This window comes from Marinobacter sp. F4206 (assembly GCF_019392195.1).
In the GTDB taxonomy this organism is placed as follows: Bacteria; Pseudomonadota; Gammaproteobacteria; order Pseudomonadales; family Oleiphilaceae; genus Marinobacter.
Genome location: NZ_JAHXKI010000001.1, coordinates 1 through 461,373, shown reverse-complemented (window position 1 = coordinate 461,373; position 461,373 = coordinate 1). Strand labels below are relative to the sequence as shown.

Annotated in this window: 416 protein-coding genes, 5 tRNA genes, 1 other RNA gene and 1 riboswitch (1 of these 423 only partly in view); of the genes, 205 read left to right on the top strand and 217 right to left on the bottom strand. The window is 55.6% G+C overall.

Features of this window, described 5'->3' with window-relative positions; translation table 11 throughout:
* The 6 genes from KZO34_RS02100 to prpF form a co-directional block, all read left to right on the top strand.
* A protein-coding gene (locus tag KZO34_RS02100) for an OpgD/OpgG family glucan biosynthesis protein (RefSeq protein ID WP_219472845.1) crosses the window boundary here: on the top strand, positions 1-117 show its end. Its footprint begins 1,464 nt before the window's first position; the window shows 117 of its 1,581 coding nt (coding positions 1,465-1,581); its start codon lies off the left edge, out of view; its stop codon occupies positions 115-117.
* A 109-nt stretch (positions 118-226) separates the two neighbouring features.
* Entirely contained in the window at positions 227-907 is a 681-nt protein-coding gene (locus KZO34_RS02095) for a GntR family transcriptional regulator (RefSeq protein ID WP_219472843.1), read from the top strand.
* 18 nt (positions 908-925) lie between these two features.
* Positions 926-1,813, top strand: a complete 888-nt coding sequence (gene prpB / locus KZO34_RS02090; RefSeq protein ID WP_219472842.1) for a methylisocitrate lyase — start codon at positions 926-928, stop codon at positions 1,811-1,813.
* A gap of 44 nt (positions 1,814-1,857) precedes the next feature.
* Entirely contained in the window at positions 1,858-2,988 is a 1,131-nt protein-coding gene (gene prpC, locus KZO34_RS02085; RefSeq protein ID WP_219472840.1) for a bifunctional 2-methylcitrate synthase/citrate synthase, read from the top strand.
* An 81-nt stretch (positions 2,989-3,069) separates the two neighbouring features.
* Positions 3,070-5,667 (top strand): Fe/S-dependent 2-methylisocitrate dehydratase AcnD, encoded by a 2,598-nt coding sequence (acnD, locus tag KZO34_RS02080; RefSeq protein WP_219472838.1) that lies wholly within the window; start codon positions 3,070-3,072, stop codon positions 5,665-5,667.
* Positions 5,664-6,842 (top strand): 2-methylaconitate cis-trans isomerase PrpF, encoded by a 1,179-nt coding sequence (gene prpF / locus KZO34_RS02075; RefSeq protein WP_219472836.1) that lies wholly within the window; start codon positions 5,664-5,666, stop codon positions 6,840-6,842. Before acnD ends, prpF begins: the two co-directional genes overlap by 4 nt.
* 58 nt (positions 6,843-6,900) lie before the next feature.
* Here prpF and KZO34_RS02070 read toward each other — a convergent pair whose 3' ends face one another.
* A complete protein-coding gene (locus KZO34_RS02070; RefSeq protein WP_219472834.1) occupies positions 6,901-7,644 on the bottom strand; it encodes a THxN family PEP-CTERM protein in 744 nt (247 codons plus the stop codon).
* A gap of 284 nt (positions 7,645-7,928) precedes the next feature.
* Here KZO34_RS02070 and KZO34_RS02065 point away from each other — a divergent pair, with 284 nt between their 5' ends.
* The 11 genes from KZO34_RS02065 (at position 7,929) to KZO34_RS02015 (ending at position 20,381) form a co-directional block, all read left to right on the top strand.
* Positions 7,929-9,413, top strand: coding sequence for a bifunctional 2-methylcitrate dehydratase/aconitate hydratase (locus KZO34_RS02065; protein WP_219472832.1), 1,485 nt, complete (start codon positions 7,929-7,931; stop codon positions 9,411-9,413).
* A 187-nt stretch (positions 9,414-9,600) separates the two neighbouring features.
* A complete protein-coding gene (locus KZO34_RS02060; protein WP_219472831.1) occupies positions 9,601-9,969 on the top strand; it encodes a hypothetical protein in 369 nt (122 codons plus the stop codon).
* 139 nt (positions 9,970-10,108) lie between these two features.
* Positions 10,109-11,521: a TIGR03013 family XrtA/PEP-CTERM system glycosyltransferase gene (locus KZO34_RS02055; protein ID WP_219472830.1), complete on the top strand. Its 1,413-nt coding sequence runs from the start codon at positions 10,109-10,111 to the stop codon at positions 11,519-11,521.
* Between the two features lie 62 nt (positions 11,522-11,583).
* A complete protein-coding gene (locus tag KZO34_RS02050; RefSeq protein WP_219472829.1) occupies positions 11,584-12,225 on the top strand; it encodes an XrtA/PEP-CTERM system exopolysaccharide export protein in 642 nt (213 codons plus the stop codon).
* A gap of 51 nt (positions 12,226-12,276) precedes the next feature.
* Complete coding sequence (locus tag KZO34_RS02045; RefSeq protein WP_219472828.1) at positions 12,277-13,806, top strand: XrtA system polysaccharide chain length determinant; 1,530 nt, start codon at positions 12,277-12,279, stop codon at positions 13,804-13,806.
* Between the two features lie 212 nt (positions 13,807-14,018).
* Positions 14,019-14,702: a P-loop NTPase family protein gene (locus tag KZO34_RS02040; protein ID WP_308318752.1), complete on the top strand. Its 684-nt coding sequence runs from the start codon at positions 14,019-14,021 to the stop codon at positions 14,700-14,702.
* A 175-nt stretch (positions 14,703-14,877) separates the two neighbouring features.
* The gene (locus tag KZO34_RS02035; RefSeq protein ID WP_219472827.1) at positions 14,878-15,984 is read left to right on the top strand and encodes an outer membrane beta-barrel protein; all 1,107 of its coding nucleotides are present in this window, start codon (positions 14,878-14,880) and stop codon (positions 15,982-15,984) included.
* Between the two features lie 39 nt (positions 15,985-16,023).
* Positions 16,024-16,893, top strand: a complete 870-nt coding sequence (locus KZO34_RS02030) for an XrtA system polysaccharide deacetylase (RefSeq protein ID WP_219472825.1) — start codon at positions 16,024-16,026, stop codon at positions 16,891-16,893.
* Between the two features lie 21 nt (positions 16,894-16,914).
* The gene (locus KZO34_RS02025) at positions 16,915-18,228 is read left to right on the top strand and encodes a FemAB family XrtA/PEP-CTERM system-associated protein (protein WP_219472824.1); all 1,314 of its coding nucleotides are present in this window, start codon (positions 16,915-16,917) and stop codon (positions 18,226-18,228) included.
* Positions 18,225-19,346, top strand: a complete 1,122-nt coding sequence (locus KZO34_RS02020; protein ID WP_257900142.1) for a glycosyltransferase family 4 protein — start codon at positions 18,225-18,227, stop codon at positions 19,344-19,346. Before KZO34_RS02025 ends, KZO34_RS02020 begins: the two co-directional genes overlap by 4 nt.
* Positions 19,347-19,352: 6 nt before the next feature.
* Complete coding sequence (locus KZO34_RS02015; protein WP_219472821.1) at positions 19,353-20,381, top strand: polysaccharide deacetylase family protein; 1,029 nt, start codon at positions 19,353-19,355, stop codon at positions 20,379-20,381.
* On the opposite strand, the gene KZO34_RS02010 is transcribed toward KZO34_RS02015, so the two are convergent.
* Both KZO34_RS02010 and KZO34_RS02005 read right to left on the bottom strand, forming a co-directional pair.
* Positions 20,361-21,542: an ATP-binding protein gene (locus KZO34_RS02010; RefSeq protein ID WP_219472818.1), complete on the bottom strand. Its 1,182-nt coding sequence runs from the start codon at positions 21,540-21,542 to the stop codon at positions 20,361-20,363. The two genes, KZO34_RS02015 and KZO34_RS02010, sit on opposite strands and share 21 nt — an antisense overlap.
* Positions 21,539-22,714: a carboxylate--amine ligase gene (locus KZO34_RS02005; protein WP_219472808.1), complete on the bottom strand. Its 1,176-nt coding sequence runs from the start codon at positions 22,712-22,714 to the stop codon at positions 21,539-21,541. The genes KZO34_RS02010 and KZO34_RS02005 overlap by 4 nt, the downstream gene beginning before the upstream one ends.
* A 239-nt stretch (positions 22,715-22,953) precedes the next feature.
* Here KZO34_RS02005 and KZO34_RS02000 point away from each other — a divergent pair, with 239 nt between their 5' ends.
* Together KZO34_RS02000 and KZO34_RS18760 are read left to right on the top strand one after the other, a co-directional pair.
* The gene (locus KZO34_RS02000) at positions 22,954-23,490 is read left to right on the top strand and encodes an arsenate reductase/protein-tyrosine-phosphatase family protein (protein WP_219472806.1); all 537 of its coding nucleotides are present in this window, start codon (positions 22,954-22,956) and stop codon (positions 23,488-23,490) included.
* Complete coding sequence (locus KZO34_RS18760; protein WP_219472804.1) at positions 23,483-24,829, top strand: O-antigen ligase family protein; 1,347 nt, start codon at positions 23,483-23,485, stop codon at positions 24,827-24,829. The genes KZO34_RS02000 and KZO34_RS18760 overlap by 8 nt, the downstream gene beginning before the upstream one ends.
* A 68-nt stretch (positions 24,830-24,897) precedes the next feature.
* Here the strand turns inward: KZO34_RS18760 and KZO34_RS01990 are convergent, their stop codons facing one another.
* From KZO34_RS01990 to KZO34_RS01950, 9 genes are all read right to left on the bottom strand, one after another.
* On the bottom strand, positions 24,898-25,887 hold the full coding sequence (locus KZO34_RS01990; protein WP_219472802.1) for a glycosyltransferase family protein: 990 nt from the start codon (positions 25,885-25,887) through the stop codon (positions 24,898-24,900).
* A 23-nt stretch (positions 25,888-25,910) separates the two neighbouring features.
* Positions 25,911-26,783: a polysaccharide lyase gene (locus KZO34_RS01985; protein WP_219472800.1), complete on the bottom strand. Its 873-nt coding sequence runs from the start codon at positions 26,781-26,783 to the stop codon at positions 25,911-25,913.
* Positions 26,784-27,221: 438 nt separating this feature from the next.
* Positions 27,222-27,422 carry an IS3 family transposase gene (locus KZO34_RS18835; protein ID WP_219472798.1) on the bottom strand — a complete coding sequence of 67 codons (201 nt, stop codon included), beginning with the start codon at positions 27,420-27,422 and terminating at the stop codon, positions 27,222-27,224.
* A 405-nt stretch (positions 27,423-27,827) separates the two neighbouring features.
* On the bottom strand, positions 27,828-29,042 hold the full coding sequence (locus KZO34_RS01975) for an acyltransferase family protein (protein ID WP_219472796.1): 1,215 nt from the start codon (positions 29,040-29,042) through the stop codon (positions 27,828-27,830).
* 162 nt (positions 29,043-29,204) lie between these two features.
* On the bottom strand, positions 29,205-30,662 hold the full coding sequence (locus tag KZO34_RS01970; RefSeq protein WP_219472795.1) for a lipopolysaccharide biosynthesis protein: 1,458 nt from the start codon (positions 30,660-30,662) through the stop codon (positions 29,205-29,207).
* Complete coding sequence (locus KZO34_RS01965) at positions 30,659-31,810, bottom strand: glycosyltransferase family 4 protein (protein WP_257900176.1); 1,152 nt, start codon at positions 31,808-31,810, stop codon at positions 30,659-30,661. The genes KZO34_RS01970 and KZO34_RS01965 overlap by 4 nt, the downstream gene beginning before the upstream one ends.
* A gap of 5 nt (positions 31,811-31,815) precedes the next feature.
* On the bottom strand, positions 31,816-33,018 hold the full coding sequence (locus KZO34_RS01960) for a polysaccharide pyruvyl transferase family protein (RefSeq protein ID WP_219472791.1): 1,203 nt from the start codon (positions 33,016-33,018) through the stop codon (positions 31,816-31,818).
* A gap of 116 nt (positions 33,019-33,134) precedes the next feature.
* On the bottom strand, positions 33,135-34,247 hold the full coding sequence (locus tag KZO34_RS01955; RefSeq protein WP_219472789.1) for a glycosyltransferase: 1,113 nt from the start codon (positions 34,245-34,247) through the stop codon (positions 33,135-33,137).
* Positions 34,244-35,269 carry a polysaccharide deacetylase family protein gene (locus KZO34_RS01950; RefSeq protein WP_257900141.1) on the bottom strand — a complete coding sequence of 342 codons (1,026 nt, stop codon included), beginning with the start codon at positions 35,267-35,269 and terminating at the stop codon, positions 34,244-34,246. The genes KZO34_RS01955 and KZO34_RS01950 overlap by 4 nt, the downstream gene beginning before the upstream one ends.
* Before the next feature lie 123 nt (positions 35,270-35,392).
* Between KZO34_RS01950 and KZO34_RS01945 the strand changes: the two genes are divergently transcribed.
* On the top strand, positions 35,393-36,532 hold the full coding sequence (locus KZO34_RS01945) for a glycosyltransferase family 2 protein (protein ID WP_219472787.1): 1,140 nt from the start codon (positions 35,393-35,395) through the stop codon (positions 36,530-36,532).
* Positions 36,533-36,551: 19 nt separating this feature from the next.
* Entirely contained in the window at positions 36,552-37,697 is a 1,146-nt protein-coding gene (locus KZO34_RS01940; RefSeq protein WP_219472786.1) for a DegT/DnrJ/EryC1/StrS family aminotransferase, read from the top strand.
* Between the two features lie 60 nt (positions 37,698-37,757).
* Here the strand turns inward: KZO34_RS01940 and KZO34_RS01935 are convergent, their stop codons facing one another.
* From KZO34_RS01935 to KZO34_RS01905, 7 genes are all read right to left on the bottom strand, one after another.
* The gene (locus KZO34_RS01935) at positions 37,758-39,338 is read right to left on the bottom strand and encodes a golvesin C-terminal-like domain-containing protein (RefSeq protein ID WP_219472783.1); all 1,581 of its coding nucleotides are present in this window, start codon (positions 39,336-39,338) and stop codon (positions 37,758-37,760) included.
* A gap of 153 nt (positions 39,339-39,491) precedes the next feature.
* Positions 39,492-40,637 (bottom strand): acyltransferase family protein, encoded by a 1,146-nt coding sequence (locus tag KZO34_RS01930; protein WP_219472781.1) that lies wholly within the window; start codon positions 40,635-40,637, stop codon positions 39,492-39,494.
* 19 nt (positions 40,638-40,656) lie between these two features.
* Positions 40,657-41,505: a serine aminopeptidase domain-containing protein gene (locus tag KZO34_RS01925; protein WP_219472779.1), complete on the bottom strand. Its 849-nt coding sequence runs from the start codon at positions 41,503-41,505 to the stop codon at positions 40,657-40,659.
* A gap of 10 nt (positions 41,506-41,515) precedes the next feature.
* A complete protein-coding gene (locus tag KZO34_RS01920; protein WP_219472777.1) occupies positions 41,516-42,304 on the bottom strand; it encodes an alpha/beta fold hydrolase in 789 nt (262 codons plus the stop codon).
* A gap of 81 nt (positions 42,305-42,385) precedes the next feature.
* A complete protein-coding gene (locus KZO34_RS01915) occupies positions 42,386-48,838 on the bottom strand; it encodes a non-ribosomal peptide synthetase (protein WP_219472775.1) in 6,453 nt (2,150 codons plus the stop codon).
* 6 nt (positions 48,839-48,844) lie between these two features.
* Entirely contained in the window at positions 48,845-55,435 is a 6,591-nt protein-coding gene (locus KZO34_RS01910) for a polyketide synthase (protein ID WP_219472773.1), read from the bottom strand.
* Positions 55,436-55,617: 182 nt separating this feature from the next.
* Positions 55,618-56,358: a 4'-phosphopantetheinyl transferase family protein gene (locus tag KZO34_RS01905; RefSeq protein ID WP_219472771.1), complete on the bottom strand. Its 741-nt coding sequence runs from the start codon at positions 56,356-56,358 to the stop codon at positions 55,618-55,620.
* A 164-nt stretch (positions 56,359-56,522) separates the two neighbouring features.
* On the opposite strand from KZO34_RS01905, the gene KZO34_RS01900 reads away from it, so the two are divergent.
* The 3 genes from KZO34_RS01900 to KZO34_RS01890 all read left to right on the top strand — a co-directional run bounded on the left by KZO34_RS01900 (position 56,523) and on the right by KZO34_RS01890 (position 59,569).
* Entirely contained in the window at positions 56,523-57,380 is an 858-nt protein-coding gene (locus KZO34_RS01900) for a cupin-like domain-containing protein (protein ID WP_308318751.1), read from the top strand.
* Positions 57,381-57,628: 248 nt separating this feature from the next.
* Positions 57,629-58,633 carry a GNAT family N-acetyltransferase gene (locus tag KZO34_RS01895; RefSeq protein ID WP_219472768.1) on the top strand — a complete coding sequence of 335 codons (1,005 nt, stop codon included), beginning with the start codon at positions 57,629-57,631 and terminating at the stop codon, positions 58,631-58,633.
* A gap of 24 nt (positions 58,634-58,657) precedes the next feature.
* A complete protein-coding gene (locus tag KZO34_RS01890) occupies positions 58,658-59,569 on the top strand; it encodes a formyl transferase (RefSeq protein ID WP_219472767.1) in 912 nt (303 codons plus the stop codon).
* A 1-nt stretch (position 59,570) separates the two neighbouring features.
* On the opposite strand, the gene xrtA is transcribed toward KZO34_RS01890, so the two are convergent.
* The 7 genes from xrtA to KZO34_RS01855 form a co-directional block, all read right to left on the bottom strand.
* Positions 59,571-61,079: an exosortase A gene (gene xrtA / locus KZO34_RS01885; protein WP_219472765.1), complete on the bottom strand. Its 1,509-nt coding sequence runs from the start codon at positions 61,077-61,079 to the stop codon at positions 59,571-59,573.
* A 103-nt stretch (positions 61,080-61,182) separates the two neighbouring features.
* Complete coding sequence (locus KZO34_RS01880; protein WP_219472763.1) at positions 61,183-63,882, bottom strand: tetratricopeptide repeat protein; 2,700 nt, start codon at positions 63,880-63,882, stop codon at positions 61,183-61,185.
* A gap of 47 nt (positions 63,883-63,929) precedes the next feature.
* The gene (gene prsR, locus KZO34_RS01875) at positions 63,930-65,303 is read right to left on the bottom strand and encodes a PEP-CTERM-box response regulator transcription factor (RefSeq protein ID WP_219472762.1); all 1,374 of its coding nucleotides are present in this window, start codon (positions 65,301-65,303) and stop codon (positions 63,930-63,932) included.
* Between the two features lie 136 nt (positions 65,304-65,439).
* Complete coding sequence (gene prsK, locus KZO34_RS01870; RefSeq protein ID WP_219472761.1) at positions 65,440-67,575, bottom strand: XrtA/PEP-CTERM system histidine kinase PrsK; 2,136 nt, start codon at positions 67,573-67,575, stop codon at positions 65,440-65,442.
* A 47-nt stretch (positions 67,576-67,622) separates the two neighbouring features.
* Entirely contained in the window at positions 67,623-68,570 is a 948-nt protein-coding gene (locus KZO34_RS01865; protein ID WP_219472760.1) for an SDR family oxidoreductase, read from the bottom strand.
* Positions 68,570-69,385 (bottom strand): lysophospholipid acyltransferase family protein, encoded by an 816-nt coding sequence (locus KZO34_RS01860; protein ID WP_219472759.1) that lies wholly within the window; start codon positions 69,383-69,385, stop codon positions 68,570-68,572. Before KZO34_RS01860 ends, KZO34_RS01865 begins: the two co-directional genes overlap by 1 nt.
* Positions 69,386-69,422: 37 nt before the next feature.
* Positions 69,423-70,343, bottom strand: a complete 921-nt coding sequence (locus tag KZO34_RS01855) for a D-hexose-6-phosphate mutarotase (protein ID WP_219472758.1) — start codon at positions 70,341-70,343, stop codon at positions 69,423-69,425.
* Positions 70,344-70,460: 117 nt separating this feature from the next.
* Between KZO34_RS01855 and KZO34_RS01850 the strand changes: the two genes are divergently transcribed.
* From KZO34_RS01850 to KZO34_RS01750, 21 genes are all read left to right on the top strand, one after another.
* Positions 70,461-71,213 carry a 2OG-Fe(II) oxygenase gene (locus KZO34_RS01850; protein WP_219472757.1) on the top strand — a complete coding sequence of 251 codons (753 nt, stop codon included), beginning with the start codon at positions 70,461-70,463 and terminating at the stop codon, positions 71,211-71,213.
* 110 nt (positions 71,214-71,323) lie between these two features.
* An RNA gene (gene ffs / locus KZO34_RS01845) (signal recognition particle sRNA small type) lies at positions 71,324-71,420 on the top strand.
* A gap of 150 nt (positions 71,421-71,570) precedes the next feature.
* Positions 71,571-73,529: a DNA polymerase III subunit gamma/tau gene (gene dnaX, locus KZO34_RS01840; RefSeq protein WP_219472756.1), complete on the top strand. Its 1,959-nt coding sequence runs from the start codon at positions 71,571-71,573 to the stop codon at positions 73,527-73,529.
* 4 nt (positions 73,530-73,533) lie between these two features.
* Positions 73,534-73,857: a YbaB/EbfC family nucleoid-associated protein gene (locus KZO34_RS01835; RefSeq protein ID WP_219472755.1), complete on the top strand. Its 324-nt coding sequence runs from the start codon at positions 73,534-73,536 to the stop codon at positions 73,855-73,857.
* A gap of 40 nt (positions 73,858-73,897) precedes the next feature.
* Entirely contained in the window at positions 73,898-74,500 is a 603-nt protein-coding gene (gene recR / locus KZO34_RS01830; protein ID WP_219472754.1) for a recombination mediator RecR, read from the top strand.
* A gap of 19 nt (positions 74,501-74,519) precedes the next feature.
* Positions 74,520-75,668 (top strand): ribonuclease D, encoded by a 1,149-nt coding sequence (locus KZO34_RS01825; RefSeq protein WP_219472753.1) that lies wholly within the window; start codon positions 74,520-74,522, stop codon positions 75,666-75,668.
* The gene (locus KZO34_RS01820) at positions 75,665-75,958 is read left to right on the top strand and encodes a YcgL domain-containing protein (protein WP_219472752.1); all 294 of its coding nucleotides are present in this window, start codon (positions 75,665-75,667) and stop codon (positions 75,956-75,958) included. Before KZO34_RS01825 ends, KZO34_RS01820 begins: the two co-directional genes overlap by 4 nt.
* A complete protein-coding gene (locus KZO34_RS01815; RefSeq protein ID WP_219472751.1) occupies positions 75,955-76,401 on the top strand; it encodes a YcgN family cysteine cluster protein in 447 nt (148 codons plus the stop codon). Before KZO34_RS01820 ends, KZO34_RS01815 begins: the two co-directional genes overlap by 4 nt.
* Positions 76,401-76,745 (top strand): hypothetical protein, encoded by a 345-nt coding sequence (locus KZO34_RS01810; RefSeq protein ID WP_219472750.1) that lies wholly within the window; start codon positions 76,401-76,403, stop codon positions 76,743-76,745. Before KZO34_RS01815 ends, KZO34_RS01810 begins: the two co-directional genes overlap by 1 nt.
* A gap of 46 nt (positions 76,746-76,791) precedes the next feature.
* Positions 76,792-78,723 (top strand): VWA domain-containing protein, encoded by a 1,932-nt coding sequence (locus KZO34_RS01805; RefSeq protein ID WP_219472749.1) that lies wholly within the window; start codon positions 76,792-76,794, stop codon positions 78,721-78,723.
* Between the two features lie 18 nt (positions 78,724-78,741).
* Positions 78,742-79,584 (top strand): AAA family ATPase, encoded by an 843-nt coding sequence (locus tag KZO34_RS01800; protein WP_219472747.1) that lies wholly within the window; start codon positions 78,742-78,744, stop codon positions 79,582-79,584.
* A 22-nt stretch (positions 79,585-79,606) separates the two neighbouring features.
* Complete coding sequence (locus tag KZO34_RS01795) at positions 79,607-80,785, top strand: vWA domain-containing protein (RefSeq protein ID WP_219472746.1); 1,179 nt, start codon at positions 79,607-79,609, stop codon at positions 80,783-80,785.
* Positions 80,786-81,201: 416 nt separating this feature from the next.
* Positions 81,202-81,666, top strand: coding sequence for an AraC family transcriptional regulator (locus KZO34_RS01790; RefSeq protein WP_219472744.1), 465 nt, complete (start codon positions 81,202-81,204; stop codon positions 81,664-81,666).
* 6 nt (positions 81,667-81,672) lie between these two features.
* On the top strand, positions 81,673-83,325 hold the full coding sequence (locus tag KZO34_RS01785; protein ID WP_219472742.1) for a tetratricopeptide repeat protein: 1,653 nt from the start codon (positions 81,673-81,675) through the stop codon (positions 83,323-83,325).
* Positions 83,322-86,129 (top strand): tetratricopeptide repeat protein, encoded by a 2,808-nt coding sequence (locus KZO34_RS01780; RefSeq protein ID WP_308318750.1) that lies wholly within the window; start codon positions 83,322-83,324, stop codon positions 86,127-86,129. Before KZO34_RS01785 ends, KZO34_RS01780 begins: the two co-directional genes overlap by 4 nt.
* Positions 86,119-86,592: a tetratricopeptide repeat protein gene (locus tag KZO34_RS01775; RefSeq protein ID WP_257900138.1), complete on the top strand. Its 474-nt coding sequence runs from the start codon at positions 86,119-86,121 to the stop codon at positions 86,590-86,592. The genes KZO34_RS01780 and KZO34_RS01775 overlap by 11 nt, the downstream gene beginning before the upstream one ends.
* A 3-nt stretch (positions 86,593-86,595) precedes the next feature.
* Entirely contained in the window at positions 86,596-86,964 is a 369-nt protein-coding gene (locus KZO34_RS01770) for a hypothetical protein (RefSeq protein ID WP_257900137.1), read from the top strand.
* Positions 86,965-86,979: 15 nt separating this feature from the next.
* Complete coding sequence (locus tag KZO34_RS01765; protein ID WP_219472741.1) at positions 86,980-87,627, top strand: MotA/TolQ/ExbB proton channel family protein; 648 nt, start codon at positions 86,980-86,982, stop codon at positions 87,625-87,627.
* A gap of 46 nt (positions 87,628-87,673) precedes the next feature.
* Positions 87,674-88,204, top strand: coding sequence for an ExbD/TolR family protein (locus KZO34_RS01760; RefSeq protein WP_219472740.1), 531 nt, complete (start codon positions 87,674-87,676; stop codon positions 88,202-88,204).
* Positions 88,201-88,689: an ExbD/TolR family protein gene (locus tag KZO34_RS01755; protein ID WP_219472739.1), complete on the top strand. Its 489-nt coding sequence runs from the start codon at positions 88,201-88,203 to the stop codon at positions 88,687-88,689. Before KZO34_RS01760 ends, KZO34_RS01755 begins: the two co-directional genes overlap by 4 nt.
* Positions 88,682-89,668, top strand: a complete 987-nt coding sequence (locus KZO34_RS01750; RefSeq protein WP_219472738.1) for an AgmX/PglI C-terminal domain-containing protein — start codon at positions 88,682-88,684, stop codon at positions 89,666-89,668. The genes KZO34_RS01755 and KZO34_RS01750 overlap by 8 nt, the downstream gene beginning before the upstream one ends.
* 47 nt (positions 89,669-89,715) lie before the next feature.
* On the opposite strand, the gene KZO34_RS01745 is transcribed toward KZO34_RS01750, so the two are convergent.
* Positions 89,716-90,201, bottom strand: coding sequence for a MaoC/PaaZ C-terminal domain-containing protein (locus KZO34_RS01745; RefSeq protein WP_219472737.1), 486 nt, complete (start codon positions 90,199-90,201; stop codon positions 89,716-89,718).
* 186 nt (positions 90,202-90,387) lie between these two features.
* On the opposite strand from KZO34_RS01745, the gene KZO34_RS01740 reads away from it, so the two are divergent.
* From KZO34_RS01740 to KZO34_RS01730, 3 genes are all read left to right on the top strand, one after another.
* Complete coding sequence (locus KZO34_RS01740; RefSeq protein WP_219472736.1) at positions 90,388-92,061, top strand: AMP-binding protein; 1,674 nt, start codon at positions 90,388-90,390, stop codon at positions 92,059-92,061.
* 239 nt (positions 92,062-92,300) lie between these two features.
* Complete coding sequence (gene hrpA / locus KZO34_RS01735; protein ID WP_374706513.1) at positions 92,301-96,161, top strand: ATP-dependent RNA helicase HrpA; 3,861 nt, start codon at positions 92,301-92,303, stop codon at positions 96,159-96,161.
* Positions 96,162-96,295: 134 nt separating this feature from the next.
* Positions 96,296-97,417, top strand: a complete 1,122-nt coding sequence (locus tag KZO34_RS01730; protein ID WP_219472733.1) for a beta-ketoacyl-ACP synthase III — start codon at positions 96,296-96,298, stop codon at positions 97,415-97,417.
* 7 nt (positions 97,418-97,424) lie between these two features.
* Here KZO34_RS01730 and KZO34_RS01725 read toward each other — a convergent pair whose 3' ends face one another.
* Positions 97,425-97,832, bottom strand: a complete 408-nt coding sequence (locus KZO34_RS01725) for an acyl-CoA thioesterase (protein WP_219472730.1) — start codon at positions 97,830-97,832, stop codon at positions 97,425-97,427.
* Between the two features lie 144 nt (positions 97,833-97,976).
* Here KZO34_RS01725 and KZO34_RS01720 point away from each other — a divergent pair, with 144 nt between their 5' ends.
* The 5 genes from KZO34_RS01720 (at position 97,977) to dinG (ending at position 104,967) form a co-directional block, all read left to right on the top strand.
* The gene (locus KZO34_RS01720) at positions 97,977-98,711 is read left to right on the top strand and encodes an MlaA family lipoprotein (protein ID WP_257900136.1); all 735 of its coding nucleotides are present in this window, start codon (positions 97,977-97,979) and stop codon (positions 98,709-98,711) included.
* Positions 98,712-98,745: 34 nt separating this feature from the next.
* Positions 98,746-100,233, top strand: coding sequence for a DUF3336 domain-containing protein (locus KZO34_RS01715; RefSeq protein WP_219472726.1), 1,488 nt, complete (start codon positions 98,746-98,748; stop codon positions 100,231-100,233).
* Positions 100,234-100,333: 100 nt separating this feature from the next.
* Positions 100,334-102,043 (top strand): ExeA family protein, encoded by a 1,710-nt coding sequence (locus KZO34_RS01710; RefSeq protein WP_219472725.1) that lies wholly within the window; start codon positions 100,334-100,336, stop codon positions 102,041-102,043.
* A 3-nt stretch (positions 102,044-102,046) separates the two neighbouring features.
* On the top strand, positions 102,047-102,763 hold the full coding sequence (locus tag KZO34_RS01705) for a general secretion pathway protein GspB (protein WP_219472724.1): 717 nt from the start codon (positions 102,047-102,049) through the stop codon (positions 102,761-102,763).
* Positions 102,763-104,967: an ATP-dependent DNA helicase DinG gene (gene dinG / locus KZO34_RS01700; RefSeq protein ID WP_219472723.1), complete on the top strand. Its 2,205-nt coding sequence runs from the start codon at positions 102,763-102,765 to the stop codon at positions 104,965-104,967. Before KZO34_RS01705 ends, dinG begins: the two co-directional genes overlap by 1 nt.
* Positions 104,968-105,236: 269 nt before the next feature.
* On the opposite strand, the gene KZO34_RS01695 is transcribed toward dinG, so the two are convergent.
* On the bottom strand, positions 105,237-107,975 hold the full coding sequence (locus KZO34_RS01695; protein WP_219472722.1) for a LuxR C-terminal-related transcriptional regulator: 2,739 nt from the start codon (positions 107,973-107,975) through the stop codon (positions 105,237-105,239).
* Positions 107,976-108,218: 243 nt separating this feature from the next.
* On the opposite strand from KZO34_RS01695, the gene cysB reads away from it, so the two are divergent.
* Complete coding sequence (cysB, locus tag KZO34_RS01690; protein ID WP_219472721.1) at positions 108,219-109,196, top strand: HTH-type transcriptional regulator CysB; 978 nt, start codon at positions 108,219-108,221, stop codon at positions 109,194-109,196.
* A 30-nt stretch (positions 109,197-109,226) separates the two neighbouring features.
* On the opposite strand, the gene KZO34_RS01685 is transcribed toward cysB, so the two are convergent.
* Positions 109,227-109,949 carry a phosphoadenylyl-sulfate reductase gene (locus KZO34_RS01685; RefSeq protein WP_219472715.1) on the bottom strand — a complete coding sequence of 241 codons (723 nt, stop codon included), beginning with the start codon at positions 109,947-109,949 and terminating at the stop codon, positions 109,227-109,229.
* A 180-nt stretch (positions 109,950-110,129) separates the two neighbouring features.
* On the opposite strand from KZO34_RS01685, the gene thrH reads away from it, so the two are divergent.
* Positions 110,130-110,744, top strand: a complete 615-nt coding sequence (gene thrH / locus KZO34_RS01680; RefSeq protein ID WP_219472713.1) for a bifunctional phosphoserine phosphatase/homoserine phosphotransferase ThrH — start codon at positions 110,130-110,132, stop codon at positions 110,742-110,744.
* Between the two features lie 33 nt (positions 110,745-110,777).
* On the opposite strand, the gene pabB is transcribed toward thrH, so the two are convergent.
* A complete protein-coding gene (gene pabB, locus KZO34_RS01675; protein WP_308318749.1) occupies positions 110,778-112,109 on the bottom strand; it encodes an aminodeoxychorismate synthase component I in 1,332 nt (443 codons plus the stop codon).
* A 200-nt stretch (positions 112,110-112,309) separates the two neighbouring features.
* Here pabB and KZO34_RS01670 point away from each other — a divergent pair, with 200 nt between their 5' ends.
* Both KZO34_RS01670 and KZO34_RS01665 read left to right on the top strand, forming a co-directional pair.
* Positions 112,310-112,921 carry a hypothetical protein gene (locus KZO34_RS01670; RefSeq protein ID WP_219472710.1) on the top strand — a complete coding sequence of 204 codons (612 nt, stop codon included), beginning with the start codon at positions 112,310-112,312 and terminating at the stop codon, positions 112,919-112,921.
* A 179-nt stretch (positions 112,922-113,100) separates the two neighbouring features.
* On the top strand, positions 113,101-114,015 hold the full coding sequence (locus KZO34_RS01665; protein ID WP_219472708.1) for a DUF6160 family protein: 915 nt from the start codon (positions 113,101-113,103) through the stop codon (positions 114,013-114,015).
* Positions 114,016-114,141: 126 nt separating this feature from the next.
* Here the strand turns inward: KZO34_RS01665 and KZO34_RS01660 are convergent, their stop codons facing one another.
* Positions 114,142-114,759: a hypothetical protein gene (locus KZO34_RS01660; protein WP_219472706.1), complete on the bottom strand. Its 618-nt coding sequence runs from the start codon at positions 114,757-114,759 to the stop codon at positions 114,142-114,144.
* 223 nt (positions 114,760-114,982) lie between these two features.
* On the opposite strand from KZO34_RS01660, the gene KZO34_RS01655 reads away from it, so the two are divergent.
* The 10 genes from KZO34_RS01655 (at position 114,983) to KZO34_RS01610 (ending at position 125,945) form a co-directional block, all read left to right on the top strand.
* The gene (locus tag KZO34_RS01655; RefSeq protein WP_219472704.1) at positions 114,983-116,014 is read left to right on the top strand and encodes a DUF58 domain-containing protein; all 1,032 of its coding nucleotides are present in this window, start codon (positions 114,983-114,985) and stop codon (positions 116,012-116,014) included.
* Positions 116,011-118,089 (top strand): transglutaminase family protein, encoded by a 2,079-nt coding sequence (locus KZO34_RS01650; protein ID WP_219472703.1) that lies wholly within the window; start codon positions 116,011-116,013, stop codon positions 118,087-118,089. Before KZO34_RS01655 ends, KZO34_RS01650 begins: the two co-directional genes overlap by 4 nt.
* Complete coding sequence (gene holB, locus KZO34_RS01645) at positions 118,086-119,117, top strand: DNA polymerase III subunit delta' (protein ID WP_219472701.1); 1,032 nt, start codon at positions 118,086-118,088, stop codon at positions 119,115-119,117. The genes KZO34_RS01650 and holB overlap by 4 nt, the downstream gene beginning before the upstream one ends.
* Positions 119,118-119,237: 120 nt before the next feature.
* A complete protein-coding gene (locus KZO34_RS01640) occupies positions 119,238-119,588 on the top strand; it encodes a PilZ domain-containing protein (RefSeq protein WP_008171779.1) in 351 nt (116 codons plus the stop codon).
* Between the two features lie 13 nt (positions 119,589-119,601).
* Positions 119,602-120,522 carry an alpha/beta fold hydrolase gene (locus tag KZO34_RS01635; protein ID WP_219472698.1) on the top strand — a complete coding sequence of 307 codons (921 nt, stop codon included), beginning with the start codon at positions 119,602-119,604 and terminating at the stop codon, positions 120,520-120,522.
* 4 nt (positions 120,523-120,526) lie between these two features.
* The gene (locus tag KZO34_RS01630; protein ID WP_257900135.1) at positions 120,527-121,426 is read left to right on the top strand and encodes a DUF4892 domain-containing protein; all 900 of its coding nucleotides are present in this window, start codon (positions 120,527-120,529) and stop codon (positions 121,424-121,426) included.
* Positions 121,427-121,431: 5 nt separating this feature from the next.
* Complete coding sequence (locus tag KZO34_RS01625; protein ID WP_219472694.1) at positions 121,432-122,637, top strand: patatin-like phospholipase family protein; 1,206 nt, start codon at positions 121,432-121,434, stop codon at positions 122,635-122,637.
* Between the two features lie 97 nt (positions 122,638-122,734).
* Positions 122,735-123,637 (top strand): 50S ribosomal protein L3 N(5)-glutamine methyltransferase, encoded by a 903-nt coding sequence (gene prmB / locus KZO34_RS01620; RefSeq protein WP_219472692.1) that lies wholly within the window; start codon positions 122,735-122,737, stop codon positions 123,635-123,637.
* 37 nt (positions 123,638-123,674) lie between these two features.
* The gene (gene aroC / locus KZO34_RS01615) at positions 123,675-124,769 is read left to right on the top strand and encodes a chorismate synthase (protein WP_219472690.1); all 1,095 of its coding nucleotides are present in this window, start codon (positions 123,675-123,677) and stop codon (positions 124,767-124,769) included.
* Between the two features lie 90 nt (positions 124,770-124,859).
* On the top strand, positions 124,860-125,945 hold the full coding sequence (locus tag KZO34_RS01610; RefSeq protein WP_257900134.1) for an MFS transporter: 1,086 nt from the start codon (positions 124,860-124,862) through the stop codon (positions 125,943-125,945).
* Between the two features lie 10 nt (positions 125,946-125,955).
* Here the strand turns inward: KZO34_RS01610 and KZO34_RS01605 are convergent, their stop codons facing one another.
* Positions 125,956-127,113 (bottom strand): PilT/PilU family type 4a pilus ATPase, encoded by a 1,158-nt coding sequence (locus tag KZO34_RS01605; RefSeq protein WP_219472688.1) that lies wholly within the window; start codon positions 127,111-127,113, stop codon positions 125,956-125,958.
* Positions 127,114-127,146: 33 nt separating this feature from the next.
* The gene (locus tag KZO34_RS01600; protein ID WP_219472686.1) at positions 127,147-128,019 is read right to left on the bottom strand and encodes a LysR family transcriptional regulator; all 873 of its coding nucleotides are present in this window, start codon (positions 128,017-128,019) and stop codon (positions 127,147-127,149) included.
* Between the two features lie 185 nt (positions 128,020-128,204).
* On the opposite strand from KZO34_RS01600, the gene leuC reads away from it, so the two are divergent.
* The 20 genes from leuC (at position 128,205) to cobA (ending at position 154,011) form a co-directional block, all read left to right on the top strand.
* Complete coding sequence (gene leuC, locus KZO34_RS01595) at positions 128,205-129,623, top strand: 3-isopropylmalate dehydratase large subunit (protein ID WP_219472951.1); 1,419 nt, start codon at positions 128,205-128,207, stop codon at positions 129,621-129,623.
* Positions 129,624-129,640: 17 nt separating this feature from the next.
* The gene (gene leuD, locus KZO34_RS01590; RefSeq protein ID WP_219472684.1) at positions 129,641-130,288 is read left to right on the top strand and encodes a 3-isopropylmalate dehydratase small subunit; all 648 of its coding nucleotides are present in this window, start codon (positions 129,641-129,643) and stop codon (positions 130,286-130,288) included.
* 38 nt (positions 130,289-130,326) lie between these two features.
* Positions 130,327-131,400, top strand: a complete 1,074-nt coding sequence (leuB, locus tag KZO34_RS01585) for a 3-isopropylmalate dehydrogenase (protein WP_219472675.1) — start codon at positions 130,327-130,329, stop codon at positions 131,398-131,400.
* A gap of 129 nt (positions 131,401-131,529) precedes the next feature.
* The gene (gene asd, locus KZO34_RS01580) at positions 131,530-132,645 is read left to right on the top strand and encodes an aspartate-semialdehyde dehydrogenase (protein WP_219472673.1); all 1,116 of its coding nucleotides are present in this window, start codon (positions 131,530-131,532) and stop codon (positions 132,643-132,645) included.
* Between the two features lie 312 nt (positions 132,646-132,957).
* Complete coding sequence (locus KZO34_RS01575) at positions 132,958-136,239, top strand: FimV/HubP family polar landmark protein (protein WP_219472671.1); 3,282 nt, start codon at positions 132,958-132,960, stop codon at positions 136,237-136,239.
* Between the two features lie 106 nt (positions 136,240-136,345).
* A complete protein-coding gene (gene truA / locus KZO34_RS01570) occupies positions 136,346-137,254 on the top strand; it encodes a tRNA pseudouridine(38-40) synthase TruA (protein ID WP_219472669.1) in 909 nt (302 codons plus the stop codon).
* Positions 137,251-137,880 (top strand): phosphoribosylanthranilate isomerase, encoded by a 630-nt coding sequence (locus KZO34_RS01565; RefSeq protein ID WP_219472667.1) that lies wholly within the window; start codon positions 137,251-137,253, stop codon positions 137,878-137,880. The genes truA and KZO34_RS01565 overlap by 4 nt, the downstream gene beginning before the upstream one ends.
* Entirely contained in the window at positions 137,873-139,081 is a 1,209-nt protein-coding gene (gene trpB / locus KZO34_RS01560) for a tryptophan synthase subunit beta (protein ID WP_374706512.1), read from the top strand. Before KZO34_RS01565 ends, trpB begins: the two co-directional genes overlap by 8 nt.
* Before the next feature lie 19 nt (positions 139,082-139,100).
* Positions 139,101-139,913 carry a tryptophan synthase subunit alpha gene (trpA, locus tag KZO34_RS01555; RefSeq protein WP_219472664.1) on the top strand — a complete coding sequence of 271 codons (813 nt, stop codon included), beginning with the start codon at positions 139,101-139,103 and terminating at the stop codon, positions 139,911-139,913.
* Between the two features lie 44 nt (positions 139,914-139,957).
* Positions 139,958-140,884, top strand: a complete 927-nt coding sequence (accD, locus tag KZO34_RS01550) for an acetyl-CoA carboxylase, carboxyltransferase subunit beta (RefSeq protein WP_219472662.1) — start codon at positions 139,958-139,960, stop codon at positions 140,882-140,884.
* On the top strand, positions 140,868-142,871 hold the full coding sequence (gene folC, locus KZO34_RS18830; protein WP_374706509.1) for a bifunctional tetrahydrofolate synthase/dihydrofolate synthase: 2,004 nt from the start codon (positions 140,868-140,870) through the stop codon (positions 142,869-142,871). The genes accD and folC overlap by 17 nt, the downstream gene beginning before the upstream one ends.
* A 149-nt stretch (positions 142,872-143,020) precedes the next feature.
* The gene (locus KZO34_RS01535; protein WP_219472660.1) at positions 143,021-143,698 is read left to right on the top strand and encodes an SPOR domain-containing protein; all 678 of its coding nucleotides are present in this window, start codon (positions 143,021-143,023) and stop codon (positions 143,696-143,698) included.
* A gap of 92 nt (positions 143,699-143,790) precedes the next feature.
* Positions 143,791-144,360, top strand: a complete 570-nt coding sequence (locus KZO34_RS01530; RefSeq protein ID WP_219472657.1) for a CvpA family protein — start codon at positions 143,791-143,793, stop codon at positions 144,358-144,360.
* 34 nt (positions 144,361-144,394) lie between these two features.
* On the top strand, positions 144,395-145,921 hold the full coding sequence (gene purF, locus KZO34_RS01525; protein ID WP_219472656.1) for an amidophosphoribosyltransferase: 1,527 nt from the start codon (positions 144,395-144,397) through the stop codon (positions 145,919-145,921).
* A gap of 30 nt (positions 145,922-145,951) precedes the next feature.
* Positions 145,952-147,193 (top strand): O-succinylhomoserine sulfhydrylase, encoded by a 1,242-nt coding sequence (locus tag KZO34_RS01520; protein WP_219472654.1) that lies wholly within the window; start codon positions 145,952-145,954, stop codon positions 147,191-147,193.
* Between the two features lie 6 nt (positions 147,194-147,199).
* Positions 147,200-149,776 (top strand): DNA translocase FtsK, encoded by a 2,577-nt coding sequence (locus KZO34_RS01515; RefSeq protein ID WP_219472651.1) that lies wholly within the window; start codon positions 147,200-147,202, stop codon positions 149,774-149,776.
* A gap of 12 nt (positions 149,777-149,788) precedes the next feature.
* Positions 149,789-150,448, top strand: a complete 660-nt coding sequence (lolA, locus tag KZO34_RS01510; protein ID WP_257900133.1) for an outer membrane lipoprotein chaperone LolA — start codon at positions 149,789-149,791, stop codon at positions 150,446-150,448.
* Positions 150,448-151,785 (top strand): replication-associated recombination protein A, encoded by a 1,338-nt coding sequence (locus KZO34_RS01505; protein ID WP_219472650.1) that lies wholly within the window; start codon positions 150,448-150,450, stop codon positions 151,783-151,785. The genes lolA and KZO34_RS01505 overlap by 1 nt, the downstream gene beginning before the upstream one ends.
* 88 nt (positions 151,786-151,873) lie before the next feature.
* Positions 151,874-153,148, top strand: coding sequence for a serine--tRNA ligase (gene serS, locus KZO34_RS01500; RefSeq protein ID WP_219472648.1), 1,275 nt, complete (start codon positions 151,874-151,876; stop codon positions 153,146-153,148).
* On the top strand, positions 153,145-154,011 hold the full coding sequence (cobA, locus tag KZO34_RS01495; protein ID WP_219472646.1) for a uroporphyrinogen-III C-methyltransferase: 867 nt from the start codon (positions 153,145-153,147) through the stop codon (positions 154,009-154,011). The genes serS and cobA overlap by 4 nt, the downstream gene beginning before the upstream one ends.
* A 106-nt stretch (positions 154,012-154,117) precedes the next feature.
* Here cobA and KZO34_RS01490 read toward each other — a convergent pair whose 3' ends face one another.
* Positions 154,118-155,194, bottom strand: a complete 1,077-nt coding sequence (locus tag KZO34_RS01490; protein WP_219472644.1) for a 3-deoxy-7-phosphoheptulonate synthase — start codon at positions 155,192-155,194, stop codon at positions 154,118-154,120.
* A gap of 173 nt (positions 155,195-155,367) precedes the next feature.
* Here KZO34_RS01490 and KZO34_RS01485 point away from each other — a divergent pair, with 173 nt between their 5' ends.
* Together KZO34_RS01485 and KZO34_RS01480 are read left to right on the top strand one after the other, a co-directional pair.
* Positions 155,368-157,191, top strand: coding sequence for a DUF1631 family protein (locus KZO34_RS01485; RefSeq protein WP_219472641.1), 1,824 nt, complete (start codon positions 155,368-155,370; stop codon positions 157,189-157,191).
* Between the two features lie 28 nt (positions 157,192-157,219).
* Positions 157,220-157,627 carry a PilZ domain-containing protein gene (locus KZO34_RS01480; RefSeq protein ID WP_219472639.1) on the top strand — a complete coding sequence of 136 codons (408 nt, stop codon included), beginning with the start codon at positions 157,220-157,222 and terminating at the stop codon, positions 157,625-157,627.
* A 67-nt stretch (positions 157,628-157,694) separates the two neighbouring features.
* On the opposite strand, the gene KZO34_RS01475 is transcribed toward KZO34_RS01480, so the two are convergent.
* The 7 genes from KZO34_RS01475 to gloB form a co-directional block, all read right to left on the bottom strand.
* Complete coding sequence (locus KZO34_RS01475) at positions 157,695-158,480, bottom strand: enoyl-ACP reductase FabI (RefSeq protein ID WP_219472637.1); 786 nt, start codon at positions 158,478-158,480, stop codon at positions 157,695-157,697.
* A 66-nt stretch (positions 158,481-158,546) separates the two neighbouring features.
* A complete protein-coding gene (locus KZO34_RS01470; protein WP_219472635.1) occupies positions 158,547-160,151 on the bottom strand; it encodes an ABC transporter ATP-binding protein in 1,605 nt (534 codons plus the stop codon).
* A gap of 1 nt (position 160,152) precedes the next feature.
* Positions 160,153-161,175 carry an ABC transporter permease gene (locus tag KZO34_RS01465; protein ID WP_219472633.1) on the bottom strand — a complete coding sequence of 341 codons (1,023 nt, stop codon included), beginning with the start codon at positions 161,173-161,175 and terminating at the stop codon, positions 160,153-160,155.
* Positions 161,176-161,177: 2 nt separating this feature from the next.
* Positions 161,178-162,263 (bottom strand): microcin C ABC transporter permease YejB, encoded by a 1,086-nt coding sequence (locus tag KZO34_RS01460; protein ID WP_219472631.1) that lies wholly within the window; start codon positions 162,261-162,263, stop codon positions 161,178-161,180.
* 46 nt (positions 162,264-162,309) lie between these two features.
* Positions 162,310-164,139, bottom strand: coding sequence for an extracellular solute-binding protein (locus KZO34_RS01455; protein WP_219472630.1), 1,830 nt, complete (start codon positions 164,137-164,139; stop codon positions 162,310-162,312).
* Between the two features lie 126 nt (positions 164,140-164,265).
* Positions 164,266-166,014 carry a LysM peptidoglycan-binding domain-containing protein gene (locus KZO34_RS01450; protein ID WP_219472628.1) on the bottom strand — a complete coding sequence of 583 codons (1,749 nt, stop codon included), beginning with the start codon at positions 166,012-166,014 and terminating at the stop codon, positions 164,266-164,268.
* A 156-nt stretch (positions 166,015-166,170) separates the two neighbouring features.
* Complete coding sequence (gene gloB / locus KZO34_RS01445) at positions 166,171-166,965, bottom strand: hydroxyacylglutathione hydrolase (protein WP_219472626.1); 795 nt, start codon at positions 166,963-166,965, stop codon at positions 166,171-166,173.
* 94 nt (positions 166,966-167,059) lie between these two features.
* Between gloB and KZO34_RS01440 the strand changes: the two genes are divergently transcribed.
* The 5 genes from KZO34_RS01440 (at position 167,060) to KZO34_RS01420 (ending at position 171,642) form a co-directional block, all read left to right on the top strand.
* Positions 167,060-167,854, top strand: a complete 795-nt coding sequence (locus KZO34_RS01440) for a methyltransferase domain-containing protein (protein ID WP_219472624.1) — start codon at positions 167,060-167,062, stop codon at positions 167,852-167,854.
* Between the two features lie 15 nt (positions 167,855-167,869).
* Entirely contained in the window at positions 167,870-168,313 is a 444-nt protein-coding gene (gene rnhA, locus KZO34_RS01435) for a ribonuclease HI (RefSeq protein ID WP_219472622.1), read from the top strand.
* 27 nt (positions 168,314-168,340) lie between these two features.
* Positions 168,341-169,042 (top strand): DNA polymerase III subunit epsilon, encoded by a 702-nt coding sequence (gene dnaQ, locus KZO34_RS01430; RefSeq protein WP_219472616.1) that lies wholly within the window; start codon positions 168,341-168,343, stop codon positions 169,040-169,042.
* A 241-nt stretch (positions 169,043-169,283) separates the two neighbouring features.
* Complete coding sequence (locus KZO34_RS01425) at positions 169,284-170,990, top strand: chemotaxis protein (RefSeq protein WP_219472615.1); 1,707 nt, start codon at positions 169,284-169,286, stop codon at positions 170,988-170,990.
* 4 nt (positions 170,991-170,994) lie between these two features.
* Entirely contained in the window at positions 170,995-171,642 is a 648-nt protein-coding gene (locus KZO34_RS01420; protein ID WP_219472614.1) for a multidrug transporter, read from the top strand.
* Positions 171,643-171,711: 69 nt separating this feature from the next.
* Here the strand turns inward: KZO34_RS01420 and KZO34_RS01415 are convergent, their stop codons facing one another.
* On the bottom strand, positions 171,712-172,026 hold the full coding sequence (locus KZO34_RS01415) for an SCP2 sterol-binding domain-containing protein (RefSeq protein ID WP_219472613.1): 315 nt from the start codon (positions 172,024-172,026) through the stop codon (positions 171,712-171,714).
* Between the two features lie 230 nt (positions 172,027-172,256).
* Here KZO34_RS01415 and sohB point away from each other — a divergent pair, with 230 nt between their 5' ends.
* Together sohB and KZO34_RS01405 are read left to right on the top strand one after the other, a co-directional pair.
* Entirely contained in the window at positions 172,257-173,321 is a 1,065-nt protein-coding gene (gene sohB / locus KZO34_RS01410) for a protease SohB (RefSeq protein WP_219472612.1), read from the top strand.
* A 23-nt stretch (positions 173,322-173,344) separates the two neighbouring features.
* Positions 173,345-174,343, top strand: coding sequence for a YhdH/YhfP family quinone oxidoreductase (locus KZO34_RS01405; RefSeq protein ID WP_219472611.1), 999 nt, complete (start codon positions 173,345-173,347; stop codon positions 174,341-174,343).
* A gap of 58 nt (positions 174,344-174,401) precedes the next feature.
* On the opposite strand, the gene KZO34_RS01400 is transcribed toward KZO34_RS01405, so the two are convergent.
* From KZO34_RS01400 to metH, 4 genes are all read right to left on the bottom strand, one after another.
* A complete protein-coding gene (locus tag KZO34_RS01400; RefSeq protein WP_219472610.1) occupies positions 174,402-174,908 on the bottom strand; it encodes a DUF934 domain-containing protein in 507 nt (168 codons plus the stop codon).
* Positions 174,901-176,553: a nitrite/sulfite reductase gene (locus tag KZO34_RS01395; protein ID WP_219472609.1), complete on the bottom strand. Its 1,653-nt coding sequence runs from the start codon at positions 176,551-176,553 to the stop codon at positions 174,901-174,903. The genes KZO34_RS01400 and KZO34_RS01395 overlap by 8 nt, the downstream gene beginning before the upstream one ends.
* Positions 176,554-176,944: 391 nt before the next feature.
* Complete coding sequence (locus KZO34_RS01390; RefSeq protein ID WP_219472607.1) at positions 176,945-177,181, bottom strand: DUF2970 domain-containing protein; 237 nt, start codon at positions 177,179-177,181, stop codon at positions 176,945-176,947.
* Between the two features lie 40 nt (positions 177,182-177,221).
* Positions 177,222-180,920 carry a methionine synthase gene (metH, locus tag KZO34_RS01385; protein ID WP_219472606.1) on the bottom strand — a complete coding sequence of 1,233 codons (3,699 nt, stop codon included), beginning with the start codon at positions 180,918-180,920 and terminating at the stop codon, positions 177,222-177,224.
* Positions 180,921-181,163: 243 nt separating this feature from the next.
* On the opposite strand from metH, the gene nfuA reads away from it, so the two are divergent.
* From nfuA to KZO34_RS01370, 3 genes are all read left to right on the top strand, one after another.
* Entirely contained in the window at positions 181,164-181,751 is a 588-nt protein-coding gene (gene nfuA, locus KZO34_RS01380) for a Fe-S biogenesis protein NfuA (protein ID WP_219472605.1), read from the top strand.
* Between the two features lie 221 nt (positions 181,752-181,972).
* The gene (locus tag KZO34_RS01375; protein ID WP_219472604.1) at positions 181,973-183,172 is read left to right on the top strand and encodes a hypothetical protein; all 1,200 of its coding nucleotides are present in this window, start codon (positions 181,973-181,975) and stop codon (positions 183,170-183,172) included.
* Positions 183,173-183,209: 37 nt separating this feature from the next.
* Positions 183,210-183,572: a hypothetical protein gene (locus KZO34_RS01370; protein WP_219472603.1), complete on the top strand. Its 363-nt coding sequence runs from the start codon at positions 183,210-183,212 to the stop codon at positions 183,570-183,572.
* Between the two features lie 3 nt (positions 183,573-183,575).
* Here KZO34_RS01370 and KZO34_RS01365 read toward each other — a convergent pair whose 3' ends face one another.
* From KZO34_RS01365 to KZO34_RS01345, 5 genes are all read right to left on the bottom strand, one after another.
* Positions 183,576-183,902: a TusE/DsrC/DsvC family sulfur relay protein gene (locus KZO34_RS01365; RefSeq protein ID WP_219472602.1), complete on the bottom strand. Its 327-nt coding sequence runs from the start codon at positions 183,900-183,902 to the stop codon at positions 183,576-183,578.
* A gap of 3 nt (positions 183,903-183,905) precedes the next feature.
* Positions 183,906-184,187, bottom strand: coding sequence for a sulfurtransferase complex subunit TusB (tusB, locus tag KZO34_RS01360; protein ID WP_219472601.1), 282 nt, complete (start codon positions 184,185-184,187; stop codon positions 183,906-183,908).
* A gap of 33 nt (positions 184,188-184,220) precedes the next feature.
* A complete protein-coding gene (locus KZO34_RS01355; protein WP_219472598.1) occupies positions 184,221-184,571 on the bottom strand; it encodes a DsrE family protein in 351 nt (116 codons plus the stop codon).
* Between the two features lie 2 nt (positions 184,572-184,573).
* Positions 184,574-184,990 (bottom strand): sulfurtransferase complex subunit TusD, encoded by a 417-nt coding sequence (gene tusD / locus KZO34_RS01350; RefSeq protein ID WP_219472588.1) that lies wholly within the window; start codon positions 184,988-184,990, stop codon positions 184,574-184,576.
* 91 nt (positions 184,991-185,081) lie between these two features.
* Positions 185,082-185,780 (bottom strand): Bax inhibitor-1/YccA family protein, encoded by a 699-nt coding sequence (locus KZO34_RS01345; RefSeq protein ID WP_219472587.1) that lies wholly within the window; start codon positions 185,778-185,780, stop codon positions 185,082-185,084.
* Between the two features lie 209 nt (positions 185,781-185,989).
* On the opposite strand from KZO34_RS01345, the gene KZO34_RS01340 reads away from it, so the two are divergent.
* The 4 genes from KZO34_RS01340 to KZO34_RS01325 all read left to right on the top strand — a co-directional run bounded on the left by KZO34_RS01340 (position 185,990) and on the right by KZO34_RS01325 (position 188,635).
* A tRNA-Ser gene (locus KZO34_RS01340) sits at positions 185,990-186,080 on the top strand.
* A 400-nt stretch (positions 186,081-186,480) separates the two neighbouring features.
* Positions 186,481-186,918, top strand: a complete 438-nt coding sequence (locus KZO34_RS01335; protein ID WP_219472585.1) for a hypothetical protein — start codon at positions 186,481-186,483, stop codon at positions 186,916-186,918.
* A 38-nt stretch (positions 186,919-186,956) separates the two neighbouring features.
* The gene (locus KZO34_RS01330) at positions 186,957-187,631 is read left to right on the top strand and encodes a hypothetical protein (RefSeq protein WP_219472582.1); all 675 of its coding nucleotides are present in this window, start codon (positions 186,957-186,959) and stop codon (positions 187,629-187,631) included.
* Between the two features lie 536 nt (positions 187,632-188,167).
* Positions 188,168-188,635, top strand: a complete 468-nt coding sequence (locus KZO34_RS01325) for a hypothetical protein (RefSeq protein WP_219472580.1) — start codon at positions 188,168-188,170, stop codon at positions 188,633-188,635.
* Between the two features lie 93 nt (positions 188,636-188,728).
* Here KZO34_RS01325 and KZO34_RS01320 read toward each other — a convergent pair whose 3' ends face one another.
* The 12 genes from KZO34_RS01320 to KZO34_RS01270 all read right to left on the bottom strand — a co-directional run bounded on the left by KZO34_RS01320 (position 188,729) and on the right by KZO34_RS01270 (position 199,243).
* Positions 188,729-189,736 carry a hypothetical protein gene (locus KZO34_RS01320; protein ID WP_219472578.1) on the bottom strand — a complete coding sequence of 336 codons (1,008 nt, stop codon included), beginning with the start codon at positions 189,734-189,736 and terminating at the stop codon, positions 188,729-188,731.
* 415 nt (positions 189,737-190,151) lie between these two features.
* A complete protein-coding gene (locus tag KZO34_RS18585) occupies positions 190,152-190,286 on the bottom strand; it encodes a hypothetical protein (protein WP_257900132.1) in 135 nt (44 codons plus the stop codon).
* Between the two features lie 177 nt (positions 190,287-190,463).
* The gene (locus KZO34_RS01315; RefSeq protein WP_219472576.1) at positions 190,464-192,770 is read right to left on the bottom strand and encodes a phage NrS-1 polymerase family protein; all 2,307 of its coding nucleotides are present in this window, start codon (positions 192,768-192,770) and stop codon (positions 190,464-190,466) included.
* A complete protein-coding gene (locus KZO34_RS01310; RefSeq protein WP_219472574.1) occupies positions 192,767-192,925 on the bottom strand; it encodes a hypothetical protein in 159 nt (52 codons plus the stop codon). The genes KZO34_RS01315 and KZO34_RS01310 overlap by 4 nt, the downstream gene beginning before the upstream one ends.
* 368 nt (positions 192,926-193,293) lie before the next feature.
* On the bottom strand, positions 193,294-193,494 hold the full coding sequence (locus KZO34_RS18825) for a helix-turn-helix transcriptional regulator (protein ID WP_219472572.1): 201 nt from the start codon (positions 193,492-193,494) through the stop codon (positions 193,294-193,296).
* 79 nt (positions 193,495-193,573) lie between these two features.
* Positions 193,574-194,068: a hypothetical protein gene (locus KZO34_RS01300; RefSeq protein ID WP_219472570.1), complete on the bottom strand. Its 495-nt coding sequence runs from the start codon at positions 194,066-194,068 to the stop codon at positions 193,574-193,576.
* Positions 194,065-195,360 carry a tyrosine-type recombinase/integrase gene (locus tag KZO34_RS01295; protein ID WP_219472568.1) on the bottom strand — a complete coding sequence of 432 codons (1,296 nt, stop codon included), beginning with the start codon at positions 195,358-195,360 and terminating at the stop codon, positions 194,065-194,067. Before KZO34_RS01295 ends, KZO34_RS01300 begins: the two co-directional genes overlap by 4 nt.
* 589 nt (positions 195,361-195,949) lie before the next feature.
* Positions 195,950-196,690, bottom strand: a complete 741-nt coding sequence (locus tag KZO34_RS01290; protein WP_219472566.1) for a 5-oxoprolinase subunit PxpA — start codon at positions 196,688-196,690, stop codon at positions 195,950-195,952.
* 6 nt (positions 196,691-196,696) lie between these two features.
* Positions 196,697-197,806, bottom strand: coding sequence for a ferrochelatase (gene hemH, locus KZO34_RS01285; protein WP_219472564.1), 1,110 nt, complete (start codon positions 197,804-197,806; stop codon positions 196,697-196,699).
* A 40-nt stretch (positions 197,807-197,846) separates the two neighbouring features.
* Positions 197,847-198,275 carry a protein tyrosine phosphatase family protein gene (locus KZO34_RS01280; protein WP_219472562.1) on the bottom strand — a complete coding sequence of 143 codons (429 nt, stop codon included), beginning with the start codon at positions 198,273-198,275 and terminating at the stop codon, positions 197,847-197,849.
* Between the two features lie 100 nt (positions 198,276-198,375).
* Complete coding sequence (locus KZO34_RS01275; protein WP_219472560.1) at positions 198,376-198,801, bottom strand: DUF6691 family protein; 426 nt, start codon at positions 198,799-198,801, stop codon at positions 198,376-198,378.
* 4 nt (positions 198,802-198,805) lie between these two features.
* A complete protein-coding gene (locus KZO34_RS01270) occupies positions 198,806-199,243 on the bottom strand; it encodes a YeeE/YedE family protein (protein ID WP_219472559.1) in 438 nt (145 codons plus the stop codon).
* A 344-nt stretch (positions 199,244-199,587) separates the two neighbouring features.
* On the opposite strand from KZO34_RS01270, the gene KZO34_RS01265 reads away from it, so the two are divergent.
* Positions 199,588-200,001 carry a phasin family protein gene (locus KZO34_RS01265; protein ID WP_219472557.1) on the top strand — a complete coding sequence of 138 codons (414 nt, stop codon included), beginning with the start codon at positions 199,588-199,590 and terminating at the stop codon, positions 199,999-200,001.
* A gap of 9 nt (positions 200,002-200,010) precedes the next feature.
* Here KZO34_RS01265 and KZO34_RS01260 read toward each other — a convergent pair whose 3' ends face one another.
* From KZO34_RS01260 to KZO34_RS01215, 10 genes are all read right to left on the bottom strand, one after another.
* Positions 200,011-200,640, bottom strand: a complete 630-nt coding sequence (locus tag KZO34_RS01260) for a TetR/AcrR family transcriptional regulator (protein WP_219472555.1) — start codon at positions 200,638-200,640, stop codon at positions 200,011-200,013.
* Between the two features lie 18 nt (positions 200,641-200,658).
* On the bottom strand, positions 200,659-201,471 hold the full coding sequence (gene xthA / locus KZO34_RS01255) for an exodeoxyribonuclease III (protein WP_219472553.1): 813 nt from the start codon (positions 201,469-201,471) through the stop codon (positions 200,659-200,661).
* Positions 201,472-201,552: 81 nt separating this feature from the next.
* Complete coding sequence (locus tag KZO34_RS01250) at positions 201,553-202,299, bottom strand: hypothetical protein (protein WP_257900131.1); 747 nt, start codon at positions 202,297-202,299, stop codon at positions 201,553-201,555.
* Positions 202,296-202,817, bottom strand: coding sequence for a DUF2878 domain-containing protein (locus KZO34_RS01245; RefSeq protein ID WP_219472551.1), 522 nt, complete (start codon positions 202,815-202,817; stop codon positions 202,296-202,298). Before KZO34_RS01245 ends, KZO34_RS01250 begins: the two co-directional genes overlap by 4 nt.
* Positions 202,814-204,088, bottom strand: a complete 1,275-nt coding sequence (locus KZO34_RS01240) for a class I SAM-dependent methyltransferase (protein WP_219472549.1) — start codon at positions 204,086-204,088, stop codon at positions 202,814-202,816. The genes KZO34_RS01245 and KZO34_RS01240 overlap by 4 nt, the downstream gene beginning before the upstream one ends.
* Positions 204,076-204,960, bottom strand: coding sequence for a DUF1365 domain-containing protein (locus tag KZO34_RS01235; protein WP_219472547.1), 885 nt, complete (start codon positions 204,958-204,960; stop codon positions 204,076-204,078). Before KZO34_RS01235 ends, KZO34_RS01240 begins: the two co-directional genes overlap by 13 nt.
* Before the next feature lie 2 nt (positions 204,961-204,962).
* Positions 204,963-206,228 (bottom strand): NAD(P)/FAD-dependent oxidoreductase, encoded by a 1,266-nt coding sequence (locus tag KZO34_RS01230; RefSeq protein ID WP_219472545.1) that lies wholly within the window; start codon positions 206,226-206,228, stop codon positions 204,963-204,965.
* On the bottom strand, positions 206,225-207,025 hold the full coding sequence (locus KZO34_RS01225; RefSeq protein WP_219472544.1) for an SDR family NAD(P)-dependent oxidoreductase: 801 nt from the start codon (positions 207,023-207,025) through the stop codon (positions 206,225-206,227). The genes KZO34_RS01230 and KZO34_RS01225 overlap by 4 nt, the downstream gene beginning before the upstream one ends.
* The gene (locus tag KZO34_RS01220; RefSeq protein ID WP_219472542.1) at positions 207,022-207,489 is read right to left on the bottom strand and encodes a nuclear transport factor 2 family protein; all 468 of its coding nucleotides are present in this window, start codon (positions 207,487-207,489) and stop codon (positions 207,022-207,024) included. The genes KZO34_RS01225 and KZO34_RS01220 overlap by 4 nt, the downstream gene beginning before the upstream one ends.
* Entirely contained in the window at positions 207,486-208,442 is a 957-nt protein-coding gene (locus KZO34_RS01215) for an acyl-CoA desaturase (protein WP_219472540.1), read from the bottom strand. Before KZO34_RS01215 ends, KZO34_RS01220 begins: the two co-directional genes overlap by 4 nt.
* 117 nt (positions 208,443-208,559) lie before the next feature.
* Between KZO34_RS01215 and KZO34_RS01210 the strand changes: the two genes are divergently transcribed.
* The gene (locus tag KZO34_RS01210; RefSeq protein WP_219472538.1) at positions 208,560-209,579 is read left to right on the top strand and encodes an NAD(P)/FAD-dependent oxidoreductase; all 1,020 of its coding nucleotides are present in this window, start codon (positions 208,560-208,562) and stop codon (positions 209,577-209,579) included.
* Between the two features lie 6 nt (positions 209,580-209,585).
* Here the strand turns inward: KZO34_RS01210 and KZO34_RS01205 are convergent, their stop codons facing one another.
* A complete protein-coding gene (locus KZO34_RS01205; RefSeq protein WP_219472536.1) occupies positions 209,586-211,070 on the bottom strand; it encodes an HD domain-containing protein in 1,485 nt (494 codons plus the stop codon).
* A 114-nt stretch (positions 211,071-211,184) separates the two neighbouring features.
* Between KZO34_RS01205 and KZO34_RS01200 the strand changes: the two genes are divergently transcribed.
* The 7 genes from KZO34_RS01200 to KZO34_RS01170 all read left to right on the top strand — a co-directional run bounded on the left by KZO34_RS01200 (position 211,185) and on the right by KZO34_RS01170 (position 216,698).
* A complete protein-coding gene (locus KZO34_RS01200; RefSeq protein ID WP_219472534.1) occupies positions 211,185-212,393 on the top strand; it encodes a PP2C family protein-serine/threonine phosphatase in 1,209 nt (402 codons plus the stop codon).
* 14 nt (positions 212,394-212,407) lie between these two features.
* A complete protein-coding gene (locus KZO34_RS01195) occupies positions 212,408-212,899 on the top strand; it encodes an STAS domain-containing protein (protein WP_219472532.1) in 492 nt (163 codons plus the stop codon).
* Positions 212,900-212,965: 66 nt separating this feature from the next.
* Positions 212,966-214,033: an NAD(P)H-dependent glycerol-3-phosphate dehydrogenase gene (locus KZO34_RS01190; RefSeq protein ID WP_219472529.1), complete on the top strand. Its 1,068-nt coding sequence runs from the start codon at positions 212,966-212,968 to the stop codon at positions 214,031-214,033.
* Between the two features lie 24 nt (positions 214,034-214,057).
* A complete protein-coding gene (locus KZO34_RS01185; protein ID WP_219472528.1) occupies positions 214,058-214,507 on the top strand; it encodes a SixA phosphatase family protein in 450 nt (149 codons plus the stop codon).
* A 44-nt stretch (positions 214,508-214,551) separates the two neighbouring features.
* Entirely contained in the window at positions 214,552-215,448 is an 897-nt protein-coding gene (locus KZO34_RS01180) for a radical SAM protein (RefSeq protein WP_219472527.1), read from the top strand.
* 23 nt (positions 215,449-215,471) lie between these two features.
* Complete coding sequence (locus KZO34_RS01175; protein ID WP_219472525.1) at positions 215,472-216,038, top strand: DUF1285 domain-containing protein; 567 nt, start codon at positions 215,472-215,474, stop codon at positions 216,036-216,038.
* Between the two features lie 198 nt (positions 216,039-216,236).
* Positions 216,237-216,698, top strand: a complete 462-nt coding sequence (locus KZO34_RS01170; protein WP_219472523.1) for an FKBP-type peptidyl-prolyl cis-trans isomerase — start codon at positions 216,237-216,239, stop codon at positions 216,696-216,698.
* A 115-nt stretch (positions 216,699-216,813) separates the two neighbouring features.
* Here KZO34_RS01170 and KZO34_RS01165 read toward each other — a convergent pair whose 3' ends face one another.
* Positions 216,814-218,466, bottom strand: a complete 1,653-nt coding sequence (locus KZO34_RS01165) for an electron transfer flavoprotein-ubiquinone oxidoreductase (protein ID WP_219472520.1) — start codon at positions 218,464-218,466, stop codon at positions 216,814-216,816.
* A 527-nt stretch (positions 218,467-218,993) separates the two neighbouring features.
* Here KZO34_RS01165 and KZO34_RS01160 point away from each other — a divergent pair.
* The 3 genes from KZO34_RS01160 to KZO34_RS01150 all read left to right on the top strand — a co-directional run bounded on the left by KZO34_RS01160 (position 218,994) and on the right by KZO34_RS01150 (position 221,636).
* Positions 218,994-219,743 (top strand): electron transfer flavoprotein subunit beta/FixA family protein, encoded by a 750-nt coding sequence (locus tag KZO34_RS01160; protein ID WP_219472518.1) that lies wholly within the window; start codon positions 218,994-218,996, stop codon positions 219,741-219,743.
* Positions 219,744-220,685 (top strand): electron transfer flavoprotein subunit alpha/FixB family protein, encoded by a 942-nt coding sequence (locus KZO34_RS01155; protein ID WP_064230432.1) that lies wholly within the window; start codon positions 219,744-219,746, stop codon positions 220,683-220,685.
* A 108-nt stretch (positions 220,686-220,793) separates the two neighbouring features.
* On the top strand, positions 220,794-221,636 hold the full coding sequence (locus tag KZO34_RS01150) for a putative RNA methyltransferase (protein ID WP_219472516.1): 843 nt from the start codon (positions 220,794-220,796) through the stop codon (positions 221,634-221,636).
* A gap of 23 nt (positions 221,637-221,659) precedes the next feature.
* Here the strand turns inward: KZO34_RS01150 and KZO34_RS01145 are convergent, their stop codons facing one another.
* Together KZO34_RS01145 and KZO34_RS01140 are read right to left on the bottom strand one after the other, a co-directional pair.
* Positions 221,660-222,130, bottom strand: a complete 471-nt coding sequence (locus tag KZO34_RS01145) for a hypothetical protein (RefSeq protein ID WP_219472514.1) — start codon at positions 222,128-222,130, stop codon at positions 221,660-221,662.
* A 12-nt stretch (positions 222,131-222,142) separates the two neighbouring features.
* On the bottom strand, positions 222,143-222,472 hold the full coding sequence (locus KZO34_RS01140) for a hypothetical protein (protein WP_219472512.1): 330 nt from the start codon (positions 222,470-222,472) through the stop codon (positions 222,143-222,145).
* Between the two features lie 206 nt (positions 222,473-222,678).
* Here KZO34_RS01140 and KZO34_RS01135 point away from each other — a divergent pair, with 206 nt between their 5' ends.
* A complete protein-coding gene (locus KZO34_RS01135) occupies positions 222,679-223,095 on the top strand; it encodes a hypothetical protein (protein WP_219472511.1) in 417 nt (138 codons plus the stop codon).
* 35 nt (positions 223,096-223,130) lie between these two features.
* Positions 223,131-224,372: a saccharopine dehydrogenase family protein gene (locus tag KZO34_RS01130; protein WP_219472510.1), complete on the top strand. Its 1,242-nt coding sequence runs from the start codon at positions 223,131-223,133 to the stop codon at positions 224,370-224,372.
* 9 nt (positions 224,373-224,381) lie between these two features.
* Here KZO34_RS01130 and cydC read toward each other — a convergent pair whose 3' ends face one another.
* Genes cydC through KZO34_RS01110 form a run of 4 tightly spaced genes read right to left on the bottom strand, consistent with a single transcriptional unit; the run spans position 224,382 to position 230,162 of the window.
* Positions 224,382-225,998 (bottom strand): thiol reductant ABC exporter subunit CydC, encoded by a 1,617-nt coding sequence (gene cydC / locus KZO34_RS01125; RefSeq protein ID WP_219472504.1) that lies wholly within the window; start codon positions 225,996-225,998, stop codon positions 224,382-224,384.
* Positions 225,991-227,724, bottom strand: coding sequence for a thiol reductant ABC exporter subunit CydD (cydD, locus tag KZO34_RS01120; protein ID WP_219472502.1), 1,734 nt, complete (start codon positions 227,722-227,724; stop codon positions 225,991-225,993). The genes cydC and cydD overlap by 8 nt, the downstream gene beginning before the upstream one ends.
* Positions 227,725-228,726 carry a cytochrome d ubiquinol oxidase subunit II gene (gene cydB / locus KZO34_RS01115; protein WP_219472500.1) on the bottom strand — a complete coding sequence of 334 codons (1,002 nt, stop codon included), beginning with the start codon at positions 228,724-228,726 and terminating at the stop codon, positions 227,725-227,727.
* A gap of 2 nt (positions 228,727-228,728) precedes the next feature.
* Positions 228,729-230,162 carry a cytochrome ubiquinol oxidase subunit I gene (locus KZO34_RS01110; protein ID WP_219472498.1) on the bottom strand — a complete coding sequence of 478 codons (1,434 nt, stop codon included), beginning with the start codon at positions 230,160-230,162 and terminating at the stop codon, positions 228,729-228,731.
* 186 nt (positions 230,163-230,348) lie between these two features.
* On the opposite strand from KZO34_RS01110, the gene KZO34_RS01105 reads away from it, so the two are divergent.
* From KZO34_RS01105 to KZO34_RS01095, 3 genes are all read left to right on the top strand, one after another.
* Positions 230,349-230,978, top strand: a complete 630-nt coding sequence (locus KZO34_RS01105) for a class I SAM-dependent methyltransferase (protein WP_219472497.1) — start codon at positions 230,349-230,351, stop codon at positions 230,976-230,978.
* 78 nt (positions 230,979-231,056) lie between these two features.
* Positions 231,057-231,143: transfer RNA gene (locus tag KZO34_RS01100), tRNA-Leu, on the top strand.
* Positions 231,144-231,293: 150 nt separating this feature from the next.
* Complete coding sequence (locus KZO34_RS01095; protein ID WP_219472495.1) at positions 231,294-235,151, top strand: SIR2 family protein; 3,858 nt, start codon at positions 231,294-231,296, stop codon at positions 235,149-235,151.
* Here KZO34_RS01095 and KZO34_RS01090 read toward each other — a convergent pair.
* Both KZO34_RS01090 and KZO34_RS01085 read right to left on the bottom strand, forming a co-directional pair.
* Positions 235,049-236,731 (bottom strand): replication endonuclease, encoded by a 1,683-nt coding sequence (locus tag KZO34_RS01090; RefSeq protein ID WP_219472493.1) that lies wholly within the window; start codon positions 236,729-236,731, stop codon positions 235,049-235,051. The two genes, KZO34_RS01095 and KZO34_RS01090, sit on opposite strands and share 103 nt — an antisense overlap.
* 421 nt (positions 236,732-237,152) lie before the next feature.
* On the bottom strand, positions 237,153-237,350 hold the full coding sequence (locus KZO34_RS01085; RefSeq protein ID WP_219472491.1) for a helix-turn-helix transcriptional regulator: 198 nt from the start codon (positions 237,348-237,350) through the stop codon (positions 237,153-237,155).
* A 154-nt stretch (positions 237,351-237,504) separates the two neighbouring features.
* Here KZO34_RS01085 and KZO34_RS01080 point away from each other — a divergent pair, with 154 nt between their 5' ends.
* On the top strand, positions 237,505-238,533 hold the full coding sequence (locus tag KZO34_RS01080; protein WP_219472489.1) for a hypothetical protein: 1,029 nt from the start codon (positions 237,505-237,507) through the stop codon (positions 238,531-238,533).
* Between the two features lie 18 nt (positions 238,534-238,551).
* Here KZO34_RS01080 and KZO34_RS01075 read toward each other — a convergent pair whose 3' ends face one another.
* Both KZO34_RS01075 and KZO34_RS01070 read right to left on the bottom strand, forming a co-directional pair.
* Positions 238,552-239,343, bottom strand: coding sequence for a hypothetical protein (locus tag KZO34_RS01075; RefSeq protein ID WP_219472487.1), 792 nt, complete (start codon positions 239,341-239,343; stop codon positions 238,552-238,554).
* A 2-nt stretch (positions 239,344-239,345) separates the two neighbouring features.
* A complete protein-coding gene (locus KZO34_RS01070) occupies positions 239,346-240,569 on the bottom strand; it encodes a tyrosine-type recombinase/integrase (protein ID WP_219472484.1) in 1,224 nt (407 codons plus the stop codon).
* A 163-nt stretch (positions 240,570-240,732) separates the two neighbouring features.
* On the opposite strand from KZO34_RS01070, the gene KZO34_RS01065 reads away from it, so the two are divergent.
* Both KZO34_RS01065 and KZO34_RS01060 read left to right on the top strand, forming a co-directional pair.
* Positions 240,733-240,819 (top strand) — tRNA-OTHER (locus tag KZO34_RS01065).
* 198 nt (positions 240,820-241,017) lie between these two features.
* Positions 241,018-242,148: an alcohol dehydrogenase family protein gene (locus KZO34_RS01060; RefSeq protein ID WP_257900130.1), complete on the top strand. Its 1,131-nt coding sequence runs from the start codon at positions 241,018-241,020 to the stop codon at positions 242,146-242,148.
* A 42-nt stretch (positions 242,149-242,190) separates the two neighbouring features.
* Here the strand turns inward: KZO34_RS01060 and KZO34_RS01055 are convergent, their stop codons facing one another.
* From KZO34_RS01055 to KZO34_RS01040, 4 genes are read right to left on the bottom strand one after another with little or no spacing between them, the layout of a single operon-like run.
* Positions 242,191-243,072, bottom strand: coding sequence for a DMT family transporter (locus tag KZO34_RS01055; RefSeq protein ID WP_219472482.1), 882 nt, complete (start codon positions 243,070-243,072; stop codon positions 242,191-242,193).
* A 4-nt stretch (positions 243,073-243,076) separates the two neighbouring features.
* Complete coding sequence (locus tag KZO34_RS01050) at positions 243,077-244,543, bottom strand: patatin-like phospholipase family protein (protein WP_219472481.1); 1,467 nt, start codon at positions 244,541-244,543, stop codon at positions 243,077-243,079.
* Positions 244,544-244,556: 13 nt separating this feature from the next.
* Complete coding sequence (locus KZO34_RS01045) at positions 244,557-245,108, bottom strand: nucleoside 2-deoxyribosyltransferase (protein WP_219472478.1); 552 nt, start codon at positions 245,106-245,108, stop codon at positions 244,557-244,559.
* Positions 245,105-245,248 carry a hypothetical protein gene (locus tag KZO34_RS01040; RefSeq protein WP_219472476.1) on the bottom strand — a complete coding sequence of 48 codons (144 nt, stop codon included), beginning with the start codon at positions 245,246-245,248 and terminating at the stop codon, positions 245,105-245,107. The genes KZO34_RS01045 and KZO34_RS01040 overlap by 4 nt, the downstream gene beginning before the upstream one ends.
* Before the next feature lie 180 nt (positions 245,249-245,428).
* Between KZO34_RS01040 and KZO34_RS01035 the strand changes: the two genes are divergently transcribed.
* Complete coding sequence (locus KZO34_RS01035; RefSeq protein ID WP_219472474.1) at positions 245,429-246,220, top strand: enoyl-CoA hydratase; 792 nt, start codon at positions 245,429-245,431, stop codon at positions 246,218-246,220.
* A 14-nt stretch (positions 246,221-246,234) separates the two neighbouring features.
* Here the strand turns inward: KZO34_RS01035 and KZO34_RS01030 are convergent, their stop codons facing one another.
* Genes KZO34_RS01030 through KZO34_RS01020 form a run of 3 tightly spaced genes read right to left on the bottom strand, consistent with a single transcriptional unit; the run spans position 246,235 to position 248,443 of the window.
* The gene (locus tag KZO34_RS01030; protein WP_219472472.1) at positions 246,235-246,738 is read right to left on the bottom strand and encodes a DUF192 domain-containing protein; all 504 of its coding nucleotides are present in this window, start codon (positions 246,736-246,738) and stop codon (positions 246,235-246,237) included.
* Positions 246,735-247,496, bottom strand: coding sequence for an ABC transporter permease (locus KZO34_RS01025; RefSeq protein WP_219472470.1), 762 nt, complete (start codon positions 247,494-247,496; stop codon positions 246,735-246,737). The genes KZO34_RS01030 and KZO34_RS01025 overlap by 4 nt, the downstream gene beginning before the upstream one ends.
* Positions 247,497-247,522: 26 nt before the next feature.
* Complete coding sequence (locus KZO34_RS01020; protein ID WP_219472468.1) at positions 247,523-248,443, bottom strand: ABC transporter ATP-binding protein; 921 nt, start codon at positions 248,441-248,443, stop codon at positions 247,523-247,525.
* Between the two features lie 131 nt (positions 248,444-248,574).
* On the opposite strand from KZO34_RS01020, the gene KZO34_RS01015 reads away from it, so the two are divergent.
* Positions 248,575-249,036 carry a hypothetical protein gene (locus KZO34_RS01015; RefSeq protein ID WP_219472467.1) on the top strand — a complete coding sequence of 154 codons (462 nt, stop codon included), beginning with the start codon at positions 248,575-248,577 and terminating at the stop codon, positions 249,034-249,036.
* Positions 249,037-249,127: 91 nt separating this feature from the next.
* Positions 249,128-249,442: a hypothetical protein gene (locus KZO34_RS01010; protein WP_219472466.1), complete on the top strand. Its 315-nt coding sequence runs from the start codon at positions 249,128-249,130 to the stop codon at positions 249,440-249,442.
* Here KZO34_RS01010 and KZO34_RS01005 read toward each other — a convergent pair.
* Positions 249,435-249,941 carry a hypothetical protein gene (locus tag KZO34_RS01005; protein WP_257900129.1) on the bottom strand — a complete coding sequence of 169 codons (507 nt, stop codon included), beginning with the start codon at positions 249,939-249,941 and terminating at the stop codon, positions 249,435-249,437. The genes KZO34_RS01010 and KZO34_RS01005 overlap by 8 nt on opposite strands.
* Before the next feature lie 361 nt (positions 249,942-250,302).
* Positions 250,303-250,377: riboswitch (cyclic di-GMP riboswitch) on the top strand.
* A gap of 31 nt (positions 250,378-250,408) precedes the next feature.
* On the opposite strand from KZO34_RS01005, the gene KZO34_RS18575 reads away from it, so the two are divergent.
* Positions 250,409-251,065, top strand: a complete 657-nt coding sequence (locus KZO34_RS18575) for a PEP-CTERM sorting domain-containing protein (RefSeq protein ID WP_257900128.1) — start codon at positions 250,409-250,411, stop codon at positions 251,063-251,065.
* An 87-nt stretch (positions 251,066-251,152) separates the two neighbouring features.
* On the opposite strand, the gene KZO34_RS00995 is transcribed toward KZO34_RS18575, so the two are convergent.
* The 3 genes from KZO34_RS00995 to KZO34_RS00985 are packed head-to-tail and all read right to left on the bottom strand — an operon-like array spanning position 251,153 to position 254,161.
* Positions 251,153-252,619 carry a PhnE/PtxC family ABC transporter permease gene (locus tag KZO34_RS00995; protein WP_219472464.1) on the bottom strand — a complete coding sequence of 489 codons (1,467 nt, stop codon included), beginning with the start codon at positions 252,617-252,619 and terminating at the stop codon, positions 251,153-251,155.
* A 16-nt stretch (positions 252,620-252,635) separates the two neighbouring features.
* Complete coding sequence (locus KZO34_RS00990) at positions 252,636-253,286, bottom strand: ATP-binding cassette domain-containing protein (RefSeq protein ID WP_219472463.1); 651 nt, start codon at positions 253,284-253,286, stop codon at positions 252,636-252,638.
* Positions 253,286-254,161 carry a putative selenate ABC transporter substrate-binding protein gene (locus KZO34_RS00985; protein ID WP_219472462.1) on the bottom strand — a complete coding sequence of 292 codons (876 nt, stop codon included), beginning with the start codon at positions 254,159-254,161 and terminating at the stop codon, positions 253,286-253,288. The genes KZO34_RS00990 and KZO34_RS00985 overlap by 1 nt, the downstream gene beginning before the upstream one ends.
* A gap of 173 nt (positions 254,162-254,334) precedes the next feature.
* Between KZO34_RS00985 and senB the strand changes: the two genes are divergently transcribed.
* Positions 254,335-255,318, top strand: coding sequence for a selenoneine biosynthesis selenosugar synthase SenB (gene senB, locus KZO34_RS00980; RefSeq protein WP_219472459.1), 984 nt, complete (start codon positions 254,335-254,337; stop codon positions 255,316-255,318).
* A 17-nt stretch (positions 255,319-255,335) separates the two neighbouring features.
* Here senB and selD read toward each other — a convergent pair whose 3' ends face one another.
* From selD to KZO34_RS00960, 4 genes are all read right to left on the bottom strand, one after another.
* Entirely contained in the window at positions 255,336-257,612 is a 2,277-nt protein-coding gene (gene selD, locus KZO34_RS00975) for a selenide, water dikinase SelD (protein ID WP_219472457.1), read from the bottom strand.
* Positions 257,612-258,295: a helix-hairpin-helix domain-containing protein gene (locus tag KZO34_RS00970; RefSeq protein ID WP_219472454.1), complete on the bottom strand. Its 684-nt coding sequence runs from the start codon at positions 258,293-258,295 to the stop codon at positions 257,612-257,614. Before KZO34_RS00970 ends, selD begins: the two co-directional genes overlap by 1 nt.
* Before the next feature lie 42 nt (positions 258,296-258,337).
* Positions 258,338-258,736: a hypothetical protein gene (locus tag KZO34_RS00965; protein ID WP_219472452.1), complete on the bottom strand. Its 399-nt coding sequence runs from the start codon at positions 258,734-258,736 to the stop codon at positions 258,338-258,340.
* 168 nt (positions 258,737-258,904) lie between these two features.
* Positions 258,905-260,425: a bifunctional GNAT family N-acetyltransferase/carbon-nitrogen hydrolase family protein gene (locus tag KZO34_RS00960; protein ID WP_219472450.1), complete on the bottom strand. Its 1,521-nt coding sequence runs from the start codon at positions 260,423-260,425 to the stop codon at positions 258,905-258,907.
* 197 nt (positions 260,426-260,622) lie between these two features.
* On the opposite strand from KZO34_RS00960, the gene KZO34_RS00955 reads away from it, so the two are divergent.
* Positions 260,623-262,509 (top strand): methyl-accepting chemotaxis protein, encoded by a 1,887-nt coding sequence (locus KZO34_RS00955; RefSeq protein ID WP_219472447.1) that lies wholly within the window; start codon positions 260,623-260,625, stop codon positions 262,507-262,509.
* On the opposite strand, the gene KZO34_RS00950 is transcribed toward KZO34_RS00955, so the two are convergent.
* Entirely contained in the window at positions 262,506-263,459 is a 954-nt protein-coding gene (locus KZO34_RS00950) for a transporter substrate-binding domain-containing protein (protein WP_257900127.1), read from the bottom strand. The two genes, KZO34_RS00955 and KZO34_RS00950, sit on opposite strands and share 4 nt — an antisense overlap.
* A 188-nt stretch (positions 263,460-263,647) precedes the next feature.
* Here KZO34_RS00950 and KZO34_RS00945 point away from each other — a divergent pair, with 188 nt between their 5' ends.
* Positions 263,648-264,202: a YiiD C-terminal domain-containing protein gene (locus KZO34_RS00945; protein WP_219472445.1), complete on the top strand. Its 555-nt coding sequence runs from the start codon at positions 263,648-263,650 to the stop codon at positions 264,200-264,202.
* A gap of 13 nt (positions 264,203-264,215) precedes the next feature.
* Here the strand turns inward: KZO34_RS00945 and recQ are convergent, their stop codons facing one another.
* On the bottom strand, positions 264,216-266,084 hold the full coding sequence (gene recQ, locus KZO34_RS00940; protein WP_219472443.1) for a DNA helicase RecQ: 1,869 nt from the start codon (positions 266,082-266,084) through the stop codon (positions 264,216-264,218).
* 216 nt (positions 266,085-266,300) lie between these two features.
* On the opposite strand from recQ, the gene KZO34_RS00935 reads away from it, so the two are divergent.
* Both KZO34_RS00935 and KZO34_RS00930 read left to right on the top strand, forming a co-directional pair.
* Positions 266,301-267,479, top strand: a complete 1,179-nt coding sequence (locus KZO34_RS00935; protein WP_219472938.1) for a 1-acyl-sn-glycerol-3-phosphate acyltransferase — start codon at positions 266,301-266,303, stop codon at positions 267,477-267,479.
* 52 nt (positions 267,480-267,531) lie between these two features.
* Positions 267,532-268,191, top strand: a complete 660-nt coding sequence (locus tag KZO34_RS00930) for an alpha/beta hydrolase (RefSeq protein ID WP_219472441.1) — start codon at positions 267,532-267,534, stop codon at positions 268,189-268,191.
* Between the two features lie 20 nt (positions 268,192-268,211).
* Here the strand turns inward: KZO34_RS00930 and glgP (KZO34_RS00925) are convergent, their stop codons facing one another.
* From glgP (KZO34_RS00925) to glgB, 3 genes are read right to left on the bottom strand one after another with little or no spacing between them, the layout of a single operon-like run.
* Positions 268,212-270,764 (bottom strand): alpha-glucan family phosphorylase, encoded by a 2,553-nt coding sequence (gene glgP / locus KZO34_RS00925; RefSeq protein ID WP_219472438.1) that lies wholly within the window; start codon positions 270,762-270,764, stop codon positions 268,212-268,214.
* A 33-nt stretch (positions 270,765-270,797) separates the two neighbouring features.
* Positions 270,798-272,261, bottom strand: coding sequence for a glycogen synthase GlgA (gene glgA / locus KZO34_RS00920; protein ID WP_219472436.1), 1,464 nt, complete (start codon positions 272,259-272,261; stop codon positions 270,798-270,800).
* A complete protein-coding gene (gene glgB, locus KZO34_RS00915; RefSeq protein WP_219472435.1) occupies positions 272,258-274,144 on the bottom strand; it encodes a 1,4-alpha-glucan branching protein GlgB in 1,887 nt (628 codons plus the stop codon). Before glgB ends, glgA begins: the two co-directional genes overlap by 4 nt.
* 197 nt (positions 274,145-274,341) lie before the next feature.
* Here glgB and glgC point away from each other — a divergent pair, with 197 nt between their 5' ends.
* From glgC to glgP (KZO34_RS00890), 5 genes are all read left to right on the top strand, one after another.
* Positions 274,342-275,607, top strand: a complete 1,266-nt coding sequence (glgC, locus tag KZO34_RS00910; protein WP_219472433.1) for a glucose-1-phosphate adenylyltransferase — start codon at positions 274,342-274,344, stop codon at positions 275,605-275,607.
* Entirely contained in the window at positions 275,597-277,324 is a 1,728-nt protein-coding gene (locus KZO34_RS00905; protein WP_219472431.1) for a glycoside hydrolase family 57 protein, read from the top strand. Before glgC ends, KZO34_RS00905 begins: the two co-directional genes overlap by 11 nt.
* Positions 277,321-278,814 (top strand): 4-alpha-glucanotransferase, encoded by a 1,494-nt coding sequence (gene malQ / locus KZO34_RS00900; RefSeq protein WP_219472429.1) that lies wholly within the window; start codon positions 277,321-277,323, stop codon positions 278,812-278,814. The genes KZO34_RS00905 and malQ overlap by 4 nt, the downstream gene beginning before the upstream one ends.
* 114 nt (positions 278,815-278,928) lie before the next feature.
* The gene (locus tag KZO34_RS00895) at positions 278,929-279,291 is read left to right on the top strand and encodes a PilZ domain-containing protein (protein WP_219472427.1); all 363 of its coding nucleotides are present in this window, start codon (positions 278,929-278,931) and stop codon (positions 279,289-279,291) included.
* Positions 279,292-279,388: 97 nt separating this feature from the next.
* Entirely contained in the window at positions 279,389-281,920 is a 2,532-nt protein-coding gene (gene glgP, locus KZO34_RS00890) for an alpha-glucan family phosphorylase (protein ID WP_219472424.1), read from the top strand.
* 6 nt (positions 281,921-281,926) lie between these two features.
* On the opposite strand, the gene KZO34_RS00885 is transcribed toward glgP (KZO34_RS00890), so the two are convergent.
* Positions 281,927-283,339, bottom strand: coding sequence for a TrkH family potassium uptake protein (locus tag KZO34_RS00885; protein WP_219472935.1), 1,413 nt, complete (start codon positions 283,337-283,339; stop codon positions 281,927-281,929).
* Between the two features lie 250 nt (positions 283,340-283,589).
* Here KZO34_RS00885 and KZO34_RS00880 point away from each other — a divergent pair, with 250 nt between their 5' ends.
* From KZO34_RS00880 to KZO34_RS00870, 3 genes are read left to right on the top strand one after another with little or no spacing between them, the layout of a single operon-like run.
* Entirely contained in the window at positions 283,590-284,132 is a 543-nt protein-coding gene (locus tag KZO34_RS00880; protein WP_219472422.1) for an outer membrane beta-barrel protein, read from the top strand.
* A gap of 23 nt (positions 284,133-284,155) precedes the next feature.
* The gene (locus tag KZO34_RS00875) at positions 284,156-284,731 is read left to right on the top strand and encodes an acyl carrier protein phosphodiesterase (protein ID WP_219472420.1); all 576 of its coding nucleotides are present in this window, start codon (positions 284,156-284,158) and stop codon (positions 284,729-284,731) included.
* Positions 284,728-285,318, top strand: a complete 591-nt coding sequence (locus KZO34_RS00870) for an ATP-dependent zinc protease family protein (protein WP_219472417.1) — start codon at positions 284,728-284,730, stop codon at positions 285,316-285,318. The genes KZO34_RS00875 and KZO34_RS00870 overlap by 4 nt, the downstream gene beginning before the upstream one ends.
* On the opposite strand, the gene KZO34_RS00865 is transcribed toward KZO34_RS00870, so the two are convergent.
* From KZO34_RS00865 to KZO34_RS00850, 4 genes are all read right to left on the bottom strand, one after another.
* Positions 285,315-286,826, bottom strand: a complete 1,512-nt coding sequence (locus KZO34_RS00865) for a DUF3336 domain-containing protein (protein WP_257900154.1) — start codon at positions 286,824-286,826, stop codon at positions 285,315-285,317. The genes KZO34_RS00870 and KZO34_RS00865 overlap by 4 nt on opposite strands.
* A 120-nt stretch (positions 286,827-286,946) precedes the next feature.
* Complete coding sequence (locus KZO34_RS00860; RefSeq protein ID WP_219472412.1) at positions 286,947-287,693, bottom strand: CLCA_X family protein; 747 nt, start codon at positions 287,691-287,693, stop codon at positions 286,947-286,949.
* Between the two features lie 85 nt (positions 287,694-287,778).
* Complete coding sequence (locus KZO34_RS00855) at positions 287,779-290,502, bottom strand: mechanosensitive ion channel domain-containing protein (RefSeq protein WP_219472410.1); 2,724 nt, start codon at positions 290,500-290,502, stop codon at positions 287,779-287,781.
* Positions 290,503-290,675: 173 nt separating this feature from the next.
* Positions 290,676-291,026: a c-type cytochrome gene (locus KZO34_RS00850; RefSeq protein ID WP_219472408.1), complete on the bottom strand. Its 351-nt coding sequence runs from the start codon at positions 291,024-291,026 to the stop codon at positions 290,676-290,678.
* A 324-nt stretch (positions 291,027-291,350) separates the two neighbouring features.
* Between KZO34_RS00850 and KZO34_RS00845 the strand changes: the two genes are divergently transcribed.
* Positions 291,351-292,061: a DUF1223 domain-containing protein gene (locus KZO34_RS00845; RefSeq protein WP_219472406.1), complete on the top strand. Its 711-nt coding sequence runs from the start codon at positions 291,351-291,353 to the stop codon at positions 292,059-292,061.
* On the opposite strand, the gene KZO34_RS00840 is transcribed toward KZO34_RS00845, so the two are convergent.
* Positions 292,034-292,309 carry a DUF1127 domain-containing protein gene (locus tag KZO34_RS00840; protein ID WP_219472404.1) on the bottom strand — a complete coding sequence of 92 codons (276 nt, stop codon included), beginning with the start codon at positions 292,307-292,309 and terminating at the stop codon, positions 292,034-292,036. The two genes, KZO34_RS00845 and KZO34_RS00840, sit on opposite strands and share 28 nt — an antisense overlap.
* Positions 292,310-292,561: 252 nt before the next feature.
* Here KZO34_RS00840 and KZO34_RS00835 point away from each other — a divergent pair, with 252 nt between their 5' ends.
* Both KZO34_RS00835 and KZO34_RS00830 read left to right on the top strand, forming a co-directional pair.
* Entirely contained in the window at positions 292,562-292,852 is a 291-nt protein-coding gene (locus KZO34_RS00835; RefSeq protein ID WP_219472402.1) for a helix-turn-helix domain-containing protein, read from the top strand.
* 2,628 nt (positions 292,853-295,480) lie between these two features.
* The gene (locus KZO34_RS00830; protein WP_219472400.1) at positions 295,481-296,200 is read left to right on the top strand and encodes a Crp/Fnr family transcriptional regulator; all 720 of its coding nucleotides are present in this window, start codon (positions 295,481-295,483) and stop codon (positions 296,198-296,200) included.
* Here KZO34_RS00830 and KZO34_RS00825 read toward each other — a convergent pair.
* The 6 genes from KZO34_RS00825 to KZO34_RS00800 all read right to left on the bottom strand — a co-directional run bounded on the left by KZO34_RS00825 (position 296,197) and on the right by KZO34_RS00800 (position 302,026).
* Positions 296,197-297,129 (bottom strand): diguanylate cyclase domain-containing protein, encoded by a 933-nt coding sequence (locus KZO34_RS00825; protein ID WP_219472398.1) that lies wholly within the window; start codon positions 297,127-297,129, stop codon positions 296,197-296,199. The genes KZO34_RS00830 and KZO34_RS00825 overlap by 4 nt on opposite strands.
* 77 nt (positions 297,130-297,206) lie before the next feature.
* The gene (locus tag KZO34_RS00820; protein WP_219472389.1) at positions 297,207-298,067 is read right to left on the bottom strand and encodes an OmpA family protein; all 861 of its coding nucleotides are present in this window, start codon (positions 298,065-298,067) and stop codon (positions 297,207-297,209) included.
* Positions 298,064-298,462: a DUF4398 domain-containing protein gene (locus KZO34_RS00815; RefSeq protein ID WP_219472387.1), complete on the bottom strand. Its 399-nt coding sequence runs from the start codon at positions 298,460-298,462 to the stop codon at positions 298,064-298,066. Before KZO34_RS00815 ends, KZO34_RS00820 begins: the two co-directional genes overlap by 4 nt.
* Before the next feature lie 302 nt (positions 298,463-298,764).
* Positions 298,765-299,841, bottom strand: a complete 1,077-nt coding sequence (locus KZO34_RS00810; RefSeq protein WP_219472385.1) for a histone deacetylase family protein — start codon at positions 299,839-299,841, stop codon at positions 298,765-298,767.
* A gap of 166 nt (positions 299,842-300,007) precedes the next feature.
* The gene (locus KZO34_RS00805) at positions 300,008-300,556 is read right to left on the bottom strand and encodes a porin family protein (protein WP_219472383.1); all 549 of its coding nucleotides are present in this window, start codon (positions 300,554-300,556) and stop codon (positions 300,008-300,010) included.
* Between the two features lie 180 nt (positions 300,557-300,736).
* Positions 300,737-302,026: a cation:proton antiporter gene (locus KZO34_RS00800; RefSeq protein ID WP_219472381.1), complete on the bottom strand. Its 1,290-nt coding sequence runs from the start codon at positions 302,024-302,026 to the stop codon at positions 300,737-300,739.
* Positions 302,027-302,257: 231 nt separating this feature from the next.
* Between KZO34_RS00800 and KZO34_RS00795 the strand changes: the two genes are divergently transcribed.
* Positions 302,258-302,461 (top strand): CsbD family protein, encoded by a 204-nt coding sequence (locus KZO34_RS00795; protein WP_219472379.1) that lies wholly within the window; start codon positions 302,258-302,260, stop codon positions 302,459-302,461.
* A 440-nt stretch (positions 302,462-302,901) separates the two neighbouring features.
* A complete protein-coding gene (locus tag KZO34_RS00790; protein WP_219472377.1) occupies positions 302,902-303,240 on the top strand; it encodes a hypothetical protein in 339 nt (112 codons plus the stop codon).
* 79 nt (positions 303,241-303,319) lie between these two features.
* Here the strand turns inward: KZO34_RS00790 and KZO34_RS00785 are convergent, their stop codons facing one another.
* Positions 303,320-303,679 carry a winged helix-turn-helix transcriptional regulator gene (locus KZO34_RS00785; RefSeq protein ID WP_219472375.1) on the bottom strand — a complete coding sequence of 120 codons (360 nt, stop codon included), beginning with the start codon at positions 303,677-303,679 and terminating at the stop codon, positions 303,320-303,322.
* A 121-nt stretch (positions 303,680-303,800) separates the two neighbouring features.
* On the opposite strand from KZO34_RS00785, the gene KZO34_RS00780 reads away from it, so the two are divergent.
* The 6 genes from KZO34_RS00780 (at position 303,801) to KZO34_RS00755 (ending at position 307,991) form a co-directional block, all read left to right on the top strand.
* Entirely contained in the window at positions 303,801-304,391 is a 591-nt protein-coding gene (locus KZO34_RS00780) for an NAD(P)H-dependent oxidoreductase (protein WP_219472372.1), read from the top strand.
* 14 nt (positions 304,392-304,405) lie between these two features.
* Complete coding sequence (locus KZO34_RS00775) at positions 304,406-304,786, top strand: hypothetical protein (RefSeq protein WP_219472370.1); 381 nt, start codon at positions 304,406-304,408, stop codon at positions 304,784-304,786.
* Positions 304,787-304,796: 10 nt separating this feature from the next.
* Entirely contained in the window at positions 304,797-305,198 is a 402-nt protein-coding gene (locus KZO34_RS00770; protein ID WP_219472366.1) for a GFA family protein, read from the top strand.
* A 147-nt stretch (positions 305,199-305,345) separates the two neighbouring features.
* Positions 305,346-306,905 carry a winged helix-turn-helix domain-containing protein gene (locus KZO34_RS00765; RefSeq protein ID WP_219472363.1) on the top strand — a complete coding sequence of 520 codons (1,560 nt, stop codon included), beginning with the start codon at positions 305,346-305,348 and terminating at the stop codon, positions 306,903-306,905.
* A gap of 526 nt (positions 306,906-307,431) precedes the next feature.
* On the top strand, positions 307,432-307,584 hold the full coding sequence (locus KZO34_RS00760; protein WP_219472360.1) for a hypothetical protein: 153 nt from the start codon (positions 307,432-307,434) through the stop codon (positions 307,582-307,584).
* Positions 307,581-307,991 carry a GFA family protein gene (locus KZO34_RS00755; protein ID WP_219472355.1) on the top strand — a complete coding sequence of 137 codons (411 nt, stop codon included), beginning with the start codon at positions 307,581-307,583 and terminating at the stop codon, positions 307,989-307,991. The genes KZO34_RS00760 and KZO34_RS00755 overlap by 4 nt, the downstream gene beginning before the upstream one ends.
* 76 nt (positions 307,992-308,067) lie before the next feature.
* Here KZO34_RS00755 and KZO34_RS00750 read toward each other — a convergent pair whose 3' ends face one another.
* Positions 308,068-308,706, bottom strand: coding sequence for a prolyl hydroxylase family protein (locus KZO34_RS00750; RefSeq protein ID WP_219472352.1), 639 nt, complete (start codon positions 308,704-308,706; stop codon positions 308,068-308,070).
* Positions 308,707-308,994: 288 nt separating this feature from the next.
* Here KZO34_RS00750 and KZO34_RS00745 point away from each other — a divergent pair, with 288 nt between their 5' ends.
* The 3 genes from KZO34_RS00745 (at position 308,995) to KZO34_RS00735 (ending at position 311,954) form a co-directional block, all read left to right on the top strand.
* Complete coding sequence (locus tag KZO34_RS00745) at positions 308,995-310,002, top strand: Acg family FMN-binding oxidoreductase (protein ID WP_219472349.1); 1,008 nt, start codon at positions 308,995-308,997, stop codon at positions 310,000-310,002.
* Between the two features lie 166 nt (positions 310,003-310,168).
* Positions 310,169-310,996 (top strand): CPBP family intramembrane glutamic endopeptidase, encoded by an 828-nt coding sequence (locus tag KZO34_RS00740; protein ID WP_219472347.1) that lies wholly within the window; start codon positions 310,169-310,171, stop codon positions 310,994-310,996.
* Between the two features lies 1 nt (position 310,997).
* Entirely contained in the window at positions 310,998-311,954 is a 957-nt protein-coding gene (locus KZO34_RS00735) for a M23 family metallopeptidase (protein ID WP_219472345.1), read from the top strand.
* A gap of 161 nt (positions 311,955-312,115) precedes the next feature.
* Here the strand turns inward: KZO34_RS00735 and KZO34_RS00730 are convergent, their stop codons facing one another.
* Complete coding sequence (locus tag KZO34_RS00730) at positions 312,116-313,033, bottom strand: LysR family transcriptional regulator (RefSeq protein WP_219472344.1); 918 nt, start codon at positions 313,031-313,033, stop codon at positions 312,116-312,118.
* 12 nt (positions 313,034-313,045) lie between these two features.
* Positions 313,046-313,693, bottom strand: coding sequence for an FMN-dependent NADH-azoreductase (locus KZO34_RS00725; RefSeq protein WP_219472342.1), 648 nt, complete (start codon positions 313,691-313,693; stop codon positions 313,046-313,048).
* 850 nt (positions 313,694-314,543) lie between these two features.
* On the opposite strand from KZO34_RS00725, the gene KZO34_RS00720 reads away from it, so the two are divergent.
* Positions 314,544-314,888, top strand: coding sequence for a fatty acid desaturase family protein (locus KZO34_RS00720; RefSeq protein WP_219472340.1), 345 nt, complete (start codon positions 314,544-314,546; stop codon positions 314,886-314,888).
* Positions 314,833-315,327 (top strand): fatty acid desaturase, encoded by a 495-nt coding sequence (locus KZO34_RS00715; protein ID WP_219472337.1) that lies wholly within the window; start codon positions 314,833-314,835, stop codon positions 315,325-315,327. Before KZO34_RS00720 ends, KZO34_RS00715 begins: the two co-directional genes overlap by 56 nt.
* 54 nt (positions 315,328-315,381) lie before the next feature.
* Here the strand turns inward: KZO34_RS00715 and KZO34_RS00710 are convergent, their stop codons facing one another.
* The 6 genes from KZO34_RS00710 to KZO34_RS00685 all read right to left on the bottom strand — a co-directional run bounded on the left by KZO34_RS00710 (position 315,382) and on the right by KZO34_RS00685 (position 323,386).
* Positions 315,382-317,097: a protein adenylyltransferase SelO gene (locus tag KZO34_RS00710; protein WP_219472334.1), complete on the bottom strand. Its 1,716-nt coding sequence runs from the start codon at positions 317,095-317,097 to the stop codon at positions 315,382-315,384.
* A gap of 737 nt (positions 317,098-317,834) precedes the next feature.
* Entirely contained in the window at positions 317,835-320,168 is a 2,334-nt protein-coding gene (locus KZO34_RS00705) for a xanthine dehydrogenase family protein molybdopterin-binding subunit (RefSeq protein ID WP_219472331.1), read from the bottom strand.
* Positions 320,165-320,626 (bottom strand): (2Fe-2S)-binding protein, encoded by a 462-nt coding sequence (locus KZO34_RS00700; RefSeq protein WP_219472328.1) that lies wholly within the window; start codon positions 320,624-320,626, stop codon positions 320,165-320,167. The genes KZO34_RS00705 and KZO34_RS00700 overlap by 4 nt, the downstream gene beginning before the upstream one ends.
* A gap of 209 nt (positions 320,627-320,835) precedes the next feature.
* Complete coding sequence (locus KZO34_RS00695; protein WP_219472325.1) at positions 320,836-321,774, bottom strand: LysR family transcriptional regulator; 939 nt, start codon at positions 321,772-321,774, stop codon at positions 320,836-320,838.
* A gap of 141 nt (positions 321,775-321,915) precedes the next feature.
* Positions 321,916-322,239: a thioredoxin gene (trxA, locus tag KZO34_RS00690; RefSeq protein ID WP_219472322.1), complete on the bottom strand. Its 324-nt coding sequence runs from the start codon at positions 322,237-322,239 to the stop codon at positions 321,916-321,918.
* A 121-nt stretch (positions 322,240-322,360) separates the two neighbouring features.
* Entirely contained in the window at positions 322,361-323,386 is a 1,026-nt protein-coding gene (locus tag KZO34_RS00685) for a lipid A deacylase LpxR family protein (RefSeq protein WP_219472320.1), read from the bottom strand.
* A gap of 328 nt (positions 323,387-323,714) precedes the next feature.
* Here KZO34_RS00685 and KZO34_RS00680 point away from each other — a divergent pair, with 328 nt between their 5' ends.
* Together KZO34_RS00680 and KZO34_RS00675 are read left to right on the top strand one after the other, a co-directional pair.
* On the top strand, positions 323,715-323,966 hold the full coding sequence (locus tag KZO34_RS00680; RefSeq protein WP_219472318.1) for a hypothetical protein: 252 nt from the start codon (positions 323,715-323,717) through the stop codon (positions 323,964-323,966).
* 237 nt (positions 323,967-324,203) lie between these two features.
* Positions 324,204-325,463, top strand: a complete 1,260-nt coding sequence (locus KZO34_RS00675; protein ID WP_219472316.1) for a mechanosensitive ion channel family protein — start codon at positions 324,204-324,206, stop codon at positions 325,461-325,463.
* A gap of 27 nt (positions 325,464-325,490) precedes the next feature.
* Here KZO34_RS00675 and KZO34_RS00670 read toward each other — a convergent pair whose 3' ends face one another.
* Together KZO34_RS00670 and KZO34_RS00665 are read right to left on the bottom strand one after the other, a co-directional pair.
* The gene (locus KZO34_RS00670) at positions 325,491-325,700 is read right to left on the bottom strand and encodes a LysR substrate-binding domain-containing protein (protein ID WP_308318754.1); all 210 of its coding nucleotides are present in this window, start codon (positions 325,698-325,700) and stop codon (positions 325,491-325,493) included.
* 242 nt (positions 325,701-325,942) lie between these two features.
* Positions 325,943-327,541 carry an arylsulfatase gene (locus tag KZO34_RS00665; RefSeq protein WP_219472314.1) on the bottom strand — a complete coding sequence of 533 codons (1,599 nt, stop codon included), beginning with the start codon at positions 327,539-327,541 and terminating at the stop codon, positions 325,943-325,945.
* 476 nt (positions 327,542-328,017) lie between these two features.
* On the opposite strand from KZO34_RS00665, the gene KZO34_RS18570 reads away from it, so the two are divergent.
* Together KZO34_RS18570 and KZO34_RS00660 are read left to right on the top strand one after the other, a co-directional pair.
* Positions 328,018-328,149: a hypothetical protein gene (locus KZO34_RS18570; RefSeq protein WP_257900124.1), complete on the top strand. Its 132-nt coding sequence runs from the start codon at positions 328,018-328,020 to the stop codon at positions 328,147-328,149.
* A 294-nt stretch (positions 328,150-328,443) separates the two neighbouring features.
* On the top strand, positions 328,444-328,827 hold the full coding sequence (locus KZO34_RS00660) for an FAD-dependent oxidoreductase (protein ID WP_257900123.1): 384 nt from the start codon (positions 328,444-328,446) through the stop codon (positions 328,825-328,827).
* On the opposite strand, the gene KZO34_RS00655 is transcribed toward KZO34_RS00660, so the two are convergent.
* Positions 328,824-329,609: a TetR/AcrR family transcriptional regulator gene (locus KZO34_RS00655; protein WP_257900122.1), complete on the bottom strand. Its 786-nt coding sequence runs from the start codon at positions 329,607-329,609 to the stop codon at positions 328,824-328,826. The two genes, KZO34_RS00660 and KZO34_RS00655, sit on opposite strands and share 4 nt — an antisense overlap.
* Between KZO34_RS00655 and KZO34_RS00650 the strand changes: the two genes are divergently transcribed.
* Both KZO34_RS00650 and KZO34_RS00645 read left to right on the top strand, forming a co-directional pair.
* Complete coding sequence (locus KZO34_RS00650; RefSeq protein ID WP_219472310.1) at positions 329,610-330,206, top strand: RNA polymerase sigma factor; 597 nt, start codon at positions 329,610-329,612, stop codon at positions 330,204-330,206.
* Between the two features lie 48 nt (positions 330,207-330,254).
* Positions 330,255-330,725, top strand: a complete 471-nt coding sequence (locus tag KZO34_RS00645) for a nuclear transport factor 2 family protein (protein WP_219472309.1) — start codon at positions 330,255-330,257, stop codon at positions 330,723-330,725.
* Between the two features lie 141 nt (positions 330,726-330,866).
* On the opposite strand, the gene ccoG is transcribed toward KZO34_RS00645, so the two are convergent.
* On the bottom strand, positions 330,867-332,261 hold the full coding sequence (gene ccoG / locus KZO34_RS00640) for a cytochrome c oxidase accessory protein CcoG (RefSeq protein WP_219472306.1): 1,395 nt from the start codon (positions 332,259-332,261) through the stop codon (positions 330,867-330,869).
* Positions 332,262-332,374: 113 nt separating this feature from the next.
* Positions 332,375-333,775 (bottom strand): aminotransferase-like domain-containing protein, encoded by a 1,401-nt coding sequence (locus KZO34_RS00635; protein WP_219472303.1) that lies wholly within the window; start codon positions 333,773-333,775, stop codon positions 332,375-332,377.
* Positions 333,776-333,924: 149 nt separating this feature from the next.
* Here KZO34_RS00635 and KZO34_RS00630 point away from each other — a divergent pair, with 149 nt between their 5' ends.
* Positions 333,925-334,365: a hypothetical protein gene (locus tag KZO34_RS00630; protein WP_219472300.1), complete on the top strand. Its 441-nt coding sequence runs from the start codon at positions 333,925-333,927 to the stop codon at positions 334,363-334,365.
* A 152-nt stretch (positions 334,366-334,517) separates the two neighbouring features.
* Here the strand turns inward: KZO34_RS00630 and KZO34_RS00625 are convergent, their stop codons facing one another.
* The 6 genes from KZO34_RS00625 to KZO34_RS00600 form a co-directional block, all read right to left on the bottom strand.
* Positions 334,518-334,856, bottom strand: coding sequence for a thioredoxin family protein (locus KZO34_RS00625; protein WP_219472297.1), 339 nt, complete (start codon positions 334,854-334,856; stop codon positions 334,518-334,520).
* Between the two features lie 108 nt (positions 334,857-334,964).
* Positions 334,965-335,420, bottom strand: a complete 456-nt coding sequence (locus KZO34_RS00620) for a DoxX family protein (RefSeq protein ID WP_219472294.1) — start codon at positions 335,418-335,420, stop codon at positions 334,965-334,967.
* Between the two features lie 12 nt (positions 335,421-335,432).
* Positions 335,433-336,182 carry an HvfC/BufC family peptide modification chaperone gene (locus KZO34_RS00615; protein WP_219472292.1) on the bottom strand — a complete coding sequence of 250 codons (750 nt, stop codon included), beginning with the start codon at positions 336,180-336,182 and terminating at the stop codon, positions 335,433-335,435.
* Complete coding sequence (locus tag KZO34_RS00610) at positions 336,179-337,081, bottom strand: MbnB/TglH/ChrH family RiPP precursor modification enzyme (protein WP_219472279.1); 903 nt, start codon at positions 337,079-337,081, stop codon at positions 336,179-336,181. Before KZO34_RS00610 ends, KZO34_RS00615 begins: the two co-directional genes overlap by 4 nt.
* Before the next feature lie 5 nt (positions 337,082-337,086).
* A complete protein-coding gene (locus tag KZO34_RS00605) occupies positions 337,087-337,365 on the bottom strand; it encodes a BufA1 family periplasmic bufferin-type metallophore (protein ID WP_219472276.1) in 279 nt (92 codons plus the stop codon).
* Positions 337,366-337,449: 84 nt separating this feature from the next.
* Positions 337,450-337,920, bottom strand: a complete 471-nt coding sequence (locus tag KZO34_RS00600; RefSeq protein ID WP_219472274.1) for a YHS domain-containing (seleno)protein — start codon at positions 337,918-337,920, stop codon at positions 337,450-337,452.
* 110 nt (positions 337,921-338,030) lie between these two features.
* Between KZO34_RS00600 and KZO34_RS00595 the strand changes: the two genes are divergently transcribed.
* Positions 338,031-338,861, top strand: coding sequence for an AraC family transcriptional regulator (locus KZO34_RS00595; protein ID WP_219472269.1), 831 nt, complete (start codon positions 338,031-338,033; stop codon positions 338,859-338,861).
* 8 nt (positions 338,862-338,869) lie between these two features.
* Here KZO34_RS00595 and KZO34_RS00590 read toward each other — a convergent pair whose 3' ends face one another.
* The 6 genes from KZO34_RS00590 to KZO34_RS00570 all read right to left on the bottom strand — a co-directional run bounded on the left by KZO34_RS00590 (position 338,870) and on the right by KZO34_RS00570 (position 345,031).
* Positions 338,870-339,445, bottom strand: a complete 576-nt coding sequence (locus KZO34_RS00590; protein WP_308318748.1) for a LysR substrate-binding domain-containing protein — start codon at positions 339,443-339,445, stop codon at positions 338,870-338,872.
* Positions 339,442-339,690, bottom strand: a complete 249-nt coding sequence (locus KZO34_RS18755; RefSeq protein WP_308318753.1) for a LysR family transcriptional regulator — start codon at positions 339,688-339,690, stop codon at positions 339,442-339,444. The genes KZO34_RS00590 and KZO34_RS18755 overlap by 4 nt, the downstream gene beginning before the upstream one ends.
* A gap of 205 nt (positions 339,691-339,895) precedes the next feature.
* Positions 339,896-340,471, bottom strand: a complete 576-nt coding sequence (locus KZO34_RS00585) for a pyridoxamine 5'-phosphate oxidase family protein (RefSeq protein ID WP_219472267.1) — start codon at positions 340,469-340,471, stop codon at positions 339,896-339,898.
* Between the two features lie 233 nt (positions 340,472-340,704).
* Entirely contained in the window at positions 340,705-342,084 is a 1,380-nt protein-coding gene (locus KZO34_RS00580) for an L-serine ammonia-lyase (protein WP_219472264.1), read from the bottom strand.
* A 99-nt stretch (positions 342,085-342,183) separates the two neighbouring features.
* Positions 342,184-343,647: a malate:quinone oxidoreductase gene (locus KZO34_RS00575; protein ID WP_219472261.1), complete on the bottom strand. Its 1,464-nt coding sequence runs from the start codon at positions 343,645-343,647 to the stop codon at positions 342,184-342,186.
* A gap of 67 nt (positions 343,648-343,714) precedes the next feature.
* A complete protein-coding gene (locus KZO34_RS00570) occupies positions 343,715-345,031 on the bottom strand; it encodes a DUF2254 domain-containing protein (protein WP_257900120.1) in 1,317 nt (438 codons plus the stop codon).
* Between the two features lie 229 nt (positions 345,032-345,260).
* Between KZO34_RS00570 and KZO34_RS00565 the strand changes: the two genes are divergently transcribed.
* The 5 genes from KZO34_RS00565 (at position 345,261) to KZO34_RS00545 (ending at position 353,039) form a co-directional block, all read left to right on the top strand.
* Complete coding sequence (locus tag KZO34_RS00565; RefSeq protein ID WP_219472256.1) at positions 345,261-346,445, top strand: thiamine pyrophosphate-dependent dehydrogenase E1 component subunit alpha; 1,185 nt, start codon at positions 345,261-345,263, stop codon at positions 346,443-346,445.
* A gap of 1 nt (position 346,446) precedes the next feature.
* Positions 346,447-347,424: an alpha-ketoacid dehydrogenase subunit beta gene (locus KZO34_RS00560; protein WP_219472252.1), complete on the top strand. Its 978-nt coding sequence runs from the start codon at positions 346,447-346,449 to the stop codon at positions 347,422-347,424.
* Between the two features lie 26 nt (positions 347,425-347,450).
* On the top strand, positions 347,451-349,028 hold the full coding sequence (locus KZO34_RS00555) for a dihydrolipoyllysine-residue acetyltransferase (protein ID WP_219472249.1): 1,578 nt from the start codon (positions 347,451-347,453) through the stop codon (positions 349,026-349,028).
* 9 nt (positions 349,029-349,037) lie between these two features.
* Positions 349,038-350,912, top strand: a complete 1,875-nt coding sequence (locus KZO34_RS00550; RefSeq protein ID WP_219472245.1) for a protein kinase domain-containing protein — start codon at positions 349,038-349,040, stop codon at positions 350,910-350,912.
* A gap of 126 nt (positions 350,913-351,038) precedes the next feature.
* A complete protein-coding gene (locus KZO34_RS00545; RefSeq protein ID WP_257900119.1) occupies positions 351,039-353,039 on the top strand; it encodes a methyl-accepting chemotaxis protein in 2,001 nt (666 codons plus the stop codon).
* A 4-nt stretch (positions 353,040-353,043) separates the two neighbouring features.
* Here KZO34_RS00545 and KZO34_RS00540 read toward each other — a convergent pair whose 3' ends face one another.
* Positions 353,044-353,961, bottom strand: coding sequence for a LysR family transcriptional regulator (locus tag KZO34_RS00540; protein ID WP_219472242.1), 918 nt, complete (start codon positions 353,959-353,961; stop codon positions 353,044-353,046).
* Positions 353,962-354,064: 103 nt separating this feature from the next.
* On the opposite strand from KZO34_RS00540, the gene KZO34_RS00535 reads away from it, so the two are divergent.
* Positions 354,065-354,565 carry a lactoylglutathione lyase family protein gene (locus KZO34_RS00535; protein WP_219472239.1) on the top strand — a complete coding sequence of 167 codons (501 nt, stop codon included), beginning with the start codon at positions 354,065-354,067 and terminating at the stop codon, positions 354,563-354,565.
* 173 nt (positions 354,566-354,738) lie between these two features.
* Here KZO34_RS00535 and KZO34_RS00530 read toward each other — a convergent pair whose 3' ends face one another.
* The 4 genes from KZO34_RS00530 to KZO34_RS00515 form a co-directional block, all read right to left on the bottom strand.
* Positions 354,739-355,125, bottom strand: a complete 387-nt coding sequence (locus tag KZO34_RS00530; protein ID WP_219472236.1) for a DUF302 domain-containing protein — start codon at positions 355,123-355,125, stop codon at positions 354,739-354,741.
* A 229-nt stretch (positions 355,126-355,354) separates the two neighbouring features.
* Positions 355,355-356,026 (bottom strand): copper resistance protein B, encoded by a 672-nt coding sequence (locus KZO34_RS00525; RefSeq protein ID WP_374706511.1) that lies wholly within the window; start codon positions 356,024-356,026, stop codon positions 355,355-355,357.
* A 68-nt stretch (positions 356,027-356,094) separates the two neighbouring features.
* Entirely contained in the window at positions 356,095-357,882 is a 1,788-nt protein-coding gene (locus KZO34_RS00520) for a copper resistance system multicopper oxidase (protein WP_219472230.1), read from the bottom strand.
* Positions 357,883-357,954: 72 nt separating this feature from the next.
* Positions 357,955-358,512, bottom strand: coding sequence for a cupredoxin domain-containing protein (locus KZO34_RS00515; protein WP_219472226.1), 558 nt, complete (start codon positions 358,510-358,512; stop codon positions 357,955-357,957).
* A 202-nt stretch (positions 358,513-358,714) separates the two neighbouring features.
* Here KZO34_RS00515 and KZO34_RS00510 point away from each other — a divergent pair, with 202 nt between their 5' ends.
* Positions 358,715-359,380 carry a response regulator gene (locus tag KZO34_RS00510; protein WP_219472223.1) on the top strand — a complete coding sequence of 222 codons (666 nt, stop codon included), beginning with the start codon at positions 358,715-358,717 and terminating at the stop codon, positions 359,378-359,380.
* The gene (locus KZO34_RS00505; RefSeq protein WP_219472220.1) at positions 359,367-360,701 is read left to right on the top strand and encodes an ATP-binding protein; all 1,335 of its coding nucleotides are present in this window, start codon (positions 359,367-359,369) and stop codon (positions 360,699-360,701) included. The genes KZO34_RS00510 and KZO34_RS00505 overlap by 14 nt, the downstream gene beginning before the upstream one ends.
* A 4-nt stretch (positions 360,702-360,705) precedes the next feature.
* Here KZO34_RS00505 and KZO34_RS00500 read toward each other — a convergent pair whose 3' ends face one another.
* The gene (locus tag KZO34_RS00500) at positions 360,706-361,074 is read right to left on the bottom strand and encodes an EF-hand domain-containing protein (RefSeq protein WP_219472217.1); all 369 of its coding nucleotides are present in this window, start codon (positions 361,072-361,074) and stop codon (positions 360,706-360,708) included.
* 121 nt (positions 361,075-361,195) lie between these two features.
* A complete protein-coding gene (locus tag KZO34_RS00495) occupies positions 361,196-362,053 on the bottom strand; it encodes a bifunctional transcriptional activator/DNA repair enzyme AdaA (protein ID WP_219472214.1) in 858 nt (285 codons plus the stop codon).
* A gap of 31 nt (positions 362,054-362,084) precedes the next feature.
* Between KZO34_RS00495 and KZO34_RS00490 the strand changes: the two genes are divergently transcribed.
* Together KZO34_RS00490 and KZO34_RS00485 are read left to right on the top strand one after the other, a co-directional pair.
* Positions 362,085-363,191 (top strand): peptidoglycan-binding domain-containing protein, encoded by a 1,107-nt coding sequence (locus KZO34_RS00490; RefSeq protein ID WP_219472211.1) that lies wholly within the window; start codon positions 362,085-362,087, stop codon positions 363,189-363,191.
* Between the two features lie 85 nt (positions 363,192-363,276).
* Positions 363,277-364,077, top strand: coding sequence for a transporter (locus KZO34_RS00485; RefSeq protein WP_257900118.1), 801 nt, complete (start codon positions 363,277-363,279; stop codon positions 364,075-364,077).
* 110 nt (positions 364,078-364,187) lie between these two features.
* Here KZO34_RS00485 and KZO34_RS00480 read toward each other — a convergent pair whose 3' ends face one another.
* Positions 364,188-364,340: a DUF1127 domain-containing protein gene (locus KZO34_RS00480; protein ID WP_219472208.1), complete on the bottom strand. Its 153-nt coding sequence runs from the start codon at positions 364,338-364,340 to the stop codon at positions 364,188-364,190.
* Between the two features lie 203 nt (positions 364,341-364,543).
* On the bottom strand, positions 364,544-364,795 hold the full coding sequence (locus tag KZO34_RS00475) for a YdcH family protein (RefSeq protein WP_219472206.1): 252 nt from the start codon (positions 364,793-364,795) through the stop codon (positions 364,544-364,546).
* 169 nt (positions 364,796-364,964) lie between these two features.
* Between KZO34_RS00475 and KZO34_RS00470 the strand changes: the two genes are divergently transcribed.
* A complete protein-coding gene (locus tag KZO34_RS00470) occupies positions 364,965-365,933 on the top strand; it encodes a beta-ketoacyl-ACP synthase III (protein WP_219472204.1) in 969 nt (322 codons plus the stop codon).
* Position 365,934: 1 nt separating this feature from the next.
* Here KZO34_RS00470 and KZO34_RS00465 read toward each other — a convergent pair whose 3' ends face one another.
* Positions 365,935-367,470 carry a CHASE domain-containing protein gene (locus KZO34_RS00465; RefSeq protein ID WP_219472198.1) on the bottom strand — a complete coding sequence of 512 codons (1,536 nt, stop codon included), beginning with the start codon at positions 367,468-367,470 and terminating at the stop codon, positions 365,935-365,937.
* A gap of 237 nt (positions 367,471-367,707) precedes the next feature.
* On the opposite strand from KZO34_RS00465, the gene KZO34_RS00460 reads away from it, so the two are divergent.
* Positions 367,708-367,980 carry a YebG family protein gene (locus KZO34_RS00460; RefSeq protein WP_219472178.1) on the top strand — a complete coding sequence of 91 codons (273 nt, stop codon included), beginning with the start codon at positions 367,708-367,710 and terminating at the stop codon, positions 367,978-367,980.
* Positions 367,981-368,039: 59 nt separating this feature from the next.
* Here KZO34_RS00460 and KZO34_RS00455 read toward each other — a convergent pair whose 3' ends face one another.
* The 12 genes from KZO34_RS00455 to soxC all read right to left on the bottom strand — a co-directional run bounded on the left by KZO34_RS00455 (position 368,040) and on the right by soxC (position 377,129).
* A complete protein-coding gene (locus KZO34_RS00455; RefSeq protein WP_219472176.1) occupies positions 368,040-368,978 on the bottom strand; it encodes an MBL fold metallo-hydrolase in 939 nt (312 codons plus the stop codon).
* 31 nt (positions 368,979-369,009) lie between these two features.
* Positions 369,010-369,762 carry a thiol:disulfide interchange protein DsbG gene (dsbG, locus tag KZO34_RS00450; RefSeq protein ID WP_219472172.1) on the bottom strand — a complete coding sequence of 251 codons (753 nt, stop codon included), beginning with the start codon at positions 369,760-369,762 and terminating at the stop codon, positions 369,010-369,012.
* 32 nt (positions 369,763-369,794) lie between these two features.
* Entirely contained in the window at positions 369,795-370,247 is a 453-nt protein-coding gene (locus KZO34_RS00445) for a GlcG/HbpS family heme-binding protein (RefSeq protein ID WP_219472168.1), read from the bottom strand.
* A gap of 92 nt (positions 370,248-370,339) precedes the next feature.
* Positions 370,340-370,810, bottom strand: a complete 471-nt coding sequence (locus KZO34_RS00440) for a DsrE family protein (protein ID WP_219472165.1) — start codon at positions 370,808-370,810, stop codon at positions 370,340-370,342.
* The gene (soxB, locus tag KZO34_RS00435) at positions 370,807-372,564 is read right to left on the bottom strand and encodes a thiosulfohydrolase SoxB (protein ID WP_219472162.1); all 1,758 of its coding nucleotides are present in this window, start codon (positions 372,562-372,564) and stop codon (positions 370,807-370,809) included. Before soxB ends, KZO34_RS00440 begins: the two co-directional genes overlap by 4 nt.
* Positions 372,565-372,659: 95 nt before the next feature.
* Positions 372,660-372,965, bottom strand: a complete 306-nt coding sequence (locus KZO34_RS00430; RefSeq protein ID WP_219472158.1) for a hypothetical protein — start codon at positions 372,963-372,965, stop codon at positions 372,660-372,662.
* A gap of 25 nt (positions 372,966-372,990) precedes the next feature.
* Positions 372,991-373,830, bottom strand: a complete 840-nt coding sequence (soxA, locus tag KZO34_RS00425; RefSeq protein WP_219472154.1) for a sulfur oxidation c-type cytochrome SoxA — start codon at positions 373,828-373,830, stop codon at positions 372,991-372,993.
* A gap of 55 nt (positions 373,831-373,885) precedes the next feature.
* Positions 373,886-374,197 carry a thiosulfate oxidation carrier complex protein SoxZ gene (soxZ, locus tag KZO34_RS00420; RefSeq protein WP_218634320.1) on the bottom strand — a complete coding sequence of 104 codons (312 nt, stop codon included), beginning with the start codon at positions 374,195-374,197 and terminating at the stop codon, positions 373,886-373,888.
* 25 nt (positions 374,198-374,222) lie between these two features.
* The gene (gene soxY / locus KZO34_RS00415) at positions 374,223-374,711 is read right to left on the bottom strand and encodes a thiosulfate oxidation carrier protein SoxY (RefSeq protein WP_219472151.1); all 489 of its coding nucleotides are present in this window, start codon (positions 374,709-374,711) and stop codon (positions 374,223-374,225) included.
* Positions 374,712-374,728: 17 nt separating this feature from the next.
* On the bottom strand, positions 374,729-375,082 hold the full coding sequence (soxX, locus tag KZO34_RS00410) for a sulfur oxidation c-type cytochrome SoxX (protein WP_219472148.1): 354 nt from the start codon (positions 375,080-375,082) through the stop codon (positions 374,729-374,731).
* A gap of 51 nt (positions 375,083-375,133) precedes the next feature.
* Positions 375,134-375,811, bottom strand: coding sequence for a c-type cytochrome (locus KZO34_RS00405; RefSeq protein WP_219472145.1), 678 nt, complete (start codon positions 375,809-375,811; stop codon positions 375,134-375,136).
* Entirely contained in the window at positions 375,798-377,129 is a 1,332-nt protein-coding gene (soxC, locus tag KZO34_RS00400; RefSeq protein ID WP_219472142.1) for a sulfite dehydrogenase, read from the bottom strand. The genes KZO34_RS00405 and soxC overlap by 14 nt, the downstream gene beginning before the upstream one ends.
* A 411-nt stretch (positions 377,130-377,540) precedes the next feature.
* On the opposite strand from soxC, the gene KZO34_RS00395 reads away from it, so the two are divergent.
* The gene (locus KZO34_RS00395; protein WP_219472139.1) at positions 377,541-378,368 is read left to right on the top strand and encodes an MBL fold metallo-hydrolase; all 828 of its coding nucleotides are present in this window, start codon (positions 377,541-377,543) and stop codon (positions 378,366-378,368) included.
* A 19-nt stretch (positions 378,369-378,387) separates the two neighbouring features.
* Here the strand turns inward: KZO34_RS00395 and KZO34_RS00390 are convergent, their stop codons facing one another.
* Positions 378,388-380,850 (bottom strand): YbcC family protein, encoded by a 2,463-nt coding sequence (locus tag KZO34_RS00390; protein WP_219472137.1) that lies wholly within the window; start codon positions 380,848-380,850, stop codon positions 378,388-378,390.
* Positions 380,847-382,457 carry an NADH-quinone oxidoreductase subunit L gene (locus KZO34_RS00385; RefSeq protein ID WP_219472133.1) on the bottom strand — a complete coding sequence of 537 codons (1,611 nt, stop codon included), beginning with the start codon at positions 382,455-382,457 and terminating at the stop codon, positions 380,847-380,849. Before KZO34_RS00385 ends, KZO34_RS00390 begins: the two co-directional genes overlap by 4 nt.
* 99 nt (positions 382,458-382,556) lie before the next feature.
* Here KZO34_RS00385 and KZO34_RS00380 point away from each other — a divergent pair, with 99 nt between their 5' ends.
* The 4 genes from KZO34_RS00380 (at position 382,557) to KZO34_RS00365 (ending at position 386,821) form a co-directional block, all read left to right on the top strand.
* On the top strand, positions 382,557-383,465 hold the full coding sequence (locus KZO34_RS00380; protein ID WP_219472130.1) for a LysR family transcriptional regulator: 909 nt from the start codon (positions 382,557-382,559) through the stop codon (positions 383,463-383,465).
* Positions 383,466-383,561: 96 nt separating this feature from the next.
* Positions 383,562-385,049 carry a flavin-containing monooxygenase gene (locus tag KZO34_RS00375; protein WP_219472127.1) on the top strand — a complete coding sequence of 496 codons (1,488 nt, stop codon included), beginning with the start codon at positions 383,562-383,564 and terminating at the stop codon, positions 385,047-385,049.
* Between the two features lie 92 nt (positions 385,050-385,141).
* The gene (locus tag KZO34_RS00370; protein ID WP_219472126.1) at positions 385,142-385,819 is read left to right on the top strand and encodes a FadR/GntR family transcriptional regulator; all 678 of its coding nucleotides are present in this window, start codon (positions 385,142-385,144) and stop codon (positions 385,817-385,819) included.
* 3 nt (positions 385,820-385,822) lie between these two features.
* Entirely contained in the window at positions 385,823-386,821 is a 999-nt protein-coding gene (locus KZO34_RS00365; RefSeq protein WP_219472124.1) for a bile acid:sodium symporter family protein, read from the top strand.
* Here KZO34_RS00365 and KZO34_RS00360 read toward each other — a convergent pair.
* Positions 386,818-387,480: a J domain-containing protein gene (locus KZO34_RS00360; protein ID WP_219472121.1), complete on the bottom strand. Its 663-nt coding sequence runs from the start codon at positions 387,478-387,480 to the stop codon at positions 386,818-386,820. The two genes, KZO34_RS00365 and KZO34_RS00360, sit on opposite strands and share 4 nt — an antisense overlap.
* A 131-nt stretch (positions 387,481-387,611) precedes the next feature.
* Between KZO34_RS00360 and KZO34_RS00355 the strand changes: the two genes are divergently transcribed.
* The 3 genes from KZO34_RS00355 (at position 387,612) to KZO34_RS00345 (ending at position 392,738) form a co-directional block, all read left to right on the top strand.
* Entirely contained in the window at positions 387,612-389,792 is a 2,181-nt protein-coding gene (locus tag KZO34_RS00355) for a TonB-dependent receptor plug domain-containing protein (RefSeq protein WP_219472108.1), read from the top strand.
* 134 nt (positions 389,793-389,926) lie between these two features.
* Positions 389,927-390,805 carry an ABC transporter substrate-binding protein gene (locus KZO34_RS00350; RefSeq protein ID WP_219472104.1) on the top strand — a complete coding sequence of 293 codons (879 nt, stop codon included), beginning with the start codon at positions 389,927-389,929 and terminating at the stop codon, positions 390,803-390,805.
* Entirely contained in the window at positions 390,798-392,738 is a 1,941-nt protein-coding gene (locus KZO34_RS00345) for a response regulator (RefSeq protein WP_219472101.1), read from the top strand. The genes KZO34_RS00350 and KZO34_RS00345 overlap by 8 nt, the downstream gene beginning before the upstream one ends.
* A gap of 47 nt (positions 392,739-392,785) precedes the next feature.
* Here the strand turns inward: KZO34_RS00345 and gorA are convergent, their stop codons facing one another.
* The 11 genes from gorA to gspE form a co-directional block, all read right to left on the bottom strand.
* Positions 392,786-394,147, bottom strand: coding sequence for a glutathione-disulfide reductase (gorA, locus tag KZO34_RS00340; RefSeq protein ID WP_219472098.1), 1,362 nt, complete (start codon positions 394,145-394,147; stop codon positions 392,786-392,788).
* Between the two features lie 24 nt (positions 394,148-394,171).
* The gene (locus KZO34_RS00335) at positions 394,172-394,843 is read right to left on the bottom strand and encodes a GNAT family N-acetyltransferase (RefSeq protein WP_219472095.1); all 672 of its coding nucleotides are present in this window, start codon (positions 394,841-394,843) and stop codon (positions 394,172-394,174) included.
* A gap of 55 nt (positions 394,844-394,898) precedes the next feature.
* The gene (gene gspM / locus KZO34_RS00330; RefSeq protein ID WP_219472092.1) at positions 394,899-395,426 is read right to left on the bottom strand and encodes a type II secretion system protein GspM; all 528 of its coding nucleotides are present in this window, start codon (positions 395,424-395,426) and stop codon (positions 394,899-394,901) included.
* Between the two features lie 3 nt (positions 395,427-395,429).
* A complete protein-coding gene (gene gspL / locus KZO34_RS00325) occupies positions 395,430-396,734 on the bottom strand; it encodes a type II secretion system protein GspL (protein WP_219472089.1) in 1,305 nt (434 codons plus the stop codon).
* 2 nt (positions 396,735-396,736) lie between these two features.
* Positions 396,737-397,702, bottom strand: coding sequence for a type II secretion system minor pseudopilin GspK (gene gspK / locus KZO34_RS00320; RefSeq protein ID WP_308318747.1), 966 nt, complete (start codon positions 397,700-397,702; stop codon positions 396,737-396,739).
* Positions 397,703-397,749: 47 nt separating this feature from the next.
* Entirely contained in the window at positions 397,750-398,517 is a 768-nt protein-coding gene (gene gspJ, locus KZO34_RS00315; protein ID WP_219472082.1) for a type II secretion system minor pseudopilin GspJ, read from the bottom strand.
* Entirely contained in the window at positions 398,517-398,891 is a 375-nt protein-coding gene (gene gspI / locus KZO34_RS00310) for a type II secretion system minor pseudopilin GspI (RefSeq protein ID WP_219472063.1), read from the bottom strand. Before gspI ends, gspJ begins: the two co-directional genes overlap by 1 nt.
* The gene (gspH, locus tag KZO34_RS00305; RefSeq protein ID WP_374706510.1) at positions 398,888-399,424 is read right to left on the bottom strand and encodes a type II secretion system minor pseudopilin GspH; all 537 of its coding nucleotides are present in this window, start codon (positions 399,422-399,424) and stop codon (positions 398,888-398,890) included. The genes gspI and gspH overlap by 4 nt, the downstream gene beginning before the upstream one ends.
* Positions 399,425-399,877 carry a type II secretion system major pseudopilin GspG gene (gene gspG, locus KZO34_RS00300; protein ID WP_219472046.1) on the bottom strand — a complete coding sequence of 151 codons (453 nt, stop codon included), beginning with the start codon at positions 399,875-399,877 and terminating at the stop codon, positions 399,425-399,427.
* A gap of 65 nt (positions 399,878-399,942) precedes the next feature.
* Positions 399,943-401,154 (bottom strand): type II secretion system inner membrane protein GspF, encoded by a 1,212-nt coding sequence (gspF, locus tag KZO34_RS00295; RefSeq protein WP_219472045.1) that lies wholly within the window; start codon positions 401,152-401,154, stop codon positions 399,943-399,945.
* A 3-nt stretch (positions 401,155-401,157) separates the two neighbouring features.
* Complete coding sequence (gene gspE / locus KZO34_RS00290) at positions 401,158-402,666, bottom strand: type II secretion system ATPase GspE (RefSeq protein ID WP_219472042.1); 1,509 nt, start codon at positions 402,664-402,666, stop codon at positions 401,158-401,160.
* Positions 402,667-402,830: 164 nt separating this feature from the next.
* Here gspE and KZO34_RS00285 point away from each other — a divergent pair, with 164 nt between their 5' ends.
* The 7 genes from KZO34_RS00285 to KZO34_RS00255 all read left to right on the top strand — a co-directional run bounded on the left by KZO34_RS00285 (position 402,831) and on the right by KZO34_RS00255 (position 410,255).
* Positions 402,831-403,478, top strand: a complete 648-nt coding sequence (locus KZO34_RS00285; protein ID WP_219472039.1) for a type II secretion system protein N — start codon at positions 402,831-402,833, stop codon at positions 403,476-403,478.
* A gap of 8 nt (positions 403,479-403,486) precedes the next feature.
* A complete protein-coding gene (locus tag KZO34_RS00280; protein WP_219472036.1) occupies positions 403,487-404,149 on the top strand; it encodes a transglutaminase-like cysteine peptidase in 663 nt (220 codons plus the stop codon).
* A gap of 105 nt (positions 404,150-404,254) precedes the next feature.
* Positions 404,255-405,865: an FAD-binding oxidoreductase gene (locus tag KZO34_RS00275; protein ID WP_219472020.1), complete on the top strand. Its 1,611-nt coding sequence runs from the start codon at positions 404,255-404,257 to the stop codon at positions 405,863-405,865.
* Positions 405,866-405,867: 2 nt separating this feature from the next.
* The gene (locus tag KZO34_RS00270; protein WP_257900116.1) at positions 405,868-407,472 is read left to right on the top strand and encodes a glycerol-3-phosphate dehydrogenase/oxidase; all 1,605 of its coding nucleotides are present in this window, start codon (positions 405,868-405,870) and stop codon (positions 407,470-407,472) included.
* On the top strand, positions 407,462-409,021 hold the full coding sequence (locus KZO34_RS00265) for an FGGY-family carbohydrate kinase (protein WP_219472019.1): 1,560 nt from the start codon (positions 407,462-407,464) through the stop codon (positions 409,019-409,021). The genes KZO34_RS00270 and KZO34_RS00265 overlap by 11 nt, the downstream gene beginning before the upstream one ends.
* A gap of 77 nt (positions 409,022-409,098) precedes the next feature.
* Positions 409,099-409,464: an MbcA/ParS/Xre antitoxin family protein gene (locus tag KZO34_RS00260; protein ID WP_219472017.1), complete on the top strand. Its 366-nt coding sequence runs from the start codon at positions 409,099-409,101 to the stop codon at positions 409,462-409,464.
* Positions 409,461-410,255, top strand: coding sequence for an RES family NAD+ phosphorylase (locus tag KZO34_RS00255; RefSeq protein WP_219472015.1), 795 nt, complete (start codon positions 409,461-409,463; stop codon positions 410,253-410,255). The genes KZO34_RS00260 and KZO34_RS00255 overlap by 4 nt, the downstream gene beginning before the upstream one ends.
* A 54-nt stretch (positions 410,256-410,309) precedes the next feature.
* Here the strand turns inward: KZO34_RS00255 and KZO34_RS00250 are convergent, their stop codons facing one another.
* The 19 genes from KZO34_RS00250 to KZO34_RS00160 all read right to left on the bottom strand — a co-directional run bounded on the left by KZO34_RS00250 (position 410,310) and on the right by KZO34_RS00160 (position 429,861).
* The gene (locus KZO34_RS00250; RefSeq protein WP_219472013.1) at positions 410,310-411,236 is read right to left on the bottom strand and encodes a tetratricopeptide repeat protein; all 927 of its coding nucleotides are present in this window, start codon (positions 411,234-411,236) and stop codon (positions 410,310-410,312) included.
* A gap of 66 nt (positions 411,237-411,302) precedes the next feature.
* Positions 411,303-412,262: a type II secretion system F family protein gene (locus KZO34_RS00245; protein WP_219472011.1), complete on the bottom strand. Its 960-nt coding sequence runs from the start codon at positions 412,260-412,262 to the stop codon at positions 411,303-411,305.
* 12 nt (positions 412,263-412,274) lie between these two features.
* Positions 412,275-413,249: a type II secretion system F family protein gene (locus tag KZO34_RS00240; RefSeq protein ID WP_219472010.1), complete on the bottom strand. Its 975-nt coding sequence runs from the start codon at positions 413,247-413,249 to the stop codon at positions 412,275-412,277.
* Between the two features lie 12 nt (positions 413,250-413,261).
* Positions 413,262-414,608: a CpaF family protein gene (locus KZO34_RS00235; RefSeq protein WP_219472923.1), complete on the bottom strand. Its 1,347-nt coding sequence runs from the start codon at positions 414,606-414,608 to the stop codon at positions 413,262-413,264.
* A gap of 25 nt (positions 414,609-414,633) precedes the next feature.
* A complete protein-coding gene (locus KZO34_RS00230; RefSeq protein ID WP_219472007.1) occupies positions 414,634-415,818 on the bottom strand; it encodes an AAA family ATPase in 1,185 nt (394 codons plus the stop codon).
* A 24-nt stretch (positions 415,819-415,842) separates the two neighbouring features.
* On the bottom strand, positions 415,843-416,331 hold the full coding sequence (locus KZO34_RS00225; RefSeq protein WP_219472005.1) for a TadE/TadG family type IV pilus assembly protein: 489 nt from the start codon (positions 416,329-416,331) through the stop codon (positions 415,843-415,845).
* A complete protein-coding gene (locus KZO34_RS00220) occupies positions 416,328-416,789 on the bottom strand; it encodes a TadE/TadG family type IV pilus assembly protein (RefSeq protein WP_219472003.1) in 462 nt (153 codons plus the stop codon). The genes KZO34_RS00225 and KZO34_RS00220 overlap by 4 nt, the downstream gene beginning before the upstream one ends.
* Positions 416,790-416,839: 50 nt before the next feature.
* The gene (locus KZO34_RS00215; protein WP_219472001.1) at positions 416,840-418,048 is read right to left on the bottom strand and encodes a TadE/TadG family type IV pilus assembly protein; all 1,209 of its coding nucleotides are present in this window, start codon (positions 418,046-418,048) and stop codon (positions 416,840-416,842) included.
* 35 nt (positions 418,049-418,083) lie between these two features.
* On the bottom strand, positions 418,084-418,356 hold the full coding sequence (locus KZO34_RS00210; protein WP_219471992.1) for a hypothetical protein: 273 nt from the start codon (positions 418,354-418,356) through the stop codon (positions 418,084-418,086).
* Positions 418,357-418,366: 10 nt separating this feature from the next.
* Positions 418,367-419,824 (bottom strand): type II and III secretion system protein family protein, encoded by a 1,458-nt coding sequence (locus KZO34_RS00205; RefSeq protein ID WP_219471990.1) that lies wholly within the window; start codon positions 419,822-419,824, stop codon positions 418,367-418,369.
* A gap of 83 nt (positions 419,825-419,907) precedes the next feature.
* On the bottom strand, positions 419,908-420,702 hold the full coding sequence (cpaB, locus tag KZO34_RS00200; protein ID WP_219471988.1) for a Flp pilus assembly protein CpaB: 795 nt from the start codon (positions 420,700-420,702) through the stop codon (positions 419,908-419,910).
* A 5-nt stretch (positions 420,703-420,707) separates the two neighbouring features.
* On the bottom strand, positions 420,708-422,030 hold the full coding sequence (locus KZO34_RS00195) for an AAA family ATPase (protein ID WP_219471986.1): 1,323 nt from the start codon (positions 422,028-422,030) through the stop codon (positions 420,708-420,710).
* 31 nt (positions 422,031-422,061) lie between these two features.
* Positions 422,062-422,583, bottom strand: a complete 522-nt coding sequence (locus KZO34_RS00190) for an A24 family peptidase (RefSeq protein ID WP_219471984.1) — start codon at positions 422,581-422,583, stop codon at positions 422,062-422,064.
* Positions 422,584-422,652: 69 nt separating this feature from the next.
* On the bottom strand, positions 422,653-422,838 hold the full coding sequence (locus KZO34_RS00185) for a Flp family type IVb pilin (RefSeq protein ID WP_257900114.1): 186 nt from the start codon (positions 422,836-422,838) through the stop codon (positions 422,653-422,655).
* Positions 422,839-422,976: 138 nt separating this feature from the next.
* Entirely contained in the window at positions 422,977-423,807 is an 831-nt protein-coding gene (locus KZO34_RS00180) for an AraC family transcriptional regulator (RefSeq protein ID WP_219471977.1), read from the bottom strand.
* Between the two features lie 282 nt (positions 423,808-424,089).
* Entirely contained in the window at positions 424,090-424,716 is a 627-nt protein-coding gene (locus tag KZO34_RS00175) for a condensin complex protein MksE (RefSeq protein WP_257900113.1), read from the bottom strand.
* Positions 424,709-426,154: a hypothetical protein gene (locus KZO34_RS00170; RefSeq protein ID WP_219471975.1), complete on the bottom strand. Its 1,446-nt coding sequence runs from the start codon at positions 426,152-426,154 to the stop codon at positions 424,709-424,711. Before KZO34_RS00170 ends, KZO34_RS00175 begins: the two co-directional genes overlap by 8 nt.
* Positions 426,147-429,086 (bottom strand): coiled-coil domain-containing protein, encoded by a 2,940-nt coding sequence (locus KZO34_RS00165; RefSeq protein WP_219471973.1) that lies wholly within the window; start codon positions 429,084-429,086, stop codon positions 426,147-426,149. Before KZO34_RS00165 ends, KZO34_RS00170 begins: the two co-directional genes overlap by 8 nt.
* Positions 429,079-429,861: a hypothetical protein gene (locus KZO34_RS00160; RefSeq protein WP_219471971.1), complete on the bottom strand. Its 783-nt coding sequence runs from the start codon at positions 429,859-429,861 to the stop codon at positions 429,079-429,081. Before KZO34_RS00160 ends, KZO34_RS00165 begins: the two co-directional genes overlap by 8 nt.
* A gap of 141 nt (positions 429,862-430,002) precedes the next feature.
* Here KZO34_RS00160 and KZO34_RS00155 point away from each other — a divergent pair, with 141 nt between their 5' ends.
* Genes KZO34_RS00155 through KZO34_RS00145 form a run of 3 tightly spaced genes read left to right on the top strand, consistent with a single transcriptional unit; the run spans position 430,003 to position 432,439 of the window.
* Entirely contained in the window at positions 430,003-430,533 is a 531-nt protein-coding gene (locus KZO34_RS00155; protein WP_219471969.1) for a CIA30 family protein, read from the top strand.
* A complete protein-coding gene (locus tag KZO34_RS00150) occupies positions 430,530-431,348 on the top strand; it encodes an SDR family NAD(P)-dependent oxidoreductase (RefSeq protein WP_219471966.1) in 819 nt (272 codons plus the stop codon). The genes KZO34_RS00155 and KZO34_RS00150 overlap by 4 nt, the downstream gene beginning before the upstream one ends.
* A gap of 44 nt (positions 431,349-431,392) precedes the next feature.
* On the top strand, positions 431,393-432,439 hold the full coding sequence (locus KZO34_RS00145) for a Gfo/Idh/MocA family protein (RefSeq protein ID WP_219471964.1): 1,047 nt from the start codon (positions 431,393-431,395) through the stop codon (positions 432,437-432,439).
* A gap of 6 nt (positions 432,440-432,445) precedes the next feature.
* Here KZO34_RS00145 and KZO34_RS00140 read toward each other — a convergent pair whose 3' ends face one another.
* The 10 genes from KZO34_RS00140 to KZO34_RS00095 all read right to left on the bottom strand — a co-directional run bounded on the left by KZO34_RS00140 (position 432,446) and on the right by KZO34_RS00095 (position 445,670).
* Positions 432,446-433,780 carry an NADH:flavin oxidoreductase/NADH oxidase family protein gene (locus tag KZO34_RS00140; RefSeq protein WP_219471962.1) on the bottom strand — a complete coding sequence of 445 codons (1,335 nt, stop codon included), beginning with the start codon at positions 433,778-433,780 and terminating at the stop codon, positions 432,446-432,448.
* A 59-nt stretch (positions 433,781-433,839) separates the two neighbouring features.
* Positions 433,840-434,901 (bottom strand): flavin monoamine oxidase family protein, encoded by a 1,062-nt coding sequence (locus tag KZO34_RS00135; RefSeq protein ID WP_219471960.1) that lies wholly within the window; start codon positions 434,899-434,901, stop codon positions 433,840-433,842.
* Between the two features lie 183 nt (positions 434,902-435,084).
* A complete protein-coding gene (locus KZO34_RS00130; RefSeq protein WP_257900112.1) occupies positions 435,085-436,392 on the bottom strand; it encodes a protein NO VEIN domain-containing protein in 1,308 nt (435 codons plus the stop codon).
* Positions 436,389-436,730, bottom strand: coding sequence for an HIT family protein (locus KZO34_RS00125; protein ID WP_257900111.1), 342 nt, complete (start codon positions 436,728-436,730; stop codon positions 436,389-436,391). Before KZO34_RS00125 ends, KZO34_RS00130 begins: the two co-directional genes overlap by 4 nt.
* Before the next feature lie 43 nt (positions 436,731-436,773).
* Positions 436,774-439,419 (bottom strand): AAA family ATPase, encoded by a 2,646-nt coding sequence (locus KZO34_RS00120; protein ID WP_219471953.1) that lies wholly within the window; start codon positions 439,417-439,419, stop codon positions 436,774-436,776.
* Positions 439,416-440,537 (bottom strand): metallophosphoesterase family protein, encoded by a 1,122-nt coding sequence (locus KZO34_RS00115; RefSeq protein WP_219471951.1) that lies wholly within the window; start codon positions 440,535-440,537, stop codon positions 439,416-439,418. The genes KZO34_RS00120 and KZO34_RS00115 overlap by 4 nt, the downstream gene beginning before the upstream one ends.
* A 126-nt stretch (positions 440,538-440,663) precedes the next feature.
* The gene (gene fdhF / locus KZO34_RS00110; protein ID WP_219471950.1) at positions 440,664-443,534 is read right to left on the bottom strand and encodes a formate dehydrogenase subunit alpha; all 2,871 of its coding nucleotides are present in this window, start codon (positions 443,532-443,534) and stop codon (positions 440,664-440,666) included.
* Between the two features lie 10 nt (positions 443,535-443,544).
* Positions 443,545-445,260, bottom strand: coding sequence for an NADH-ubiquinone oxidoreductase-F iron-sulfur binding region domain-containing protein (locus KZO34_RS00105; protein WP_219471947.1), 1,716 nt, complete (start codon positions 445,258-445,260; stop codon positions 443,545-443,547).
* A 169-nt stretch (positions 445,261-445,429) separates the two neighbouring features.
* Positions 445,430-445,503: transfer RNA gene (locus tag KZO34_RS00100), tRNA-Cys, on the bottom strand.
* Positions 445,504-445,594: 91 nt separating this feature from the next.
* Positions 445,595-445,670: transfer RNA gene (locus tag KZO34_RS00095), tRNA-Gly, on the bottom strand.
* A 187-nt stretch (positions 445,671-445,857) separates the two neighbouring features.
* Here KZO34_RS00095 and KZO34_RS00090 point away from each other — a divergent pair.
* The 4 genes from KZO34_RS00090 to KZO34_RS00075 are packed head-to-tail and all read left to right on the top strand — an operon-like array spanning position 445,858 to position 449,413.
* A complete protein-coding gene (locus tag KZO34_RS00090) occupies positions 445,858-447,024 on the top strand; it encodes an MlaE family ABC transporter permease (protein ID WP_374706508.1) in 1,167 nt (388 codons plus the stop codon).
* Positions 447,025-447,030: 6 nt separating this feature from the next.
* Entirely contained in the window at positions 447,031-447,858 is an 828-nt protein-coding gene (locus tag KZO34_RS00085; protein ID WP_219471945.1) for an ABC transporter ATP-binding protein, read from the top strand.
* A gap of 5 nt (positions 447,859-447,863) precedes the next feature.
* A complete protein-coding gene (locus KZO34_RS00080; RefSeq protein WP_219471943.1) occupies positions 447,864-448,802 on the top strand; it encodes an MlaD family protein in 939 nt (312 codons plus the stop codon).
* Positions 448,799-449,413: an ABC-type transport auxiliary lipoprotein family protein gene (locus KZO34_RS00075; protein ID WP_219471941.1), complete on the top strand. Its 615-nt coding sequence runs from the start codon at positions 448,799-448,801 to the stop codon at positions 449,411-449,413. Before KZO34_RS00080 ends, KZO34_RS00075 begins: the two co-directional genes overlap by 4 nt.
* On the opposite strand, the gene pgsA is transcribed toward KZO34_RS00075, so the two are convergent.
* The 5 genes from pgsA to KZO34_RS00050 form a co-directional block, all read right to left on the bottom strand.
* Positions 449,410-449,958, bottom strand: a complete 549-nt coding sequence (pgsA, locus tag KZO34_RS00070) for a CDP-diacylglycerol--glycerol-3-phosphate 3-phosphatidyltransferase (RefSeq protein WP_219471939.1) — start codon at positions 449,956-449,958, stop codon at positions 449,410-449,412. The two genes, KZO34_RS00075 and pgsA, sit on opposite strands and share 4 nt — an antisense overlap.
* Positions 449,959-449,965: 7 nt before the next feature.
* The gene (gene uvrC / locus KZO34_RS00065) at positions 449,966-451,825 is read right to left on the bottom strand and encodes an excinuclease ABC subunit UvrC (RefSeq protein ID WP_219471937.1); all 1,860 of its coding nucleotides are present in this window, start codon (positions 451,823-451,825) and stop codon (positions 449,966-449,968) included.
* Positions 451,809-452,468, bottom strand: coding sequence for a UvrY/SirA/GacA family response regulator transcription factor (uvrY, locus tag KZO34_RS00060; protein ID WP_219471935.1), 660 nt, complete (start codon positions 452,466-452,468; stop codon positions 451,809-451,811). The genes uvrC and uvrY overlap by 17 nt, the downstream gene beginning before the upstream one ends.
* A gap of 100 nt (positions 452,469-452,568) precedes the next feature.
* Positions 452,569-452,820 carry a hypothetical protein gene (locus KZO34_RS00055; RefSeq protein ID WP_219471933.1) on the bottom strand — a complete coding sequence of 84 codons (252 nt, stop codon included), beginning with the start codon at positions 452,818-452,820 and terminating at the stop codon, positions 452,569-452,571.
* 82 nt (positions 452,821-452,902) lie between these two features.
* Positions 452,903-453,772, bottom strand: a complete 870-nt coding sequence (locus tag KZO34_RS00050; protein WP_219471931.1) for a methyl-accepting chemotaxis protein — start codon at positions 453,770-453,772, stop codon at positions 452,903-452,905.
* 168 nt (positions 453,773-453,940) lie between these two features.
* On the opposite strand from KZO34_RS00050, the gene KZO34_RS00045 reads away from it, so the two are divergent.
* Positions 453,941-454,645: an AzlC family ABC transporter permease gene (locus KZO34_RS00045; protein ID WP_219471929.1), complete on the top strand. Its 705-nt coding sequence runs from the start codon at positions 453,941-453,943 to the stop codon at positions 454,643-454,645.
* A complete protein-coding gene (locus KZO34_RS00040) occupies positions 454,638-454,976 on the top strand; it encodes a branched-chain amino acid transporter permease (protein WP_219471928.1) in 339 nt (112 codons plus the stop codon). Before KZO34_RS00045 ends, KZO34_RS00040 begins: the two co-directional genes overlap by 8 nt.
* Here the strand turns inward: KZO34_RS00040 and KZO34_RS00035 are convergent.
* Positions 454,973-455,377 (bottom strand): DUF1330 domain-containing protein, encoded by a 405-nt coding sequence (locus tag KZO34_RS00035; protein ID WP_219471926.1) that lies wholly within the window; start codon positions 455,375-455,377, stop codon positions 454,973-454,975. The two genes, KZO34_RS00040 and KZO34_RS00035, sit on opposite strands and share 4 nt — an antisense overlap.
* Positions 455,378-455,608: 231 nt before the next feature.
* Here KZO34_RS00035 and KZO34_RS00030 point away from each other — a divergent pair, with 231 nt between their 5' ends.
* The 3 genes from KZO34_RS00030 (at position 455,609) to KZO34_RS00020 (ending at position 459,545) form a co-directional block, all read left to right on the top strand.
* The gene (locus tag KZO34_RS00030) at positions 455,609-457,945 is read left to right on the top strand and encodes a xanthine dehydrogenase family protein molybdopterin-binding subunit (protein ID WP_219471923.1); all 2,337 of its coding nucleotides are present in this window, start codon (positions 455,609-455,611) and stop codon (positions 457,943-457,945) included.
* A gap of 42 nt (positions 457,946-457,987) precedes the next feature.
* The gene (locus tag KZO34_RS00025; RefSeq protein ID WP_219471922.1) at positions 457,988-458,449 is read left to right on the top strand and encodes a (2Fe-2S)-binding protein; all 462 of its coding nucleotides are present in this window, start codon (positions 457,988-457,990) and stop codon (positions 458,447-458,449) included.
* A 148-nt stretch (positions 458,450-458,597) separates the two neighbouring features.
* Complete coding sequence (locus tag KZO34_RS00020; RefSeq protein ID WP_219471921.1) at positions 458,598-459,545, top strand: AEC family transporter; 948 nt, start codon at positions 458,598-458,600, stop codon at positions 459,543-459,545.
* Here the strand turns inward: KZO34_RS00020 and KZO34_RS00015 are convergent.
* Positions 459,542-460,336 (bottom strand): fructosamine kinase family protein, encoded by a 795-nt coding sequence (locus KZO34_RS00015; protein WP_219471920.1) that lies wholly within the window; start codon positions 460,334-460,336, stop codon positions 459,542-459,544. The two genes, KZO34_RS00020 and KZO34_RS00015, sit on opposite strands and share 4 nt — an antisense overlap.
* A gap of 83 nt (positions 460,337-460,419) precedes the next feature.
* On the opposite strand from KZO34_RS00015, the gene KZO34_RS00010 reads away from it, so the two are divergent.
* Both KZO34_RS00010 and KZO34_RS00005 read left to right on the top strand, forming a co-directional pair.
* The gene (locus KZO34_RS00010) at positions 460,420-460,698 is read left to right on the top strand and encodes an acylphosphatase (protein WP_219471919.1); all 279 of its coding nucleotides are present in this window, start codon (positions 460,420-460,422) and stop codon (positions 460,696-460,698) included.
* A 10-nt stretch (positions 460,699-460,708) separates the two neighbouring features.
* Positions 460,709-461,373, top strand: a 665-nt coding sequence (locus KZO34_RS00005) for a DUF938 domain-containing protein (protein ID WP_219471918.1), incomplete at its 3' end; no start/stop codon positions are given.

Genomic DNA, 461,373 nt, shown 5'->3' with positions numbered 1-461,373 from the left:
GACTCGACCGACCCCATCGACCTCACGCTGGTGTTGAGGTTGGGTGACGAGGTGCTTACCGAAACATGGGTCTACCAGTATTCACCGCCGCCACCCAAGGAGCGAAAACTCTACTGACTGCGAGGCGAGGTGTTGACAATACTGTTTCGTCCTTTGAAGGCATTGTTGACAATAATGGCATTTCAGCGTAATTTCTCGAACAAATAATCAATATTGTTAACAAAAAATGCCGGAAGCCAACGAAAAAAGCTATACGCGTGCAGATGAGGCGTTCGATTGTTTGCAAACGTCCATCGTGAAGGGCGAACTCGCTCCCGGGGAAAAAATCGGGGAGCTTGAGTTGTGTACCCGGTTTAACCTGACCCGGGGACCACTTCGCGAAGCTCTGGGGCGCTTGGAGTCCCGGGGGCTTCTGGTTCGCCGTCCCCATGCCGGCGTGAAAGTGGTATCGGTGAGTGCTTCAGAATTGGTGGAGCTCTACCGGATTAGGGAGGTGATGGAAGGGCTTGCCGCCCGGCAGGCGGCGGAGCGCATGACCGATGCAGAGATTTCCGACCTGCAGGCTACGCTGGACGTCCACGAGCGTATGATTGACGAGGCGCAGGGGCAGGCTTATTACCAGGCAGAAGGGGATTACGATTTTCACCACCGGATTGCCACCGGTAGCCGCAATACCAAACTGGCCCAGATGCTATTGGGCGATCTGTATTACATGGTGCGAATGTACCGTTACCGGTTAAGCACCTCGGCCGGGCGTCCTCATCTGGCGCTTGGTGAACACCGCCGTATCGTCGAAGCCATTGCCCAGCGCGATGGTGAACTCGCCGAATTCCTGATGAAACGACACATCAACGCCGCTCGCCGAAATATTGAAAAGAAAATTCAAGAAGGCGTTTTAACTATCTGATAGAAGAGGGTACGCATCATGTCCAGCAAACTTTCTCCGGGAGCACGTTTCCGTAAAGCACTGAAAGAAAACCAGCCCTTGCAGATTGTCGGTACCATCAATGCCTACGCGGCGATGATGGCGCAGAAAGTAGGGCACCAGGCTATTTATCTTTCGGGTGGTGGGGTAGCCAACGCCTCCTATGGCCTGCCGGATCTTGGTATGACCAGCATGAACGACGTCGTTGAAGATGTCCGTCGCATCACGGCAGCCTGTGATCTGCCTCTGCTGGTGGATATTGACACCGGGTGGGGTGGGGCGTTCAACATCTCCCGCACCATTCGTGAAATGGAACGGGCTGGCGCTGCCGCTGTCCATATCGAAGATCAGGTCGCCCAGAAGCGTTGTGGCCACCGACCGAACAAGGAGATCGTGTCGCAGGGGGAAATGGTTGACCGTATCAAGGCCGCTGTGGACGCCAGAGAAGACGACGACTTCTTCATCATGGCCCGTACTGATGCTTTCCAGAAAGAAGGGCTGGAAGCTGCGATTGAACGTGCCAAGGCATGCATTGAAGCCGGGGCTGACGGGATTTTCGCGGAGGCGGTTACTGAACTGGAGCATTACAAGGCGTTCTCAGACGCGTTGGATGTACCGATTCTGGCCAACATCACCGAGTTTGGCGCCACGCCTCTGTACAATCGCTCGGAACTTGGCGATGCCGGTGCAGACATGGTTCTGTACCCGCTGAGTGCCTTCCGTGCGATGAACAAGGCAGCGTTGTCTGTTTACCAGAACATCCTTGAGAAGGGCGATCAGAAAGATGTGGTCGATCTGATGCAGACGCGGATGGAGCTGTATGATTTCCTGAACTATCACGAGTTCGAGCAGAAGCTGGATCAGCTTTTCCAGCAACAGAAAGACTAATCCGATACGTGACTGATAATCATCTTGAGTGAGGGAGAACAACAATGGCTGAAGCGAAGAAACTGGGCGGTGCAGGTCTGCGTGGACAGGTAGCGGGTCAAACGGCCTTGTGTACCGTGGGTCAGTCTGGTGCAGGGTTGACGTATCGTGGGTACGAAATTGCCGACCTGGCTGAGAAGGCACAGTTTGAAGAGATCGCGTACCTGCTGCTGAGGGGTAAGTTGCCCAACCGCCAGGAGCTGGATGCCTACAAGCAGAAGCTACAGAGTCTCCGCGGCCTTCCGGCGGCCTTGAAGACCGTCCTTGAGCAGATCCCCAAAGATGCGCACCCGATGGATGTCATGCGCACTGGTTGTTCCATGTTGGGTAACCTGGAAACGGAAGCGGATTTCAGCGAGCAGGACGATAAAATTGACCGTATGCTCGCGGTTTTCCCTTCGATCATCACCTATTGGTATCGCTTTGCTCACGAAGGTGTGCGCATCGAAACTGAAAGTGACGTTGATTCCATTGGTGGCCATTTCCTGGAGCTGTTGCATGGCGAGAAACCGAGCGAGCTTCATGAACGTGTCATGAACGTGTCTCTGATTCTTTACGCGGAGCACGAATTCAATGCCTCGACATTCACGGCCCGGGTCTGCGCCTCGACCTTGTCTGATATTCACAGTTGTGTGACCGGCGCCATTGGCACGCTGCGGGGCCCTCTTCACGGCGGTGCGAACGAGGCCGCCATGGAGCTGATCCAGAAATTCCAGACTCCGGATGAGGCTGAAGCCGGCCTGATGGGTATGCTGGAGCGGAAAGAGAAGATCATGGGGTTTGGCCATGCCATCTATCGCGATTCCGATCCGCGTAACGCCATTATCAAGAAATGGTCCGAAAAACTGGCGGATGAAGTGGGCGACACCGTGCTTTATCCCGTCTCGGTTCGCTGTGAAGAGGTCATGTGGCGCGAGAAGAAGCTCTTCTGCAACGCCGACTTTTTCCATGCTTCTGCCTATCACTTCATGGGCATTCCGACCGAGCTGTTCACCCCGATTTTCGTGATGTCCCGGGTTTCGGGCTGGACTGCCCACGTGAAAGAACAGCGGGAAAACAACCGGATCATTCGCCCCAGTGCCGAATACACCGGTCCAGCGGATTCGAAGTGGGTGCCTATCGACGAGCGCCCGTAAGCCCGCCGTGGCACTCCCAGAGCTTCGTAGGGAGTGCCCGTTCCCGCCCACATCTTCGATACCTGACATGAGTTTCTGCCGATGAATACTGAATACCGTAAACCACTCCCCGGCACTGACCTGGATTACTTTGACACCCGCGAGGCGGTCGAAGACATCCAGTCCGGCGCCTATGACAAGCTTCCGTATACTTCGAGGATCCTGGCCGAGCAGCTGGTGCGCCGGTGCGATCCGGAGATGCTGACCGACTCACTGAAGCAGTTGATTGAGCGCAAACGCGATCTGGATTTTCCCTGGTATCCAGCTCGTGTGGTCTGCCACGACATCCTCGGGCAGACGGCGCTGGTTGATCTTGCCGGCCTCAGGGATGCCATCGCCGAGAAGGGCGGGGATCCCGCCAAGGTGAATCCGGTGGTACCGACGCAGCTGATTGTCGACCATTCCCTGGCCGTCGAGCACGCGGGTTTCGAGAAAGACGCGTTCGAGAAAAACCGTGCGATCGAAGACCGTCGCAATGACGATCGTTTCCACTTCATTAACTGGACCAAGACCGCCTTCAAGAACGTCGATGTGATCCCGCCGGGCAATGGCATCATGCACCAGATCAATCTGGAGAAGATGTCTCCGGTCGTACAGGCTCGCGACGGAGTGGCCTTCCCGGATACCTGTGTCGGTACTGATAGCCACACCCCGATGGTCGATGCCCTTGGCGTCATTTCGGTCGGTGTGGGTGGCCTTGAGGCCGAAAGTGTGATGCTGGGCCGTGCGTCCATGATGAGGTTGCCGGATATCGTCGGTGTGGAGTTGACCGGTAAACTGCGCCCGGGCATCACCGGTACCGATATGGTTCTCGCTATCACTGAATTCCTGCGCAAAGAGCGTGTGGTCGGTGCGTATCTGGAGTTCTATGGTGAGGGTGCCGATAGTCTGACGGTGGGTGATCGCGCCACGATTTCCAACATGACCCCGGAATACGGCGCGACCGCCGCCATGTTCTACATTGATGGTCAGACGATCGACTACCTGAAGCTGACAGGGCGTGAGGATGATCAGGTGGCGCTGGTTGAAAAATACGCCAAGCACACGGGGCTGTGGGCTGACAGCCTGAAAAACGCCGAGTATGAGCGTGTCCTGAAGTTTGACCTGTCGAAAGTCGAGCGAACCCTGGCCGGTCCCTCCAATCCCCACGCGCACCTGCCTACTTCCGAACTGGCGGAACGCGGCATTGCCGGTGAATGGGAGCAGGAAGAGGGCAAGATGCCGGATGGCGCTTGCATCATCGCCGCCATCACCAGCTGCACCAACACCAGTAACCCCCGAAATATGGTGGCTGCCGGCCTGATCGCCCGCAACGCCAACAAACTGGGTCTGACTCGCAAACCATGGGTGAAAACCTCTCTGGCGCCGGGCTCCAAAACGGTCAAGATGTACCTGGAAGAAGCCGACCTGCTTCCGGAGCTGGAACAACTCGGTTTTGGCGTTGTGGCTTTTGCCTGCACGACCTGTAACGGCATGAGCGGCGCCCTCGATCCGAAGATCGCCCAGGAAATCATGGATCGTGACTTGTTCTCCACGGCGGTGCTTTCCGGCAACCGCAACTTTGATGGCCGGATTCACCCCTACGCCAAGCAGGCTTTCCTCGCGTCGCCACCGCTGGTGGTTGCCTACGCCATAGCAGGCACCATCCGTTTCGATATCGAAAAAGATGCCCTGGGCTACGACAAAGACGGCAACCCCGTTACTCTGAAGGACATCTGGCCGGACGATGCGGAAATCGATGCCATTGTAAAATCCAGTGTGAAGCCGGAACAGTTCCGCAGCACCTACATTCCGATGTTCGATATCACCCGGGATGCCCAGGCCAACACCAACCCGTTGTACGAGTGGCGTCCGCAGAGCACCTATATCCGCCGTCCGCCGTACTGGGAAGGCGGCATGGTGGGCGAGAAAACCCTCAAGGGCATGCGTCCGCTGGCGGTTCTTCCGGACAACATCACCACCGACCACCTGTCGCCATCCAACGCGATCCTGATGAACAGCGCTGCTGGTGAGTACCTGCACAAGATGGGTGTGCCGGAGGAAGACTTCAATTCCTACGCCACTCACCGCGGTGATCACCTGACGGCCCAGCGTGCCACCTTCGCCAACCCGAAACTGTTCAACGAAATGGTCCGGGACGAAAACGGTAATGTGAAGCAGGGTTCTCTTGCGCGGATCGAGCCGGAAGGTAAGGTTGTCCGCATGTGGGAAGCCATCGAGGCCTACATGGATCGCAAACAGCCGCTGATCATCATCGCCGGTGCCGATTACGGACAAGGCTCGTCCCGTGATTGGGCCGCCAAGGGCGTTGCCCTGGCCGGTGTGGAAGCGATTGTGGCTGAAGGTTTCGAGCGGATCCACCGCACCAACCTGATCGGTATGGGCGTGATGCCTCTGCAGTTCGAAGAAGGCACCACTCGCAAGACCCTCGGCCTCGATGGTACCGAAACCTACGACGTAGAGGGCACCCCCGCGCCTCGCGCGGAACTGACGCTGGTTATCCACCGCAAAAACGGCAGCACCGAGCGAGTGCCCGTGACCTGCCGCCTGGATACCGCCGAAGAAGTGTCGATCTACAAGGCAGGCGGCGTGCTGCAGCGGTTTGCGGAGGATTTCCTGCAATCGGAAGGTGCAGCATGAACCATCAGCCACAAATCAAAATTCCGGCGACGTACATGCGTGGCGGGACCAGCAAGGGCGTGTTTTTCCGGCTGCAGGATTTGCCGGAGGCCGCCCGGGTGCCGGGTGAGGCTCGGGACAAACTGCTGCTGCGCGTCATCGGAAGCCCGGACCCGTATCAGAAGCAGATCGATGGAATGGGTGGGGCAACGTCCAGCACCAGCAAAACGGTGATCCTGGCCGAGCCTACCCAGCCTGATCACGATGTGGATTACCTGTTTGGACAGGTGTCGATCGACAAGCCGTTTGTTGACTGGAGTGGGAACTGTGGCAACTTGACCGCCGCTGTAGGCGCCTTCGCCATCAATGGTGGGTTCGTCGAGAAAGAGCGTATTCCTGATGACGGCTTCTGTACGGTTCGTATCTGGCAGGCCAATATCCGGAAAACCATTGTTGCCCATGTACCGATTACCAACGGTGAGGTCCAGGAAACCGGGGATTTTGAGCTCGACGGCGTGACGTTCCCGGCTGCCGAGGTTCAGGTAGAGTTCATGGATCCCGCCGATGGTGACGGAGCCATGTTCCCGACCGGAAATGTCGTCGATGATCTCGACGTTCCGGGAGTCGGTAGGCTGCGGGCGACCATGATCAACGCTGGTATCCCGACGATCTTTGTAAACGCCAAAGACATCGGTTACGCCGGTACCGAGTTGCAGGAGGATATCAACGGCGATCCAAAGGCGCTGGAGATGTTTGAAACAATTCGTGCCCACGGTGCCGTGCGAATGGGCCTGATCGAAAAAATCGAGGAAGCTGCGAATCGGCAGCACACACCCAAAGTAGCGTTTGTTGCCAGTCCGGTGGACTACAGTTCCTCCAGTGGCAAACGGATCGGTTCTGGCGACATCGATGTTCTGGTGAGGGCGTTGTCCATGGGCAAGCTTCACCACGCCATGATGGGCACAGCAGCGGTAGCCATCGCCACGGCGTCAGCGGTTCCGGGAACACTCGTGAATCTGGCGGCCGGCGGAGGAGATCGGACTGATGTCACGTTTGGCCATCCGTCGGGCACCCTTCGTGTGGGTGCCGAAGCCCGTCAGGTGGATGGCGAGTGGACTGCAACCAAAGCTGTAATGAGTCGAAGTGCGCGAATTCTCATGGAAGGATCGGTACGTATTCCCGGGGATGCTTTTTAGAGCAAAGCGCTAGGGTGGCATCCATTCGTGGATGTCACCCGGCCACCTTTCGTTGGCGTTAAACGCTTCGCTGCCTTTTCCACAGCTTCCTTGAGAAGAAGCCAAGCAGACCCAGGGCTACGAGAGCAAGTGATGACGGCTCCGGTACCTCGAGGGCTTTGGAACGAATAATGCCGGAGAGCAGTGAAGTGCTGGTTGACCTCTCCTGGGTCCACAGCTCATGGGCGAGTTCGCCATCGTGCAAGAACCCGCTGATGTCCAGATAATACTGTCTTGACCCCAGGGAATAGTAGGAGGAACTGGACTCGTTCAACGCGAGGGTGACTCTGTCTGCACACCCATATTGATTTACCTTAGAGTCCCTGGACTCGCCATTGGCGCAGGATTCACCGGAAGCTGGCGTATTCACGGTTTCCCAATGATCAAAATTGAAGACGGACTCCAGCATGTGGGAGACACCGTCCAGGTTTACCATCGCAGTAACTTTGAGTTCGGCATTCGTTAAGGGAGAACCACCAGTCGGGTGATTGAAATGCGTGAACTCACCGAGTGAGAACGCTTCTCCCTCATCAGCGTGAAATGCCGGGGCTGCGCTTCCACTGAACGAATAGCCACTCTGGTAGTCGGGATTGGAATTTCCCCATTTGATCGTATCCGTACCCAGACCAGAAATTACGGACGCTCCCGGGGTCATATTTGTCCAGGACCCGGTCACATCCGTTATTTCGATCGGCGAAGCTGCGGCCAAGCCTGTGACCAAAGCCGAGCTGCATAGAATCAATTTCATGGCAGAGTGTTTCATAGCATGTCATCCATAAATAGTGGAACACTGCTTGAGAACAATTCAGTCCTGCTCATAACGACAGACGCAAGCCGAATACCATTTCGAAACTAACTCAAAAAAAACAACCTCCTGTTGTGGGATCCGTTGACTGCCTTGGTCAGCCGGAAGTGAGAGTTGTAAAAAAATGTGACGCCTGTCACATAATTCCTGGGTGCAGATCCAACTCGTAGGAGGTCTTTCGGTCCGGGCAGAGTGAACTAGGCTGATAGTTGAGAACAAAGGCTGGCAAGGAGTGAGTGACCATGACTGAAAACAGCGACCAGAATGAACGCCCCGACTTTGATGACGTCCTCCAGACCATCACCGACTATGTGCTGGGTTTTGAAATTGAGAGTGAGGAAGCCTGGAAAACTGCTCGTTACTGTCTCATGGATACCATCGGGTGCGGACTACTGGCGTTGCGTTTTCCCGAATGCGCAAAACACCTGGGTCCTCTCGTGGAGGGAACCGTTGTCCCTTACGGTTCTCGGGTTCCTGGCACCTCCTTTCGCCTGGATCCCGTCAAGGCCGCATGGGACATCGGTTGTACCATTCGTTGGTTAGACTATAACGATACCTGGTTGGCTGCTGAATGGGGGCATCCTTCCGATAATCTCGGGGGGATCCTCGCGGTAGCGGATCATCTCTCTCAGAAACGTGTGTCGGAGGGCCGGCCCCCACTACCGATGCGCTCAGTGCTTGAGAGTATGATCATGGCTCACGAAATACAGGGAGTATTGGCTCTGGAGAATTCCTTCAACCGGGTGGGTCTGGATCACGTCGTCCTTGTCAAAGTTGCGTCAACGGCAGTTACTGCGAACCTTATGGGAGCAAATCGGGAGCAGTTGCTCTCTGCGCTCTCTCACGCGTGGGTCGATGGCCAGAGCCTGAGGACCTATCGGCATGCACCCAATGCCGGTTCCCGTAAATCCTGGGCAGCGGGCGACGCGACTTCCAGGGCAGTGCGCCTCGCTGACATAGCCATGCGCGGTGAAATGGGAATTCCTGGTGTGCTGACGGCTCCTCAATGGGGGTTCTACGACGTCGCGTTCAGCAAAACAAACAAGGATCAGAAGCTCAAGCCGGAAGGCGAAAAGCGGTTCTCGTTGCCGCGTGAGTTCGGGTCTTATGTGATGGAGAACATACTGTTCAAGGTTTCTTTTCCCGCAGAATTTCATGCCCAGACTGCCGCTGAAGCCGCCGTTACGTTGCATCCCTCGGTTCGTGACAGGGTGGAAGAAATAGATCGGGTGGTGATCACTACTCACGAATCCGCAATTCGGATTATTTCCAAGCAGGGGGCACTGGCCAATCCGGCCGATCGCGATCATTGTCTTCAGTATATGGTTGCTGTGCCATTGATATTCGGCGCTCTGACAGCCGAACATTACGAGGATGGTTTCCACGAGTCGTATCCGATCATCGACCAGGTGCGGGCCAAAATGGAGGTTATTGAAGATCCCCGGTACACAAAGGAATACCTTGAACCGGATAAGCGCTCTATTGCCAATGCTATCCAAGTATTTTTCAAGGATGGCAGCAGCACCGAGAAAGTCGAGGTAGAGTATCCGATTGGCCACCGCCGGCGTCGAGAGGAGAGTATTCCTCTGCTTGAAGAAAAGTTCTGGGCCAATCTTCTCACTCGCTTCCCGCTCCAAAGGAGCAAGCAGATTTTTGACTCCATCACTGACCACACTGAACTCGATGATATGCCAGTGCATTCGTTTCTGGACCGGTTCGTGATTTGACCCGGTTCGAAGAGGCGTTTGTCTACAGAAACGCAATGTCGAATAAATTTACGCCCATGAACGCGTAGTTGGACACCCTTGCAGAGAAGGATAGGAAACAAGCCTTAAAACATGGGGATGTTGTTGCGTGGTATAGCCTGTGCAGGTTTCCTCGTCAGAGCTTTGCGCGAGCATAGTGGGAGGGATTATGACGATTCATGATTTTGGCGGATTTGTGGCTGTATTTGTTCTGATTTTTACGGGTGCCTTCGTCAACGTCTCCGCTTCCCCGTTGGAGAGAAGTAACAATGGTCACTTGCGACCCGTGTTTACCGAGCACAACCAGACGCCAGGCTCTCGGCGCTACGCTGATTGGGCCGCTGAAATCGAGCAGGGTGAAAACTATACGTCGGTTCGGACCGGAGCCATTTTTAGCACCTGGGCAACGCCTGGAAAAGCGGTTGACGAAGCGGACCGAAAAGCAGTGGGCCTGGTCAGAGAACCTGGCTCTTTTGCGTTGTTGGGGTTAGGTCTGCTCACGTTGCTGCTTCTGGGCCGAGTGCGCAGGAGACGCTGACTCCCCACACCTTTTTCTGCCTTCTAATTCGTTACGAATCATTGAAGTTACAAAAAATTACAGTAAACTCTAAGTGTATTGAGTTCCCATTGCAGTGGATGCAGGGAGCAAGCTCGGTTGAACATCAAAAGGAGTTGACGTGGCCCACGTCAGGCTGTTCAGGCATTACATACACCTTCCCTTCGTTATTCTGGGCCTGATAGATCTCCTGGTGTTGGTCTTTAGCTTCCTGCTGGCCGCCTTCTTTCGCTATTTTGGCGACGTCGGGTATTTCCTCGATAACTTGCCGTTTCTGCTGCCTTCGGCTGTGATCTTTGCCTCTGCCAACCTGCTGGTCATGGTCGCCATTGGCGTTCATCAGGCCCGTCTGGAAGAGGGAATGTCGGGAATGATGTTGAGGACCATCCTGGCACTTATTGTCGGCGTGCCCGTGGCTGGCTTTACCTATCTTCTTGCAAGCGATTGGCTGTGGTACCTGGGTTCCAGTGGAGTGCTGACCTCAGCTTCTGTTTTCGGTTTTTTTTTGCTGGGCATCGTCCGCTCCGTTTTTTTTGCCATTGCGGGCAAGGATGCATTCAAACGCAAAGTTCTGGTTCTGGGCTCGGGATTTCGGGCGCACCAGCTTCTCGAAGATCTGAAAACCCCGTTCAATCGCAAGGGCTTCACATTAAGCGGCTTTGTTCCCTTGCCGGGCGAGAACCGGGAGGTCCCCGAGGAGGATCTGATTCACCTCACGACTACTCTGCAGCAATACATTCATGAGCATCCTGTAAGTGAGATCGTTGTGGCTGTAGACGATCGCAGGAAAGGTCTCCCGATGGAGGATTTGCTGGAATGTAAAATGGAGGGTGTAAAAATTGTTGACGGTGCCAGCTTTTACGAACGCGAATCCAGGAAGGTGGCCCTGGAAATGATTTCCCATGGCTGGCTCGTGTTTTCGGACGGGTTCACGGTGTCTTCTGTGTTCGGCATCGGAAAGCGGTCTCTTGATATTCTTGCAGCGACGGTACTGCTGATCGCGGGGCTGCCACTAATGATTCTGACGGCAATCGCCATCAAGATTGAAGATGGATTGAAGTCCCCGGTTTTTTACAGTCAGGAGCGGGTTGGCCTGAATGGAAAGGTCTTCAAGGTACATAAGTTCAGATCAATGGTTACAGATGCAGAAAAAAATGGAGCGGTATGGGCGAGCAAAAACGACGCTCGCGTTACACGAGTTGGAGAATTTATTCGTAAGGTCCGAATTGACGAGCTGCCTCAGATTTTCAATGTGCTGAATGGCACAATGGCGTTTGTCGGACCCCGTCCCGAAAGGCCGGTCTTTGTCCAGCAACTCTCTGAAAAAATACCGTTTTACAGCGAAAGGCATCGGGTGAAACCGGGGGTGACCGGATGGGCTCAGCTTTGTTTCGCCTATGCTGATAACGAGGAAGATACGCGGGAAAAACTTCGCTATGACCTTTATTACATCAAGAATCAAAGTCTGCTGCTTGATTTGTTGATTATAATTCAGACAGTCGAAGTGGTATTGTTCAAAAAAGGATCAAGGTAGTTTCGGGGTTATGCTGTTCCCGAGATATGGAATGAAGCAAGGACTTGTAGAGAGGATTTACAATGTCACGGATGTACTCCCTTCCAGGGCTTGCCCTGTTGTTAGTGGTAACTCTGATTTCAGGCTGTGCCGGTCAATCTGCGTCTTCGAGAGACAAGATCCAACGAGCATTGAGCGTCAATACCGCAACCAGTGTCGACGAATACGTTCTCGGGGCTACAGATGTGGTACAGGTTTCAGTCTGGCGAAACGAAGACCTGAGTATTGAGGTACCGGTTCGTCCTGATGGCAAGATCTCCGTTCCGCTCGTCGGCGATGTGCAGGCAAGTGGGCGCACCCCCCAGGCCCTGGCCGATGAGATCGAGAGCAGCCTGGCACGATATATTCGCCAACCGCAGGTCAGCATTGTCGTTACTTCCATGGGTAGCCATGAGTACACCGATCGCGTGAGGGTGACCGGTGCCGTTGAACAACCGGTTTCTGTGCCTCACCGAGCCGGAATGACCGTGTTGGACGTTGTCCTCGGTGCTGGCGGCACCACCCCCTTTGCTGCTCTGAATAAATCCATGCTGTACCGAAGGGTTGACGGCGAGGTTGTCGCCATTCCTGTCCGCCTGGAAGACATTCTGAATAACGGTGACGTCGAAACGAATTATGCGATTCGGCCGGGAGATATCCTTAGTATTCCGGAGCGCAATTTCTGAGTTCCCGGAATTTAGACGGGCCTGTGTTAATCCAATAGTGAGTTATGCGCCATGGCATTGCCTCTGTCCGAATTACCAGTCGAAATCGTCAAGGAAGTAAGGGCCAGAAAATGGCTGGCACTGTTGCTCTTCATGATTGTGAGCTTTGGTGTTCTTGCCGCGGGCTTTCTTTGGCCTTACAAATACCAATCGGAAACGGTCATTTTTATCGATGACCAAAACATCATTCGTCCGTTGATGGAAGGAAGTGCGGTTGCCACTGAGATCAATGACAGGGCGTCTGCTGCCCAGGAGCTGCTCTGGAGCCGGAGTGTTATAGAGAAAATTGCCAAAGATGAAGAAATTTTTGGCGAGGGTGCAGCGGATGTCGCGCGCCCGAGACTTGAAGGCCGAATCTTTGCGTTGAAACAGAACCTGTCGGTTGTCCCTCGGGGCGACAGCTATTTTGCCATCGCCTATCAGGCACAGTCGCCGATGCGGGCTTTTCAGATCGCGCAACGGATGGGACAGCTCTTCATCGAAGAGACGAATGCACGAAAGCGCTCGGAAAGCCGGAACGCCTATGAGTTCATCAATAATCAGGTTCGAAGCTACGAACGCCAATTGGCACAGGCCGAAGAGCGCCTCCAGGCGTTTCTGTCAGAAAATGTTGATGGTACCGAAGGGGACGCCAACACCCGGTTGGACAATCTAAGGAGTCAGCTCGAGCTTGCTCAGATGGAAAAAGCTGAGCTTGAGGCCCGGGAAAGATCACTGGAACTGGAACTGAGCCGCGTAAATCCGACAATCCGTCAGGGAAGGACCCCGGATGCCTATCAGACTCGAATCAGTTCCCTTGAAGAACGTCTGGATAACCTGCGACTGCAGTACCACGATACCTACCCGGATATAGTGATCCTGCGAGAGCAGCTTCAGGAATTGCGCCGCCAACGAGCCCGGGCACTTGCGCAAGAGGGGGATGAGCCCCAGCCCGTTGGAGAGGAATCCCTCTCCAATCCAGTCTATCAGGATATCCAGACCGAACTCACCTCCACCCGTGCCGATATTCAGACCATGAATTCCCGGATCAATAGCTTCAGGCAGCTAATCTCCGAACAGGCCCAGCGGATGGAACGCATCCAGGAAAACAAGGCTCAGTACATGGAGCTCACGCGCGACATGGAGGTTAACAAGGAAATCTATGATGACCTCCTGAAAAGGCGTGAGCGGGCCCGTGTATCTATGCACCTGGACGTTGAAGGACAGGGGCTCAACTATCGGATCAACGAAAAAGCGCAGTTTCCACTGGCGGCATCGGGCCCCGGATTTCCCCTGTTTGCAGCCGCTGGTCTTTTTTTGGGGTTGGCCGCTCCATTTGGTCTTGTCGCGGGCTTGTTGCAGATCGACCCAAGGGTAAGGGCAAGGGAGCAGCTTGAGGAAACCATTGAATTGCCGGTGCTGGTGCAATTACCGGAAATCAGGACGCCTTTTGAACAACGCCGGGACCGCAGGGTCGCCCTGTTGGTCGGAGTGATAGCAATTATTGCCGTGGTTGTCTATTTGGGTGTAGCGGGAGCCGCGTTGATGGGAGTGATCGGATGAACGACCAAAAGAGCAATACCGGTTCCCTCAAGGATTCGGGAGAAGATCAGTCCGTTGTCGGGGAAGATAAAAGCAGTCATCAGGGAGAGGGTTACTGGTTAAAAAACAGGGATGAACTGAATAAGGAAGCTGTTCCGTATTCGGAGTGGGACGATTCCAGAATGCTGGTTCCGAGTTCCCTTGAGCTTGGCCCCGGCGCCGTAGACCGGTATGTGATCAGTAAGCAGATTGTCCGCATGCAGGAGCCGAGAAGGCTTACGCCGGATGACATGGATGAACGCCGGATTATTTACCCCGAATCGAGCAATCGAACCCTGGTTAACCGATTCAGGGATCTTCGTACAAAATTACTCGAAGCATCGGGTGGTAACAATTTCACGATCGTTGTCAGTTCGACCAACCGGGGGGCAGGAACGTCCTTTGTAGCGCTCAATCTCGCTGCGGCATTCGCGTTTGATCAGTCCAAAACAGCTGTTGTCATTGACTGCAATCTCCGGGAACCGTCTCTTCACTCCACGCTTGATATTATGCCGGAAACCGGCCTGACGGATTTTCTCGATGATCCCGATTACGATATTGCCCGGATCCTTTACCCAACCGGGATTCCTCGGTTACGCCTGATCCCGGCCGGAAGTCGTCGGGAAACACCCAGTGAATTTTTCACTTCCTTCAGGATGAAGCAATTCCTTCAGGCGGTCAGACGTCGATATCCCGACCGTTTTATTGTGCTTGATACCGCGCCAATTACGGACTCGCCCGATGCCCGAATTCTCTCTGAGCTCTGCGATTATGCCATGTTGGTTGTACCGCATGGCCGGGTTACCCCGAATCAGGTGGAGCAAGCCGCCACCGCCTTCAATCCCAAAAAATTCGTCGGGACGGTTATTAATGGTTAGACATGGATTGTCAGTGTTTCGATGCCGGCTAGGCATTCTCATTCTGGGGTTTTGGTGGTTTTCGTCAGGTCCGGCTGTTGCGGCTCCCGCGGTTTTCTCGGTTGGACTGGATTCCCGCTTCACCGACAACGCCGGACAGACGGCATTCAGTGAACAGTCCGACCTGGAATCGAGTGTGTTTGTGGGGGTTCAGCATTCGTCTGATCCTGGTAACTGTAATTCAGACCTGATTGCAAAGGTGGCCTATAGCCGCTGGCTTGATGAGACCTTCACGCCGGAAACGAGTGCTAACGGGGACTTTCAGGGTGATTGTCGTCTTGGAAGTAACCTGGTCTGGGAGGCTTCGGACTATCTTCGAGATGTGACGCAGGACAGCCGGGTAAACAACACACCTAATAACCGAACCCAGAAAAACGTATTTCGAACGGGGCCTGTACTTACATTGAGGATGGGGGCAGTTGATGAACTCCAGCTCTCCGCAGCATACGAGAACACGGAGTTTCGTGAACCTGAGCAGAAAGATGGTGAGCGGTACAGTGGTGCAGTGGCCTGGAATCATTTTTTCAGCCCGTCCTTCACGGCAGGACTCAGTGCCAGCGTTGACCAGTCCGAACTTGATACTGAAGAGGAATTTGATCGCGCAACAATCAGTGCTCCTTTTACGAAGGCCTGGGCGGCCACCAGTGTTAGCGGAGCAGCGGGCTACGGCCAGATCGAATCCTCATTGCAGAACAGCAGTCCCCGGGAATATGAGGCCTTTGTCGGTAACGTGCTCCTGGTTCGCCAGATAAATGTAACGACAGAGTTCGAACTTGAGGCAAGCCGAGAGCTCACTGATCAGACTTCCGATTTCGATGCGCGCTTTGATGACTTTATATTCAATCTGGATCAGACAAGCGCTGTAGAGGTGTCGGCTGTGCGGTTGGGGTTCAATAATGATCTGGGTGGGGCATCCACGTTTGATATTGGAATCTTTGCAAACCGGTCAGACTATCTCGATATCGGGATCGAAGAGGACGGCGCCGGTATCGATGCTGCCTTTCGACGCCCTCTGACCGGTCAGTTGACCTGGACAACGGGCGCGAGGTACGAATTATTCCGTTATAGCGCGGATGATACCGAGGATGATGTTCTTCGAGTGAATACCGGAATCGATTTCCAGCTGAACAGACAGCTGAATTTCGTCAGTAGGGTGGGGTATGAAAAACGCACCAGTGACGTGGTGAGTCGAGAATTCGCTGAAGCCTGGGTTCTGGTTGGCGTTCAGTACCAGTTCCGCTGAAGCCAGGAATTAAAGGAACGCCAGACAGGGAAGAATGCCATGCAGACAGCCATACAGAATGCACTCACTATCGATGTAGAAGACTATTTCCAGGTTGCCGCGTTGGCAGAGGCGGTAAAAAGGGACGATTGGCCTTCCATGGAGTATCGCGTAGAGGCGAACACCGATCGATTGCTTGAACTCTTTGACCGCCACGAAATCAAAGCGACCTTTTTCACTCTTGGTTGGGTTGCTGAGAGGTCGCCGGACCTGGTTCGACGGATTCAGGGTGCCGGACACGAGATTGCAAGTCACGGATACAGTCATCAGCTGATCTATGACCAGACCCCCGAGGTTTTTCGGGAAGAGACTCGCCGATCCAAGAAAATCCTTGAGGACATCATTGGTGAATCGGTTACGGGCTACAGGGCGGCGAGTTATTCGATCACATCCAGATCCCGTTGGGCACTCGACGTTCTATGTGAAGAAGGGTTTACCTGGGATTCCTCTATTTTTCCCGTTCACCACGATCGTTACGGTATGCCAGGTACACCCTTCGAGCCTTATCAGCTTCGGGCCCCAAGCGGAGGTTTACTGACGGAGTTTCCCTTATCGACCTGCCCGGTCGGAAGTTACCGCCTTCCCATCGCGGGTGGGGGATACTTTCGGCTGTTTCCATACTGGCTAAGCCGCTGGGGTCTGGGTCGTATCAATAGGGCGGGAAAACCCTTTATCTTCTACCTGCATCCCTGGGAAATCGATCCTGAGCAACCGCGGTTGAAGGTGAAGGCATTCTCACGCTTTCGGCATTACAACAACCTCGACAAATGCATGGGTCGGCTTGAGAGTTTGCTTGGGGACTTCCGTTTCGGGTCTGTATCGAGCGTACTTTCGGGTGTAACCATTTCGTCCGAGGCCGTTGCCGTCTGAGAGTCGTTGAAGGATAGTTCGATGGGAAGGGAGATTTCCGTTGCTGGCCTGGAAGACGAGAAAAGCCGTCTCGACCAGTTGAAAGACGATAAGGGTCGGTTGAGCCGGTTGGTGGCGGACGCTCGAAAATCCGGGGGCGATGTGGACCGCTGTGTTTCAGAACTCCGGGAAGTATCTCAGGAGATCAAGAGACTCCAGAAACTGATCAAAAAGCAGGTTAACGGTGGTCAGGCGGAAAAAAAATGGGCACCACCAAATCTGGTGCCCCCTCCCGCAATTCTGGACATGTCCCTGGATACAGCTATTACGGTAGTACCGTGTACCGGCGAGATGCGCGCAGTGGCTGAGGAGTATGTATCCCAACATCCCGGTTCATCGATATGGCACAGGCCTCTCATTTCGTCCTTCATCGAAAAAACCTATGGCCACAAGACTCTTTATCTTTGTGCCGTAGCAGTGAGCGGCGAATTGACGGGTATCCTTCCTCTCGTTCAGCTCAACAGCCGTTTATTCGGGAATTTCCTGGTTTCCATGCCGTTCTTCAATTATGGCGGGGTGCTTGCCGACAATGCTGAGATTGCCCATGAACTGATTGCAGCGGCAGACCGATGGCGAGAGGAGCAAGGTGCCAGACATCTGGAACTGCGATTTCTCCAGGATAACAGACTGGAAGTTCCTCAACGGACAGACAAGGTAACCTTCTGGCTTCCTCTGCCTGATCAAAGCAATGTCCTCTGGGACAGCTTTAAACCAAAACTGAGGGCGCAGATCAGGCGTGGGGACAGGGAGTTGAGCGAATTGGTAATTGGGGGCAGTGAACTTCTGGACGAGTTCTATCGGGTGTTTTCGGTCAATATGCGCGACCTCGGAACCCCTGTATACAGTCGCACCTTCTTTCATAATCTTCTTAAGCACCTGGAAGGACACGCCTGGTTAGTGGTGGCGCGCATTGATGGACGGGCTGCCGGCTGCGCGTTTTTGACTGGCTACCGGGGCCGGATGGAGATTCCATGGGCGTCGACGCTCAGGAAACACAGCCACACTTCAATAAACATGATCATGTACTGGAAGATTCTGGAGTTTGCTGTTGAACAGGGGTTCGAGGTTTTTGATTTCGGTCGATGCACAGAGAATGCCGGAACCTATCGATTCAAGCAACAATGGGGCGCCCAACCCATTGGCCTCTATTGGGACTATGTTCTCCCGGCCGGTGAGAAGCTTTCTGCTTTGAATCCCGATAACCCGAAATTTCGCTTTTTGATTGCGGCCTGGCAAAGATTACCCGTTTGGGTCGCCAATCTCTTGGGACCCAAAATTGTCAGGGTTTTGCCATGATGTTGACCGCTACGACGAAGACGATCCTTCACCTGATTGACACGACCGGGCCGGGCGGGGCGGAGACTGTATTCATCAATCTCTTAAGGGAGCTGGGTCAAACCGAATTCCGAAGCGTGGTTGTGCTTCGAGGTGAAGGTTGGGTGGCGGACAAGGTCCGTTCCATTGGTATCACACCTCATTTTATCGATTCGAAGGGCAGCTTTAATCTTGGTTACATCAGGGATCTCAGGCAATTGATGACTGACGAGAAGGTTGGCTTGATTCACGCGCACCTTCTTGGTTCCAACGTTTATGGTGCTTTGCTGGCCCTCATATGCCGAAAGCCGATGATTGCAACTTTCCATGGTGCGGTGGATGTATCTGAAGGCGAGCGGTTTCTGCGGACAAAGTTCTTTCTCATCGGTTTGGGAGCGTCAAAAATAGTTTGCGTTTCGAAACGTCTGGAAGAAGAGCTTGCGACCCGAAGTACTTTACCCCCGAATAAGGTCAAACTGATTTACAACGGCGTTGACCCTGCACCGTTCCTCAATCCGTCCAAAGCCGATTTGAGACAGGAGTTGGGGTTGAGGCCGGAAACTAATCTGGTCGTGTCGGTCGGTAACATTCGTCCGGCCAAGGGCTACGAGTATCTCGTAGAAGCATCGTTGTGCATGGCTGAGTCAGATCCTGACACTCACTTCGTGGTGGTAGGGCATCAAAGAAAGGCTCTGTTCGAAAAACTGACGAGTCAGATATCTACAGCCTCTCCGAAACCAAAGATTCATTGGCTTGGATTCAGGGAAGATGTAGCTGATGTTCTGCGACAGGCGGATATCTTTTTGCTTCCCTCTGTGTCCGAAGGATTCTCGATCTCGACCGTCGAGGCGATGATGGCCGGGGTTCCGGTCATTGCCACCAGGAGCGGAGGGCCGGAGGAAATCATTGCGGATGGTGAAACCGGCTTTCTGATACCCGTGAGGGACTCGGCCGCTATCGTGGCGGCCATTGAAAGGCTCAAAGCACCGGAGATCCATCAGGGAATTGTCGCCAAGGCGCGGAGCACTGCCCGCGAAAAATTCGGTCTGGCGACTATGCTTCAGGAATACCGTGGGCTTTATCAGCAACTCATCGGCTAGGAAAGGATGATCAAGAGTGTTGTTCTGAAGTTTGCCAACTACGTTGGTGAATCGGGTCTATATCGTTCCCTTTGCCCGGGAAGGGTACCGGTGTTTATGCTCCACCGAGTGTCTGATACTGGAGAAGTGCGCCTTCCTGGCGGCATGACTGCGGATGTACTTCGGTCTCATCTGGACTATCTCGCCACGCATGGCTATCAGGTTCTTTCCATGGCCGATCTTCAGGCGATGCTTGAACGAGACAAGCCACTTCCCTCGAAATCTGTCATGTTCACCATCGATGACGGTTTTTTTGATCATCATGATGTGGCTGCCCGGGTATTTGAGGAATTCGGCTTTGTTCTTAATTTCTTCGTGATTACCGGGTTCCTGGACCGCGACCTCTGGCCTTGGGACGACCATGTTGCGTATGCGCTGCACAGGGCAGGGCCGAAAAAGGCTGACATAAGGTTGCCAAGCGGCGTCAACTATCTGGTTGATCTATTGAAAGACGGCATTGGTGACACGGTTTTTGAGCTTCGAAGCAGGTTAAAGAAGGAAAGTCAGAGCCATCTGTACAACTGGTTAAAAGTAGAGCTTTATCCGAGCCTGGACGTTGAGTTTCCGGCTGAGATCCCGCCGGAATTCAAACCGATGTCCTGGAGCAATGCGAGGGCACTTCGTGACTCGGGGCATGGTGTGTTTCCCCATACCTGTTCCCATCGAATCCTTTCAGCCTTGACGATTGAAGAAAAACGATCGGAGATTGAAGGGTCGATAAAGAGAATAGAGGCCGAACTGAATTATGTGCCGGAGGTCTTTGCCTATCCGACAGGACGACTTACCGATTATGACAGGCTCGATATTGAGCAGCTTGATAAATCCGGAATCCAGATGGCGTTCACTACTGTGCCGGAGTATGTCCAGGCCGGGCAAAATTGGTATGAACTCCCAAGATTTTCATTGCCCTGCAGTTCGGATGATTTTCGTCAGATTGTAAATGGGTTTGAAGCATTCAAGATGAAGCTGAGGGAATTAGCTAAATTTCCGCATTAGTTTTTTATGGGTTCTACGGACGATGTTCTTGATGGATTCCCAGGAATATTTACAGGCAGGAACGGGATCTTTCCAGTAGAATAGCGCCCCAACTCGGCGACGAAAGAGTAATCTGAAGTAAAGCAAAAGAATTGAGAATACGTTTTCCTTGTCTTCCAATCTCGCAACAAAGTCACCAAAAAAATTCCAGTACACCAGGTTATTCCTCTGAGGAGGAAAAGGAATTGTTTCTCCATAGGCAACCTGAGTACAGGCAAGAATGTTATTGATGCCGCAGCGAGTATCAAACCAGTTACACATGCCGAGGCGAGGATTGGTCTCGATATAAAGATACCGACCGGAAACGGGGTCTTTTTTGAACTCGATCATCGCCGGACCACAATAATTCAGAGCTTTTCCAATCTTCTCGCATTCCTCACGAAGCTCGATGTTCTCTCGGCTAATTGCCAATGAGGTGACGCCGTAATGGGACGGCATTGTCCCAAGGCGTTGGAATACGAAGCAGGCGCTCATTTCTCTTCGCAGATTAAAGGTGACATTACACACCCATAGGTTATCGTCTTTGCCCTGAATGACTTCTTGGCCGATAAATCTTTCTATTTGGTCTTTAAAGCGGAGTCGGAATTCGTCCAGTTCGGCTTGAGTGTTAAGAATGACATTCTTGGCGCCCAGAATCTGATAATCCCGAAACGTGCGCGGTTTGATTATCAGAGGAAATGATTGTGGCTCGTCATCCGAGAGCTGGTAATAGGTTTTTGGCAGGGTAATGCCGCCATCTTCCATGGCTCTGCATTCGAGTTTTTTATCGTTGAGGATGCGAGTTGTTTCTGCCAACGGGACAATCAGGTGGTGCTTGGAATAACCTTCACTCTTGAGCGCTCCCAGCAATTCGGCGGAACTGTCCGAGCAGGCGAGCAACACTCCTGGGCCGCACTCCTTGATGAATAACTCGTCAAGTATTGGTTTGATATCAGCTATCGTTGGGGCCGAGGGCAACAGAAAACTATTTTCGCTGAAGCGACTGAACGTACTGAGGTCTGAATGCTTCGTGATCAGGGTGTAGGTTTTTAGGCCAGCGTGGGCAGCGGACCGGACAGCGCCAAGGCCGTTGAGGCCATTTGCGAGAATAATGACGTAGGGTGCCCGTATAGAAAGTGTCATCCCTTCAATGCACGCAAGTACTGTTTGAGTTCAAACCAGAAAGGGTTGAGATCGTTCCATCTATTGACTTCATGCCGGGTTCGCAGCCCGGGCTGAAAGAAACGCACAATCTCGGCCAGCTTTTCCCTCAGAGAGTATCTGGTGCTGGGTGACTTCAAGATGATTAAGAGCCGATCGAGATCTCCAAGGATCCAGCGCACTCGTCTCTGCTGCCACTTTATTTCCGGCATCTGCTGTTCCGTGCATACCAGATACAACCACCAGGGAAAGTCGATCCCGGAGTCGATGGCCAATTGAAGGGAACCCCAAAAGCGCGGGTTTACCTCCATTAAATAGCCAGTCCCTTCGTCCGCCACCCGAAACTCAACCATAGCCACACCGTGCCATCCGACGCTTCCGAGAAGCTGTTCAGATGAGACCTTCAACGCGTCATCTATGGGGGCGGACTCGCTCAAGACACTCACGCCACCCCCTGGAGGTTTTTCACGGAGCCTGCGGTGAGAGAAGTAGCACACCGCTTCACCATGATCGAAAAGTGCGAACACGCCCTGGCCAGTCCCCACAATGAAAGACTGGATCGTGAACGGATATGAGAAGAAGCTGTGGGACTTTAGAAGAGAACGCGCTTCTTCCGCGGATTCAGCGATCAGAACCCGTGTTGAGATAATTCGGTCGCCCTCCAGAATCTTCGATTTGAAGGGCTTTAACACGACCGGAAAGCGGTCTATGGCCTTTAACGCCCTTAACCCTTCTTCGGCATCTTTACAAAACAGGGTTTCAGGAATGGGAATACCCTTGCTGGCCGCAAACTTAAACAATTCGTTCTTGTTGGCCAGCTGTTCAACCGCCCCGTTGGTTGGAAAGGGAAGGGTTACATGGCCTGGTAGCTCGTTGCGGTATTGCAGGACGGCGTAGGTGGTGGCTTCGGTAATGGGGAGCAGAAAAGAGATGTTGAATTCGTCGATCAGGTTCAACACCGCCTCAAAGAAAAGACGCGGTGAATCATACGGATCGGGATACGTCACCATTTTGCTGCAATAGCGGGAGAACCCCGCCATGGAGGTCGAAGCGCTTTCCCCGACGGCCACCCACAGATCCCTGGAACCGAGAGACCTCACCGCCGCCAGAGATGCCCGCTGGTTCCCATCAAGCACCAGGATTCTGGATTTCATGGATAGCAACGTCCTTTGTTGTGCCAACCTCAAAATGCGGGTCTATATTATCGGTGATAATGGTCCTAATTACTATCGTGAAAGTCCTCGCAGCCCCCAGCTCAGGATCTCATGATCTGGTTGAGTGTCTCTATGACTGCCAAGTTCAAGATGTTTTCCGCTGATTACTCAAGTTGTGGCATGATACCCATAGCCAAAGGATTTAAGAGGCTTTCACGCGGAAATAAGGAGGTTGTCTGGTGAACCGGTTGGTCTACGAGCGGTTTGGATCACGAAATGGGCTCGTTCGATTTCTTGGGTACTGGTTTCTTTCACAGCTCGGCGCATATCGCCGTTTCCCCCCTTCTATACCTGAGGCCAATCAGCGCGTCGTTTTTGTCTGTAGCGGAAATATCTGCCGGAGCCCTTTAGCTGAGGTGTATGCGCGTAGCCTTGGCCGTGAGGCGAAGTCCTGTGGTCTTGATTGCACTGATGGTCACCCGGCTGATCCCAGGGCGAGAGCATTTGCGCACAAGCGCGGCTTGAACCTTGACGATCACCAGACAGTGAATGTCCGAAATTTCGAGTTTCAGGATACTGACCTGATAGTATTAATGGAGCCCACCCACATCACCTCGTTTCAGAATAAAGTGGGCAAGGACTATCCACTTGCGTTGGCAGGAAGCTATTGCAAACGGCCCACCCCATATATTCATGATCCGTTTAATTGCAGTTCAGAATTTTTTGCCAATTGTGAATCCAAGATCATGGAAGCCGTGAGGAAAATCTGTGATTAAGAAACGCAGGGAAGTCAGTATTGAGGAGTTCTATAAACTCCATATCGGAGCGATGTGGCGTTACTTCACGAGGGAGACATTCGCATTCTGGATGATCTGTACGTACTTTTTTCTTGAGTACGTTAGGCCACAATCCATTTATCCTGCTCTGAATTTTCTGCCTTGGAGTCAGCTTGCGTTGCTTGGAGCGTTGGTTGGGTGCTTTCAGGACAAAAGTGTAAAATGGGTATCATCCGCACTAAATATCTGGCTAATATTTTTCCTCATACTGATACTACTTTCAAGCACTTTCGCCTACTGGCCGTCTATTGCTTTTGAAAGACTAGAGTATTTTTATACGTGGTTCATTATCTATTTTTTAATAATTAATATTGTTAACACTGAAAAGCGTTTTTTTATTTTTCTGTGCATTTTCTTTTTGGCATCGTTCAAGTTATCTCTTTCCTTGTCCATAACCTGGGCCAAGCGCGGCTTTGCCTTTACTGATTGGGGCCTGAGTGGGCCACCGGGGTTCTTTCAGAATTCTGGTGAACTCGCTATACAAATGCTGGTTTTCTGGCCCCTGGCCTGGGCCTTCGGCCTCTACCTCAAGCCGCATGTTAGTAAAGTGATGTACCTGATTCTTCTGCTGATGCCCATTACTGCAATGATGGTGGTACTCGGTGCCAGCTCCAGAGGGGCTCAGCTGGCGTTGCTAGTCCAGTTGGTGGTCCTCAATTCCAGGTCCCTGTTCAGGCCCAAGGTCCTGATATCGTGTGCCGTAGTGCTCTCGCTTTTATGGGCGGTTTTGCCGCAGGAACAGAAAGACCGGTTCCAGGTTGCCGGTGACGACAGAACGTCTATCCAAAGGCTTCTATATTGGGAAAACGGCGTTGACATGATGAATAAACATCCGGGACTTGGCGTGGGTTATTTTAATTATGTGCCTTACTACGAGCGAGCATACTACGACGATATGCTCTATGAGTTTGCTGAGCTACCTCATAATATCTTTGTTCAGGTCGGCGCTGACTTGGGGTACCCAGCGTTGGCGATCTATTTGATTATGATTTTTTATGCGGTGTTTAAGACCAGAAACGTCGGGAAGGTTCTGGAGGAAAAAGCTGAGAGCAGTTTCTTTACATCGATATTCGCTTATCTGAATTTATCTATTATTGGCTTTGTCGTGGCCGGTCAGTTTGTCTCTGTGGTTTATTATCCCTTTCTGTGGATTCATTTTGCTCTGTTTGTTTGTGCCCAGAATATTGTATCTTCGGAAGTTGTGGTCACGAGTCGACGAAAGAAAAGGATGCAGCTCTCTGATTCAGAAACCGAGGGGAAAGAACTTAGAAGAATATAGCCTGACCAGTGCGCCAGACAAACACCCCATAGCGATTCCAGGATTGCCCGGTCAAGCCGAGCCCAAATCTATAGTCGCTGAATTTGAGAGAGTATCAGCGCCTTCTGACTCGTTTCCCGCTCCAGAATCTCCCTTTTCAGGTCGGTGGCGTCCTGCCGCATGGTATCTATCCGGTCTTTCATTTCCTGCAATGTGTTGGTGATATGTAGGGCAGAATTCTGGCTGAAGAGGGCGCCCTTGGAAAAGTATCGCCTCTGGACCGGTGTATCCGAGAGAATGATGGGTTTCTCCGCTGAGATGCTTTCGTATGCACCGCAAACCATGCAATCTGACCTTTTAGTCATATCGATGCAGAAGTCGGCTGAGAATAGGTGATCATGGAAGGATCTTTCATCGACAAACCCCAAAAGGTTAACGTTTTCTGGGATTGCGTCGGGAAGCAAGTGACCGATTTTTTTATAATTCCCTGAGAAAAAGAACTCGATGTCATCTGGAAACGCAGAAGCCGCTTCCAAAATCTCTCGGTAGGGTTCGTCATCGCTCCAAGAGGTTATGCACAGCGCCTTCAGTTTGCGCTGAGGGTCCAGGACCGCTGTATCTTTGCTCATTTCCAGAGACGGAAGTGGGTCCGGCAAAACGATAGGGTTACCGCCGCAAGAGTTGACGTGGTCCGCCAATTCCGAATTGGTGACGATTACGGCGTCAGCTTTTCTGATAATAAACTGATTGATCGTTGGCAAAATTCGCCCGGAATTTTCCGGGCCATGAATACCGGCATTGTGGGCGTCAATTATTACCTTAAATTTTGCCAGTGGCTTAAGAGAAATTGCCAGAATCGCAAGGACAATTGAGGGATTCTGCGCAAAAAAATATCGTGGCTTCTTTTTGCCTATGATAGAGAGAGTTCTCAGTGTGCTCTTGCAATACCTGAGAGCGCGATTAGAGTTGTCTTCGATAATCTCGTAAAGCGGAACATTGAAGTATTCGCTAGCTGAACGATTTCTGGTTTGCCGCTCCCATGTTATCCAAACGGCATCCTCCCTGATCATGGAGATCATAAAATTCCCTTTAAATATGTTCGTTATTCCACATTGAGCTGGGGAGCCTCCGGTCTACTATCACCAGCCCCGCCACCGCTACCTGCAGCGCCTACCATAGGATTGCCGTATTGATCTCGGTTTGAGGGAGTGTCTGAGGTTACGACGATATTATCGACATACATATGCTGTGTCTTTGGAGCACCCCCGTTCCAATATGTAAAGAGATGCGAACGGGGTGAGTAGTTTGTCGCCTCATTCAACGTTCGTGAACCCGTAATTTCTCTCAGCAGGCGTCCATTCTTCCAGACTCGAACCATGGCTGTCCCTCCCTGATCTACCGGGACATTGTCAAACTTGATGTACATCTCATAGTGTTCCCACTTTCCCCTTTGCACTTCGTCTGATGGGTCTCCGAATTCAAACCATTCTTGCTGTCCCTCGTAAATAAATTTGTGGGGGACAGCTGAAGCTTCAGGGTTCATATACCAATCGTTGAAGCCTGAATTTGCTCCGGAACTTTTCAATGCAAGAACTCTGAGGAATTTAAGATGCCCACCCTGGCCTGTTGAGTCGTAGTTAAATCCCGGTGGGAAATAGGTATTCACGCTAAACCATATTTCATCACCTTTACGAAGATCCTCTGGATGATTGACTATCCCGCCCCATTCTCCGAACGCCGTTGCCCCACCGGTGACAGTTAACTTCGCAGCTTTGTTTCCACTTAGGACCTGCTCGTCCGTGATGTAACAACCCCCACAAGCGTCGTCGAAGTCCTGTCCGCTACTGCTTTGGGCTTTTGCCCCGACTGTCCCTTCCTCAAACGTCAAATTTCTTGTCCAAGCATGGGCTTGCAGAGAAGTCGTCGTGAGTAAAGATAGAACAGCTGCTTGAACCAAAACAGTGGGGGTTTTCATTTTAATATCTCCATTCTTACTAAATTGGGGACGCGTTCGATACCCGGATAAGATTGGCGATCTAGTATCGTAAGAAGTATAGCCGATCATGTGGCGGGAGTAGCAAAAAAAATCTACAGGTCAAGGAGTTTTTTAGAAAGAAGATCTCAACAAGCGGTCGTTTATTCCATTTCCTTCTGGCCCAAAAAACGATGGTTCTCTGAGGCCATTCCGAAGGATCTCTCGCCGGCTGCATTATCGCCTCAGTAGCCGACCGCACTCATGTTATTTACGAATTGGTTGCAGTCGAGATATCACTGCTTGTCTCCGCTGGCGAATATACTGTCCCGGTCTGCATATAAAATTACGGGGACTTTCCCTTGGCGTCGCCAAATTGCCATCCCAACAGCTCCAATCATCATGAAGCGATCCTGTCGGTGATGCATGAATAGTCAATGGTCAGCTTTCGGAACGGGTCGAGGACCAGGCAAAGAAAGAGCTTTCCCTCTTGCGCGGCCTTCCTTGAATACCATGCATGATCATCATTTTCCCAACACGGTTCAGACCTGTTGAACTTCCCTCGGCAATCAGATCCTCCTGTATGCGGGGTGAGTCAATAATGGCTCTGCTATCATCATGAATCTCTCTGATGCGTGACAACAGATGCTGATTGGCCTTTGTCCTGTCGGACTATGGGTGAAATACCCAAGCGTAATATCTGCTGCCCTCTACGTTCAGACATTGGGAGATAAGACCTATTGGGAAATGGTTGCGGCAAGGTTGAATTTCCTGATACCTCCGGATGACTCCTTTGCGAAGAGCAATCCTGCTTCCCGCAAATAAACACGCTCATTCTACACACGGGCAATTTTTGGTTAAGGCGGGCTATCCTTTCATCTCTGGACGACCTGACCACAACTTGCACTAGCTTGCCGAATTAAACGAGGTTGCCTGGGGTTTAAACACTGAGCTGTATTTTCTGCGACTGGACATGAGTACTCTTCTGGCGAAGTCTGCCTTGCAGTTTTTGGCTTACGCGGCATGTCTTGCGAGCGCAGAGTTTCGCTATTTCTTTGACGTATTGCTTCTGTTGTTATCCAAAATGTCGGGTTTATCACTACACGAAGCTGATGATGTATATTGCTCCGGTTGGGGAGAATCTTCAGATTTTCTATTTGACTTATTTGGAAAAAAATAGCTTTTCAGTGCTGAGGTTAAAGATTCTGATTTAATTCGAGTCGCAAGTTTTTGGCTTGGCTTTTCAAATGCTAGGTGAAAAATATGAGCTATAGCGATGCTTGTTGCTATTCCTGTTAACAATAAAACCCCTGAATGCCACGGCAATAAATTATCACCGATTATTTTTTTGCCAAAAGATATAGTTTTCCAGCCTATATCTGGGTGAACTAAATATAGAGTATATGAAATTGTACCAAAGTAGGTTAGGGTTCTCCCTGTAAAAAAATGGTTTAACCCCCTAAGTTTCCATATGGCAAATAACCCGGAGGAGCAAAGTACTCCAGCAATAGAATATGCCTTAAAATCTGAAAATACTTGAACGGCAATTTCAAAAAAAATCCAACTAAAAAAAATAAATTTAGTATACCTTACTTCCCTAATTGCTAAGCATACCAATATTCCCATCAAGAAATAGTGCCAATTGGATATAAATAAGCCATTTATATTAATTTCGGCAAGGCCGAGATCCAAAAAAACAGAGAAAATCCCGAGTGGTATGGCAATACAAAGACTGATCAAAAGGTGATTTTCATAAGATATTCTACAGGATAGCCAAAGCGAAAAAATATAAAATAAATAAAATTGCACCTCTAAGCAGAGTGTCCAATACACGACAGATATTACCGGGTCGACATTTAATATATCCTGTAAATAAAACATATGAATAAGAATGTCTGTTGCGGGAGGTATTTCTTCGCTAGTATTGAGAATTTTATTCTTCATGAGTAGCAATGAAATAGCAAAAAAAATGCTAGCCCAATATGTCAAATCTAGCCGAATGCTTCTCCTTACAATAAAGCTTTTAGCATATTTCGTTGTTACGTTGGTCGATTTCGTGCTATATGAAATCACAAAGCCACTGATAACAAAAAATATTGGAACGCCTAGGTAACCATAGGAAAAGGTTATGTTAATTAAGCCAGGAAGTAGTGTCTCTAGCTCTGGGTTCAGGTTTCCTGAAAGGTGGTAAATTACGACGCCCAGAGCCGCTATTCCTCTCAGCCCGTGAATAGTGCCAAACCGGTTTTTTTGTTCGATCATAAGGCGCCTTCGATGCAAAATTATTGCACTACTGAGTAAGAGAAATGGGAAATTCAATCCTATTTATGGCTATAATAGTTTAATTTCTTAGGTAAGCATCATAATCTTAGTAAATCTGGAAATAATTATTCAGGTTCTGCTCAGTGAACTGACGTATTGTCTTCACTTATTGATGAGTATAGACAAAAGTCTATTTTTAGAGTACTCAATTTCAACCCTCTCAAAGAGGCATAGTACTACAAGCACGGAAAATACTATCGTAATTAGTGCCTTAGCCGAGAGCGTTGAAAGTGAGAGGTCGAGTGGTATCAATGAATAGTTCAAAAAAGATGCAGTCAAAAACGCTACAGTAGCTTTTAGAAAGGATATCTGGTTAATTTTTAGTGGGTAGATCTTATTTGCTATGTGAAGCGCGTAACTATACTGAAAAATTGAGCCTCCAGCCAAGGCGATTGACGCACCGACAAAACCGAATTGGGGTATCAGAACTAAATAAAAAATCGTAATAATTACAGCAGTTAAAATATTGTTTTTTGTGAGCTCTAGAGTCCGGTTTTTATACATGAAGCTGAAATTGTTGAAAATAGTCAAGCTCTGGAAAACGCCTGAAAGAACAAGAAATGGTACTGCGTCGACAGCAGGGTGAAAGGGCGGAGCAGACATAATCTGAATTATTATTGTTGAAAACGTATTCACAGCAATCCCCGAAATCAACAATAATGCAGTGATCAGTCGAAAGGCCAGCGAATAGGCAGGATAAGGGTTGGTCGTCTGCGCAATAGCAAATCGTTCGGTTTGCCAGTATTGTGAAAATGGACTCCAGATCAGTACGCCAACAATTGCACCGAATTTTGCCGCAAGCTCGAAAAGTCCCACATCGTCAAGAGAGGAAAAGACCCGAATGAAATATCGATTGGAAGATCCGATATATAAACCGATAAGACCAGAGATCCACAAAGGCCAACTGAACCTTAGAATCTTCATGGCGACGGATTTCGTCAGATAAAATCCGGTATGATAAATCGTATAGCTTGTTAGTATGAGCGATATAATAACCGATGAGATCAGGCTACTAAGGGCTAACCCCATGAGCCCCCAGTCCAGTATAACGATGGTGAGAATGTTCAGACTCAACTGGAGGGCAAGCTTAGCCATGCTGAAATTGAAGAAGGTCCAGGGCTTTTTGATAATTCGTAAATAGGTGAGGCTGTACTGTTCCAGTGCGTGGGTAAGTATCAAGGCGGAAAATATCACTATATAAATGCTGTACTTTTCGTCACCAAAAACGAGTTCGGACAATGGCGTTGAAAAGCTGGCCATCAAAAAACAAGCAATACCACTGAAACAGGAAGTTATTAGCAAGGCCGTTGTGACTACCGAATTTTTACGTTGTTTACTATCCTCTTCGTGATAAAATTTCGGTACGGCCTGGAACATATGGCCACCCAAAATAATTTCAAACAGGCTTACAAGAAATACCAGAAGGCCGATTACGCCATAGTCGGCAGGCGTCAGATAACTGGTATAGATTGGAAGCATTAAGAATCCAACAAGCTGTCGTGAAATGTTGCCGACAGCGTAGATTGTTGAATGTTTTACCATTTGTTGTGCCTGACTCACAGCACAAACTCCTTCTGGTGCTCCAGTTCCCGGAAAACACTTATGATTCCGTTGGCCTGGGCTATTCTCGAGTAATGTTTAACCACGCGCTCGCGGCCCTGTTTTCCCATGAATTCCAAAAGGTCGGTTTGATGTAGAAGGCTATTCAGTTGTTTGGCGGCTGCAACATGATCATTGACTGGGAATTTCATCCCGGTGTCTTTGGCTATGGCTTCATTGAGGCCCGGAAGATCTGAAACCAGGAGAGGCAGTTCAGTGGCGGCCATTTCGAGAGACGACATTGGGAAAGAATCCCACTCCACTGAGGCTATCATGCCGATCGAGCAGCTCTTGAGCAGGTCCGGTACATCACTGCGATATCCCCCGAACGTGATGTGTTGATTAACCTCGGGGTCCTGGAGATACTCCTGGAAGTTCTCCCGCTCTCCGGGGCGGTTACCGAGGATAAGGAATTGAACGTCTTTTTGGTGGAGCTCTTGAGTCAGGACCTTGGCGGCCTGGAGAATTACGTGTACCCCCTTACGCCTTTCCATGTGTCCTGAGAATACGACTATTCTTCGGTTCTTCGGAATATCAAAACACTGATGAGCATATGAACGTTTGCAGGGGTCCGGTGCGTACTTGAGTGTATCTATTCCGGTTTTAACAATTGAGGTTTTCGAAAGCGGGATTCCTCGCCCATTCACAGCCGTATCGCGCATTCCGGAGGACTGAAAAATATAGTGGTCAGGTCCATACCGTTTGGTTGAAACCTCAAGTTTCTTCAAAAGGAGTTTCAGGCCACTATTTATGGAGCTCATGGGCGCGCCCCAATACGACACGAAAGTTTTCACTCCTCCTCGCCTGAGGGCCTGGTACATCGGTCGTGAGACAGGCTGATCGAACCCAAGCAACCGTTCTATCCTATTTTTTTTTACATAGAGCTCAATGCTCTCCAGGCGAGCAGGGTCAGACCACTGCGTATCCAGGTGAAGAACATTGGTGAGTTCAGCGGGAAGTGAAGGCGTCATCCCTCCGGCCAGATTCGAGTACGCGTAGTGAATGTTACTAATGTCGCCGGCCAATTCCCTCGCTACATCAAGGAACGTATGCTCATGACTAGATGCGGCGTATCCGGGATTTGATTCGCAGTGAAAAAGCACCATCATTCCTTTCACGACCCTTTTGCCTCCGTTGCCTTACCAATAGCATCGACGTGAGCTTCTTGTGTTATGTCTGCAAGTAGATTGTAGGGCCGTTCGCTGATGCTTTTATCTTCCTGCTGGATCTTGCGTGCAGCAGCTTCAAATTGCTCTCGGGCGTCGAGGGCTTCTGAAACCAGTGTGCTCAGGTTTTTTTCAACCTCCTGTATAGACGTGACCAGAGGTTTGAGTCCGAGCGCCTCGAAGGATCCTGTAAGTTTTGCCTGGGTGTACTCATCGACGTAAATGCCAACCGCTGGTATACCTATCGACAGTGCAAATACCAGTTGGTGGTAACGCATGGACACCACAAGCTTGCTGTCTGAAGTGAGTGCCTTGAGCTCTGATGCCAGGGGGATAGGATCCACAAGATGGAAACCGTCTTCCGCCCACAGATGCTTTATCTTCTGCGCGAGTTCAATGTCACCCCTGACGCCCATAGGGGCGTGATGAGGAATAAATACCGTGTTGAGGTGCTGGGCACGAACGGTTCGCTCTATGCTGGATGCTACGCGGAGCACATCGGCGTCGTCCATGCCTCCAAATTTCCGCATCGAGACACAGGCGAAGGTCCCGCTATTTGCGCAGATTGATCGGCTGTAATCGCTATGCTTTTGCTCAAGATAACAGGCATCATCCAGCGCGAAATGAACGGGCGCGCTCACTTGGGTGTGGGAAAAATTGACGTCTCTCACGCCAATCCATTTTGCTTTGGCCAGGGTCCGGTCGACACGAGCCCTATGTGCTTCTTCGTAAGGACCTATTGTCTGACTGACAAGAACGACGTCTTTTTTAAAGAAATTAGCTACTTTTAGAAGCCGTAAACGCGATTCCAGTACGCCAGGCCAGACACTCGTCATGTTGCCTCCGCCGCATACCACTACCTTGTCGCAGCGCATTACCTGAAAGACGTTCATCGCAATTGATTTGAAGTAGGACAATGGCTTGGTCCAGAGCATGCGCCTAAAGTTATCGTCTGTTATGTGGTAGAACGCAAAGGCGCGGACTCCGTATGTTGCTGGAACCCGCTCCGGCGCTGCGCAACCCAATATCAGATTCTCCTTTCCTACCAATTTGCCGAGACGTTCTATGGCAACTTCGGCCATTGCTTCGTCCCCGACATGGTAGTCCGGTCCCAATCCTGTGATGTCCGACAACATGAGAATTTTTGGCATCTTCCTAATACTCTTCAATTCACAAACAAGTTAACGTTCCATGTCGCACTTGGGGCCACCGACATGACCAACCCGGGTACCAATATCCGGGCCATTTCGACTTTGCTCAGTCTTATCTATCTATTGTAGAGCTCCATGTATTTCTCTGTACTCGAAAACTTTCCAAAAATTCGGTTTGCATGCGCCAACCCCTTCTGAGCTTTCTGGCGTCGCTCCTTGCCAGACTTGAGCGCCATGGCAGTGACTGCCGCATATGCCTCCGGAGATTGCTCGTCCACCAGCCAGCCGCACGCCCCCCGATCGAGCACTTCCGGAATGCCTCCCACCCGATGGCCAATCACGGGAATTTCGAGCGAGAGGGCTTCGAGGAGCGTAAGGGGCAGGCCTTCGTGGTCGGACGTCATGAGCAGCGCATCAAGGGCTCTGAGTTCTCTAAAGGCCGGGTTCACAAATCCCCTGAACTCTATCTTCTCCGCAATCCCCAGGGTTCTTGCCAGTTCCTGTAGGTCGCTTTCCAGTGGGCCGGTTCCGATGACAACGCCAGTGCAATTTGTGCCTCTCTGGTTAAGAATCGCGATCATCCTGATGAATATGTCCACTCTCTTCACCGGAACCAGTCGGCCTATTATCCCTAGTCGGGGCGGTTCCGCGTCGTTCCTGATGAACTTTGGCCACTGGTTCCTGATGGATTCAACATCAACAAAGTTGTAGATCTTGTGGACCTTGCCCGGAAAGATGGGCGTCAGGGTATCTTCGAGTTGGGTCGATACAGCGACAACTGCCTGCTGTCTGAGGCGCCCAAGAACCAGATCGAGTTTCTGGACCAGCCATTTGTGCGGAGACTTGAGGGTGAATGCTGATTCCGGGTTGCCGTGGACAGTGCGGACGGAGTAGGGAACACGAGCCAGGTCTTTACCCACAATCCCAAGGATGTTTTCCTTGAACCCATGGGTATGCAGTATTTTCGTTTGGTGTTGCCGGCAATGATTCCTGATGACCCGAACCATCTGGAGCGCGTTCAGACGGGTTTCATCCGCCAGATCGACCGGTATTCCAAGTTCCCGTAGTTTCTGGCTGAGAATGCCTTCGTTAAACACGATGGCAGTACAAGCTACATTGGCGGTTTCCTGTAGGGCCTTACACAAGCTGTAGACCTGAACTTCTGCACCAGCCCAAAGGTCACCGGATACCACATGGGTAACGACCCCCGGAATGTCCCTTTGGTTCATATAATGCCCCTGCCAATGGTGGCCAGTAGTCTTGGGGAACTGCCACTGTTGCCGTCATGCAAATTGAATCGGTGCAGATCGAAGGAATCCCGGCTGCCGGGATTCCAGCCTGTCTTGGTGGTGCAGGCCGCCTCATAGTGATCCTTAACCAGCCTTTCGCCGTCGCCAGTGATATCGCCGTTGGGGTAGCAGAAGATTGGCACTATCCCGCGCTCCAACCCTTTCAGGTCATCAAGGCATCCAAGTATTTCCCGTCGGAGTGTCGAAGGGCTATCGACCCGGTTGAGACGGAAATGGTGTTGGGTGTGGGCTCCATAGCGAACCAGATCGTTCGAGGCCATTTCCGTCAGTTCCGGACGATTCAGTATGGTTCGATTGTTCTGGCCGGAACCTGAGGATGCTTGCGTCTTCCGGGCATTATTGAGGTGGGCAAGAATGGTGTGGTCATCAAGTTCTTTTAGCTTGTTTATAACCTGATCGGCCTGGTCCAGCGTCAACGGATGACGATTTGGCGCAGCGTCTGGTAGGAAGGGAACGAGCCAGTGGTATTCCGTCTCAGCCTCGGCAATCGGTTTTTCGGTCAGCAGCTTAAGGATCTGTTCGGGCCAGAAGACGTGATTTGTATCCAACAGCTGTGTCACCAGAAACACAGTGGCTGGCACATTCTCGGTCTCCAAAATCGGGTAGGCGTACTGGAAATTGTCTCTCCAGCCATCATCGAATGTCAGTGCCACGGCCAGTTTCGGCAATGCTTCGTTACGCTGGCGCCGGCTCAGCCAGTCATCCAGATGTATCGGGACTGCTCCGAGGGATTTCATGAGCTGGATATGGCGCTGCAAAGTTTCTGGCGCCGTTACCATTCCCGGTTGCTCAAACTGACGGTCTGGATGATGGTTGGGTAGAATCCGATGGTAGGTCAGGATAAGGAGCGTCGGTTGAGACGCCAGTTTCAGTCTTATCCAGCCAAACACCGCTAGTGCCGCAATGAATACGTATTTCAAAGCAGATCGTAAATAGGCCAATACCGTGCCTCCTTGACAGCCACCAGTGGTGTTGGCTGAATCGTCCCTGTATAGTCTGTAACCATGATTCTGCCAGTCGAAGGCGGAGTTGTCATTAATGCCGGTTCACAGGGATTGAGAGCTATGCTGGTTTTTTTGTTCTGGTTGGCCGTCTTTGGCGTTGCGTTCAGCTATTTTATCTACCCCCTCCTGTTAATTCTTGTTCCGAAGAGAGAGAAAACTGCGCAGACGCTGCCGCCCCAGGATAATGAGTTTCCCGCCGTTTCCCTCATTGTGACCGCCCACAACGAAGAATCACGAATACGGGAGAAAATTAAAAATTGTCTGGAAATTGAATACCCGAACCTTGAGATTCTGGTGGCCTCTGATTGTTCTTCCGACGCCACCGATCAAATAGTCGGGGAATATGTTAATGATAACGTGCTGCTTGCCCGGGCGGAGGAACGCAAAGGTAAGGAACACGCACAGTTGCAGGCAATCGTGAAGTCATCGGGAACGATCCTGGTATTTTCCGACGTGGCCACCTCGATTCCGAAAGATGCACTTCACAAGCTGGTTCGTTATTTTCAGGATCCTGCTGTTGGCGCCGTCTCAAGTGAGGATCGTTTCGTTAGCCGGGATGGCAGCGTCGTCGGTGAGGGTGCCTACGTGCGATACGAGATGTGGTTGAGGGGACTTGAATCGGATCGGGGTGGAATTGTTGGTTTGAGTGGTTCGTTCTTCGCAGCGAGAAAAGAGGTCTGCGAACGCGACTGGGATATTTATTCGCCCAGCGATTTTAACACCGCATTGAACTGCGCGAGGAAGGGCCTGGTAGCTGTTACCGCACCCGATGTATTGGGCTACTACCACGACGTCAGTGATCCCTCCAAAGAATACCAGAGGAAGATACGGACGGTGATCAGAGGACTGACGGCTTTGAGCCGTCACATGGAAGTGCTGAATCCACAACGCTTTGGACTGTTTGCCTTTCAGGTCTTTGGGCACAAGCTCATGCGATGGGCCGTGCCGTGGTTCCAACTTCTTTTACTCGGAACTTCCGTGGCTCTGTCGGGCAAAGGGGGTGTTTATTTGCTTGTGCTCCTTGGCCAGATCGCGTTTTACCTTCTGGTGATTTTCGGACATTTTGTGCCGGCGATGAGAGCCAGGACATGGGTAAAAATTCCATATTTCTTCGTTCAGGTGAACGTTGCGATTGCCCAGGCAACCCTGTTCTTCCTAACCGGCCGACGGATGACCGTATGGACGCCCTCGAAGCGCTGAAGCCCAAGAGTCCAGGGTTATGCTGGGCAAGCTGAGGCCGGTAGGCAGCCGGATTCCGGTTGCGGATGGTGCTTCGGCAACCAGGAATCTCCCATGGCACCGCGATTACCAGACTGAGTTTACTGCATCCGGTACGGATGCACTCGCGATGGCCGTTTCCCTTGCCATTTCCCGGAAAGAGCCGGTTTCGGGTCCTGAGGTCCTTATCCCTGCCTACGGCTGTCCGGATTTGGTGGCGGCGATTGTTGCCCAGGGAGCAAAGCCCGTTCTGGTCGATCTGATTCCCGACACCGGGTTTATGGATGATTCTCAGTTGAAAAGTGCGGTGACTCCCCGAACAGTTTCGGTGGTGGCGCCGGGGTTGCTTGGTATCCCGGAACGCCTCGACCTGCTGTCGAAACTTTGTCGTGAACTGGGGCTGTTCCTGATAGAGGATTCCGCTCAGTGCTTTCCTCCAGCGAGCACAGAACATCCATGGGCAGATGCAGTGATTGTCAGTTTTGGCAGGGGGAAACCGATCAACCTCATGGGTGGAGGGGCGCTGCTCGTCAGGAACGAGCTCTATAAGGAGGCGATGGAGGTCATAGACCAATTTTCCCTGCTGAAAGTCAAAACTGGATTGGTTTGGGGGCTCAAGCGAAGACTCTTTCACCTACTGATGGCCCGGGTCCCATATTATGTTCTGGAAAAACTCCCTTTTTTAAGAATCGGTGATACAAGCTATAAAGAATGTTCGGCTGTCCACCGGCTGGCATTGCCTGAGTCACTCGTCCGCACTGGCATCGGTGAGTTTTTTACCCGGCCTCTTGTGCATCCGCTTTATGATTCTGAGTTGAAAGTCCTGGAAGATCGTGGCTGGAAGAAGCTGGCGGGCAATGGCTCGTCAGCTCGAGAACCGCGGATTCGTTACGGGTTACTCGCACCGACGCAAGACCTCCGCGACCGGGCTGACCAAGCGCTCAATAATGCGGGGATTGGGTCGAGCCGTTTCTATCGGCAGGCTCTACCGAACATTGAAGGTTTGCATGAACTCTTCGGCTCTGGTCATTTTCCGGTGGCTGAGGACTTTGCATCCAGATTGCTTACCCTGCCGTGCCATGAAGATGTCCGGCCAGATGACATTGCCCTTATTGTCCGGATTCTTCAAGGCCTGGACGATCACTGAGGTGAGCAGCACCGACATGCAAATGACCGTTCAAGCTCATACCACGACCTATCAGGTCAGTTATTGGACAACACTGGTTTCTACATCTGAGTATTCGCCGGCCACACCATCGGTATCAATCGCACGTATCTTGAACTGCCATTGGCCTTCCTCAAGGTCCTTGACCAGATAGCTGTTCGTGCCAGTTGGTTCAATCATCTGGGTTTGTGCTGAAGCCCCCTTTGCATTGACCTTGATGGCATCTGCAACGACGTAACCGTCGGCATCGTTGTCAATGCGTACGACAAGGCCGCCGTCGTTCGTTGTAAAGGATCCCAGCAATTGGAAAGAACCGCCGTTTACGCGCTGATCAACAGTTGCTTCGGCGGTCGTTTCAGTGCCACTACTGTGCGTGTACGTGTATTCGTAAGTCGCGTTGGACGCCCGTAGACCTGACGAGACCCAGTGAGCGTAGAGCTCGTAGGTAGTGTCAGGGGCAAGGTTGGTCACCCGCCACTCCGCCGAGGTTTCCCCGGAACCAGGATTCATGAGGAAGTAGTCACTCCCGATAAAACCACCATATCCACTTGAGGTTCGCCCGCCGCCAGAGCTCATAAAGTTACTGGATTCGTTGTCGATGACTATCTCTTCTCCGGCTACGGCCAATTGATAGAAGAGTTCATACTGAGCAATATCGCTCTCGCTAAGGGGGCTGCCATCGGTACGCTGGGTGGGTGTTGTCCAGGTTACAAGAACCGATGTTGTGTCCGGTAAGCTCGTTCCATCGTTCGGGCTGGTTCCAGCTGTGTATTCTTCTAGATTGGAGTAGCCGTCGTTGTCCAAATCGCCGGAAGCGTCGTCCGTACTCGGATCGAGCCCGAAGGAAACTTCGTAGCCGTCCATCATGCCATCGCCATCGGTGTCTGCATTCTGGGGATCGGTCAGGGCGAGGAATTCGTCCAGGTTCGACATGTCATCGTTATCTGGGTCCAGGTCCGCATCAGCGGCTGAGTTTGGATCCAGACCGTACGATAGTTCCCATTCGTCTGGTATGCCATCTCCATCGGTGTCATCGGTGATCTCGCCACCGGATATTCCAACCTCTCTGAACAGAACGGCATCGGCCACCACGTAACCATCGGCATCGTCGTTGACAGTCACCCGTCCTGTCAGCGTTGACATCCGGTAAGTGCCTAACTTCAGCCACTCTCCACCATTTTCTCTTTGATCGACTGTCACCGTTTCAGTCACCAGATTATTGCCGGAGTCCAGATGGTGAACCGTGTATTTAACATTCGAACCACGTCTGGGTGTGGAGGACCATTTTGCATAAACATCAAAGGTCCTGATGATGTTTAAATTCCACGTTGCGACATTGGCACCCTGGCCGGGCGGCACGATGAGATAGTCAGTACCCTGGTAGCCTGAAATGGAGCTAGAGACTCGCCAATCCCCATCCGCGTAAAAGCCGAGGTCCTCCCGGTCGATTATATGCTCAAAGATGTCGCCCGCTGCTGGTGGGGCAAGTTCATCTACATCCATTTGTTCTTGAATAGCACAACCGGCGAATAGCGAGCTCGAGATAGACAGAAGTAAAATCCTATTATTTCTGACCATGAGAGCATCCTCAGGAGACTGAATAGAAAAGACCAGATGGTTCACTGAAGCATGGCACACGGCTCCCATAAATAAATGGGAGGGTTAGTTTTAATGCTTTTATAAAACGGGTTTTGATAAAGAAATAGTATTTCCGGATGCCGCGGGATTCAGACCCTGTGCCGAAGGTAGGGGGCCGATAGCCACTTTTGCCCCTTATTACGTTGGATTGTGGGCGAAACGCCGAGGCTTGAGACGGTCTCGCATTGGCGACTCAAGTCGATGGTAGGTGATATGTGACAGGCCCAAGACAATCAGGATTAGCCCCACCATGACTATTATCTGACTAACTAAAGACAGAGCGTCGCTTACCGGCACACCGGTGAAATAGGCCACACTTTCCCGCACTAAATCCATAACGAACCAGTGTACCAGGTAAATCGAGTATGAGATCTTTCCCAGATAAACCAATATTGGATGATTTATCGGGTGTGATTCATCGCTTGGCAGCCGCGCGGCGCAAAGCACCAACCATACGAATCCGGCGACAGAAACCACGCCCGGAATCGGGAGTGCAAGCAGAACAAGGTTCAGTGCAAAAACTGGCATCAGCAGACGGCCTGAGGCGATTTTGCTGAAAAGGCCCACCTGATAGCACCGGAATAACATCAAACCCAGGGCAGCTTCGCTCAGACACCTGATCAGCATTGGCCAACCCGCGTAATAGAGGCCCAAATCCCCAAAATGCCATTCAATGACGGCAAGCGGCACCAATGCAGTCACCGTCAGTGAGATGGGACTTCTGTGGGCGGCAGGGAGTAGCCAGCGCATCAAAAACGGCAGTGAAAAATAGATGATCCACTCGGCACTGATGGACCAGGCCGGTTGATTCCAATACGCCTTCCAATGCAGCGTTTGCACCAGCAACAGGTTCGTCACCAAGGTCTCGGTACTTTGGTCGCCGGTGAAAGGTTCAGGCAGGTTATCCATGCCCTCGGCGTCCATGGTACTCAGGAGCCACTGCAAAACCTCAAACCCAACGAACAGCAACAAGATGAATAAATGTAGCGGATAAATCCGGGCGAATCGGGTTTGCATGAATCTCCGATAGCTTGAGCCGGTGACACCGTTACGGAATTGGTTCTGGTATACGTAGGCAAGCACAAAACCGCTGAGGATAAAGAAAAGGTCAACCCACAGGTAGGATTTGAAAAATAGCTTAGAGGGGATCAGCTCACCGATATCGAGGAGCAGGACGAACATGAAATGATGGCACATGACAAGAATGGCGGCGATGCCCCGCAGCGAGGTAAGGGCGGCCAGTTCTGATCTGGGGCGGTGTGCCTGCAGCTTTGTTGTTTCCATGGCCTTTGATGCATTCCATTCAGCTGGCGGGTAACTGTTGGCTGACCCAATCCGTAATAGCCCTGACCACAAGTTTTCGGTCATCCGGTTCGGACAGAATGTGTGTCGCGTGAGGCCGGTGAACTACGGTGAGGTTGTTTTTAAACGGTACCGCATTAAAACAGTCCTCGAATTGCCTCTGGTATTTGTAGTGTTCGTTGCCGAGGAACACGTACAGCATGGCGAGGCCGCGATCGTTAAGTACCTTGAGGCCTGCTTGGACGTCTTCCTTGGGCGGGTAACTGGCGAAATCGGGCACTTCGAAAAACTGTTCTTCGATTCCCGAGACTTCGGCCCCTTTTTTGACTTTTCGCAAGCCAAGTTTGCGTAACAGCCAGGCCATCCAGTGCGACGGCGAAAGCAGTCTTGGCGAATAGTGCATCAAGTGACTTTTCCAGGTCGTGTAGCAGTACCCGTCCAGTTGGACGGTACCAAGCACCCTTGGGTCAGCTATCGCGGTACGATAGGCTGCAAAGGCCCCGGAACAGAGGCCGTAGAGGATGAACCGGTCAAACTTCTTCCATTTTCCGAGGTAGTCCATCACTTCCTGCACCTCTTCGATCGCGGCCTGATTGGCCGTCAGGGTGCCGCGCCGTGCTTCACTGTCGCCAATGCCGGAGAAATCAAAGCGAAATGTGGCTATGCCCGCATGCTCGGCCAATGCGCGCCCGAGAGTTACTGACAAACGACAAGAGCCAACGCGATGGATTACCCCGGAATTCAGCAAAATGACGGCGGTTCCGCGGTCCGATACCTGATCGGAATCGGGCTCACAGAAGATGCCGACCAGGGGCAGATGATCTCCGACGGTGACTACCCGTTCTCGCATGGTTATCCCTTTAGTAAGACGTTGCCTGGCCGAAATATTGTTCGATTGCATCGATCACCGGTTTCGGCCAGAGAATCCCTCCAACGTGATCAACATAATTCCAGTCATGAGGCGCTGGGGCCAGTTTAGAGTAGAATCCCTGAAAGTCAGACAATAAGCGTTCCAACTCCGCGAAGCTGTCGGATTCATGAGACATGATTTGAGCGACAGGAACCTGAATCTCCGAAGCCAGGGCCTCAAGGCGCCAATTCGAAATGGAGTCCTGAAAAAGGGGAGGCATACAGAAGCCATTGAAATGCAGGGTTCCATCCGGCGCGATGACTCGGGATCGACTACCAAGAGGCTGTGCGTCGAGGATTGCAGATCTGATGCCGTCGACATAGTCGGCGCCGTCGACAATAGGGTCCCACATCACCAGTCGGGAGACCTGATTGTGTTCCGTTGCGGCTTTTGCAGCCAGTAAGGCACCGAGCCGCAGGCCTATCAGCGCGACTTTGGGTACGGCGGCCATGTCCTGAAGTTCTTGAATGGCATGCCCGATATCGCTTACCCAATGATCAGCAGATACGCCATCAAGATCTCCCGCCGAATCCCCGGTTCCCCGATAGTCAAACCGAAGTACCGGGTAGCCAAGTTCCGCAAGATTGATGGCCAGGCGCCTTATGGATTTGTGAGCCCTCAAATATTCCTGGCCGAAGGGATTACACAGAACAATGGCTTCATTGCGGCCAACACCCTGTCTGGGGTGGAACGCCCCAAACAGGTAGCTCTCAGATGGCCCGAAGTAAAACGCTTCCAATACGCTCTCCCGATCACACTGCGAATCGGTTTGAGGAAAGTCTGGCGACTTTGTCGAGAGCATCATGACGGGTTGAAACCCTCACGATGCGCCGAAAAGCCGTCTAAACATACCCCGTCCGGTTCTTGTGGATTTATTATTATCTGACATCTTTTCGGATTCGGAGTTTGCTGACGCCTGTTTCTGGTCAATCAGGTTCGCCAGTTGCTCTAGAGTATTAACCCACAGATCCTGTGGCATCAGTCTGGCCCCGAAGGTCTTCTCAATATCGACGATAACCTTTAACGCCAAAAGGGAATGCCCACCTATATCAAGAAACTGATCATCAAGCGCGACTTCTTCTCGTTTCAGCAATTCTTTCCAGATGGCCATCACACGTGCTTCGGTCTCAGTAGGCTCGCGGTTGGCAGAGGCACGCCCCGGGGTCTGAGTTCCGTTCACTTCGGCCAGCAATTTGCGGTTGATCTTGCCCGATGGCAGTAGAGGCAGCTGCTCGTGGGAAGAAAATTGCTGGGGCATCATGTAATCAGGCAAGAACGTGCGGAGATGCTTGCGCAACTCACTGCCCGTGGGCTGTTCGTCGCCGCAGTAGCTGATATGGGCGACAAGTCGCTGGTCATCGGAACTGAAGCTTTGCACGACGACGGCCGCGTCGGCGACGTTGGGATGAGCGCGAAGGTTGATTTCGATTTCTTCGAGTTCAATCCGGTATCCCCGAACTTTGACCTGATTATCAAGACGATCGGCGAATTCGATCTGGCCGTCCAGGGTCCAGCGAGCCCGGTCTCCAGTCCGGTAAAGCCGCTCGCCATTCGGGAAACAGACAAATCGCTCTGCTGTTTGTCCGGGGTTGCCCCGATAGCCATTGGCCAGTCCCGCACCACCAATCCATAGCTCACCATAGACGCCCAGGGGGAGAGTGGTCCCATCTTCATCAAGAACATGCAATTGGGTATTGGCCAGCGGCCTGCCGATCAGTATCCGCGGCGAGATTTCCGTTTCGCTCTCTGGAATTCGGTAGCAGCTGGTCCAGACGGTTGCTTCTGTTGGGCCGTACATATTCCAGACTTCAACGCCATGATTGATAAGGCTTTGTGCCAGGTCTGGCGGGAGTTTTTCTCCCCCGATCAACGCCTTAATGGATGATTCAGTTGCAAATCCTGCGTTTACCAACAGGCGCCATGTTGCGGGTGTTGCCTGCAGGGTCGTAATTTCCTTTTGCTCAATCAGCTCAAGCAGTTGATGGGGGTCACTACTCTGGTTGGCAGAAGCCACAAACACGGTTGCGCCGACACTGAGCGGCAGGAAAAGCTCGAGCAAAGAGATATCAAAGGCCAGAGTGGTGATAGCAAGCAGCCTGTCATTTTCGCTGAGGCCCGGTTCCACCGCCACGGCATTGAGAAAGTTATGCAACGCGCCATGGCTGATTTCCACACCCTTGGGTATGCCTGTTGATCCGGAAGTGAAGATGACATAGGCCAACTGATCCGGGCTTAGTGGAGTCGAAACGGGGGTGGAGCTCTGTTCCGAAACAGAAGCCGCTACGCGATCCAGCAGGATGGTCGTGCCCTCGTGGGCGGCCTGTGCGACGGCATTTGCCGAGTACGTGATCAGTGCATTCGCCCCTGCGACACCGAGTATGGCTCGGACGCGCTCTTCCGGGTATACCGGATCAAGCGGCACATAAGCGGCGCCGAGTTTCCAGAGCGCAATGACGGTTGCCGGTAAATCGACATTTCGGTCGAGCAGGAGAGCAACGATATCGCCTGCACCAACGCCATGGTCAGAGAAGAATCTTGCCAGTTGATTGGAGCGCTGTTCCAGCGTTCTATAACTGTAGCTCGCCTCCGCGTCCTGGCAGGCTGGTTTATCGGGACTTGCTGTAACCTGCCTTTCAAAATCGGTGAGGAATCCCTGATCGAATCTCCATGGCGTGCCTGTCTGGTTCCAGCCCGAAATCCGCTCCAGATCCTGCCTGGAGGCTTCAATCAGTTGCTTGAGATCAAGGGCCTCCTGTTGTTCGGTCAGGGCCTGAATGCTTTCTTTAAAATTCGTCACTAACACCTCAATAGTTTCGCGTTTAAAGAGTTCGATCGGGTACTCGAAACCCGCTTGCATGCCGCTGACCTGCCTCTTGAACCAGACGTCGAGGTCTGTCTCGACTCCAACCCGGTCGAGATTGATCTGGGATCGATGGATGCCCTTCATCTGCGCCTGCCGGTTACGTACATCCTGATAATTGAACAGAGTCTGGGCGATGGGGTTGCGCGACGTATCGCGGGGAGGATTGATCGTGCGTACCAGAAGGTCGAACGGCACATCCTGATTGTCGATGGCGTTGAGCAGGGTTTCTTTTACGTGCTGAACAAGATCGTCAAACGACTGGGTGGCATTCAATTGGAATCTGCAGACAAGGACGTTGATCATGGGCCCCATGACGTCACTCAATTCGTCCTGATTTCTGGCATAGACCGGTACATTGATGATCAGGTCGGATTGTCGACTGAAACGATGGAGCATCAGGACATAAAGCGACAGCAGGACCATGAACAGGGTAGTCTGATGACGTGCCGCGAGTGATTCGAGGGCGTCGACAGCGGCCTCGTCGATTTCAAATTTAACACCTTCCGATCGATGAGGCTGGGTGTGCGGCCGATCGAAATCGGTAGGCAGGTTTAACACCGGCAGTTCTCCTGCCAGTCGCTCTTTCCAGTAGGCCAGTTGGTCATTAACCGCATCACTGTTCAGCCAGTCACGTTGCCAGAGGGCAAAATCCTGGAACTGAACCGGCAGTTCGGGAAGAGGATTTCCCAATCCTTCGGTATAGGCGTTGTAAAGGGCACACATCTCTTTCAATAGCAGATCGAACGACCAGCCATCGAAAACCAGATGGTGAATCATGAGAAAGAGAATGTGATCCTGATCATCAAGCCGGATGAGCCAGACTTTGAACAAGGGACCCGAGCTCACGTCGAAACTTTCGCCCACCACCGATCGCAGGGCTTTTTCCAGGGTTTCCAGATCTGTAGCGCCGTAGTCAGACAGGCTTTTCGGTTCAAGGTCCACCGATCGGGATTCGTCCACGAGGATCTGAACTTCACCGTCGGGATTGACGAAATTGGCACGTAGTATCTCATGGCGCTGCAAGATCGTATTGAATGTGCGTTCCAGCGACGCTGTGTCCAGATCACCCTGAAAGCGGAAGACCGCTGGGAGATTGAAGGCATAAGAGTCAGGAACGATCTTTTCGTAAAGGTACCAGACCTGCTGTTGGGGGATGGCATAAACGGTGGCGTCCTGCGGTCGCTTTTGAATCCGCTGGGCCTGCCGGCCGCTCTGAAGTTCCTGATCAATCAATCTAGCCATGGTTCGGACCGTCGGTGCCTCGAACAACTTACCCAGACCCAGGGTTACCCCATAACGGCTTTTGATCTGAGCCAGCATTTGTGTTCCCAAAAGGGAGTGCCCGCCCATATCGAAGAAATTGGCGGCCACGCTTAGCGTGGAAACGCCAAGTACTCTGGACCAGATGTCGCACAGATCCGATTCCGTTCGGGTTGCGGGCGGAACATAATCGGACTCTGCCGCGATCGTGAGATCGGGCACGGGAAGCGCTTTGCGATCCACCTTACCGCTTGAGGTCAGCGGCAGCGCAGGCAACTGGATGAAATGCTGCGGCATCATGTAGTCAGGTAAATGTTGCCCGATATGCGTTTTCAGCTCTGAGAGCGACTCCGCAACCTGTGATTTTGCCACAATGTAGGCAACCAGGCGCTGGTCATTTTTTCGATCTTCCCGAGCAAGGACCGCGCATTGGGTAATACCAGGGAACCGCAGGATTACGGATTCAATTTCGCCAAGCTCTATACGCAGGCCCCTGAGTTTTACCTGGAAATCGTTCCTTCCTATGTATTCGAGCACGCCATCTGATCGCATTTTGACCAGGTCGCCGGTTCGATAGGCCTTGAAGGGTTCGTCGGAGAAAGGATCATCAATGAAGCGCTCGGCAGTCAGGTCAGGACGATTCATGTACCCCCGGGCGACTTGGACGCCGGCAATCAGCAGCTCGCCAGCAAGGCCCGGCGCAAGCAGCTGCATCTGGTTATTAACCACGTACAGCCGGGTATTGGGAGGGGCCTTGCCCATTGGTACAGTGTGATCAAAGGTTTCTTTGCCGCATTGCCAGAGGCTCGCGTGCACCGCGGCTTCCGTCGGTCCATACAGATTCCAGCATTCGGCGTTTGGAAACGCCTCCATCAAGCGGCTTTCCAGTTCGGTACTGACAGCTTCGCCGGCGAGGATCATACGCCGGATGCTCGGACAATCTGACTGCTTGCACAGATCAAGAAACAGGTACGCGAGGGAAGGTACGAAGTGAATGTGGGAGATCTGGTGCCGGTTAATCAGACTTGCCAGATACTCGGGATCCTTATGTCCTCCCGGGCGTGCAATGATCAGTCGGCTACCGGTCATCAAGGGCAGGAAGAGCTCGCACAGCGATACGTCAAAGGTGTACGGGGTCTTCAGCATGACCGCATCCGTTTCATCCAGCGGAAACGTTTCCTGAAGCCATAACATGTGATTGCAGATCGACCGATGTTCCAGCATTACGCCTTTCGGCATACCTGTAGAGCCAGACGTGTAGATCACGTAGGCAAGTTGAGAGCTGGAATAGGGAAGGTCCGGACGTTCGTCCGGCAACTGCTTCAGGTCGTTCCCGTCGCCATCCAGGGCGACGGCTTCGATGTTTGCGGGAACCCGGTTTTTTAACGCCAACTGGGTCAGAACAAAACTGGCACCAACCTCGTCGATAATAAAGGCTAATCGGTCGTGCGGGTGATCGGGATCGAGTGGCAGGTATGCGCCGCCCGCCTTGAGAATGCCATTGATCGCTATCAACATTTCCATAGAGCGATCCATAAGGATGGGGACGACCGTTTCCGTCACAACGCCGCGGTTGATCAACCAGTGCGCGAGCTGGTTTGCTTGATTGTCGAGTTCGCGGAAAGACAGTTCCACGTCCTTGTACACGAGCGCCGTCCGGTCCGGGAACCGGTCTGCCGCCGATTCAACCAGTCCATGCAGGCTAGTGTGTTCAAGGTCATACGGACGAAAAGCGGTGTCCCACTGGCTTCGATAGAGCGCAAGATCCGCTTTCCTGATCAGGTTGTGTCTTTTCAGATCAGCATCCGGTTCATCCAGAACACCTTGCATCAGGAGCAGTAACTCCTCCATGCGGCGGTCCATGGTACCGGTGTTCCAGAGCTGTAGATTATGAGTGCATTCCATCACCGCAGTCGTGTCCGACAGGGTAATGTTGAGGTTCAGGTCAAAATTCTCGAACGCACGGGGATTGGACTGAAAAGACGCCTCCAGCCCGGAAAACTCGAAATCTGACTCATTGGCCTGATCCACATTGAAGATGACCGATACCATCGGCGGTTTAGATGGATCACGGGCGACGCCCAGTGTCTTGAGAAGCGTGCCGTAGGTCAGGTACTGGTACTCGAACGCTTCAAGCATGCTCTGCTGTGTTTTATGGAGCAGTGTCTTGAAGGAATCTTCCTCCGAAACAGTGATGTAGAGCGGGATAATATTGACACAGTGACCCACCAGGCTGTGCTCTTCTTTTGCCATCTGTCCGGCAAACGGAATGCCGAGGACGATTTCTTCGCACCCGGAGATTCGATTCAGGTAAGCGACGAACGTTGCAATCAAAGCCGTTGTAATGGTGCTGCTGTTTCTGGCGGCCAGGGTTTTCATCCCACCCAGAAGTTCCATTGGCAGGTCTTTGTCCAGCCGATACGCCTCAAAGCTGCGGGTGAGGGACCGAGGCCGATCGTAGGGTAGGTCAAGTGCCGGAATGCCCCGGGAAAAGCGTTTCGTCCAGTAGTCGATGCTCTGTTCCCGCAAAGGCCGGGTTTCTTCGCTGCGTTCCCAGTCGGCGTAGTCGCTGAACCTTGGTGGCGGCTCCAGGGTCGACGGTCTGGAAGGCTCTATGAGGGAGGAGTAGAGCTCGCCAAGCTCACTGGCGAGAATATACAGCGACCAGCCGTCACAGATCGAATGGTGCAGAGTCAGCAGAATTCGGGTTTCAGAAGTGGAGCAGTGGATGACATCCAATCGGGCAAGGGGCCCGTTAAACAGGTCAAACGCATCCACAACGGCGCTGCGGGCCAGTTCCTCGACCTGCTCGTCTCGCGCACTGGGCGGTAATGATGAATAATCGTGGGTGTAGATAGGGGCAGGGCGATCCTTGTAGATCACCATTTCTTCCCCATCGTCACTAAAGCACCCGCGAATAGCCTCATGGCGCTCCCAGAGCGCGGTTAGTGCGTTCGTCAATGCGGTGTGATTGACCTGGCCACGGAGGTTTACGAATACCGATTCGTTGAAGGCAGCGCTTGCACCCTCACCGAATTGTGCGGCCAGCCATACCTCACGCTGGGACTCTGTGGAGATAATGACCCCTTCCAACTCGCCGAATTGGAAGGGGTTATGACGGTCAATGTAATTCAGAACAGCAGTATTCATAAGCGGTTAACCTGCCCATTTTTCGAACTGGTTCTTGTCCGTCTTGGAAGGGATATACCAGGCGGCCTTTCCGGATTCATCACGCCCGAGTCGCGCACCCGCGACCGGAGGTTTTGGACTGCTGCCATTTCCCGTCTGGACTGAATCCTGATTTGTCGGGAAAAAGTCCATGGCCATCATCTCGTCCATGGCCTGCTTGAAGGCCTCGACAATACTGCTTATGTCAGCATCACTATGGGCCGTTGTGATGAACATCGGGCGTGCATCCCAGATATGAATACCTTTCTCGCGCAGGATGATGTAGATCAGCTCTTCAAACGCGATGTCCTGAGGAATTTTAACCTTGCACATTGATCCGCAATTTTCGATTTTGACGGGAGCGCCAACCAGTTGTGCATACTGATTGATGTCGGTCACCATCTGGGTGGCCCGTTGATTGAGATCGGTCTGAAGATCGGGTTCATCGGCGAGACGCTGCAATACTGCGACCGCTGCCGCCAAAACCAGCGGGTGACGAACGAATGTTCCAGCAAAATAGGTAACCCCTACCTCTGGGGCGGAGTCGTCTCCGAATTGCCATTGGCCGCCGTCCAGGGCATCCATGAACTGGGCCTTGCCGGATATGGCGCCAATCGGAAGGCCGCCTCCAACGATCTTGCCGTAGGTGCAGATGTCCGCATTGATACCGTAATACCCCTGAGCGCCCCGCGGATGGATTCGGAATCCAGTGATCACTTCATCAAAAATCAGCGCAATCTGCTGGTCGGAGCAGAGGGCTCGCGCTTTTTCCAGAAATTCTTTCGGTTGAAGGTCGGGGTTGCGGCTCTGTACCGGCTCGACCAGTAGGGCGGCTATTTCGTCGGCGTGTTCACGAATGTAGGCCAGGGATTCGTCACTGCCATAATCGAGGACAATCATGTTTTCGACCGCCGCTTCGGGAATCCCGGCTGCCGCGGGGACCGCGAATCCTTTGCTTCCCCGGGTGACAATAACGTCGTCATGGATGCCATGGTAGTCGTTTTCAAAGATCACGACCTTTTCCTTGGCAGTCACTGTCCGGGCCAGGCGCATGGCTCCAAGAACCGCTTCAGAACCCGTATTGCAGAAGGCCACCCGCTCGTTACCGGTGATCTGGCAGAACAGGCGAGAGGCATCGGCAGCAAGGGGGTGTTGGGGGCCAATCTCGTAGCCCAGGTCAAGTTGCCTGGAAATCGCCTCTTTGATGAAGGGCGCGGAATTGCCAAAGAAATTGCTGCCAAATCCACAAGTGACATCAATCAGTTTCCCGCCGTCAATGTCCCAGAGATAGGGGCCTTCCGAACGCTCAACCACAATCGGATAGATAACTTCCTTGATGACATTGCGAAAGCCCGATACGACCCTCGGGTCTGCCAACTGCTTCCGATTGTTCTGGGCGAACTCTTTGGACGCCGCAAATCTGGTGTTATAACGCGCTGCCAGCTTTTCAAAGTTTTCCCGCTGCTTGACCGTCATCTCATTGCTGCGCTTTACATTGATGCGCGTTCCGGCCCCGAAGGGCTTGAGAGGCGAAGAGTCCGGGGCAGTGCCGGCTTGCTTGGCGGTTACCTGCTCAGCCGGGGGCTGGGCGGGCGCCGCTGCTGCGGGTTGGCTGGATAGCGAGGAAAGCAACGTCAGCTGTCCCTGCAGGATCTGCATCTGCTGCTGCAGGAGCGACTGGATGTCGCTGGCTGATCCCGTCGGCGCTGCAAAGGCTGGTGAGGGGCTGGACAGACTATGAGGGATCGCTGTCTGGGTTTCACCAGGGCTTGGGGCTTGTTGGGGGGGCGGTGAAACGCCGGATACACTCTGAGTCGTGTTCGCGCCGGCCTCTGCCCCCTGGCTGACGAGGTACTCGGTCAACTTGTCGAGATTCCCGCAATCATTGAGAAGCTGTCGGAATGTTATGTTTACCTTGAACTTTTTCTTGATCTTCAGCGTCGACTGAGTCAGCAACAAGGAATCGAGCCCGAGTTCAAAGAACGTGGCGTTGCCATCGGCCTGACTGAGGTCGATGCCGGAAATATCAGAAAACAGAGTGCGCAATGTTTGAGGAATGTCGTCTTTCATGCTTTGCCCAGCCGAATTCTGTAATTTAGCGATAGCAGCCACCTGATCAGTGGCAACTGCGTTGACGGAGGCATCCGTTGTTGCCGGCATAGCCGGCTCCGGTTCAATGACGTGGGTGCGATGCTGGAACGGGTATGCCGGCAGTCGGACACGAAGTGCCGGATTTTCGGTTCCGCAGGGCCACTCAACCGGCAAACCAGCACACCAGGCCTGGCCGAGCCCCCGAACAAACGACGCAAGTTCTTTGTCGGGTTCCCCGGCGGCGGAGACCAGCGGAATCATGGCTAGATCGGACTTGTCATCCAGATTTTGCAGAGCCATTCCGGAGACCGTGCTCTGGGGCCCGCACTCCAGAATCACCAAATTCTTCAGTGTTCCGAGGGTCTGGCAGCCTTTGAGGAACTGCACAGGCTGGCGGATCTGATCGGCCCAGTAGTGAATGTCGGTGGCCTGTTGGTCGGTTACCCAGTCGCCGGTCACACAGGAGATAAACGGTAATTGAGGCGGGTTAAGAGTTACGTCCTCCAAACGCTGGATGAAAGCCTCAGTTGCAGCATCCATGGCGGGTGAATGGAATGCGTGAGAGGTATTTAGTCGCCGGAACTTGATGGCCTGTTGTTCCAGGGTACTGGCGGCAGCGGCAATGGCCTCGTGCCCCCCGGACAACGTACACGAATCGCCGGTATTTTCCGCAGCGATAACGACGCCTTCCGGTAACAGTGGAGTAAGTTGTTCGGCGTCGGCGCGAGCCGCCAGCATTGATCCTGATGGTTGAGCCTGCATGACTTCACCCCGGGTCATAACCACCCGAATAGCCGTCGGTAAATCGAACACACCCGCCATTGTTGCTGCAACAAGCTCGCCGATACTGTGGCCTATAGCTGCCTTTGGCTTGATCCCGATGGCGCTCAGTGCAGCCGCCAGTGCATACCCGATGCAAAAGAGACTGATCTGGGTCTTTTGCGTGTCTTTCAGCGGATCACCAGATTCAAACACCAGCGAACCTATGTCGAGTGAATGTTGGGCTTGGAGTATGCCTGCACACTCGTCGAACGCAGCACGGAATGGCTGAACGCTGGCGTAAAGGGCGTGTCCCATGCCGGCAACCTGGCAGCCCTGGCCCGGAAATGCGAGGACAACTGAAGGAGCGGTAAATGCGGTCTCCGTATCTTCGGCCTCTTCGATCATGGTAATCAGTTCATGAACGTTAATTGACTGGGGCAAGGCCAGCCGATAACGAAACGCGCGACGGTTGTTGATCAGGGCAGTGGCGAGATCTGCCCGTTCGGACCGTCCACTGGTCTGATTCAGAAGTGGCTGATAGCTGGACAACAGCGCAGATAACGCGTTTGCCGAATGGGCACTGAAACACAGTGGCACCCATTCGGGTGTTTCCGCGTGACCCGACGGCGGTAGTGGTTCGATGCCTTTGAGCAGCACATGCGCATTGGTGCCACCGATACCGAAGGAGCTGACACCGGCAATGCGCTCTGATTTGGGTTTGTCCCAGCTCCGAGCGGTTTTCGCGACAATAAACGGAGTCTGGCTCAGGGACAGTTCCGGATTCGGGGTCTCAAAATTGATCGATTGCGGGATCTTGTCGCGATCAATGGAAAGGGCACATTTGATGAGCCCGACAACGCCCGCGGCAGCAGTAAGATGACCGAAATTGCTTTTCACCGAACCCAACTGGCAGAACTGCTTGTTTGGCGTGTACTCGGCAAAGGCCGCGCTCAGTGCCGATACCTCAATTGGGTCACCGATCGGCGTGGCGGTGCCATGCGCCTCAATATAGCCAATACCATCAACGTCAAGGTGGGCGTCGTTGATGGCGGACTGAATGACGGATCTTTGACCCTGAACACTGGGCCCGGAAAAACTGCCTTTCTCCGCACCATCGTTATTGACGGCGACGCCGGTGATCGCGGCGTAAATGTAGTCCCGGTCTTTCTCAGCTTCGTCCAGACGTTTCAGGACAACCAGGCCGCCACCATCGCTAAAGACCGTACCCGAACTGTCTTTATCGAAGGGACGGGTATGACCATCACGGGTATAAATGCTGCCTTCCTGGTGGGTGTGGGGTTGTTGCTGTGGGAACGTAAGAGAGGCGCCGCCAGCAATGGCAATGTCGCAACGCCCCTGCCGGATGGCCTGAACGGCTTCCGCCACGGCCACCAGTGACGTTGAGCACGCACTGTGGATGCTCAGTGCCGGACCTACAAGGTTCAGTTTGTGGGCGAGGCGGGTGGCCGCATAATCCTTCTCGTTCGCCACCATCGCCTGCAGGGCTCCATAGTCCTCCAGCTTTTCCTGATTTTTCAGGACATTGTTAAGGTAGTAGGTGTTGTTCCCGACGCCACAATAGACCCCAATTCGACCAGCAAACTGCTCAGGGTCGTAACCTGCGTTTTCCAAACCATGCCAGGCAAGCTCCAGCAACAAACGCTGTTGCGGGTCGATGAATTCGGCTTCTATGGGGCTGATGCCAAAGAATCGGTCATCGAAACCCAGGGGGTCATCCAGAATCCCGCGGGCATTGACGTATCCGCTGCTACTGTCCGTGGGTTTGAAGAAGGTGATGCTTTCCTTGCCCTCGATGAGATTCTGCCAGAACGCGTCCAGTGAGTTGGCGCCCGGCACGCGCAAGGACATTCCGATAATGGCAACATCACGGGTTGTCTGGGCACCGTCCCCGTGAACGCGGCTCTCCGTATTGCCAGTCACCGGTGTGGCATGGCGGCTAACCGCATAGTTGAGAAATTGCCCAACGGTTCGATACTGGAACAGGGAATAGACCGGGATGGACAATCCCTGCTGCGCATAGAAAGTCGCAGCAATTCGGTTGGCAGCCAGAGAATCCATTCCCCGGTCCTGCAGATTGTCCTCGGTGTCCAGATCGGCAAGGTTCAGTTCGGCCTTGACGATCGCGAACAGACGCTCGAAAACATCGTCCTGTTTGGCCGGGACGGTTTGTGCGGTCGCGGTTTCCAGTGATTCCAGCATTGATTTGCGGTCGATCTTCCCGGACGGGGTCTTTGTGAGCTGATCAACCCAGTAAAACCGGCTCGGAATCATGTAGACCGGTATCGATTCCTGAAGTTTATGCTTCAGGGAAACATCGATGTCGTTGCAGCCGTTCTCAGCCGTAACGAACGCCACCAGCTTTTTCTGCCCGTTGGTTTCCTGAACAGCCGCGGCAGCCTCAAGGACCAGGCCTGTGTCCAGCAGCCGTGCTTCAACTTCACTGAGTTCAACTCGGTAGCCACTGATTTTTACCTGGTTATCGATGCGGCCGCGGTACAGAAGCTCACCCCCATCGTCGCGGCTGACAAGATCACCCGTGCGGTAGGCGCGCTGTCCTTTTCGGGTCTGAAGTGCGATGAAGCGTTTTTCGGTCTGTTCGGGGCTGTTTATGTAGCCATGGGCCAGCACGGGACCGGCAATGTACAGTTCCCCGACTTCGCCCTCGTCAACGGGGTTCTGCTGCTCGTCCAGAATCAAAAGCTCTGCGCTGTCTATGGCTTTGCCGATGGGAGGGAGTGCGGGCCAGTTATCCGCAGGCCCATGGAGTTCATATTCGCTCACCACATGTGTTTCACAGGGACCGTACTGGTTACTCAAGGTCACGTTCTTGAGGGCATTAAAGGCGGTACGTAATTCCTTGCTGACGACCAGCTGTTCCCCCGCGGTGATCACCTCCCTGAGTGATGCAGGGTAGAGCTTCAGGCGATTTGCCCACATCACCAACTGAAGCAGCGCAATGTAAGGCAGGAAAATCCGCTCGATCTCATTGTCCGCAATGAACTCGAGCAGGCGCCGGAAGTCCTGCTTCAAATCCTGATCAACGAGATAAAGGGTTCCGCCCTGGGTCAGGGTGGAGAAGATCTCCTGGAACGAGACATCGAAACTCAACGCCGAAAACTGAAGGGTCCTGTAACGGGTGCCCGCCTCATAGTGATTGTTTTGCCAGGAGATCAGGTTGTCCAGAGTGCCGTGATTCATCAGAACACCCTTGGGCTTGCCAGTTGAACCGGATGTGTAGATCACATAAGCATCCGTGTCCGGGCTAATCGGAGCCGACTGAGGTCTGGGCTCTGGCAATTGGCCAAACGCAGTATCTCGAAGATCCAGGTGGGCTCCAACTGGCGCCCTGAACTCATCGTTGTCGGTGATGGTAAGGGCCGCTTCGGCATGGCTGACCATGTAGTTGAGACGATCTTCCGGATACAGTGGGTCGAGCGGCAAGTAGGCACAGCCATGACGAAGAACGGCGATCATGGCCGTAATAGCCAATTCACGGTTCTGGGTATGGATAGCGATCGGAGCGCCCTGGGGCACACCCATTTCGGCTATTTTTGCCTGGATGGTGAGCGCGTTATTGTAGAGATCTGCGTAGGAAACCGTCAGGTCTGAACCGCGCAGGGCAGTGGTATCGGCAAATTCCTGAGCCGTGTGTTCAAACTGGGCCAGGAAGCCGGGTACGACATGGGGAGACTCTCTAGCATCCATCTCTCTGCCTTCCCTAGATAGAGATCAACGAACACGGCCCGGCCATACTCCTTGCCGAGGGTCATCTGGCTCGGGAACTTAGCGCCCAGGCCAGTTGTTACAATATGTAAACTAGCATAGCAAACAGTATTGCGCTATACCTCGCGCGGAGATCTTGGAGGTAGAAAAAGGAGGTATAGCTGTCAGTTCTCAGAGCGTAAAATGCTGGCAGTCAGTAACCCGAACTCTGTTGCAATTACGATGCAGGGGATATGAAAAGGCAACCCGTCGATTCGTGCACTGATGCAATGATTTGACACGGTCAGATGGATCTCGAGCAAATCCATGAAGCGGCCGATGTGGACAGATATGGCTTTGACAACGGATTCTTTGATACTGAAAACAACTGCGGTGACAGGAGCGTCCGGGAACCGGCTTCCCAGAATGGTTTTCTCATCAGGGTGCATGAACAGGCTTGCGATTTCAGAGTCGACTTGGTTCGGGTCCTCTATCAGATCAATGCCAATACCCGCAACGTCCCTCTCATGGCCGACGATAACGGCCCCGTACCGCTGATCATGAGTAATCGATCCGATGGCCTGTGCTGGCCAGATGGGGTTGCCCAACGGGCCTCGGGCAATGGCCTGAACCGGAAAACCTGCACGTTTCAGTGCCTGACGGGCCAGGTGCCGTCCCGAAAAGAATTCCTTCCTTCGTTTTGCCAACGCCTGTTGCATCAACTGTCTTTCGCTGGCATAGGCAGAGTCGTTCTGGGTTAGTTCCTCCATGCACAGGTACAGTGTCGCCTGGCTGAAGTGCCTCAGACGCTTTTCAATTGCTTCGGTATGGTCTGTAATCATTGGATAGCCATTAACTCCATTTGCGCCAGGGAACAGATCCAGCAGTGAGGTGGCAGAACTTTTGGCGCCAGCCTCCATGTTCATGGCAACAAAACCTGTAGTGGCCTCGGAAATATTAGGCGTTGGTTGTGCTTGCAGCTTACAGGACCATGGCATATCGTTGAATTATTCCTCGCCAGTTGGCGTAAAAGCAGGGCTTGGCTTTTACAGGGGAATCGGACCGTTTTAGTTCGTTGAAAAGGGATGTCATGATGAACTTATTTGATCTATCTGCACCGGAAGCTATTGAATCTATTCCTTTCCCTACTGATCAGGATGGGTTGCTACCGTTTATCCAGAGGCGGCAGCCGGTTTTGCTGGATGGGGTCCGGGAAGCCTTGCCTTTTACACGAAACTGGAACTACGAGTTCTTCAGGAATGCACTGAAATCGATCCGGATTCAACGCAAGTCCGAAGATGGTATTTATCATTACCTCGGCTTCGAGCGTATTCCGATGCCCGATTTCAATCAGGTCATGGAAACCACCCAGAATGGCTATGCCCTGGAACCGCTCAAGGGGCAGGGCGTTTCGGGCGATCTGCCGCCAGAAATTGACGTGTCTCTTCCGCCTTTCGTTCCAGAGTCGGGTTTCCGGGTTTCGAACCTGTATATCGGGCCGGGGCAGAATAAATCCCTGCTTCACTACGACGAAACCCACAGCCTTCTGATGATGCTTGAGGGGCGCAAGCGATTCATTCTTTTCTCTCCCGATCAAAGCGACTGCATGTATCCGTACAGTCCCTTCAGTCTCAAAGCGCTCCTCGAGAACCGTGTTGTTGACAGTAAGGTTGATTGTCAGGAGCCGGATTTCATCCGTTTTCCCAAACTCAGCCAGGCAAAAGGGCTATCGGGCTGGCTGGAAGAGGGGCAGGCCCTATTTATCCCGGCCGGTACCTGGCACTTCATTGAGGCTGAGGGGCGCAATGTGTCGGTCAACTACTTTTGGCTTCAGAACAGTCTGAAAGATTGGCTGAATCAGCCGTTACTGGACTTCTGGATCAAACGCCGAGCCATCGACGTGCTCGACCAGCTCCGCAAGGTTAAACATCGGCTCTCTGCAGCGTAGTTCCGGCATAGCGCTTGCCAACGACAGGAATGCTTCACTTTATCCAGCAAGGAAGGTGATGTCGGTTTTCTGGACAGGAGAAGAACTCATGAGTGGCGCTAACCCTTTAATTATAAATAGGAAATCCTGAAGCTGTGGAGTTAGAGATAATCCGGGGGGAGGAGGATTTTAATCGCATACAACCGGAATGGGATGCCTTTGTCGCCAAGTTGGCCCCCACCCCTCTTCCATTGACCCACGACTGGCTGTTGGCCTGGTGGAAAGCGTTCGCCGTCGATATGAAGATGGAGTTCAGGTGCGCCTATAAAGATGGTGTTCTGGTTGGCATCGCGCCTCTCGTTCGAACCCGGGAGCGGTACAGAGGGGTTCCGATCACGCTGGTAAAGTTGGCGGCAAATGGCCACAGCCCCTATTCATCCATCGTTGTTGACTCCTCACTAACGACCTCTGAAGCGGAACAAGTCTATGCAGCGTTAACGCAGATTACCTCCAGGGAAGTGGGGCTTTTCTTCAAAATAGATCAGGCGAGTGAGCTCAAGCGGTTTCTGACCGATAGATCCAAGCCCGGCCACGAAAGGGTTCTTGAAAAGCCCAGTCTGCGTACCCCGGTCGTCGATATCGAAGGTAGTTGGAGCGAGTTCTACCAGTCAAGATCAAGAAGTCTCAAGAAAAGCCTGAATCACAAACTCAACCGATTCAGGAAGAACGGCGACTTCACGATCGACCACGAAAAAATCACGGGTGCCGATCAGCCAATCATTGACGAACTCATTGCCATTTCAGCGAACAGTTGGAAATCTTCGATCGGTAACGACTTGCGGTCCAATCAGCGGAGCCGGCATTTTCTCCTCAACCTTGTCGGGTCTTTTGGCAAGTCCGGGGGGTTGAGCGCATGGATCGTCCGACATAAAGACACCCCGGTGGCGTTCGAGCTCCATTTGACCTTTGACAATGTTGTTTACCCGATTCGCGCCGATTACGACGATCGCTTCAAGGCCTATTCGCCCGGGTCGGTGCTTGAGTATTCCGCCCTGAAAAGTCTCTTTGAGATGGGGCAACACAGGCAGTACTACACATGCGCCGACGACTATTGGTATCTGAGTAAATGGACCACGGATTACAGGAATTTCTGTTCGGTCGAGCTGTTTGGAGACAGCTTCAAGCTGCGCACGCTCTACTTTGTTGAATATCGATTGATTCCGGTGATTAAACGGGTCATCAGATCAACGAAAACCAGATTTCGGACCGCCTGAACACACCAGAGGGAGATTGGATCAATGCGTACAGTGGTCGTGGTAAGTCAGGATAAGTCGGATATCTTTTTCGCAAATCAGCTCATGAAATACCTGAATGTCGTAGGGGTAGTGGTCGAAAACCAGATTCCCGAAAGAGATCGGTCGTCCCTGTTCAGTAAGGCCGGGAAGTACGCGAAGGAACCCCGTGTATTTTTCCAGAAAGTACTGGAAGTCATGGACCGGAAATTGATCGAGGGACAACAGGATTACAATCGGCCGGAGAACGCCCTCGACTTTGGTGAAGAAGGCCATACTCTGATCCCGGTGGGCCAGGTAGAGGTCTTGCGTACCGAGGGAGTCAACGCGATTAACGACCCGGAGTATCGGGCCTGGATACAGCGTTTGCAGCCCGATGTTATCTCGGTCTGCGGAGCCTCTATCATGAGGGCCGATCTCTTGTCCCTGCCCACCCACGGTGTTCTGAATTTGCATGGTGGGTTGTCCCAGTTCTATCGGGGTTTGTTTACGACGGACTGGGCTGTCCACAACCGGGAACTGGAATGCGTCGGTGCAACCGTCCATTTCGTGTCCGAAGGGGTGGACGACGGTGATGTGGTGTATCAGGGGCGGCCGGTCATAGCCGAAGGCGACAATCCGAACACGCTTTACGAGAAAGTGGTGAGATTGGGTGTGTCGATGATGGTCCGGGCGATTTTTGATCTAGAGCATGCAAGGTGCCAGCGGACGAAACTGGAAACGAAGGGGCACCTTTATCTGCATGACATGTTCAACACCCAGGCCAAACGCGCGACTTGGCGTCGGGTCCGGGAGGGCGCCATCACTGAGTACCTTGCGAATAAACCCGAAAAAGACGCACGTGTTTTGACCGCGCTGATCAACGAATTTCCGGTCGAAGAAGCGTCTGAGGCCACCCGGCTCTCAAACGCTGGTTGAGTTATTGCAGAGTGCTGTCAAGGAACCGGGTAAAGGCCTGGCGCTGCTGTTCACAGCCTGAGCTTTGTGAAACTTCGCAGCGCCCAGCGAGCGCCCAGAGAGCCCCTCGGCTGTCCCCCGTTATTTTTTTCAAGGCTCCGGCTACCTTGGCCTCGAGTTTGGAGTCTGTTAAAAAACCGCCTACGTCGTACCAGGACCAGACAATAACCTGTGAGCGGTCCTGTCGGTTCTGGATCACCGTCTCATTTATGCGATTGGGGCTCAGAAGGTAGGCATCTCCGAGGTCCCGCTTGGCCGTTGAAACCAGTCGCCAGTCAGAGCTGTCGAAAAGCTGATTCTTGTAAAAGATCAACTCCTTGTTTTGGTTCTGGTTTCGGTATCCGGTGATCTGCAACTGGACCTGCTTGAGGTCCTCAGAAACGTATACACCGCTGAGGTCTATGTCTGGCCGAGAGAACTCGGGCTGCCAGACGTTGGCGTGTTTCAGCGGCCCTCGCCAGTCTGAACCGCCTTCAACAAGTTCCGGGTTCCAGGCCTGAGCAACTTTCTCTGTTTTCGCCTCAAGCGCGATGGGTACCAGGGCCGGCCAGATGATCAGGAGAGAGGCGCCGATGGGCCAGAGAGTCGACGTGTGTTTCGCTGTCGGCTGGGACGACGGTTCTTTCGAACCGTTTTTCTCCGGGCTGCCTCGTGAGTCGCCTTCCAGTCTGGATGAAATGAAGAAAACAGGGAGGAGGGTAAAAATGATGAATATCACCCAGCCAAACAGCTCGTGGTCCTCCACCAACGAGGTTTCCATGTTGGTGTAATGACCCGCTGCGATGATACCGAAAACCCTGATCCAGTTGGCCAGCAGGGAAAAAAGACCTGCCGCAATGATGAGCATCGCTTTCGCAGCGAATGAGCGGTAGTAAAGCTGTCCATAAAAGGCACCAAGAAAAAGGGCAACCATGAGGTACCGTACGCCGCTGCAGCCACCCTCCACCAGGAAGGCGCCCACTTCCAGAGTTATCAGGAATTCGTTGATGGTCGCTTCGATATCGGCCAACTGAAGAAAGATATTGTTGAAGAAGACAGTGATGTGCTGGAGTATAGGCGAAAAATCGTCCCAGACGGGGGCGGCGAAAACCAGCAGCATGATTGGCCCGCCGGCCACCTTCAAGAAGTCCCGGCCCCAAATTGACCATCCCCAGAGTAAAATGAGGATGGGTGTTAGCAGAAGGCGGAAAACCCGGATATCGGCCGCCTGGGAGAGTAGCAGGGCAAAGCTGGCGCCAGCTAACAGTACGATTGCGAGGGGCGAGCCATTGATTGTCAGCTGTCGGAGCGCGTCCCTACGGACGTAGAGCAGATACAGCGTACCGGCGAGAACCAGATACCCGTGGTTGTAAACGATGGAGTCGTACCAGAGACTGAAATAATCCAGCCACTCGGACCACAGGCTGACGACCAGCAGTGGGATAGCGAGTACCCAGAGGTAGTGGCGGGAAAAACCGGGACTGGCACTCATAAGTTCCTTTTACTTAAACCGTCTGCAGTCTATAGCAGCTCAAAGATACCCTAAATTGGCACCTTATCACAGGTCTTCCGAGTCCCGGTTTTTCCGTTAGCTTTCAACCCTGTTCGCCAAACTTCTTCAGGATCCTCTGGGCGGCCGAGTTCATTCCGACTACGCGGTAGGCTTCGGCCAGGTGTCTCGCTATCTCTTCTGAATCCGGCTGAAGTTCGTGAGCCTTTTCTAGCACTGGCACGCTCTCGCGATGGTTGCCGGACTTCAGCATTATCCAGCCGTAGGTGTCTGCGATGGCCGCGTTTTCCGGACTGAGCTCATAGGCACGTTCGGCCAAAGGAACGGCTCTTTCGTCACCAGTCTTGTGGTAGAGCCACGCCAGATTGTTCAATACCACGGTGTTGTCCGGCATCGATTCCAGCAATACCTCGTAATTGGACATGGCGCTGTTGTCTTTCCCCGAGGATTGCTGGAGCAGAGCAAGGTTGAGTCGCAGCTTGGTATTGTTGGGGGTGCTTGCCAGTTCAGACTCCAGGTAGGCGAGGGCGTCGTTAATTCGCCCTGACCTTTGCAGGTTTCGGACGTAACCGGTAACGATTTCTGCATTCGAGGCTTTGCTGATGGCTTCCCGATATAGTTGGGCGGCCTCCTGGTATTTGGCCTCACTTTCACGATATTCGGCTTCTGTCAGGTAGGGGCGGGGTGAGTTGGGGTGCTGATCTTTGGCTTCACTGAGAATTGCCATAGCTTCTTCCGAATGGCCTTTGTCGAAGGCCTGTCGGGCAGCCTGCAGGGTAATCTGCTCATTGGTCGGAAACAGAACGCGGGCCCGTTCCAGGACCGAGGTGGCTCGCTCGTCGTCCCCACTACTCTTCAGATTCGACACCACGTTGTTGTAGATATCCGCAACCAGGTGTGAGGCGGGCGAAGGGGTATTCTCTTCGGCGCGTTCAAGCAGCGATGCGGTTAAGTCGTTTGCGGTTTCACTGTCGTTGTCGAGCAGCGCGATTTCCAGGAGTATCAGGCGAGGCCCTGTTGCATCCGGGCTCTGTTCCAGAATCTGTTGCATGAATTGTTGTGTCTCTCCCCGGTCCTGTAAGGAAATTATCCCCTGCAGAGCCTGTGCGCTGTCAGGGGCGAGCTGGACGGCGTTCTGGAACTGATTTTGGGCTTCTGTCCGGTTATTCTGAACGAGAGCCAACTTGCCGAGGGCGATCAATGGGGCCGCGGACTGAGGGGCTTTCGCCCGCGCGTCCATAAAATACGTCCGGGCTGCCTCCAGGTCGCCTGCATTGACCGCAAGATTGCCTCGCGTGATCAGCGCTGAAACGCTCTCAGGCCGGGTTTTGATCCAATCATCGGCCGTTTGTACCGCAGCCTCTCGATTGCCCGACCCCAAATGAGCCTGAATAATAATGCTGCGCGCCTGATCAAGGTCAGGCGCCGCTTCTCTGACCAGCTCCGCCTGGCGGATTGCCCGTTCATGTTCGCCCCGCTGATTCAGGTAGCCCGCATACCGCAGCCGGAGCTCATAGTTGTCGGGGTTGATGCCCAGCGCCTTTTCCATCAGCGCCTCGCCGGTTTCCACGTCCCCATTCTCAAGTGCGGCTATGGCCACCAGAGTAAGAATTTCAGGGTCGGAGTCACCGTTTTTCAACTCCGCAAGGGTTGTTTGTGCGCCTTCCGGATTACCCATCTGGAGCATGGTGGCTGCCAACATCTTACTGGCAATTTCAGAGTTACCCGTCTGGGCGATGGGAGCTAGCAATTCCTGCGCTTCCTCGGCCCTCCCTTGTCGAAAGCGAATAAGGCCCAGCATCAGAACGGATTGTTCGTGGTTGGGTGCCTGTGCCAGAACCTCCTGCAGGTAGCTTTCTGCTTGAGCCAAATTGCCTTTCTTCAGGGCATCATCCGCTGCAATCAGGTTGCTTCGGATCTTACCTGGCGGTGACTTGGCTAGAATTTCCTCATAGACGTATGCTTCCGAAAACTTGCTCTGAGCACGGAGTACCCGAATCAGTGCGGAAATCGTGGTGTACTTCCTGGCGGTCATTACGTCGTACTGACCGATGTCTTCCAATGCCCGGATATAAGCATCCTCGGCTTTCTGCCAGTCTTCGTTGAGGTGCGCTTTTTGGGCTTTCCACAACCAAAGCTCTGCATTTTCCTTGTCGATTTCTTCTGCTTCCGCCACCAGTTCCCCGGATCTATCCTCGTTGCCGGAGGTCAGCGCAACCTTGGAGAGGCCAATCAAAGCATCAACAGAGCCTGGGTCGCTTGAATGGGCCGTTTCGTAGGCTTGCTTCGCTTTTGCGACTTCACCCGTACCCAAGAAAATCTGGCCTTTCAGCAAAAGAGCTTCGACTTCGATGTCGTCTTCAGGAGAGGTGAGTTTGGCAAGCGCGGTCAGTGCGTCATCAAATTTACCCTGTTTAAGGTTGGCCTCTGCCAGAATCAGGTTGGCTCGATTCTGGAGCGTCGGGCTAATGTCTTTTTCGGACATCCTTTCCATTAGACGATTAAGCTGGCGCTCGGCGTTGACGGCGTCGCCGGCCGTGAGCAGGTTATCGATGATCAGGAAGTACGGTTCGAGATTGTCTGGCTTCAATTCAATGGCGCTTCGTGCCTCCTGGGTACTGGCTTTGAGTTCTCCCTGACGCTGGAAGAACCGCGACTGGTCCAGGTGGCTTAGGTGCTGGATATCTTTCTGGGTCATGTCGCTGTCATCACTGCCGCATCCCGCAAGGGACAGGGCAATGATGACGGAGAGAAGGGTGGCACGTACTGCTACAGCTGGTTTCATGGCCCTGGTCCTTTTCCTTTCGGGTCTTAATATGAACATCCTGATGTTCAGGTCTTCGACGGCTCGGCCGACGTTTCAATCCGGTATTTGTCCGTCAGGTTGTATAAGGTTGGTCGGGTAACGCCAAGCAGTCTGGATGTCTGGGCAATATTGAAATTGCAGGTTCTCAACGCCTGAACAATAGCCTGGCGTTCGGCGTTTTCCCGCACCTGTCTCAGATTCAGCTGATGATCTTTTGTCGGATTTTCGCTCGGGAGTTCCAGATCCTCCGCCGTAACTCTTTTTCCGTCGGCCATGATGGTGGCCCGTTTAATTTTGTTGATCATTTCCCGAACGTTGCCTGGCCACGAATAGTTGTTGATGGCGTCGATGGCATCTTCGGTGAAGTTAAGGTTGGGGCGATCCATCTGCTTGCCGAGCGCTTTAAGGAGGGACTGGGCAATGACCAGCGCATCGCCGTCCCGTTCACGTACGGGGGGCACGTCCAGGGTAATTTCGCTGATCCTGTAATAGAGATCCTCCCGGAAATCCCCGCTTTCAATCAGCGTCTTGACGTTTCGATGAGTTGCACAGACCACTCTGACGTCCACCGGAATCGGCTGAACTGAGCCAACACGATCGACAACCCGTTCCTGCAAGAACCGCAGAAGCTTTGCCTGCAGGGCCATTGGCATGTCGCCAATTTCGTCCAGGAACAAGGTTCCGCCATTGGCGCTCTCGATTTTGCCTTTTTTAGTGTGGGTAGCCCCGGTAAAGGAACCTTTTTCAAAGCCGAACAGCTCACTCTCCAGAAGGTTTTCCGGAATGGCCGCGCAATTGATGGCGGCGAAAGGCTTCCTGGCGCGGTGGCTCAGATCGTGTATTGCTCGCGCCAGCAGCTCCTTGCCGGTGCCGGTCTCGCCGGTGATCAGTGTGGTGACGTCTGTGGGAGCAACTTTTTCCAGGGTCCGGCAGATGGCGAGCATTTGGGGGCTGGCAGCGACAATACCCTTGATATTGGTACCGTTCCGCTGGCGGGACAGGTCCTGGTTTTCCCGCTCAAGCTCCGCCAGCCGAAACGCCCGGTTCACCACAAAGGTGAGTATCTCGGCATCGAGCGGTTTCTGGTAAAAGTCGCAGGCTCCCATTCCGATCGCCTTGACGGCGTTTTCTTTGTCCTCCCGACCGGTAACAACAATGACTTTTGTCATGTTGGCAAGTCGAAGAATGTCCTCAAGCAGGCCAAAGCCTTCGCTTGCGCCTCCCGGGTCTGGTGGCAGGCCCAGATCCAGTGTTACCACATCCGGTTCGACGCGCCTGAGCGCAGCCAGAGCCGAATCCCTGTCCGAGGCAACGGTTATCTCCAGGTCGTCACTGAAACACCAACGCATCTGGCTCTGGAGGCCCGGATCATCCTCTACGATTAAAAGTCGTCTAGTCACGACAGCAACAATTCCCTTGTTTGTAGACCCTGTTTGATTTCCGGAACACTTATCTCCAAAAGTGTTCTACACCTGATTCTTGACTGAAGATTGACACTTTTCAATGATGGAGTCGATTGTTAATAAAAAATGCCGATTAATTGGCGCTCTCTCTGGAGGGGTCGTTCTCGGATAGTATCTCCTTAGGAATCTCTTCGTTGGCTTCAAGGTCAGTCTTGGCAAGGGGAATTCGCAGTGAGAAACAGGAGCCCACCCCGGGTTCACTGGTTACATCAATATTCCCGCCGAGCTCCTGGAGATACTCTCTGGCCTGGAACGCCCCGATTCCCATCCCGGTCAGGCCTTTTGTACTCTCAAATGGCTTGAACAACTGATAGTTGATGAACTCTTCTGTCATCCCGCAACCGGAATCGTGAATAAACAGAACGACATTGCCCTTGGCAATCTTCAGGGTCAGTGTGATCTCTCCTTCCGGAGGGGTTGCATCCTGGGCATTCTGGATAAGGTGTCCCAGAACGCTCCGCAACTGCTCGTCATCCGCCAGGATCATCGCTTGTGGAGGGTTCCCCTCAAGGTGGGGGGCGGGGCGTTGCTGGCTGTAATGGTCGAGAAGCTCAGCAACCAGCCTGGTCAGATCCAGCACCTTTAGATCGCCGCCAGTATCACTTGAGGGCCTGCGCATATGATCAACGAGATTCGACATCTTGCGGACGGCGTGATCCGTGGTATTGATCATATCGTCAATGAAAGCAGGGTTGTTCCGGTGCTTGGACGCGTTTTTGACCAGCAACGAAAGCTGGGCGATCACCGTTTTCAAGTCATGAATCATGAAGGCTGAGGCCTTGCTGACGGCCTCAAACTGCATTGCCCGGGATAGCCGGTGCTGAGCATCCGCCTGGGCCAGGAGGTTGCAGGTCTGCCTGGCGACCACCTTGACCAGATCAAAGTTCTCCCAGTTCAGTTCCACTTTTGCGTAGGGGGTTCCGACCATGGCAATGCCATAGAGTTCGTTGCCGAGGTAGAGGGGAATGATCAGCCATGCATCCCGCATCCTTGCAATGGCATCGGGAATTTCAAGCAAATCGTAGCTGACGGGATCGGCCCGGTATTCGCGCAGGTCGACGACCCATTCTCGGTGCTTGAAAAAGCGGACAAGCTCGGAATCCTCATCAATGACGGTGTATCTGGGCGGTGAGATATTTACCGAGGCCTTCAGGACATAACTCGCCTGTTCGCCCTTGAGCCAGATTGCACCGGCATTGCTTTCAACCAGACCGGCCAGAATCCGTGTTACGCGTTCGGGAAGGGGAGGTTCGTCCCCCAGGTTGGCCAGTTCCCGGGTCATTTTTAGCCATTCGTCACGATAGTCGTACTTGTAGTCGAAGAAATTCCGGCTGATGAGGACCATCAGTTTTGCACGGATCCGGCGAGACAGGACGAGAGTCGCCAGGAAGGCCAGTGAAATGGTGAAGAACAGGACCTGGAGGGCATCCCCCCAGTCCCCTCCAAGTACCCGGACATAGTAGCCGCCGATGGCCAGGCAAAGCAGGTAGGCACCCGCAAAGATCAGTGTGCCGGCGTGGAACACCGCGGCATGGGAAAGCTGGAAATCCACCGGTTGTTTGCGTGTATTGATAACATTAATGGCAAACAGTGGAACGAGCAGGGCGTTCACGAATCCACGGGCATTCCAGAAGGAGTCCGCCACCTGGCCAAACAGCAAAGCATCGGCATACATGAAGAAATCGAAAGCGAACAGTGTGGCCACACCGATGCACAGGTATTTTATGCTTGAGCGACCGAACCCTGGGGAGTTTCGCCAGATCTGTTCAACCAGGGACAGACCGAGCAGGGATAGGGCAATCTGCCCCAGAAGTCGCGTTTTGCCGTTCAGAATGGACAGCCCGAAAACATACTCGAGCACGCCGAAGCCAAGGAGGAGAAAGAGCAGGACGGTGGTGGAAATGCCGAGCAACTGCTTCAGTTGTCCGGTCAGGCTGCCCTGGCGAAAGGCATTTCGGAGCATTGCGAAGAGCAGAAGGATCCAGGCTGCGTACCGCAGCAGTTCCAGCAGGTAGCGGATAAAAAAACCGGGGTACCCCAGCAGGCTCTGCATAACCAGTGCCGAGGACCAGAGAGTTGTGACAATTGCAGCCAGAAACAGGGCGCGGTCAACATCGCGCCTGACGTATCGGGTGGCGACGAGAACGGCCAGTAACCCGAAGGTGAGGGCCGCCGCCACATGACTGATTACACTGAAGTCGCTTAGCATCCCTCGCATCCTGCGTGAATGTCATCTGATCCCTGACGGCAGGGACGTTACACCGGTTTCTTGTTGTCCCGATAGAACCGGAAAATTTCCTTGAGCGGTCGCTTGGGCTTGAAGTCGAACTCTTTTGCGAACGCTCTGCCGTCGATAACGACAGGATACTTGAAAAAGGCCATCAGGTACGACGGAAAACTTCTCAGATTCAATGTCCGCAGAATAAGGGACGGAAGAACCGGCGGCACCGATGGTATGGGAATCCGTTTGCAGCTGCACAACTTGAGCGCGTGCTGGTAGGCCACCCAGTCCTGGGGGGCAACGTTGAAAACACCGCGGACGGGTTTGTTGTAGGCCAGCACAATGGCGTCTGCCATATCATCAATGTGAATGAACTGCATCATCGGCGAGAAGCCAGCCAGCACCGGTGCGCGTTCGCTGGCGAGCAATGTGCTTATGGAATTCCGCACGCCGGGCCCGACAATGTTGCACGGCCTCAGGATAGTGATGTTGAGCTCCGGGTAACGCCAAAGATAAATATTGGCCAGGTTCTCAAGCTCCACCGAGTCCACCAGGTCGGCACTGAGGCCGGCGCTCTTCAATGGGGCGGATTCATCAATCAGCGCGGGATTGTAAGCCACCGCACCATAGACGTGGAACGTGGACAGCACGACAACCCGTTTGATGCCGTATTTGTGGCTCAGGTCCAGCATCTTCTGGGTTCCCAGCACGTTGGCGTTGTATCGCCGCATGCGCGTGAGCTGGCTCGACATGATCCGACCGAGATGGATAACGCCATCGAACTCATAGCGGCGAAACAGGTCTTCGAACACCCGCTTGTTGAAATCAATGCAATAACTGGGGATGTCGTCGCCGAGGTATACCTGTTCCCGGAAATCAACGGCGACCAGGTCGCAGTGGTCGCGCAGCTGGTTTATGACTTTCTGGGCCAAAGCACCCGCGGCGCCGGTAACAAGAATGTGTGGTCTGCGATGCTGGGTCATCAAAAAAGCCTTTTCCGTTCACTCAATCCCTTGTCAATCAACCGGCTTATCTCCGCTTTCACCTTTTCAACACGTTCGGTGACCTGTTCTTCCGGTATTTCCAGGTCATCAAAGTACATTGGGTCGCCAAAATTGAGGTGCACCTTTGCCGGCAATACCACCGGCAGGGCAACCGGGGCGTAGGGGATGCCCAGCGTTTTGGCCAGCGGCTTGATGTTGGCAATGGCAGGGATGGTTTCTTCGCAGCCCACGACACCCACAGGCACAATCGGGGCCTTGTATTTCATAGCCAGGTGCATGAAGCCGTTGCCAAACCGCTTGAGTTCGTAGCGATCCCGGTAAAGCTTGCCGGAGCCCCGGATGCCCTCCGGGAAGACGATGACGGCTTCGTCATTGGCCAGCATCTTGGCGCAGTTCACCGGGTCACCGAGTACCGCGCCCACTTCGTTGAGCAAGTTTCCGAGCCAGGGAACGGTGGGAAAGAATCGCTCGATCATGGCTCGTGGCATACGCGGCTTTTCGTTTCGGGAGGCCAGGGCATAGCCGATGAGGATGCCGTCTATCGGCAACTGGCCGCTGTGATTGGCAATAATCAGAACAGGCCCCTCGGATGGGATTTTCTCGACGCCATGGGCCTGAACGCGAAAGTATTTTTCGTAGATCTGCCGGGTCAGCGCGAGCCCGTATTTGATCGCTTCGTTGTTGTAACCCCAGGGGTCGTAACCCAGCGTACCGATGGGTTTGCGAATGCGATTGACGTGTTGCTCCAGATCTTCAGGAATTAGCCTGGATTTTAAAAACGATGCCAGACTCATGCTGACTCCCTGTTGGCTTACGGATTTAATCGTTGGTTCAGCTGCGTCCAATCAGAACGCCCAGAGTGTGGCTTTGGCCCTCATAGAGCACACGGTAGTCTCCACTGGCGTTCGCGGTTTCTACACACAGCATATTTTTCCAGGCGTGATCGGGGAAATCGGAGAGTCGAGCCGCTTTGTCCGGCCCTGGATTCCAGACCACTGTGGAGTCGCTACCTACGGACTTCAGTTTGCGACTCCCTGCGGGTGTAACGATCGTCAGAGGTTCCCCGCTCTCATAAATTCTGTCGGTTTCCCCTTCAAAATAGACGGGCCCTTCCTGAATGAAGTAATCCCAGTTTTTCAGGGTGTCGACGAAGTTGCTGTTTCCCAGCCCAAGAACCCGGCTTCGTGAAATATCGGCCGTGGGGAAATAGCTATGCAGTGCCTGGCTGAACGCCAGTGGCTCGCTGCCAATGTTGGTTGTCGTCAGCGCAACCTGGCAACCGCGAACAGAAAAGCTGAACGTGATCAGGGCGAGCGCATGACCGGTCCAGACATCGGCGAAATCTTCGTTGGCATCGAGTGACAGGCTGATCTCTACCTCATGGGCACTTTCGCGAACATCCTCAAGTTTCCAGAGGGCGGATCTGGCAAAGCCGTGGGCACTGCTGGTGTGGATCCGTTTCCGGACTTCAGGTGCATTTCTGGAGGGATCCCCAAACCAGGGCCAGCACACCGGTATGCCTCCCCGGATAGCCCGCCCCGGTTCCAGTCGGGCGGTATCACTCAACCAAAGCCAGTCGGCCTCGTCCCTCGGGGCAAACTGGGTCAGGTGAGCTCCCTGCAGGAAAACCGTTGCCCTGAAGAGTGGGTGGTGAACGTCCAGTGCTTCAAGCTGCCCGATCGTTTTCCAGCGTGTAAAGGACCACTGGCCGGGAGAGAGTGAGAGTGGCGGTCGGTTACTGCTTTCAGACATGGTTCGGTTCTGGATCTTCTGGGTTAACGGTATTTGCCTATAACAGAGAGTAAATTAAAACTCCCTCCCGGGCGACAACTGCGGATAAAATACAAGCAGTTTCTGAGGATGTATCAAATGGATCAGTCAGTTGTTATCCCCATCACCGCCCCGCAGCTTGATCAGGCCAGTTCCGATAACTTCCTGGATGCCGTGGCCAATGGCGAGTGTCTCACCGATGTGGAAACCGGTAATGACGGCGCCATTGACTGTCTTTGGTTAGACGATGTCGCGGACGGGCTGAGCGAGTACGGCTGGATCACTCTGGATGTGGGAGGGCGCCTGGGTCGACCGCTTCTGGCTGCATTGGCTTCGGAGGTTTCCGTGCTGGAGCGTTGCGACGCCATGAAGAGCGCCGGTATTGGGCGTGGCAATGATCTGGTGCGTGACAGATCGGTACGTCGGGACAAGATCGCCTGGCTGCAAGGCATTACCGCACCTCAGGCTGCGCTCTTTGAGTTTTTCGAAGAGATGCGCCTGGGTCTTAACCAGCGACTATTCCTTGGTCTCAAGCGTTTCGAAAGCCACTTTGCGACCTATCAGCCGGGTGATTTTTACAGGAAACACCTGGACAGTTTTCAGGGGCGTGCATCCAGGGTGGTCAGCCTGGTGCTCTATCTGAATGAAGATTGGCAGGCCGGGCAGGGTGGAGAGCTTCGTGTTTTTAATCGGGAAAGCGAGAGCGAAGTGTGCGGCCTGGTTACCCCGGAAGCGGGGCGAATGGTGCTGTTTCTCAGCGAAGAAATCCCCCACGAGGTCTTGCCCGCTCATCGCACCCGTTACAGTCTTGCCTGCTGGTTCAGGCAGGATGAAGTGCCTCTGCCATTGTAGGAAAGTGGCTTGCTCCCGACTTTCCGAATTGTCGTTGTAGTCGGGAAACCCTTTTGCTACTATGCGCGCCGCTTTCAGGGAATTGTCCTGAAACGCCGTTATGGTGGCCCCATTGGTGCCTCCGCAACATGAAACCGTGAACCCGGTCAGGCCCGGAAGGGAGCAGCCGCAGCGGTGGAATTGTGTGCCGGAGTGTCGCTGGTGGGGCCACCCCCAGATTGTTCGTACCCGCCCGTAATTCCCTGATTTTCCCCGGCCTGAATGCATTCTTTGCGGTCTTTCGCGGTCGATCTTTGCTTCTTCTCAAGTCGGGTCCATGCTAAGGTTAAGCCCGTTTTTCACTGCAGTTGACGGATCATGAGCTACCAGGTACTTGCCCGTAAATGGCGACCCCGAACGTTTGAAGACATGGTGGGTCAGGAACATGTGCTCCAGGCACTGATTCATGCCCTGGAGAACCAGCGCCTGCACCACGCCTATCTGTTTACCGGTACCCGGGGTGTCGGTAAAACCACCATTGGTCGATTGCTGGCACGATGCCTGAACTGTGAGACGGGGATTACTCCACGGCCTTGCGGGGAGTGCTCAAGTTGCACTGAGATCCAGGAAGGCCGGTTTGTCGACCTGATTGAGATTGATGCCGCGTCCAGAACCGGCGTGGACGACATGCGGGAACTCACTGACAATGTTCAGTATGCGCCCACCCGTGGCCGCTACAAGGTGTACCTCATTGACGAGGTTCACATGCTGACCAATCAGTCGTTCAATGCCTTTCTGAAAACCCTGGAAGAGCCCCCGGAACACGTAAAATTCCTGCTGGCAACCACCGATCCCCAGAAGCTGCCGGTGACGGTGCTGTCCCGTTGTCTGCAGTTCAATCTCAAACGCATGACGCCGGAGCATATTGCCGGTCACCTTCAGCACGTCCTCACCGAAGAGCAGATTTCTTTCGAAGATCCAGCCCTGTGGCTTCTGGCCCGGGCAGCTGACGGCAGTATGCGTGATGCCCTGAGCTTGACGGATCAGGCCATTGCCTTCGGGAACCAGAAGCTGGCGGCAAGCGATGTCAGCAACATGCTGGGTACCATTGATCAGCGGGATGTAGAGCGTCTGGTGCAGGCGCTGGTTGAAAGGGATGGCCCGGGACTGTTGTCCGAAATCAACCGGATCTCGGACTTTGCGCCTGATTACAGCGTCATTCTTGCTGACCTGCTGTCACTATTCCATCGGGTGACCATGGAGCAGGTGGTGCCGGGCACTGCAGACAATGCCCTGGGCGATGCTGCCCAGGTCCAGACATTAGCACGCAAATTGAGCGCCGAGGATGCCCAGCTTTTCTATCAGGCAGCTTTGATGGGGCGCAAGGATCTGGCCATTACGCCGGACGCGCGTATGGGCTTCGAGATGACCTTGTTGCGCATGCTGGCGTTTCGCCCCGGTGCCGACCGACGGGAGCCGCCCGCGGTAAGCTCCGGAGGACAGGCCGGGTCTGGGGCAGCCCGGGATGAACCCGACCCCGCACCCGCGCCACGAGGCGAGCCCAGTGCGCCTGTTGATCCCGCACCTGCTAATGAGCCCGAGCCTGCGAACGACAGCACGCGTGATCCGGTCAGTGAGGTCGCCGGGGACGGTGTGGATGAAAGTGAACAGGCCACAGTGTCGCCCCCGACCGACGACTCCCACGACGATTCCTGGCTCGCCAGTCTCGACGCGCAGGCCGCCGCCGAGCCAGAACCTGAGCCTGAATCCGGACAGGAGCTGGCGAGGGAGACCGAGCGTGAGCCCGACATTCAACCAGTGGAGTCTGAACCTCTCCCAGATTACGAGCCCTCTGCATCGGATGAGCAGTCGGAGCCGGAAGCGTTGCGTCCAGAGGAATCTGAGTCCTCCACGCCGCCGGAGCAGGAACCGGTTCCGCAATCGGGTGGCGAGTTTGTGTGGGAGCGGGATTTCAGGTCTCTGGGCATCGTCGGCATGCCGGGAAATCTGGCCAGCCACGGGGCGTTGTCATGGCAAGGAGATACCGTTGTCCTGACCATTGATGCCGGCCATGCGCGTCTCCTGAACGCGCGACATGAAGAAAAGATTCTGACCGGCTTGAGAAATCGCTTTGGCGCTACTACTGATTTACGTGTGGAGCCGGGTAACCCTGGGCCCCATACACCGGCGGCCTTTGAAGAGCGCCAGCGGAAGGCTCGTCAGCAGGCGGCTGAAGAGTCAATTCGCAAGGATCCGGCCGTGCAGTCCATCGTTGAACGATTCGGTGCCCGGGTAGTCGAAGACAGTATCCGGCCGATAGAGACAAGCAGGAGATAGCAGCATGATGAACAATATGGGCGACCTGATGAAAAAGGCCCAGAAAATGCAAGAAGATATGCAGAAAGCGCAGGAAGAAATCGCCAAGGCGGAAGTGACCGGCGAAGCTGGCGCTGGACTGGTAAAAGTCACCATGAACGGCCGCCACGATGTTCGCAAGGTCGAGATTGATCCCTCGCTCCTGACTGAAGAAAAGGAGATTCTAGAGGACCTGCTGGCGGCGGCTGTTAACGATGCTGTGCGCCGGGTGGAGGCGAATCAGAAAGACAAGATGTCCGGAATGATGTCAGGCATGGGTATGCCTCCCGGCTTCAAGATGCCGTTCTGAACCCTGCTACATTCGTTGTCCGGAAGTTTGAGGATGTTTCATGGCCTTTAGCCCGCTCGTAGATGAACTGGTGGAATCGCTTCGGTGTTTGCCCGGAGTGGGGCAGAAGACTGCCCAGCGCATGGCGTTTCACCTGCTGGAGAGGGGACGTACGGGGGGCAGCCGTCTTTCCGATGCATTGAGCAGCGCCATGACTGGCGTCAGACGCTGCGATAGTTGCCAGAACTTTGCCGATACTGAAATATGCGGTATCTGCGAAAACTCGGCCCGACGCACCGGCACCCTGTGCGTGGTCGAAAGCCCGTCGGATCTGCTGGCGATCGAGCAGGCGGGGGACTATCGCGGCGGCTATTTCGTGCTGATGGGGCATCTCTCGCCCATTGATGGTGTAGGACCTGAAGAAATCGGGATTGAGCGCCTACTGGATCGAGTTAACAAAGAGGGCGTGACGGAACTTATTCTTGCCACCAACCCCACTGTCGAAGGGGAAGCGACGGCCCATTATATTGCCGATCGGCTCGATGGTCGCGATATCCTCATTACTCGCCTTGCCCATGGCATTCCGGTCGGGGGCGAACTGGGTTACGTGGACGGTTTCACCCTGACTCACGCCTTCCGCGGCCGCAAGCCACTCTCCGAATAAAAGACCACCAGGCTTTTCTATGACACTTTTGAATCCGGCTGTTGACGTTCCCCCGGCACCAGACACCATTCATTGGCTCCGGGAGCCGGCGGCTCTGGATCAGTGGCTGGAGAAGGGCAGCGGCGCACCGTTAGCGCTCGATACTGAATTCGAGCGGGTTAATACTTTTTATCCAATTCCCGGGCTGGTGCAGCTCGGCCTCCGGGGTGAGTTCTGTCTTGTCGATCCGGAAGTGGCCGAAGCATCTTCCCGATTCCGGGATGTCCTGGCGGATCCCGAAACGCCAAAGCTACTCTATGCCATGAGTGAGGATCTGGAGCTGTTTCGTCGGTGGCTGGGTATTCAGCCCAGAGGCGTGCTGGACCTGCAAATTGGGGCCGCTATGGCTGGCGCCGGTTTTTCACTCGGTTATGCCCGTCTGGTAGAAACTCTGTTTGGTGAGACCCTGGACAAGTCGGCCACCCGGTCCGACTGGCTGTCCCGGCCATTGTCGGAAGCACAGCAGAGTTACGCAGTGGATGATATTCGATTCCTGGAGCCGATGTACCGATGGCTTGAGGAGCGTTTGCGTGAGCGGGAGCTTATTTCAGCCTTCCGCGAGGAGTCTGAGCGTTTTGCCGAGGAATTGGCCCGTCAGGACGATCCCGGTAAGCATTACCTTAAGCTCCGCGGAGGCTGGACGCTCAGTCCTCAGCAGCAGGGGGTATTGAGGGAGCTTGTGAAATGGCGCGAGCAGGAATGCGAACGCCGGGACCGTCCCCGGAACCGCGTATTGGGAGATCCCCTGTTGATCGCTATTGCGGAAAAAATGCCGGGATCGACCGGCGCACTTTCGAACATTCAAGGAATTCCATCCGGAGCCGTGCGGCGATACGGCGATACCCTGCTGCAACTTGTTGAAAAGGGGCGTACGGCGGATAATTCCGGGCTTCAGCGGATCGCCCCTCCGCTAACGCGTGATCAGCAGGCGTACTTCAAACTGTTAAAGCGCCTGTTCGTAAAATCAGCGGAAGAAGCCGATATACCGGTGGAATTGCTGGCACCAAGAAAACGTCTTGAAAAGGTTGTCCAGGAACGAAGTCTGGATAACCACCCCTTTTTCCAGGGGTGGCGGGAGCGCATCCTGGCGCCATTCAGGGCGGATATAGAGGAACTACTGGCATCATGAAAGAACGGGAATTTGTTTCTGTATTTCGCAGCAGCAAGAAACGCGATACCTACATCTACGTTCGCCGGGGACAGGCCTGGGAGGATCTCCCGGAGAGCCTTCGGGGCATTTTTGGTCAGCCGGTGCATTCAATGGACCTGATCATGACGCCGGATCGGAAACTGGCGCGGACGACCGGTAAGCAGGTCCTGGAAGCACTGGCGGAAAAAGATTTTTATCTGCAAATGCCGGAAGAGCAGGACAGCTACGTGGTCGATTTCCGCAAGAAGCTGGAGCAGCGCGACAAATGATTGCCCAGATTCCCTTCTGGCAACGAAAACGCCTCCATGAGATGAATTCGACCGAATGGGAATCCCTGTGCGATGGCTGCGGCAAATGCTGTCTGAACAAGCTTGAGGATGAGGATACCGGCGAGGTCTATCATACCGATCTGGTGTGTCGGTATATGGATGAAGCGACCTGTCGTTGCACCGTCTACTCCGAACGATTGAAAAAGGTACCCGGGTGCACGGTGCTGACAGCGGATACCGTCAACGACTACCATTGGCTCCCATACACGTGTGCTTATCGCACCCTGGCTGAAGGCAGACCGCTGGCGGACTGGCACCCCCTGCGCAGTGGCGATCCTGCCTCCGTTCACGAGGCGGGGGTTTCCATTCGAGACAAGGTAGTCTCTGAGGATCAGGTTCCTGAAGAGGACTGGGAAGAACACATCATTCACTGGATTATTTAATGATCGATACCGACGCACAATTGGCCTATGGAATTTTCTGGGCCGCCTATGCTATTGCCTTCGTTGTGTTCTTTTACATGATGAAGCACCTGTTCCGCTTTCTACCCATCTATGGGTTGAGAACTCTTCTTCTAGCAGCGCTGGTGGCGTTGTTGCTGACGCCGGTGGAATCGCCGGAATTCGCCGGCTGGTGGATACCGGCCTGGTTGTACGGTGGCTATGAACTGATTCTGGGAGAGGCGGATGCCGCAGGCAGGGCCCTCTTCAATCTCGGCATCGCAGGACTGGTGATGCTTTTGGTCTGGATTCTGGATCTTGTACGTTATCGTCTGGCACGACGCTAACGGAATGATGCGGAACCGCTGAACGAACAAACTCGTGAGAGCGAAGATGCCACGACTGCTGACGTTGATTTTCCTTGCCGCCACGCTGTTCCCGGCGACTGTTCACGCCCAGGAAGTCTCCGCGCCGAACCTTCCTGAGCAGTCCGATGTAAGGATCATCGTTGATATTTCCGGGTCAATGAAAGACAACGATCCGGACAATCTGCGCCAGCCTGCCGTAAGGCTTCTGGCGCGCATGATCCCGGAGGGAGCAACGGCGGGTCTGTGGACCTTTGGCCAGTACGTAAACATGCTGATCCCGCACCGGGCGGTGACGACTGAGTGGCGCGAACAGGCTATCGAGCGTTCCGGTCAGATCAACTCGGTAGCGCTCAGAACCAACCTTGGGAAAGCGATAGAGGTTGCGAGCGACAGCTATTATACCGGTGGTGTCCTGGAGGAAACCCATTTCATTCTGCTTACAGATGGCAAAGTGGATGTTTCGGACGACGCGAGCATCAACCAGCGCGAGGAAAACAGAATACTGGATACCCTGGTTTCAGATCTGACGAAGCAGGGCGCGACCTTTCACCCGATTGCCCTGTCTTCGGAGGCGGACGCAGAATTCCTGCAGCAGCTCGCCCGAGACTCAGGCGGACGGTTCCAGGTTGCTGACAGTGCAGACGCCCTGAATCGGGCTTTCCTTGAGGCGTTGAACACCGCCATTCCCCAGGAACAGGTACCCATCGTCGGAAATGCTTTCTCGGTTGACGAGGGTGTCACCGAATACACCGCACTTATATTCTGGGGCGAGCAGGAAACCAGCGAGACACGAGAGCTCGAACTGGTTCGACCGGATGGCACCACCATCACTCTGGCTCAACCGCCAGAATCAATCCGCTGGGCACGGGAAGCCGGTTACGATCTGATGACCGTCAGCGAACCGATGGCGGGTGAGTGGCGTATTAATGGCGAGTTGGGTGAGGGCAGCCGCGTTACCGTGGTCAGTGATCTGCGTATGGCGGTGAGCCCGGTTCCGACATCATTCTCTGAAGATAGCCCCATCGACCTTGAAATTGCGTTCTTCGAGAATGGCGAGAAAATTACCAACCGGGATTTCCTGCAGGTCCTTGATGTCCGGCTCAGTATTACGTCGGAAGACGGCCGGAGCGGTACCAAACTGCTTTCCGGTGACGAACCGCCGAAGGATGGTGTGTACGCGGATACCATTGGTCGGCTGCCGGCGAGCGGGCTGTATCGAATAGAGGTTATCGCCGACGGTCAAACCTTCGGCAGGAAGTTCAGTACTCGCACCGGGTTCGTTTCCACGGAAACAACGGCAGAGAGCCAAGCCGGTGACGAGTCCCCAGAAGCGGCCGTGGGGGGAGAACCGGAAGCTGAGCCATCTGCTGATCCTGCACGACAGGTAGTGGAATCCGAGTCGGAGTCATCAAAAAATTCCGAGCCGTTAATCACAAGTCCGATTGATGTTAGCAAGGTGGAGGAGCCCGACGCCTCTGAGTTGCAGGTCGCTGAGCCTCCAACCCCTGAATCTCCCGTGCCGGAGGACGATGCGGTGAGTGCTCTGCCGGTTCCCGTCTGGGCAATCGGCGCGGGTGTCGGTGGAGTTGGACTGATGGCTGTCATCTGGCTTGCGATGAGGAAACGTCAGGCGCAACGTTCGGAACAGGCAATGGCCGCAGCCGAGCGGGAGACCGTAGCGGATCTGGACGATAAGTCGGAACCAGAGGTAGCTGCCGCCACGGATGCTTCGCCAGAAGAGGCGACCGAAGAGGTTTCAGAAGACATTCCCGAGGTGACCGATGAGATGCAGCCTTCGGATAGGGAGTCAGAATCGGAGCCTGATGAGGATGAATTCGGACTGGATGATTTCGATCTGTCGGAATTCGACGAGCTCCCCGAGTACGATGGGAGTGATCCCGATCACGCGGACGACGAGACCCAGCAGAAACCTGACGATTCAGATCAGAAAAAGTAACCTACAGGAATTTTAGACATGAAGTTTACCGGTACCGATAACTACGTAGCCACAGATGACCTGCAAATGGCCGTCAACGCGGCGATATCGCTCCAGCGACCACTGCTGATCAAAGGCGAACCCGGAACCGGCAAGACCTTGCTGGCTGAAGAAATGGCCGCCGCACTGGGTATGCGGTTGATTCCCTGGCACATCAAGTCGACCACCAAGGCCCAGCAGGGCCTGTACGAGTATGATGCAGTTTCCCGCCTTCGCGATTCCCAGCTTGGCGATGAAAAAGTTAAAGATATCAGCAACTACATTGTGAAGGGCAAGCTCTGGGAGGCCTTTGAAGCCGACGAGCAGGTTGTGCTGTTGATTGATGAAATCGACAAGGCCGATATTGAGTTTCCAAACGACCTGCTGCTGGAGCTGGATCGAATGGAGTTCTTTGTTTATGAAACCCAGCAGTCCGTAAAGGCCCGTCAGCGCCCGATTGTCGTGATTACCAGTAATAACGAGAAGGAACTGCCGGACGCATTCCTCCGTCGCTGCTTCTTCCACTACATCAGTTTCCCGGAGCACGACACCATGAAGGACATTGTCGATGTTCACTTCCCGGGCCTGCAGCAGGAAATTGTTCGTGATGCGCTGGAAGTATTCTTCGATGTTCGTAAGGTGCCGGGACTGAAGAAGAAGCCGTCCACATCCGAGCTGATCGATTGGCTGAAATTGCTGATGGCGGATGAATTGTCTGCGAAAATGCTTCAAGAGAAAGACACCAGTTCTGCGCTGCCGCCCTTGTATGGCGCACTGGTGAAAAACGAGCAGGATGTTCACCTGCTGCAAAAGCTGGCCTTTATGGCCCGTCGTCGCAGCTGATACTCAGCAAGAGTCTCGTTTTATGTTGATTGATTTTTTTCTAGAAGTGCGGCGTGCGAAGGTACCCGCGAGTTTGCGCGAATTCCTGGACCTTCTGGAGGCCCTCCAGAATCGTCTGGCGTTTGCTGACATGGAAGACTTCTACTATCTGTCGCGCCTGTGCCTGGTGAAGGACGAGCGTCACTTCGACAAGTTCGACCGAGCGTTCAAGGCTTACTTTGAGGGCATCGAGAATCTTGATGACCTGATGGAGATGCTGATTCCGGACGACTGGCTGCGCGCCGAATTTGAAAAGCACCTGTCCGAGGAAGATAAAGCCAAAATCGACTCCCTGGGCGGCCTGGAGGAACTCATCGAGACCTTCAAGAAACGCATGGAAGAACAGAGTGAACGCCATGCTGGAGGTAACAAATGGATTGGGACCGGCGGTACCTCTCCGTTTGGTGCGGATGGCTACAACCCGGAAGGTTTCCGTATTGGCCAGAAAAATGGCCGGCACGGGCGAGCGGTCAAGGTCTGGGAGAAACGCGCATTCAAGGATCTGGATGACAGCATTACCCTGGGCATCCGAAACATCAAGGTGGCCCTTCGTCGCCTCCGCAAGTTCGCGCGTCAGGGTGCGGCCGACCAGCTCGATATGGATGACACTATCCGATCCACTGCCCGCAATGCTGGGTATCTGGACCTCAAAATGGTGCCGGAGCGGCACAATGCGGTGAAGGTACTGATTTTTTTCGATGTTGGTGGGTCAATGGATCCTCATATTCGGGTGTGCGAGGAACTGTTCTCCGCGGCGAGACTCGAGTTCAAGCACATGGAGTATTTTTACTTCCACAATTTCATTTATGAGAGCGTCTGGACCAACAACATTCGTCGAATGAATGAAACCACGAGTACTTATGACATCCTTCATAAGTACTCCCCGGATTACAAAGTCATTTTTGTGGGAGACGCCACGATGGCGCCCTATGAAATCTCGCATCCCGGTGGCTCGATAGAACACTGGAACGAGGAAGCTGGCGCAACCTGGTTCCAGCGGGTATCAGATCATTTTCGCAAAGTCGTCTGGCTCAACCCGCTGCCGGAAAGCTATTGGGGGAGCGGAGGCTCTCTCGGTATGACCCGACAGTTGGTCAATGATCACATGTACCCACTGACCATTGATGGTCTTGAATCGGCCATGAAGCATCTGAGCAAATAAAAAAAGCCGATGCGGTTGAGGGCATCGGCTAAGCTCGGCATATCAAACGGGGTGACCGGCATGGTTTCCCCGTGACTTGTTCTAAGCAATTCCAAGGCCATAAATGGAAAGTGGCCATAAAACAGAGTCTTGGTTTCGCTCGCGTATTCTTCACAATACACTGTCACACTTTCTTATCTAGCCCTGTTAAAAAAGTCGACACCCCTTCAATTTCCCTTCTGCTGTTTTTCATTTGGTGATCTGGATACCGTTCTTGCGAGTTACCAAGTGTTACGCTTTCTGCCAGCTTGTTACAAAAGATGTCCATTATCAGGAAGGCAGGAGGCAAAAACGGGATTATGTTCGGCAAAAAACCAACAAAAGAGCGCCGAATAAACGCTTGGCGCGCGTTCCTTCCCGGGATTTTCTGTCTGGTTATGCTTCCCGTATCGGCGGCTTCTACCATCGATCAGCAGATTGAGCAGCTGCGGGCTCAGATTTCAGAGCACTCTGCGCGTGTTTTTTCTCTGGAGCAGGAGCTTCTCCACCCTGTCGATACGCGAATGGCAGTTTTCCTGACACTCGGGAATCGAGAAACGCTGGACTTGGACTCTGTAGAGCTGTTTGTCGATGGCCAACCGGTGGCTTCACACCTGTATTCAGAGCAGGAAAGGGGGTCCCTGGAGGCAGGGGGGATTCAGCAACTGTTCGTTGGCAACCTGTCGACTGGCGAGCATGAGCTCAAGGCGATCGTCACCGCACGTTCGGCGAAGGACCATTTCGTTCGTCGCGAGACAGTTCATCAGTTCCGAAAACGCCCCGGAACCTTGCGGCTTCAGATGAGCCTGGAAGCGCAGGCACCGAACTACGGGCCCCGGGTGTCGTTTGTGGAGTGGAAGTAGCTGCACATGACTCACCCGATATTCAAGCCTGCCGTTCGCATAATCTCCAGCCTGGTGCTGTGTGTTACGGCACCGTTGAATCTGGCTGCCACCGCCGGAACGCCGGGTGAACTCCAGTCCGGGTTGGTCCGGTTTGCGCTGGCGACCGACCAGTTGCCCCCTGTAATGGGTTTTGTGGACAGCCTGCAGGGGGAGTCAGCGGCGTTCCTCCGGGCACAGCTGTTACTGAGTACTGGTCGAGCGAATGAGGGCTTGGCAGAGCTCAGGCAGGTTGCTGATGGGCAGCACCATCGCGGAGAAGCTGCCTTGCTGGTCGGCCGGATTATGCTGGCTCGAGACAAGTCGACCGAAGCGGAGCAGTGGTTTGAAAAGGCCGCCCGGTTCGGATTTGGCGAGACCCGGGAAGAGGCATCCTATGAACTGGCCGAGCTTGCCCGAACAGCGGGGCGGACGGATAGAGCCGGGCAGATTCTGGCCGGGATGGAAGAGGGCTACTGGGCGGCAATGGGTTACCTCAATCTTTCCAGCGATTATTCGAGGCAGGATCTGAATCCGACACGTGCGCTGGTAGCTCTTCGTGTCGCGTTGGCCATGGCAGAGAAAGACAGCTTTGTTGAGCGCAACAGTCACCTGAAAAGCCGCTTGCTCGTTCGCGCAGGTTATCTGGCCTTGCAGAATGGAGAGCATGACAAGGCTATAGGGTTTCTGGAAAAGGTGCCGCTTGACAGTTACAGCACTCCACAGGCGCTTTATCTCCACGGGCTTGCACTGGCGGGGAAAGGAAATCACCGCGCTTCAATGCAGAGTTGGCACCGGGCGAAAAAATTTCCACTCGCTTATCCGGGGGTTGCTGAGGCCTGGATCGGCATGGGTCGCGGTTTCGATCTCTCGGGTTACCTCGGTCAGGCAGGAGAAGCCTATCTGGCCGCGAATGCCGCTTATGAGAGCGAGCGGGTAACGCTTCGGAAACTGGCTGACCGCATTCGTCAACAAGGCGCCTACAAAACCTTGGTGGGGGATGCCCGGAACTCCGATCTTGAGTGGTTTCTGGCAGACAGCCGCACATTAACGCAACCCCGAATGGCCTATCTTTTTGAGTTCCTTGAGCAACCGGCCGCTCAGGAAAGTGTGAGACGGGTCGCTGATCTTAATGAATTTAACCGGATTCTGGCTCAACAAACAGGCGACCTGGCGGTGTTCGTTGAGGCTCTTGAGGAACAGTTAGCCACTTTGGATGGCCAACGGGGAGAGGTCTCCTCATCGTTAAAACGCAAACAAGAGTCTCTGGAGAAGACCCTCGAGCGGCTGGCCGTGTCCGGACTCAGTTCGGTTCAGCAGGGGCAGATCCGCCGATTATCCGAAACGCTTACCCTGTCTGCCAGCAGCCTCGACGACCTTGAAGCCCGCGCTCAGGAACGTCCGTCGGTGCTCAAGCAGCAGCTTCGCCACGCCCGAGCGCTGAAGACACAAACAGAGGATTATCAGGCCAGGGTTAACCAATTGGGCCAGCAGGCTGAAAGGCTTCTGGACAAGCGGGCATTGGACTATGTGGCAGAGCAGGACCGGCGGATGGCCTTTTCGCTCGACAAGACCGAACAGCAGATAGCTCACCTCTATGAGTACCTTGCTCTGGAAAACCTGGAGGAGGCCAATCGGTGAAGTGTCTGATTCCTGCTCTCCTATGCTTTTCACAGATAGCCAGTCCGGCATTGGCGCAGGACTCGTTCCGGGTGGAGCTTGGCCGGGACGGGGAGACAATTGGCGACATGCGCCCGGTATTTCTCAAGTTTGAATCCCGGCCGTTGCCGGCGATTTCGCCCGCCGAGGTCGCGCGTCGCTATCAGCGCCTTTTCGATTCCTCGGATGAGCCGGAAGTGCGGATTGATGCGCTGAACCGTCTCGCGAATATCCGCGATCGTTCCGGACAGGACGTAGGGTTCTCGCCCGCAGAAGAAGAGCGAGTGTATCGGGAGGTGATCGACAGTTACGAGTCCATTCTGTCCCGTGGGTCTTTCAGCGGTCGACTGGACGAACTGCTCTACCAGATGGCCAAGGCGCATGCACTCACGGGACAGGCCGAACAATCCATCGAACGTCTCAAGCAGCTCGTTGGTCTTTACCCCGACTCCGAACTGGTGCCTGAGGCCCGGTTCCGAATTGCCGAATCAGCTTTCTCCGCTGGCGACCACGCCGAGGCGGAATCGGTTTATCTCACCTTGATTGAATCCGAAGAGCAGGGCCCGCTCAGGACGAAAGCCGGATACATGTTGGGCTGGAGTCAATTCAAACAGGGTCCCTCGGCCTGGGAGCGTTCAGCCAGAACCTTCCTCTCCGTACTTGATGAGTTTTTACCGACCCCGGAAAGCATCCGTGATGTTGACCAGTCCAGTGTCGATACCATTGACGATACCTTTCGTGTTCTGGCCTTGATGGCCGCCAGGAAGACGGGGCCCGGCAGTCTCATGGCGTGGCTTGATACGGCACCAGAAAGGCACTGGGCGTATCTGCTGTTTGACAGGCTTGCCGACTATTATGCGATCCGTGGTGAGTTTTCAGAGAGCGTGGACACCAACCGGGCGTTTGTTCGCTATTCCCCGGATCACCCGATGAACGCTCTCTTCATGGCTCAGATTGCGGAGGTCTGGGAGCGCGCAGGCGATTTGCCAAGGGCGCGGGCCGCGCGGGCGGACTACGTGGCCATGTTCAGCGCGCCCGGAAAGTACGACAGTCTTTCCAACTCCGATCAGCAGCGCTGGAAGCGGTTCAGCCGGCGTCTGGCGGACTTTTATTACCAACGGGGCTCGTCGGCATCCAAAGGTGGCTCCTATTCGAAAGCCCGGGAGGCATTTTCCAGATCAGCTGGCTACTACGAGGCTTTGGCGAAACGTAGCGCCCCTTCGGGGGCCTTGCTCAGGTTGGCGGGTGATGCCCGGTTGCAGTCCGGGGAGTATGCTGCAGCCCTTTCAGGTTTTCAGAACGCCGCCTATGCCGAAGAGGAATATGGCGAGGCCGCTGATGCCGGATGGGCGGCTGTGGTGCTGCTCAGAGAAGGCGTTGACGACATTCGTCGAACACCTGAATTCCAGCCGGATCTGGCAGCGCTCTCCGTGGAGTCTGAGCGTTTTGCCGAGCGTTTTTCTGACGATCCCCGTCTCCCCGGTTTGACGGCGGATCTGGCAGCACGATGGTTCACGGAGGGCGATGCAAAACGCGCCCTTCATTACGGAGAGAAAACCGTCGCGAACGAGCGTGCCTCTGCGACCGAACGCTACCCGGCCTGGCTCACCTTGGCCAAAGTTCGGCAGCAGCAGGGTGAGTATGGGCTTGCGGAACGAGCTTGGAAGCAGGTCCTGGAAATCATGTCGGAAAACGAGATTGAGGGGCTGGAGAGGGACGCCGGCGCATCGGTCAGGCAGCAGATGGCAACGGCGATTTATCGGCAGGGCGAACTGGCTGCGGCGAATGGCAATACTGAAATCGCTGTAGACCATTTCAAGCGGGTGGGCGCTGCGTTACCGAATTCAGAAATCGCCACCAGAGGCCGCTATGACGCCGCCAACGCACTGCTGAAAGCCTCTCAATTGTACCCGGCCATCAACGAGCTCAATCGCTTCCGTCAGGATTTTCCGGGCCATCCATTGACCGAGGAGGTTAGTGCCAAGCTGGTTCACGCCTATGTCGCGTCAAACCAACCGGCTTCCGCCGCCACGGAGTTGTTGAACGCGGCTGGAAACGCTGAGGATCCCTGGCCTTTAAAACTGAGGGCTGCTGACCTGTTCCATCAGGCAGGCGAGACCGTGAACCGAAACGCCCTGTACCGGGACTATCTGTCGGCTCATTCGGATGCCGATACCGCCGGCCAACACCTCCAGATGCAGACAATGCGGCACCGGCTCATGGAGAGCGTAAGCGACCGTTATGAGCTGCAACAGGAGCTGGTTGATCGCGAATTGGCGAGCCCCTGGCACTCGGAACAGACACTTGCCTGGGCAGCCCGGAGTTCCATGGCACTCGGTGCAAGAGCTGCCGCGAGCTTTTCAGGTATGTCATTAACCCATCCGTTACCGGAGTCCCTTGATCGCAAGCAGCGGGCATTGGAAAGCGCACGGCAACGCTTCCTGGATGCGGAAAAGCTCGGTGGCGAGCAGATGCGATCCGAGTCGCTCTACCGCCGCGCCGAACTCTATCGCGTACTCGCCCGGGACCTGATGGGATCAGCCGTGCCCACCGACCTGAACGAACTGGAATCCATGCAATATCAAATGTTGCTGGAAGAGGAAGCCTTTCCTTTCGAAGAGAAGGCGATTCGACTTCATTCCGAGAACCATCAGCGCATCGCCGCCCAGGGTTACGATGCCTGGATTGGCAAAAGCCTTGGGGTGCTGGCCGACATGAATCCCGGTCGTTATGACCGCTCGGTCCGCTGGATGACATGGGCATTGGAGGCCAGTGATGATGCTTGATAGATGGGGTGTCCGCCAGGTTTTCGTGGGGCTTTGTGTCGGAGTGCTTGCAGCCTGCTCGGGACCGGTCGTGAAGGAATCGGAACCCGTCAGTCCGGAGCTGGCGCTGGAATTTGCCCGAGAGGGTAAACAGGCCTATGAGCAGGGCCGTAAACGCGCGGCTGAACAGGCCTGGCGACAGGCAGTCGAACTCAATCCTCAAGACCCGGTTGTGGTTAACAACCTCGCGGTACTGCTGCAAGAAGAGAAGAAGTTTGCCGAGTCCGCGTCACTGTTAGAGCGAGGGTTGCGCTATTCACCAGAGGTGGCCGAGTTGCATTACAACCTGGCTGTGATTGCCGAGTTGTATTTGCTGGATCTTCAAAAAGCCCTGACCCATTACGAAAGGTACCGTGAGATTTCCGGAGTGGAGGACAAAGTGGTGGCCGGATGGATTGCTGACCTGCAAAGAAGGCTGGATTAAGTGATGGCGAACCGAACCCTGAACGGCAAACCCTGGCTGACGTTCTTCGCCTGGATCGCACTATTTCCGGTGTCCAGCATCGCTGCTTCGCCGGCATCGGCTTCTGCCGGCGATTCCCGATCTGACCGGACCACCCTCACGGTCGAGGGTATTTCAGCGAGTATCGGTGAGGACAATCCCCGTGTTCTCTACATTCTTCCGTGGCAGGCACCAAGCCTGCCACGAAGGCCCAGGCAGGCACTGGAAGACAAGGCGCCAGAACTAGTCCAACCGGTTAATCCGGTCACGCTGGAGCAGCACCGGGTGTTCCGGAAAACTCTTAATCCCCTGGTTCTGAGTCCCGGTCGGGATTCAGCCGTGACGACGCAGTAACGACGGAGAACAAACATGCTGGATACAGTGATCAGGTTTTTTCAGGATGGCGGCCCTTTCATGTACCCCATTGCGGTGGTGCTTGCAGTCGGTCTCGCTATTACCCTCGAACGCTTTTTCTACCTTGCGTCGGTCCGGCGCCGAAACCGTACGGCTTTCGAAAAGGGAATCCTGCCACTTCTCCAGAAGCGGGATTACCATCGTGCAATGAAGGCAGCCAGCACTTCTGACAGTGCTATCGCCTCAATCATGGGCGCGGGCATCGGCCGTCTGCTCAATAACAGCCGCCGGGAGGACATTGAGTACGCCATGGAGGAGGGCTTGATGGAGGTGCTCCCGAGGCTGGAAAAACGAACGCAATACCTTGCAACCCTGGCAAATGTTGCAACCTTGCTGGGTCTGCTGGGTACGATTATCGGGCTGATCTCAGCGTTTACCGCTGTGGCGGCGGCGGATCCCTCACAGAAGGCGAGCCTGTTGTCCGAGAGTATCTCCGTAGCCATGAATACCACGGCATTCGGGCTGATGTCCGCCATCCCACTACTGATGTTCCACGCCTTACTTCAAACCCGCACCAATGAGATTGTGGACAGCTTCGAGATGGCCGGCGTCAAATTGCTGAATATCATCTCCGATCAAAAAAGCCAGGGTGCCGTTGCCTGATGCTGGGAAACGGATATTGGGTCGAAAACAGCGTGGGTAACCCTGTATGAGACGCCGACATCGCAAGTTTGCCAGTTCTCCAGAGCTGGATATTACGCCGTTCATGAACCTGATGATTGTGCTGGTGCCTGTCTTGTTGCTGGGAATGGTGTTCAGCCAGATCAGGATGATTGAACTGAATTTTCCAGGGACCGGGAGCGCAGAGGACCTGACGCCGAAGGAGCTCAAGCTGGTAGTAACCCTGATTCCTGACGGTATGGAAATCGCCGACAGCAAGCACGGCGTTATCAGGGCATTGCCGGTTACCGATGGCGAGCAGGATTTCGTGGGGCTGAGGCAGGTATTGCAGCAGATAAAACGCCGTGTCCCGGACAAGACCGACATTGTGCTCGAAGTCGGGCCGGATATCGACTACCAGACCCTGGTAACCGCCATGGATACGGTCCGGTCATACCCAGCGGTGGTTGCTGCCAGTGTCGTCGAAGGCGAGCTTTTCCCGGACGTTGCGCTCATGGATGCTCCGGAGAACAGGGAGCTGGCAAGCCGAGAGGGTTCTGACTCCGGGGAGGGCGCATGAAGACCTCACGAAAGGCCCGCAGGATTCAGCGTCATTATGGTCGGATGCACAAGGCGGGGGGGCTCAATCTGGTCTCGCTCATGGACATTTTTACCATCCTGGTGTTTTTTCTGATGGTTAATTCGTCCGACGTCAAAGTCATGCAGAATACAGCGGACGTGCCGTTGCCGGAATCTTCCGCCAAACAGGCCGCGGTGGAGAATCTTACGGTCCAGGTTACCGGTGGCTCCATTCTGGTTCAGGGCCGGGAAGTGGCACGGCTGAGTGCGATTGAAACCAGCGATACGCACATCCCGGGCTTGTCCAATGAGCTCGCCTATCGCCGGGGCAGGTGGTCGGAAATTCCCGAACAGGGTCTGGAAATAACGATCATGGCGGGTAGGGATACCGACTACCGACTGTTGCGCAAAATCATGCAGACCTGCGTTGACGAGCAATTCCGGCAGGTTCGTTTGGCTGTCGAGGCGGAGGTGCGCAATGGCTGAAGCCCGGGATGCACTGGAACAGGGGATGGGACTGCCGTGGCGGTCCGCGAAGGGAGAACACACTCGATTCGCGTTGACTGCCGCATTGGTGGCAATTGTCTTCCTGCCGCTGGCCGTATTGATTCCGATTCTCGACGTTCCAGAGATCGAGCGCTCCCAGGCCGAGAAGGTTCCGCCTCAACTGGCGCGCCTGGTTGAGCGGCCTGAGCCGGTCAAGCTCCCTGACCCTGTGCGCCCGGAACCGGAGCCTGAACCGCAAATTGAACCGGAAATTGAGCCGGAACCAAAAAAAACGGCTGAGCAGCGTCACGATCCGCCCGCGCCGGAGGTTGCGCAACCCGCCCCCGATCCGGTTCAGCCCAGGCCGACGCAGCAAAGCGTTGAGCAGGCTCGCGAAAAGGCATCTCGCTCGGGTTTGTTGGCGATGAAAGATCGACTGGCGTCATTGCGAGAGGTGGACGATGTTGTCACCGAACGGATGCATGCAAACGCCAGTGCGGACGGGCCGCTATCCGGGACCGAAGCGGCTGGTGCGGGAGATGTGTTGAAGGGCAGTGGGGGCGTTGAGGATGCCGCGGCGCCTGATGCGACGGTTGCGGTTCAGGGGCACCGGGTGAAGAAGGTCGAGGTGGCCCCCGAACCAGCCGTTCAGGAGGTGACAAAGACTGTACCTGCGAAGCCGACGACCGGTGAACGCGCGATGAGCAACATACGGAAGGTCTTCGATGCGCAGAAGACCGCCTTGTATTCACTGTATCGACGGGAGTTGCGGCAGGATCCTACGCTGGAAGGCAAGGTATTGCTTGAGCTGGTAATTGAGCCGGACGGTTCTGTTTCCGCGTGTCAGGTTGTCAGCTCGGAACTGGAGAACCCTTCTCTGGAGCAGAGGATTGCCATGAGAGTACGCCTGTTCAACTTTGGCCCGGACAACGTCGAAACACGAAAGGTCCGGTTTCCCATCGACTTCCTGCCGGGGTAGTAACGGGGGAACGGGATAGCCCTGTTCCCCCGATTCACCGGAACGTGTTATCCCTCAATGGTGATCTTGGGCAGCCGGGGTTTTTGCAGGGAGACTTTTTCCGTCGGCGCAATCACCTTGGCCTCTCCGGATACCACTTTCTGGCCATTCTGGTTTTGTACGTCACACTGGAAAACCACCCGTTTTTTGGGCTCTTTTCTCAGAACACTGAGTGTTACCGTCAGCGTATCATCCAGTTTTACCGGACGCTTGAAGGCAAGGCTCTGTTCCAGGTAAATCGTGCCCGGTCCCGGCATAACGGTGGCCAGCGCGGCAGAGATCAGTGAGCCACTCCACATGCCATGGGCAATCCGTTCCTTGAACATGGACTCGGCGGCAAATTCCGAGTCCAGATGGACCGGATTCACATCGCCGGAAACCGCAGCGAACAGCACCAGTTCCTCTTCCGACAGGGTCCGCGTGAAGGTGGCACTGTCGCCCTCGTTCAACTCGTCGTAGGTGATATTTTCAAGGGTATCAAGGGTGTCGCTCATGGTGTGCTCCGCACGATTGTCATTCAAGTACAGGTGTTCAGGGTTGTTTTCTGAAAACTACCTCATCGTTAACAAAACTGCTATTCTCTCCCCTCTTTTTTGAGGCTGAGACTTTTGTAGGGTTGATTTTTGATCAGCTTTGCATTGGTGAACATTACAATCAGAAACGCCAAACAGGAGATGGTGATGGATTTGGAGCAGTTCTATCAGGACAAATACCCCGCCGGTGTTCCCCGCGAGGTCGACCTGAACAAGTACAGCAGTATGGTTGAAGTGTTCGAGCAGTCCGTAAAGAAATACGCGGACCGTCCGGCTTTCAGTGCTGTTGGCGCGACTCTCACATACCGTGACCTGGACACCCAGAGCCGTAACTTCGCCGCCTGGCTGCAGAACAAGACCGACCTGAAGCCTGGTGATCGTATCGCCGTCCAGATGCCCAACGTAAGCCAGTATCCTGTGGTTGTTTTCGGCGCCATGCGGGCGGGCTTGATTGTGGTGAATACCAACCCGCTGTACACCACCCGGGAAATGGAGCACCAGTTTAACGATTCCGGCGCCAAGGCATTGGTGGTGCTTGCCAACATGGCCGAGAATGCCGAGAAAGTTCTGCCTCACACCGGTGTTGAGCACGTGATCATCACCGAGATCGCCGACATGCATTCGCCGATCAAGCGCACCTTGATGAACACAGTCATCAAGCACGTGAAAAAGATGGTGCCGCCGTTCAATATCCCCGGTGCTCACAAGCTGCCGGCGGTACTCAGCGCGGGTGCCCGTGAAAAGTTCACACCGGTAGAGTGCAAGAAAGACGATATTGCCGTGCTCCAGTACACGGGGGGAACCACCGGTGTCGCCAAGGGCGCCATGCTGACCCACGGCAACCTGGTGGCGAACCTGCTGCAGACCCGCCCAATGATGGGGGACATCGTTGTCGAGGGTCAGGAGGTAGTGATTGCGCCTCTGCCGCTCTACCACATTTACTCCTTCACGTTGAACTGCGGCATCATGCTGGAAGCGGGCGCGCACAATGTGCTGATCCCGAATCCCCGTGACATTCCGGGGTTCGTGAAAGAGCTCAAAAACCACAAGTTCACGGCGTTCCTTGGTCTGAATACGCTGTTTGTTGCGCTCTGCAACAACGAGGAATTCTGCAATCTTGACTTCAGTAGCCTCAAACTGACCTCCTCGGGTGGTATGGCCCTGACGAGCGACACCGCAAAGATGTGGGAGCGGGTGACAGGTTGTGAGATCTCCGAGGGCTACGGCATGACCGAGACCTCGCCCGTCGTTACTTTCAATCCGCATGTGGCGATCCAGTTGGGCACCATCGGGCTTCCGATTCCGTCCACCATGATCAAGACCATTGATGATGATGGTAACGAGACGCCGCTGGGTGAACCGGGTGAGCTGTGCGTCAAGGGGCCGCAGGTCATGCGTGGTTACTGGCAGCGTCCCGAGGATACGCAGAAGTCGTTCACCGAGGACGGCTACCTGAAAACCGGTGACGTTGCACTGATTCAGGAAGATGGCTACATCCGGATCGTTGATCGCAAAAAAGACATGATCATCGTCTCCGGCTTCAACGTATTCCCGAATGAAATTGAGGATGTGGTCAGCAGTCACCCCAAGGTTGTTGAGTGCGCTGCTGTTGGTATTCCGGACTCCAAGAGCGGTGAAGCCGTCAAGGTGTTCCTGGTTCCGACTGCCGAGGGTGTTACCGAGAACGAGCTGAAGGAATTCTGCCGGGAGCGACTCACCGCGTACAAGGTTCCGAAGCATTATGAGTTCCGCGAGGAATTGCCCAAGACCAACGTCGGCAAAATCCTGCGCCGTGAATTGCGCGACGAAGCCAATAGTTAAGGCTGTTGGACGGGCACCCCAGGTGCCCGGAACCGCGCGACGTTACAGTTGCGATGGAAACCCCGCTCTGGCGGGGTTTTTCCGTTTTTAAGACAAGGCCTTTCCCGCTAGACTATCGCCATTCTCAGAAAACCTACCGCGAACGAGAGCAACCCTGCATTTTGATGACAAACACAACTTCCGATAACGCCAGTGCTGCAAACCAGAAGCCGGACGGAAAGCCCGCCGTCAATGCCCTGATGGAGCAGCTGGAAGCCTGCAACCAGCAAGAGGCGGCCCGAATCGTCAAGACGGTTGCCCGTTCGAAAGGGAACCCGGGCCAGAAAGACCTGGAAAAGATGGATCGATGGCTGCAACAGGGCCTTGAAACAGTCCAGCGGCGACGGCAGCAGCACAAGCCCGCCTCATTCCCCGAGGGGCTTCCAGTTTCAGAGCGGGTCGATGACATCCGTGAGGCGATCGAGAATCATCAAGTGGTCATCATTGCCGGGGAGACCGGTTCGGGAAAGACCACGCAAATTCCCAAGATCTGCATGAACAGTGGGCGCGGCATTCGCGGCCTGATTGGCCATACACAGCCACGCAGAATCGCTGCCCGGAGCGTTGCCGCCAGGATCGCAGACGAATTGGGGGAGCAGGTCGGACAGCAGATCGGGTATCAGGTAAGGTTCACCGATAACACCTCTGAGCAGTCCCGGGTCAAAGTCATGACCGACGGGATCCTGTTGGCGGAAGTTCAGCACGACCGATTCCTCGATCGGTACGACACGCTGATCATCGACGAGGCTCACGAGCGCAGCCTGAACATCGATTTTCTCCTGGGATACCTGCGACAACTTCTGCCCAAGCGACCCGACCTGAAGGTGATCATCACCTCGGCCACCATTGAGGTCGAACGGTTCAGCGAGTTCTTTGATCAGGCGCCGGTCATTGAGGTCAGCGGTCGAACCTACCCGGTGGATATCCGTTACCGGCCGTTGACCGGCGACGAGGATGATCGCGATCAGGGATGGACCGACGGTGTTCTGGGTGCACTCGACGAGATTGAGCAGCACGAACGGGCACAGAAGCAGCCGCCGGGTGATGTCCTGGTGTTTCTGCCAGGCGAGCGGGAAATCCGTGCCCTTAGCAAAGTATTGCGTCACGTAGACCTGAAGCATACCGAAGTGCTGCCTCTGTACTCGCGCTTGAGCAACCAGGAACAGAACCGGGTGTTCCAGTCCCATCGCGGGCGCCGGATCGTTCTTTCGACCAATGTTGCGGAAACCTCGCTGACCGTGCCGGGTATTCGCTACGTCATAGATACGGGTGTGGCACGGATCAGTCGGTACAGTGTCCGATCCAAGATTCAGCGTCTTCCGATCGAGCCGATTTCCCAGGCCAGCGCCAATCAGCGTGCAGGGCGGTGCGGGCGTGTTGCCCCGGGTATCTGTTTCCGGTTGTACGACGAGACAGATTTTATCAACCGCCCGGAGTACACCGACCCGGAGATCCTGCGGACCAATCTTGCCTCTGTCATTCTGCAAATGGCGACGTCCGGACTAGGTGAAATTCGACACTTTCCGTTTCTTGAGTCACCGGATAGGCGGCAGGTGAACGATGGCTATAAGTTGCTCGAGGAACTCAGCGCGGTCGATGACAAGCGCCGTGTTACCAAGTTGGGCCGGACCATGGCTCGGTTACCGCTGGATCCACGCCTGGCACGGATGCTGGTAACGGCGGCCGGGCAGGGCAGTCTTGCCGAAACACTCATTATCATTGCTGGCCTGAGTGTTCAGGACCCGAGGGAGCGACCTCAGGAAAAACAGCAGGCGGCGGACCAGGCCCATGCGCCGTTCAACGACAAGGAATCGGATTTCGTCACCCTCCTTAATATCTGGAACTTCTATGAGGAACAGCGCCAGGAACTGTCTCAGAACCAGATGAAGAACGTGTGCCAGAAGCATTTTCTCAGCTGGATGCGGATGCGTGAATGGCGTGATATCCACCGGCAGCTCACGCTGATTTGTCGTGAGCAAAAGCTGGCTTTCAATAAGAGCGCGGCAAGTTACGAGGCGCTCCACACGGCCATCCTTGCCGGGCTGCTCGGGCAGGTTGCGGTTAAAGTCGAGAAGAAAGAGTATCTGGCGACCCGAAACCGGAAAGTGCTGATCTTCCCGGGGTCCAAAGTGGCCAAGACCGGGCCGAAATGGATTGTGGCCACTGAGATTGTGGAAACCAGCCGGGTATTCGCGCGTATGGTTGCCGCTATTCAGCCTGAATGGATTGAGCCGCTGGCGGCACACGTAATCAAGCACCATTACTTCGAGCCACATTGGGAGCAGAAGCGGGCCCAGGTAATGGGCTACGAGAAGGTGACGCTCTATGGTTTGGATGTTGTTCCGAAGCGCCGCATTGCCTACAGCAAAATAGACCCTGAGGAATGTCGAAACCTGTTCATTCGCCGTGCCCTGGTGGAGGGTGATTACCAGTCGAAGGCGCCGTTTATTGCCCGCAACCGGGAAATGCTCGATTCCGTTGAGAATCTCGAGAAAAAAACCCGGCGCAGGGATCTTTTGGTGGACGACGAGGCACTGGTGGCCTTCTATGACGAGCGTTTGCCTCAGGACATCGTCAGTGGCCGACACTTCGAGAGCTGGTGGAAGAGCCTCTCTGTCGACCAGTTAAAAAGCCTGGAGCTGACCGAAGAGGATATTCTCCAGCGCCCTGTAGATGATCGGGCTGGTGATCTTTACCCGGATTATCTTGAGTGGGAAGGTGTCCGGTATCCCTTGAGCTACGAGTTTGAGCCCACCAGTGAACGCGATGGCGTCACCCTTCAGGTTCCGCTGATGGCGCTCAAGCAGATTCCGTCCCGACGGCTCGAATGGCTGGTGCCAGGTCTGCTTCGAGAGAAGTGTGTGGCACTGGTGAAAGGTCTGCCCAAATCCCTTCGGCGTAATTTTGTTCCGGTACCGGATTTCGTGGATGCGGCGCTTGCAAACCTTCAGCCTTCCAATGAACCGCTGGCCTTGCAGTTGGGTGAGCAGCTCCGGCGTATGACCGGCGTCCAGATTGATCCGGATGCCTGGCCGGATTCTGACCTGCCCCGCCACTTGCGAATGAACCTCAGAGTGCTGGGCGACGGCGGGAAAGTCATGGCTGAGGGCCGGGAGGCGTCCCGGCTTCAGGACCAGTTAGAAGGTAAGGCGGAAGAGGCATTGGCGTCGGCAACCAGTGAATCCAAATCAGCCGAGCCGACTGGTGAGTATGACGAATGGTGTTTCGGGGAGCTCCCTGAGCAGGTACGAACCGAAAAGGGCGGAATGCAGATCACCGTTTATCCAGCGCTTGAAGACATGGGTAAGACTGTTCGTCAGATTCGGTGCCTGGACCGTCTGACCGCCGAGGACACGACACGCCAGGCCGTTGCCCGACTGATACTGAATCGATTCGGCCGAACCCTCGACGATCTGGAGCGAAAGCTGCCCCGATTCAAGCAATCGGCGCTTATGTTCGCACCGGTCGGGCAGGCGAGGGTATTGCTGGACGATCTGTTGCTTGCCACCGCCATTGAGCATTTTCTGAGCGACAGTCTGCCCCGGACCCAGGAAGATTTCGACGAGGTTTTTGATCGCCACCGCGGCGACTTTATTCCTGCCCTTGAAGAAGCGGACGAACGTCTTTATCAGGCCATGTCTGGCTATCAGAAAGTGGCAAAGCAACTGAAGGGAAAGATCTCTCTGGCCCTTGCCAACAGCATGGCGGATCTCAAATTCCAGTTGCAGAACCTGGTCTATCCGGGGTTTCTCGTTGCCACACCGTCTGAATGGCTTGCGGAATTCGGGCGGTACTTTGATGCGGCTCTGATCCGGCTTGAGAAAATGCCTCGGGAACTAGGACGGGAACGGGAGTTCCTGCACACCATCGAACCGCTTTGGTCCCGTTTCGCCAGCAAACGGGATGAGCAGCAACGGCAGGGAATCCGGGATCCGGAACTGACCACCTATCGGTGGATGCTGGAAGAGTATCGGGTTTCCTTCTTCGCCCAGCAACTGGGCACTGCGATGACGGTATCGATCAAGCGGCTGGACAAACAATGGGAGCTGACCCGGGTGTAGCTCGGGGCGAGCCTTGCACCAATCCGGTGCCGCTTGCACGGTTTGCTGGCGGGCAAATGCCAAAGACTGTGTTAGTATTTCTGGCAGCGTTACCGACAAGTTTTCAGTTTTCATAACCATGACGTGGGGTTAGTGTGATTAAAGCCGTCATTAGCGGGACCGGTCTCTATACACCGCCGGAAACCATCGATAACGACGAACTGGTTGAAGCGTTCAATCAGTACGTTGAGCTGTTTAATTCCGAGCATGCGGATGACATTGCACGAGGAGAGGTGGCCCCTTTGCAGCCGTCTTCCTCGGCCTTTATCGAAAAGGCCTCGGGCATCAAGCGCCGGCATGTCATCAACAAGGACGGCATTCTCGACCCGACACGGATGACTCCCCTCATTCCCGAACGCAGCAATGACGAGCATTCGGTTCAGTGTGATATGGCGCTGTCGGCCTGCAAGGAAGCACTTGAGCAGGCGGGCAAGACGGCGGCGGACGTCGATGCGGTCATTGTTGCCTGCTCCAATCTGCAGCGGGCGTATCCGGCCATTTCCATCGAGGTCCAGCAGGCGCTGGGCGTCAACGGATTCGCCTACGACATGAACGTGGCCTGCAGCTCTGCCACGTTTGGCCTTCAGGCTGCTGTTAATTCGGTTGAAAATGGCGCCGCACGATCCGTGCTGGTGGTCAGCCCCGAGATCTGTTCGGGTCATCTGAATTTTCGCGATCGCGACAGTCACTTCATTTTCGGTGATGCGTGCACCGCCATCCTGGTCGAGCGGGAGGAGAATGCCGGTTCGGGTCAGGGCTACGAAATCCTGGGGACCAGCCTGAAGACACAATTCTCGAATAACATCCGGAACAATTTCGGTTTCCTGAATCGGGCAGACGAATCTGGTATTGGCAAGCCGGATAAGCTCTTTATCCAGCAGGGTCGTAAGGTGTTCAAGGAGGTGTCTCCGCTGGTGGCCGAGACCATTCAGAATCAACTCCAGGGTTTGTCACTGGCGCCGGAGGACCTGCGCCGCATGTGGTTACACCAGGCCAATCTGAACATGAACCAGTTGATCGCCCGAAAAGTTTTGGGTCGGGATGCCACCGAGGATGAAGCCCCGGTGATTCTTGATGAGTATGCCAACACCAGTTCTGCAGGCTCCATTATTGCGTTTCATAAGCACAAGGAAGACCTGCAGGCCGGGGACATCGGAGTCATTTGTTCGTTCGGTGCCGGTTATTCCATCGGCAGCGTCGTCGTTCGCCGCCGCTGACTTGCTTCTATCCAGCTGCCAGCGCCCTCAGGGTGTCTGGTAGCCGGGTTGAAGTGCGGGTTTGACGGTCAAACCAGACTACTTTGGCATATCCTTCCGCGTATACATCCCCGGTATCAGCGTCTGTGATCACATGGTAGGTGTCCAGGCTGGTATTCCCTGCCTTGTCAGCGTATGTTTCCACCACCACTGTAGCCGGATGGCTCAGCTCCTTCAGAAATGTTGCACTGGTCTTTATAATAACCGGTCCGGTGGGTTCTTCAGGGCCTCCCAGATCCAGCGAGGCGAGCCAGACTATTCGGGCTTCCTCAAAAAAACGGAAATAAACCGTATTGTTGGCGTGGCCGTAGGCGTCCATATCGCCCCAGCGAAGCGGCGCTGTAAGGCTGCAGACATGATTACCCGGTACTGGCATTGGCTCTCTCCGGAACAATGACTTGAATAATGATAAGAAAAGCGCCGGTATTTTCGACGAACCGAAACGACTTTAACAACCCAAGAGCAGATAATGAGACAACTTTTCCCCCGGCGCTGGCCCTTTTTTGTTCTCTTGATCGCTATGGCGACCGGATTCTCGACCGGCAAGGCGCTGGCCCAGGCCATGCAGGAGCCTGCGCCGGCAGGTTCAACGCCGGTAAACCCGACCGATCCCTATGAGAACTGGAACCGTAAAGTATTCCGGTTTAACGAAACAATCGATCAATGGTTTTTAAAGCCGGTCGCGCAAACTTACCGGACCTTTACGCCTACTATCGTCGATCGTGGCATCACGAATTTCTTCAACAATCTGCAGGAAATACGAAATCTGGCGAACAGTCTGCTGCAGCTAAAGGGAGAATCGGCCGTCGTCGCGGCAGGACGCTTCACTTATAACACGGTCTTCGGACTGGCCGGTTTTTTCGATGTGGCAACGGCTTTTGATCTGCCGGAACGTCCAGAGGATTTTGGTCAGACCCTCGGGTACTGGGGCGCGGGCTCAGGCCCCTATCTGATGCTTCCGATTCTTGGCCCCTCCAGCCCCCGCCACTTTGGCGGTCTTGCGACCGATCTTTTCGTGCTACCGTCACTCTGGGACAACGTGGACAGCCCGGAGAACTACTACGCAAGGGGTGTCCAAATCGTCGATGTCAGGGCAGACCTGATCCCGGCAGAAGGTTTTATCTCGGGTGATAGCTACATTTTTGTTCGTAATGCGTTTCTTCAGCGCAGGGAATTTCTCATTAATGATGGTCAGCCGGTGGAAGATCCGTTTGCCAGCGGCGATGATGAAGACCTGATGCTTGAAGATTTCTGAGGCTGTACTGTTCGCACAGGATAGGAGGTGACCGGTGATCAGGGACCCACGGATCAAGAAGTTCCGAAAGATGCTCGCCGAAGCACCCAACTACGAAGTGTGGAAAGCTGCGGCTCTGGAACTGGACTTCCTTGAGGGGGCCGCCGAGTGGAAGGAGGACTTCGCCTCCGACCTCTACCATTATGAAGTGATTTATGACCGCCTCAGCAACCTGAAACAGTATCGACAACAGAATGACTTTGATCGCCTGAAACGCGCACTGCGTGAGGGTTTGCACCATGACCTGGGCAACATGGGCAATCCTGCCCTCTACACCCATTCAAGGGTAGGTACCAAGCACCTGGTGGAGGAATACATCACTCAGGTCTGTGAGGCGCTGGATTTCCTCTGTGATCATCCTGTCCCCGGCTTTTCTGTCGCGGATAAACTTCAGTTTTTCCGCGATACCCTGACCAGCTATGGTCGTCCCACACTCCTGCTCAGTGGCGGAGCTACCCTCGGGATGTTCCATTTCGGGGTCATCAAGGCGTTGTGGGAAAAAGGGCTGTTGCCGCAGGTGATTGCGGGGTCCAGCATCGGGGCGATCATCGCCGGCATTCTTGGAGTGCATACCGACGAAGAAATACCGGAAATGCTGGTTCCGGAGAACCACAATCTCAAGGCGTGGAAATGGCGGGGATTACTGAGCGCCGTTCGTGGTGACGGCTTGATGGATCAGGAGCAGCTCAAGTCCTGTCTGCGCGCGAACATTGGCGAGTATACGTTCGAGGAAGCTTACGAGCGGACAGGGCGATCCATTAACGTCAGCGTCTCGCCGATCCAGGCGCACCAGAAGGCACGATTGTTGTGCGGTTATACCTCACCGTATCTGCTGGTTTGGAGTGCTGTGCTCGCCAGTGCCGCGGTACCCGGTATCTTTCCCCCGGTCACCCTGATGAAAAAAGACATCCACGGTAATGCGCTGCCGTACATGCCCCGGCTCAAGTTCGTGGATGGCTCGGTGGTGAGCGACCTCCCGATCGAACGGTTGATGCACCTGTACGACGTTAACTACACGATCGTCAGCCAGACCAATCCGCACGTAGTTCCGTTCCTCGCTAACCGTGGACACGATGAAAAGCTCTCCCTCGCCAACTTACCGATGCATTTGCTCAAGTCGGAGATCCAGTTTCACGGCCAGGGTGTGTTTGATTACCTGCGCAAGCGCCTCAAACCGGAGTTGTTACGGCAAATGTCCGGTCAGTTCTACACCATCATGGCCCAGCGCTATTCCGGCGATGTCACGATTGCGCCGTCCTACTCGCTGAAGGATTACCGGCGAATGCTGTCAAACCCCGATCCGGCGTACGTGAAAGAGATGATTCTGGCCGGGGAGCGCGCTACCTGGCCCAAGATATCGATGATCCGTTCTCACGCCCGAATATCGAAAACACTGGAGCGCTGCGTCAGGCGATTGAAACAACAAAACCGGCGTACGTCGGAACTCCGGTTGGTCAGCAACTCGGATTCCGGCGATTCCTGAGATGACAGCTCAGCGGAGCGGGCGGTATGATACCGCCATAAAGAGCCGGGGCCGGTTTAACGCCGACGAACCCGGTGCCTGAGTACCAGACTGGATACCCATGTACTACGATTTCTTCGGCTTTCGGGAACCCCCGTTTTCCATTGCCCCTGATCCTCGATACCTGTATCTGAGTGAGCGCCACAAAGAAGCGCTGGCGCACCTGATGTACGGTGTTAAGGGGCAGGGCGGCTTTATCGTGATTACGGGTGAAGTGGGGACCGGTAAAACCACGGTTTCACGGTGTTTCATTGAAAACGCACCGGACCACGTGGATATCGCCTTGATCCTCAATCCGCGTTTGTCGGCCCGGGAGTTGCTGTCATCCATCTGTGGTGAGATGGGGATTCCTCACAAGGGTAACGCCAGCATCAAGGAGATGGTTGACCTCATTAACCAGGATTTGTTGAAAGCCCATGCCGCCGGGCGTCACAAGGTCCTGATGATTGACGAGGCCCAGAACCTCTCTGCGGATGTACTCGAGCAGTTGCGGCTGTTAACCAATCTGGAAACGGCAGAAAAGAAACTGCTCCAGATCGTGTTGCTGGGACAGCCCGAGTTGCAGCAGATCCTGGCGTTGCCTGAGTTGCGGCAGTTGAATCAGCGGGTAACCGCCCGATATCACCTGGACGCCATTGGTAAGTCAGAACTCCTGAACTATTTACGCTACCGACTCAGCGTGGCCGGTATGCGTGGCGATATTTTCACGACCGGTGCGGTGTCGAAGCTTTACCGGGAAAGCCAGGGCATTCCCCGCCTCATCAATCTGATCAGCGATCGGGCTTTGCTTGGCGCGTACGCCGAAGGGGAGCACGAAATCACAGCTGCCCATATTCGACGGGCGGCGCGTGAGGTTCGGGGCGATTTTCCCGGATCGTCGTCGAAGAGGTCAGGGGAGTCTGTCCAACCCTCCCGGTATTTGATGCTGACCGCGTCGCTATTGGTGGCGGTGATCGGGACAGCCTGGCTGGTTGATCGTTGGCCGGTCACCGTGACTGAGATTCGGACAGAGCTGGCGGCATCTGCCATTCAGGCGGGTATCGTTGAGCGGGAGACCTCCGGGCCATCAACGGAGTCGCCCGCTTCCGATCCGGACACCCCGGCCCCGGAGGCTTCGGAATCCGCCGGTGCCGAGGCGTTGGATGCATTCAGTTTCCCAGAACAGTCCCGAAGCTTGCCAGACGCGTTTCGGTCATTGTTTGCGCTGTGGGATCGAGATTACAGTCCTGCACTTTTCCCAGTTGCCTGCCAGTTTGCCCGCGAGGATGGCCTGGGTTGCCTCGAACGGCAGGGCTCGCGCCGAAGTCTGGAATTTCTGGATCGCCCGGCCATTCTCGAGTTGCAGGATGAAGCCGGGAATCGAGGTTATGTGGCCATTGGTCGCCTTGAGGGGGACGTCGTTGAGATCGTGCTGCCCAATGGCGTTCGTGAAGTTTCTTTCGAAAGTATTGAACCCTATTGGTTCGGTGGGTATCGGGTATTGTGGAGTCGCCCCGAGTTTCTGGCCGATGGGCCGGCCAACGGCAGCCGGGCCGAACAGTTGTGGATCGGTGCCAGGATGATGGAGCTTGCAGACAGGTTCAGTTCTTCCGTGACTGAAAATGGTCGGATCAAGCGAATGTCGACCGAGGAGCAAGTTCGATGGTATCAGGATCTCAAAGGTCTGACCGTCGATGGCATCGCCGGAGCGATGACCATTATCCAGATCAACAATGATCTGGAGGCGGACGTCCCCAGGCTGGTTCCTTCAGCGCCAGCCAAAGGTAAATAAGCGATGTCCTATATACTTGATGCGCTGAGAAAATCGGAGACGGAACGTCGACAGGGCAAGATCCCGGATCTTGGTCACCAGGTTCAGTTGATCCACAGGCCGAAGAAAAAACGACTCTCGGCGGTGTCCTGGATTGCAATCGCGCTCGTGCTGAACGCAGCTGTGCTGGCTGTGGTGTTCTGGCCCCGGTTAGTGCCGGTCACGGCAGAGTTAACATCTGTTGCGGCGCCGGAGGCTCCGGTCGACACCGAACAGCTTCCTGAGCCTGACTCCCAGCCACAGATGGCGTCGCCCGAAATGGACATGGCGTCCCCGGTTCAGGCGGAGCCAGAGACTGCGTTGGCTGAAAGTGGTGGCACCGATACTGAAGCAGCGGTTCGGGAACGACCTACCATTATTGTTCCGTCTATTGTTCCGTCGTCCCAGGCAGACCGGGAAAATACGGTATTGCCAGACGCCGCTCCGGCTGGCAGGGTACCGCATCTTGTGGAGTTACCCCTGTCCTTTCAAAAGAGCGTCCCGGATTTGACCTTCAACAGCCATATCTACTCCTCCGATCCCTACGCCAGTCGCGTCATGATCAACAACAACTACCTGCGCAGGGGAGACAGCTTTTCCGGACTCCAGGTGGAAAGGATTACCCAGGATGGCGTTATTCTCAGCAAACAGGGGCAGCGCTTCCGGGTGGGAATCGTTCGGGACTGGGTGAGCCCCCGCTAATGGCGCTAACCGACGACATCAAACAGCAGATTCAGCAGGGTTACCGGGACGTTCTGGCCGGCAAGGATATTCGCGCCCGCTATGGTCAGCGTCTCATGATTGCCGAAATCGCCCGTTACATGGGGGAGATCACCGATAACGATGGCCAGCGCACGTCGCCGCCGTCGACCTGCGTGGTCGAGGCGGGAACCGGTACCGGCAAGACTCTGGCCTACCTTATTGCGGCAATACCCGTGGCCAGGGCACTTGGCAAAACCCTCGTCATTTCCACCGCGACCGTTGCCCTGCAGGATCAGATTGTTCTGAAGGACCTGCCGGACCTGCGAAAACACAGCAAAATGGATTTCAGCTGGACACTGGCCAAAGGCCGCGGCCGATACCTGTGCATGTCCCGGCTCGAGGCCCGACTCCACGATGAGGGCAACGGTGACAGTGATACCATGCCGCTCTTCCTGCTTGATGGCCCCAAGGGTGAAGAGCCGGGAACGCGGGCATTCTTCGAGGAGATGCTGGCCAGTTATGGCTCCCGGGAATGGGATGGCGATCGGGATCACTGGCCGGAACAGATTCCGGACGATGTCTGGCGTCAGGTAACGACCGATCATCGACAGTGCACCAACCGCCACTGCAGCTACTTTGACAGCTGTGCCTTCTTTGATGCCCGCAAAGATCTCGATGATGCCGACATCGTGGTTGCCAATCACGATCTGGTGCTGGCTGACCTGGCTCTCGGTGGCGGGGCCATCCTGCCGGAACCGGAAAATGCACTGTTCATCTTCGACGAGGCGCATCACCTGCCAGACAAGGCGTTGAATCATTTTGCCGCATCGGTTCCCCTGAACTCCACGCGGCAGTGGTTGAAACAGTTGTCTCAGGCGCTCACCAAGATGCAGCCATACCTCGCCCCGGCAACGCAGGCGGCCAAAACACTGGACCGTATCGGTTCCGCCTCCCGGGATGTTGATCTCGTTCTCGCCCGGGTCTATGAAGAGGCGGAGCAGAACACAGGCTGGGAATTCAACGAGGAACGGCGCACGGCCCAGTGGCGCTATCCGGAGGGCGAATTGCCGGAGGCGCTGGCTGAACTGGCGGGCGAAACCCGGATTGCGACCGCCAATCTGGTCCGGCATCTCGGTTCGCTGGCCGACGAGCTGCAGACTGCCTTCGATGAGCGCAAGGACCACGAGATTGACCGGGATACCGCCGAGACCTGGTATCCGGTGATTGGTTCGTTTCACAGCCGTGCTGAGGATCAGCTCCGCCTTTGGGCGGCCTGGTGCGAGCAGAACGGGAGTCAGCAGAACACCAGCGAGTCCAGCGACTCAGGCAAACCAGAGCAGCCCGATCCCCAGCGCACGGGCTACAAGAGCCCGGCACCTGCACGCTGGGCGGTCAAACAACGCTGGGACCACGCCGAGGACATTACCCTGTACAGCTCGCCGGTGCTGGCGGATAACCTTCTGTACGCCCGTCTCTGGTCCAGGGCCTACGGATCGGTATTGACCAGTGCCACCCTGACCGCTCTCGGGCGATTCGACCGGTTAAGGGCGCGGGCCGGACTCCCGGAATCGAGCCGTTATCTGGTCGTGCCCAGTTCCTTCAAGTACGGCGAGATGGCGACGGTAGAAGTGCCGGCCATGTCTGCCATGCCCACGGACGATACCTTTGCGGACGAGCTGGTGGCTCGCTTGCCGGATTTGTGGGCCGGGGAGAAGGCAACGCTGGTTCTGTTCACCTCCAGGCGCCAGATGCAGCAGGTTCGTGACGCCCTGGCGCCGGAACACCCGGACCTGATCATTACCCAGGACGATATGGCCAAGGGAGAAGTGTTGCGACAGCACTGCAGCCGGGTTGACGAGGGGCGGCCGAGCGTCTTGTTCGGTGTGGCCAGTTTCGCGGAAGGGATTGACTTGCCAGGCAAGTACCTGCACCACGTGGTGATTACCCGGCTGCCATTCTCGGTGCCGGACGATCCCATAGAAGCGAGCCTGGCCGAGTGGGTGACGCAGCGCGGAGGCAATCCGTTTATGGAAATTACCGTTCCGGACGCTTCGATCAAGCTGGTCCAGGCGGTTGGTCGGTTACTGAGAACCGAACAGGACACGGGCCGGGTGACCATTCTGGACAGACGCATCATTGCGAGACGCTACGGTCAGCTCTTGTTGGATGCGCTGCCGCCCTTCCGTCGGGTGATCGAATACTGAGAATCGAGCGACACTGCCTTGCTCATAAAAAAAGAGCCAGCCCTTGCGGGTTGGCTCTCATCAAGGGGTTCTTTCGAACCCGGGGCGTCGAAACAACGCGGAACAAGAAATCTGAAGGCCTGAAGTTTCAGAATTCGAGATAAGGCTTTTGCCTCACCGTTGCGAGAATAATAGGGGATTAGAGGGCGTAGCCGGATCGTCCAAAGGGCGTAGTGGGTGGTATTAGTTGGCTCTAACTGTGATGCGCGTCACAAAAGTGTGGCTGTGACTCAGAGCTTCAGCAGCCCAAGATCCCTGGCTTTCGCCAATGCCTCGGTGCGCCGGCCAACGCCAAGCTTGCCATACAGGTTGCGTATATGGGCTTTTACGGTGGCCGGCGCCACGTCCATCCTGATTGCAATGTCCTTATTGGCATGCCCCTCATTGATCAGGGCCAGCACCTCCATTTCCCTTTGGCTCAGCGGCTCCTGCAACGGAGTGCCAGAGGGTGGAGGTTGAACCGGGGAAGAGCCTGCGCCTGTTGCGTCAGCCAATACCGTTGCCTGCTGGCTCAGCATATCCCGGAGTGTCTGGTTCCAGCGCCCCAGGCCTGCCAGCATGGGCAGTGCTTGCACGAGCTCCCGTAACCGGGGGCTCTCCTCCGCGAAAAGCCGCAGAAAACCGGCTTCGGAGGCTTTAAGCACAGCCCTGTTCAGCGTTTTGGTGGCTTCCTGATGGCGGCCCTGCAGGTCCAGTGCTTCGCCGTAAACCAGCAGTATTTCGACGAGGTGGCGATTGTGGGCATTGCGCTCTGCCGCGGGTAGCATTTTCCCCAGAATCTCCTGGGCCTTATCCGGACATTTTTGGGCGACCAGGACTCTGGCGATGCTGATAAGATTCTGTTCCCGATTGAGCGGGTTTGTAAACTGACGATCATCGGGGGATCCGAGACACGCCTGCGCCTTTTCCGGATGCCCGGTGGCGAGATAGCATCTTGCCAGAAGGGCGGAGCTTGCCGGGGGTTCGAAGACGATGTGGTCGCGCCGCCTACGCCCAACCTGGGCTGCATCCTCAAGCACTTCAATGGCATCCTGCAGTCGGCCCTCACTGAACGCGAGGTGGCCGCGAACGTGCTGGATAATCACATGTTGGCCAGGCTCCGTACCCCGATTTACATGTTCCAGTAGTGGGGCGAGATGCGTTGCCGCCAGTTGTGGCTGATTGCGTTCCCGATAGATCTCTGTCAGGGCGCTGTTCTGCCAGCACGAAATCAGCCGGGGTTGGCTAGGGTCGGAATAATGTTTGTCCACCCAACTGCGTATCTCCATGCAGGTTTCCAGGGCCAGATCAATGTCGCCGCGGGTGTACAGTATCCATGCCAGCAAACCGCCGCTGGAAAGAACGGTGCTGGGCTTGCGCTCAACCTGGCCGTACCGGACGGCTGACTGAAGCGCGTCCTCAGCGTCGGCAAGCAGGCCCTCACCATAGTAGTCCAGCCCCAGGCCGTAGTAAGTGACCGACTTGAGTGGAATCTTGGTGTGGTCAATGTCCTTGAGGACCTGTTTGGTCAGGTCGCTGGCGCTTTTGTCGTCACTGCGTGTACGGGCCAGGTACGAGCGGATTAGCGAAATTTCGCTCTGGAGGCCGAGCGCGCCCTCGGCATCCGGATGCGAGTCGGCAACCCGACGGTCCAGCAGATCCTCGAGAGCGCTCAGCAGGGGATCCAGGGCATCAAGGCGATTGGCAAAAAACAGTCCCCATATTCTGAGCATCTGTAACTGCGGGCTGTCCTGCACAAGGTGGTCCGGCAGTGACTCAATCCAGTCGAGGACCGGTAGGTGATAGCCACCATGAATCAGGTTGTTTCCATGTTCTGCAAGCACGGTTGCCAACCAGTCCCAGTCTCGCTGATGAACGATTTGGGTTATCCCCTCCTGGACATGGCCATGGTCCAGCAGCCAGTCAACGGTTTTCCGCCAGAGAGCCCTGGCACGGTCCGGTTCCGAATGCCGGATTCGCTGTAGAAGAGCATCCCGAAAAAGATCGTGGTAGCGGAACCACCCGTCGTGATTGTCGAGGGGAATCAAAAAGAGGTTTTGACTGAGTAATTGCTCCAGTTTCTGCTGGCTGTCCTGTTGGCCGCGGATAGCATCGCACAGGGAGGCGCAGAGTCGGGGACAGCAGGCCGTATCCAGAAGGAATCGCGCCACCTCGGCGGGCTGCTGCTCCAGCACCTCCGCCAGAACATAGTCACTGATATGCCGCTCATCTATTTCCAGTTGATGCGGGTTAACTGCTTCATGATGACTGCTCGGATTGATATCCGTTATCCGGCCACTGCCCGATAGCGCCGTAAGCTGCATGGCCGCGACCCAGCCTTCGGTTCTGCGGCAAATCGAGTGCACCTCCGCGTTGGACAGATCAATACCCATGGTGTCGTGAAAAAACCGGCGACATTCGTCCTCGGAAAACGCCAGCAAGCCCGGGTGGATATCCTCAATCCACCGTCGAACCCGCCAGCGGGCAAGAGGCAAGGCGGGCTCGGTTCTTGAGGCCAGCGTAACGGTGATTTCGGGGGGTAGGTAATCTATGAAATAGGCGAAATCTCGAAGAATCCTTTCGTCGCGAACCAGATGAAAATCATCCAGTACCAGGTTCCAGGGACTTCCGTCTGCCGAAAGCACATTCAGCAGGCCTGTAATGGCGCCTGTTGCTGCATCGTCCGAATCATGGTTCAGCTGTTTACGGCAGTCTTCAAGTCCGTCCAGCCCTGAGTATTCGAAAGCGCCAATGACGTATTGCCAGAATCGGCGGGGCTCGTCGTCGTGCTCGTCCAGTGAGAGCCAGGCTGTGGGAAAACGCGTGCGTGCGCACCATTGGGCGACGAGAGTCGTCTTGCCAAAACCGGCCGGAGCGATAACCAGGTTCAGCCGCTTGGGGCTGTGCGGTTCGAGCATCGAACTCAGCCGTTCGCGGCGGACGGCGCGTTGGTCAGAGGTCGGCCGGAGGAATTTGGTGGTCAGCAGCATTGGTTCCCAGAATGCGGAAAGTGTTGTTTACGGATTGTGTGCTTTGTCACAGCCAAGTCAAGGGCAGGGAAGACATTGTGTTAGGTCCTGCACCTCTTTAATTCAATTTTGGTCTAAACTTAGGAGAAGCTGTCTTCTATGCTAAAAAAGAATGAAAATATAGTTTTTTATGCGTACGCTTGAGTTTATCTATTCGAACACACTGTCAGCCGAAGGCCGGGAATCCAGGGAGCAACGGACTCAATGAAATTACAACAGTTGCGATATATATGGGAGGTTGCCCACCACGACCTTAATGTGTCTGCAACCGCACAAAGCCTTTTCACGTCGCAGCCGGGCATCTCCAAGCAGATACGCCTGCTGGAGGATGAGCTCGGCCTCGAGGTGTTTGCAAGGAGTGGCAAGCACCTGACCCGGATAACGCCGGGTGGTGAGATCATCATCCGGGAAGCGGGAGAAATCCTGCGCCGGGTAGAAGGGATCAAGAAAATTGCCCAGGAGTTCAGTAACCAGCGCCAGGGTGACCTGAGTATAGCAACCACCCACACCCAGGCTCGTTACGCTTTGCCGCCGATTATCAGCGGCTTCATCGAATCCTACCCTGACGTTTCCCTGCACATGCACCAGGGCACTCCGATGCAGATTTCCGAAATGGCCGCCAACGGAGCGGTCGATTTCGCAATCGCCACGGAAGCCATGGAGCTGTTCAATGACCTGATCATGATGCCCTGCTACAAGTGGAATCGCAGTGTGATCGTGCCCAAGGACCATCCGTTGGCGAAGATGGATGAACTCACCTTGCCAGACCTGGCCGAGTACCCTCTGGTCACTTACGTGTTCGGTTTTACGGGGCGTTCCAAGCTGGACGAGGCATTCCAGTCCCAGGGCCTGACGCCCAAGGTGGTGTTCACGGCGGCCGATGCTGACGTAATCAAAACTTACGTTCGCCTGGGTCTTGGTGTTGGCATCATTGCGAGTATGGCCTTTGATCCCGAAACCGATCCGGATCTGGTTGCCCTTGATGCCAGGAAGTTGTTCCGCCCAAGTGTTACCCGCATTGGCTTCCGGAAAGGCACCTTCCTGCGCGGTTACATGTATGATTTCATTGAGCGCTTTGCGCCTCACCTGACCAAGGAGCGGGTCGATGAAGCGGTGGCCCATCAGGGAAGCCGGTCCGAGATCGAGGAACTCTTCAAGGATGTGGACCTGCCCACCTACTGATCAGGTGGGCGCATCCGGATTGGTGCCGGTTTAATTCCGGGCGATCAGATTGTCGGCGTGAAGGCCGCATTCCTTCTTGGTCGCCTCTTCCCACCACCAGCGCCCTTCGCGCTCGTGCTGGCCGGGAAGGACCGGACGGGTGCAGGGCTGGCAACCGATACTGACGAACCCCTTCTCGTGCAGCTCATTGTAGGGCGCTTCTGACATCCGGATGTAGTCCCAGACTTCCTTGGACGTCCAGTTTGCCAGTGGATTGAATTTGACCAGGGTTTTCTCTTCTGTCGAGAATGCAGTGTCTTCCTGCACCACAGGTACATCATTTCGGGTGCCCGGACTCTGATCCTTGCGCTGACCGGTGATCCACGCATCGACCGTGGCAAGTTTGCGCTTCAGCGGGCTGACCTTCCGGATACCGCAGCATTCGGAATGACCATCCTCATAAAAGCTGAACAGACCCTTTCTGTTCACCAGATCCTGAACCTCGGCGGCATCAGGGAAGAGCACTTCGATCTCGATCCCGTAGTGTTTCCGGACCTTCTCAACAAACTCGTACGTCTCGGGGTGCAGTCTCCCGGTATCCAGGGTGAACACCTTGAGGTTGTCGGTGAGCTTGTGGGCCATTTCAATCAACACAACATCCTCGGCGCCACTAAAGGAGATGGCAATGTTGTCATAAGCCTTGAATGCGGCTTTTAGGATTGAGCGAGGGCTCTGTCCCTCTAATTCGTCCCGGAGTTGTTGAATATCGGTCATTGACTGATGCTACCTGATCTAAATGAGTGAAAAGGCTACCATTAATGCCTCATAGCATGAAGGAATGAGCATCTATATGGTTATGCCCGATGCATTCCTCACCGGATTTTCTTATCATACGGCGCTAATCGGAGCGGAGCTGCTGCTCCGGCACACCCAGCTGTTCACCAGGAGACTATTGTGGAACTCGCATGCCTTGACCTTGAGGGAGTACTGATCCCGGAAATCTGGATCGCATTTGCGGAAAAAACCGGTATTGAAGAGCTCAAGGCCACCACCCGCGATGTTCCCGATTACGATGTGCTGATGACTCAGCGCCTGAAGCTTCTCGACCAGCACGGCTATGGGTTGCCACAGATTCAGGAGGTGATCGGGGAGCTGGATCCGCTACCGGGCGCCCGTGAGTTCCTTGACTGGCTGCGTGAACGATTCCAGGTGGTTATCCTGTCGGATACGTTCTATGAGTTTGCCATGCCATTGATGGCGAAACTCGGCTTCCCGGCCTTGCTCTGTCACAAGCTGGAAGTAGCCGATAATGGCCAGATTACGGATTACCTGTTGCGCCAGCGGGATCCGAAACGCCAGTCCGTTCGCGCTTTCCAGTTGCTCAACTACCGGGTGATTGCTGCAGGTGACTCCTACAACGACACCACCATGCTGGGGCAGGCGGAGGCGGGCATCCTGTTCCACGCTCCCCAGAACGTCATCGAGGAGTTTCCCCAGTTCCCCGCCGTGCACAATTTTGACGATCTGAGGCAGGAATTCCTCAAGGCCAGCGCCATCCACACCGCCTGATCGATCCTCTTCCAGGGGAGGCGTCTGCCTCCCTCAGAGTTTCTCCAGGAACTCCATCAACGGCCTGACCTTCGTCAGCGTCTCCTGGTATTCGCTTTCCGGTTCCGAGTCCGAAACGATCCCACCGCCTCCCCAGCAACGTATGGTGCCGTCGCCTTCGCACAGCATGGTGCGTATCCCGATGTTGCTGTCCAGTGTGCCGTCCAGTCCGCGATAGAAAACCGAGCCGCAGTACGGGCCACGCCAGTGTGGTTCGAGCTCACGGATGATTTCCATGGCGCGTATCTTGGGCGCGCCCGTGATGGACCCGCCCGGGAAGGCATCGAATAGGGCCTTGAGTGGCGTTACCCCGGGAGCCAGTTCTGCGTGGATGTGGCTGACAAGGTGGTGAACGTTTCGGTAGGACTCGAGGGCAAAGAGTTTATCGACAACCACGCTGCCAGTGGCGGAGTTCAGGCTCAGGTCGTTTCTCAGTAGGTCGACGATCATCAGATTCTCGGCCCGATCCTTGTCCGATGTCTCAAGTTCGTTCGCCAATGCGGCATCTTCTTCCGGGTTGCCACCCCTTGGCCGGGTACCCTTGATGGGGCTGGTCGTGACTCTGTTGCCGTGAATTTCCAGAAACCGTTCGGGAGATATGGAGAGAACGGCATCATTCCCCGCTCGGATAAAGGCGCTGTAAGGCGTCGGATTGGCTTCTGCGAGTGCCTGAAATGCAGTCCATGGGTCTCCCTGGTATTTTCCCTGGAACTCCTGGGACAGATTTGCCTGATAACAGTCCCCGGCCTCTATATAGTCGCGGATAGCCCGGACGCTGGCCTTGAAGGTCTCTGGGGATTGCAGGGGGATGAAGGGGGAGGGCATGGTCCAGGATGAAGTGGTCACTGCCGGCTCGGTATTCAGCCAGGACTCCAGGATTTGCCGAACGTTAGCTGGGCATTGTGGATGAACCCACAGGTAGTACGTTTCCGTTCTCCGATTAAAGCTCGCCGTCCACAGGTAGAAACCCGCTGAAACAAGGGGCACCGGTGTCGGTGGGCACAGGGCTGCCAGGTGTTTTTCTCTGGCATAGCCGAGTTCGTAGCTGAGCAAGCCGATCCAGCCGCCCTTGAGACATTCTTTATGACCGCCCCGAGTTAGCTGGTAGTCGGAGACGATGGATTCCATGTCCTCAATCAGCGCTTGTATTTCGGCCGCGCCAGCATCCCGAGACAGGGTTCTGGATTCCGAGGCGTACGCCGAGAAACCGCTGAATGTGCCCCGTCCTGCCCCTTTTCCCACACTCCCGACATAAACGAAATCACGTTCGTTCGATGCGTGGGCCAACAGACGTGTGTACTGATGCTCACTGATGGGGGTAGTCACGGAAAGAGTCAATTTGCCCTCGGAAAATTCGGAAGAATGATAATCAGGCCACAAAACAAACGTTGTCGGCCGCGGAGCAGCGCTGATTTAATGATGTACTTGAAAACAATCATCGCAAATGGCACCTGCGGAGCGGCCTATTCTATCGAAAGCGGCCGGACTTCGCGTCTGTTTCATGGACCAATAATAGGAATAAAATTATGCGGTTTTTCTCTCGGGCAAACATTACTGCGGCCTTGGTATCAGGTGCCCTAACCTTGGGTTCTGGGGTTTCTCTGGCTCAGGAGGACACCGTTGAGGTAAAGATTCCAAAGAACAGTGTGCTCTCGGATGGAGTAATCTCGAAGAAGGAAATGGCAAAGTATCTGGTCATCGGTAACAAGCAGCTCGCCTACCTTGCCGAAAATGCGACGGAAGAGTTTGCACCCGAGTTGAAAAGTGCAGGGCAGGCGATGCCGTCCGCCTGGATGCTTATGTCAGATGGCATTACCGTTAAGAAGGTTTCCCTGGATGAATCGGCTGAGGGTGCGCCACCTCAGATCAGAATCGTTATGTTCAGAGCTGCATTAAAATCCATTGCTCGCAGGGGGAAAATAAACGCCGCTGTCATCGTCTATGCGGGTAAGTTGAGTGAAGACAACCCCCAAGAGGTGCTTGTGCTTGAACACGAACATCGACTCGGTATTTCCGCAACCAAGATAGTTCCTTATGAAGTTCAGGGCGAAAAAGTTCAGTATGCAGAACCGGTTACGAACAATAAGCCGTTCCAGATGTTTTACGATGACAAAAGGCAGGCGCCTAGCACCAGTTAAAGGCTATTTGAGAAATAGTCGTGGTTTGTTTCAGGTTGTAATTGGTGGGTTAAGAAGTGTGAATACAGTCACGGACTAGGACTGTAAAACAATCTTAAATGGAATTGTGGAGCAACGAGCTTCGCACCCAAAACTAAAAGACTCAGATAAGAACAAAATGAGTTTATAAGGAGATAAGAATGAAAGGCCTGAAGAAAATCGCACTGACAACTGCTATCGCCGCGGCTCCTTTTGCAGCCAACGCTGAACTGCAGGCAATGAACGACAGCGCCATGGGCAACGTGACCGGTCAGGCCGGTGTGACCATCGAGTTGGAAACCAAGGTAAGCATCGGCCAGTTCAAGTACACGGACGAAGGCTCCTTCGCGGTTAACGGCATCGTGCTGGGTGGTTCCGGTGTTGCTGGCGGTACTGGCACAGAGCTGCTGGACCAGCTGAAGATCGACATCGACGTTGCTGACGATGGCGATGCCATCATCCACGTGGGCTCCCTGCAAACCGATCCGGCAACTGGTGCACCGGTTCCCATCGATTGGGGTATGACTGTTGACTCCATGGAGCTTCTCGCAGGCTCTACTGGTACCGACAGCACTACCCTGATCTCCAACATGAGCATGCACGGTGATCTCGCCGCTCTTGACCTGCAGGTTGACACTGCTACTGATCACCTGAACGTGGCTGTTGCGTTCGACATCGACGACATGGACTTTGATGTCGATTTCCTGGCTATCGGTATCCGTGATCTGACCGTTACCGGTGCTGGTTCTAACTTTGACTACGATGGCAATGGTACTACTGCTGACGAGGAACTCGCTGCTAGTGGTGGCGCGTCTGCAGAAGGCTACGATCTTACGGATCCGCAGCAGAAACTGGCTTACGGCAAACTGACTGGCTACGCCAACGTTAACCTGGACGTATACAAGGGTGCTGGCCTGGGTGCCTCCAACGCGGTTGACGTTCTGCGCGTTGACGTGAACAACGTTTACATGGACGTTAACGTTGGTGCTGTCGAGATTGGCGGTACTTCCATCGGTTCCGTGGCCCTGGACAACCTGGCCGTTACCGACACCAAACTGGCTATCTACGGTCACTAATCTGACCTGATACCGGAATTGGTGAAGCGCCCCGCCTAGCGGGGCGTTTTTTTGGCTCGAGAAAAGTCAGAAGCAAAAAAACGGCAACCCGCGCGGGTTGCCGTTTTGGTTAAAAGAGGAGTGGGTTTACTGGTCCGGCACCGCAATGGATAGATCAAACCCACCCCCGGGCCGAGGTGTCAGGGTGACCGGTCCTTCGTTAATGGCCTGTGGCACCTGAATTTGATCAATGCCCGGCGGATTGCCAATCGAGAAGTTCAGGTTTTGCCCGTCAAACCCGATGCCCAGTTGGTCATTCAGGAATGTCTGGGAAAACGGTTCATCCGGGATCTGTGCCTGTTGTCCGAAGATCAGGGGCGGTATGGTCGGCGTAAACTCAGCCGGTGGTTGTGCCCGAGCCAGTTCTTCTTGCGGCAGGAGCAGGGCGCGCCTTAAGAACTCGTCCTCGGCGCTTTCGAGCGCATCGGTTTTCCCTTCTTCGATATATCTCTGCAGCGCTTCCCTGTAGGCTTCCTCTTCCGCTTCGCTAAGAACGGGCTCACCCGGAGAGATGGTAAGTGACCGGATGATGCGCTGGCGGTCTGCTTCGGATTTTCGTTGTTCTTTAGGCACGACAATGACGGCAGAATCCTTCACGTAGGTTTCAACCATTTCGTCGGAAGTCAGTGCCTGAACACCTGCCAATGCGGGGAGGGATAGGCTGGCCCCGGCGATTGAGGCAGCAAGCAGATTTCGGCGTTTCATAGTCAGGCCTTTTGAAGGGATAAACGCTGATTCACGGCAATTCTGACGGTGCAGCAGCCAGTATGCTCCTCCTAGAGAGTATTCGGTTTGTAGGACAGGTTTTCAAGACTGATTGATTGCATTTGTGATCAGAATCGTTGAATTTCCAGTATTGTTATAAAGCCGCATTCAGACGGGTTATATTGCCGGATCTTTTAATGCTTTTAATGGCCCGAAGGGCATCATGAAAAATCCTTTTAAGAAACGCTGGAGCCGGTGGGTGAATGGCAGAATTCCCCGCACCGATGTCCAGATGCTCAATCAGAAGAACATCTTCATATTGCCGACGGGCGCTGGAGTGGTGTTCGGCGTCCTGTTGTTGGTGATGCTGATCACCGGCATCAACTATCAGAACAGTCTCATCTATCTGACCACTTTTTTGCTGGGGGCGGTTTTTGTTGGCGCCATGCATCAGACCCATCGGAATCTCTCCGGGCTCGAAATAACGCTGGTTCAGCCCGGTGAAGGGGTTGCCGGTGATGAGGTGCCATTTCGAATGCGTGCCACCGCCGGTCGTGATCATGCCATTGCAATCAGGCTGTCCTGCGAAGGCTCCGAACATAGTGCCGCTCATATCTCCGCCGGTCAGGCGACAGACCTGACTCTGCCCGTTCCCTCGGTGCACCGAGGTTACTTGCGCCCGGACCGGATCCGGATCGAGACCCGCTTTCCCTTCGGTCTGCTCAAGGCCTGGTCGTGGATTCGACCGGCTTCGCCTGGCCTTGTTTTTCCCCGACCCATTGCCGCCCCCGATGTTGTCAGTTCAGTCGAAGACGGGAACGAGGCTGAAAGCGCCAGCCCGGCTGACGGCAATGATCACGCCGACCTGCGGCCATGGCGGGAGGGGGATATGAGTCAGCGAGTTATGTGGAAGCGTTACGCCCGAAGTGGTCAGATGGTTGTTGCTGATTGGGAGGGTGAGCGCGGCAGCCCTCAATGGCTGGATTTCAACGCGTTTCCCGGAACAGATCACGAGTTACGGCTGAGTTACCTGGCCTGGCTGGTGGCGGAGCGGGATCGGTCCGGTACCCCCTTCGGCTTGAGCTTGCCCGGTCAGCTAATCGAGCCTGATTCAGGCGCCTCCCATGTCAGTCGTTGCCTCCGGGCCTTGGCGATCTGGGGCGAAGAGCGCCCTCGTGAGCCCGTTTCGGCACGTTACGGAACCAGACAGCCCACCGAGAGTGCGGATGCCCGGCGGACGAAGGGTGTTGTATGAGTGTATTTCAGGGGCTTTCGGGTGAAGTGTCGGAGCTAAAATTTCCCGATACCGGTCTGCCTTCCAAGGCCCTGCTTTGGCTGATCGGGAGTTTTTCCCTGTTACTGACGCCGCAGTTGGACCGGCTTCCGGTCTGGCTTATTGCAGCCTGTGTGGTCCTTGCAGTCTGGCGTTGGCTTGCCCAGTACGGTCGTGTCCGGTTGCCCGGGCGGTGGTTACGAACTGGCATCATGCTGGTACTGGTCTCGGTATACGTTGCGACTGTTCAGGGGCGATTTTCGGTGGATACCGCCGCGTCGTTTTTCGTACTAGCGGTGGGCTTGAAGTGGCTGGAAACCCGCTCGGTCAGAGACTTTTATGTCCTGTTTTTCATTCTGGTTTACCTCAGTACGGTAAATTTTCTGTTTCACCAGGAGATTCACTGGACCCTCGTTAATATATTGGCCATTGCGTCATTACTGGTCGGCCTGCAGATTCTCAATGCGCCGGACCTGCCCGGTAGCATGAAGGCGGGCTGGAAAAGGCTGGGCCTGCTGTTGGTCAAAACCTTGCCCATTGTCGTGTTGCTGTTTGTGTTTTTTCCGCGCATGGCTCCGTTATGGAGCGTTCCGCTTGTCTCGGGCGAGGCCCGGACCGGTATCAGTGACACCATGCGCCCCGGAGATATATCCAGCCTCGCACAGAGTAGCGAACGGGCGTTCCGGGTGACTTTCGGTGGCGAAATGCCAGCCTACCGGGATCGCTATTGGCGCGGTCTGGTGCTGGATTACCTCGATGGCGAAACCTGGCGGCAACGAAGGGGGGACGGTTATCGAAAGCCCGGGCGCGTGGCAATGGACGGCGGCGTGGGAGATCTGGATCCCGGGCAATACGATGTGTTGCTGGAGCCAACCGATCAGCGTTGGGCCTTTGCGTTGGAGGGCTCCCGGGCGGTATCGGCCAATGTGGTGGAGGAGTCGGAGGACCTCTTCCGATTCAGGCGGCCGGCGGATACATCGGTCCGCTATCGCCTGGAGCGCGAAGTGACAGAAGAGCGGGGACTGGAAACTCTGCCACCGGCCCAGGCCCGACGCTATCTCCAACTGCCGGCTACCGGGAACCCCAGAGCCCGAGCGCTTGCCGAAGACTTGCGGCGGCGATTTGCTGACCGTGAGATCGTTCAGTCAATGTTGACCCGGTTCCGTGAACAACCCTATTTCTACACGCTCCGGCCACCTCAAATGCCTGAAAATGGCATCGACACGCTGCTCTTCGATGCCAAGCGAGGATTTTGTGCCCACTATGCGGGTGCTACCGTCTTTGTTCTGAGGGCCGCCGGCATTCCGGCTCGGGTCGTTGTCGGTTACCAGGGCGGCGATCGGGGCGCCGGCGGAGAATATCTCATCGTCCGGCAGTATGATGCGCACGCCTGGGTCGAGGCATGGATTGAGGGCCGGGGTTGGATTCGAGTGGATCCAACGGCAGCAATAGCGCCCGATCGGATCGAGTCGGGACTTCGTGATGCGGTTGCCAACGAAGGATCGTTTCTTGAGGACGACTGGACATCACCTCAGCGGTACAGTGACATTCCCATGATCCAGTGGGCGAGTCTCCAGTTGGATCGTATCAATTACCAGTGGCAGCGTTGGGTCGTGGGCTATCAGGGCCAAAGCCAGATGGATCTGATGTCACGTTTGCCCGGAGGGTTTGGCCTGAAGGAGCTGGGCTACCTGACCGCAGGCATTGTGGGCGCTGGCCTGCTGATAGCGGGCTTGATGTCCGCCTGGCAGGCGCGTCTCGGGGGACGCCGGGATGCTTTTCGGCGAATTGTTGATACCTGGCACCAGCTTTGTTCCCGGGCGGGGGTGCCGGTTCGGACTGGTGAAACACCCGCTGCGCTGGCTTCGCGTTTGGCGAGGGCCGAGCCTGCCGTGGCAGAGTCCGCCCGACTCTTTGCCCGGACGGTCAACAGCCATTACTATAGCGACCATTCAGGAGAAAGCGGGGATGGCGACCTGAGACGCCTCCGCCGGCTGCTGGCGACCATGAAAAAGCAGATGCGCCGTTCTCACTCAACAGCAGGAAAGCGTCCGTGACCGACATTTCACGCAATATGCCCTGGCACAAAAAAGCCTGGTCAGCGGTTCAGCGCCGCCTGTCGGAAGGCAGACTTCCCCATGCATTGATCATCACCGGGGAACGGGGTGTGGGCAAACGTGTCTGGGCCGACGCCGTCGCCGAACTTTTGTTGTGTGACAGCCCGACCGGTCAAGAGGCAGGCGAACCTGTCGCCTGTGGACGGTGTAAACAATGCGAGCTTTACGCCGCGTCGAGTCATCCCGACGTACGTGTTTATGCCCCCGAAAAATCCCGAATGGTCAAAGTGGACCAGATCAGGGCGTTGTCGACCTTTGCAGTCGCGTCCCCCCAGGTTGCCCGGCGCAAAGTCGCTATCATTGATCGGGCTGACCAACTGAATCTCAATGCGGCCAATGCGCTGCTGAAGACATTGGAGGAGCCTCTCCCGGACGTTACGCTTCTCTTGCTGCAGGAGAGCGGAAGACCGGTTTTGCCAACCATTCGCTCCCGCTGCCAGAGCTTGGCCATCCCGACCCCTGATGCTGAGTCGGCAAGCGCGTGGCTGGTGGACAAAGTTCAGGCGCTGGAAGAAGCGGACAGACCCTCTGCCGAAACTCTTACCAAGGCCCTGATGCTGTCCGGCAATGCGCCCCGACTGGCTCTGGACTATGCGACCGGGGATTTTCTCAATCTTCGCGACGAGGCATTCGCCCGCTTCAAGCAGTTCATGAAGGCCAAGATACCGGTGGCAGAGGCTGCCAAGGCATTCAAGGCATTGGGTCTTGAGGGCAGTCTCTGGTTGTTTGAGGGATGGGCGGCAGATTTGGCCCGGCTGAGTTCCGGAGGCAATGCCCATGATCACGAAGCGGAAGAAATGCTGGGCTATCTCGCTCGCATCAATCCGGCGTGGCGAGCCCACGAGTTGTTGGATATGGTAAGGGAGTCTCGGGCGGCGGGTGTCTACAACGCCAATCCGGAACTGGAAGCCAGCCGGCTGCTGATCGCCTGGCAAAAGCTGATGCCCATGAAACGGCGGGCAGGCTGAGGCCCGCAACCTCAGCGCATTGCGCCTTTGGCGTATTCAGCTGCTATGATTGCGAAATGACAGGGATTTTTCGTCCCTGATACGACGATTTATCGAGTTATCACAACAAAGGTGTCAGTTATGGGGCCCGGATTTGGTGCACGCAGTGGCATTCTAACCCTGACCATCAAGGACAAGGCGGTACTCTATGCCGCATACATGCCATACATCCGCCAGGGTGGACTGTTCATTCCTACCCAGAAACAGTACCAGTTGGGTGATGAGGTTTTCCTGCTGTTAAATCTAATGGATGAGCCGGAAAAAATTCCTGTGGCCGGAAAAGTCATCTGGATTACACCGAAAGGCGCCCAGGGAAATCGGGCGGCCGGGATAGGTGTCCAGTTCAATGGTGATGATGAAACCGCCCGTACCAAGATCGAATCCTACCTCGCGGGGTCACTGAGCTCCGATCGGCCGACCCATACGATGTGAGGCTGATCCCGCCATGAATGATTTCGCCATGTCGTCGGAGGCCATTAAAAGTACCGCAGGGTTCCGGGAATCTGAATGGCCTCTGCGGAACCTGTCGCTTGCAGGAGTGACCTGGCCCGCCAGATCGGACGAAGCCGTGAAAAGAACGGTGCTTTTGCTCCACGGCTGGCTGGATAACAGTTTGACGTTCATCAAACTGGCACCCGAACTGACCGGTCTGGCAAACGTCCATGCCATTGATATGGCAGGGCATGGTCAGTCTGGTCATCGGCCCGGGGGTCAGAGCTACCTGCTCATGGATTACGTAGCCGACCTCGCGGAATTGGTGGAGACGCATTTCTCGGATAGTGGTGAAACCCGGGTGGATCTCGTAGGACACTCCCTGGGCGGCATAGTCTGTGCGTTGTATGCAGCCGCCTTTCCCGAGAAAGTCGGTAAATTAGCCATGATTGACAGCCTTGGCGCCATCAGTCGATCGGTTGAGGAAACCATTCCCCAACTCAGGCGTGCAATCAAGAAACGGCTCGCGGGGTCTGGCCGCCAAACCGTCTATCCGGATATTCAGGCTGCGGCCAAAGCGAGGGAAGGTGGTTTGAGCCCCTTGAGCCCCGAAGCTGCATTGACGCTCATCCCTCGCAATATGAAAGCAGAGGCGGGTGGCTACGTCTGGCGAACCGATCCAAGGCTCAGACATCCTTCGCCCCTGATGATGAACGAGGATCAGGTTATCGAGTCGTTGAAGGCGATCGTTACCCCGACTCTGTTCGTCCGGGCCGACAAAGGTCTGCTTGCATTCAGAGAGGGCCTGGACGAGCGGCGTGAAGTGATCAATTCCCTTGAGATTGCCCACGTGCCGGGCGGGCACCATTGCCATCTGGATGGTGATACTCGCCCCGTTGCGGAGGCCATCAGAAACTTCCTGAAAAATGAGTAGCTCCTTGCTGAACCATCGTTTCTTCCAATGCATCGCCTTGCTTGCAAGCTGTCTACCGGAGGTGGCTGCAGCGGCGATTCCCGCGCAAATGCCCGAACCGTTTCCGCAGTCCACTCTTGAGACCACAGTAGATATCGAGTCCCCCGGGCACCTGGTCCTGTTCAGTCCCGTCCGGGAGGTCAATAACCAGATCCGGTCCGAAACCATGGCGAGGCTTCCGGTCACCGGTGAAGGCCGGCTCTACGAGATTGCCCGGGATTCTGGGCGCGACAAGGCGCGCGAGCATTATCTCCGTCTTTTGCAGGACCGGGGAGCGCAGATCCTTTTTGACTGTAACGGCATCTCGTGCGGACGCAGTAACGTCTGGGCCAACCAGATATTTGGCCAAAGGGTGCTGTACGGTCGTGATGGCACCCAGGATTACCTGGTGGCGGGGACCACGGCCAACGACGGCAGCCGCTGGCTGACCCTGATTTACACAGTCACTCGGGGTAACCTCCGCGAATATGTCTGGATCGAACACCTTGCTGTGGAACCGGGAGTACGGGTACCGGGTCTCGGCAGCGTTGATAGCCGGATTCGCGGACCGGTTATAGTGCCCTGGACCGGTGGGATCACTTATCGCTTCGACTGGTCGGCCAGGGATCGTCGCAAGATTTCCGACTGGTCCGATGAAGAGGGAACTCTCGTTGTTCTTTCCGGTTTTTCCGCACTTGGCGCCGAAGAAAGCTTTGAGGACGCCATGGAGCGTGCGTCGGGCGCAACGAAGTCGCTATCCGAGGTGCTGTTAAAGACCGGCGTTTCGATAGAGCAGCAGAAACTCATTATTGTTGGCCCGAGTGTTCCCCTGGCTGATCCGGATCGTCAGGGCGATCGGGTGGAAGTCACGGTCATCACGAGGTAGGAACTATGGGCACATCCGGGAATGGCAACGATCCCGAGACTGAGGAAACCGTGGACTCGGGAGCGGAGGATGGCGTCTCCACGGTCCTGAAAAGCTCCAATGTATCCGCGACGACGTCAGAACCGGCTTCCAAACAGACCCGAACCGCGGGCCAGCGAAAAACCGTCGCGCTGACACTCGGAAGTGGCGGCGCCCGGGGTTATGCCCATATTGGTGCCATCGAGGTTCTGGTAGAGCGTGGTTACGACATTGTCGCGATTTCCGGATGCTCTATGGGGGCCTTGATCGGGGGCATGTTCGCTACGGGAAAAATGCAGGACTACAAGGACTGGGTGACCGGCCTTGGTCAGTTCGATGTTCTGAAACTTCTCGATGTCACGTTCAATTCCGTGGGTGCCATCCGGGGTGAGAAGATCTTTTCGGTGGTTCGGGAAATGCTGGGGGATACCCGGATCGAAGATCTCCCGATTGCCTTCACGGCTGTGGCGACGGATCTGCTTGCCCATAAAGAAATCTGGTTCCAGGAAGGACCGCTTGATCAGGCTATCCGAGCCTCTGTGGCTATACCCAGTGTCGTGACCCCTCTGGTGCTGAACGGCCGGGTGTTGGTCGATGGTGCCTTGCTCAACCCACTGCCGATCATCCCGACCATTTCGTCCCACGCAGACATCATCGTCGCCGTCAATCTCAGCGGGGAAGACGAGCGCCGTCGCAGGATTCCGGACGCGGCCTTCAGTCAGGTTGATGAAGGAACGGAAATGGATGAGTGGGTCGATACGATTCGGGAGAAGGCTTCCCGCTGGTTCGACTGGGACACGCTCAAATCACTTGCTGCTCGAAAGCCGGATACTGGCGAGACCCCGGAGGAAAAGATCTCACGGCAGATGCACAAGAAAGATCACAAAAAGAACGATACCGCGCCCTCAGAGAAAAAGGCTCAGGAAGAACACGAGACCATAGACTGGGACAAGCTTGGCATCGGCAAATTCGATGTAATGAACCTGACGGTCGAAACCATGCAAAGCGCCCTTGTGCAGTACAAAATTGCGGGCTATCCCCCCGACTTGCTGGTCAACGTGCCCAAGAATGCGTGCCGGAGCTATGATTATCACAAGGCGCCTGAGCTCATTCAGCTTGGTCGTGAGCGGATGTCCGCGGCTTTGGACCGTTTTGAGGCGAACCGAAACAGCAGCGGGCCCCTCGCTATTTAACGTCATTCTTCCCACTCCAGAGCGGCAAAGGCTGCAGGCAGACGGGCAAAGAGCGTATAATCCCGCGCTGACAAATTTCCGTACAGGATCGAATTCCGTGACCAGTCCTATTGATGACCTTCATACCGTCCGCGACTACCTGCGGTACGCGTCTTCGCAGTTTGCAGCCTCCGGGCTGTATTTTGGTCATGGTACGGATAACGTTTGGGACGAGGCTGTCCAGTTGGTGATGCGCACGCTCAACCTTCCGCTCGAGAACAATACCCTGTTTCTTGACGCCCGGTTGGTGCGCGAGGAGCGTCAACTGATTCATGAGCGCATTGAACGCCGGATCAGTGAACGTGTCCCTCTGGCCTATTTGCTGGGCGAAGCCTGGTTCATGGGCATGCCGTTTCATGTCGACGAACGTGTTCTTGTGCCCAGATCACCGATTGGTGAACTGCTCGAGAATGGGCTTCAGCCGTGGCTGGGTGACAAGGCTGTGCACCGGATTCTGGATTTGTGCACGGGCAGTGGTTGCATCGGTATTGGTGCTGCCAGCGTCTTTGAGGATGCCGTGGTCGACCTGGCGGACATATCGACGGATGCTCTTGACGTGGCGGAGTCCAACATCGATCTCCATGGGGTGCGTGACCGGGTTCGTGCGCTGCAGTCCGATGTCTTCAGCAACATTGATGGCCAGTACGATGTTATCCTGAGCAATCCCCCATACGTGGACGCCGAAGATCTGGCAGATATGCCACAGGAATACCGCCACGAGCCCGAACTTGGTCTCGCGGCGGGGGCGGATGGCCTGGACATTGCTCACAGGATACTTGCGAAGGCCCTTGAGCACTTGTCGCCCGACGGTCTGCTGATTGTCGAAGTCGGCAACAGCTGGGGCGCCATGGACGAGGCCTATCCCGAGCTGCCGTTGACCTGGCTGGACTTTGAAAACGGCGGTAGCGGGGTGTTTCTGGTAACGGCGGAAACACTGCGGGATTGGCAAGGCCGTACTTAAGCGGATTTCTTATATTAACTGGATAAAGTACTGAATCATGTCGGGAAATACCTTCGGAAAGTTGTTCACTGTCACCACCTTTGGTGAAAGCCACGGTGCCGCGCTGGGCTGCATCATAGACGGCTGCCCTCCGGGTCTGGAGCTTTCGGAAGCCGACATGCAGCGGGACCTGGACCGACGGAAACCGGGCACCTCAAGGCACACGACGCAGCGCCGGGAAGCCGACGAAGTCCGGATCCTCTCCGGCGTCTTCGAAGGCAAGACCACAGGCACGCCGATAGGTCTGTTGATCGAAAACACGGATCAGCGTTCGAAGGACTACTCCAAGATTTCAGAGCAGTTCCGGCCCGCCCACGCCGACTATACCTACATGCACAAGTACGGTGTTCGTGACTATCGTGGTGGAGGTCGTTCATCCGCCAGGGAGACGGCGATGCGCGTTGCCGCCGGTGCGGTCGCTCGTAAGTTCCTGGAACAGAGATTGGGTATCGTTATCCGGGGATATCTGTCCCAGCTCGGCCCCATCAGGGTTGAAAAACTGGACTGGGATCAAGTCCACCAGAATCCTTTCTTCTCTCCCGACGCTGACAAAGTCGCGGAAATGGAATCCTACATGGATGCCTTGCGCAAAGAGGGGGACTCGATCGGCGCCCGCATTAATGTCGTTGCAGAAGGGGTTCCACCAGGCTTTGGAGAGCCTGTTTTTGACCGCCTGGATGCCGATCTGGCCCACGCGCTCATGAGCATCAATGCGGTTAAGGGTGTCGAGATTGGTGCCGGCTTCGACAGCGTTGAACAGAAAGGCACGGAGCACCGTGACGAAATGACCCCGGAGGGCTTTCTGTCCAACAACGCCGGTGGCGTGTTGGGTGGCATCTCGTCCGGGCAGCCAATCCTGGCCAGCATTGCCCTCAAGCCGACCTCCAGTCTGCGTCTGCCGGGGCGCGGGATCGATGTCCACGGAAATCCTGCGGAGATCATCACCACCGGGCGTCATGATCCCTGCGTTGGCATTCGTGCAACGCCGATTGCTGAAGCAATGATGGCCATTGTGTTGATGGACCATTACCTGCGCCACCGGGGGCAAAACGGAGACGTTTCGGTGTCCACGCCGGTGATTGGTCAGATCTGATCCCCGAATAGCCGCTGTGTTGGAGAGCAGAGTATCTACTGGCGACTTTCCAATCTCTACTTCTGGTTTTTCGCCCTTCTAGGAGGGCTGTTGCCCTATTGGTCCCTCTACCTTGAGGGGCAGGGCTTTTCCTACCTTCAGATCGCCACACTGATGGCGACCATACAGCTGACCAAAATTATTGCGCCCAGTGTATGGGGCTGGCTCGGCGATCGGACCGGGCAGCGTGTGCGTCTGGTGCGCTTCGGTGCAATCACCGGCTCCCTGTTCTTTGCCGGTGTGTTTCTGGAGCCGGGTTTTTACGGGCTGTTGCTGGTCATGCTGGCCTTTACCTTTTTCTGGAACGCCATTCTTCCGCTCTACGAGGTCATTACGCTCCGAACACTGGGGGCCCGCAAGGAAAGGTATGGCAAGGTCCGTCTCTGGGGGTCCGTCGGCTTCATCGTTGCCGTTGGGCTAGTCGGTGGTGTGCTTGAGTTCGTTCCGGTTCAGACTCTGCCATGGCTGCTCTTGCCGGTGTTTGCCGGGATCGCTGTCTCGGCCTTCCTGGTGCCCTCGGAACGGGGTGAGCGTAAGTCGGCGGCGCCAGAGGGGAGCCTGAAGGAAATCGTGACGCACCCCGCGGTCATTGCGTTTTTTATGATGAATTTTTTGCTTCAGCTCTCCCATGGTGCTTACTACACGTTTTTCAGTATTCACCTGGAGCAACACGGTTACGGCAAGCTTTCCATTGGTTTGTTGTGGTCCCTGGGGGTCATTGCCGAGATAGGTCTGTTCTTGGTGATGCACCGACTTTCCCGTCGGTTCAGCGTCCGACAAATCGCCATAGGGGCTTTAACACTGACCATGATTCGGTGGGTCCTGATTGCAGAGATGACGGATCTGGTAGCCGTGCTTATTTTCGCCCAGTGCCTGCACGCAGCGTCCTATGGAGCACTCCACGCAATATCGGTTCAATACATCCAGGGATTTTTCGGGCGTCATCACCATGGCCAGGGCCAGGCGCTCTACAGTGGGCTGACGTTCGGAGCCGGCGGCGCCTTGGGCGCATGGCTGTCGGGATTTCTGGTCGAAGGCTTTAATACGTCGGCGGCGTTTTGGGGTGGCGCCTTTGCCATGCTGGTGGCCATTGCGATTACGTGGCGGGGGCTCAGGCCCCCGCCTACGGATCAGTGAGGCAATGCCCTTATTCCGTGGGCTCGTCTTCGTCTTCTTCGATCTGAAGCGACAGGCCACTGCCGGTCGGCCCGTTGGCTGGCCCTGCCGATGCGCTGTCTTTTCCGCCCTGCCCGTGAAGTTTGATTTTCAGGCGCAGGTTGTTGGCAGAATCAGCGTTCTTGAGTGCTTCCTCCTCGGATATCTTGCCGTCCTTCCAGAGGTTGAAAAGGGCAAGGTCGAAGGTCTGCATCCCCAGGTTCGCGGATTTTTCCATGATCTCTTTGATGCCTTCGATTTCTCCCCGAAGGATCAGTTCGCTGATTGTCGGCGTTCCCAGCAGAATCTCTATGGCCGCGCACCGCTTCTTGTCGATCGTGGGTATCAGTCGCTGAGACACGAAGGCGCGCAGATTCATGGCAAGATCCATCAACAGTTGCGGCCGGCGTTCTTCCGGGAAGAAGTTGATAATCCTGTCGAGCGCCTGGTTCGCGTTGTTGGCGTGAAGCGTCGAGATACACAGGTGCCCGGTCTCGGCAAACGCGAGGGCGTGTTCCATGGTTTCGCGGTCACGGATCTCACCAATCAGGATGACGTCCGGGGCCTGGCGCAATGTGTTCTTTAGCGCCTTCTGGAAGCTGCGGGTATCCACGCCCACTTCCCGCTGGTTAACGATGCTTTTCTTGTGCCTGTGGATGTATTCCACCGGATCTTCGATGGTGATGATGTGGCCGGCGGAGTTGGAATTGCGGTGGTCAATCAGCGCGGCCAGTGAGGTTGACTTACCCGAACCCGTCGCACCAACAAAGAGCACGAGGCCGCGTTTGGCCATGACGACGTCTTTGAGAATAGTAGGGAGGCCGAGGTCATCTGCATTGGGGATTTCCGTGACGATGTTTCGGGCGACGATGGAGATCTCATTTCGTTGGCGGAAAATGTTGATCCGGAAACGGCCAACATTGCGAATGCTGTAGGCGAGGTTCATTTCCAGCTCTTGCTCGAACTCGGTGACTTGTTCGTCGTCCATCACCGAATAGGCTATCTCCTTGATGATTCCGGGAGCCAGTGGGGTCCGGTCAATGGGCTTGAGGGAACCATGAAACTTGGCGCAGGGCGGGGCGCCAGTGCTCAGGTAGAGGTCCGAGCCATCGTGTTTGGCCAGAATTCGCAAATAGTCGTCAAAGCCCATGAAATCTCCTAAACGTATCGTATCGGTGGTTCATCATTCCGTTTCTTCCTGGCGGACAATTTCCAGAAGCGTCCTCGCAGCGAGGCTGAGTTGGCGCCCTGAAAGACCGATCGCACCAAGCACTCTCGAGACCGGGTAATTCATAGCGAGTCTGTGCGTGCTGTCATCAAGCATGCGGATTGGCAGAACGCTCCATCCGAGCCCGACACTGGTCATCATTTTGATGGTCTCGAGGTAGTTGGTCGGGATCTGTTGTTGTAACGGCAGGTTTGCTTCCAGGAACAGACGGCTAACCGCCCGGTAAGTGGCGGTGGTCGTATCAGGGAGTATTGCCGGATAACGGGCCAGATCCCCCAGCGACACCGATTTTTTCAGGGCAAGCTCATGCTCCGGCCCTACAACGAACGCCATCGGATCTGACCACTGCTGGTATACCATGAAGTGGCTTTCCATACTGTCACTGAGTGTGACAAAGGCCAGTTCGGCGTTACGTTTCTGCATCTCGGCGTAAGCGGCGTCGGATTCCATGAACTGAAGGTTCAGCTTCACCTCCGGGTAGTGACTGGTAAATCGTCGAAGCCAGCTTGGCAGGTGGTGGAGCCCGATGTGGTGGCTGGCGATAATCTGCAGTTCGCCCTCGAGTTTCTCGTTGTCCGGTGACAGGGAAATACGGGCGTTGTGGATCTCATCGAGGATCCGGCGGGCGTGGGGCAGGAGCCGGGTGCCGGCATCAGTAAGTCGAATCTGTCGGTGACTGCGATCAATCAGATGCACGCCAAGCTGGCTCTCCAGGGCTGCGAGGCGTTTGCTGATAGCCGGCTGCGTCAGATGGAGCAGTTCGGCGGCTTCCGAAAAAGACCCCTGATCAACGATTGTCAGAAAGGCGCGAAGCGCATTGGATTCCATGGCAGGTCCTGCGATGTTGGTAGCCGGTGGTGTTTCGGGTCATGCCTGTTAATCCTGAAAGCTATAAGATGCCAAATAGGAATGCAAAGAATAAAAAACATGAATTGAGGTTATCTCGTGCTGGGGAGTATGATAGCGGCATGCGAAGTCAAAACCAGAAACCCCCGGATAATGAGAGAGCGACCATGGCGGGCAAAACCTTATACGACAAACTGTGGGACGATCACTTGGTCAAACAGCGGGACGACGGGTCTGCGTTGATCTACATCGACCGTCAATTACTGCATGAAGTAACGTCGCCGCAGGCGTTTGAAGGCCTGCGCCTGGCGGGTAGAAAGCCATGGCGTATCGATGCCAACATTGCCACGCCCGATCACAACGTGCCGACTACGGATCGGGACAAGGGCATTGATGGCATCGTGGATCCTGTCTCCCGAACTCAGGTCGAAACCCTCGACAAGAACTGCGATGAGTTCGGCATCCTCGAGTTCAAGATCAAGGATACCCGCCAGGGTATCGTTCACGTAATCGGACCCGAGCAGGGCGCAACCCTGCCGGGCATGACCATCGTCTGTGGTGATTCCCACACCTCGACTCACGGTGCATTTGGTTGCCTTGCCCACGGCATCGGTACCTCCGAAGTGGAGCATGTTCTGGCAACCCAGTGCCTTGTGCAGCAGAAAATGAAAAACATGCTGGTCAAGGTGAATGGCAAGCTCGGGCCGGGCGTAACGGGTAAAGACGTCGTCCTCGCGATCATCGGCAAGATCGGCACCGCGGGCGGCACTGGTCACGCCATTGAATTTGGCGGCGAAGCCATCCGGAATCTGAGCATGGAAGCGCGTATGACTATCTGCAACATGTCCATCGAGGCCGGTGCGCGGGTAGGTATGGTTGCAGTGGACGATACCACCATCGATTACGTAAGAGGACGTCCGTTTTCTCCGAAGGGTGAGCAGTGGGCCGCGGCAGTCGAGTACTGGCGCACTTTGCACAGTGATGATGACGCCGCGTTTGACAAGGTGGTCGAGCTCGAGGGGTCGGAAATCAAGCCACAGGTAAGCTGGGGCACATCGCCGGAAATGGTCTCGGGTGTCGACGGCTTTGTTCCGGACCCGGCCCAGGAAGAGGATCCGATCAAGCGGGAAGGTATTGTTCGAGCCCTGAAATACATGGGCCTGGAGCCGAGCATGCCGATCACCGGCATCCAGCTGGATCGTGTTTTCATCGGTTCTTGCACCAACAGCCGGATTGAGGACCTGCGCGAGGCCGCGGCCGTGGTCAAGGGGCGCAAAGTCGCGGCCAGCCTGAAGCAGGCGATGGTTGTGCCCGGTTCTGGTCTGGTGAAGGCTCAGGCTGAGAAGGAGGGTCTCGACAAGATCTTTATTGAAGCAGGGTTGGAATGGCGAGATCCGGGTTGTTCCATGTGTCTTGCCATGAACGCCGACAAACTGGGGCAAGGTGAGCATTGCGCTTCGACCTCTAATCGCAACTTCGAGGGTCGTCAGGGCTTCGGAGGGCGCACCCATCTGGTTAGCCCGGCAATGGCCGCGGCGGCCGCGGTAACCGGTCATTTTGTTGATGTCCGCGAATTGATGAACTGATCCACAGGAGAGAGACCATGCGCGCATTCACGCAACACCAGGGCCTGGTGGCCCCCATGGACCGTTCCAATGTGGACACGGACATGATCATTCCCAAGCAGTTTCTGAAATCCATCAAGCGAACCGGCTTTGGTCCCAATCTGTTTGACGAATTGCGGTATCTCGATGAAGGCAAGCCGGATCAGGATTGTTCCAGTCGACCGGTGAACCCGGACTTCGTTCTCAATCAGGATCGGTACCGGGGAGCCAGTGTGTTGCTGGCTCGGGCGAACTTTGGTTGCGGGTCCAGTCGGGAGCATGCGCCCTGGGCGTTGGAGGATTACGGGTTCCGGGTGATTATTGCCCCGAGCTTTGCGGATATTTTTTATAACAATTGCTTTAAGAACGGATTGTTACCCATTGTTCTGGATGAAAAAGTAGTTGATCAGCTGTTCCGTGAGGCGGAAGCCCGTGAAGGCTACGAGCTCGCTGTCGATCTGGAGGCCAAAACCGTGACCACGCCAGGCGGCGAGTCTTTCGGATTCGACGTGGACGACTTCCGTCGGCATTGCCTGTTGAATGGTCTCGACGATATTGGTGTGACCCTCGAAGATGCCGACGTGATCAAGGGTTATGAAGAACAGCGCCGACAGACAGCGCCGTGGCTGTTTGGTGCCGGAAACTGAATTTTACAATTTAAAGTGATCTGACACAGGAAAGGATTATGTCCAGAACCGTACTGATGTTGCCTGGTGATGGTATCGGGCCGGAAATCGTTGCCGAAGCTGAAAAGGTCCTGCAGAAAATCAACGACCGCTTTGCACTGGATCTCCGCTTTGAGTCTGGTCTTGTTGGTGGTGCAGCCCTTGATGCAACCGACAGTCCCTTGCCGGAAGACACCCTGGATAAGGCCCGGAAGGCCGATGCCATCTTGTTGGGTGCCGTGGGTGGTCCGAAATGGGACAGCCTTCCCATGAGCCAGCGTCCGGAGAAGGGCTTGCTGGGGCTGCGCTCCAATCTGGAGCTGTTTGCCAATCTGCGCCCGGCCATTCTGTATCCTCAGCTGGCCTCTGCATCCTCCCTCAAACCGGAGGTGGTTTCCGGTCTGGACATCATGATCGTTCGGGAATTAACGGGCGGTATCTACTTTGGTCAACCCCGCGGAGTACGGGAGTTGGAGAGCGGTGAGCGCCAGGGTTACAACACCTATGCCTACACCGAATCGGAAATTCGTCGGATCGGGCGCGTTGCATTCGAGGCGGCGCAGCAGCGAGGCAAAAAACTGTGCTCGGTTGATAAGGCAAATGTGCTGGAAGTGACTGTGCTCTGGCGCGAAATCATGAATGACCTGTGCCGTGAATATCCGGATGTCGAGTTGTCACATATGTACGTCGATAACGCCGCCATGCAGCTCGTTCGAGCGCCCAAGCAATTCGATGTGATTGTGACTGGCAACATGTTTGGTGATATTCTCTCTGACGAAGCGGCTATGCTGACCGGTTCAATTGGGATGTTGCCATCCGCCTCCCTGAACTCGGAAAAGCAGGGTATGTACGAGCCCTGCCATGGATCTGCGCCCGATATTGCAGGCAAGGGCATAGCCAATCCGCTGGCCACAATCCTGAGCGCCGCAATGATGTTGCGGTACAGTCTCGGTGAGGACGACGCCGCAGAGGCGATTGAGGCCGCGGTCAGCAAAGTGCTGGATCAGGGGCTGCGGACCGCAGACATCATGTCTGACGATGGAACGCAGGTTTCCACCCGGGAAATGGGCGAGGCAGTGCTCGCTGCGCTCTAACGGTGGCCCGGATCCGGTCGAATTTGAGACCCGACGGTGACAAGATGCTGTCGCCGCGGGATCATCCATCCTGTCCCTGTCAGCGATAAAGGCAGCGGGCGGGCATAAAACGAGGTTCAAAGGTCGCACATGAAGCGAGTTGGACTTGTAGGTTGGCGTGGCATGGTAGGCTCAGTCCTCATGCAGCGCATGCGTGATGAAAACGATTTCGCCGATATCGATCCGGTTTTTTTCTCGACTTCCCAAACCGGGAAGCCGGCGCCGGATGTTGGTAAAGACGGTGTTCCGCCACTTCAGGACGCCTTCGATATCGATACCCTGAAAACTCTGGATGTGGTCGTAACCTGCCAGGGTGGCGACTACACGACCGCGGTGTATCAGAAGCTGCGCGATGCGGGCTGGGACGGCTACTGGATAGATGCTGCCTCGACGCTGCGCATGGTTGATCACTCGGTGATTGTCCTGGACCCGGTCAATCGCAATGTCATCGACTCAGCCCTGGAGAAGGGCGTGAAAGATTACGTCGGTGGTAATTGCACGGTGAGCCTGATGATGCTGGCCCTGGGTGGTCTGCTTGAGGAGGATCTGATCGAGTGGGTTTCTCCGATGACTTATCAGGCGGCCTCTGGTTCCGGCGCGCAGAATATGCGGGAGCTGCTCAATCAGATGGGCGATCTGCATGGGAGCGTCCAGGCTGAGTTGGCCGATCCGTCGTCCGCCATTCTTGAGATTGATCGCAAGGTGACTGAGACCATGCGAAGCGGCGATTTCCCGACCGAGCACTTTGGGGTCCCGCTGGCCGGTAGCCTGATTCCGTTTATCGACAAGCAACTCGATAACGGCATGAGCAAGGAAGAATGGAAGGCCGGGGTTGAGACCAACAAGATTCTTGGCCGCAGTGATAATCCGATTCCGATCGATGGCATCTGCGTACGAATCGGTGCCATGCGTTCCCACAGTCAGGCGCTGACGATCAAGCTGAAAAAGGATCTGCCAGTCGACGAGATCGAGTCTATTCTGGCGAAAGCAAATGACTGGGTGAAAGTCATTCCGAATGATCGCGACGCAACCATGGAAGAACTCACACCGGCCAAAGTGACCGGCACCCTGAGTGTTCCCATTGGTCGAATCCGGAAACTGGCCATGGGGCCGGAGTACATCTCCGCCTTTACGGTTGGTGATCAGCTGCTGTGGGGCGCTGCTGAGCCTCTGAGGCGCATGCTGCGGATTCTGCAGGAGCGTTAAGAAATGTTACACAGGGGTAATTAATGCCAACTGTGTCCGGTTTCAGAAAACCGGTTAGGGGCGAAGGCTGATTTCGGCCTTCGCCCCTGTTATTTTCAAGAGCGCTAGGGAGTTCCGCTCGATTGGTAAAAAAATGGTACAAGGTTTGCGCCTGATTGATTGATAAAAGGGGTATTATCAACAATACTTGCCGGACCAAACGTTAATAGAACGACATAATAACTAGAACTATCCAGACGGAAGTCATCCAACCTCGTCCGATTCTGTTTGTATAAAGCAGTAACGAATAACGGAGACTGGAAAGGAAAAAGCATGAAGGTACGCAAGCTTGCGGTTGCCCTGGCTCTGGCAGGAGGGCTTGGATCCGGCGTCGCACAAGCCCTGGGGCTTGGAGAAATTGAACTTCAGTCCTATCTGAACGAGCCTTTGAGCGCAGAGATCAATCTCCCTCAAAGCCGCGGTGTGGATCCGGGCGATGTATTCGTGAATATAGCGTCGGAGTCCGCCTATGAAACAGTTGGGCTAAGCCGCAACCAGTTTCTGAGCAAGCTCAGATTCCAGGTTATCACCCAGAGCGATGGGTCGCTGGCCGTCAATGTATCTTCACGGGAACCTCTGCGTGAACCGTACCTGAACTTTCTGCTGGAGCTTACCTGGCCTAGCGGGCGGTTGATGCGGGAATACGCCGTTCTGGTTGACCCTCCCGTTTATGCCGAAGATTCCGGGGTTCAGGAACGCGTAAGTGCGCCGTCGGTCACCTCCAGCACCAGTCAGCCGTCAACCACTCGAAGCGCGGAATCCGTGCGCCGTCAGGCGCAGGCAGAGCAGTCGCTGAGCCGTGGCTACCAGGGCAACACCTTCGGGCCAACGGGGGCGTCCGATACCCTTTGGACCATTGCGTCCCGTGTTCGTCCCGATGACAGTGTTTCGACCCAGCAGGTAATGCTTGCCATTCAGGACCTTAATCCCGACGCGTTCATTGGCGGCAATATTAACCGCCTCAAGCGGGGTGAGGTGCTTCGGGTACCCACACTCGATCAGGTTCAGTCCAGGACAAGGGCCGAGGCCACTCGGGTCGTCAGTCAGCAAAACAGTGAATTCCAGTCTCCGGAGCGTACCGTTGATGCGACTGACACCCAGCAGGCCCAGGCAGCGCCTGAGCAGGCTTCTGCCGCTGGCGATGAGCTGAAACTTCTGGTTGCGGAAAACGACAGTTCTGAGTCCAGTGATGGCGGCTCCGCAGGCGGCGATGGTGAACTGCCGGGCGGCGTCGATGCCGGCACCGCGGTTGCGATGGAAGAGCTGGAAAGTGCCCGGCGTGAGAATGATGAACTGAACAGCCGCGTGACGGATCTTCAGGATCAGGTCGAAACACTGCAGCGCCTGCTTGAACTGAAAAACAGTCAGCTCGCAGACATGCAGCAGATGGCGGGTGACTCTGCCGATGAATCCGGTGAAGCTCCGGCCCCTGAGGAGGGTGAAGTCAGTGCCCAGGGTTCGGACGGATCCGATCTGTCTGTGGCGACACAGGAAGATGCGGCGTCTGACGAGGCGGCTGATGCCACCGATGCTGCAGAAACTGAAAGCCCGGAAGCGGTTTCCGGCGCCATGGATGAAGATGCAACGGCGGAGGTGTCCGACGAAGCCTTGCAGGCCGAAGGCGCCGACGCTGAGGTTGGTGCACCGGCTTCAGCAGATGCCGATGGTATGGCAGAAGGTGGTGATGCAGGGGCTGAAGGTGATGCTGAGGTCGCTTCGGGCGAGGAGCCTGCTGCCAGTGCTGAAGCCGAGGTAGCGGAGCCGGAGGCAGCAGCCCCCACAACGGAGGCGGAGACCGCGCCACAACAGACAACCAGTCAGGAACCCAAGCCTTCTGCGCAACCGCCGGTTGTGGAAAAGGGTTTTCCCGGCAACATCATTGATGCCATTACCGGCAATCCGCTTTACCAGATTGCACTGGGCGGTGGTTTGATCCTCTTGCTGCTGCTCCTGCTCATGCTGGCGCGCCGGAATGCCAACCGGGAGAAAGCGTTTTATGAGCAGTTGAATGGTGAGTCGGCCGATGAATCCGATTCATTCGAGCTGAGCCTGGATGATGAGGACTCCGGGCAGGGCGCTAGCGATGACGCGCTGACAGAAGCAGAGTCCTACATTGCCTATGGCCGCCATGATCAGGCAGCTCAGACCCTTGAAGCTGCCATTTCCCGGGAGCCCAGCCGCACGGACCTGCGACTGAAGCTGCTCGGTGTTTATGCGGACAATCAGGATCGAGAGTCGTTCGAGAAGCAGTTTGGTGAAATTGAAGCCTTGAACGACGAACAGGCAACGGCCTCGGCCAGCGAACTTCGCGCACAGCTCGACGAAGCGGAGTCGATGCCAAGCATTGATGACCTTGAATCCCAGCTCCGTTCGGATTCGTTTGGCGGCGGGCAATCCGAAGGCGAGACGGAGGCGGCCTCCACTGGAAATGACGCTCAGCTCTCGGACGAGCTGCTTGCCGACCAGTATGATTCGGAAAAGGAAGGGCAGGTCGAGAACGAATTTGGTGAGCTTGATACGGATTTCGCAGACTTTGATCTGAATGAAGTTGAGTCTGCCGAAACTTCAGCCGACGCCGCGGTGGATGAATCTGAAGAGAATGCGGAGCAAAAGGACTCCGACGGATCAATCGAGTATGACTTATCCGGTTTGTCTCTGGAATCCGAGGAGGAGACCGCGGATGAAAGTAAGCAATCCGGTACCGAGGATGAAACGGATTATTCTTCGCTTGAGATGGATCTGAGTGAGCCGGCCAAAACTGAAGCCGATGATTCTGACTGGTCCGAGGATCTGGGGCTTGATCTGGATAGTTCCCTTGAGGAAGAGTCCGGTGCCGATGAATCCGCAGGCGAGTTGACCGACGAAACTCGTGACACCGCTGAGGATAAAGCTGACAGCGATACGGATTCTCTGGATGAGTCCTTCCTGGATGAGCTCGACGCAGAGCTGGACAAGGTCGCAGGCGAGGAAGACGAGCTTGGTGGCGATGAGATGGAAGAGTCTTCTCTCGATGATCTTGAACTCGATGTGTCCGATGAAGATCTGGCGCTGATGGAAGAGTTTTCCGATTCCGCCGATTCCGCCAGTTCTGAAAAAGCTGAGGCCCCGGCTCTGGATGACGAGTTGAACCTTGAGGATACTCTTGGTGAGGGTGATGTCCTCGGTGAAGGCGAAACCGCCAGCCCAGAAGAAGAGATTGCTGGCACCGAAGAGCTGGAGGACCTTGGTTCACTCGACGAGCTGACCGAGCATGACGAACAGGCATCTGAAAGTCCTTCGGAAGAGGAAGAGCCGTTGCCTGTAGCCTCAGACGAAATTGGTGACGATTTGGGCAAATCTGACTCCGTAGACATTGATGAAAGTGAGCTTGGTGACGACGACGATTTCGACTTCCTGGCCGGAACCGATGAAGCTGCAACCAAGCTGGATCTTGCCCGCGCCTACATTGAGATGGGCGACAGTGACGGTGCGCGGGATATTCTTGAGGAAGTCGCACTTGAAGGAAATGAAGAGCAGAAATCGGAAGCTCAGGATCTCCTTAAAAATCTGTCCTGATTCGTTATAATCGAGTCAACCAGGCGGAAAGCGCCGGCCGTCGGAATTCGTTCCGATACAAGCCGGCGCTTTGTTTTTTTCAGTATCATTCATTCCGGACAGGCGTTTGTTTCTAGAACCTCAGCAACTCACTACGGAAATCGAGATAGGCGATGGTCGCGTCGCCCTGGCTTTTGAATACGATGGGCGTGACTTCCATGGTTGGCAATTGCAGAAGTCCGGGGTCCGTTCCGTCGAGTCAGAACTGATGGCGGCAGTCTCGAAAGTCGCCAACCACTCCGTTGATCTCATCTGTGCTGGCCGGACGGATGCCGGTGTTCACTCCAGTTACCAGATTGCGCACTTTGAAACGTCAGCCAGCAGGAGCCTTCGATCCTGGGTAATGGGGATCAATACGGCGCTACCAACTGACATTGCGGTGCATTGGGCAGGCAATGCCCTGGATGATTTTCATGCCCGTTTTTCTGCGGTCTACCGGCGGTATCGGTACGTGATTTATAATCATCCGGTGAGGCCCGGTATTCAGCGCGGGCAGGTGAGTTGGACCTTCCGCCCGCTGGACGCAGAGCGCATGAACGAGGCGGCACAGGCATTGGTCGGTGAACACGATTTTTCTGCCTTTCGTGCGGCGGGATGCCAGTCCCGCACGCCGATCCGTTTCATGGAGCAGATTACGGTAACCCGGAGAGGGGAATTTGTCGTAATAGATGTGCAGGCAAACGCGTTTCTGCACCATATGGTGCGAAATATCGCAGGTGCCCTGATGGCGGTTGGGTCCGGGCAGCAGCCAATGGACTGGATTCGTGAGATACTCGACCAAAAGGACAGAAGGCTTGCGGGTGTGACAGCGCCACCGCATGGTCTTTACCTGGTGGATGTCGGCTATCCGGACCAGTACGGCATACCCCGAGCTGAATGCGGACCCGGTTTCCTCAGGCCCTGGTTTAGCAGGGCGGAGAACCACCCGGTTTCTCCGACCCACATACATCCGAAGCGACCGGTGCAACAGCCATGAGTACACGAGTCAAAATCTGCGGACTGACCCGTGTGGAAGACGTGGAGTCGGCGGTCGAGTCCGGCGCCGATGCGCTTGGCCTTGTGTTCTATGCGCCGAGTCCGCGTTCGGTAAGCATTGCCCAAGCGGAAGTTCTGGCTCGCCACGTTCCTGCGTTTGTCTCTGTTGTCGGCCTGTTCGTCAATCCGACCGAAGGAGAGGTTAGGGAGGTTCTGGATCGTGTTCCCCTGGATCTGCTGCAATTCCATGGCGATGAAAGCGCGGAATTTTGTGGGCAGTTTGGCCGGCGTTGGATCAAGGCAATACGCGTTCGGCAAAAGGATCAGATTCAGGCCGCGTTTAATGAATACCGTCAGGCTTCGGGGATACTGGTTGATGCCTGGGATCCCGAACGGTATGGAGGTACGGGGCAATCTTTTAACTGGGACCTTATCCCTTCCGATCGCCCGATGCCGCTCATATTGGCCGGTGGGTTGACTTCTGATAACGTATTCCGCGCTGTGGAGCAAGTAAAGCCCTGGGCTGTAGACGTCAGCGGCGGTGTTGAGCGAAGTAAGGGCGTTAAGGACATCGAAAAAATTTCCGACTTTATTAACGAGGTTCGCCGTGTCTGTAAAACTGACTGAAGAAATGCTGAGTGCACTGCCGGATGCGAGGGGCCACTTTGGGGCCTTCGGCGGACGGTTCGTTTCCGAGACGCTGATGGATTCCCTGATGACGCTCGAGAAACAGTACAACGAACTTAAAAAAGACCCTGAATTTCAGGCACAGTTTGACAAGGAGCTGGCTGATTATGTCGGCAGGCCTACTCCGCTGTATTTCGCCGAACGGCTTACCCGGGAAACCGGCGGTGCCCAAATCTGGTTGAAGCGGGAAGACCTCTGTCACACCGGTGCCCACAAGGTAAATAACACCATTGGTCAGGCGCTGTTGGCGAGTTTTCTGGGTAAGAAGCGGATTATCGCTGAGACCGGGGCCGGCCAGCATGGCGTTGCGACAGCCACAGTCTGTGCCCGACTGGGGCTTGAGTGTCATGTTTTCATGGGAGCGGAGGACGTACAGCGCCAATCCCTGAACGTTTTCCGTATGAAGCTGCTTGGTGCCGAAGTGCACGCGGTTGAAAGTGGCACCCGGACGCTCAAGGATGCCATGAACGATGCCATGCGTGACTGGGTGTCGTACGTTGATGAAACCTTCTACATCATCGGCACGGTTGCGGGACCGCACCCCTATCCCCTGCTGGTAAGGGATTTCCAGTCTGTGATCGGTCGCGAAACCCGCCGCCAGGCGCTGGAAAAAACCGGGAAGTTGCCCGACGCACTCGTTGCCTGCGTTGGTGGCGGCTCAAATGCTATTGGTATGTTCTATCCCTTCCTGGCTGACGAATCTGTTGAACTCTACGGTGTCGAGGCCGGTGGCCTGGGTATTGAAACCGGCAAGCACGCGGCGCCCCTGTGTGCCGGTCGTCCGGGCGTCCTGCATGGCAACCGTACCTACCTGATGGAAGATGAGAACGGCCAGATCGCAGGCACCCACTCGGTCAGTGCCGGGCTCGATTATCCGGGTGTTGGCCCGGAACACAGCTGGTTGAAGGATATTGGGCGGGCAAACTATGTGTCGGTTACCGACGATGAGGCGATGGAAGGTTTCCGGAAGTTGACCCGTGTCGAAGGCATCATGCCAGCCCTGGAAACAGCCCACGCCGTGGCATACGCCATCAAGCTCGCTGCAACCATGGATAAGGATCAAACCGTCGTGATTAACGTATCCGGTCGGGGCGATAAAGATATAAACACGGTTGCCAAGTTAGAAGGCATCGAGGTCTGAAGACGCAACAGGAGCAGGCATGAGCCGAATTGAAGGGGTCCTCCAGACCCTCAAAGGACAAGGTCGCAAGGCGCTTATTCCCTACATTACCGCCGGTGATCCCCATCCCGATGTAACTGTGGATCTGATGCACACATTGGTGGAGGCAGGTGCTGACATCATTGAACTCGGTGTTCCGTTCTCTGATCCCATGGCCGACGGACCTGTTATCCAGCTGGCTTGCGAGCGGGCCCTCAAGCACGGCACCTCGTTACGGCAGGTGCTGGGCATGGTCAAGGACTTCCGTGCGCGTGACAGCAAAACCCCGGTTGTACTGATGGGCTACCTGAATCCGATGGAGGCCATGGGGTATGAAGCTTTTGCGGATGCGGCCGTCGATGCCGGGGTGGATGGCATTCTGACTGTCGACCTTCCGCCTGAAGAGGCAGACGATGTTGCCCCGTTGTTCACCCAGCGAAAGTTGGACGCCATTTTCTTGCTTGCTCCAACCACCACAGATGACCGGATTCGCGCAATCAGCGAGCACTCTTCGGGCTATGTGTACTATGTTTCATTCAAGGGTGTGACCGGAGCCGGAAAAATCAACGTGGAAGAGGTGGCGAGCAAGGTGGCCCACATCCACGAGCTGACGGCTCTTCCGGTGGGTGTTGGTTTCGGCATTCGTGACGCACAAACCGCTGCAGCGGTTGGCCAGGTATCCGATGGTGTAATTGTTGGCAGCGTCCTGGTCGATACAATAGCCAGAAATCAGGCAGATACCGACCAGCTGAAGCGGGCGCTGACGGATCTGCTCCACCCGATGCGCGAAGCGCTGGATAGCCTGGGCTCCTGAATCAGGGGGCCGGGCCGACAGGCATCACAGGACAGGATGAAATCATGAGTAACTGGCTGGACAAGATAATGCCGAGCAAGATTCGCTCGGAATCCAAGCAGAGGACCGGCGTGCCGGAGGGGTTGTGGAAAAAATGCCCCAAGTGCGGGGCCTTTCTCTACAAGCCGGAACTTGAGAAGAATCTGGATGTTTGTCCCAAGTGCAATCATCACCTGAGGGTCAGTGCACGTCGCCGCCTTGATGTATTTCTGGACCCGGATGGTCGTGAAGAGATTGCTGCCGAGCTGGAGCCCTGGGATCGACTGAAATTCAAGGACAGCAAGCGTTACAAGGACCGGTTGTCCCACGCACAGAAGTCCACTGGTGAAAAAGATGCGCTGGTGGCGATGAAGGGCACAACGCTCGGGGTCCCGCTCGTAGCCTGTTCCTTTGAGTTCAATTTCCTCGGTGGCTCCATGGGCCAGGTTGTTGGCGAAAAGTTCGTTCAGGCTGCCAATGTTGCCCTGGAAGAGCGCATACCGTTGGTCTGCTTCTCTGCCAGTGGCGGTGCCAGGATGCAGGAGGCGATATTGTCGCTGATGCAGATGTCCAAGACAGCAGCTGTCCTTGAGCGGATGAAGCTGGAAGGTATCCCCTATATCTCGGTGATGACAGATCCGGTATTTGGCGGCGTATCTGCCAGTCTGGCTATGCTGGGTGATCTCAATATTGCTGAGCCCAACGCCCTGATAGGCTTTGCCGGTCCCCGTGTTATTGAGCAAACCGTTCGGGAAAAGTTGCCGGAAGGCTTTCAGCGCAGTGAGTTCCTGCTGGACCATGGCGCCATCGACATGATCCTCCATCGCCACCAGATGCGTGAACGCATTGCGCACGTTCTGGCGAAGTTCACGGGCCAGGAGCGGCCCGGAACCGAGGAGCCGATCGAATTTGAAGTAACGGAAAAACCGGAAACCGATGCCCCCATCGAGTAACAAACCTGGCCAGTCCCCAATCCCACCGGGGACTGGCGCCACTGTCGACCGGTGGCTCGCCTACCTCGAAGCCCTTCACCCTACCGAAATCGATCTTGGTCTCGACCGCGTGCTTATGGTTTTGCGCAGGCTTTTTCCTCGCAAGCCACAGGCTCGAATAATTACCGTTGCCGGTACCAATGGAAAGGGCAGCGCTGTTGCGTCCATCGAGGCACTGCTCCGGGCAGCAGGTCGGCGAACCGGCGCTTATACCTCGCCGCACATTCAATCCTACAATGAGCGAGTCCGGTTGGATGGTTGTGATATCGGTGATGCGTCGCTGGTCTCGGCTTTTGAACGCGTCGAGGCGGCCCGTCGCAACATCTCGCTAACGTACTTCGAGTTCGGGACGCTGGCCGCCTTTGTCGCGTTTTCCGAGGCGGGGGTAGACGACTGGCTACTTGAAGTGGGGCTTGGCGGTCGACTGGACGCCGTGAATGTGCTTGATGCGGATATCGCGATCATAACGTCGGTAGACATTGATCATGTCGCCTTTTTGGGTGATAACCGCGAGGTGATTGGGTTTGAGAAGGCTGGAGTGCTCCGGCCCAACATTCCAGCCGTTTACGCGGATTCTGATCCCCCCCGATCGGTTCTTCAGCAGGTCGCCGCTCAAAAGGTCGATCTCGCGCTTGCCGGCCGAGATTATCATTTGCTCGAAATGGGGAGTGCCCAGGGCGCAGGCCCGGCCACTGTGGTACTGGATTACCAGGGCTGGAAGGTTACGCTGCCTGCCGGACCGCTGCCTGTTCCGAGTGTCGCTGCGGCGGTAGTGGCATTGCGGGCTCTTGAGCCTGGCATGGATGTGTCTGTTATCGAGCGGGCGCTGGCCAGGCTCAAAGTCCCGGGCCGCTTCGAAAGGATGGCGGAACATCCGGATGTGTTTGTGGACGTGGGGCACAACCCCCATGCTGCAAGCTGGCTTGCCAGTCGGTTGGCATCTCTGAAAACCACCGACAGCCGAGTATTGGCCGTGTATGCGGCGTTGGGTGACAAAGATGTGGAAGGTGTCTTTGAGGCCATGAAACCGGTTGTGGACCACTGGTGGCTGGCGGGGCTTGACGTTCCCCGCGGACTTACCGCCGAATCGTTGCATGGTAGGGCAGAGGGTGCAGGGCTACTGGACTGCGATCAGGTCCAAACGGTGGACGAGGCCATCACTGCTGCCAGGGCCTGCGCCCGGCAGCAAGATCTGATCGTCGTATTCGGATCGTTCTTTACTGTTGCGGAAGCGCGAACTCGGTTGACGCCCATTACCGCCCGTCAGCGTCTTGAGATGTTCCTCGATGAAGAAGGCCGACGGGAAATAGCTTCAGGCCTTGAGGCTTCCGACGCACTGAAGTTTGAGGCCAGCGAACGCTATCAGGCACAGTTATCTGAGCACCGGTTATCCACGGGCGAGAGTGATGCACTGGTGGTCATGGAGGGCGCCACCCTCGGGGTCAACCTGGTCGCCTGCGCCTTTGAATACAGTTTTATGGACGGCTCGATGGGCGAGGTCGTGGGCGAAAAGTTTGTCCAGGCCGCGAACGTCGCTCTTGATCACCAGATTCCGCTGGTGTGTTTTTCCGCCAGTGGTGGTGCAAGGGTGCAGGAAGGGTTCCTGGCATTGATGCAGATGGCCAAGACCGCCGCTGTGCTTGAGCGCATGAAACAGAAGGGGATTCCGTATATTTCCGTGATAACGGATCTGGTTTACGGGGAAGTTTCTGCGAGCCTGGCGATGCTTGGTGACTTGAACATTGCCGAACCGGATGCCCGGAGCGGCTCTTGCTATCCGGAGGTTATTGAGCAGGTTGAGCTTGAAGGTTTGCCGGCAGGGTTTCAGGGCAGCCGGTTCCTGCTTGAGCGGGGCGCCGTCGATATGATTCTCGATCGTCAGCAGTTGCGCGAGCGTATTGCCCACATTCTGGCCAAGTTTGCAGGGCAGGATCGACCGGGGAGCTAGGGCCCACTGAGGTTGGATGCCGGTTGGGACAGCCGCCTTAAACTTTGTCCATAGCTTGGGCCGGTGCTTTGAGTTCTTTGGGGATGCCAGTTAGTATCTGCTGCTAACGCCAAGTCTGGTCAATCATTACTTAACGGGAGCCGGTAATCGTGGATGGATTGAAGCAAAGAATAATCGGGGCGCTGGTACTGGTCTCCCTTGCGGTTATCTTTGTTCCCATGTTGTTCGATGAGCCGCATTCCGAGCGCACGTCCACCAGCATCAAGATTCCCGAGGAGCCGCCGTTTCCCGAGGTGACGTCCCCAGAGTCTGACAGTGCTGTGCCGCCAACCTATGAAGAGCCGGCAGTTGCGCCTGAGGCTGGAGAGCCTGAACAGGTTACATCGGAGTCGGATGCGCCGGACTACCGGATTGTGGAAGATGAGAAAGAACCATTCGACGGCGCGCCGGAGTCAAATCCGCCGGAGCCTGACGAGCCCGTGCAAGAGGTGACGGCAGAGGCTGCTGAGGATTCCGCCCCGGCCGAGTCTCCCGACACTTCTGCGGTAAGCAACGAGGCTGAATCGGCCGAATATAGCCGTTCCCTGGAAGGTTCGTGGGTGGTGCAGCTGGGCAGCTTTGGTAACGGCGACAATGCCCGCCGCCTGCGAGACAAAGTGCGTGATAAGGGTTACGCCTCACACCTGCAGGAAGTTGAACGTGGTGACGCCACCCTGACCCGCGTATTCAGTGGTCCGTTTACCAGCAAGGCGGATGCCGAAGCGGCCAAGCGCAGTCTTGATGAAGCCTTCAGTCTTAACAGCCTGGTCACAACCGGCGATAAATAAGTTCTTTTCGGTCGGTTTATGTTGGCCGGGCAGTTTGGTGGCGGGCGGTTTCCTGATAGAATTCGCGCTTCCTTTTTTCCATCGGATTCTTCATGGAAGCGCTGATCTGGATCGACTGGGTCATCATTACCCTGATTACAGTTTCCACGCTCATCAGTCTGAAACGTGGCTTCGTCAAGGAAGCCTTGTCTCTGGTGACGTGGGTGGGTGCGTTCATACTCGCCAGAACTTTCCACCCGCAGATGCAAACCCTTCTGGAGAGCACTGTCGAGACGCCCCTGGTCCGTTTGATCGCAGCGTTTGCAATACTCTTCTTTGGCACGCTCATCGTGGGCGCTATCATCAACAACATGATTGGTCACCTTGTGCGGGCCACCGGCCTATCGGCAACCGACCGGGTCCTGGGAATGGGATTCGGGCTCCTGCGCGGTGTCGTTGTGGTGATCGTCGCGATTGCCTTTACGCGATATACCCCACTGGCGCAGGATACCTGGTGGCGGGAATCGTTGATGATAACCAGGCTAGCCGTCGTGGAAGACTGGTCACGCCGTACGCTGGGTGACGAATTCGCCCGTTTCCTGGGGCCTGCTACGGAAGGGCAAGGTGAACCAGGCAGCAGTCAACAGCAGGAAGGCGTGGAACCCGCGTCTACCTCCAGCTAACATTCAGATCTAACACCCGGAGAAAACCGTATCCATGTGTGGCATTGTCGGCATCGTCAGTACTTCCAACGTCAATCAGTCTCTCTATGATGCACTGACTGTTCTTCAGCACCGGGGCCAGGATGCGGCGGGCATTGTTACCTTTCAGGATGAACGTTTTTTTCTACGCAAGGACAACGGGCTTGTTCGTGATGTGTTTCATACCCGGCATATGCGCAGGCTCGTTGGCAATGTAGGCATTGGCCACGTCCGTTATCCGACCGCCGGCAGCTCCAGCTCCGCCGAAGCTCAGCCGTTCTATGTGAACAGCCCTTACGGGATTACGCTGGCCCATAACGGCAATCTGACCAATGCCGATGACCTCAGCCAGGACCTGTTCCGTACCGATCTTCGCCATATCAACACCAACTCAGACTCCGAAGTACTGCTGAACGTTTTCGCCCATGAACTCCAGAAACTGGGCAAGCTGGACCCAACCAAGGACGAGATTTTTGCTGCGGTAAGGGCAGTGCACAAGCGGTGTCGTGGAGCGTATGCCGTCATCGCCATGATAACCGGCTACGGAATCGTCGGTTTCCGTGATCCGAACGGCATCCGCCCGGCCTGCTACGGTGTTCGCGAGGTGGAGGACGGTCGCAAGGAATACATGATCGCCTCGGAGAGCGTCGCGCTGAGCGCAGCCGGGTTCACGCTGGTCCGCGATATTGCTCCGGGCGAGGCGGTGTATGTAGAAACCGACGGCACACTTTACACCGAACAGTGTGCAGAAGAGCCCCACCTTTATCCCTGTATTTTCGAGCATGTCTATTTTGCCAGGCCTGACTCCATCATCGACAAAGTGTCGGTGTATAAGGCCCGTCTGCGTATGGGCGAAACTCTTGCTGACAAGGTGCTTCGTGAGCGACCGGACCACGACATCGACGTGGTAATGCCCATCCCCGATACCAGCCGGACGTCGGCCATGCAGATGGCCCACCGCCTTGGGGTAAAGTTCCGAGAGGGCTTTATCAAGAATCGGTACATTGGCCGCACCTTTATCATGCCGGGCCAGAAGATGCGCAAGAAGTCTGTTCGCCAGAAGCTGAACCCGATTGATCTGGAATTTCGCGATAAAAACGTGATGCTGGTCGACGACTCCATCGTTCGCGGAACGACGTGTAAGGAAATCGTTCAGATGGCCCGTGATGCCGGTGCACGGAATGTGTACTTCGCATCGGCGGCGCCGCCTGTTCGTTATCCTAACGTGTATGGCATCGATATGCCTTCGGCCAGTGAGCTGATTGCTCATGACCGGACGGTGGAAGAAATTCGCGAATTGATTGGCGCCGATTGGCTGCTGTACCAGGATCTCGAGGATCTGATCGCTTGCGTCAATGATGTGAACGAGGAAATCGAAGGCTGGGAATGTTCGGTATTTACCGGCAACTATGTCACCGGCGATGTTGATCAGGACTACCTGAATCGCCTCGAAGAAGCCCGTAATGACGACAAGCGTGCCAAGCAGCAAGGCGGGGATGCCGGCGATAACGGCATCATCGACTTGTACAATGACGAAGATTAACTGCGCAACGCGTGATACCAGGAGTAACTCATGACCTTTCGCCGCGAACAAAACGTCTGGATCCCGGAATCGGATCTGGAGGGTATGTCGGTAGATACTCTGGCGGTGAGGGCAGGGCAGGTGCGCACGGGTGAACTCGAACACAGTGATCCGATCTTCCCGACATCCAGTTTTGTCTACGGGAGTGCCGCCCAGGCGGCTGCCCGTTTCGGCGGCGACGAGCCCGGCAACATCTACTCGCGGTTTACCAATCCCACCGTTCAGGCGTTTGAGGGACGAATCGCCGCGATGGAAGGCGGCGAGCGTGCAGTGGCGACGGCTTCGGGAATGGCGGCCATCCTGAGCACCTGTATGGCGCTGCTGAAGAGCGGCGATCACGTTGTGTGTTCCAGAGGCGTGTTTGGCACCACGAATGTCTTGTTCCAGAAATACATGGCGAAGTTTGGAGTCGAGACCTCGTTCGTGAGCCTCACGGATATGGATGAATGGGCTGCAGCGGTACGACCTGAAACCCGTATGCTCTTTATCGAAACGCCGTCGAATCCCCTCTGCGAAGTTGCGGACATGGCCGGTCTCGCTGAACTGGCGCACGACAATGACGCACTATTTGTGGTCGACAATTGCTTCTGCACGCCGGTGTTGCAGCGTCCTCTGGAGCATGGTGCTGATATCATTATCCACTCAGCGACCAAATACCTGGATGGTCAGGGTCGTTGCGTTGGAGGTGTTGTGGTTGGATCGTCAAAGCTGATGGACGAAGTCTACGGCTTCCTTCGCTCCGCGGGGCCCACCATGAGTCCGTTTAACGCCTGGGTGTTTCTCAAGGGACTGGAAACCTTACCAATCCGTATGCGTGCCCACTGCGACAATGCGTTAGAGTTGGCGTTGTGGCTGGAGCAACAACCTGCGGTGGCGGAGGTTTTTTATGCCGGGCTGCAGAGTCACCCGCAGCATGAGCTTGCAAAACAGCAGCAATCGGGATTTGGTGGTGTTCTATCCTTTCGTGTGAAGGGCGGGCGAGAAGAAGCCTGGTCGTTCATTGACGCCACCCGGATGATTTCAATTACCGCCAATCTGGGCGACGTGAAAACCACGATTACCCATCCGGCCACCACCACCCATGGTCGCCTGTCTCCCGAGGACAAGGACGCTGCGGGTATCACCGAAAACCTGATCCGTATTTCGGTGGGTATAGAAGCAGTCGAGGACCTGAAGACCGATTTTGCTCGTGGCTTTCAGGCACTTCAGAACCCAAGCAATGGAAACGTTTGAGTATTCATGGCCGAGTCCGCAAAAGCGAAGAAAGCACCACAGGAACTGACCGAGAAGCAGCTGCGCTTTCGCCATTTGGTGGCACAGGGCGCCCGTGAAGGCGCCGTGATCGCGTTGATTGCGCTCTGCATATACTTTGCGATGGCGTTGGTAACATTCAGCCCGTCTGATCCTGGCTGGGCCAGCATCGGCCATGATACCAGTGTCCAGAATTACGCCGGCCGCACCGGTGCCTGGCTGGCCAGCCTGTTTATGGATTTCTTCGGTCAGGTCGCCTACCTGTTTCCGCTCATGATTGCCGGGTATGCACTCATGCTAATCCGCCGTCGAAACGATTCCATGGATTTGCACTGGCCGCTGTTCATGATGCGCTTCGGCGGTTTTTTGCTGATACTGCTGTCCGCCACGAGTCTGCTCTCGCTCTATTCGGTGTTTGGTCTCGGCGTGTCCTCTGGCGGGGTGTTGGGAACCGCCGTATCCGAAGCCATGGTCCGGTTTTTTAATCTGCCGGCCACAACGCTTCTGCTGATTGCCATTTTTCTGTTTGCTATCACGGTCACCACGGGGCTGTCCTGGTTCTGGTTGATGGACCAGATCGGGGGAATGACCCTCAGGGCCGGATTGGCGTTAAAGGGGCTGTTCAGTCCCAACCCGAAGAAGAGAAAGCCCGAGCCAGCGCCCAAAGCGGAACCGCCGGTTGTCAAAGACCGTGTGGCTGCCCCAAAGCCCGACGCCGTTTCCAAGGGCAAAAAAGGGCCGCGATGGTGGCACCGAATTCCCGGTTTTGGCCGCCCCAAAGCGAAAAAATCACCGAAGGCCCCGGCCGAGAGGAAAGAGCCCGGCCTGGAAGGTCTCAGTGCGGCGGTGGAACCCGAGCCGGACCCAATCGAGAGCTTCAGCTCGACCGACGACAAGGAGCCTTCAGAGCCTCCTCAGGCGATGTCTGCGCCGGTAGAGTCATCACCCCGTCCGGCTGGCAGGTCGCTGAAAATATCACCGTTCAAGAAGGACGAGCAGCCACCGTCGAGCAAAAACAGTAAAGAAAAGCAACCTTCGCTGTTGGAAGACCTGGAAAATCCTATTCCGCCTATCTCGTTGCTGGATCCGCCTGAAGAGCACAAGGAAAGAGGCTATTCCGAGGAATCCCTTGAGCACATGTCCCGAATGCTTGAGGAAAAGCTGGGCGATTTTGGTGTCTCGGTGGAAGTGGTGGAGGTCAATCCCGGGCCTGTGATCACCCGGTTTGAAATTAAACCGGCACCCGGTGTGAAGGTAAGCAAGATCTCGAATCTGGCCAAGGATCTTGCGCGCTCGCTGGCAGTTCTCAGTGTCCGGGTTGTCGAGGTCATTCCGGGCAAATCCGTTGTCGGGATTGAAATTCCCAACGAAGAGCGGGAGATGGTCCGACTGAGCGAAGTGCTTGGAGCCAGAGTGTTCGAGGAATCCTCGTCGCCCCTGACACTTGCGCTTGGTAACGATATCGGTGGTAACCCGATGGTCGCCAACCTCGCCAAGATGCCCCACCTGCTGGTCGCTGGCACCACCGGTTCGGGCAAGTCGGTGGGTGTGAACGCCATGTTGCTCAGCATGCTGTTGAAAGCGACGCCGGATGAAGTCCGCTTCATCATGGTCGATCCGAAGATGCTGGAGCTGAGCATTTACGACGGTATTCCCCACCTGCTGGCGCCGGTGGTTACCGACATGAAAGAGGCCGCTAACGCGCTTCGCTGGTGTGTGGCCGAGATGGAGCGCCGTTACCGCCTTATGGCCAATCTTGGTGTGCGCAATATTGCCGGTTACAACCGCAAGGTTAAGGATGCGAGGGCAGCGGGCGAGCCGTTGCTTGACCCGCTCTGGAAGCCGGACGAATACCTCGCCAACGATGAGGAGGAGCGTCCGGAACTGGAAACCCTGCCGTTCATCGTGGTCGTCATCGATGAATTTGCCGACATGATGATGATTGTTGGCAAAAAAGTGGAAGAGCTGATTGCCAGGATTGCCCAGAAGGCGAGGGCAGCCGGCATTCATCTGGTGCTCGCGACACAGCGACCATCCGTTGACGTGATTACCGGCCTGATCAAGGCAAATATCCCCACACGTATGTCGTTCCAGGTGTCATCGAAGATCGATTCCCGGACGGTTCTCGATCAGGGCGGTGCCGAACAGCTTCTGGGGCATGGTGACATGCTTTATCTGCCGCCAGGATCCGGTCTCCCGGTTCGGGTTCACGGTGCCTTTGTCGATGATGACGAAGTCCATCGCGTCGTGAGTGCCTGGAAAGCCCGTGGCGAACCCGTTTATGTGGACGATGTCCTGAACGGTGCCGAGGGCGAGAACCTGCCGGGCGTACCGACCCTCGCTGAGGGTGGCGGTGACAGTGAGGGAGATGCACTGTTCGACGAAGCGGTTGCATTTGTTACCGAAGGCCGGCGGGTTTCGATTTCATCTGTTCAGCGCAAGTTCAAGATTGGCTACAACCGTGCGGCGAACCTCGTCGATGCCATGGAAGCATCCGGCGTGGTCAGTGCGGCCGGGCACAACGGTGCCCGTGAAGTTTTGGCACCGCCACCCCCCAGAGATTAGGAGCCGTTCCGTATGCAATACCACCCGTTTCTGAAGATGTTTGCCCTCGCAGTTGTAACCCTGTGTGCGCTGGCAGCGAAAGCGGCAGAAAATCCGTCAGAGTCCAGGGATGCGGCGGCCCAGCTGGCATCTGTTCTCAAGAGCTACGAATCCTATCAGGCGGATTTCCTCCAGATCGTTGTCAATGAGAACGGAAATCGGGTTCAGGAAACCCGCGGTGCATTGAAGGCAAAACGTCCCGGATTGTTTTACTGGGAAACCAGTGCACCCTTGTCCCAGTTTATTGTCAGTAACGGAGAAACCGTCGAGGTTTATGACCCGGATCTGGCGCAGGTGACAATTCACAATCTGGATGAACGGGTCCAGACCACGCCGGCCCTGTTGCTGAGTGGCGAAGTCGACAATCTTGAGGAAACCTACAAGGTTTCCAGGAAGGCCATCGGCGACCATACCCGGGAATATACCCTCGAACCCCGTAACCCCGATTCCCTGTTTGTTTCCCTGCGTCTCACTTTTTTCAAAGGCGAGCTCCAGGAGATGCGGATGCAGGATTCGTTGTCCCAGCTCAGTGTGCTGAGCTTCGATAACATCAGGCTGAATGAGAGCGTGGACAACAGCGCATTCTCCCTCGATTATCCAGAGGGAGTGGACATCATCCGGGATGGGGCCTGATGCAGGATAGTCTGTTCGAGGAACAGCCGGGCTTTCGCCCCCTGGCCGCCCGTATGCGGCCGGCGAATTTGAACGACTATGTCGGCCAACTGCACCTCGTGGGGCCCGGTAAACCACTTCGCCGGGCCGTGGAACAGGGGCAGCTGCATTCCATGATCCTCTGGGGCCCCCCGGGCGTAGGCAAGACCACCTTTGCACGGCTCCTGGCCTCCCTCAGTGACCTCAGCTTCGAGACCATTTCTGCAGTGCTCAGTGGCGTGAAGGAAATTCGTGCCGTTGTGGAACGGGCCCGTAACCGGAAACAATCCGAAGGCCGGGACACGCTCCTGTTTGTGGATGAAGTGCACCGCTTCAACAAGAGCCAGCAGGATGCATTTCTTCCCCATATTGAGGATGGCACCTTTATCTTTGTGGGAGCCACCACTGAGAACCCGTCCTTTGAGCTTAACAGTGCCCTGCTGTCCCGTACCCGCGTTTACGTCCTGAAAAATCTCGATGACGAGGACATTCTGCGATTGCTTGAGCGGGCCCTCGTTTCAAGCGATGGCTTTGAAGGCCGACTATCCGTTCCGACAGACGTATTGGAACTGATGGCGGCCGCATCAGCAGGCGATGCCCGTCGTGCCCTGAACATCCTGGAAGTTGCGGCGGATCTCGCCGAGCCGGACTCCGAGGGTCAGGACTGGATCACCCATGAGCAGCTTGAACAGGTCATGCAGACCAGCCTGCGTCGCTTTGATAAGGGCGGAGATGTTTTTTACGATCAGATATCCGCGCTTCATAAATCCGTTCGGGGCTCGGATCCGGACGGTTCCCTGTATTGGCTTTGTCGGATGCTCGATGGCGGCTGCGACCCCTTATACGTTGCGCGCCGTCTGGTCCGTATTGCCAGCGAGGACATCGGCAATGCCGATCCACGGGCTCTTCAGTTGAGCATGGATGCCTGGGAGGCCCAGGAGCGTCTTGGGTCACCCGAAGGGGAGCTGGCACTGGCCCAGGCGGTGACCTACCTGGCAATGTGCCCGAAAAGTAATGCGGTCTACAACGCGTTCAATCAATGCATGGCAGACATCCGTCAGGATCCGGATTTCGAAGTGCCCGTGCACCTGCGGAACGCTCCGACCAAGCTTCTCAAAACCATGGGCCATGGCGAGTCCTATCGTTACGCCCACGATGAACCCGACGCGTTTGCTGCCGGGGAATCCTACCTGCCCGAGGCCATTCATCAGCGCCGCTACTACCAGCCAGTGAATCGCGGCCTCGAAATCAAGTTGGCGGAAAAACGCGACCGGCTCGATCGGCTCAACGCGCAGAGTTCCCGAAAGCGCTACTCCTGAGCGGGCCCTACGGTAGCCACCAGCCTCAGTGCAGGTATAATGGCCAGTCATTTACCACACATCGCTAACCGGAATAGTCAGGATAACCATGCTCGATCCAAAACGCGTCCGTACTCAAACTGAAGAGATTGCCCGTCGGCTGGCCATCAAGAACTTTACCTTTGATACCGCCACTTTCGAGCAACTCGAGGAACGCCGTCGTGCCCTCCAGGTGCGCACGGAGACGCTGCAGGGCGAGCAAAACAAGCAGTCAAAGTCGATTGGCAAGGCCAAGGCCGCGGGTGAGGACATCCAGCCCCTGCTGGACAGAGTGGAGAGCCTGAAGGCAGAGAAATCCGCCGCGGAAGATGAGCTGAGAAGCCTGCAGGAAGAACTCTCGGATTTTCTGGCGGGTGTCCCCAACCTTCCGGATGAGGATGTTCCGGCCGGTGAAAGTGAAGATGACAACGTCGAAATTCGGACCTGGGGCACCCCGAGAGCGCTGGATTTCGAGGCAAAGGACCATGTGGCCCTGGGAGAGGGGCTAAATGGTTTGGATTTTGAGACCGCAAGCCGCTTGGCCCATTCCCGGTTTGCGGTGATGCGGGGCCCGATTGCCCGCCTGCATCGGGCGCTGGCTCAATTCATGCTGAATCTGCATACCGGTGAGCACGGCTACACCGAAGCCTATGTGCCCTATCTGGTGAACGCGGAAACTCTGTATGGAACCGGGCAGCTACCCAAGTTTGAGGACGATCTGTTCAAGATGGAGGGCGAGAATCCTCTCTACCTGATCCCAACCGCCGAGGTTCCTGCGACCAATCTTGTCGCGGATACCATCCTGGACGCCAAAGAGCTGCCGCTTCAACTGGTATGTCACACTCCCTGTTTTCGCAGTGAGGCCGGCTCCTACGGCCGTGACACCCGAGGCATGATTCGCCAGCACCAGTTCGACAAAGTCGAGTTGGTGCATGTGGTTCGGCCTGAGGATTCCGATGGGGCGCTGGATGCCCTGACGGGGCACGCTGAGAAGGTTCTCCAGTTGCTGGAGCTGCCTTACCGTGTGGTCACCCTCTGTGGTGGCGATATGGGCTTCTCTGCGGCCAAGACCTATGACTTGGAGGTCTGGCTGCCAGGCCAGCAGAAGTTCCGGGAAATCTCGTCCTGCTCGAACACCCGTGATTTTCAGGCACGACGCATGCATGCCCGTTGGCGTAACCCGGAAACCGGAAAGCCTGAGCCTGTCCACACCCTGAACGGATCCGGTCTGGCGGTAGGCCGTGCGCTGATTGCCGTGATGGAGAACTACCAGCAGGCCGACGGCAGTATTCTGGTTCCGGATGTACTCAAGCCTTACATGGGAGGCATCGACCGAATCCAATGACCGAACAGCTGACAAATGCACCAGGGAAGGGCGTTGGTGCAACCCCTGCACCGATCCGTTACCGGGTCAACCCGGTAACGGATAACCCGAACAGCTCTGCGGGAGAGGTCGCCCTGGTTGGGGCCGGGCCCGGCGACCCGGAGCTGCTTACGCTTAAAGCATGGCGCCTTATAACGTCTGCAGAAGTCGTGCTTTACGACCGCCTCGTGTCGCCGGAGATCATGGCCCTTATTCCGGAATCGGCTGAAAAGGTCCATGTTGGAAAGCAGCGCTCCAATCACGTTTTGCCACAGGATCAGATCAATCAACGTCTCGTGGACCTCGCGCGGGAAGGGCGAAAAGTAGTGCGGCTAAAGGGCGGAGATCCGTTCATTTTCGGTCGAGGTGGTGAAGAAATAGAGACTCTGGCGGCCGCTGGAGTTCGTTTCCAGGTGGTTCCCGGCATAACCGCGGCATCTGGCTGTGCGGCCTACTCGGGTATTCCGTTGACCCACCGCGATTACGCCCAGTCAGTGCGTTTTGTAACCGGACACCTCAAGAACGATACCTGCGATCTGCCCTGGAAAGATTTTGTCCAGAACAACCAGACCCTCGTGTTCTACATGGGCCTCGTAGGGCTACCGATCATCTGCCGGCAATTGGTCGAACATGGGATGTCTCAGGAAATGCCAGTGGCGCTGGTTTCCAAGGGAACGACTCCGGAACAACGGGTGATTACGGGGACCCTGATCGACATCGTTGAGCGGGTCGAGTCTCAGCCGGTTCAGCCGCCCACGCTTGTGATCATTGGTCACGTGGTGGCCTTGCGGGATCGCCTGGACTGGGTTGGCGGTTTGCCCGAGAGGAACCGTGTGGACGTCTAGGGCTGCTACGGCATTGGCCGACTTGTGTCACTGAAAATAGATGGAAAGAACGCACAAAAAAGGGAGCCCTCAGGCTCCCTTTTTTCAGACTTGTGGCTGAAGCTGCTTAACCAATTTTGCGCGTGGGCAGCACATCCTTCAGTTTGTCACGCATCTCACGAATGGCCTTCTCGGTGGTCTGCCAATCGATACAGGCGTCGGTCACTGAAACGCCGTACTTCAGATCGGCGAGGTTCTCCGGAATGGACTGATTGCCCCAGTTGATATTGCTTTCAACCATCAGGCTCTGAATAGAGTTGTTGCCTTCCAGAATCTGGTGCGCAACGTCCTGCATGACCAGGGGCTGAAGCCCGGGATCCTTGTTTGAGTTCGCGTGACTGCAGTCAACCATGATGGATTTACGCAGTTTCGCCTTCTCCAGTGCCTGCTCACAGAGAGCCACGCTGACGGAATCATAGTTTGGCTTGCCGCCACCGCCTCGAAGCACGGCATGGCCGTAGTTATTGCCCTTGGTGCGGATGATGGCAACTTTGCCCTGCTGATCGATGCCAAGGAAACTGTGTGGATGAGACACGGATTTCATGGCGTTGACGGCAACGTCCAGGCTGCCATCTGTACCGTTTTTGAAGCCAATGGCCATGGATAACCCGCTGCTCATTTCGCGGTGGGTCTGGGATTCGGTTGTGCGGGCGCCAATCGCTGACCAGGCAATGGTATCCTGCAGATACTGAGGAGAAATCGGATCCAGTGCTTCGGTGGCTGCGGGCAGACCCAGCTCGTTGATATCGAGAAGCAGGCGGCGACCAATGTGGAGACCCTGCTCGATATCGAAGGTATCGTTCAGTTGCGGGTCATTGATCAGACCTTTCCAGCCCACCGTTGTACGTGGCTTCTCAAAATAGACGCGCATCACGATCAGAAGCGTATCGCTGACTTCGTCAGCAAGCTTTTTCAGGCGTTGGGCATAGTCTCGGGCAGCCTCCACATCATGGATGGAGCAGGGGCCCACCACCACGAACAGGCGATGATCGGTACCGTCCATGATGTCATAGATGGCCTGACGCCCGTTTTCGACAGTCTCGGCGGCTTTGTCGGAGAGCGGCATCTCCTGTTTTAGCGCTTCAGGAGTAATCAGTGGTTCCTGGCTGGCCACATTCAGGTTCTCTAGTTTTTTGCCCGACATGTTGTTGTGTATCCCCGATTCTGATCATTGCACTCACATTGGACGAACAAATGCCAACGGAGTTGCAGATTAACGCAAAGGTCGCCGGTATCCAGTTGCGATTAACCCCGGCGAGGTGGTTATACTGCGTCATTTGGTAGGCCTTTTCAACGCTTCTTCAGCACGAGGACCGGATGTCACAAAACAGGCAGAAACCGCGGGATGTTCCTTCTGGGAGAACGGTTTCGGGGAAAATTGGTGATGTCCTTGCAGGGATCCGCGTTCCGGATCTGCCATACCCACCAGGAAAGCTCGCCCCGGAGTCGGTCAGCGACTGGCGCCCGCTCCTTCTGTCCTGCTGGGCCGAGCAGCGGGATGAGCGCGTTACCCGTGTCGTTCGTTCCGTCCACCTGAACTGGTCAGCCAGGCAGATCAACGCTGCCTATGTTGCCGACCGGATTATGGACGTTTTCCTGAAAACCAGCGGTCTGCATCCGGAACTGTCACGGCGTGTTGCCCGTCTGCGTTTCTTTCTTGCCTGGCGAATGAATCTTGAAGGAGCCAGGGCCTTCAGCGACGCCTTGGTTGAGTGGCTCGATAGCCTTCAGGTATGGCGCGGCTGGAGTGATTCCGGCGGACGTTCGGCTAAGGTATTGCTCGACCAGCTCGACGCTCTGGTCATTGCGATATCGAGCAGTTTCGAGTCGGGGACTATGTCGGCGGTTGACGACTTCTGCCAGCAATGGAAAGAAGACGCTGACAAGCGCAATGGGCAAACCGGAAAACTCAGACAGCGTCTTTTGGACACAGAGCGGGGGGCGGCGCGACAACGGCGTGCCGATCAGACGGCCCGGGCTTTGATTGGTCGGGCGTTGCAGGGGCGAAGGTTGCCGGAGCCGGTCAGTCGCTTTCTTCTGGATCACTGGCACCATCTTCTAAAGCAATCTATCTGGGAGTCGGGTGTTGAAGGGGATACCTTTCGCCATGGTTCAAAACTTCTGGAATGGCTTGTCTGGGTCGGAGATCCGTCATTATCGGATCAGGATCGGAATCGCCTGTACCATGTTGGCGAACAGATCGGTGATCGCATCCTGGATGTCTGGAGTCGTGTTTTTGATCGAGCGCTGCCCGCAGATGCGCTTTCCGGGATAGAGAGTGTCATGGTGTCGCGGCTGCGCGGAGAAGCGCCGGAGCTGGCAGATGCCTTACCGTCTTCGGCAACGTTCCGCTGGGACAGTTCCTGGTTGGAGTTCTCTGGAGTGGACGCCGGTGTTGCCGAGGAAAGCGAGGGGCGTTGGTTTGTTGAGGGCGAGGGCACAAAGGAACATCGTCGTTATTTTTTTGCGCTGCTGGAAGACACCGCGGAAATCCTGTGGACTAACGGTGCCGGGGTAAAGCTGGGTTTACAGCCATGGTCGGAGTTTCAGCGGGCCCGGGCCCAAGGTGACTTGCGACCACTCCCCGAGCTGACGCCGTTTGGCCAGGTTCTGAAGGAGACAGTGACACTGCTCGCCGCGGTGTGCGAAAAGCAGCGCAAACAGCGTGAGCAAGCTGCCAGGGATGCTAGGGATCGCGCAGAGGCGCTGCGTCGCAAACGCGAGCAGGAGGATCTGCAGCGCAAGCAGGAAAAGGCGGCTCGCGAGGAAGAGTTGCAGCAGCAGAGACAGTTAGCCGAAGAGCAGCGGTTGCAAGATGAGAAAGCTGAACAGGAAAGACTTGCACGGGAACGGCAGCTAATCGCCCGGAAACAGGTCGATAGTCTCAAGTTGGGCGGATGGATTGTGGTTGCTCCCACTTCGTCAGAGGAAGAGCCGGCTCGCCTGAAGCTGGCAGTTCGGATCAACGCGTCCCGAAAGCTGGTCTTCGTTGACCGGCTTGGGCTTAACCGCAGGGAGTTTCAGGAAGAAAAGCTGGTGGAAGGAATCGTGGTAGGCCAGATTCGGGTGCTGGACAGTTCCGCGGAGTTTGATGACACCCTTACGCGGGTTGTTGGCAGGATTCGGGTGGGTCGAAATTGAGACCGATACAACAGCGGGAAAAATAAAAATGAGCGACGCAGACTACGATTTTGGCAGGCCGGACCGGGAAGTGGACGGACCGGACAATCGGACAGACTACCGACTGACTGCCACGGCACGAGCGACGCTGGAGCTCGAGTCAGAGATGCCGGAACCGGGGTCGGATAGACAGAGGCGGGAACTGGTATGCCGGATCCGCGACATATCGGCCCGCGGATTGTGTCTGTTTTCGAAAGAGCCCATATCCCTTGGAGCACTACTTCCGGCGTTGGTATCCCTCGGTAGGCATCCAGAGCCGTTTACGCTGATTGTGGAAGTGGTGTGGTGCCGTCCCCATCAGACCGAGTTCCTTGTTGGCGTCCAGATACAGGAATCTGACGACACGGCCTATGTGGAATGGTTAGAAGCGGTTGCGGCAGCGATGGCGGAGGACTAACCCTGAGCCATAAAAAAGCCGGCCCCGGGCCGGCTTTTTCATTGGTGTTGGAAGCTTCTGTCGGGACTTACTCTTCCATTTGAGCCATGCCGGTAATGTTGAATCCGGCATCAACATACATGATTTCGCCGGTAATGCCGCTGGCCATGTCAGAGCTCAAGAAGGCGGCGGCGTTCCCCACTTCATCGGTGGTCACGTTGCGACGCAGTGGCGCCTGTTTGGCGTTCTCTGAAAGCATCTTGCGGAAGCTCTTGATGCCGGACGCCGCCAGGGTCTTGATGGGGCCGGCAGAGATACCGTTTACCCGAATGCCATCCTTACCCAGGCTCGCTGCCATGTAACGTACGTTGGCTTCGAGGGAGGCCTTGGCCAGACCCATTACGTTGTAGTTCTGCAGCACCCGTTCTGCACCCAGGTAACTCAACGTCAGCAATGAGCTTCCCTCGTGCATCATTTTCCGGGCACCCTTGGCCAGTGCGACAAAGCTGTAGGAACTGATGTCGTGAGCAATGCGGAAACCATCGCGGGTGGTGACGTCGACATAATTGCCATCCAGCTCATGCCCCGGGGCAAAGCCAACGGCATGCACGATGATGTCGATATGATCCCAGTGTTTTCCAAGTTCGGTAAAGACGTTTTCAATCTCTTCGTCGCTGGCGACGTCACAGGGGAAAGTCAGCTTGCTGCCCCATTGCTCGGCGAATTTTTCCACCCGGGGTTGAAGCTTTTCATTCTGGTAGGTGAAAGCCAGCTCGGCGCCTTCCCGGGCGAATGCTTCGGCAATGCCGTAGGCGATGGATAGTTTACTGGCAACGCCAACGATCAGTGCTTTCTTGCCACTGAGTAATCCCATGGGTAGTTCTCCCTGTGTTCCTGATTTTCGAGCATTATCCCTGAACTCGCGCGCTCCGGGTAACGCTCAATTGGTCGTAGACGTGTTCTGGTAAAAAAACGCCGCACTTAGCAGTTCCCGGGTATAGTCCTCGCTTGGCGTGTGGAAAATGTCGTCGGCGTTTCCGTATTCCACAATTCTCCCGTGGCGCAGTACCAGCAGTTGATGACTGAGCGCTCGAACCACGGCAAGATCGTGACTGATAAAGATATAGCTTAGACCATACCGACCCTGTATATCCCGCAGCAGCTCAATCACCTGTTTCTGGACCGTGCGATCAAGCGCCGAAGTCGGTTCGTCCAGAATGATCAGGTCAGGCTGCAGCACCAATGCCCGTGCAATGGCAATGCGCTGGCGCTGGCCACCGGAAAACTCGTGAGGGTACCGGTGTCGGTTGTCAGGATCCAGGCCAACGTCCCGTAATGCCCGGATCACCCGTTCCTCGTGATCAGAACTGTTGCCGGGTTCATGAATTTCGAGGCCTTCACGGATGATTTCAGCAATGGACATGCGAGGGCTCAGGCTTCCAAATGGATCCTGAAATACAATCTGAATCCGGCTTCGCCAAGGGCGGAACTGTTTTTGCGTGAGGTTGCCAAGCTCTTGCCCTGCCAGCTGGATGCTACCGGTACAGGGGGTAAGCTTTAGCAGGGCGTGACCAATGGTGGTCTTGCCACTGCCGCTTTCTCCGACAATCCCGAGGGTCTCACCACGGTTCAGGCTGAAATTGGTGTTCTGGACAGCATGGAAATAGTCTTTCACCTTGCCAAAAAGTGATTTCCGGGTGGAGAAACGGACATCCAGATTGGAAACCTTGAGCAATGGCTCGCTGTTGCCCGCGATCGCCAACGGGGCCTCGGGTGGTTCAGCGTCAAGGAGTTTTCGGGTGTAGGTATGTTGGGGGCGGTCAAACAACGTGTCGGTGTCTGCCAGCTCCACCAGTTTCCCCTGTTCCATCACGGCCACTTCGTCGGCGTAGCGATGGACGATGGAAAGATCGTGGGTAATCAGCAGGATAGCCATCCCGAGTTTTTGCTGCAAATCCCGCAACAGTTCCAGCACCTGCTTTTGTACGGTGACGTCCAGCGCTGTCGTCGGTTCGTCGGCAATCAATAGCTCTGGTTCGTTGGCCAGCGCCATGGCGATCATGACCCGCTGCTTTTGCCCCCCGGAGAGCTGGTGCGGATAACTGCCCAGACGACTTTCCGGGTTTTGGATGCCAACCAGCTCCAGCAGTTCAATGCAGCGTTTGCGGGCTGCGGCATTGCGCATGCCCTTGTGCAGCGCCAGGGTTTCCCCGATCTGTTTTTCGACCGTATGCAGGGGGTTCAGGGATGTCATTGGTTCTTGAAAGATCATGCTGATCTGGCGGCCCCGAATCTGGCGCAGGCGTTTTTCGCTGGCCTTGAGCATATCTTCGCCTCGGAAAAGGATCTCTCCCGAGGGGTAGCCCGCGTGCCGCTCATCCAGCAACCTAAGTACCGACAGTGCCGAAATGGACTTTCCCGAACCGCTTTCTCCGACGAGTGCCAGAGTCTGTCCTTGGTGAATGGCAAATGACAGGGAATCCACCGCCCGAGGGCCATGATCGAAGCAGATAGACAGATTGGAGATTTCTAACAGGTTGCTCATATCAGCTTTTTCTCGGATCAAAAGCATCGCGGACGGCCTCACCGACGAACACCAGGAGCGTCAGCATGACCGAAAGGGAGACAAAGGCGGATATGCCGAGCCATGGCGCGTGCAGGTTTGCTTTCCCCTGCGCGATCAGTTCCCCGAGCGACGGCGAGCCAGAGGGCAGACCGAATCCGAGGAAATCCAGTGATGTCAGACCGGTTATGGCACCGGTCAGGATAAAGGGAAGAAAAGTCAGCGTCGCGACCATGGCATTGGGCAGGATATGGCGGAACATGATCTTCCGGTTGTCCAGACCCAGGGCCCTGGCCGCTTTCACGTACTCGAAATTCCTCGCCCGCAAGAATTCGGCCCGAACGACGTCAACCAGTCCCATCCAGCTGAACAGGAGCATGATACCCAGCAGCCACCAGAAATTTGGCTGCACGATACTCGAGAGGATAATTAGTAGGTAGAGCACCGGGAGCCCGGACCATACCTCGATAAAGCGCTGGCCAAGCAGGTCTATCTTACCGCCGTAATAGCCCTGAATGGCACCAGCCGCAACACCCACGATGCAGCTGGCGAAGGTCAGGGTGAGGCCGAACAGCACAGAAATCCGGAAGCCGTAGATTACCCGGGCGGCGACATCCCGTCCCTGATCATCGGTGCCCAGCCAGTTCTCCGGACTCGGCGGTGCGGGTGAGGGTACCTCAAGATCGTAGTTGATGGTGTCGTAGCTGAAACGGATCGGTGGCCAAATGATCCAGCCATTGGCTTCGATCTCACTGGATATGAAGGGGTCCCGGTAATCAGCCTCAGTAGGCAGGAAACCACCGAACGTTTCCTCGGATACGGACTCCACCACCGGGAAGTACAGGGTGTCCTGGTAGGACACAACGAGTGGCGAGTCGTTGGCGATCACCTCCGCAATGAGTGACAGGCCGAACAGTGCGAGAAACACCCACAGAGACCAGTAGCCTCTCCCGTTGGCCCGGAAATTCCTGAGTCGTCGCCGTTGGATGGGCGTCAGCGATTTCATGCCTACGCGCCCTCCCGGCTTTCAAAGTCGATGCGGGGATCCACCAGAACGTAAGTGATGTCGCTGATCAGCTTCAGGATCAGGCCCATCAGGGTGAAGATATAGAGGGTGCCGAAGATCACCGGGTAGTCCCGGTTCAGGGCGGCCTCAAACCCGAGGCGTCCAAGCCCGTCAAGCGAGAAGATAACCTCAATCAGCAACGACCCGGTGAAGAACAGCGCCACCAGCAAGCCGGGGAGGCTCGCAATCACGATGAGCATGGCGTTCCGGAACACATGGCCGTAAAGGACCTGCTTTTCCTCCAGGCCCTTCGCCCGGGCTGTGACCACGTACTGCTTGCTGATTTCGTCCAGGAATGAGTTCTTGGTCAGAAGCGTCAGGGTGGCGAAGCCGCCAATCACATTGGCGGTTACGGGGAGGGCCAGATGCCAGAAGTAGTCACCAATTTTCTGGTACCAGGTCATGTCGTCAAAGTTTGGCGAGGTGAGCCCGCGCAGGGGAAACCAGTCGAAGTAACTGCCGCCGGCAAACAGCACGATTAGCAGAATTGCGAACAGGAAGCCCGGAATGGCGTAGCCAATGACAATGGCGGAACTGCTCCAGACGTCGAAGCGGGACCCGTCGGTTACCGCCTTGCGGATACCGAGGGGAATGGAGATAACGTAGATAATCAGGGTTGACCAGAGCCCGAGTGAAATCGAGACCGGCATCTTCTCGACAATCAGGCTGGTGACGCTTTTTTCGCGAAAGAAAGAGTCGCCAAAGTTGAACGTGGCGTAATCACCGAGCATCTTGATAAACCGCTCATGGGGCGGCTTGTCGAAGCCATACATAACTTCGATTTCTTTCAGCAGTTCCTCCGGGATACCCCGGGATCCCCGGCTGTCCCCGGAAGCGCTGGACACCTCGCCGCCGGATCCCCCACCCGAGGCTCGGGCCAGGGCGCTGCCGCCGTGGCCTTCCATTTCAGCGATCAGTTGCTCGACCGGTCCGCCAGGTGCGGCCTGGACGATCACGAAGTTCAAAAGCATTATCCCAACCAGTGTCGGGATAATCAGCGCCAGCCTTCGGAGTATGTATATGCCCATTTAGCGGAGAGTTCCTTCCGTTACAGCCAGGGTCAGAATCAGTTGCTCAGGGCCGTACCCACCAGTTATCGAGATCAATACCGTTCTTGGGCGTCATTTCGGGGCGTTGCAGGTGATTCCAATAGGCCACCCGATCCTTGGCGAGGTGCCAGTGGGGAACGACGTAATGACCCTGGAGCAGGACCCGGTCCAGAGCCCGGACCCGCTGCACAAGTTCCTCGCGATCCGGGGCCTGGATGACCTTGTTAACCAGGTCATCAACCACAGGATCGGAAACCCCCATGTAGTTCCGCGAGCCGACAGCCTCGACGTTGGCTGAATGCCAGTACTCCCGCTGCTCGTTACCGGGAGAATCGGACTGCGGCAGAACCTGTGTGATCATATCGAAGTCAAATTCACGGACTCGCTGAACATACTGGTTGCTATCAACAAGCCTCACAGAGACATTGATGCCCAGCTTGGCAAGGTTGTTCTTGAACGGCAGCACCACACGCTCAAAGCTCTTCTGGAACAACAGGATTTCGAACGCCAGCGGCTCTCCGGTGTTCTCGTTGATTAGTTTTCCGTCCTTTATGGCGTAGCCGGCCGAGCGGAGTAGCTCGAGGGCTGTTTTGAGGTTTTTCCGTAATCCCTGCTGGCCATCGGTTACCGGCGGCTGGTAGTTCTCGGTGAAGACGTCTTTGCTGAGTTGGTCCCGGTAAGCTTCCAGGATCTCCAGTTCCCGTCCCTGAGGCAGGCCGGAGGAAGCAAGGTCACTGTTCTCGAAGTAACTGTCGGTTCGAGTGTACTGGCCGTAGAAGAGGTTCTTGTTGGCCCATTCGAAATCAAACCCGTAGGCGAGCGCTTCGCGCACTCGGGGATCACTGAATACTTCACGCCGGGTGTTGAACGCAAAGCCCTGCATGCCGGTAGGGCGGTGATGCTCAATCGCCTCAGCAATGATCTTGCCGTTATCGAATTTGGAGCCGGAGTACGCCGTCGCCCAGTTCTTTGCCGATGTTTCTACCCGGAAGTCAAAGTTGCCAGCCTTGAATGCCTCAAGAGCTACGGTGTCGTCGGTGTAGTAATCGTAACGGATCTTGTTGAAGTTGAAGCGGCCTTTTCGCACGCCCAGATCTTGCGCCCAGTAGTCTTCGACCCGTTCATACGTAATGGACCGACCTGCCTCGAAGTCGCCAATCCGGTATGGACCGCTACCCATCGGAGGCGTCAGACCGTTGTCACCGAATTCCCGGGTTTCCCAGTAATGAGCCGGCAGGATGGGCATCTGGCCGAGAATGAGGGGAAGCTCCCGGTTCATGGTGGGTCTGAAATCGAAACGAATTCGTTGGGGGCTCTCTACCGTGACCTTGGCGACATCAGCGTAGTAGTTACGGAAAAAGGGGTGACCTTTTGTCGTCAGGATTTCGAAGGAAAATTTGACGTCTTCGGCGGTGATTGGCTCACCGTCATGGAAGCGGGCGTTTTCCCGAAGGTTGAAGGTCACATAACTGCGGTCTTTCGGCGTTTCCAGGGATTCCGCGATCAGGCCGTAGGCGGAAAACGGTTCGTCATCCGATGAGACGAGCAACGTGTCATAGAGATAGGTGCTGATGCCAGCGGCAGCGACACCGCGAATATCAAACGGGTTGAAGGAATCGAAGCCGTTGGCGACCACCGCCATCTTGATGGTGCCACCTTTGGGCGCCTCGGGGTTTACATAGTCAAAGTGGGGAAACCCGTTGGGGTACTTGGGCTCGCCATGCATTGCGATGCCATGCTGGGGCTCTGCCGGGCCGGAGGCCTGTTCGCTGCTGAGCGCGGTTGATGTGGTGGCCAGCAGGGCGAGAGAGGAAAGGATCGTTATAAGGTATGAGGCTGTCCGTTTGCTTGTCATAGGTCTCGCACGTTCCGGAGTGTCAGGCCGGCGCGCCAGAATCCGGTCCGGCACGCCGTTGGTTCCTAATCGAACCCTTATGATTCTTGTAGTTAGGGAAAGTTCCTGCGCCGGCTTGCTCGCGCTTTAGGGACTGTTCCGAATATCAACGTAGAGTACCAGACTTTGCCCCGGTTGCAGATAACGTGAGGTGTTCAGGTCGTTCCAGCTTGCGATGTCCCGCACATTCACGGCGAAGCGGTTGGCAATCGTGGACAGCGAGTCGCCTTTGCGAACCCGGTAACCAACCTTTCTGACCATGGCGTTGCCCCGGGCATTGTTGGAGGCAACCACCGTGGGCTTGGACGTTTTCGACCAGATCACCAGGTTCTTTCCGGGAATCAGCGGGTCACCCGGCGCCATTCCATTCCAGGCGGCGACTTCCCGTACCGAGACCCGGTGCTCCCGGGCGATGTCCCAGAAGGTGTCTCCCCGTCGGACGGTGTAACGGACTTTATTGCCATCGCGTTTCCGGTCCTGCTTGCGCTCCAGTCGTTGCGCGGCGCTCAAGGCATAGGTGTCGGAATCCTTGCTGGCTGACGGGATCATCAGTCGCTGGCCGATCCTGATGAGGTCGGAATTCAGGTTATTGACCTGCTGTATCACCGACGGTGTGGTGGAAAACTTGCGGGCAATGGTAATCAGGCTGTCGCCTGACTGAACCTTGTAATTGCGCCACGAAACTCGTTTGCTGGCAGGAATGTTCGCCAGGGCCGAGCGAAAGGTCTCTGCGTTTTCGCGGGGTACAAGCAGGCGATGCGGTCCGTCCGGGTTGGTGGCCCAGCGATTGTAGGTCGGATTCAGCAGATAGATTTCGTCAACATCGACGCTGGCCAGTTCTGCGGCCTGAGCGAGATCGAGCTGGGAGCCGGTTTCCACGATTTCAAAGTAGGGCTCGTCTTCCAGCGTCGGCAGCGTGATCCCGTAATCCTCAGGTTTGTCGAAGATTTTCGCCAGGGCGATCAGTTTGGGTACATAGTGTCGGGTTTCGCGCGGCAGTTCGAGGGACCAGAAATCCTGCGGCTGGTTTTTCTTCCGGTTTCGGCGCATGGCACTGGAAACGGTACCACCACCGCTGTTGTAGGCGGCGAGGGCCAGGGTGTAGTCGCCATCAAAGCGGTTTGCGAGCCGATCCAGGTAGGTCAGCGCCGCATCGGTGGCGGCCACAACGTCCCGCCGGTCATCGTGCCACCAACTCTGCGTCAGTCCGAAATACTTACCGGTAGATGGAATAAATTGCCAGAGGCCGGCGGCACGCCCGTGGGAATAGGCGAACGGATCGAACGCACTTTCCACCACAGGGAGCAGGGCAAACTCGGCGGGCAGTCCACGCTTTTCGGTTTCGTTGAGGATGTAATGAAGGTACCGGCTGCCACGGTCTACCACGCGGTTGATGTATCCGGGGTGGCTGGCATACCAATTGAGCTGATCACGTACCCTTTCATTATTCACATTGTGGTCAAGAGCGAAGCCCTCCCGCAGGCGGCTCCAAAGCTCGGTTTTCTCAGGTGCCTTCTCGACGAGCTGCTGTTCGGGGTTGTCGAGTTTTTCCCGGGCCTCCCGGGCGGTATCCCTCAATTCCGGAGCGATCGCGTCATCCAGTGCGCCGTGGACAGTGGCGTTGTCGCCAGAGCCGGACTCAACCGACTGCTTGAGATCTTCGTCTCCTGTTGCAACCGTAACCTGATCAGTCTCGAGCGGGTTGGTTTCATTTTCTCCGGTGTCGCTGAACCAGGCCGTTGGATTGACCAAAGAGTCGCCGGGTTGATTCAGCAGGCTGCAGCCGCTGGCAAGCGTCCCGGCAAAAAAGAGGATAGACAATCGTTTGACCGACATAGAATACTTCCGGCTCATCGTTGAAGCCGGACGATATGTCTGAAAATCCGGCATATTTAAAGGGTTACAGTCACAAATTTGAAACGATTCTATGGGAGGCGTTTTCCGGTGGTCAAGAAACCTCTCGTTACGTCCTTGAGAGGAATTGTTAACCGGTCAGAAGTTATCCTTACCATGGCGAATGGCTGCAAAAATGGCGTTCTCGGAATCAGCGGGTAGTCCATGCTTTGCGCAATAGTGCCGAGCTGCATCGACAACCGCCGGATCATCCCAGCGAAGGAAGGGGTTCAGGCGTTTTTCGTCACCCAATACCGACGGTACTGTCGGGTCCCCTTTCTCGCGGCTTTGTTTGCATCGGAGTTCGAACTCTTTGAGGCCCTCATCTTCCGGCAGCCAGCTGCGGGCAAATTTCAGGTTTGCCAGAGTGTATTCATGGGCGCAGTAAACTGCGGTACGTTCCGGAAGTGCCCGCAGGGTCTGAAGCGACTGGCGCATCTGTCCCGGCTTGCCCTCAAATAGCCGGCCGCAGCCGCAGACGAAAAGGGTATCACCACAGAACAGAACCGGGCGGCCATTGACCTCGCTGTCGGAGAAATAGGCAATGTGGTCCAGTGTGTGTCCGGGCACCCCGAGAACCTGGAACATCATGCCTTCCCAAAGTACTTCATCGCCGGGCTGGACTGTGTCCGTGCAGCCCTTGAAGGGAGACTCTGCAGGGCCGGTCACAGTGCAGCCGGGAAAGGCTTTCATCAGGTCACTGACACCGCCAACATGGTCCGGGTGGTGATGGGTGATCAGAATGGTATCCAGTGTCATTCCCTGGTCTGCCAGATATTCGAGGACGGGGCTGGCCTGGCCGGGGTCAACGACCAGAGCCTTACGGTTCTCCGGATTCGACAGGCACCAGATGTAATTGTCGCTGAACGCCGGAATGGCGGAGATGGTCAACATAAAGCCCCACATGTGCAAAACGAATGTGCCTGATATGATAGATCATTACACACATGGCCCCAACAGTGGGTTCTGGTTGCGGGGGTAACACAGCGTGAGCAAGCCTGGAGCGATCGATTATCCGGAGCGTCATGAGACGTTTGAGCGGTGGTTCGGGACACCGCTCGGGCGGGCTTTGCTCGCAGACCAGCGGATGATGCTGGACCACGAGCTGTCTCATCTGACCGGGGCCCGTCAGCTTCAGGTCGGTGTCAGTCATCGCCTGCCGCTGGCGACTGGGACGGATTTTGCCCAGCGGATCATGACAACGCCCCGTTGGGACCCAAACATTCCGGAGAGCGTTGCGGTTTGTGATGCCCACGAATTGCCATTCCCCGGCGACTCCATGGATCTGGTGGTTCTTCATCACAGCGCAGATTTTAGCCGCTACCCCCATGAGGTTCTGCGGGATTCGGCAAGGGTTCTGAGGGGCGAGGGTAGCATTGCCCTGATAGGGTTCAATCCATTAAGTCTCTGGGGCGCGCGCAAGCTGGTGTCGCGGCATCGTGAAGGCCCTTGGGGCGGGCGCTTTCTCCTGAGAGGCCGAATGGAAGACTGGTTGCACCTGCTCGGCTTCAATATCGAAGCCTCGGTTACCCGTTTTTTCCGCCTTCCCTTGCAGCGAAGCGGCCGGAAATCCCGAAGTCTGATTGATGAGAAGCTTAGCGGTAACAGAATCCTGCCCGTCGGCGCGTATTACTGTATCCTTGCGAAAAAACGCGTTTACGCCGGTATCCCCAGAAAGCCGGTCTGGCGACAGGCCAAGGTCATCTCACTATCGGGAACCAGAACAATCGGAGCATCCAGAGGGTGCGCTCGTAGGCAGTATGTGCCAGGAAAGACTGAGTAACGGACAGGAGACACGATGGCCGGTAAGGTGATTTTGTATACCGACGGCGCCTGCAAAGGCAATCCCGGGCCAGGCGGCTGGGGCGTTGTACTGCGGTACGGGGACGTCAAGAAAACGATGCATGGCGGTGAGGCAGAGACAACCAATAACCGGATGGAGCTGATGGCCGCTATTCGGGGGTTGGAGGCGCTGAAACGCTCCTGTGAGGTGGAACTTTTTACCGACTCCCAGTATGTCCGTAAGGGCATAACCGAGTGGATGTCTGGCTGGAAGCGCAATGGCTGGAAAACCTCGGCCAAAAAGCCGGTCAAGAACGAAGACCTCTGGCGGGAACTCGACACCGAAGTTGCTCGGCACCGGGTTAACTGGCATTGGGTCAAAGGCCACGCAGGCGTTCCCGATAACGAGCTGGCGGACGAGCTGGCCAACCGTGGCGTTGCTGAACTGGCGAAAGCCTGAGAACGACATCATTGAGCAGTGTGATTTATGAGACAGATAGTACTGGATACCGAAACTACGGGTATCGATCCTTCCGAAGGCCACCGGATTATCGAAATTGGCTGTGTCGAGCTGATGGAGCGGCAGCTCACCGGACGCAACTACCACGTCTATATCAATCCGGAGCGGGAAGTTGAGGCGGAAGCCATCACCGTCCATGGCATTACCAATGAATTCCTGGCCGACAAGCCCAGATTTGCGGAAGTAGCGGACGAATTCTTCGAGTTTATTAAAGGCGCGGAGTTGGTGATTCATAATGCGGCGTTCGACGTGGGCTTTATGGACGCCGAATTCGCACGCCTGAAGCCAGTCAGGAAAACCGCCGATCACTGTAGTGTTGTGGATTCTCTGGCGATTGCCCGCAAAAAGCACCCGGGCCAGAAGAACAATCTGGATGCTTTGTGCAAACGCTACGGTGTTGATAACAGCAATCGTGACCTGCACGGTGCGTTGCTGGATGCCGAGATACTGGCGGATGTCTACCTGCTTCTTACCGGCGGCCAGACAGCGCTCTCGCTGGATGCTGGTGCCGAGGAAGGCGGTAGCAGTAACGGGATCCGCCGGTTAGCGGATGACCGCAGTGCGCTGACGGTCATCAAAGCATCGGATGAGGAGAGTGCCGCCCACGAAGAGTTCATGGCAATGCTGGAAAAGCAGGCCGGTGAAACGGTCTGGGGAAAACTCCGATAAGTTGAATGAGAACTGGGTCAGCCTGTACCAAATGTTACATTCCCGCTTTCTTGAGGTACTTGAGTTTTGTGTTATAAGTAATGATAAGTTCGCCAGTTTTTTGCGAACTGATCCCTGTTTAAGGGCAGTACTGGCCGGGAAGGGTTGAGCCGGCTCATAACAAAAAAGCCTGTCAGTTCATCGGACGGGCCATAGTCACTATGAGGAAGCGGTAGTCTCCGCAAACTAACAGGAAGCGTTTATGGTTCAATCGTCTCTGGCGACGAAATCGCAGTCGTTTGATTTGGTCAAGAATGAAATAGAACAGACCATCAAGCAGGCAGAATCCAGCCTTGAGCGCTTTCAGGAAAACCGTGAGAGTGGGGAAGATCTCCAGAACTGCGTGGACTTCATCAACCAGCTCCGTGGCATTTTTATTCTGGTTGAGCTGCGTGGCGGTACGCTGCTTTGCCAGGAAGCCGTTAGTATGGCCAACGACGTTCCTGTTGGTGCAAACGACGACAAAAACATTCTCCTCACCACGCTGAACAGTGCACTGTTTATCCTCCGTCGATACGTCGAATACTACCATCAGCAAAGGGAAGACCACCCGGAATTGCTGCTGCCCGTCATCAACGATCTGCGGGAAGCCCGCCGGGAAAAGCCATATCCGGAATCCTGCTTCTTTGATGCTGATGTCAAGGAGCGCCCGGACTTTTGCTCCGGTATCCAGGTCCCATCTTTTGAGGGTGATGAGTCCGAATATGAAATTCTTGCGCGTCGGATGCGCCTGACGTTCCAGGTCGCTTTGCTCAGTATCCTGAAGGACCGCAATGATGTGGTGAGCAAAAAGCTGGTGGGTCGCTCAGCTCGCGGCCTGGCTCGATTGTGTCAGGGTGCTCCAATGGGGCAGATGTGGTGTCTGGTATCGATTGTCGCTGACACCATGCTGGACAGGGCGATGGTCTTTACCAAGGCTCGCAAGCGCATGTTCATGCGCATCGAAAAGTACGCCCGCGAAGTGGTGTACGTTGGTAAGGTGGCGACCGCCAAGGATGCCCCGGATTCATTGGTGCGGGACCTGATCTACCTGCTTTACCGGAGCGGTTCGGCCAATCCCGAAGTGACCAGCGTGTTGTCGGCCTACCGCCTGACTCCAGCCGAGTTTCCGGATTCAATGCTGGAGGCTCATGCCCGGAGACTATATGGCCCGGGCAGCGATGTCCTGAAATCACTCTCTGATGCCTTGCAGGACGAGCTGAACCAGTTAAAGGACAAACTGGACATCATTGAGCGTGGTATCGAGCCGGATCTGGCGGAACTGTCTTCGATCGCCGACGCTCTTGAACGCCTTGCCAATACCTTGCTCATGCTGGATCTGAACAAGCTTGCCGCGGTTTCCCGCGAAGAGGCAGCCAGGTTGCGTGGTTGGGAAGAAGAATCCCGTTTGCCGGGCGATGACGAGTTGTATCGTCTTGCCGATTCGGTGCTGGGTATTGAAGACGCGATCATGCAGATCGTCACTCGCGGCATCACCTCCGAAACCGATGCCCTTGCCAGCGGCCAGCGGAACCGGGACGAATCTGTGTATCTACGTGAAGCACTGTTTGTCGTAGCGGATGAAGCGCGCAGTGCTTTGACGCTCGCGAAACGCGCAATTACGGCCTTCATGGAATCGGATTACGATAAGCTCCATCTGGCCAACCTTCCGGCCACACTCCACAGCATTTGGGGCGGCTTGCAGATGGTCAATGATCCCGCCGCGGCGAGTGTTCTGGAGCGTGTGGCGGCCTCCATCCAGGAGCGTCTGCTTGACTCCCGAGAAGCACCTCCCATGCAGGTTCTCGAAGCACTGGCTGATGCACTGACCTCGCTTGAATATTACATCGAGAGTATCGGCAAGCGCGAGGACCGGAATGCGGATCTTCTCAAGCTGGCACAAACTTCACTGACTGATGTAGGTTTGTAGCGCAATGTCTCACGAGCTGGCAGCTATTGTCCTGGCCGCAGCCGGAGCGCTTCTGGTTATCGTCGGCCTGTTGTTTTTCCTGCGCCCGCGCTGGTTGCTGGGCTGGCTGAAAGGCATGGCTGTTTTCGGCTTGATGCTGCTGGGTGCCTATGTTCTGGTGATTGCGGTTAACATTTCCGGGTATCAGTCGCTGGAAGGGATGCAAACCGTAGCGACAATTTCGACCCAGCGTGAAGATGACCAGCTTTGGCGCGTTACCCTCGAACCACGCGATGATTCGCCTTTCGTGGAGACCTTGAGAGGTGATCAATGGCAGGTTGATGCGCGGATTATCCGGTTCTCGGGGCCTTTGCGTTGGATCGGTATCGCACCAGGCTATCGTCTGGAGCGGTTGGGGGGACGATACACCTCGCTTGAGCAGGAGCGCTCTCAGCCGAGATCGGTTGTTGGACTGGGTGATGTGACCTGGCCGGATTTGTGGGCCTTGGACCGGGAATTCAACATGCCGTTCATTGAGGGCATTTACGGCAATGCCACCTTTATGCCGATGCGGGATGGCGCCCTGTTTGACGTGCGACTGTCGACGTCAGGTCTGGTTGCGGTGCCGGTGAACCAGCAGGCTCGCGAGGCAGTTCAGGAGTGGGACCAGTAGAACGGCAATACTGAAGCAAAAAAAACCTGCGCGTTGCGCAGGTTTTTTTGTGAACTGCGGTCAGGGCAATCAGCCCATCTTGAACAGTTCGCCCAGCTTGGTCGCCAGCATCATGTCGCCTTCAGCGCGCAGCTGGCCGGCCATGAATGCCTGCATCCCGTCGGTCTCGCCGGATACGATGCCCTGCAGAGTCTCGGAGTTCATGATCAGGGTAACGGAAGGATCGTCATGCGGGCCTTCGTGCAGTTTGCAGGTGCCATCGTTGATGACCAGGTGGTAAGTTTTGTCGTCTTCGATATCGAACTGGAATACCAGGTCCAGGCCTTGCGCCGCGTCTGCGTTGAAGTTCTGTTCGAGCTGTTCAAATACCTGAGCTACAGACATTGTTCTACCCTTTGTGATGATTGTCTTGTCATGGCGACGGCTTAGATCTCCCTGGCTGCTGGAGCCTGAGCGGGATCCCGTCTGGAGCCGACCTCGCAATCCGACTTTATGGTTAGTGGCAAGTTGTGTCAAGCTCGATCGAACGCTTGTTTTAATTATTTTTCTCTTCTTATCACTATAAATTCGGTAAGTTACACTCTGACGTTTTCATAATCGCACGGAGAAGTACTTTGGAGTTCCTGACAGAATATGGTTTGTTTCTAGCCAAGGTTGTCACCTTTGCCGTGGCGGCGATCGTTGTGGTCGCTGTCATCATTTCGGCGGCACAGAAAGATCGTGACGATCATGGCGGCGAGGGCGAGTTGAAAATCCGAAAGCTGAATGAGAAGTACACCAGACTCCGTGAGTCCATTCAGGCCAGATTGATGTCGGATTCCGAGCGCAAGGCTTTCGAAAAGAATCAGAAAAAAGAGCAGAAGGCCAAGAAAAAGGCTGAAAAGGCCCAGCAGAAGGAGGGCGTTGCGGAGAAGGACTCGCGCAAGCGGGTCTATGTTCTGGACTTCGATGGCGACATCAAAGCGAGCGATACGGACCCTTTGCGACGTTCAATTACGGCAGTCCTGAGCGTGGCCGACGCTGAGCGGGATGAGGTGGTAATTCGACTGGAGAGTGGCGGTGGTTTGGTTCACTCCTATGGCCTGGCCGCGGCCCAATTGGACCGGATTCGCAGTAAGGGTATTCCCCTGACGGCTTGCGTCGACAAGGTGGCCGCCAGTGGCGGGTACATGATGGCCTGCGTCGCCGACCGAATCATTGCATCGCCATTCGCTATTCTTGGATCCATTGGGGTGGTCGCCCAGTTGCCAAATTTCCATCGGTTTCTGAAGAAGAATGACGTGGACTTTGAAGTCCTGACGGCCGGTGAGCATAAGCGGACAATGACCATCTTTGGGGAAAATTCCGACAAGGGACGCCAGAAGTTTCTTGAAGACCTGGAAGACACTCATGTGTTGTTCAAGGAATACGTAAGTGAGCGTCGCCCGGACATCGACATCGGTGCGGTTGCGAACGGTGACATATGGTTTGGCAAGCGTGCGCTGGACGTCAACCTCATCGATGAGATCAAGACCTCCGACGAATATCTCATTGAAGCCTGTGACCGGGCGGACGTAGTGTCGGTGAGGTATCAGCGCAAAAGGTCGCTTCCGGAAAAACTGGGACTTGCGACCAGCGCTGCGCTTGAACACACGGTCTGGCGGGTACTCAGTGCCTTTCGGAATCAAAACATGCAATAACAGTTGCAGAGTGGGGGATAACAATGCCAACGAACACTGAATTCAAAGCCTGGCGGGTTGAGGAAAAAGACGGCGGCTACGTGGGCGGCGAACAGACTCTGAATATCGGGGATCTCCCGCAGGGCGAGGTTCTGATCCGGGTTTCCCATTCCTCACTGAACTACAAAGACGCGTTGTCCGCCTCGGGGAACAAGGGAGTTACGCGGAGCTTCCCGCATACGCCGGGCATTGATGCTGCCGGCGAGGTGGTTGAGTCTTCGTCTCCAGACATTGCTTCCGGCAGCAAGGTCATTGTCACCGGGTATGATCTGGGCATGAACACAGATGGCGGCTTCGGCGAGTACATTCGAGTTCCTGCCGGCTGGTGTGTCCCGATGCCGGCGGGGTGGGACGCGCGGAAGGCCATGATTTATGGCACGGCCGGCCTCACAGCAGGCTTGTGCGTTCAGAAGCTGCTCACCATGGGAGCGAGCCCGTCTCAGGGACCGGTTGCGGTGTCCGGTGCAAGCGGTGCGGTTGGCAGTGTCGCGGTTGAACTGCTGGCAAAGCTTGGATTCGAAGTTGTGGCCATCAGCGGGAAGGCCGATCACGCTGATGACCTGAAGGCGCTGGGCGCCGCAGAGGTGGTTGGTCGCGATACGTTAGCGGAAGAGAAAAAGCCTCTCGTGAAACCTGCGTTCGGGAACGCTGTGGACACTGTCGGTGGTGGCCCGCTGGCAGAGCTCCTCAAGCAGATCAAGCCGGGTGGATCGGTCTCCTGTTGCGGACTGGTTGCCGGCCCCCAGCTCCAGACCACAGTTCTTCCATTTATCCTGCGCGGGGTCAACCTGCTCGGTGTCGATTCGGTGGAAATTCCGCTGACGGAGAAACGGTCGGTGTGGGACAAATTTTCCGGTGAGTGGGCCTGCCCGAAAACCGAAGGGTCCGCCCGGGATATCGGTCGGTCTGGCCTCGATTCCGCATTGAAAGCTTTTCTGGAAGGGGCTTCGGCTGGAAAGATCGTACTCGATCACAGCCTTTAAATAAGAAAGCCTGCCATTCGTGGCAGGCTTTTTTGTCTCAGTCCGTTCTACCGATCCTTCAGGAGGCTCGGCGCCGAAACAGCGGAACATCTGTATCCGTTGCTGCCTGGTAGCCCTGGCTGAAGAAGTTGAGGCAGCGGGCAGCCTTCTCAATATCCTTGTCCGGACGCAGTGCGTATGTGTTGAAGCCGCAGCGCTTCATGAACTGTAGCTGATCGAGCAGCACATCACCGATGGCCCTGAGTTCATTCTCGTAGCCGAAGCGTTCGCGCAGCAAACGGGCGATGCTGTAGCCGCGGCCGTCGCTGAACTTTGGAAAGTTGACGGCAATGACCGGCAGCTCGTTCACCTTGCCTTCAAGGATTTCCGGCTCATCGTGGCTATCAAACCAGACACCGATGGCATCGTTGCCGGTAAAGTGCTCGTAGCCAGCCAGCCAGAGGTCCGCCGGAATCAGGGCTTTTCCCTGTTCCGGAATGTCGAGGGACTCGCCCTCGGCGGGCCGGGGAACGACGGTCCAGTCATCCTGTCGGATGCTGCCATCCTGGAAAATTACATCAGGCATAAACCCGCTCCTTGAAGGGATCAATTCCAACACGGCGATAGGTATCGAGGAAGGTTTCTTCCTCGGTACGCTTGTCGACGTAAACATCAATGATCTTGGCAACGACCTCCGGCATGTCGTCTCGGGCAAAGGAGGGGCCGAGGATCTTGCCGATGGCGGCGTCGTGATGGGAGGAGCCGCCAAGGCTGATTTGATAGAACTCTTGGCCTTTCTTATCAACACCGAGCACGCCGATGTTGCCGACGTGGTGATGGCCACAGGCGTTCATGCAGCCGGAAATATTGAGGTCGATGTTACCCAGGTCGTAGAGGTAGTCGAGGTCATCAAACCGGCGCTGAATGGCCTCCGCCACTGGAATTGACTTGGCGTTTGCCAGTGCACAGTAATCGCCGCCGGGACAGCAGATAACGTCGGTAAGCGTATTCAGATTGGCGGTGCCAAAGCCCATGGGGGTCATGGCCTGCCAGAGTTCCAGCAATCGGTCCTGACGGACGTCCGCCAGCACCACGTTCTGCTGGTGAGTTACCCGGACCTCTCCGAAACTGAAGTCTTCAGCCAGATCGGCAATTTGCTCCAGTTGACGGTCGGTGACATCGCCCGGCGGTGTACCGGTCTTTTTCATGGTCAGGGTAACGATCGCATAACCCGGCTTTTTGTGGGCGTCGACGTTGTGGCTCAGCCACTGGTCGAATTCCCGGTTTTCAAAGCGCTGCCTGGCCAGCAGGTCGGTTGCGTTATCGGTGACTGTGTAGTCCGGCTCGGTGAAATAGGACTGAATCCGGTCGATGGCGTCCCGGGTCAGGCGGGTCGGAGAGTTCTTGATGTGCTCCCATTCGGCCTCCACCTTCTCGGCAAATCCCTCGGGGGTCAGCGCCTTCACCAGGATCTTGATACGAGCCTTGAACTTGTTGTCGCGGCGACCATAGCGGTTATACACCCGCAAAACGGCTTCGAGGTACGTCAACAGATCCAGTTCCGGCAAGAACTCACGGATAACCGGACCAACCATGGGGGTGCGGCCGAGACCGCCGCCAACGTGAACGCGGAAACCGAGTTCGCCGGCATCGTTCCGAACCATCTGCAACCCGATGTCGTGAACCTGGATGGCCGCCCGGTCCGTTTTCTCGGATGCGTTCACAGCTACCTTGAATTTGCGTGGAAGGAAGGCGAATTCCGGGTGAAATGTCGACCACTGGCGAATGATTTCACAATAGGGGCGCGGATCAGCGATTTCGTCTGACTGTACGCCGGAAAACTGATCAGTGGTCGTGTTCCGGATGCAGTTTCCGCTGGTCTGATTGGCGTGCATTTCGACTTCGGCCAGCTCGGCAAGAATGTCCGGCACATCTTCCAGCGCCGGCCAGTTCAGCTGGACATTCTGGCGGGTGGTAAAGTGGGCATAGCCTTTGTCGTAGTCGCGGGTAATACGCGCCAGGCGACGCAGCTGGTCGGACCGGAGCATGCCGTAAGGAACGGCGATCCGGAGCATGGGTGCGAGACGCTGGACATACAGCCCATTCTGGAGGCGAAGTGGAAGAAACTCCTCCTCGGCCAGTTCACCGGCCAGGGCGCGCTCGGTCTGGTCTCGGAATTGGGCAACGCGCTCGGCAGCGATTTGCCGATCGTGTTCGTCGTATACGTACATAAGAAACGTCCTGCCTAAAAGCGTCGTTACGGCCTTCTTTGCGCGGATTTTTTGAATCCGGAGAGTCGGGGCCTTATATCTGCCGGGCAGGATAGCACCGTGTTTTTATTCTTAAAATGATTATTTCAAAATATGTTTATCGATTCAGGCGATAAGCGGAGCAAGGCCAGACTGGACGAATGCCGCTTTAAAGGCTTTACTGATCAGAGGGTAGAAACGTTTTCGTTTGTCCCTGTCGAATAACAAAAAGACTCACGAGTAAAAGATCCAAAAGAGGAAAGCTCAATGAAGAAATCCGCGCATTCAGACAGCCAGGCTGATGCAGTTGCCGCCGTTTTGCTGGTCCTACTCGCCGTTGCCTTCGCTGTGGTGTGGGTATCCGGTCAGTAACTTACTGGTTGGCCAGCACCATCTGCACAATCACGATCAGCCCGATGACGAAGCCCGCGGTAAACAGAACACCCGCAATAATGTAGGGCCACGGGCTGTGGCTTGAGAAATCCTCTTCCCGGCGCTTGTCCGACTGGACGCCGAAGGCGCCGGCAAGAATGCTCTGCATGACTTTCAACACGCCCGGGCTTTGGGGCTTTCGATCCTTGTGGTTTTTGGTGCCGGACGTGTTTGTCATAGCGTTACCTATTTCTGATGATCGTCGCGTTCCGTTCAGGTTATTCGGCGGGATCGTAGGCCAGACTGGGAGCCAGCCAACGCTCTGCTTCCGCCCTGGAAATGCCTTTGCGTTCAGCATAGTCCTCAACCTGATCTGCGCCAATCTTGCCGACCGCGAAATACTTTGATTCCGGATGGGCGAAATACCAGCCCGAAACCGCAGCAGTAGGAAACATCGCGAAGTGTTCCGTCAGTTCAATGCCAGTGGTTTGCGTGGCATTCAGGAGCTCGAACAGGGTCGCCTTTTCCGTATGTTCCGGGCAGGCGGGATAGCCCGGGGCGGGGCGGATCCCACGGTAACGTTCCTTGATCAGATCCTCATTGGCGAGGTTCTCATCGTTGGCGTAACCCCAGAATTCCTTTCGAACCCTTTCATGCATGCGCTCGGCGAAGGCCTCTGCAAGACGGTCCGCCAGTGCTTTGACCATAATGGCGTTGTAGTCGTCGTGGCGGTCTTTGAATTCCAGGGAGAATTCTTCCGCACCAACACCGGTCGTGACCGCAAAACCGCCAACGTAGTCACAGGCGTCGGCCCCCTCCGGGGCAATGAAGTCAGATAGCGCCATCATGGGCTTTCCGGGAGCCTTTTCATCCTGCTGGCGCAGGTGATGAAGGGTGGTCAACTCCTCGCTGCGGCTTTCATCTTTGTAGACGACGATGTCATCGCCTCGACGACTGGCGGGCCAGAACCCGATGACCGCACGGGCAGTGATCCGCTTCTCATCAATCATCTGGTGAAGGATCTTCTGGGCGTCGTCGAACAGGCTTCGAGCGGCGTCGCCACGCTTGGGATCGTCGAAGATGCCTGGATACTTGCCCGACATGTCCCAGGAAATGAAGAACGGCGTCCAATCGATGTAGTCCACCAGTTCATTCAGGTCATATTCCTCGAACACCTTGATCCCCGTGAATGCAGGCTTTGGTGGGGTGTAATCGTCAAAGGCGATTTCCGGGGCCCGCGCCCGAGCTTCTTTGAGCGAGACCAGCTTGGTACGGTCACCCCGGTTCTTGCGGCGCTCACGAATTTCGTCGTACTCGACGCGCGCGGCTTCCACCAGGCCGTCTTTGCCGGTCTTGCTCAACAACTGGGAGGCGACGTTCACGCAGCGGGAGGCGTCCGATACGTACAGGGCGATGTCGTTCTTGTACTGGGGTTCAATCTTGACCGCCGTGTGGGCCTTTGATGTCGTGGCGCCACCAATCATCAGCGGAATGTTGAAATCCAGACGCTGCATCTCCTTGGCGACGTGAACCATTTCGTCCAGGGAAGGGGTGATCAGGCCGCTCAGCCCGATGATGTCCACGTCTTCTTTCTTCGCGGTCTCGAGGATCTTGTCGCAGGGCACCATCACGCCCAGGTCGATCACTTCGTAATTGTTGCACTGAAGCACCACGCCCACGATGTTCTTGCCGATATCGTGGACATCGCCCTTCACCGTGGCCATGAGGATCTTGCCCTTGGCCTTCTGATCCTCGGTTTTCTCGGCTTCGATGTACGGAATAAGGTGAGCGACCGCCTGTTTCATGACCCGGGCGCTTTTAACCACCTGGGGCAGGAACATCTTGCCGTCGCCAAACAAGTCACCAACCACGTTCATGCCGTCCATCAACGGGCCTTCGATGACCTCAATCGGGTGGCTGGCGTTTTGGCGACAAGCCTCGGTATCGTCGACGATGTAGTTGGTGATGCCCTTGACCAGCGCATGCTCAAGGCGCTTCTCGACCGGCCATTCACGCCAGGCAAGATCCTCCTCCTGGGTTTTGCCGCCTTTACCTTTGAAGCGTTCGGCAATTTCCAGCAGTCGGTCGGTGGAATCGTCCCGACGGTTCAGGACGACGTCTTCGACCAGTTCCTTGAGCTCCGGGTCAATTTCATCGTAGATCACCAGCTGGCCCGGATTCACAATGCCCATGTTCATGCCCGCTTTGATGGCGTGATACAGGAAGACCGAGTGGATGGCCTCGCGCACCACGTCATTGCCGCGGAACGAGAACGAGACGTTACTGACGCCCCCGGAGATGGAGGCGTGGGGCAGGTTTTCCTTGATCCAGCGGGTCGCGTTGATGAAATCGACGGCGTAATTGTTGTGCTCTTCGATGCCGGTGGCGATGGCAAAGATGTTGGGGTCGAAAATGATATCCGCCGAGTTGAAGCCAATCCCGGTCAGCACATCGTAGGAGCGTTTGCAGATCTCGGTCTTGCGTTCGTAGGTGTCGGCCTGCCCCTGCTCGTCGAAGGCCATGACCACCACAGCGGCGCCGTAGCGCATGCAATCTTTCGCCCGTTTGATGAACTCCTCTTCGCCTTCCTTCAGGCTGATGGAGTTGACCACCGCCTTGCCCTGAATGCAGCGCAAACCGGCCTCGATCACTTCCCACTTGGAGGAGTCGATCATGATGGGGACGCGGGAGATGTCGGGTTCCGAGGCGACAAGGTTCAGGAAGGTAACCATGACCTCCTTCGACTCCAGCATCCCTTCGTCCATGTTGATGTCGATGATCTGGGCGCCGTTCTCTACCTGATCACGAGCGACGCTCAGCGCCTCCTCGTACTGCTCTTCCTTGATCAGTCGCAGGAAGCGCTTGGAACCGGTGACGTTGGTGCGCTCACCAACGTTGATAAACAGGGTGTTCTCATCACCGGTAAATGGCTCAAGACCGGACAGTCTCAGGGCTTTCTTGCGTTCGGGAATCTTGCGCGGCGGATACTTGGCAACCGCCTGCGCGATGGCTTCAATGTGATCCGGGCGTGAACCGCAGCAGCCACCGATGATGTTAAGGAAGCCATCCCGCGCGAAGCCCTCGATGATCTCGGCCATCTCTTCCGGGGTCTGGTCGTATTCACCGAATTCGTTGGGGAGGCCAGCGTTCGGGTGCGCACTGACATAGGTTTCGGCCTTGGCCGAGAGTTCCTCGACATAGGGGCGCAGGGCATCTGCCCCCAGTGCACAGTTGAGGCCCACTGAAATCGGTTTGGCGTGTGCGACGGAATTCCAGAATGCTTCGGTGGTCTGGCCAGAGAGCGTTCGACCCGAAGCATCGGTGATGGTGCCGGAAATCATGATCGGCAGTTCGATGCCGCTGTCTTCGAAAAACTGCTGGGTGGCGTAGATGGCCGCCTTGGCGTTCAGAGTATCGAAGATGGTTTCGATCAGGATCAGGTCACAGCCGCCTTCAACCAGGCCGCCGACTGCTTCGTAGTAATTGTCGACCAGAGTCTGGAAATCGACGTTCCGGTAACCCGGGTTGTTTACGTCCGGCGAAATGGACGCGGTCCGTGAGGTCGGGCCAACGGCGCCGGCAACGAACCGCGGTTTGGCCGGATTGCGCTCGGTAAACTCATCGGCAACGTCCCGTGCCAGCTTCGCCGCCGCAACGTTGAGTTCCCGGGCGATCGGTTCCAGTCCGTAGTCCGCCTGAGAAAGCTGGGTTGAGTTGAAGGTGTTGGTTTCAATGATGTCTGCGCCGGCATCCAGATAATCGGCGTGAATGTTGCGAAGCAGGGCAGGCTGGGTCAGGTTGAGCAGGTCATTGTTGCCCTGCACCTCCCGTTCGTAATCAGCAAACCGATCGCCGCGAAACGCCTCTTCGTCCAGCTTCAGGTTCTGGATCATGGTGCCCATGCCGCCATCAAGAATCACAATGCGTTCCTGCAGGGCTTTGTGGAGCTGTTCCAGACGGGTGTTGCGATCGGTCATATCAATACTTCCGGATGTCGTTTATAACGTCGTGTTTATCTCAATGGCGCGGGATAATAGCAAAAATGCGCTAGCCCGTCTTAGTACGAATGACCATTATCACCTGCCCAAATGAGCGGGCGCACACAGATCTGGTCGTACGTGAAAGTCATTACGCGTATAAAGACCAACCAATTTACTTGGTCTTTCATGTTCGCGAGAAGTCACTTAAAATGAAGTCAAACTTCCAAATGGGTTTAAAACATGGCATTGGTTACTGTGACAGATCCCGCCCGGGATTATCTTGCACAACTTATCGAAAAGCAGGACGTGGACGGTATGGGCGTCCGAATTTTCGTGACCCAGCCCGGCACCAAGAACGCCGAGACCTGTCTGGCTTACTGCCCGCCCAATGAGGTTGTTCCAACCGATGAGAAGTTGGATCTGGAGAAGTTCACCCTGTATCTGGACCATAACTCGGTGCCGTTTCTGGAAGAAGCGTTCGTCGATTATTCCAAGGATCAGATGGGTGGCCAGCTGACGATCAAGGCGCCGAACGCCAAGGTCCCGAAGATTGATGATGATGCGCCTCTGCCGGACCGCGTGAATTATATTCTCGCGTCTGAAATCAACCCGAACCTTGCCGCTCACGGTGGCGACGTTTCCCTGGTGGAAATCGTGGACGAGTCGGTTGCCGTACTGCGTTTCGGCGGCGGCTGCCAGGGCTGTTCGGCGGTCAGTCTTACCTTGAAGCAGGGCGTTGAATCCACACTGAAAGAGCGGGTTCCAGAAATTACCGCGGTTCGGGATGTGACGGACCACTCCAATACCGAAAACGCCTACTACCAGTAAGACGCCTCTCCTTTCGAGCCGCCACGCTAGCCAGGGCGTGGCGCGTCTCGCTCAAATGCTGCCGCAGTACCGCTGTTTTGATGGCTTCACGGCCAATGCTCCTGATTTCGAAATACCTCATTATCAGTCACATAAACTGAATCTGCGTGCGGCTATAATGCATCACGAGCTGACCGTTTCCACGGCAATCTTGGGCCGCCAATTGTTAACCGGGGTTTCATTTGTCCGACCTTGCACTTCTGTCCCTGCCGATCATGGCCGCTGTCGTTGGCTGGTTTACCAACTGGCTTGCGATCAAGATGTCGTTCTATCCGGTTCAGTTCATTGGCGTCGGCGTATTTGGCTGGCAAGGCGTCATTCCCCGCAAAGCGGAAAAGATGGCGCATATCTGTATCGACCGTACCTTGCAGCAATTCGGTGACCTGAACGCCGTCTACCAGAAACTTGAACCGCAGCGAATTGTCGAACAGGTTATTTCCCAGGTGACCCCCAGGCTCGACGAATACATCGACGAGGTGATGTATGAAATTCAGCCGGTGCTCTGGGACAATTTGCCGCTGTTTGTAAAAAACCGTATCTATCAGTGGGCCCGGGAACAGTTGCCATCACGAGTGGAGGAACTGGTCGAGGATTTTGGTGACGACCTCGATGATCTGGTGGATCTGAAGGCGTTGCTCAGTCGGGAGCTTGAGAAGCATCCGGACCTGATGAATCGCATCTTTCAGCAGGCCGGAGCGGTGGAGCTGAAATCGGTTATTAACCGTGGCGCCATCATCGGCGGTATTCTGGGGGCTCTATTGATCCCACTTTGGACCCGTTACCCCGAGCCGTGGTTGTTACCGATCGGGGGCTTTGCCATTGGTTTCGTGACCAACTGGGTTGCCATTAACCTGATTTTCGCCCCGCTCAGACCCAGGCGGTTCCTGTTCTGGAAGGTCCAGGGGCTTTTCCTGCGCCGACAACCCGAAATCAGTGATGTCTGGGCGAAGTTGGTGGCAGAGGACCTGATCACGGTTGAGAAGGTGGCCGACGCCATGCTCAATGGCCGGCATGGTGACCGGACGCGGGCCATCATTCAGAAGCACCTGCGGCCTCTGCTTGATAATTCGGTGATCATGAAGCTGACGGCACAGGTGACCGTTGGTATGACGGGATACACCGAGCTGAAGAAAGCGATGAATCAGAAGGCGGTCCTCGCTACCCGGGACGTGTTCAGCGATCCGGCTTTCAATCGGGAGCGCGCCCCGGTGGTGGCTGAAGTGCTTTCGGGCCAGATGCGTGCGCTTGGGCCGTCGGAGTTCCAGGATATTCTTCGTCCGGCCTTCCGTGAGGAGGAACTTCAGTTGATGATCGTGGGAGGGATCTTTGGTGCGCTGGCGGGTCTGGCCCAGTTTGTCTCGCTGGTAAATCTGAGCTTTTAATCGAAGACGTGCGTCTTGAGGCGCGAGGAGAGCAATCATGCCTGCTTCGGGGGCAATAGTGATACAGGTGCTGGCCACCGCCGTTACGGTAGCGTTGGTGCTGTTCGGGTTCTGGGGACTGATAGTCCGTCCTTATCTGGACCGGAAAGTGTCGGAGGTGATACAGGCCTCGCAGGAGATCGAGTCGAAAGTGACTCGTGGTGTGAAGCGTGGCGTTGAGGAAACCATTCGAGAGTTGCCGGAGAGTGCTTTGGATGGAACGGTAAAGGAGTCGACCCGCCAGTTCCTGAAATTCGGCTCTGGCCTGTTCGAAAACGGACTGAGCAGTTTTCTCGGTAGCGCGGCCGACCTGGAGCGCAAAGCCGAGGCCGACCGCAGGGGCCAGCGATCCGCCGACTGAGCGCTACAGGCAGTTGGTGGGGCGGGGGAGGCCGGCAATACGGCAGGCGGTCTTGGCCGGGGTTCCCGGGAACAGCTGCATCAGGTAAATGCTGTTTCCCTTTTCCTCGCCCATGGCATCCTTGACGGCTTTAACAAACAGCCGATTTGAGGGTGGCGACATTTCATGTTCCTTGTAAAACTCCCTCAGGAACATAATGATTTCCCAGTGGTTTTCATTTAGATTCAAGCCGTCCTCATTGGCGATTGCCTCTGCCGTTTCACGGCTCCATGCCGAGGCATCCTCCAGAAATCCTTCGTTGTTTCGTTCCGGGGTTACGCTTTTAGCCATGGTTCACCAGCTGATTACCCGCTCTGCCTGAAGTGTAAGGCCGACCCATTCCGAATAGTCGACCAGTGAATCGGTGTGGCTGCTGTCCGAGAGGCCTCGTGCCGACACATCGGCACTCAGTGCGTACACCTGCGCGGAATGAAAGTTTTTGGCCGCAAGCAGGCCCAGCACGCCGTTTTCGATCAGTATGATGGCATCATCAGGGCCAAGCATCCCCAGGCATTCGTTAAATCGGGGATGATCCGGCGTTTTATTCAGGACATGCAGAGTATGCAGTTTGTTCATTCTTGGGTTCCGAGTCTTGTTCCGGTGGCCGGATCAGCCTGCAAAGGCGGCCTGGGAGAATTGTGCCAGGAGGTCGGCGTTCGCATCGGTCATGGCGACCCCGTCAGGCAGTTCCGCAGGCGTAATGCCATATCGTTCGCAGGACCTCCGGTCGGCCAGAATGTCTTCAATTCCAAAAACAGGCGCGGCTGCCAGGTTCTTCTCAACCGATTTTTGCCCGATGCTGGAAGTGTTCTGCCCTTGGCGCAGCCAGTTAACCCCGGCACCGGTAAATAACAGGCTTGCAGGCTGGTCGAAGGCTGCCAGTGAAAACGCCATGTCGAGGGCTTCACGACCGGCCCAGCCGCCATAGGGTGGCTGATCAATGATGATGAGCGTGCCCATTCTCAGTTCCCTCCATGAAAATACAGGGTTCTGGAGGATTTGACGTTGCCTTCCACCCACTCGCCAAGACCGGCAATGGTGAAGGGCGATAGAAGGTTGTTGGCGCTCAGCTCGTAGCGCTTCTGTTCCGGAGCATCCACGAGTCCCCGCCGTAAGGCAGAGGCTATGCAGGCAATCCCCGGAACCTTGTACTCCTCAAGGAACGCGGCCCAGTCCTTTGGCCAGTGCGGCTCGTCGGAGGGTGGCGCTACAAGGGCAGAGGCCAGGTGCACACCGTCGCCATACAGGAAGACCCGGTCAATAGCATGTCCGGCAGCTACGACGGCCCTGGCGTAGGCCAGGGCCGTCTGTGGCGCCTGTGTGGAATAGGGGGCGCCGGTAATAACCAGGGTAAAGGAACGCGGGTCAGGACTGTTCATGATGATGGGTCTGGCCGGAAAGTTTTCAGTTTACATAAAGCAAAAACCCCGGCAAGAGCCGGGGCTGATTGAGCGAATACCGATTTGGAAATCAGTCTTCGCCGCTGAATGCAGACAGCAGGTGAAGCAGGCTGACAAACAGGTTGTAGATGGATACGTACAGACCAACGGTTGCAATCACGTAGTTGCGCTCTCCGCCCTTGATGATCTGGCTGGTTTCAAACAGGATCATGATGGAGGCGAAGATGGTGAAGCCTGCCGAGACCGCCAGTTGAAGAACTGAGCTTTCCATGAAGAAGGCCAGCAGCATGGCACCGATCAGCACGAAAGCGCCGGCGGTCAGGAAGCTGGACAGGAAGCTGAAATCCTTCTTGGTAATGATGGCGGTTGCTGACAGACCGACAAACGCCACCGCCGTCAGTGTGAGCGCCTGGGCAACAATCTGAGAGGCTCCGGCAGCCACAAATGCGCCGATGATCGGGCCCAGGGTGTATCCCATGAAGCCAGTCAGGGCGAACGTGGTGACAATACCCCAGGGGCTGTTCTTAAGCTTGTAGGTGGCGAACAGAAGGCCGATGTAGCCGACAATGGTAATCAGGAACCCGGGGTGGGCGCCGTTCATGTTCAGGAATGCGGTCAGGGCCGAGAAGGCCAGGGTCATGCCCAGAAGCATGTAGGTATTTCGCAATACCTTCATTGCATCCGCGCTAATTCCGGTGGTCGTACGTTCCGTCTGGGAGGCCGAGTAGGCTCCCTGGTCATTTTGAACGCCGAATCGTCTGTCTTCCATTGTGCTCTCCGTTAATAACGTCTGGATACTGCCTTCCATCATAGTGTCAGAAACGCAAGTTTCAATCATTTACGACAGGAAACTACGCTGCGGATTCCATTAAAAGCTGTTAATGCTAGAAAATCCGGCGGGTTTTATGCAGGGCGTTGACAGCGCAGGCAATTCCGGTATCATGCTCACCGCTGTCGCAACGGCAGTAATGGAAAAACGGTGGGCTGGCAGAGTGGCTGAATGCAGCGGTCTTGAAAACCGCCGAAGGTTAATAGCCTTCCCGGGGTTCGAATCCCTGGCCCACCGCCATTTTCCTGCACAGATCAATGAATTACCCCTCTTTAATTTGTCTATCTACTTTCCTACCTATCAACATAAAAGCGCGCTAACAGTTCCTAGATTTCGTCTCGTCTCCGTTGTTGTTCTTGTCCTGTTCTGGCGGAACTGGTTACGCTCCAGTAATTATTGACCATACTGTCGATTCTTCGATTGTCGTTCGAATCAGTCTAAAGAATCTTGGCGAATACCCTTTGGGCAGAAAGGGTGACTTTGCAGCTAAATTTGATCGTGCATCTCCCAAACGCTATCGGTCGCATCGCTGTATCGATCCAGTTTTGGTTGGTGGGACAGGTATTGCTAATCAGTTGGTAGCTAAAGGAATTGCGCGCCGGTACGATGGTGGCCAAAACACGGATCGTGCGAGGATTTAATGTCTGAAGAGAGCAAAAAAGTAGTTGAGAGGATACGGGCAAGCCTTCCGAAGCTTTTTGTCGAAAATAAGCCTGTCTCACGTGAGCTTATTGACGCCCGGTTTCGGCAATCTCTTTTTTACGCCGTCAATGAAGCTTATAAGCACGCGGACAATGGCGGCAAGGATCCGCAGGAGCTGACAGAGCAACTAATCAAAAATGATCTGCCTCGCCAGCAATTCTATCGAGAATTTCATTCCGGAATATCTGTGCTCATAGCCCGAGAATCCCGTCAGATGGATGAGCTCAATCAGTTAAAGATTGTTGAACATGCTCAGGGAAGACGAAGTGCGCTTTGGCGGTTCGCAAGTACGTTGGCTGTGGGTTTTGCTATTCTGATTATTTATGCAATTGCAGATTTTTGTGAAATCGCTTTACCGCTTTCCGGAATCCGATAGGGCAAGGAATTGCCAGCTAGCAGAAGGTAGGGATGATAATGAATTTTAAAGAGCATCTGCTCGGAGCGGCCCTTGGGAGTATAGGCACGTTGCTCGTCATGGGCGCGGCCTACGTGTACGTTATTAAGGACAACACGCGAGAACTTGGTTACTTAGCAGACCGTCTAGCAAAGCTTGAGAGTGAGCAAAAAGTCCAACTAGGAAGTCTTGAGGGCGCTCTGGATGAGTCGCGTAAGCGAATTGGTAAGTTGAACCTTTTTATTGTTTCGGTACATCCGGACAAATATTCACCAAATATCTCTAGTGTTGAAAAGTTCCGGGATCTTTCTGCTGCAGGTTTGGAATCCTTTGCTCAAAATGTATCTGATACCCTGCCTGTGTATGAGCAAGTTCGTGCTTCACTGGATTCAGTAGATGAGAAACGCTTAGATTTATTGCTGGAGGAGTTCGAGAACGGGCGCCAGTGGGAAGGAGGAGGCGTTCAGCGAGTAGCACGGCAACTTGGTATAGAGTCTAGCCGCTTTAAAGACCTACAAACGAATGTTGAGTTGCAGGACTATCTTGAAAACAATGACATGAATGCCCACGACTTGAACTTCGCCTTGGAAGTAATGTCGTCAGAAGAGTCTCCAGCGGAAGGTGATCATCTAAGGGAGAAAAAAGATCAAGTGGTCGAAAGGCTCCTGAAAGAGTCTTTAAGCCTTGATGATTAGAGTTAGAGTTAAAAGCAAATAGACCGCCCCGAAGGGCGGCCCGACTGCCCGATACCCCACCAGGCGCGTCGGAGTGCTTGGCTTTGGCGAACATGTATCGACCGGCGCCAAAGGACCTACCGCTTTCGGGGACTAGTGCGGCCGGGCTGGTTGCCACTCTAAGAGTGTACGGAAGTGGCTCTGCATTCCTGATTTGCCGCGCCGGGCACGCGGTTCAAATATTTAAATAGTAATGGTTAGATCGATCATCTGGCCCACCGCAAAGTTTTCACGAAAGTCAGGGGCTTGCCGTTCCTTTAACTCGACGTCTTCCTCTTAGCCTATCACCGCGACAACGGTCGATTGACTAGCGAAACTGGTGGCTTTTACCTGTTAAGTAAGCATCCTTCCATCTGTGAGATATCTGTAGTTTCGATTTGAATGGCTCTTGGATTCAAAACCTCCCTGCTTGTAGTTGCTTTTAGTATTTTCTCTGCTGTCTATACGAATCTTGAGCTACCATCTAAGCTTATTGTTCATGGCTAAGGGACTAGTATATGAATAGATTTTTTGTTGGATTAGCGTGGTTGATTCTCACGACCCACTGTATAGCTGTTGAACCCAACAGGTATCAAAAATTTCTGGAAAAAGAGAGACCGCAAGAGCTCGACGTCTTAGCTCAAGGCGGGATGATGTGTTTATTGAACCGATCCCAGCTCAATGAGGTTGTGAGGGGGGAAGCACTCAAACACAAGATTAAGCCTCTTTTTGAGAGTGTTGTAAGCGAGGGTTTCTATCTTCATGCCCTGCTAAAATGCAACCCATATTCTCTAGAACCATACATCTTCGCATATTCGGTTGAGGTACGATTTATGGCGATTAACTCCGGTTATCGTTATGCGTACTTCAAGGAATATTCAGACCTAGGTACTGGCAGCGATCCTAAAGAGGCGTTGGAGTCGTTTAGAGAGTCAGTTCAATCAGCCTTGCTCGATTACGTTGAAGCAAATCTTGCCAACTTTTGAGAGGCGGATTAGGTAATCGGGCAGGAGGGAAAAAGTGCCTGAGTCTGAGTGAACTGAGTTGCTTTGAGCGGACCTAGAATGATTTTACGGGGCCTATGACTCAATATCCCTAAGGATCTTTTTATAGGCCACAGTGTGTGGTTCAACTTGGCGGTTGAAGATGATCTTCGTTTGATTTCCTTCGGGAGTGCTCTGCTGGCCGAAAATATGCGCTGTGACTACCGTCCCCCCATAGATGTTTTCACCCACTGAGTACATAAAAGCAATTGGCGCCGTTCCCAGACCAGAAATATACATGTTTGCTGTCTTCGTCTCTCCGGGTTTGATTAGCTCTACTGAGTTGGAAAATGATGCTTTCGATTTTCCGTCGCGGATAAAAAACCTGAGATTAGTTATTAAACCGAGGCCATGGTTATCAATTTGCAGCGTGCCTGATAGCTTACCTTCCCCTCGATTCAATGAAATCAGATTCAATTTATCAAAAGCAAATCTAACGTTGGAATTGGGATGGTCTGTGAAGCTCAAAAAGATTAGGGGCCTAACACTATGATGACGCTCTTCCGAAGCTAGTTTTCTTGATTCGTGGATGCTAGTAAATAGGCTTATTATTGCAATCGATGTTGCAAAAAGAGGGAGGAAAATGGAGAGGTAGTCTTTCATTCCCGAGATTGTCACTATTTCGGGGGGAGTCAAGGCGAAAATAAATCCGCTGGCTATCATCGAGGCACTTAGCAGGGCACCCAGATGCCACGATATCGTTTTCACGAAAAGGCTTGTATTTTCTCGTAATAGTTTCAACTGGGATTTGAAGTTAAGAGATTGCAATAGCTCCAGCTGTCGTCTCTTTATTTTATCTCTATGGCGAAGTTGGATTTTTCCATCTTTTAACTTCAGCCCCTTCGGCTCAAAACCAAGCCCTTTGATTCTGTCTATTTCTTTTTTCGTGGTTATGAGAGCGGATAGACCTCTTTGCTGGTGGAATCGACCAACAGTCATATAGTTTTCGATTGTCCCGTCTAGTTTGCAAAAAGCAATCGCCCAGGGGGACTCTTCGGTAATCAAGTTTCCGACTTTAGGTTCATCGACTTCTGGATTTTCCATATAGAGCTTTTTGTGTTTCGTCGCCGTGTTATTTTGGAGAGGGCCGCAGTTTGCGCTTAGTTTCTCTACAGGCAAAACCTCACATCATTAAAAACATAACATTATGCCATTCCGCATAACAGAAACCGTGGCCTTCTTTTATTACATAAATCACCAATAAGGCAAGCGTTCCCTATAGTCGTTTTTCTCTCATATAATTTTCGAGATTATTTTTTCGTGGTCTTAAAAATTCGACTACCCGCACCGGCCCCGAAGCAGGCGCTATCTACTTTTTCACTGCCCCCCCCCTGGGCTTCTGAGCGGCATATCTGGTACGTGCGTCTCATCAGTGTAGTCCGCTACCGGGACAGGACGGCGGCGGATTTAGTGGCTTCAACTCCGCCTGAGCCTTGAGACAGACTCCCGCCTGTTTGTGTCAGTAACGTGCAACGATCAGGTTGTAACATGCCGCCAGCAGCAGGGTTGCCGCTTCGGACACGTCGTCGGATAGCTCTAGGGCGTTCTCAGTCAGCTTTACAGCTGCAGCGGTCAGTTGTTCATTTGTTTTCATTTTTCGTTGCTCCAGATGGTTTTCACAGTTGTGCCAGCTTTGGGGACACCCGGCCCACCCAGGACACCTGTTTCTGTACTGGCGGTACTTCCTTTTTCTTTCTCAAGTAAAAAAAATAGGGAAATTAGATTCTCTGCAGTACAGGAACGGGTGTCCTGCATGTCCCGGGTGTCCCTTTCATTGGTCAAACGCTTCTGCCGCTGCGGTGATCTGGTCGATCAAATACTGGCCATGCGCAGCTTTTACCTGTTCACGGGTAATCTGATCAGGCTGCACGATGATTATTTGGTCCTTGTTAGCGCGCGAACCGATCCGGCGTCCGGCATTGATCATTCCCGACCGTTCAATCGCATGGGTCAGGTGGTTCTCGTTCACCGAAGCGGGAGAAAGGAATGTCCGGATGTGGGACCGGCCCGTGATTGCGCCGGGCCAGGTGTCGCGAAACTCTTCTAGCGCCTTGTCCGTGTCGGATTTCATACTGTCCAGTGCGCGGCGCTTTGCCTCGTTGGTGAACGCGTGTCCGCCTGGGTTGAAGCCAGTAAGGTCCACGCCTTCTAGGTACGCCCGGACTGAGTAGATAAACTGTTGATCGTTCACCAGCCTGTAAAGCCGTGCGTAGTATTGCGGGGCGTGTCGCTGCGTAGGGTTTTCAATCACAATTACGCGCCGGTCTCGGTTGTCGAACGGCAGGGCGTCATAATGATTACTGAACATCAGCCACCGACAACAGTTCTGCTCTACGGTCTGCAGACCGTACTTTGTGTTTATGTGCCGATGCTCTTCCGTGATCAATCCTTTCAGGCGTTCGCCACGGACGTACCGTTTATCGCTCATGCCTTCCCGGGTTTCGTCCACAATGGCCAGCAACTTCTGACTTAGACGCCCATTAAATTGGCCGTCCAGAATCGCACCCAATGCTACACCCGCAGCGACGTATCCTCGCAGCACGCGCACTAGAATGGCCGCCAGAAGGTTACGGCCTATGCCGGTTTGTTCTGTAATCATTAAGTAGCAGGTGTGCGGCAGTTCTTCAGGTCGCTGGACGATATGGGCAAGCCATTGCAGAAAACGATCACGCTCTGCCAATTCCGGCACCAAGTAAGCCACATGCTCCATAAATGGCTTGATACGCTCCTGCCAGTCTGCAGGAGCATGGTATGCAGGGAGCCCGCGCCAAGTATTGAAGGCCCGAGTATTTCCGTTCACGATTTCCGGCGGGGCGCATAATTCCGGAGCGCCGGGAACCCATGCTAAAACGTCCACGCTGATACGTTCGGCGTTTGCTAACCAAAGCTTGAGAGCCGGGGCGGATTTCTCCTTGCCGGTGTCCGGGTCTTTCCAGGTATGGACGCTGCCGGCGTATTCGCCTGCGGCCGCTTCTTTTTTCCGAACTCTCCCCGTTGGACGATGGACCACGCCGCCACTGTCCCCGATGTAGGCAAATTCGCGCTTCATTTGTTCGAGGGTTAGCAGGGTTGGTACAGCCGGATCTTCTACGGTTTCGCCAATCCGCACGTTCTCCGCTACCTGTTCCGCCCGCCTTTCTTCCGGGGTCCGTTTCTTGTGTACGTCCGTGCAGCGATTACAAGCCGCATGAATAGTCCGGGGCAGGTAATCAGGCCGGTCCCATTTGTCCCGTTTCAGTCCGGATAGCGCCATTAACCGCTGAATCCGTTCACAGTCTCTGCCGGTCCAGAACGCCAAATGAAGGGCCAGGGCGACATCGGCACTGCTGGCGTCATATGGTCGGGTTCCGGAGATGTCCGGATAGGCCGCGGCTAATGCATCCTCCCGGCCTTCGAACAAATCCTTAAAACTTGCGCGGTTGCCGAACGCACTGACGGCGCTTCCGGACTTGTAGGCGCGGCGCAATAGTTCGTCGTCGTCTGTGTGGCCGTCCCATTCGGGGCACGGTTCGTCGGTCCAGCCCTCGGACGACCGAGCCGCATCAGGCGGGAAGTAGGCAGCCACAATATCGGATAGGACTGCGGTATTGTCATGTGCGGCGCTACCGCTGCAACCTTGGCCAGTGAGGGCTATAAAGCGTTCCGTGTGGTAGAACTCCAGCCCTAGGGTGGAATTCTTGCACCCGTGAGCCGGTACGTGGCCGCAACCTATAATGTGCAGGCCCGTCCCGCTCTGGCTGATTTCAATCGCGGCGCCTGCGGTCCAGTTCATCAGATCCTGAGACAGTGGCGACCATTGCCCGCCCTGAAGTGCATCGTCTATGTCGAGCACATGGAACGGGTCAGTAGCCGTCAGCACGAACCCTACGCCGTCAGCCTTGCCGGCCCGAACTGCTTTAGCCACCGTGGCGAAGTCCTGCCAAATCGCCGGATCATGGGGGTTATGGGTTTGGCCGGTCCGTATATCAACGGGCTTTTTCAGGATCTTGCCGGCTCGCTTAGGGTCAGCTATCAGCCGGTAGCCAATGAATTGCCGGAACTGGCCAAGCGGCGCCAGTGCTTCGGGTAGTTCCATCATAGCGACACCCCGCGAAGCAAGAAGCGCAGCCGGGAGCCGGACAGCCTGCGAGTAAGCATCAGGTTATCTGCAAGCCGCAGTAGGTAGGCCCGGTTCTTTTCCAGTAGTGCCCAGGCGTACCCCTGCAAGTCGATTTCCCGTCCTTTCCCCGCCATAGCTTCTTGACAGGCCAGTGCCTGCGATAATTCTGCAATGTTCGAGGCAGGCGGGAGCGGGGCTGTGTGTATTTGTTCTGATACGTGCCCTGATATGTGGCCACAAGCTAAAGCCAAGTCCGTTTCTTGCTGAGAGTTGGGTGTAATACCCGGTTGCCATTCTGTAGCGGTCCAGCCTTCCCAGTGCGGGCCGGTTTGCCAGATAGATACCGATTTAACGCGGATACCGTGTGCGGCGTGGCTTATCGCGTGGCCGGCTTCGTGAATTGCTGTTCGACGGCGACTGAACGTGCTAACTCCGTTTGGGCAAATTTCGTTCAGTGTGCCCTGTTCCGTTTGCCCGACGGTCGGGGCGTTTTTATATGCTTTCACGCTACGCTCTCCCGCTGTGCTTCCCAGGCTTCAATATCTGAAAGTTTCCAGCGGGTGCAGCCGTTGATCTTTATAGGGTGGGGGAGTTTGCCGGATTGAGCCCAACGCCACGGCGTTGCTCGGTGAACGGAATAACGATCTGCCAGATCTTTATCGGACAGAAAGCGTTGTGACGGGGTATTACTAGTGATGTTCATAGGTAACTGCCTCATGCGAGTGAATGCAACACGGGGCAGTTTTATCTAGGTCGAGTTGATTAAAACGGCGTAGGTACCTTTATTCCTTTTTCGGCCGACCGCGTTGGGCCTTCGGAATAGTCGTTAGATTTCGTGCTTGAATTTTTCTAAGCCAAACAGCAAGGGTTTTCCGGTCTACGTTAGCTTCTCGTCCCGAGGTAAAGCTTTCCGCAATCGCCTCTTCCGCCTTATCTAAGGCTTCCGAAGCAGTGCATCCCGCATTTTCCGATTCAAGAAAGGCCGACGCGACAACTTTCATAGCTGATTCGAGACGGTTGTTTCCGCTTGTTCTGCGTCTTGCGGCACGAGATTCCTGAAAATTTACTAGCTCTTCGGCTGAAATGCCCAGCAACGCTTCATGCGGGGGATTATCTAAACGTCCTAATTCAGCGATTTTTGCCCGTCGCCGCCTTTCATCAGCCTTTATTCCGTCTACTCCTGTCCTTTGAACAATTGCTTCAAGGCCTCTAATGAGATTGGCATGTTGCTCCGGGTATTTCAGTCGAAAAAAGATATCCGCAACGTCGATATTCACGCTTTGCTACCTCCGATCGCTACGACTTTTTCTGACTTCTTGCCAGTCTTGCCGTGGTAGCAATACTGTTGCCATTCGGTCATCAAGAGCCGGCGCTTTTCGATCAGCTCAGAGCGGGCGTAGGCCGCTCGGGTCGCGTCGCTATTTATGTGTGCTAACGCCAGTTCGGATACCTCGTCGGCGTATGCTGTGTGTTCACGCGCCCAATCCTTGAAGGTAGAACGAAAGCCGTGGGCGGTAACGGGCTGCTCCATCCGTTTCAACAGGGCTGTCAGAAAGTTATTCGAGGGAATGTCACCTTTTGGCCCCGAAAAAACGAGGTCGTCGGGTTTGCCGGGTTTCATGCCCTTCAACAGCTCCACAGCTGCATCAGTAAGCGGGACTTTGTGCACCTTGCCGGATTTCATGCGGTCAGCGGGTACAGTCCAAACTTTCTTTCCAAAGTCGATTTCTTGCCAGGTAACGCCGGGCTTTCCTATTCGCTTATCTCCAATAACTTCATTGGTGCGGCTGGCGGTCAATAATAGAAACTCCAACGCCCGGGCCGCCGTTCCGGTCCGCTTTTTAAGGCCAGTCATAAACGCTGGTATGGCTTCCACGGGTAGAGCGGAATAGTGCGCCTTTTTCTTTATCTTTTCCGGTGAGGGGTACACCTCATCCAGATAGCCCTGCCACTTAGCCGGGTTCTCATTTGAGCGGTAGCTATGAACAGCACACCACCCAAGTATGTTTTCTATACGGGCTCTCACACGGTTGGCCGTTTCGGTTTTTGTCTCCCAGATTGGATCAAGAACGGCTTTGATATGTGGTAGTTCGATTTCCCGAACCGGTACGTTACCAAGGTGCGGAATGGCATACGTGGTTAGGCTATTCTCCCATTGCTGTCGCTGTCGCGGGTTCCGGAACTCTTTTGCCTTCATGCTGATGTAATCGTTCATCGCGTCGGCAAAGGTCACCGTACTTAATCTGGCGGCCACAAGGGCGCGGCGGGCGGCTTGCCGTTCTTCAATAGGATCGATGCCGGAGTTGATCTTGTCGCGTGCCTCTCGGGCCTTGTCGCGGGCCTGGGCGAGTGTTACGTCCGGGAAAGCGCCTAGTCCAATGTTGCGACGTTTGCCGGCTATGGTGGTCCGGTAGATCCAGGACTTTGCGCCGGTCGGAGTAACTTGGAGCAGTAGGCCCGAAACGCCGCCGACTGGATGTAGGGCGTTATAGGGCTTCCCGTCTTTGCTAACAGAATGGGTCAAGCGTCGTACTTCCGTGGCGCTGAGTTCACGGGCTTTCTTCGGCATGTTCGCGTCTCCTGAAGTGGTTAGAATCCCGGTCCGGGATTCCGAGCTTGCCTCATCTACCTTACTTCCTACCTACCAAAGGAGCTATTATTGGAGGCTAAAACATGCGGCCGGATGTTACAAGGGAACAACCTTATTGCTTTTAAAGCAATAAGGTATAAGGGAAAAAAACTCAAAAACAACTGCTTAGGAAGGTGTTTGGCGGTCTGGCCCACCGCCATTTTTCCCTTCTCGGTTTCAGATTCTCCCCATCGAAGTAGTCTTGGCAGTTCAATTCTCGTGTTTGTGCGTATTTGGTTTTCGGATCCCAGACCTCACGATAGTGATATTGGAGAGGGGGAAATTACGTGAACGAGAAAAAAATGGCTTCCAGTGCATCCGAGCAGACTGATGGTCGTACCAATCGTCGGTTTTCTGTTTCCGCGAATCGTGGGCAGGCGAGTCAAAAGGTGAGGTACGTTGAGTCCGGAGGTGCGGCTGTCGATACGGGCGAATGTACGTTCTGCCAGTCCTTTCCAGAATTGTCCGATAAAGGCGATGGGGATCAGCAAGCCTGAATGATCCTGTCAGGGGAATCGCTGTTGCAGGTTTACGCACTCGGCGATTTCAGGGCATCCCGGATGGCCTGAACCGCGGCCAGTGCACTTTCGTTGTCCCCGTGAACGCAGAGGCTGTGGGCTGGAAGTTCAAGCCACTGGCCGTTGATGCTGGTTATGCCGCCCCGTTCCGCAAACGATAGAGCCTGAGTCACAATGATCTCGGGATCGCTGTGCACCGCGCCTTTGTGTTTGCGGGGCACGAGCAGGCCTTCATCGGTATAGGCGCGATCTGCAAAGGCTTCCAGCAGTACCGGCACTCCCAACCTTTCGATCAGGGCCTGTTGCTCCTGATAGCGGCAGGTAACGGGAATCATCAGCGGCAGGTTGTGGCGATAGGTGCCCACGGCTTCAGCGACAGCCTTGAGCAATGTGTCGTCACGCATCATGTCGTTGTTGAGTGCACCGTGAGGCTTCACGTAGGCGATGTGAGTCCCCTCGGCCCGGCACATGCCGTCCAGCGCACCAAGCTGGTAGAGCATGAGGGCCTGGATCTCCTCGGGAGAGTGGGCAATGGAGCGTCGTCCGAAGCCCGCCAGGTCGTGGTAGGACGGGTGCGCTCCGATCTCGACCTCGTGCTCTGCGGCCAGCGCAACGGTACGACGGATGACCATGGGGTCGGCCGCGTGAAAACCGCAGGCAACGTTGGCCATGTCGATGAGCGGCATGACCGCCTCATCCTGACCCATTTCCCAGACTCCGTAGCTTTCCCCAAGATCACAATTCAGTTTCATCTTCTTTCACATGTCCCGGCCAGGGTAGGTGGCCTCTTTTCGTTCGTCTGCCAACTTCTGGCGTTCGGCCAGATTTTCCGCCTTGTTGTTCGGAACCTGCCAGCCCTGCAGGTTCTCCTCAATTAGCTTCACCAGAGCTTCAATGTGCCCGGGAGTTGCGTTAAGCGCCGGTATGTAGCTGAAGCCCTGCCCGCCGGCCTCCATAAAGTATTCGCGATTCTCTTCATCGATTTCCTCAACGGTTTCCAGGCAGTCCGATGAGAAGCCGGGGCAGAACACATCTATCGATTTTACGCCTTTTTCCGGCAGGGATTTAAGCGTTTCATCTGTGTAGGGTTTGAGCCATTCCTCCTTCCCAAAACGGGACTGGAAGGTAGTCAGGTAGTCATCACTGGAAAGCCCCAGGCGCTCTGCCAGCAGCCGAGAGGTCTTGTGGCACTCGCAGTGGTACGGATCCCCTTTCATCAGGTATTTCAGGGGGACACCATGGTAAGAAAGGATAAGCTTGTCATTGCGCCCGTGGTTGGCCCAGTGAGCTTCAATGTGTCTGGCCATGGCCTCAATGTAGGGCGGGTAGTCCGGATAGTGGGAGATAAACCGTAAATCCGGCAACCAGCGACGCTTGCTGAAGTCCTTGGCGATGGCATCAAAGGTGGACGCAGACGTTGAGGCTGAATACTGCGGGTACAACGGAAGCACAAGCAGCTTGCGCACGCCTTGGGCCTGCATTTCGTCCAGAACCTTCGGGATCGACGGGTTGCCGTACCGCATGGCGAAGCCGACGACCACATTCGGGCCGTACTTTTTCTTCAGCGCTTCCCGGATGCCCTCGGCCTGCTTTCCGGTATGAATCAACAGGGGAGAGCCTTCCGGCGTCCAGACGCCGGCGTAGGCCTTAGCGCTGCGTTTCGGGCGAATACGAAGAATGATTCCGTGCAGAATCAGCCACCAGAGAGGGCGGGGAAGTTCGACGACCCGTGGGTCCGAGAGGAATTCAGCCAGGTACCGACGAAGGGCGGACGTTGTCGGAGCGTCGGGAGTACCCAGATTGGTAACAAGAATACCAAGGCGCTCGGACTGGTTGTGGCTGAAGTTCTCTGAACCTTTGAACTGCATAGAGGAAATCCTGGTGGTTGATCGTCGGAAACGGGTCGGACTACTTGTTAGAGGCCTGCTGAGCCATACGCGGTGCAAGGCCGCTGATGTCGTATCCGGCGTTTCGGGCTTTGGTGAAAATTTCCTGGGCGGAGGTTTCCCGGGCAGCACTCAGAGCCCATAGCACGGTGCAGCGGGTTCCGGAACGACAGAAAGCCAGTACGGGTTTTTCGGCGTCCCGGATCATCGGGGCGAATTGGTCCACGTCCTGATCAGTGATGTGCCCCGACTCAACGGGCATATAGACCCATTCCAGGCCAGCGTCCCGCGCAGCCGCTTCAATATCGGCCATCGGAGGTTGCCCAAACTCCTCCTGGTCGGGGCGATTGGCAACCAGAGTCCTGAAGCCCAGGCGTGCCGCTTCAGCGACATCATCAACGGAAATTTGTGGTGCCACCGAGATGGTGTCATCGATCTTTCGGATATCCATGTATAAACGCCTCCGGAAACGCTAACTGTGAAACTGCCGCCATGATCTCACAGCCGTTGGTGGCTGTCAGAGTGGCGGCGATACAAGGTAGCAGAATTGATCAGGTCTTGGTCCGGCGACGCTCGAAGATTTCAAACACCGCCATGCCGGCAACCATCGACGCTACAAAAATAGCGGCCTTGATTTCACCGGCTCCCAGGGCGACGAGGCCGGGCCCGGGACAAAAACCAGCAATGCCCCAGCCGGCGCCGAAGGCGAGTCCGCCTATCACCAGGCGCTTGTCGATGTGGGTGCTGGCGGGGATTTTCATTGAAAAGCCGAGGAACGACAAGGTGCGCCGTCGGGCCAGCGCAAACGCCCCCAGGCCCACGAGGATGGCACCTCCCATCACGAAAGCGAGGGATGGGTCCCAGAGACCGGCAATATCGAGGAAGCCAAGAACCTTTTCGGGATTGGCCATTCCGGACACAATAAGCCCGAGACCGAAAATCAGTCCGGCCAGAAGTGAAGCAAGATTGAATTTCATGGTTTTAAACTCCCAATACGTGTCGGATGACATAGACCGTCACGAATCCCGCGCCCATAAAACTTAGGGTGGCGACCAGAGACCGGAAAGAAAGGCGTGACAGACCGCAGACGCCGTGGCCGCTGGTGCAGCCGGAGCCATAACGGGTACCCACGCCCACCAGTAACCCTGCGATAACCAGTGCCGGGTAGCCGGCGTTGATTTCAATGGGAGGGAGTTCCGCGGCAAGCAGCCATGCGGCGGGCGCGCCAACGAGCCCTAACAGGAAAGCAAGGCGCCAGGCAATGTCGCCCCGGCCTGGTACGAGCAGGCCACCAAGTATGCCGCTGATGCCGGCAATCCGGCCGTTGAGAAGCAGAAAGGCGGCCGCCGCCAGCCCAATCAGGACGCCGCCCGCCAACGCGGACCAGGGCGTAAAGTGACTCCACGCGATTTCAATCATTCAGGGTCTCCACTCCGGTAAGTGTGAAATTGGAATAAGGATATAATTGGGGGCGATATTAGCAAAAAAAAGCCCGGCACAGGGTGCCGGGCAGAGGCGTGCGAGTAGTATCCATGAAAGACTTCCAGACAAACCGGCATCAGCAGGGATACCGGTATTGGGAAGTATTGACCATATTTTGAACACTTCAAGCCTCTGCCCGACTCGTTTCAAAACATTTTTTCATATTGAATGCCTGTTTATACTGCGGCCTTTGACTGTGCACCTTTCAGGCCGACTGAAATCGGCTTCACAGTGTAATACAATGGGGGCTCCCAGCAATATTCTTCCCCCGAGGTTGTTACATGTCTGACGAACACGACAAGAATCCGGAAAACGATCCGCAACTGGCGGCCAAGATCAAGGATTCGGCGCGCCAGATATGGCTTGCCGGCCTCGGAGCATATACCAAGGCTGAGGAGGACACGGGCCGGTTTTTCGATCGCCTGGTGCAGGAAGGCGAGCAACTCGAAAACAAGACCCGGGGCGTGGTCGAGAAACAGATCAAGTCCGTCGAAGACCGGGTGGGCGATGTCAGAGAACGCGCCACCGGCACCTGGGACAAGCTGGAAACGCTGTTCGATGAGCGCGTATCCGGTGCTCTCAGGCGTCTGGGCATTCATCGTCGAGAGGAGATAGAGGCACTGGAACGCCGGATCGAGGCCCTGGAAAGCGAGCTGCTGAGGCTGCGCAGGGACGGTAGGGACGAAGAGGAATAGGCTCCGCGCCTAGAGATAGTCCCGGCTCATCAGCCGGGCATGGTTTTGTTCGTCTGGCGCCAGGTACGGGATCACCAGGTGCATCATCTGATAGACGCCGCGCCCCGGATCCGCCGATTCCCGGTCGTCCAGGTGGGATAGGGTGTCAAAACTGATCCAATAGCAAGCAGTTAGGGTTAACTGCTCACACAAAGCCTGAAGTTGTTCCGCGCCGATCTCCATCATATTCTGCCGCCGGAAGCTCTCGCAGATCACCTGAAAGGCAGCCGTCTTCTTCTTTCGTAATCGCCTGAATCTACCCTGCAGCTTGTCGTACCGGGAAAGAACATTCACCAGATCCTGGTAGATGAACCGGTAGCGGGCAACCGTTTCGAACATCAGGTGGAGGAAGAAGCCCTGTTGGTCGAGGCTGATGTCGACGTCTTCCGGTACCGTCAGCAGGTCCAGCATCTCTTCCTCGTACCGTCCGAACAGTTCCTCGACGATGTCTCCCTTGCTTTTGAAATGGTAATACAGGTTGCCCGGGCTGATATCCATTTCATCGGAGATCAGAAGCGTGGTCACATTGGGTTCGCCGACACTGTTGAACAGCGCCAGGCTGGTGTCGAGAATACGGTCGCGGGTTTTGACTTTTTTCATGTCGCGGCCGGCCCGGTCCTATAGTTCAAAATTTGCCCAGACAGGGCAATGATCGGAGGGACGTTCCATGGCGCGGATGTCATACGACACACCGGCTTCCAGGGCTTTCGGCAGAAGGCTGTCGTTGGCCATAATCAGGTCGATGCGCAGTCCCCGGCGCGGATCTCGCTCAAACCCTTTACTGCGATAATCAAACCAGCTGAAAGTATCCGATTCTTCAGGATGCAGGTGCCGGAACACGTCCGTGTAACCCCGGGCTTCGACCTGGCCCAGCCATTCCCGCTCTTCGGGCAGGAAGCTGCATTTTCCGGTGCGGAGCCATCGCTTCGCATTGTCCGCCCCGATCCCAATATCCCTGTCGGTGGGGGAAATATTCATATCGCCCATGACCACCACGTGGCCACCGCGTTTCTTGAGATCATCCAGATACTTCATGAGATCAGCGTAGAACTTTTCCTTGGCGGGAAACTTCACCGGGTGGTCCCGGCTTTCGCCCTGGGGAAAGTAACCGTTGACGACGGTGAGCGGCTCGCCATTCACGGTGAAGTGACCGGTAATCAGGCGGCGCTGGGAGTCTTCGCCGTCCCATGGGTAACCCTTCAGGACGGTGTCGGGCTTGATTCGGGAGAGCAGTGCAACGCCGTAATGGGTTTTCTGGCCATGGAAGTGAACGTGATAGCCGAGTTCACGAATGGCCTCTACCGGAAACTCTTCGTCCCGGACCTTGGTTTCCTGAAGGCCAATGACGTCGGGATTAAGGTTGGTGATGACGGCTTCGAGCTGGTGCAGACGGGTACGAATACTGTTGACGTTGAACGACACAAACATCATGGGTGCTGATTCTCCGGCGTTGACTCCGCCGCGAGTTTAACACAATGACTGTGGGTGGAGGCTTTGGCAGTGGCGACGCTTTCAGGGAGTCAGTTCACAATCCGGCCAGTTGACCACGGAATATTGAATGTGGGCGGTGAAATTCATGTCCTTGTTCTTCCGGATATTGGTAAGCCCGTAGTAATCCGTCAGGACGCCCCGGCTGTCGTAGCCGAGAATGATGGGGTCCACCAGGAACCGCAGGATCATTCCGGTAGGCCGGATCTGTACGACATGATCCGCTGTGACCTTTGAACTGTCAGCGGCTTCGAGGACAAACGCATAGTGTTCGCCTCGGGTGGGGCCGAGAAACCTGAACTCTACGGAATCGCCATTCAGCACGGCTTGCCAGTTGCGTCGGACGAAGTTGTCAAAGCCTGCATCGACCACAACGTTATTGGAGTAGGGAACATCGAAGGTTCGGCTTTCCCCTTCAGGCATTTGCCAGTTGATCACCAGCGTATCTTGCCCGGAGTATTCAATCGACAGGGATTCGTCGAACTCAGGCTGGCGGAAATCGACGGAGGGGCGAATGACGGAACCGGTATAGTCGAGCTTCTTGGTCGCGAAAGCGCTGTCTTGCTCTTGTCTTTGATAGCCAACCCGGTGCTCTTGCGGGGCAAAGACGCCATCCTCGCAAGTGCCTGAGACACCGTGAGTTTCCACGTACAGTACCTCTCCTGCATCGGTCCTGGCGGTTCCGGTGAAGCTCATCTCGGACGCAAAAGCCCCTGAAGTCGCCAGCAGGAATACTGAGGTGGCAGCCCGTCCGGCCGTTTTCATGGTCATTGCTGAAGCTCCGGGTACAGGGATTTTCTGAGGAACAGGAGCAGCGGGAACACCACCAGCCACCCAAGCGCCAGCGCCACCAGGGACGGCAGCAGCTCGGGCAGGGTAACCGCCCCCAGTTTGCTGGCGGACCAGTAGGCAAAGGGGCCGGCAATGGGGGCGAGAACAAAAGGCAACCAGGCCTTGCGACTGATCCAGTTGAGGGAATGGTTGAGGGTGGTCATGAAAATGGCCCAGATCGCGACTAGCCAGGGCGGGGTGAGCAGCACTTCGCCTTCGGTACCTGCCAGGATGCCAGTACGGAACCACAGAAGATCGAGGGAGGCCCCGAGTACGGTTCCCAAACCGATGAACTGGAGCTCGCTCATTCGCTTCTGGCTTACCAGCACGAAGTGCAGAATCAGGAGCCCCACGACCAGACTTGCCGCCGGCATTCCCGGATACAGAATGCAAATCAGCCAGCCGGCCTGGAAGACGGCAAAGTTCAAAATGTTTCGGGTAGTCTCGGACGGGATCATAGGCTCAGGATATTCGATCGCTTGTTTCCGGGTTTCGCCAACAGGATCTGGGACACGCCTATGGCGCGTTCGCTGAAGCCCGCCTCGCAGTACGCGAAATAGAACTCCCAGAGACGTCGGAAGGCTTGGTCGTAGCCCAGAGAGTCGAGTTTCCCGGAATTCGCCATGAACCGCTCGCACCAGTCGTGCAGGGTACGGGCATAATGAAAGCCAAGGTCTTCGGCGTGTGTCAGCACCAGATCGCTTTGGGTCCTTACAGAGTCAAGGATGGCACCGAAGGATGGAATGAAGCTGCCCGGAAAGATAAAGCGCTGTATGAAATCGACATTCTTCAAGGCGCGTTGGTAGCGCTGTTCCGGCATATTGATGGCCTGGACCAACGCAAGTCCATCCTGTTTCAACAGAGTGCTGATTTGCGCCAGGTAGCTGTCGAGAAACTGAGGTCCAACGGCCTCAATCATTTCGATGGAAACCAGTTTGTCGAACCTACCCTCGAGATCCCGGTAGTCATCGAACAGCAACGTAATTCGGTCGTCGAGGCCTTCTTCCGCGACCCGGGCCTTCGCCAGTTCCAGCTGCTCTTTGGAAATGGTGGTCGTGGTGACGTGACAGCCATAGTGCTTGGCGGCGTGAATCGCAAAGCCGCCCCAGCCGGTACCGATCTCGATGACTCGGTCTTCAGGCTGCAGGTCCAGTTTTTGGCAGATGGTGTCCAGTTTGTGGACGGCGGCCTCGTCCAGGGTTGCGTGCTCACTCGGGTAAATGGCCGACGAGTACATCATGGTCGGGTCAAGGAAGAGCTCGAACAGGTCGTTGCCAAGATCGTAATGGGCACTGATGTTTTTTCGAGAACCTTCCCGTGTATTCCGGTTCAGCCAGTGAAGGCCCTTGAGTGCCGGCTTAGTTACCCAGCTGAACCGGTCCTCAAACTCGTTCATGCGATCCACGTTGCGAGTAAAAAAACGCAGCAGCGCGACCAGATCCGGCGTCGACCAGTCGCCGTTCACGAAGGCTTCCGCCGCACCCACGCTGCCGCCGGTAAGTAGATCACGCCAGGTGCTGTGATCGTGAATGACCAATTCGGCCGACGGATACCGGGTATCGCCATCCCCGAATACCAGGGCATCAAAGCCGTCCTCAAAAACGGTCAGGACGCCATCGCCAAGCTGGTTTAGCTGCTGAATAACCAGTTTCCTGGCGATTCGGCTGGCCAGTGATCGTGAATTTTCCTGGTCACCTGTTGATTGAACTGAGGTATTCAGGTTCTCCATGAACTTACCCTTCCGCGCTTCTCGTTGTTGTGCCCGGGGCTGGAGACATCCAGCCCGGAATCGTCTGATCCCCGCCTGTGGGCGGGATCGTCTGCAGACAGCTTGTCCGGATGTGTGTAAAACGGCGCCCCCTTCAGTTTCAGTTTCAAGGCATGCCAATAGATGCCAGCCGAAACCTTGAGCGCTTCCACCGGAAACTTTCGCAGACTTCTGTGTACTTCTTTACGGGTGAGTGGGGTGCGATGGACTACCAGGGTGGCGTCAAAATGCTTCTTTTCCTGCTCCAGGACATTCATGTGAATCCGGAGGTCGGGGCCGCGGAAGCTGAACGTCCACTGGTAGTGCTGCTCCATGCCATTGAACGGGGACACATGGAAGCGTTTGCTGAACCCGAACCGTTCCGTATGCCACCCGGCTGAGTTAGGCCCGTTACCCACGGTTTCCAGGCAGTACACATGCCGTTCGTGCCACGGGGTGTTGGTGATCTGGGCAACGATCACCCGGGGAACCGCGCCCTCTCTGGGACTGGCCTCAGGGCTGTAGCAGAAGTAGAAGCTGACCGGATTGAACACGTAACCGAAGTAACGGGGGTGGGTCACCAGTTCGACCGACCCATCCGGACGCCAGCCGGTTGCCTGTTCAACATGGTTCCGAACCGTCGCCGACAGGGAGCCGGCTTCGGGCTGGAAGTAGTCCGCCCGGCGCAACGAAAGCCAGTTAAAACGTTCCAGGGAAAACAGGGGGCTGATGCTGGTGACCCGGTCCCATTCGTCGACATCCAGTGCCAGCATACCGGTGCTGTACTCGAACTCGTGATGGACCGGAAATTGCCGGCGATGACGAACGGTCCCTTCGAGCCATTGGCTGTCCATCGCTATAGCTCCACACCGAAGGCCTCGGTCACCCGGAGCGCGCTGCGTACGCCGTCTTCATGAAAGCCGTTAAACCAGTAGGCGCCGCAGAAATGGGTGCGATTCTGGTTGCCAATCTCGTCGTAACGCTCCTGCGCCGCGACCGCGTCCAGGGTAAAAACCGGGTGGCTATAGCTGAACCGTTTGATGATCCGCTCCGGTGCTATGTCGTGGCTGCGGTTCAAGGTGACACAGAAGGTTTCCGGTGCCTCATGAAAATTCTGGAGAATGTTCATGTTGTAGGTGACGGAGACCGGCTCGGTGCTGTGGGTCGGGATGAAGTAGTTCCAGGCGGCCCAGGCGCGCCGGGTATCCGGCAATACGCTGCTGTCGGTATGTAATACGACGTCGTTGTTCTGATAGCCGATCGCCCCCAATACGTCCCGTTCCTTTTCGGTGGGGTCTGCCAGCATCGTCAGAGCCTGATCGCTGTGGCAGGCCAGCACAACCTGATCGAAGCGGTGGTCCTCGCCACCAACATGAAGGGTTACTCCCTGTTCGTCCCGCTTCACGTGCTCAACCGGGCTGTTGAGATGAGTACAGTCCCCGAGGCGCTCCATCATTTTCTGGACGTACTGAGCCGAGCCCCCGGAAATCACTCGCCAGGTCGGGCGATCATCCACGGACAGCATGCCGTGGTTGTTAAAGAACTGGAGAAAGAACCGGATCGGAAATTGCTCAAGCACGATTTCCGGAGCGGACCAGATCGCCGCGCCCATCGGGACGATGTAATAGTTCCTGAAATAGCGGGAGTAGCCATTGCGATTCAGGTACTCGCCGAGGGTCTCACGGTCATTGATGGCATCGGCTGCAAGATCTGCACGGGTTTCCCGGTTAAACCGCAGAATTTCCCGGATCATCTTCAGAAAGGGCAGGTTGAACACATTTTTACGCTGGGCAAACAGGGTGTCGACACTGGTGCCGTTGTACTGGAGGCCGGTAGCGTTGCAGTCGACACTGAAACTCATGTCGCTGACTTCTGATGGAACGCCGAGCCGCTCCATCAAACGCATAAAATTCGGATAGGTCCAGTCATTGAATACGATAAAACCGGTGTTGACCGGCCAGGTGCGGCCGCCAGCCTCGACCTGTTCCGTGTTGGTGTGGCCGCCGGCATAGTCGGCAGCTTCAAAAACTTCGACATCGTGCTTTTCGGCCAGCAGCCAGGCGGCCGTAAGGCCGGAAACGCCGGCGCCAATGACAGCTATACGCTGACGCTCGTTACTCATCCATTGTTTTCCTGTTCCGTGGTACTTTTTCTCGCCATATTGGCCGCCATGCGATCAATCAGGGTCTGTGGCAGGGCACCCAGCATCCTGAGCATCCAGGTAAAGCGTTTCGGGAAGGCGATTTCATTCTTGCCCTTGGCCAGACCGCTGACGATGCGATCCGCCGCCTCTTCGGCCGACACCAGAAAGGGCATGGGGAAGTCGTTTCGATCCGTCAGCGGTGTTTTGACAAATCCCGGAGAGACCACCACAACGTCGATGCCTTCGGCGGCCAGGTCCGCCCGCAATGCCTGGGCAAAATAGGTCAGGGCAGCCTTGGAGGCGCCATAGCCCTCGGCGCGACCGAAGGGGAACCACCAGGCCGATGAGCTGACAATCACCAGGGTTGCCGGCAGCCCTTTGGCTCGGGTGCGTCTGAGGGCTGGGAGCGCGATGTCGAGACATCGGGCCGTACCGATCACGTTCGTTTGGATGTTTTTTTCGATGACATCGCTGTTGTAATGGGTGATGTCCAGGTATTCACAGGTCCCGGCGTTCAGGATTGCCATGTGCAGATCGCCGTGGTTTTCCAGAACGTTGGCGATACCCCGGAGGTCCGCCTTGCTGGTGGTGTCACCGGTCGCGGTAAGAATGCGTTCCGGTGCCAGCGCCTTGAGCTGCTCCAGGGGCTGCTCGCGGCGTCCGGAGAGCACCAGCCGGTGACCACCCCGGGCAAGCGCCCGGGTCACCGCCTCACCGATGCCCGAGCTGGCCCCGGTAATCCAGATATTCGAGTGAGTCTCCAGACGCTCCCTCATCCGGCGTATCCTTTTACCAGGCGAATGACTCTGCCCACCAAAGGCAGGTTCTCATACAGCAGTTGGCCGGCGTCGAAATAGTCGCGGTGATAACAAACCTTGCCGTCAGCAACCCGCAGATGACTGATGCCGTCGACTTGAATTTCCCTGCCCCGGTTTATGCGCTTGTGACGCAGGTACATCACCCAGGGGATGGCTGCAAATGCCCCATTGACCACCGAATCCGAAAACTCGAAGCGACAGCTGATGGCATTGGCGTAGGCTTCGGCGAAATACTGGGTCAACTCGTCCAGGCCCTTGGCCGATCCGAGTGGATCCCGGAAACTGATATCTTCGCTGTAGACCTCGGACAGTCTGTTCAGGTTGCCCTTGTCCAGCTCGTTGAACAGACGCCTGAAATGCTCCAGAGTGACCGGGACGGCGGAATTGTGAGAACCGACTTCAATGGCCGAGGCGGTAGTCATGAACGTGTCCTCCTCATTCTGTCCAGTTGACGTGTTTCTTCCTTGATGCGTTTGGGTATTGGGTTAAGCTCCCAGATAATGCCGAGTCGGGACAGGAGCCACAATCCATACCAGGTGATGTCGATCTCATACCACCGAAACCCCTGGCGCACGGACTGGGGCCAGCGATGGTGGTTGTTGTGCCAGCCTTCGCCCAGGGTTAACAATGCCAGCCAGAAGTTGTTACGGCTGCCGTCTGAGGTTTCAAACCGGCGTTTGCCCCAGACGTGGGAAAGTGAGTTGATCGATACAGTGGCGTGGAAGAGCGCGACCGTGGAAATAAAGAACCCCCAGACCAGAAGTTGCAGGCCATTGGTCTCAAGCGCCGGTGCCCAGACGGAGAGAGCTTCGCCGATCCCGTAGATGGTGATGGCCGCAATGGCGGGAACGATGGAATCGAAGCGGTTAATGAACCTGAGTTCCGGGAATTTCATCCAGTCCCGAACCCGGCGCTCATCCATGGCGAACCCTGCATCGCACGTGAACCAGCCGACGTGAGACCACCAGAATCCGCCCTGGTGTGGCGAGTGCAAATCCTGTTCCTGGTCAGAATGCTGGTGGTGGTGGCGATGGTGGGCCGCCCACCAAAGCGGTCCGCGCTGGGCTGCGCTGGCGCCAAGCACGGCAAACACGAACTGCGCGGGCCGGCTGGTCTTGAAGGTCTTGTGAGCGAAGTAACGGTGGTAAAAGCCGGTGATTGCAAACATCCTGATCCAGAAGAATCCGAGCGCAAACAGTGCAGCAAAGGTGCTGACCCCGGTGTAGAAAGCCAAGAGGCACGCCAGATGCAGGGCAAGGAATGGAATCACGCGGATGAAGTTGAATGACCGTGAACTCGTGTCGATGTGATCCGAACCCGCCGTGGAGTCGAACCACCTTAGAATGTTTGTCAACCAATTTTGTACTCGGGTCATACCCTGTTTGCCCTTGTCTCTAAAGTGATCCTGAACAGCGTGGCCATCCAAAGAGGCCGAACATAACGCTTGCAGGGTTGTACGTTCCAACTCATCAATTCGGATGCACGATAAACCATGTTTAATCAGCCATCGCAGTCCACCGATATACGCCGTATTGCAGTTATTGGTTCAGGTTTGTCCGGTCTTACCGCCGGCATTCGTCTCAGTCAGCAGGGGCATGAGGTCAGGGTGTTTGAGAAAAGCCGCGGGCCGGGTGGCAGGCTTGCAGCGAAACGCGTGGAGGGTGGATCGGCAGACATTGGGGCGCAGTACTTTACCGCCCGTAATCCTGCATTTCTTCCATTTCTTAAGGAATTCGCCGGCGAGAATGCCTTTCAAATGTGGCAGGGCCGGTTCGGGTTTCGTAACGAGCGCGGCGAGTGGGATAGCTTCCCGGACGAGCCCCGTTACGTGGGAAGTCCCCGAATGACGGCCATAACCCGCGCACTCTCGGCGCATCTCGAAGTCATCGCCGAGACCCGGATCGGGGCGCTGCGCAAAGCGGGGGGAGGATGGTCTCTGGCGGACACCGAGGGCACAGCGCTCGGCGAATTCGATCAGGTGATCGTCACGGCCCCACCCGCCCAGGCCCAAGTCCTGCTGGCGGACAGCGATCTTGCCGAACTGGCGGCAGTGTTGGATGAACCGGTGAAGAAGGTGTTGCCGTGCTGGGCCGTTGCGGTTCACTTCGCAAAGCCGCTGACAATGGCCTACGAAGGAATGCGGGTAGAGCATCCGGTGCTTTACTGGGTTGCGAACAACTCCAGCAAACCCGGTCGGGAGGATTCAGGCCAATGGTGGGTGCTGCATGCCAACCCGGATTGGACGGAACGGCACGTGGACACTCCTGCGTCGGAAGTCGCGAAATTGATGGTGCATGCGTTTCGGGTCCTGACGGGTGTTGCTGGTGAGCCAGGCGATGTGGTGACACACCGATGGCTGTATGCCCGTTCCTCGGATGGTGACCAGCCCGGGCATCTCTGGTTTCCGGACCAGAACATTGGAATCGCGGGAGACTGGCTGAGCGGAGGGCGCGTTGAAGGTGCCTTCAACAGCGCCTGTAGCCTGGTGGAGGCGATGTCAGAGGATCGCTGAGCCGCGTTATTCCTTTATGCTCCCGGAATTTTGAGTGGTGACGTCCGGGCGCAGGTAAAAATGGGTGATCGTGCCATCGCTGAATTTGCTGAAAAAGGCGCTGACGTGAGTGATTTTTTTCAGGGACCGCTTGCGGTTGATAGGGTCCCGGGTCAGTACCTTGATGCCGTTGAAGTTGTCCTGGATGTTTGAGAACCGGGCGCGCATGGAGCAGGTCACCACGTGTGAGGGATTGAGCTGCAGTTCCTGCGCCAGCCAGGCACTGTGACGTTCAATGCCCCGGTCGCTCAGATCTTCCCGGGTGTCGAGATGACTGAGCTTGACCCGGTTCACGATGCAGAAGGAGAAGCTACCCGGGTTCCGTCTTGCCACCTTGCGAAAGGCTTCCCAGAAGAAGTTGTCGGTCAGCTCGGCAAAAAACCGCATGTCACTCAGGCAGGTGTCCACCCACTGGAAATTCTCGGGGTCCTCAAGCACTTCATTGATGGCCTCCCGCAGAAGCCAGTCGAACCCCAGGGCCGTCTTATGGGCATAAACCTTGCGGTACATCTGGTGGCGGCTGTAGACAAAATCCTCAAGCGCCCCGAGTCCCTTCTGAGTGATTGCCAGTCCCAGCCAGGGCTCGGATACGTTCCAGCCAAAACGCAGGTTGCTCAGCAGGTGGTCGAGGTTGAAGCCGCCGATGGTTACCGATGAGTGGAAGCCATCCCTGAGCATGTAATCGGCGCGGTCGGCGTCAATTTCCCCCGAGACGATGGATTTCAGCAGGTCCATGACCATGTTTGGGATGTCGCTGCGGATCAAGCTGCCTGATTCGGCATCAGCGCCGGCAATGAAGGCCCAGAACGTGTGGGCATGCCGGCAAAAAGTATCGCTCGGCGTAACATCGGTGGTCTCCATAATCCCGATAACATCTCGGGCGCACAGGCCGGCACCGTCCAGATCAACAGCCGAGAGAACATCGTGGGCAACGCGCACGGAGTAATGTTCGTGCTCCAGTTCTTCAGGTTCCCCGGAATGGTAGGCCGAGTAGTCGACGCCGGACCAGAGGTCTCCGAATCGTCCCGGGCGGGACATCAGATCGCGAATTCGGCGAGCCTGGGTGAACTGGTGAGAAAAGCTGGAGTGGCCGCTGTCATGAAGCAGGCAGCCCAGACGAATGGTCTTGGCCAGGTAATCGATGGCGTCGAGCTGGCTCAGGCTCAGGTCGGTCTGTTCGCTCAGCTGGCGCTCTCGCAGGTAGGCGTCGATCATCGAGCGAAACATGCGTGTGCCGACATGCATTACCCCGATGCTGTGAAGGAAGCGGGAATGGGTGGCACCCGGGAAAACCAGGCTCAGGATGTCGTTCTGGCAGATGTTTCTGAGGCGCTGGAACAGGGGGTGGTCGATGACCTGGATTTCGTGCCGGTAAAGTGGAATGCCGCCGTGGACCGGGTCCATGATCAGCTTGTCATAGGCGCCAAGCAAGTCGTTTACGGCACGTCTCATATCCAGGAATCCCCCAATTAAGTAAAACTGGCCTTGTTATATCACAGGGTCGTGCCAGAATAGGCTTATTAAAGCCGATTTTTCGTTTATCGCTGGTAGTTTAGGGCAACAGCCATGACCTCGCGCACCGAGCGCATACTGATTATTGATGCCGATGAAAAGGCCCGCCGGGACCTGTCCCATTATCTGGAAGCCCGAGGCTTTTACGTTACCGGCTATTCCGGACTGTCCTCTGCCAAGACGTTGTTCGACGATAGCATTCCTGATGTGATCTTTGCAGACCTGCCGCCCGAGGCGATTGGTGATCTGGCCTCCCGCCTGGAAGAAACCGAAACCTTCACCCCCATTGTCTGCTGTTCCGCCAGTGATTCCAGTGCTGATGTCGTCAAAGCGCTCCGGGCCGGGGCGGCAGATTTTGTGCTGAAGCCCTGTAACGACGATAAGGGGGCCCTGGATGACGTGATCGAAAAGTTGTTCGATCGGGTCCGGGTCAATCGCCTGAATCAGCTTTACCGGCATGAGCTTGAGGAAGCGAATCGGGATCTGCGCAACGGTATTGCAGAGCTTCGCGCCGATCAGCGGGCAGGTCGGAAGGTTCAGCTGCGTATGCTTCCGGATCACGAACAGGACCTGGCAGGGCTGCGCATCGATCACCTCATCAAACCGTCCCTTTACCTAAGTGGCGATTTTCTGGATTACTTCCGTATTTCCGAGGATCAGGTCCTGGTTTACATTGCCGATGTGTCCGGCCATGGCGCCAGCTCCGCGTTTGTTACCGTGCTGCTTAAAAACCTCACCAATCGGTTGCAGCGCAACCTGAGGCGCCAGTCCAGTGACGACATTCTCTATCCGGACCGATTCCTGGAACGCATTAATTCGGAATTGCTTGATACCGGTCTCGGCAAACACGTAACCGTATTCGTTGGCATTATCTCTATCAGCGAGCGTAAATTAAGGTATGCAGTTGGGGCTCATTTCCCGATGCCCATTCTGTCGTTTGAGGGCGGAGACACCGCCTTTCTTGAAGGAAGCGGGTTGCCAGTGGGACTTTTCGAGACGCCCGAGTGGGAGGTGTATGAGGTATCGCTGGATAAGCCGTTCCGGATGATTCTGTTCTCCGACGGCATTCTGGAGGTCATTCGGGCCAAAAGCCTCGACGAAAAGGAAAGGACGCTACTTGAACTCGTTTCAGGAGGTCGTCACACTATCGCCTCTCTGAGCGAGGCTCTGAATCTCGACGAGATCACGGAATTACCGGACGATATAGCTATTGTGTCGGTTACTGATACCATAATGGAATCAGACAACACGTCGTCGAAATAGTGGCAGTGTGAAGCATGGCTGGTTACAAGATCCTGCAAGCTGAAAAACAGGGCATCTATGTCCTGAAGTTTATTGGCGAAATCCGGCTGAACCTGTGTTCGACGCTGGACAATCTGGTTGAGTCCATCACTCAGGATCCCCAGTTCAAAACGGTGGTCGTTGATCTGACGGAAACCGAAATCATCGACAGCACCACGCTCGGGCTTCTTGCCAAAATCGCCATGGCTGCCCAGCAGCAAAGTCATTTTCTGCCCACACTGATTTCCACCAACCCGGATATTACCCGCATTATCACATCCATGGGGTTCGACAAGATTTTCATCATTGTTCGAGAACCCGCGTCCCGCATTGAAGAACTTGAAGAGATTCCTGTGCTGAAAGCCAGCGAACAGCAGGTTCGTGACAAGGTCCTGGACGCGCACAAGGTGCTGATGGGCCTGAACAGCCGGAACAGGGAAGAGTTCAAGAATCTGGTGCGCGCTCTCGAATGCGAAGAGCCTGGTTGAGCCGAAACGTTCGTGACACCGGAACCATCCGGGCTCTCACCGTCTTTGACATAAAATGGAAGAACTATGCCTGAAAAGAACGCGCCTCAAGACAATGGGGCCAAGGGACCGGTACACGACGTAGCGGTACTCGGCGGTGGCAGCTTCGGTACCGCAATGACCAAGGTACTGGGCGAAAATGGCCATCGCGTTCACTTCTGGATGCGTGATGAGGCCCAAGTAGAAGAAATCACCAATACCCGCATCAATAGCCGGTATATGCCAGACGTGGAGCTCTCCGGTGACATCCAGCCCACGACGGATCTCGCCGAGGCCGTAGGCAAGGCCGAGATTGTGTTTGTGGCCATACCGAGTAAAGCGTTTCGGTCCGTTATCCGGGACCACAGCGACGAGTTCCGTGACGGCCAGATCGTTGTCAGCCTGACCAAAGGGATTGAGGAGCATGGCTTCAAGCTGATGAGCGAAATCCTCCAGGAGGAGATTCCGCGTTGTCGTATAGGTGTGCTCAGCGGCCCCAATCTTGCCAGTGAAATCGTGAACCGGGATCTGACAGCAACCGTTATTGCCGCCAAGGATCCGGACGTACGTCGGACAGTGCAGGATCTGCTCGGGTGTGAGTATTTTCGGGTTTATGCCAACGTTGATATCTATGGCGTGGAGCTGGCCGGTGCACTGAAGAACATCTATGCCATCGTGGCTGGCCTCGCGTCGGCTCTGGAGATGGGAGAAAACGCCAAAGCCATGCTGATGACCCGCGGGCTGGCGGAAATGAGCCGTTTTGCCGTCAGCCTCGGCGCTAACCCCATGACCTTCATGGGACTGGCGGGGGTAGGGGATCTCATCGTGACCTGCACTTCGTCCAAGAGCCGGAATTTCCGGGTCGGCTATGCCGTTGGTACGGGCCAGAAGCTGGACGATGCCGTGGCGGAGCTGGGCCAGGTCGCGGAGGGTATTTATACCCTGAAACTGGTGAAAGAGAAGTCAGAGGCCATCGGGATCTACATGCCCCTGGTTCGGGGTCTATACGAAATTCTCTATGGTACGGCGTCTATCAAGGCGGTCATCAACAGCCTGATGATGGCAGTGCAGAATTCGGACGTGGAGTTCATACTTCCGCGTACGATCAGTCAGTAACGTTCATTCAGCGGAGGGTTGCCTGTGCAATTGCTCATCATGCGGCACGGCGAAGCGGGGTGGCATACGCTGGATCAGGAGCGTGAGCTGACCGAAGCAGGGCGCCTCCACGTTGCTGAGGCCGCCGCCCAGATTGCGGAATCCCCGTGGCGGCCAAAACTGATCTGGAGCAGCCCTTTCGTCCGGGCCAGAGAGACATCTGCCATCGTCTCCGAAATCCTGAACTGTGCTGTAGAAGAAAAGCAGTTCCTGACGCCGGATGACGATCCTGGCCTTTGCCTTGATGCTTTGCTGGAGAACCAGACCTCCCCGCTGCTACTGATTTCACACATGCCTCTGGTCGGTAGCCTCTCCACCTTACTGGTTGACGGCCACCGCCACGGTATCCCGTTTATGACCTCCCAGGCGGTGCTGCTGGACATGCCCGTTGTTGGGCCCGGGTGTGCGGACTTGAAAGCCCAGTTTTTGCCCTGATCTTCCTCTGTATCGAATCACCCGCTATTGGTTGAGCACGTTATATGTACAGTTTTCCCATCGATTACGTTGAGCCGGTCTTTCGGCCGCCCAGCGAGGCCAAATCCCTGATCCTTCCGGTCACCAACGGTTGTTCCTGGAACAAATGCACCTTTTGTGAGATGTACACCCAGCCGCAGAAGAAGTTCCAGGCCCGGAAGCCGGACGATATTCGTCGCGACATCGACAATGCGGCGCGTAGCCTTGGCGGTGTCCGACGTGTATTCCTTGCTGATGGAGACGCGATGGTGCTGCCAACGCGGCGCCTGTTGGAAATTCTCGGGGATCTTAAGGCCGCCTTTCCAGATTTGCAGCGGGTTTCCAGTTACTGCCTGCCCCGTAATCTGGCCAGGAAAACGGTGGAAGAACTGGCGCAGCTGAAGGAAGCCGGGCTCCAGATTCTGTATGTCGGGATGGAATCCGGGGATGACGAGATCCTGCGGAGGGTGAACAAGGGAGAGTCCTGGGAATCCACCCGTTCCGCGTTGCTGAAAATTCGTGAAGCCGGCCTGACAAGCTCTGTCATGGTTCTCAATGGCCTGGGCGGAGAAACACTGTCGCGTCAACACGCCGTCAACACCGCGACTCTGTGCAACGAAACACAACCCGATTACCTGTCCACCCTGGTCGTGAGTTTTCCTCAAGGCGAGGAGCGGTTCCGCGCGGGTTTTGGTGATGATTTTGTGCCGCTGTCCCAGCAAGGGCTGTTTGAAGAAATTCGTCTGTTCCTCGAGCATCTTGAGCTCGAACGAACCGTGTTCCGGAGCGACCATGCGTCAAATTATCTTGTGCTGAAAGGGACGCTTGGGCGCGATAAGCAGAAAATGCTTGATCAGGTTGATCTTGCGATTAGCAGTCCCGGCGCCGTTCCGCTCAGAGCGGAATGGATGCGCGGTTTGTAACGAGCAGTTCGCGGAGCCATCGTATGAGCCAGAACCCGGAAAGCCTCGCCAAAGAAGTGGAGCAGATCGTGAAGAATCCCGGACAGCCCCCGCTGGACCAATGGCACCCGGACCTGTCCGGCGACATGGACCTGCGTATCACTCGAGATGGTCAATGGATTCACAAGGGGGAGCCATTGGCCCGGGAAGCAATCGTTCGTTTGTTTTCCACGATTCTGCGCAGGGAAGAGGATGGAGAATACTACCTGGTGACGCCCGTCGAAAAATGGCGGATTCAGGTGGAGGATTCGCCGTTGCTCGCCCACTCTTTGATCATAGAGGGCGAAGGTCAGGATCAGGTCATCAAGCTTACCACCAACGTTGGTGAAATCCTGGAAGTTGGAGAAGCGCACCCACTTGAAGTCGGCGAGTACCCGGGCACGCAAGAGCCGCGTCCGATTGTCCGTGTCCGCCATGGAGTTGATGCAAGGCTGGTCACGGCGGCGTTTTATGACTTGGCTAACCACGTTGTCGAGCAGGACACGCCTGATGGCCCGGTTTACGGAATCTTTAGTCACGGAAATTTCTACAAAATCGGTCGGGGTGGTTGAAAACCCCTAGGCTGCCCCCACCAATGACGGTAGAAAACGCATTAAGACAGTTGTTAAACTGTGTTTTCATACTTGTTACGAGCCTGGCTCTCTAACGAGGCCCGGTGGTCGTTAGTCCCTCTGTGCAGTCTGGCTGTTCAAGATCACTTTCGATTGCCTCAATTCATAAACAGTCATTGCGACACGCAAGGAGATCACATGGCCCAACCTCGTGTTGTCACCATCCATTACACGCTCACCAACGACCAGGGAGAGCAGCTTGACTCCTCCCGTGTAGAAGGTCGTGAGCCTCTGTCCTACCTGGAAGGTGCCCAGAACATTATTGGTGGACTGGAAAGTGCACTGAACGAAAAGAATCCTGGCGACCAGGTCAAGGTATCTGTTGAGCCGGCAGAAGGCTACGGTGAAGTTAACGAAGAGCTGGTTCAACCGGTTCCGCGTTCAGCTTTCGAGGGTGTCGACACTATCGAGCCCGGCATGCAGTTCCAGGCACAGACCCCGGGTGGCCCCCAGGTCGTTCGTGTCGTTGAAGTTGGCGACGAGACCGTCACCATCGACGCCAACCACCCGCTGGCTGGCCAGACCCTGCACTTCGACGTAGAAGTTGTAGAGGCGCGCGACGCCACTGACGAAGAGCAAGAGCACGGTCACGCTCACTAAGCTTTTCTGAAGCGGTAATCAAAACGGCTCCTTCGGGAGCCGTTTTTTTATACCTGGAAAAAGGTCAAAAAAAACGGCCCCGAAAGGGCCGTTTTAGTTCTGCCGGAAACCGAACTTACATGTTCGGATAGTTGGGGCCGCCGCCCCCTTCCGGAGTTACCCAGTTGATGTTCTGGGCAGGATCCTTGATGTCACAGGTCTTGCAGTGAACACAGTTCTGGGCGTTGATCTGGAACTTTTTGCCGCTGCCGTCGTCCTTTTCGACTACCTCGTACACGCCGGCCGGGCAGTAACGCTGGGCCGGTTCGTCGTACTTCGGCAGGTTCTCGTTCAGCGGAATGTCCGGGTCGGTCAGTTTCAGGTGAACCGGCTGATCTTCCTCGTGGTTGGTGTTCGAAATGAACACAGAAGAAAGACGATCGAACGTCAGCTTGTTATCCGGCTTTGGATAGCTGATTTTCTTGGCGTCGGACGCAGGCTTGAGTGTCGCGTAGTCCGGCGTTGTGTCGTGGAATGTGATCGGCAGGCTACCGCGAAGGATGTTCTGCTCGAAGAAGGCGATGGCACCGCCCACCACGTTACCGAACTTGTGCATGGCCGGGCCGAAGTTACGCTCCGCGTAAAGCTCTTTGTACAGCCAGCTATCCTCAAAGCGCTTCTGGAAACCGGTGATCTCTTCGCCGGCCTTGCCTTCCTTGAGGGCCTCGAATACCGCTTCAGCACCCAGCAGGCCAGATTTCATGGCGGTGTGGGAGCCCTTGATCTTGGAGCTGTTCAGCGTGCCAGCATCGCACCCGAGAAGCAGGCCACCCGGGAAGCTCATTTTCGGAAGTGCGTTGTAGCCGCCTTTGGAAATGGCACGGGCACCATAGGACACGCGCTTTCCGCCCTCCAGGTACTTGCTGATCTCCGGGTGGAGCTTCAGGCGCTGGAATTCCTCAAACGGGCTCAGGTGCGGATTGCTGTAGGACAGATCGGTGATCAGGCCGACGTATACCTGTCCGTTTTCCAGGTGATAAAGGAAGGAACCGCCGGTAGAGCCGCTCTCATTCAGTGGCCAGCCTGTGGTGTGTACAACCAGGCCAGGCTCATGTTTGGACGGATCAATATCCCACAGTTCTTTGATGCCGATGCCGTAGTGCTGGGGATCCTTGCCTTCATCCAGTTTGAAGTCATTGATCAGACGCTTGCCCAGGTGGCCGCGGCAACCTTCGGTGAAGAGGGTGTACTTGGCGCGCAGTTCCATACCCGGCATATAGCCGTCTTTCTCGGAGCCGTCACGGGCAACGCCCATGTCACCGGTGATGATGCCCTTGACCTGGCCATCTTCAACAATCGTTTCGGAGGCCGCGAAGCCAGGATAGACTTCAACGCCCAGCTGCTCGGCCTGCTCTGCGAGCCAGCGGCACAGGTTGCCGAGGCTGATGATGTAGTTGCCGTGGTTGTGCATGTTCTTGGGCACGAAACCATTCGGGATCTTGGTCGCTTTTTCCTGATCTTTCAGCAGGAAAATGTCGTCGCGGGTGACCGGCGTGTTGAGCGGGGCGCCTTTCTCTTTCCAGTCCGGGAAGAGTTCGTTGAGGGCAGTGGGCTCGAATACAGTGCCGGCGAGGATGTGCGCGCCGATCTCAGAACCTTTTTCCACCACGCATACGGTCAGTTCTTCGCCAGCTTCCTGCGCCAACTGCATGACACGGCAGGCTGCCGACAGGCCCGCAGGGCCGCCGCCGACGATAAGAACATCAAATTCCATCGATTCGCGTTCCACGTTGGTCTCCTCAAACTTCTTTAATGGATATTATTTGCCCGCAGGCCAATTCTGGGCCGACATCATACCGGTAAAAGTGCCTATAGACGACTGCCCAAAGCCGAACAACCCGACTTATTAGGATGAAAGGATATCGTATTTAAAGAATCAAACAAACGTTTGTTTGAAATTCTCTGCGTCCTTTGGCATTGTAAGTGCGCACCGAAACATCGTGTGTTCTGAGGCGTTTTTTAGTATCGTCTCACCGCCAGGCCGAGTCAACACCGGCCAATTGGCTTGAGAAACGCTTCTGACGCGTCGGATGGGGCTATTGACCCATTCAACCTTTGCCTGCAGTATTAGTCCGCCGTGACAGCAGGCCCCGCGAGAGGAAGCTGTTTGTAACGTTTGACGTGAACGCCCATAATTCTGGATTCACGCCGAAGCGAGAGGAATCAAGAATACTCCGATATCCGCAGCCGCGGGGTCGCGAAAAGAGTGTTTCTGATTGCGAGTCTTTAAACCCATCGTAGAAGAACGAGGAATCTATGAAGGTTCTGGTCGCTGTAAAACGAGTAATCGACTACAACGTAAAGGTGCGCGTCAAGCCGGACAACACCGGTGTTGATCTCGCCAACGTCAAGATGGCAATGAACCCGTTCTGTGAAATCGCTGTTGAAGAAGCGGTTCGTCTGAAGGAAAAGGGTGTTGCCAGTGAAATCGTGGTGGTCTCCATCGGCCCGAAAGCTGCACAGGAGCAAATCCGCACGGCTCTGGCCCTGGGCGCTGACCGTGGTATCCACGTGGAAACAGACGAAGAGGTTCAGTCTCTCGAAGCGGCCAAGCTGCTGAAGTCTGTTGTCGAGAAAGAAGAGCCGAAGCTGGTCATTCTTGGCAAGCAGTCCATCGATTCCGACAACAACCAGACGGGCCAGATGCTGGCCGCGCTGACCGGCATGGGTCAGGGCACTTTCGCTTCCGAAGTGGTTGTTGAAGGCGAAAAGGTAAATGTAACCCGCGAAGTAGACGGCGGTCTGATGACTGTGTCTCTGAACCTGCCGGCGGTTGTTACCACAGACCTGCGTCTGAACGAGCCTCGTTACGCTTCTCTGCCGAACATCATGAAGGCCAAGAAGAAGCCGCTCGAATCTGTGAGCCCGGCTGATCTGGGTGTCGACGTTGCTCCGCGCCTGTCCACGCTGAAAGTTGAAGCACCTGCTTCCCGTCAGGCCGGTGTGAAAGTGGCGGACGTTGCTGAGCTGGTCGATAAACTGAAGAACGAAGCGAAGGTGATCTAAATGAGCATCCTTGTAATTGCTGAACATGACAACAGCAGCCTGAAACAGGCTACCCTGAATGTTGTAGCGGCGGCCAAGGCCATTGGCGGAGACATTGACGTCCTGGTTGCCGGTGAAAACTGTGGCGCCGTTGCGGAAGCAGCTGCCAAGGCCGAAGGCGTGAACAAGGTACTGGTTGCCGACAACGCCGCTTATGGTCACTTCCTGGGTGAGAACCTGGGTGAGCTGGTAGCCGAAGTAGGCAAAGGCTACAGCCACATTCTGGCCGCCGCGGGCACCGTGGGCAAAGACTTCATGCCGCGTGTTGCTGCACTGCTGGATGTCGCTCAGGTCTCCGACATCATGCGTGTTGAGTCTGAGGACACCTTCGTTCGCCCGATCTACGCGGGTAACGCCATTGCCACTGTAAAATCCAGTGACAGCATCAAGGTGGTGACTGTTCGTCCGACCGCTTTTGACCCCGTTGCTGGTGAGGGTGGCTCTGCTGCTGTCGAGCAGCTGGACGTGGTGAAAGACGCCGGCTTGTCCCAGTTCGTTAGCGAAGAGCTGGCCAAATCTGATCGTCCTGATCTGGCAAGCGCCGGCATCGTTGTTTCCGGTGGTCGCGGCATGCAGAACGGCGACAACTTCAAGATGCTGGAGCAGGTAGCCGATCTGATGGGCGCCGCTGTTGGTGCGTCACGTGCCGCGGTTGACGCCGGTTTCGTACCGAACGACATGCAGGTTGGCCAGACCGGTAAGATTGTTGCTCCGCAGCTGTACATCGCCGTGGGTATTTCCGGTGCCATCCAGCACCTGGCGGGCATGTCCGACTCCAAGGTGATCGTCGCGATCAACAAGGACGAGGAAGCACCGATCTTCCAGGTGGCTGATTATGGCCTGGTGGCGGATCTGTTCGAAGCGGTTCCGCAGCTGGAAGAAGAACTGAAGAAAGTACTCTGATAGTTTCTTCGGTTGAGAAAAGGCACCTTCGGGTGCCTTTTTTGTTGCCTGTGCATAAAATAGCCCAAATTATTTCACCAACTACCGCCGCCATTTGGATACCTTTCCATGACCATCTCTCCTTTTGAAGCATTGGCTTGCCCGCTGGATGGAAGTCCCCTGCAACGTGTAGAAGGGAGCTTGCGTTGCGAAACCGGACACAACTTTGACGTTGCGCGGCAGGGCTATGTTCACCTGTTGCCTGTGCAGAAGAAGCGCTCCCTGGATCCCGGTGACAGCAAGGAAATGGTGGCGGCACGTCAGCGGTTTCTGAATGCGGGACACTATGAACCTATATCCGATGCCGTAAACCATGCGGCTGCCGGTGTGTTTCAGGCAAAGAATGCCGCCTCATTTCTCGATGCCGGCTGTGGTGAGGGCTATTACATAAGGCGACTGGCCAACACCCTGGACGAAGGGCAGAACGCAGCGGTTCTCGGGCTCGATATCTCGAAATGGGCTGTTCTGGCCGCGGCAAAGCAGGATAAGCGGGTCCGTTGGGTGGTAGGCAGTAATGCCAATCTTCCCGTGTTGCCGAACGAACTGGATTGCGTGTTGTGTCTTTTTGGATTTCCGGTGTATCACGAATTCCAGCGGGTTCTGAAGCCAGGAGGTCAGATCCTGCAGGTTGATGCCGGCCCGGATCACCTAAGGGAACTGCGGGAGATTATCTATCCGGAACTGAAGCCGGACCGGCCGGATCGAGATGCTATCCCCGACGGCTTCCAATTACTCGGTAGCGAATACGTGCGCTACAGCCTGACCTTGACGAACCAGGACGCGGTCGCCGATCTGCTGGCGATGACCCCCCATTTGTACCGCGCCAGTGCCGAAGGCCGCGAAAGGGCGGAGGCGCTGGAGAGCCTGACAGTGACCGTGGATGCTGTGCTCAGGCGATTTGAAAGGACCTGATGCCAGTTACCCCGTGAATCCGGCTATTCCGAAGACCCGTTGCCGCCTGGTTTCCGGGAAGCTATTTTCTTTTCGGCTTTGCCAATAATCAGGGTATCGGCAAGGATATGCAGGGCCCGGTTGGTCGTCCGGACCGTCTTGTAGACGTTTTCACTGGTGTTGTCGTGAGTCTGCCGCGCCTTGCGGGCGCTCTCACGGAATTCCTCATCCCTTGAGAACAGGTCGATCAGGCCGAAGGTCGTGTTCGAGATCGCCTTATGAACCTTTTCGACGGCGCTGGCACCGCCTGAAACCGTGTCCTCCAGCAGTTTTGCCCGATTCCGGACCTCGAGGAGATCCATCCGGCTTTTCTGGATTGCGCTGTGGGCGGCAATTCGATGTGAGTTGAGTATCCTCAGGTGGCGACGGGCAACCTGCAGTTGCCTGAAGGTATAGCCCAGGGCAATGAGAGACATGAGCATCATGACAGTGGAAGTAAGAAGGTAGGCACTCATGTGGCGGGGCTCCTATCGGTATTCGATGTGCATTTCGACGTCGATTTCCCGCTCGACCAGTTCGGACTCCAGTTCCTTCATGACTTCCTGATACACCATTTTCCGGACCATGACCGGTAGTCTGTCGGCCAGCACACGGGCGGAGCGTGATTCCCGTTTGGCAATGGCAATCGGATCGAGAACGCGAAGCGTAAGAACAAACTCCGGGTCTTGCTCCGGGTTCGCAATGTTGTCGGTCTCCATCATGTGAGCAATCAGTTTGCGTTGTTCCAGCACCTGCCAGCACAGAAAACCGCTGAAAAAGGCGAGAAACAGACTTACTATCACCAGGACTGTGGTCAACTCGAATCTCCGTGGCACGTTACACTGTGTTTAGCAGTTTGCCTGACAAAGGATGACAATCGATTGGCCCTGACGACGTGATTCCGAAAGTCTGTGGGGAAACTGGAACCCGCCCTCAAATCAGCCAACAATATTTGCAGTGCGTAAGACTGCTATGCAGAATCAAGGGGTTAAGACCTACGATTGTCTCACTTAAGGAAGGTATTATGGTCTGGTTCAAGGCATTTATCGCCGGTTTCCTTGCAACCCTGGTATTCCACCAGGGATTGTTCATGCTTTTCTATCTGGGGGGCGTGGTGCCCATGGCACCATTCAATCTGACTCCCGTTCCCCCCTTTGGAATTCCCTCAGTTGTTTCTCTGGCATTTTTCGGTGGGCTGTGGGGCATGGTCCTCTGGCTGGTTCTCGGCCGTCTCGCCCGCAGCAAATACTGGTTGGGGCACGTGCTGCTGGGCGCTATCGGCCCTACTGCGGTCGCGATGCTCGTGGTATTCCCACTCAAGGGCCTCGACGTTTCGGCCCAGACCTGGATTGGCGGGCTGATCCTCAATGGCTTCTGGGGCCTGGGTGTAGCGACATTCATGCGTCTGATGGGCGCCCGCGCACCGCGTACTGCCGCCTGATCACTTCAATCACGAATTCGAACTAAGGATGAGCAATGACTAAATCAGCCGAAACGACGTACGATCTGGTTGTCTTTGGGGCAACCAGCTTTGTCGGTCAGATTCTTACCCGGTATTTGCTCGATACCTACGGATTGGGTAAGTCCGTGAACTGGGCGATTGCCGGTCGTTCTGAAACCAAGCTGAATACCTTGAAAGATGAACTGGGTAAAGATGCCAGGGAGCTCCCTGTGATCCTGGCCGATGCCTCCGATGAGCGCGCCCTCCAGGCGATGTGTGGCCAGACACGGGTTATCATTTCGACGGTTGGGCCCTATGCGCTGTATGGCGAGCCTCTCGTTCAGGCCTGCGTTCGCACTGGCACTGACTACTGCGATCTGACGGGCGAGGTGCAGTGGATTCGCAAGATGGTCGACCGGTACGAGGAAGAGGCCAAAGCCTCCGGCGCCCGTATCGTTCATTGTTGTGGCTTTGACTCCATTCCATCAGACATGGGGGTCTGGTTCCTTCAGGGAAAAGCAGAGCAGACTTTCGGTGCACCGTGCCGTGACGTTCGGATGAGAGTGAAAGTGGCGAAGGGCGAGTTTTCCGGCGGCACCGTGGCCTCAATGATGAACATCGCCAAGGAGGCCGCGGCCGATCCCAAGCTTCGCAAGGAACTGGCGAACCCGTTTTCCATCTGTCCGCCGGAACACCGGTCCAAGACCCGTCAGCCGAGTCTGAAGGGGGCGGAGTACGATTCCACCTTCGACGTCTGGCTGGCGCCCTTTGTGATGGGAGCGATCAATACCCGGATCGTCCACCGTTCCAACGCGCTGCAGAACGCCCGCTACGGAAAGGAGTTCACTTACGACGAGGCGATGATGACGGGCCGGGGCATGAAGGGTCGGTTGGCGGCCTACGGTATTACCGGTGGCCTTGGCGCTTTCTTCACGGCCTCTGCCGTCAAGCCCACTCGCTGGCTGGTCGAGAAGTTCGTGCCGAAACCGGGGGAGGGGCCCAGCCCCGAAGCCCAGAAAGCCGGTTTTTATGACCTCCGATTTGTCGGTCGCACCGAGGATGGCAAGACCATCATCACCAAGGTAACCGGTGATCGCGACCCGGGTTATGGCTCCACCGGCAAGATGCTCGGGGAAGCCGGCATGTGCCTCGCCTTTGACGTGCCCGCCGATAAGGAAGGGGGGTTCTGGACCCCGTCATCCCTGCTGGATGGCAGTCTTATGGAGCGCCTCACCAGCAAGGCTGGACTGACGTTCGAGGTTCTGGAAACCCGCTAAGGCGATTCCTCAGTAAGTCAGATGGATCACGTGGTCGGTGCCCGGAAGGGCATCGGCGTCGTGAGCCAGTGCAATCACCGCTTTTCCTGCCAGCCATTGGTCCAGCCTCCGGCAGATGCGTTCTCTGGTCTCCGAATCCACCCCCGTGAAGGGTTCATCCAGAATGATCAACGGTGCCGGACTCAGCAATACTCTCGCCAGGGCGACACGCCGGGCCTCTCCGCCGGAAAGCCGGCTTCCAGCGCTGCCTAGCCAGGTGTCCAGCCTGTCCTCCTCCGAGGCAAACCGATCGGCCATTTCTACCAGGTCCAGGACCTGCCATAGCTCATCCTCACTGGCTTGCGGATGAGCCAGCAACAGGTTGGCCCTGAGGGTGTCCTCGAACAGAATGGTGGTTTGGGTGAGGTAGCACAGCGGTACGTGGCTGATCGAGCCCTGATAAGCGGGTATCAGGCCCGACAGGGCATCCGCCAGGGAAGACTTGCCACTGCCTGAATGACCCACCACACCAAGGTGTTCTCCCTCATCAACACTCAGATCGAAGTGGTTGAAGATCGGAGCGGAATCGGTATGGCGAACACCGAGATCTCTTGCCAGCAAGGCTTTGCCGGCAGGCAAATCGTCCGCACCTGCTGTTGGCGTCCAGGCGGGTTGCTCCGACTGTCGATTCAATCGTTCAGCTGAAGTTTCCGTAGCTCCTAACTTGCCGAAGGCATCGGGCAAGGCGGCATAGACTTCGGAAAGCCCCAGCAGGGCGATTGGCAGCAGCACCAGAACCGGCCCGGAAATGATTTCGAATTGAAAGAGCGACAGGCCAGCCCACAGCGCAAAAGTTGCGGCCAGATTGATAAGCAGATGACTACCCGCCAAATGCCAGCCAACCCGTCGATCCGCTTTGGTCTGTTCCGAACTGAACTGCTGGGCCTGCCTCATCAACCAGGCCGCGTGTTTACCGGTTCGCCCGGCGGCCGCGAGTTCGGCAAAGCCTTCAAGATGTTCGATGACCGCTGCACGCAGTCGTTCCTCCCGCTCGCTTTGCTGACTCGCAATGCGGCGCGTGCGCAAGTAAATGCCCAATGTCGATAGCAGGAGGGCAGCAAGCAGAATGACTGCCAGCCAAAACGCGATCATGGTGCTGAACCAGAGGCCGGCCAGTACCACCACCAGCAGAACTACGAGGGCGGCGAGGGCGGTTGGCGCAATCAATCGCAGGTACAGGGTATCCAGTGCATCCACATCCCGGGTCAGCCGGGACAGCCACTGTGCGCCTGAAAGCCCGGAACGGTGAAGGGGCGGTGTGGCGGCGAGCCGCCGGAAAAAATGAACCCGGATGTCAGTCAGCAGGCGGAGTACTGTGTCGTGGTTGTAAACGCGCTCCACATAACGGCCGACTGTACGGGACAGGGCAAAGAAACGGATACCACCGCCCGGGGTGTAGAGATTAATGGTTGCCTGGGTACCCGCCGCCAGTGCCAGCCCGACCAGTGCCGTCTCGGTAATGAACCAGCCCGAAAGGGCCAGCAGGCCGATGCCAGAAAGCAGGGTGATGAGTATCAGACCGCCGCCGACGGTGAGTCGGACGGGGCGCTGAAAAATCAGGCGCAGCCAGGGCGCAAGTTCACGCATCGTGCACCTCTCCCTCGGCGACCAGCATCACCCGGTCAGCCAGCGTAAGCAGAGCCTGATGGTGAGTTGAAAAGATCAACGTTTTTCCGGCCTGGCCGAGTTTGTGTAGCGCTTCCAGCACATAGACTTCGCTGTCGGTGTCCAGGCCGGCGGTGGGTTCGTCCAGCAGAACCAGATCGTAATCCGCCACGAAAATGCGGGCCAGGCTCAGCCGGCGGGCCTGACCGCCTGACAGTCCCTGGCCGTCCTCAGACACAGGGCTGTAGATCCCTTGTTTCCGACTTTCGAGCAGAGACCGCAGGCCAACGTTGTACAGGGCGGTCTCGATGGCAATGTCGGAGGCTTGCGGGCTGGTCAGTCGCAGATTGTCCGCCCAGGTACCGTTAATCAGAAACCCGGTCTGACCCAGCCACCCGAAACTGACAGCGCCGGGGGCCAGGCCCATGACATTCACGGTCCCTTCACTTGGTGAGACAAAACCGGCCAGCAAATGGAGCAGGGTGCTTTTCCCGCCACCCGAAGGCCCGGTAAGGGCAATGCAGCCGCCTTGGTCGAAGGTCAGCGACAGGTCCCGGAAGATCGGATGGCCCTGCCGGTATTCAATGGTCACCGAGTCAAGCGTTATTCCCTCGCCAAAAGAAGCCGAAATGCCAGGCGCACATTTGGGCTTCTCACCATGATCGAGCGGCTCCAGATTTTCCAGCCGGGCAAGGATCTCCGTGGCGGCACCAAGCGCTGCGGCACGATCATGATAATGCTGGGACAGCGTGCGAAGCGGTTGGAAGAATTCGGGCGCCAGTAGCAGAATGAGGAGCCCGGAAAACAACGTCAATTGGCCGGACGGGCCGTAGGTAATGTAGCCAAGAAGCCCGAACCCGATGTAGATAGCGATGACTGCAATCGCCATGGACGCAAAAAACTCCAGTACCGCGGAGGACAGAAAAGCGACCCGCAGCGTCTTCATGGTGATGCGCCGGTAGTGGTCGGAGCGTGATTGAATCACCTCGGTCGCGAAAGCGGTCTGCCCGAAAAGTTGGAGTGTGCTGAGGCCCCGGACCTTGTCCAGGAATTGTCCGGAGAGCCGGCTGATGGCCTGAAAATGCTGTTGGTTAAGCTTCTCCGCGCCCATTCCGACCAGGGCCATGAAGACTGGTATCAGGGGAGCAGACAGCAGCAGGAAAATGCCCGCGAGCCAGTCCATCGAGAACACCAGCACCAGAATAATCAGAGGAATGATGACTGACAGGGTCAGCTGGGGCAGAAACCGAGCGAAATAGCCATGCAGCGCCTCGACATGATCCAGCCATTCCCGGGACAGTTCGCCGGCTGAGGAATGGCCAATGGCGACAGGGCCCGCGGATTGCCAGTGGTTGTGAATCTGGCGTCGCGCATCCCGTCGGACGTCTTCGCTGCATCGGGCTGCCATGTGCGTCTGCAGGCCTTGGCCTGCAGCCCGAACAACAATTGCCAGGATAACAAACAGAAAGGGAAGGGAAAGCTCGATCGCTGGCACATCTTCAACCACGCCCTGGTGGACAATGGTTGCCAGGAAATACATCTGCGCTATGGTCGCCAGGCCAGCAACCACACCGGCCGCTACCGTGCCTTGAATCCACCGCCGATTGCCCCTGGCGAGGGTGGCCAGCCAGCGTCTTACCTCACGCTGATTCGGGGCTGAAGATTGCTCCCCAGCCCCGTCAGTCTGTCGATCGGCTGTTTCTGCCACTTAATGGTAGCCCTCGCCTGCACGAACCTTGCCGCGGAAAACCCAGTATGTCCATGCGGTATAGACCAGCACGATCGGGATTACAAACAGCAGGCCCAGCAGCAGGAAGAGCTGGGATTCATAGGCAGAGGCGGCGTCCCACAGGGTATATTCCGGCGGAACCACGTAGGGCCAGCGGCTAGCCACAAGGCCGAGGTAGGTGGTGATAAAGAGCCCCATAGTGGCGATGAAGGGCATCCCCTCATAGCGATCGCGCACCGAACGGTAAATCTGGAAGGCACAAAGCAACGTCAATACCGGCAGAATCCAGATCACGCTGAGGTTAGTGAACCAGCGTTGGCGAACCATATCGTCCACGAACGGTGTCCAGACACTGATAATGCCAAACACCACGAGCACCGCCGCTAACAACGGCAGAGTGATCCGGTAGGCCCACGCCTGCAGGCGACCCTCGGTTTTGAGAATCAGCCAGGTTGAGCCCAGCAGGGCGTACCCGGCAAGCATGCCCAGACCGGTCAGCACAGTGAAAGGGGTTAACCAGTCCAGAGCGTTGCCGACATAAACCCCGTTGGCGGTTTCAAAGCCTTGAATGTAGCTTCCGACTACGGCGCCCTGGGCAAAGGCGGCAACCGTAGAGCCGCCGGCAAAGGCCCAGTTCCAGAGGTAACGAGAGGTCCGGGCCTTGAAACGGAACTCGAAGGCGACACCGCGGAAAATCAGCCCGGCCAGCAGCAAGAACACACCAATGTAGAGTGCCGGCAGCAGAATGGAGTACACCAGAGGAAAGGCAGCCAGCAGACCGGCGCCGCCGAGTACCAGCCAGGTTTCGTTGCCATCCCAGACCGGTGCCACCGAATTCATCATGGTGTCACGGGCCTCCTCATCCGGAGCAAACGGAAACAGGATCCCGACGCCGAGGTCGAACCCGTCCATCAGCACATACATGATGATGCCGAAACCAATAATGAACGCCCATATCAGGGGCAGATCGAACAGTTCCATAATCAGTTGCCTCCTTCGTGTGCCGGTGTGCGGGGCTTGTCGCCTTCGTCAATCTCGAACGGCACGTGGGCAGCCGAAAACGGACGTTTTGGGCGTTCCGCTTCGTGCTCTTCCTCATCGTGATGGTCCTCAAGTCCGACGTAGAGTACACGCATCAGGTAGTAGAGCCCTGCGGTGAACACGAGCCCATACACCACGATGTACCCGATGAGGGTGAACAGGGCCATGGCACCCGTCAGCGAGGGTGTTACCGATTCCGCCTGGGTCATCACGCCGTAGACCAGCCAGGGTGCGCGACCAATCTCGGTGACAAACCAACCGCTCAAGACCGCAAGGAAAGGGGCGACACTCATGAACCGAAGGCCCTGGAGAAACCAGGTATTACGCCAGTAACGACCTCCGGCTCGCAAAATCAGGCCGGCCGCTGCGAACGCAATCATTAACAGGCCAAGCCCCACCATCACCCGGAAAGACCAGAAAACAATGGCGACGGGCGGCTGCTCTGCCGCTGGTATTTCGTTCAGGCCGGGCACCTCGCCGTCCCACTCATGGGTCAGAATCATGCTGGCCAAGCTGGGAATGCCAATTTCATAAAGGTTGCTCTGGCTGTCCTGGTCGGGAATCGCAAACAGCAACAACGGAACATTACGGGAGGTTTCCCAGTTGCCTTCCATCGCCGCCACCTTGGTGGGTTGGTGTTCCAGGGTGTTCAGACCGTGAAAATCGCCCACCACGGCCTGAGCCGGAGCTATAAACAGCAGCAACCATAGACACATCGAGAGGGCCTTTCGATTGGCTTCGACCTCGCGGCCGCGAAGCAGGTACCAGGCGCTGACTCCGGCGACCACGAATCCACCCGTCAAAAACGAGGCCAGGGCCATGTGCATGAACCGGTAGGGGAAGGAGGGGTTGAAGATCGCCTCGCTCCACGAGGTGACATGGAATACCCCCTCTCTCAGCTCGAAACCGGCGGGGGTCTGCATCCAGCTGTTGGCTGCCAGAATCCAGAATGAAGAGATGAACGTGCCGGTGGCCACCATAATCGCGGCGAACAGATGAAGCCCGGCCGGAACCTTATCCCGCCCGAACAGCAACACCCCAAGGAAGGCCGCTTCCAGGAAAAATGCCGTGACCACCTCATAACTGAGAATGGGCCCGAGAAAGTTGGCCGACGCCTGGGCAAAATTGCTCCAGTTGGTCCCGAATTGGAAGGACATCACGATGCCGGACACCACGCCCATTCCGAAAACAACGGCAAAAACCTTGGTCCAGAACGCGGACAGCTTGAACCAGACCGGGTTCTCGGTTTTGAAAGCGAGACCTTCCAGAACCGCGATGTAGGAAGCCAGGCCGATGGTGAACACGGGGAAAATGGCGTGAAATGACACCACAAAAGCGAACTGAATTCGCGACAGGATGAGAGGATCTAGCTCCATGGGAACCCTCCGGTAACTCATACATCTTAATAAACGGGGAACAGCAATCCCGTTCGGCCGCTGCCTTGGCTCATGTTGTATGTTGTTTTTTTACCGGCAGATAGTTGTCATGCTACTAAAAACATGGACAAATCAGGTAGGGCAGATTGTCGCACCCCTGAACATAAAACAATATTGGTGAACCCGATGAGCTATTACGAAGATCGTATACTTCCCCACCTGATTGACTGGGTGTGCTCCAATGGGCAGGTCATGAAGTTGCGAAGCCAGGTCGTCCCCAGCGCCCGGGGAGTTGTTCTGGAGGTCGGTATGGGCTCCGGCACCAACCTTGAGTTCTACAATCCGGATTTGGTGGAGCTGGTATACGGCCTGGAGCCGTCCGAAGGCATGCGCCGCAAGGCACAGGACAATCTCTCGCGGTCCCCGGTAAACGTGGAATGGCTGGACCTGCCGGGGGAGAAAATCCCACTCGCCGATGAGAGCGTGGATACCGTATTACTGACCTTCACCCTGTGCACCATCCCGGATTGGCGCACTGCCCTTGATCAGATGATGCGGGTGATGAAACCGGACGGCGAACTGCTCTTCCTTGAGCACGGGGAATCACCGGACACCGGAACCCGAAATTGGCAGCACCGGGTAACGCCGGCGTGGAAAAAGGTCGCGGGCGGGTGCCACCTGAACCGGCCCATTTCAGAGCTGATCCAGGCCGCGGGCTTCGAGGTAACCGACCTTGAAAATCTCTATATCCCCAAAACGCCCAAAATTGCGGGATACGTATACAAGGGAAGGGCGGTTAAGCCAACCGCGGTGTGAACCGTAGCGAGGCGGGAATCGGAATTGCGTTACCGAACCGGCCCTTATACAATTCTGCCCGTCTTAATCCCCTCCGATGCTCCGGTGGTGAAATTGGTAGACACAAGAGACTTAAAATCTCTCGACCTAACGGTCGTGCCGGTTCGATTCCGGCCCGGAGCACCATAAAATACAATGTCTTACGATCGTCCTTTTTAAGTTATTGGATTGCCGATTCTAAGTTGTAGACGTTATGTAGACATATCTTGCCACGTTCTTATCCGATCAGTAAGCTTTGAGTAGTTGCAGTGCACCACCCTTTGACCGGAGCTACTTGTGCGTTTTATTTCCGAAGGACCGGATATTCCTGATGAACTGTTACTTGCGCGAGACCAGGGGCGAGTAGTCTTTTTCTGTGGTGCAGGAATTTCGATGGCGCGCGCACGGCTTCCTGATTTTATCACCTTGGCATCTAGCGTTATTGATGAGCTCGGTGTTCTCGATGGATCTCAAATAAGGAAGGTGATTACTGAGATTCAAGGTGTTAAAGCGACAGATAATAACGATGGGATTCCGGGTATTGATGCAAGAACTGGAGTTCCCGGGTTAATACCAGTCGATCGAATATTTGGTCTTCTGGAAAGGGAATTTGACGAGGCATTAATTGAGCGAGCCGTGGCCAGGGCTCTACGACCCCAGAACAATAATCCAGAAGCACATCAGTATATTGTCGATCTGGCTACTGCGCCGTCAGGTTCAGTTAGGATTGTAACAACGAATTTTGATCGGTTGTTTGATCTTTGTGACAAGGATATCTCTTGTTGGCAGCCCCCTAATTTGCCAAACCTTCCTGTTGCGCGTGAACTGAATGGAATTGTCTATCTCCATGGCAAGGCCAATTCTGACTACGATGGAGCGGAAGGAGACGGTTTTGTCCTTTCGAGCTCATCATTTGGAAGAGCTTACCTATCAGAAGGGTGGGCAACCTCCTTTTTTCGGGAGATTACTGAGCAGTTCATTGTCGTGTTTCTCGGCTATGCGGCGGATGACCCGCCTATTCATTATCTTTTGGAGGCTTTGCGAAAAACTGAAACGAATTCTCTGCAAATGTACGCTTTTCAGTCAGAGGAGAAGAGTGGTATCGATGCTAGATGGGAGCATCGAGGTGTCACCCCAATTCCCTATGATGAATCGGACGGCCACTCCGCGCTTTGGGAAAGTCTAAAGCTCTGGTCCTATCGCGCCAAAGACCCGGATGCGTGGAAGCAAGAGGTTGTTGAGTTGGCGAGGCGGGGGCCAGAAAATATAAGTTCCCATGAGCGCGGGCTCATTTGTCATTTGGTTTCCTTCGAGGATGGAGCAAAGCTATTCGCAAGAGCAGGCGACAGCATCCCAACAACTTGGATCTGTGTTTTTGATAAAGAGATGAGGTACGCCCCTCCAAATCCTGGATTTCTTTCATTCGACGATGAGGATGAGGATGTAAGTCAACAGGATCCATTCGATCTATTTGGGATCGAATCGGACATAAGGCCGGTAATCGAAGATATGGAGGCAGTCTTCGTAAATCGAAAAGTGCCAAGTGATGCCTGGGACGCTTTCAAAATTAATAAATTCGATTCTTTAGAGGATCAATCAAATGCTAGAGATTTGAGATCATTTCTTCGAGATGATCTTCCGCCGCGAATAAGGGCGTTATCGGACTGGGTTATAAACAATTGTTCCGATCCCGTTATTATATGGTGGGCCTCAAAGCAAAAAGCTATGCATCCCGTATTCACGGAAAAATTAGAGTTTTCAATTAGTAGGCGCCTCGATGCATTGGGTGAAGCTACCTACCGGTTTTATTCGGATCTAATAGAAATATGGCGTCGTCCAATTCGAGATGAAAACTCTAAGTTTTTTGATTTACGACGACAAATCGATATTTTCGGTTGGAACGATAGGGTCGTACGGCAGCTAACGCAAGCGCTCAGACCGAGGAAAGATTTAGATAATTTCAGACTAGATTCCTCGCTGCCACCGAAAGATAACTCTGAGTTGCCAAAGAGCCTTCAACGTTTTTTCAAGGTTAAATATCCTGAGCCACCGTATGAAATTCTATTTCCTGAAGATCAACTCACCTTAGCTTTAGGTGAAATTCGCGGCAACCTTGAGCTCGCCTACGGAATGGAAAGAGAAACCGGAGGCGTAGGTCTCGCCGATATAAAACCACTTTATCAAGATTTAGATCCAGAGAGATTAGAAAGAGGGTACTCTTCAGTTTTAAGAAGGTATTTAGGTCTACTAGAAAAACTACTGCGCTTTGATCCGAAATCTGCCCATCGAGAAGTCCTCCAGTGGAGTTCGCGTACTGAAATTGTAACTTCAAGGATTTCCATATGGGCCGCCGGTAAAAATACTCTCTTTTCTCAACTAGAGGCTTTTCAGGTATTTGAATCTCTCTCCGACAAAAAATTTTGGTCTCTAGCGAGTCAAGGAGACCTTCTAGTATCAATAAAAAATCGATGGAGTGAATTAAGCGTTGATCAGCGCGCATATCTTGAGGAAAGAATGCTCGCTGGCCCCAGCCGCAATAATGACGAGAGTATGGCTAGCTTTCAGCGGAGAGATTCTTTTAGTGTTCTTATTCGAACAACATGGCTGGCGAAGGAGAACTGCCAATTTCAGAAAGCGGCATTAGACTATCTGAGAGATTTAAAGGCCAGTATTGTTGATTGGGACGACACCCTTGCAGAGAAGGCAGCTAATCCTCTCGAAACAACAGGAGGATTTGTAACCTATGATCAAAATTTCGATCCACTGCTCGCAGTACCGATTGGCGAAATAATAGCCAAGTCTAAAGAGCTTGACGGGCGTGACCATGATTTTCTGACTGAAAACGATTCGTTTGGTGGACTTTCGAAGCGTCATCCGGTGAGAGCTTTTAAGGCACTAGTTCTGCGGTTAAAACAAGGAGAGTTCCCTGTTGCCGCGTGGGAAAAATTTCTCTCCTCCACTCATGATGTTGAGTTACAGCGGTTAAATGAACAGATCGTGCGGCGGCTGGTGAGTGCGCCGAATGAACAGTTGAAAAAAATATTACTAGTTTTCTCCCGATTTTTGTTAAACAAATCTCGCGAGAACGATGCCATACGTCCGAATTTACATGAACTAGTTGTGGATAAAATTGTTTCGGTTCTTGCTGAATTTCCGGAAGTTAGTCATTCCGCAATTGTAAGCAAGGATGACCGCTCTGATTTGGTAATGGCAGCATTGAATTCGATACCCGGAACACTTGCACAATTTTTGTTAAAAGTTGGAGTTGCTGATAAGGGTGATGGAACGTTTGGAATTAGACAAGGATGGTTAAATAAGTTCGAGGAGGTGTTGTTGCTTGGAGGTGACTCTCGGCTATATTCATTATTGATTTTTATGAGAAATTTGCCCTGGTTCTTTAACGAAAACCTTACTTGGACCGTGAAAACGCTTTTTCCAAGTCTGCGGGCGAGTGACGAGAACGAATATTACTCTTCTTGGTACGGCTTCCTATTACACAGCCAGAAAATACCAACCCAACTCTTCTCCTTTTTAAAACGAGATATATTAGAAGGCTCTAAAGACAGGCTCCTACAAGAAGATAGGAATGGGCAAAAGCTTGCATTGCTTCTTTTAGATGGATGGAAGCGTACGTGCAATAATGAGGAGAGTTTGATAACCGATACGGAGTTTCGCGTTGTTCTGCTTAGCGGTGGAGAACAGTTGCGCAACCATGTCCTAGATTCTTTAGCTAGTGCTTTATCTTCCGTAATTGGGTTACCGAAATCAGCATGGCATCATTTATCGATTAGGTTTGTAAATAATGTTTGGCCATTACAATCTTTCGTAAGAACTAGACATAGTTCTGCCCATTTGTTTGATCTCGCAATCAAATCAAGTGCGAAAATGGATGAAATGGTGAATAGCATTATTCCTCTTTTAATGCCATGTGATGGAAGTTTGATCAACCTCCCAATCTATGATCCGCCAGTTGAGAATCAAATTCGTCAGCACCCTAAGGCTACTTTAAATCTTTTATATGCTATTTTGCCTCAAAAAGTAGATTCTTGGCCTTACGGCGTTGAGAAAATTCTGTCTTTGATTGGGGAGTCTGATACTAATCTTCGCTCTGACATCAAGTTTTCGGAACTTATGAGGATCTGGGACTCACGCTGAATTTCATCAGACGTATAGTTATTGACAGAACTCCAAGGTGGCGGGTGAACCTCAGCATTCTGCTTCTCCCAGTTAAAAGCGGTGTCGTCGGGCAATGCGTCGATTTCCGCTTGTGTCGCCTCACGTAACTGAGTCAGCTTCTTGAGCCGGTCAAGCCAAGAGCCATCCGAACCAATCTGGGGTTCAGCCTTCTTCGGGCGCTTGATTTCCCACCGTAATGCCCGTGTTATCCAGTACTGGCCTCGGGCATAGATTCCAAAAAGCTTGCCCTTGGCAGGTTCGCCGTATTGGTTAACCGGGTCGTCTAGGTACTTTCCGGTTTCCTGATCGAACTCCAACCATTTAGCTGTTTTGATGGGTTGGTCGGCCCGCTTGGCACAAGGTCCATTCATTGCCTCGATAAAGCCTGCCCAATCGCTTTTATCCGCCGCTTGCCGGGCTTGCTCTACCAGTTCGTCATTTGTGTGATCCAGGCGTCGTAATTCGCGCCAGACGGTCACGGGCGGCCCCCCAATCTGTTGGAATTGGCGGATACCGTGAATGCTGGCCCAGGCACGAACACGGGCGGCAACATCTTTAGCCAGGTTCCCATACCAGTCTTCGGCATCTTCACCGTTTTCCTGAAACTCGCCGTCGATGTTCTTACAGATGTACTTAACGATGTAGCCAGTAGCTGATCCACGGTCATAGTCGATATCGACAGCTTTAAACCTCGCCTCTTCGGCTCCGTCCTCGTCGCCGTCCTCCAGCAGGGCATATGTGCTCATGACTTCCACGAGTCGTGCTTTGTTGGCGGGCTCAACAAATAGCATTAGGTGCCAGTGCGGGGTTCCATCATGGTGGGGTTCGACGATCCGCAGCCCATAGGTTCGGATTTCTTCTCGGTCTAGCTGTGCCCGAATCCGCGACCAAACTGAATTCAGATAGGCTTGGGCTTCGCCAGGTGTCGATCGGTTATATTTTGGGTTCGCCTGCCCAGTCACTCTAACCGGATGATATTTGCTGGGAGTGGTCAGCGTTAGGAATACCCCAGCGTGTCCGAGGTCTTGGGCAATTTTTTCAAACCCGGAAGCACGAACGATTAGCTCTGATCGTCGAACGTATGGATTGCTAACCGAGAGCGCAGAAAGTTCCGCCAGGGTATATTCCTGGCACTGATCGTTTACCGCGATCATTTCTTCAAGCAGGGATCGGTTACGGGTGAGCTGCTCCTGATGGAGCTTAAATCCCCAGTCGGACACATAGACAGCTTTTTTCTTGGAAATGAGCCCGCACTCACGGGCTACGTTATCCATCACCCGTTTTTGTTCTTTCCTAATCAGCCGGCGCCACCAGATTTCGTTCTTGGTTCGTTCAATGCAGCCCTTCTCAGTCTGGCTCTTGGGTAGATCGAACGAGTACCGAGCTAAAAGCTGACTGATTGCTTTCAGCGCCTGGGCCGGGTCTTTGATTCGTGCACTCGTCTCGCCACAAACTTTAGCTCTGGATCGTGCGAAGTCTTTTACCTGAGCATCGTCTATCGTGAATTTCAGGTCGCGACGCTTGAGTTTCGATTCGAGATCTTCCAGAGCGATTTCCAAGGCAATGCACCCCTTATCCTGACCTATTAGGTACAGGTGCGGTTCAAGCTTGGGAAATACCTGGGGGAACCGTTTCCGAAACCGGGTTACCGCTACTCGGGTTTGGCGGGTTCCAATGGTGTAGAGTCGACCCTTGGTTCGATAGAACCGGAACTGCTTTTGGTCTGAGGGCGTCATTGAACCCTCCGTTGACGGTCTGGGACCGAATGACTCTTGGTCTGTTGACTGTCAGGTGTGACGGTTAGGCCGAACGCGTGTGCCCAACTAGAGACTGTACCTGAACCTGTAGGGGTAGCCCCCAAGCTTTGTACCTGACCGAAACCCCTTGGTATGACTGAGGGGAGCGGGTGGGGGTAGGGGGGTCTACCCCTATTAGGTGCGGGTTCCGAATTATGGAACGACGATTGACGTGATGGGCTCATCACGCGACCTGGGAAGTTGAGAGCCGAACCTGCTTTTCGATGTAATCTTCGAGATCGCTCAGACGATACCGGACGGTACGACTCCCTACTTTGACGTAGGGAATGCGGGCACCGGCCCAGCGGTCACGTTCAAGAAAGGCTTTGCTGACGCCGAGGTATTCGGCGGCTTCTTTGGTGGTAAAGAGTGAATTGGACAATTTGCACCTCTGCTTGCTTGTTAGAAGACAGGGGTACATTGCTGGTTTCGCCTCGATCGTAATATCTGGTCTAAGATGGACCTATATTTTTTCAGCCCTAAAACACCGTTTCCGACCCTGTCGGGTGGATCTCCAATGAAATCTGGGGGAACTCATGGAAGAAAAAGTCGCAAGAATCTGCTGGAACTCCAAGAACTGGAGTCGTCCCTCTGGACGGCAGGGCAAATCGAAAAACCGCGAAACCTGGGAATACAAAAACGGGTACGGGCACGAGGAATGGCTGTTCGATCTGGATAAGATTATTGATGGCTATCATTATGCATTTTTGCAGGCTGCCAATACTGATAGACGCGTACTGGTTCCGGGAGAGGCACTTAAAATCTATCTTTATACGATAGACAGTGAGAAGAATATTCGTTGGTGGATCGGCTGTATCAATAACGTGGAGCTTGTCGGCCCGGAGGATTCCGCTTTGATACACGCAGAATACGAATCCAAAGGCTGGCTAGCTGAGATGGCTGGACAGATTAGAGACGTGGAGGGCAACGAACAGGATCTGTTGCGATTCGATCCTTCCGAATTCGTAAATATCAGGTTCAAAGTTAGTGATGTCTCGTTAGAAGACGAACCAAGGCAGTTTGCCCGCGAAGACTCTCCGATTAGATCCGAATACTATAAATTCCAGGAGTATTCAGGAATGCCCAGGTTCAGGAAGGGAACCTTTAATTTTATCCCGGGCCACAACCCCTCGAAAGGCGCTGGCACCGCTAGCTACGCCGAGCAGCAAAGAGAGCGGTCAGACCTTCATAACCAGATTCAACTTGCTCTCTACCTTCAGCTGGTGCGCGCTTACGGAAGTAATTCTGCCGGAACAGAGTTATCCACTCCTGAGGGAAAACGAATCGATGTTGTCCGAAAGACCGAGGTGGGCGGTTACGTTTTTTATGAAATCAAAACGTCTGCTTCGGCCCTTGGTTGTATTCGGGATGCACTCCCTCAGTTGCTGGAGTATTCATACTTTCCTAACGAGAATTTGGCGGACAAGCTAGTAATCGTATCGCCCGCCCATATAACCTCTGATTCGGCGAATTATTTGGAGCACTTGCGGGACAAGTTCCGCATTCCTATTTATTATCAGCATTACAACTCGGAATCCAATCTCGTCGAAGATAAGCTTTTTTAAATAAGATCGGACGTTTCGTTAATTGTCTTTGGGGCGCCCACGTCTCTTGTCCTCGGGGCGGGGGTCGAGATCTCTTATCCAGCTACGGACAGTGTTTGGGTCGCTGTAAAACTTGGCACCGGCATATTCTCGAATAGCGCTATGGTCGATGATGGCTGCTTGGGTTAAATTTGGATTTTCGTGCCAGAGCACCTGTGCAATTTCCCGACTCAGGATGCGGTGCTTTTGAGCATTTGTTAAACGATTCCAGAATCTGTCGGCTTCGTCTTGCCTTATTTTCCCGCCTCCCGCTAACTCGGGCTCATCCTGATTCGATTCGTCGTCAAAACTTTGCTTTTCACCCTTTGTAAACCAGAAACCGGGCAGTTTCAGTCCTTTTTCTCTACAAAACGCCCGAATAGCACTACGGTCTAGGTGGATGCCTTCAAGCTTCTTCTTGTCAAAGACACGGCCTCTAAAACACTGATCCAGCCCTTCAGTGGCCTCATTATGCTTTGCGCACCATCGGTCTTGCTGCTCGAAATAGTCTTCCCGAACCTGGGTTAACCAGAGGTCTTGGTTTTCCAGGTTCTCTGGCTTTTCTGCTTGGGACAGGAAGGCCTCAAATGAAATAAAGTTTTGTTCGTTCTTCAGTTGAACGCCGCTTTTTTTGAGGACCGGCATGAACTGTCGGGCCTGCATATTGGTGATCACCCGGAGCAAGTCTTGAACCGGTAGAGGAAGGGCTTGAGGGTCAGAAGTGTTCGGGTCTACATCGTGCCAGCGGTGGGCAATCTCCCAAATACTCAGGTGGTCAAAGTCCATTAACATCGTTACTGCTGCTCCATTTCTTCGGATTCCTGATCTTCGGTCAGTTCCGCTTTGGTGAGAAAGAAATCAGTAATCTTCTGCATGGGAACCCGCAGACGCTCAACGTCAAAGATGATATAGCCCTCGGTAACGTCATTGGGGTCTTTGTGATTGATAAGGCGCTTGAGGGCGTAGGCCGGAATATCCAGCCGTTCGGCAGCGGTGATAAAGGTTCGCCGCAAGTCATGCAAAGTGAAACTCACCCCGGATAGCTTGGTCACCCGGGCAATAGCCGTTCTGGGTTCGGAAAGGTGACCGCGTTCGGCATCGCTGGGGAAGACAAAGGGGCTGGATCGTTCCTCGTGTCGCCGCGTCAAGAGTGCCTCAATGGCATCACTGAACGGCAATCGGTGAATTCGGTTGTTTTTGGTGGCGGTAATGGTCAGCGTCTTCTCTTTAAAGTCGATTTGCTCCCAGGTGAGGGTGGCCGCCTCGGTCCGCCGTAGGCCAGTCAACAGAATCAAATGCAGGTAATCTCGCGTGGTCTGATTATTGAGCTGCATGGTGGCATCGTACCAAGGCTTTAACTGGTGATCCTTGATCAGCGTTTGCCGCCGCTCAACTTTGTACCAAGCCCGCTGGTGGCTGAGTACGTCTACCGGGTTTGCCACGAGGAACGGCTTACCGGAGGCGTCCTGGTAGCGTTGCAGGGCGTGATTAAAGATCGCCCGGAGGATTCGCATCCCGTTATCGGCGCGGGCAGGGCTGCGGGCTCCGTATTCGGCATGACGGCTTATAACCATATCGCGGGAAATGTCGCTGAGCGATTTGGTCTGCCAGTCCTTGAACATTTCGTTCATGGACCGGTTGTAGTCGTTAAGGGTGTTCGGCTTCAGGTTCTTTCGGGTAGCGAGGTAGTCCTGAAAGGCATCGCTTAGGGTAATGCGTTTGGCCCGTCGCTCCTTAACCTCCCGGATGGGGTCGATGCCAGAGGCAACCTGGCCCAGGAACTTTTGAGCTTCCTTCCTGGCCTGCTCGACGGTCAGGTTGCCATACCGGCCCAGGGTCTTGCGCTTCACCCGGCCATCGACACGCTTTTCGACAATGAACGATTTGGCGCCGCCGCTGGTCACTCGCAGACCGAACCCGGCAATGACCGAATCCCGATAAAAGGCCTGGGTGGATTTACCGTCCTGGCCGATCTCAGGGAGGGGCACTTTATCAACAAAGCTCTTGGTGATTCGCAAAGGTGGGGCTCCACTCGAATTCGTCAGAAAGTCCCTTGTGTCTTCATGTAGACACTATGTAGACAAAATCGGTCAAATTCTAGCGGATTTCTTCAAACAACCGCAAACAAAGATTTCTAGTAATTATCCATAAGGCACTGTTTTATAGTGCTTATTAAAACCTAGTCCAATTTCTTCAAAGAAGGACTCTAATAACTTAAAATCTCTCGACCTCACGGTCGTGCCGGTTCGATTCCGGCCCGGAGCACCAGTTCCAAATAGATGCATTGTTAAGGTCGTCAACGGGATATTCGCTCGTTACCTTTCGACCATTGGCTGCTCCCAATTATCAATCACTCACAGCTCTTGTGTTCGTCATCTCTGTAAATCAGAGTAGCTTGTACTATCGGCTGAATGTTCCCGAGGGGTCCTCGCCAGCCAAACTATTCCCACGCACTCTGGAATTTGCATGTCTGATTTAGGTTATCTCCGCAGAAACAGCCCGAACCGCTTCGATATTCCTGGCGATCAGCCGACGATGAAAGCCGTGGTAACCAAGGGCAACGGCGGATACGAACAACTGGACTACTGCGATGTTCCGATTCCCGTGCCGGGGCCGGGTGAGGTGTTGCTCCGGGTTCTGGCGGCGGGGGTTAATAACACCGAAATCAACACGCGCCTTGGTTGGTACTCTTCATCGGTCGAGGGTGGTACTGAGCAGCTATCGGAGACCGCCGGCGAGTCCGAGATCGAGGATGGTGGCTGGAATGAAACAACGCCTTTTCCCTTGATTCAGGGTACGGATTGCTGTGGTGAGGTTACTGCCAGGGGCGAGGGTGTAACTCGGCCGGATACCGGAAAGCGGGTTCTTGTCAGGGCCTGTATGCGCGTAAATGGCTTTGATTCCCTGGAAAACCTTTGGATGGCCTCGGATTTTGATGGCGCCTTCGCCCAATACGTCAAGGTGCCGGAAAGCGAGGTGTTTGAAATCGATTGCGATTGGAGCGACGTGGAGCTTGCGACCATTCCCTGTGCCTACGGGACGGCGGAAAACATGCTGCACCGAACGGGCGTTAGTGCAGATGACCGCGTATTGGTAACAGGGGCGTCCGGTGGCGTGGGATCGGCGCTCGTTCAACTGGCCAAGCGTCGGGGCGCTCAGGTTGTGGCCATCGCGGGAGCCGGCAAGCTTGATTTGGTCCGGGGCCTTGGGGCTGACCAGGTGCTTCCCCGGGACTCGGACCTGAGCGCGGAGCTTGGGGATTCGTCTGTGGATGTGGTTATCGACAATGTTGCGGGTGAGCAATTCGGGCAGCTCCTGAAGTTGATGGCGCGTGGCGGCCGGTATGCTTCGTCTGGCGCCATTGCGGGGCCGATTACGACCATCGATATGCGTGACTTCTACCTCAAGGATCTGACCTTGATCGGTTGTACCGCCTGGGATGAACCCGTCTTTTCAAACCTCATTGAATACATTGAAAAGGGTGAGATACGGCCGCTGGTTGCAAAAGCCTTTGAGCTGAAAGACATCGCAACGGCGCAGAAGGAATTTCTCAAGAAAACCCATTTTGGGAACTTTGTTCTGGTGCCTCCGCAGTAAGACGCATTGCTTTTCAAGGAGACCTTTTAGCCAGCGGCTGGGTTATTCCGAAGTCTGGGTTTTGATCGAGCGATACCGCGTTACTTCAATCCAGCCGTGGGTGGCCAAAGCGGAGAGCACGATGAGCCCTCCAACCAGGCTAAGGGGTGTCGGAACTTCGCCCAGGAACAGCCAGACCAGAAAGGCACCGATGATGGTTTCGAGCAGCAGCATCATGCTCACTTCAGCAGCCGGGATGTACCGAGGGCCAATCTGGATCAGCGTCGCTGCCACGGGTAGGAAAACCAGGCAGAGCAGGGCGATGAAGAGGCTGTCACGAAGGGAGGGAATCTGAACGCCCCCGACCAGGGCTGCTGCACCCGCTACCATCAAGGCACCGAACATCAGCATCACGCTCATGTCGGCGTCCGGCTTGGAACGGGCGACGTTGAGGTTGGATGCCAATGCCGTTGCTGCGAGGAATGCCATGAATAGCCCGAGTGGTTCGCCGCGGCCTAGCTCGCTAATCGCCATGATGGTGGCGCCGGTGACACAAACGATGATGATCACCCAGGTTCTCAGTGGCAGGGTTTCCTTCCAGATCAGCCAGGCAATCACCGCGGCGATCACCGGTGCGGTATTCAGAATAACAAGCACATTCCCCGCGGCCGTATTCTTCATGCCCACCACGAAACCCAGGGTGCTCATCGCAAATGCGGCGGCGCAGAACAATCCTTTCCAACCACATTTTCGCATTTCCGACATAAGGCCGGACCGGTAACGAACGCCGTTGATGACCAGAAAGCTGATTGCCAGCAACAGGCCGCGCCAGAACAGAAACACAACCGGGTCCACGGAGGTGATCTTGACCAGCAGGGCATCTGGCGTGATGAACAGCACGCCGATCGCCGCAATGGTCAGTCCCTTGATTCTGGTTGTTTGCAAAAGGCTACTCCGTCCCGGTCTGCCGATCACTCATTGCCGCTTCGAGCCGGGCGATGCAGTCAGCGAAGGTTCGACTTATCCGGGTCTGGTCCCGAATCATCGCCAAGCGTGGCCAGGTGGCTTGTTCGCCCAGTCGAATGAACATGTCGAGGTCTGCCCGGCTGGGGTTTGATAACACTTTCCGGTACAGCAGGGGCCGAAACGGGAAATGGACATTTATGTCGCCGAGATAGGTTTGGGTGGTCATCGCATGGGCCTGTTCCAATAGCGGACGAATGACCGACGACGGCGCTGAATTGCGGCTGAGTTTGAGCGCGGTTGCAACCTGTGCATGGGCCATGGAAGCGGCCGCCTGTTTCAGTGTGGCTTTGGGCCCGCGCTCATGGTGATGGCTGATGAACGGCACCACGTGGGGGTTGGCCTGACTAACGATGGTCCGGTTCACGTTGTGCAGACGCGCCATTCGCATCAGCGGCAGGTCACCGTGCACGCTGCCATCAATCCAGCGCTCGGTGGGCATGTAGGGCTTGGAGGCTTTGGGCCCTTTTTCAAGTTCCCGGGCCTGCAAGGTCACCGGAGGATAAATGGCCGGTACGGCGCAGGACGCCAGGATGGCAGAATCCACCAGAACCTCGGGCGAACTGAGGCTGTTCAGCAGTCGTGGTTTTTGTCGGGTTCGGGTAGGCGATACCGAGATGTTCAGGGTTCGCCCGCTGTGCGCCTCGGCTTCCTTGAAGCTGGTACTGCCGATGTTGGTCCGGATGTGGTCCAGCAGGTGGGAAGGATCCATGGCGTGTTTCTTGCGCCAGATGCGCTCCGGTTCAAGCCAACGGAAGGCGTCGAGGTGAATACCATCTGGGTCAGTGAAAAAGGTTTCAAGCTCGCGCTTGTTCCGGGTGCAGATGGCGCCGGCAACGACGGCTCCCATGCTGGAGCCGGCAATCACATCGGGGAGCAGCCCTGCCTCCCACAGTGCCCGGGTAACGCCAATATGATAGATCCCGAAAGCCGCGCCGCCGCTCAGCATCAGCGCCGGCCGGCCATATACGCGCTCGGCATCCCGGAACATTCGCAGTTTCTGCTCCGTCGAAATGCCGGGCATCTCATGGTCACAGACGAAGTTCATTGATCGTTCGACTTCGTCCAGGAATTCCGTGACCAGAATCTTGGTGCCGGTCCAGGCGACGGCGTACAAATCCGGATTGGCGATCTCTCCAAGATGGCGGTAGACGCTTTCCTGCAGGACACGGGTCAACCCCCTTGTGTCACCTCGCTTTCGGCAGCGGGCCATGGCCGTAATGTGATCTCTGATCAGCTTTTCATGCAGCAGTTCACAGCCGACCTCCTCGCGCCAGGCCAATGTACCGTCCAGCTCATCCAGCTTTTCGGCGGTGGTGTACCACTGTTGGTAGGAATCCGCTTCGGCAAGTTGCTTCTGTAGTTGCCGGCGTTGGGCTTTTCTGTCGCTCATAAGACTCTTTGCTTTACGCGAACCGTTGGATGAGGGTGCGGACGCAGTGCTCAAATACGTCGTCATCATAGAACAGATGTTGTGAGGCGCCGTTCCCCCGGATGATCTCGCCTCCGGCCTCCACAATACCGCATTCGATCATCAGGTTATCGCTGAGCCCGAAATTTTCTATGGTATGGCCGAGGCTGTCGGTCGGGGAGGCGTTCGCCCGCTCGAAATAGTTTCTCGGATCCATGGTGTACCCGAACGCGGCTTTGCCCTGGGCGATCATGTAGCCAACCTCGAAAACGGTGCCCGGGTCAGCGCTGATGCCGCGGAACGGGGTGAGGTTGGCAATGACCCCCTGGCAGTTGGCCATCAATTCGCGGTTGGCCCGGTAGATCCGGAATCCCAGGGCCTGCGACGATTCGCTGCCGGACGCTTCCAGTGTCGTGTCCAGAGGGTCTACGCCCTCAAGACCATAGGTAGCCAGCAGGCGTTTTTTGCTGGAGACAATACGCCGGTGCTCGGTCTCGGGAAAAAACACCTCGGGACCGGCCAGGTATATGCGTTGTGGTTTGGTCAAGGATTATCCTGTTTCGGAAGTGGTTCAATACTGTTGATGTCGCCAGTTGGCGGTTCCGGTTCGTCCTCCATGATCACCAGTATCCCACCTCCAATGATAGCAATGGCAACCAGAGCACGAAGGATCGTCGATTTGGACATGAATTGCTCCTTTGTCAAAGTACACCTTAGTACGTACGTGCGGGGCTGGGGAGTAAAACCCAACCCCTCCGGTAAATTCCTGAGCGTTCTACAAAAGTCGCTTCGACAGTTACCCGCACCTGGTTAATACTGAGTTATCGAATGAGTGTAATTCCAGATCCGCGGTAAGAGGAACGAATCATGATGTCTGAAGAAGAACCACTGGTTCGCAAATACAGTGATAGCGGGATCACTACGCTCACGCTGAATCAGCCCAAGAGTCGGAACAGCCTCTCGATGGCCATGCTTGAGGCGCTGTCCGAAGAGCTGGACGCCATTGCCGGGGATACAGAAACCCGTGTGGTGGTTCTGGCCTCTCATGGGAGTGTGTTCTGTGCGGGGCATGATTTGAGGGAGATCCGTGAGCAATTCGATAATCCGGATTTTCAGCTGGCCCTGTTCAACCAGTGCAGCAAGGTCATGCAGCAGATTGTGTCCCTTCCGAAACCGGTGATTGCGCGCGTCGCCGGGGTGGCCACCGCCGCAGGCTGCCAGTTGGTGGCCAGTTGCGATCTCGCCGTGGCGGCGGATACCGCTCGTTTTGCGACGCCGGGGGTTAATATTGGCCTGTTCTGCTCGACGCCGATGGTGGCGCTTTCCAGGAACGTGTCGCGCAAACACGCCATGGAAATGTTGCTGACCGGTGAGATGATCGGCGCAGTGAGGGCCGAGGCCATTGGTCTGGTGAATCGGTCGGTGGATGAGCAGGTTCTGGACGAGACGGTCTACGGGTTGGCAAGGACCATTGCGGACAAGTCCGGATACACGCTGAAAGTCGGCAAGGAAGCGTTTTACCGGCAGTTGGAAATGCCCCTGGCGGAGGCCTACGAATTCACGTCAACCGTGATGGCGGACAACATGCAGGCCAATGATGCCCAGGAGGGCATCTGTGCGTTCCTGGAGAAGCGCAAACCGGACTGGAAGGATAGTTGAGGCGAAGGCAGCGTTCAGTCCGAGGGGCAGTTCGCTGCGCCGACCGCCAGACGGTCACCGACCGCGATGCCATGCGTCGAGAAGAAGTCCCGGTTCATCTCGACCGCGGAGGTGAACGCAATTCCGGCCGGGTAGGAGGGGCAGTTTCCCGCGTTTTTTGAACTGCACGGTGCCATCTTCCGAATACTGCCGATTTCTCCAGCCGGGCCAAGGTAGGCGATGTCCAGGGCAATGAGAGTCTTGTACATCCAGAAGCCGTGGTGGGGGCTCCGGGGCCGGTCATAAACGAACAACATGCCCTCACGATCGCCCAGGGATTTGCGCCCCATCAGCCCCTTCTGCCGCTGACTGAAATCGTCGGCGACCTCCAGCATCACTGGCACAGTGCCATCCTGCGTAATAAAGCATGCCTCCGACAGCGGTAGCCGGGGCTGGGGCACGCTTGGGTCGGCCGAGCAGGCCGAGACCAGCGAAACCAGCAGCAGGGCCAGTAATGAAGTGCCAATGTGTCTCTTCATGAGCGCAGTCGGTAACCGGTTTTAAAGATATACCAGACAGCCAGCATGCACGCGCTGAGGAAGACCAGAGTCATACCAACGCTGATTCCCACGTGCACGTCAGACACTCCGTAGAAGGCCCAGCGAAAGCCGCTGATCAGATAAACCACCGGGTTGAACAGGCTGATGGTCTGCCAGATCGATGGCAGCATGTCGATGGAATAGAAGGTGCCGCCGAGAAATACCAGGGGCGTCACGATCATCATGGGCACGATCTGCAGTTTTTCGAAGCCGTCCGCCCAGATGCCAATAATGAACCCAAACAGACTGAAAGTGACCGAGGTAAGAATGAGGAAGGACACCATCCAGAACGGATGAAGTACGTCGTAATCCACGAACAGGCGTGCGGTGGCCAGTATGATCAGGCCAAGGATGACAGACTTGGTGGCGGCAGCTCCGACGTACCCGAGTACCACCTCCACGTAAGATACCGGAGCCGAGAGAACCTCGTAGATGGTCCCTGAAAACTTCGGCATGTATATGCCGAAAGAGGCGTTGGAGATACTCTGCATCAGCAGTGACAGCATCACCAGGCCGGGAATGATGTAGGCCCCGTAGCTGATGTTGTCGATGTCTCCCATGCGCGATCCGATGGCCGAGCCGAATACCACGAAATACAGGCAGGTGGAGATGACCGGAGACAGCACACTCTGCATCAGGGTGCGTTTCATGCGGGCCATTTCAAAGTTGTAGATTGCGCGGACGCCGTAGAGGTTCATGCCTTTCTCCAGTGAATCGGTCGTGGCTATTCGTGCACGAGGCCGACAAAGATCTCTTCCAGGGAGCTTTCCCGGGTCTGAAGATCCCGGTACTCGATACCCAGGTCACCCAGGGTGCGCAGCAAGCGTGCGACGCCTGCCTGCTCCTGCTGGGAATCGAAGGTGTAAATCAGCTCGTAACCGTCGTCTGAGAGCTCAATGGGCTCCAGCGTCAATTCGCCCGGCATGCCGTCGAGCTTGCTCTGCAATTGCAGTCGCAGTTCTTTCTTGCCGAGCTTACTCATCAGGCGGTCTTTTTCCTCCACGAGGATGATTTCACCGTCGCGGATCACGCCGATCCTGTCGGCCATTTCCTCAGCTTCCTCGATGTAGTGCGTGGTAAGAATGATGGTGACGCCGTTCTCCCGGAGTTTGCGAACCATTTCCCACATGTCCCGGCGCAGTTCCACGTCGACGCCAGCGGTTGGTTCATCAAGGAAAAGAATCTGGGGTTCGTGGGAAAGTGCCTTGGCAATCATCACCCGGCGCTTCATGCCGCCGGAAAGTGACATGATGCGGTTGTTGCGCTTATCCCAGAGCGACAGGTCTTTCAGTACCTTCTCGATATGAGTCGGCTTGGGTGCCTTCCCAAACAGGCCACGGCTGAAGGAAACCGCGTCCCAGACTGTCTCGAAGGAGTCCGTATTCAGTTCCTGCGGCACCAGGCCAATTGACTGCCGGGCCTTGCGATACTCGCGCACAATGTCATGGCCAGCGGCTTTCACTTCGCCCTCGGAGAGGTTCACGATGCCGCAGATAATACTGATCAGGGTCGTTTTGCCGGCTCCGTTCGGGCCGAGCAGGGCAAAGATCTCACCGCGGTTGATCTCCAGATTGATGTCCTTCAATGCCTGGAAACCGTCGCCATAGACCTTGCTGAGGTGCTTTACGGAAATGTCCGGCTGCACGGGCGTATCCTGTCTGTAGAATGGGTAAAAATGAAAGCGCGGTATTTTCTCATGACTGACGCCAGTTTAGAAAGCTTTGCCTGTCTCCGCATAGCGCTCATAATGCGGCGGTCCGGAATCGAGGTACGAGAATGTTACGAGCAGCGATGACTGTGGGATTGATACTGGCGTTGGTCGCAACGGCGGTGTTCGTCCCCCGAATGTTAAGCAACAACGGCCAGGAAGAGTGGGGTGGGCCCAACGTGCCGTGCGACCTGTTAGCGGAAAGTTGTTCCTGGTCGAGCAGGTCCGGGCTTTGGACGGTAGATCTGGAGGTCCTGGATACCGACGGCCAGGACACCGAATATCGACTCACGGTCGTCTCGCCCGAGCCACCCGAACGATTCCTGGCAGTTCTCAGGGGGGAGTCCATGTATATGGGCGAATACCCGGTGCCGTTGCGCCGTCAGGTCGATGGCACTTATGTCGCGCGTTTCAATGCTCCCATCTGCAGTACCGGAGAGGAGATGGTCTGGCGAGTAGATCTACAGCAGGGCCAGGAACGACTGAAAGGCATTCCGGTGAAGCTGGTGTTTCAGGCCCGTCATCTGTGATTGGCCTCAAAACACTCGTTTGGCAGAGCTGACAAGGCCCCCATATCGTGTAAAATTCCAGTCACTTATTGCTGACATCAGGGAAGACACGATGAATTACGGAGATAGCGTTCAGAAGGTACTGCTGCGCAAAATCCGAAAGGCGGAGCAGGATCTGGTGCAGTTGAAGCTGGATTACTGCCGGTTTGTGTTTGGCCTGACCCATCGGGCCAGAGTCGTGTCGGACGGAACCGCTTATGTGGTCCGGTCCGTCGACGTCGACAGCATGAAGAATACGGAAGAGGGCGGTTTTACCCGGCCTGGGATCGGAGGGGTGCCAGTGACTCAGCCGGACGCCTCGGAATCAGTTCAATTGGGCACGAACTGGGCACTGGACTCGACGCCCGATCAACCGGCTGTCAAATAAACGCATTGGCGGTAATGGCCTCATAAAGACTGTCGCCCGGCGTCACGTAATGATGCTGCCGCCAGAATTCCGCACCCTCCAGCCCTCCGCGATAGCACGCCAGAAGAATACTGCTTTGCGTCAGGGTTGAAATTGCCTGTAGCGCCTGCGGCTGCCGGATTCCGATTTTTCGGCTTGCAATATGAGCGGCCAGCCCGGCCAGTGATTCGGAATGTCGTGCGGGCGTGTCACACAGGGCACAGGCCGCGCCATAAAGCCACACAGCTGCGTAGTCCCGAACCGCCTCTGGCGCGTCGCCAAGTTCCAGCCCTTTCACACGACAATCCCTTTCCTGAAGTCCGGCAAGAATATGCAACTGGGTCAGTAGCTCCGTTCGATCGGCGCCGGCTACTTGTCGCGCTGCGGGTGTTCGTCTGACCGGCACGGGTGCAACTTCGTCGCGGGTAACATTCTCAGTTACCGGAGCAGCCCGAACCAGCGTCACCATGCGAAATGCCATCAGTAGCACAAGTGCTACCAAGCCAACCTGGATTATGAAAACCACCCCGTCCGTCATGATTCACGCTGCCCTGAACACTGCAAAATGTAATCAGAGTGTAACGAAATGTAAGCGCCAAGGGGATGCTACCGCTTGTCAGAATAAGCCTAAAAATTGGCCCGAATGACGGAACTGTGATGAGGGTCATAAAGCGCTCCCGGAGCAGTTGTGTCGGGAATGTTTACAGACTGGAGCTGGTATGTGAACTGTTTCACCAGCTTTACACCTATGTGTCAAAAAAATTTACAGTCTTCGCTTTGATGTACCTGTTGAGCCGCTATTTCCTGGGCTTTGAGCACCTGGCATGGATCTGGCTATGACTCCCCACTGTAGCCAAACCACCCGTGAGGGTGGGACGGAAAGCTGCGGGTCTTACTGAGACAGCCGGGCTGCACAGGGAGTAATCAAAGCGTTCACGGAGAATGTTGATGGATTTTAAAAGAACGGCACTTGGTTTCGTATTTGCAGCTTCAGCAAGCGCCGCGCTGGCAACGCCGCAGTACAGTGGAAGCACCACCTCAGACGGTGACCTTGCCCTGGATCAAGGGGCTGGCTATTACATCTGGAACGATCTTAACAATACCAGTAACTGGTTCGTCCGCTGGCTGGCGCCAGGGGCTGTCGATGCCGATAACACGGTAGAATGGTTCGGCGATCTGGAGTTCGAAAACCAGAACCTCGGTACCTATGAGTCCTTCGGTTTTGAATCCTCCGGTCCCCACGCAGACACCATGACGGATTTCAGCACCGGCACCTCTGATTTCATCACCTGGACCGCGGCAACTAACGCGACCGGTGGTGTCGACGGCTTCAATTTCACCCTGGCAGGTGGAATTGAGTTGCTACAATTCTCGCTCGGCTCAAGCCTGTTCGCGGGCCTGACTCCGGTCCTGACCGACCCCGGTACGACCTCTGCCGGGATCTATATTGGTGATGGTTACTCCTCTACCGACGCCCTGGTCCTCGAGAACCGGGCCGGTGGCGTGTACCAGCAGTTCGAGGTTTCCGTTCCGGAGCCTTCAACACTGGCACTGCTTGGCCTCGGCCTGGCAGGATTTGGTGTGTCACGTCGTCGCCGTAGCTGATCAAAGCTGAGTGCAGTGACTCAAAGCCGGGCTTGTCCCGGCTTTTTGCTGTGCACGGATTGTAGAAGCACCCTTCAGGGAGGGCGGTTAACAGGTGGGCATGGTTTGCAGAGCCAGTTTACGGCGAATATAGCGACCGAGAGTATCTACGCCAATATTGAGCAGCGCGGTAATCAGAATCAGCACCATCGCCCGATCAAACTGGATATTCTGGATGGCGCTGTCGACGTAAAATCCCAGGGTGTAGATGCCAAGAATCCCCAGGATCGCCGTTTCCCGCATGATGATTTCCCACCGATAGAACAGAAACGCCAGGAACGACCGGTACACCCTGGGCACTAATTCCCAGGAGTATCGATTGAACCCAGTAGGGGCATCGCTTCTCAGTTGGATGGCATTGGTCTGGCGACCGATCAGGTGGCCAATGATGCCACCATTATGGAGCGCCAGTGCGACTACCGCCGGGAGCATGGAAGGCCCCCACAGCTGCAGCAGAATGTAGGCGAGAATGTACTCCGGTGTCGACCGTGCAATAACCAGAAATACGTGACCGAACGTTCGGCGAATGGGCCCGCCGAAATGATTGGATATCAGCGGGAATAACAACAAGGCCAGAATGCCCGTGCCGACCAACGCGATCTGCGTGAGAATTACCGTATTCCAGATCCCCGGTATGGCCTGGTGAACCATCAGGTCCCCGAACCAGGCGGTCAGCCCAGTAAGTCCCTCACCTTGCCTGATGGGGCTTGGAATGATGTCCTGGGTGAAGAACCGTTCCACATTGCCCCAAACGATTGGCAGCCCGTCACCAAGAAAAAATGGTGCTCCGAGTATATAAACGGGCAGAAGCTTTGGTTTTACCCACAGCGGCATGGTCGCAATGAGGACGTAAAACAGAATCAGCATTGCACCGGCGTCGGAGTATAGCCCCTGGGAAAACGAACTCTCGAGGTAGAAACCCAGGGTCGGCAAACCGACGAAGCCGAGAATGGCACTTGACCGCAGACCACATTCGAGTCGATAAGCGGTGTAGGTCCGGAGCTGGACCCAGCAATCCGGGATACGGGTATACAGAAACGCTGCGACTACACCGGTACCGGGGGGAAGAAGGCGGCCAGGCTCAGGATCCGCTTCCTCGAGGATTTCGGAATACACCTTGGCGAAGATGCCGGAGTAGGGGATCGCAATGGCCAGCACCCCGGTTAAGGGGTGAAAGCCAAAAAACTGGAGGAAAATAAGTGCCCAGAAGAGCTCGTGAATGGCCCGGATAAAGGCGCAGAAGATTCGAACCGGTAAAAAACGGTAGACGAGCGACAGCATGAAGCCGGCAATACTGCCCAGTGCCACGCCAACAAAGGCAAAGGCAACCGTCCTCAGCAGCGCCGTCATAAGGCCTTCGGTACTGAAGAAATTGGGTGTTACAACACCGAGGAAGAAGTTTCCCAGATCCTGCCAGGGATTCGATGCGGTGATTGCGATGTCCGCTGCGAATAACCCCGCCACCGCGATGGCGAGAAAAATAAGGCTGGTTCGAACCGTCGGATAGGAAAGCATGAAGGTCTGCCGGTTCCTAGTAGAGCGACATGATGTCAGTGATCGTCAGGCGTTCGCTGGTGTCATCCAGTGCAACTTGGCCATCCTGAATTCCGACTATCCTGTTGCAGTACGTCAGTGCAAGCTCGACATCGTGAAGAGCAATTACGCTGGTCGAAAAATATTCCTTGAGGCGTTTCATGACCAGATGCGCCATGGGTCCATCCAACGCTGAGACCGGCTCGTCTGCCAGCAACAATCCGGCATTCCGGTACATGGCTCTGGCTATCGCAACCCTTTGGCGCTGGCCGCCGGACAGGGACGCCGTCGGAATCCACAGCTTCTCTGGCATTCCCAGATCTGCCAGCAGCTCCCTGACCGCCGTTCTGTCGGTCGAAAACGGCCTTAGCAGAGTCATCGTGTTGTACCAGACTGAATGGCGATCCAGCTGGCCCATGAACACGTTGTGAAATACGGGTAGGGCGTTAACCAGTCCCAGCTCCTGGGGTACCAGAGATGAATCCCGGTTCACCTGCTCATGAATTAATCGTATCAGTGTCGACTTACCGGCACCGCTCTTACCGACAAGGGCAACGTGCTCGCCCTGTTTTACGGTCAGGGAGAGCGGGCCTACCACCCGCTCTCCGCCGAAGGACGCCGTCAGGCTTGAGAGATCGAACCCTGACATTAATCGAGAATTCCAATCTCTTCTGCAGTCTTCCTGATCGGCTCGTAATCGTCATTGGAGGCCGGGATAAAGCCGGAACGCGGGAAGCTCTCCAGAAGAGCCTTGTCGTCAAGGTTCAGCAGGGCCTCTTTGACACGATCCTTGAATCCCTCTCCAAAGCGGTCGTTAACGTCGCCGCGGATCGTCCATTGGTAATCCGGGTAAGCCGGGGTCTCCCAGATAACCTGAACAGCATCGGTATCGACATTGCCGGCCTCAACTTCTTTCTGCCAGACCTGGAAGTTCAACGCCCCGGCTTCATAGGTGCCCGCCTCGACCAAACGAAGGGTGCGCGTGTGGTTACCGCTGAAACCAACCCGCGAGAAAAAGTCCTCAGGCTGTTCGCCGAAGGTTTCGCGAATGTAGAATTCGGGCATCAGGCGGCCGGAGGTGGAACCCTTCGAGCCGAAGGTGAACGTGGTATCTTTGAGACCTTCCGCCAATGCCGACAGCTCGTCAGCCGGCTCAATGCCCGTGCTGGTGTTGGCGATGAAGTAGGTCTGGAACGCTTCGTCCTCGACGCCCTGAGCAATCGCCTCGGAACCGGGAACCAGTCTGCGAGCCTGAACGCCGGAGAGGCCGCCAAACCAGGCCAGTTGAACCTGGTTGTTACGGAAGGCAGAAACAGCAGCCGCATAGGATTTGACCGGAATATACCGAACGTCCACATTCAGTTCGTCCGAAAGATAGTCGGCTACGCCTTTGAACCGCTCCACAAGCTTGGTTTCGTCCTCATCGGGGATCGCTGTGAACACGAAGGTTTCAGCGGATGCGGAGAAAGCAACGGCACTGAAAAGGCCGGAAAGCATGAATTTCCGTATAAGATTCAAAGTCATTTGATGTCCTTAGTTCTGTGATTGGATGACTGGGACGAGCGAACGCGGATTGCATCCCGAACGCCAAAGGATACCTTGATTTACGCTAACTCTGAACAGCTATACGAGTTGCTCGTTTGAATGGCTCAGCCCTGTAACCTCAAGTTCTGGCATCGTTTGTAAATGGGATAAAGATGAAAATAATAATGATCACCCCCGCGCCTCCCGGATCCCGTGCGGGAAATCGGGCAACCGCAGAACGCTGGGCCAACCTGCTCGGACAAGCCGGACATCAGGTCACGGTGGTGACCGACTATGCCGGGGAGCCCTGCGATGCCTTTATTGCTCTCCACGCCTGGCGCAGCCACGATGCTATCCAGGTGTTTCGGAAATGCTGGCCACAGGCACCCCTGATTCTGGCGTTGACCGGAACCGACATTTACCGCCACCAGAGGGAATACCCACTTCCCACGCGGGCTTCCATGGCGGCGGCCGATGTCTTGATCGGGTTGCACGACCGGGTGGCCGGAGATATTCCGCCGGAATTCACCAATAAGCTGATTACCCTGTTTCAGTCCGCTGACGCGGTTCCGAGACCGGGTTCGGCCAACCGTAATGACAGTTCATTCGATGTCTGTGTGATCGGCCACCTGCGTGAGGAGAAGGATTCCCTCCGTACCGCTGTGGCCGCTCGGCTTGTGCCTGATAATTCGAAACTCCGGGTGCTCTGTGCTGGCAAACCGCACAACGCGGAGTGGCAAGCGATGGTCGAGCAGGAGGTAGCGCAGAACCCTCGTTTCGAATGGCTCGGTGAACTCGACCAGGCAGAGACCCGGGCCCTGATGGCGCGGTGCCAGCTCATGGTGATCAGCTCGGTAATGGAGGGCGGTGCCAATGTCGTCTCCGAGGCCTGTCGGGCGGGGCTGCCCATACTCGCCTCGGACATTCCGGGCAACCGCGGCCTGCTGGGCGAGGACTACGAAGGTTACTTCCCGGCCCGGGATGAGGTTTCACTTGCCAGCCTACTGAGTCGTGCTGAGTCCGAACCGGGGTTTCTGGGGCGCTTGTCGGCCCAGGTGGCCGAGGTTGCTCCCCGTTTCACGCCGGAGAACGAACAACGGTCCCTGGAGAAGGCGTTGCAGCTGGCTGTTCAAGGCCGCGCTGCTTGCAGTAGCTGAGCGCTCCGTTCGGGCCATCAATCCTTCAGTGAGATGGGTTCGATCGCCCCTTCCATATCCTGTGGAAGCACCCGGCCGATGATGGCGGTGTGCGGGTAACCCAGGGATTTCAGTTCACGCACACAGGCTTCGGCCTGATCTGCTGCCACACTGGCGAGCAGCCCGCCCGCTGTTTGCGGATCAAAGATCAGGGGGTACCTGGGATGTTTGACCCACTTCTCCTGGTCCCGAATACCGCGGCGCAGGCGAATATTGGCAGGCTGGAGAGAGCTAAGGATGCCGGCGGCCGCGGTTTCTTCCGCCCCCGGCAGTATCGGGATCGCCGATAGATCCAGCTCCGCGTCAACGCCCGAGGGGCGCGTCATTTCCACCAGGTGTCCGAGCAGGCCGAAGCCGGTAACGTCAGTGCAGGCACGGGATCCGTGGCGTCTCAGGCATTCCGCCGCGAGTTTGTTGGACTGGATCATGGAGGTGAGGGCGCTGTCGATCCATCGCCCCCTGGCCGCAAGCCGGGCATGAGCGGCAAACAGCGTGCCGGTGCCAATCGGCTTGGTGAGCACAAGAACGTCGCCGGCTCGTAATCCGCCCTTGCTCATGACTTCATCAGGATCAATGAGACCGTTTACGGCAAATCCCAGAGCCAGTTCCTTGCCTTCGCCTGTGTGGCCACCCACGAGGGCGCACCCGGCCTCATTCAAGACGTCCACGGCACCGGACATCATCTGGTAGACGACATCCTCGACCTTCGATTCAATGCCGTAGGGTACGGTCGCGACGGCGGTCGCGCTCTGGGCTTCGGCGCCCATGGCGAAGACGTCACCGAGGCTGTGATTGGCCGCAACCCGGCCGAACACGTAGGGATCGTCGATAAACGCCCGGAAAAAATCGACGGTATGGACGACGGCCTTGCCAGGAGGAACCCGGAGAACGGCCGCATCGTCGGGGGCATGCAGGCCGATGATGATATCGTCGCGCTCGATCGGCTTGAGTTCCCCGAGTGCACGAGACAGCACAGTACTGCCAACCTTCGCGCCACAGCCGCCACAACGCATGGCCACGGCTGAAATGGCCTGAGAAGCTTCTTCCGGGTTCTGGGCCGCCGCAGTATCGGGAAGTTTGGCTTCATCGGCCATTTCCGGCAGGTCATTGAACTTCTTCATGAACCTACGGTCGATCCAGTCCTTCCAGCGCCAGACGAGGGCGCCGTCAAATTGCATATTGCCGCGGGAGGCAACGGCGTATTTGTCACCAGTACTGATTAACGCCAACCATTTTTTCTGGGGATGAAAATCCTTGGTAGCCTTGCCCAGGGCAAGGCGCTTCAGGTTGTCGGCAAGGGGAGGCCCCTGTCGGACCGCAAAGACACCGGCCTTTTCCCTTGGGTGGTTGACCACGTTGGCAATATCGCCGGCTGCAAAAATGCTGTCGTCGTTCTCCGACTGGAGCGTGTCCCGCACCCGAAGAAACAGGCCCTCATCGAGGGCCAGGCCGGTGTCCTTCAGCCACTCGGGGCCGCCGGCCCGGGTTACCCAAAGGACCTCGTCTGTCTGGAGGGATTCTCCGGATTCCGTTAACAGCAGGCCGTCCTGAACTCGACTTACCGGGGAGCCGAGATGAACTTTCACACCCCGATCAGACAGAGTCTTGCGGAAGACTTCACGGACCTTGGGATTGTGGGTGGGAAGAATCTCGTTGGCCGCGTCGAACAGATGGAAGTGCAGCTGATCGGGGTCCTTACCGCGTTGCCTGAGTTCTTTCGTCAATCGGAACTGCATGGCGAGCGTCAGCTCAACGCCGCCCGCGCCGGCACCAACGACTGCGATGGAAAGGGGGCCATCGTGGTTCTCGATCCTGGATAACAAGGCAAGCCAGCGGTTATTGAAACCGGTAATGGGTTTGACCGGAACCGCGTGGTCGGCTGCACCCTCGACTTCATTGACACGCGGCGATGAGCCGATGTTGATCGACAGAATGTCATAGGGCACATCCGGTCGACCCCGGCAGAGCACACGTTTCTGCTCCCGGTCGATACCAACGGCTTCGTCGCGATAGAATCGGGCCCCGGCGAATTCGGCCAGCCGGCTGAGATCTATATGAACGTCGTCGTAGGTATAATGGCCCGCAACATAACCGGGCAGCATACCGGAATAGGGCGTATGGGTATCTCGGCAGATCAGGGTCAGGCGCACGCCGGGGACGGGGTTCATCGCGAACCGCTTCAGTACCCCGACGTGGCTGTGCCCACCGCCAATCAGGACTATGTCCCGTAATACAGGCTGGTCAGGCGTTCGCATCAGACGATTTTCTTGGCTTCAGTCGTGAACTGGGAAAATCCTTTGACGCTGGAGAAGGCCTTGAGTTTTTCCTGGTCGGCCGCAGACGGGTTGGCGATCTGATCAATGGAGGTAATGCCAGCTTCCTTCATTTTCTTGGCTGTCGCCGGGCCAATGCCCTTCACCAGAGTCAAGTTGCCCTTGTCGACAGGCTTGGCCGCAGTGGTCGCAGGCTTTTTGGCCGCCGGCTTCTTCGAAGGAGCTTTTTTGGCCGGAGTCTTCTTTGCAGTTGCTTTTTTGGCTGCAGGCTTGGCGGCCGTGCTGCCGGATTTGGCGGAAGTTTTCGGTGCCGACTTCTTGGCTGCCGTTTTTGCTTCCTTGCTGATTTCCTCGGTGCGTTTCTTGACCTCTTCTCCGGCTTCTTTCGAAGCCACCCCAAGACGCTCGAGAATGCTGCTCTGAAGTTCATGGAACTCGTTCAGCCTGCGTTCGAACTCTTCATTGAATCGCTTCATTTCGCGATCTCGCAGGTCGTCCACCTCTTTAAGCAGTTTCCTGACCGGGTCCTGAATCTGTTGCTGCAAGCTGTCGAACTGCTTAAGCGCGTCGTTGACCAGTCCTTCGATCTGGGAGGACGTCTTCTCGAATTCCTTGTTAACCTTCTTGACGATCTTATCAACGCTCGGTTTGGCTTTCTTTGCCATGAGACATCTCCTTGCGGGTGGGGATAGAACGGGCGAACAGGATCAGGCCAATTGCCGGAAGCCGGAGAGAGGCCCTGGGGAACGTCTTGATTTCAGAGACTGCTTTTTCGAGAGTACTTCCCGGATTCTACGGAGTTTCTCCGCGAGGGGAGAGTCTTTCTCGGAATCTATCTCAACAAAATCAATAGAGTAAAAGAAGTTGCTGCAGTGTTTTCTTCGTTCTGTCACAAGTCCGGTGACACCCTCGGCGCGAATTTTGTCGAAGGGCATATCCATAACGAGGTCGAGAACGATGGTATCGCCAGGTTTGAATACCTTGTCGGTCTTCATCACACACCCATATGCGTCCAATTCGTAGAGATCGGCTTCAACGAGCTCCTTTCGGAACAGACCCTGCCTTACTCGAAACTGCGCAACCAAGTCTGGTAGTGATTCATTCATCAACATTTACTCTGGTGATTTCCGTATCCACTGCAGCCCGCTTATCGGAAGACGAGCTGGATATTGTCTAAACAATAGACACTGATTTGCGGTTTGGCAACGCCATCAGTGCCCTACGCTGTAGCTCTCAGGCAGTTCTTCAACTCCCCGAGAGTTTATCTGCCGGGACTACTTCTTCTTTAGTTCATACATGTCCACGCGCCGATCTTTCAGGTTGGTGACAGAACCCTCGTTCCGTACCAACTTGAGTTTTTCGAGGTCCATGTCCGAGAACATGATCATTTCCGTATTCGGCGTGGTTTCCGCCATTACCGCATCGTGGGGAAAGGCAAAATCCGACGGGGAAAATACGGAAGACTGGGCGTACTGGACGTCCAGGTTTTCAACTTTCGGCAAGTTGCCGACACTGCCGGTGATCACGACATAACACTCGTTTTCGATGGCCCGAGCCTGCGCGCAGTGGCGAACTCGCAAGTAGCCGTTCTTGGTGTCTGTCCAGAACGGAACCATGATGATGTCGACGTCTTCGCTGGAGGCAATCCGCCCCAATTCCGGGAACTCGATGTCGTAGCAGATCATGATTGCGACCCGGCCGGCATCGGTGTCGAACACTTCGAAATCACTACCACCTTCGATGACCCAGTCCCGGCGTTCATGTGGCGTGATATGAATCTTGCGCTGCTCATCAACCCGGCCGTCGCGGTGGCACAGGTAGGACACGTTATAGACGCGGTCGTTTTCAAGCAGGGGCATGGAGCCTGTGATGATATTGATGTTGTAGCTCACCGCCATCTCAGACATTTCGTCCCGGAACTGCTCGGTGAAACCCGCCAGAAAGCGGATAGCGCGGGTCTGGTCCATCTGATCGGTCAGGCCCATCAGCGGTGCGTTGAAGAACTCGGGGAACAGGGCGAAGTCGCTCTTGTAATCAGAGAGCGCATCGACAAAGTATTCCACCTGCTTGAGCACTTCCTCCACTGACGTGAATTCACGCATCTGCCATTGCACGGCGCCAAGTCGGACCTGGGTTTTCTTCACGTTCAAAACGGAGGAGGGCGGCGTGTAGAGGATGTTTCGCCATTCCAGCAGGGTGGCGTAGCCGAGGGACTTCTCATCCTCCGGCAGGTACTTGTGCATCAGGCGAGTGACCTGGAAGTCGTTCGACAGCTGGAAGGTCAGGATCGGGTCGTAGATTTCCTTACGATCCACCCGCTGAATGTATTCGGCCGGCGAATACTGGTCCGAGTACTTGTGATAGTTGGGAATGCGGCCGCCGGCGAGAATGGCCCGCAGATTCATCGAACGGCAGAGCTCTTTTCGAGCCTCGTAGAGCCGCCGACCCAGGCGATAACCGCGGAATTCCGGGTGGATGAAGACGTCCAGGCCGTAAAGAGAGTCACCGTTGGCGTTGTGCCAGATCTTTTCGTTACGGAGGATGAGGTCGTCGTAGGTATGCGGATTGCTGAACCGCTCATATTTGACGCAGACGGTCAGGGCCACGGCGATGAGCTGACCGTTATCCTCGATACAGATCTGCCCGTCCGGAAATTGCTCCACCAGGGCCTTGATGGTTTCCTTCGGCCACGCACCTCCGATGTCATCGTAAATTCGGTCCATCAGGATCTGAAGTTGATCGTAATCCTCGAGTGTCAGATTCCTGAGATTGAGGTGAAGTTCTTCGTGGGCCATTCAGATCGGCTCCCGTTTGAGGTTCGAAAATGGAGAAAGCGACGTAACCGGCAACTAGTTACAGAAGTTTATCAGATGCTGTTAAAGAGTTCGCATAACAGGCCGAAACATCACTTAACGGACTTTTATTTCGGGAAAGCGTACCTTCCAGTGCTTTCGTTAATGATACCCAATGATTTCCCCGCGAGGATTCCACCGTGAACCTGACTTTTGGCCAAAAGCTCCTGATCGCCTTCAGTGTGCTGCTTTTGCTTGTTATGGGCGCTTTTACGCTCTCCGGCGACCTGCGATTGCAGCAAACCACGTCCACCTACGTCGATGCGCTGATCGACGATACGGTCGCCCAGAGTACGTCGAGTATCGCCGATTGGCTTAACACCCGGCTGACCATGACCGAATCGGCCGCCAAAGCACTGGAGCGGGCGAAAACCGACGAACAGGCCCGTACGGTACTCCAGGCCATCACCACCGGCGGGGGGTTCCGGGATGTTTACGTGGGCCGGACCGATGGCTTCATGCTAATGAAGTCCGAAGCCGCCAACGCCACCCTGCCGGCAGATTACGATCCGCGAGTTCGGCCCTGGTACAAAAAAGCCATGAGTCTTGGCCAAGCCTCCTTTACCGAACCGTACCGGGATGCCAGCACCAATGACACTATCATTTCCACACTCGCACCGGTGAAAAATGGTGCCTATGAGGGTGTTGCCGGGGCGGATATCGGGCTCGGCGCCATTGAGAAAACGCTGGAAACCGTCACGCTTGCAGACACCGGCTACGCCGCGTTGATCAATGCCAAGGGCATCGTTCTGTTTCACCCTGACGAGGAACTGATCGGCAAGAACATCAAGACGCTGATTGGCATGAAGCCGTTCCTGGATGGCCGGGCCCATGACTACGCGACCGGGGAAGCCTCATGGAGTGCCAGTTTTTACCCTATCAGCGACGCCCGGGGCGTGGACTGGTATCTGGGGACGTTCGTTAACCAGGATAAAATCAACGCGCCGGTGCAGAACGCTCGCATGACGGGCCTGGTGATCGCCATTATTGGTCTGCTGGTGTCCCTGGTGGTGCTGCACTTGGGAATCAAGGTGCTGATGTCGCCCCTACGCAGACTAAACAGCGCCATGGCAGATATTGGCACCGGCGATGCGGACCTGACCCAGAGACTGGAAGTCACGGCCCGGGACGAATTTGGGCAGCTGGCGGAGAGCTTCAACCGGTTCGTGGAAAATATCCAGACGGTGGTTCGGGACGTTCAGCAGGGTAGCGAGGAGTTGGGCAGCAACGTTCGATCCCTGCGCGATACGGCCAGCACCAGCCGTTCCAGCGTGGAGCAGCAGCAGGCCGAAATCGATATGGTTGCAACGGCCATCAACGAGATGTCAGCGGCGGCTGGAGAGATTGCCCAGAATGCCCAGCAGACCGCCGATGCCGCCAACACCGCGGATAACGATAGCCGGGCATCGCTGGAAACCGTCGCGGCCTCGCGGGATGCGGTGCAGAAGCTGGCCCGGGAAGTTAACGCGGCCGCCGAGGTGATCAATACACTGGGCAAGGATGTCACCGCAATCACCTCGGTCCTCGAAGTGATCCAGGGAATCGCCGAACAGACGAATCTGCTCGCGCTCAACGCCGCCATCGAAGCGGCCCGGGCCGGTGAGGCGGGTCGCGGATTCGCTGTAGTGGCGGATGAAGTCCGTAACCTGGCCCAGAGAACCCAGGCCAGCACGGAAGAAATCAACAATATGATTGAGCGCCTGCAGAAAGGGGCCAACGATGCGGTGGACGTGATGAACGCATCCACGGCTGTTTCCAACGTCAGTATGGAGAAGGCCCAGGATGCCATGGAGGCATTGAGCCGGATTGCCGAGGCAATCACCTCAATCAACCAGATGACTTCGCAGATCGCAACGGCATCGGAAGAGCAGACGTCGGTCACAGAGGAACTGAATTCGTCAATCACACGAATTGCCGATCAGGGTCAGGAAGCCGCGGCGGCAGCCAGTGAAAACGACGTTTACAGTGGGCAGATCGAGAGCATCGGACAGACCCTCAATCAGAACGCCTCCCGGTTCCGGGTTTAGCGGCTGAGCAGGTCGAGACGGCGGCGCAGGGTTTCCAGTGTCCGCCGTCCGACATTCCCTGAATCCTCACTGAGATAGGGGTTCTCCAGAACCAGGACACGACGGCGGGGCAGGTTCAGTTCTTTCACCGCTCTACCATAGTAAGTCTTCAGAAATTCCCCAAAACTTCCGTCCAGTATGGCGCGCTCCATTCCCAACTGCAGTCTGTGGGCCGTTTGCCGATCTTCCTGCGCCACAAACAGGTACGAAGGCATGGCATAGGCCAGGAGAATGTCCGGCTCAATCACCAGATTGGGATCGGCTTCGACCTCCAGATCGTAGAGGACCTCGCTGGCTCCTCTGGCGAAACATTCGAAACGGTCATTCCGAAGCATTGAGAAAAGAATTTCATAGCGTGTGTGGGTAACGACCTTGATGTTGTTGGCCCGCAGTACTTCGGTGTCGGGCCAGTGGGTGCCCTGTCCGATGCGGATATTCGATCCTTCAAGGTCTTCGAGGGTGCGAATGTTCGTGAACAGGGGTAAGTTTTCAGGTCGTACGACACAGACCCGGAAGCCCAGCAGCCCTCCGTCAATGGGGATGGGCACGGCCGTCAGAAAGGCTTCCCTTTCCTGAGAGGTGGCGACGTTCGCGATATCCACCAGCCGGGACTGGTTCCGGCTTAGCTCTCGCAGCACCCGTCCTTGACTGAGTTCCTGGCTTCGGACCAGCCGATACGATCCGTATTCCGGCGTTTTCCGAAGCGCAAGTTTGACCAGCGCGTGGATGGCGGGGCTGTCGTAGTTGCGGTACCACAGGAGATAATCGCGGGTGGGATCGACCGACGCACCAGCATGGACCCAGGATGCTGGGCACAGCAGTACAGCCATCAGGACGGCGACCCGCAAGAGATTGGGGCAAACTTCACCTTGACCAGGGCCGTGAAGGGAGCCCACGTTAGACAGTTCCAAAGCCAGAATTCCTTCTCCATCGGCGGAACATGTGCCGGCTTAACCGGCCCAAAACGTGATTAAAGTCTTTACTTTAGAACAGAACCTGATCAAAAAAGGCCGAAACCTTCAAAAAAATTGTAAAACTATGTTGCGGACGCAGACGGCCATTGTGATGATCGGGTCCTTAACAATAGACGAGCAAAATTATGGCACTCATCGATAATCTTATTGGCGCGACAGGGCAGTGGGTTGCAAACTCGGACTCCAAGGCCACCCTGGCCAGTCCACTGGCCTGGTTACGCAAAACTGGTGGATACGCGGCGGTGAACAGAATTATCGGGTTGTCGATCCCCTTCGCCACCCGAAACCGGTTCAGCGTCGAGGAGTTAAGGCCGGGTTATGTAAAGGCGAGAATCAGGCTCAAAGGCAACAAGAACCATTTTGGAAGCCTGTATGCCGGCGCCTACTTCCTGGTGGCCGAAATTCCCGGCGGGGTTCTTACCCTGTTTGATCTCGGGCCGTCCTACACGCCGATTCTCAAGGAGATGACCCTCCAGTTTCTCCAGCCGGCCAATTCCGACGTTACCGTGGAGTTCTCGCTGTCGCCTGAAGAGGTGGATAAGATCCTGTCAGAAGCCGATGCCACCGGTCGGGCGAAGTTCACGCTGGAAGGTCAGCTCCATGACGAGAAAGGCAATCATGTTGCCAACTCCATTGCCCATTACCGGGTGAGAAAGCAGGGTTTCAAAGCGGCCGACTGACTGGCCGCAAGGATCAACTCTGGTCCAGGCCGGCGATCGCTTCCAGGAAGGTCGCTCCATATTTCTCCAACTTGGCAGCACCAACACCGCTGACCTCCGCCAACTCTTCGAGTGAGCGGGGCTTGCGCTCAAGCATGTCGAAAAGGGTAGTGTCGTGGAAGATCACATAGGGCGGCACCCCTTTTTGTTCTGCGAGCTCCTTGCGGCAGGCGCGCAACACCTCCCAGCCCTGACTGTCGGTAATCTGATCGCGAACCGCCGAGCCGCTCCGTGTACCGGAAGACCGGGAAGACGTTTTCTTTATGACAGGGTCTTTTCGCAACTCAACCTGATGTTCGCCTTTGAGCAAAGGCCGGCAGTGTTCTGTCAGCTGAAGCGCACCATAGCCTTCTGGATCGGCGCGCAAGTAGCCATTGGCGACAAGCTGACGGAAGACCGATTTCCATTCATTGGCGGACAGTTCGGTACCGATGCCATAGGTCGACACCTCGTGATGACCGGATTGCAGGATACGCTCGTTCTCTGAACCCCTGAGTACGTCGATCAGATAGGTCACGCCGAAACGCTGGCCCGTTCGGAAAACGCAGGACAGTGCTTTCTGGACGGCCACTGTCCCGTCCCAGGTTTCCGGGGGATTCAGGCAGGTATCGCAATTGCCGCAGGGCTCATCCAGTACGTCCCCGAAGTAGCGCAACAGGACCTGCCGGCGGCACCGTGTAACCTCACACAACCCCAGCATGGCGTCGAGCTTCTGGCGTTCCACCCGCTTGAATTGATCGTTACCCTGGGAGGCTTCCAGCATTTGCCGAAGCTTGATGACGTCCTGAAGGCCATACACCATCCAGGCGGTCGAGGGTTTGCCATCGCGTCCGGCTCGACCGGTTTCCTGATAGTAGGCTTCCAGGCTTTTCGGCAGGTCTAGGTGGGCGACAAATCGAACGTCCGGTTTGTCGATTCCCATACCGAAGGCAATGGTCGCGACGATGATGACACCGTCCTCCCGGAGAAAGCGCTCCTGATGACGTGCCCGATCCTCCGCGGGAAGGCCTGCGTGATAGGGCAGAGCGGTGTAGCCTTTGTCTGCCAGCATTTTGGCGGTTGCGTCCACCTTGTTACGTGACAGGCAGTAGACGATGCCGCAATCGCCTTCATGTTCTGATTTAATAAAGTCCAACAACTGTTTGTTTGCGTTAGTTTTCGGTGCAATCCGATACTGAATGTTTGGGCGGTCGAAACCGCTGACGAAATGGCGCGCTTCGGCCAGTGTGAGCCGTTCGGCGATTTCCTTGCGCGTACGCTCGTCCGCTGTTGCGGTCAAGGCGATGCGGGGAATGCCCGGGAATTCGCCCGCGAGCATGCTTAGCTGAAGATAATCGGACCTGAAGTCGTGCCCCCACTGGGAAACACAGTGGGCCTCATCAATGGCGAACAGGGAAATCGATGCGTTGTGAAGGAGATCTATGGTGCGCGGCTGGATCAGACGTTCCGGCGCACAGTACAGTAAATCAAGCTCACCGGTCGTCAGGGCGTATTCGGTGGCGCGCGCCTGCTCGAAATCCATCGTGGAGTTAAGGAAGGCGGCATTCACGCCGAGTTCCTTGAGGGCCGCAACCTGGTCCTGCATCAGGGCAATCAGCGGGGAAATAACGATGGCCGTGCCCGGCCGTACCAGCGCCGGGACCTGGTAGCATAGCGATTTACCACCACCGGTGGGCATAAGTACCAGCGCATCATTGCCGTTGACCACTTCTCGAATGATGTCACCCTGCAGGGGCCGAAAGGCCTCATAACCGAACACTTCGTGGAGAACCTGTTCCGGATCCCGGCGGGAGGCTGTCGGGCGTTCGTTGGTGAGCTGATCAAAGTCCTGTTCAAAGTGCATAAGGTAACCGGTTGTCCGGCCAAGGGCCGGTAGGATTGCAGGGACATAAAGACTGCCTTGGCAGCGGTCGCAGATGATACCAGATTCGCCGGTGGGGATGGCGAAAGGGAAGTGTTTCGATGGAGGCAAAGTTACTTGATAAACGCTACAATACCGCCCTTTTGAACCGCCGTTCAGCGAAATTCTGTGACAGACACTGACAATAACAGGGCTTCCATGCAGGAATTTGATGCCATCCGTCCCTATTCGGACGAAGAGACCGGCCCGGCCATCCGGCGTCTGGTAAATGATCCGGATTTTCTGGATATGATCGGGCGCTTCAAGTCGCCGACCCTAGCCCGGTGGGCTCCCGCAGTACTGCGAGTATTTATCCGGCGCTGGCTGATCAGCCATTTTGGCCATTTTAATCGAGTTGACGATCTTCAGGCCCGCCTCTCGGAATACGTTGGTGAACTGGTGGACAACACCACCACCCGAGTCACTGCCAGCGGGCTGGAAAACCTGGACAAGAACAGTGCCCACCTGTTCATTTCGAACCACCGGGACATTGTGTTTGACCCAATGGTGGTGAACTACCAGCTGTTCCAGCACGGCTTCCACACCACGAGAATTGCCATTGGCGACAACCTGCTGGCGAACCGGGTTTTTGCCGAAATGATGCGGCTTAACAAGAGCTTCGTGGTACGCCGGAACATAACCAGTCCGCGGGAAATGCGGGATGCCTACATGACGCTCTCCGGCTTCATCAACCACAGCATTGATACCAACAACAGCATCTGGATTGCGCAGCGGGAGGGGCGGGCCAAAGATGGTCTCGACTTTACCGATCCGGCTATCATCAAAATGTTCTACATGAGCCGAAAGAAAAGCGGGCTCAGTTTTGCCGAGGCTATGAACCGGTTACACATCGTCCCTGTTTCGATTGCCTACGAATACGACCCCTGCGACGAAGACAAGGCCAGGGAACTGGAAACCCGCGCCCGCACAGGCAACTACACGAAGTCAGAAGGCGAGGATACCGACCAGATCATGAAGGGGCTGACCGGGTTCAAAGGGCATGTGCATGTGCACTTTGGAGCACCCATTCACGACTCGCCGGACACTCCCAAGGAGCTGGCCGAACGGATCGACCGGGAGATGCATGCTCACTATCATCTGCATGCGTCTAACCTGATGGCCTATCAGATGCGTGGTGTGCACCCGGAGTCCCACGCCACGCCCGAAAATGTGAGCGAAACCGTGGTTACAGCAGAAGCCTGGTCACCGGCTGAACTGGAAGCGGCGGAAGCCGAGATGGAGCGGCGTCTGGACGCCTGTGATCCGACCATTCGGCCGTACCTTCTGGACATGTATGCGAATCCGGTGGTGACCGCGCTGGAAGCGAATTCAGACTAACAGCCCCGGAAAAACTCCGGCGATTCATTTGTCGACGTCAACGAGGTGTTGTGTGCAGGATCTTGATTTTATTGAACTGGAAACCGCTTCAGAACCGACCGTGGCAGTAATTTGGCTACACGGGCTGGGAGCAAGTGGCCACGATTTTGAGCCGGTGGTTCCGGAACTGGGGTTGCCGGAGGGCGCGGCGGTCCGTTTTATTTTCCCGCACGCCCCCAACATGCCGGTGACCATCAATGGCGGTATGACGATGCCGGCCTGGTACGACATCAAGGCAATGGATATTGATCGGGTCGTGGATACCGATCAGTTGATGGATTCGGCCAAGGCGGTGGCCAAACTGGTGGACCGCGAAATCGAACGGGGCATACCGGCGGAAAAGATCATTCTTGCGGGTTTCTCCCAGGGCGGCGCCGTGGCTTATGAACTGGGCCTGACCTATCCCCAGCGACTCGCCGGTGTGCTCGCGCTCTCCACCTATTTCGCGACCTCAGAGACCATCAAACCCTCAACGGCCAATGCGGAAACGCCCATCAGCGTCTACCACGGCACGTTCGATCCCGTGGTTCCGGAATCGCTGGGCGTGAAGAGTGTCGAAACCCTGAAAGAGATGGGCTACACCCCCACTTACCAGACCTTCCCGATGGAGCACAGCGTCTGCCTGGAGGAAGTGCTGGATATTGGCCGCTTCATAAGGCGCCACGCGCTCTGATTGAACCAGACCGGGCGTACTCAGACCCATAGCATGGCGCCCATCTCCAGCGGATGGGTGAGGGCGTCATGGTAGGGATACATTCTGAGCCTCAGGGTCTGCAGGCCGGGATACGGCGGCGCAAGTTGCGCCGAGAACACGGTTTTCCCGTCCTGATCACTCTCTTCTTCGAGCAGGATCAGATTCTGACCAGACAAGTGGTGGCTCCCGATGCATTGAGGATCCACCAGACATTCGACCCTGACGTCTCCGGCCGTTAACCCATTAAGATGCGCTTCCACCCGGAGTTCGATGGTTTCATCGAAGGCGCAGCGTGACTGCACACAACCCTGTACATTCAGGCTGACGCCCGGCCAGGCATCCCGCACCCGTTGTTTCCAGGCGCCGACGTCTCTGGCAATCGCCGCATCGTTTGCGAGCATCTTGTTACCCTGCACAGAGGCCCGGGAGTAATAACGCTCGACATAATCCATAACCATTCGCTGACTGTTGAACCGCGGAGTGATAGTCTTCATCGACGCTTTTGAACGCTTTACCCAGCCTTTGGAGTAGCCCTGGGAGGCTCGGTTGTAATAGAGCGGGATGATTTCAAACTCCAGCAGGTCCAGAAGGTCCCGTGCCTCTTCCTCATTCCGAAATTCGGGATCGAGGTCCAGGTTGCGCGGTGTGATTGCCCAGCCGTTTTCTCCGTCATAACCTTCACCCCACCAACCATCGAGCACGCTCAGGTTCAAAGCGCCGTTCAGTGCGGCTTTTTCACCGGAGGTACCGCTTGCTTCCTTTGGATACTCTGGCGTGTTCAGCCAGACGTCCACGCCACTCAGGAGATGGCGGGCCATGGCCTGATCGTAGTCCTCCAGCAGGATGACATGGCCCATGAGATTCGGATGCATCGACAGATCGTGAATCACCTTGATCAGGTGCTGCCCGGGCTTGTCCTTTGGGTGAGCCTTGCCTGCAAACAGCAGAACAACCGGGTGGTCCTTGTTGGTCAAAAGACGTTCCAGCCGCCCGAGGTCGGAGAAAATCAGCGTCGCCCGCTTGTAGGTGGCAAAGCGCCGGGCAAAGCCGATGACCAGCGTGTCCTTTTCTGCCGAAACGATTTGCCGTGTCATCCTGTCGGTCACCGAATGTCCGGTGCCATTACGGACGTGCTGCCGCTGAAGCTGATTGACCACGAACTCGCCCATTTGCTGCTTGAGGGCCTTGTGCACACTCCAGTAGTGATAATCCGGGATCCGGTCGACGAACTCCCAGAACTCGGCATTGCGCAGCTCGCTTTGCCAGGTCGGCGCCTGAATATCAAACAGACTGGCCCACTCGGGTGCCAGGAAGGTCGGTACGTGGACACCGTTGGTAATGTACCCGATAGGGTTTTCCCCGGCCGGAATCTGCGGCCAGACATCACCCTCCATTTCTGAAGCGACGGCGCCATGGATTCGGCTTACCCCGTTATGAAATCGTGAACCGCGCAGTCCGAGGCTGGTCATATTGAAGCTGTCCTCGCCATTCTTGGAGCCAAGAGCGAAGACTTTCTCAAAATCCAGACCGGACTCATCCAGGTAGGCACCGAGGGCATGATCAAGAAGATCCCGGCCAAAGATGTCGTGCCCCGCCGGCACCGGTGTGTGCGTGGTGAACAGAGTGGAGGCTGCAACCGCTTCCAGTGCTGCTTCGAAGTCCAGGCCGTTAACGGTAAGTTGCCGGCATCGTTCCAGAATCTGAAAAGCCGCGTGCCCCTCATTGATGTGCCAGACGGTCGGAGCCAGCCCCAGCGCTTCGAGGACACGGGTGCCACCGATTCCGAGGAGCATTTCCTGACTGATGCGGGTGGACTCGTCGCCGCCGTAGAGTCGAAGAGTCAATTCCCGGTCTTCAGGACTGTTTTCGGGAGTATGGGTATCAAGCAGGTACAGGTCGATGTGACCTATCTGGGCCTTCCAGACCTGAGCCACCACGTTACGGCCGGGGAAGGGCACCGTGACTTTGAGCAGCTCGCCACTGTGCTCCACCGCGGTAATCGGCAGCTCATCGCTGAAATGGGACTGGTAGCGGGCAACCTGTTGACCTTGGGGATCGATGGTCTGAATGAAATAACCCTGCTGATACAGAAGGCCGACGGCGACAAACGGTAACCCAAGGTCACTGGCTGCCTTGCAGTGGTCGCCTGCCAGGATGCCAAGACCGCCGGAATAGATCGGGAAGCTCTCATGGAAGCCGAATTCGGCGCAGAAATAGGCGACCAGTGAGGTCTCCCGATTCAGGATTTCATCAACTTCCGGACCTGACTCCAACTCCAGATATGCGTCATAACTGCTTAGCACCCGGCGATATTCTGCGAGGAAAGCACGGTCCTCACTGGCTTCATCCAGGCGCCCCTGAGCCACTCGCCGAAGAAACAGTTTGGGGTTGTGTTCAACCTTTTGCCAGAGTGGCAGGTCGATCCTGGCGAACAGGTTTCGCACCCCATGATCCCAACTGTAAAACAGGTTGTTGGCCAGTTCCTCGAGGCGTTCCAACGCCTCGGGAACTCGTGGTCTGGCCTCAAGTCGAAACTCGGTAGCTTTAGGCATGATGAGTGCCTCCTTTATGGGCAATCGTTCCCGCTACTTCAAATTCGGGTCCTGTCGTTCAGCAAGGATTCCCTGGTAAAGCTCGCCGTAGTGCAGGGCGCTTTGCTTCCAGGAGTAGTCGCCAGCCATGCCGTTTTCCTGCAACCTCCGCCAGGCCTTGCGGTTCTTATGGCAATCCAGCGCGCGTTCAATAGCGGCCAGAAAACTGGCCGAATCGGGCGATTTGAAACAGAAGCCATTGGCATTATCAATGCCGGTGTCAGCGGGATCGAAGACTGTGTCGCGCAGGCCACCAACGGAGTGAACCACAGGAATTGTCCCGTAACGCAGGCTGTACATCTGGTTGAGGCCACAAGGTTCGAATCGGGATGGCATCAGGAACAGGTCGCAACCGGCGGTGATCCGGTGAGCCAATGCCTCGTCATAACCGAGTGTGAGGGAGACCCGGTCCGGCCATTTCAATGAGAGTTCCTTGAGTGGCTCCTCGTAGCGACGTTCGCCGGACCCCAGCATCGCAAACTGGCAGCCCCGTTCCAACAAAGGCGGCATCACCGTCAACAGCCAGTCCAGGCCTTTCTGCTCGACCAGTCTGCCCACGAAACCCAGCAGAACGGCGCCATTGGGCCCCAGGCCAAGTGATCGTTGCAAATTGGCCTGGCACAGACGTTTATTTTTCAGGTGGTCCCGACCGTAATGGTTATCAAGATGAGGGTCCTCTTCCGGATTCCAGGTTCGAGTATCAATTCCGTTCAGGATCCCGGATAACTGTGGTCGCCGATAACGAAGCAGCCCATCCAATCCGTAGCCCAGCGCCGGGGTCTGAATCTCCTCGGCGTAGCCCGGGCTGACCGTTGTTATTCGGTCGCTGAAAACCAGTCCGCCCTTGATGAAGGACAACCGGCCATGGAATTCCAGCTTTTCAAAACGCCACAGGCTTTCGTCCAGACCCAGATCCTCAAAGGTTTTCCGGGAAAACAGCCCCTGGTAGGCCAGATTGTGAATGGTAAAGACGGTCCCGGGGCGCTCAGGATATGGCTCGAGGAATACCGGTAAGAGGGCACTTTGCCAGTCATTGCAGTGAACAATTTCCGGATGCCAGGACAGTCCGGCCTGGTCCATGGCGATTTTGGCCCCCACCCGGGCAAACAATTTGAAACGCCATGCATTGTCTGGCCAATCTTCACCCTGGTCATTCTGATAGGGGTTGCCTTCACGCCCGAACAGGGGCGGGCAATCGACCAGCCAGAGCGTCACCGCGGCTCCCGGCAGACGGGTCTCAACCAGATTAACGGTATAACCATCAATAGAGATCCGGGCTTTTCGGCTTGCCCCGGATGCGCCAGCCGTTTCCATTGCCGAGGGATAGCCGGGCAGCAGGATGTTCACGTCGTAACCCAGCCTGCACAGGGCTTCAGGCAGGCTGGCCGATACATCCGCGAGTCCACCGGTCTTGACCAGTGGGTACACCTCACTTGAGACAAACAGCACTCGGGTCATCTGGCCGGCCTCAGTACAACCGCTCCAAGCGGCGGGAGCGTGAGTTCCAGTGACCAGTTCCGGTTCATCCAGGGGGTGTTCTCGGCGGTTATGGCAAAGGGATTGCCTACATTGCTGCCGCCGTAGTACTCGGAATCGGAGTTCAGAACCTCGTGCCACGGCCCGGCTTCCGGCACTCCGATTCGGTAATGGTAACGGGGGACCGGAGTAAAGTTCACCACGACCACGGTACTGTCGCCGGTTGTCGTTCTCAGATAGCTGATCACCGACTGCGAGGAGTCGTGACAGTCAATCCATTCAAAACCGTCGGCGGCAAAGCCCCTGATGTGCAGTGAGGGTTCCCGGCAGTAAAGATGGTTCAGGTCCCGCACCAGGGCCTGAAGGCCTTGATGCTCCGGCGTGGCCAGCAAACCCCAGTCCAGCTCCCGGGATTCGTTCCACTCCCGGCTCTGGCCAAATTCCCCGCCCATGAACAGCAGTTTGGCGCCGGGGTAGGTGAACATGAAGGTAAATAACAGGCGCAGGGAGGCCCGCTTTTGCCAGTCGTCCCCGGGCATCTTGTTCAGCAGGCTGCCTTTGCCATGAACCACTTCATCGTGGGACAAAGGCAGCAGGAAGTTTTCCGAGAAGGCGTACAGCAATCCAAACGTAAGTTTGTCGTGATGATACTGGCGAAATACCGGGTCCTGCCGGAGGTAATCCAGGGTGTCGTGCATCCAGCCCATGTTCCATTTCAGGTTGAAGCCAAGCCCGCCAATTTGCCCCGGACGAGTGACACCAGGCCAGGAGGTGGATTCTTCGGCAATTACCAAAGCTCCTGGAAAACGCTGCTGACAAACATCATTCAGCTCCCTCAGGAACTCGATGGCCTCAAGGTTCTCGTGGCCACCGTGAATGTTCGGAACCCATTCCCCGTCTTTACGAGAGTAATTGAGGTACAGCATTGAGGCGACGGCATCCACCCGAAGACCATCAATATGAAAGGTGTCCAGCCAGAAAAGGGCGCTGCCAATCAGGAAGTTTCTTACTTCGTGTCGTCCATAGTTGTAGATCAGCGTGCCCCAGTCCTGATGCTTGCCCTTGCGGGGATCCTCATGTTCATACAGGGCGCTGCCATCAAAACGGGCCAGAGCGTGTTCATCGGTCGGGAAATGCCCTGGCACCCAATCCAGAATCACCCCAATATTTTCCCGGTGACATTGATCTATCAGGTATCTCAGGTCATCAGGGCTGCCGAAGCGGCTGGTCGGGGCGTAGTAACCGGTGGTCTGGTAGCCCCAGGACTCATCCAGCGGGTGCTCGGTCAGGGGGAGCAGCTCGATGTGGGTAAACCCCATTTCCAGAACATAGGGAATGAGCTGATCAGCCAGTTCGCGATAGGTAAGCCATCGCCCGGAACCGTGATGGCGCCACGATGCCGCATGCACCTCATAGATTGAAATCGGCGCTTCCTGCCAGTTCCAGTGGCTGCGACGGGTCAGCCAGTCTCCGTCCTGCCAGGCAAAATGGCCCCGTTCAACAACAACGGCCGCGCTGGCTGGACGCAACTCAAACGCCTGCCCGTAGGGATCGATTTTCTCAAGCTTCTGCCCGTCTGGACCGGTTATGCAAAAGCGGTAGAGCGCGCCTGGCTTTACCTCGGGGATAAAACAGGACCAGACCCCCGAATCGCCGGTGCTGGCCATCTCATCGCGTCCCGACGCCCAGGCGTTGAAATCGCCAATCACGCTGACGGCCTGCGCCTGCGGAGCCCAGACCGAAAACCGCACGCCCTCGACTCCTTTGGACTTACAGAGGTGAGCGCCCAGCACATTGTAGATGTGCCAATGCCGTCCCTCATTAAAAAGGTGGAGATCAAACTCACTCAGGGTGGGGCTTTCCATAGACCACGCTCATTCCTGACAAAGGGTGTTCCATTGGACGTTATGGCAGGTGGACAAAAAATGACCTGCAACAATTTTACGCCATAATTGAGTGATACTGTTCTAATCTTAATATGCTCGTCAAAACTGTGCCGAAATCCGGTTCAACGGATGCTGGCGCCATGACGGAAAACTTCGGGGTTTTCAGGGAAGCATCTATGCAAACGGCCAAGCGTTATGTCAGTCGTCTCACTCGGCAAACCCTTGCTCTCGTGCTTGCCGGAGGGAGAGGTTCACGCCTTCATGATCTCACCAAATGGCGTGCCAAGCCCGCTGTGCCCTTTGGTGGCAAATTCCGGATTATCGATTTCCCCCTGTCCAATTGCATTAACTCCGGAATCGGGCAGGTCGGGGTCATTACCCAGTACAAGTCTCATTCACTGATCCGCCACATTCAAAGAGGCTGGGGATTCCTGCGCGCCGAGCTGGATGAATTTGTGGAACTGCTCCCGGCCCAGCAGAGAATCGAGACCTCCTGGTACGAGGGTACGGCCGATGCGGTGCTTCAGAATCTCGACATCATTCGCAGCCACACCCCCGAATATGTGCTGATTCTCGCTGGTGACCATGTCTACAAGATGGATTACGGCACCATGCTTGCCGCCCATGTTGAAAGCGAGGCGGACATCACGGTGGGATGCATCGAAGTCCCATTGGAAGAAGCCCCCGCATTCGGCGTGATGGCGGTCGATGACGACATGCGAATTACCGAGTTTGCCGAAAAGCCAGAGAAACCAAACCCCATGCCGGGCAACTCGGGAAAGGCGCTGGCGTCGATGGGGATCTACGTGTTCAGCACTCAGGTTCTGTTTGATGAACTGATGCGTGATCATCAGCGGGAAGCCTCGTCTTCTCACGATTTTGGTAAGGACATCATCCCATCGGTTATTGAACGGCTGAAGGTGATGGCGTTCCCGTTTCGGGATCCTGTCCAGAACAAGGAGGCATACTGGCGGGATGTCGGCACTGTGGATGCTCTGTGGCAGGCCAACCTTGAACTGATTTCCGTGAGCCCGGAACTGAATCTTTATGATTCCAAATGGCCTATCTGGACATACCAGGAGCAGCTTCCACCCGCCAAGTTTGTTTTCAATGATGAAAACCGGCGCGGAACCGCCGTGGATTCCATGGTCGCCGGTGGCTGCATTGTGTCGGGGGCCTCGGTCAGTCATTCACTGCTGTTTTCCCAAGTCAAGATCCATTCCTACAGTGAGGTTGAGGATTCCGTTATTTTCCCGGACGTCGAGATCGGACGGCATTGCCGTATCCGGAAGGCGCTGATTGACCGGGGCTGCCGGATACCCGATGGCATGGAGGTGGGATTTGACGACGCCAAAGATCGAAAACGCTTCTACGTCTCGCCGAAAGGCGTCGTGCTGATTACGCCCGAGTTGCTCGGACAGGATTATCCTCATGGACTCTGACGACCGGACTCCGGTGGTTCTTTTCTGGCATATGCACCAGCCCGGTTATCAGGACTTCCAGACCGGGCAGTTCCAGTTTCCCTGGGTATATCTGCATACCATCAAGGACTACAGTGATATGGCCGGGCATCTTGAGGCCCATCCCGGGGCCCGGGCGGTCGTTAATTTCGCGCCGATTCTGCTGGAACAGATTGAAACCTACCTGGTGCATATTGAGCGCTGGCGCCATGGCGCCGGTGAAATCGGTGATCCTTTGCTCGCTGCATTGGTAGCTGAAACTTTGCCGGAGCCCGGCAACCCGGGCTTTCTCGATCTGATGGGAAAGTGCCTTCGGGCCAATGCAGACCGGATCATCAACCGGTTTCCCGCCTACGCAAGGCTTGCTGAGCTTGCCGACCTGTATCGCAGGAAACCCGCGCTGCAGCGTTATATGTCTCCAATGCTTCTTAGTGATTTGCTGGTCTGGTATCACCTCGGCTGGATGGGCGAAACCATCCGGCGCGAAAACCATTGCGTCCGAAGCCTTCAGGAAAAGGGCTGGCAATTTTCACGGGATGATCGGTACGCCCTGATGGAAGTTATCTTCGAGGTGTTGGCCGGTATTGGACCACGTTACAGACACCTGGCCCAGGTAGGGCAGGTTGAGTTGTCGGTCAGTCCGTTCAGCCATAGCATGTTGCCGCTTCTACTTGAGCTCACTTCTGCCCGCGAGGCCATGCCCGATATTTTGTTACCGGCCTACGAAACCTACCCCGGTGGAGAGGATCGGGTGGCATGGCAGCTTGACGAGGCAAAACGGGTGTTCCAACGGTTTTTCGGAGTTGAGCCAACCGGTTGTTGGGCCTCCGAGGGAGGACTGAGCCAACGGACCCTGGCCTGCCTTGATGAACACGGATTTCGCTGGACGGCCAGCGGTGATTCAGTGGCCCACAACAGCCTCAACCAAGCGAGAGCGGCTGATGGATCCTTACCCGAGTATGGGATTCACAAGCCTTATCGATTCGGGGACGCCTCGGCTACGGTTTTTTTCCGGGATGACGGACTCTCCGATTTGATTGGATTCAACTACGCCGATTGGCATGCAAGTGACGCGGTGAGTGATCTGGTCCACCACATGGAAAACATTGCGGCCCACGGAACACCGGATTCAAAACCCGTTATCTCGGTGATTCTGGATGGTGAGAATGCCTGGGAATACTATCCGGAGAACGGGTTCCATTTTCTGGATGAACTCTATGAGATGCTAGAGAATCATCCGAGGCTGAGGCTCACCACGTATCGGGATCTCCTGTCGGTTCCGGTCTGCACGACCGTTGCCTTGCCGCACCTGGTCGCGGGGAGCTGGATTTACGGGACTTTCTCGACCTGGATCGGAGACCCGGACAAGAATCGTGCGTGGGAGCTGCTTTGCGAGGCAAAACTCCATTATGACCGGGTAATGGACAACGGAAGTCTCACCAGCGAGCAGAAAGAGGCCGCCCAATTGCAGCTGGCGATTTGCGAGGGCTCGGACTGGTTCTGGTGGTTCGGCGATTACAATCCCGCGCAGATTGTCAGTGATTTCGAGCACCTGTATCGAAAGCATCTGGTTAACCTGTACGACCTGATTGGCTACCCGGCGCCGGCGTCGGTGTTCCAGAAACTCAGTCAGGGCAGCGGGGCACCCGAGCGGGGTGGCGCCATGCGCCCGGGGCACGACAGGAATGACAGGGTATGACCGAACGGGCAGTCGGGACGGACCTGTTCAGCACCCGTAGGGCCGGTGTATTGCTTCATCCCACCTGCCTGCCGGGCACATGGGGCGTTCTTGGGCAAAGTGCCCGGAATTTCGTGGATTTTCTCGCCAGCGCGGGCATCCGGGTGTGGCAAACTCTGCCCATAGGCCCGACGCATTCGGATCTATCTCCTTACCAGTCCCTGTCGGCGCACGCCGGAAATCCGGACTTTATCGATCTGAGCGAACTCATCCTTTCCGGGTTGCTGGATCAGCACGAGCTTGATGATGGCGTACTAAAACCCGGCCGCCAATCCTGTTTTGAGTTAGCGGCCCAGCGATTTTTTGCTCTGGCTGAGGCAGAGCCGGATAACCAGGGCTATCGGCATTATCTGGAGTACCGGGCGGAAAACGACTATTGGCTGGACGAGTTTTCGCTCTTCATCACCATTCGGGAGTTTCACCCGGGCCTGAACTGGCTTCAGTGGCCCACCGAACTCCGGGACCGTCATTCGGAGGCGCTTGCGGCGTTTGCTGAAAAGGCGGATAGCAGCAGGCAACGAGTCCGATTCGAGCAATTCCTTTTCTATCAGCAATGGCAAGCCCTGAGACACTATGCCCACGAACGGGACATTCGTCTGTTCGGGGATATTCCGATATTTGTTGCTCATGACAGCGCCGATGTCTGGGCTAACCGGCACCTGTTCAAGCTCGACTCCCAGGGCCAATCAACGGCGGTGGCAGGGGTTCCCCCGGACTACTTTTCTCCCGATGGGCAGCACTGGGGGAACCCGTTATACGATTGGGAGGCTATGGCCGGTGAAGGGTACGAGTGGTGGCTACAGAGACTCGACAGTCAGCGCCATCTTTTCGATCTCATCCGGATCGATCATTTCCGGGGGCTGGAAGCTTACTGGGAGATTCCGGCCGAGAGCGGGCTGTCGAGAGACGGATACTGGGTTGCCGGCCCCGGACGAGAGTTCCTGGAGGCCTGCTTCCGGGCCTTTCCGGAGCTCCCACTGGTGGCGGAGAACCTGGGAGTCATCAGTGATGAAGTCGAGGAGCTCCGCCGGTCGTTTCATTTGCCTGGCATGACCGTTCTCCAGTTCGGTTTTGATGGCAACCCCCGAAACCCACACCTGACTCACAATCACGAGCCAATCAACCTGGTTTATACCGGCACCCACGACAACGATACGACACTGGGCTGGTATGAGAGTCTGGACGATCGCACCCGGCACTATGTGAACCACTACCTTGGCAGCAGCGGCGAGAACATGCCGTGGCCGATGATTCAGGCGGCTTTCCGCTCCGTATCGTCTCTGGCCATTGTGCCGATGCAGGACTTGCTCGGACTCGGCACCGAGGCACGGTTCAACACCCCGGGTACGATTGAAAACAACTGGTTGTGGAAGCTGGATTGGCAAGTCGTCCCATCCGGCCTTGCGGGCAGTATTCGGGAACTCGCGGGACTATACGGAAGATTAACATGACGACTGGATGGTTTTTGATCAACATCAAAATGTGGTTGAAAAAAGTTGGATATAAATTGTTCACTCTATGTCCAACATCGTGGCGTAATTCAGTGGGTCAATCTGGGAGGATTCATGGAACACAGACTCAGTAAGCGTGTACCGGGAAAGCTGGGATTGCTTGTCTACAAACGGGGCATGCCTGTCGCGACTGGACAGATCCGGGATGCATCGAAGCGGGGGCTGTTCATTGCAACCGATTACAGCGATGTCCAGCTTAACCAAACCTTGGAGATCGAGTTTCGATTTCCGGAAAGGGAGGAGCGGCAGTTTCGGAGACTGAAGGCCCATGTCGTAAGAAAGTCGGACAAAGGCCTGGGTGTGGACTTCGATGGTGTAGATAACGATGCGTTTACCATTTCATCGTTACTGCACTGGCTGAAGATGCACCACCGGTCAGTTGAATATTTTCCCGTTCGCAAAAGCCAAGCCTATTAAGCCTAAGCAGGGATGATGGTCATGAAAAGGCGCCAAGGCCACCTCTGACGGGGGTTACACCGCTCACTGATAACGTTCTCCTGACCGGGGCCTCCATGTGACAATTGCAGCCTATAACCCAAGGCACATACCGGAGGGCCTGACTGGCCTGTTCAGTCTTGCCCTTGATCTCCGGTGGAGCTGGCATCACGGCAGCGACAGCCTATGGCGCGCCATTGACGAGGAAACCTGGAAGGCGACCCATAACGCCTGGCTGGTACTCAACAGTGTTTCCGGTGACCAGTTGGAGGCATTGTCAAACGATGAAGGCTTCCAGGCGCTCTACCAAAGGCAGATGGAGTCGCACCGGCAGTTCGAGCGGGTAAACACCTGGTATTCAGACGAATGCGGGGGCGAACTCGACAACGGGGTGGTCTTCTTCTGCATGGAGTATGGCCTGAGCGAGTCTCTGCCGCTGTATTCCGGAGGCCTCGGAGTTTTGGCCGGTGATTACCTGAAGGCAGCCAGCGATCTCGGCATGCCGGTGACGGCCGTGGGACTTTTGTATCAGCAGGGCTATTTCCGCCAGTCGGTAACTGCTGATGGCCAGCAACTGGAATTCTATCCCTTCAACGATCCCAGTATGTTGCCCGTTTCGCCACTGACCGACGCCGATGAGCAATGGGTGAGGGTAGCCATACCATTTCCGGGCAGACAAGTGCGGCTGCGAGCCTGGAAAGCCCGTGTCGGCCGCTGTGACCTTCTGCTTCTCGACAGCAATGATCCGCGTAATGAACCCGGCGACCGGGGGATCACCAGCGAGCTCTATAGCAGCAATCCCGAGAAACGTCTGCAACAGGAAATGGTGCTGGGTATCGGAGGCTGGAAATTACTCCGCCAACTGGGCATTGAGCCTGCGGTGTGCCACATCAATGAGGGCCACAGCGCGTTCGCATTTCTTGAGCGGGCACTGACCTGGCAGCAGGATCATGAGACCGATTTCGAAACGGCCCACCTGGCTACTCGCGCCACCAACCTGTTTACCACCCACACCTCTGTGGCGGCAGGGTTCGACCATTTTTCGCCCAACCTGATCCGTCTTTATCTGACGCCATGGATGGACGAGCGCGGCCTCACAATGGATCAACTCATGGCGCTCGGCAGCAGCAGTGGCGGCCACTCGTTGCGGGCTGGCGACGAAGGCTCCGTCAACATGGCGTTGCTGGCTCTCAATATGTGCGGGCGTATCAACGGTGTCAGCAACATTCACCGAAAAGTTACCCAGACGCTATTTCAGCCTTACTTCCCTCGCTGGCCTGCCTGCGACATTCCGGTGGAAGCGGTCACCAATGGCATACACACTCCGAGCTGGGATTCGCCGGAATCCGATGCACTCTGGACCAAAGCCTGCGGTCAGGATCGCTGGCTGCGGCCGCTCCAGAGCACCTGCCCACTGGCCAGCGTTCCCGACTCCGACATCCTGGCGATGCGGCAGGCCCAACGCCGCCGGCTGGTTCACTATCTCCGTCACCGACTTGCCAGTCAGCACTGCGAACATTCACCGGGAAACAATCGCGATGCCGCCTGTGGCCTGTTGCTGGATGCTGAAACACTGACGCTCGGCTTTGCCCGCCGGTTTACGGAATACAAACGTCCGGATTTACTGTTGACTGACCCGGACCGCCTTCTTGCGCTGCTGAACAATCGCGATCATCCGCTGCAGATCGTTCTGGCTGGCAAGGCCCATCCCCAGGACCTGCATGGCAAGGAACTGATCCGGCGCTGGAAGTCCTTTTCGTGCTTGCCGGCAGCCGAGGGCAAAGTGGTCTTTATCGAGGATTACGATCTGGGTGTTGCAGCCGAGCTGATCCAGGGCGTGGATGTCTGGCTCAACTGCCCCCGTCATCCCTGGGAGGCCTGCGGCACGAGCGGCATGAAAGTCCTCGTTAATGGCGGGCTCAATCTTTCCCAGTACGACGGCTGGTGGGCTGAGGCGTGGGATGATTCAGTAGGTTGGGCCATACGTCCGGGGGCAACGTTCGAAGAACTGAGTGCTGGCAACGAGCACGACCACTCCGATGCCCTGGAACTCTACGAGCTATTGGAGAACCAGATCATTCCCGAGTTCTACGATGTCGACACCAGCGGCCATCCCGGGCGTTGGATTGAGCGTATCCGATCAAGCATGAACGGTCTGACAGCGACCTATTCAGCCAACCGGATGGTACGCGAATACGTTGAAAGCTTTTATCTTCCCATGGTGGCTCAGGGAAAACGGCGAACGCCTGCGCTGGCCAGGGAAATTGTGATGGTCCACCGGGATATTGCTTCGATGTGGCGCAGGTTGCGGTTCACGTCGGTTGAGGCAAGGGAATCAAACGGTGAACAGGTCTTTTCTGTCGATGTTTATCTGGACGGGATACCCGAGCAGTTCGTAACCGTTGAGTTGATCGCAGAGGCTTCCGAGTATGGCCCGGCCATAACCAGGACAATGGCCATGAAGCACCCCCAGGGCGGCTCCGAACACAGTTATCTCTACGAATGTGCGGTACCGGCACGGCCGGAAGGTCATTACACGCCCCGGATCCGGCTCCGGGATGAGCGCCTGAACCTCCCGCTGGAGAATACCGCGATACTGTGGCGGACCTAAAGGGCCCTAGCTGCGCCAGAATGCTGGTGACAGCACAATGATCACGCTGAGGATTTCCAGCCGGCCCATCAGCATACCCACCGAGAGCACCCACTTGGCGCCGTCCGGCAAAGGGCCGAAGTTGCCAGAAGGACCGATGATCTCACCCAATCCTGGACCGACATTGGTCAGGGAGGTGAGGGCACCGGAGAGCGCCGTTACGAAATCCAGCTGCATCGCAGCCAGCGCAACTGTGATCAGTAACATGCACAGAAGGAAGATGAAGGTATAGGCGATCATGGAGGAGATAATCTCATCGCTGACCGCCCGGCCGTTGTAGTTTCGTGTCAGCACGGCGCGCGGATGCAGCAGGCGCATCAACTGTTCACGCAGGATGATGAGGGACAACTGGAACCGGAAAATTTTCATGCCACCTGCGGTCGATCCGGAGCAGCCGCCCACGAACATCAGGAAGAAAAACAGAACAAAAGCCAGTGGCCCCCATGCGGAATAATCTTCCGAGGCATAACCGGTGGTGGTCACGACCGACGTTACATTGAACAGCGTTGCCGTGTAGTTATGGAGCGGATCAAAAGGTACCGGCGATACCAGCCACCGGTAGAGTGTCAGCAGGGCCGGTACCAGGAGCAGTATGCCCAGGAACAATCGCACCTGCTGGTCCCTGAAAAGCACCCCATGCTGGCCGTGCAGCTCACGGACAAACAGGAAGAACGGCAGGCTGCCGATGATCATGAACAGGGTCGCTTCCATCAGGATCAGATCACTGAACTTGCCCATCGACAGGTCCGAGGTGGAAAACCCGCCTGTAGCGATACTTGTCAGGCCATGGTTAAAGGCATCGAACAGGGTCATCCCGGACACCCAGTAGGTGAAAACGGCGATGATCGAAAACATGACATAAACAAATAGCAGGCCGCGGCTGAGGGTCTTCATCCGGGGCAGTGCTTTGTCCGTCCATTCCGACGATTCCGTTGCGAACAACCGCATCCCGCCCACTCGCAGAAATGGCAGAACCGCAACGAACATGCCGATAATCCCGATTCCGCCAATCCACTGGAGGATGGAGCGCCAGAGCAGTAGGTCACGGTCCATCGTATCCAGGCCGCTCAATACCGTAGCGCCGGTGGTAGTAATCCCGGAGGTACCCTCAAAGAATGCGTCAGCGGCAGAGATGCCGTTGTCACTCAGGTAGAAGGGCAGAGAGGAAAAAAGTGCAATGATGAACCAGCTGGAGACGGTCAGCACGAACATGAACCGGGGCTTGAGGTCCCGGGGCTGTCGGAAGGTTGCCAGAATCCCGAGAACGCCAAGGCCACAGACGATGGCGGCCGATTCCGCGAACGCCAGGGCATTGGGCGTTTCGGAACCAGCCAGAAAAATGACCGGTAAGGTCATGAATATGCTGAGCAGCACAAACATGACGCTAACAATGAAGACAACGGGATAAAGGTTTCTCAAAGAGCGCTCAAGCCAGCTGATACAAGAGACGGCGTCAGAATACCTGTGGGTGCCGGCTTCCGCAAGGAAATGGCTCTGGCCCGGGCCGAATTAACCACGAATTAAATCACTGTAAATATGAGGTAAATGAGGATCCTCGGGGTGGTATTGTCCGTGCTGTTGATGCAACTTGGATAATGAAGAACCGGACGACCGCTAAGGAGAAGGAAAAATGAATCTCTCACGTTCACTTGCAATTGTTTTTGCTACCGGCGTGCTTACAGCTGGCGCAGCCAATGCCCAGGACATGTATAAATCCGGAGTTGGCGGCCTGTATACCGGCCTGAACTATACGTTCGCAAACCTCGATATCGGCTCCCGGGACGCGGATGTCGGTACGCTGTCCGCCAAGGCAGGCGTGATGGCCACCCCGTTCCTGGGCTTTGAGGCCCGGGGGGGATTTGGCGTGGATGACGACCGTATTGGCGCCGTCGATTTTTCCCTCGACAACTTCTTCGGGGGCTACGCCACTTTCAATCTGGCTAACGAATCCCCGTTAACGCCCTACGCAATTCTCGGCTTTACCCGCGTCGAGCTTGAGGCAGAGGGGCCCTTCAACACCGTGACAGACGATGAAAGTGATGTTTCCTACGGTGTGGGTTTGAACATGAAGTTTGCGTCCAATCTTTCTGGCAACCTCGAATACATGCGTTACTATGATGACGATGACGTCACTGTCGATGGTCTCGGGGTTGGCGTTCAGCTTAATTTCTGAGTCCCGGGATACCAGGAGCCTGTTTGAACCATCTTGCCCACGTATTTCTTGCACCGGATTCACCGGAAGCACGGGTGGGCAGCATCCTGGGTGATTTCACCCGGGGTGTTGTTCTGGCCGGACTTCCGAGCCTGGTGCAGAAGGGTATCCGCCACCACCGTGCCGTCGACAGCTTTACCGATCAACACCCGGAAGTGCTGGCCAGTAAAGCCTGTTTTTCCCGGGAGCGGCGGCGGTTTGCCGGTGTCGCCCTGGACATTCTCTACGATCACTATCTGTTAAGACACTGGCAACGTTTCAGTCAGGTGGATCGTGGTAGATTTGTCCAGGGCATTTACGGCGAACTGCAGAGTTACGAGCATTTGATGCCGGCGCCCATGGTAAAGGTGACGAGGCGGATGGTCTGGCATGACTGGTTTGGCGCCTATGAGGATCTCGAAAGCATTGGCTATGCCCTGGACCGCGTCGCTGGCCGTGTTCGGTTTCCAAATCGGTTTTCCGGCATTATCGACGAGATACGGGCGAACGACGTCGAGCTGGAAGAACGTTTTCTATTATTTTTCCCTGAATTACAGATTGTTGCGGGAGAGTTTGAATGAGAAATCTAGCTTCATTGGCACTGGTAGCGACCCTCGCAATCCCTGCCACCAATGTGATGGCTAAAGAGGATGAATCATCAGATCAACCCGTTCCCGAAACCCTGGGTTTTGTGGAGTGGGTGGTTATGAACGATACCGGCCTGCGTTTGAAGGCAAGGCTGGATACCGGTGCCAAAACGTCATCGCTTCATGCGGTGAACGTGGAGGAATTCAAGAAAGACAATGAGGAATGGGTGAAATTCCAGCTCCCGCTTGGGGACCATGAAGATCAGCCGAGTGAAGGAGACCTCGAACACGAGGATGTCGTGCTGGAATTCGAGCGTCCGATTCACCGTACGGTACTGATCAAGCGCAAGGGTGCACCTTCTCAACGACGGTATGTGGTGAACATGGAGTTTTGCATCGCCGGAACCATCCATGAAACCCAGTTCTCACTGACCGACCGCGGAAACTTCTCCTACCCGATTCTCCTGGGGCGCCGTTTCATGAGGGACGACAACATCCTGATCGATTCGGCAGACAGCTTTATTGCAGAGCTCGATTGCGAGTACAACACGCTCGAGGAAATTGCCCTGCAGGCAGACTAGAACGACACGGAGGGGAGCGTCAACTTGCGACGCTCCCCTCCGCCGGGTCGCTGTCCGAACTCCCGTTGATCCAGCTCATCCAATATGCGGTCCAGTTCCCGGCCAATCAAGGTGGCGTTGCGGATCATTGCCAGCTTGGGCCAGGTATTTCGTTTTCCCGCCAGAATCAGGTTCTCGATTTCCCGGCTGTTGCGGTAACCGAATAGCACGTTACGCCAGCTGAAGTTCTTCTTTTCCAGGATAATATTCACGTCGCCGGTGTAACTCTGGTTCAGTACGCTATGGGCCAGTAGAACAGCAGGACTGATAAAGGAAACACCGAAACGGGTCAGGTACGTCTCAAGCTCCTTTAGCAGATCTGCCGCTGAATGAGTGGCCATGGCTCCGGCGACATTACGAAGCCCTCTCCGGGCACGCAATTTCGGGTCGTCAATAAAAGGCACCGCGAGGGGATTAATCATACTGACAATGTAATGATTGACTCCGAACAGGCGCGAAAGCCGTTTCGCGGGCAGATCCTCGGCAACAGAGCCGTCGACCCATTTCTTGGACGGGAGATACGGCTTTGGTTTGCCATCGGCACCTTTGGCGTAAAGGGTGACCGGTGGCACCACGCCAGGAACGCTGCCGGATGCGTCCATCGCCGAGCGTATGTAGACGTTTGGAGAGGTAATAGCGTTCATCAGTCTGGAGTTCTGGTGCTTTTCTGCCGGAGCAATCGAAATGTTGATGTATCTCCCCGTGTGCTCATAGGCTTCCTGGAAGGTCATGGTGTTGCCAATACCGTCCATCGCACGCTGCTTGACGGAAAGGGGCGAGACGCCGGGCTCCATGCCGGCTAATACTCTGAGCGGATTCAGGTGTTCCGGCATATCGTACCGGTAGCGGTCGAAAAAACCGGATTTCAACTCGTGATTGGTGTACATGGATAACAGTGCCGACACCCATGCGCCAGCGCTAGCGCCCGATACCACATTTGGCAACAGGTCCTGCTCGATGAGCGTTTGCACAACGCCGTGGTGAGAATAGATCAGTCCGCCACCGCCACTGAGCATCAACGCCGAGCGTCCGTAACAGTGACTGGCACGGCGGAAGAAATCGACTTTATCCTGCAGGGAGATATGCTTCGACGAGGACTCTGCAATGGTCCTGAGTGCCTGAGCAATAGCGCTAACGTAATTATCGATCAGCCGCTTGGTGCCGGTCAGCGCCCGGTCGTAAAGAATAGGGCGGCCCATCCCACTCATATTTCCGTGGATGCCTTCGTTCAGAACGTAAAGCAGTTCCTGGTGGTTTTCTTCGGCCAGTAGCGTTCGCAACTGCTCGTATCGAGCGCGGATGTCGTGGTAATCGTAGAACTCGGAGGCATCGCTCTGGCGCCAGTTCTCTGCGCCTGACAGGTTATCCAGAGCCAGAGCAGCCGCATGCCACTCCTGATAGCTGGTGGCGTTTTGCATTCGCTGTCGCAGTTCCTGCCGGCTGAATCCTTTCGGCTTTATCAAGGACATCATTGGCGAGTACCGGTTTCCATCCCAAAGGCCTGGACAGCACGGCCGGTGCGATGTGGTTTTATTTAATGGTTCGCATCCCACGCCAGGCATCCGCCCGGTATCTACTGAGTATGTACCTCAATGCGGGTTATCGCCAGTTCCCGCAGCCCGGCCAAGAGCCTGGCCGAGACTCGAAAAGTAATCGGTGAATGCGTCGGCAACCCGATCCCGTTCCATACCGACGGGGTAAAGACCCAGCCGGGCTTCCTCGGAACCCTGTGTTCCCCGTACCAGAAAGCCATCGCGGGGTGCGCGGTCTTCAACAAACGCCTCAAACGCACGGGCGCACATTTCCTCCGGTCTGGCCCAATAGAGGGTTTGTTGCTGTTGATCCACTAATCGGGATGCCCTGAACAGCTGACTCGGCTCGGTTCCTTCCGGGTTGAGCATGATTGCCTCGAAACAACGGAACAGCTTTGCGGTGATGGGGTGAGGCTTGAAGGCCTGACTACTGAGCCACAGGGCGCTGGCAAAGGCTTGCGGCCCAGCCTCAACAAAGGCTTTGCTGGCGATGTAATGATCAAAGGCATGGAACCATTCATGAGCCAGACTTCCTGCCCCGGCATTCTTGGCCAGCGCCAGTTGCCGCGTAGCCGGAATGTAATGGGCACACACACCGAGTTGACCGCCAATCCCGTATTGCAGGCCCAATGAACTCTTCAGGGAAATAACCGGTTCGGGCACCTTTAAGGTGTTCATCAGCGTCACCAGTGCGTTGTGAAAGCGCACTGCTGCCCGGTCCCGCTCCGATTCAGTCACCCATCGACCAACCTCAATACTTCTGAAATCGTACTGACGACGAATATGTACGAAAGAAATCTTCAATACCGGGCCTTCGCGGAATAGCTGTATGAATAAACAGTATGGTAAGGAGCATGGAGTTGCAATGCAAACCCGCGTTCAACCAACACTATTCATTGGATCCGGGCTTGTGTCCTACCGGTTCGCTGCGAAAATGAATGTCCCGTTGAGGGAAGGGGATTTCGATACCGGCTTCTTTCAGGGCTCGGGTGATCGAAGCGTTCAGCTCGTGAGACAGGGGCATGAAGTCCAGCAAATCGCGCACGAAAACCCGGACCTCAAAGTCAATCTGGCTCTCTCCGAGTTCAACACAGAACACCGCCGGCGCGGGTTCTTCCACAACCCGTTCGTTGTTGACGGCAACCTGGTAGAGCAGATCCTGCACTGTATCGACGTCGGAACCGTAGGCTACACCCACCCGGACGATCACTCGGGTAATCGGATCGGACAGCGTCCAGTTGGTCAGATCCTGGGTCACAAACGTTTTATTCGGAATGATCTGCTCTTTACGATCCCAGTCCACCAGCGTTGTGGCTCTAATCCGGATACGGGAAACTGTTCCGGTAATACCGCCAATCGTCACCGTGTCGCCCACACGGATCGGACGTTCAAACAACAGAATGATGCCGGAGACGAAATTGGCCACAATCTCCTGGAGCCCGAAACCGAGCCCCACACCGAGTGCTGCTACAAGCCACTGCAGTTTCGACCACTGAAAGCCGAGCCCGGCCAGCGCGGCGGCAATGCCGATAAACACAATGGTATAGGTTGCCAGCGTAGTGATCGCATAGCCCACACCTGGCTCAAGATTCAGCCGACTGAGGAAAACGACCTCCAGTGTGCCCGGAAGATTTCGGGCCGCGAGCACCGTGCCCGCACCAATGGCCAGTGCCACCATCAGGTCACCCAGATTGATGGGAACCGGATCTTCGCCCGCGATACCGGTTGATATGCTCCAGAGAGTGATGTCGTCAAAAATCCCGAGGGCCGGGAAGACATTGTGCCAAAGCATCCACAGACCGACCGCCGCCAGAATGATCGAAAGGATTTTCAGCAGTGTTTCACTTTGCTGGCTGATTTCGTTGATATCGCGCTGCGGGATATCAAAGCTCAATGGCACACCTTCTCCGGAGGATTCCGCAGCTTCCCGGGTTTCAGCCAGCTTTCTTTCGGCTTCCCGGGTCTCGAGAACGCGCTTGAGAGCCATTCGACGCTCACGAACCGCAAGGCTCCGCAGGCCAAGGTAGTGGAGCAGAATTACGAAAGCCAGCCAGCACAGACTGATGAACATCAGACCCTCAAAGCGGACTGCAGTGTAGTGATAACCCCACAGTGAGATGAAGGCGAGAACCAGCGGCATAGCCACCGCTATCCAATGCAGAATGCGAAGTATCTGGCTGTTGGCCTGATCCTTTCGCACGGCAGTCATAAACCGCTGGGCGAAGTAGGCGAGGGCGAAAGACGCCAGCAGAAAGAGAAAACGCCCAAGGCTGTCGCTGTATACCGCCCCCTTTTTTGTCGCCATGGTCGGCATGATAATAATGATCGGGATCAACACGGCTAGCAGAATCGGGATCTGCTTGCGAAGCATCCTGAGTGTATTCGGATTCCAGTGGAAATGGCGTTCGCCGAGCCCTTTGGTATACGCAACGGTATAGACGCTTCTTAGCAGCAGGGTCACGAAGGCCGCATTGGATAACCCCTTGGAAAGAGCATGGAGAAAACTGTTCCCGCTCTCCAATATCAGGTGACCAAGGGTGAGCAAGAAAACGCCGGGCAGCGCCAGGAGGAAACTATAAACCAAGGCCGAAAAGGTATATTTCCAACGATCCCGGCGGACATTGCCCACGTGGTACCCGGTATCAACGAGGGCTTTTCGAAGCCTGCGCCGGCGTACCGCCATGACCACTACGACCACCGACAATAGCGCCAAAAACGGCCAGTGTTCTTTGGCCGAGGACAGGAATGCGGCTTTCAGGGAGGACCATTTGAAACCGGAAACGAACCAGGTCACCCCCCGGTAAATCTGCCCAACCATCTCCAGATCGACGGTTTCGGTGCTGGGGAGCCAGAAGAGTCGCTGCTGAAGCAAGGTTCTGTACGCTTCCAGCCGGTCCTGTAACTGGACCACAATGTTGTAGTATTCGTTCAGCACCTCAATGTGTCTGGTTACCGTTCCATGGAGCTGGCGTAGGAGTTGAACCCGTTTTACCTCCAGGCGGCCACGGGCGTCATCGTCCGGTTCGATCACCGCCTCAAATTCTTCAAGCCGCAGTTGTTCCTCGCGGGCGGCCGACAACTGAGCAGTAATACCCTTGGTGAGACCGGCGGCGATGGTCTGATTCCGTAACCTTTCCAGGCGCTGGCGCAGGAGGTTTGCGTAATCATCGGTGAGATTCAGCCCGGCTCGTTCCAGGCGCAGCTCGAAACTTTCGTACTCATTGTCGAGCCGGCCGCGGAGCGATTCCGCATAGGCAAGACGCTGCTCACTGATGCTGAGCGCATGCTGTCTGCTATCAAGGGCTTCGCGCAGTTTCTGGATTTGCTGCTGGATATCGGCGTTCTGTGGGGTTGGCAGCGAACTGACGAGAGGCTCATCCGGTGCCTCAATTTCCGGCTTGACCGGCTCCGGTTCAGGTTCTGGTTCGGTATCCTCCTCCGGCTCGCCGTCTTCTGCGTTCTTTTCCTCTTCTTCTGCAGGGGGATACCGCTCGGTTTCCGTTTGTACCGGCGGCAGGAGATCGTCCAGTGCTGCCGCGGCCGTTGGGACATAACTCACCCCAACCCATAAGACGAGGACACAGAGTAGGGCATGGAAGCGGCGTAAAGTCATAGTTCGTAAAAGTCCGGAACGGCTTTTGATTAGTTTAGCCAGAAACCGGAGAGGAAAGGGGAAACGCCTGGACTATCTGACAGGATCGTAATCGGATCTATCTTCAAGAGCGTCAGGAGCAGGCTGGAGAACGTCTGAATAACACCAGCCCGCACCGACGAGTGATCAACACGTTACATTTCATCTTCTTTCATATCGAAGATCCAGTTAACAAGCTGTTCGGCTTCCTCCTGACTGACTTCAGCGCGAAGATCCATCTCGGGCATTTCTGCAGATCCCCAGTGATCCTCACCGCCCGTGAGCACGACCTGAACAAGCCGGTCATACTCATCCATCGAGTATCGCTGGGCGATGCTCGGGAAGGACGGAGCCCGCGGCAGCTCGTCGCTGGTGGTGTGGCATGCCATACATTTCTTTTCCTCAGCCAGTTGCATCGTGCTCATGCCATGTGAGTCTGCAACTGCAGCAACAGATCCCAGGCACAGGCAGCTTGCCAACGTGGTTGATACGATTATCCGTTTCATATCAGTTTCCTTTAAATTCGTCCTGGTGTTTATCGGTTGGAACTACAGCATGAGGTTCACATCTTTAGCCCCTCAAACCTAAACCTAGACCAGCAAAAACATCTCCTCCATAAAAACGGAGCTATCCCGGTTAAAAATGCTATCTACAGAATTTTCATAACGGTACGGAATGAAACTGACTCGAACGGTCCGTTCGATCGACGACTTGGAAATCCTTTTAATCGTGACAGCAACGTTATTAAAACGTGACGAATTGAATTGGCTCCGCAGGGTAACCTGCATGACGACTATTCGGATTCCGCAGCGCTTCAAAACGAGGTTTCGATGAAATACTTGCTGATCGCACTGGTGTGTATAGGGTGGCCCATGCTTGTTTCGGCCCAGGAATGGCGCAGTGGTCCTGTGAAAACAGATGTCATTGAGCTGTTTACTTCCGAGGGCTGCAGCAGCTGTCCTCCGGCGGACCGGTGGTTGAGCTCCCTCAAGGAAGATCCTGATCTATTTACCGGTTTTATACCGGTCGCTTTTCACGTTGATTATTGGGACTACATCGGCTGGAAGGATCAGTTCGCCAAACCCGAGTACAGCAAGCGTCAGCGCGCATACGTAAGGGAAGGGCGGGTAAGCCAGTCCTATACACCCGGTTTGGTGGTTAACAGCAGCGAATGGCGAGGCTGGTTTCGCGGCCTTCGCCGTTGGAATTCAGAAAAAACCGAACCCGGAACTCTCACCGCCAGACTCGATGAAAAGCGAGATCTACAGGTTCAATTCGATGGCGCAAACGCAGGAAACCTTACTGTCGCGTTGTTGGGAATGGGCTTAACCACCGAGGTAAGAGCCGGTGAGAACCGTGGGCGCAAGCTAACCCATGATTTCGTGGTACTCAGCATGCATACCGCCAGTGGAGCAAATCACTGGGCCCTGGAATTACCGAACATTCCCGACGCCGGCCAGGCTCAGACAGCGATGGCTATCTGGGTGACACCAGAAGATTCGATGAAGATCATTCAGGCTACCGGCGGGTTTTTGCAGTAACTGCGCACCATCAAAGCGATGTCTTCCGGGTTGTGGCGATTTCTTCGACTATCGTTGGCTACGTCCGTGCTCCAGACTGGTCGACTGGCTTCCTGAATCAGTTCGGATCCGGGGATTCCGATATCACGCACGAGAGAATCCAGTTCCCGGCTGCTCATGCCATGCAGCTGAGACCGAAGAGCCTTCCGAGTGCGGTAATTTCTCAGATAGATCTTTAATCGGTTAAAGAGAAATGTTTTGGTGCTCATGATTTTTCCTCACTGTGTTTTCTAAAGCTTATTCTCCTGGTGCTCAAAAAACAGACACAGACCGACAGTGGTGAGGCGGAACAGAATGGCGGATCGAGCGTGCTGTAATGCTTCCGGTTTTAAGCTTCTGTACCGGTTTTAAACATGTGCGGTTCCGGCGAACAGAAAGACAGGAGGGTTCATGAACTTTTTGACAGGTTTTTTGCCTCTGACTAAATTTAATGAGTCTTCATTTGGATAGGGATATTCAAAATGTCGGACTACAAGGGTTTTGCAGAGAGATTCAGGATCGCATGTCACAACCAGCCGAGCGTTCCAGATTATGAAAAAGAACTGGAAACCTGGTTTTCCAGTCGCCTCGGCATCAGCCACGAAGCCGTACGACGATGGTTTTGTGGTGAGAGCATGCCGCGGCGAGGGCTAATGGCACAACTGGCATTTCTGCTTAAAGTCGATGAACGATGGTTAGCCTCAGGTTTTTCCGGGGAAACGCCAAAGCGGGAAGTCAGTTCAGCACAATCCAAACGCCACGCCAGTCGCTAATTGCGTAGACATTGATCCTTGGATGAACACACAGGGAACAAGAGAACGCGTAATCCACTTCAAACCCCAATCACCAATCCTGTTTGCGAATACAGAATTTAACATAATATACATTATGCGCAGTACTGTGTGAATTGAAGGCGTCAGAAACGACCTCGATGGGCGACCACAGAAAGTGCTAAAGAATAGCCACAGAAAGTACTAAAATTCCACACGAACCGCTAAAACGGTTAGATCAATCCAGAGTTGCAAAATCTGTCTTCCGCCCGTGTACTACGAATTTGGCTTTAAGTTTGTTTAGTACTATGCGTGGATTGTTTCGGGTAAGTTACTGAAAGTTTTTTGCGGGAGTTTAGTGAGTCCAGTAGAGTCCCATTTTGTACCTTGTTTGTACCTTGGTCTGGGGCGTTTAAAGGACCGGACACTGGAAGCAATCAACGGTCGTTACTCTCCGTGCAAATAACATCGCCTGTTAGCGGTCTTGAAAAATCTCGATAGCACCGGAACGCCCCGGATGAAAATGGCGACCTTGTGCGTTCTGTCGCGCCGGTTTTAGTCCTCTTGTCATCGCTTCCTTCGCGAACGTCTCTATATGATCTCGAATAGGTTCCTACTTCAGCCTTGCGCAAAGTCTCTTTAGCATTGAAAGGCGGTTTGGCCTGGACCAATGCCGAAGCCAAAAGACACATTAAACTGATGACCAATGTTCTGAGCGCCAATTTCCCAGAATGCTTATGCACGCTCGCCACCGATCAGTGAAATTGGCCAGCGAGCTGAACCTACGACCTTCTCTCCAGCTGTGTCAGGCGTTTGGAATGTGTTTATTTTTTGCGGCTGCCCATTGCGATTTCGTCTGTGTATCTCGTCAGCGATTGCCTGCCAAGAGGCCCTGGCGTGCTTCAGATTACAGCCAGGAGGGGCGGCAGCTACTGCCGGTATAAACGACTTAATACCAATGGCGCGCATCCTGTCTCGGGCTTTCGAGCCCAATGCTGCTATTACACACCGATTTAGAAGCTCGATTTGCGGCGCGAGGTAGCGCGAGGCGCAGTTTCGTTCGCAGGCGGCTCCAACGTGTCCACTCTCTACAGGAGCGGAACACAACACGGATTCCGTCATCCATGTTTTTTTCATTTGCTCTTCGAAGGTCAATTCTGGCCAGCATAAATCGAGGATCAATCTTACGTTTCTGTGGAACAGATCAGTGCCTTCAGAAAACGCTCTCATAGCCTTTTCGTGCGCGGATCCCATCCCGGTGTGAAACTCATCGTCATGAGGGTCACCTGGTTCCGCAAACACCAAAACAAGTTCAACCTCATTTAACCTGCCATGCGCCCCGAGAAACCCCCGAGGCACATGTCCCTCTGAGGGGTTCCACCGCATATTCCCGCAGGTGCTTGAAAACCCCTCGCATGGGCCATAGGCGGGGAGAAGAATTTCTTTAAGTTCGCTGTTTAGATCCACGTTTAACCTCATCCTTGAGCGCTTATTCACAACTAAACTGGCTAACACTTATTTTAGGCCAAAGGCGAGAACTCTCCAGAAAATCACAGACTGCTTAATAATTGATCCCCCCGCATTTGGGGCTTTTGAGTGAAGAAATCTGGCTCTTGAGCCGGACGACGAATTTAGCACTTCTTGTGGAAACAGGGCTGAGCCCCCTATTCTAGAATCTGCTTTAAGTTTCTTTAGCACTTTGTGTGGAATTTCGCGGCTAACTTAATGATTTTGCGTTCAGGGAATTTAGCACTTTCTGTGGTCGTCCACTCGATTAGACGTCCACACAAAGTGCTAAACTTTTCCACGCAAAGTGCTAAATTCCGCATACAGTTACCTAAGTATCTGAATTCACTGACTGCTCTTAAGTGTCGAGGTTTGGGGTATCCGTCTTTCAACGTCTTGATCCACACCCGTATTTCCAGTCTTGACGCACCTCTGCCTCTGGCTTCACTTCCTTTTTAGTGCTCTGATAGTGAAAAGCCTTTTTGGAGCCAACCTGAATTAGCCGGTCAGGTAGAACGTCATGGTCGATCGCTTATCTGAAGCGTTGGTTGAGTTCATCTGGAATTAAGGCTGGTAAGCTTTTCGTTCATTGACCGTGAACGGGATGCTAAGACCGAGAATTCATCCCAACAGTGTCGGCTGGAAAAGCGAAAAGAACTTTATTTTTGTTCCTACCCTGCACTTGAGCTGTGAAATTGGAGCCCAGCAATTATTCCCGTTCACACTCCCCTGGAGCGCCACCGGTTTGCTTACCTGACAAGTAAAAAATATCAGCCCACTTGTCCGGTGTAGTGTTTATAGCGCCGGATCCATAGCTGCCCTGCTCCCTTGAAATTGTAATATATGAGGCCTCTGGCCCACCAAACTTGGATTTCATCGGTATGGTGTTTATGAACTCCTGAAATGACCACAGTGACTGGTCTCAAGTCATCCAATTCGATCTTTGATGGTGTGGTGCAATGCAAAAACTCTTGATCAGCGTATCGATCAACAGCCTCCCGCCCCAATTTACGCAATCTGGGGGTACATTCGGGATGTAAACTGAAATGCACCGTCGTTCTTAAGGCCCTGGAAGCAACATGCCACGTTGTTCTCGCTAATCATGGTTCTCTGGAAAGGATTCAAATGACTGACACACCCGGCCCACTGCAAAACAAGCTTCTTGCCGCTCTGTCTGATGATGCCCGCAAGCGTATTTTCCCGAAACTGAAACTGGTCGAAATGTCCCTCGGGGACGTGATTTACGAATCTGGACAATCCATTGAATACGTCTATTTCCCCGTAGACTGCATTATTTCACTGCTCTACGTGATGGTGAACGGTTCTTCCGCCGAAATTTCGGTGGTCGGCAACGAAGGCATGGCCGGTGTCGCCGTTATTATGGGGGGCGAAAGCACGCCCAACCGGTTTATTGTGCAGAGTCACGGCCACGCCTACCGACTGCCCGCCGCTGACCTGAAAAAAGAGTTCAACAACCACTCCGAGATCCGCATTATCACCCTGCGCTTTACACAGGCCTTGATCACCCAGATGTCGCAGACTGCAGTCTGCAACCGCCATCACTCCATCGACCAGCAGCTGTGTCGCTGGTTGTTGTTGTCACTGGACCGGCTAGGCAACAATCAACTCAATATGACCCAGGAGCTGATTGCCAATATGCTGGGTGTCCGCCGTGAGGGCGTCACCGAAGCGGCAGGCAAGCTGCAGAAACTGGGGGTGATTGAATATCAACGCGGCCGAATCACCGTGATCGACCGCCCGAAACTGGAATCCCTGAGCTGCGAATGCTACGCCGCGGTCAGACGGGAAAATCTCCGTCTTGAATCCCAAGGTTTAGGGATTTAAAGCGTAAGATCCCCCAACCCTCGCTTTGCTTCCGTCTTGCCCCGATACATGGCCGCATCGGCGTGGGGCAATAAAGCCGCCAGAGTTTCGCCGTCGTTTGGAAACAGGCTGATACCCACGCTAACCGTAAGCGTCGCCCAGTGACCTTGCTGTCGCAGCAGTTCAGCGGCGGATTCCCGTACTTTATCGACCACCGCAAAGGCCTGCTCATGTTCTGCAAGGTCACTTAGCAGTACCACAAATTCGTCACCGCCGTGACGGCATACGTGATCCGTCGCGCGCACACAGCTCAACAGCCTCGAGCCCAGCGCCTGTAAAATTTCGTCACCAACGGCGTGGCCCAGGGTATCGTTCACTTCCTTGAAGTTATTGAGATCAATGAACAACATCACCATTTTCTTTTCATGCCGTTGGGCCAATGCCGCGGCGTGCTTGAAGCGCTCTTCAAACGCATAACGGTTGAGCAGGCCCGTCAGTGAATCGTGCTGCGCCATATAAGCCATTCTGGCGGTTGTTTCCGCCGAATAGCGGGAATCATGGAATTTGACCAGCGCGCCGGTGATTTCACCTTTTGCGTTGCGCATTGGTGATGCGGCATCTTCAATGGCCAGTTCAAGACCGTCCCTCGCTTTCAACAGGACACTGTTATTCAGCTCAACGGGTGTGCCGATTTCCATGACATGTTGCGCCAGGTTAGCCCTCGTCACCCGAGTGGTTACGTCAATCACCCGAAAGACCTCTCCCAGTGGTCGGCCCAGCGCTTCCTGACGGCTGAAGCCAGTCAGGGTCTCCGCCGCGCTATTCATGTAGGTAATATTCGCGTCGGTATCCGTTGCCAGCACCGCATCGCCAACGAAGTCCAGCATGGCGTGAGCCAGCGCAGTCTCATCCTTGAGATTCGCCTTGTTCCTTGTAGTTTTAAGCTTCACGCGCTTCCGTTTGCCATCCCGCGTCGGGGTGGGTGAGAGATGATTAGCTCTGAAGGAGCTCAACATAATCCAGCCCCCTAGTTTTCAATAATCACTTCAACGCGCCGGTTCTGCTGGCGACCCATGGCGGATTCGTTGCCAGCCACAGGGCGTTCAAGACCCAGACCGGACACCGTAAGCCTACGGCTTTGTACGCCATGATCCGTCAAGTAACGGCGGACCGAATCAGCTCTCTTCAGCGACAGGGACTGGTTGAACTGTGCGCTGCCGACGTTGTCGGTGTGTCCTTCAATCAAAACGTCCCGGTCCGGATAGGTGTTGAGAAAGTCCACCAGCTTTTCCAGGTTGCGATTAGACCCGCCCTGCAGATCTGCGCTGCCGGTGGCAAACAATACGTCGCCCAGCGTCAGCACCAGGCCACGTTCTGTTGCTTCTGCCTGAAGCTCGTCGATCTGCCTTTGCATCTCTTCGGCGGCTTTTGCGGACACGGCTGCAGCTGCCATCTCAGAGCTGCGGGCAGTATCTGCGTCAGCACGCGCTGTATCTGCCTCGAGGGTGCGAGCTGTCAGCCTGGCGGCAGCACGTTTTTCACCCATGCGTTTCCGATCGGCTTCCATTTGGCGGGTAGTACCCGTCGCTCTGGCGATTTCCACCATACGGTCGGCCATATAGACCCGGTGGTCGACCAGCGTGGCTTCATCGCTGTCGAGAGGCTGTTCGGCAAGCTCGACGGCAGCTTCCGCATCACGCAATTCAATGCGGGCGTTACTGGCCATCGCGGGGTTGCGCTGCAGCTCTGTCAGCTTCTGTCGCACATCCAGCGCCGCAGGCGCGGTTTCAGGCGCCATGGCGCAGGCGTTCAGCAACAGCGAGGAAAGCACAACAATGGCACCGGTTTTGCCAACAAACGGTTTTTTCAATAGCGATACAGTCTTCATTTTTGCTCTCCCTGGCGACCCATTTCAACATCCAGAGCATCGGCGCCTCGCCCCATTTCACGATTGATTTCCGCCGCTTTGGCAGCCACTGTTCTTGCCATCGCCAGCCTGGCAGCCACACTGGCCTGTTTGGCCAACTGGTCCGCCTCAGCCATGGACTCCTCAGTCACGGCCTTCTCTGCCATAACCAACTGTGCACGGGCTTCTTCCAGCTCGGCACCAGCGTATTGCCGGGCGTCGGTCTGTTCCGCTTTGGCAATGGTATCCCTGGCCAGGTTCAGCGACTCAGTCGGGGGTATGGGGGCCGAAGCGCACGCAGTCAGCAATGCCGTCAGAGCAAACGTGAAAAACAGAGAAACTCGGTGGTTTACAATGCCTGCAAGAAAACGTTTCATAATCTGGTTCCCTTTTAATCCGAAGCTGCCAGAACCCTCCTAGATTCAGGCACTCACAAACCGGAACGGTTCGCGGACTCTCCTTATTTGATCCAGTTTAACAATTACCGGCCAGAGGGTCGGTTCGCTAACGCACACAGGCCAACATGTTGGGCAAACGTGGCATGGCAGATGCTTGAGGCGGAATCCCCGGAGTAGTATGGGAGTGGTAACAGCGGATAGCTGCGATATAAGGAAGCGATAATGACAACCAATGAGGGTGCCCTATCAGTCGACACGGGCCGATTCTTTTTTGATAACGGTTAGCCGCATCCGCGACGGCCTGGATCCTCCGGGATGACTTTGCAGACATTCACCCGACTATCCGCCAGCACCTTCACCACCGCATGAGCACTATCAGCCAGGGCCTGGGCGTTGTAGCCACCCTCAAGCAAAAGCACCAGACGGCCGTCGCATAGCTCATCTGCCAGGTCGCTCATACGTTTGGTAAGCATCGCAAACCCCGTTTCATCCATGGTGCAGGTCATATCGAGGTAATGGCAATCAAAGCCTGAGGACACCAGCAGAATATCAGGCTGAAATTCCCTCGCCGCAGGTTCTACCACCTCATCGAACACCTGTAGCAGCGCCGCATTGCCGATACCCAAAGGCAGCGGAACGTTGATTTGAGAGCCAACTCCCGCCCCCGCTCCCCTTTCACTCTCCAAACCGCTGCCCGGATAGAAGGGCGCCGCACAGTGGCTATCAATCACCAGCACGGAAGGATCGGAATAGAAGATTTCCTGCGTGCCGTTACCGTGGTGCATATCCCAGTCCCAGATCATCACTCTCTGATAGCCAAGGCTTTCACGCGCGTGGGCAGCGGTTACGGCGAGGTTGTTATATAAACAAAAGCCCGAGGCATGGTCGGAATGGGCATGATGGCCTGGCGGCCGCAGCACACAGAATGCCCGACGGGCCTCGCCCGCCGTGATGGCCTCGACTGCACTGATGCCCGAGCCAGCAGCGAGGCAAGCGGCTTCCACACTGCCTGGCGACACCGCCGTGGTGTCTTTGGACAGCCAGCAGGAGTCACCCTTCAACGACTCGATATGGGCGACATAGGTCTTGTCATGAACGCGCTCCAGTTGAGCCATGGTCGCCGCCGTCGGCAGCATCCAGCGTACTCCTTCAATTGGTTCCAGCATCAGCCGGTCAACGATCGCTGTCAGTCGTTCCGGACGCTCCGGGTGAGTGTAAGTTTCCAGGTTGCTGCCGGGGTATTGCAGGTTAATCATCGCCTTGACCGCCTCTGTCCAGGCGGGATGGCCAGGATCCCATCCGTGTGGGTTGTGGCCGAGCATCCGCATGTCATAGTAGATCAATACTGTTGCTGTCATAGCTTTCATTTCTCTGGAACCGCCCCGCGGACGATTTCCGTTACGAACCGGAATGCTCGCAAACGCTTTGTCTGATCGAGCTTATTAAACAAGAGCCAGGTCTTCGGTACGTCAACTGGCCACCAGCAGCGACCCGGGTGTTACCGAGTCACCACTATAACCGGGTTCAGAAGTTATAACCCAGACCGACGGTATAGGCCCAAATGCCGTCATCCTGAAAAGCATCACTGGCATCACTGGAGTCGCTGAACAGAAACTGGTACTCGGCGCGGGCCAGGAAATAGGTCTTGGTCTGCACGTAATACTTTAATCCTCCCTCCAGGCCGGCAAAGGCACTGTCCTTGACACCATCCCCATAAAGGCCGCCCAGACTCGCACCAACAAAGGGTCGCGCACGATCGTCAAGGAATTGATAGTCGAGGTACCCCCGGGTTGAGCCGTTCCAGAAATCATCGGTGAGGGCCTCGCCTTCGATATCGGCATAATTAAGACTCTGGCGAATACCGGCGACTACGTTTTCCCGCAAATACCAACCCAGATCACCGGTCACGCCGAAGCTGCCGCTGTTGAAATCCCGGTCGTTACTGCCGGTTCCGGAGAGGGAGAATTCACGGTCGCCCTCTCGCGGGCCAAACTCTGCGGATTGTGCGGACACAGCGAGAGGCAAGGCACCTAGAAGACATAAAGTGATCACAGCAGTCTTGATTCTGATCATGAGAAGCTCCTTGCTTACATTACTCAGATTGCATTTCCATAATGCGCCAATGAAGATCGGACGCGGGTCGTGGCGCAGCGAATAATGGTCATTCAATTCGGTGCCAGCTCACCTTTACAGAATCAGGGTTGGACCACTGTGCTGTCTGTTCGTAAGCACACACAAGGCGACGAAAGAGTTTCAGGGGCCCCACCAACGGGTCATCATTGGTTTGACGGTCAGCCCGTGAATGATGATCGAGAGCACCACAACCACCAGCGTGAGATGGATCAGCTCGAGCGCCAGTTCTTCCGGCAGGCCGAAGACAACGGCGAACATCAGATAGTAAAGAGAACCGATTCCCCGAACCCCGAACCAACCCACCAGCATCTGCAGCCGCCACGGTGCCCCGGAGCCGATTAAACCAAGAAATACGCTGACCGGCCGAACAATCACAAACAGGAATAACCCGAGACCAACGGCCCGGAAACTCCAGGAGTCGGTAAACAACATGCCACCCAGCAACACCACCAATACCAGTTCGGACAAGCGTTCAAGGGACTCCTTGAACATCAACGAGCCTTTCGACACCCCGGTCGGAAGATGCCTGATGGTTTCGCTCGGCTGATCGAAAGAGGCCACAGCTGTCTCCGTGCCTTTGCCAGGCTTCTCAGCCTGAGCCAGCGTCATTTCGGATTGCCGCAGCGCAATGGCAGCAACAAACACGCCCAAAAACCCCCAGGCATCAATCAGCAGGCAAACGCCATAAGTCAGGCCGATCAATCCAAGTCCAAGGAAATCATCCAACAACAGAGCCTGTTTCTCGAGAGATGGCTGCCCCCGTACACATTGAGCCAGCAGCCTTCCCGCCACAAGCCCAACCACAATGGCCGAGGCCGTTGACCACAAAACCTCATTAAGCCCCCACCTTAAAAGCAATTCGTCACTGACCGGGGCGCCGAGCAACAACAGCCCCAAAATCACGAACGGAAACGCGCTGCCATCGTTCATGCCCGCTTCACTCGTCAGAGTAAACCGAAGGGGGTCGGTATCGCCCATGTGCCGGACCTGAACTTCCGTTGCCAGTACCGGGTCGGTGGGTGCCAATATGCCGCCCAACGCAATCGCCGCCCCCAGGGGAAGTCCTAGCACGAAGTAACCAAAGGCTGCCGTCAGAGCGACACTGAGGGTCATGGAGATTAATGCCAGGCGCAAGGGTACGCGCCATGCCGTCCATATGAACGGCACCGGCATCTTGGAGCCGGCAATAAACAACGACAACAACACCGCAAGCTCGGCAAACAGCTCTAGCAAATGCGCCTGTTTCAGCGGGTTAAAATGAAAGACGTCAAAAATCAACGGGCCCAGAAGCACGCCCACACTCAAATAGACCATGGACGGTGTCAGATTCAGGCGCTGAAGCACCGGCGGGCGCGTCCCCATAAGAATCAGCAGCGTTCCGATCGCGACAAACCAGACAGCGTTGGTCAAATGACTACCTCAGGCTCACAAGGGTTCAAAAGGTTATTCCTACAACCAATTTGCCAGAGAAGCGGGTGCGGCCTCTGTGCGCTACCACACCCGAAACGGGCTGTGTTTGTTAACGCACAGACCGTGAAACGGTTTCAACGCACGATGAAACACCGGTGGCACAGGTTCTGTCTGAAAATGGGCCGCCGTTATATGAACCGATTGAATGGCCAGAGGGCCAGAGGACCTGAAATGAACAAGTACACCATCGAAGGCAACTGGAAAGAACTGAAGGGCAAAATGAAGGAGCAGTGGGGCAAGCTGACCGATGACCGCCTCGACGAGATTGCTGGCCGACGTGAACAGCTAGCCGGCGAGATTCAGCAAGCTTATGGCGTCACCAGAGACGAAGCGGACAAGCAAATCAAAGACTTCGAACAAATCTCCAAACGCTGATAGACCCCGACCCTGCGTTAATTTCGCTGCCTGCAGGCTTGTTTCGCAGGCAGCATTTGAGCTACCAGACCGTACGCACCAGCATTTTTCCTGCGCTATGTGGGCCAGCGTACAGACCCGGCAACGCTGATACATCAATCTAGACCCCGATGTGGCAATGGATCAGCCAATACAGGGAGTAGCATCACCCGCCGCAGGGAACGCGGCGCAATCAAAATTACAGGTTCTGGAAAAGGTCATCACTTATGAACAATATCGTTTATATCGTTGGGGCCGTAGTTATCGTTCTAGCAATTCTCTCCTTCCTCGGCTTTCGCTAAGCCGCTGCGGATTGAGACGGTCACAAGCCACCGGTTAAACCCGGGACTTGCTTGGCCCCTGATACCAGGCGCGCACAGAACATCTCGAAGGTACACTGTGCGCTATCAGGGAGAGAGATTGTGGTCTACCCAGACAATATGCTTTACGCGGGGATCTTGGTAACTGCGCTAGTTGTCGGCTTTTTCTCATTCAGGGCAGTTAATTCTAGAAACTGCTTGATGAAGGCGGCGCTGTATCATTATTTCCTGAATTCCACCGAGGCCAAAAGCGAAACGCACGTAAAGGGTGCTTCATTGCCTTCAACAGCATATGGTTTGGCAATCGGAAAATTTCAGAAGATGAAAGACGGTCGGGATGATTACACGTTCTGCTTTGAAATTCTCAACCATCAAATGCGGATTTTCGGGGGGCGAAACGCGATGCTTAAAACCGCACGACGTCGTCATTTCCCGAAGTAGTGTAGCAATGTGAAATTCCAAGTTTGGTCGCAAAGCGAACGTTCACAATCCAAGAATTCATCGCGCTTTCTCAGGTCAGTTACTTAATGTTGTGCTCGTCTGACCACACCCGCAACTCATCCAGAATCTTCAATGCACTCCGCCCAAAGTCTGTCAGCTCGTAGGTCACCGCCACTGGCCGGTCGTTGATCACTTTCCGCACCACCATCTGTCGGGCTTCCAGCTCCTTCAGCCGCTGATCAATCATTTTCTTGCTGGCGCCGCCCAGCATGCGAGCCAAATCATTGAAGCGTACCGGGCCGTCTTTCAGGTGAAAGATGATCGACCCCGTCCACTTGCCCCCGATGATACGCATGCCGCGCTCAATGGCGCAGGGTTCCAGGCAGACATTGATTGCAGTTTTTCGGCCTTGAGCGTCTGTTTCCACATGGCTTCCCATGATCACACCTTCAATAAAAAAGCAGGTTACTAAAAGTATACTAATTGATCCCTTAATACAGGTAACCATAGTATACCTGCAACGGACAAGTAACCTACTAACTGAACAGATCGGAGGCCCAATGAGCAACATCCTCATCATTAATGCCCATCACCACTACTCCTTTGCCGAGGGCAAACTCAACGGCACCCTGGTGCAGATGGCCGACGAACTGCTGACCGCGAAGGGTCATCAGACCCGAATCGTGGAGGTGGACAAAGGCTGGGACGTGAACCAGGAACTGGAAAACCACCAATGGGCAGACATCGTGATTTTGCAGACCCCGGTCAACTGGATGGGCGTGCCCTGGACGTTCAAGAAATACATGGACGAGGTGTACACCGCCGGCATGGGCGGCGCCCTATGCAACGGCGATGGCCGCACAGAAGATGCGCCCAAGGCGAATTACGGCACCGGCGGCACACTGGCGGGTAAAAAGTATCTAATCTCGCTGACCTTCAACGCGCCAAAAGAATCTTTCGACGATCCGAACGAATACCTGTTCCGGGGCAAAAGCGTGGACGACCTGCTGTTCCCCATGCACATGAACTTTCGATTCTTTGCCATGGAACCGCTGGAAACCTTCGCCTGCTACGACGTGATGAAAAACCCGCAGGTCGAAGACGACTTCCAGCGCTTTACCCAACACCTCGACGCCCACATTCCGGGATAAGGTAGGAGCCAATGGTGTCACTCAGAACACACGCAAGACTGCTGCTTTCAGCACTGCTCGTGTCGGTGACCGGTGTGGTTACGGCAGAGGAAGAGCCTCACCAGGCTGCCCATATCGCATCGCCGGACTATTACACCGTACTGAAAGAAAACAATCAGGTTCTGGTGCTAAAAATGGTGCTGGAGCCGGGTGAATCAGACGCGATGCACCGGCACAACAATGAGACCGTATATTTCCAACAGGGCGGCCAATTAAGTATTGAACCGCTCAACGGCGACACCCTGGAGGCCTGGGTACCAGACGGGCACGTGATGTGGCATCAGGCCTGGACCCACCGGGTGACCAACGTCGGCGCTGACACCGTGATTGCGATCATTGTGGAAGACAAACCGTGAGGACAACGCCATGACAGAGCAACACGCCGTCCACTGCGATTGCGGCGCGGTGGAAGTCACCATGACCGGAGCCCCGAAGGTACATGGTTACTGCCACTGCGAAGACTGCCGGGACCTGCTTCAGGTGCCCTACCACTCCGTTCTGGCGTGGGAGGCAGAGCAGGTGGAGATTACCCGGGGGGCGGAATCGGTGAAAACCTTTCAGCACCCCACCAAGCGCATGACGCGGGTGTTTTGCAGCGATTGCGGCGAGGTGCTGTACAACACCAACGCCATGGGCTGGAAGCTGATTTCACAACTGTTGGTTCTGAAAACTCACGACCACACCCTTCCGGAGAGCTACCAGCCCAGTAGTCATTTCTTCTACGATCGCAGAATCATCAACATTGATGATCCGCTGCCGAAGCGATGACAACGGTGTATGTCCCTGATATTTGTTGCAGAAGTCTAGTACTTCCTGTGGTCGTGCAAACGCCGGCTCTCGGCCGGCGCTTCCTGGTCGCAAAGACAAACTAAGCCAGTATAAACTAGCTAAAACAATACATCGGCTGCCATGCCCATGATTATCATCTTGAACGAGTACCGGATTGATACCAGCAGCTATCGAATAACACGCTACGATCGCCCTGTTGAGGTAGAGCCGCAGGTTTTCACGGTGCTACAGGTTTTGATCGAGAACAGGCATCGTACGGTCACGAAAGAGGATCTGATTGACCATGTATGGCAGGGGCGCGTGATGTCGGATGCTGCCATATCCAGTCGGATCAAAAGTGCACGACAAGCCATTGGTGATGATGGAAAGACGCAACGCTTTATAAAGACTCAACACGGTATCGGCTTCCGTTTTATTGGCGACGTTGAGATTTATCCTTCTCCGCAGGATAGCCCTCTCTTATCAGCCCCCTCCTCTGTTACTGCAAACGAAGCAACAGATCATCGACCATCCATCGTTATCTTGCCGTTTAATGCGAAATCGGAGAAAGAGAACAACATCCTGGCCCACGGTTTGGCGCATGACATAATCACAGCCCTCTCTCGATTACGATGGCTGAAAGTGATTTCTCGCTCGAGTGCCTTCCAGGTTGCGAATGGCACAACAGATTTACAGACGCTTTGCCAACTCACGTCGGTTCGATATTGCTTGTCAGGGTTTCTGACAGTTCATAGCGGTTATTTCACGTTGAGCTATGAATTGTCAGACCTTCAAAGCGGCGCTGTGCTCGTCGCAGACCAGGTTCAAATGCGAAACGAGTGGATCAACGAAGTTCGTCAGGACATTATCAAACAACTTATCTCAAGCCTTGAACTTCAGATTTCTGAAAATGAAGCACAGCGTGCACAATTGAAGTCGGCTGAAAACCTTGACGCCTGGGAAGCCTACCACCTTGCCACAGCTCATCTTTATCGCTTTACCGCTACCGATAACGAAAAGGCAACAGCGCTGTTTCGTCGCGCTACACAGCTTGAACCGCAGTTCGCTCGAGCGCATGCGGGTTTGTCTGCGGCCGAGTTTCAGAATGCTTTCAACTTGTATCCGGGCATTGATCGGAAGACCTCTGTAAGCAGAGCAATAGGAAGCGCAGAGCGAAGCGTCGAGCTCGACCGTCTCGACCCCCTGGCAAACTTTGTGATGGGACGTAGCCACTGGCTTAACGGCGAAACAGATCTCAGCATCCCCTGGCTTGAGCGCGCTATTTCGTTGAACCCAAATTACGCGCATGGCTTCTATGCTCACGGCCTCGCATCACTCATGACGAGCGATGCGCAACGCAGCTATCACAACTCGGAGCAAGCCATTTCGCTCAGTCCATTAGATCCGTTTCTCTATGGTTTTTATGGCATTAAGGCGTTTTCCTATCTCGCCGATGAGGACATTTCAAACGCTCGAATATGGGCTGAAAAAGCTGCGCAACAACCAGAAGCCATCGCGGTGATGGATCTGCTCGCCGCCGCTACCTGCGAAATGGATAGCGACGCCCTCACCGCACAAAAGTGGCTTGAGCGAGGTAAACGACGCAAGCCCGACATTGACCATCAATACTTTTTTAAGGCACTTCCCTTCGGGCACGGAAAAGTCAGAGCGCTTGTTCAGTCTTCCCTGGAGCGTCTTGGCGTTTAATGCGACCAAAACGATGACTTTGGCTCACACTTGACCCCGTACGATCAAATCTACTCCCTAAGCCTGAATCCAGTTTTTTCAATAGTCAGCGCTTCTGCAGATTTCCCCAGACTTTCTGCAAGTTCTCGCGCGTGTGTTTTGCGTTAATAGCCCTGTCGAAGTGCTCAAACAGATATGAGCAGGTTCTTAATTAGAGCAAGCAGGGTGTTCCACATGAATCGATTTTTGAACCACGCAAAGTCCCATTCTGGGCGAACCCCCATCGTCGCGATTCATGGATCAGCCAGTAGTGGCGACCTGTGGAGAAAACTGAGGGACAAATACGCAGCAGATCGACTTGTGTTAACCCCTGAGCTCAGCGGCTATGGCAAACATGATTCTCGACTCCAAAATCTGAATTCCACATTGGAGCTGCGCGCCAAGCCCCTTATCGAATCCATCAGGGAATTGGATACCCAGGTCGACTTAGCACATGCAACGACCCCTCCTTTGCATGCAATTAAAACAATGAACACCGGAGATCATTATGAAACTCATCAAACTCAACTACAGCGTCTTCGCTTACCTAGTTTTTCTCGCTGTTTTTAACTACCTCGTGCTGTTCCTGGGGGCGGGTTTTCTTAAAGATTGGATGCCGTTGCTATCAGGACTATCTACATTCGAGAGGATTCAGAAATGAAACGCACAGCAAAATGCCTCTGTGGGCAGCTTCAAATCACAGTACAAGACGATCCAGCCATTTCTATGGCCTGTAACTGCACCAATTGCCAACGCAGAACCGGGTCAGCGTTTGGTGCGCTTACCTACTTCAGAAACAACCAGGTTGTGGAGATTTCCGGTGAGGCACAGGGTTTCAGTTTTGAAGTCGATAGTGGAAACACCAACACCACGTGCTTCTGCCCGCACTGTGGGTCCACCGTATTCTTCAAGGCAGACCTGTTCCCCGGCATGACCGGCGTTGCGGCAGGCTGCTTTAACGATCCCAATCTGCCGGAGCCAACATTTAACGTGTGGACGCAATCAAAATATAAGTGGATGAATCTGCCTGAACACTGGCATGCCATGGAGAGACAAATGCCGTCTTAGGTGACGACCACGCAAAGTGCTTAAAAACTCAACACAAAGTACTAAACTTCCCGCGCATGCCTGCTGCCATACACTCCTAGATAACACGCTTGAATTTCGGAGTTGGTGGGGATTTACGCGACGTAGTCGGTGCTGTTTGATAGGGCTGCTCACGAAACCAGAAATTACAGGCCCATTTTTCCCCATTCAATACCGGCATGCCGCCATGCAGAGTGTCGGGATGGCGGACATTGCTGCCCCGCTGACAATTGTGAAACAGCAGCATACGGCCTTTTCGGGCCCTGATTTCCATGTCCAGATTGGGAAAGGAAGTACTACCGCCCTGCTGCGGGTCATTGAGGTACATCAGGCAGGTAATCAGGCGTTGCCCACCCCGGGCCATGCAACGCTGGCCGCGTTCCGTGCCTGCATCCCAGGCATCATAATGGGGCGCGTACTGCTGATCCTCACCATAATGAACGACTTGCAGGGATTCAGCATGCTGAAGCGGCAAACCAACGACATCGGCAACACGCTGGGCCAGTTCTTCGACAATTACGTTGTAGCCATGGGGTATCCAGCAATTACTGCCGGTCCGGCCAGGGCTTTCGACTCCGGATTTTGCAGCACTGACCAGGGCCTGCTTCATTTTGGATTGTGCGGCGCTGACCAGCTGTTCGACTTCCCCGGGCTCGAGAAAGTCCTCGAAGACCACAATCGTGGGGTCTTCGTTCACCTGGTTTCCAGTTTCGTAGAAATCTCGAAGGCGTATATCCATATTAGAAACGAGTCTAGCGTATTCAGACCCTTTTAGAAATTCTTCAGGGTTGCTGACCCTCCCTCGCATTAGTTGCAGCCAGATTTGGGAAAATCCGGCTCCTGAGTTGGACGCCGAATTTAGCACTTTGTGTTGAAACCTGAATGAGCGTCGTATTCTGGAAGTTCAGAGTCCTTGAACTGTGCGCACAAGCTGATGGCATGACTGTATACTCTATAGTCCACAGATTAGAAGCTGGAGGCTGCCTTGAACTATTCCGACGCGGTTAGTGAAACTTGGTGCCACAGCGCCCCTGATGTCTCACCATGCGACTATAAAAAGCTGGTGCGGTACGCCACTCTCGCCGCTTCCAGTCATAATACGCAGCCATGGATATTCAAACTTGAATACAATCGGATACGTGTTCTTCCTGATCTGTCCAGGCGTTGCCCAGCCGTCGATCCGGATGATCACCACCTTTACGCCAGCCTGGGCTGCGCCACCGAGAATTTACTGATTGCAGCGCAAGCAGCTGGGCTAAAGGGCCACTGTCGATTCGATGCCTCGACAACTGGGGTCCAGGTTGACTTTGAAGAGGCTGCGGCCGTGAAGTCTGCTCTTTTCGACGCGATTCCTGTTCGCCAATGCAGCCGTTCAGAGTATGACGGCGCGCCGCTCACGGCCAAGGAATTGGAACCGCTTCAAGACGCCGGCCATGGTGACGGCGTGTCGGTGCTTTTGATGACCAGCACCGAGCAAAAAGACCTGGTTACAGACTACGTCTCTAGAGGCAACGAAGCCCAGTTTGCAGATCCTGCGTGGGCTCATGAAATTCAGTCCTGGATTCGGTTTAGTCGCAAGGAGGCGTTGCGCTCAGGCGATGGACTTTACGGGCCCGCCATGGGCAACCCTGCCGTGCCCCGTTGGCTCGGGTCGCTAGCGATGAAGTGCACGTTTTCTGCAAAAAACCAGAACAAAAAAGATAAGCAACATATCCAAAGCTCTTCTGCCATTGCCGTATTCTACTCGGAGGCCAATAACATACCGCACTGGATCGAAGCAGGCCGATGTTACCAGCGCCTCGCTCTTCGGGCGACCGCTCTGGGTCTGCGGACGGCATTTATTAACCAGCCCGTGGAAGTAGCGACACTTCGCCCTGAATTTGCTTACGCAATCGGGATTGGAGATCGTCGCCCGGACCTTGTCGTGCGCATTGGGCACGGTCCGGAAATGCCGCGGTCTCTCAGGCGGCCAGTTGAGAACGTTATCGGGTGATTGCGCTGGCCTGGGCTTTTAACGGCAACTCAGGTTCTGACCCTGCCTACCGGGATGGTTTAGAAAATGCGTTCGCCTGCCTACTCATGTGGAGACTGGAAATCATTTTCCACGGATCACTATTTACCCTTTTTCGTGGCCAATCTGACTGCTGTCGAGTTTCCCCATGAATGATTCTTGTCATCGTTGTATCGGCTTGCGGCACTGGGTTCTCTCTCACCCGCTAATGGCTTTTCCGTTGTTTTACCTTGGATGGGCCTACCTCTTCTGGTTACCGGTATTATTGTCAAATGAGTCGGTGTGGGCTTTTCCGAATCTGTTGTGGTTCTTAATCGGAGGCGCCAGCCCGTTGTTTGCGGGGTTAGGGCTGGCGGCACTTACAGGCGGTAAGGCTAAGGTTCTTGACTTGATTCGCCGGTTGGTTGACTGGCGTCGCATTTCGGGTCGGTGGTGGCTGGTAATCCTGCTGTTCTGGCTGTGCCTTGATCTGGCCATGGCTGGCGCGGCATTTTGGCTGGGCATCGCTGATTCACCACTCGATCTGAACACGTCCCTGTTTTTCAATCCGGGCACGCTGCTGTTTCTCGTTCTGCTGTCATTCGTGTTTCCGGCTATCGAGGAAATAGGCTTGCGGGGATACTATCTGGATACCCTGCAACACCACTTTGGCCCCACAACTTCGGGTCTGGTAAATGGCACAGCGTGGGCTGTCTGGCACGCACCGTTTGTATGGTTCCCCAGCTATTACGCCAATACGACTTTCAACCCCGAGTTATACTGGTGGCTGCCTATGATCGTCTGCCAGACCCTATTGATGGTTCAGGTCTATAACCGGACAAGTCGAAGCATTCTCGCGGTGTTGATTTTCCACGGCATGATGAACTTTACCGGCGAGTGGCTTCGAATCTCGCCAGACATGTATCCCTTTATGTTGACAGGGAACCTCCTGGCTGCCGCTCTGTTGGTTCTCTGGTGGCATAGAAAGAAGGTCTGAAATGTCCTTGATGGTAATAGTCACACAGGTTCTTTTGCCGTTGGCGCTCCTGGCATGGATCACGTTTTACCCGGCGGCGGGATGGCTTGCGTGGGGGCTTCAGCTGATCTCGGTAGCGACGGTTCTGCTGGGCATTGGTCTTGCGTCTCTGTGGGCTATGCCGCCGTTTTGGGTACCTTACGCATACGGCTTTCTACTGCTCCTTATTGTCGCGACCCACCTGCTCCGAAAAGGTATACCGGGCACCGGGTTTTGGCGAGCGTCGGCGGCGAATTCGGTTGTGATCCTGATGGTGGCGATGCTGGGCATGCTTGGCGGATACCTGGCATGGCACGCAGCGAAGGGACGGATGCTGCCCGAGGAAGCGGTAGTGAACATAGCTGCTCCCTTTCCCCCAGGGCACTATCTTATTGCCCACGGAGGGAGCACACCGATGATCAACGTGCACCTCAAAACACTGGACCCGACAGTCGAGCGATTCCGTCCGTGGCGAGGCCAGAGCAAGGCCCTGGATATCTTCCGGATCACCCCTATGGGGCTTCACAAGGAGGGCTGGCAGCCGACGGATCCGGCCAGATACACAACCTTTGGCGTGCCGGTTCTCTCGCCATGCAGCGGCGAAGTGGCCCTGTTGGTTTATGGGATAGAAGATATGTCGGTTCCGGAAATGGACCACGACCACATGGCTGGCAACTATGTCGCTATCAATTGCGGGGGCTTTTTCGTGATCCTTGCGCATTTACGCCAGGGAAGTATCGCAGTCGCGGCCGGCGACAAAGTTAAAGCCGGTGACATCCTGGGACAGATGGGCAACTCGGGAAACAGCTCGGAACCGCACCTGCATGTACATGCTCAAAGAGGACTGCCAGAGTATGCTCCTCTGGCTGGTGAGCCGCTCTGGCTCACCATCGACAATCGATTTATGGTGCGCAATGACACGATTTACATTGTTCCTTAAAACGGGAGTGCGTATTGCCATGTGCCATAACACCGTCAGTTATGTTGCAATTCCATGACTTTAAGAGCCGTCGTCTGACGCCCCAGTTGACGCCTTTGCCCTACCTTTGGCTGACCTTTTTACAGGGTTCTCTAAACCACTGGGGCTTGTCCTGTCCCCCTCTACCATTCCCCAAACGAATCTCTTGCCTGACATACCAGCCAGTCGCTAAAAGACTTCAATGCAGTCTTTTCCGAATTGCTTTCTAAGAACTCGACATAATATGTTTTATTCTTTAACTGATACGGAAATGGTTGTATGAGTCGGCCTTCGGATAGGTATATTGAAGCGGCGACACGGCCTACCAACGCTATACTCCGCCCAGATAGTGCATGCTGAATTGCCATATGTTCTTCATTAAATATTTCGAGGCGAGGCGGAGATACGGGCGTTAAACCGGCGACCTTTAACCATTTAGCCCAGGAGGGGTCGCTTTCCGAGTATTGATTCCAGCGATACTCGATGCATGTGTGTTCGAGAATATCTTCTGGCCTTTTAAGGCTTTCCGCCATTTGAGGCGTGCAAACAGCTATCGACCAATCATCTACAACCTTTTGGCGAATGAAATTGTCATCAGATTCAGGTGAATAATTGCCGTACCTTACTGCAATATCCGGGTTACCCGAGAGCAAGTCCCTTCTCAGGTCGGTGGCCTCCAGGTGAATATCGATATAGGAAGCCTTCTCTTTAAACTCTCCCAGCCTCGGTAACAGCCAGTTTGAGGCAAACGACATGGTTGTAGATATATTGACGTGGCTTCGCGCCCTCTTTTGATCCAAATCTTTCTGGGCAGCATCAATCAATTCGAAAGCTTGACGAATTTTAGGAAGATAAATTTCACCCTCTCTCGTCAAGACGATCGAATTTGATTTTCTTTCAAACAGCTTCACCTCCAGCCAGCTTTCCAGGTTTCTTACCCGGTGACTGACTGCTGTGGTCGTTAAGGACAATTCCTCCGCCGCGCGAGTAAAGCTCAAATGTCGGGCAACAGCATCAAAAGCTCTTAATCCTTTTAGAGGTGGCACGCGGCGGAGGCTCATCTTAAAACTCCCTTACAGTCCCGAGGACAGCTTTCTGGCAAGGCCGGCGGCTTCTTCGAACGCCGCTGTTTTCGATGCTTCGTGCCTGCTGTCTTTGAACTCTTGATACTCGCTATGCACGAAATAGCGATTGGCGACACCTAAATAATGTGACACCGCACCAACGTGACCATCGAGAAAGTTCATGTGCTCCCGGATATTACCCGGCGAAAAACCGAACTCTCCTTTTGACGTGAAGACAACTAATGTCTTTCCTGAGAAGATCGGCTCCAGCGGCCAATCGCCACGATCCAGGTCAAAAGAAAATGTCTTATTGATCCTTACCACCTGGTCAACCCAGGCTTTCAAGGCGGCTGGCATTCCATAGTTGTACATCGGGGTGCCAATCACCACTAAATCAGCCGCCTCTAGTTCGGAGATTAACGTGTCCGACATCTCAAGAATGGCATGCTGGTCTTGCGAACGTTCCTCCGGTTGAGTGAAGCAGGCTGCAATCCATTCCTCGGAAATAATCGGAGGCGGATTTAGGCCGACATCCCGATCCACCACGTTGTCTTCGGGTCTTGAAGACAACCAGGTTTCTCTAAATGTGTGAGTTAGCTCACGTGAAATCGAGCCCCCGGAACGCGCACTTGCGTTAATTACAAGAACGTTTGCCATCCTGTATCTCCCATGTTGTTGGAAGTTTCAGAGTGCAAAATCCGATTGATTCGGGCAATTTCTATATTCTCAGCTGCGTCGTGAATTTTTTTCACATGCTCTTATGAACGTAAACTCACCCAAGGCTCCAACTCTTTTGGCGATTCGTGGCTCTCTGCAGATACAGCCGGACGAAGGGCTAGCCAGGCCCATTCACTAACACCGAAATGCGGATCATCAGCCAGGTCAGCCGGATGGCTTGGGATGCCATGTTTGTTGAAATAGTCTGGAGAAATACCCACCGGATAAAAACTCAGGCAGTGTGAGAAGCTGCAGAATCTGAGGCCTTGACCACAATCTTCCGCAAACAGGCATATTGAGCTTCCCTGCCCCCTCATACTCCTTCTTTGAATGGTTTGAAATTTAGCAACGGAAGTTTAGTGCTTTGTGTGGCCGTCCAATAAGGGTATTTGCATACGAGTAATAATGGTTTCTGCCTACGCTTCAGGGCGCTTCGTCGTCGTATACTAATAGTGAGCTTACACACCATCTGTCGCCTACAGTTTTCTTGTTACTTGCCCTTCAGGGCGCAACGTTCTCACGAACGAAAGCTGGAGCGACAATTGACCGACTGGAGGTTGTACCCCATGAATATTGTTCCCGTAATCACTCTCTTCGGCGGCCTGGCAGCATTTTTCACCTTGGCCGTTGCCCTGCGATTCATCGTTGGCAAATCACAGGCTTCCGAAAAACAGACGGACAAACCACTCGTCGGCTGATATCTCTTTGGCATATCTAGTACTTTTGAAGTCGCCGAGTTTTCTTGGCGGCCCCTTTTGCAGGGCTGAATTGGGACGTGCTACGTTGAGGCATGACACAAGGCATTGTCACTCCCCTGACTCAGGCGTTCGCTGAGGGCAAGCTTACCCGGGAAGAAATGAAGCCCCTGATGCAACGCTTCGACGGCCCCGCCCTGCGCAGATTGGGGCTGTGGGTGTTGTTATTGGCTGGAACCACGACGCTGATCACGCTCGCCTGGAACAGTTGGCTGATCTGGCCTGCCATGTTGCTTCAGGGAATTGTGCTGGTGCATCATTTCTCGCTACAACATGAATGTGTGCATTACACCGTGTTCCGCACCCGCAAACTGAACGATATCGTTGGGGCAGATATGCGGACTGATTATCCTGCTGCCGCACCGCTTCTTTCGGTATGAGCATTGCGACCACCACACCTATACCCAGCTACCCGGGCAAGACCCGGAGCATATCCCGACGCCGAAAACTTATCGTGAATACCTGCTCTACCTGTCCGCGATCCCGTACTGGAAGGCCAAGTTCACGGAGGTTTCGCGCCATGCCATGGGGCGGCTTTCGGACGTCGAAAAGCGTTTCATCCGGATGACCGAACATGTGGGTCGCCCAAACGTGGCGCAGATAAGTGACAACACTCGCACTAACCTCGTTTCGGTCTCATGGAGGTTCCTGTGCTGGAACATGAACTACCATGCGGAACATCACTATGTGCCCCTGGTTCCCTACCACGCCCTACCACGCCTGCACCAAAAGCTTCGTGATCATATTTATGTCGAGCCGCGCGGCTATCTCGGCGCTCATATCGACATCCTTCGGCAGATCCACGAGGCACGAGCATGAACGGCAAGCCCTGGCGCGACGTGATCGCGGTTGACCAGCTGGAAAAGGACTGGGTCACGACGAGCAGCTATAGTGTGACGATCCACCAACCTGAAACAGCTCCGGCGGCTTCAGCCGGTAATATTGTTTCTCCGTGGTCTTCGATTGCTCGGCGTATGGCTGCGTCATGACGTCCTGCAGTTCTCGCAGTAAAGCATAGTTCCCTGCTGCCGCTTGCTGATAGGCAGGCACGACAAACCACTCCCTCAAACTGTACTTCGGGTTGACGAGTTTCATCTGACTGGAAAGCGCCTTACGAGAGAAAGATTGGGTGCGCGATTTCCATTTTGCGAGCCAGGCCGACCAGCGGCTGTCTATCCCTTCGGGATCTGCAGCGTACGTCGGGCCGGTATAGAAGCTTTTCTTGAGTGATTCAATATCATCCGGCACCGACGAGAGTTCCCGGAAAAACAGCGTGTAATCAACCGGCGTTTGCATCATCAACGTTGCGAGCTCGTTGAACAGGTCCGCGTCAAAAGCGTCCAGTCCCAGTTTGGCCGCCCACATACTCTCCATCTGAACTCGCATCACTTTCGGGAAATCACTTTCAATCTCGTCGAGCTGACGCTGGCAGTCCGGATGTGCCGTCAACAATGGTTTCAACGCCGAACAAAACGAGTGGAAATTGCGTTCTGCCGCCGCTGGTTGGTTAAGGAAAGAGAAGTGTTGCCCGCCACCCGTCCATGGTTGAAATTGCGGATCGAACACGTCGCAGAATCCAAAGGGGCCATAATCAAGCGTGTAACCGCCGGCCGCACAGTTGTCGCTGTTAAAATTGCCCTGGCAGTAGCCAACACGGATCCAATTCGCCACAAGCGACGTCAGCCGGTTGCGGAATTCACGTGCGAGCAACACCACTTTTTCGGCGGTGGTCAGTGTCTGGTCGATAACGCCATCGTATTCGCGAGCGATCAGGTGCAAAACTATCTTCTCGAGTTCCGCCACCGCCTGCGGATGCTCCTGCTTGCGGGCACGACGACTGAACAGCTCGATCTGCCCTACCCGGATGAACGACGGTGCAACGCGCGTAGAGATGGCAACCGGCTCGGATATGAGCACATCCGGATCAATTGAGCGTGAGCCCTCCGAATACCAGGGACGCCTGACCTTCTCAGTTTTCGACACGTACAGACTGAGGGACCGCGACGTGGGCACACCGAGCGCGTGCATGTGCTCCTGTGCCAGGAACTCCCGGACACTGGACCGCAGAACTGCCCGGCCGTCCGCGCCGCGGCAGTAAGGCGTGCGCCCCGCACCTTTCAGTTGCATTTCCCAGCGCTGACCATTGATGACGGCTTCAAGCACCGAAATAGCGCGACCGTCGCCGTATCCGTTTCCGGTCTGGAACGGGCATTGCCGGATGAACTCGTTGCCATAGATAGAAAGTGCGTAGCCACACGCCCACCCGACCTTGCGCATCGGCGCCGCAACATGCGACAAGTCGCCGGAAAACATGCGGATGAAGTCGCCCGACTGCGCCATGCTGTCGGCGAAGCCCAATTCGCGAAAGAGGTCTTTGCCGTGCGCGACGTATTCGGGGTTCTCGATGGGCGTGGGATTGACCGGAACATAGTGGCCCGAGAAGACCTGTCGCGACGAATGGTCGGCTCCGTCTGCCTTCCCCTCAGGGTCACAGTCGAGGGTGTCGATGAACGAATAGTCAGCCAACGTTGCGAGATCGTCGAGATTAGCGACAACAGTGGGTGTTTCCCGGGGCAGTCGCTTGAGCATAGGGACTCCTCATGGATGGGTTTGATCTAAGTCTTCGACCTTTTCATCTGTCCGCCAAAGTAATTTTTTGGAAGTAACTCTGAACGGCTGGTAAAACAATTATTCCCACCCGCGAATACCGCGAGTGGGAATGACCTGACCCAACCTACCAGCTGCCCACCTGGTGGCACCACCGGTTGTGTGCCTACAGATACTTCAAATCACACATGCTCGTACATTCGTTGAACTGTAGATTGCAGGCCGAATTCGATTTCTCACAGGCCATCAATTGGTCGTTACAAGCGGAATAACATGCATCATGTTGGGAGCCAGAGGCCAACAAAAACGCGGGGCGGCGGGTCTTATCCAGTCCAAGCAGGCTGCGCCATTCTTGGTCATCGGAGACGCGTTGGCCGTTCTCACTGATTTGGCCAGGGGCGCACTTGGTATCGGTACCGCATGCAAGCACACTGAATGCTGATAGAGATAAAGCAAAAAACATCAGGATTATTTTAATCATGATATTTTCCCTCATCGTTTAGCCCTGATTACAACTGCCATGAGTTGGGCACGCTTCTTGGCAACTGCGGCACTACACAGAATAGTCGAACAGGGACGAAAAGACCGCCCACAACTTGAGGTCGTCAACGATCTGCCATTCGAAATCAAACGATCCATCGACACAGCACCGGCCCCACTGATCGCCAAAGCCACAGACGCAGCTTTAGTGACAACTTGAGAATCCGGGGATTGCATGATCAACCACTCAGTTGGTCAGCAACCGGAAGGCGCCGGATTCGTTTGCCCGTCGCCGCATAGATTGCATTGCAAAGGGCCGGAGCCACAGGAGGCAAACCGGGTTCGCCAACGCCACCCATGGCGTCGTCAGGATTGTCGATCAGGTGAACCTTCACCACTTTAGGGGCGTCCGGCATTCTCGGGAGCAGGTATCGGTCAAAGTTGCTTTGCTGGGCTACGCCGTCCTCGAACGTCACCTCGCTCTTCAGCGCAATACCGATACCCATCACACAGGCCCCCTCCATCTGCGCACGGATGCGCTCCGGGTTGGCCTGAGGTCCGCAGTCGAAGGCAATATCCGCCCTATGGATAGTGAGTTCGCCGCCGTCGCTCACCTCCACGTCAAAAACAATGGCGGTGTAAGAGACAAAGCTGTGGTGGAAGGCCAGACCGAGGCCCCGCCCCTTTGGAGTATCCTTGCCCCAGCCGGCTTCCTCGGTAGCTCGTTCAATGACGCGCCGCATGCGAGCTACGTCGATGGGGTACGTGTCCGGGTCTTCACCGTAATTCCAGCCATCCCCAACGGTCAGATTGTGGACTTCCCGGCCCGGGCCAAGCAGATCCAGCACATAATCCCTGTGATCCTTTCCGGCTGCTTCTGCCATTTCATGGGCAAAGCTCTGAATGGCCCAGGCGTGAGGCAGGTTGTAGACGGAACGGAACCAGCCAATCCGGACATGAGCCGGTGCCGGCGGGTTTTCCAGACGAATTGACGGAATGCTGAACGGCATGGTGTTGAAGCCCATGCCCAACTCGAAAGCGCCCTTATGCTTTGGATCCGGGGCAAACAGCGAGGCGATGCTCGGCGAAAGCGTTCTGTGCAGCCAACCGGTCGCCTTGCCCTCACTATCAAGACCTGCCTCCAGGTAATCGACCGACACAGCGTGGTAGTACGCGTGCTGGACATCATCCTCCCGGGACCATTGCAGCTTGATGGGCACGCCCTCAAACTCCTTCGCAATCCGGGCTGCTTCGCTGACGAAGTCGGGTTTTGATTTGCGGCCAAAACCACCCCCAAGCAACGTCTGGTTCACAGTGACGTTTTCTGCGTCCATCCCGAGTATGGCGGCCACCCCATCACGAGTCGCCTTGGGATTCTGGACCGGTGCCCAGGCCTCGGCCTTGCCATCCTTCACCCGAACGACCGCCACCGGCGGCTCCATTGGCGCCTGGGCCATATGAGGCATGTAGTAGGTTGCCGAAACACGGTTGGCCGCGTCGTTCAGGGCAGCATCCACGTTGCCGGATTGCCGGATGACCTTGCCAGGGGATTGCGCGGCTTTTTCCAGCGATTCCCGATAATCCTTGGAAGTGTAATCAGCATTGTCTCCTGCCACCGCCAGGTCCCACTCGACCTTGAGCGCCCTGCGGCCTTCCATCGCAGCCCAGGTGTCGGAGGCCACCACCGCAACGCCACCGAGGGGATTGAAAGCAGCAGGCTGGTTCGCTGTCTCAATGCGGATCACCTTTTGAACACCAGGAACTTTCAGTGCTTCACTGTCTTCAACGCTGGTTATCCCGGCGCCGTAGACCGGCGGACGCGCAATCACCGCATAGAGCGTTCCCTCCAGGTCCACATCGGCGCCAAACACCGCCTCGCCGGAAACAATGTCCTCACCGTCAACGGCCTTGGGGTAAGCGGATTTCAGTTCGCCATTGACCAGGCCGGATTCCTTGCCAATGAATCGCAGTTCACTGTCCGATTTCAGGACCAGGGCATTCCTCCCCGGCACATCCAGCTCTCGTGCTGCCTCGGCGAGTTCACCGAAACCAAGCTCACGTCCGGTGGCCGGATGAACCACCTTGTGCACATCGGACCGTACCTCCGAGGCCGAAACACCCCACTGATTGGCTGCCGCCTGCTCCAGCATCAACCTGGCAGCAGCCCCGGCACGGCGAATCGGTTGATACCAATGGCGCATGCTGCGGGACCCATCGGTGTTCTGATTGCCGTACTTTTCCTGGTTCGCTGGCGCTTGCTCAACCCGAACGTGGTCCCAGTCCGCCCCCAGTTCGTCGGCGGCTACCATGGCAAGACTGGTGCGAATGCCCTGCCCCATTTCGGCCCGGTTGTTAATGAAGGTGACCACACCGTCGGCGTCAATATGAATAAACACATTGGGATTGTCGATCCAGCCGCCGGGCATGGCGCCTGCTCCAAACTGCGCCTGTTCGTTGGCAAGGCCCGTATCCCATCGGGCTGCGAGCAGAAGCGCGGAGGCGCCGGCCATCCCTTTCAAAAGTCCGCGGCGGCTGACGTTGGCTAGCATCAGTGTGTCGTCTGAACGGCTCATGAGTTCACCTCCGTTCCAGCAGCGCGCTCGATGGCGGCCAAGATGCGGTTGTAAGTTCCACAGCGACAGAGGTTTCCGGCCATGGCGTCGATAATCTCCTGTGAACTCGGCTCGGGATTGCTTTTGAGCAACCCGGTCGCGTTCATGATCTGGCCACCCTGACAGTAGCCACACTGGGCAACGCCGAGGTCGAGCCACGCTTTTTGCACTTTTTTGCCAACCGGATCTTCGGCCATGGCTTCAATGGTTTTGACTTCTCCCATTACGGCAGACACCGGGGTCACGCAGGAGCGTGTTGCTACGCCATCGATATGCACGGTGCAAGCGCCGCACTGCGCCATACCGCACCCGAATTTGGTGCCCTTCATTCCAACAACATCGCGTATGACCCACAGCAAGGGCATGTTGTCGGGTACCTCCAGATCGTACTGGCGTCCATTAATCGTCAGACTGGCCATTTCTCTCCCTCATGAACTTTTCGGTGTTTCCCGCTTTAATCACGCGGGTTGCCAAACGTATTTACGTGTGTCTTGAATTGGTGGAGCACCAAACTTTCGCCCGTATTCACGGCTGAACTGCAATGGACTCTCTTGTCCAATGTGGACTGGCGTTCGCCAATTAGACCATGGCAGTACAAGGAACCTCCTGCAAGTCACGGTTTAGCGGCCTACAGCCGGCGGCCACACGGCGAATTCATCATGATGTCGTGCCAACGCTCCTGAAGAAGCCTTTCCACATGATTTCGAAGCCAAACCACACCCGGGTCACGGTCATGACGAGCATGCCAGATGAGGTACAGGCTGGTTGGGTCGACTTCGAACGGAAGCTCTCCCATCCAGAGGCCGTTCACAAATCCACAATCCTGGCTAATCAGCTCGGGAACCGCAGCGATCAGATTCGACTCTCGCAACACTTGAGGGACAATCGAGAAATGGTTGACGGTCGCCGCGATCCGCCTGCTCTGTCCTTTCTGGTCAAGGTAGCGGTCGACAAATCCGTGAGCATCGCCTGACATGGTCACCAAAAGGTGCCGGGCCCCGAGAAACTCTTCCATGGTTATCGGCCGACCCGCGAGCGGATGGTCGGCGCGCATTGCCAGGACATACCCACCCTCAAAAAGCCAGGTACTGCGCAAACTGTGGTCGTGCTGATTCAGCATGCCGACAGCCAGGTCCACGTGAGCTTCTCTCAAATCGTCGTGGGTTCCTTCGGGCGTATAGGGTACGGCGTGTATATCCACCCCCGGCGCCTCGTGTTCGAGCAGCTCGATGAGCTGACGCCAGATCATCTCGACGATTACATCGGTAACCGCAATGCGAAATTTTCTCCTGGAGGAAGCAGGATCAAACTGCGTGGCGCTCACCGCATTCGTGAGGGCGAACATGGGATCGCCCACCTGATCCCAAAGACTCAGTGCGTAAGACGTTGGTTCGATGTTCCGACCTTTGCGGACGAAGAGTGGATCGTTCCAGATCTGCCGCATTCTGGAAATGGCGTTGGATACCGCGGGCTGGGTCATCGCGAGACGGTCCGCTGCCCGGGTCACCGAACGCTCTGTCATGATGGCATCGAAGATATAGAGCAACTGCAGTTCTTGCGTTTTCATCCAAAATTTCCCGACCGGTAGAACATCGGCTAGCTTGAAGGGGAAATGGTCTGGCCGCAATTACGGCAATCCGCCAGAGTGGCCCGGCAAGCAAAAAGCAACGAAAAAAGCCCCCAGAACTGGGGGCTGAAGGTGAGACTGTTACAGGTGCCCTTTGACGAACGTTCGCAGTTGGCCAAGGCTCCCAGCACCGGTTTGCTGTGCGACAACCCCGCCATCCCTGAAAAGCGCGAGTGTCGGAATACCGCGAATTCCCAGCTTCGCCGTCACTTCCGGGCTGTCGTCGACGTTTACCTTGGCGATAATGATCTCGTCACTGAATTCATCCGCGATTTCTTCCAACAGCGGAGCGACGGTCTTGCACGGCCCACACCAGGGCGCCCAAAAATCGACCAGAACAGTGCGATCGCTCTGAACAACAGTTTCTTCAAAGTTGGTATCGGTAACGTTAATAATATTGCTCATTAGACCTTCTCCTGAAGCGAATGCTTGGGCCTACAACCATGCGACTTCGAGGCCGTAAAAACCAATTGCCGCCTGATATAAGACATATTTTCCACAGTGATGTGTGCGCTGTTCCCAAACTTCAGAGGCGTTTGCTGAATACCAGTCCGCCCCAGGCCAACGTCCGGTTTCCGGTTCCGTCTTTGATTTCGGAGCTCTGGACCCGAAGCACATAGCTCAGCTCGGTGCTCGCGACAAAGCTATGGGTATAGCCAGCCCATACCTCAGCCAGAAGAATGTTTAGATCGTCGGCATCAAGTTCGTGGTCGGAATCGCGGAACTGACCCTGCAAAAAGGCATTGTACGCTCGTGCCTTGAGCGCCATTCCGCCCCAAAAGTAATTCTCCCGGCCGCCTGAAGCGGCCACGCCAGGCGCGCGCTCGCCGTAGGCCATTAATTCAGGGTTAAAACGATTGTCCGGCGATGAAATCAATCCATCGCGGAACACGAGTGCAGCACCGAATTCGGTCAGGTAGCCCACCGATCCAAAGTAAGTCACTTTGAACTGCTGATCGGGTGCGCTGTTGTCCAGGTACTGATGGTAGGCGGCGGAGTATCGGAAAGTAGGCTCACCACCGTTCGAGATCTGGTGGCCCCAGCCACGAGCGCGCTCGCTGCCTATCACCTTGTGCACTGAGTTCTGTCCCGCCTTGAAGACATCCAATCCCAACACCCCGAGCGTCATGGACGTTGTCCAGCCCGAATCATTGCCTAAGCTCTGATAACTCTGGCTTGAGGAGAAATAGACAAGGCTGCTGTACGGGCGATCATCCAGATTAATCTCCGTTGCTTTGATTTCCTCCGGAGTGAATCCATAAACGCCGAATTCCAGAGCTGCGCCTTTTGCCTTCTCAGTATCCGTGCCAATACCTGGCAACAGAAAACCGTCGAGGCGCCGGCTGATTCGCGAGACGGGATTGCCAATGAACTCTTCTGAATTCGAGGAATAGGTTATAGCCATACCTGCCGTGTAATCCCGGTCGGTCTGAGTCGGCGCGAAAAGATCGTTATCTGTAGAAATGGCCAGAACTGAATCAGAGGACCCAGCATGAACCACTGGCGATGAGACAACAGCCGCGAGAAAAACTGCCAATAGACGATACTGCATAGCCAACTCCGGAATACGATGTGTCGGAAACAAGTTGGCTGCTATTTTTCAAATCAACGCCGCTCGGGACTAATCAATGCTGCGTATTCAAAACATCACCGTGACTTATAAGTAAGTACTTTTACGACGATAATTTCCTCCGCAGCTGAACCAGAGGTGCGGAAAACAAACACCTTGGCATGAAATTCATCACTCTATCTGATGTATCCCATACGGCTTCCAAATTATTCACCACCGTTCTCCGGCCCCATACTTCGCTCCATCTGATGTCGAGTCGATCAACGGCCTCGGTATGAGTTCAAACCCATCGAATACTGGAGAATACGTTATGCGTAAAGTTGCCCTGTTCACTCTCGCTTCATTGTTTGCCGTGGTTGCCCTGCCCGCTCAAGCCACCCTGGCAGATCGCAAATCCGACGAGAACAACTTTGAAAATGCTCAACCGGCGCCTTACAACGGCCGGACCGTCATTCGTGGTGAGATTCAGAATCGCGATGCGGAGAGCGTGGCAGCTGAGCCTTCCCCTTACAGCGGACAAATCGTTATCCGCGGTGAAGTGAAGTCTGAAAGCCATGGCTGAGTTGTAGGAAACAGATTTGCGTCTTGGCACCAGGGACGGTGCGTTTTTGACTGGTTTAACGCCTCTACCGCGGCGCACCTTTCGGTAATGAGAGTTCCCTCAAACCCATAAATATTCTTTATTCCGCATCTCGACAGTCAGCATGCGCACCTTGGACTAGACTTTGTAGGCATCGAATCAGGAAAAAAGCGATCCCCGGTCGTTTCAATGAGCACGGCATACATAAAGAGCAAACCGATGCGTGTAATCAACCCCTTCCTCCTTTTATTCGTATGCATTCTTGTATTCCTCAACGCGGGCATGCCACAGGCTCAGCCGGTAAATGACCAGGCCCTCACAAATCCACAGATTGCAGTCGAGGAACTGTCCCATCGCATCGTTCCTATGACCAAAGAGGAGCTCAAGCCGCTGGCGCTTGCCTGGCAGGAGGTGGTCAAGGCTGAAACAGAGAAGATTTCTGACGAGAAAATCCGCCTGAATAATGATCCTGAGACTGCGACCAAGAAAGCCTACCAGGAGGTCGCAGGCATGGTGGAAGCACGCATGGAAGTGTTTGAGCGCTACACCCTGGTGGTGGACGCGCTCGAAAGCAAAGGTGGAAACCCTGACCTGGTAAAGGATTTGCGCACCTATCGCGACTCCATTCTTTTCAATGAAACCGCCCTTGCAAGCCCCAAAGCCATCATCCTGGCCATTTTGAGCTGGGCAACTCGTCGAGATGGTGGCATAGCCATTCTCAAGGACCTGGGGATTCTTCTTCTCGCTGTCCTGGCGCTGCTCGCAGTTGCCCGAACCGCCGGAAGTGCCGCCCGCAAGTGGATTGGGCGGGTTCCAACCATTTCCAAGCTTTTGGAGACGTTCCTTGTCGGTGTGGTTTTTTGGCTGGTACTCACCATAGGTCTCTTGCTTGTACTGGCTGGCCTTGGGGTCAATATCGCGCCGATCTTCGCCATGATCGGTGGGGCTTCGTTTATTCTGGCTTTCGCGCTTCAGGAAACGCTGGGCAATTTCGCCAGCGGTCTGATGATCATGGTCTACCAACCATTTGATGAGGGCGACTACGTCCAGATCGGGGGTGTTGGCGGTACCGTCAAATCTGTGAGTATTGTTGCGACGACGGTTACGACGCCAGACAACCAGATTATTGTAATTCCGAATAAAAACGTCTGGGGAAATGTGATCACTAATGTGACGGCAAGCAAAGTACGGCGGGTTGATCTGGTGTTTGGCATCTCCTATGAAGACTCCATTTCGGAGGCCCTGGCGGTGATGGAACGAGTGGTGACCAACCACCCGGCCATATTGAAAACGCCTGCGCCAGTCATGCGTGTGCACCAGCTCGCTGACAGCTCAGTAAACTTTATCTGTCGCCCCTGGGCAAAAACAGCAGACTATTGGGATGTTTACTGGGATCTGACGCATCAGATGAAGGAGGCTTTCGATGAAGCCGGTATTTCCATGCCCTACCCCCAGCGCGACATTCACATGAAAACCTGAGCGGTTTGCCGGGTGAATCCATGGAGGCTACCCCGCCGGTACTTGTCCGGTAATCCACGAAACAAATGCACGGACCTTGTCAGTACGAAATTTGGCCTCGGGTGCAACGAGGTAATACTGGTATTCCGCTGGCACCGAAATATCCATTGGGCACTGAAGCAAGTCGGCGTTGAGGAGATCGGCGACCAGGCTGTATCTCACCAGGGCAATCCCTCTGCCAGCAAGTACCGCCTCGATGTCAGCGCCAGCGACAGATAATGAACGAATCGAGCGGCCAGTTCGAATTAACAGACTTTATCTCAACTTAACTGTTCTGCTGGAAAAATGGTGAAGGTGTGCCTGAAATCAGCCTTCATATCGACAACAACCCACTGCCGCTCTGGCGCTTTGCTGAGCGCCTGGTCCGTTTTGCCGACGTGGCTGTAAGCCGCGCCCGACGAACAATCCTGCCGGGCACGGCTCAGGGTCGGGCCTACAGATTAACGCGCTCCGCTCGTCTCCTTCAGTTTCTCGACAATCCCCTCAAGGTTAAACGAACCCGGCTTTTGACTCGGCGGGTAGTCGATGAAGGTTTGTGAGAACCGGGCCGCCGCTGCCTGCATCGGAACCAGCACAAATGAGTGATCCAGGAACCAGTCGTTGTAGGTGTTTGAGTTATGCTGCGCCTTTTCGAACGGGTCTCGGCGCAGGTTGAAAAGCAGCGGAACCCTGAGCTCTGTAAACGGCTCCCGCCAGACCTCAAACGCCTCGCCGCGATTTTCATAAAATACGCCTTTCCAGTCACCCAGACGGATCGCGACCACCTGGCCGTCATCGTTGAAGTACCAGAACTCCTTGCGCGGCGAAGCCGCTATATCGTCGTTAATGGTTTCGAAGCTGCCGGCTTTTGACAGATATTCACTCAGGTCGTAGCCGTCGAGGTGGTTCTTGTACTCACGGCCAATAGCGTCGTAGCCGTCGAGCAGCTCTTCCTTGAGGTTGTCCTTTCCGCCGATTGAGGCGAACGTGGGCATCCAGTCTTCATGTGCGACCAGGCCGTTAATGGTTGTGCCCGCGGGGAATTTTTCAGGCCAGCGCACGAAGGCCGGAACCCGGTATGCGCCCTCCCAGTTCGAGTTTTTCTCACTACGGAAGGGCGTGGTGCCCGCGTCCGGCCAGGTGTTGTAATGCGGGCCGTTATCGGTGGAATAAAACACGATGGTGTTGTCGGCGATGCCAAGCTCGTCAAGCTGATCGAGAAGTTCACCGACATGCCGGTCGTGTTCGACCATGCCGTCATGATACTCGTTGCCGCTTGCCCCGCTGATGCCCATATGCTCTTCCTTGACGTGCGTGCGGAAGTGCATCCGGGTAGCGTTCCACCAGGTGAAAAAGGGCTTGCCGGCTTCGTGCTGCCGTTTGATGAAGTCTTTGGCAGCCTCAAGCGTCTCCTCGTCAACGGTCTCCATGCGTTTTTTGGTCAGCGGACCGGTATTTTCGATGGTTTGCGTGCCGTCATCGTTAGCGGACGCTTTGATGACGCCCCGTGGCCCCCACTTCTCCCTGAACGTCTCACCGCTGGGCAGCACGTAATCGCCCGGGTAGTCTCGATGTTCCGGCTCTTCCTCTGCGTTGAGGTGGTAGAGGTTGCCGAAAAACTCGTCGAAACCGTGGTTAGTGGGCAGGTGTTCGTCCCGATCCCCGAAGTGGTTCTTGCCGAACTGGCCAGTCGCATAGCCAAGGGACTTCATAACCGCCGCGATGGTGATGTCGGACTCCTGCCAGCCCTCCTGTGCACCCGGCAGGCCGACCTTGGTCATACCCGTGCGAACCGGGACTGTGCCACCGACGAAGGCGGCCCGCCCGGCTGTGCAGGACTGCTGCCCGTAATAGTCGGTAAAGGCCACGCCCTCATCGGCAATGCGATCGATGTTAGGCGTCTGATAGGCCATCATGCCGCGGTTATTATGGCTGATGTTCCAGAAGCCAATGTCATCGCCCCAGATCACCAGGATGTTGGGCTTTTCGGCGTCCTGGGCAACTACCGAGGCGGGGACCACAAGCCATCCCGTCAGGACCAATAAGCGTAACGCTTTCATAATTTCACTCTCCTTGTTGATTACGAGCCATAAACAGACGTTTACGCGAGAACTGGACCGCTCGGGGAACGGGGATACAGGATCGAGGGGCGCAACTCCACTCTGCACGCCGCGTTTGGCTGCATAAAAGTGGAACCGCAATTGGGTTAGCTTGGGGAAAGCGGCCAACGGTCATGCGAGAGTGCTCCCTGCTCTTAAACGTCAGAAACGATTAAGCTCTGCAATTTCCGTTACTACTGGGTCTTCAAAGGCGGAAAACAGCTGCAAACAGATTTAAAGCGCTGATACCCCAACAACTATAGGACAGTTTTCTCACCGGTGCGGCAAATTTCAGTTTTCCTTCACATCACCAAAACTGATGTTTGGCATACGGTACCGAAATTTTTTTAGCACCGTGTAAACAGCGAAACTTGGTCTCAAGCCAATAAGGTGACATTCGTTCTTAACTTAACTGTTTACACAGGTGGAATCATCACATGAAAGCTCTCAACAAATTTCTCATCGCATTTTCAGTTTTCGCGTTCTCTGCCCTCGCGCAGGCCGAAGGCGTCAGCCAGGAAGATATCGAGGCTGGTAACAACACTGCGTTTGAAACCCTTGACCTGTAATTCCGCAACCGGGCAACTGCAAAAGACAATGGGCGGTCATTTGACCGCCCATTTACCGTTGGAACCCTGTACCTGAAATTGGATATCCACACCCGCACCGCACTTGACTGCATCAGTCCTGAGCTTCGGGACCGGGCTCGAACGGTGAAACCGAGGCTGTGTCGACTGTGAACAGATGGCCAATTTTCCCGGCCAACCGTCCACTTTTCCCGGATCCGCCCAGCGGAGAATGGCCCTATCAAGGCGGCGGAAAAGTTCAGGTGCCGACCGTCGATCCCGATGGCAAGGCCGTGCTTGATCGGGTCAGACGAGAACGAGACCGGTTTGTGGGTCGGTTACCGGAATGCAGACGGCGTTATTCACACGGTGACCGTTGATTACGTTCTCGCTGCCACCGGCCGCACTCCCAATACCGACAAACTTGGACTTGAGAACAACGGTATGGTGCTGAATTCGCAAGGCGTGCCTGTCTACCACCCGCGCACGATGCAGACGAGCGAACCTCATATTTTTATTGCCGGTGACGCCAACAACGAGCTGCCGCTCCTGCATGAAGCCTCGGATGAAGGGCGCATTGCCGGACACAATGCGGGGCTCTACCCGTCTGTTGAATCGGGTCGCTGCCGGGACTGCTTAAATGCTACGCCCCCCTGGGCCCAGGCCAGCGCGCCGCGCTAAAGCATACTTTCTGCGATGGCTTTGGCCTTGACGGCAGCCTCAAGATCGCCTTCAACATGGGCTTTGACGATAGCGCCCTCTTTCAGAAAAAAGAGGGCGTTCGCCAGATCTTCGGCATCCTTGTCCGAGTCCCTGAGAGCCAGGGCGTGCTGTTTTAGCAGTTCGAAAATGCGCTTTTTGTGGGTCGCACACCGTTTATGGACCGGATGCTCCGGATCACTGTATTCCCCACAGGTGTTGATGAAAAAACAGCCATAGAAACGGTGCAACGTCGGGACTCGATTGTTGATCCAATCATTCACAGCATCGAACATTTCCAGGATCGCCTCGTTTCCGGGAGGCTGGCTATTCATCCTTTGTTCCAACCAGGTAAAGAACAGGTTATCCCGTTTTTCGACGACGGCTTCCACAAGACTGTCTTTGCTCTCAAAATGGTTATACAGCGTCTGTTTTGCGACGCCTGCCTCCTGAAGCACCTGATTAATGCCAATCGCATGAATTCCGTGCTCGTAAAAAAGCCTCAAAGCCGTGTCGACCAAATCCTGCCTTCTACCCATGTGTGCCCCCCCCTTTTTTCCTCTGACTTCATATTGACCAATATAGACCGATCTGTCTATACTCAGAAATAGACCGATCTGTCTATTTGTTGCAATCCAGGAACGAAGTATCAATCCATGTCGGTTTTTGATTGGTGTTCCCGTCGATTTGGTCGGGCGGATTGCTGATGAGTCAATCAACCAAGGACTTGAGGTTTCAAGTCTTGAGGCATGGAAACGAATCATATGGCCACTGTATTGAATAACTTGCCGAAACCAGAAGGTTCCAATCTGGCGGGTGACCTGGTCGAGGCATTGCAATCGGGTGACCCCAGGGCCTTCGATGAGGCCTACCGCAAATACCACCCTGTGATGCTGCGAGTTGCGCAGCGATATACCTCAGCGGCAGTTGCCGAGGATGCTACCCAGGAGGCGTGGCTGGCGGCTCTCGGCGCCATCTCATCGTTCGAAGGGCGATCCTCCCTGAAAACCTGGCTCTGCCGAATCGTCGCCAACAAGGCCTTGAACACCTACCGGGAAAATCGAAGAGAGTTTCCTGCAACACCAAGCCTGGAATTGCTATCGGAAAGCTCGCCTGAATATCGCTCGTTTGGACCGCCGACTCACCTAAGCGAACCGGAAATGGCTGTCCAGAGATCCAGGGTTCGTGACCGGATTCGGCTTGAAATGAAAACCATGAACCGGGATCACGCCAATGCGCTTTTGCTCAAAGGCATGAGCCCTCTGACCGGCTCTCAGGTATCCGATGTGCTAGCGATCTCGCACGGAAACCTTCGGGTCATCCTGCATCGGGCACGAAGCGAATTGGTCGCCCTGCTCTGAATCCGGCGGCCCAACTTATTGCCCATTTCCCCAAACTGGAGAAACCTCATGAGTACCCAACGTCCACCGCTTCCTCCGTTCACCCTCGAAAGCGCGATCGAGAAAGTCCGTCTGGCCGAAGACGGCTGGAACACTCGAGACCCCGCCCGAGTTGCCCTCGCCTATACCGAGAACAGCTCCTGGCGCAATCGAGCTGAGTTTGTTGAAGGGCGGGAACAGGTCGAAGGCTTCCTGTCCCGTAAATGGGATCGTGAACTGGACTATCGCCTAATCAAGGAACTCTGGACCTATACCGACAATCGCATCGCCGTGCGATACGCCTATGAATGGCATGACGACAGCGGGAACTGGTTCCGATCCTACGGCAACGAAAACTGGGAGTTTGATGCAGACGGCCTCATGCAACGACGGTTCGCGTGTATCAACGATTGCCCGATCAAAGAGACTGACCGGCTATTCCACTGGCCACTCGGTCGCAGACCGGATGACCACCCGGGCCTCAGCGAACTTGGTCTTTGAGTCCAGCGGCATTCGTATGGAATTTTTTCGCCAGGGTTATTAACCAACCAGGTCCCTAAACGGCAGGCCATGCTCTGGGATGGCCTGCCCGTCCAACTACCTCTTGCTCACGTCATCCCCCTCGTCACCCGGTACTGATGTTCAGTTGATCTGAGGCCCAATAAACGTGCTGGTCTCCGTGACTAACTCGCCATGCCTATCCTCCGTGCTTACTTCGAAGACAATATCGGTCGTGCCGCTTCCGATATCGGCCGGATGGAAAGCAATGGAGAACGGAATCTCTGTCTTCTCGCCCGGGGCCAGGGTAATGCCGTCCGGTCCTGTGACGGTGGCTCGTTCAACGCCCCCAGCCATAATCGTAAGAAATTGCCCGCGGTTGCTTTTGTTGGTCAGCTTCAGCAGGTAGCTGTTTTCAACCTGCCCTTCCGACGTGAACCGGTACATACCCCGGTCTCTCTCAACATCCAGTGTTACCAGGGGCCGGGACGCCACCCCCCAGGAGAAGAGGCCAACCATCAGGGCCAGGATGCCAAAGTAGCCAAGCAGGCGCGGTCTTAACAGGGTCGATGTGCCTCCATTCAATTGCCTTTCGCTGGCGTAACGAACCAGGCCCCGTTCGTAGCCCATCTTATCCATGATCGAGTCGCATGCATCTATGCAGGCAGCGCAGCCGATGCATTCCATTTGCAGTCCGTCACGAATGTCGATGCCGGTTGGGCACACCTGCACGCACATTTGGCAATCAATACAGTCGCCCAGCCGGTCAGTTCTGGGCTCTGAGTCTTTTCGACGAGATCCCCGGGGTTCACCACGCACGGCGTCGTACGCTATGACCAGAGAATCCGGATCCACCATGGACGACTGAAAGCGGCCATAGGGGCACATGTGAAAACAGACTTTTTCCCTCAGCCATCCGGCGTTCAGGTAGGTAGCCGCAGTAAAAAACAGGATCCAGAACACGGCCCACCCGGATGCCTCCATCGTCAGGATATCGCCGACCAGCCCCCGGATGGGTGTGAAATAACCCACGAACGTGATGGCCGTAACCAGGCTAACCAGTAACCAAAGGCCGTGTTTGTAACTACGACGGGCAACCTTGTTGAAGCTGAGTGGCGCACCGTCGAGTTTGATTCGTTTGGAGCGGTCCCCCTCTGCCAGGCGCTCGGTCCAAAGGAACACCCAGGTCCAGACACTCTGGGGGCAGGCAAAACCACACCAGACCCGGCCGGCCAAAGCGGTGAGAAAAAACAGCCCAAAGGCACAGATCAGCAGAATGGCTGAGAGCAGCACGAGATCTTCCGGCCAGAATGTGGCCGAGAAAATGTGAAACTTTTTCTCCGAGAGATCCCAGAGCACCGCCTGTCTCTCCCCCCAGTTCATCCAGGCCACCCCAAAATACAGCGCAAAGAGAACGGTGCCTCCCACGATCCTTAGTCGACGATAGCGTCCAGTGAAGCTCCGGGGCTGAATTTTGCCTGCCGTCCCGTCACGGGCGGAAGAAGATTCGAGTTGTTTAGCGGGGATGAGTTGAGTCATTAGCTGCGCACCTTGCCAATATTCGGTCGGAGGGATCGCAACAGGTTAATGAGTCGCAGCGGATAGGTGCAGGACCAGTGTTTTTAAAAACAATAGGGACAGATGAGAACGCTTCAGGCAATCAGTTCAGGCAGTCTCTCCAGTGCGGCGGTTCGGTCGGCAGTCCAGGGATGGGCATAGCTGATTCTCAGACAGTTGCCGAAACGCCCGGACACCGAGAACAGGCTACCGGGGGTAATCACGATGCCCTCCGCCAACGTTCTGGAATAAAGCCGCAGCGTGTCAATTTCTTCGGGGAGCTCAACCCAGAGTGTCAGCCCACCGCGGGGCGTTGTCGCTCGCAAGGGAACGGGCCAGTTGCCAAGCAATTCAAGCAACTGATCACGCTGAAGCCGAAGGCTTTGCCGATAGCGGCGAAGAAAAGCGGTGTATCCCCCCTCCGTTATAAACTCCGCCACCCCCTCTTGCAGGAAACGGCTGCTGGCGAGTTGAGACGTCAGTTTCAATTGCCGTATTTTCGAGTGCCACCGGCCGCCTGAAACCCACCCCATACGAAGGTCCCGTGAAAGCACCTTGGAAAACGAGCTGCAGTGGATGACCCGGTCGGACGTATCAATCGCCTTGAGGGTGTCGGGCACGCCGAGCCAGCCAGACTCTGCATAGATGTCATCTTCGATAACAGCGAGTTCGTGGCGGTCGGCGAGCTCTAGCAGGCGCTGACGGGCATCTGGCGGCATGATTGCACCACCGGGCGTCGCAAACGAGGGAGACACCACACAGGCTTTGACGTCCCAGGACTCCAGGGTCTTTTCAAGCGCTGAAATATCCATGCCGGTCTGCGGCGATGCGGGGATCTCGACCACCTTCAATTGCAGTTGCTCAATCAATTGAAGGACACCGTAGAAGCCGGGAGCCTCAACAGCAACCACATCCCCTGACTGGCATGCTGCCATCAAGGCCAGGAACAAGGCTTGCTGGCAACCGGACGTAATGCAGAAATCATCCGCATCCGCATTCCACCCCCTACGGGCGGAGCGGAGTGCGAGTTGGTGTCTCAATTCGCCGTCGCCAGCAGGCTCGTCGTAGTACTGGAAACTCCCCTTCTGGCGCCTCAAAGCTCTACCGATGCATCGATTCAGTTGGGTGATCCCCGGCGGTGGCTCAGCTCCATGAGGATTCGGAAGCAAATCAAAAGCTGCGCTTCGAGTCATGATGTCCTGGAACACCTGGCTTACCGACACAACCTGGGGCGGGTCAATCCTTGAGGCCTGTTTTGGACTTTCGAATTGGCGCCGTGACGGAGTTATGAAGAAGCCACTTCTTTCCCGGGCTTCAACAAGCCCCTGAGCTTCAAGCCGCTGCAGTGCATGCTGTACCGTTATCTTGGAGAGGCCATAACGCTGGCATAGCACTCTTATCGATGGCAGGCGTTCGCCGCTGTGCCATCGACCACTCTGGATACTCTGTTTCAGAGCCTCCTCAAGAACCTGGTACCTGGGTGTCTCCATGGTCATTAACGAATCCATCTCTCCTTATCTGCGCATTCCTGACCCTGCCGGAGCTGCACCCGGGCTGCAAGAATCATTCGCACAATAAAAAAAATTTCCAGCCAAATCGCGATGACTACAGAACCATAACCTCCTCCTTTTAGGAGGAACCTTTCATGACCGTTGATACCAGCACATCCAGTAACCATCCACCCACAAGGTCCGAGCCATCCGCTGATCGCCCCACGGGCAAAGACAAATGGCATAAGCCGAAAATCTCTCTCCCTGAAACCAGTTACGAAAAACAGCGCGTATTCAAGACCTACCCATACGTGACCATGCCATTGAATGGGTACTTTAAGTTCCTGGCCTCCCATGAATTCGCGATGCTGAAGCGCGCGGAATCCTTCCCGTTTACGCCTTCCTCGGTAGAGCTCCCCTCAGACCGAAGAACAATCTCATACCAGCACCTGCAAGGGAAAACGATTAAGCAATTAAATGCCGAAGGAGAGATACCCGAAGGCTTTTCAACCATCTCTACCTCTGCACAAAAGAGCTACACCGTTATCAACTGGTCCATATGGATCTGGGCAACAGCGGCAACATTATTGCCCTGAAATCCGGCCGCCCCGCCATCATTGATTTCGGTTCGGCAGTCTACCTTAAACACGTTCCAGCCTTTCTTCGCACCTGGATGAAACAAAAAGACATTCTCGGCGTGCTGAAGCATTGCCCGGCTAAACTGAGTTAACTCAAACGTTGCCCGATGTCAGGCTGAGGTCGACACCGACTGCTTCAATGCGTTGACCCAGTCTCCCAGATCGTTCAATGACTTTGATCCGGCATCCTGGCCTATCAACTGATCTCTTCTGAGAAGTACCAGGGTCGGTATTGCCCTGAGGCCGAACTTAACCGCCAGGTCATGCTTCGCATCCACGTTGATCTTAACGACCAGAGTCTCCGGGTTTAGCTCACTAAACTGTTCAAACACCGGGTTCATTGCCTTACAGGGCGCACACCAGGTCGCCCAGAAATCCAGCAATAACCACTCGTACTTGTGTGCCAGATCGCCCAGCTCATCAAAGGAATTCAGATTTACAATTGCCACAAGCAATAACCTCCGGATAACTGCTTCAAGGAATAAAAAGAGCGCATTCGGCGAACACTATCGATGCGAGGTTAATGCCGAATGCGCCAAGGGGTGAGTGATGGGAAATCAACCTCTCTTCAGTCGCGAGGTGATCGCTTTGTCCAGTGACCATAAACCAGGACCACACATTGCGAGGGCCAAAAGAATGAGCCCCCAGACAACGTGATAAAGCTCGGCAGCCGGCGCAATCATTTCAAGGCTGATGACCGCCACAATATTGATGACAAAGAGACCCGCGGCGGACAGCAACGAAAACAATCCGAGAACCAGCAGAACAGGAAACACCAGCTCTCCGAATGTCGCCAGAAATGCCGCGACTTCAGGACTGAACAATGGAACGCTGTATTCCTCCTCAAATAGGAACAGAGTGGTCCCCCAGTCATCGATTTTTGTCAGGCCTGCCTTAAAGAAAACCCAGGCGACGTAGACGCGACCAACCAGCAAGGATATCGGCAATAGACTTCCTATCAGGCGCTGAACCGATTCGTTAACCCCATAGAAACTGTAAGCTAAGGATTTCATGTCCATCTCCAACTAATGAATTCGCTTGGCACTCACGATTACTCTTTTCGCAATCATGTCCTGCAGCCAACCAGATAAGTTCTTTTCAAGAAGAAGGTCTTCGCCCAGGGCCTGAGCAATACTTCTTTGCTCCTTCAGGTGCTCAAGTACCAGAAAATCCCTTTCCGGAACGGCCTGCACCATTCCCCGCCCGCCTGACCGGAAAACCAGCGCATTCTGGCCCTGGCCCTTGGCAATCATCCTTCTGGCCTGAGCAAAACTGAGGGTCTCCCGCGGGTTTGGACTCTTGTGTGCTTCCCAGATACTGACAACCGGATGAGTCGACCTGAAAAACTGCACCGCACCGTTGAGGATCAGGGTGCAGCGGGCCAGCCCCTCTTCGATCACTGAAAAGCCCTCGACATCCAGCTCGTCGTAGTGGATTCGCTCCACCTGGCTCACGTGGCTATCCAGCCTTGAGACATCCGGGATATAAGGCACCTGATCCGAAACCCGGTGCGAGGCTATCCAGCCAGGAAAGCCCCAACCGAAATCCGCCCAGTCACCGCTCTGCTTTTTCATCATCCTGAAATAGTCGGTCGCCAGCCCCTGAAACACAGACGGTCCCACCAGCGCCTTAACCGTTGGGTATTGATACCCCAGGGCACGAACCGCCTTCGCTTCTATCCCGAACCGGTAAACATCCGCATTTGCCAATACTGGCGCCCCACTATCGCCAAACACGTACCCCAGGAACTGACGTTGGTACTCAGACAGGTTCATTTTTTCGCTCTCCACCCGGCTAGCCTGCGCTGCGCCTTTTTCGCCCTGGTTGCCTCACCGAGAAGCGTTCCCCACGATGGAAGGTTCGAATCCCATTCGATCAGTGTGGGTCGGGGCCCAAGCTGATTAAGCGTCTTCTGATAGGCTCCCCATCCAGCCTCCGAGACCGGGCAGGCATGATCGTCAATCAGGAGTTCCGATGCTGCGACGGGCGTTGACCCTGCAAGGTGAATTTCCATGATGGCATCGCTAGCCACGGCCTCTATATAGCGATCAACGTAATCCTCCGGCGTTGGCACCCGGGCATTTCGGGCGTTCACCATGAGGTTGTTGATATCGAGGATCAGCCCACAGCCAGTGCGCACCACAATCTCGTTCAGGAAGTCAGCTTCGTCGAACTCACTGTGTTCGAAATCGATGTAGGCACAGACATTCTCAACAGCAATCCGGCGCCCCAGGTAGGATTGAACGCGGTCAATATTGATCACCGCGTGATGCAGACTTTCCTTTGTATAGGGGATGGGCAGAAGGTCACCACCATGGAATAGCCGCCCCCCGATCCTGGCCCAGGTGAAACACAGGTGATCCGACACCAGTACTGGATTCACGCGCTCGACCAGCCGCTTGAGCTTCTTCAGGTAATCGTCAGGAACAGCCTCAACAGACCCCAAACCTGCTGAAGTGCCATGCAGGCTTATCGGTGTGTTATCCGAAATGTCCTGCAGCAGCTCGACGGCAACTCCCGCCTCTGCGAAGAAATTCTCCGAGTGCACCTCGAGGAAATCTGCCGCAACGGCGTTTTCCAGAGCGTCCTGGTAGTGGTCAGGCCGCAACCCAACCCCAACAGCGGAACGCTTCAGAGACGACGGCGACGAGACTGTGTCCTGACGATTGCTCATGACACCTAACCTTTCCCGGCAATAATTTTCATGGCGGTTTCTTTGTCGAACCCACCCAGGTCCTCACAGGTGCCTTTTTCGACAACCTTGTACTCGCCCGGATCGTTAGCGACCTTCGCTTGTCCGGCGCAGGAATGGGTACCGGCCAGGTTTGCACAGTCATTTCCACCGACTGCCGAAATGCCGTAACACTTTTCCTTGCCACCGGCGTGGGCCATGGGTGCCGCGACGGCTCCGGCCAGCGCTGCGGCAAAGGCCGCGCTGATAAGAAGTTTCTGGTTCATCTCGATCACCTTTCAGTTTTCAGTTCCGGGTCCTTGCCTTGAACAGAAGAGGACCCGGAAAACAGTCAGATCACTGCCACAGCATTAAAGCTCTGAAGCTTCGACAGTCTTGATGTCCGGCCAGATGTCATTTGCATCTGCAATGAAGCCCGGCACATCGGTAAGCCAACGCTTCTGGACGTCTTTATTCAGGTTGAGGTAAAGCTTGTTATCGACGATTCTCCAGGCCTCTGGATCCACATCGAATTTCTTCTCCATGGTGACGCCAAAAGCACAGTAACCGCCGTACTGGGGTGCGTAAGCACTGGGATCCGCGCGGAACCGATCACGGTTCTCAGCGCTTGCGAAGTGATAGATCGCGTTCTTGTAGGTGGCGGTGAATTCGTCAGAGCCCTGGGTGGCCTCTGAATCGGAAAAGTACGCAACCGGGTCATAGCCACTGATGGCTACGTCGTTGGCATTGGCGTTCATATCGATATCCGCCGCGAAAGCACCAACCGCTGCGCTCATAGAGGCAACCGCAACCAAAGCACGAAGTTTCTTGAAACGAGTCATTTTGAATCTCCTTTGAGTGAATGATGACTACGTTTGAAACATTAAGGCCTCGCGGGGTACTGAATGCGTACGATCGTTCAGACTTTTATGCCAATTATCTGGGGGTGGATATGGACAGGCTTTCTTACATACTCGAGCAGTTGAATGTTAATGCCGGGGTGTTTTTCAGCGGACAGCTCTGCGGACTTGCCTCTTTCGAGGAGGAAGGAACGGGATACATCCATGTCCTTCGCGCGGGGTCACTCGATATTATCGAGGCCAACGGAGAGAAGGTTATGCTTCAGGAGCCTACGCTGGTCTTTTCAGTGCGTTCTCAGCCACATCAGCTGTTCGGAGGTCATAGGGAGGGTGCGGAACTGGTCTGCGCATCCGTCAAGTTTCAGACAGGCTCCCGGAATCCGGTTCTCGAGGCGCTCCCGTCCGTTGTCATTCTTCCGCTGTCTTCCGTTCAGGGCCTGGAGTCTTTCGTGAACGTTCTTTTTTCGGAAGCGGAAGCCGGACGGGAGGGCAAAGACGCGGTGATGAACCGCCTGGTGGAAGTCATCTTCGTCAACGTTCTCAGGCATATCGTCTCGGAAGGAGCCACACCGAAAGGCATGCTCTCGGCACTGGCTGACAGGCAGTTGAGCAAGGTTCTCCACTACATCAATAGCAATCTCAATGGCGATGTGTCCGTCGAGAGACTTGCGGATGTGGCAGCTATGTCCCGGTCAACGTTCATTCAGCACTTCAAGAGCCTGCTTGCACTGGCGCCGGGTGAGTATGTCCAGAACACCCGCATAGCGACTGCCAAAAAGCTGATGCTGAAAGACAAGCCCATGTCGATCATAGGTTTTGAGGTCGGATACGAAGACGCCTCCGGTTTCTCCAGAGCCTTCAAGAAAAACACGGGAATGACACCAAGGGATTGGAAGAAATTGAATATGACGGCCATTGCGTAACAAGGCCATCAAATTTGCAAAGAAGACACAAAGTTTGAACGCTGCTTCTCAAACTCCGCACAGTCAATCCCGCGTGAGGCCATGGCCCGCGTCCAACAATCCTGGCCGATCTGTTTCACTTTATCTCGCAGCCAGATAACGCCGGGATCCCGATCATGACGGGCATGCCAGGCCAGGTAAAGACTGGTCGGATCCACGTCGATGGGCAAGTCCCTGGTCACAAGGCCGGAGCAAAAGTCGCAATCACCGGTAATGACCTCGGGAATGGCCGCCACCAGATCGGACTTTCGCAGCAAATCCGGTACCGCAGAAAAGTGGTTTACTGTCGCTACGACCCTGCGCTCCAGCCCTTGCTTGCTGAGTGCACTGTCCACCACACCATGGGCGTCTCCGGACATGGTCGCCAGGAGGTGGCGCGCGGCCAAAAATTCGTCGAGATCAATGTCCGTCAGACCCAACGGGTGGTCCTCTCTCATTGCCAGGACATACCCGGTATCGAACAACCAAACGCTCCGAAGACTGTGGTCGGGCTCCGCCAGCACCCCAATCACCAGATCAACATTTGCCTCACGAAGGTGCTTCACTGCCGTATCCGGCGAGATTCACGCGGATCGAATCGCGAGGAATTGACAGCGCTGGACAGCTCAAAGAGAGGAGACCGAACCTGGTCCCAAAGACTCAGAGCATAGGAGGTGGGTTCAACCTGTCGCCCCCTCTTCACGAACACCGGGTCCTTCCAGACCGTACGCATACGAGAAACAACATTCGAGACCGCTGGTTGTGTCATTCCAAGACGGTCCGCCGCCCGAGTAATGGACCCTTCGGTCATGATGGCATTGAACACGTGCAACAGATTGAGCTCTTGGTTCTTCATCATTCTTCACTTTGCAGGTGAGAGTTGGAGACGTTCGATACATTCCCAAAGACTCCCTTGAAGAAGATCTGTTACCAAAAAAAATGAATTAATTCCGACGGCACAGTGCCAAGCTTCGGTCCAGCCTTGAGCGCGCCAAGGCAAGCGCCAGCCCTCCCCTTCAGTCATGCTCCTCATGACCCATCGACTCAAGCAGCTCTTCCACCTCAGACTGGCTGTACCGGGGAGTGATGTGCTGCGGGCAATTCCAGTCAAACGCCTCGACATGGATAATCATTCCCCGCTCCACCCGGGCCTTGTAGCCATCATCGTGCAGACGTGCCAACGTTGAGGCATCGGAGCTATCGACCAAACGCAGACGGCCAAGCAGTTTCAGCCGCCTCCGGTTGGGGTAATCCATAAAGAACAAAGCCACCCGATCATTGCTCTGCACATTGCCGGTGGTTACGTATTGGCGGTTGCCGGAATAATCGGCAAAGCCCAGCGTTGATTCATCGAGAACCTTCATAAAGCCCTTGGGACCGCCCCGATGCTGAATATATGGCCAGCCGGTTTCACTGACACTGGCGATATAAAAACTGTCCCTGGCGGCAATAAACGCCGCTTCCCGGTCCCTGAGGAGATGATTACAGTCAGGTCTCGAATCCAGAGCCGAGTATCCGGAACGACTCCCCATTAATTCCTGGATCCGCCTTACTGTCCTGGTGAACGCGATTTCCGCAAATTTGTGTGCCATGGCAGCCTCCTTTGGCTTCAAACCATCAAAAGAAACCGGGAAGCCAACGGAAGTGACTGCACCCGATTCCCCGTCATCGAGACTTATGAGAAAGCTCGGCAAGGGTTCAGGCTTTCCCTGAATAGCTTCCAGTAGCTCGGCTGGCACGAATGTTACAAATTACGCACAGGTTTCTCGGCTGATGGTCCAAATGCCCGCCTCTGCGATGTCTTAGGCAGTCCCCGTCGGACTGATCAGCATTCGATAGCATTAACGGCGAGACCGCCCCGGGAGGTCTCCTTGTACTTTTCCTGCATATCTTTCCCTGTCTCCCGCATGGTGCTGATGACCTTATCCAGAGAGATAAAGTGTTTGCCGCTGCCCCGCAGCGCCATTTGCGCGGCGTTGATCGCTTTCACCGCAGCAATTGCGTTTCTTTCAATGCATGGCACCTGAACCAGCCCTCCGACCGGATCACAGGTCAGCCCCAGGTTGTGCTCCAACCCAATTTCCGCGGCGTTCTCTACCTGTTCCGGCGATCCACCCAGCACCTCGCACAATCCAGCCGCGGCCATCGCGCAGGCGGATCCCACCTCACCCTGGCAACCCACTTCAGCGCCGGATATCGAAGCGTTTTCCTTGCACAGTGCGCCAATCGCTGCCGCTGCCAACAGAAATTCGGTGACATGATTTGCCGACGCCTGCGGCTCAAACTCCATGTAGTACATGAGAACGGCCGGAATAATGCCCGCGGCGCCATTGGTGGGTGCCGTCACCATACGTCCACCGCAGGCGTTTTCCTCATTGACGGCCAATGCGTACAGGTTCACCCAGTCCATCGCGCCCAATGTTGAGCTGATGACATTGGGCTGAGCACACCGAAGCAAGGCCTGATGCAGTCCCTTGGCACGTCGTTCGACCGCCAATCCTCCGGGGAGCGGACCTTCCTTGCGCAGGCCGGAGGCAATGCAGTCTTGCATCGCGGCCCAGATCGCCATCAGCTCGTGCCGGATCTCGGGCTCAGAACGCCAGACTTTCTCGTTCTCCATAACCAGCTGGCTGATCCGGAGCCCACTCGTTTTGCAGAGTTGAAGCAATTGCGATGACCGACTGAAGCCGTACGGGACTGATGCCTGAGGCACCAGTTTCGCGCCCTCCACGGCCTCACTTTCCTCGATCACAAAGCCACCGCCTACGGAATAGAAGGTGTTGTCGTAAAGCAGTCGGTTATTCTGATCCAGGGCCTCGAGTCGAAGAGCGTTGGGGTGATATGGGAGTGTCTCGTTGAGGAAGCAGAGGTCCCGGTCCCAATCGAAAGCCACAGGATATTGCCCAGGCAGCTCCAGGATCCCGGTCTGTTTGAGACGTTCGATGGTGGGCGTTATGGCTTCGGGATCAACACAGTCCGGACGATTGCCCATCAGGCCTGCTACCACTGCATGGTCGGTGCCATGCCCGATCCCGGTCGCGCTTAGCGAGCCAAATAGCTCGATCCGAATACGGCGGACTTGGGCAATCACACCGGCAGTTTCAAGCTGCCGCGCAAACGTTGCAGCGGCCACCATGGGGCCCACGGTGTGGGAGCTGGACGGGCCAATCCCTATTTTGAACAGGTCGAACACAGATACAGACATAGGACCACCCAACGGGCTTATCGGTCACGGAGGCCAGATCAATCCTGGCCCCTTCCTTCAGTGTAGACCCGACCCTTCAGCTCATTCCAGACGTCGCCCTCACTCTGCCCCGGACTGGGTTATGCCCAGCCGCTTGTTGACCGCATCGCGAATCTCCCGGTAGCGCTCGGGATTTTTCGCCAGGGTCTCAAGATTATCCTCAGGAAAGATCTCTCGCTTCTTTGTTTCGGCTTCTTCACCGGAGAAGATTGCTGGCAACAACTGCTCCAGACAACGCAACATGACTTCGGGCGACACCGACGCGCCCGGGGAAGCTCCCAGGAGCGTGCCGTAGGTTTTGTCAGACGACACAAGGATCTCGGTGCCCATCTGCAAGTCCCCATCTTTGATAATCTGCACGCGCTGACCGGCTTCAACCGCCTTCCAGTTGAATTTTTTGCTCATGCCAGGGGCGAAGCTATCCAGTTCCTCGAACATGCTTTTTTCGCCCTTGAAGGTCTCCGACACCAGATATTTAACCAGCGGAAAATGCTCCATCGCGACGTTCAGCAAGCCGGGGATATCGTGCAATCGCATTGAACGCAGGTAATCCAGGAATCCACGCCCCCGTTCAAGAACCGGCTTGAATGAGGCAAAAGGGCCGAAAAGTAGGTAGTGCTGGCCATCGGCTACCCGCAAATCAAGGTGCGGCACGGACATCGGAGGTGCACCGACCTTCGCTTTGCCATAGGTCTTGGCGCGATAGTGATCGGCCTGCTCGGCGCTGATCGGGGCCTGCAGGAAACGCCCGCCTACCGGAAAGCCGGTAAACCGCTTCGCAAAAGGCAGGTGGCTCTTTTTCAGAATCGGGAACGCACCACCACCCGCGCCTACAAACAACACATCGGCCTTGTATTGAGTGGCAACGCCCCCGCTTTCGGTTTCGACCAACCAGCTCCCGGCTGGACTGCGGTGCACACGTTTAACATGGGTACCATATTGGATCTTTACGCCGAGATCGTTCACGGCGTACTCCGCCATCTGCTCCGTCAGAGCACCAAAATTGACGTCCGTGCCCGTCTCAATAGCGGTCGCCGCCATTTTTTCGTGACGGGGCCGCTCCTCCATGGTGTAGGGAATCCAGCTTTTAATTTCGTCGAAATCTTCGGAGTAACGCATCTGCTCAAAGAAATGGTGAGCCGACATTTCCTTGAAGCGTAACCTCAGCTCCTCAATCGCAGACTCGGCAACAATGGTGCAGTGTTTGGTCTGATTGATGAACGACTTTGGATCCTTGATGGCCCCCTTCTCGACCAGATGAGCCCAGAATTGCTTTGCAACGTTGAACTGGGCATGAATCTTCAGGGCTTTTTCAACCGAGATGACCTCTTCATCCACCGGGGTGTAGTTAAGCTCGCAGTTTGCTTCATGCCCGGTGCCGGCATTATTAAATACCCAGGAGTTCCCCGCTCCGGGACCATCGAGTCTCTCAAGAATGGTGATCTCTAATTCCGGTGCAATCTCTTTGGCCAAAGTGGCGAACGTGGTTCCCATGATGCCCGCGCCAATGATGATCACTCTCATAAATGTTTCTCGCCAGTCTGGATGTTTGAATGTGCGGTAAGACCTTATTTTCTATACCTGAATTCGTCTAGCCCTTGCCTTCTCCCAGCACGAACTCCTGCAAGCGTTCAACGTCACTTGCCAGAGGTAGTGCCTGCTTGGCGTGCCGAAACGCCAGGCCAGACTGATCGCGTGCGGCTTTGCGCATAGGCGCGTCTCCAAGCTCAGCCAATCCCGCAAGCGCTTTTTGTAGCCGGATCATTACTTCGATCGACTTGGCACCATCACGGGCGATGGCACTGAACGCATCCTCGAACATGTCGTCAAGCGACAGTTCGGGGATCAGGACCCGGTCATACTCCACTGCCCGTGAGTCATCAGGCACTGCGTTACGAACCCAGGTAACAAAAAGCCGAACCAGGGAGTCTATGACGCCGATGGCCGTCCCCGGGTCGTTCACGGCTGGAGAAAGAGCCCGACTTGCGATCTCGGACATAACAATCAGGCCAAACCGGGGGTCTTCGTCGAACGTCCTGAAATCGCCTAGCACAAACGCCTCGCCGATTTTTTTCGTCAGACCCTCGCCTGTCTTACGGACACCATCGTCACTCTGTTCACCATCAGGCCTCAAGTATGCGACAGGCTGATCGGGCATCTTGAAACACCCCGGTAGTATAGCAACTTCGATTTGAAGGCGGCCTTTCTTCGCAATGGCTTGCAAGGCCGCAACATCGATGTGTTGTACGTAACCGATCGAGTCCACCGTCACCGCTACACCTTCGGTCGAGCCAAAGGCCTTGCGGGCGCCCAGTGTCGGATGCCGACCACGCTGACGAAGGGTGCTTTCTGCAGCGGCCTCGACTTTTGAAACGGTATTCCCAAGTCGACCAAGGCGCGCAATTGCATCGACCCATTTCAGGAAATTCAGAATAACCAGGGCGAACACGATGAGCGTGATGATCAGCAGTGAAAAAATACCGCCCTTCTCGTAGTACCCATTAGTGACGGCAACCAGACCAACAATGCTGAAGATGAATGCCCCCACAAATGTTGATAAGGCATTCTGGGAGCGGTCATCCGACACAACCACGGTAAACGTTCGGGGCGTCGCACTTCTGGCCGCGGATTCGTAGGCGGCCAGCATGGAACCGACGGCGAACACGGCGATCACAAGCATACTCGACGACATCACGGTCAGGAGTTTTTCAACCGAATCGGATGAAATGTCGGGGAGAAAGCCCAAAAACTCCACAACATCCGCCGTCTTTGCCAGTAAAGCAACCGCGATCGACACCAGACAAAAAAGAACCGGCTTGACCCAGAGACGCTCTCCCAACCGATTCATAAGGAATTTCAGCTTGTCGTTCATACACCACTCGATGTGCGTGTCGGTTTCGGCCGCCATAATCGCGCCGGCGTTTACTACAGTGTAGGTTTGATTTGCGCTCTAACAGACGCGGCACTAAACATTAAAATCCCGGCCATGGGTCTATTTTCGTCGTGCAGTTTACGTTAAGGTAAAGCCCGACCTGCAATGAATCACACCAGATTCCGTCAGGCTGTCTTCGATGACATTAACTACACTCCCAAAAGGAGTGTTTTGTTCCTCAGGCCGACACCCCAGGAAGAGGATTATGACAACAACAAAGTCTAAAGTTGTGTATTCCCCAGTGTTTACAGACGGTGCGGAATTCCGTATTCCCACTTTCAAGCTTCTGAAACAGGATGGCTCGCTCTACAAGAGCGCCAAGGCTCCTGATCTCGACAAAGACAAGGCCCTTCGCATCTACCGGGCCATGATCACCACCCGAATACTCGATGAGCGCATGCTCGCTGCCCAGAGGCAGGGGCGATTGAGCTTTTACATGCAGTGTACCGGCGAAGAGGCGGCCGTGATCGGCAGTGCCGCGGCGTTGGATGACAACGACATGATCATGGCTCAGTACCGCGAACAGGGCGCCCTCGCCTACCGCGGCTTTTCCATTGACGAGTTCATGAACCAGTTGTTCGGCAATGAAATGGACTATGGCAAGGGCCGCCAGATGCCTGTCCACTACGGTTCGAAAAAGCTGAACTACATGACCATTTCGTCGCCGCTTGCGACCCAGATCCCTCAGGCCACCGGCTATGCCTATGGCCAGAAACTGCGGGGCGACGGGCACTGCACCATCACCTACTTCGGTGAAGGCGCCGCTTCCGAAGGTGATTTCCACGCGGCCCTGAACATGGCCGCCGTTCACCGCGTTCCGGTGATTTTCCTGTGCCGTAACAACGGCTACGCCATTTCCACACCCGCGGCCGAGCAGTTTGCCGCCGACGGTGTCGCACCACGGGCCTATGGCTACAAGATGGACGTGATCCGGGTGGATGGTAACGACATCCTGGCAATGTACGAGGCGACCCGGGAAGCCCGCCGCCTGGCGGTGGAGCATAACCGTCCCGTGCTGATCGAAGCCATGAGCTATCGCCTTGCCGCCCACTCGTCTTCCGACGACCCGTCTGGCTACCGCAGCAAGGACGAGGAAGCCGTATGGCGCGAAAAAGACCCCATCCTGCGCATGCGCCTCTGGCTCGAAAGCAAAAAGTGGTGGAGTGAGGACGACGAGAAGCAGCTGCAGGAAAACATGCGCCGCGAAGTGCTTGAAACCATGAAGCGGGCGCAGAAGCGGCCACCACCCCCGCTGGAGACGCTGGTGAGCGATGTCTACGACGAAGTTCCGCCGGTTCTGGCGGAGCAGTTTGACAAACTGAAGGCGCATATCCGCCGCTACCCGGATGAATATCCAAAGAGTGCCGAGCACGCCAAGGGAGGGGCCTGATATGTCCAAGATGAATATGCTCCAGGCCATCAACAATGCTCTTGACACCGCCATGGCTGCGGACGAGCGGGTACTCTGTTTCGGTGAGGATGTCGGCGTATTCGGCGGCGTTTTCCGCGCCACCAGCCACCTGCAACAGAAGTACGGTAAGGCCCGCTGTTTCAATACCCCGCTGGTGGAACAGGGCATCATCGGCTTTGCCAACGGCCTGGCCGCTCAGGGCTCCGTGCCCGTGGCCGAGATCCAGTTTGCGGACTATATCTTCCCGGCATTCGACCAGATCGTTAACGAATCCGCCAAGTTCCGCTATCGTTCAGGCGACCTGTTCAACGTGGGAGGCCTGACCATCCGTGCCCCATACGGCGGCGGGATTGCCGGTGGTCTCTACCACTCCCAGTCACCGGAAGCCTACTTTGCCCACACTCCGGGACTGAAAATTGTGGTGCCGCGCAATCCCCACCAGGCCAAGGGTCTGCTGCTGGGTGCCATCCATGACGCCAACCCGACTCTGTTCTTTGAGCCGAAACGCCTCTACCGGGCTTCCGTCGGCGAAGTGCCAGACGAAGATTACCGCTTGCCGCTGGGCGAAGCCGAAGTCATCAAGGAAGGCACGGACATTACGTTGCTGGGCTGGGGTGCCCAGATGGAAGTCATCGAGCAGGCGGTAGAAATGGCCGAGAAAGAGGGCATTTCCTGCGAGGTCATCGACCTGAGGACCATCCTCCCCTGGGACGTGGAAACCGTGGCCAATTCGGTGTTCAAGACCGGACGCCTGGTGGTTACCCATGAAGCTCCCCTGACCGGCGGCTTCGCCGGTGAAATCGCCGCGACCATCCAGGATCGCTGCTTCTTGTATCTGGAATCTCCGATCGCGCGGGTTACCGGGATGGACACGCCCTTCCCGTTGGTGCTGGAAAAAGAGCACCTGCCCAATCACCTGAAGGTCTATGAGGCCATCCGGGCGAGCGTCGAATTCTAGGCTGATATCAGGACAGGAGAGCGAATATGAGTGATTTTATACTGCCCGATATCGGTGAAGGTATCGTGGAATGCGAACTGGTCAAATGGCTGGTCAGTGAAGGCGATGTTATTGAAGAAGACCAGCCAGTGGCCGAGGTGATGACCGACAAGGCCCTGGTGGAAATCCCGGCACCCTACAAAGGCAAGGTGACCCGCCTGTATTACAAGGAAGGCGATATCGCCAAGGTTCATGCCCCGCTGTTTGAGCTGGTGGATGAGAGCGATAGCGCGGGCGAGGCCAAGCCGGAGCCCGCGGAATCAGCCCCATCCCCCGACCAGGCGCCGAAGCCCGTCGCAACCCCGGATTCCGGCGACAATGCCACCGAAGACTTTATCCTGCCGGATATCGGTGAAGGGATTGTGGAATGCGAAGTGGTGGAATGGCGCGTGGCCGAGGGTGACGAGATCGAGGAAGACCAGCCGGTGGTCGATGTCATGACTGACAAGGCGATGGTCGAGATTACCGCACCCAAGGCTGGTCGGATCACCAAACTCTATCACCAGCAACAGGAAATGGCCCAGGTGCATTCGCCGCTGTTCGCGTTCATTCCACGCGATCGCGAAGAATCCATCGGGGCAAACGCCGAATCGACAACGGCGCCAGAGCCCAAGTCGGCGCCGGCTGCTCCGGTCGCGGCCGCAAACCGGCAACGAATTCCTGCCAGCCCGGCTGTTCGCCGACTGGCCAGGGAACACGAACTCAGCCTGGGTGACATTGCCGGCTCCGGCAAGGACGGCCGGGTCTTGAAGGCCGATGTACTCGCCCATCTCGAGCAACCCGCGCAAGCCTCGCAATCCGAAGGTGACTCAGAACCGGCCGGTAACGGCGAAGCACGCAGACAACCAGAGCGTGAGCAGGAAGTCCGGGTAGAGCCTCTCAGGGGTATAAAAGCCGCCATGGCACGGAGCATGGTGGCCTCGGCGACCACCATTCCTCACTTCATCTACAGTGAAGAGATTGACGTCACCGACCTGCTAAGGTTGCGGGAACAGCTCAAGCCGGAGGCCGAAGCCCGAGGCTCAAGGCTGACGTTGATGCCCTTCTTCATGAAGGCCATGGCCCTGGCGGTTCAGGAATTCCCGGTGCTCAACAGTCGTCTCAATGACGACGTCTCCGAGATTCACTACCTGCCCAGCTGCAACATCGGCATGGCCGTGGATGGAAAGGCGGGGCTGATGGTACCGAACGTCAAGGGCGCTGAAAGCCTGACCCTATTGGGTATTGCCGACGAAGTGACCCGGCTGACCGAAGCGGCCCGCTCAGGCCGTGTCAGTCAGGAGGACCTCAAAGGCGGCACCATCACCATTTCCAATATCGGCGCACTGGGTGGCACTTACGCATCGCCCATTATCAACGCGCCGGAAGTGGCGATCGTTGCTCTCGGCCGGACCCAGAAGCTGCCACGCTTTGATGCCAATGGCCAGGTGGTGGAACGCGCCATCCTTACCGTAAGCTGGGCTGGAGACCATCGCATCATCGACGGCGGCACCATCGCGCGGTTCTGCAATCGCTGGAAGGGTTACCTGGAATCGCCGCAATCCATGCTGTTGCATATGGGCTGACGGGGCATCATGGAGCAGAAGACTCAACTGCAGCAGTTCTATATTCCTGAAGAGCAGTCGATCTATCTGCTCAGCCATGATGACGCCAAGAAGCTGAAGGACTGGGTGGCACTTTGTACCACCCAACTCCGCCAACTCGGGTACCGGGACATTGAGCTGATTGGCAAGGGTGCCTACGGCTTTGTGTTTTCCGGCCGCCTGCCGAGCCAGAGCAGCAGTGGCCCCGAGCATGTCTTCAAGTTCACCCGCATCAACCTGCCCCAACATTTGCAGGATCGGCTCGAGGACGAAGCCTATATCCTCGAGCAGGTCCGCCACCCCAGAGTGCCGCGGCTGATTTCCTACGAGCGCGCCAATAAGCAGCCTATTCTGGTCATGGAACGAGCCGCCGGCCTTAACCTCGAGGAAGTCTCCCTGCATGAGGGGCGCCTGAAACCCCGGCTGATCATACGAATCGCTGACCAGCTTGCCGACATTTTGCGCAGCCTGCGCCGCGAAAATGGCCCGGCCGGTCGCCCCATCGTACATGGTGACATCAAACCATCGAACCTGGTCTTCGATGCCAGCACCGAGAACATCGCTCTGATTGACTGGGGCTCGTCGGTCTTTGCCCAGCTGGACGCGAACCAGCAGTTCATCACCGCCAACGTGATGGAACTGATGTCCGATAACCTCCAGCAAACCAACGCCCGGCTAGGTGATGTCTACTTCATCGGCGAAGAACAGCTGAACGGCGGCCTGTCGTCACCCCGTTTTGATGAACAGGGCGCGGCCGGTACGCTGTATGCCCTGGCTTCGGCCCAATCGTGCCGTTTTGGTCATCGGGCCATTCCCGCCACCTCACTGGGGCTGCCGATGGAATTTGCACGCATGCTCGATGGCATGCTGGCACCGGATCCCGAAACCCGCCGCAAGGCCGGCGATTACTACCTGAAGGAAATGCCCCGGATGGCGCGCACGGTGATGATTGATCTGCCGGAGCAACCGGTAGCCCCGCAGGTGCCCGTCTGGGTTCGGGAGTCGGATCAGGAAATCGACACGGTGGTCTACAGTTCGCGGAAATCCTTCCTGCGCGAAGAAGGCGCACCCGAAACCCTTAACGACGTCAACGACGTGCAGCTCGACCGCTACTACAAGAACTTCATGCAGGGCATGGGCGAAACGGAAAAGGCCTTTCTCGCTGCGGTCAGCCGATTGGGCCGATACCCTGTCGAGGGAGGCCTGGCGGTTCGCTGGGAAACCGACGGCGTTTACATCGACACCTCCCTGAACCTTCATGATCCGGCGTTGAAGTCCGCCTTCGTTCAAGCAGTCAACAACATGGTCTATCTGGCCCAAGCGATCTACCGCAAAGGCATCTTCAAGAGCTGCCTATTCAATGCCCGCAACACCCTACACATCGACCGGGATGAACCCGGACGGCCATTTCTGGTGTCGCCCGACATGAAATTGCATTACGAAGTCAGCGCTGCGCCGGAGGTAGAAGACGAATCTCGCGTGCACTCCTACTTCGAGGATGGCCCGGACCCGGAAGAATTTCTGGTCCTGCCCGAGACCATCATTCACGCGCTGGAAGCGCTGAACAATATCCATCACACCGGCATGATCATCTTCGAGGCTCTGCCCCGCCACCTGAAGATTCACAGTCATTACCGACTGCTCGATCCGGACCGGGAGCACGAATTCAGCCGGCTGCTGGACAAGATCCTGTCATCGGTCGAACAGATAGCTGGCCTCGGCGTTTCCGGGTTCATGAAAATGCCCTACAAGGACACCCGTTTCTTCCCGCACATCGAGCGTTTGCCTGAACGCTTCTACCCCCGAAACCCCAAAGCCGAAAGTGTCGCTCACTCTCAGACGCCCAACCGCCGCATTTTTTCATAAAGCGAGGCCCGCGATTCTGACAGGGATGCCTGAACAGGATGCGCTGAACGGAAAAGTAAGCGTATCCCTTCAGGAATTTTTCTCACTGCCGATAAACCAACCAATAATTCAATAAAGGATCTCGCTTTGGCCTTCTCATTTCTCGAATCGACAGAACGTAAACTGGGCGTACCGGGAAAACTCCTGATAGCTCCAGCGTTCATCCTGCTGCTTTTTGCTGCTGTCACACTGTTCAGTGTTCGCGAATTCCAGTTGCTCGATGAGCATATGAACACGGTGGCCAGGGATCTGGCACCCGACACGTCCCTTGGTACCGATTCCATTATCAGTGTCTACCGCATGCGCCTTCGGGTGGCAGACTTTTTCTCGACCGGGAACGAGAAAGTGCTTGGTCGTTTCGATGAACAGGAAGCCCGGTTCAATGAGGTCATGGCCCGGGCCCAAGACGATATCCGGGAACCAGAGGCGGCAAAGCTTGTTGACCGTATTGAATCGACAACCATGAACTACATTGCGGCTTTCAGAAATGAACTGGTTCCGGCCAAGCGGCGAGTGCTTGCGATCATCGACGAGGAACTTGATGAACACGGACCGAATGCCACCAAGGCCATTCGACTTGCGCTGAACGGGGTCGCCAACAGACAGCCCGAAAGCAATTTGCGGGCTGGCCTGGAACAGTTGCTCAGCGACGCACTAACCATGCGCATGACCGCCCAGCGCTACTTCGCAAACGGCGACGAGGATTCGAAAAAAGCGTTGGGCTGGGCCATCGAAGACCTCTCGGATGCCCTGGAACTGCTGGATACCGACAGCGGGCCTGATTTTGTCAAAACCTACCTGAACACCGCCGTCGAGGAGCTGGAAAGCTATCGCTCCTCGGTTCAGGAGCTGCTTGAGCAGCAGAGCATCGTGATCAGCGTGAAGTCACAGAAACTGGATGTCATGGGTCCGGAAGTTGCCCGAATGGCCCGGGAACTGGAAAGCAGTATTTTCGCGGAGCTGGAAGTGCAGGCAGACTTGGCGGACCAGGAAACCGACGTCGCCCTTAACTTTACGCTGATAGCCTTCGTTGTCTCGGCAGTATTGGGGCTGATCGTAGCGGTTCTGATGAGTCGCATGATGGGCAACAGCGTCAAGAGAGCGAAGCAGGAAATCCTGGGCTACCTCGACGACATTGCCCAGAACAACGGTGACCTCTCAACGCGCCTGACTCCGGGACGGCCAGATGAAATTGGTGACTTCATCAGCGCAGTGAACTCGTTCCTGGCGACTCTCGAGGAGACTATCTCGCAGATCGTAAAAACCTCGCGGAAGCTGACGGGCGAATCCGAATCCCTGTCCGGCATCACCGAACGCACCACCGCCAACTCGGAGCAACAGCGAGACCAGATCACCCAGGTTTCGGCGGCGATGCAGGAGATGGTATCCACCTCTGAAGAGATTGCATCAAACACAAGTGAAACCGACGAGTCAGCGCGCAAGGCTGCGTCCCTGGCGAACACAGGTCAGTCAACCGTTGCCACTGCGGTGCAGGTTGTCTCCAATCTGGCCAATCAGGTTGAGGAAGGCTCCAGGCGGATTCAACAACTGGAGAAGGAGTCCGGCGAAATTGGCAGTGTGCTGGAAGTTATCCAGAGCATTGCGGAACAGACCAACCTCCTCGCCCTCAATGCCGCGATCGAGGCGGCCCGTGCCGGTGAGGCCGGCCGTGGCTTCGCCGTGGTGGCGGACGAAGTGCGCGGTCTTGCCAAACGGGTTCAGGACTCCACAGTGGATATCGAACGAATCGTCTCGCAACTGCAGAGTGGCGCAGCTGGAGCCGTGGTGGACATGAGCAAGGCAAAACAGCTCGCCGGTGAAGCCACGGAAGAGGCGAGCAAATCGGGCGAGGCGCTCTCCGATATCCTCGCGGCAGTCAACAGCATTGTTGAAATGACCACACAAATCGCCAGCGCTACAGAGCAGCAAAGGGCGACTGCATCGGAAATGACCCAGACGGTTGAAGCGAGTAGCAACGCCATAGATGAACTCACAGGGGATATATCCCACGTTAACCAGTCAGGACAATCCCTCGCTGGCATGGCCGAGGAGATGGACACGTTGGTCAGTCGATTCAAGGTGGATTGAGGGGTTACTCGGGTGAATGGCCATGGTGGCCATTCGCCAATGAAGGGCTATTGAGTTCGCCCAGTTTCCGAATTTCGTCCGCAATGGTGTCGACGCGACGCGGCGGCTGCTTTCTAACCTGTCCCACCAGAAACAGTGGTTCACTGACTGGCTTCGCAAGTGGATAGGAAGCAATGGCGGCAGGGTTCGGAAAGGCTTCTACCGCGTAACGTGGCAACACGGTGAACCCCAGGCCGCGGCTGACTGGTTCGAGAATTAACCCAATCTGGTTGGAAAAACCGCGCTTGGCTAGCTGATGGGTGCTCTCGAATTCCTCAAAGTTTTCGCCGAGAAGTTTCCGGGCATGGTAGTGGCCATCGGGATGGTCAATGAAACCCAGCGTCATCAGGTTCTGCCATGTCGGCGCATATTCCACGGGCATCACCAGCAGCAATGGCTCCTCGCCCAGAAGCTCGCCCCTGATCTCCGGCCGTTCCGGTGGCCGGGTCATCAAACCGATATCGATGGCGTCCTTGGCTACAGCCGCCTCAATGTCGTCGTTGGGCGCAAACCGGTAATCGATTACAAGCTTCGGATGGTCCACCTGAAGATCCAGCAACTGGGGGAAAAGTGACAACCCGACGCTGCCCGGAGACATGATCCTCACCTCCCCTTCGTGGCTGGGATCTTCCCCCACGCTGACCTGAAGGTTTTCCAGGGACACCAGAAGCGCTCGCCCATCGATATAGAGCCGGCGACCGGCCTCGGTCAAGGAAAAGGCTTTGTGTTCCCGGGTAAGCAACTCGACGCCCAACTGGTCTTCCAGTTTTCGAACGTGCTGACTGACCCCTGACTGGGTCATGAAGAGCTGCTCTGCGGTTCGGGTGAAACTTCCAATTTCCACCAACGAGCAGAACGTTTGCAGCCAACGTGGATTTAGCATCACATTTCGTTTTCCATGCCATTACTATTGATAATTTTACGTTATCAGCGTTTGCTTTTATTGTCTCCTCGTGTGATCGAAATCTATCCTCAAGGAGCATCCAATGGCTAACGCATACCCGAGAACCTTCTCTCACATTGGCATTTCCGTCCCCGACCTGGAGGAAGCCGTCCGGTTCTATACAGAAGTCCTGGGGTGGTACCTCATCATGTCTCCAACCGAGATACACGAGGACAACAGCGCGATCGGAGAAATGTGTACCGATGTGTTCGGCGCCGGCTGGGAATCCTTTCGGATTGCTCATTTATCGACTGGCGACAGGATCGGTGTGGAACTCTTCCAGTTCAACAACCAGCAAAACCCGGAGAACAACTTCGAGTACTGGAAAACCGGCGTGTTTCATTTCTGCGTTCAGGATCCAAATGTCGAGGAACTGGCGGAGCGGATTGTTCAGGCCGGTGGCAAGAAACGCATGGAAAAACCCCGGTATTACTACCCAGGCGAGAAGCCATACCGAATGATCTACATGGAAGATCCGTTCGGGAACATTCTGGAAATCTACAGCCACAGCTACGAATTGATCTACAGTGCCGGGGCTTACTGAGCCGAGGCTGAAAGACCGATCCACTAGGGTGGCCGGCAAAACGTTGTTACAACGCTGCCCCCCAGCAGAATTTCGATGTAGTGCTTTGCTTCAAACAGGCTCGCCGACTTATACAGCACACTTTGGCCGGGTATATGCACCTCGTAGGCGGGCGCCGCCAGGTAGCCACAGATTCAGATCGCTCGGACAACTTCTGACAGCATATCCCGGACCTTACCTGCAACCTGTTTCAGCTCGTCGTTTTCGATCGCCGTCATGGACGCGACCGGATCAATCGCACTGACCTCCACGCCGTCGGGCACCTCCCTGAGAATCACGTTGCACGGCAGCATGGCGCCGACACGGGGTTCGAGGCCGATGGCTTCCCAGGCCATGGTCGGATTACAGGCCCCGAGAATCCGGTAGGCCGACATGTCCTTGTCGAGTTTTTTCTTCATCGTCGCCTTGACGTCGATTTCCGTCAGCACTCCGAAGCCATGATCCCCCAACACCTCGCGAACCTTCTTGTCCGCCTCTTCGAAATCCACGTTCTTAATGATTCGGTTGATCGTGTAAGACATGGCATCCTCCCACCTTCCAGATATTCAGTCAGCACTCGCACCAGTAAACATAACCAAACATGTCATTCTCTATCATAATAGGACTCCGCGGAAATAACCCGAGTTCTAGTGTTGCTAAACATGCTGGTCTATTTTCCGGTCAGGATCCAGGCAAAACAACTCGTCGTCTGTAGTATTGGTAGGTTAAAAACGGGCCGAGGCGGCGCACCCGGGCCCGTTGAAGGTGGGATCAGAAGGCGAGCTTGGCTCCAACCACGGCAAACCAGTCTTCGGTGCCGCCTCCCTCTGCTTTGGCGAAGTCTGCGGTATCACCGTATTTTCGCTCATGGACTACGCCGATGTAGGGCGAGAGGGAACGATCAATCAGATCGTAGCTCAATCTGAGACCGGTTTCCGTCGAGCTTAGCCCCTTACCCAGTCCTATTTCCCGATCCTCGCTGAACGCGACTGTCGCGTCCACGCCGGCCGAGAGAATGAGGTGGTTGGTCAGGAGCAGTTCGTATTCGGCGTCAAACTCGGCCGAGGTGTCGCCCTCGTCACTGACATACAGACTCGCATCTACCTCGAACCAGTACGGTGCCAAGCCGGCAATGCCAATAACGGCGTAGGTCCGATCCGGTCCTTCCGGGGTATCGAACCTCACCCCGGCCTTGGCGTCGAAGAAGTCAGAAATCGGGGTCTGGACGAGTAGCTGATTCTCAAGCTGCTCATACGCCTGCTCTTCAACGGAGTACTCACCCTTGCCCAACCACCGGAACTTGAGATCGTCAGTCCCGTAAAAGGCATCACCATTCCAGACGCCCAATTCCTCATCATCGTCGCTGTAGCGGTACTCCAGTTCCTCGAACTGAACACCCCAAACGGTCAGCGGATCCTTCCGTCCGGTCGTATCCTCTCGCATGTCACTGGCCAACGCCGGAACCGATGGAACAGCAATCGCCAAAGCCAGCGCAGAAAGGGTCAGAGACTTCATGCATCACCTCCGTCCTGCTTGGCGTTAATGCCGGCGGTGTTGCCCTGGTCGGGGCCACCTTCCACAACGACTTTCCGGAACATACCAGAAGCCGCATGGTAAGACAGATGGCAATGGAAGGCCCACTGTCCCGGGGCATCTACTTCAGTCTCCATGTAAACGGTTGTGCCAGGCTGAACGCTCACGGTGTGCTTCACCGGGTTCCACTCACCAGCCCCAACGTCAAGGATCGACCACATGCCGTGTAGATGCATCGGGTGGGTCATCATGGTCTCGTTCACAAACTTGAAGCGGACTCGTTCGCCGTATTGGAGTTTCAGCGGCTCGGCGTCTTCATACTTAACGCCATTGATGCTCCAGGTATACCGTTCCATATTCCCGGTGAGACGGAGTTCGATTTCCCGGGTCGGTTCACGCTCCTCGTACATCGGCTTCTGGGCGCGGAGGTCCGAATAGGAAAGGAACTTGCCACCATTGGCCGCGACGGGAACCAGGCCGCTTCCGTCCGCGTAGAAGGGGTCGCTCGGGCCACCTTCGGACATCACCATGGAGCTGTGATCCATTCCGGCCATCCCGGAGTGATCCATGCCTTTCATATCCGAACCGGCTTGATCCTTGTTTTCCATCGCTGAATGGTCCATGTCGGCCATATCCGACTGGTCCATGCCGTCCATCGACGAATGATCCATTCCGGACATTTCGCCGGAACCACTCATATCCATGTTTCCGTGATCCATGCCATGCATGCCACCCATGTCGGCCATGGTCAGGAGCGGAGCTTCCCGGAGTTCGGGAACTTCACCTTCCATACCCTCTTCCGGCGCCAGGGTGGCCCGGGCATAGCCAGAGCGGCCCATGGACTCTGCGAAAATGGTGTAGGCTTCCGCGGTCTTCGGTCGCACGATAACGTCGTAGGTTTCTGCAACGCCAATCCGGAATTCGTCCACCGTTACCGGCTGCACGTTATTGCCATCCGCCTGCACCACGGTCATTTCCAGACCGGGGATTCGAATATCAAAGTAAGCCATGGCTGATGAATTGATAAACCGCAGGCGGATTCGTTCGCCCGGCTCGAACAACCCAGTCCAATTCTGGTCCGGGCCTTTACCATTGATCAACCCCGTAAAGCCCTGCACGTCTTCCACATCGGCCTTCATCATGCGCATGTCGCCCCAGGCGAGACGATCCTGAAGGGTGGCCATGAAGCCATGGTCGGAAACATCGGAAAAGAAATCGCCAACCGTCTGCTGCTGCCGGTTGTAGTAATCCGGCATCATTTTCAGGTTTCGCATGACACGGTTGGCGTCATGTGGGTGCTTGTCCGTCAGTTGGATGACATATTCGCGGTCATAGCGAAACGGCTCGCGACCTTCCGGCTCAATCACGATGGCGCCATAGGCGCCGTTTGGCTCCTGGAAGCCCGAATGGCTGTGAAACCAGTAGGTGCCACTCTGAACCACGGGAAACTCATAGGTAAAGGTTTCCCCGGCGGGGATGCCCGCAAAGCTGATGCCCGGCACACCGTCCTGGGTAAACGGCAGAATCAGTCCATGCCAGTGAATGGACGTAGCCTCATCCAGATTATTGGTGACATTAATTGTCGCGGTCTCACCCTCTTTGAACCGGAGGACCGGCCCCGGAGAGGCACCGTTGTAGCCAATACCTTCTTTGACAAAATCACCGGTATCGATCATCACGCGGTCCACGGTGATGTCGTACTCACCGGCAGCCGCGATTACAGGCATAAGGAGGCCGAGAGCCCCTGCCCAAAGGACTTTTTTCATCGCTTGGTTGCTCCTGAAATACTGGAAACCGGAGCACCATGGGGTGCTCCGTTCATACTCTTCCCGTCTGGCTCAGTTTGCGCTGGCCTGGGTGTCTGCAGCGGATTCAAAGTTCACGTCACCGTACATTCCGGACTGGTAATGCCCCGGGATGTTGCAGGCGAACTCGAGGTTGGTCTTGCTGCTGAATGTCCAGACGATTTCCTGTTTGTCGCCCGGCTCAACCAGCACGCTGTTGGGATCGTCATGTTTCATGGAATGGCCGTTGCCCATATCCATGTTCATCATGTCGTGATTGAGCTTGCCACCCTGAATCACGCCGTGCTCAACCATCATCTTCATTTCGTCACGATGGGCCTCGTGCATGTCCGGAGTGCCGATATTGAATTCATGGACAAGGTTACCCTTGTTCTCGACGACGAAACGGACGGTTTCGCCACGGGTAACGTCGATGGCCTCTGGCTCATAGTAGTTGTCATGCATTTGAACCTGAATGGTGCGGGACACGTCGTCCGCCTTGCCAGGCTCGCCGATACCGGCGCCGTGGCCGCCACCATGGCTGCCGGCAGCGAATACAGTTGCGCTCATGGACATGGCCGCAGCGGCAACAATAAACTTTGATGCATTCATTCCAACTTCTCCTGTGACTTGATCTGCGATAAAACGCCAGTTGCCTCGCACTCGGAACAAGGCAATAGTACGAAACGATGGATAAGATCTCGCACCAACCTGAATTCTTACTGAAAATGACAAACTATTTATTATTCAGGCCCAGTTCAGGTTAATCCCCGACACTGGCAACCGTTTTGTAACCCCATGAAGGACGTACCGAATGCGGCTACTGCTCATCGAAGATGACCGCCTATTGGCCGACGGGCTGGCGAGGCAGCTTGAAAAGGCGGGTTTCAGTGTCGACACCGCCTACACCGCCCGCGAGGCGGATGTACTAGGCCAACAGGAAGACTACCGGGTTGGCGTCCTGGACCTCGGCTTACCCGACGGGAACGGGCTGGATGTGCTGCGCAAGTGGCGCGTCAACCAGGTGTCCTTTCCTGTACTCATTCTGACGGCACGGGGTGATTGGCAGGACAAGGTGAATGGCCTGAAGGCCGGAGCGGACGACTACCTGGCGAAACCGTTTCAGACCGAAGAACTGATTGCCCGTCTGAATGCCATCGTGCGCAGAAGCGAAGGCAGGGGGTTCTCTCTGGTCAAAACCGGTCGGTTCGAGCTGGATGAAAACCGGCAAAGCCTGAGAGTCGGCGATGGCAGTGAACACAGCCTGACCGGCACCGAATTCCGGTTACTCCGGTGCCTCATGAGCCGTCCGGGCCAGGTTTTCTCCAAAGAACAGCTGATGGAACAACTCTACAACCTGAATGATAACCCCAGCGAGAACGTGATAGAGGCTTACATCAGGCGGCTTCGTAAGCTCGTTGGTACCGAAACCATCTCAACCCGGCGCGGCCAGGGATATCTGTTTAATGACTTGGATTAAAAAGCCCGCCTCGGTCAAGAATGCCCTACTCGTACTACTGTTACCCGCCGGCATCGGCCTGATGGCGCTGGCCTGGCTAGTACATGGCCTGCTTCTTGATCGCATGTCCAGGGAATTTGTCGAGAGCCGGCTAAAGGATGAGGTCGCCTTTCTCGAACACCAGATTCGGGAATCGAACGGGCGCCTGGAAGACCTCCAGACCGGTGACTATTTCCAGGATGTCTTTCACCACGCTTTTGCCATCCGATCGCCCTCTCAGAGCCTGATCTCACCGGAATCCTGGACGCCCCTATTGATGCCGCTGATCGAGTCCGATCAACCCGCCACCTTGCACGTGGAAGGCGCTGTCGCGCCAAACGCACCTTCCGACCTCCTCGCCTATCGGGCGTCGTTTTTGGTCGACGGGATGCCCATCGTGGTGATTGTTGCCGAGGATCTGGAGGCCCTGAAAAGCAGCCAGGCCGAGTTGCACCTCTGGACGGCCATTCTCTCGATACTGTTGATTCTCTTACTCGTTGGCGTGATCTGGTTGGGCATCAGCTACTCCATGCGTCCGGTGCTGTCGCTTCAGGCGGCTCTGAATAGGCTTCAGGGAGGCGAAATATCACGCATCCATGTTCAAAGCCCTGAAGAATTCCAGCCCTTGGTGGAACAGCTCAACCAATTGCTGGATTCGCTGGATCAACGTCTGGAACGCTCCCGGGACGCCCTGGCAAACCTGTCACACAGCGTCAAAACGCCCATCGCGGCGGTCCGGCAGGTCCTGGAGGACACCAGCCGTCCCCTGGACGACGACCTGAGGCACCAAATGGCCGCCCGGCTTGACGATATTGATAAGCAGTTGGAAGCGGAGATGCGCCGCAGCCGGTTCGCAGGACCGCAGCTTGGCAAAAGCGCCAGTCCGGTGAAACAGGCCCGGGATCTGTTGTGGATGCTGGGCCGATTATACCCGGAAAAATCGTTCGAGCTCGCCACCTCGCTCACAGAAGAAGCCCGCTGGCCAATTGAAGAACACGATCTGAACGAGATCCTCGGTAACCTGCTCGACAATGCCGGCAAGTGGTCATCCCGTTGCGTGGAGCTGGCCCTGGAACAAGAGCAGGGCCTCGCCCGAATCGTGGTAACTGACGATGGCCCCGGTGTCGATGAGGAGGAAATGGCCAACTTGGGTCAACGGGGATTGCGACTTGACGAACAAACCCCTGGCCATGGGTTGGGCCTGTCAATCGTACAGGACATTGTTAACCGCTACGGAGGCCAGAAACGCTATTCAGCAGCGCCCCACACCGGGCTAAAAGTCGTGATCGACATCGGAATCTGAGATCTTATTCCGCTTTGCCGGCACTATTGCAGTGGGCCCGGAACTCCAACCGGCTGATTCGGTCATCACCGTCGGCATCGGTGACCTGCAGCATTCTCAGGCCAAGGTCAAAATCCTCCGCCGGTGGCCGATCCCTGGAGCCCTCAGGGACTTCACCGCATTTGAGATCCTCTCCAATTCCGCATTGACGCATGTATATCAGCTCGCTTTGATCGATGTAGTCGTTACCGTTTCGATCCGCGCACTGGAACTGCCCCTTTGCGCCGGGAGACAGCTCTTTACCAGGAGCTGTTTCCGACGTATTGGGAGATGAACACCCATATAACGCCAGCAAACCAGCCAGCATCATTGTTGAAGTCGGCCAACGGAGCATAGAATTTCTCCTTCATTTGAATCCGAGTCTAGACCGGCCTGGTATTTGGTGCCATTGCATTGCCCCACTTCAGAGATTCCGGCATCGGTTCTGGACACACAACCCCTACATGCCCATGGCGCTAGTCATTGCCCTCTTTTTCTGCCCTCAACAGGGCATGTTTTCGTTCAAGCCCCCAGCGATAGCCACCCAGTTGGCCATCAGCCCTCAGCACCCGATGGCAGGGAATCAACAGCGCAATTCGGTTTCTCGCGCAGGCCGACGCTACAGCCCTGATGGCGTTGGGCTTGCCAATACGTTTTGCAACGTCGCCATAGCTGAGCACGTCTCCCTCCTGAATGCTCTTCAGAAATCGCCATACCTGAATCTGGAAGGACGTACCCCGCATGTCCAGAGGGATATCGGGGCTGGATTTTCCCCGGTTCACGTTCTCCTCAAGGGCATTGATCCAGTCATCAAGCTCTGGTGTTTCGGCCGCGGGTGACGGCACCAGGCTCGCGCCGGGAAACTCCTTCTGCAACGAGGAGATGAGCGAATCCACATCATCCCCAAACTCCACGAAACAGACACCCTGGCGGGTCGCCCCCATCGCGATCAGCCCCAAAGAGGTTTGCCTGCAGGCGTAAGCAATGATTTCGCCGCTGGCACCGGCCTGATAATCTTTCAGCTTCATTCCAAGTTTCCTACGTTGCTCGCCATACACCCGGCTGACGGAGCCGTACCCAGAGGCAAAAATGGCCTCGGTCACATTTTCTCCTTGCCTCAGGGAGGCCTTGAAACGCCTCAGGCGAACGGCCTCCTGGTAGTCCCTTGGGGAAACCCCGATTTCTTCCTTGAAAACCTTTTGCAACCTGCTTGGCGACAGCCCAACGACGCCGGCGAGCATCTCCAGGGTCAGCGTTTCCTCCGCCCGCTCCTCGATCATTCGGGCGAGGCGTACCATCTGGGTTGACCGATCAATGTCTGTTGGCGTTGGCATGTCATGGCCTCACGTTTCGACGAAGACCCTCATGAAACGGGATTTGTTACCCGGATGCCATCCGTTTTTTGCTTCCAGACAACGATTCCCGGTCGGCAGGCAGGATCCCCCGGATCAGAACTATGTGTGGTCGTGCACGGAACGCCGCCCAAATATGTTCAATACTCAACCAATCTTTAGGAATACCGCGACCATGGAGGGTTTCATCATGAATGTTGTCAGACATCGCTTTACCCAGCACGCTCTGATTATCTCACTTGCACTGACCGCCAGTACCCTTTCCCACGCCAACACCGTTAAGGTCATCTTTGCCGCGGAGAACGCTCTCTACGGGGCCGGCTATGACATCGGGCGCGCTGACGGTTGGATGGACAGCTCCCTGAAAAAAGCCATTCGACAATACCAGGATCGGTCCGATCATCTTCGAACGAGCGGAGTCCTGGACTCAGACACTCTGACGTCCCTCGGCATCCACCACAAAGCAGGAACCACCATTTCTGGCAACACCGTTGGCAAGAAAGGCGACGCTCTCTCAGCACTTGGCATCTCCAACGCAGCGCCCGAACAGGCCGCCAAAGCCGAACCCAAGCGGGAAAAAATCGTTGCCAAGGCGTTCACCGTACCTCTCGCTCCTGAACCGGACGGACAACCCGAACCGGACAAAGCCGCAGAAAAACCCGAGCCGGCTCCTGCCTCCAATCCCGCTCCAGCCAACGTAATTGCCGAGGATGAGGCGAAGCCCGAGGTGGAGGCAACGCAAGAGGCTCTATCAAAGCCTGCCACTACCGTCACCTCGAAAGTGGCCGAAATTGACTCGACACCAGATGAAGAATCGCCCCCAACTGTTCAAAACAAATCGCAAAGTTATGTTGATCATCAAGACCCGGTAGTGACGGCGGATGTGACGGAGCCCCCGGTAAAAGCGGCCGCTCCGTCGTCTGCCGAAACAGCGCAGCAAGACGACCCGAGTGCCCAGTTGCCAGACGAGCCAACCGCGGCCGGTATGCCCCAGCAGGCATCTACTGAGGTTCAAGCAGGCAAAAGCAAGGAGGTTCCTGAGGCCCAGGCAGAGGCGACCGGAGACAACCGGTCAATTTTTGGAACCTTGTTTGATTTTCTCTTTGGCTGGATGGCCTGATCACGAACATTGACGGAAACGTTGCATTCCCGGAACACACTGACTATGCCTTAATCAGTCCTGAGTTCACAAAGGATGTGCTCAAATGATTAATGTCAGAAAACTTGTTCCAGTTGTGGCGGGTGTTCTTTTAAGCCCTCTCGCCTCAGCCCAGGATGCCTCGGACTTGGCCAAGCAACTTGCCAACCCCATCGCTAGCCTGGTGTCGGTTCCGTTGCAGTCAAATTTCGACTCCAATATCGGGCCCGGTGATGACGGAGACCGATACACACTGAACGTTCAGCCGGTGATCCCTTTCTCACTCAACGAAGATTGGAATCTGATCAGCCGGACCATTCTGCCGGTTGTCGACCAAAGCGATATCTTTCCCGGGGCTGGCAGTCAGAGCGGTTTGGGCGATACCGTCCAGAGCCTCTTCTTCTCTCCGGTCCAACCAACGGCCAATGGCTGGATTTGGGGGGCCGGTCCAGTCTTCCTGCTGCCAACGGCAACCGATGACCTGCTTGGAACGGAAAAGTGGGGCTTAGGACCCACCGCCGTCGCACTGAAACAGTCGGGCCCATGGACCGTTGGCGGACTCGCGAATCACATTTGGTCCGTAGCCGGTGATAACGACCGCGATGACGTCAGTCAATCGTTCGTTCAACCCTTTTTCACTTACACCACTGCAAAGGCGTTCAGTCTCACGCTGACAGCAGACTCGGTCTACAACTGGGAGACAAAAGACTGGACAATCCCGGTCGGTGTTTTCGCCGGACAGGTGTTTAAACTGGGCAGACAGATCATGCAAGTGGGCTTAGGGCCACGATATTACGCAGAAAGCCCTGACATCGGCCCTGAGGGATGGGGAGCCAGAGTCAATGTCGTTTTTCTGTTTCCGAAGTAGCAGTCTCGGAAAAGCAAGGCGGGAGAGGTTTGGCAGGCGTGAGAATTGCCCGGGGCGAACTGAGGCTTGAGCCTCCAGAACACTTCAACCCCGGGCACGTCTCAATACCATCAGAACTTCCAGAAAGGCGTGCTCAGTTTCTGATGAACAACATCGGGGGAAAAACCTACGTCGTTAAGCAGACGACGGTCCATGGTCATCACCAGATTGATGAAGTTGCGCTTCATTCTCCAGCCCTGATAAATAGCAGCAGCTCGTTTCATGTCATATCTCCGGATTCAGCTGTTAAAGTTCCGGGAAAGGACTCTCGGAACCGTGCTTGATTAGGCTGCTATTCTAATCCCGTCACGACGCTTGCTGAATACTTGGAAACCCCTATCAGAGGGGCTTTTCAGACATTTCCCTGGTGTTTGAAGCGCTGGCCGGGCGCTTCCTTTTGCCCGGCTTTTTCCAAATGGATTTTCTATCAGGCACCGCGTCCGTTCTGGACCAGTGCCTGGTATAGCTGATCTTTCAAATGTGCCCGTTTCTGCTTAAGCCGATGCAGCTTATCGTCTCCAATGGGGGCATCCCGTTTTTCAAGCCCTTCGATTTCCTGATCCAACTCTGCGTACTGTTTGAACTGATCGCCAAACCTGGAATCGTTGCTTTTCAGTTCGTCAATCAGGTCGCTGTACTGCGGAAACTCTTTGTGAAGCTGATGATTCGAAATTCCCATGCTGGTGCTCTCCTCTTCGTTGCAGAGTGTCGGATCACTGACTTCTTCATAATAGCCGAGCCTGCCAGTTTCGGGGCACCTTTGACAAATCGCTAATAACGCTCGCGGGATTGTGGGTATAGCATGGGGGAACGATACACAGCCAAGTTACGCCTCGGGACTCTCACGAATGACGTTTGCACGAATTGCCGGCACGGGTTCTTACCTGCCAGAGAACATCGTTACCAATCAGGACCTCGAAAAGATGGTCGACACCACTGACCAGTGGATTCGTGAACGAACCGGTATTGAGCGCCGACACATTGCCGTTGAGGGCCAGAGTACAGTCGACCTGGCCGAGCCGGCTGCCCGCCAGGCTATCGAGGCAGCGGGACTGGTCCCGGAAGAGATCGACCTGATTGTTTTTGCCACCTCGACCCCGGACAAGATCTTCCCCAGTTCCGCATGCATCCTGCAGGCCCGTCTGGGCATCCGTGGTTGCCCGGCGTTCGATATTCAGGCGGTGTGCAGCGGCTTTGTCTACGCGCTGGCAACGGCCGAAAAATTCATCAAGACCGGGAGCAGCAAGAAAGCCCTGGTTATTGGTGCGGAGGTCTTCTCCCGCATCATCAACTGGGAGGACCGGGGAACCTGCGTACTGTTCGGTGACGGTGCTGGTGCGGTGGTTCTTGAGGCCAATGAAGAGACTGGCATCCTTTCCACCCATATCCATGCCGATGGCCAGTATGAAAAGCTCCTGCATGTGCCCTGTGGCATTTCAGACGGCTACGATCAGGTAAAGGCCGGCCGAGCCTTCGTGGAAATGAAGGGCAACGAGGTTTTCAAGGTGGCGGTGAACACCCTTGGGAAAATCGTGGACGAGACTCTGGATGCCAACCAGATGCAAAAATCCGACATTGACTGGCTGGTTCCCCATCAGGCCAACCTGCGAATCATCGCGGCGACCGCAAAGAAGCTGAACATGCCGATGGAACAGGTCGTGGTTACTGTAAACGAACACGGCAACACCTCGGCCGCATCAATTCCCCTGGCGCTTGATGTCGCCGTCCGGGATGGTCGGATCCAGCGCAACGACGTTCTGCTGCTTGAGGCGTTTGGCGGCGGTTTTACCTGGGGAGCGGCATTGATTCGGTACTGATTCAGGCCCGGCACACCCAGTTGCGCCCGGTCTCCTTTGCCTGATACAGGGCGTCGTCCGCGCGATTAAGCAGATCGGTCAGATTCTGTTGCCAGGTCTCCGGGGTCAGCGTTGAAATTCCGACGCTGATCGTCACGACGTCGGCGGCGGTAGAACTGCCATGGGGAATTCTGAGCGCTTCGACCGCCTGCCGACAGGCTTCCCCAACATTTTTGGCATCCTTGGTATCCGGAAGCACGATGCTGAATTCTTCACCGCCGTACCTTGCCACCAGATCACCGGGACGGTGGACGGTCTGACGCAGACAATCTGCCACCTTTCTCAGGCAGACATCACCTGCGGGATGGCCATACTCGTCGTTGTATTCCTTGAAATGGTCGATATCAATCATCACCAGCGACAGCGCGCTACCCTGGCGTATTGCCCGACGGTACTCCCGTTCCAGGCGGGCGTCGAAATGCCTTCGATTGGCCAGCCCAGTGAGCGAATCGGTCAGTGAGATCCGCTCAAGCTCTGTCTTGGCCGCGCTGAGTTGAGAGTTCCGGCGAACGCTGATCATGAAATAGCTGACGATCAGACTGACGAGGGCAATGCCTGCGACTCCGACAAACAGCGGGAAGCCCCCTCGCCTGCTTTCAATAAAACCTTTTGAGGGAACGGCCTCAACCACCCACTCGCGACCTCCGATATCGAACACCGCGGAGGTATACCGGCCTTCCTTGTCCCATCGCTGGTCGTCCAACTCGTCTGAGCTGAACAGCAGCACATTCTCCTGCCCGGACCGGTCGTAGACCTCGAACAGGAAATCGCCACTGAGTTCATCACCTATGGCAAGGTTGACCAGTTCGCCAACCCGAAAGACCCCGTTGATAAAACCGTAATGCTGCAATGCAGCTCCCGAGGTCCGGCTGTCCGATGCAGATCGGTACAGGGGCGCAAACACCAGAAAGCCTTTCTGACTGCCGGGTTCCTGAACCAGACGAATGCCTGCGGTGGCTGACATATTGCCTGTCTGCATGGCCTTCAGCAGCGCTGCCAGCCGCGATGCCTCGCTGGCGAGGTCAAACCCCAGGGCCGCCCGATTCTCAGACAGAGGTTCGATAAACTGCACCGGCACATACCACTCCCGTTCCTGTGCCTGCTGCAAACCGGAGTCCGACGATTCTCGAATCAGATAATTGACAAATTCCTGCCGCTGTTGGCGGATAAAGGAGGGAACTTCCGCCCGGAGTACCATCGGCGCCCAGGCAAACGCCTGGATCGCTGGCGAACGTTCGAGAATGGTCTTGGTCATCACGGCAAAGCGTTCGGAGGTCATTTCCGGCAGGACGCTGACGGCTTCTTTCAGGGCGTAGAGAATTTCGAGGTTCAGCAATACCTCCCGCTCAAACACGGCGGAAAGCTGATCGATATCAGACCTGAACTCGAGCTCAATGGACCGGGACTCCTCAAGATAGAGGGTCCGACCGAGTGCAATGCTGAGCCCTGTCCCGACGACAAGAACGACCATGGCCCACGCAAACGTGCTTCGCCTCATCGCCGGAACCCTTGGTCGGTGAACGCCCTTCGATCAGTGAACATGACTAACGCAAGCCTCAAATGAATGGGGTCAGAAAAAACTCTGTTTTCTACGTTAATACTCTAGGCCGAGATGTCATTTTTTGTAACGGAATTTCATCTGTGACTGCCGCGATTCCTTGTTGTGCCATAGCGACATCATTCGCTATACTGTATTTTTATACAGCACTACGCACATTCACTGCGAGGAGTGACCATGGCGGTACAAGCAGTCTATTTTTCCGATAGGGACGGCCTGGATATGGCGTTGAAACATCCTGAAACCATGCTCTTTACTTCAAAGGCGGAAGCCGATGCCCGGGACAAGGTTCTGGAACTGGCGGAAGAAATCCAGGTATTTCTGAGTCGTAAAGTCGAGGGTTTGAGCGATGATCAGGCAGAGCTATGTGCCATGGCCATCGCAGAAGAGCGGGATCTGTTTCAAAAGGCGCTGAAGAAGCCCGAGCTGCTGAACGCCACGCAGGAATAAAAACCTTTCGTATGGGGCAGGCAACCTGTCCCGAAGCTTGGGCGTTGGGTTCGGGTACCTCAGAAGTAGTCGAACTCAAGGTGCTGGTATACCCGTCCGGCATTTTTACTGGCCAACTCCTCGAACGTATCCAGGTAGGCCCACTGCGACTGGTCGATGTTGTACGCTTCGTCCAATCCACCTCCACGCTCCAGGATTTCGATTACAGCATTTCTTAAGAAGACCAGATATCCTCTTGTTTCCTTTCGAATTACATCCAGAGTGGCTGGCTCACCATGACCGGGGATGACCGTCAGGGGATTGAGCTGACTCATCCTGTCAAAGGATTCGATCCAGGCTCCCGTATCCGTATCCTCGAACACCGCCAGAAGCCGCTGATGGAAACCAAGATCACCCGTAATCAGCAACTTTTCCTCCGGTATCCAGAGCGCAATGTCGCCGGGTGAATGTCCGGGACCGAAATAGCGCAGTTCAATCGTGACATCCCCCATTTCGAGGACATGCTGTTCAGAAAAGCTGATATCAGGAACCGCGACGTAGGTGCCCTCCGCTTTCTCCTTGTTACGGTTCTGCATGGCTGCCAGCTTGATATCGCCATGTTGGCGGAATTCCTCAATGGCCGATTCGTGGGCAATGATCGGAACCCCCTGATCCCGCCAATAACTGTTGCCCAGCATGGCGTGCCCCTGACCATTTTCATTAACAACATAACGTACGTCTTTCTCGGTCATGCTTCGGATTGAATTATGCAACGCCTTGGCCAGCAGGTAATTGTCACCACCATTCATCACCACCACGCCATTTTCAGTGATGATGAAGCTCAGGTTATTGTTGTGGCCGTGGTTTTCGTAAGTGCCCGGTGCTGTTGCACCAATGGCAGAGTAAACACGTTCAGAAACCCGGGTTAACTCAAGCTGCTCAGGAACATCGGCTTCGCCCGCGGTCACCCCTCCCGATACCAGTAGCAGAACGCTCAGCAAGACAGCGTGTAATGGCATTGTCCGTCCCTCACCCAATCAGATAATCCAGTTAATCCGCGGCCCGGAATACGGCCTCGGACAGCGCCGAGTCGTCCGGCAGACCCACGATACTTTCCACGTTACCCCGCTCATTGCGGTAGAAAACCGAGGGCGTGGCCGAAACCGACAGGGCCTCCATCAATCGGTTATTGCTTTCAATTTTCTCTCTGAGCGGTTCGGGCACGTTACTCGGCGTATCAAGCCAATCCCGGGGAAATTGGCTATCATGAAAGTCGAGCATCCCGACAGGGTCGTCGGCGGCGATGACGCTTGCCGACTTGGCCAGACTGGACGGCTGAATGATCCCGACCAGGATGTGCCTTAGCTCAATACCCCTTCTGAGAAGCGGTTGAGCTTTTTCACGGAATACAACGCAATACCCGCAATTCGGATCCGTGAACACGTACACGACCCTGTCCGGGTTGCCGGCACCTTCAGCAACCCATGTCGCGTTTCCCAGCCTTGTCCAGGCACCATTCAAGTCGGGTTTTGGCAGCCAAACCCGGAAATGCTCTTCGCTCAGATTCCGGCCAAATCCGTCAATCATCTTTCCAATCACGACATGCTCACCGTCGGGCATCAGGTACAACGACACCGCCCGACCATTGCGGCGACCGACAAAACCAGCAAGACCTCCCGGAGCTTCAAACTGCGCCTCGATGGACAAGCCTTCGTCCACCAGGGTTTGTATCGCATCGGGGTATTGCCCAAAAACCAACCCCGGAAAAAGGAAACAACCTACTTTAAGAATGTTTCGTATCATGTTGTCATTATTCGGTTAGTCCTACGAAACCATCAAAACGAGGCCATTTCCAGATCCATCTCCACAGCGGCTACGCCCGCTTCAGCACAGCTCTCGTCAACTTCACCCGAAGGTGCGCCACTCACACCTACCCCGCCTATGGTCTCGCCGCTGGCCTGAACCGGGACTCCCCCTGCAGACAGCAGAACGTTATCAACCTTGCCCACCGAAAACGGGCCGGTGAAACGATCTTCAAGTGACGACGTTGTGCTGGTGAACGTCATGGCCGTGTAGGCCTTGCGATAGCTGACTTCAAGGGCCAGATCCATGGCCAGAACATCCCGCAGGACAACCTGGGGGTGACCACCGCGATCAACCACGGTGACGGCAACCTGAACTCCTTGCTCCCGGCAGGCTTCGATCGCGGTTTTGGCGATCGTCAGCGCGGTGTCCATGGACATTCGCTTGATTTCAATCATGACCGGCTGATCACCCTCAGCCGCCATTGCTCCACCTGTTACCGCAAGCGCAGTAGCAAAGGCCAGAGATCTTGAAAAGGTGGTTCGCATTGTCCTCTCCCTTTTGCGGACTCAGTGATTCAGGGACGTACCAGAACGTAGCCCTGGTCAATCCGTTCAACAATGTGAGCGACCCCCACCGGCACGGGCAGAATGTCGGGAACCAGCTCAGGAAGATCGCCGGTGGTTCTCTCAATGGTGTCGATGGTATTCATGCACACAGAAAATCGCACACCCTGAGCCATCAGGCTCTCGATCTTTTCCCGCCGCTCATTGCCAGCGTAGAGCAGCCGAACCCCGGGACCGAAGGTCGTGATTTCAATATCAACAAGATCCGGCTGATAGTGCTCAAGCAGATTGCCGGCAACACTCAACACAAGGTCCTGCTTTGCCGGATCGCCATCGCTCAGTTGCAGCAAAAGGAAGGTCTCCGCGAACGGCTTGTTCGGGTTGATTGGCTCCTCGGCCTGCAGGGCCGGCGCCCCGAGCGCGAGGGCAACGAACAATAGCCACCACACGCCCTCACGCGTCAGAGCACAGAGAGCGCTCATGCCAGGTAGTCTTCCAGGCCCGGATTACCTTCCACGTTTTTTAGCCGGGGGGTGTTGAATTTGGTGATCTCCACGGTCTTTTCGGACCTCAGATAGTCCGCAACGACGTCCCAGATCGGGCGGCCTGGAGCCCTTGAGTTGACCGTGGCCCAACCGGCCACCTTGTACATCTTGTCCGCCTGAATCGGCTCCCCGTTATCCAGTTGCATGCCCGAAATACGGCCGTTCATATTCGCGGTGGGATCGCACGTATAGTCCATGCCGCCAACCCGAACCATGTCACCACCCTGCTGGTAATACGGATCCTTGTTAAACAGATTGTCCGCTACGTCCTCCATGATCAGTTTGAGGTCGGCGCCTGACATCTCCCGAACGTAGGTTTCCGGATAGGTAATGGCAGTGGCATTCATGACATCGTCCATTGTGATGGCGTCGCCCGGCAGTACGGTGGTTCCCCAGCGAAACCCGGGTGAAAGGGAGATCTGGGCATCCAGAACCGCTCTTTGCGCATCACAGATCACCTGGTCCATGGTCCCGTTGAAGTTTCCACGGCGGTAGAGCAATTCATCGGTAATCGCGAGCTTTTCCCCGAGCTTGTCCACGAACGGTGCTCGTACGTCACGAATGAAGTTTTCCATACCACGGTCCGGCTTGATCAGGTCGGAGAACACCGGGAGCAGTTTGTACTCGTATCCGCGAACGCCGTTGTCGCCGATATCCAGGTCAAGCACGGCCACGTATTTGCCATTCGTGCCGGCATTGCTGACCAGGGTCTTGCCCCCCGGATTTTTCACGATCGAAGGCTGCGGTACCGCGTCGTGGGTATGACCGCCCAGGATGGCATCAATGCCGGAGACCCGACTGGCCATCTTCAGGTCCACATCCATGCCATTGTGGGACAGAACCACGACCGCATTCACCTTTTCGGTTTCTCGGATCTGGTTGACCAGGTCCTGCATCTCGGATTCACGGATGCCAAAACGCCAGTCCGGTATGAAATAGGACGGGTTCGCAATGGGCGTGTAGGGGAATGCCTGCCCGATCACCGCAACGCGCTTGCCGCCAAGTTCCCTGATGGAATAGGGCTTGAACACGCGCCCGCTGGCTTCGTCAAACGACTCGGCACCCATGAACATGGCCTCATCCGACAAGAACACGTTTTGGGCAAGAAATTCACCTTCGAACCGGCCGATGTTCTTGCGAATCTGTGCTTCCGGGTAGGTGAATTCCCAATGCCCCGTCATGATATCGATGCCCAGACGGTTGCTGGCATCGACCATGTCTTCACCGTTGGTCCAGTAGGCGGTTCCCGAGCCCTGCCAGAGATCACCACCATCCAGCAGCAGTGAGTTTCCTGGCCCCGCCTGATCGCGCAGCTGGTCAATCAAGGTTTTCAAATGGGAGAAGCCGCCCAACCGACCATATTCCTGAGCTGCTTCCGTGTAATTGAGGTAGGTGAAGGCGTGGGATCGCCTGGACGTTTGCGGAATCCCGAAATGATCCAGGAACGCCGATCCGACCAGGTGGGGCACTTTGCCCCTGCTCGGCCCGATCCCCAGATTGACATTCGGTTCGCGGAAATGAACCGGTGAGAGCTGGGCATGAATGTCCGTCAGGTGCAGCAGGCGAACATTCCCGTAGTTGGGTAAGTCGTACAGTCCCTCTCCCCCTTTTGCCAAGGCTAATTTCGGAGCAAGACCGGCTAGGGCTGCCGCCTGCATGGCAATCAGGAAATCTCGGCGGGATATGGACACTGTACTCTCCTCTATTTCTGGTTATTGGAGTGAGAGCCTTTCTTCGGAGTCTTTGCCAGGGCCCCGTAAGCAAGGCTCATTTATATGACATCGGCTCAGTTACCGATGGCCGTCATTCGCCAGGCCTCCTTCTGATTCTGCTGTTGGGCAACGGACTGATTGGCCAGTTCCAGGGCTTCCTCAGCCAGCCGTACAGCCGACTCGTAGTCATCCGCATCAGCAGCATCCTGCGCCGCCTTGAGTCGGCCTGAGGTGGTGGTCCACTGAAAGGTATCGGCTTTCTGATGCGTTTGTTCCGCTTGCGAATAAAGCTTCTCAAAGTCTTCCTTTGGACCGGCTTGGGCACACAGCGGGATCGACAGCGCGAGTGCCATTCCGAACGTCAGTAATGATCTGTTCATTGCAATTCTCCCGTCAGCGTTCCCGTCACGGTCTGGTCGATGGACCCACCACCGGTAGCCCGTTGCTCATATAGGTCAGGAAGTATTCAAGATTTCGGTACTCCGTGCTCTGAGCCGGCAGAGGTTCGGCACGGACGTTTCGGTTACAGCCGGCAAAGCGCCGATGCAAGGTGCCAAGCTCGCCCCACTTGGACCGATGAACCGGAAAATTAGAGGGCTGGCCAAGCGCTGGCGAAAGCAGATCGGCCCGGATCCAATTGCCCGGATTCTGCACGTGGCAGCTGGCGCACGAAAAGTTCAGTTGGCCCCGGCGACTGTAGTAGAACTCCTTCCCCGCCTGATAGGCAGCCTGGGCCTGCGGGTTATCCGGCACCTGGATATTGAAGTTCTTGCCCTGGGAAGTGGATGCCATGTACGCGGAAATTGAGGCTATATCCCCCTTTTTGTATTTCAGGGGTTCCTCACCATTGGCCTGACGACACCGGTTTATAGCCAGCTCCAGCGTTATCACTTCATTGTTCTTCTCATCGAAGTAAGGATAGTTCTGGCGAACCCCGACCCCGCCATTCTCGAAACAACTGGCATAGGTTTTTCCATTGGCAAACGGCGTCTCAAACATTTCCTTGCCTTCCGCGACCGCAAACTCATAAGGGGGAAAATCCTGCAGGGACTCCCACTGCGAGCGGCGATCTTCGTCGAGCGCATATTGGCCGTTTACGTACTCCTTATAGGGAACATCGGGGAACATCTGCTTGAAGTATTCAACCGCTTCCTTCCGATCCTCTTCCGGCGTGCTGCCTGCCATTGCCGCGGGCACCACCAGTGCCGCTCCGAGAGCGACCAGAATGACCTTTGCTTTCAGCATGTCCAATCCTCCTCCGCAGCGGATCAGAACCTTCCGGCTCTGCCGCCCTAAACCTTCAGGCGATCGTCGCGGTTGTTGAATCGCTTTCGCCTTTGTTATCCGTCCAGCTGATTGTCAGCTTGTCGCCCTTCTTGGCACCTTTGAACCGGCATTCCAGGAATGGATCCTTGGAAACCGCCGGGCCCCAGTTGGCAACAAACACGTCTTTACCGTTGTGGGTGATGGTCAATAACTGGATGAAATGAGCGGGAATAACGTTACCCGCGGAGTCTTTCACAAACCCCGAATCCATTGGGTGCCGGACCAACGCCTTGAGGGAGGTCACTCCACCGTTTTCAACTGCTCGAACTCTGATACTGGATGCCATTGTTTCTCTCCTGTCCGTCCGGGCGTTAGCCGCCACAACCGCCCACGGTCACTTTCACGTTTTTAGTCGCCTTGTAGGCCTTGCCATCGGAAATCACCACCGCTACCACATCTGTGGTTTCAGCCATTTTCAGGCGATTGGAAACGAATGGCATGGTGCCTTCCGGAATATCGAAGGAGGCCGCCAGGGCATTGGGGTTCTTCGCGACCAACAAGGCAATGCCGGTAACATTCGGTAGCGTGGTTTCAACCGTTACCGGAACAACGGCCCCGTTCTGAGCAATGGTGGGTAGGTCCATCGAGATCTTGTCGGACTCGGTCGCATCCATTCCGTAAAGTTCGGAAATGGTTTCATCCACGCCCGGCGTGTTGAATGCCTTCTTTGGCCAGTTGGAGGCATCCGGTGTGGTGGCCGCTTCAACTCTGAGCGGAATCATTCCGGACCCCAGTGCAAAGCTGGCAACGCCCGCACCCAGAACCCCTTTCAAAAAGCCTCTTCGCCTTTGGTCAATCACGGCAACTCCTCCTCGCTTTACAGCGTGTACAAATAATCAATGACCCGGTTGATCTCGTCTTTACTCATAATCATGTGTTTTCCGAATGGCGGCATTACCGTCACCGGATTGAACTGGGTTTCGTCCCAGATTCGTTTGAACAGCATGTCCCGGTCCGGATAACGGGATTTCATATCCGCCAGCTCCGGCCCGATGGTTCCTGTCAGCTTGCCGTCATCCATCTGATGGCAGGCCAGGCAGTTACCATCCTTGCGACTGAAAGCGAGCTCCTTGCCGCGGTCGATGTCCGCCTGCGTGGGTTCTGCAACCACCCCTGGCGCAGCACCCAGCGCGAGCGTGGTCAGACTCATCGCCAATAATGCATTTCGCATCTCTTGTTCCTCCTCCGCACGTTTGATGGCGCGCTCCGCGCCCGTAGCCTTCTACTCCGTGAGCCCTTCATCAAGTGGGCCGGTCGTGCTTGGTGTCAGGTTCTTATCCGCCGCCGAGTCACTGACAGTCACCTCTTCCTTGCAGTCTTCCATGCACCGAATGTTCGTTACCTCGGGTCGAGGGTCGTCCCAAACAAAGCCGTCTTCGTTGGGCATCTTCACTTGCGGGAGGGTTTCCTTGTTGGCAACGAAGTCCCCATCCACGATGTAGTTGAGGTTCAGTACATAGGCGGTCAGTGCGTACACCTGGTCATCGGTCAGAGACTGCGGCGCAAAAAATGGCATTGCCCGGTGGATGTAATCCCAGAGCGTGCTGGCGTACGGCCAGTAACTACCGACTGTTTTCTCCGGGCGATCTTCGGTGAGACTGCCCTCGCCGCCAGACAACTTGGGGTAACGCCCCATACCCTCACCGAAAGCGCCATGGCAGGAAGAACAATAGGTCTCATAGATACCCATGCCCTCCTCAACGCTGCCACTGCCCTCCGGAAGTCCCTTGCCATCGGGTCGGATATCAATGTCCCATGCCTGAATCTGCGCCTCGGTAGCAGGTTCGCCATATCCGTAGTGGCCAGCAGACTGGGCAAACCCCAGGACCGGGAGCGCGGCCAACAACACGCCGGAGCAGAAACCGGTAAAAAATCGTGAGGATTGATCAAAGCTGAACATTGTTCACACTCCCGTCTCCCGAGATCTGCCATGTCTGAATCGCATTCTTGTGGTAGATCGAATTGGTCCCACGTTCGCCCTTGAGCTGCGCCAGCGTTGGCTGCACATAGCCGGTTTCATCAATCACCCGGGACTGGAGCAGCGCCGGATTTCCGTCCCAGTTCCATTCCAGCGAGAAACGGGTGAGCGATTTGGACATCACAGGCTCCCGTAACTGGGCCTGTTGCCAGTTGCGACCGCCGTCTACCGAAACATCGACGGCTTTGACCTTACCCCGGCCACTCCATGCCAGGCCTTCAATCTGACAGACGCCTTTCCCTCGCAACGGCATTTCCGGACATGGGGAGGTAATGACGGATTTGGCTTCCATCACCCAGGTGAAGCCATGAGCGGTTCCATTGGCCATGAGATCGGTGTACTTTGAGGTTTCTTCCCTCTGCATCCAGGGCTTGTCACCAACTTCAAGGCGACGCAGCCACTTCACGTGGGTATTGCCCTCCCAACCGGGCACCACCAGACGGATCGGGTAGCCCTGCTCCCGCCGAAGCGCTTCGCCATTCTGGGCAAAGGCCACAATGACGTCGTCCAGCGCCTTTTCCATCGGGATACTACGAGTCATTGCGGCGCCGTCGGCTCCCTCTGCCAGAAGCCATTTACCCTCTGGCTTCATTCCTACTTCCTGCAGCAGGGTCGAAAGGCGGACACCGGTCCATTCAGCGCAGCTGACCATTCCGTGCAGGAACTGAAGCGAGTTGAGCTGGGCGCCGCGCCATTCCATCCCCCCGTTGGCCGGGCACTCGATAAAGTTGATCTGGGAAACACTGGGGAAACGCTGGAGATCTTCCATCGACAAAATGATGGGTCTTTCAACAAGGCCATGGATCATCAAACGATGTTGCTGGGGATCGATCTCCGGACGGCCGGCGTGATGACGCTCGAAGAACAGGCCGTTGGGGGTAATGATGCCTTTAAGGTGCTGAAGGGGCGAAAAACTGATGGACGATATCTTGTCCGCCGTCAGCCAGGGCACATTGCGGCGAATCACATCCTTTTCAAAGGGTGATGGAACACCATAGGGCTCACTGACAACGCCGGCGCCCAGAGAGCGCGTCCACGACGGTATCTCCGGCGGGAACTGCGTCTCCGCTGCCCCAAGCCTTGGAGAAAGACCACCAAGGGCTCCCCCCACCATTGCACCACCGGCGGTGAAAAGTCCGTTGCGAAGAAAACGCCTGCGTTCGTTGGAAGGTAAACGTTCAGACTCTTGAAGGGCAATTTCAGATACAGCCCGATTGAGTCGGCGGAGCTTGCCGAGCATGGTTTGTCCTCCTTCGATGCCCTGTTCGGGCGATTCGGCCGGCAATCAGTTCGGTGACTGAAGGACGGGCTTATTGTTTTCGTTATAAGGATATAACTCATTTATAGACCGGAAGACTGCCGGTTACAAGCCCCTTTTTCTCGGTTTTTTCAGGCTGGCATTCTGGAAAGTCGGAGAATTTACCGCTAGAACCTTTAGTTACAGCTTATGAAAAATCTTTTGGGAGAAGCGAAAATGCGAGCCACCAATCCGAAAACGGGCGTCTTTTGGGGCTGTATTTCCACCTGCATGCTCCTTTCTCCGATTTCGACGTTTGGGGAGACTCCTGACTCCTTTCCCGGAATTTCAATTCCGCTCAGCCCCGAGAAAGTAAACGTTGAAAATGTTTACTATTTCCAGGGCCATTCGGGAGTGCCTGACAGTACCAATGAGGGGCTCACTGCCAATGCCGGATTCGTCATCACGGGTAGCGGCGTTGTCGTCTTTGATGCGCTGGGAACCCCCAGTCTTGGTGCTGCCATGATCAAAGAAATCCGAAATCTGACGGATCAATCCATTACCCACGTGGTCCTGAGCCACTACCACGCTGATCACATCTACGGACTTCAGGCTTTCAAGAAACTGACGAATGCACAGATCATCGCCCAGGATCAGTCCAGCCGTTATATCGCCAGCGCAGAGGCGCAACAGCGCCTCCACCAGAGAAAACAGGCGCTGTCACCCTGGGTGGACGAAAACACTCGCCTGATCGAGCCGGACAAAACTTTTGAAAACCAACTGGTTTTTGAGTCCGGCGAATACCGTTTTACGGTCTTCCATGCCGGCCCCGCCCACTCACCAGACGACAGTATGATGATGGTGCAGCCTGCAGGCGTACTGTTTTCGGGCGACATCATCCAGAGTGGCCGGGTCCCCTTCCTGAATAGCGATGAGGTGGATACCGCAAACTGGATGTCGGCTATTGAAGAGGTGCGGAAACTGGAGCCATCGATCCTCATTCCGGGTCACGGTGGCGCCTCGGACAAAGCTATGGAAGCACTGGAATTTACCTACGACTACTTGGCGTTCGTGCGCGACCGAATGGAGAAAGCGGTTGAAAACTGGGTGTCTTTTGAGGACGCCTATGAACAGACAGACTGGTCCCGATACGAAGCATTACCGGCATTTGACGCGTCAAACAAAGCGAATGCCTATCGGGTTTACCTGGAGATGGAAAAAACCGTCCTCGGAAGTGAATGAAGGGGCAGAAAAACCGCCCCTAACCTGACGAAAAAGCGACCCATGAACCATCCCGATATAACTCTGTTCCCGAATCGGTCAACCGGAACAGCCACAGCCAGCGGTTCTCAACCAACCTTGCAACGTCTGGCTGGCAGGCAATAATGCGATCAATCCGGTCGCGCGGCGCATCAATCACAACGCTCAACCTCAGGGGTTCATGTCTCCACCGCTCACCATCGTGCACAGATTGCTTTGGGATCCCAACTCGCAAATCCGGATCGTTACCCTCCACAACGCCGATATTTCCTCCCACGACGGAGTGGAGCAGTTTGTTGCCGGCCCCAAACGTCGCAGGCGCGGCCACTGAACCAAGGTATTGAAGGTTGATCCAGCTGGCGACAACCATCGGCGCAGTCATAAGCGCTTCGAGAATATCCCCTTGCGGGTCAAGGGACGGGTCATAGTCATGCAGAAACGCCCTTCCTCCGAGGTTAAGCCCCTTCGTCACGCTCCGTTTCGCGAAGATGATGGACGCATTGTTCGCCAGCCCCCATTCAGGCCGCACTTCAGACCAGCTGATACTGCGTTTCTCCATGGCGCTCAGCAATGCCTCATCTCCAAGGCCGTTAAGCCCCAGCGCGGTCGCCCGTTCACGACGCGTCCGGGCGCCCGCCTCCGCAAACGAGTGCTCCATCTGAATGAGACGATCAAGATAGGCATCCGGAATGCTCTCTCGTCCCATAACAGTCAATGTGTCAGTGACCGTGCAATGCTCGGCTGCAATTGCAAGGGTGAAATCGGGGATCCTTATACCACGACGCGCCAGTCCCGCACGTATCACGGGATCATTGATCAGCTCGGCTGCAACACATGCGTTGAGTCCCCCATTCTGTCCACCACAGGCACCACAGGCCAGACTGGCACGGTGAGGGTTATTTTCACTGTGGCTTCCATGTCCAACGAACAGCAGCAATGGTGCGAAATTCGACGTTAGCGACATTCCCCGCAACAAATTCTCGGCCAGCTGCGTGCGTTCCAGGTCGGAAACTGGATCTCCGCCGGTACGATGGTGCAGACGACCAAGTGCATGAGGGGACTTTTCCACCGATTTTTTGCCGAGGTTAAGACTGTCTCGGACCAGTTTCCAGGCCCACGCCATTCCGGTGCTCTCTACCAGCGTAAAGCTGGACAAGCTGCTGTACTTGGCCTTGCGAACTGATTGACGAAGCATCGCCACCTGATTGGATGCACGCCTTAATCGATAATCACGATACTGATTACCGGAAGATTCCGTCAACCGATAAGACGGTGCAAGCAAACCGGGTAATCTGTGAGTTTCCTGCTCCGGACCGAGACTCTGAAAACTGGTGGGGATGCCAAAAAAACCGGCAAACCCAATGGTCTGAACGCCGGAGTGAACCGTTTCCAGGTGACGCCTTAACACCTCGGATCGCACGTCAATACAGAACACCGCTTGCAGATCCGGGGTTTTATTGTTTGCGTCCGAAACCTCGTTGATTAGCCCGGAACTGGACAAGGCCTTGGATAAACCGCGTTGATAGCCGATTTCCAGTGCCCTGTGCCAAATCCACAAACACCTTTGCGAATTCGCAGGCTTTCCCTGGGAGCAGTTGTAATCGTTGAAACGCCGCCAGGATTTCCGCCAGGCAAGGCGCTCATCCGGCGTGGCGCCAGTGAATGCCACCGCTTCCCAGACGAGCAGGATAGCGACCAACTGCTCTCCCACTCGGCTTTCCCTTCCCTCCAGAGACGCTCGCCAATCCTTGCCGCGACACCAAGATGCCCATCCGGGTAATTCGAATACCAATCGTTGACCCAGACTCTCCAGATCTTTTTCGGACAAGCCGAGCGTTTTTATTGCCCAATCAGTAGCCTCCATGGATTTTCTAGAAAGCGACTTAATAGTATGCCTGGCTTTTCTCAGGTTGACTCTTTGATCCAGCGTCACATCACCGAGAGTTTGATCCAACCAACTTTCGAATAAAGCGCTTCCGTCTGTCACACCCAGCCAAGAGGCCTGTCGGTCATCGAAGAACAAGCCGCAGGCCCTTGCTACCTGCTCCCGCACCGATTCAGTTGCCGAAAAATGACGGGAGGCCTGAAGCTGATCAAGCATCAGCGGGGCTGGCCTACCGGGGAAGACACCGTCGCGGCCCAAAAATTCGGTCAATTCACAGACACTGAACTCTGCCCCGAATTCAGCCATGGCAATGCGTAGATCCTCCTCTTGGATACGCCCGCCAATCCAGGCCTCATGGTAATGGGTCAAAGGCATGAACAGGGAGGTGTCGGCCCGGCTTCCCGGAATCTGACTCGCCCGTTCGGCAGGCAAATGCCTTACCCCCCACCAGGGATTTACCGCAATCCACTGGTTAAGAGGCCAGCTGGGAGGAACCATCTCAATCACCCGCTGCAGCAGTTTTCCCGCTGATGCACCTGTAAATTGAGATTCGGACTGAGTTTCCGGGGCATAGCTCATTGTTTCTCTCCAAGTGCCGTTTTCGCTTCAATCTCTGAAACTTTGCGAGGAAATGCGCTACCAAATTCACGGATTCGATAAGTCAAACGATCGAACGGAATCATCAAGTAAAAGCCATGACTGATGTGGAGCTTTAGCGCCATCGAAAAGCGGCTTGGGACCGGCAAGGCTATTATCAGTGACATCAATGCCAGCAAAGCGAGCATCAGCCCACCTGTGAGCAGTGCAGACAGCGGCAGTTCAGGGCTGGCCCCTTCGGGAAAGATCGGCCCCAGAAGCATATGAAGCAGGCCATACACCGGGATCAATCCGAGCGCCAACCCACTGAGCAAAAGCCTTACCCCGTAGCTTTTACCTTCCGTAATGCCAAGGACAGCCCCAGAGACGGCAAGCACCAGAACACCCGCCAGCACCGGATTACCCGCGACAATACCGGGAAAGGACCAGAGCAACAGCGTCGCAAGCACACCGACACTGGCCGCCCAGCGCATGCGGGTGGCAATCGGAGCATGGCCAAATGTAGGTACATTAGATGCGGCCACGGTTCGACCGGAAGCCAGGAAAGAATGAGCCTTGTAGAGCGAATGGGCCATGAGGTGCAAAAAGGCCAGTAGATAGGCGCCCATGCCGATTTCGAAGAGCATGAATCCCATCTGGGCAGAGGTGGACCATGCCAGAGCATGTTTGACTGAAGACTGACTCATCATTGCGAGAACGGCAACGACCGCCGTAATTCCGCCTACGGTCAAAAGTAGATAATGCCCTGCGGTGAAACCATCCAGCACGGAGTATATCCGCAGCCAGAGAAAACCGCCCAGATTGATAACGCCAGCGTGTAAAAGCGCAGATACCGGTGTGGGCGCTTCCATGACACGCAACAGCCAACCATGGAACGGAACCTGGGCGCACTTGAGAATGGCCGCTACTGCAAACAACACCGAGGCCCATTCCAGGCCCGTGGAACCTGTTGCGTCGCGGCCCGCCGCCTCACGCATTTCCGGGAGGTGAAATGTGCCGTAATGAAGATAGAGCATCCATACCGCACCGATAATGCAGACATCTCCGATTCGGCTGACAATGAACTTTTGAAACGCCGCCAGGCGAGCTTCCGGTCGGTCTCTGTAGAGAACCAGCAGATGATGTAGGGCGAGACTAACCCCTATCCACGCTCCTGCCAGTACCAGCAAATTATCCGTAAACACCAGCAGCAGGACACTGGCAAGAGTTGTCAGGAACCAGGGAAGAAATCGCTCCCTTGCAGCATCTCGACGTAAATAGCTTTCGGCGTATCGGAGAATCGTCCAACCAATAAAGGCGACCAGCAAAGCCATCCAGACGGCAAGGCCATCAGGATATAAACCGAGATATCGTCCTAACTCGGGCAAGCCGGTCCGGAAAACAGGGCCATCGAGCAGCAATAACAGACCAATGCCAAGCGTCACAGCCATCGAGCCCAGCAACAAGCCACCAGCCAATCGCCAGCAGTGGTCCAACTTTCTCGGGTTCTCAGTCCAGCCACTGAAAGCACCCAGCAAGAGCAGCGAAATGGGTAAAAGCAGCCAGCCTATCAAGACTGGCAGGGACAAAAGCGTCGCTAGGTTTTGCATGAATATCTCCCTTCAAAGACGGTGAATACTATGAAGGGAATGAATTGATACAGAAAATGGTTTATAAAGATCAAACCGTTCTGTTTTAGAGAACATCATATGCGACTTAACTATCACCATCTGTTCTATTTCTGGACCGTCGCGAAAACCGGCCACCTGACGCGGGCGGCGGAGTCATTGCACGTCTCTCAGTCGGCATTGTCCGGCCAGATTCGAAAGCTCGAGGAAAGCCTGGGGTATGAGCTGTTTGTCCGGGAAGGTCGTCGACTGCGACTTTCCGAAGCGGGGCGGGTGGCTTTCGGCTACGCCGAGGATATTTTCCGTCAGGGGGAAGAACTTGCGGAACGATTCCGATCCGGTGCTCAGTCTAACCGGGAAACCCTCAAGATCGGTGCAGTGGCGACATTATCCCGGAATTTTCAGGAGGGTTTTCTGAGACCTTTACTGGGGCGTGAGGATCTTGAACTCAGTATCCAGAGCGCGAGCCTGGAGGACCTGCTGAGACGCCTGTCAGCTCATCGTCTTGATTTACTGCTTTCGAACCAGCCAGTGCACGGTGACGAGGAGAATCCCTGGCGGTCAAGACGCATCGCCCGCCAGTCCGTGAGTCTTATCGGTCCTCAGGGTGAAACAGGAACCGCCTCATTTTCCGAGGTTATCCAGACAAAGAGCCTCATAGTGCCCGGGCGGGAAAACAACATCCGCCATGCATTCGATCAACTGTGCGATTATCACAGACTGAGCCCTCGAATTGTGGCGGAGGTGGACGACATGGCCATGATGCGACTGCTGGCAAGAGACACAAAACATTTCGCAGTCCTACCCCCGGTCGTGGTGCGCGATGAACTGGAATCCGGATCGCTCTGTGACTATGGCGCGCTTCCGGGTGTATTCGAAGAATTCTACGCCATCAGCATTCGCCGGCAGTTTGAGCCGCCACTGCTGACAAGCTTACTGTCGCAACCCTCTGAGGAGCTGCTTTCAAGGACGGCGACCTGGTCATTCTGACCAGTTCCACCGGCAGAAAATGTCATCCAATGATCGGCCTGCACGCCGTATACTGAACTACGAACAACTAAAACAATAAAGACATGGATAGATCCTATGCTCCAACACTCAGATTCCCGTTTCCCGTCCATTCTGATTATCGGAGCCGGCTTTGGCGGACTGGGCATGGCCATTACCCTGAAAAAGGCCGGGTTCCAGACCTTCACGGTTCTCGAGAAAGGAAACTCGGTGGGCGGTACCTGGCGAGACAACACCTACCCCGGTGCCGCCTGCGACGTTCAATCCCACTTCTACTCCTATTCGTTTGAACCCAAGCACGACTGGTCACGCAAATTCGGTCTTCAGCACGAAATTCTTGCGTACATGGAGCATTGCGTCGAAAAATACGGGCTGGCAGATCATCTCCGGTTCAACAGCGAAATCCGGGAAGCAGCGTTCGATGAGGCACTTAACGAATGGACAGTTACCCTGACCAATGACGAGGTGCTGAAAGCGAATGTGCTGATCACCGCGACCGGACAGCTGAACCAGCCTGCATGGCCGAAAGTGAACGGCCTGGATCGGTTTGCCGGCAAGGTTTTCCACTCGGCGCGCTGGGACCATGAATACGATCTCAGCAATAAGCGAGTCGCCGTTATCGGCACCGGTGCCAGCGCCATCCAGTTTGTCCCGGAGATCGCCAAACAGGTGAAATCCCTGAGCCTTTTTCAGCGCTCGGCTGCCTGGGTGCTTTCAAAACCCGACCGCCCGTTCAAGCGCTGGGAGCAGACACTTTTCCGGGTATTGCCGATTTGGGACCGGATTTATCGCTACCTGATTTATTGGAAAAATGAGAGCCGGGCCCTCGCCTTCACCAAATTCAACGGGCTGCTGGAGATATTCGCCCGGGAGGCCCGAAAAGAGGCCCGAAAGCACGTTACCGACCCTGAAAAGCTTAAACAGATCATCCCGGATTATCAGATTGGCTGTAAGCGTATCCTGATATCCAACGACTGGTACCCGGCCATCAACCGGCCCAATGTGAACCTTGTAACCGAGGACATTGACCGGGTTGATGAAGACGGTGTGGTCACCGTAAATGGAACCCACTACCCTGTCGACGCCATCATCTGCGGCACCGGTTTCAAGGCGTCGGAGTTCCTGACCCCCGTGGTCATCAAGGGGCGCTCCGGAATTACGCTCAACGAAGCCTGGGAAAACGGCGCGTCCGCCTTCAAGGGCATCACGGTGAGCGGCTTCCCTAATCTGTTCATGCTCTATGGGCCTAACACCAACCTTGCCCACAACTCGATTATCTTTATGCTGGAATCCCAGTTTCGTTACGTGCTGGATGCACTGCGGGCTCTGGAGAAATACCCGGGCTCGGCAATGGACGTTCGTCAGGATCGGCAGGAACGTTTTGCCAGTATCATCCAGAGTGGCCTAAAGGGGAGCGTGTGGGATGCCGGGTGCACCTCCTGGTACCTGGATGCCAATGGCAAGAACACGGTGAACTGGCCGGGGTTCACGTTCACCTACCGCTTCGCCACCCGCCACATTGATACCGCGGACTACCAGTTTTACTATCCCACGAAACCAGCGTGACCAAACGCGCTTCAACCGGCTTCTGGAAGCCGGTTGAAGTCTTTCTTAATTCATAGGATGATTGGATGATCAGGTTTCAGGATTATAAGATCATGCTAGAACGAATCCGCAAAGGCTCTCTGGTTGAAACCGCGATTGAAAGCCTCCGCCACGCCATACAGGCCGGTCAGTGGCCGGTGGGAAGCAAGCTTCCGATCGAGTCCGAGTTGTCAGACGCCCTCGGCGTCAGCAGAAACACGGTGCGCGAAGCCGTGCGTGTCCTTGTTCATGTAGGGATGCTGGAAACCCGACAGGGAGACGGTACCTATGTGCGTGCCACCCGGGACGCCGGTGAGACACTGAGGCGGATTAGCCGGACCCAGCTGGCCGAGCAGTTGGAAGTAAGGATCATGCTGGAAACGGAGGCAGCCACCCTTGCCGCGTCCCGGCGTACCGACCAGGACCTGCGGATAATGACCGGCGCGCTGGACGCGCGGGCGAAGGCCGGGGATGATCTCGCCGAACGAATCAGGCACGACGAAGCCTTTCACCATGGCCTGGTTGCCGCTTCCCATAACTCTGCGCTTACCGAGCTGTATGACTATTTTTCTCACGCCATCAGCCAGACCATTGAGCGCACAGAAACCGATGCTGATTTGCCCGAACCGTCGCAGGAAGACCACGAACTGTTGCTTGCCGCCATTCGCCGTGGCGATCCGGTTAAAGCCGAACAGCTAGCCCGTGCCCTGCTCCGGCCCAGCCTTCGGGCACTGCAGAAACAGGTGACCTGAAACATGAAATTCCGGATCGATACCTTTACGCTGCTTTTGCTCGGTGCCATCGTTCTGGCGTCGGTGTTGCCAGTCACCGGTGACGCAGCCGACGTCGTTGCTTCATCGGGTACCATTGCCGTTGCCCTGCTCTTTTTTTTCCACGGTGCCGCCCTCTCTCGCGAACAGATCATCGCCGGTGCGACACACTGGCGCCTGCATATTCTGATCACTTCCCTGACATTCGTCTTTTTCCCCCTGGCGGTGCTCCCGATCAACGGTCTGAGTGACATCGCCCCCTCATGGATGCCAAGAGATCTCGGATTGGGTTTCCTGTACCTCGGGGTGCTGCCCTCCGCCGTATCGTCATCCATCGCCTACACGGCCATGGCCAAGGGAAATGTGCCTGCGGCCATCTGTAGCGCAGCCGCGTCTAATGTGTTCGGCATGATGCTGACACCGTTTCTGCTGCTGTTACTGGTCAGCACGTCGGGCGGCGGGGATTTTTCGGTTGCCGAGGCCCTCAAGGACATCATTTTTCAGCTGCTGCTGCCATTCGCAGTCGGGCATGCACTGCGACCGTGGCTGGGCGGATTTCTGGGACGTAACGAAGGACTTATGGCGCGGTACGACAAATGCGTCATCTGGCTGATCGTCTATTCGGCTTTCTCGCACTCGGTAGAAAGCGGGCTTTGGCAGAACCTGCCCGCAAAGGCAATCGTGCTTGCCGTGGTGCTTTGCTTTGGCCTGTTGGCACTGTTTATGGTCATGGCCCGACTGCTTGTACGACGATTCGGTTTCAGTCTGGAGGACGAAGCGGCTGTGGTGTTCTGCGGGTCTAAGAAGAGCCTTGCCTCGGGACTTCCGATGGCGAAGGTCTTGTTCTCGGGCCACCCGGGCTTTGGCATGATTGTCTTGCCAATCATGTGTTACAACCAGATCCAGGTGATCGTGGGCGCTATTCTGGCCCAGCGGTACCGGGCCCGAATCGACAGGGCTGCCGAAGCCAGAGACGCAGCTTAGCCACCGCCTCCCATTCCGCCGAACAGGCTCGCCAATATTGCCAACCCCACGATCCAGCCAATAACCGCTGGCCAGAAGTTGACCAGCTGCGGTGGCTGGTCTGCCTGTTCCTCGGCGCGCTCCGTCTCGCCATATGGCCGCTCTTCTTGCTGCTGAGCCACCTCCTGAAGACTGAACCATTCAAACCACCCCCCGAGGAAATGGGCAACCGAAGTCGGCAGGCTGCCATTCTCAGCCATGGGACGGACCTGTGGTTCCAGTTGTCTGGCAATCTCACGGCGAATAGGAAGCTGGTCCGCTGGCGGTTCACACAGTATCGCTTTCCAGATACCCACATCCTGACTGCGAGCCGAATCGTTCAACAGCGCCTTGATCTGGATAACGACCTCGCGGACAACCTGGCCCTCCGTCCCGTCCAGTGGACGATCCGATTGCCCGGCCGCCTCCGGCTGCTGGCGACGGTCCTGCTGATCAGACTGCGAGGGCATATCATTCCGGCCTTCATCGGCCACCGGGGCATCACCTGTTGCCTCCCGGAAAGCCTGGCTTAACTTCAGGGCCTCGTCATCCGACGCGAATTTCAACTGTTGCTCATAGGCCTGCTTTATTCGCTGACGGTCATCGGTCGGCTCAATTCCAAGGATTTCCCAGCAATTCATATAGCTGCAACTCCCAGCGTTTAGATTCATTACATTTTCGAGAGACAAACAGTGTGTAGTTCCCTACGATAGACACACTACAAAAAAACAGCGTTCCACTTTCCAGATCGGCAGATTATAGAATGTCACCCATGAGCAATTCGACAAAATTGGCATTCCGGACTTCAGCAGTACCGGGCCTGACCACTCTCGGCTGTGCGCTCACCCTCTTTCTCGCAACATCTTCCCAAAGCTGGGCCCAGAATTCCGACTCAGTGATGTATCCCGAGCTTCTCGACTCCACGGGAGAAGCGTCGCAACTTCCCGAGGTTCTGAGCACCACACGGCTCCGACAATCCAAACTGAAAGTACCGGGTACCACCACAATCATTACCGGCGATATGATCCGCGATCTCGGCATCATGAATCTGGTTGAGGTTTTCCGATTGGTGCCCGGCATGGTCGTCGGTGTGGCCGGCAGTAGCAACCCTGTCACAAGTTACCATGGTACATCACAGTACGAGCAGCGTAGACTTCAGGTTCAAGTTGATGGCCGAACCGCTTACCGAGCGAGCCTCGCTGATGTTGAGTGGATTGCCATGCCCGTCGCCCTGGAGAATATCGAACGAATCGAAGTAAGTCGCGGCCCCAACGCAGCAGCCTACGGCATCAATGCGTTTCTTGGCAGCATCAACATTATTACCCGTTCGCCACACGATACGGCCGGCGTCGAAGCGTACGCCGCCGCAGGCTCAAGGGGGCACCTGCGGACCTTCACGTCAGTGGGAAATGCTGACAGTGACGGCAGCTGGCGACTGTCCTACGAAAAACGGAAGTCGAACGGGTTCGATGCCCAGGTTGACGGTGGTGAGAGGCTCCCCTATCACGACGGCTACGACGTCAACAATTTCAACTTCGACAGCATCATTGCGATTGATAACCGGCATTCTGTGGACTTGAGAGCCGGTGTTCTGGATGGCGTCAACGAAGAGGATCGATTCAAATCGGGCAAGCTCGGCGCGACCAATAACCCGGATGTCGTGCTCGACGACTATTACCTCCAGGCGAGATTCAATGGTGCCACATCCTCAAACCATTTCTATTACGTTCAGGCCAGCTACCAGAACCAAAACCGCAGGCAACGGTGGGATATCTCGGTTCCAATCGCCGGTGAGGACGACCCACTGGACAACGGGACAGCCCTGATTAATAGCCTCTTACCGCCTGGGTCTCCCGAGCCCACTGCGGACACACCCTTTATTGCAAGTTTGAATGAAGATGCGGAAGAATCGAGGCTTGAGTTCGAGATTCAGGACACGCTCATCCTTAATCCCGATCTCAAGTTCGTTTCCGGTCTTGGTTACCGCAAAGACACATACCAATCCGAAACCTACTTCAATGGTGAGGGTAATAACTACCAGACCCGGGTCTTTGCCAACACCGAATACTCACCGCTGAATTGGCTTACTTTCAATGCCGGTGGTAACTGGGAAAAAACCACAACAACGGATGAAGGCTACTTCTCACCGCGGATAGCAACCAATTTTATCTTCAACAACAACCACGCGATACGCTTTGTATTCTCAAGGGCGGTTCGGACACCGGATGCATTTGAGCAAAACCCGGACTGGTCCTATCGCCCCAGAAACGTGCAGCCTCCGTTCGAAGTACTCGAGGGTGATCGAATCCTGGTGGCTAACCTGGTCGACCAGGATACCTCCACGTTCGGTGAGACCCTGGAGGAAGAGAGGATCACCTCTCGGGAAATCAGCTATTTCGGCCAGTTCCACCTCGATAGAGCCTTGATGAGCGTTGAAGTTCGGTATTTCAACGACTATCTTCGAGATATGATCAGTGGCGTGATCAACGAGGAAGACTGGTACATTGACAACAACGTTGCCCTGGATCAGGAAGGCGTCGAGCTGGAGGCGTCACTGGAGTTCTCAGGCACAAAGTTGAGGGCAACCTACGCCTATCTCGACCAGGAGGGTCGGTACACTGGTGATCCCGACAAACTTCCCCCCAATACCCAGCAACGAGCAGTAGATCTGCTTGGCCGGCTGTCCGCACGCCATTCCGGAAGCGCGGCCTGGATCCAGGATCTCCCGCTGGGATTAACCTCCTCTGCCGCTTTTTACATAGCTCAGGAGGTCCGGAACACGCGTTTCAAGCGGGCCGACTTCAGGCTCGCCCGGCGAGTGGATCAACCAAAATTCAGCTATGTGCTGGCCTTGACCATCCAGCACTACATCGACATGGAGCCCTGGATCAGCCCCGATAATATTATTGAGGACGCGAACCAGTATTTTGTTGAGGCCGGAATTCGTTTCTGAAGATTGACCAAGGATAGTACGTGACCCGGGACGGTATGACACGAGACATCAGTATCAGATGGCGAAGCTTGATGCTGGCGTTTGCACGCCCATGCCTCAGACGGGTCATCTGGGCTTTTGCCGGGCTGTTTCTTGTGACATCCGTCAACGCCCAGGAGGCATCAAACCGCACCGTCTACTTAGCCGGTTCAGGTAATACGGCTCTGGACCAGCACGTTCAGGCACTGCTTGAGGAACGACTCGGCGACAACGTTGGTCTGGCCACAATTTCTGATGAACAGATTCCGATGGTCGAGGACACACCAGTCGTTGCCATCGGGCCCTCGGCGTTTTCCCGAGTGCGGCAGGCGAACCGATCGGCTCCAATCCTCGCCATGCTGGTGGAAAAATCGTTTATTGACGGGTTTGCCGCGATGGCGCCCGGACAGATTTCCGGTGTGCTGTACGATGTGCCGCTGCTTCGGCAGGCCCTGACCGGTAAGGCTATTCTGCCCCATGCGAATACAATCTCGATTCTGGCAACCACGAATTCTGTTGAACTCTACGAACCACTCATTGATGAGCTCCCTGCCCATGGCATGAAAGCGAGGGTGTTTGTGGTCGACAATGACGAGGATCTGATCCCTTCACTGGTCCGGGCGCTGGGTTATGGCGATTTCCTGCTGGCGGGGCCGGACGACGCCATCTATAACCCGAGAACCATCAAACACATTCTCCTGACCGCCTATCGCCGTAACAAAATTGTCATTGGGCCGAGCCAGGCTTATGTCAGAGCCGGTGCGCTCGCCTCCAGCTATGCGCCCTTCCCCGCCATGGCAGATCTGGGTGTGGAATTTATTGATCAATTCCTCGCAACCGGGAAGTTCCCCAAACCCGCTTATTCACCGTTATTCCAGGTAGAGATCAATAACCAGGTAGCTCGATCACTGAATATTCCGGTTCCTGATCGGGAATACATAAACCAGTATGTGCAAGATGCACTGACAGGTAACGGAGGTCCGGAAGGTGAGTAATCCAGAAAAGACTCAGGCCTCCCTGTCACGAAAGCTTCTGCTCCTGGGCGCAATCCCCGCTGTTGTCATGTTCATTGTCCTGATGGTTTTTTTCACTTCAGCACGGCTGGAGGATGCCCGTCAGGAATTGTCGGAAAGCAGCCAGATGCTCGCCGACAGCCTTGCGCCTGTCCTCGAATACGCGGTGGTCTCCGGAAATACCGTGGCACTGGAACAGGTCCTTTCCCAGTCGCTTCGTCGGAGCAGAGCAGACTGGATTCGTGTAACGGATGTTATGGGGGAGCAGATCGGTTTTGTCGCCAATGGTGCCACCAGCAATCCTGTGCAGTCCGGTCGATACGACATATACGAAACTGAAATCCTGCAACAACCCCTGGAGCTCAGCTCAGCACGGGATGCAGAATGGTTCACGCCAGAGTATGGGTTTGGCTCAGGAGCGCTCCGGGTGGGCACCGTTCAGGTCGGGGTCAGCACGGAACTGCTCGACAATCGTCAACAGGACATCCTCTGGACCTCACTGGCTGTCGGGTTGGCCCTGCTGTTATTCACCATCCTGCTGATCCACCACTATCTCAACACCATCCTCTCGCCCATCCGTCAGTTGTCAGGACGGGTAGCAAAACTGATAGACCGGGATTATGCCGAAGAGCCACTCAGTGGCCACCGAAGTTCTCGGGAAGTGGTTGAAATAGAGGAGCAGCTTAACGAACTCGCGTCACATCTTTCAGGCCTGCAGGCAGCCCGGGAACAAACCCTGCTGGCCTCCGAAAGCGCACGCCAGAAAGCGGAGTCGGCAAATCAGGCGAAGTCCGAATTCCTGGCGACCATGAGCCACGAATTACGAACGCCCCTGAATGGGGTGTTGGGCATGATTGATCTGATTCAGGAGGATAGCCTGACCCATCGGCAGCGGGATTACCTGAACACAGCGCGTCAGTCCACGGAGGACCTGTTGACCGTCATCAGCGACATTCTGGACTATTCACGGATGGATAATGGCTCCCTGGAGCTGGATAGCCAGGAATTCGATCTTCAGAAACTGATTTCGAACTGCACGGCCACCTACCGCCACGTTGCTGAAGAGAGGGGGCTCGCCCTCAACCTCAGTTTCTTTGGCGATTGGCCTGATAATCCGATTGTCATTGGTGATGCTCCGAGACTCCGACAGATCCTCGCCGGCCTGATTGACAACGCCATCAAGTTCACCGGAGACGGGTTCATCAATATTCAAGCAGGCTGCTTTGGCCTTGAGGACAACTGCATCATTCTGAACTGCTCTGTTAACGACTCCGGATCGGGCATTCCGGTGGAGCGCCTGCCGGATATTTTCAATTCGTTCGAGCAACTCGACAGCGGAGATGGCCGGATCTATGGCGGAACCGGCCTTGGCCTCTCGCTGGTACAACGACTGGTGGAACTCATGGGTGGCCACATTCAGGTGGAGACCGACCTTGGGAAAGGCTCCTCCTTCCGGTTTGAACTCCCGTTTGAGCTGGCCACTGATGGGGGCTTCACAACACCCGAAGCTGCCTTGCGCAGCCGTGGCATGGGCCTCTCCCATGCACTCGTTGTTGAGGACAATCCTGTTAACCAGCGCGTCGCCACGGCCATGCTTACCAGACTGGGGTTTCAGACCGATTCGGCCAATAACGGCAAAGAAGCTCTCGAAATGGTCCAAACGAATCACACCGGCTATGACGTTATCCTGATGGACTGCCAGATGCCGGTGATGGACGGCTACGAAACCACACGGCACATTCGTGAGTGGGAACAGGGCAATGGTCAGACCGGAACGCCCATTATTGCGTTAACGGCGGACGTGCTCCCGGGCACTGAGCAAAGTTGCCTGGAATGCGGCATGAACGACTACGTGGCGAAGCCGGTCCGGAAGGAAAACCTGCAGAAAGTTCTGAAGCGCTGGATTGAGCTTTGATGTGAAGCGGCCCTTCCTTGGGCACACCTATCAGGTTGGTTCGCCTATCAGACTACCGGCTCCCTCATGGTGACAAATTCTTCTGCCGAGGTCGGATGAATACCGAGCGTGGCATCGAATTGAGCCTTGGTGGCGCCAGCCTTGATTGCCACCGCAAGCCCCTGGGTAATTTCACCGGCATCCGGCCCCACCATGTGGGCGCCCAGGACCCTGTCGCTCTCCTCATCCACCACGAGCTTCATCAGACTCCGTTCATCACGACCACTCAGCGTGTATTTCATGGGGCGGAATTCTGACCGGAAGATCTTCAAACTATAACCGGCTACCCGGGCCTCTTCTTCGGTCAATCCAACAGTTCCAATGTTGGGTTGGCAAAACACCGCCGTAGGGATAGCGGAATAATCCATTTCTCCCTGCCCGTCACCAAACAGTCGCCGCGACAGTACCATGCCCTGGGCCAGGGCTACGGGGGTCAGCTGGGGTGTGCCGATGACATCACCAAGAGCGGTGATGGAGGGAACCGTTGTCTGAAAGTGCGAATCGACTCGCACATGCCCGGAGTCGCTCAGCTCGACACCAAGGTTTTCCAGTCCGAGGCCCTCAACCAGCGCCTTTCGACCGGTTGCCGCCATGACCAGTCCGGTTTCAAGACTTTCGCCGTTGTTCAGATCCACACGGTAGTGAGCACCTTCCGATCGGACCGATTCAATCGTGACTCCAAACCTCAGATTGATACCTTTTTTGCGCATCTCCTGCTCAGTGAAGCGACGGATATCCGAATCGAAGCCCCGGAGGAACAGATCCCCCCGATACAACAGGGTTGTTTCTACACCAAGACCCGCAAGAATGCCGGCAAATTCCACCGCAATGTAGCCGCCACCCCAGACCACCGCCTGTTTTGGAAGCTGCGGCAGATAAAACATTTCGTTAGACGTCAGAACGTATTCTTTGCCGGGAATGTCGGGCACCACCGGCCAACTGCCTGTCGCTACGGTAATGTGCTTGGTGCTGTACGATTTTTCGCCCACCACGACCGTGTGGGCATCTGCCAGCGTGGCCGTCCCTTCAATGACAGTAACACCGGCGTTTTCAAGCAGCCGGCCATAGATGCCGTTCAGCCGCTCAATCTCGGTATTCTTGTTCGCCACGAGCGTCGGCCAGTCGAAGGTTACGTCTCCGACCGGAACACTCCAGCCATAACCCGCCGCGTCTTCAAGCTCTTCATGGACATGGGCGCCATAAACGAACAGCTTCTTCGGGACACAGCCTACATTGACACAGGTACCACCCAGATACCGGGACTCGACCACCGCCACCCGGGCACCGCGCTGGGCCGACATGCGGGCCAGGCGGACTCCACCGGATCCGGCACCAATTACAATCAGATCAAATTCCTGGTTGTCAGACACTGTGTCTCCTGTTGTTGGTCAAACTTAACTTGGGCCGGTAGCGGCCGTTTTGCCTTCAGGCTGGACTTCCCGGAACAGAACATGATCCTCGAAGTCCCCCAAGCGAATCTTGCCGAGGCTACGGAAACCCTCGGATTCATAGAATGGCAGGTACCGATTGTTCCCGGTATCGAGGACAAGACCACTGCCCCGAGGATTCTCGGCACAGAGCTTCTCCACCGTCTTCAGAAGCAGGCGCCCGTAGCCCCGGTTCTGGTACTTGGGGTTGACCCCCATCAGCGGGAGCTGATGGGCAAGCGGCTGAGGCAGCAAATTCCGGATCTTTTCATGGTAATCCAGGTATCGGCGGGTCGATGCGAAACCCGTGGTCAAGACCATACGAATGCGCCAGCTAAGCTGGTCAGCCAGATTCATTCGTAGCTCCGGGTCGCCAATGAAAGCCACCGCGACCAGCGTATCGTTCACCATCACCCCAATTGCGTCCTGGTCCAAGCCAAAGTAGAGATCGATCAGCTCGCGAATGGTGGCCCGGATGCGCTGATCGTAGCCGGCTCGACGATGGTCGAACAGATACTGGAACGTCGGTTCATCCCGGTAAGCATGATACAGGATGGATCGCGCCTCATTGGTTGCCGTTTCATCCAGACGTACGATGACCGGCTCGGATTTATTTTTGTTTTCGCTGCCGTTACTCATCCCTTCACTCTCCTGCTAAGGCCCGGAGAACAGCTCCGGGAACTGTGGTGCGGAATCAGATTGTCAGTGTTAAACGTACAGATACCCGGCCTGGCTCATCTGAGCGATCCATCGCAGCCTGGTCAACAATCACACCGTGGCCGGAACTGAGCCGCTCCAGCCAGGCTGCAACATCCGCGAACGGAGCATCCTCAAGCCAGACACGAATGGCATTTTCACCGCTGGGCTCAAATCTCTGCAGGGACAGCCCGGCTTCCCTGGCAGAACCGGTAACCAATGCCATCAGTGCCCGACCATCTGCAACATCGGCAGAGCCCTGGCCAGACTGTCCACCCGGCGCCCCGAGCCGCTTGATGGTGCTTTCATTCGCTTCCATCCAGGCCAGCAATTCGGCTGCATTCTGTCTTTCCGCGACCGCAGCATTATGAAAATTCGAGGCCGGACTCCAGACTGCAAAATAGAGAATGCCAACCAGAATGGCGACCGCCAGCACCGCCAACGCCTGCTGGTCGCGCCGCGGCATCTGGTCGTATTGTGCAATCAACTTGCCGACGGCCGGCTGATCCTTGAGCTTCTCGAACATACCTTATCCCCCGGAAACCGTCAGGCGGCCACGGGCGCCGCTGGATTCGTTGACAACCGATCCAATCTGGGCCTCCAGCCCCTGATTGGCCAGCCCGTTCCGAAGAGTGCTCAGCCGGTCGTAACTGTCGGCCCTGACATCCACGACAAGCTCGCCACGGGAACGACTGAAGTTGACCGAATTAAAACTCACAGACTGGGATCCCGGGAGCTCTGAGTACTCCTGCCCCGTGTACTTCATCAGGGTAATGAAATCCAGGTCGGGTCCATCCGCTCCGGCGACGCGCAGTTGCCCCTCAATGACCCGGCGAACATTGCCAGCATGAGTCCGTCGGTCGCCCGGGAAGGCCTCCCGGTATATGGACATTGCCTGTTCCTGTAGATTGTTCGCCTTGCGCTCATAATACAATCCCATCCCGACCTCCATGGCAACCTGGATCCCAAGCCAGAGGGCGGCAACAGCAATCAGCGGCTTCCACGGCTTGATTGGGCTGGCCTTGTTGCTTCGGGTGGAAAATTTCCCCTGGCAGAGATTGATCGGATAGCAAAGATGGTGATGATGGGCATGTGCCAACAGCTCCAGCGGCATCAGCTCCAGAATCTCACGGTGCACCGCCAGTCGTCCCGGGGCCTTGAGTTCGCCAACCACCGACTGCTGAAACTCGAACTCTTCCTGAGTGGCGTAGAGGTTCACCGGAACTTCCGCGACCACCTCTTCGGAGGGCGGCACAGCTAAGGTATGTGCGAACATCCCCAGGTTTGCGGACTGCATACTCAGCCATTCGCCCCGGTTGCTCACCATCAGGGCGGTCTCGCCATCCAGGCATACCGACCAGCCCCCTTCCGTCAACGGCAACAGCGCTGCGTCCGGATAGATGGCATCCAGGCGAGCATGATCCCAACCGGAGAACAATGAAACCCACTGGGCCATTCTTTCATCGTCGATGGCAGCGACACGATAGCCTTCGTCGGTATGGCGGCCCAGCGCCAGATGAACCGAATCAATATCCTGGGCAATCTGCTCTTCCACCGCATACGGAAGGGCCTGGTTGATGAACCGGCTTTGTTTCGCCGGGATATCCGCAATGCAGAACAGCGCCTCATCCCCGGGAATCAAGCCGATCAGCAGCACGTTATCGAGAGCGTTTTGCCCAAGCGTCTGCTCAATCTCGTCCTGGGTATCTCCCATTCCACGGGCCTGAGTATCCCCGCTGGCATCATGCAACACCCAGTTAAACGACTGTGCCTCGGGATTTGCTTCGGGATCCGCTAGCGGAGGCAACGGCCGCACATAAAGGCGAAAAGACATGGTTATCCTTCTGAAAAAGTGAAAGGCTCTTTGGTAATTCTGTTTTTCTGTCCGGTATCCCTTCGAACCGTCCGGACCTCACCTTCCGGGTTGCGGAAAACGGTAGCGACCATGTTCACGACACGGTTATCGTAGGTAATCCGTGAAACAACTTCAAAAAAACGGGTTTGCAAGGTCAAACCGGTCGATTTGAGCCCCAGCCCGGCGAATTCTGGCAATGCCAGGAAATCCTGAAGGTCGTCGAATGGCTCTTCCTCTCTCTTTTCAAGAATAGCCGCAGCATCGGCATCCGTCAGTTCCTCATGGAGTGAGCGCAAGACCTCAGGGGTGGCGGTATTTACGTTGATTCCCAATCCCGACACCGGGAGAGCCGCAACATGTGGGCGCAGCGCTTGATAGATCTCTTCCGTCATTCCTCCGATCAAACGCAACTCGGTGACACTGACAAATGGCTGGTTTGCAGCACGATATGCCTGCTCGGCAGAAAGATACTGCCCGTCCTCGGCGCCATAGGTACTGGTCGCCTGGTCATTCTCATCAATCCAGTCAATCAGTGCGTCGACACTGAGCGCGGAAATATCCAGGGCTGCCAGAAGCCGGGAAAATCGCTCTTTCGCGAGCGTATTGATCTGGCCGTTAGAGGTCACCAGATCATTGAGGTTTATCCGCCCACCAAGGTCATCGATCTGGACTTCCGCTACCCCGTTTTCATCCAGAGGCAGAATGGCCGCATTCATGGCCCACACTTCATCAAGACTGTCGACCATTTCGTTGGCTTCCTTATCGTCCTGGTAATCCCGGACGAGGATCTGGCGGGCAAACGCCTCTGCGCCAAGAGCGATACTTATTCCCTGCTGCTGAGCCAGATAATGTCCCGCCTTGAAGACCCGGATGCTTTGTTGCTGGGTCATGCCGGCCGCCAGCATCACGACCAGGGCCATCGCTAATAACACCATAATCAGTGCCACGCCGCGCTGGCCTCCATCAGGACGATTCGAATAACCGACTGTCACCATCAGCCTCCCTGCCCCTGCGCGCCTGGGTCCGTTGCATCCTCCGGTGGCTCTTCGGCTTCGGTTTCGGTTTCCGTTTCGGCAGCAGCGTTATTCGCCTGATTGACAACCCCCTGCGCTTCCTCAGCATCAAAGTCCGGTAACGCAAAGGTCCGCACCAGTTCGCCAAATCGCTCGTGCTCCAGCGTTAGCTCAATACCCGCGGGTAACGGTATTTCGGGCCGGCTGCCGGGATTGAGCCCGGCCATCATCTCGTCCGTTGGCCACTCCGGCTGCCAACTTCGCTTATCAGTCAGAAACCGAATCTCAAAGGCCAGAACGTCTTCAAGCAGCAAGATATCCCGGCTGTCATCCTCCTGCCCCTGATCCACCATGGGCCAGTACCGCCGGCGCAATTCATCCCCGGTAAACTCCCATGCCACTCGCTGCAGACCACTTCGGCGAGTACCCAAGGGGTTTCGCCAGCCCTGACGGGTCAGTAAGAGCGCAAAATCCTCTTCTCGGCTCGTCAGCGCAGGTTTGTAATCCCCGTAAATATCCCGCGCAGACCGGTTCACAATCTGCGTGATGTCCCGCTCGAGAAGCAGCATTGCCCGCTGCAGACCGTCAAAGTCCTCTGACAGCTCATTGACCCGATCTCTTGAGGTGACCACCCCGCTGATCACCTGCCAAACCCCAAGACCAATCACCGCCGTAATGGTCACGGCGATGAGAACTTCCATCAAGGTGAAGCCCTGCTGGTATCCCGGTGGGCGATACGCTCGAGCCATCAGTTCTGCCCCAGGAAAGCAGACAGGGTATGTACCGGTGAAGGATCAGATCCGTCACCCCGATAGCGGGCTACCGTAACTTCCACTCGTCTCATCCTCGGATCGTCGGTACCCAGTACCCGGGTGGTCACCTGCCAGCGAAAGGGACCGTAATCGGTGTCGCGGGAGTTTTCCGAAATACCGGGCACGTTTTCCTCAAGACGAAGTTCGTTGATACGGTTATCTGCCAACCAGCCAGCGAGGGTTTTATCCCGGATCCGCTCATAGCTGGAGATGTACTGGCTGCCCACTTCTGCGGCTGCGGTGGCAATCAGGCCAAACACCAGCAGCGCCACCAACACCTCGATCAGGGTGAAGCCCTTCTGATGCCTCACAGTTCTTCCTCGTCATCGCCGGGTTGTCGCCATTCCAGGGGAGACACGCCATCGGAAGCCAGCACATGAACATAATCGGTGTTTTTTTCAATGGTGAATTCGAGTTCAAAGGGTGTGGTTTCACCGCTCGAAAAGAACACCACGTCCGGGCGTAATTCGTCTTCGGCAGAGGCGAGCCTGGGGGCATCGCCTTCGATGAACTCAGTGACCACCAGCCATTCAGGCAAGCTTCGCTCCCGGAAAAGCCGCTCACCGGACGCTTTCCAGTCTCCGGATTCGTCCTCGAAAGCCACAAACTGGTAACCATCCGGTTCGAGGAGCAGGCCCAGTTCCAGATTATTCACAACCGCTTGCTCCGATGCGGTTTGCATCAGAAGATAAAGATCACGAACCTCGTTCTTGAGTTCCCGCTGCTGGGAGCTGCCGCCCATGGTGAAGACAGCAAGGGCGGCCAGAAGTCCGACGATGATCAGGACAACCAGTATTTCGAGCAGTGTAAAGCCGGTCTGCTGCGTCCTGAAGCGCACAATGATTTATTCCTTGGTGTTCCAGGCGCTGATATCAGCCGCGTCGCCGTCGCCACCTTCCTGGCCATCGGAACCATAGGAGTACAAGTCGTAGGGACCTTCAGTACCGGGGCTCACATATTGGTACTCGGTCCCCCAGGGATCTTCCGGAACGCTCTTCAGATAACCGTCCGGATTCCAGTTCTTGGGTTCGGGGCTGCCGCTGGGCTTGCTCACCAGGGCTTCAAGACCTTGCTGGGTAGATGGGTATTGACTGTTGTCCAGACGATACAGATCCAGCGCATTGGCAATATTGCTGAGCTGGGTTTCGGCGACCGTTACCTTGGCCTGATCGCTGCGGCCCATAATGTTGGGAGCAACAATTGCCACCAGAAGGCCAAGTATCACCATGACCACCATGATTTCGATCAGGGTGAAGCCGCGATTCTGGGCGCGCATTTTCGTATTTGGAATCGTCATAGTCTCACTCGTCATTGGTATGAAATCCCTTTTTTTCGTTCTCAGGTTCGGGGTTAACCGCAATGTTAGCCCACCAGGTTACTCATATTCAGAATCGGTAACATGATCGCCAGTACGATAATCAACACCACCACGCCCATGACCAACAACATCATAGGCTCGAACAGGCCGACAATGGCCGCAATCTTGGACTGGAGAGTGTTCTCCTGCATGCGGGCAGTCCGCTCCAGCATACTGTCCAACTCGCCACTGGCCTCACCGCTCGCGATCATGTGCAGCATCATCGGAGGGAAATAGCCGGTCTGATCCAGAGAGCGGTGCAAGGATCCCCCTTCACTGACTTTCCGGGCAGCCACCCTCAGTTCACTGCGGAGGAAGTCGTTTGACAGCACTTCTCCGGCAATCCGCATCGCTTCAACCAGCGGCACACCGCTGGTCGTGAGGATACTCAGAGTACTGGCGTAACGGGCTGTACTCACCCCCCGGACCATGCCCGACACCAGAGGCAGATGCAGCAGCCGTTTGTGAAATCGCATCCGGAAAGCCGGTTTGCTTACCGCTACCCGAAACGCCACCACCGCAATGATCAAGAGGATCAGAAGGTAGACACCGTAGTCGGCAAGAAATTCCGAAACCGTCAGCATGGCCGAGGTCAACGCGGGTAGTTGCTGGCCCTGCTTGACGAACACTTCGATAATGTCGGGTACAACATATGTGAGCAGAAACACGACGATGGCAATTGCGACAACACTGAGAATGATAGGATAGATGGCTGCCAACTGAATTTTCTGCCGGGCTTCCTGGCGGCTTTCGGTGTAATCCGCCAGCCGATTCAGCACCAGATCCAGATGTCCCGCGTGCTCACCCGCCGAAACCGTTGAGCGGTACAGGCGGGGGAACGCCCTCGGGAACTCACCGAGACTGTCCGCCAGCGTGTACCCTTCCATGACTTTCGCCCGGATCGCAATCAGCATGCTGCGGATTCTGGGTTTCGTGGACTGCTGGGCCGCGGCGGAAAGCGCCTGTTCTATCGGAATACCCGACTGAATCAGGGTTGAAAGTTGCCGGGTGACCAGCGCAAGATCCGCAGCTGCCAGTGATCCACGACTGCTGAGCGGATTGGAACGTGCCTGTTTTTCGGTAGACGGTTCGACAGCCAGGGGCGTCATGCCCTTTTCCCGAAGCTGCTGGCGAACGGCGCGCGCTGCGTCCGCCTCCATCACGCCCTGTTTCTGCTTGCCTCGGGCGTCCAGTGCCTTGTAGTCATATGCAGGCATGAGTTAGCGGCCCCGATAGGTGACGCGCAGAACCTCTTCCACGCTGGTTATACCGTCCAGAATCTTCTGAACGCCATCAGCATGGATACTGGGCCCATGTTTTCGCGCCACCTTTTCCAATTCAAGCTCGCCGCCGCGTTTATCAATCAGACCACTCAGTTCGTCCGTTATCGGCACCACCTCGTAGATACCGATCCGTCCCCGGTAGCCCAGCTCATTACAATGTTCACAGCCAACGGAACGGTAAATAGTGGGAGGCAAAGCGGGATCCAGTTGCAGGAACTCACTTTGCTCTTCCGAAGGCGTATAGGGTTCACGACATTCTTTGCACAAAACCCTGACCAGACGCTGTGCCACGATTCCAACCAGACTCGAGGAAATCAGAAAGGGCTCGATTCCCATATCCATCAGCCGGTTAATCGCACCGACGGCGGTATTGGTGTGCAGGGTGGATAGAACAAGGTGACCGGTTAAACTCGCCTGAACGGCGATTTCAGCGGTTTCGAGGTCACGGATCTCACCGATCATCACAACGTCGGGATCCTGACGCAGGATCGCCCTGAGGCCCCGGGCGAAGGTCATGTCTACCTTGGTATTGACCTGGGTCTGGCCGATACCGGGCAAGTCATACTCAATCGGATCTTCGACTGTCAGAATGTTCCGGGTTCGGTCATTGATTTCCTGCAAGGCGGCATACAGGGTTGTCGATTTACCTGAGCCCGTTGGGCCTGTCACCAGCAAGATGCCGTATGGACGGTAGATGAGCTTTCGGAGAACCTTGAGGTCGTTCTCGTCCATACCCAGAGATTCCAGGCGAATAGCCCCGGCCTGCTTGTCGAGGAGGCGCAACACGACTCGCTCGCCGCTTGATGAGGGCATGGTGGAAACCCGGATATCCACCTCTCGCCCGGCAACTCGCAACGCTATCCGACCATCCTGGGGCACTCGCTTCTCAGCGATGTCAAGTTTCGCCATGACCTTGATCCGCGACACGAGCAGCGGCGCAAGGGCGCGTTTTGGCTGGACCACTTCCCGAAGGACACCATCGACGCGGAACCGGACCACCAACCGTTTCTCGTAGGTTTCAATATGAACGTCGGAGGCACTGGTCTTGACCGCTTCGGTCAGGATGGCATTGATCAGCCGAATGATCGGAGCGTCATCTTCCTGCTCGAGCAGATCCTCGGTCTCGGGAACGGATTCGGCCAGTGACGCCAGATCCATGTCATCACCGATTCCCTCCACCATCTGCATGGCTTCGGCGGAATCGTTCTGGTAGGCGGCATTCAGGGCGTGATCAAACCGGTCCGGATCAATGGTGGAAAATTTGGCCCGTCCACCGCTGACCCGGTTCGCCTCCGCTAGCGCCGAGTGGGACGCTCCCGGCCGAACCAGAATGATTGGATCGCCGTCATCAGAGCGTGTCAGTATAACGCCGTTACGTTTGGCGAACGTGAAAGGAAGACGGCCCAGCGGAGCATCCTGCTGCTGAAATTCAGATTCTGTAGTCAAGGTCTTCCCCGTCCTGAAATTCTTTTTGATTCAATCAATTCAGAAAGGCTACCACAGGATATGGACCCGCTGAATAACTCTATACACTATACTGCCAATAAAACATTGCCGTCTGATAACCTGTGGGCTTTTTCGCTGCCCACCAATAATACCCAGGATGATCAATGCCCCTAGACAACGAACGGCTACCCCTTCTGCTTACCATCGTCGCGGCCGCCGCCATGGTGGGTGTGACAGCCTGGCAGATCTATAGTTTCGTGCTGAGCAAAAACCAGCAAATGGCAGCAACCGGCACACAGCAGATGTCCCGGGACGCTTCCGCATTGGGAGAGCCCCCGGCAGTCGATCTGGCCTCTTTAACCCTGTTCGGAATCGCCGGCCAGGAGGGCAGCGCCCAACCTTCGGAGACGGAAAATTTACCAGAAACCAACCTGCGCCTGTTCCTGCGTGGGGTTCTTGCTGCTGACGGCGACTTCCCCGGTAGCGCGCTGATAGAGGATCAGAAAGGCAACACCGAAGCCTATCCGGTCGGGGATGAGTTGCCCGGAAATGCCACCCTTCGTTCGGTACACCCGAACCGGGTCGTCATTGAAAGGAGCGGTAAACTCGAAAACCTATTCTTCCCCGAAAATGAAGATCGGTCGGGGATGTCGTTTGCGACCAGCGAGCAGGAGGAAGAGCAGCAGGCCACCCCGGTTTCCCGGTCGTCCTCCCCTGCACCCTCGCCCAGCGCAAACGATGAGCAACGCAGAGAGGAAATTCGTCGGCGCCTTGAACAGCTCAGGGAACGCCTCCGGAACAACAGTAACTGAGACCGGACATGGTTACGGCCGCTTCAGCCTGTCGGCGCCAGACCCCCTTACTCCCAGCACTACTGCTGGTCACTGCGCTTTGTGGCGCCCTGGAACTCAGCAGCCAGCTGATGAATTACGTGCAGGAGGAGTTTGGTTCGGAAGCCTACGAACGCCTTGAGAACTGGCAAAGGCTTCATACGCTGGCCGCCAATGCGCCGGTTGAGCGTCAGCTCCGGCTCGTTAACCGCTTTTTCAATCGGGTAAATTTTGTCAGCGATATCCAGCACTGGGGCGAAGAGGACTACTGGGCGACGCCCGTGGAATTTCTGACCACAAACGCCGGCGATTGTGAAGATTTCTCCATCGCCAAGTACCTGACCCTGAAATCGATGGGCGTCCCGGACGATCAGCTTCGGGTCGTCTACGTCAAGGCACTGGATCTTAACCAGGCCCACATGGTGCTTGCATGGTACTCCGAACCGGATGCCGACCCGTTGATACTGGACAACCTTATAAACGAAATTAAGCCTGCCTCACAACGCACTGATCTTGAACCGGTTTATAGCTTTAATGGCGAAGGCCTCTGGGCGAACAATGCCGGCGGGGAACGAAAGCGCATCGGGGAAGCCCAGAAGCTTTCACGGTGGCAGGAACTCAACAACCGACTGATCGATTCCCTTCGCCCCTGATCTTACTGGCGGCAAATGACACCCTGAATGTCGCCAAGCGACAACGTATTCGTTCCCGAACCCTCTAGAATGCTCGGCATCGAAAAATAATCGGGGAGTAGATGCATGCGACGCTGGAACGGCTGGGGTGATGAGACTTTTAATCTGGCGCTACCGCCGGAAGGCAAGGGCTTTCTGGCGGGGCTTATAGGGCGTGGCCAACCTCTTCCGGACGCCTCTCTTCCAGAGGTTTGTGCCCGGGTCCCCGAAACCCGGCTTCCCACACCAACAGAACCCGGACTTGCCGAACTCCTTGATACCAGCCCCGAAGCCCGAGTGCGTCACGCTCGCGGACAGAGCCTTGCGGACTGGCTGGCCATGCGCAGTGGTGAGTTCGGCGTATTCCCCGACGGAGTCGCACGCCCACGCTCTGCCCGGGAGGTCCAGGGCCTCCTTCGTTACGCAAGCGAACACGACGCACATCTCATCCCTTACGGCGGCGGCACCAGCGTGGCCGGCCACATTAACCCGCCCCTTTCGGACAAGCCCCTGGTGACTGTCGATATGGGCGAAATGAACCAGCTCACAGACCTGGACCGGGAAAGTCAGATCGCGACATTTGGTGCAGGCACACCCGGACCGCTGGTCGAATCACAGCTCCGCGCCCACGGCTATACGCTCGGGCACTTTCCCCAATCGTTCGAGCTGTCCACCATCGGAGGCTGGGTGGCGTCACGATCCAGTGGCCAGCAATCTCTGCGGTATGGACGTATAGAACAGTTATTTGCCGGCGGGCGGGTCGAAACCCTCCAGGGCACACTGGAGTTGCCAACCATTCCGGCCTCCAGTGCGGGTCCGGACATCCGGGAGATGGTACTGGGTTCGGAAGGCCGATTCGGTGTCATTACCGAGGTGAAGGTGCGAATCAGTCGCCTGCCAGAAAAAGAAACTTTCCACGTGGTGTTTTTCCCGGATTGGGAGCAAGCAAGGGGCGCCTGCCGGGAACTGGTCCAGAACCGCGTCCAGCTTTCCATGCTCAGGCTCAGCAACGCTCTGGAAACCGAAACCCAGTTGGCGCTTGCGGGCCACCCAAGGCTCATCAGCCTGCTGGAACGTTATCTCTCCATCCGCGGTGCCGGCGACGGCAAATGCATGATGACCTTCGGCCTGACCGGAAGCCGCCGGCAAGTCAGCAGTGCGCTGGGGGAGACCCGCCGAACCTGCTCCGACTACGACGGTGTCTACACGGGCACTCACCTCGGAGACAAATGGGCGGAAAAACGGTTTACCATGCCGTACTTGCGGGAGGCGCTCTGGCAGTTGGGTTATGCCGTGGACACGCTGGAAACCGCAACCGACTGGGACAATGTCGATAATCTGCTGGCGCTAATGGAGGACAACCTTCGGCACGGGCTGGAGGGCGACAACGAATCCGTCCATGTTTTCACCCACCTTTCCCATTTTTACGGCCAGGGCTGCAGTATCTACACCACCTATGTGTTCCGGGTGGCCGACTCCTACGAGGCCACACTGGCCCGCTGGAAATCGCTGAAGCACAGTACCTCGGAAATGATTGTTCGCAATGGCGGCACCATCAGTCACCAGCATGGCGTGGGCAAAGATCACGCTCGCTATCTGCCGGTTGAAAAAGGGGAACTGGGCATGCTGGCCATCCGGTCACTGTGCCAGACCTTCGACCCGGATGCCCTGCTGAACCCCGGAACGCTGGTGGAGTGACCATGACCATCCCTAGAGACCAGCTTCTGGAATCCCTGAAAGCCGGAAAATACAGCTTTGACGTGGTTGTCCTGGGGGGCGGAATTACCGGCGCCGGCGTTGCCCGGGAGGCGGCCGCCAGCGGGTTACGGACCTTGCTGGTGGAGCAGATGGACTTTGCCTGGGGCACGTCCAGCCGATCTTCCAAGATGGTACACGGCGGGCTGCGATATCTCGGCAGCGGACAATACCGGCTGGCCCGCGATGCCGTTCGTGAGCGCCAGCGCCTGATGGCAGAGGCTCCGGGACTCATACAACCACTTCGCTTTGTGATGCCGCATTTCCGTCGACAGTTCCCCGGTCCTCGAGTGTTCCAGCTGCTTCTTGCGGTTTACGATCGCATCGCAAAGTTCCGGTCGCGTCGGCTGCTCACCCCCGCTGAGACAATGCATTGGGTCCCGGGACTCACAGCCGAACACCTCATCGGAGCCAGCGTGTTTTCCGACGCGGTTACCGACGATGCCCGCCTGGTCCAGCGCATCATCGCAGAGGCTCGGCGAGACGGCGCTCTATGCCTGAATTACACCAAAGCCCTTGAGGTGCTAAGAACCGAAGGCAAGGCAGCGGGTGTCAGGCTTCACCCGGAAGAGTTCGATGCCCCCTTTGACCTGCCTTGTCCGCTGGTCATCAATGCCACTGGAGCCTGGGCGGACCGGCTACAGACACCCTCCACTGACCGGGCCGCATTGAACATACGCCCTCTTCGGGGCAGCCACCTGGTTCTGCCCTGGTCCCGACTTCCGGTTTCCTGCTCTGTATCCCTGCTGCATCCGGATGACAAGCGTCCGGTCTTCGCCTTTCCCTGGGAGGGCACCACGGTTCTCGGAACCACGGACCTGGACCACTCAGAAGATCTGGACGTTGAACCCCGCATCTCCGGGGATGAAGTGAACTATTTGCTGAAGATCTCCAACCGCCTGTTTCCGTCCAGCAACATTTCGAAAGAGGATATTCTTTCAACCTGGGCCGGTGTCCGACCGATCGTCACCGACGGCACCAGCAAAGATCCGTCCAGTGAGAATCGCGAACACGAGTTCCGCGAAGACCGGGGGCTGATCAGCATCGCCGGAGGAAAACTCACAACGTTCCGCCTGATCGCACGCGAAGCCCTGGTCCGGGGACTTGGGGAAAACGCCAACCGCCTTAGGGATACTAACCTCCCAGTATTTACCCCCGAGCCCGATATCGCGCGCCCGGCCGCCCTGACCCATCTGACCTGGAACCGGCTGAAAGGGTATTACGGCCCCGACCTCGCATCCATGCTGGCCAGCAGTCCGCTGGAAGAGGTGTTCGTAGACGGGAAGTCCTCTGGGCTGCTCTGGGCGGAACTGCATTGGGCCTGTAAAGAGGAGGATGTACAGCATCTGGACGACCTGCTGCTGCGCCGTACCCGGCTCGGCCTGATTACTCCAGACGCAGCACGTAGTCTGCTTCCTGAGATAAGAAGGCAATGTCAGTCGGTTCTGGGCTGGGACGATAAAAGGTGGGAGCGTGAGGAATCCCGCTACCTGGGTATCCGAAACCGTGCTTACACCTTACCGGGTGAGGAGCCAGGCCATGTCCGGTGAGCCGCTGATCCTTGCCATCGACAATGGCACCCAGAGCGTTCGTGCCCTGCTGTTCGACAAACGCGGCAACCTTGTCGGCAAGGGCAAGCAGGAGCTCGACCCCTATTTCTCCGAGCAACCGGGATGGGCCGAACAGCACCCCGACTATTTCTGGGAGAACCTGGGCAAGGCCTGCAAAACGCTCTGGGAGGGTACCGAGGCGAACCCTGCTCAGGTTGCCGGCGTCACGGTGACCACTCAACGCGGAACGGTCATTAATCTCGATGAGAATGGCAAACCACTGCGGCCTGCCATCATCTGGCTCGACCAGCGCCACGCCCAGGTGGATGGCCCCGTGAAGGGCCCCTGGGGCTGGCTGTTCAAGCTGGCCCGACTCGAAGAGACCATCCATCGGTTCCGGGAAAAAACCCAGGCCAACTGGATCGCCCAGAACCAACCGGACATCTGGCGGCAGACCCGCCATTTTCTGCTGCTATCCGGTTACCTGAACTATCGCTTGACCGGCCAGTTCCGGGACTCTACCGGTAGCCAGGTCGGTTACCTGCCGTTCGATTACCGAAAACAAAAATGGGCCGCCCCCCGGGATTTCAAATGGCAAGCCATGCCGGTTACACCGGAGATGCTGCCGGAACTGGTTGAACCCGGCGGCGCCCTCGGCGCCCTTACCTCCGAGGCAGCCGTACATCTGGGCCTGCCGGAGGGCCTTCCCGTTATTGCGGCAGCCTCCGACAAGGCCTGCGAAATTCTGGGGTCCGGCGGCCTCTCTCCGGATATTGGCTGCATGAGTTATGGCACCACGGCAACGATCAACACCACGAGTGAACGCTATGTCGAGCCGATCAAACTGATGCCGCCCTACCCATCCGCCCTGCCCGGTCACTACTCGACGGAGGTGATGATCTATCGGGGCTTCTGGATGGTGAGCTGGTTCAAGCGGGAATTTGGCCTACGGGAGCGCAAACTCGCCGAACAGCGAGGTGTTGAACCGGAGGCCCTCTTTGATGAGCTCGTTCGGGCCGTACCTGCCGGATCCATGGGCCTGATGCTCCAGCCATACTGGTCGCCCGGAGTTCGGCAACCGGGGCCTGAGGCCAAGGGCTCAATCATCGGCTTCGGTGACGTTCATACCCGCTCGCATATCTATCGCGCTATTCTGGAAGGGCTTGCCTATGCGCTGCGAGAAGGCAAGGAAAAGATCGAAAAACGGACGGGGATTCCAATCAGGATCCTTCGTGTAGCCGGTGGTGGTTCCCAGAGTGATGCCGCCATGCAACTTACGGCCGACGTCTTCGGTTTGCCGGCTGAACGCCCACACACCTATGAGACGTCCGGACTGGGCGCCGCCATTGATGCTGCCGTTGGCCTGCGTCTGCACCCGGATTTCCAGACCGCGGTTGCCGCCATGACCCGGGTTGGGGATGTGTTCTTGCCACAACCCCAGACCCAGGCCCTGTATGAACGACTCTATTCCGAGGTCTACCTGAAAATGTACCCCCAACTCCAACCCCTTTACCGTAAGATCCGGTCGATCACAGGTTATCCAGAGTGAGGTCGGGACAGCCGACTCCTGTCAATATTTCACACACTTGGTCTATACTGTGAAAAATAGACAAGAGGTCTCAGGCCATGAGTACGGTGAAAGTACCTAACGAATCGACTCAGGACAAAGCGCTGCTCTCAAAGGCGTTGATCAACGCCGGAAAGGCGTTTGGCTTCAATCAGACCGAGCTGGCCGAGATCGTTGGCAGAAACAGAACGGGCCTGGTTCGGGATGGGATTGATCCTGACAGCAAAGCCGGGGAACTTGCCCTGCTCTTCATCCGACTCTACCGCAGCGTCTATGCCTTGACCGGTGGCGAGGCGGAAGCCATGAAACACTGGATCAACACTGAGAACCGGTATTTCGAGGCTATCCCGCGTCAGCTGATCAGATCCGCGGAAGGTCTGGTTCGGGTCAATTACTACCTGGATGCCATGCGGGGTAAGCTTTGAGTTATGAAGATCGCATTACCCAAAGCCTTGAGCCGTTGCAGGGAACCGCTTACCGGGTCGTAGAGTCTCAGGAAGAGATCGCCACAACCCGTCTGGTGGACAACATTCCGGAACAGGCGCGGCTGGAGGAATTGCTGGAAACAACCAAGCCCGCCCGTGCCAGGGGCACCCGGGCCCTTCACTACCTGCTCGCCACGCCCTTTCGCTATCCGCCCCTGAAACATGGCTCGCGCTTTGGCCGAGCGTTCGAGAAAAGCCTTTTCTACGGTGCCATGACGGTAACCACTGCACTCGCTGAAACCGCGTTCTACCGTTTCGTGTTCACCGGCCACGTCACCAAACCTTTCCCAAAGCCGCTGCGGACGCTTCACACGGTATTCGGCGCCAGGATTCGAACCGAACGCGGCATCCGTTTACAGGGCAATGCATGGCGTGAGCTGCATGACGAAATGACCCATCCCTCCAGCTACGAACTGACTCAAAGATTGGGCTCTGAAATGCGTAACTGTGACGTGCAGGCATTCCAGTTCCTGTCAGCCCGGGCACTGCAGGCCGGATTGTATGAACTGCCCTACGACGCTCATGACGGCATGGAAGGTATAAACGCAGCGTTGTTTGAACCCGGAGCATTGAAAGATCGCAAACCCCGGGAAAAGATGCGATTGATCGTTGTCACCGGCACCGAATCAGTATCAATGAGTCTCACCGGAGAGGATGGCTCCCGGGAGGTGCTGGAGTTTTCCCGGGGTCAGTTTCTGATTAACGGTAGCTTGCCCGATCCGGCCATTTGAGGATAAACCGATGGCCGGATCTGTTCACTGGGACAATAGTTCACTCAAAGAGTATCAGGGCTCTCGCTTGGCAATCTGCCGCCGGACCTGTTCCAGGTTTTCGTTCGCCGTGACGTAGTAACTCGGCGAGGCCTGTGCGGCCTGAGTAAAAAATTTCTCCGCATCCTCAAACTTTTCACCGCTCATGCTGATGTACCCCATGGTATTCAGGGCCTCTGCTTCAGACATCACCTCAGTTAACACCTCAAGGGCCTCATCGAAGCGTTCCTGACGTGTGTAGAGTTGCCCCAGATTTTGCCAGGCTCTCTTGTGCCAGGGATCGACATTGAGAGCCGCAAGGTACGCCCGCTCCGCCTGCTCCCATTGGCCCGCCAGGTAATGCGAGTAGCCGAGATTGTTCTGGATGCGCGCACTCAGCGGCGACAGCATCAAGGCGTCATTGTAATGCTGCCCGGCGCGTTCAAAATCGCCCCGCAGATCCGCCAGAATACCAAGCGCATTGTGGGCCTTACCCAACTTTGGATCCAGGCTGACCGCTTTCTCCAGTACGAGTCGGGCCCGGTCCGGCTGGCGCATCTGCATCAGGACCAGGCCCATGCCCTCAAGGGATCCTGCGTGATCGGCATCCTTTTCAAGGGCACTCTGAAAGGCGGTATGAGCTTTGGTTAATTCTTCCTTTTGAAGGTTTATAGCCCCGATTTTGTAGAAACTCTCGGGGTTATCCGGCTCTAATTCGAGGGTACGAATGTACTCGAAAATAGCCTGATCGAGATCGCCTCGAGCACGGGCCGCGTCGCCTCGGGCAATGCCTTCAGCCGCGGATTCGACGGGAAGAAGGGTAGAAAACGTCAGTTCCGATTTGCCACTGTAAAGTCCCGAATAATCTTCACCACCACCCGTTGGCGTTGATGCACATCCGGCCAGGAAGGCCAGAGCCAGAACCACACTACTTCCTTTTACCATCCAATTGGTGCCTTTCATGGCGTACTACTCCCTTCTTAGTTGAAAGCCCTGTACCGTCTTTGGCCTGGTTACCGTTTAGCCCTTCTAGCCCTTGAAATGGTCTAGGAGCCCGACAACCGCTGGCCCGATTGCAACTACAAAAAAAGCGGGAAACATGCAAAAAACCAGAGGAAAGATCAATTTAGTCGAGATTTTTCCAGCCTCTTCCTCCGCTTTTTGCATTCGTTTATCGCGAAATTCCTCCGAGTAAATTCGCAGAGATTCCGCAACACTGGTTCCAAACCGCAAGCTCTGGCTCAGCAGCGTGACAAGGCCGGCAATCTCCTCGAGTCCCGTTCGGTCTGCCAGATTATGCAATGCCTCTGACCGTTCAACGCCAGCACGCATCTCAGCATTCACCAGTGCGAATTCCTGGGCCAGTTCCGGGTGCCCAACCGAGACTTCGTCTGCGACTCGCTGAAGCGCGGGTTTGAGCCCAAAGCCCGCTTCAGTGCATACCACGAGCAGATCAAGAGCATCCGGAAACCCGTTATAAAGCAGACGCTTACGGCGCTTTATAAGTTTAGACAATACATAGTTCGGGATAATAACACCTGCCAGAACTGCGAAAGCGCCCGCCTGTATCGCCTCCATCGAGGTGATAGACGGAATCCAGTTTATAATCAGGAGAACCGACGCAGGCAGCCCAACAATCAGCAACGTCTTAATTGCATAGAAGGTTGCCAAGGCGTTGTCGCCCCGGAAACCTGCATGCATAAGGCGTTCGCTGGTGCGCCCCCGTTCACTGGCCTTCTTGGGCAGAACGAAGGGGGCCACCTTTCCAACCAGCAGGACCATCGCGCCAGTTTTCGGTGCTTTAGCCTCCTGTTCGGTGCCGACTACCGTTTGAAGCCTGTCACGTACCGGATTGAAGATCGTTGAAATCAAGAAGATTCCTGCGAGCCCAACACAAAAAACCGCAGCCCCCATTAGACCGACGAAAGCCCATTCTGCTACCTGCTCGTTCTGCAGAGTCGAGTTCAAAAGTCCGATAAGATAGTCCATGGTGTTACTCCCTTACACCTTGAGGTTAAGCACTTTCTTGATCCAAAACACGCCAACCACGACCAAAATCAGTGACACAAGAATAATATCCCCTCCCCGAGGACTCTCAAGAAGCATTGGCATATAGTTGGGATTGACCAACGAAATCATGACGAACAGTACGAAGGGGGTCATGGTGAGCACCCAGGCCGAAATTCGCCCTTCGGCAGACAGAGTCCGCACTTTGCGTTGAAATTTAAACCGTCCCCGAATGACGGCGGCAATTTTTTCCAGAACCTCCGCCAAATTGCCACCAGACTCCCGTTGCACCAGCACTGCAGTAATGAGAGACATAACCAGTATGCTTGGCACCCGCTGCAGCAGGCCCATCAAGGCCGCGCGAACATCGCCGCCATAATTGATCTCGTTAAAGGTGGTTCTGAATTCATCTTTGACCGGACTCTGCATTTCAGTCGACACCAGACGAATGGCTTCAACGAAGGGGTGACCGGCTCTCAGAGCCCGGATGATAACGTCCACAACATCTGGCAGCTGCTCTTCAATGCGAGCTATTCTGGTCGCCCGCTTCTTTCTGATGTAGAGAAAAGGAACAATTAAACCAATTGGGGCACCCACCATAGGTGCCCAATAGCTCTTACTCAGGCTCCAGGCAATACTGCCAGTAATCGCTGCCAGCACCAGGGCAAGCAGGATCACTCGGTAGGCGGGCGTCTGGAGCCCGCTCTGGGATATCAAGTTCCGCAGCGGCTCGAGGACACTCAGTAACTCAAGGCGCCTTTCCAGAGGATTGAGCTTACTCGTGTAATGGTCTCGAAGCAGGGAAATCCTTTGCTGGTTATCCGCTTCAGCTACCAGGGTTTTCATCCTGCGGCGCATGCGCTTTCGCGCAGCCCTGCTCTCGCCAAAAACCGGAATGACCAACCCCTGTGAAAGCAGGAAAACCGCAACAAAGACGAGCCCGACAAAGGTCCAGAGGTTGTCTCCCAATACGTCCATGGTTCAGCCCTCCAGATCCGGGTTGTAAAGGGAGAACGGCACCTCAATCCCACGTTGCTGAAGGTGTTCATGAAACCGCGGTACGATGCCGGTCGCTGCATAACTTCCAATCACCCGGCCGTCTTCATCCTTGCCACGACGCCGGAAGGTGAACAGCTCGGACATGGTAATGACTTCGCCCTCCATCCCATTTATTTCCTGAACGCTTACCAGCCGTCGGGTGCCGTCTTCCTGACGCTCCACCTGCAAGACCACATCGATAGCAGACGCCACCTGCGCACGAATCGCTTTTATGGGCATGCTGGCACTGGCCATCGATACCATGTTTTCAATTCGGGTGAGCGCATCCCGTGGCGAATTCGCGTGCAAAGTAGTCATTGATCCGTCGTGGCCGGTGTTCATGGCCTGCAACATATCAAGGGCCTCAGCTCCCCTGACCTCGCCGACAATAATCCTGTCCGGCCTCATGCGGAGACTGTTCCGAACCAGATCCCGCTGACTGACTTCGCCCTTGCTCTCAATATTCGGAGGACGGGTTTCCAGCCGCGCCACGTGCGGTTGTTGCAACTGGAGTTCAGCGGAGTCCTCAATGGTAACAATGCGCTCATCGTGGGGAACGAATCCCGACAGCACGTTCAGCAAGGTGGTCTTACCGGAACCGGTACCACCGGATATAAGAACGTTCAGTCTGCCCTTTACAATGGCCTCAAGCAGTTCCGCGATCGGAGCCGTCAGTGTGCCCTTTTCGATGAGAGCTTCGACCGACAGACGGCCAATTGAGAACCGGCGGATTGATAACAGGGGGCCGTCGACGGCCAGGGGGGGGATAATCGCATTGACCCGGGACCCGTCCTGCAGGCGTGCGTCAACCATGGGGGAAGACTCGTCGATGCGGCGCCCGACACTGGAAACGATACGATCGATCACGTTCAGAAGGTGCGAATCACTGCTGAATGTGACATCCACCTTTTCAAGTTTGCCGTTTCGCTCAACGTAGACACTGTTAAAGCCATTGACCAGGATATCGGCAATGCTCTTGTCGGCAAGCAGCGGCTCCAGAGGCCCCAGACCAAGGATGTCGTCCAGAATCTGTTTAAGTACGCGCTGCCGGGAATTCAGGCTCAACGGTACCGAATCCTCATTCATCAACTGCTGACCGATAGCCAGAATCTGGCTTTCCGCTTCTTCCCGACCGAGCGTACTGATCAGGGAAAGATCCAGAACTTTCATGAGCTTTTGGCGCAGGTTCTTCTTACAAATTCGTTCCTGCTCTTCCTCCGCCCGCCGGGCCTGGTCGCCATCACTGCTGTGGCCGTTAACCCCGAATCGTGCAAAAGACACATCGTTCATTCCGTTGGTAGTCATCACGTACACCTCATGTTCGAGCCAGTTTGCGAAGCACCTTGCCAAGCCCGAACTGCCCGGTTTCGGCTTTCTTTCCACTAAGATTCTCAGCCAGGCTCACCACACTCCGGCAAACCGGTGACGAGGGCGCAAACTCGAGAAGCGGCTTGCCAAGATTGGCGCTTTCGGCCACCTTGGCGAAATCGTTGGGAATACAAATGACGTCCTCAATTTCCAGGCTCTTGCGAATATCATCGACGCTCAGGTCGAGCCGCTTATCCCAGCGATTAACAATGACCTTCATCCGCGTTGCCGGAATACCCAGATATGTGTGCAGATAGCGAAGCATCTGACGGGCATCCTGAATGTGCGCAATGCTCTGCTGAACCACCAGAAGGATAGAATCTGCAGACTCCAGGACGACGCCTGCCACGGGGTCTATCTGCCTTGGCAGATCGGCAATCACCTGGTCGTAGCCGGACCGGACCACGTCGATGAGCTTCTTCAACTGCCCTTCCTCGATATCGCCGGGTACGATCATATGCTGCGACGTGTTGCCCAGAATATGGAGCCCACTCTTGTGCTTGAGCATGTGGCCCTCAAGTGCCATCACATCCATGTTCTCGGAGCGCACAATGGCATCAATCAGCCCACCCTCCGGCGGAAGATCAAACAGAGAGGAAAGATGGCCAAACTGAAAGTCCATATCCAGCAGCGAAACCCGTTGACCTATCCTGGCGGCCAGACTGTGGGCCAGCGTCGCCGCAATAACACTGGCGCCGGAACCACCTTTCGCATTGATGACCGCAGTCAGTTTGGCGTGACGAATACCCGCATCGCTCTGCAAGCCCTCTGCAATCCGGTTCAGCGACGTCTTAAGATCGTATTCTGGTAATGGGAAACTGAAGTAATCCCGCGCCCCCACCTGCATCGCCATTCGCATCGTCGTGATGTTTTCCGGCCCCACGACAATCGTCGGGGGGCGTTTGGCCAACGGCCGCTCCTCAAGAGCCCGGAGTTCGTCCTCCCAGGCACCGGTAAGGCAGAAAATCAATGTCTCGGGCATCTCTGGCAGGTTATAGAGCGGATCTGAGTTGCCATTGGTGATGTGGCGCAGGCTCAGGATGTGCGAGGTTCCGCTTACAAGCACCTTTTCCATCTCTGCTAGTTGGCTGGCATCACGGCCGGCCAGCAGTACTCTTATATTAGATTTCATGGAACGTTCCTCATCCCTGCTGTTTCAGCTTATGGTTCCGAAACAGTCGGTTCCTTCCGGTGAAACCCCGAGACTTTCCCGGGGCAAAACAGTGATAAATGACGGTAGATCAAACTCCTGAAAGAAAAAGGGAATAATCAGACGATGACGCACCGCAGTGACCTCACTCCGCACAAAGGCGATGTCCAGGTAATTAGTAGCGGGGTCGACGGCGCTCCCGCTTAGATCCAGGTAGTCAATTCGAATATTAGCTTCGTCGAGCCCCGGCAAAACCGGGCTGGCACCACTCGATACAGCGGCGTCAAACATACCGACCCGGCGAATGGCGCTGTGGTTTACGGGGCAAACCGCGGCTACCCGGGCGCTCTTACGACTGACTTCATCCAGTGTGTTCCAAACAAACATCAGGCGACCGAACTCAATGGCGCCAAACAGCAAGATGAAGAACATCGCCCCAACAATGGCAAACTCGACGGTATGCGCGCCGTCCTGGGTTTTAAGATGACTGTTCATAACGCCCTCATCTCCACAGTGCTTTGCATCTGGAAGGAAAGACTGAGCGGGTCCCCACCGTAGAAAGTCGGAATTGCGCCTACCAACGGCACGTAGTCGTAATTGGCGGACACCCGTATATGGGTTGGATTCGGACTGGTTACAGAAACGCCAGCCGAGGTCCAGTTGGGTAAAAGTGGGGTACCGGTTCCATTCACGTTGCCATACACCACCAGATTGCCGGTCTGTTGAACCAGCGTGCTGTCCAAATAGATGATTCCGACGCTACCGACCATCGCACCGGAAGCCATGTGTCTGGCTCCATCCCGTGTCGCGCGGGTCATGGTGTGGTACTGATGAAAGGCCCAGCCAAGCTCAGTAACGGCAAACATCAACACAATGAGCAGGGGCGCTGAAAACATAAACTCAAGCATGGCAATGCCTTCTTGCTTCCGCTTCAAGCCAGGTTCTTTTCTCATGATCCGCCCACTCCTTTTTTCGATTTCGAGGCAAGCCACTGCGTGGCCGATCAGCTGTCCAGGGTATCCGGGTCTTTGTACAACTGGATAATGCGAGGGCCTGGGCCAGTCACCGGGTTCGGGCCAGGAACACCGGTGCCGCCGCAGTCATCCTTGAACTGGCCAAAGAACACGGATTGACCGGTTTGAGTCATCCTGGTGATCATGTAAAAACAGGCGAACCCCACTAGATCGACGCTGCTCTGGCCATTCGCAAGGCCATTGCAGTCTCCGACTGGAACGGTCAATATCCGTCGGCCAGGAACACCGGAAGGCGGGGCCGCGGGATTGACATTGGCCATTTGCGAAAGGTACCAATCAAGGTCGTATCCCGGCGCCACCCCGTTGTCATAGTCCGTTTCGGTGTAACTGTCGTGATCCGTAAACCAATCCGGCGGGTAGTCATCGGCACTGACCGGGCCGTTGTAGACACCCACTCGCGTGTTGATGCCCTGGGCGAAAGGCCCCACGGTATTGCCCGGCTCGGTCTCAATCGCCTCACCAGTGCTCAGGCAACTGTCATACTTTCCGGCCGCCGCGTCCCGGACATCAGCGCCGCCCGCACTGCCATCAAGGCGCACGAGGTAGAAGTTGCCATTGCCTACCGAAGACGCGTCCCCGGCGCCAATCTTCAGCATCTCCACATCGCCACGGGAATAACCGTACGTGGTCCCGACCGGAGCCGAAGATGGGTCCGTGCCACAGACCATCATGGGAGCAACATTGCAGACGTTACCGAGGGTCGGACTGGGACCGGCTACCGCCGATCCCGGAATTTCGGTGCGGTCGAATCCAAACAAGGGGGCAAACCAGTTCTCCACGTCATAGCCCTCTGCGCGCACCCGGACGTATTGCGCGGGCACGGTTGCAGGTACAAAGGGGTTGAGGGTGGAGGAAAACTCAACTGTTACCGTCAGCCCACCGCTGGCGAGCGCTTCGCCAAGGGCCGTATTACCCGGCTCAGCCAGGTTAGCGGCAAAGGTGTCGCGACCAGCCATCTCAGCAACCAGAGTATTGCCCGTTTGATCAAGCACCTTGGCGACGCTGAGCGCTGCAGCATCGAGGCTGTTCTGAAGCCGCGTTTTCTCAAGGTGGGCGTGGCTCATATCAAGCGCCAATGCCGCCATCCCCAGGATAGCCAGCAAGGAGACTGCAAACAGCGGCAGAATGGCGCCCTGTTGGGCCTGGTGAACGGGGATCGTCCGGCTGATGCCTTGCATGATGCTGCCTCCTTGTCATCATCTACCGCGCAATCTTAGAGCTCTGCGCCACCCATACCCTGATAAATGCGCTGTGGGGCTGGTGCTGCCATTCGGTTACGTTCCACGGTACCGGCCGCGCGGGCGCCGTCCATGGTGGGCAGTGCCGGGGGTTCCTGACCCGGCGGCACGTACTTCTGGGAAGCAACCATAGTTCTTACGGAGTTTCCGAAATCCCACTCGGAGGAAGGCGAGGCGCACCCGCCCAGAGAAACCACCAGGCTCACCGCAGACAAAACGAGTAATTGTTTTCTATTGATCAGTTTCATGGCGTCCACCTTAGAGTTCATGTCCAAATTGGCCTTCAACACCGCCTTTACGCATCGGTTTGGATGGCGGGGGATCACCCGCACCCCACCCCTCGGTGAAACCAAGCAGGTAGAATCCAAGGGCACTCGGCTCAACAAATCTGTCGGTCGGTAGCGTGAATGCTTCACGGTCCACAGGTTTGGCAAAATGAGGCGTCACTAAAATCACCAGCTCAGTCTTGCCCTGAATGTATTCCTGGCTGCGGAACAGCTGTCCCAGGATCGGAATATCGCCCAGACCGGGGAACTTGTTGACGCGCTCTCTCAGGGTTTCGTTGATCAGTCCCGCAACGCCAATGGTCTGGCCATTGCCGAGCTCTACCGTGGATGAGGCGCTGCGACTGGTCAGCGAGTTTATAAAGAAGGTTGCGCCGGCATCTTCGATGTCCAGGGCAATCGAGTTCTGATTGCTGAGTTCGCTCACCTTGATGTTGAGCTTTAAACTGATGGTCCCGGAATCCAGGACTGTCGGAAGAAAGCCGAGGCTGATCCCGAAGTCCTTGAACTCTATGGTGACTTTATTTTCGTCGCCCGCGACAGGAACCGGGAACTCACCGCCGGCATGGAATGTAGCTTCCTGGCCGGTAAGGGTCGTGAGTGTTGGCTCCGCCAACACCTTGGCCAGGTTATTCTCCTCCGCTGCTTCAATCACCAGATCAAAAAGGGTGGTACCGTCCAGGAAGCTTGCAAACAGGCCACTGGTATCGTAGCCAAGGGGCTCTCTGACAATCGCCGTTACATCAGATGGAATCCCGGCTCCGCCGCCGGCGATTGGCGCCCCAGCCAGGGCGGTCGCACCCCGGCTCGCGCCCGAGGTAATGTTTTTCGCAACGTTCAGGACTTCGAATCTGGCACCGATGTTTTTCAACAGGTCACGGGATACTTCGGCAACCTGAACTTCCAGCATGACCTGCTGGGCGCCCCCCACCTGCATCATGTTCAGAACACTACCCGGGTCTTCCCCCCCTCCCTGAAAGCTGCGGGCCAACTGGAGGGCTGCGTCAACACGAGGCGCACTACTGACCTCACCGCTGAGGACGATGTCACTCTGGGCTGAACGGACTTCAATGTTTTCATCCGGAAGAATCTGATGCAGTCGGGACTTCAATCCCTCCAGGTCGTGGGTCACCTCAACTCCAAGTACGCTGACCACCCTGTTGCTGTTATCCCAGAGAGTCACGTTGGTGGAACCCAGTTTTTTGCCAACAACATAGAGCTGGCGGGAACGGAGTATCAGAATATCCGCCACATCCGGGTTACCCAACGAGATTTTTGCTACTGGCTCATCAAGATAGAGAATCTGGGATTGATTGAGCGCAACATCCACCATCTGTCGCTCAATACCCGAAGACACCATGACCTGTGCACCCGCACTGGACGCCAGCCCTATCAGATAAAGCACTATCAATCCCGCTGGCAGTAAACCCATCCGATTCTTCCCTGTCACTTGCATGTTTCTTTTCATCGCCAACTTCTCCCTGCGTGACTTCCTTTTCTTCTTGGATATTTCGTCTACATCGAAACTCTGGAGGTACTTACATCGGTTCCGCGGATAACGGTTACGCGCTGAGATCTCGATACAACCCGTTTCGGAGCCGGTTTGGGCTTGGGCGCCTCGGCAACGACTTCCGGTTTCGGCTCAGGCTTTTTGCTGTCATCCAAAGGGTTCCTCAGTGCGAGTTGAACCATGCCTTCCTGAGTTGCTCCCACCAAGAGTTCTGCCTCAATCGGAGTGAGTTCCAGAGTGACCGCACGGACAATGACAGGCTTGTCTTTTTCCGGTGATGCAGTCTGGTCGACTGCCAGCACCTTGATGTCTTCTAATAACGTCTCGGTCTTGAATTTTCGATGACTGCCTTCTGGCTTGGCTGCGACCACATCAACCCGGTTCCCGGGCATAAGGAATCCAGCCACACCCACAACGTCGTTGACCCGCACCGTGACCGCTCGTTTGTTCGGCGCTATGACCGCAGAGAGAGCACTGCCACCACCAAATCCTGCGACTTTCTCCTTCATGATAATTTCATCCGGGTAGATGGTGCCCGTAGCCACAGCATCACCCAGGCTTTCGATATCGTTATAGGCACTTGAAGGCACCAAATCTTCCGGCATCTTTCTAATCCGCAAATCGGTCTCCTCAAGTTTCTTGCCGAAGGGAATTTGCATGGCGGCAACTACCACCGGAATCCCTGCGTCTTCTTCCTGCACGGTAAGCCGTTTGATAGCCCAGCCCTTGGCAACAAACGCCGCAGCCAGGCCCATGGCCAACGCAAACGTCAGCATGACAATGGTTCTTTTCTTGAACATAGCGATCACCTCTCATCCGCAAACTGCACAAAATAGGTTTTCCAGGCCCAGCGAATGGCTTCGATACTCAGCTCCGGAGGCTCGCCGCGGTAGCGACAGTAGTCACTGATGAGGCTCAGAAGATCCCGGGGGTGGCACGGCAGCAAAGCGCTTCCCTGCACTGGGTATAACTCCGTCATCATGTAACGGGTTACTTGAGGGTCATCCTCAATTCCATATTGCTCACAGACCTGCCGCCAAAGCCGCAGGTAGGGCTCGGTCTCCAGTGTCTGGAAGCGAATTTTATGACCGATCCTGCGCAGGAAGGCCTCGTCGGCCAGATCCAGCGGATTCAGGTTGGTCGAGAAAACAAGAAGCATGTCGAAGGGCACCGCAAAATGCTGGCCTGCGCGGAGGTTGAGGAAATCCCTTTTTTCCTCCATGGGGATGATCCACCGATTCAGTAACGACATGGGGGGCATTTTCTGCCGGCCCAGATCATCAATCAGGAGCATCCCATTGCTTGCTTTGAGTTGCAGAGGGGCCTGGTACTGTTTTCTGTCCGAATCATAGGTCAGATCAAGCTGATCAAGTGTCAGCTCGCCACCGGTGACCACCTCCGGGCGATGACAGAGTTGATAGCGGGGATCATGACCTTCCATGAGACGAACAGGATCCTGCGCCAGACGGTCGACCGGGTGATGGAATTCCGGATCAAACACCGCAACCACGCTGCCACCCACCAAAATCGAATAGGGTACGAACACTGGCCCATTCAGCAACTTGACCAGTTGCCGGGTTATATAGCTCTTGCCGCTACCAGGAGGCCCATAGATGAATATTGCCCGCCCCGAATGCACGGCCGGGCCCAACTGATCAATCAGGGAGTCGTCCAGCACGGTGTTACGAAACAGGTGTCGGATTTTTTCGGACGTTACCGAACAACGCGATACCGACTGTGTTTTGATCAAACGGGCGTAGTCCTCAAGCGGAACCGGCGCAGGGCCTGAATAGCCATCCCGTGATAAAGCGTCGAGGGCCCCCGCATAACCACGATCCGTCAGCGCATAACGAATTCCTTGCCCACCCTCGTCTGCACCCCTTGCCTCAACACGGGCTTCCTTCCGCAACATCGAAAGGATCGGCTCGAGAACTGCGCCGGGTAAACAGATAGTCTTTGCCAGTTGTGCCAGGGTCTGGTTGCCCATGTGATGGAGGTGTTTCAGTACCAGATCCGCTACGAAATAGGCGTCAAGTCCCGTTTCGTCGAGGCTGTGAGGGCGTGGGCATGGAGTCTCTTCCCTTCCTGTGAAGAAACCCTCTTCGACCGTCAAATATTTCGCATCCATTGCTAAGTGCTCCCATACAGCCGGGTCGGTATCAGGTGAGGTACCAGAGTGAAAAGAACGAGCCACAGGCAATGGCCAAAGCGTAGGGAAACCTTTCTCCAGCGGCCTCATTGGTAGCCGGCGCCAGATAGACAGGCTGCCGATAGGCGATCATCACGGCCATTTGGCGATAACGACGCCAAAGTGCCCTTAACCCGCCTCGCCAGCCGATAAAGATCAGAGCGATGCCGCCGCCAAAAACAACAGTCGCCAACACGCCGACGAACGCAGCTTGAGGCCCGAGAATCGCCCCAACGGCTGTCATGAGCTTCACATCACCGGCGCCCATCGCCCCGAAAATATGGAGGGGCAGAAAACAAGACAGCCCTACCGACGCACCTCCCAGACCAACCAGCAATCCCTGCCACTGCCCTACTGCAAACTGGCAAGCCAACGCAACAGCAACCAAACTCAGAGTCAGCCAGTTCGGAATCCGGTGAGTGCTGAGGTCGGTTATAACTGCGATAACAAGTGCCACAGTGAGAACGGCCAATATCCAGTATGTTTCAATCATGGGAGGTGCCCCTTGGTCGAGATAGCGGGATCCAAAAGGTCCCGCTGGCTCAGTCAACCCAACCTTATTTCAAGCGCCGGGTTTGATCTCGGCAGTGATCCGGTCAATCGCGAGGCCGATTTCAGTTCCCAGGGCAGTAAACGCCGCAACCGCACCGAGAACAATCAGTGAGCCCGCTACCGCATACTCGGACAGCTCCAGACCTTCTTCATCACGAATAAATTGAACAATTTTAGATTTGAGGTTTTTCATCATTTAGCTCCTGCTATTGATAATCCAAGTTCCCTTACGGCGTTTTTCCGTTCGCCGTAAGGTCAGATTAGGCAGGAGCGTTACAGGAGGGTTAGGAGTATTCTGGGCAAAAAACAGGAGAATCTTGCAGAAAGTTAATGTTCAGGGACGCAAGGCCACCGGTACATTCAGGTCGGTCTGTTCATGTTCTGCACGCGTATTCAGCCACTTACGACGATACTGGGACGGGGTCATCCCGGTGTGCCGGTGAAACATCCTGGAGAAATAGGACGCGTCGCGGAAGCCGACAGTCCAGCAAACGTCAGACACCGTAGCGCTGGCATTACGAAGAAGTTCGCCGGCCCGGTCCAGGCGTCGGCGCATGATGTAATCCTGGAAAGTGATCCCGTAAAGCTGTTTGAACGCCCGACTGAGGTGGTAGCTGGTCGTGTTACACCGGTCAGCGATATCGCTCTGACACAGTTTCTCGTGCAAGTGTTGCTCAATGTGAGCCACCGCCAGCTCAACCATTTTGTCCTCGACCCGATGCTTCTGGAATCGCGCATCGTCCGGCAAGCGCTGCGGCGGGATGACAAGATTCCGGGAATCCCTCATTCGCGGTCCTGCCATCATACTGGCGAGGATGGACAGGGAGGACAGCACCGCTTCCGAAGCCACCGGCTTAACGAAATAGTTCCAAACCCGCGCCCTCAGGGCCCAGACGGCGAGCGCTTCAGAGTGTTGCTCAGTAAACATCAGGATGGGAATCGACGGATGGTCGTGTTTCGTGTCGTTCAGAAGAGAAAGCGTTGAAATATCGGGAAAATCGAACTCAAAACAGAAAATGACGTTTTCACCGTTTGAGCCGATATTAACCAGTCCCGCATTCTTGTCGCGGCGCTCCAAAGGAAACCGTGTTTCAATTATCCTGGCAAGCCCCTGGTCGGCTCCGTACTGGGTGGCATCCAAAAGCACAATGGTAGCCTCATCCATGGTACGCACTCCGTCGCATTAACCCTGAAATCTGTCAACTTTTTTTACAACTGGCTATTATTGTTGTTAACCAGTCGGTATATATAGGCATAGGTAGTCCAGGACGACATGTCAAGCCGGGTATAGGCGTAGATTTACGATTGCTTTGTTTTGTGTTGGTTGGCCGGGCCTGATAACTGGTTGAGCCCCAGACTGCGCCTAAACAGGAATTTTCAAGGACGAATAAAGACTTAGAGACCTAAAACAATCCAGATGCCAAGCTTTGATACCGTAGATCCATCCCTAAGCTTGTTCAAACTCCCGCACCAGCTCCTGCAGAAAATAGAGACCGGCGGAACTCAGGAAGCAGCGGCCAGCTCCAGAACGAAACAGCAGATTACGTTTATCCAGATAATCCAGGGCCTCAGGGAAACCTTTTTCAAAGCGCGCAGCCCGGAGAAGGTCCTGATACTCCTCATCGCCCTCCAGAGCCGCGAGGTCTTGTTCGTTCAATCCGGCATCGGAGCGGCCAAGATAATCCAGGTCCCGACCGCTTCTTGCGAAGTAACGTCCGATGATGAGGAGTATTACCTGCACACGGAATGCGTTTTCATCGTGCTCTTCATTCTCGTCATCGTTACTTTCCTTGAGAAAGAAAAACGCGCCGGTTTCGCTGAACACCAGCTCGCTGCCCAGATGCTCGTAGAAGGTCCGGAAGTGGGACAGATGGTTGTAAAGCAGGTTGTACAGCGGATTGGCTCGGAGCTCGGAGCGGTTGCTGTCCCAGATATCGCGCACAATCACCCGGCCAGCCTGGAACTCCCGGTAAATCGCGGCACTATGGGCCGGCAGGATCTGCTCGAAGCTACCGGAACTTTGTGAATTGTCCACGGATTCGGTGGTTTCCATCGCGTCAGAGAATTCAGGCATGCTGTTGCTCTTGTTGATTAGCTGGGGCGTTGCTTTCAATGATTCCCAGATTTTCCAGACGTCGCTTGCGGTACACAAACTGTTCGCTGTCGGTTGACTGATCCAGGATTCGGAACCGGTTGGTCGTGACCACCTGCAGGCCCTCCGGCGGCGAGTTTACCAGCCGGTTCAGGGCCGCCAGCAAGTCCGGGAAGCGGTAGCCTGGGATAAAACCGTCCAGGCGGCCGTGGAGTTCCCGCACCAGGTCGGTTGTTGGCCGCAGCTCCAGAGTTTCCAGCCATTGATAGAGCTGGCTGATGCGCTGGACATCAATCCGGGTGTGGCGACCGCTGCCGTCAACGCGCTCCAGAACCGGCACCTCGGCCTTGCGGCGGAGGTCGTTCAGGCGCAGTTCCAGCTCGCTAAACAGCAACTGGTAGTAGCTGGACGAAGTCCCGAAGGCGTAGTGTTTCGGGCGCTGCTGGGCCCTCAGGCCGACCAGGAAGCCTGTGCTGCGGGCGAAATCCCCACCCTCCAGCCATTTGCGTTTGAGGCTGAGGGTCTCGGTTTCGCTCTTGAGTTCCTGCAGTTTCCCGTAGAAATGCTCCATGGCGTTGTATTGGACCATGCCCTGGCGCGTCTTGCGCAGGAAGTGCTCCACCTCCTGCGCCACCGCCTGAATAGGTTTGTAAAGCGCGTTCAGGCTGATGGAAGAACGGAACAACTGGTCCGCCAGGCTGTGATCATCATGACTTTCCAGTAGCCGGACCATGGCCTCCAGGGTCTCGAACAGGTTACTGCCATCCGGGAGGCGCGTATCCGGGTTCAGAAACACCAGGGTCGGCTTTATGTGGCGCTCGTACAGGGTAACGATCTGCTCGAACAGGTTCTGGCGGAATTCCAGGTATTTCTCCGGCGCCCGGCTGGCATCACCGGACAGGTCCGCCAGCTGAGCGCTGATGGTCTGCATGCGCAATACATTCTGGCGCAGCAGGCCAATCAGTTGGCTGACTCGCTCGTTCAAGTCGTCCCGCAGCTCGGTGTAATCCAGGTCGGCATCGCTGAAGCTGCTGGTTTCCAGCCGATTGCGCACATCTCTCAGCGTCACCAGATGGCCGCGTAGGCGGGCATCGGTCAGTTCCTGGTACAGCGACGCGTTGCAGGCCCGCATGAGGTTGATCAGGGCATCCTGGAACACCAGACGCCGCTCACCCTCGGCCTTGATGATGTCGATCACCAGGCCGCTGCGGAACAGATTGTCGGTGTTCAACGCCAGCCGCACCCGCTCCCGGTCGGCGTTGCCAAGGTTGCGCGTGTAGTCCATCACCTCGGCCACCAGATCGCTCTCGCGGATATACCGGGCTTCGTTCCTGTCCATCCGCTCGATCATCCGGAACAGGATCTTCGGGTGCTCGAACAACAGCCGGGTGGTATCGAGGGTGCTGAAGCGTTTACTCATCCACCGGCTCCATCAAGCTGACCTGGGTCTGGTCGGCCCAGTGGCTCATGGCCTCGCCGTTAGTGAAGCCTTCGGCACCACCCCAGAACACCAGAGTTCGCTGCGGGCTGTAGGGCCGTGCGGTGCGCATCTGCCCCACTTCCAGGTGCCGGCCAATCAGGTAGATCACTTCCGCGCTGGCACTGTGGGTGGCCGCCGAGAACAGGTTGAAGCCTTGCTTGCGGAGACGCTCAAGCAGTGACGGCATCTGGCTGATGTCCACACTGGCCAGCTCGTCCAGAACCATGGGGAAAGACAGCTGCACACCCGGGTACAACACGCGTTTCAACAGCCGATACACCAGTTCCAGATTGATCAGGGCCGTGGTGGAGGTGGACTGGCCCTTCTTATCCAGGCTCGTGGCGTTTTCCTTCCGAGTGCGGTAGGAAATGCCGGTGATCACCTTATCCATGGTCAGGCGCTTGCTGCCGCCCTCCCCGAAAAAGTCCGCCACGAACACCCGCAAGCGATCGTAGAACGCATCGGACTGCAGCTGGTTGCCGTACGGGTCGATGTTGTTGGCTTCTTCCACCAGGTTGCGGAACTTTGGATCGGTGTGAATATCCACCCGGATTTCCACCAGATCGTTGATGCGCACGCCGTCCAGTTCGCGGTTCAGCTGCGCTTCGAAGCGAGCGATGTGCTCGTGGTTGGATTTCAGGGCCTGCCGATAGCTGGCAACGGTTTCATTGTGGATACCCACCTGCTGCTCCAACACATTCCAGCGCTCGGCCATGCCGGCGAACAGGTCCGACAGGCTTTTGAAGGTTTCGCGGATAACCGAGGACGCCGGGCCGTCTTTCTGCAATTCGCCTTCGGTATCTTCATGGATGCCGAGATACACGAACTGACGAAGGTGATCGAGGATGCTACGTCGGCGCTCCTCCAGGTCGTCCAGCTGGGTTTGCAGATCGTCAAACGCCGCGACGGACACCTGTTCGATGTCCAACGGCTGTTCCGCTTCCACGGCTTTCAGATGCGGGAATCGATGCTCCACGGTGCCCACACTTCGGCTGAGGCCCGCCAGTTCCCGTTCCCTTTCTTCAATACGCTCTTTCTCGGCCCGGGCTTTGGCGGCCTTCTGCTGAACGGCATCCTGCTTCTCCTGCTCCAGCCGAGCCTGCTCGTCCAGCCTGGCCAGCTGTTCCTCCGCCGCCTGCTTTTCCTCGGTGGCATCCCGCAGGGTGGTCGCGGCGGCCGGATAGCGTTGGAGCGTTTCGAGATCCTTTTCGATGGCGCGGATCTCTTTCTCAGTCCGCTCGATCAGCCGTGGCCGGTCATGCTCCTGGTTGGCGGTGTCTGCCAGCTCGGTCCGCTCCTTTTCCAGGCCATGAAGCTCGCCTTCCATATGCCGGCGCTGCTCGGCGAAGTCCGTCTGTCGGGCCGGCTGTGCCTGGAATTCCGTATCGAACCAGTCAAAGCCTTTATCATTGGGCACGAACAGCCGGGCGAAAGCCTCAATGGCGGCCTTGCTGTCGGCATCCAGATCCCGGCCCGGACTGGCCATCATTAGCTTCGAATCCACAGCCCGAAGGGGCGCAGCAGTGGCTTCGTCCAACTGGTTCTGCAACTGCCAATGTTGCTTGCTTTCCTTGTCCGTCAGGGATTCCAGCTTGCGCTCAAGCTCCTGCTTCTTTTTCTGGATCTGTTCCAGCCGGATCTCGGCCTGGGCGGCACTCTTCAGAGCGGCCAGGTGCCCTTTCCTACTATCAAGCTCTTCCTTCTGGATATCCTCGATTTCCTGAAGGGTCATCTCCCCATACTGGGACAACAACAGGTCGCCATCTTTCTGATTCTGCTCGGCCTGCTTGATACGCCGATCGGCGGAACGGATCTCGCCTTTCAGGCCGCTGGCATCCTGCTCCAGCTTTTTCAGAGCCTGCAGCACATGGCGCAGCGTCTCATTCTGTTCATTGAACGCTTCCACCGCGGCCTTTCGCCGTGCCCCTATGTCCTGCAGCGCATGGCTCACACCATTGCGAAACGCGGCAAAATCATGCTGACTGCGAAGCAGCGTCTGGTAGGTCTGGTAATCCTTCTGGAGCTTTTCAAACCGTGAACGCTCTTTCTCGATTCTCGTAAGCTGGGTTTGCTGCTGCTTCAACTGGTCGTGCCGGTTGAGAAACTCATCGATATTGAAATCAAAGGCATCGTCGGCGAATTTCTTGTCTGCCTCGATGATACTGGCCACCGCATTGGACATGGCCTGATCGTCCGCCTTCATCTCAAACAGCAACAGGATCAGCGTGCGCAGCGACTGCACCCGGCGTTCATCAGACTCACCCAGAGGCAGCACGGAATAACGCACCGCATCGGCGTTCATCAGCTCGCTGCTGTACAGCATCTGTTTGAGTTTGGCTGGGTCATTCACCAGCCGGGTTTCTTTGGAGAGCTTTTTCAGTGCTTCGGACAGGCGACTGAACGACAGTTCCGGCACGGCCTGGCCAATGCCGTCCTCATCATTGCCATCCCAGAACAGCGGCCGCAGCTGATCGTAGCCCACCGGCACAAAAGCTCGGCCATAACTGAGCTGGCTGGCGCTGTCGCGGTACAGGATCTGGCAATGCACCCCGGCCGGATTTTCCGCTTCCATAATCAGAAAGCTGAACTGGCTGGGGAAGTAATGCTGGTAGCTCTCCTCATTGGTGTAGAAGCTGCCGGCGCTGGCATTGCGGAAGGCGAATTTCTTGCGGCTGTTCTTGAAATTGTTTTCCGGCAGCAGAAACAGCCGCAGGGAATTGAGCAGGCTGGATTTGCCAAGGTTCCCCGGGCCGAGAATGAGGCCATGGTTATCCACCGGAATTTCCACGTAACAGAAGCCGGCGGAATCCACCAATACCAGGCGGCGAATGCCAAAGGTGAAATTGCTTGGGCTCCCCTGGGAGTCACTCATCCAGAATCATCTCCTGTTCCATGAATTTGCCGGTTGCCCGGAAGGCTTCTGCCAGGGCCACAAAGCCAAGCCCCTCCGCCAACGATATCGCTCTTGTAAACCGTTCGGTGGTGTCCGGGATATTGCGGAACCGGTCCAGACACGGTTGCCAGTCGGCCGGCTGAAGAAACGTGGCTTTTTCACCAAGCGAGGCCACTATCGTCGAGAACATTTGCAGACCACCGGCATCATAATCGAATGCGCAGAATACTTCTTCATAGCCCTGCAACCACTCAAGAATCGCGCCCCGGGTAACCCGGTTTCCACCACCCAACACCACATCACACTCCACGAGTTCCAAGGACTTGCCCAGTGTTTCACTGGCAAAGCCGAGCATCTGCGAATGCTCGTAGAAATTCCGCTCGTTCTCCACCACCAACACCGACCGGGCCCGGCGAAAACCCATATCCACGGATTCCGCCCCGATAACGACTACGTCCGGTCGGCTGGACGCCAACCCCTGATGGTAAACGAGAAGAAAACTGACCTCGGTGCCATGCCGATGAGAGTTACCCTTTTTCGCGGCGTCCACCCGACTTACCGTCGCCTTCGCCACATCTTGCAGCTCAGCGAAAGCGCTCTCATCCAGAATCGTGACAAGCCAACGGTTGGTTTTTACCTTTTCCGCCGCAAACAATTCCCTATGCCGGCGCCGAAACGAATCCGGAAGTTTCTTCAGGAAAGCTTCATAGTTAATGGGCTGGCCACGGAGGATTTTGTCGAGATAGTCGTTCAACAGCTCACCACAGTCACTCTGAACACAGTATATGAACGTAGATTTGAGGATTAGTGTAACGCTATCAGGCACCCACTGTATCGGGGACTTTTCATCCAGACTGGTACCCGGAATCTCTGAAAAGCGGGTAAAGGAAAGCCAATGAAAGACACGCACAGAAACAGCCGCGGCACCCCTACCCTGGTTGCGTTCGATACTCAGGAAGAGCGATTGGAATGGAACTCCCTGGGTGACCAGGTAATGGGCGGGCAATCAGACGGAGCGCTGGTTCACTCTGCGGAAGGCGTCGGCCTCTTTCACGGAACCGTGCGATTGGATAACGGCGGCGGCTTTGCCTCTGTCAAAGCAGACATGCCTGAACCCATCGATGCCACCCAATGGACAGGCATTGAATTGCTGGCAAAGGGCGACGGTAAAACCTACAAGATCGGCCTTCGAAATAGCACCAACCGGCGGAGCATTGTTTACCAGCATGCATTCACACCGGGAACGGAAGAGTGGAGTCGCATCCGTCTTCCCTTCAGTGGGTTCATACCGACCTGGCGCGGCAAAACATTGACCGATGAGGCAGCCCTGAATCTTTCGCATCTGGCTTCAGTGAGCCTTTTCGTTTCCGGGCGACAGGTGGGTGAATTTCAGCTGCAAATGCGGGATTGGAGGTTGTTCCGATGACCAAACTCGCCCTCATAACGGGTGCAAGCGCCGGCATTGGCCATGAAGCCTGCGCCCTCTTTGCCCGCAACGGCTACCGGGTGATTGCCGTTTCCCGGCAGCCCAGCGGCGTCGAGTCCGCAGATCTGGAGCTGGCGCTGGATCTGGAATCCTTTGACCAGATTGAGGGCCTGGCCGATGCGCTGGAGGCTGAAATCGCAATGGCGGAGCGGGTTATTCTGGTTAACAACTCAGGTTACGGGCAATTCGGCGCGCTTCGCGACCTCTCCGAATCCATGTGGCAAAAGCAGTTCAGCACCCACGTATTCGGCCCCATCAAGCTGGCTGCTGTCTGCCTTCGACTCTGTGAACAACGCGGAGTACCCTTCCGAGTCATCGCCGTAAGCTCCGTTCTCTCCATCGTGCCCCAGAAAATGAAAGGCGCCTACTGTGCCGCCAAATCCGCAATGAACACGGCTCATGAGAGCTTCTGGTTTGATGAACAGGGCAGCAAAAGCCTGGAAAGCGTTTCCCTGGTGCTCCCGGGGCCCGTGAAAACCCGGTTCAGGGAACATGCCCTGGCCGCGTTACAGCCCGTGCTTGGGCGAGCCAGCGCAGTGCACCGGGAAAAGTACGAAGCCATGGAAGCCGCGCTCGCGCCAGGCGCCAGCATCAAGCCGTTTACCGCCAGTGCGTCGGATGTTGCCCAAAAGATCTACAGAGCTGCAGAAGCGAAACGGCCCAAGCCTCGATATCTGGTTACACCCCAGACCTACGCTGCCGAATTCATCACCCGGTTTTTTCCCCGGTCGATCCAGCGCATTCTGTTCGGCTAGTGTTACCACACACCCAAAGCCAACCCTGTTCAAGGAGACCCAACATGGAAAATCGCAAAGTCCGGTGGGGCATCATAGGCACCGCCGAAATTGCCACCAAGGTCGTGGCCGGCATGCACGACGCGGAAAATGCCGACGTTGTTGCGGTCGCCAGCCGCACCCTGGATCGGGCAAAAGCCTGGGCAGACGAGCACGATGTACCGCAGGCGTTCGGCTCCTACGATGAACTTTTGGCGGATGACAGCATCGACGCCGTTTACATCCCGGTCCCCACCGCCCTTCGCAACGAATGGATCAAGAAGGCCGCCCGCGCCGGCAAGCATGTGTACGCCGAGAAACCCCTTGCCGACGGCATTGAAGAGGCCATCGACGTCTGCAAAGAAAACGGCGTGCAGTTCATGGACGGAACCATGTGGCTGCACAGCACGCGGACGCAAGACATTGAGAAGCGAATTGCCAACGGCGACATCGGCAATGTACGGCGAGTAACCAGTGCCTTCACCTTCAAGGCGCCTTCCAAGGAATGGTACGAAGGCGGCAATGGCCGAACCGACAAGTCTCGCGAACCCATGGGCTGCTTTGGTGACCAGGGCTGGTATCCGATCAGTGCCACCCTATGGAGCTTCGGTTACGAATTGCCCGAACGCGTCCAGATGACCTTCGTCTCCAAGAACTCCATCGACACCATCGTCGCCTGTGGCGGCACCCTCTGGTTCTCTGATGGCCGAATGGCAACCTTTGATGCAGGCTGCGAACTCGCGCACCGTTCGCAGGTAGAAACGGTTGGCGACGCCGGCCTGATACGCATCGACGACCTGGTGGGTGGTCAAGGTAGAAGCGGGAATTTTGCGGCCTACGGTGAACGTTTCACCGGCAGCTCACGCTACATCGTCGGGGATGCCGATGGAAAAGACACAGAGCAAGAGGTAGAACCCTGTGACCACGTCGTGAAGCTGGTTGAGCGATTCTCAAACATCATTCTGACTGGCGAGTTGGACGATCAATGGCCCAGGCGCAGTTTGGCCTGCCATCGGGTGATGTCGGCGCTGTTCGAATCAGCGGAATCGAACGGCGCCGTTGTCTCGTTGTAAAAGTGCTCAGGTCCCGCCGTGCTGGCGGCGGGCCTTCTTCACCCGCCGGGCCTGGCCCATTTCATCCTTCAAGTAAGCCCCAATGGCCTTGAAAATGCCCAGTTCCGGATCAGCCTCCACGCCATCCGCCAGCCGGAAAATCTGCTGGTAGTACCAGGCCTGGCCGCCCAACACGTTAATGACTTTAAGCGGCATCAGCGGACTGGCCGGCGAGAAAAACCCTCGTTGAGCAAGCTTGACGTGATCCTCATGGCAAACCGTCTTCTCGATGCGCCCCTCAAGCAGATCCTTCGGTGTATCCGGATCCGTGCAGAGCGGCCGGCCAAGGCCAATCACCTCGGTTTCGCCATTAGCCACGGCCTCTTCCATAAACGCGCGCGTCCGGAATCCACCCGTGACCATCAGCGGGCAATCGCAAAACTCGCGAATCGTCTGGGCGTAATCAAGGAAGTATGCCTCCCGTTTGCGAGTGCTTTCCCGCACGGCCGGCCCATCGCTCGCCGTGTCGGCATCACCACTGTACCCGAGCAGCCGCGGCTGTTCGTAGGTGCCGCCAGACACCTCCAGCAGATCAATACCCTCCTCATTGAGCCAGCGCACCACGTTCACAGACTCATCGAGCGAAAAACCGCCCTTGCGGAAATCATCAGAATTCAGCTTTACCGCCACCGGAAACTCCGGCCCCACAGCTTCGCGAGTCGCGCGGACCACCTCAAGCAGAAAACGGGCGCGATTCTCCAGTGATCCACCCCAGCGATCGGTGCGCTGATTGGTGACCGGCGACAGAAAAGAGGACAACAAATACCCATGAGCCCCGTGCACCTGAACACCGGTGAAGCCCGCCTCCTTGGCGATCCGGGCCACGTTGGCAAAACGCTCGATAAAATCGAGAATCTCCGGCTCCGTAAGCGCCCGTGGGCGGGCATAGTTGCCCATCAGCGATAGCTGGACTTCCGACGGTCCCATTGGGCGCGTGGTAACGTAACGCGGCGACTGGCGACCGGCATGGGAAATCTGCATCCACAAATGGTTGCCGTTGCGCGTGCCTGCTTCGGCCCAGGCACGCAATTGCGACATACCCTCCGGCTCGCCTTCAGCCGGTGCCGGATCAATCGCCACGTTACCCGGCCGCTCCAGCACCCGGTGATCAATCATCACGTTGCCGGTAATCAGCAGCCCCGCCCCGCCATCGGACCAACGTCGATAAAGGGTTTCATGGTGGTGGGTGGCGTGGAGCTGATCGTCTGCCAGCCCTTCGGTCATGGCAGCCTTGGCAAGTCGGTTCGGCAGGACTGCTCCGCAGGGGAGTTTCAGAGGTTCGGCGAGGGGCGATTGGTGCATGGCATCATCCTGATGGTTTGAGTTTTTTGTTTTCATCTGGCCAACGGGCGCTGGCACTGTTAAAAAGATTCTAAACCGCGATTTACCGCATCAATAGCGCCGGCCAGATACCCCGTAAACTCACGTGACCACTCACTGCCAATTCCGGTTACTCGGTTAGCCCATGCACCTGAGTTCGGCGACAAGGCAGGCATAGGGTGATCGCCAGAGGATCTTTGATCCGTGTCGGTGGCGGTGTAAATCTCTTTGGCCCAGTCCTTTATAAATTCTGCCTCCGGATTCTCCGCTTGCGAACCAAACAGTCGCACGAACTGTTTGCGGCAAGCGGTAATAATCTCTTCCTCAGAAACACGACGGCGCACGTCAGCAGGCACACCCAGGAAACCAAATAAGGCCGCCTTCCCCTCTAGAGTAGAGGCATCGTGGATCTCAACCATTGGCCCAACAGCACTCCGAGCCTCGCCCGATAACCCTTGATCTCGCCAGAAAGGCCGATCGAACACGGCAATATATTTTGCATGGGGGGCCATCCAGGTATCGGTCTCCCGCCAATTTCTTGCTAGCTCGTTCGGCAAGGCGGGCGAGAACGTAAGCTGAGACTCAACTAATCGGGGCGGCATGGCCAACAGCACATGTTCTGCAAAGTGGCTAAAGGTCTCTCCATTCGCATTTTCGCTCACTAGCTCAACACGTGGTTCTGAAAGGCGAAGGTGACGAACCGCCTGGCCCGTCACTACTCGGGCTGAATCAATCCGCCGGTATAACGCATCAATGAGCGAATACATGCCGCCGGCGATTCGCATGGATGGTGGAGAATTGACGTACCCACGTGTTCTCTCAGGCGGCTGATTCGGTGAACGCTCCAGAAGCATGTCGCCGGTTTCAAATTGCTGGAAGGTTTCTAGTTCAAGCTCATCTACCAGTTGCGCCATATCGGCCTGGAATGCAGGCCAGAACCAGGCGGGTCCCAGATCGAAGCCATCATTACCTGCAATCCGTCCACCAAGAATCTCCCTGGCCTCAAGGAGGACATAGTCTTTGATGCCCCTTTTCTCGAGTGAATATGCAGCGTATAAACCTGCCAGGCCGGCGCCAACAATGGCGATGCGTGTAGTTTGCATGAATGAACTTCCCGTGATGATCGTGATGTCTCGGAGATATACGGTTCTAACCCTTCTTTAAGCAAAGAGGTAACCGACTATTAATGGACTGATAGGTACTATCACTGCGAAGTGTCTATTGGGATCAGCGCATGGCTGCTAGAATTTTCTACCTTCGAACAAGGCAACTGGCAACATTTCGGGTTAAAACCGAGCTCTGTAATTTTGCGGCAACAAATGCACATGTTGCTCAATCGCCCCCGGCAAGATGAAGAATTTCGGAGCAGTGGTAAATTCGTAAACCCGATACAAGCGGAAAGCGTCTGAGTAGTCATTGGAAAACGCCCTCTCATTCTCGCTAATGAAAAACGGCAAATACTTCCCTGAGTTCGTCGCCTTAACCTCCAGGAAACGCTCTTGATCCCCAGTCGAGTCAAAAGATCGAATATCGAAACCCAGTCCATCGCCACGGTCCTTACTCGACCACTCAACCTCTGCTGCCAAATCAGACCGGCCTTGAGCAGTAAGCCTCTGCCGTTCCATGCGAAGGACGAATTCCTCGGCGCGCTCCCCCAACTGACGATTGCTCCGCTCACGCTCTGAGAAATTGATACGTTTCGCCAAGTAGCTGGGTCTGCCCTCGGCCACATGAGGAATACGCTCTGGCGGTTCCGGATCGAACACCGAATCCCAACCAAGATCATAATATTCCGGCTCATCGGCGACCTTATCAGCAACGAGATTTACGTCATCAACGACCTGCTGGTGCCCAGCAAGATATGACAGAACAACCTGTTTAAGCTGTTGCTGATAGTTGAAAGCGGGTTTGTAGCCGGGGATGTATGGAAGCCCCAGCTCCAATAACACAGCACTGACGTTCTGGTGTTTGTATTCGATGGAACCTTCAGAGCGTTTATTCAAACGCGGCTGCAATGCCCTGCGGTGGGCTGCTTTGCTGTAGGACACACCGGCGAGCTGCTTCTCGAGCATAGTCACGTAATCATTCACTAGAAACTCGCACTCCAACCAATCCCACTTGCCGTCACCAGGTTGAAGAATCTCATGAATCGACTTCTCGTCAAGACTGACCAAGAGCGCAGACCTCAGGAGTTCGCGCGCAAACTGGTTACCCAGCAGTTCGAAAAGCTCATCGTCCAGAAACGCGTAATCAATGTGGGCGTTAATGATGCCCGGCGATGTCGCAGTTGTTAGTTGTTTATAAATCTCTTGCTGGCCCGGTCGGACTTTGTGGTGCCAAAAGCCTTCACTTTGAAGGTGGAAGAAGGGTAAATGCGGATTATTTTGATCGGAGTGGGATTTGAGTGTCTGAAAACGCTCGGTGAAATGGCGTTTTAGGTTTTCATCAAAATAAAACCGGTTTTTAGTGAGTTGCCCCGACTCTATGAGATCCATGACCGCCTGCAGCATGGCCACTTTATGAGGGCTTTTTCTACCACCACCCCGATTCAAACGGAGCGTAGAGAATCGTTTCTCGTAATCAAGCAAACTCATCGGCCACTCCAGTAATCCGCTTTCTCCGGGATGACCCATCGGACGCCACCACGAGGATCTTGTTGGTCGCCCGCATACCTTGGAATCAGGTGACAATGCATGTGCAGAACCGTCTGCCCGGCCGCTGCTCCACAATTCATACCGATATTGTAGCCATCTGGCTGATAACGCTCTTCAAGCCACTGCTTGCCTTGCTCTACCAGCTCCATGATGGCTTTTTGCTCAGCCGCAGTCAGATCAAACCAGTCGGCAGCATGGCGATCGGGAACGATTAACAGGTGGCCTTCAGAAACCGGGAAACCGTCCAGCCGGATATGAGCCAACGCGTTCGACGGCATTGGGCTTTTTTCTGATGTTTCATTAACGGTGCAAAACGGGCAGTCAGGTTCCATTGCGCTCTCCCTTCGAAGCCTCGATATCCACCGGCGGCACCCCCAAGTCCTGCCACTTCTCCGGATGGCAGGTAAACAGCAATATCTGATGCCGACTGGCCGCATCGAACAGAATGCGTTTCATGTCCTCCAGGCGGTCGCTGTCACTGTGCACCAGGGTGTCGTCAAGGATGACCAGCGTGGGCCTTCCTGCCTCCCTCAGCAGATCGGCATAGGCCAGACGGCTGATGAGGCCCATCTGTTCACGGGCGCCAAAGCTCAGTTCGGTAATCAGTCCAAGCTCGGTGCCCCGGCTGAAGGTGCCCGGCCGTAGCTGTTCATCCACTTCCAGCGAGGCTTCTGGGAAAAGCACAGAGAGATAGTGATTGAGGTGTTTTTGCAGGGGCGCCTGCAGACGGCGTGTCAGGGCCTGGCGTTTTTCAGTGAGCAGGTTGAGCAGGAGGTCCAGCGCCTGGGCGCGGCGGTGCAGTTCCTCGTAGCGGCGATTGCACTGGTCGAGCTCCGCCTCTTTCTCGTTGAGCTGCTCTTCCAGCCCTTCCGCGCCCCAGGCTTCCAGCCTGACTTTGATATCGCGCAGTTCTCGCCCACGGTTTTCTTGGGTCTGGCGCAGCTGGTTGACCGCATTCTGGTAGCGCTCGATGTCCTGCCGGAGAAATTCCGGGCGGGCATCGCGAATTTCCTGTTCGCGACGCTCAAGGCTGGCTTCCAGTTCCGCCTGCTGCTTTTCGAGGTTGGCCAGATCGGTAGTTATCTGGCGAAGTTGCTGCTGGCGTTCCGGGCTCTTTTCTTCATCCGCCAGCCGCTGCCATTCCGTTTTCGCATTGTCCCGGGCCTGCTTCAGGGCCGACAGCCTGGACTGGTGCGCTCGCTCATCGGATTCCGCTTTGTCCAGGGTGGCGCTGGCCTGGGTAAACGCGGCCTCGGCTTCCTCCAGGGTGGCAACTGCTTCGTTCGAATCCGGTTTCGGCGTGGATTCCAGTTGTTTCCTGGCTTTTTCCAGTTCGCTTTCGGCCTCGCTTTGCTCAAAGACGAGTTGCTCCATGCCTGCCGGGGCCACGGTTTTGAACAAATCTTCCGCGTGCTTTACGGCTCTTTCGGCACTTTCGAACGCGGAAAGACGATCCTCTGCCTGTTTCACCGATTCCACGCCAAGGGTCTTCAGCTGTTCCGCCAGGTTCTCCTCCAGCGCTTTGAGCTTCCGGCGCGTGCTGGCCAGTTCCTCCCCGCCGGGTGTTATGCCCAGGCTACCGACGCCAGGAATAACCAGTGTCGATTCTTCCAGAAGCTGCTGTTCGCCTTGCCCGACAAGCGGTTCGTTGTTCAGCGTCAGTGCTGCGTCAGCGTCCAGCTGCCAGCTCAACCGGGTGGCGATGGTCTGTGAACGAATGGTTTCTTCGTTAAGCTGGCTCTCGGTCGCTCGCAGTTTTTTGACCAACTCTGGATCGATCCGGTTTTCTCTGGCCTGCTGCCTGGCTTGCTCTAACTGTCGTTGGTATTCCCTGGCTTTGGCGAGGTTCTGACTGACCACTTCTTGTTGCTGTTCCAGCCGTTTCAGGTCCTGCTCCAGCCGCTCCCGGGTTTGCAGCAAACCCGCCAGTTTCCGTTGCTTTTCCGCTTGCTCGTAGGCAGTTCTGGCTTCGGTTAAACGGCCTGTGACGGCCGGCGTCTGTGCTTGAGCCACGGAGAGGTCGTGCTCGGCGCGATCCAGCTCTGCCTTTCGGCTCTCCAACTGGCGACTGAGCCCTTCCAGATGCTCTTTGTTCTGCTGCAACAATCGATGGTTTTGCTGCTGCTGGGCAAACGTGGCCTTCTCCTGGTTTTGCTCCTGCTCCAGTCGTTCAACCTTTTGATAGCGCGCCCGGGCTTCCTCCAGATGGCGTTGAGCGTCTTCCCAGGGCCGCTCGGCTTCCGCCTGCTCATAGTCCTGGGTCAGTTTGCCAAGCCGGTCGACCTGTTCCTGGTATTTATGAACTCGCTCCTTCAGCTCTTCGATTTCAAGTTGGTGCTGGGCGCGGTCTTTTTCCAGTTTCAGATAATCGCCCCGGGGCTTACCGGTTCCGGTCAGCAGGACGTCCCGCTGGCCGCGAACCGTCTCGATCAGGTCATCGCCCCCGGAGCTGGCCACCTCGCCGACCATGGAATTCAGGGCGGACTTGAGATGATCTCCGGCGTGTTCTATGGCCTGCTCAATGTCCTGCCCGGTGCCCTGCTCGACCCACAATAGTCCCGGTATGCCCCAGTGCTCGGCTTTGCTGGCGCCGCGTTTCGGATACTGGTAGCCCAGCAGGTCCGCCAGTTTTTCTTCCGCATCGTCTTCGCTGTAGGTCTCGGTACCGACAACCAGGTCACACCGTTTACGCTGCAGAAAGCTTTTGGTGAGCCGCCAAACGCGGTTGTCGTGCTCAAAGTCCAGCTCAATAGTGGGCGCCGCTGCGGAGTCGCCCCACGGGCGCAGGTCGTCAACAGCCGTTGACCGATAGCGTTCGAAAAACGCGGCACGGATGGCACGCACCAGCGTGCTTTTGCCGGATTCATTGGGGCCGTGAATCAGGTTGAGGCCGGGCTGCAGGTGTTCCAGAACAAAGGGTTTTCGGAACTGGCGCAGCTGTTCAATGCGCATTCGCTGCAGCTTCATTGTCCCGCCTCCTGTTCACGCTCCCGCAGCAACCCCGCCAGGATTGCCAGCGCATCCCGGGCGGTGTCATCCTGCGCGTTTTCCTGGCGATCGCGCAGGCTCTCAACCACTTCGCCCACGTAGCCATCCGCTTTCAGAGCCGCGATGTCTTCGTCGGTCGGGGCAAGCTGAAGCCCACTTCGCTCGCAGCGAAGGCTGCGGAATCGTGCTTCCGAAACCGAGAGCGCCTTCAACAGGGTTTCCTCGCCGGCCAGGGTCACTGAGCCTTCAAGTCGAAGGTCGACTACGGCGGATTCGGGCAAGGCGTTCAAACGGTCCAGCAGTTGTTCAAGATCGGAATGGACAGCCAGGGTTTCCCGCCATTGGTGCCATTGATACCGCCCGGTTGGTAGTCGCGTTACTGAGGGAGTTGCGCCAGGCTCGGACACCTCAACGATCAGGGCATTGCCTGCTTCGTTGTTGCGAAACCGTTCCGGCTCGGGCGTCCCGCTGTACCAGGTCCGCTCATCAATCTGTTTGGTCCCGTGCCAGTCGCCCAGGGCAAGGTAGTCGAGCCTGCTGGCTTCAGCACGGTTCGGCGCGATGGGGTTGGTGGAATCAATCTCGTCCGGCAACAGGCCCTGGACACTGCCGTGGGCCAGGCCGATTCTGATGGAACCTTCCGGCGTCTCGTAACCGCTAAAGGGCTCGGTCAGATCACCATACGTGTGGCGCTGGGTCAGCGGCGCGCAGAGGACGCTGAGGCGCTCGGGTTCCAGATTGATCACGCCAGGCTGAAGCGCGAGATGTACATTCTCCGGTACCGCACCCAGGCGCTGGGCTCTCGTCCACACGCTCTCGGCGAGTGCGGCATCGTGGTTACCCGGCAGCATGACCCAGGGGCCGGCAAACGCTTTCGTGGCGTTGAATACCCTCCTGATAGTGCGATCGGACACCGTTTGCGCATCAAAAACGTCACCAGCGACCAGAACCGCATCGCAGTGATGCTCATTGGCCAACCGTGCAAGCGTTTCAATGGCCTCGAACCGGGCCTCGACCAGGGCTGCACCGTCCTCCGTTTCGAAACGGGTAAACGCCCGGCCCATCTGCCAGTCTGCCGTATGCAAAAACTTTGGCATTTTATGTCCCTGAGAAATCTGGAAATTTTGGCGCCATTTTAGACCAACTGCGCTTACTTTACAGACGCGATGCGACGACGACTGTCGTTCAGGCAGAGCTCGGGCAACGCCAGTTGGTTTGGGAAACTAGGCCGGGCTGAGCCGGCACGCTGCGTATTTGAACTCCGGAATCTTCCCGTCCGGATCCAGCGCCGGGTTGGTGAGAACGTTGGCCGCCGCTTCCACAAACGCGAAAGGCACAAACACCATGCCTTCGGGCATGGTCTGGTCAGCCCGCGCCGCAAGAGTGATGCTTCCCCGCCGGGTGGCGATGTGGATGTTCTCTCCAGAGGCTACGCCCAGGCGTTCCAGCTCTGAGGGCGCCAGGAAAGCCGCCGCTTCGGGTTCCCGTTCGTCCAGTACCCGGCTTCGACGGGTCATGGCGCCCGTGTGCCAGTGCTCCAGCAAACGCCCGGTGGTCAGCACCGTGGGGTAGGCTTCATCCACCGGCTCGTCGGGAGGCAGCGGGCTGGCCGGAGAGAATTTGGCCTTCCCCCCGGACCTGGGAAACGCATCGGCAAAGACCACATCATCGCCGGGCGCGTCGTCCGCCGGGCACGGATAGGTCACAGACCCTTCCCGCTCCAGCCGGGACCAGGAGATATGATCCAGTGAATGCATGCCCTGTTTCATCTCGGCAAACACCTGCTCGGGGCCGCTGTAGTTCCAGGCCAACCCAAAATGCCGCGCGATTTCCTGGATAATCCACCAGTCCGCCTTTGCTTCACCTGGGGGCGCGAGCGCAGCCCGGCCCATTTGCACCTGCCGGTTGGTGTTGGTGACAGTGCCGGACTTTTCCGACCAGGCGGCTGCGGGCAGGATGACGTCGGCGAACTGGGCGGTTTCGGTAACGAACAGATCCTGTACCACCAGGTGCTCGAGGGCGCCAAGCGCGGCCCGGGCATGGGTGAGATCCGGATCCGACATCGCGGGGTTTTCACCGAGGATGTACATGCCCTTGATGATGCCCGCCCTGATAGCGTCCATGATCTCCACCACAGTCAGACCCGGCTCCGGGTCCAGTTTGGTGTTCCAGAGTTCTTCGAAGGCAGATCGCATCTGGGCATCCCCCACCGGCTGGTAGTCTGGCAGTACCATGGGGATCAAGCCGGCATCGGAGGCACCCTGCACGTTGTTTTGCCCCCGCAATGGGTGCAGGCCGGTGCCGGGACGGCCGGTGTGGCCGCACGTCAGGGCCAGAGAAATCAGGCAGCGGGCGTTGTCGGTACCGTGCACATGCTGGGAAATGCCCATGCCCCAGAAGATCATCGCGCTTTCGGCCTGCGCGTAGGCACGAGCCACTTCCCGAATCGTGTCGGGGTCGACGCCACATACCGGGCTCATCACTTCCGGGGTCATGCCCTCGATACTTGCCGCCAGTGCCTCGAAGCCTTCGGTATGGGTATCGATGTAGTTCTTGTCGAAAAGCCCCTCGCTGATGATCACATTGAGCAGGCCATTGAACAGCGACACGTCGCCACCGGGCGAGAAACGCACGCTGCGCCAGGCATAGGCGTCCAACGATTGGCCCCGGGGATCAATGATGATCAGTTTGGTGCCATTACGCGCTGCCTGCTTGAAGTAGGTAGCGGCTACCGGGTGATTTACCGCCGGGTTGCAGCCGGTGAGGATCACCACGTCGGCCTGGAGCGCCTGCATGAAGGAGGCAGTTACGGCGCCCGACCCCAGGCACTCCATCAGCGCTGCGACCGAGCTGGCGTGGCAAAGCCGGGTGCAATGGTCCACGTGGTTGGAGCCGAAACCGGTGCGCACCAGCTTCTGGAAGAGCCAGGCTTCTTCGTTGGAACACTTGGCGCTGCCAAAGCCGGCGAGTGCGTTGGAGCCGTGCTGGCCTTTGAGTTCGGTTAGACCGCTCGCCGCCAGTTCCAGCGCTTCTTCCCAGCTTGCCTCGCGAAAATGCGTCAGGGGATTGGCCGGATCAAAGTCAGGGTCGAGCCCTTTGGGGACGCCCTTACGTCGAATCAGTGGTCGTGTCAGCCGGGCCGGGTGCGCGGGATAATCGAAGCCGAAGCGGCCTTTCACACAGAGCCTGCCCTGGTTCGAGGGGCCATCCCTGCCCTCCACAAAAAGAATTCTTCCTCTTTGAAGGCCTGACTCTGTTTTGGTGTCGGCAGGCTCGTCCTTGATGTGGTACGTGAGCTGGCAGCCTACGCCGCAGTATGGGCAAATAGAGTCCACGGTACGGTCCGCCACCGCCGAGTCTCCGCGGCCCTGGGCATCGATCAGGGTAGCGGGCATCAGCGCCCCGGTCGGGCAGGCCTGCACGCATTCGCCGCAGGCAACGCAGGTGCTGTCCCCCATGGGATCGTCAAAATCGAAGATGACCTTCGACGCGGCCCCCCGGTGGGCCAGTCCAATCACATCGTTGCCCTGCACTTCCCGGCAGGCTCGCTCGCACAGACCACAGGTGATGCAGGCGTCGAGATTGACGTGCATGGCCGAGTGGGTAGCGTCGTGGCCGCCGGCGTGTGGCAGTGAATCGGAACGGGGTTCAACATGGTGGACCGTCGGCCCTTCGCGATCTGAACGTGCCGGCAGGCGCTGGCGCACGGCACCAGCATCGATGGCCAGCTGGTCCGCGGTATCCCAAAAATGGCTGGACCGATCGGGGCTGCTCTCTCGCTCGGGCTGGTCGGCCAGCAGTAATTCCAGAATGCCTTTACGGGCCGCCTGAACCCGTGAAGAGCCCGCGCTTCGCACGACCATGCCGGGCGCTGCCTCCCGAATGCAACTTGCTGCCAGCACCCGCTCCCCTTCCACCTCCACCATGCAGGCCCGGCAATTGCCATCGGCACGGTAGCCCGGGGCATCCTTGAAGCACAGTTGCGGGATGGTCTCGCCGGCTCGCTTTGCGACCTGCCAGAGGGTTTCACCGGGGAAGGCCTCGACTTCCATATCGTCCAGGGTCAGGGTAAAACATTCGCTGGAATGGCTCATGGCGGCTTCCCTACCCTTTGGCGATGAGATTGTGGCTGGCCAGTTCGCCGCGGAAATCCCGCAGCAGGCTCAGCACCGGATTGGGCGCGGCCTGGCCAAGACCACAGATGGACGCATCGGCCATCACGGCGGCGAGTCGCTGGAGCGTTGCCTCATCCCAGGTATCCCGCTCCAGCAGCGTCAGCATTTTTTCGGTGCCCACACGGCACGGGGTGCACTGCCCGCAGGATTCGTCCGCGAAGAAGCCCAAAAGGTTGGAAGCCGCGGCTTGCAAATTGTCCTGATCAGACAGAACGATCACGGCGGCGGAACCGATGAAGCAGCCGTGCTCCTGAAGCGTGTCAAAATCCAGCGGAATATCGGCTTTGCTGGCCGGCAGTATGCCGCCGGAAGCGCCGCCGGGCAGATAAGCCAGGAGGCGGTGCCCTTCTGCCATGCCGCCACAGTATTCCTCAATGAGCTCATTAAGCGTAATGCCCGCAGGCGCCACATGAACGCCAGGCCTGGCGACCCGCCCGGAGACCGAGAAACTGCGAAGCCCCTTACGACCATGCCGCCCCTGGTTTGCAAACCACTCGGCACCCTGCGCGTGGATACGCGGAATCCAGTAAACGGTCTCGACGTTGTTAACGAGGGTGGGCTGACCGAACAGGCCTTTCTGGGCCACAAAAGGCGGGCGATGGCGAGGCTTGCCGGGTTTGCCCTCCAGAGACTCGATCAGGGCCGATTCCTCGCCGCAGATGTAGGCACCCGCGCCGCGGCGCAGGATCACGAAGCCCTTTTCGACGATGGCGACTGCTTCCAACTCAGCAATAGCTTCTTTCAACACACCCTGCAGGCCGGGGTATTCGTCCCTCAAATAGATGTATAGGGCCTTTGCCTCAACCGCCCAGGCACTAACAAGCGCACCCTCCAGAAAGGTGTGAGGTTCTCGTTCCAGATAATAGCGATCTTTGAACGTGCCCGGTTCACCTTCGTCGGCATTGATCACGGCGTAGCGGGGGCCCGGCTCTGCCCGCACGGCCCGCCACTTGCGGAAGGTGGGAAATCCGGCACCGCCGAGCCCGCGCAGGCCCGCTTGCTCGAGTTCCTTCTCGAGCGATTCGATGCTCACCAGGCCTTCTCGGCAATCCGCCAGTAATTGATAACCACCGATCGAACGATACTCCGACAGACGTTGCCACCGGACTTTACCCGGCTCCACCTGCCCCTGCTTTACCGCGGCTTCAACATTCTGGGTGCTGGCATTCAATACATGGTGATGCCCGACGGCGACCACCGGTGCCGTGTCGCAGCGCCCCATGCAGGGCGCGTGCAGTACTCTTACCGTTTCGGGATCAGCTCCATCAGACAACGCTTGATGCAGTGCCTCCGCACCGGCCAAACGACAGGGCAGCGAGTCACACACACGGAGAGTCAGCTTGGGTGGTGGGGTTTGCTCGTCGTGGATAACGTCGAAATGGGCATAGAAAGTGGCCGTTTCATAAATCGCGGCCATAGGCAGGTTCATGAAAGCCGCCAAGGCCCGAAGCCGGGGCATGGAGAGGTAACTGTCTGCGTCCTGCAGTAAATGCAGGTGCTCAATCAGGCGATCACGGTGGCGCAATGCCGGATCGACACGTTCGTCACCGATCAGGTCCCGAAGTTCCGACAGTACAGCCGGTTGCACTTCACGACCCCGAAGAGCAGAGCGCCGGCGTTTGACCATCTTCTCGTCTGTGCTCATTGTTGTTGACCAGGCGCCAAGGTATCGAAACCAGCCTGATTGGCTGACTTGACTGATTACTGGTCATTGAAGCATATCAGGCCGGGATGACGCCAGATGATGGATAGCGCAACAAATCGAACGCTAAACTTGTCTGCGGTCCAACGGGTACTTGAAATTGGGGGAAAATTGGAGGCGCGGGTCGGAATCGAACCGGCGTACACGGAGTTGCAGTCCGCTGCATAACCACTCTGCCACCGCGCCGGGTAAAAGTCCGAAAGGAATTGGACTTTCATGCTCTCAGGTGGGCATTGAGAGACTGTGCTGACTTTTCATCCAGTTGAACTGGAAAAATTGGAGCGGGAAACGAGATTCGAACTCGCGACCCCAACCTTGGCAAGGTTGTGCTCTACCAACTGAGCTATTCCCGCTTGGTCAACGAGGGCGTATTCTACGGATTCGGCCGTTTGCGTCAACCTATTTTTTCAACTTTCTGTTTTATATCGGTTTCTGGGCATTTTTTGTTCGATAGACAGCGAAACACTTACTGGCAGATACTCCCGGGAGTCTCTAAGCTTGTGATTAGACAGTAAAACGAACAAGGGATTGTTGACCAACGTGACCAGCCCCGCCAGTGAGGAAAATCCGGTTTTCGCGGCGAGTGCTTCAACGCCCGGCGAAGCTATCGTGGATGGCACTTCTCTCGCCATTCGAGGCGACTGGACGCTCTCGGATTACGAGCACCTGCAGGGCATTGTCTGGAGAGCATCAGCGAAACTGGCGGATGTTGTAAGTGTTGACCTCTCGCGGCTGGGGCGTCTGGATACCGCCGGCGCCTTTCAACTGGTTTCTCTCCTAGGCCCCGAACACCTTCACGATCTGGCTTCCCGTGCGGAGGGCCTGGCTCCGGAGAAGTCGGCACTGCTGTGCGCGGTCTGTGCCGCGATGGCTAACCGGCCCGAACCGGAACCACCCCGGATACCCGTGATTACCCGCTTCCTGGCCGAAACCGGCGAGAAAACCGACGGTATTCTCCAGTTACTCCGGACGCTGAACGGGTTTATCGGCCAGACCCTGGCGGCAATGTTCTGGGTGCTGCCTCGCCCCTGGCGTTGGCGGATCACGCCTTTTGTGGCCGCGATACAGGAAACCGGGCTCAACGCCCTGCCCATTGTCGCCCTGCTCACCTTCCTTGTGGGGGCGGTCGTTGCCTTTCTCGGGGCCACCGTTCTCGAGAGTTTTGGCGCGACTATTTACACGGTCAATCTGGTCGCCTTTTCATTTGTGCGGGAATTCGGGGTGCTTCTGGCGGCAATCCTTCTTGCCGGCAGGACCGCCAGCGCCTTTACCGCACATATCGGTGCCATGAAGGTCAATGAAGAGCTCGACGCTATCCGGACATTGGGCCTCAATCCGATTGAACTGCTGGTACTGCCGCGGGTGCTGGCAATGATGGTGAGCCTCCCGGTTCTCGCCTTTATCGGCATGGTCGCTGGTATGGCGGGAGGAGCGGCTGTCTGTGCCCTGGCGCTCGACATTTATCCTGCCCAGTTCCTGGCCATTGTCGAGCGGGACACAGAACTCCGTCACTTCCTTGTAGGGCTCTCCAAGGCCCCGGTATTCGCATTTTTGATTGCCGTTATCGGGTGCCTTGAAGGCTTCAAGGTCAGCGGGAGCGCGCAATCGGTTGGCGAGCACACCACCTCGAGTGTGGTTCAGTCCATTTTCATGGTGATTCTGTTCGACTCGATCGCCGCCATGTTCTTCATGGAAATGGGGTGGTAGGCATCTATGAAACATCATCAGCTTGAACCACATCCCGACTCGATTGGGGAAGCCGTTATCCAGGTGCGAGGGCTTTGCAACCAGTTTGGGACCCACGTGATTCACAAGGACCTGGATCTCGATCTGATGAACGGCGAGATCCTGGGCGTGGTCGGGGGATCCGGAACCGGCAAGACGGTACTTCTTCGAACTATCGTGGGGCTTAACCCCCCTGCTGCCGGCGAAATTCGGGTGTTCGATAAGGACCTTGAACAACTACCAGCCCGGCAACGTTCCCTGGTTGAACAACGACTCGGTGTTCTGTTTCAGGGTGGCGCGCTCTTCACGTCGTTAAACCTGCAGGAAAACATAGCCGTTCCGCTGATCGAGCATGTTGGGCTGAGCCGGCCGGAGGCACAACGCCTGGCCCGCATGAAGCTGGCACTGACAGGCTTACCGCCCGAGGCGGCCCTGAAGTATCCTGCGGAACTGTCCGGTGGCATGGTCAAGCGTGCCGCACTGGCACGCGCACTCGCCCTCGACCCGGAGGTCCTGTTCCTGGACGAACCCACGGCCGGCCTCGATCCAATTGGCGCAGCCGCCTTCGACCGGCTCATTGTCACCCTGCGGGACGCCCTCGGCCTCACGGTTTTTCTGGTCACCCACGACCTCGATACCCTGTACGCCACTTGCGACCGAATTGCCGTGCTGGCCCAGAAAAAAGTGTTGGTGGCGGACCGCCTGGAACGGGTCGCCGCCATTGATGACCCATGGATACAGGACTACTTTAACGGCCCTCGGGGGCGCGCTGCAGAAAGCGCCTTCCGAGCCCAATCACCCCGGTCTCAGGAGTAAGCATCATGGAGCCTAAGGCCCACCATGTGATTATTGGCTTGTTTACGGTGACAGCGTTTGCCGCAGCACTCGGTTTTGCCCTCTGGCTTGGCAAGTCCGCAGCCGACCGGGACTGGGCTTACTACGAAATCGGCTTTAACCATCCGGTGAGCGGACTCGCGGCGGGGAATCCTGTGCTCTACAGCGGCGTTCAGATAGGGGATGTCGTTGAAATGAGACTGGAGCCTCACGACCCCAGCCACGTCCGCGTGCTGATCCGTGTCGATCAGCAGATCCCGATTCGGGAAAATACGAAGGCTGGCCTGGTGTTGGCTAATATAACCGGGAGCATGAGCATCCAGTTCAGTGGCGGCAGCCCGGACAGCCCCGAACTCGAAGGTGACCAACAAAACCCTCCGCTGATCATGGCCAAGCCCTCGGCGTTCGACAGTCTGATGGCCAATGGGGAGGACCTGCTGCAAAAAGCCGACTCATTGCTGACCAACGCCAACAAAATGTTCTCCGATCAGAACACGGAGAATCTGACGGCCATTCTCGCCAACACCCGGGAGGCAACAGACGCTCTGCTCGCCCAAAGGAGTCAACTCAATGCGCTGCTCGAAAGACTGGATTCTGCAGGCAAACGGACCGGCGAAGCCGCTATCAGGGTGGCCCAGGTATCGGATAACGCCAACGCCATTCTGCAGAATGAGGGCCGCGCGGTGCTGAACTCGCTCGATCAGGCGCTGCAAACCATACACGCGACCTCGTCCCGAATTGACAGGCTGACCCGGGAGAACGAAGGTGCCATGGATTCAGGCCTGCAGGGTATGGGGGAATTGGCGCCCGCGTTGCGTGAACTGCGCAGTACCCTGCGTAACCTCAATCAGTTCACCCGGCGACTGGGGGAAGATCCCACACGAACGATCTGGGGCGGTGAAACCATCAAGGAGCTGTCACAGTGAACCGACGTCTGGCTGTATTCACACTCACCGCCGGGCTTCTGGCCAGTTTGGCCGGCTGCACGGTATTTCCCAATCCAGAGCCTCCCCGGGTCATGGATTTTTCCGTGCCTGATCCAACCTTTCGCGCTCGCGAAACCCGGCCCTACAGTTTTCGCGTGGACACCCCTTACGCGTCAGACCCGTTAAACGGCAACCGGATTCTGGCCAAACCGACACCTTGGGAATTCCAGATGTACGACGGCGTACGTTGGCGGGACACGGTACCGGTGATTGTTCGCGACTTACTACTGAGGACGGTTCGCGCCAGCAGGGGCTTTGAAAACGTAATCAGTGACACCAATCCGGCCGACGCCGACTGGACCCTGATCAGCGAACTCTCAGCATTCCACAGTGAAAACAATGGCCAGACGGCCAACGTGGTGATCGAATTGCACGGCCAGGTCGTCAATAACCGGTCCCGGGCCACACTGTGTTCCGACAGTTTCCGAATTGAGCAGCAGTCCAACGGAACCAGCATTGAATCGGTCGTTGAAGCGTTCAGCCTGGCCGGTGAACGGCTTTCAAAAACCATCACCCAGTGGGCGACGAAGTGCAATGGTGCGGGCGACTAAGAGGCGGGAAAAAGATCCGCCCATGCTGCCTTCAGGTAGAGCCCCATGGACCAGAGCGTCAGACCCGCTGCGATATACAGTAACCCGATGGACACGTCCGCCCATACAACGCCTGGGGGAAAGGCCAGCAGGCCAACAATGGCCGCCATCTGGGCCGTGGTCTTGATCTTGCCGATGTAGGACACCGCGACACTGGCACGGCTTCCCATTTCCGCCATCCACTCCCGCAGAGCCGAGATCACAATCTCGCGTCCAATAATGACTGTGGCCGGGATGGTAAGCAGAATCGCCGCATGTTCCTCGATCAGAACGGCCAGAGCGACCGCCACCATCAACTTATCCGCGACCGGGTCGAGGAATGCGCCGAACGGAGTGCTTTGATCCAGCTTCCGGGCCAGATACCCATCCAGCCAGTCGGTCAGTCCCGCCAGGGCAAAAATGCAGGCACTGACCAGATAACTCCACTCCACTGGCAGGTAGAAAATGATCACAAAGACCGGGATCATGATAATGCGGGAGAGAGTGAGAATGTTGGGTAGATTCATGCTGTCCTTACTCGTCATGCAACGCTGCGTAGATGTTTTCCGCCAATGATTTGCTGATGCCCTGAACCTTGGCCATCTCATCCACACTGGCTTTGCGGATTTCCTGTATCCCGCCAAAATAGTGGATCAGATCGCGCCGACGCTTCGGGCCGACGCCTTCGATCCCCTCGAGGGTGGACTGCCGTCGTTTTTTATCCCGCCTGGCCCGGTGACCGGTTATTGCAAACCGGTGGGACTCATCCCGAATGTGCTGAATCAGATGCAACGCCGGCGAGTCAGCAGGCACCCGAAACACGTCGCCGGTCATGGCATCAATCAACTGCTCCATACCTGCCCGGCGGGTAACACCCTTGGCGACCCCGATCAGTGGTATGTCCGAGATTTCTAGCTCGTCAAACACTTCCCGGGCAATGTTCAGCTGGCCTTTGCCACCGTCGATAAACACGAGATCCGGCCGTTTTCCCTCACCTGCGACCATGCGCTTGTAGCGACGGGTCAACACCTGCCGCATGGCCGCGTAATCGTCTCCCGCCGTAATGTCTTCGATATTGTACAGCCGGTAATCGCTTTTCAGCGGGCCATTCTCGTCGAAAACCACGCAGGATGCGACGGTATTTTCCCCGTGGCTGTGGCTGATGTCGAAACATTCCATCCGGGAGGGCGTCTCCGCCAATTCCAGAAGGTCGCGCAATGCCAACAATCTGCGGTAGACCGTTTCCTTGCTCGCCAGGTGCGTCAGCAGGGTCTGGCGCGCGTTGGTCATGGCCAGCTCCAACCAGCGGCGGCGTTCTCCTCTCACGTTGCCACGAATCCGGGTTTCCCGGCTGGCAGCCTCGGAGAGCGCCTCGGCCAGCAGTTCCTGGCCCTCAACGTCCACCGGGACCAGAATATCCCGGGGAATTTCCCGACGGGTGTTGCCTCCAAAATAATACTGGCCCAGAAACGCGCTTAACAGCTCACCCTCTGTCTGCTCTATAGAATAGCGTGGGAAATAGTCCTTGGTGCCAAGTACCCGGCCACCGCGCACAATAATCACCACAATACAGACAATTCCGGCGTCCTGGGCAATGGCAATCACGTCCGCATCTCCGCCCTCGCCATCGACTGACTGTTGCTCCTGGACGTGGCGCAGGTGATTGATCTGATCGCGGTAGGCGGCCGCCTTTTCAAATTCAAGGTTCCTGGACGCGGACTCCATGGCGCTCATCAGGTCATGAAGAATGGCCGGGTTCTTGCCCTCAAGAAACATGGTGGCGTGCCGGATATCCTCCCGGTAGTCCTCCGGACTGATGTACTCCACGCAGGGGGCGGTGCACCGATTGATCTGATACTGAAGGCAGGGGCGCGTTCGGTTCCTGAAATAGCTTTCACTACAGGATCTTATCCGAAATACCTTTTGTAGAATGTTAAGACTTTCCTTGACCGCCCCGGAGCTCGGAAACGGACCGAACCAGGTTCCCCCACCCTTTTTGGTGCGTCCCCGCCGAAAGGTCAGCGACGGGTAATCGCCATGAGAGGAAAGGTAAATATAGGGGTAGGACTTATCGTCCCGGAGCAGAATGTTATAGGGAGGCCGAAGTGACTTGATCAGATTTTGCTCAAGCAGCAGGGCTTCGGTCTCGCTTCCGGTGATGGTGACCTCTATGGACGAGATCTTGGCCACCAGCGCTTCGGTTTTCGGCGCCAGCCCGGTCTTGCGGAAATAGCTGCTGACCCGCTTTTTAAGATTGCGGGCCTTACCCACGTACAGGACGGAACCGTCTTCGTCGTACATGCGATAGACGCCGGGCCGTTCCGTAAGCTGCTTCAGGAAGTTCTTACTGTCGAACTCCGCTGGATAACTGGCGGGCTCAGACCTTGTCGGCATCAAGTAACCCGAGCCGGACGGCCATCAGGGCCAACTCAACATCGCTGGAAATGTCCAGCTTCTCGAAAATCCGATACCGGTAGCTGTTCACCGTTTTCGGGCTCAGGCACAGCTTGTCGGAGATGTCCTGAACCTTCTGACAGTCCACGACCATCATCGCAATCTGCATCTCACGCTCGGACAAACGCTCAAACAGGGATAACTCACCCTCATCGTCCCGGTCGCCGCCCAACTGTTTAAGCGCCATTTTCTGGGCAATTTCAGGGCTGATATAACGCTGACCGGCGTGGGCCATACGAATCGCGCGGACCATCTCTTTAATGTCGGCGCCTTTCGTAATATAGGCCGTGGCGCCGCTCTGCATCACTCGGGTGGGGTATGGGTCATCCGCACAGGCCGTCACGACAATCACGCGAACCGAGTCGTCAATCCGGAGGATACGTCGCGTCGCTTCCAGGCCGCCAATGCCTGGCATCCGGATATCCATCAGGACAATATCCGGTCGGTCCCTGCGAACGAATTCTATGGCATCCTCTCCGGAGGATACCTGCCCAACAACTTCCAGGTCGGGGTTATCCGCCAGCATCCGGGTAATCCCGGAGCGCACCAACTCGTGGTCATCGACAACCAGTACCCTGATCAAAATTCACCTCGTACACGGACTACGATAAAACAGCGAGATTGTACCGGGTACCTTAGCATCCGGGTAGCTTTAACCGGAAATCCTATTACCGGACAATGCCTCAAGAGGGCGAACCCAGCCCGGCAGTATTCTCTACGGGATCAAACCAGACGACCAAATCCCCGCATTTAACCGCTTTTAGCACCCGGTCGCGCTCGGCCAGCGGTTGCTCAGTGTCGTTCAGGCCATGATATCGGGTGCAGTATTCACCCACCAGTCCACTCAGTTGATCCTCGGTCAGTAACTCACTGTCAACAATGAACTTTTCTTCTCTTGGGTCCGGCTGGGGCTGATGGGCTGCGTCGTCGGTCATAGATCCTCCTGTCTCGTTACCATGGTAAGGACAATGCTCGGGCGAGAGAAGCCCTTTGTGCCGAAGCCAGACGAGCCTACCGCTAAGCATTATCATTGATGGTTCTGAATTGGGCCGTTAACTGGCGCATGGATAACGAACCCTGCCGCAGGTCCTCACTGATGGTTCGGGTATTCTTGACGCTTGTCACCAGGAAATCCGCACTTTCATGCAGCATCGCCGATCGGCGCCCTACCCGCCCGATCTCTTTGCGCTGGGTTGATACAGCGTCACTGATTTCAGCACTGTGAGCCTCGAGCTGTTCGAACCGCAAGCCAAGATTTTCCAGATGGCCTCTCAGCGCGACCAGATGCTCCTGGTTCTCACTGCCGGCGTCGCGCATCTCTCCCAACAGACCGTCAACGCTGCCAACACCCGAAACCAGATCTTGCACCCACTGGGAAATGTCGCGTGTGGAGTCCGACGTTCGCCGCGACAGGGTCCGGACCTCGTCGGCCACCACGGCAAACCCGCGACCGTGTTCACCGGCCAGGGCAGCCTCAATGGCTGCATTGAGGGCGAGCAGGTTGGTCTGCTCGGCAATGGCGGCCATCAAGGCGAGCACCCGCTCAAACGCCTGGGAATGATTCCCTGCCCAGTCCCTGAGAGCATCATTTTCACGCACAGCGTTCCAATTCTCGGGGATAGTCCGCTCAAGCTCGGCAAACGCCGGTTCTATCTCGTGCCAAAGCATTAACTGGGCTTTCACCTTGTAGGCAAGGTCCTGGAGCTGACGGTGGGATTGCTCAAGGTCGACCAACAACCAAGATTCTTTCAGGTTGGTGTGGGTCAGCGTTCCGGACGCCTCTTCCGCCTTCAGGATAATGGTCCAGGACAGGGCCGCCAGACCGGCGAGGGCGAAGACGCAAAGAACCGCAAAACACAGGATGCGGGTACGAACAGTGCCTAGCATGACAACTCCAACAGCGGGCTATGGCCTGAAGATTATTCCCGTTTCATGACGCTTTTATTTCGCCCGTGTGTACTGAATGTCAATTCAACCGGAGCCAGCCTTACGCACCGCTTCAAAAACCCGCTTCATTTGCCTATTATCCCCCGACTTATAAAGGGTTGGATGCTAATGAATCGCTCCGTTTTCAGACTCACATTGCCTATCCTGTTTGGCTACCTCCCCCTGGGCATGGCCTTCGGGGTACTTTTCACCACGCAACTGGACTACGCCTGGTGGATCGCTCCGCTGATGGGCATTCTGATTTTTGCGGGCGCCGGTCAGATCCTGGCCGTTAGTTTGATGGCCGCCAATGCCGGTCTTGTGGAAGTGTTCATTGCAATGTTCGTCCTGAACGCCCGACATCTTTTCTACGGCCTTTCCCTGCTTGGGCAATTCAGGGGTGCGGGTTGGCGCAAGCTCTACCTGATCTTCGGCCTGACCGATGAAACCTACTCTCTGCTAACCAGCCGACCGCGCGGACCTGACCGCACCTACGAACAATTGCTGGATTTCCGGATTACCGCCTTCAACCAGTGTTACTGGGTGATCGGCTGCGCCCTCGGGGCATTGCTCGCAGATAACGTGGAATTCGACAGCACAGGGATAGAGTTCGCCCTCGTCGCCCTGTTCATCGTTCTGACCATTGAGCAGTACAAGGCGCTGGGAGATGGCTTTCCAATATGGACCGGCGCGGCCGCAGCGGGTGTCGCAATGATGGTTATTCCGGCGGCGCATCAGCTGATCGGCGCCATCGGGATTGTCACCATTGCTTTGCTGGTGCACTACCGCCGGGCGGGAGCCGGGCGTAATAAAGAGGGCATAAGCCATGGATGAAACGACTTACGTCGCCGCGTTTATCGCCGTCGCGACTGTGGCGACGTTCGCGACCCGGGTAATCCCGTTCCTGTTCTTTGAACGCCATACGGAGCACCCGCTCATTCAGCATCTCGGACGATACCTGCCCGCCGCAGTGATGGCCCTGCTGGCGGTGATTTTCCTCCAGCGTTCAGCCAGCTGGACCTCAACAGTTCCGGGGCTCGACGCTCTCATTCCAGGGGTGCTCGTGGTCTGCATGCATGTGTGGCGCGGCAATGCCCTGCTCTCCATCGCCGCGGGCACAGCCAGCTACATGGTGCTGCAGCAAACCGGAATTCTGGGAACCTAAACCCGGTCTTCGAGGTTGGCAACCAGCCTGGAATCCCGGACTGCGGCGGTTCGATGTTTGACAACGCCCTTGTAGTCGGAACTTTCAATCATGGCCATAAAGGCATCAATCGAGGGGTAGCGAACCAGAAGAACCTGATCCCAGGACTCGTCAGGAGGTGCAATCAAAGAACCTACGCTGTGTCCTGACCAGATCACCTCCGCACCGACGGCCTTAACGCAGGCCGCGGCCTCCTGCATATAGAGTTTGTAAGCTTCCCGACCTGACCGATCTGTCGACTCGTCCGTGTAGTTGGCCCGATCCCGAAACCTCAGGAGGTTAAGCATCACCACGGGTTGGTCTTTGGGAGTATCCGAAAGCACTTTCTGAAGTTGTTCGGGGGTGGGATTTACGGCTTCCATCCTGATCCTCTTATTTCGCAGCAACCGGCGCCTACTATAGCCCAGCCCGCAGGCTTCGGCGCAAGCGATTTCGTTACCTTTCGTTCAGGATTTCAGCACACTGAATCTTTGGCATTTTTCGTTGGCACTACTAAACTAAAATCGGGCAGATGCGATGTTTGACGTAAATATGGCCCCAACCATAGACGATTTCTCAATATCATCGAGTGTGCATAACCTTGGGAGAAGGCCATGGAAAATAAGCCGAAGGACCGGCTGAAGCTTGCAAATGTAAGCCGTCGTCGATTCCTTGCCGGCGTGGCAGGGGGGACCGCCCTGGTGCTAGCCGCCCGCTGGGACTGGGTGGAAACCGCCGAAATGAAGAAGTTCGGCGCCGCAGGCATGCCCGGCGGCTACACCGACAACCCGAATGTATTCATTCATATTCACGCTGACGGCACTGTAACCATTGTCAACCATCGCTCCGAGATGGGCCAGGGTATCCGCACCAGCAACGTGATGGTTATTGCCGATGAGCTCGGTGCGGATTGGGAGCGAGTCAGGGTTCATCAGGCCAAGGGCGTCCGAAACTTTTACGGTAACCAATACACGGAAGCATCCAGAAGCATGCGGCAATGGTTTGACCCGCTACGCCGGGCGGGCGCCGCAGCAAGGCAAATGCTTGAGCAGGCCGCAGCGGATCATTGGCAGGTCCCCATCAGTGAAGTGAAAGCCGGCATTCACGAAATCAAGCATGAGCCGTCGGGGAAAAAGCTAGGGTTTGGTGATTTAGCCAAAGCCGCCCGCAATCTTGATGTCCCTGATCCTGACTCCCTGGTTCTAAAAACGCACCATGAGCTTCGCTTCATCGGCAGGGAAACCGGATTTATCAATGGGGCACTTATATCACCTCGCCCGAAAGCCATCGACGGAGAGGACATCGTCACCGGCGCCGCCGTGTATGGGGCGGATGTCGCCTTCGACAATCCGTTGTATGCGGTCATCGCCCGCCCTCCGGTCTATGGTGCCAGCTTAGGCGGATTCGACGAGAGTGATGCTCTGAAAGTTCCCGGAGTTATACGGGTGTTACGAATCGAGGGCACCGGCCTGCCAACAGAGTTCAATCCCCTTGGTGGTGTTGCCGTGGTGGCAACCAACACATGGGCCGCTATCCAGGGTCGGAAAGCACTGAAGGTACGCTGGGACAATGGCTCTGCCGGGGATAACAGCGCTTACACATCCTCCGCCTACCGTGAAAAGCTGGAAAAGCGAGCGCAGTTACCCGGTAAGGTCATTCGGGACGAAGGCGATTTCGACCGAGCCATGGAGACTTCCGGCAAGCGAGTCTCAGCGACCTACTACATGCCACATTTGGCCCATGCTCCTATGGAGCCCCCAGTGGCAACAGCTCGGGTGCAGAAAGGCAGCGCAGAGATATGGGCACCCACTCAGAACCCTCATGCTATTCGCGTCAAAGTCGCGGAACGGTTAGGTTTGGATGAGACCCATGTGACCGTGAACATCACCTTGCTCGGGGGAGCCTTTGGCCGAAAAGCAAAGCCGGATTTCGCGATAGAGGCGGCAGCCATTGCCCAATCGTTTGAGGGTCGGCCGGTGACCGTACAGTGGACCCGGGAAGATGATCTACAGCATGGTTATTATCAGGCTGTATCGATGGACCATCTTGAAGCCGGCCTCGATGAAAAAGGACGCACGACCGCGTGGTTGCACCGGTCACTCTCGCCCAGCACCCTTTCCCTGTTCAGACCAAACTACGAGCATAAAACAAGGGTTGAGCGGGGCATGGGTTTCAACACGACCCCCTTCAAGGTCCCAGCCATGCGACTGGAAAACCCTCCAGCGCCGGCCCACGTCCGCATCGGCTGGTTTCGATCGGTCTATAACCTGCCCCATGCCTGGGCGATTCAAAGCTTCACCCATGAGCTGGCAACAGCAGCGGGCAAAGACCACCGTGATTTCCTTCTAGAACTCTTGGGTGAAGATCGGAAAATTTCCAACCTCTCGGTTGGCGACAACTACAACTACGATGAAGATCCGAATATTTATTTCATCGACACCGCTCGAATGCGTGGCGTGATCGAAAGAGTCACCGCAGAAGCGGGCTGGGGCAAGGAATTGCCCAACGGTCGAGGGCTGGGGCTGGCATTCCACCACAGTTTTGCTTCTTACGCCGCCGTGGTATTCGATGTCGAGGTGAGCGACAGTGGGACCCTGACCATTCACCGCGCAGATATTGCGTTCGATTGTGGCCCCCAGGCCAATCCGGAGCGCATTCATTCGCAGATGGAAGGGGCCTGCATAATGGGTATTGGTGTTGCGCTGCTTAATGAAATGGCCTTTGAGAATGGGGTCGCCAAACAATCCAATTTTGATCGCTACCTTTTACCAAGGATGACCGAATCACCCAGGGAGATACGAGTTCATCTGGTGCACAACCCGGATGCCCCCATGGGCGGCGTAGGCGAGCCTGGTTTGCCGCCGGTTGCGCCTGCTCTGGTAAATGCTATCTATTCGGCGACCGGCAAGCGTATTCGAAGGCTGCCAGTTGGGGATCAACTGAAGGCCTGAAACACAGTAAACCCGCTAATACTCCAACCTGCGAGACAGGCAATGGTTACACTCAATATCAATGGCAATACACATGAGCTCGACGTTCCCGAAGACATGCCCTTGCTTTGGGTTATTCGCGATGTCATAGGAATGAAAGGCACCAAATTTGGCTGTGGCATGGCCCAGTGTGGTGCCTGCACCGTCCACCTCAATGGCGTGGCCATTCGGTCCTGTGTCACCCCGGCTTCTGCCGCCTCTGGAGAAATTACCACCATCGAAGCCATGTCCGAAGACCCGGTCGGTAAGAAGGTGCAACAGGCGTGGCTGGACCTTGGCGTCGCACAGTGTGGTTATTGTCAGGCCGGGCAGATCATGAACGCTACAGCACTCCTCAAAAAAACGCCTCAACCCGACACTCAGGAAATCGTGGACGCCATGGCCGGCAATCTCTGTCGTTGTGGCACCTACAACCGGATCCTGACGGCCATTGAGCGCGCGGCCGGCAAGGAGGTAAAGGCCTAGGCGGCGAGTCCGATGACGCTGGGGGCAGCATGATCCGGTTTTGCAGTAGTGATGATAGCTTACTACCTACCAACCCCTTACAATATTGGCCTCGCTCTGCGTAACTCGTTCCGCACTCCCTTCGCCGACCATTGGATCCGAACCCGGCATGACTCTGACTGCGATTTTCCTGCAAACCCTGGAGACCACCCTCCCCGTTTTCGCCATGGTCTTTATGGGTCTGGGTCTTCGCCGCATCGGTTGGATAGACAGCGCCTTTATCAACACGGCTTCAGCCCTTGTCTTTAAGGCAACACTGCCGACGCTCGTCTTCCTGAGTATCATCCGGGCAGACCTGGACACGGCCCTCAATCCCGGGCTGTTACTGTTCTTTCTGTTTGCCACGCTCGCCAGTTTTGGTCTCGCCTGGCTCTGGGCGCGCTGGCGGGTCGTGCGGGAGGATCGCGGGGTATACGTCCAGGGGGCTTTCCGAGGCAACTGCGGAATCGTGGGCTTGGCGCTGGCCGCCAATCTGTACGGGGACTTCGGGCTGTCCGCCGGCGGCATCCTTCTGGGGCTTGTCATCATCTCCTACAACGCCCTGTCGGTGATCGTGCTCATTGCCTATCAGCCTGGCCAATCCGCCAGCTGGCAGAAAATCTTCCATGACATCATTCGCAACCCGCTCATTCTCGCCGTGGTCGTGGCCATCCCCTTTGCCGGGCTCGACGTTCGGCTTCCGACCTGGGTGATGACCTCCGGAGACTACTTCGCCTCACTCACCCTGCCCCTGGCGCTTCTTTGCATTGGCGCAACGGTGTCACTGAGTGCCATCCGCAGCGACAGTAAAACCGCGTTCAGTTCCAGCCTGCTGAAAATGGTCGTCTTGCCCGCGCTTTGCACTGCTGCAGCCTGGCTGGCTGGTTTCCGCGGCCCGCAACTGGGCCTGATGTTCCTGTTTTTCGCCAGCCCAACGGCCGCCGCAAGCTTCGTGATGGCCAAAATTCTCGGGGGGAACGATCGCCTGGCTGCGAACATCGTCGCCCTGACAACACTCATGGCCAGCGTTACCGTAACGCTGGGCGTATTCACCCTCCGTAGTGTCGGTGTAATTTAACGGGCCTCTCCAGCACTCTGGTCAGACTCTGCGGCCATCCGGCTCAGCGCCAAAAATCCGCGTTTGCAGCCTGATAGGTAGCCGCCGCCAAACAGGTTGTAGTGGTTCAGATAGTGGTAAAGGTTATAGATTTCCCGCTTTCTATCGTAACTGGCCGACCGGGGGTAAATTCGGTCATAGCCGCGATAGAACGCAGCACCGAATCCGCCAAACATTTCCGTCATCGCCAGATCAGCCTCCCGATCTCCGCAATATATGGCCGGGTCAATCAACCACGCGTCCCTCCCGTCAAACAAGGCGTTGCCGCGCCATAGATCCCCGTGCAGCAGACTGGGATGTTCGCAGTGCCTGTTCAGCCACTCGATCACCACCGGGCCGTGCTGGTCGAGCAGTTGCTCGAACTCTTGCCTTATCGTCGCATCGGTAATTCTCGAGACCTGATATCCCAACCGGTCCCGGACGAAAAAATCGCCCCAGTTCGCTGTCCATTGGTTTGGTTGCGGAGCCAGCCCGATGTAATTATCGCGACGCCAGCCATAGCTGGTTTGCACGATCCTGTGCAAACTCGCCAGTCCCTCACCCAAGAGTTCCAGGGTGCGATCATCCGCCCGAGCAGCCTGGATCGCCGTCATCTTCAATGTCTCGTGATCAACACCAAGCACCTCGGGAATCCGGACATTCTCAACCCCTGCTATTTCCAGGACGCTTGCCAACTGCTCCAACCCCTCCGCCTCACAGATCAGGGCGTCGGAAAAGCCGGTCGTGTTGTGCTTGGTGTAGATACCTGCCATTCGCCTTATTGCTCCTTGAACAAACACAGGGTCAAACGTTAGATTCATTAAAGCCTGCCATCTCCGCATGACAAGGACAAAATATGGATATGAAACGCTGGAATCTGCTGATATCAGGCCTGGTCCAGGGCGTTTATTACCGCGCCTCGGCTACGACAAGAGCCACAGAGCTCGGCCTTACCGGTTACGCCCGCAACCTCCCGGACGGCCGGGTTGAGATTGTGGCCGAAGGCAATGAAGACCAGCTTGAACGACTGAAGGCGTGGTGTTGCGATGGCCCCCCGGCCGCCAGGGTGGATGACATTGAGGTGACGACGGCCCCGGCCACCGGCGAGTACAGCGACTTTGGGATTCGACGATAGGGGCTCGCACATGAATCACGACAAACCGTTTTCGCAGGCCTGCGAAAACAACAAGGCGCCGATACTGGAAAAACTCGCTGAGATTTTCAGGCACTCCGGCACGATCCTTGAAATAGGAACGGGAACTGGCCAGCATGCCGTCCACTTTGCCCATCACCTGCCCCACATAGTCTGGCAGCCCAGCGACCATCCTGAGAACTACCAGCTCTGCCTGCCAAGACTTCAGGAGTCCGCTTTACCCAACCTCAAACAACCGTTGGCGCTGGACGTCCGCCAAACGGATTGGAATATCCCCAGGATTCATGGTGTTTTTTCAGCCAACACGGCCCACATCATGTCCTGGAACGAAGTTGCGAGCATGTTCGCAGGAGTTGGCGCCGCACTGACGAACGGGGAAATGTTCTGCCTCTATGGACCGTTCAAATACGCGGGCCAGCACACCAGTGAGAGTAACGCCCTGTTTGACCGCCACCTCAGCCAGCGGAACCCGGCCATGGGGATTCGAGATATGTCGCAGCTTGAGGATCTGGCCCGCGATCACGGCATGCTTCTGGAATCAGACTTCGAAATGCCAGCTAACAACCGATTCCTGGTCTGGCTGCACTTCCCCCACTTCAATAGACACGCATCGATAACTCCGAAACAGGAGAGCTACGATGCCGAAGATGCTCACTG

Bases quoted from the DNA above. Each gene is read 5' to 3' on its own strand.
- KZO34_RS02095 (WP_219472843.1), top strand. From the start codon at position 227: ATGCCGGAAGCCAACGAAAAAAGCTATACGCGTGCAGATGAGGCGTTC.
- prpB (WP_219472842.1), top strand. From the start codon at position 926: ATGTCCAGCAAACTTTCTCCGGGAGCACGTTTCCGTAAAGCACTGAAA.
- prpC (WP_219472840.1), top strand. From the start codon at position 1,858: ATGGCTGAAGCGAAGAAACTGGGCGGTGCAGGTCTGCGTGGACAGGTA.
- acnD (WP_219472838.1), top strand. From the start codon at position 3,070: ATGAATACTGAATACCGTAAACCACTCCCCGGCACTGACCTGGATTAC.
- prpF (WP_219472836.1), top strand. From the start codon at position 5,664: ATGAACCATCAGCCACAAATCAAAATTCCGGCGACGTACATGCGTGGC.
- KZO34_RS02070 (WP_219472834.1), bottom strand. From the start codon at position 7,644: ATGAAACACTCTGCCATGAAATTGATTCTATGCAGCTCGGCTTTGGTC.
- KZO34_RS02065 (WP_219472832.1), top strand. From the start codon at position 7,929: ATGACTGAAAACAGCGACCAGAATGAACGCCCCGACTTTGATGACGTC.
- KZO34_RS02060 (WP_219472831.1), top strand. From the start codon at position 9,601: ATGACGATTCATGATTTTGGCGGATTTGTGGCTGTATTTGTTCTGATT.
- KZO34_RS02050 (WP_219472829.1), top strand. From the start codon at position 11,584: ATGTCACGGATGTACTCCCTTCCAGGGCTTGCCCTGTTGTTAGTGGTA.
- KZO34_RS02045 (WP_219472828.1), top strand. From the start codon at position 12,277: ATGGCATTGCCTCTGTCCGAATTACCAGTCGAAATCGTCAAGGAAGTA.
- KZO34_RS02030 (WP_219472825.1), top strand. From the start codon at position 16,024: ATGCAGACAGCCATACAGAATGCACTCACTATCGATGTAGAAGACTAT.
- KZO34_RS02025 (WP_219472824.1), top strand. From the start codon at position 16,915: ATGGGAAGGGAGATTTCCGTTGCTGGCCTGGAAGACGAGAAAAGCCGT.
- KZO34_RS02020 (WP_257900142.1), top strand. From the start codon at position 18,225: ATGATGTTGACCGCTACGACGAAGACGATCCTTCACCTGATTGACACG.
- KZO34_RS02015 (WP_219472821.1), top strand. From the start codon at position 19,353: ATGATCAAGAGTGTTGTTCTGAAGTTTGCCAACTACGTTGGTGAATCG.
- KZO34_RS02010 (WP_219472818.1), bottom strand. From the start codon at position 21,542: ATGACACTTTCTATACGGGCACCCTACGTCATTATTCTCGCAAATGGC.
- KZO34_RS02005 (WP_219472808.1), bottom strand. From the start codon at position 22,714: ATGAAATCCAGAATCCTGGTGCTTGATGGGAACCAGCGGGCATCTCTG.
- KZO34_RS01990 (WP_219472802.1), bottom strand. From the start codon at position 25,887: ATGATCTCCATGATCAGGGAGGATGCCGTTTGGATAACATGGGAGCGG.
- KZO34_RS01985 (WP_219472800.1), bottom strand. From the start codon at position 26,783: ATGAAAACCCCCACTGTTTTGGTTCAAGCAGCTGTTCTATCTTTACTC.
- KZO34_RS01975 (WP_219472796.1), bottom strand. From the start codon at position 29,042: ATGATCGAACAAAAAAACCGGTTTGGCACTATTCACGGGCTGAGAGGA.
- KZO34_RS01965 (WP_257900176.1), bottom strand. From the start codon at position 31,810: ATGATGGTGCTTTTTCACTGCGAATCAAATCCCGGATACGCCGCATCT.
- KZO34_RS01960 (WP_219472791.1), bottom strand. From the start codon at position 33,018: ATGCCAAAAATTCTCATGTTGTCGGACATCACAGGATTGGGACCGGAC.
- KZO34_RS01955 (WP_219472789.1), bottom strand. From the start codon at position 34,247: ATGAACCAAAGGGACATTCCGGGGGTCGTTACCCATGTGGTATCCGGT.
- KZO34_RS01945 (WP_219472787.1), top strand. From the start codon at position 35,393: ATGCTGGTTTTTTTGTTCTGGTTGGCCGTCTTTGGCGTTGCGTTCAGC.
- KZO34_RS01940 (WP_219472786.1), top strand. From the start codon at position 36,552: ATGCTGGGCAAGCTGAGGCCGGTAGGCAGCCGGATTCCGGTTGCGGAT.
- KZO34_RS01930 (WP_219472781.1), bottom strand. From the start codon at position 40,637: ATGGAAACAACAAAGCTGCAGGCACACCGCCCCAGATCAGAACTGGCC.
- KZO34_RS01925 (WP_219472779.1), bottom strand. From the start codon at position 41,505: ATGCGAGAACGGGTAGTCACCGTCGGAGATCATCTGCCCCTGGTCGGC.
- KZO34_RS01915 (WP_219472775.1), bottom strand. From the start codon at position 48,838: ATGAATACTGCTGTTCTGAATTACATTGACCGTCATAACCCCTTCCAA.
- KZO34_RS01910 (WP_219472773.1), bottom strand. From the start codon at position 55,435: ATGGATGCTAGAGAGTCTCCCCATGTCGTACCCGGCTTCCTGGCCCAG.
- KZO34_RS01905 (WP_219472771.1), bottom strand. From the start codon at position 56,358: ATGAACATGGAGGCTGGCGCCAAAAGTTCTGCCACCTCACTGCTGGAT.
- KZO34_RS01900 (WP_308318751.1), top strand. From the start codon at position 56,523: ATGATGAACTTATTTGATCTATCTGCACCGGAAGCTATTGAATCTATT.
- KZO34_RS01890 (WP_219472767.1), top strand. From the start codon at position 58,658: ATGCGTACAGTGGTCGTGGTAAGTCAGGATAAGTCGGATATCTTTTTC.
- xrtA (WP_219472765.1), bottom strand. From the start codon at position 61,079: ATGAGTGCCAGTCCCGGTTTTTCCCGCCACTACCTCTGGGTACTCGCT.
- KZO34_RS01880 (WP_219472763.1), bottom strand. From the start codon at position 63,882: ATGAAACCAGCTGTAGCAGTACGTGCCACCCTTCTCTCCGTCATCATT.
- prsK (WP_219472761.1), bottom strand. From the start codon at position 67,575: ATGCTAAGCGACTTCAGTGTAATCAGTCATGTGGCGGCGGCCCTCACC.
- KZO34_RS01865 (WP_219472760.1), bottom strand. From the start codon at position 68,570: ATGACCCAGCATCGCAGACCACACATTCTTGTTACCGGCGCCGCGGGT.
- KZO34_RS01860 (WP_219472759.1), bottom strand. From the start codon at position 69,385: ATGAGTCTGGCATCGTTTTTAAAATCCAGGCTAATTCCTGAAGATCTG.
- KZO34_RS01855 (WP_219472758.1), bottom strand. From the start codon at position 70,343: ATGTCTGAAAGCAGTAACCGACCGCCACTCTCACTCTCTCCCGGCCAG.
- KZO34_RS01850 (WP_219472757.1), top strand. From the start codon at position 70,461: ATGGATCAGTCAGTTGTTATCCCCATCACCGCCCCGCAGCTTGATCAG.
- dnaX (WP_219472756.1), top strand. From the start codon at position 71,571: ATGAGCTACCAGGTACTTGCCCGTAAATGGCGACCCCGAACGTTTGAA.
- KZO34_RS01835 (WP_219472755.1), top strand. From the start codon at position 73,534: ATGATGAACAATATGGGCGACCTGATGAAAAAGGCCCAGAAAATGCAA.
- recR (WP_219472754.1), top strand. From the start codon at position 73,898: ATGGCCTTTAGCCCGCTCGTAGATGAACTGGTGGAATCGCTTCGGTGT.
- KZO34_RS01825 (WP_219472753.1), top strand. From the start codon at position 74,520: ATGACACTTTTGAATCCGGCTGTTGACGTTCCCCCGGCACCAGACACC.
- KZO34_RS01820 (WP_219472752.1), top strand. From the start codon at position 75,665: ATGAAAGAACGGGAATTTGTTTCTGTATTTCGCAGCAGCAAGAAACGC.
- KZO34_RS01815 (WP_219472751.1), top strand. From the start codon at position 75,955: ATGATTGCCCAGATTCCCTTCTGGCAACGAAAACGCCTCCATGAGATG.
- KZO34_RS01810 (WP_219472750.1), top strand. From the start codon at position 76,401: ATGATCGATACCGACGCACAATTGGCCTATGGAATTTTCTGGGCCGCC.
- KZO34_RS01805 (WP_219472749.1), top strand. From the start codon at position 76,792: ATGCCACGACTGCTGACGTTGATTTTCCTTGCCGCCACGCTGTTCCCG.
- KZO34_RS01800 (WP_219472747.1), top strand. From the start codon at position 78,742: ATGAAGTTTACCGGTACCGATAACTACGTAGCCACAGATGACCTGCAA.
- KZO34_RS01795 (WP_219472746.1), top strand. From the start codon at position 79,607: ATGTTGATTGATTTTTTTCTAGAAGTGCGGCGTGCGAAGGTACCCGCG.
- KZO34_RS01790 (WP_219472744.1), top strand. From the start codon at position 81,202: ATGCTTCCCGTATCGGCGGCTTCTACCATCGATCAGCAGATTGAGCAG.
- KZO34_RS01785 (WP_219472742.1), top strand. From the start codon at position 81,673: ATGACTCACCCGATATTCAAGCCTGCCGTTCGCATAATCTCCAGCCTG.
- KZO34_RS01775 (WP_257900138.1), top strand. From the start codon at position 86,119: ATGATGCTTGATAGATGGGGTGTCCGCCAGGTTTTCGTGGGGCTTTGT.
- KZO34_RS01770 (WP_257900137.1), top strand. From the start codon at position 86,596: ATGGCGAACCGAACCCTGAACGGCAAACCCTGGCTGACGTTCTTCGCC.
- KZO34_RS01765 (WP_219472741.1), top strand. From the start codon at position 86,980: ATGCTGGATACAGTGATCAGGTTTTTTCAGGATGGCGGCCCTTTCATG.
- KZO34_RS01760 (WP_219472740.1), top strand. From the start codon at position 87,674: ATGAGACGCCGACATCGCAAGTTTGCCAGTTCTCCAGAGCTGGATATT.
- KZO34_RS01755 (WP_219472739.1), top strand. From the start codon at position 88,201: ATGAAGACCTCACGAAAGGCCCGCAGGATTCAGCGTCATTATGGTCGG.
- KZO34_RS01750 (WP_219472738.1), top strand. From the start codon at position 88,682: ATGGCTGAAGCCCGGGATGCACTGGAACAGGGGATGGGACTGCCGTGG.
- KZO34_RS01745 (WP_219472737.1), bottom strand. From the start codon at position 90,201: ATGAGCGACACCCTTGATACCCTTGAAAATATCACCTACGACGAGTTG.
- KZO34_RS01740 (WP_219472736.1), top strand. From the start codon at position 90,388: ATGGATTTGGAGCAGTTCTATCAGGACAAATACCCCGCCGGTGTTCCC.
- hrpA (WP_374706513.1), top strand. From the start codon at position 92,301: ATGGAGCAGCTGGAAGCCTGCAACCAGCAAGAGGCGGCCCGAATCGTC.
- KZO34_RS01725 (WP_219472730.1), bottom strand. From the start codon at position 97,832: ATGCCAGTACCGGGTAATCATGTCTGCAGCCTTACAGCGCCGCTTCGC.
- KZO34_RS01720 (WP_257900136.1), top strand. From the start codon at position 97,977: ATGGCGACCGGATTCTCGACCGGCAAGGCGCTGGCCCAGGCCATGCAG.
- KZO34_RS01710 (WP_219472725.1), top strand. From the start codon at position 100,334: ATGTACTACGATTTCTTCGGCTTTCGGGAACCCCCGTTTTCCATTGCC.
- KZO34_RS01705 (WP_219472724.1), top strand. From the start codon at position 102,047: ATGTCCTATATACTTGATGCGCTGAGAAAATCGGAGACGGAACGTCGA.
- dinG (WP_219472723.1), top strand. From the start codon at position 102,763: ATGGCGCTAACCGACGACATCAAACAGCAGATTCAGCAGGGTTACCGG.
- KZO34_RS01695 (WP_219472722.1), bottom strand. From the start codon at position 107,975: ATGCTGCTGACCACCAAATTCCTCCGGCCGACCTCTGACCAACGCGCC.
- cysB (WP_219472721.1), top strand. From the start codon at position 108,219: ATGAAATTACAACAGTTGCGATATATATGGGAGGTTGCCCACCACGAC.
- KZO34_RS01685 (WP_219472715.1), bottom strand. From the start codon at position 109,949: ATGACCGATATTCAACAACTCCGGGACGAATTAGAGGGACAGAGCCCT.
- KZO34_RS01670 (WP_219472710.1), top strand. From the start codon at position 112,310: ATGCGGTTTTTCTCTCGGGCAAACATTACTGCGGCCTTGGTATCAGGT.
- KZO34_RS01665 (WP_219472708.1), top strand. From the start codon at position 113,101: ATGAAAGGCCTGAAGAAAATCGCACTGACAACTGCTATCGCCGCGGCT.
- KZO34_RS01660 (WP_219472706.1), bottom strand. From the start codon at position 114,759: ATGAAACGCCGAAATCTGCTTGCTGCCTCAATCGCCGGGGCCAGCCTA.
- KZO34_RS01655 (WP_219472704.1), top strand. From the start codon at position 114,983: ATGAAAAATCCTTTTAAGAAACGCTGGAGCCGGTGGGTGAATGGCAGA.
- KZO34_RS01650 (WP_219472703.1), top strand. From the start codon at position 116,011: ATGAGTGTATTTCAGGGGCTTTCGGGTGAAGTGTCGGAGCTAAAATTT.
- KZO34_RS01640 (WP_008171779.1), top strand. From the start codon at position 119,238: ATGGGGCCCGGATTTGGTGCACGCAGTGGCATTCTAACCCTGACCATC.
- KZO34_RS01635 (WP_219472698.1), top strand. From the start codon at position 119,602: ATGAATGATTTCGCCATGTCGTCGGAGGCCATTAAAAGTACCGCAGGG.
- KZO34_RS01625 (WP_219472694.1), top strand. From the start codon at position 121,432: ATGGGCACATCCGGGAATGGCAACGATCCCGAGACTGAGGAAACCGTG.
- aroC (WP_219472690.1), top strand. From the start codon at position 123,675: ATGTCGGGAAATACCTTCGGAAAGTTGTTCACTGTCACCACCTTTGGT.
- KZO34_RS01605 (WP_219472688.1), bottom strand. From the start codon at position 127,113: ATGGGCTTTGACGACTATTTGCGAATTCTGGCCAAACACGATGGCTCG.
- KZO34_RS01600 (WP_219472686.1), bottom strand. From the start codon at position 128,019: ATGGAATCCAATGCGCTTCGCGCCTTTCTGACAATCGTTGATCAGGGG.
- leuC (WP_219472951.1), top strand. From the start codon at position 128,205: ATGGCGGGCAAAACCTTATACGACAAACTGTGGGACGATCACTTGGTC.
- leuD (WP_219472684.1), top strand. From the start codon at position 129,641: ATGCGCGCATTCACGCAACACCAGGGCCTGGTGGCCCCCATGGACCGT.
- leuB (WP_219472675.1), top strand. From the start codon at position 130,327: ATGTCCAGAACCGTACTGATGTTGCCTGGTGATGGTATCGGGCCGGAA.
- asd (WP_219472673.1), top strand. From the start codon at position 131,530: ATGAAGCGAGTTGGACTTGTAGGTTGGCGTGGCATGGTAGGCTCAGTC.
- KZO34_RS01575 (WP_219472671.1), top strand. From the start codon at position 132,958: ATGAAGGTACGCAAGCTTGCGGTTGCCCTGGCTCTGGCAGGAGGGCTT.
- KZO34_RS01565 (WP_219472667.1), top strand. From the start codon at position 137,251: ATGAGTACACGAGTCAAAATCTGCGGACTGACCCGTGTGGAAGACGTG.
- trpA (WP_219472664.1), top strand. From the start codon at position 139,101: ATGAGCCGAATTGAAGGGGTCCTCCAGACCCTCAAAGGACAAGGTCGC.
- accD (WP_219472662.1), top strand. From the start codon at position 139,958: ATGAGTAACTGGCTGGACAAGATAATGCCGAGCAAGATTCGCTCGGAA.
- folC (WP_374706509.1), top strand. From the start codon at position 140,868: ATGCCCCCATCGAGTAACAAACCTGGCCAGTCCCCAATCCCACCGGGG.
- KZO34_RS01530 (WP_219472657.1), top strand. From the start codon at position 143,791: ATGGAAGCGCTGATCTGGATCGACTGGGTCATCATTACCCTGATTACA.
- purF (WP_219472656.1), top strand. From the start codon at position 144,395: ATGTGTGGCATTGTCGGCATCGTCAGTACTTCCAACGTCAATCAGTCT.
- KZO34_RS01520 (WP_219472654.1), top strand. From the start codon at position 145,952: ATGACCTTTCGCCGCGAACAAAACGTCTGGATCCCGGAATCGGATCTG.
- KZO34_RS01515 (WP_219472651.1), top strand. From the start codon at position 147,200: ATGGCCGAGTCCGCAAAAGCGAAGAAAGCACCACAGGAACTGACCGAG.
- lolA (WP_257900133.1), top strand. From the start codon at position 149,789: ATGCAATACCACCCGTTTCTGAAGATGTTTGCCCTCGCAGTTGTAACC.
- KZO34_RS01505 (WP_219472650.1), top strand. From the start codon at position 150,448: ATGCAGGATAGTCTGTTCGAGGAACAGCCGGGCTTTCGCCCCCTGGCC.
- serS (WP_219472648.1), top strand. From the start codon at position 151,874: ATGCTCGATCCAAAACGCGTCCGTACTCAAACTGAAGAGATTGCCCGT.
- cobA (WP_219472646.1), top strand. From the start codon at position 153,145: ATGACCGAACAGCTGACAAATGCACCAGGGAAGGGCGTTGGTGCAACC.
- KZO34_RS01490 (WP_219472644.1), bottom strand. From the start codon at position 155,194: ATGTCGGGCAAAAAACTAGAGAACCTGAATGTGGCCAGCCAGGAACCA.
- KZO34_RS01485 (WP_219472641.1), top strand. From the start codon at position 155,368: ATGTCACAAAACAGGCAGAAACCGCGGGATGTTCCTTCTGGGAGAACG.
- KZO34_RS01480 (WP_219472639.1), top strand. From the start codon at position 157,220: ATGAGCGACGCAGACTACGATTTTGGCAGGCCGGACCGGGAAGTGGAC.
- KZO34_RS01475 (WP_219472637.1), bottom strand. From the start codon at position 158,480: ATGGGATTACTCAGTGGCAAGAAAGCACTGATCGTTGGCGTTGCCAGT.
- KZO34_RS01470 (WP_219472635.1), bottom strand. From the start codon at position 160,151: ATGAGCAACCTGTTAGAAATCTCCAATCTGTCTATCTGCTTCGATCAT.
- KZO34_RS01465 (WP_219472633.1), bottom strand. From the start codon at position 161,175: ATGAAATCGCTGACGCCCATCCAACGGCGACGACTCAGGAATTTCCGG.
- KZO34_RS01460 (WP_219472631.1), bottom strand. From the start codon at position 162,263: ATGGGCATATACATACTCCGAAGGCTGGCGCTGATTATCCCGACACTG.
- KZO34_RS01455 (WP_219472630.1), bottom strand. From the start codon at position 164,139: ATGACAAGCAAACGGACAGCCTCATACCTTATAACGATCCTTTCCTCT.
- KZO34_RS01450 (WP_219472628.1), bottom strand. From the start codon at position 166,014: ATGTCGGTCAAACGATTGTCTATCCTCTTTTTTGCCGGGACGCTTGCC.
- gloB (WP_219472626.1), bottom strand. From the start codon at position 166,965: ATGTTGACCATCTCCGCCATTCCGGCGTTCAGCGACAATTACATCTGG.
- rnhA (WP_219472622.1), top strand. From the start codon at position 167,870: ATGGCCGGTAAGGTGATTTTGTATACCGACGGCGCCTGCAAAGGCAAT.
- dnaQ (WP_219472616.1), top strand. From the start codon at position 168,341: ATGAGACAGATAGTACTGGATACCGAAACTACGGGTATCGATCCTTCC.
- KZO34_RS01425 (WP_219472615.1), top strand. From the start codon at position 169,284: ATGGTTCAATCGTCTCTGGCGACGAAATCGCAGTCGTTTGATTTGGTC.
- KZO34_RS01420 (WP_219472614.1), top strand. From the start codon at position 170,995: ATGTCTCACGAGCTGGCAGCTATTGTCCTGGCCGCAGCCGGAGCGCTT.
- KZO34_RS01415 (WP_219472613.1), bottom strand. From the start codon at position 172,026: ATGTCTGTAGCTCAGGTATTTGAACAGCTCGAACAGAACTTCAACGCA.
- KZO34_RS01405 (WP_219472611.1), top strand. From the start codon at position 173,345: ATGCCAACGAACACTGAATTCAAAGCCTGGCGGGTTGAGGAAAAAGAC.
- KZO34_RS01400 (WP_219472610.1), bottom strand. From the start codon at position 174,908: ATGCCTGATGTAATTTTCCAGGATGGCAGCATCCGACAGGATGACTGG.
- KZO34_RS01395 (WP_219472609.1), bottom strand. From the start codon at position 176,553: ATGTACGTATACGACGAACACGATCGGCAAATCGCTGCCGAGCGCGTT.
- KZO34_RS01390 (WP_219472607.1), bottom strand. From the start codon at position 177,181: ATGACAAACACGTCCGGCACCAAAAACCACAAGGATCGAAAGCCCCAA.
- metH (WP_219472606.1), bottom strand. From the start codon at position 180,920: ATGACCGATCGCAACACCCGTCTGGAACAGCTCCACAAAGCCCTGCAG.
- nfuA (WP_219472605.1), top strand. From the start codon at position 181,164: ATGGCATTGGTTACTGTGACAGATCCCGCCCGGGATTATCTTGCACAA.
- KZO34_RS01370 (WP_219472603.1), top strand. From the start codon at position 183,210: ATGCCTGCTTCGGGGGCAATAGTGATACAGGTGCTGGCCACCGCCGTT.
- KZO34_RS01365 (WP_219472602.1), bottom strand. From the start codon at position 183,902: ATGGCTAAAAGCGTAACCCCGGAACGAAACAACGAAGGATTTCTGGAG.
- tusB (WP_219472601.1), bottom strand. From the start codon at position 184,187: ATGAACAAACTGCATACTCTGCATGTCCTGAATAAAACGCCGGATCAT.
- KZO34_RS01355 (WP_219472598.1), bottom strand. From the start codon at position 184,571: ATGGGCACGCTCATCATCATTGATCAGCCACCCTATGGCGGCTGGGCC.
- tusD (WP_219472588.1), bottom strand. From the start codon at position 184,990: ATGAACAGTCCTGACCCGCGTTCCTTTACCCTGGTTATTACCGGCGCC.
- KZO34_RS01345 (WP_219472587.1), bottom strand. From the start codon at position 185,780: ATGGAAGACAGACGATTCGGCGTTCAAAATGACCAGGGAGCCTACTCG.
- KZO34_RS01335 (WP_219472585.1), top strand. From the start codon at position 186,481: ATGTCTGAAGAGAGCAAAAAAGTAGTTGAGAGGATACGGGCAAGCCTT.
- KZO34_RS01330 (WP_219472582.1), top strand. From the start codon at position 186,957: ATGAATTTTAAAGAGCATCTGCTCGGAGCGGCCCTTGGGAGTATAGGC.
- KZO34_RS01325 (WP_219472580.1), top strand. From the start codon at position 188,168: ATGAATAGATTTTTTGTTGGATTAGCGTGGTTGATTCTCACGACCCAC.
- KZO34_RS01320 (WP_219472578.1), bottom strand. From the start codon at position 189,736: ATGGAAAATCCAGAAGTCGATGAACCTAAAGTCGGAAACTTGATTACC.
- KZO34_RS18585 (WP_257900132.1), bottom strand. From the start codon at position 190,286: ATGAAAACAAATGAACAACTGACCGCTGCAGCTGTAAAGCTGACTGAG.
- KZO34_RS01315 (WP_219472576.1), bottom strand. From the start codon at position 192,770: ATGATGGAACTACCCGAAGCACTGGCGCCGCTTGGCCAGTTCCGGCAA.
- KZO34_RS01310 (WP_219472574.1), bottom strand. From the start codon at position 192,925: ATGGCGGGGAAAGGACGGGAAATCGACTTGCAGGGGTACGCCTGGGCA.
- KZO34_RS18825 (WP_219472572.1), bottom strand. From the start codon at position 193,494: ATGAACATCACTAGTAATACCCCGTCACAACGCTTTCTGTCCGATAAA.
- KZO34_RS01295 (WP_219472568.1), bottom strand. From the start codon at position 195,360: ATGCCGAAGAAAGCCCGTGAACTCAGCGCCACGGAAGTACGACGCTTG.
- KZO34_RS01290 (WP_219472566.1), bottom strand. From the start codon at position 196,690: ATGAAACTGAATTGTGATCTTGGGGAAAGCTACGGAGTCTGGGAAATG.
- hemH (WP_219472564.1), bottom strand. From the start codon at position 197,806: ATGCAGTTCAAAGGTTCAGAGAACTTCAGCCACAACCAGTCCGAGCGC.
- KZO34_RS01280 (WP_219472562.1), bottom strand. From the start codon at position 198,275: ATGGATATCCGAAAGATCGATGACACCATCTCGGTGGCACCACAAATT.
- KZO34_RS01275 (WP_219472560.1), bottom strand. From the start codon at position 198,801: ATGAAATTCAATCTTGCTTCACTTCTGGCCGGACTGATTTTCGGTCTC.
- KZO34_RS01270 (WP_219472559.1), bottom strand. From the start codon at position 199,243: ATGATTGAAATCGCGTGGAGTCACTTTACGCCCTGGTCCGCGTTGGCG.
- KZO34_RS01265 (WP_219472557.1), top strand. From the start codon at position 199,588: ATGTCTGACGAACACGACAAGAATCCGGAAAACGATCCGCAACTGGCG.
- KZO34_RS01260 (WP_219472555.1), bottom strand. From the start codon at position 200,640: ATGAAAAAAGTCAAAACCCGCGACCGTATTCTCGACACCAGCCTGGCG.
- xthA (WP_219472553.1), bottom strand. From the start codon at position 201,471: ATGATGTTTGTGTCGTTCAACGTCAACAGTATTCGTACCCGTCTGCAC.
- KZO34_RS01250 (WP_257900131.1), bottom strand. From the start codon at position 202,299: ATGACCATGAAAACGGCCGGACGGGCTGCCACCTCAGTATTCCTGCTG.
- KZO34_RS01245 (WP_219472551.1), bottom strand. From the start codon at position 202,817: ATGATCCCGTCCGAGACTACCCGAAACATTTTGAACTTTGCCGTCTTC.
- KZO34_RS01240 (WP_219472549.1), bottom strand. From the start codon at position 204,088: ATGGAGAACCTGAATACCTCAGTTCAATCAACAGGTGACCAGGAAAAT.
- KZO34_RS01235 (WP_219472547.1), bottom strand. From the start codon at position 204,960: ATGGACAGCCAATGGCTCGAAGGGACCGTTCGTCATCGCCGGCAATTT.
- KZO34_RS01230 (WP_219472545.1), bottom strand. From the start codon at position 206,228: ATGAGTAACGAGCGTCAGCGTATAGCTGTCATTGGCGCCGGCGTTTCC.
- KZO34_RS01225 (WP_219472544.1), bottom strand. From the start codon at position 207,025: ATGAGGGAGCGTCTGGAGACTCACTCGAATATCTGGATTACCGGGGCC.
- KZO34_RS01220 (WP_219472542.1), bottom strand. From the start codon at position 207,489: ATGACTACCGCCTCGGCCATTGAAGTCGGTTCTCACAATTCCGCCGTC.
- KZO34_RS01215 (WP_219472540.1), bottom strand. From the start codon at position 208,442: ATGACCCGAGTACAAAATTGGTTGACAAACATTCTAAGGTGGTTCGAC.
- KZO34_RS01210 (WP_219472538.1), top strand. From the start codon at position 208,560: ATGTTTAATCAGCCATCGCAGTCCACCGATATACGCCGTATTGCAGTT.
- KZO34_RS01205 (WP_219472536.1), bottom strand. From the start codon at position 211,070: ATGAGACGTGCCGTAAACGACTTGCTTGGCGCCTATGACAAGCTGATC.
- KZO34_RS01200 (WP_219472534.1), top strand. From the start codon at position 211,185: ATGACCTCGCGCACCGAGCGCATACTGATTATTGATGCCGATGAAAAG.
- KZO34_RS01195 (WP_219472532.1), top strand. From the start codon at position 212,408: ATGGCTGGTTACAAGATCCTGCAAGCTGAAAAACAGGGCATCTATGTC.
- KZO34_RS01190 (WP_219472529.1), top strand. From the start codon at position 212,966: ATGCCTGAAAAGAACGCGCCTCAAGACAATGGGGCCAAGGGACCGGTA.
- KZO34_RS01180 (WP_219472527.1), top strand. From the start codon at position 214,552: ATGTACAGTTTTCCCATCGATTACGTTGAGCCGGTCTTTCGGCCGCCC.
- KZO34_RS01175 (WP_219472525.1), top strand. From the start codon at position 215,472: ATGAGCCAGAACCCGGAAAGCCTCGCCAAAGAAGTGGAGCAGATCGTG.
- KZO34_RS01170 (WP_219472523.1), top strand. From the start codon at position 216,237: ATGGCCCAACCTCGTGTTGTCACCATCCATTACACGCTCACCAACGAC.
- KZO34_RS01160 (WP_219472518.1), top strand. From the start codon at position 218,994: ATGAAGGTTCTGGTCGCTGTAAAACGAGTAATCGACTACAACGTAAAG.
- KZO34_RS01155 (WP_064230432.1), top strand. From the start codon at position 219,744: ATGAGCATCCTTGTAATTGCTGAACATGACAACAGCAGCCTGAAACAG.
- KZO34_RS01150 (WP_219472516.1), top strand. From the start codon at position 220,794: ATGACCATCTCTCCTTTTGAAGCATTGGCTTGCCCGCTGGATGGAAGT.
- KZO34_RS01145 (WP_219472514.1), bottom strand. From the start codon at position 222,130: ATGAGTGCCTACCTTCTTACTTCCACTGTCATGATGCTCATGTCTCTC.
- KZO34_RS01135 (WP_219472511.1), top strand. From the start codon at position 222,679: ATGGTCTGGTTCAAGGCATTTATCGCCGGTTTCCTTGCAACCCTGGTA.
- KZO34_RS01130 (WP_219472510.1), top strand. From the start codon at position 223,131: ATGACTAAATCAGCCGAAACGACGTACGATCTGGTTGTCTTTGGGGCA.
- cydC (WP_219472504.1), bottom strand. From the start codon at position 225,998: ATGCGTGAACTTGCGCCCTGGCTGCGCCTGATTTTTCAGCGCCCCGTC.
- cydB (WP_219472500.1), bottom strand. From the start codon at position 228,726: ATGGAACTGTTCGATCTGCCCCTGATATGGGCGTTCATTATTGGTTTC.
- KZO34_RS01110 (WP_219472498.1), bottom strand. From the start codon at position 230,162: ATGGAGCTAGATCCTCTCATCCTGTCGCGAATTCAGTTCGCTTTTGTG.
- KZO34_RS01105 (WP_219472497.1), top strand. From the start codon at position 230,349: ATGAGCTATTACGAAGATCGTATACTTCCCCACCTGATTGACTGGGTG.
- KZO34_RS01080 (WP_219472489.1), top strand. From the start codon at position 237,505: ATGGAAGAAAAAGTCGCAAGAATCTGCTGGAACTCCAAGAACTGGAGT.
- KZO34_RS01075 (WP_219472487.1), bottom strand. From the start codon at position 239,343: ATGTTAATGGACTTTGACCACCTGAGTATTTGGGAGATTGCCCACCGC.
- KZO34_RS01060 (WP_257900130.1), top strand. From the start codon at position 241,018: ATGTCTGATTTAGGTTATCTCCGCAGAAACAGCCCGAACCGCTTCGAT.
- KZO34_RS01050 (WP_219472481.1), bottom strand. From the start codon at position 244,543: ATGAGCGACAGAAAAGCCCAACGCCGGCAACTACAGAAGCAACTTGCC.
- KZO34_RS01040 (WP_219472476.1), bottom strand. From the start codon at position 245,248: ATGTCCAAATCGACGATCCTTCGTGCTCTGGTTGCCATTGCTATCATT.
- KZO34_RS01035 (WP_219472474.1), top strand. From the start codon at position 245,429: ATGATGTCTGAAGAAGAACCACTGGTTCGCAAATACAGTGATAGCGGG.
- KZO34_RS01030 (WP_219472472.1), bottom strand. From the start codon at position 246,738: ATGAAGAGACACATTGGCACTTCATTACTGGCCCTGCTGCTGGTTTCG.
- KZO34_RS01025 (WP_219472470.1), bottom strand. From the start codon at position 247,496: ATGAACCTCTACGGCGTCCGCGCAATCTACAACTTTGAAATGGCCCGC.
- KZO34_RS01015 (WP_219472467.1), top strand. From the start codon at position 248,575: ATGTTACGAGCAGCGATGACTGTGGGATTGATACTGGCGTTGGTCGCA.
- KZO34_RS01010 (WP_219472466.1), top strand. From the start codon at position 249,128: ATGAATTACGGAGATAGCGTTCAGAAGGTACTGCTGCGCAAAATCCGA.
- KZO34_RS01005 (WP_257900129.1), bottom strand. From the start codon at position 249,941: ATGGCATTTCGCATGGTGACGCTGGTTCGGGCTGCTCCGGTAACTGAG.
- KZO34_RS18575 (WP_257900128.1), top strand. From the start codon at position 250,409: ATGGATTTTAAAAGAACGGCACTTGGTTTCGTATTTGCAGCTTCAGCA.
- KZO34_RS00995 (WP_219472464.1), bottom strand. From the start codon at position 252,619: ATGCTTTCCTATCCGACGGTTCGAACCAGCCTTATTTTTCTCGCCATC.
- KZO34_RS00990 (WP_219472463.1), bottom strand. From the start codon at position 253,286: ATGTCAGGGTTCGATCTCTCAAGCCTGACGGCGTCCTTCGGCGGAGAG.
- KZO34_RS00985 (WP_219472462.1), bottom strand. From the start codon at position 254,161: ATGACTTTGAATCTTATACGGAAATTCATGCTTTCCGGCCTTTTCAGT.
- senB (WP_219472459.1), top strand. From the start codon at position 254,335: ATGAAAATAATAATGATCACCCCCGCGCCTCCCGGATCCCGTGCGGGA.
- selD (WP_219472457.1), bottom strand. From the start codon at position 257,612: ATGCGAACGCCTGACCAGCCTGTATTACGGGACATAGTCCTGATTGGC.
- KZO34_RS00970 (WP_219472454.1), bottom strand. From the start codon at position 258,295: ATGGCAAAGAAAGCCAAACCGAGCGTTGATAAGATCGTCAAGAAGGTT.
- KZO34_RS00965 (WP_219472452.1), bottom strand. From the start codon at position 258,736: ATGAATGAATCACTACCAGACTTGGTTGCGCAGTTTCGAGTAAGGCAG.
- KZO34_RS00960 (WP_219472450.1), bottom strand. From the start codon at position 260,425: ATGGCCCACGAAGAACTTCACCTCAATCTCAGGAATCTGACACTCGAG.
- KZO34_RS00945 (WP_219472445.1), top strand. From the start codon at position 263,648: ATGGCACTCATCGATAATCTTATTGGCGCGACAGGGCAGTGGGTTGCA.
- recQ (WP_219472443.1), bottom strand. From the start codon at position 266,084: ATGCACTTTGAACAGGACTTTGATCAGCTCACCAACGAACGCCCGACA.
- KZO34_RS00935 (WP_219472938.1), top strand. From the start codon at position 266,301: ATGCAGGAATTTGATGCCATCCGTCCCTATTCGGACGAAGAGACCGGC.
- glgP (WP_219472438.1), bottom strand. From the start codon at position 270,764: ATGCCTAAAGCTACCGAGTTTCGACTTGAGGCCAGACCACGAGTTCCC.
- glgA (WP_219472436.1), bottom strand. From the start codon at position 272,261: ATGACCCGAGTGCTGTTTGTCTCAAGTGAGGTGTACCCACTGGTCAAG.
- glgB (WP_219472435.1), bottom strand. From the start codon at position 274,144: ATGGAAAGCCCCACCCTGAGTGAGTTTGATCTCCACCTTTTTAATGAG.
- glgC (WP_219472433.1), top strand. From the start codon at position 274,342: ATGCAAACGGCCAAGCGTTATGTCAGTCGTCTCACTCGGCAAACCCTT.
- KZO34_RS00905 (WP_219472431.1), top strand. From the start codon at position 275,597: ATGGACTCTGACGACCGGACTCCGGTGGTTCTTTTCTGGCATATGCAC.
- malQ (WP_219472429.1), top strand. From the start codon at position 277,321: ATGACCGAACGGGCAGTCGGGACGGACCTGTTCAGCACCCGTAGGGCC.
- KZO34_RS00895 (WP_219472427.1), top strand. From the start codon at position 278,929: ATGGAACACAGACTCAGTAAGCGTGTACCGGGAAAGCTGGGATTGCTT.
- KZO34_RS00885 (WP_219472935.1), bottom strand. From the start codon at position 283,339: ATGTTTGTGCTGCTCAGCATATTCATGACCTTACCGGTCATTTTTCTG.
- KZO34_RS00880 (WP_219472422.1), top strand. From the start codon at position 283,590: ATGAATCTCTCACGTTCACTTGCAATTGTTTTTGCTACCGGCGTGCTT.
- KZO34_RS00870 (WP_219472417.1), top strand. From the start codon at position 284,728: ATGAGAAATCTAGCTTCATTGGCACTGGTAGCGACCCTCGCAATCCCT.
- KZO34_RS00865 (WP_257900154.1), bottom strand. From the start codon at position 286,826: ATGTCCTTGATAAAGCCGAAAGGATTCAGCCGGCAGGAACTGCGACAG.
- KZO34_RS00855 (WP_219472410.1), bottom strand. From the start codon at position 290,502: ATGACTTTACGCCGCTTCCATGCCCTACTCTGTGTCCTCGTCTTATGG.
- KZO34_RS00850 (WP_219472408.1), bottom strand. From the start codon at position 291,026: ATGAAACGGATAATCGTATCAACCACGTTGGCAAGCTGCCTGTGCCTG.
- KZO34_RS00845 (WP_219472406.1), top strand. From the start codon at position 291,351: ATGAAATACTTGCTGATCGCACTGGTGTGTATAGGGTGGCCCATGCTT.
- KZO34_RS00840 (WP_219472404.1), bottom strand. From the start codon at position 292,309: ATGAGCACCAAAACATTTCTCTTTAACCGATTAAAGATCTATCTGAGA.
- KZO34_RS00835 (WP_219472402.1), top strand. From the start codon at position 292,562: ATGTCGGACTACAAGGGTTTTGCAGAGAGATTCAGGATCGCATGTCAC.
- KZO34_RS00830 (WP_219472400.1), top strand. From the start codon at position 295,481: ATGACTGACACACCCGGCCCACTGCAAAACAAGCTTCTTGCCGCTCTG.
- KZO34_RS00820 (WP_219472389.1), bottom strand. From the start codon at position 298,067: ATGAAGACTGTATCGCTATTGAAAAAACCGTTTGTTGGCAAAACCGGT.
- KZO34_RS00815 (WP_219472387.1), bottom strand. From the start codon at position 298,462: ATGAAACGTTTTCTTGCAGGCATTGTAAACCACCGAGTTTCTCTGTTT.
- KZO34_RS00810 (WP_219472385.1), bottom strand. From the start codon at position 299,841: ATGACAGCAACAGTATTGATCTACTATGACATGCGGATGCTCGGCCAC.
- KZO34_RS00805 (WP_219472383.1), bottom strand. From the start codon at position 300,556: ATGATCAGAATCAAGACTGCTGTGATCACTTTATGTCTTCTAGGTGCC.
- KZO34_RS00795 (WP_219472379.1), top strand. From the start codon at position 302,258: ATGAACAAGTACACCATCGAAGGCAACTGGAAAGAACTGAAGGGCAAA.
- KZO34_RS00785 (WP_219472375.1), bottom strand. From the start codon at position 303,679: ATGGGAAGCCATGTGGAAACAGACGCTCAAGGCCGAAAAACTGCAATC.
- KZO34_RS00780 (WP_219472372.1), top strand. From the start codon at position 303,801: ATGAGCAACATCCTCATCATTAATGCCCATCACCACTACTCCTTTGCC.
- KZO34_RS00770 (WP_219472366.1), top strand. From the start codon at position 304,797: ATGACAGAGCAACACGCCGTCCACTGCGATTGCGGCGCGGTGGAAGTC.
- KZO34_RS00765 (WP_219472363.1), top strand. From the start codon at position 305,346: ATGATTATCATCTTGAACGAGTACCGGATTGATACCAGCAGCTATCGA.
- KZO34_RS00760 (WP_219472360.1), top strand. From the start codon at position 307,432: ATGAAACTCATCAAACTCAACTACAGCGTCTTCGCTTACCTAGTTTTT.
- KZO34_RS00755 (WP_219472355.1), top strand. From the start codon at position 307,581: ATGAAACGCACAGCAAAATGCCTCTGTGGGCAGCTTCAAATCACAGTA.
- KZO34_RS00740 (WP_219472347.1), top strand. From the start codon at position 310,169: ATGAATGATTCTTGTCATCGTTGTATCGGCTTGCGGCACTGGGTTCTC.
- KZO34_RS00735 (WP_219472345.1), top strand. From the start codon at position 310,998: ATGTCCTTGATGGTAATAGTCACACAGGTTCTTTTGCCGTTGGCGCTC.
- KZO34_RS00730 (WP_219472344.1), bottom strand. From the start codon at position 313,033: ATGAGCCTCCGCCGCGTGCCACCTCTAAAAGGATTAAGAGCTTTTGAT.
- KZO34_RS00725 (WP_219472342.1), bottom strand. From the start codon at position 313,693: ATGGCAAACGTTCTTGTAATTAACGCAAGTGCGCGTTCCGGGGGCTCG.
- KZO34_RS00720 (WP_219472340.1), top strand. From the start codon at position 314,544: ATGACACAAGGCATTGTCACTCCCCTGACTCAGGCGTTCGCTGAGGGC.
- KZO34_RS00710 (WP_219472334.1), bottom strand. From the start codon at position 317,097: ATGCTCAAGCGACTGCCCCGGGAAACACCCACTGTTGTCGCTAATCTC.
- KZO34_RS00705 (WP_219472331.1), bottom strand. From the start codon at position 320,168: ATGAGCCGTTCAGACGACACACTGATGCTAGCCAACGTCAGCCGCCGC.
- KZO34_RS00700 (WP_219472328.1), bottom strand. From the start codon at position 320,626: ATGGCCAGTCTGACGATTAATGGACGCCAGTACGATCTGGAGGTACCC.
- KZO34_RS00695 (WP_219472325.1), bottom strand. From the start codon at position 321,774: ATGAAAACGCAAGAACTGCAGTTGCTCTATATCTTCGATGCCATCATG.
- trxA (WP_219472322.1), bottom strand. From the start codon at position 322,239: ATGAGCAATATTATTAACGTTACCGATACCAACTTTGAAGAAACTGTT.
- KZO34_RS00685 (WP_219472320.1), bottom strand. From the start codon at position 323,386: ATGCAGTATCGTCTATTGGCAGTTTTTCTCGCGGCTGTTGTCTCATCG.
- KZO34_RS00680 (WP_219472318.1), top strand. From the start codon at position 323,715: ATGCGTAAAGTTGCCCTGTTCACTCTCGCTTCATTGTTTGCCGTGGTT.
- KZO34_RS00675 (WP_219472316.1), top strand. From the start codon at position 324,204: ATGCGTGTAATCAACCCCTTCCTCCTTTTATTCGTATGCATTCTTGTA.
- KZO34_RS00665 (WP_219472314.1), bottom strand. From the start codon at position 327,541: ATGAAAGCGTTACGCTTATTGGTCCTGACGGGATGGCTTGTGGTCCCC.
- KZO34_RS18570 (WP_257900124.1), top strand. From the start codon at position 328,018: ATGAAAGCTCTCAACAAATTTCTCATCGCATTTTCAGTTTTCGCGTTC.
- KZO34_RS00655 (WP_257900122.1), bottom strand. From the start codon at position 329,609: ATGATTCGTTTCCATGCCTCAAGACTTGAAACCTCAAGTCCTTGGTTG.
- KZO34_RS00650 (WP_219472310.1), top strand. From the start codon at position 329,610: ATGGCCACTGTATTGAATAACTTGCCGAAACCAGAAGGTTCCAATCTG.
- KZO34_RS00645 (WP_219472309.1), top strand. From the start codon at position 330,255: ATGAGTACCCAACGTCCACCGCTTCCTCCGTTCACCCTCGAAAGCGCG.
- ccoG (WP_219472306.1), bottom strand. From the start codon at position 332,261: ATGACTCAACTCATCCCCGCTAAACAACTCGAATCTTCTTCCGCCCGT.
- KZO34_RS00635 (WP_219472303.1), bottom strand. From the start codon at position 333,775: ATGACCATGGAGACACCCAGGTACCAGGTTCTTGAGGAGGCTCTGAAA.
- KZO34_RS00630 (WP_219472300.1), top strand. From the start codon at position 333,925: ATGACCGTTGATACCAGCACATCCAGTAACCATCCACCCACAAGGTCC.
- KZO34_RS00620 (WP_219472294.1), bottom strand. From the start codon at position 335,420: ATGAAATCCTTAGCTTACAGTTTCTATGGGGTTAACGAATCGGTTCAG.
- KZO34_RS00615 (WP_219472292.1), bottom strand. From the start codon at position 336,182: ATGAACCTGTCTGAGTACCAACGTCAGTTCCTGGGGTACGTGTTTGGC.
- KZO34_RS00610 (WP_219472279.1), bottom strand. From the start codon at position 337,081: ATGAGCAATCGTCAGGACACAGTCTCGTCGCCGTCGTCTCTGAAGCGT.
- KZO34_RS00605 (WP_219472276.1), bottom strand. From the start codon at position 337,365: ATGAACCAGAAACTTCTTATCAGCGCGGCCTTTGCCGCAGCGCTGGCC.
- KZO34_RS00600 (WP_219472274.1), bottom strand. From the start codon at position 337,920: ATGACTCGTTTCAAGAAACTTCGTGCTTTGGTTGCGGTTGCCTCTATG.
- KZO34_RS00595 (WP_219472269.1), top strand. From the start codon at position 338,031: ATGGACAGGCTTTCTTACATACTCGAGCAGTTGAATGTTAATGCCGGG.
- KZO34_RS18755 (WP_308318753.1), bottom strand. From the start codon at position 339,690: ATGACCGAAGGGTCCATTACTCGGGCGGCGGACCGTCTTGGAATGACA.
- KZO34_RS00585 (WP_219472267.1), bottom strand. From the start codon at position 340,471: ATGGCACACAAATTTGCGGAAATCGCGTTCACCAGGACAGTAAGGCGG.
- KZO34_RS00580 (WP_219472264.1), bottom strand. From the start codon at position 342,084: ATGTCTGTATCTGTGTTCGACCTGTTCAAAATAGGGATTGGCCCGTCC.
- KZO34_RS00575 (WP_219472261.1), bottom strand. From the start codon at position 343,647: ATGAGAGTGATCATCATTGGCGCGGGCATCATGGGAACCACGTTCGCC.
- KZO34_RS00570 (WP_257900120.1), bottom strand. From the start codon at position 345,031: ATGGCGGCCGAAACCGACACGCACATCGAGTGGTGTATGAACGACAAG.
- KZO34_RS00565 (WP_219472256.1), top strand. From the start codon at position 345,261: ATGACAACAACAAAGTCTAAAGTTGTGTATTCCCCAGTGTTTACAGAC.
- KZO34_RS00560 (WP_219472252.1), top strand. From the start codon at position 346,447: ATGTCCAAGATGAATATGCTCCAGGCCATCAACAATGCTCTTGACACC.
- KZO34_RS00555 (WP_219472249.1), top strand. From the start codon at position 347,451: ATGAGTGATTTTATACTGCCCGATATCGGTGAAGGTATCGTGGAATGC.
- KZO34_RS00550 (WP_219472245.1), top strand. From the start codon at position 349,038: ATGGAGCAGAAGACTCAACTGCAGCAGTTCTATATTCCTGAAGAGCAG.
- KZO34_RS00540 (WP_219472242.1), bottom strand. From the start codon at position 353,961: ATGCTAAATCCACGTTGGCTGCAAACGTTCTGCTCGTTGGTGGAAATT.
- KZO34_RS00535 (WP_219472239.1), top strand. From the start codon at position 354,065: ATGGCTAACGCATACCCGAGAACCTTCTCTCACATTGGCATTTCCGTC.
- KZO34_RS00530 (WP_219472236.1), bottom strand. From the start codon at position 355,125: ATGTCTTACACGATCAACCGAATCATTAAGAACGTGGATTTCGAAGAG.
- KZO34_RS00525 (WP_374706511.1), bottom strand. From the start codon at position 356,026: ATGCGAGAGGATACGACCGGACGGAAGGATCCGCTGACCGTTTGGGGT.
- KZO34_RS00520 (WP_219472230.1), bottom strand. From the start codon at position 357,882: ATGAAAAAAGTCCTTTGGGCAGGGGCTCTCGGCCTCCTTATGCCTGTA.
- KZO34_RS00515 (WP_219472226.1), bottom strand. From the start codon at position 358,512: ATGAATGCATCAAAGTTTATTGTTGCCGCTGCGGCCATGTCCATGAGC.
- KZO34_RS00510 (WP_219472223.1), top strand. From the start codon at position 358,715: ATGCGGCTACTGCTCATCGAAGATGACCGCCTATTGGCCGACGGGCTG.
- KZO34_RS00505 (WP_219472220.1), top strand. From the start codon at position 359,367: ATGACTTGGATTAAAAAGCCCGCCTCGGTCAAGAATGCCCTACTCGTA.
- KZO34_RS00500 (WP_219472217.1), bottom strand. From the start codon at position 361,074: ATGCTCCGTTGGCCGACTTCAACAATGATGCTGGCTGGTTTGCTGGCG.
- KZO34_RS00495 (WP_219472214.1), bottom strand. From the start codon at position 362,053: ATGCCAACGCCAACAGACATTGATCGGTCAACCCAGATGGTACGCCTC.
- KZO34_RS00490 (WP_219472211.1), top strand. From the start codon at position 362,085: ATGAAACGGGATTTGTTACCCGGATGCCATCCGTTTTTTGCTTCCAGA.
- KZO34_RS00485 (WP_257900118.1), top strand. From the start codon at position 363,277: ATGATTAATGTCAGAAAACTTGTTCCAGTTGTGGCGGGTGTTCTTTTA.
- KZO34_RS00480 (WP_219472208.1), bottom strand. From the start codon at position 364,340: ATGAAACGAGCTGCTGCTATTTATCAGGGCTGGAGAATGAAGCGCAAC.
- KZO34_RS00475 (WP_219472206.1), bottom strand. From the start codon at position 364,795: ATGGGAATTTCGAATCATCAGCTTCACAAAGAGTTTCCGCAGTACAGC.
- KZO34_RS00470 (WP_219472204.1), top strand. From the start codon at position 364,965: ATGACGTTTGCACGAATTGCCGGCACGGGTTCTTACCTGCCAGAGAAC.
- KZO34_RS00465 (WP_219472198.1), bottom strand. From the start codon at position 367,470: ATGAGGCGAAGCACGTTTGCGTGGGCCATGGTCGTTCTTGTCGTCGGG.
- KZO34_RS00460 (WP_219472178.1), top strand. From the start codon at position 367,708: ATGGCGGTACAAGCAGTCTATTTTTCCGATAGGGACGGCCTGGATATG.
- KZO34_RS00455 (WP_219472176.1), bottom strand. From the start codon at position 368,978: ATGCCATTACACGCTGTCTTGCTGAGCGTTCTGCTACTGGTATCGGGA.
- dsbG (WP_219472172.1), bottom strand. From the start codon at position 369,762: ATGATACGAAACATTCTTAAAGTAGGTTGTTTCCTTTTTCCGGGGTTG.
- KZO34_RS00445 (WP_219472168.1), bottom strand. From the start codon at position 370,247: ATGGCGGCTGAGGGTGATCAGCCGGTCATGATTGAAATCAAGCGAATG.
- KZO34_RS00440 (WP_219472165.1), bottom strand. From the start codon at position 370,810: ATGAGCGCTCTCTGTGCTCTGACGCGTGAGGGCGTGTGGTGGCTATTG.
- KZO34_RS00430 (WP_219472158.1), bottom strand. From the start codon at position 372,965: ATGAACAGATCATTACTGACGTTCGGAATGGCACTCGCGCTGTCGATC.
- soxA (WP_219472154.1), bottom strand. From the start codon at position 373,830: ATGCTGAAAGCAAAGGTCATTCTGGTCGCTCTCGGAGCGGCACTGGTG.
- soxZ (WP_218634320.1), bottom strand. From the start codon at position 374,197: ATGGCATCCAGTATCAGAGTTCGAGCAGTTGAAAACGGTGGAGTGACC.
- soxX (WP_219472148.1), bottom strand. From the start codon at position 375,082: ATGCGAAATGCATTATTGGCGATGAGTCTGACCACGCTCGCGCTGGGT.
- KZO34_RS00405 (WP_219472145.1), bottom strand. From the start codon at position 375,811: ATGTTCAGCTTTGATCAATCCTCACGATTTTTTACCGGTTTCTGCTCC.
- soxC (WP_219472142.1), bottom strand. From the start codon at position 377,129: ATGCTCGGCAAGCTCCGCCGACTCAATCGGGCTGTATCTGAAATTGCC.
- KZO34_RS00390 (WP_219472137.1), bottom strand. From the start codon at position 380,850: ATGAGCTATGCCCCGGAAACTCAGTCCGAATCTCAATTTACAGGTGCA.
- KZO34_RS00385 (WP_219472133.1), bottom strand. From the start codon at position 382,457: ATGCAAAACCTAGCGACGCTTTTGTCCCTGCCAGTCTTGATAGGCTGG.
- KZO34_RS00380 (WP_219472130.1), top strand. From the start codon at position 382,557: ATGCGACTTAACTATCACCATCTGTTCTATTTCTGGACCGTCGCGAAA.
- KZO34_RS00375 (WP_219472127.1), top strand. From the start codon at position 383,562: ATGCTCCAACACTCAGATTCCCGTTTCCCGTCCATTCTGATTATCGGA.
- KZO34_RS00370 (WP_219472126.1), top strand. From the start codon at position 385,142: ATGCTAGAACGAATCCGCAAAGGCTCTCTGGTTGAAACCGCGATTGAA.
- KZO34_RS00365 (WP_219472124.1), top strand. From the start codon at position 385,823: ATGAAATTCCGGATCGATACCTTTACGCTGCTTTTGCTCGGTGCCATC.
- KZO34_RS00360 (WP_219472121.1), bottom strand. From the start codon at position 387,480: ATGAATTGCTGGGAAATCCTTGGAATTGAGCCGACCGATGACCGTCAG.
- KZO34_RS00355 (WP_219472108.1), top strand. From the start codon at position 387,612: ATGAGCAATTCGACAAAATTGGCATTCCGGACTTCAGCAGTACCGGGC.
- KZO34_RS00335 (WP_219472095.1), bottom strand. From the start codon at position 394,843: ATGAGTAACGGCAGCGAAAACAAAAATAAATCCGAGCCGGTCATCGTA.
- gspM (WP_219472092.1), bottom strand. From the start codon at position 395,426: ATGTTCGAGAAGCTCAAGGATCAGCCGGCCGTCGGCAAGTTGATTGCA.
- gspL (WP_219472089.1), bottom strand. From the start codon at position 396,734: ATGTCTTTTCGCCTTTATGTGCGGCCGTTGCCTCCGCTAGCGGATCCC.
- gspJ (WP_219472082.1), bottom strand. From the start codon at position 398,517: ATGGCTCGAGCGTATCGCCCACCGGGATACCAGCAGGGCTTCACCTTG.
- gspG (WP_219472046.1), bottom strand. From the start codon at position 399,877: ATGACGATTCCAAATACGAAAATGCGCGCCCAGAATCGCGGCTTCACC.
- gspF (WP_219472045.1), bottom strand. From the start codon at position 401,154: ATGCCTGCATATGACTACAAGGCACTGGACGCCCGAGGCAAGCAGAAA.
- KZO34_RS00285 (WP_219472039.1), top strand. From the start codon at position 402,831: ATGCCCCTAGACAACGAACGGCTACCCCTTCTGCTTACCATCGTCGCG.
- KZO34_RS00280 (WP_219472036.1), top strand. From the start codon at position 403,487: ATGGTTACGGCCGCTTCAGCCTGTCGGCGCCAGACCCCCTTACTCCCA.
- KZO34_RS00275 (WP_219472020.1), top strand. From the start codon at position 404,255: ATGCGACGCTGGAACGGCTGGGGTGATGAGACTTTTAATCTGGCGCTA.
- KZO34_RS00270 (WP_257900116.1), top strand. From the start codon at position 405,868: ATGACCATCCCTAGAGACCAGCTTCTGGAATCCCTGAAAGCCGGAAAA.
- KZO34_RS00265 (WP_219472019.1), top strand. From the start codon at position 407,462: ATGTCCGGTGAGCCGCTGATCCTTGCCATCGACAATGGCACCCAGAGC.
- KZO34_RS00260 (WP_219472017.1), top strand. From the start codon at position 409,099: ATGAGTACGGTGAAAGTACCTAACGAATCGACTCAGGACAAAGCGCTG.
- KZO34_RS00250 (WP_219472013.1), bottom strand. From the start codon at position 411,236: ATGAAAGGCACCAATTGGATGGTAAAAGGAAGTAGTGTGGTTCTGGCT.
- KZO34_RS00245 (WP_219472011.1), bottom strand. From the start codon at position 412,262: ATGGACTATCTTATCGGACTTTTGAACTCGACTCTGCAGAACGAGCAG.
- KZO34_RS00235 (WP_219472923.1), bottom strand. From the start codon at position 414,608: ATGAACGATGTGTCTTTTGCACGATTCGGGGTTAACGGCCACAGCAGT.
- KZO34_RS00230 (WP_219472007.1), bottom strand. From the start codon at position 415,818: ATGAAATCTAATATAAGAGTACTGCTGGCCGGCCGTGATGCCAGCCAA.
- KZO34_RS00225 (WP_219472005.1), bottom strand. From the start codon at position 416,331: ATGAACAGTCATCTTAAAACCCAGGACGGCGCGCATACCGTCGAGTTT.
- KZO34_RS00220 (WP_219472003.1), bottom strand. From the start codon at position 416,789: ATGAGAAAAGAACCTGGCTTGAAGCGGAAGCAAGAAGGCATTGCCATG.
- KZO34_RS00215 (WP_219472001.1), bottom strand. From the start codon at position 418,048: ATGCAAGGCATCAGCCGGACGATCCCCGTTCACCAGGCCCAACAGGGC.
- KZO34_RS00210 (WP_219471992.1), bottom strand. From the start codon at position 418,356: ATGAAACTGATCAATAGAAAACAATTACTCGTTTTGTCTGCGGTGAGC.
- KZO34_RS00205 (WP_219471990.1), bottom strand. From the start codon at position 419,824: ATGGGTTTACTGCCAGCGGGATTGATAGTGCTTTATCTGATAGGGCTG.
- cpaB (WP_219471988.1), bottom strand. From the start codon at position 420,702: ATGTTCAAGAAAAGAACCATTGTCATGCTGACGTTTGCGTTGGCCATG.
- KZO34_RS00195 (WP_219471986.1), bottom strand. From the start codon at position 422,030: ATGGATGCGAAATATTTGACGGTCGAAGAGGGTTTCTTCACAGGAAGG.
- KZO34_RS00190 (WP_219471984.1), bottom strand. From the start codon at position 422,583: ATGATTGAAACATACTGGATATTGGCCGTTCTCACTGTGGCACTTGTT.
- KZO34_RS00185 (WP_257900114.1), bottom strand. From the start codon at position 422,838: ATGATGAAAAACCTCAAATCTAAAATTGTTCAATTTATTCGTGATGAA.
- KZO34_RS00180 (WP_219471977.1), bottom strand. From the start codon at position 423,807: ATGGATGAGGCTACCATTGTGCTTTTGGATGCCACCCAGTACGGAGCC.
- KZO34_RS00175 (WP_257900113.1), bottom strand. From the start codon at position 424,716: ATGCCTGAATTCTCTGACGCGATGGAAACCACCGAATCCGTGGACAAT.
- KZO34_RS00170 (WP_219471975.1), bottom strand. From the start codon at position 426,154: ATGAGTAAACGCTTCAGCACCCTCGATACCACCCGGCTGTTGTTCGAG.
- KZO34_RS00165 (WP_219471973.1), bottom strand. From the start codon at position 429,086: ATGAGTGACTCCCAGGGGAGCCCAAGCAATTTCACCTTTGGCATTCGC.
- KZO34_RS00155 (WP_219471969.1), top strand. From the start codon at position 430,003: ATGAAAGACACGCACAGAAACAGCCGCGGCACCCCTACCCTGGTTGCG.
- KZO34_RS00150 (WP_219471966.1), top strand. From the start codon at position 430,530: ATGACCAAACTCGCCCTCATAACGGGTGCAAGCGCCGGCATTGGCCAT.
- KZO34_RS00145 (WP_219471964.1), top strand. From the start codon at position 431,393: ATGGAAAATCGCAAAGTCCGGTGGGGCATCATAGGCACCGCCGAAATT.
- KZO34_RS00140 (WP_219471962.1), bottom strand. From the start codon at position 433,780: ATGCACCAATCGCCCCTCGCCGAACCTCTGAAACTCCCCTGCGGAGCA.
- KZO34_RS00135 (WP_219471960.1), bottom strand. From the start codon at position 434,901: ATGCAAACTACACGCATCGCCATTGTTGGCGCCGGCCTGGCAGGTTTA.
- KZO34_RS00130 (WP_257900112.1), bottom strand. From the start codon at position 436,392: ATGAGTTTGCTTGATTACGAGAAACGATTCTCTACGCTCCGTTTGAAT.
- KZO34_RS00125 (WP_257900111.1), bottom strand. From the start codon at position 436,730: ATGCCGTCGAACGCGTTGGCTCATATCCGGCTGGACGGTTTCCCGGTT.
- KZO34_RS00120 (WP_219471953.1), bottom strand. From the start codon at position 439,419: ATGAAGCTGCAGCGAATGCGCATTGAACAGCTGCGCCAGTTCCGAAAA.
- KZO34_RS00115 (WP_219471951.1), bottom strand. From the start codon at position 440,537: ATGCCAAAGTTTTTGCATACGGCAGACTGGCAGATGGGCCGGGCGTTT.
- fdhF (WP_219471950.1), bottom strand. From the start codon at position 443,534: ATGAGCCATTCCAGCGAATGTTTTACCCTGACCCTGGACGATATGGAA.
- KZO34_RS00105 (WP_219471947.1), bottom strand. From the start codon at position 445,260: ATGAGCACAGACGAGAAGATGGTCAAACGCCGGCGCTCTGCTCTTCGG.
- KZO34_RS00085 (WP_219471945.1), top strand. From the start codon at position 447,031: ATGAAACATCATCAGCTTGAACCACATCCCGACTCGATTGGGGAAGCC.
- KZO34_RS00080 (WP_219471943.1), top strand. From the start codon at position 447,864: ATGGAGCCTAAGGCCCACCATGTGATTATTGGCTTGTTTACGGTGACA.
- pgsA (WP_219471939.1), bottom strand. From the start codon at position 449,958: ATGAATCTACCCAACATTCTCACTCTCTCCCGCATTATCATGATCCCG.
- uvrC (WP_219471937.1), bottom strand. From the start codon at position 451,825: ATGCCGACAAGGTCTGAGCCCGCCAGTTATCCAGCGGAGTTCGACAGT.
- KZO34_RS00055 (WP_219471933.1), bottom strand. From the start codon at position 452,820: ATGACCGACGACGCAGCCCATCAGCCCCAGCCGGACCCAAGAGAAGAA.
- KZO34_RS00050 (WP_219471931.1), bottom strand. From the start codon at position 453,772: ATGCTAGGCACTGTTCGTACCCGCATCCTGTGTTTTGCGGTTCTTTGC.
- KZO34_RS00045 (WP_219471929.1), top strand. From the start codon at position 453,941: ATGAATCGCTCCGTTTTCAGACTCACATTGCCTATCCTGTTTGGCTAC.
- KZO34_RS00040 (WP_219471928.1), top strand. From the start codon at position 454,638: ATGGATGAAACGACTTACGTCGCCGCGTTTATCGCCGTCGCGACTGTG.
- KZO34_RS00035 (WP_219471926.1), bottom strand. From the start codon at position 455,377: ATGGAAGCCGTAAATCCCACCCCCGAACAACTTCAGAAAGTGCTTTCG.
- KZO34_RS00030 (WP_219471923.1), top strand. From the start codon at position 455,609: ATGGAAAATAAGCCGAAGGACCGGCTGAAGCTTGCAAATGTAAGCCGT.
- KZO34_RS00025 (WP_219471922.1), top strand. From the start codon at position 457,988: ATGGTTACACTCAATATCAATGGCAATACACATGAGCTCGACGTTCCC.
- KZO34_RS00020 (WP_219471921.1), top strand. From the start codon at position 458,598: ATGACTCTGACTGCGATTTTCCTGCAAACCCTGGAGACCACCCTCCCC.
- KZO34_RS00015 (WP_219471920.1), bottom strand. From the start codon at position 460,336: ATGGCAGGTATCTACACCAAGCACAACACGACCGGCTTTTCCGACGCC.
- KZO34_RS00010 (WP_219471919.1), top strand. From the start codon at position 460,420: ATGGATATGAAACGCTGGAATCTGCTGATATCAGGCCTGGTCCAGGGC.